The 461373-nt window shown below is 62.4% G+C and carries 369 protein-coding genes and 12 pseudogenes (1 of these 381 cut by a window edge); 226 read left to right on the top strand and 155 right to left on the bottom strand.

Going from position 1 to position 461373, the window contains the following annotated elements:
* From metA to ACVWVY_RS37875, 4 genes are all read right to left on the bottom strand, one after another.
* Nucleotides 1–116 carry the beginning of a homoserine O-succinyltransferase MetA gene (metA, locus tag ACVWVY_RS37890; protein ID WP_456632409.1) on the bottom strand. 979 nt of this gene lie to the left of the window's left edge, so only the first 116 of its 1095 coding nucleotides appear in the window; its start codon is at nucleotides 114–116; the stop codon falls past the left edge of the window.
* A 26-nt stretch (nucleotides 117–142) separates the two neighbouring features.
* On the bottom strand, nucleotides 143–1417 hold the full coding sequence (locus ACVWVY_RS37885) for an O-acetylhomoserine aminocarboxypropyltransferase/cysteine synthase family protein (RefSeq protein WP_456631189.1): 1275 nt from the start codon (nucleotides 1415–1417) through the stop codon (nucleotides 143–145).
* An 84-nt stretch (nucleotides 1418–1501) separates the two neighbouring features.
* Nucleotides 1502–2446, bottom strand: a complete 945-nt coding sequence (locus ACVWVY_RS37880) for an amino acid--[acyl-carrier-protein] ligase (protein ID WP_456632408.1) — start codon at nucleotides 2444–2446, stop codon at nucleotides 1502–1504.
* Between the two features lie 28 nt (nucleotides 2447–2474).
* Nucleotides 2475–3695, bottom strand: a complete 1221-nt coding sequence (locus ACVWVY_RS37875; RefSeq protein ID WP_456631188.1) for an acyl-CoA dehydrogenase family protein — start codon at nucleotides 3693–3695, stop codon at nucleotides 2475–2477.
* Nucleotides 3696–3965: 270 nt separating this feature from the next.
* Here ACVWVY_RS37875 and ACVWVY_RS37870 point away from each other — a divergent pair, with 270 nt between their 5' ends.
* The 8 genes from ACVWVY_RS37870 to ACVWVY_RS37835 all read left to right on the top strand — a co-directional run bounded on the left by ACVWVY_RS37870 (nucleotide 3966) and on the right by ACVWVY_RS37835 (nucleotide 11334).
* Complete coding sequence (locus tag ACVWVY_RS37870) at nucleotides 3966–4235, top strand: acyl carrier protein (RefSeq protein WP_456632407.1); 270 nt, start codon at nucleotides 3966–3968, stop codon at nucleotides 4233–4235.
* 159 nt (nucleotides 4236–4394) lie between these two features.
* Nucleotides 4395–6212, top strand: coding sequence for a long-chain-acyl-CoA synthetase (locus ACVWVY_RS37865; RefSeq protein ID WP_456632406.1), 1818 nt, complete (start codon nucleotides 4395–4397; stop codon nucleotides 6210–6212).
* 41 nt (nucleotides 6213–6253) lie between these two features.
* Complete coding sequence (locus ACVWVY_RS37860) at nucleotides 6254–6499, top strand: acyl carrier protein (protein ID WP_456631187.1); 246 nt, start codon at nucleotides 6254–6256, stop codon at nucleotides 6497–6499.
* Complete coding sequence (locus tag ACVWVY_RS37855; protein WP_456631186.1) at nucleotides 6486–7868, top strand: AMP-binding protein; 1383 nt, start codon at nucleotides 6486–6488, stop codon at nucleotides 7866–7868. The genes ACVWVY_RS37860 and ACVWVY_RS37855 overlap by 14 nt, the downstream gene beginning before the upstream one ends.
* Complete coding sequence (locus ACVWVY_RS37850) at nucleotides 7861–8589, top strand: SDR family NAD(P)-dependent oxidoreductase (protein WP_456631185.1); 729 nt, start codon at nucleotides 7861–7863, stop codon at nucleotides 8587–8589. Before ACVWVY_RS37855 ends, ACVWVY_RS37850 begins: the two co-directional genes overlap by 8 nt.
* A 448-nt stretch (nucleotides 8590–9037) precedes the next feature.
* The gene (locus tag ACVWVY_RS37845) at nucleotides 9038–10081 is read left to right on the top strand and encodes a TAXI family TRAP transporter solute-binding subunit (protein WP_456631184.1); all 1044 of its coding nucleotides are present in this window, start codon (nucleotides 9038–9040) and stop codon (nucleotides 10079–10081) included.
* Nucleotides 10082–10161: 80 nt separating this feature from the next.
* Nucleotides 10162–10704 carry a hypothetical protein gene (locus tag ACVWVY_RS37840; RefSeq protein WP_456631183.1) on the top strand — a complete coding sequence of 181 codons (543 nt, stop codon included), beginning with the start codon at nucleotides 10162–10164 and terminating at the stop codon, nucleotides 10702–10704.
* Between the two features lie 33 nt (nucleotides 10705–10737).
* Nucleotides 10738–11334, top strand: coding sequence for a DsrE family protein (locus tag ACVWVY_RS37835; protein ID WP_456631182.1), 597 nt, complete (start codon nucleotides 10738–10740; stop codon nucleotides 11332–11334).
* A 184-nt stretch (nucleotides 11335–11518) separates the two neighbouring features.
* Here the strand turns inward: ACVWVY_RS37835 and ACVWVY_RS37830 are convergent, their stop codons facing one another.
* The 4 genes from ACVWVY_RS37830 to ACVWVY_RS37815 all read right to left on the bottom strand — a co-directional run bounded on the left by ACVWVY_RS37830 (nucleotide 11519) and on the right by ACVWVY_RS37815 (nucleotide 16834).
* Nucleotides 11519–11986 carry a VanZ family protein gene (locus tag ACVWVY_RS37830; protein WP_456631181.1) on the bottom strand — a complete coding sequence of 156 codons (468 nt, stop codon included), beginning with the start codon at nucleotides 11984–11986 and terminating at the stop codon, nucleotides 11519–11521.
* 408 nt (nucleotides 11987–12394) lie between these two features.
* Complete coding sequence (locus tag ACVWVY_RS37825; protein ID WP_456631180.1) at nucleotides 12395–14161, bottom strand: carbamoyltransferase family protein; 1767 nt, start codon at nucleotides 14159–14161, stop codon at nucleotides 12395–12397.
* A 407-nt stretch (nucleotides 14162–14568) separates the two neighbouring features.
* A complete protein-coding gene (locus tag ACVWVY_RS37820) occupies nucleotides 14569–15234 on the bottom strand; it encodes a methyltransferase domain-containing protein (protein WP_456631179.1) in 666 nt (221 codons plus the stop codon).
* 193 nt (nucleotides 15235–15427) lie between these two features.
* Nucleotides 15428–16834 carry a polysaccharide biosynthesis/export family protein gene (locus ACVWVY_RS37815; protein WP_456631178.1) on the bottom strand — a complete coding sequence of 469 codons (1407 nt, stop codon included), beginning with the start codon at nucleotides 16832–16834 and terminating at the stop codon, nucleotides 15428–15430.
* 446 nt (nucleotides 16835–17280) lie between these two features.
* Between ACVWVY_RS37815 and ACVWVY_RS37810 the strand changes: the two genes are divergently transcribed.
* Nucleotides 17281–17430 (top strand): hypothetical protein, encoded by a 150-nt coding sequence (locus ACVWVY_RS37810; protein WP_456631177.1) that lies wholly within the window; start codon nucleotides 17281–17283, stop codon nucleotides 17428–17430.
* 119 nt (nucleotides 17431–17549) lie between these two features.
* Here the strand turns inward: ACVWVY_RS37810 and ACVWVY_RS37805 are convergent, their stop codons facing one another.
* From ACVWVY_RS37805 to ACVWVY_RS37795, 3 genes are all read right to left on the bottom strand, one after another.
* A complete protein-coding gene (locus ACVWVY_RS37805; RefSeq protein ID WP_456631176.1) occupies nucleotides 17550–18983 on the bottom strand; it encodes an HlyD family type I secretion periplasmic adaptor subunit in 1434 nt (477 codons plus the stop codon).
* Nucleotides 18970–21630 carry a type I secretion system permease/ATPase gene (locus tag ACVWVY_RS37800; protein ID WP_456631175.1) on the bottom strand — a complete coding sequence of 887 codons (2661 nt, stop codon included), beginning with the start codon at nucleotides 21628–21630 and terminating at the stop codon, nucleotides 18970–18972. Before ACVWVY_RS37800 ends, ACVWVY_RS37805 begins: the two co-directional genes overlap by 14 nt.
* A gap of 166 nt (nucleotides 21631–21796) precedes the next feature.
* A complete protein-coding gene (locus ACVWVY_RS37795) occupies nucleotides 21797–23911 on the bottom strand; it encodes a heparin lyase I family protein (RefSeq protein ID WP_456631174.1) in 2115 nt (704 codons plus the stop codon).
* Nucleotides 23912–24421: 510 nt separating this feature from the next.
* On the opposite strand from ACVWVY_RS37795, the gene ACVWVY_RS37790 reads away from it, so the two are divergent.
* Entirely contained in the window at nucleotides 24422–24688 is a 267-nt protein-coding gene (locus tag ACVWVY_RS37790) for a hypothetical protein (RefSeq protein WP_456631173.1), read from the top strand.
* Here the strand turns inward: ACVWVY_RS37790 and ACVWVY_RS37785 are convergent, their stop codons facing one another.
* From ACVWVY_RS37785 to ACVWVY_RS37755, 7 genes are all read right to left on the bottom strand, one after another.
* Entirely contained in the window at nucleotides 24689–25840 is a 1152-nt protein-coding gene (locus ACVWVY_RS37785; protein ID WP_456631172.1) for a glycosyltransferase, read from the bottom strand.
* 63 nt (nucleotides 25841–25903) lie between these two features.
* The gene (locus ACVWVY_RS37780; protein ID WP_456631171.1) at nucleotides 25904–26917 is read right to left on the bottom strand and encodes a polysaccharide deacetylase family protein; all 1014 of its coding nucleotides are present in this window, start codon (nucleotides 26915–26917) and stop codon (nucleotides 25904–25906) included.
* 174 nt (nucleotides 26918–27091) lie between these two features.
* Nucleotides 27092–28009, bottom strand: coding sequence for a glycosyltransferase (locus ACVWVY_RS37775; RefSeq protein ID WP_456631170.1), 918 nt, complete (start codon nucleotides 28007–28009; stop codon nucleotides 27092–27094).
* Between the two features lie 104 nt (nucleotides 28010–28113).
* Nucleotides 28114–28863: a hypothetical protein gene (locus ACVWVY_RS37770; RefSeq protein WP_456631169.1), complete on the bottom strand. Its 750-nt coding sequence runs from the start codon at nucleotides 28861–28863 to the stop codon at nucleotides 28114–28116.
* Nucleotides 28860–30041, bottom strand: a complete 1182-nt coding sequence (locus ACVWVY_RS37765; protein WP_456631168.1) for a DegT/DnrJ/EryC1/StrS family aminotransferase — start codon at nucleotides 30039–30041, stop codon at nucleotides 28860–28862. The genes ACVWVY_RS37770 and ACVWVY_RS37765 overlap by 4 nt, the downstream gene beginning before the upstream one ends.
* A 42-nt stretch (nucleotides 30042–30083) precedes the next feature.
* Nucleotides 30084–30743, bottom strand: coding sequence for a sugar transferase (locus ACVWVY_RS37760; RefSeq protein ID WP_456631167.1), 660 nt, complete (start codon nucleotides 30741–30743; stop codon nucleotides 30084–30086).
* Entirely contained in the window at nucleotides 30730–31854 is a 1125-nt protein-coding gene (locus ACVWVY_RS37755) for a Gfo/Idh/MocA family protein (RefSeq protein ID WP_456631166.1), read from the bottom strand. Before ACVWVY_RS37755 ends, ACVWVY_RS37760 begins: the two co-directional genes overlap by 14 nt.
* Before the next feature lie 683 nt (nucleotides 31855–32537).
* Here ACVWVY_RS37755 and ACVWVY_RS37750 point away from each other — a divergent pair.
* On the top strand, nucleotides 32538–34337 hold the full coding sequence (locus ACVWVY_RS37750) for a hypothetical protein (RefSeq protein WP_456631165.1): 1800 nt from the start codon (nucleotides 32538–32540) through the stop codon (nucleotides 34335–34337).
* Between the two features lie 193 nt (nucleotides 34338–34530).
* Here the strand turns inward: ACVWVY_RS37750 and ACVWVY_RS37745 are convergent, their stop codons facing one another.
* Nucleotides 34531–35208 (bottom strand): class I SAM-dependent methyltransferase, encoded by a 678-nt coding sequence (locus tag ACVWVY_RS37745; RefSeq protein ID WP_456631164.1) that lies wholly within the window; start codon nucleotides 35206–35208, stop codon nucleotides 34531–34533.
* Between the two features lie 463 nt (nucleotides 35209–35671).
* On the opposite strand from ACVWVY_RS37745, the gene ACVWVY_RS37740 reads away from it, so the two are divergent.
* Nucleotides 35672–36805 carry a DUF354 domain-containing protein gene (locus tag ACVWVY_RS37740; protein ID WP_456631163.1) on the top strand — a complete coding sequence of 378 codons (1134 nt, stop codon included), beginning with the start codon at nucleotides 35672–35674 and terminating at the stop codon, nucleotides 36803–36805.
* Nucleotides 36806–37027: 222 nt separating this feature from the next.
* Here the strand turns inward: ACVWVY_RS37740 and wecB are convergent, their stop codons facing one another.
* On the bottom strand, nucleotides 37028–39421 hold the full coding sequence (wecB, locus tag ACVWVY_RS37735; RefSeq protein WP_456631162.1) for a non-hydrolyzing UDP-N-acetylglucosamine 2-epimerase: 2394 nt from the start codon (nucleotides 39419–39421) through the stop codon (nucleotides 37028–37030).
* A 683-nt stretch (nucleotides 39422–40104) separates the two neighbouring features.
* Nucleotides 40105–40349: pseudogene (locus ACVWVY_RS37730) on the bottom strand (IS3-like element ISMamg1 family transposase); the annotation flags it as partial.
* A gap of 524 nt (nucleotides 40350–40873) precedes the next feature.
* Here ACVWVY_RS37730 and ACVWVY_RS37725 point away from each other — a divergent pair.
* Nucleotides 40874–41031 (top strand): annotated as a pseudogene (locus ACVWVY_RS37725) (transposase); the annotation flags it as partial.
* 93 nt (nucleotides 41032–41124) lie between these two features.
* On the opposite strand, the gene ACVWVY_RS37720 reads toward ACVWVY_RS37725, so the two are convergent.
* The 3 genes from ACVWVY_RS37720 to ACVWVY_RS37710 form a co-directional block, all read right to left on the bottom strand.
* Entirely contained in the window at nucleotides 41125–41892 is a 768-nt protein-coding gene (locus ACVWVY_RS37720; RefSeq protein ID WP_456631161.1) for an FkbM family methyltransferase, read from the bottom strand.
* A gap of 107 nt (nucleotides 41893–41999) precedes the next feature.
* The gene (gene murJ, locus ACVWVY_RS37715; protein ID WP_456631160.1) at nucleotides 42000–43667 is read right to left on the bottom strand and encodes a murein biosynthesis integral membrane protein MurJ; all 1668 of its coding nucleotides are present in this window, start codon (nucleotides 43665–43667) and stop codon (nucleotides 42000–42002) included.
* Between the two features lie 12 nt (nucleotides 43668–43679).
* Complete coding sequence (locus tag ACVWVY_RS37710; RefSeq protein ID WP_456631159.1) at nucleotides 43680–44102, bottom strand: hypothetical protein; 423 nt, start codon at nucleotides 44100–44102, stop codon at nucleotides 43680–43682.
* Nucleotides 44103–44916: 814 nt separating this feature from the next.
* On the opposite strand from ACVWVY_RS37710, the gene ACVWVY_RS37705 reads away from it, so the two are divergent.
* A complete protein-coding gene (locus ACVWVY_RS37705) occupies nucleotides 44917–46329 on the top strand; it encodes a pyridoxal phosphate-dependent aminotransferase (protein WP_456631158.1) in 1413 nt (470 codons plus the stop codon).
* A gap of 612 nt (nucleotides 46330–46941) precedes the next feature.
* Here the strand turns inward: ACVWVY_RS37705 and ACVWVY_RS37700 are convergent.
* The 3 genes from ACVWVY_RS37700 to ACVWVY_RS37690 form a co-directional block, all read right to left on the bottom strand.
* Complete coding sequence (locus ACVWVY_RS37700) at nucleotides 46942–47667, bottom strand: HAD family hydrolase (RefSeq protein ID WP_456631157.1); 726 nt, start codon at nucleotides 47665–47667, stop codon at nucleotides 46942–46944.
* Nucleotides 47668–47748: 81 nt separating this feature from the next.
* Nucleotides 47749–48393: a hypothetical protein gene (locus tag ACVWVY_RS37695; protein ID WP_456631156.1), complete on the bottom strand. Its 645-nt coding sequence runs from the start codon at nucleotides 48391–48393 to the stop codon at nucleotides 47749–47751.
* Between the two features lie 460 nt (nucleotides 48394–48853).
* Nucleotides 48854–49876, bottom strand: coding sequence for an ATP-grasp fold amidoligase family protein (locus tag ACVWVY_RS37690; RefSeq protein WP_456631155.1), 1023 nt, complete (start codon nucleotides 49874–49876; stop codon nucleotides 48854–48856).
* A gap of 256 nt (nucleotides 49877–50132) precedes the next feature.
* Here ACVWVY_RS37690 and ACVWVY_RS37685 point away from each other — a divergent pair.
* The 6 genes and pseudogenes from ACVWVY_RS37685 to ACVWVY_RS37660 all read left to right on the top strand — a co-directional run bounded on the left by ACVWVY_RS37685 (nucleotide 50133) and on the right by ACVWVY_RS37660 (nucleotide 60366).
* Nucleotides 50133–51270 (top strand): annotated as a pseudogene (locus tag ACVWVY_RS37685) (IS3 family transposase).
* 407 nt (nucleotides 51271–51677) lie between these two features.
* The gene (asnB, locus tag ACVWVY_RS37680) at nucleotides 51678–53660 is read left to right on the top strand and encodes an asparagine synthase (glutamine-hydrolyzing) (RefSeq protein ID WP_456631154.1); all 1983 of its coding nucleotides are present in this window, start codon (nucleotides 51678–51680) and stop codon (nucleotides 53658–53660) included.
* Nucleotides 53661–53891: 231 nt separating this feature from the next.
* Nucleotides 53892–55073 (top strand): glycosyltransferase family 4 protein, encoded by a 1182-nt coding sequence (locus ACVWVY_RS37675; RefSeq protein WP_456631153.1) that lies wholly within the window; start codon nucleotides 53892–53894, stop codon nucleotides 55071–55073.
* 184 nt (nucleotides 55074–55257) lie between these two features.
* The gene (locus ACVWVY_RS37670; RefSeq protein WP_456631152.1) at nucleotides 55258–56622 is read left to right on the top strand and encodes a hypothetical protein; all 1365 of its coding nucleotides are present in this window, start codon (nucleotides 55258–55260) and stop codon (nucleotides 56620–56622) included.
* Between the two features lie 401 nt (nucleotides 56623–57023).
* Nucleotides 57024–57905 (top strand): heparin lyase I family protein, encoded by an 882-nt coding sequence (locus ACVWVY_RS37665; protein WP_456631151.1) that lies wholly within the window; start codon nucleotides 57024–57026, stop codon nucleotides 57903–57905.
* A gap of 577 nt (nucleotides 57906–58482) precedes the next feature.
* Nucleotides 58483–60366: an acyltransferase family protein gene (locus tag ACVWVY_RS37660; RefSeq protein ID WP_456631150.1), complete on the top strand. Its 1884-nt coding sequence runs from the start codon at nucleotides 58483–58485 to the stop codon at nucleotides 60364–60366.
* Between the two features lie 387 nt (nucleotides 60367–60753).
* Here the strand turns inward: ACVWVY_RS37660 and ACVWVY_RS37655 are convergent, their stop codons facing one another.
* Nucleotides 60754–61707: a hypothetical protein gene (locus tag ACVWVY_RS37655; protein WP_456632504.1), complete on the bottom strand. Its 954-nt coding sequence runs from the start codon at nucleotides 61705–61707 to the stop codon at nucleotides 60754–60756.
* Here ACVWVY_RS37655 and ACVWVY_RS37650 point away from each other — a divergent pair.
* Nucleotides 61673–62032 (top strand): annotated as a pseudogene (locus tag ACVWVY_RS37650) (carbamoyltransferase C-terminal domain-containing protein); the annotation flags it as partial. The gene ACVWVY_RS37655 and the pseudogene ACVWVY_RS37650 sit on opposite strands and share 35 nt — an antisense overlap.
* A gap of 301 nt (nucleotides 62033–62333) precedes the next feature.
* On the opposite strand, the pseudogene ACVWVY_RS37645 reads toward ACVWVY_RS37650, so the two are convergent.
* From ACVWVY_RS37645 to ACVWVY_RS37630, 4 genes and pseudogenes are all read right to left on the bottom strand, one after another.
* A pseudogene (locus ACVWVY_RS37645) lies at nucleotides 62334–62566 on the bottom strand (transposase domain-containing protein); the annotation flags it as partial.
* A 5-nt stretch (nucleotides 62567–62571) separates the two neighbouring features.
* Entirely contained in the window at nucleotides 62572–63351 is a 780-nt protein-coding gene (locus tag ACVWVY_RS37640) for a class I SAM-dependent methyltransferase (RefSeq protein ID WP_456631149.1), read from the bottom strand.
* 274 nt (nucleotides 63352–63625) lie between these two features.
* Nucleotides 63626–64732, bottom strand: coding sequence for a Wzz/FepE/Etk N-terminal domain-containing protein (locus ACVWVY_RS37635; protein WP_456631148.1), 1107 nt, complete (start codon nucleotides 64730–64732; stop codon nucleotides 63626–63628).
* Nucleotides 64733–64902: 170 nt separating this feature from the next.
* Nucleotides 64903–65631: a sugar transferase gene (locus ACVWVY_RS37630; protein ID WP_456631147.1), complete on the bottom strand. Its 729-nt coding sequence runs from the start codon at nucleotides 65629–65631 to the stop codon at nucleotides 64903–64905.
* A gap of 357 nt (nucleotides 65632–65988) precedes the next feature.
* On the opposite strand from ACVWVY_RS37630, the gene ACVWVY_RS37625 reads away from it, so the two are divergent.
* Nucleotides 65989–67386: a polysaccharide biosynthesis/export family protein gene (locus ACVWVY_RS37625; RefSeq protein ID WP_456631146.1), complete on the top strand. Its 1398-nt coding sequence runs from the start codon at nucleotides 65989–65991 to the stop codon at nucleotides 67384–67386.
* 210 nt (nucleotides 67387–67596) lie between these two features.
* Nucleotides 67597–68973 (top strand): UDP-glucose dehydrogenase family protein, encoded by a 1377-nt coding sequence (locus tag ACVWVY_RS37620; protein WP_456631145.1) that lies wholly within the window; start codon nucleotides 67597–67599, stop codon nucleotides 68971–68973.
* 325 nt (nucleotides 68974–69298) lie between these two features.
* On the opposite strand, the gene ACVWVY_RS37615 is transcribed toward ACVWVY_RS37620, so the two are convergent.
* Together ACVWVY_RS37615 and ACVWVY_RS37610 are read right to left on the bottom strand one after the other, a co-directional pair.
* Entirely contained in the window at nucleotides 69299–72442 is a 3144-nt protein-coding gene (locus ACVWVY_RS37615) for an acetoacetate--CoA ligase (protein ID WP_456631144.1), read from the bottom strand.
* A 273-nt stretch (nucleotides 72443–72715) separates the two neighbouring features.
* Nucleotides 72716–73876 (bottom strand): GNAT family N-acetyltransferase, encoded by a 1161-nt coding sequence (locus ACVWVY_RS37610; RefSeq protein ID WP_456631143.1) that lies wholly within the window; start codon nucleotides 73874–73876, stop codon nucleotides 72716–72718.
* 674 nt (nucleotides 73877–74550) lie between these two features.
* Between ACVWVY_RS37610 and ACVWVY_RS37605 the strand changes: the two genes are divergently transcribed.
* From ACVWVY_RS37605 to ACVWVY_RS37580, 6 genes are all read left to right on the top strand, one after another.
* The gene (locus ACVWVY_RS37605) at nucleotides 74551–76146 is read left to right on the top strand and encodes an AMP-binding protein (RefSeq protein ID WP_456631142.1); all 1596 of its coding nucleotides are present in this window, start codon (nucleotides 74551–74553) and stop codon (nucleotides 76144–76146) included.
* The gene (locus tag ACVWVY_RS37600) at nucleotides 76143–76421 is read left to right on the top strand and encodes a hypothetical protein (RefSeq protein ID WP_456631141.1); all 279 of its coding nucleotides are present in this window, start codon (nucleotides 76143–76145) and stop codon (nucleotides 76419–76421) included. Before ACVWVY_RS37605 ends, ACVWVY_RS37600 begins: the two co-directional genes overlap by 4 nt.
* A 138-nt stretch (nucleotides 76422–76559) precedes the next feature.
* The gene (locus ACVWVY_RS37595) at nucleotides 76560–77906 is read left to right on the top strand and encodes a hypothetical protein (RefSeq protein WP_456631140.1); all 1347 of its coding nucleotides are present in this window, start codon (nucleotides 76560–76562) and stop codon (nucleotides 77904–77906) included.
* 168 nt (nucleotides 77907–78074) lie between these two features.
* Nucleotides 78075–79139 (top strand): LLM class flavin-dependent oxidoreductase, encoded by a 1065-nt coding sequence (locus ACVWVY_RS37590; protein WP_456631139.1) that lies wholly within the window; start codon nucleotides 78075–78077, stop codon nucleotides 79137–79139.
* Between the two features lie 404 nt (nucleotides 79140–79543).
* Nucleotides 79544–82348 carry a hypothetical protein gene (locus tag ACVWVY_RS37585; RefSeq protein ID WP_456631138.1) on the top strand — a complete coding sequence of 935 codons (2805 nt, stop codon included), beginning with the start codon at nucleotides 79544–79546 and terminating at the stop codon, nucleotides 82346–82348.
* 49 nt (nucleotides 82349–82397) lie between these two features.
* The gene (locus tag ACVWVY_RS37580) at nucleotides 82398–83366 is read left to right on the top strand and encodes a class I SAM-dependent methyltransferase (RefSeq protein WP_456631137.1); all 969 of its coding nucleotides are present in this window, start codon (nucleotides 82398–82400) and stop codon (nucleotides 83364–83366) included.
* A gap of 55 nt (nucleotides 83367–83421) precedes the next feature.
* Here ACVWVY_RS37580 and galE read toward each other — a convergent pair whose 3' ends face one another.
* The gene (gene galE, locus ACVWVY_RS37575) at nucleotides 83422–84432 is read right to left on the bottom strand and encodes a UDP-glucose 4-epimerase GalE (protein ID WP_456631136.1); all 1011 of its coding nucleotides are present in this window, start codon (nucleotides 84430–84432) and stop codon (nucleotides 83422–83424) included.
* 436 nt (nucleotides 84433–84868) lie between these two features.
* Nucleotides 84869–85748: pseudogene (locus ACVWVY_RS37570) on the bottom strand (LuxR C-terminal-related transcriptional regulator).
* Between the two features lie 667 nt (nucleotides 85749–86415).
* Between ACVWVY_RS37570 and ACVWVY_RS37565 the strand changes: the two are divergent.
* Nucleotides 86416–87096 carry a LuxR C-terminal-related transcriptional regulator gene (locus ACVWVY_RS37565; protein ID WP_456631135.1) on the top strand — a complete coding sequence of 227 codons (681 nt, stop codon included), beginning with the start codon at nucleotides 86416–86418 and terminating at the stop codon, nucleotides 87094–87096.
* A gap of 226 nt (nucleotides 87097–87322) precedes the next feature.
* Here the strand turns inward: ACVWVY_RS37565 and ACVWVY_RS37560 are convergent, their stop codons facing one another.
* Together ACVWVY_RS37560 and ACVWVY_RS37555 are read right to left on the bottom strand one after the other, a co-directional pair.
* Entirely contained in the window at nucleotides 87323–88750 is a 1428-nt protein-coding gene (locus ACVWVY_RS37560; protein ID WP_456631134.1) for a sensor histidine kinase, read from the bottom strand.
* Entirely contained in the window at nucleotides 88747–89412 is a 666-nt protein-coding gene (locus ACVWVY_RS37555; RefSeq protein ID WP_456631133.1) for a response regulator, read from the bottom strand. The genes ACVWVY_RS37560 and ACVWVY_RS37555 overlap by 4 nt, the downstream gene beginning before the upstream one ends.
* Nucleotides 89413–89503: 91 nt before the next feature.
* On the opposite strand from ACVWVY_RS37555, the gene ACVWVY_RS37550 reads away from it, so the two are divergent.
* From ACVWVY_RS37550 to ACVWVY_RS37495, 12 genes and pseudogenes are all read left to right on the top strand, one after another.
* On the top strand, nucleotides 89504–90598 hold the full coding sequence (locus tag ACVWVY_RS37550) for an ABC transporter substrate-binding protein (RefSeq protein WP_456631132.1): 1095 nt from the start codon (nucleotides 89504–89506) through the stop codon (nucleotides 90596–90598).
* 124 nt (nucleotides 90599–90722) lie between these two features.
* Nucleotides 90723–92072, top strand: a complete 1350-nt coding sequence (locus ACVWVY_RS37545; RefSeq protein WP_456631131.1) for an MFS transporter — start codon at nucleotides 90723–90725, stop codon at nucleotides 92070–92072.
* Between the two features lie 106 nt (nucleotides 92073–92178).
* Nucleotides 92179–93201, top strand: coding sequence for an isocitrate/isopropylmalate dehydrogenase family protein (locus ACVWVY_RS37540; protein ID WP_456631130.1), 1023 nt, complete (start codon nucleotides 92179–92181; stop codon nucleotides 93199–93201).
* 362 nt (nucleotides 93202–93563) lie between these two features.
* Nucleotides 93564–94887, top strand: a pseudogene (locus ACVWVY_RS37535) (MFS family transporter).
* A 75-nt stretch (nucleotides 94888–94962) separates the two neighbouring features.
* Complete coding sequence (locus tag ACVWVY_RS37530; protein ID WP_456631129.1) at nucleotides 94963–96621, top strand: acetolactate synthase large subunit; 1659 nt, start codon at nucleotides 94963–94965, stop codon at nucleotides 96619–96621.
* A 66-nt stretch (nucleotides 96622–96687) separates the two neighbouring features.
* Nucleotides 96688–97056, top strand: a complete 369-nt coding sequence (locus ACVWVY_RS37525; RefSeq protein ID WP_456631128.1) for a phasin family protein — start codon at nucleotides 96688–96690, stop codon at nucleotides 97054–97056.
* Between the two features lie 14 nt (nucleotides 97057–97070).
* Nucleotides 97071–97685 (top strand): adenylate kinase, encoded by a 615-nt coding sequence (locus tag ACVWVY_RS37520; protein WP_456631127.1) that lies wholly within the window; start codon nucleotides 97071–97073, stop codon nucleotides 97683–97685.
* Nucleotides 97682–98854 (top strand): iron-containing alcohol dehydrogenase, encoded by a 1173-nt coding sequence (locus ACVWVY_RS37515; RefSeq protein ID WP_456631126.1) that lies wholly within the window; start codon nucleotides 97682–97684, stop codon nucleotides 98852–98854. Before ACVWVY_RS37520 ends, ACVWVY_RS37515 begins: the two co-directional genes overlap by 4 nt.
* Nucleotides 98855–98875: 21 nt before the next feature.
* Nucleotides 98876–99550, top strand: a complete 675-nt coding sequence (locus tag ACVWVY_RS37510; protein WP_456631125.1) for a poly(R)-hydroxyalkanoic acid synthase subunit PhaE — start codon at nucleotides 98876–98878, stop codon at nucleotides 99548–99550.
* Nucleotides 99547–100668 (top strand): class III poly(R)-hydroxyalkanoic acid synthase subunit PhaC, encoded by a 1122-nt coding sequence (gene phaC, locus ACVWVY_RS37505; protein ID WP_456631124.1) that lies wholly within the window; start codon nucleotides 99547–99549, stop codon nucleotides 100666–100668. The genes ACVWVY_RS37510 and phaC overlap by 4 nt, the downstream gene beginning before the upstream one ends.
* Nucleotides 100668–102590: an acyl CoA:acetate/3-ketoacid CoA transferase gene (locus tag ACVWVY_RS37500; RefSeq protein WP_456631123.1), complete on the top strand. Its 1923-nt coding sequence runs from the start codon at nucleotides 100668–100670 to the stop codon at nucleotides 102588–102590. The genes phaC and ACVWVY_RS37500 overlap by 1 nt, the downstream gene beginning before the upstream one ends.
* A gap of 4 nt (nucleotides 102591–102594) precedes the next feature.
* A complete protein-coding gene (locus ACVWVY_RS37495; protein WP_456631122.1) occupies nucleotides 102595–103545 on the top strand; it encodes an alpha/beta fold hydrolase in 951 nt (316 codons plus the stop codon).
* 3 nt (nucleotides 103546–103548) lie between these two features.
* On the opposite strand, the gene ACVWVY_RS37490 is transcribed toward ACVWVY_RS37495, so the two are convergent.
* The 3 genes from ACVWVY_RS37490 to ACVWVY_RS37480 all read right to left on the bottom strand — a co-directional run bounded on the left by ACVWVY_RS37490 (nucleotide 103549) and on the right by ACVWVY_RS37480 (nucleotide 109019).
* Nucleotides 103549–104520, bottom strand: a complete 972-nt coding sequence (locus tag ACVWVY_RS37490; RefSeq protein ID WP_456631121.1) for a Bug family tripartite tricarboxylate transporter substrate binding protein — start codon at nucleotides 104518–104520, stop codon at nucleotides 103549–103551.
* Between the two features lie 208 nt (nucleotides 104521–104728).
* Complete coding sequence (locus tag ACVWVY_RS37485) at nucleotides 104729–105658, bottom strand: response regulator (protein ID WP_456631120.1); 930 nt, start codon at nucleotides 105656–105658, stop codon at nucleotides 104729–104731.
* Complete coding sequence (locus ACVWVY_RS37480) at nucleotides 105648–109019, bottom strand: hybrid sensor histidine kinase/response regulator (protein ID WP_456631119.1); 3372 nt, start codon at nucleotides 109017–109019, stop codon at nucleotides 105648–105650. Before ACVWVY_RS37480 ends, ACVWVY_RS37485 begins: the two co-directional genes overlap by 11 nt.
* Nucleotides 109020–109192: 173 nt before the next feature.
* Between ACVWVY_RS37480 and urtA the strand changes: the two genes are divergently transcribed.
* From urtA to ACVWVY_RS37440, 8 genes are all read left to right on the top strand, one after another.
* Nucleotides 109193–110452 carry an urea ABC transporter substrate-binding protein gene (urtA, locus tag ACVWVY_RS37475; protein WP_456631118.1) on the top strand — a complete coding sequence of 420 codons (1260 nt, stop codon included), beginning with the start codon at nucleotides 109193–109195 and terminating at the stop codon, nucleotides 110450–110452.
* A 124-nt stretch (nucleotides 110453–110576) separates the two neighbouring features.
* Nucleotides 110577–111503 carry an urea ABC transporter permease subunit UrtB gene (urtB, locus tag ACVWVY_RS37470; RefSeq protein WP_456631117.1) on the top strand — a complete coding sequence of 309 codons (927 nt, stop codon included), beginning with the start codon at nucleotides 110577–110579 and terminating at the stop codon, nucleotides 111501–111503.
* 16 nt (nucleotides 111504–111519) lie between these two features.
* Complete coding sequence (gene urtC / locus ACVWVY_RS37465; RefSeq protein ID WP_456631116.1) at nucleotides 111520–112665, top strand: urea ABC transporter permease subunit UrtC; 1146 nt, start codon at nucleotides 111520–111522, stop codon at nucleotides 112663–112665.
* Between the two features lie 65 nt (nucleotides 112666–112730).
* Complete coding sequence (gene urtD / locus ACVWVY_RS37460; RefSeq protein WP_456631115.1) at nucleotides 112731–113486, top strand: urea ABC transporter ATP-binding protein UrtD; 756 nt, start codon at nucleotides 112731–112733, stop codon at nucleotides 113484–113486.
* A gap of 11 nt (nucleotides 113487–113497) precedes the next feature.
* Nucleotides 113498–114187, top strand: a complete 690-nt coding sequence (gene urtE / locus ACVWVY_RS37455; protein WP_426534595.1) for an urea ABC transporter ATP-binding subunit UrtE — start codon at nucleotides 113498–113500, stop codon at nucleotides 114185–114187.
* 34 nt (nucleotides 114188–114221) lie between these two features.
* Nucleotides 114222–115451, top strand: coding sequence for a formamidase (gene fmdA / locus ACVWVY_RS37450; protein WP_456631114.1), 1230 nt, complete (start codon nucleotides 114222–114224; stop codon nucleotides 115449–115451).
* A gap of 96 nt (nucleotides 115452–115547) precedes the next feature.
* On the top strand, nucleotides 115548–115895 hold the full coding sequence (locus ACVWVY_RS37445; protein ID WP_456631113.1) for an FmdB family zinc ribbon protein: 348 nt from the start codon (nucleotides 115548–115550) through the stop codon (nucleotides 115893–115895).
* A 42-nt stretch (nucleotides 115896–115937) separates the two neighbouring features.
* Nucleotides 115938–116978 (top strand): aliphatic amidase, encoded by a 1041-nt coding sequence (locus ACVWVY_RS37440; RefSeq protein ID WP_456631112.1) that lies wholly within the window; start codon nucleotides 115938–115940, stop codon nucleotides 116976–116978.
* A gap of 70 nt (nucleotides 116979–117048) precedes the next feature.
* On the opposite strand, the gene ACVWVY_RS37435 is transcribed toward ACVWVY_RS37440, so the two are convergent.
* Both ACVWVY_RS37435 and ACVWVY_RS37430 read right to left on the bottom strand, forming a co-directional pair.
* The gene (locus tag ACVWVY_RS37435) at nucleotides 117049–120159 is read right to left on the bottom strand and encodes an efflux RND transporter permease subunit (RefSeq protein ID WP_456631111.1); all 3111 of its coding nucleotides are present in this window, start codon (nucleotides 120157–120159) and stop codon (nucleotides 117049–117051) included.
* On the bottom strand, nucleotides 120156–121334 hold the full coding sequence (locus ACVWVY_RS37430) for an efflux RND transporter periplasmic adaptor subunit (protein WP_456631110.1): 1179 nt from the start codon (nucleotides 121332–121334) through the stop codon (nucleotides 120156–120158). Before ACVWVY_RS37430 ends, ACVWVY_RS37435 begins: the two co-directional genes overlap by 4 nt.
* Here ACVWVY_RS37430 and ACVWVY_RS37425 point away from each other — a divergent pair.
* A complete protein-coding gene (locus tag ACVWVY_RS37425) occupies nucleotides 121333–122172 on the top strand; it encodes a hypothetical protein (protein ID WP_456631109.1) in 840 nt (279 codons plus the stop codon). The genes ACVWVY_RS37430 and ACVWVY_RS37425 overlap by 2 nt on opposite strands.
* Nucleotides 122173–122223: 51 nt before the next feature.
* Here ACVWVY_RS37425 and ACVWVY_RS37420 read toward each other — a convergent pair whose 3' ends face one another.
* On the bottom strand, nucleotides 122224–122601 hold the full coding sequence (locus ACVWVY_RS37420) for a hypothetical protein (protein WP_456631108.1): 378 nt from the start codon (nucleotides 122599–122601) through the stop codon (nucleotides 122224–122226).
* Between the two features lie 271 nt (nucleotides 122602–122872).
* On the bottom strand, nucleotides 122873–123100 hold the full coding sequence (locus ACVWVY_RS37415) for a hypothetical protein (protein ID WP_456631107.1): 228 nt from the start codon (nucleotides 123098–123100) through the stop codon (nucleotides 122873–122875).
* A gap of 451 nt (nucleotides 123101–123551) precedes the next feature.
* On the opposite strand from ACVWVY_RS37415, the gene ACVWVY_RS37410 reads away from it, so the two are divergent.
* Complete coding sequence (locus tag ACVWVY_RS37410; protein ID WP_456631106.1) at nucleotides 123552–124229, top strand: response regulator transcription factor; 678 nt, start codon at nucleotides 123552–123554, stop codon at nucleotides 124227–124229.
* A 72-nt stretch (nucleotides 124230–124301) separates the two neighbouring features.
* Nucleotides 124302–125666: a sensor histidine kinase gene (locus ACVWVY_RS37405; protein WP_456631105.1), complete on the top strand. Its 1365-nt coding sequence runs from the start codon at nucleotides 124302–124304 to the stop codon at nucleotides 125664–125666.
* 24 nt (nucleotides 125667–125690) lie between these two features.
* On the opposite strand, the gene ACVWVY_RS37400 is transcribed toward ACVWVY_RS37405, so the two are convergent.
* The gene (locus ACVWVY_RS37400) at nucleotides 125691–125984 is read right to left on the bottom strand and encodes a hypothetical protein (protein ID WP_456631104.1); all 294 of its coding nucleotides are present in this window, start codon (nucleotides 125982–125984) and stop codon (nucleotides 125691–125693) included.
* 416 nt (nucleotides 125985–126400) lie between these two features.
* Here ACVWVY_RS37400 and ACVWVY_RS37395 point away from each other — a divergent pair, with 416 nt between their 5' ends.
* The gene (locus ACVWVY_RS37395; protein WP_456631103.1) at nucleotides 126401–127315 is read left to right on the top strand and encodes an RNA polymerase factor sigma-32; all 915 of its coding nucleotides are present in this window, start codon (nucleotides 126401–126403) and stop codon (nucleotides 127313–127315) included.
* Nucleotides 127316–127372: 57 nt separating this feature from the next.
* Here ACVWVY_RS37395 and ACVWVY_RS37390 read toward each other — a convergent pair whose 3' ends face one another.
* Nucleotides 127373–128569 carry an acetyl-CoA C-acyltransferase gene (locus ACVWVY_RS37390; protein ID WP_456631102.1) on the bottom strand — a complete coding sequence of 399 codons (1197 nt, stop codon included), beginning with the start codon at nucleotides 128567–128569 and terminating at the stop codon, nucleotides 127373–127375.
* Nucleotides 128570–129034: 465 nt separating this feature from the next.
* Nucleotides 129035–129742, bottom strand: a complete 708-nt coding sequence (locus tag ACVWVY_RS37385) for a response regulator transcription factor (protein ID WP_456631101.1) — start codon at nucleotides 129740–129742, stop codon at nucleotides 129035–129037.
* 1194 nt (nucleotides 129743–130936) lie between these two features.
* On the opposite strand from ACVWVY_RS37385, the gene ACVWVY_RS37380 reads away from it, so the two are divergent.
* The 3 genes from ACVWVY_RS37380 (at nucleotide 130937) to ACVWVY_RS37370 (ending at nucleotide 134418) form a co-directional block, all read left to right on the top strand.
* Entirely contained in the window at nucleotides 130937–131197 is a 261-nt protein-coding gene (locus tag ACVWVY_RS37380) for a hypothetical protein (protein WP_456631100.1), read from the top strand.
* 402 nt (nucleotides 131198–131599) lie between these two features.
* Complete coding sequence (locus ACVWVY_RS37375) at nucleotides 131600–133738, top strand: VTT domain-containing protein (RefSeq protein WP_456631099.1); 2139 nt, start codon at nucleotides 131600–131602, stop codon at nucleotides 133736–133738.
* Nucleotides 133735–134418, top strand: coding sequence for an endonuclease/exonuclease/phosphatase family protein (locus ACVWVY_RS37370; protein ID WP_456631098.1), 684 nt, complete (start codon nucleotides 133735–133737; stop codon nucleotides 134416–134418). The genes ACVWVY_RS37375 and ACVWVY_RS37370 overlap by 4 nt, the downstream gene beginning before the upstream one ends.
* 34 nt (nucleotides 134419–134452) lie before the next feature.
* Here ACVWVY_RS37370 and ACVWVY_RS37365 read toward each other — a convergent pair whose 3' ends face one another.
* The gene (locus ACVWVY_RS37365) at nucleotides 134453–135382 is read right to left on the bottom strand and encodes a dihydrodipicolinate synthase family protein (RefSeq protein WP_456631097.1); all 930 of its coding nucleotides are present in this window, start codon (nucleotides 135380–135382) and stop codon (nucleotides 134453–134455) included.
* Nucleotides 135383–135495: 113 nt separating this feature from the next.
* On the opposite strand from ACVWVY_RS37365, the gene ACVWVY_RS37360 reads away from it, so the two are divergent.
* From ACVWVY_RS37360 to ACVWVY_RS37320, 9 genes are all read left to right on the top strand, one after another.
* Entirely contained in the window at nucleotides 135496–136683 is a 1188-nt protein-coding gene (locus tag ACVWVY_RS37360) for a CaiB/BaiF CoA transferase family protein (protein ID WP_456631096.1), read from the top strand.
* An 80-nt stretch (nucleotides 136684–136763) separates the two neighbouring features.
* Complete coding sequence (locus ACVWVY_RS37355) at nucleotides 136764–137705, top strand: alpha/beta fold hydrolase (protein WP_456631095.1); 942 nt, start codon at nucleotides 136764–136766, stop codon at nucleotides 137703–137705.
* A gap of 332 nt (nucleotides 137706–138037) precedes the next feature.
* Nucleotides 138038–139117 (top strand): tetratricopeptide repeat protein, encoded by a 1080-nt coding sequence (locus ACVWVY_RS37350; protein WP_456631094.1) that lies wholly within the window; start codon nucleotides 138038–138040, stop codon nucleotides 139115–139117.
* A 265-nt stretch (nucleotides 139118–139382) separates the two neighbouring features.
* A complete protein-coding gene (locus ACVWVY_RS37345; RefSeq protein ID WP_456631093.1) occupies nucleotides 139383–140462 on the top strand; it encodes a tetratricopeptide repeat protein in 1080 nt (359 codons plus the stop codon).
* Between the two features lie 338 nt (nucleotides 140463–140800).
* Nucleotides 140801–142276, top strand: a complete 1476-nt coding sequence (locus ACVWVY_RS37340) for a 1-acyl-sn-glycerol-3-phosphate acyltransferase (RefSeq protein ID WP_456631092.1) — start codon at nucleotides 140801–140803, stop codon at nucleotides 142274–142276.
* Nucleotides 142277–143044: 768 nt separating this feature from the next.
* Nucleotides 143045–143806, top strand: coding sequence for an SDR family NAD(P)-dependent oxidoreductase (locus ACVWVY_RS37335; RefSeq protein ID WP_456631091.1), 762 nt, complete (start codon nucleotides 143045–143047; stop codon nucleotides 143804–143806).
* Nucleotides 143807–143847: 41 nt separating this feature from the next.
* Nucleotides 143848–144684 (top strand): enoyl-CoA hydratase family protein, encoded by an 837-nt coding sequence (locus ACVWVY_RS37330; RefSeq protein WP_456631090.1) that lies wholly within the window; start codon nucleotides 143848–143850, stop codon nucleotides 144682–144684.
* A gap of 204 nt (nucleotides 144685–144888) precedes the next feature.
* The gene (locus ACVWVY_RS37325; protein WP_456631089.1) at nucleotides 144889–147237 is read left to right on the top strand and encodes a bifunctional salicylyl-CoA 5-hydroxylase/oxidoreductase; all 2349 of its coding nucleotides are present in this window, start codon (nucleotides 144889–144891) and stop codon (nucleotides 147235–147237) included.
* 78 nt (nucleotides 147238–147315) lie between these two features.
* Entirely contained in the window at nucleotides 147316–148569 is a 1254-nt protein-coding gene (locus tag ACVWVY_RS37320; RefSeq protein WP_456631088.1) for a flavin-dependent oxidoreductase, read from the top strand.
* A gap of 151 nt (nucleotides 148570–148720) precedes the next feature.
* On the opposite strand, the gene ACVWVY_RS37315 is transcribed toward ACVWVY_RS37320, so the two are convergent.
* Nucleotides 148721–149176 carry a cupin domain-containing protein gene (locus ACVWVY_RS37315; RefSeq protein ID WP_456631087.1) on the bottom strand — a complete coding sequence of 152 codons (456 nt, stop codon included), beginning with the start codon at nucleotides 149174–149176 and terminating at the stop codon, nucleotides 148721–148723.
* A gap of 21 nt (nucleotides 149177–149197) precedes the next feature.
* Entirely contained in the window at nucleotides 149198–150373 is a 1176-nt protein-coding gene (locus ACVWVY_RS37310; RefSeq protein ID WP_456631086.1) for an ABC transporter substrate-binding protein, read from the bottom strand.
* Between the two features lie 228 nt (nucleotides 150374–150601).
* Here ACVWVY_RS37310 and ACVWVY_RS37305 point away from each other — a divergent pair, with 228 nt between their 5' ends.
* A complete protein-coding gene (locus ACVWVY_RS37305) occupies nucleotides 150602–151096 on the top strand; it encodes a MarR family winged helix-turn-helix transcriptional regulator (RefSeq protein WP_456631085.1) in 495 nt (164 codons plus the stop codon).
* Nucleotides 151097–151161: 65 nt separating this feature from the next.
* Here ACVWVY_RS37305 and ACVWVY_RS37300 read toward each other — a convergent pair whose 3' ends face one another.
* A complete protein-coding gene (locus ACVWVY_RS37300) occupies nucleotides 151162–152181 on the bottom strand; it encodes an AraC family transcriptional regulator (protein ID WP_456631084.1) in 1020 nt (339 codons plus the stop codon).
* Nucleotides 152182–152429: 248 nt separating this feature from the next.
* Between ACVWVY_RS37300 and ACVWVY_RS37295 the strand changes: the two genes are divergently transcribed.
* From ACVWVY_RS37295 to ACVWVY_RS37280, 4 genes are all read left to right on the top strand, one after another.
* On the top strand, nucleotides 152430–152879 hold the full coding sequence (locus ACVWVY_RS37295) for a cupin domain-containing protein (protein WP_214486093.1): 450 nt from the start codon (nucleotides 152430–152432) through the stop codon (nucleotides 152877–152879).
* 84 nt (nucleotides 152880–152963) lie between these two features.
* Nucleotides 152964–154454 (top strand): flavin-containing monooxygenase, encoded by a 1491-nt coding sequence (locus tag ACVWVY_RS37290; RefSeq protein ID WP_456631083.1) that lies wholly within the window; start codon nucleotides 152964–152966, stop codon nucleotides 154452–154454.
* A gap of 165 nt (nucleotides 154455–154619) precedes the next feature.
* Complete coding sequence (locus ACVWVY_RS37285) at nucleotides 154620–156317, top strand: benzoate-CoA ligase family protein (RefSeq protein ID WP_456631082.1); 1698 nt, start codon at nucleotides 154620–154622, stop codon at nucleotides 156315–156317.
* Between the two features lie 19 nt (nucleotides 156318–156336).
* Nucleotides 156337–156801 (top strand): RidA family protein, encoded by a 465-nt coding sequence (locus ACVWVY_RS37280; RefSeq protein WP_456631081.1) that lies wholly within the window; start codon nucleotides 156337–156339, stop codon nucleotides 156799–156801.
* A 22-nt stretch (nucleotides 156802–156823) separates the two neighbouring features.
* Here ACVWVY_RS37280 and kynA read toward each other — a convergent pair whose 3' ends face one another.
* Nucleotides 156824–157663 carry a tryptophan 2,3-dioxygenase gene (gene kynA / locus ACVWVY_RS37275; protein ID WP_456631080.1) on the bottom strand — a complete coding sequence of 280 codons (840 nt, stop codon included), beginning with the start codon at nucleotides 157661–157663 and terminating at the stop codon, nucleotides 156824–156826.
* Nucleotides 157660–158853, bottom strand: coding sequence for a kynureninase (gene kynU, locus ACVWVY_RS37270; RefSeq protein WP_456631079.1), 1194 nt, complete (start codon nucleotides 158851–158853; stop codon nucleotides 157660–157662). Before kynU ends, kynA begins: the two co-directional genes overlap by 4 nt.
* Nucleotides 158854–159017: 164 nt before the next feature.
* On the opposite strand from kynU, the gene ACVWVY_RS37265 reads away from it, so the two are divergent.
* On the top strand, nucleotides 159018–159848 hold the full coding sequence (locus tag ACVWVY_RS37265) for an alpha/beta hydrolase (protein ID WP_456631078.1): 831 nt from the start codon (nucleotides 159018–159020) through the stop codon (nucleotides 159846–159848).
* A gap of 69 nt (nucleotides 159849–159917) precedes the next feature.
* Here the strand turns inward: ACVWVY_RS37265 and ACVWVY_RS37260 are convergent, their stop codons facing one another.
* On the bottom strand, nucleotides 159918–161438 hold the full coding sequence (locus tag ACVWVY_RS37260; RefSeq protein ID WP_456631077.1) for a mannitol dehydrogenase family protein: 1521 nt from the start codon (nucleotides 161436–161438) through the stop codon (nucleotides 159918–159920).
* Nucleotides 161439–161560: 122 nt separating this feature from the next.
* Between ACVWVY_RS37260 and ACVWVY_RS37255 the strand changes: the two genes are divergently transcribed.
* From ACVWVY_RS37255 to ACVWVY_RS37225, 7 genes and pseudogenes are all read left to right on the top strand, one after another.
* Nucleotides 161561–162298, top strand: coding sequence for a FadR/GntR family transcriptional regulator (locus ACVWVY_RS37255; RefSeq protein WP_456631076.1), 738 nt, complete (start codon nucleotides 161561–161563; stop codon nucleotides 162296–162298).
* 79 nt (nucleotides 162299–162377) lie between these two features.
* Nucleotides 162378–163355, top strand: a complete 978-nt coding sequence (locus tag ACVWVY_RS37250; protein ID WP_456631075.1) for a sialic acid TRAP transporter substrate-binding protein SiaP — start codon at nucleotides 162378–162380, stop codon at nucleotides 163353–163355.
* Between the two features lie 95 nt (nucleotides 163356–163450).
* Nucleotides 163451–164029: a TRAP transporter small permease gene (locus ACVWVY_RS37245; protein WP_456631074.1), complete on the top strand. Its 579-nt coding sequence runs from the start codon at nucleotides 163451–163453 to the stop codon at nucleotides 164027–164029.
* Between the two features lie 4 nt (nucleotides 164030–164033).
* Nucleotides 164034–165440 carry a TRAP transporter large permease gene (locus ACVWVY_RS37240; protein ID WP_456631073.1) on the top strand — a complete coding sequence of 469 codons (1407 nt, stop codon included), beginning with the start codon at nucleotides 164034–164036 and terminating at the stop codon, nucleotides 165438–165440.
* Nucleotides 165437–166483 (top strand): L-idonate 5-dehydrogenase, encoded by a 1047-nt coding sequence (locus ACVWVY_RS37235; RefSeq protein WP_456631072.1) that lies wholly within the window; start codon nucleotides 165437–165439, stop codon nucleotides 166481–166483. Before ACVWVY_RS37240 ends, ACVWVY_RS37235 begins: the two co-directional genes overlap by 4 nt.
* A 31-nt stretch (nucleotides 166484–166514) precedes the next feature.
* A complete protein-coding gene (uxuA, locus tag ACVWVY_RS37230; RefSeq protein WP_456632405.1) occupies nucleotides 166515–167705 on the top strand; it encodes a mannonate dehydratase in 1191 nt (396 codons plus the stop codon).
* A 143-nt stretch (nucleotides 167706–167848) separates the two neighbouring features.
* Nucleotides 167849–169099 (top strand): annotated as a pseudogene (locus ACVWVY_RS37225) (SulP family inorganic anion transporter); the annotation flags it as partial.
* 33 nt (nucleotides 169100–169132) lie between these two features.
* Here the strand turns inward: ACVWVY_RS37225 and ACVWVY_RS37220 are convergent.
* Together ACVWVY_RS37220 and ACVWVY_RS37215 are read right to left on the bottom strand one after the other, a co-directional pair.
* The gene (locus ACVWVY_RS37220; protein ID WP_456631071.1) at nucleotides 169133–170110 is read right to left on the bottom strand and encodes an NADPH:quinone oxidoreductase family protein; all 978 of its coding nucleotides are present in this window, start codon (nucleotides 170108–170110) and stop codon (nucleotides 169133–169135) included.
* Nucleotides 170111–170194: 84 nt separating this feature from the next.
* The gene (locus tag ACVWVY_RS37215) at nucleotides 170195–171268 is read right to left on the bottom strand and encodes an LLM class flavin-dependent oxidoreductase (RefSeq protein WP_456631070.1); all 1074 of its coding nucleotides are present in this window, start codon (nucleotides 171266–171268) and stop codon (nucleotides 170195–170197) included.
* Nucleotides 171269–171561: 293 nt separating this feature from the next.
* Here ACVWVY_RS37215 and puuE point away from each other — a divergent pair, with 293 nt between their 5' ends.
* Nucleotides 171562–172500, top strand: coding sequence for an allantoinase PuuE (gene puuE / locus ACVWVY_RS37210; protein WP_456631069.1), 939 nt, complete (start codon nucleotides 171562–171564; stop codon nucleotides 172498–172500).
* An 11-nt stretch (nucleotides 172501–172511) separates the two neighbouring features.
* Entirely contained in the window at nucleotides 172512–173393 is an 882-nt protein-coding gene (uraD, locus tag ACVWVY_RS37205; protein WP_456631068.1) for a 2-oxo-4-hydroxy-4-carboxy-5-ureidoimidazoline decarboxylase, read from the top strand.
* Nucleotides 173394–173502: 109 nt separating this feature from the next.
* Here uraD and ACVWVY_RS37200 read toward each other — a convergent pair whose 3' ends face one another.
* Nucleotides 173503–174900: a nucleobase:cation symporter-2 family protein gene (locus ACVWVY_RS37200; protein WP_456631067.1), complete on the bottom strand. Its 1398-nt coding sequence runs from the start codon at nucleotides 174898–174900 to the stop codon at nucleotides 173503–173505.
* A 182-nt stretch (nucleotides 174901–175082) separates the two neighbouring features.
* On the opposite strand from ACVWVY_RS37200, the gene pucL reads away from it, so the two are divergent.
* The 5 genes and pseudogenes from pucL (at nucleotide 175083) to ACVWVY_RS37175 (ending at nucleotide 181374) form a co-directional block, all read left to right on the top strand.
* Nucleotides 175083–175925 (top strand): factor-independent urate hydroxylase, encoded by an 843-nt coding sequence (gene pucL, locus ACVWVY_RS37195; protein ID WP_456631066.1) that lies wholly within the window; start codon nucleotides 175083–175085, stop codon nucleotides 175923–175925.
* Between the two features lie 224 nt (nucleotides 175926–176149).
* A pseudogene (locus ACVWVY_RS37190) lies at nucleotides 176150–177539 on the top strand (hypothetical protein).
* Complete coding sequence (locus ACVWVY_RS37185; RefSeq protein WP_456631065.1) at nucleotides 177508–178800, top strand: hypothetical protein; 1293 nt, start codon at nucleotides 177508–177510, stop codon at nucleotides 178798–178800. Before ACVWVY_RS37190 ends, ACVWVY_RS37185 begins: the two are co-directional and overlap by 32 nt.
* A 208-nt stretch (nucleotides 178801–179008) precedes the next feature.
* The gene (locus tag ACVWVY_RS37180; RefSeq protein WP_456631064.1) at nucleotides 179009–179719 is read left to right on the top strand and encodes a cysteine hydrolase family protein; all 711 of its coding nucleotides are present in this window, start codon (nucleotides 179009–179011) and stop codon (nucleotides 179717–179719) included.
* The gene (locus tag ACVWVY_RS37175; RefSeq protein WP_456631063.1) at nucleotides 179716–181374 is read left to right on the top strand and encodes a regulator; all 1659 of its coding nucleotides are present in this window, start codon (nucleotides 179716–179718) and stop codon (nucleotides 181372–181374) included. Before ACVWVY_RS37180 ends, ACVWVY_RS37175 begins: the two co-directional genes overlap by 4 nt.
* An 83-nt stretch (nucleotides 181375–181457) precedes the next feature.
* On the opposite strand, the gene ACVWVY_RS37170 is transcribed toward ACVWVY_RS37175, so the two are convergent.
* From ACVWVY_RS37170 to ACVWVY_RS37160, 3 genes are read right to left on the bottom strand one after another with little or no spacing between them, the layout of a single operon-like run.
* The gene (locus tag ACVWVY_RS37170) at nucleotides 181458–182282 is read right to left on the bottom strand and encodes a carbohydrate ABC transporter permease (protein WP_456631062.1); all 825 of its coding nucleotides are present in this window, start codon (nucleotides 182280–182282) and stop codon (nucleotides 181458–181460) included.
* Complete coding sequence (locus ACVWVY_RS37165; RefSeq protein ID WP_456631061.1) at nucleotides 182279–183211, bottom strand: carbohydrate ABC transporter permease; 933 nt, start codon at nucleotides 183209–183211, stop codon at nucleotides 182279–182281. The genes ACVWVY_RS37170 and ACVWVY_RS37165 overlap by 4 nt, the downstream gene beginning before the upstream one ends.
* Nucleotides 183208–184533, bottom strand: coding sequence for an ABC transporter substrate-binding protein (locus tag ACVWVY_RS37160; RefSeq protein WP_456631060.1), 1326 nt, complete (start codon nucleotides 184531–184533; stop codon nucleotides 183208–183210). The genes ACVWVY_RS37165 and ACVWVY_RS37160 overlap by 4 nt, the downstream gene beginning before the upstream one ends.
* 250 nt (nucleotides 184534–184783) lie before the next feature.
* Between ACVWVY_RS37160 and ACVWVY_RS37155 the strand changes: the two genes are divergently transcribed.
* A complete protein-coding gene (locus tag ACVWVY_RS37155; RefSeq protein WP_456631059.1) occupies nucleotides 184784–186109 on the top strand; it encodes an LVIVD repeat-containing protein in 1326 nt (441 codons plus the stop codon).
* A 57-nt stretch (nucleotides 186110–186166) separates the two neighbouring features.
* Here the strand turns inward: ACVWVY_RS37155 and ACVWVY_RS37150 are convergent, their stop codons facing one another.
* Nucleotides 186167–187021, bottom strand: a complete 855-nt coding sequence (locus ACVWVY_RS37150; protein ID WP_456631058.1) for a VOC family protein — start codon at nucleotides 187019–187021, stop codon at nucleotides 186167–186169.
* Nucleotides 187022–187095: 74 nt separating this feature from the next.
* On the opposite strand from ACVWVY_RS37150, the gene ACVWVY_RS37145 reads away from it, so the two are divergent.
* A complete protein-coding gene (locus ACVWVY_RS37145; RefSeq protein ID WP_456631057.1) occupies nucleotides 187096–188400 on the top strand; it encodes an NAD(P)/FAD-dependent oxidoreductase in 1305 nt (434 codons plus the stop codon).
* Nucleotides 188401–188438: 38 nt separating this feature from the next.
* Here the strand turns inward: ACVWVY_RS37145 and ACVWVY_RS37140 are convergent, their stop codons facing one another.
* From ACVWVY_RS37140 to ACVWVY_RS37125, 4 genes are read right to left on the bottom strand one after another with little or no spacing between them, the layout of a single operon-like run.
* Nucleotides 188439–190070, bottom strand: a complete 1632-nt coding sequence (locus ACVWVY_RS37140) for an ABC transporter ATP-binding protein (protein ID WP_456631056.1) — start codon at nucleotides 190068–190070, stop codon at nucleotides 188439–188441.
* Nucleotides 190067–190897, bottom strand: coding sequence for an ABC transporter permease (locus ACVWVY_RS37135; RefSeq protein WP_456631055.1), 831 nt, complete (start codon nucleotides 190895–190897; stop codon nucleotides 190067–190069). The genes ACVWVY_RS37140 and ACVWVY_RS37135 overlap by 4 nt, the downstream gene beginning before the upstream one ends.
* 4 nt (nucleotides 190898–190901) lie before the next feature.
* Nucleotides 190902–191879, bottom strand: a complete 978-nt coding sequence (locus tag ACVWVY_RS37130) for an ABC transporter permease (RefSeq protein ID WP_456631054.1) — start codon at nucleotides 191877–191879, stop codon at nucleotides 190902–190904.
* A 24-nt stretch (nucleotides 191880–191903) separates the two neighbouring features.
* Entirely contained in the window at nucleotides 191904–193520 is a 1617-nt protein-coding gene (locus ACVWVY_RS37125; protein WP_456631053.1) for an ABC transporter substrate-binding protein, read from the bottom strand.
* 436 nt (nucleotides 193521–193956) lie between these two features.
* On the opposite strand from ACVWVY_RS37125, the gene ACVWVY_RS37120 reads away from it, so the two are divergent.
* Entirely contained in the window at nucleotides 193957–194256 is a 300-nt protein-coding gene (locus tag ACVWVY_RS37120) for an HU family DNA-binding protein (protein WP_027536409.1), read from the top strand.
* Between the two features lie 191 nt (nucleotides 194257–194447).
* On the opposite strand, the gene ACVWVY_RS37115 is transcribed toward ACVWVY_RS37120, so the two are convergent.
* Nucleotides 194448–195227, bottom strand: a complete 780-nt coding sequence (locus ACVWVY_RS37115) for an SDR family oxidoreductase (RefSeq protein WP_456631052.1) — start codon at nucleotides 195225–195227, stop codon at nucleotides 194448–194450.
* A 178-nt stretch (nucleotides 195228–195405) separates the two neighbouring features.
* On the opposite strand from ACVWVY_RS37115, the gene ACVWVY_RS37110 reads away from it, so the two are divergent.
* Nucleotides 195406–196653 (top strand): MFS transporter, encoded by a 1248-nt coding sequence (locus tag ACVWVY_RS37110; protein ID WP_456631051.1) that lies wholly within the window; start codon nucleotides 195406–195408, stop codon nucleotides 196651–196653.
* Here the strand turns inward: ACVWVY_RS37110 and ACVWVY_RS37105 are convergent.
* From ACVWVY_RS37105 to ACVWVY_RS37085, 5 genes are all read right to left on the bottom strand, one after another.
* Nucleotides 196650–197420: an anti-sigma factor family protein gene (locus tag ACVWVY_RS37105; protein WP_456631050.1), complete on the bottom strand. Its 771-nt coding sequence runs from the start codon at nucleotides 197418–197420 to the stop codon at nucleotides 196650–196652. The genes ACVWVY_RS37110 and ACVWVY_RS37105 overlap by 4 nt on opposite strands.
* Nucleotides 197417–197944 carry an RNA polymerase sigma factor gene (locus tag ACVWVY_RS37100; RefSeq protein ID WP_456631049.1) on the bottom strand — a complete coding sequence of 176 codons (528 nt, stop codon included), beginning with the start codon at nucleotides 197942–197944 and terminating at the stop codon, nucleotides 197417–197419. Before ACVWVY_RS37100 ends, ACVWVY_RS37105 begins: the two co-directional genes overlap by 4 nt.
* Nucleotides 197941–199401, bottom strand: coding sequence for a YncE family protein (locus ACVWVY_RS37095; RefSeq protein ID WP_456631048.1), 1461 nt, complete (start codon nucleotides 199399–199401; stop codon nucleotides 197941–197943). Before ACVWVY_RS37095 ends, ACVWVY_RS37100 begins: the two co-directional genes overlap by 4 nt.
* Before the next feature lie 9 nt (nucleotides 199402–199410).
* Nucleotides 199411–199881 carry a DUF305 domain-containing protein gene (locus ACVWVY_RS37090; RefSeq protein WP_456631047.1) on the bottom strand — a complete coding sequence of 157 codons (471 nt, stop codon included), beginning with the start codon at nucleotides 199879–199881 and terminating at the stop codon, nucleotides 199411–199413.
* A 99-nt stretch (nucleotides 199882–199980) separates the two neighbouring features.
* Nucleotides 199981–200370 (bottom strand): COG4315 family predicted lipoprotein, encoded by a 390-nt coding sequence (locus ACVWVY_RS37085; protein ID WP_456631046.1) that lies wholly within the window; start codon nucleotides 200368–200370, stop codon nucleotides 199981–199983.
* Between the two features lie 224 nt (nucleotides 200371–200594).
* Between ACVWVY_RS37085 and ACVWVY_RS37080 the strand changes: the two genes are divergently transcribed.
* From ACVWVY_RS37080 to ACVWVY_RS37065, 4 genes are all read left to right on the top strand, one after another.
* The gene (locus ACVWVY_RS37080; protein ID WP_456631045.1) at nucleotides 200595–201911 is read left to right on the top strand and encodes an aspartate aminotransferase family protein; all 1317 of its coding nucleotides are present in this window, start codon (nucleotides 200595–200597) and stop codon (nucleotides 201909–201911) included.
* A gap of 23 nt (nucleotides 201912–201934) precedes the next feature.
* A complete protein-coding gene (locus ACVWVY_RS37075) occupies nucleotides 201935–203602 on the top strand; it encodes a hydantoinase B/oxoprolinase family protein (RefSeq protein ID WP_456631044.1) in 1668 nt (555 codons plus the stop codon).
* Nucleotides 203599–205644 (top strand): hydantoinase/oxoprolinase family protein, encoded by a 2046-nt coding sequence (locus ACVWVY_RS37070; protein WP_456631043.1) that lies wholly within the window; start codon nucleotides 203599–203601, stop codon nucleotides 205642–205644. The genes ACVWVY_RS37075 and ACVWVY_RS37070 overlap by 4 nt, the downstream gene beginning before the upstream one ends.
* Before the next feature lie 197 nt (nucleotides 205645–205841).
* Nucleotides 205842–207062 carry an ABC transporter substrate-binding protein gene (locus ACVWVY_RS37065; protein WP_456631042.1) on the top strand — a complete coding sequence of 407 codons (1221 nt, stop codon included), beginning with the start codon at nucleotides 205842–205844 and terminating at the stop codon, nucleotides 207060–207062.
* Nucleotides 207063–207213: 151 nt separating this feature from the next.
* Here ACVWVY_RS37065 and ACVWVY_RS37060 read toward each other — a convergent pair whose 3' ends face one another.
* Together ACVWVY_RS37060 and ACVWVY_RS37055 are read right to left on the bottom strand one after the other, a co-directional pair.
* On the bottom strand, nucleotides 207214–208428 hold the full coding sequence (locus ACVWVY_RS37060; RefSeq protein ID WP_456631041.1) for a mandelate racemase/muconate lactonizing enzyme family protein: 1215 nt from the start codon (nucleotides 208426–208428) through the stop codon (nucleotides 207214–207216).
* Nucleotides 208429–208668: 240 nt separating this feature from the next.
* The gene (locus ACVWVY_RS37055; RefSeq protein WP_456631040.1) at nucleotides 208669–209910 is read right to left on the bottom strand and encodes an amidohydrolase family protein; all 1242 of its coding nucleotides are present in this window, start codon (nucleotides 209908–209910) and stop codon (nucleotides 208669–208671) included.
* 151 nt (nucleotides 209911–210061) lie between these two features.
* Here ACVWVY_RS37055 and ACVWVY_RS37050 point away from each other — a divergent pair, with 151 nt between their 5' ends.
* Nucleotides 210062–210493 carry a nuclear transport factor 2 family protein gene (locus ACVWVY_RS37050; protein ID WP_456631039.1) on the top strand — a complete coding sequence of 144 codons (432 nt, stop codon included), beginning with the start codon at nucleotides 210062–210064 and terminating at the stop codon, nucleotides 210491–210493.
* A gap of 109 nt (nucleotides 210494–210602) precedes the next feature.
* Here the strand turns inward: ACVWVY_RS37050 and ACVWVY_RS37045 are convergent, their stop codons facing one another.
* Nucleotides 210603–211361, bottom strand: a complete 759-nt coding sequence (locus ACVWVY_RS37045; RefSeq protein WP_456631038.1) for a GntR family transcriptional regulator — start codon at nucleotides 211359–211361, stop codon at nucleotides 210603–210605.
* A 194-nt stretch (nucleotides 211362–211555) separates the two neighbouring features.
* Between ACVWVY_RS37045 and ACVWVY_RS37040 the strand changes: the two genes are divergently transcribed.
* The 5 genes from ACVWVY_RS37040 to ACVWVY_RS37020 all read left to right on the top strand — a co-directional run bounded on the left by ACVWVY_RS37040 (nucleotide 211556) and on the right by ACVWVY_RS37020 (nucleotide 219379).
* A complete protein-coding gene (locus ACVWVY_RS37040) occupies nucleotides 211556–212434 on the top strand; it encodes an ABC transporter ATP-binding protein (protein ID WP_456632404.1) in 879 nt (292 codons plus the stop codon).
* 2 nt (nucleotides 212435–212436) lie between these two features.
* The gene (locus ACVWVY_RS37035) at nucleotides 212437–213213 is read left to right on the top strand and encodes an ABC transporter permease (RefSeq protein WP_456631037.1); all 777 of its coding nucleotides are present in this window, start codon (nucleotides 212437–212439) and stop codon (nucleotides 213211–213213) included.
* Between the two features lie 45 nt (nucleotides 213214–213258).
* On the top strand, nucleotides 213259–214284 hold the full coding sequence (locus ACVWVY_RS37030; protein WP_456631036.1) for an ABC transporter substrate-binding protein: 1026 nt from the start codon (nucleotides 213259–213261) through the stop codon (nucleotides 214282–214284).
* Between the two features lie 128 nt (nucleotides 214285–214412).
* Nucleotides 214413–215855 (top strand): amidohydrolase family protein, encoded by a 1443-nt coding sequence (locus tag ACVWVY_RS37025; RefSeq protein ID WP_456631035.1) that lies wholly within the window; start codon nucleotides 214413–214415, stop codon nucleotides 215853–215855.
* Between the two features lie 203 nt (nucleotides 215856–216058).
* A complete protein-coding gene (locus tag ACVWVY_RS37020; protein WP_456631034.1) occupies nucleotides 216059–219379 on the top strand; it encodes a carboxyl transferase domain-containing protein in 3321 nt (1106 codons plus the stop codon).
* Nucleotides 219380–219613: 234 nt separating this feature from the next.
* Here the strand turns inward: ACVWVY_RS37020 and ACVWVY_RS37015 are convergent, their stop codons facing one another.
* Nucleotides 219614–221239, bottom strand: coding sequence for a flavin-containing monooxygenase (locus ACVWVY_RS37015; protein ID WP_456631033.1), 1626 nt, complete (start codon nucleotides 221237–221239; stop codon nucleotides 219614–219616).
* A gap of 162 nt (nucleotides 221240–221401) precedes the next feature.
* On the opposite strand from ACVWVY_RS37015, the gene ACVWVY_RS37010 reads away from it, so the two are divergent.
* The 4 genes from ACVWVY_RS37010 to ACVWVY_RS36995 all read left to right on the top strand — a co-directional run bounded on the left by ACVWVY_RS37010 (nucleotide 221402) and on the right by ACVWVY_RS36995 (nucleotide 225922).
* Nucleotides 221402–222628: a cytochrome P450 gene (locus ACVWVY_RS37010; protein ID WP_456631032.1), complete on the top strand. Its 1227-nt coding sequence runs from the start codon at nucleotides 221402–221404 to the stop codon at nucleotides 222626–222628.
* A gap of 5 nt (nucleotides 222629–222633) precedes the next feature.
* On the top strand, nucleotides 222634–224235 hold the full coding sequence (locus tag ACVWVY_RS37005; RefSeq protein ID WP_456631031.1) for a GMC family oxidoreductase: 1602 nt from the start codon (nucleotides 222634–222636) through the stop codon (nucleotides 224233–224235).
* 7 nt (nucleotides 224236–224242) lie between these two features.
* On the top strand, nucleotides 224243–224692 hold the full coding sequence (locus ACVWVY_RS37000) for a hypothetical protein (RefSeq protein WP_456631030.1): 450 nt from the start codon (nucleotides 224243–224245) through the stop codon (nucleotides 224690–224692).
* Between the two features lie 204 nt (nucleotides 224693–224896).
* A complete protein-coding gene (locus ACVWVY_RS36995) occupies nucleotides 224897–225922 on the top strand; it encodes a S1C family serine protease (protein ID WP_456631029.1) in 1026 nt (341 codons plus the stop codon).
* 126 nt (nucleotides 225923–226048) lie between these two features.
* Here the strand turns inward: ACVWVY_RS36995 and ACVWVY_RS36990 are convergent, their stop codons facing one another.
* The 5 genes and pseudogenes from ACVWVY_RS36990 to ACVWVY_RS36970 form a co-directional block, all read right to left on the bottom strand.
* Entirely contained in the window at nucleotides 226049–226828 is a 780-nt protein-coding gene (locus ACVWVY_RS36990; RefSeq protein ID WP_456631028.1) for an alpha/beta fold hydrolase, read from the bottom strand.
* 3 nt (nucleotides 226829–226831) lie between these two features.
* Nucleotides 226832–228127, bottom strand: a complete 1296-nt coding sequence (locus tag ACVWVY_RS36985) for an O-acetylhomoserine aminocarboxypropyltransferase (RefSeq protein WP_456631027.1) — start codon at nucleotides 228125–228127, stop codon at nucleotides 226832–226834.
* A 48-nt stretch (nucleotides 228128–228175) separates the two neighbouring features.
* Complete coding sequence (gene pncB / locus ACVWVY_RS36980; protein ID WP_456631026.1) at nucleotides 228176–229480, bottom strand: nicotinate phosphoribosyltransferase; 1305 nt, start codon at nucleotides 229478–229480, stop codon at nucleotides 228176–228178.
* 61 nt (nucleotides 229481–229541) lie between these two features.
* A pseudogene (locus ACVWVY_RS36975) lies at nucleotides 229542–233106 on the bottom strand (molybdopterin cofactor-binding domain-containing protein).
* Nucleotides 233106–233588, bottom strand: coding sequence for a (2Fe-2S)-binding protein (locus tag ACVWVY_RS36970; protein ID WP_456631025.1), 483 nt, complete (start codon nucleotides 233586–233588; stop codon nucleotides 233106–233108). The pseudogene ACVWVY_RS36975 and the gene ACVWVY_RS36970 overlap by 1 nt, the downstream one beginning before the upstream one ends.
* A gap of 286 nt (nucleotides 233589–233874) precedes the next feature.
* Between ACVWVY_RS36970 and ACVWVY_RS36965 the strand changes: the two genes are divergently transcribed.
* The 8 genes from ACVWVY_RS36965 to ACVWVY_RS36930 all read left to right on the top strand — a co-directional run bounded on the left by ACVWVY_RS36965 (nucleotide 233875) and on the right by ACVWVY_RS36930 (nucleotide 242090).
* Nucleotides 233875–235326, top strand: a complete 1452-nt coding sequence (locus ACVWVY_RS36965; RefSeq protein ID WP_456631024.1) for a 6-hydroxynicotinate reductase — start codon at nucleotides 233875–233877, stop codon at nucleotides 235324–235326.
* Nucleotides 235323–236231 (top strand): UPF0280 family protein, encoded by a 909-nt coding sequence (locus tag ACVWVY_RS36960; protein WP_456631023.1) that lies wholly within the window; start codon nucleotides 235323–235325, stop codon nucleotides 236229–236231. Before ACVWVY_RS36965 ends, ACVWVY_RS36960 begins: the two co-directional genes overlap by 4 nt.
* A gap of 18 nt (nucleotides 236232–236249) precedes the next feature.
* The gene (locus tag ACVWVY_RS36955; RefSeq protein WP_456631022.1) at nucleotides 236250–236834 is read left to right on the top strand and encodes an amino acid synthesis family protein; all 585 of its coding nucleotides are present in this window, start codon (nucleotides 236250–236252) and stop codon (nucleotides 236832–236834) included.
* A 24-nt stretch (nucleotides 236835–236858) separates the two neighbouring features.
* Nucleotides 236859–238061: an ABC transporter substrate-binding protein gene (locus ACVWVY_RS36950; protein ID WP_456631021.1), complete on the top strand. Its 1203-nt coding sequence runs from the start codon at nucleotides 236859–236861 to the stop codon at nucleotides 238059–238061.
* 169 nt (nucleotides 238062–238230) lie between these two features.
* Complete coding sequence (locus ACVWVY_RS36945; protein ID WP_456631020.1) at nucleotides 238231–240117, top strand: ABC transporter permease; 1887 nt, start codon at nucleotides 238231–238233, stop codon at nucleotides 240115–240117.
* Nucleotides 240114–240905: an ABC transporter ATP-binding protein gene (locus ACVWVY_RS36940; protein ID WP_456631019.1), complete on the top strand. Its 792-nt coding sequence runs from the start codon at nucleotides 240114–240116 to the stop codon at nucleotides 240903–240905. Before ACVWVY_RS36945 ends, ACVWVY_RS36940 begins: the two co-directional genes overlap by 4 nt.
* Nucleotides 240902–241606: an ABC transporter ATP-binding protein gene (locus tag ACVWVY_RS36935; RefSeq protein WP_456631018.1), complete on the top strand. Its 705-nt coding sequence runs from the start codon at nucleotides 240902–240904 to the stop codon at nucleotides 241604–241606. The genes ACVWVY_RS36940 and ACVWVY_RS36935 overlap by 4 nt, the downstream gene beginning before the upstream one ends.
* A gap of 28 nt (nucleotides 241607–241634) precedes the next feature.
* Nucleotides 241635–242090, top strand: a complete 456-nt coding sequence (locus tag ACVWVY_RS36930) for a MarR family winged helix-turn-helix transcriptional regulator (RefSeq protein WP_456631017.1) — start codon at nucleotides 241635–241637, stop codon at nucleotides 242088–242090.
* Between the two features lie 16 nt (nucleotides 242091–242106).
* On the opposite strand, the gene ACVWVY_RS36925 is transcribed toward ACVWVY_RS36930, so the two are convergent.
* The 6 genes from ACVWVY_RS36925 to ACVWVY_RS36900 form a co-directional block, all read right to left on the bottom strand.
* A complete protein-coding gene (locus ACVWVY_RS36925) occupies nucleotides 242107–242772 on the bottom strand; it encodes a hypothetical protein (RefSeq protein ID WP_456631016.1) in 666 nt (221 codons plus the stop codon).
* 2 nt (nucleotides 242773–242774) lie between these two features.
* Nucleotides 242775–244175: a selenium-binding protein SBP56-related protein gene (locus ACVWVY_RS36920; protein WP_456631015.1), complete on the bottom strand. Its 1401-nt coding sequence runs from the start codon at nucleotides 244173–244175 to the stop codon at nucleotides 242775–242777.
* 380 nt (nucleotides 244176–244555) lie between these two features.
* Nucleotides 244556–244981: a DUF4399 domain-containing protein gene (locus tag ACVWVY_RS36915; protein ID WP_456631014.1), complete on the bottom strand. Its 426-nt coding sequence runs from the start codon at nucleotides 244979–244981 to the stop codon at nucleotides 244556–244558.
* Between the two features lie 21 nt (nucleotides 244982–245002).
* Entirely contained in the window at nucleotides 245003–246670 is a 1668-nt protein-coding gene (locus ACVWVY_RS36910) for an SUMF1/EgtB/PvdO family nonheme iron enzyme (protein WP_456631013.1), read from the bottom strand.
* Nucleotides 246671–246902: 232 nt separating this feature from the next.
* The gene (locus tag ACVWVY_RS36905; protein ID WP_456631012.1) at nucleotides 246903–247592 is read right to left on the bottom strand and encodes a hypothetical protein; all 690 of its coding nucleotides are present in this window, start codon (nucleotides 247590–247592) and stop codon (nucleotides 246903–246905) included.
* Between the two features lie 140 nt (nucleotides 247593–247732).
* Nucleotides 247733–248932, bottom strand: coding sequence for an amidohydrolase family protein (locus ACVWVY_RS36900; RefSeq protein ID WP_456631011.1), 1200 nt, complete (start codon nucleotides 248930–248932; stop codon nucleotides 247733–247735).
* Between the two features lie 145 nt (nucleotides 248933–249077).
* Between ACVWVY_RS36900 and ACVWVY_RS36895 the strand changes: the two genes are divergently transcribed.
* Nucleotides 249078–249851: a ferredoxin--NADP reductase gene (locus tag ACVWVY_RS36895; RefSeq protein ID WP_456631010.1), complete on the top strand. Its 774-nt coding sequence runs from the start codon at nucleotides 249078–249080 to the stop codon at nucleotides 249849–249851.
* 124 nt (nucleotides 249852–249975) lie between these two features.
* Here the strand turns inward: ACVWVY_RS36895 and soxA are convergent, their stop codons facing one another.
* The 9 genes from soxA to ACVWVY_RS36850 all read right to left on the bottom strand — a co-directional run bounded on the left by soxA (nucleotide 249976) and on the right by ACVWVY_RS36850 (nucleotide 257847).
* Nucleotides 249976–250749 carry a sulfur oxidation c-type cytochrome SoxA gene (soxA, locus tag ACVWVY_RS36890; RefSeq protein WP_456631009.1) on the bottom strand — a complete coding sequence of 258 codons (774 nt, stop codon included), beginning with the start codon at nucleotides 250747–250749 and terminating at the stop codon, nucleotides 249976–249978.
* Nucleotides 250746–251066 (bottom strand): thiosulfate oxidation carrier complex protein SoxZ, encoded by a 321-nt coding sequence (soxZ, locus tag ACVWVY_RS36885; protein WP_456631008.1) that lies wholly within the window; start codon nucleotides 251064–251066, stop codon nucleotides 250746–250748. Before soxZ ends, soxA begins: the two co-directional genes overlap by 4 nt.
* Complete coding sequence (locus ACVWVY_RS36880) at nucleotides 251066–251545, bottom strand: SoxY-related AACIE arm protein (protein ID WP_456631007.1); 480 nt, start codon at nucleotides 251543–251545, stop codon at nucleotides 251066–251068. Before ACVWVY_RS36880 ends, soxZ begins: the two co-directional genes overlap by 1 nt.
* Before the next feature lie 9 nt (nucleotides 251546–251554).
* Nucleotides 251555–251992 carry a sulfur oxidation c-type cytochrome SoxX gene (gene soxX / locus ACVWVY_RS36875; protein WP_456631006.1) on the bottom strand — a complete coding sequence of 146 codons (438 nt, stop codon included), beginning with the start codon at nucleotides 251990–251992 and terminating at the stop codon, nucleotides 251555–251557.
* 13 nt (nucleotides 251993–252005) lie between these two features.
* Nucleotides 252006–253286: an FCSD flavin-binding domain-containing protein gene (locus ACVWVY_RS36870; RefSeq protein WP_456631005.1), complete on the bottom strand. Its 1281-nt coding sequence runs from the start codon at nucleotides 253284–253286 to the stop codon at nucleotides 252006–252008.
* Between the two features lie 12 nt (nucleotides 253287–253298).
* Nucleotides 253299–253595 (bottom strand): c-type cytochrome, encoded by a 297-nt coding sequence (locus ACVWVY_RS36865; protein WP_456631004.1) that lies wholly within the window; start codon nucleotides 253593–253595, stop codon nucleotides 253299–253301.
* Between the two features lie 59 nt (nucleotides 253596–253654).
* Nucleotides 253655–255841, bottom strand: coding sequence for a molybdopterin cofactor-binding domain-containing protein (locus ACVWVY_RS36860; RefSeq protein ID WP_456631003.1), 2187 nt, complete (start codon nucleotides 255839–255841; stop codon nucleotides 253655–253657).
* A 10-nt stretch (nucleotides 255842–255851) separates the two neighbouring features.
* Entirely contained in the window at nucleotides 255852–256301 is a 450-nt protein-coding gene (locus ACVWVY_RS36855) for a (2Fe-2S)-binding protein (RefSeq protein ID WP_300942401.1), read from the bottom strand.
* A gap of 151 nt (nucleotides 256302–256452) precedes the next feature.
* Nucleotides 256453–257847 (bottom strand): MFS transporter, encoded by a 1395-nt coding sequence (locus ACVWVY_RS36850; protein ID WP_456631002.1) that lies wholly within the window; start codon nucleotides 257845–257847, stop codon nucleotides 256453–256455.
* Between the two features lie 254 nt (nucleotides 257848–258101).
* On the opposite strand from ACVWVY_RS36850, the gene ACVWVY_RS36845 reads away from it, so the two are divergent.
* The 3 genes from ACVWVY_RS36845 to ACVWVY_RS36835 are packed head-to-tail and all read left to right on the top strand — an operon-like array spanning nucleotide 258102 to nucleotide 262055.
* Entirely contained in the window at nucleotides 258102–259865 is a 1764-nt protein-coding gene (locus ACVWVY_RS36845) for an ABC transporter permease (RefSeq protein WP_456631001.1), read from the top strand.
* Nucleotides 259866–259888: 23 nt separating this feature from the next.
* The gene (locus ACVWVY_RS36840) at nucleotides 259889–260923 is read left to right on the top strand and encodes an ABC transporter substrate-binding protein (RefSeq protein WP_456631000.1); all 1035 of its coding nucleotides are present in this window, start codon (nucleotides 259889–259891) and stop codon (nucleotides 260921–260923) included.
* A 28-nt stretch (nucleotides 260924–260951) separates the two neighbouring features.
* Nucleotides 260952–262055: an ABC transporter ATP-binding protein gene (locus tag ACVWVY_RS36835; protein WP_456630999.1), complete on the top strand. Its 1104-nt coding sequence runs from the start codon at nucleotides 260952–260954 to the stop codon at nucleotides 262053–262055.
* Between the two features lie 5 nt (nucleotides 262056–262060).
* Here the strand turns inward: ACVWVY_RS36835 and ACVWVY_RS36830 are convergent, their stop codons facing one another.
* The 6 genes from ACVWVY_RS36830 to ACVWVY_RS36805 all read right to left on the bottom strand — a co-directional run bounded on the left by ACVWVY_RS36830 (nucleotide 262061) and on the right by ACVWVY_RS36805 (nucleotide 267272).
* Nucleotides 262061–262849: an ABC transporter ATP-binding protein gene (locus ACVWVY_RS36830; protein ID WP_456630998.1), complete on the bottom strand. Its 789-nt coding sequence runs from the start codon at nucleotides 262847–262849 to the stop codon at nucleotides 262061–262063.
* Nucleotides 262837–263892: a dihydrodipicolinate synthase family protein gene (locus ACVWVY_RS36825; RefSeq protein WP_456630997.1), complete on the bottom strand. Its 1056-nt coding sequence runs from the start codon at nucleotides 263890–263892 to the stop codon at nucleotides 262837–262839. Before ACVWVY_RS36825 ends, ACVWVY_RS36830 begins: the two co-directional genes overlap by 13 nt.
* An 11-nt stretch (nucleotides 263893–263903) precedes the next feature.
* Nucleotides 263904–264728: a GNAT family N-acetyltransferase gene (locus ACVWVY_RS36820; protein ID WP_456630996.1), complete on the bottom strand. Its 825-nt coding sequence runs from the start codon at nucleotides 264726–264728 to the stop codon at nucleotides 263904–263906.
* Nucleotides 264715–265752: an NAD-dependent epimerase/dehydratase family protein gene (locus tag ACVWVY_RS36815; RefSeq protein ID WP_456630995.1), complete on the bottom strand. Its 1038-nt coding sequence runs from the start codon at nucleotides 265750–265752 to the stop codon at nucleotides 264715–264717. The genes ACVWVY_RS36820 and ACVWVY_RS36815 overlap by 14 nt, the downstream gene beginning before the upstream one ends.
* A gap of 13 nt (nucleotides 265753–265765) precedes the next feature.
* Nucleotides 265766–266533: an ABC transporter permease gene (locus ACVWVY_RS36810; protein ID WP_456632403.1), complete on the bottom strand. Its 768-nt coding sequence runs from the start codon at nucleotides 266531–266533 to the stop codon at nucleotides 265766–265768.
* A 91-nt stretch (nucleotides 266534–266624) separates the two neighbouring features.
* Entirely contained in the window at nucleotides 266625–267272 is a 648-nt protein-coding gene (locus tag ACVWVY_RS36805; protein WP_456630994.1) for a TetR family transcriptional regulator, read from the bottom strand.
* A gap of 97 nt (nucleotides 267273–267369) precedes the next feature.
* Here ACVWVY_RS36805 and ACVWVY_RS36800 point away from each other — a divergent pair, with 97 nt between their 5' ends.
* Nucleotides 267370–268374 carry an ABC transporter substrate-binding protein gene (locus ACVWVY_RS36800; RefSeq protein WP_456630993.1) on the top strand — a complete coding sequence of 335 codons (1005 nt, stop codon included), beginning with the start codon at nucleotides 267370–267372 and terminating at the stop codon, nucleotides 268372–268374.
* Nucleotides 268375–268532: 158 nt separating this feature from the next.
* Here ACVWVY_RS36800 and ACVWVY_RS36795 read toward each other — a convergent pair whose 3' ends face one another.
* Both ACVWVY_RS36795 and ACVWVY_RS36790 read right to left on the bottom strand, forming a co-directional pair.
* Nucleotides 268533–269519 carry a Bug family tripartite tricarboxylate transporter substrate binding protein gene (locus ACVWVY_RS36795; protein WP_456630992.1) on the bottom strand — a complete coding sequence of 329 codons (987 nt, stop codon included), beginning with the start codon at nucleotides 269517–269519 and terminating at the stop codon, nucleotides 268533–268535.
* A gap of 62 nt (nucleotides 269520–269581) precedes the next feature.
* A complete protein-coding gene (locus ACVWVY_RS36790) occupies nucleotides 269582–270397 on the bottom strand; it encodes an IclR family transcriptional regulator (protein WP_456630991.1) in 816 nt (271 codons plus the stop codon).
* Between the two features lie 102 nt (nucleotides 270398–270499).
* Between ACVWVY_RS36790 and ACVWVY_RS36785 the strand changes: the two genes are divergently transcribed.
* The 3 genes from ACVWVY_RS36785 to ACVWVY_RS36775 are packed head-to-tail and all read left to right on the top strand — an operon-like array spanning nucleotide 270500 to nucleotide 275600.
* The gene (locus ACVWVY_RS36785; RefSeq protein ID WP_456630990.1) at nucleotides 270500–271741 is read left to right on the top strand and encodes an acyl-CoA dehydrogenase family protein; all 1242 of its coding nucleotides are present in this window, start codon (nucleotides 270500–270502) and stop codon (nucleotides 271739–271741) included.
* Nucleotides 271742–271792: 51 nt separating this feature from the next.
* Entirely contained in the window at nucleotides 271793–273613 is a 1821-nt protein-coding gene (locus tag ACVWVY_RS36780; protein WP_456630989.1) for a flavin-containing monooxygenase, read from the top strand.
* Nucleotides 273614–273653: 40 nt separating this feature from the next.
* Nucleotides 273654–275600, top strand: a complete 1947-nt coding sequence (locus ACVWVY_RS36775) for an alkyl/aryl-sulfatase (RefSeq protein ID WP_456630988.1) — start codon at nucleotides 273654–273656, stop codon at nucleotides 275598–275600.
* Nucleotides 275601–275724: 124 nt separating this feature from the next.
* Here ACVWVY_RS36775 and ACVWVY_RS36770 read toward each other — a convergent pair whose 3' ends face one another.
* Entirely contained in the window at nucleotides 275725–276795 is a 1071-nt protein-coding gene (locus tag ACVWVY_RS36770; protein ID WP_456630987.1) for a glycosyltransferase family 4 protein, read from the bottom strand.
* Nucleotides 276796–277097: 302 nt separating this feature from the next.
* Here ACVWVY_RS36770 and ACVWVY_RS36765 point away from each other — a divergent pair, with 302 nt between their 5' ends.
* The 4 genes from ACVWVY_RS36765 to ACVWVY_RS36750 all read left to right on the top strand — a co-directional run bounded on the left by ACVWVY_RS36765 (nucleotide 277098) and on the right by ACVWVY_RS36750 (nucleotide 283058).
* Nucleotides 277098–278861, top strand: a complete 1764-nt coding sequence (locus ACVWVY_RS36765; RefSeq protein WP_456630986.1) for an ABC transporter ATP-binding protein — start codon at nucleotides 277098–277100, stop codon at nucleotides 278859–278861.
* Between the two features lie 60 nt (nucleotides 278862–278921).
* Complete coding sequence (locus ACVWVY_RS36760) at nucleotides 278922–281120, top strand: amylo-alpha-1,6-glucosidase (protein WP_456630985.1); 2199 nt, start codon at nucleotides 278922–278924, stop codon at nucleotides 281118–281120.
* Between the two features lie 129 nt (nucleotides 281121–281249).
* Nucleotides 281250–281738: a PRC-barrel domain-containing protein gene (locus ACVWVY_RS36755; protein ID WP_456630984.1), complete on the top strand. Its 489-nt coding sequence runs from the start codon at nucleotides 281250–281252 to the stop codon at nucleotides 281736–281738.
* A gap of 90 nt (nucleotides 281739–281828) precedes the next feature.
* A complete protein-coding gene (locus tag ACVWVY_RS36750; RefSeq protein WP_456630983.1) occupies nucleotides 281829–283058 on the top strand; it encodes an MFS transporter in 1230 nt (409 codons plus the stop codon).
* Here ACVWVY_RS36750 and ACVWVY_RS36745 read toward each other — a convergent pair.
* The 4 genes from ACVWVY_RS36745 to ACVWVY_RS36730 form a co-directional block, all read right to left on the bottom strand.
* Nucleotides 283030–284268 carry an MFS transporter gene (locus ACVWVY_RS36745; RefSeq protein WP_456630982.1) on the bottom strand — a complete coding sequence of 413 codons (1239 nt, stop codon included), beginning with the start codon at nucleotides 284266–284268 and terminating at the stop codon, nucleotides 283030–283032. The genes ACVWVY_RS36750 and ACVWVY_RS36745 overlap by 29 nt on opposite strands.
* Nucleotides 284269–284390: 122 nt before the next feature.
* A complete protein-coding gene (locus ACVWVY_RS36740) occupies nucleotides 284391–284882 on the bottom strand; it encodes a cupin domain-containing protein (protein ID WP_456630981.1) in 492 nt (163 codons plus the stop codon).
* A 145-nt stretch (nucleotides 284883–285027) separates the two neighbouring features.
* Nucleotides 285028–286389 carry a dihydrolipoyl dehydrogenase family protein gene (locus ACVWVY_RS36735; RefSeq protein ID WP_456630980.1) on the bottom strand — a complete coding sequence of 454 codons (1362 nt, stop codon included), beginning with the start codon at nucleotides 286387–286389 and terminating at the stop codon, nucleotides 285028–285030.
* A gap of 91 nt (nucleotides 286390–286480) precedes the next feature.
* The gene (locus tag ACVWVY_RS36730) at nucleotides 286481–286969 is read right to left on the bottom strand and encodes a DUF302 domain-containing protein (RefSeq protein ID WP_456630979.1); all 489 of its coding nucleotides are present in this window, start codon (nucleotides 286967–286969) and stop codon (nucleotides 286481–286483) included.
* Between the two features lie 241 nt (nucleotides 286970–287210).
* Here ACVWVY_RS36730 and ACVWVY_RS36725 point away from each other — a divergent pair, with 241 nt between their 5' ends.
* Together ACVWVY_RS36725 and ACVWVY_RS36720 are read left to right on the top strand one after the other, a co-directional pair.
* Entirely contained in the window at nucleotides 287211–287495 is a 285-nt protein-coding gene (locus ACVWVY_RS36725; RefSeq protein WP_456630978.1) for a hypothetical protein, read from the top strand.
* An 80-nt stretch (nucleotides 287496–287575) separates the two neighbouring features.
* Nucleotides 287576–288295: a peroxiredoxin-like family protein gene (locus tag ACVWVY_RS36720; RefSeq protein ID WP_456630977.1), complete on the top strand. Its 720-nt coding sequence runs from the start codon at nucleotides 287576–287578 to the stop codon at nucleotides 288293–288295.
* Nucleotides 288296–288303: 8 nt separating this feature from the next.
* On the opposite strand, the gene ACVWVY_RS36715 is transcribed toward ACVWVY_RS36720, so the two are convergent.
* A complete protein-coding gene (locus ACVWVY_RS36715; RefSeq protein ID WP_456632402.1) occupies nucleotides 288304–289206 on the bottom strand; it encodes a LysR family transcriptional regulator in 903 nt (300 codons plus the stop codon).
* A 187-nt stretch (nucleotides 289207–289393) separates the two neighbouring features.
* Between ACVWVY_RS36715 and ACVWVY_RS36710 the strand changes: the two genes are divergently transcribed.
* Nucleotides 289394–290218: a 3-hydroxybutyrate dehydrogenase gene (locus ACVWVY_RS36710; protein WP_456630976.1), complete on the top strand. Its 825-nt coding sequence runs from the start codon at nucleotides 289394–289396 to the stop codon at nucleotides 290216–290218.
* A gap of 28 nt (nucleotides 290219–290246) precedes the next feature.
* Nucleotides 290247–291410, top strand: a complete 1164-nt coding sequence (locus ACVWVY_RS36705) for a patatin-like phospholipase family protein (protein ID WP_456630975.1) — start codon at nucleotides 290247–290249, stop codon at nucleotides 291408–291410.
* Nucleotides 291411–291416: 6 nt separating this feature from the next.
* Here ACVWVY_RS36705 and glgA read toward each other — a convergent pair whose 3' ends face one another.
* Nucleotides 291417–292844 carry a glycogen synthase GlgA gene (gene glgA / locus ACVWVY_RS36700; RefSeq protein ID WP_456630974.1) on the bottom strand — a complete coding sequence of 476 codons (1428 nt, stop codon included), beginning with the start codon at nucleotides 292842–292844 and terminating at the stop codon, nucleotides 291417–291419.
* 188 nt (nucleotides 292845–293032) lie between these two features.
* On the opposite strand from glgA, the gene ACVWVY_RS36695 reads away from it, so the two are divergent.
* The 8 genes from ACVWVY_RS36695 (at nucleotide 293033) to ACVWVY_RS36660 (ending at nucleotide 302100) form a co-directional block, all read left to right on the top strand.
* Nucleotides 293033–294232, top strand: coding sequence for a CaiB/BaiF CoA transferase family protein (locus ACVWVY_RS36695; RefSeq protein ID WP_456630973.1), 1200 nt, complete (start codon nucleotides 293033–293035; stop codon nucleotides 294230–294232).
* A 149-nt stretch (nucleotides 294233–294381) separates the two neighbouring features.
* Nucleotides 294382–295923, top strand: a complete 1542-nt coding sequence (locus ACVWVY_RS36690; protein WP_456630972.1) for an ABC transporter substrate-binding protein — start codon at nucleotides 294382–294384, stop codon at nucleotides 295921–295923.
* 6 nt (nucleotides 295924–295929) lie between these two features.
* Nucleotides 295930–296880 carry an ABC transporter permease gene (locus ACVWVY_RS36685; protein WP_456630971.1) on the top strand — a complete coding sequence of 317 codons (951 nt, stop codon included), beginning with the start codon at nucleotides 295930–295932 and terminating at the stop codon, nucleotides 296878–296880.
* Entirely contained in the window at nucleotides 296867–297739 is an 873-nt protein-coding gene (locus ACVWVY_RS36680; protein WP_456630970.1) for an ABC transporter permease, read from the top strand. Before ACVWVY_RS36685 ends, ACVWVY_RS36680 begins: the two co-directional genes overlap by 14 nt.
* Nucleotides 297736–298731, top strand: a complete 996-nt coding sequence (locus tag ACVWVY_RS36675; RefSeq protein ID WP_456630969.1) for an ABC transporter ATP-binding protein — start codon at nucleotides 297736–297738, stop codon at nucleotides 298729–298731. The genes ACVWVY_RS36680 and ACVWVY_RS36675 overlap by 4 nt, the downstream gene beginning before the upstream one ends.
* A complete protein-coding gene (locus ACVWVY_RS36670; protein WP_456630968.1) occupies nucleotides 298728–299708 on the top strand; it encodes an ABC transporter ATP-binding protein in 981 nt (326 codons plus the stop codon). Before ACVWVY_RS36675 ends, ACVWVY_RS36670 begins: the two co-directional genes overlap by 4 nt.
* A 102-nt stretch (nucleotides 299709–299810) precedes the next feature.
* Complete coding sequence (locus tag ACVWVY_RS36665) at nucleotides 299811–300881, top strand: alcohol dehydrogenase (protein ID WP_456630967.1); 1071 nt, start codon at nucleotides 299811–299813, stop codon at nucleotides 300879–300881.
* Nucleotides 300882–301017: 136 nt separating this feature from the next.
* Nucleotides 301018–302100, top strand: a complete 1083-nt coding sequence (locus ACVWVY_RS36660) for an isocitrate/isopropylmalate dehydrogenase family protein (protein ID WP_456630966.1) — start codon at nucleotides 301018–301020, stop codon at nucleotides 302098–302100.
* 95 nt (nucleotides 302101–302195) lie between these two features.
* Here ACVWVY_RS36660 and ACVWVY_RS36655 read toward each other — a convergent pair whose 3' ends face one another.
* A complete protein-coding gene (locus ACVWVY_RS36655; protein WP_456630965.1) occupies nucleotides 302196–303017 on the bottom strand; it encodes an enoyl-CoA hydratase in 822 nt (273 codons plus the stop codon).
* Between the two features lie 387 nt (nucleotides 303018–303404).
* Nucleotides 303405–303800 (bottom strand): helix-turn-helix domain-containing protein, encoded by a 396-nt coding sequence (locus ACVWVY_RS36650; RefSeq protein WP_212418902.1) that lies wholly within the window; start codon nucleotides 303798–303800, stop codon nucleotides 303405–303407.
* Nucleotides 303801–303935: 135 nt separating this feature from the next.
* Between ACVWVY_RS36650 and ACVWVY_RS36645 the strand changes: the two genes are divergently transcribed.
* The 4 genes from ACVWVY_RS36645 (at nucleotide 303936) to ACVWVY_RS36630 (ending at nucleotide 307593) form a co-directional block, all read left to right on the top strand.
* Complete coding sequence (locus tag ACVWVY_RS36645; protein WP_456630964.1) at nucleotides 303936–304412, top strand: hypothetical protein; 477 nt, start codon at nucleotides 303936–303938, stop codon at nucleotides 304410–304412.
* Nucleotides 304413–304681: 269 nt separating this feature from the next.
* The gene (locus ACVWVY_RS36640) at nucleotides 304682–305680 is read left to right on the top strand and encodes a TRAP transporter substrate-binding protein (RefSeq protein WP_456630963.1); all 999 of its coding nucleotides are present in this window, start codon (nucleotides 304682–304684) and stop codon (nucleotides 305678–305680) included.
* Between the two features lie 81 nt (nucleotides 305681–305761).
* Nucleotides 305762–306277, top strand: a complete 516-nt coding sequence (locus ACVWVY_RS36635) for a TRAP transporter small permease (protein ID WP_456630962.1) — start codon at nucleotides 305762–305764, stop codon at nucleotides 306275–306277.
* Nucleotides 306274–307593 carry a TRAP transporter large permease gene (locus ACVWVY_RS36630; RefSeq protein WP_456630961.1) on the top strand — a complete coding sequence of 440 codons (1320 nt, stop codon included), beginning with the start codon at nucleotides 306274–306276 and terminating at the stop codon, nucleotides 307591–307593. The genes ACVWVY_RS36635 and ACVWVY_RS36630 overlap by 4 nt, the downstream gene beginning before the upstream one ends.
* A gap of 16 nt (nucleotides 307594–307609) precedes the next feature.
* On the opposite strand, the gene ACVWVY_RS36625 is transcribed toward ACVWVY_RS36630, so the two are convergent.
* The gene (locus tag ACVWVY_RS36625; RefSeq protein ID WP_456630960.1) at nucleotides 307610–309118 is read right to left on the bottom strand and encodes a sensor histidine kinase; all 1509 of its coding nucleotides are present in this window, start codon (nucleotides 309116–309118) and stop codon (nucleotides 307610–307612) included.
* 150 nt (nucleotides 309119–309268) lie between these two features.
* Nucleotides 309269–310507, bottom strand: a complete 1239-nt coding sequence (locus ACVWVY_RS36620; RefSeq protein ID WP_456630959.1) for a serine hydrolase domain-containing protein — start codon at nucleotides 310505–310507, stop codon at nucleotides 309269–309271.
* 138 nt (nucleotides 310508–310645) lie between these two features.
* On the opposite strand from ACVWVY_RS36620, the gene ACVWVY_RS36615 reads away from it, so the two are divergent.
* The 11 genes from ACVWVY_RS36615 (at nucleotide 310646) to ACVWVY_RS36565 (ending at nucleotide 323775) form a co-directional block, all read left to right on the top strand.
* Nucleotides 310646–311560 carry a dioxygenase family protein gene (locus tag ACVWVY_RS36615; RefSeq protein ID WP_456630958.1) on the top strand — a complete coding sequence of 305 codons (915 nt, stop codon included), beginning with the start codon at nucleotides 310646–310648 and terminating at the stop codon, nucleotides 311558–311560.
* A gap of 339 nt (nucleotides 311561–311899) precedes the next feature.
* On the top strand, nucleotides 311900–313216 hold the full coding sequence (locus ACVWVY_RS36610) for a CmpA/NrtA family ABC transporter substrate-binding protein (protein WP_456630957.1): 1317 nt from the start codon (nucleotides 311900–311902) through the stop codon (nucleotides 313214–313216).
* 64 nt (nucleotides 313217–313280) lie between these two features.
* The gene (ntrB, locus tag ACVWVY_RS36605; protein ID WP_456630956.1) at nucleotides 313281–314189 is read left to right on the top strand and encodes a nitrate ABC transporter permease; all 909 of its coding nucleotides are present in this window, start codon (nucleotides 313281–313283) and stop codon (nucleotides 314187–314189) included.
* A gap of 11 nt (nucleotides 314190–314200) precedes the next feature.
* The gene (locus tag ACVWVY_RS36600; protein ID WP_456630955.1) at nucleotides 314201–314995 is read left to right on the top strand and encodes an ABC transporter ATP-binding protein; all 795 of its coding nucleotides are present in this window, start codon (nucleotides 314201–314203) and stop codon (nucleotides 314993–314995) included.
* 53 nt (nucleotides 314996–315048) lie between these two features.
* Nucleotides 315049–315474, top strand: coding sequence for a globin family protein (locus tag ACVWVY_RS36595; protein ID WP_456630954.1), 426 nt, complete (start codon nucleotides 315049–315051; stop codon nucleotides 315472–315474).
* A 9-nt stretch (nucleotides 315475–315483) separates the two neighbouring features.
* A complete protein-coding gene (locus ACVWVY_RS36590) occupies nucleotides 315484–316701 on the top strand; it encodes an NAD(P)/FAD-dependent oxidoreductase (RefSeq protein ID WP_456630953.1) in 1218 nt (405 codons plus the stop codon).
* A gap of 13 nt (nucleotides 316702–316714) precedes the next feature.
* Entirely contained in the window at nucleotides 316715–319420 is a 2706-nt protein-coding gene (locus ACVWVY_RS36585; RefSeq protein WP_456630952.1) for a nitrate reductase, read from the top strand.
* 428 nt (nucleotides 319421–319848) lie between these two features.
* On the top strand, nucleotides 319849–321174 hold the full coding sequence (locus ACVWVY_RS36580; RefSeq protein WP_456630951.1) for an adenylate/guanylate cyclase domain-containing protein: 1326 nt from the start codon (nucleotides 319849–319851) through the stop codon (nucleotides 321172–321174).
* Between the two features lie 319 nt (nucleotides 321175–321493).
* A complete protein-coding gene (locus tag ACVWVY_RS36575) occupies nucleotides 321494–322123 on the top strand; it encodes a hypothetical protein (protein ID WP_456630950.1) in 630 nt (209 codons plus the stop codon).
* A 398-nt stretch (nucleotides 322124–322521) separates the two neighbouring features.
* A complete protein-coding gene (locus ACVWVY_RS36570; protein ID WP_456630949.1) occupies nucleotides 322522–323148 on the top strand; it encodes a tetratricopeptide repeat protein in 627 nt (208 codons plus the stop codon).
* A gap of 234 nt (nucleotides 323149–323382) precedes the next feature.
* Nucleotides 323383–323775: a DoxX family protein gene (locus ACVWVY_RS36565; RefSeq protein ID WP_456630948.1), complete on the top strand. Its 393-nt coding sequence runs from the start codon at nucleotides 323383–323385 to the stop codon at nucleotides 323773–323775.
* A 2262-nt stretch (nucleotides 323776–326037) separates the two neighbouring features.
* Here ACVWVY_RS36565 and ACVWVY_RS36560 read toward each other — a convergent pair.
* The 4 genes from ACVWVY_RS36560 to ACVWVY_RS36545 all read right to left on the bottom strand — a co-directional run bounded on the left by ACVWVY_RS36560 (nucleotide 326038) and on the right by ACVWVY_RS36545 (nucleotide 329065).
* Entirely contained in the window at nucleotides 326038–326850 is an 813-nt protein-coding gene (locus ACVWVY_RS36560; RefSeq protein WP_456630947.1) for an aminoglycoside phosphotransferase family protein, read from the bottom strand.
* A 213-nt stretch (nucleotides 326851–327063) separates the two neighbouring features.
* Nucleotides 327064–327738, bottom strand: coding sequence for an L-2-amino-thiazoline-4-carboxylic acid hydrolase (locus ACVWVY_RS36555; RefSeq protein ID WP_456630946.1), 675 nt, complete (start codon nucleotides 327736–327738; stop codon nucleotides 327064–327066).
* Nucleotides 327739–327808: 70 nt separating this feature from the next.
* The gene (locus ACVWVY_RS36550; protein ID WP_456630945.1) at nucleotides 327809–328195 is read right to left on the bottom strand and encodes a RidA family protein; all 387 of its coding nucleotides are present in this window, start codon (nucleotides 328193–328195) and stop codon (nucleotides 327809–327811) included.
* Complete coding sequence (locus ACVWVY_RS36545) at nucleotides 328196–329065, bottom strand: VOC family protein (protein ID WP_456630944.1); 870 nt, start codon at nucleotides 329063–329065, stop codon at nucleotides 328196–328198.
* Between the two features lie 126 nt (nucleotides 329066–329191).
* Here ACVWVY_RS36545 and ACVWVY_RS36540 point away from each other — a divergent pair, with 126 nt between their 5' ends.
* The 5 genes from ACVWVY_RS36540 to ACVWVY_RS36520 all read left to right on the top strand — a co-directional run bounded on the left by ACVWVY_RS36540 (nucleotide 329192) and on the right by ACVWVY_RS36520 (nucleotide 336194).
* Nucleotides 329192–329821: a LysR family transcriptional regulator gene (locus ACVWVY_RS36540; protein ID WP_456630943.1), complete on the top strand. Its 630-nt coding sequence runs from the start codon at nucleotides 329192–329194 to the stop codon at nucleotides 329819–329821.
* Between the two features lie 7 nt (nucleotides 329822–329828).
* Nucleotides 329829–330671 carry an aldo/keto reductase gene (locus tag ACVWVY_RS36535; protein ID WP_456630942.1) on the top strand — a complete coding sequence of 281 codons (843 nt, stop codon included), beginning with the start codon at nucleotides 329829–329831 and terminating at the stop codon, nucleotides 330669–330671.
* Nucleotides 330672–330856: 185 nt separating this feature from the next.
* Nucleotides 330857–331801, top strand: coding sequence for a DMT family transporter (locus ACVWVY_RS36530; protein WP_456632401.1), 945 nt, complete (start codon nucleotides 330857–330859; stop codon nucleotides 331799–331801).
* 869 nt (nucleotides 331802–332670) lie between these two features.
* Nucleotides 332671–334947, top strand: a complete 2277-nt coding sequence (locus ACVWVY_RS36525) for an autotransporter outer membrane beta-barrel domain-containing protein (RefSeq protein ID WP_456632400.1) — start codon at nucleotides 332671–332673, stop codon at nucleotides 334945–334947.
* 164 nt (nucleotides 334948–335111) lie between these two features.
* Complete coding sequence (locus ACVWVY_RS36520; protein ID WP_456630941.1) at nucleotides 335112–336194, top strand: zinc-binding dehydrogenase; 1083 nt, start codon at nucleotides 335112–335114, stop codon at nucleotides 336192–336194.
* A 319-nt stretch (nucleotides 336195–336513) separates the two neighbouring features.
* Here the strand turns inward: ACVWVY_RS36520 and ACVWVY_RS36515 are convergent, their stop codons facing one another.
* Both ACVWVY_RS36515 and ACVWVY_RS36510 read right to left on the bottom strand, forming a co-directional pair.
* Nucleotides 336514–337665 (bottom strand): DJ-1/PfpI family protein, encoded by a 1152-nt coding sequence (locus ACVWVY_RS36515; RefSeq protein WP_456630940.1) that lies wholly within the window; start codon nucleotides 337663–337665, stop codon nucleotides 336514–336516.
* A 261-nt stretch (nucleotides 337666–337926) separates the two neighbouring features.
* Nucleotides 337927–338388, bottom strand: coding sequence for an Lrp/AsnC family transcriptional regulator (locus tag ACVWVY_RS36510; RefSeq protein ID WP_456630939.1), 462 nt, complete (start codon nucleotides 338386–338388; stop codon nucleotides 337927–337929).
* A gap of 137 nt (nucleotides 338389–338525) precedes the next feature.
* Here ACVWVY_RS36510 and ACVWVY_RS36505 point away from each other — a divergent pair, with 137 nt between their 5' ends.
* The 3 genes from ACVWVY_RS36505 to bla all read left to right on the top strand — a co-directional run bounded on the left by ACVWVY_RS36505 (nucleotide 338526) and on the right by bla (nucleotide 343719).
* Nucleotides 338526–340892, top strand: a complete 2367-nt coding sequence (locus tag ACVWVY_RS36505) for a transketolase (protein WP_456630938.1) — start codon at nucleotides 338526–338528, stop codon at nucleotides 340890–340892.
* A gap of 361 nt (nucleotides 340893–341253) precedes the next feature.
* Nucleotides 341254–342684 (top strand): aldehyde dehydrogenase family protein, encoded by a 1431-nt coding sequence (locus ACVWVY_RS36500; protein ID WP_456630937.1) that lies wholly within the window; start codon nucleotides 341254–341256, stop codon nucleotides 342682–342684.
* A 144-nt stretch (nucleotides 342685–342828) separates the two neighbouring features.
* Nucleotides 342829–343719, top strand: coding sequence for a subclass B3 metallo-beta-lactamase (bla, locus tag ACVWVY_RS36495; protein WP_456630936.1), 891 nt, complete (start codon nucleotides 342829–342831; stop codon nucleotides 343717–343719).
* Between the two features lie 13 nt (nucleotides 343720–343732).
* Here bla and ACVWVY_RS36490 read toward each other — a convergent pair whose 3' ends face one another.
* Nucleotides 343733–344701, bottom strand: a complete 969-nt coding sequence (locus tag ACVWVY_RS36490) for an SMP-30/gluconolactonase/LRE family protein (protein ID WP_456630935.1) — start codon at nucleotides 344699–344701, stop codon at nucleotides 343733–343735.
* Nucleotides 344702–344794: 93 nt separating this feature from the next.
* Between ACVWVY_RS36490 and ACVWVY_RS36485 the strand changes: the two genes are divergently transcribed.
* Nucleotides 344795–345619 carry an NAD-dependent epimerase/dehydratase family protein gene (locus ACVWVY_RS36485; RefSeq protein WP_456630934.1) on the top strand — a complete coding sequence of 275 codons (825 nt, stop codon included), beginning with the start codon at nucleotides 344795–344797 and terminating at the stop codon, nucleotides 345617–345619.
* Here ACVWVY_RS36485 and ACVWVY_RS36480 read toward each other — a convergent pair.
* On the bottom strand, nucleotides 345616–346308 hold the full coding sequence (locus ACVWVY_RS36480; RefSeq protein ID WP_456630933.1) for a GntR family transcriptional regulator: 693 nt from the start codon (nucleotides 346306–346308) through the stop codon (nucleotides 345616–345618). The genes ACVWVY_RS36485 and ACVWVY_RS36480 overlap by 4 nt on opposite strands.
* Nucleotides 346305–347312 (bottom strand): Gfo/Idh/MocA family protein, encoded by a 1008-nt coding sequence (locus ACVWVY_RS36475; RefSeq protein ID WP_456630932.1) that lies wholly within the window; start codon nucleotides 347310–347312, stop codon nucleotides 346305–346307. The genes ACVWVY_RS36480 and ACVWVY_RS36475 overlap by 4 nt, the downstream gene beginning before the upstream one ends.
* 166 nt (nucleotides 347313–347478) lie before the next feature.
* On the opposite strand from ACVWVY_RS36475, the gene ACVWVY_RS36470 reads away from it, so the two are divergent.
* From ACVWVY_RS36470 to ACVWVY_RS36455, 4 genes are all read left to right on the top strand, one after another.
* On the top strand, nucleotides 347479–349185 hold the full coding sequence (locus tag ACVWVY_RS36470; RefSeq protein ID WP_456630931.1) for an IlvD/Edd family dehydratase: 1707 nt from the start codon (nucleotides 347479–347481) through the stop codon (nucleotides 349183–349185).
* A gap of 144 nt (nucleotides 349186–349329) precedes the next feature.
* Nucleotides 349330–350331 (top strand): TRAP transporter substrate-binding protein, encoded by a 1002-nt coding sequence (locus ACVWVY_RS36465; RefSeq protein WP_456630930.1) that lies wholly within the window; start codon nucleotides 349330–349332, stop codon nucleotides 350329–350331.
* Between the two features lie 189 nt (nucleotides 350332–350520).
* Nucleotides 350521–351105 carry a TRAP transporter small permease gene (locus ACVWVY_RS36460; protein WP_456630929.1) on the top strand — a complete coding sequence of 195 codons (585 nt, stop codon included), beginning with the start codon at nucleotides 350521–350523 and terminating at the stop codon, nucleotides 351103–351105.
* A gap of 23 nt (nucleotides 351106–351128) precedes the next feature.
* Nucleotides 351129–352442: a TRAP transporter large permease gene (locus ACVWVY_RS36455; protein ID WP_456632399.1), complete on the top strand. Its 1314-nt coding sequence runs from the start codon at nucleotides 351129–351131 to the stop codon at nucleotides 352440–352442.
* A 117-nt stretch (nucleotides 352443–352559) separates the two neighbouring features.
* Here ACVWVY_RS36455 and ACVWVY_RS36450 read toward each other — a convergent pair whose 3' ends face one another.
* Both ACVWVY_RS36450 and ACVWVY_RS36445 read right to left on the bottom strand, forming a co-directional pair.
* Nucleotides 352560–353138 carry a histidine phosphatase family protein gene (locus tag ACVWVY_RS36450; RefSeq protein WP_456630928.1) on the bottom strand — a complete coding sequence of 193 codons (579 nt, stop codon included), beginning with the start codon at nucleotides 353136–353138 and terminating at the stop codon, nucleotides 352560–352562.
* Entirely contained in the window at nucleotides 353135–353932 is a 798-nt protein-coding gene (locus tag ACVWVY_RS36445) for an enoyl-CoA hydratase/isomerase family protein (protein ID WP_456630927.1), read from the bottom strand. The genes ACVWVY_RS36450 and ACVWVY_RS36445 overlap by 4 nt, the downstream gene beginning before the upstream one ends.
* 269 nt (nucleotides 353933–354201) lie before the next feature.
* Here ACVWVY_RS36445 and ACVWVY_RS36440 point away from each other — a divergent pair, with 269 nt between their 5' ends.
* Nucleotides 354202–355422 carry an NAD(P)/FAD-dependent oxidoreductase gene (locus ACVWVY_RS36440; RefSeq protein ID WP_456630926.1) on the top strand — a complete coding sequence of 407 codons (1221 nt, stop codon included), beginning with the start codon at nucleotides 354202–354204 and terminating at the stop codon, nucleotides 355420–355422.
* A gap of 144 nt (nucleotides 355423–355566) precedes the next feature.
* Here ACVWVY_RS36440 and ACVWVY_RS36435 read toward each other — a convergent pair whose 3' ends face one another.
* Nucleotides 355567–356481, bottom strand: a complete 915-nt coding sequence (locus ACVWVY_RS36435) for a ribokinase (protein ID WP_456630925.1) — start codon at nucleotides 356479–356481, stop codon at nucleotides 355567–355569.
* A gap of 17 nt (nucleotides 356482–356498) precedes the next feature.
* Nucleotides 356499–357410 (bottom strand): sugar kinase, encoded by a 912-nt coding sequence (locus ACVWVY_RS36430; RefSeq protein ID WP_456630924.1) that lies wholly within the window; start codon nucleotides 357408–357410, stop codon nucleotides 356499–356501.
* A 224-nt stretch (nucleotides 357411–357634) separates the two neighbouring features.
* Between ACVWVY_RS36430 and ACVWVY_RS36425 the strand changes: the two genes are divergently transcribed.
* The 12 genes from ACVWVY_RS36425 (at nucleotide 357635) to ACVWVY_RS36370 (ending at nucleotide 369368) form a co-directional block, all read left to right on the top strand.
* Nucleotides 357635–358894: a Glu/Leu/Phe/Val family dehydrogenase gene (locus ACVWVY_RS36425; RefSeq protein WP_456630923.1), complete on the top strand. Its 1260-nt coding sequence runs from the start codon at nucleotides 357635–357637 to the stop codon at nucleotides 358892–358894.
* On the top strand, nucleotides 358891–359739 hold the full coding sequence (locus ACVWVY_RS36420; RefSeq protein ID WP_456630922.1) for a VOC family protein: 849 nt from the start codon (nucleotides 358891–358893) through the stop codon (nucleotides 359737–359739). The genes ACVWVY_RS36425 and ACVWVY_RS36420 overlap by 4 nt, the downstream gene beginning before the upstream one ends.
* A 128-nt stretch (nucleotides 359740–359867) precedes the next feature.
* Nucleotides 359868–360527 carry a TetR family transcriptional regulator gene (locus ACVWVY_RS36415; protein WP_456630921.1) on the top strand — a complete coding sequence of 220 codons (660 nt, stop codon included), beginning with the start codon at nucleotides 359868–359870 and terminating at the stop codon, nucleotides 360525–360527.
* Nucleotides 360528–360747: 220 nt separating this feature from the next.
* Nucleotides 360748–361557 (top strand): ABC transporter permease, encoded by an 810-nt coding sequence (locus ACVWVY_RS36410; RefSeq protein ID WP_456630920.1) that lies wholly within the window; start codon nucleotides 360748–360750, stop codon nucleotides 361555–361557.
* Nucleotides 361558–361614: 57 nt separating this feature from the next.
* On the top strand, nucleotides 361615–362613 hold the full coding sequence (locus ACVWVY_RS36405; protein WP_456630919.1) for an ABC transporter substrate-binding protein: 999 nt from the start codon (nucleotides 361615–361617) through the stop codon (nucleotides 362611–362613).
* Between the two features lie 193 nt (nucleotides 362614–362806).
* Entirely contained in the window at nucleotides 362807–363628 is an 822-nt protein-coding gene (locus tag ACVWVY_RS36400) for an ABC transporter ATP-binding protein (RefSeq protein ID WP_456630918.1), read from the top strand.
* A gap of 12 nt (nucleotides 363629–363640) precedes the next feature.
* Nucleotides 363641–365044, top strand: a complete 1404-nt coding sequence (locus ACVWVY_RS36395; protein WP_456630917.1) for a hypothetical protein — start codon at nucleotides 363641–363643, stop codon at nucleotides 365042–365044.
* Nucleotides 365041–366192, top strand: coding sequence for a Gfo/Idh/MocA family protein (locus ACVWVY_RS36390; RefSeq protein WP_456630916.1), 1152 nt, complete (start codon nucleotides 365041–365043; stop codon nucleotides 366190–366192). Before ACVWVY_RS36395 ends, ACVWVY_RS36390 begins: the two co-directional genes overlap by 4 nt.
* 12 nt (nucleotides 366193–366204) lie before the next feature.
* On the top strand, nucleotides 366205–367398 hold the full coding sequence (locus ACVWVY_RS36385) for a dihydrodipicolinate synthase family protein (RefSeq protein ID WP_456630915.1): 1194 nt from the start codon (nucleotides 366205–366207) through the stop codon (nucleotides 367396–367398).
* A complete protein-coding gene (locus tag ACVWVY_RS36380; protein WP_456630914.1) occupies nucleotides 367398–368261 on the top strand; it encodes a sugar phosphate isomerase/epimerase family protein in 864 nt (287 codons plus the stop codon). Before ACVWVY_RS36385 ends, ACVWVY_RS36380 begins: the two co-directional genes overlap by 1 nt.
* Nucleotides 368262–368496: 235 nt before the next feature.
* Nucleotides 368497–368787: a hypothetical protein gene (locus ACVWVY_RS36375; protein ID WP_456630913.1), complete on the top strand. Its 291-nt coding sequence runs from the start codon at nucleotides 368497–368499 to the stop codon at nucleotides 368785–368787.
* Between the two features lie 197 nt (nucleotides 368788–368984).
* Entirely contained in the window at nucleotides 368985–369368 is a 384-nt protein-coding gene (locus tag ACVWVY_RS36370) for a hypothetical protein (protein WP_456630912.1), read from the top strand.
* 36 nt (nucleotides 369369–369404) lie between these two features.
* On the opposite strand, the gene ACVWVY_RS36365 is transcribed toward ACVWVY_RS36370, so the two are convergent.
* Both ACVWVY_RS36365 and ACVWVY_RS36360 read right to left on the bottom strand, forming a co-directional pair.
* Nucleotides 369405–369944 carry a c-type cytochrome gene (locus ACVWVY_RS36365; protein WP_456630911.1) on the bottom strand — a complete coding sequence of 180 codons (540 nt, stop codon included), beginning with the start codon at nucleotides 369942–369944 and terminating at the stop codon, nucleotides 369405–369407.
* Between the two features lie 79 nt (nucleotides 369945–370023).
* The gene (locus tag ACVWVY_RS36360; RefSeq protein WP_456630910.1) at nucleotides 370024–371244 is read right to left on the bottom strand and encodes a cytochrome P450; all 1221 of its coding nucleotides are present in this window, start codon (nucleotides 371242–371244) and stop codon (nucleotides 370024–370026) included.
* A 304-nt stretch (nucleotides 371245–371548) separates the two neighbouring features.
* Between ACVWVY_RS36360 and ACVWVY_RS36355 the strand changes: the two genes are divergently transcribed.
* The 4 genes and pseudogenes from ACVWVY_RS36355 (at nucleotide 371549) to cnbZ (ending at nucleotide 377519) form a co-directional block, all read left to right on the top strand.
* On the top strand, nucleotides 371549–372250 hold the full coding sequence (locus ACVWVY_RS36355) for a TetR/AcrR family transcriptional regulator (protein WP_456630909.1): 702 nt from the start codon (nucleotides 371549–371551) through the stop codon (nucleotides 372248–372250).
* A gap of 1 nt (nucleotide 372251) precedes the next feature.
* Nucleotides 372252–373442, top strand: coding sequence for an efflux RND transporter periplasmic adaptor subunit (locus ACVWVY_RS36350; protein ID WP_456630908.1), 1191 nt, complete (start codon nucleotides 372252–372254; stop codon nucleotides 373440–373442).
* A 100-nt stretch (nucleotides 373443–373542) separates the two neighbouring features.
* Nucleotides 373543–376638: a MexW/MexI family multidrug efflux RND transporter permease subunit gene (locus tag ACVWVY_RS36345; RefSeq protein ID WP_456630907.1), complete on the top strand. Its 3096-nt coding sequence runs from the start codon at nucleotides 373543–373545 to the stop codon at nucleotides 376636–376638.
* Nucleotides 376639–376776: 138 nt separating this feature from the next.
* Nucleotides 376777–377519: pseudogene (cnbZ, locus tag ACVWVY_RS36340) on the top strand (2-amino-5-chloromuconate deaminase CnbZ).
* A 140-nt stretch (nucleotides 377520–377659) separates the two neighbouring features.
* Here cnbZ and ACVWVY_RS36335 read toward each other — a convergent pair.
* The 12 genes and pseudogenes from ACVWVY_RS36335 to ACVWVY_RS36280 all read right to left on the bottom strand — a co-directional run bounded on the left by ACVWVY_RS36335 (nucleotide 377660) and on the right by ACVWVY_RS36280 (nucleotide 391446).
* Nucleotides 377660–378548: pseudogene (locus ACVWVY_RS36335) on the bottom strand (ABC transporter permease).
* 3 nt (nucleotides 378549–378551) lie between these two features.
* On the bottom strand, nucleotides 378552–379493 hold the full coding sequence (locus tag ACVWVY_RS36330; RefSeq protein WP_456630906.1) for an ABC transporter permease: 942 nt from the start codon (nucleotides 379491–379493) through the stop codon (nucleotides 378552–378554).
* A gap of 25 nt (nucleotides 379494–379518) precedes the next feature.
* Nucleotides 379519–381030, bottom strand: a complete 1512-nt coding sequence (locus ACVWVY_RS36325; RefSeq protein ID WP_456630905.1) for an ABC transporter substrate-binding protein — start codon at nucleotides 381028–381030, stop codon at nucleotides 379519–379521.
* A 31-nt stretch (nucleotides 381031–381061) separates the two neighbouring features.
* Nucleotides 381062–382171, bottom strand: coding sequence for an ABC transporter ATP-binding protein (locus ACVWVY_RS36320; RefSeq protein ID WP_456630904.1), 1110 nt, complete (start codon nucleotides 382169–382171; stop codon nucleotides 381062–381064).
* The gene (locus ACVWVY_RS36315; RefSeq protein WP_456630903.1) at nucleotides 382168–383157 is read right to left on the bottom strand and encodes an ABC transporter ATP-binding protein; all 990 of its coding nucleotides are present in this window, start codon (nucleotides 383155–383157) and stop codon (nucleotides 382168–382170) included. Before ACVWVY_RS36315 ends, ACVWVY_RS36320 begins: the two co-directional genes overlap by 4 nt.
* Complete coding sequence (locus ACVWVY_RS36310) at nucleotides 383154–383864, bottom strand: DUF1028 domain-containing protein (RefSeq protein ID WP_456630902.1); 711 nt, start codon at nucleotides 383862–383864, stop codon at nucleotides 383154–383156. The genes ACVWVY_RS36315 and ACVWVY_RS36310 overlap by 4 nt, the downstream gene beginning before the upstream one ends.
* Nucleotides 383865–383880: 16 nt before the next feature.
* Entirely contained in the window at nucleotides 383881–385686 is a 1806-nt protein-coding gene (locus ACVWVY_RS36305; RefSeq protein ID WP_456630901.1) for a gamma-glutamyltransferase family protein, read from the bottom strand.
* A gap of 103 nt (nucleotides 385687–385789) precedes the next feature.
* Nucleotides 385790–386788 (bottom strand): ABC transporter ATP-binding protein, encoded by a 999-nt coding sequence (locus tag ACVWVY_RS36300; protein WP_456630900.1) that lies wholly within the window; start codon nucleotides 386786–386788, stop codon nucleotides 385790–385792.
* Nucleotides 386785–387783 carry an ABC transporter ATP-binding protein gene (locus ACVWVY_RS36295; RefSeq protein ID WP_456630899.1) on the bottom strand — a complete coding sequence of 333 codons (999 nt, stop codon included), beginning with the start codon at nucleotides 387781–387783 and terminating at the stop codon, nucleotides 386785–386787. Before ACVWVY_RS36295 ends, ACVWVY_RS36300 begins: the two co-directional genes overlap by 4 nt.
* A complete protein-coding gene (locus ACVWVY_RS36290; protein ID WP_456630898.1) occupies nucleotides 387780–388751 on the bottom strand; it encodes an ABC transporter permease in 972 nt (323 codons plus the stop codon). The genes ACVWVY_RS36295 and ACVWVY_RS36290 overlap by 4 nt, the downstream gene beginning before the upstream one ends.
* 13 nt (nucleotides 388752–388764) lie before the next feature.
* Nucleotides 388765–389745, bottom strand: a complete 981-nt coding sequence (locus ACVWVY_RS36285) for an ABC transporter permease (RefSeq protein ID WP_334509872.1) — start codon at nucleotides 389743–389745, stop codon at nucleotides 388765–388767.
* A gap of 105 nt (nucleotides 389746–389850) precedes the next feature.
* The gene (locus tag ACVWVY_RS36280; protein WP_456630897.1) at nucleotides 389851–391446 is read right to left on the bottom strand and encodes an ABC transporter substrate-binding protein; all 1596 of its coding nucleotides are present in this window, start codon (nucleotides 391444–391446) and stop codon (nucleotides 389851–389853) included.
* A 322-nt stretch (nucleotides 391447–391768) separates the two neighbouring features.
* On the opposite strand from ACVWVY_RS36280, the gene ACVWVY_RS36275 reads away from it, so the two are divergent.
* The 7 genes from ACVWVY_RS36275 to ACVWVY_RS36245 all read left to right on the top strand — a co-directional run bounded on the left by ACVWVY_RS36275 (nucleotide 391769) and on the right by ACVWVY_RS36245 (nucleotide 401069).
* Nucleotides 391769–393022 carry an NAD(P)/FAD-dependent oxidoreductase gene (locus ACVWVY_RS36275; RefSeq protein ID WP_456630896.1) on the top strand — a complete coding sequence of 418 codons (1254 nt, stop codon included), beginning with the start codon at nucleotides 391769–391771 and terminating at the stop codon, nucleotides 393020–393022.
* Nucleotides 393023–393117: 95 nt separating this feature from the next.
* A complete protein-coding gene (locus tag ACVWVY_RS36270; RefSeq protein ID WP_456630895.1) occupies nucleotides 393118–393369 on the top strand; it encodes a DUF6489 family protein in 252 nt (83 codons plus the stop codon).
* Nucleotides 393370–393377: 8 nt separating this feature from the next.
* The gene (locus ACVWVY_RS36265) at nucleotides 393378–394172 is read left to right on the top strand and encodes an esterase/lipase family protein (protein ID WP_456632398.1); all 795 of its coding nucleotides are present in this window, start codon (nucleotides 393378–393380) and stop codon (nucleotides 394170–394172) included.
* 155 nt (nucleotides 394173–394327) lie between these two features.
* The gene (locus tag ACVWVY_RS36260) at nucleotides 394328–395875 is read left to right on the top strand and encodes a WS/DGAT/MGAT family O-acyltransferase (RefSeq protein ID WP_456630894.1); all 1548 of its coding nucleotides are present in this window, start codon (nucleotides 394328–394330) and stop codon (nucleotides 395873–395875) included.
* 9 nt (nucleotides 395876–395884) lie between these two features.
* Nucleotides 395885–396880 carry an alpha/beta fold hydrolase gene (locus ACVWVY_RS36255; RefSeq protein ID WP_456630893.1) on the top strand — a complete coding sequence of 332 codons (996 nt, stop codon included), beginning with the start codon at nucleotides 395885–395887 and terminating at the stop codon, nucleotides 396878–396880.
* Nucleotides 396881–397016: 136 nt separating this feature from the next.
* Nucleotides 397017–400253, top strand: coding sequence for a bifunctional cytochrome P450/NADPH--P450 reductase (locus tag ACVWVY_RS36250; protein WP_456630892.1), 3237 nt, complete (start codon nucleotides 397017–397019; stop codon nucleotides 400251–400253).
* A 141-nt stretch (nucleotides 400254–400394) separates the two neighbouring features.
* Entirely contained in the window at nucleotides 400395–401069 is a 675-nt protein-coding gene (locus tag ACVWVY_RS36245) for a spermidine synthase (RefSeq protein ID WP_456630891.1), read from the top strand.
* Between the two features lie 110 nt (nucleotides 401070–401179).
* Here ACVWVY_RS36245 and ACVWVY_RS36240 read toward each other — a convergent pair whose 3' ends face one another.
* Nucleotides 401180–402094 (bottom strand): alpha/beta fold hydrolase, encoded by a 915-nt coding sequence (locus ACVWVY_RS36240; RefSeq protein WP_456630890.1) that lies wholly within the window; start codon nucleotides 402092–402094, stop codon nucleotides 401180–401182.
* A gap of 168 nt (nucleotides 402095–402262) precedes the next feature.
* On the opposite strand from ACVWVY_RS36240, the gene ACVWVY_RS36235 reads away from it, so the two are divergent.
* From ACVWVY_RS36235 to ACVWVY_RS36155, 17 genes are all read left to right on the top strand, one after another.
* The gene (locus ACVWVY_RS36235; protein WP_456630889.1) at nucleotides 402263–402643 is read left to right on the top strand and encodes a hypothetical protein; all 381 of its coding nucleotides are present in this window, start codon (nucleotides 402263–402265) and stop codon (nucleotides 402641–402643) included.
* Nucleotides 402640–403722 carry a PHA/PHB synthase family protein gene (locus ACVWVY_RS36230; RefSeq protein WP_456630888.1) on the top strand — a complete coding sequence of 361 codons (1083 nt, stop codon included), beginning with the start codon at nucleotides 402640–402642 and terminating at the stop codon, nucleotides 403720–403722. Before ACVWVY_RS36235 ends, ACVWVY_RS36230 begins: the two co-directional genes overlap by 4 nt.
* Nucleotides 403719–404312: an N-acetyltransferase family protein gene (locus ACVWVY_RS36225; RefSeq protein ID WP_456630887.1), complete on the top strand. Its 594-nt coding sequence runs from the start codon at nucleotides 403719–403721 to the stop codon at nucleotides 404310–404312. The genes ACVWVY_RS36230 and ACVWVY_RS36225 overlap by 4 nt, the downstream gene beginning before the upstream one ends.
* A gap of 246 nt (nucleotides 404313–404558) precedes the next feature.
* Nucleotides 404559–405035: a phasin gene (locus ACVWVY_RS36220; protein ID WP_456630886.1), complete on the top strand. Its 477-nt coding sequence runs from the start codon at nucleotides 404559–404561 to the stop codon at nucleotides 405033–405035.
* A 207-nt stretch (nucleotides 405036–405242) separates the two neighbouring features.
* Entirely contained in the window at nucleotides 405243–406529 is a 1287-nt protein-coding gene (locus ACVWVY_RS36215) for a DUF445 domain-containing protein (RefSeq protein WP_456630885.1), read from the top strand.
* Between the two features lie 188 nt (nucleotides 406530–406717).
* The gene (locus ACVWVY_RS36210) at nucleotides 406718–407488 is read left to right on the top strand and encodes an esterase/lipase family protein (protein ID WP_456630884.1); all 771 of its coding nucleotides are present in this window, start codon (nucleotides 406718–406720) and stop codon (nucleotides 407486–407488) included.
* A gap of 219 nt (nucleotides 407489–407707) precedes the next feature.
* On the top strand, nucleotides 407708–408577 hold the full coding sequence (gene paaX / locus ACVWVY_RS36205; protein WP_456632397.1) for a phenylacetic acid degradation operon negative regulatory protein PaaX: 870 nt from the start codon (nucleotides 407708–407710) through the stop codon (nucleotides 408575–408577).
* A 75-nt stretch (nucleotides 408578–408652) separates the two neighbouring features.
* Complete coding sequence (paaA, locus tag ACVWVY_RS36200) at nucleotides 408653–409645, top strand: 1,2-phenylacetyl-CoA epoxidase subunit PaaA (protein ID WP_456630883.1); 993 nt, start codon at nucleotides 408653–408655, stop codon at nucleotides 409643–409645.
* Between the two features lie 12 nt (nucleotides 409646–409657).
* Entirely contained in the window at nucleotides 409658–409945 is a 288-nt protein-coding gene (gene paaB, locus ACVWVY_RS36195; protein WP_456630882.1) for a 1,2-phenylacetyl-CoA epoxidase subunit PaaB, read from the top strand.
* A gap of 137 nt (nucleotides 409946–410082) precedes the next feature.
* Complete coding sequence (gene paaC / locus ACVWVY_RS36190; RefSeq protein ID WP_456630881.1) at nucleotides 410083–410859, top strand: 1,2-phenylacetyl-CoA epoxidase subunit PaaC; 777 nt, start codon at nucleotides 410083–410085, stop codon at nucleotides 410857–410859.
* The gene (gene paaD, locus ACVWVY_RS36185; protein WP_456630880.1) at nucleotides 410853–411356 is read left to right on the top strand and encodes a 1,2-phenylacetyl-CoA epoxidase subunit PaaD; all 504 of its coding nucleotides are present in this window, start codon (nucleotides 410853–410855) and stop codon (nucleotides 411354–411356) included. The genes paaC and paaD overlap by 7 nt, the downstream gene beginning before the upstream one ends.
* Nucleotides 411357–411459: 103 nt before the next feature.
* Nucleotides 411460–412539, top strand: coding sequence for a 1,2-phenylacetyl-CoA epoxidase subunit PaaE (gene paaE, locus ACVWVY_RS36180; RefSeq protein ID WP_456630879.1), 1080 nt, complete (start codon nucleotides 411460–411462; stop codon nucleotides 412537–412539).
* Between the two features lie 137 nt (nucleotides 412540–412676).
* Complete coding sequence (paaI, locus tag ACVWVY_RS36175) at nucleotides 412677–413135, top strand: hydroxyphenylacetyl-CoA thioesterase PaaI (protein WP_456630878.1); 459 nt, start codon at nucleotides 412677–412679, stop codon at nucleotides 413133–413135.
* Between the two features lie 18 nt (nucleotides 413136–413153).
* Nucleotides 413154–414485, top strand: a complete 1332-nt coding sequence (gene paaK, locus ACVWVY_RS36170) for a phenylacetate--CoA ligase PaaK (protein ID WP_456630877.1) — start codon at nucleotides 413154–413156, stop codon at nucleotides 414483–414485.
* Between the two features lie 134 nt (nucleotides 414486–414619).
* The gene (locus ACVWVY_RS36165; protein ID WP_456630876.1) at nucleotides 414620–414943 is read left to right on the top strand and encodes a GIY-YIG nuclease family protein; all 324 of its coding nucleotides are present in this window, start codon (nucleotides 414620–414622) and stop codon (nucleotides 414941–414943) included.
* A 104-nt stretch (nucleotides 414944–415047) separates the two neighbouring features.
* Entirely contained in the window at nucleotides 415048–416061 is a 1014-nt protein-coding gene (locus ACVWVY_RS36160) for a quinone oxidoreductase family protein (RefSeq protein ID WP_456630875.1), read from the top strand.
* Between the two features lie 110 nt (nucleotides 416062–416171).
* Nucleotides 416172–417227: a YeeE/YedE family protein gene (locus ACVWVY_RS36155; protein WP_456630874.1), complete on the top strand. Its 1056-nt coding sequence runs from the start codon at nucleotides 416172–416174 to the stop codon at nucleotides 417225–417227.
* Here the strand turns inward: ACVWVY_RS36155 and ACVWVY_RS36150 are convergent.
* Genes ACVWVY_RS36150 through ACVWVY_RS36140 form a run of 3 tightly spaced genes read right to left on the bottom strand, consistent with a single transcriptional unit; the run spans nucleotide 417224 to nucleotide 420587 of the window.
* Nucleotides 417224–418447, bottom strand: coding sequence for a bifunctional alpha/beta hydrolase/OsmC family protein (locus ACVWVY_RS36150; RefSeq protein ID WP_456630873.1), 1224 nt, complete (start codon nucleotides 418445–418447; stop codon nucleotides 417224–417226). The two genes, ACVWVY_RS36155 and ACVWVY_RS36150, sit on opposite strands and share 4 nt — an antisense overlap.
* 29 nt (nucleotides 418448–418476) lie before the next feature.
* Complete coding sequence (locus ACVWVY_RS36145) at nucleotides 418477–419142, bottom strand: sulfite oxidase-like oxidoreductase (RefSeq protein ID WP_456630872.1); 666 nt, start codon at nucleotides 419140–419142, stop codon at nucleotides 418477–418479.
* 23 nt (nucleotides 419143–419165) lie between these two features.
* Nucleotides 419166–420587 (bottom strand): amidase, encoded by a 1422-nt coding sequence (locus ACVWVY_RS36140; protein ID WP_456630871.1) that lies wholly within the window; start codon nucleotides 420585–420587, stop codon nucleotides 419166–419168.
* A 105-nt stretch (nucleotides 420588–420692) separates the two neighbouring features.
* Here ACVWVY_RS36140 and ACVWVY_RS36135 point away from each other — a divergent pair, with 105 nt between their 5' ends.
* Together ACVWVY_RS36135 and ACVWVY_RS36130 are read left to right on the top strand one after the other, a co-directional pair.
* Nucleotides 420693–421544, top strand: a complete 852-nt coding sequence (locus ACVWVY_RS36135; RefSeq protein WP_456630870.1) for an alpha/beta hydrolase — start codon at nucleotides 420693–420695, stop codon at nucleotides 421542–421544.
* Between the two features lie 113 nt (nucleotides 421545–421657).
* Nucleotides 421658–422239, top strand: coding sequence for a hypothetical protein (locus tag ACVWVY_RS36130; RefSeq protein WP_456630869.1), 582 nt, complete (start codon nucleotides 421658–421660; stop codon nucleotides 422237–422239).
* Nucleotides 422240–422386: 147 nt separating this feature from the next.
* Here ACVWVY_RS36130 and ACVWVY_RS36125 read toward each other — a convergent pair whose 3' ends face one another.
* Nucleotides 422387–423163 (bottom strand): SDR family oxidoreductase, encoded by a 777-nt coding sequence (locus ACVWVY_RS36125; RefSeq protein WP_456630868.1) that lies wholly within the window; start codon nucleotides 423161–423163, stop codon nucleotides 422387–422389.
* 176 nt (nucleotides 423164–423339) lie between these two features.
* On the opposite strand from ACVWVY_RS36125, the gene ACVWVY_RS36120 reads away from it, so the two are divergent.
* Nucleotides 423340–424416 (top strand): tartrate dehydrogenase, encoded by a 1077-nt coding sequence (locus ACVWVY_RS36120; RefSeq protein ID WP_456630867.1) that lies wholly within the window; start codon nucleotides 423340–423342, stop codon nucleotides 424414–424416.
* 311 nt (nucleotides 424417–424727) lie between these two features.
* Here the strand turns inward: ACVWVY_RS36120 and ACVWVY_RS36115 are convergent, their stop codons facing one another.
* From ACVWVY_RS36115 to ACVWVY_RS36105, 3 genes are read right to left on the bottom strand one after another with little or no spacing between them, the layout of a single operon-like run.
* A complete protein-coding gene (locus ACVWVY_RS36115) occupies nucleotides 424728–425642 on the bottom strand; it encodes an NAD(P)-dependent oxidoreductase (protein WP_456630866.1) in 915 nt (304 codons plus the stop codon).
* Nucleotides 425643–425668: 26 nt separating this feature from the next.
* Nucleotides 425669–426919 carry an allantoate amidohydrolase gene (locus ACVWVY_RS36110; RefSeq protein WP_456630865.1) on the bottom strand — a complete coding sequence of 417 codons (1251 nt, stop codon included), beginning with the start codon at nucleotides 426917–426919 and terminating at the stop codon, nucleotides 425669–425671.
* 39 nt (nucleotides 426920–426958) lie between these two features.
* A complete protein-coding gene (locus tag ACVWVY_RS36105; RefSeq protein ID WP_456630864.1) occupies nucleotides 426959–427876 on the bottom strand; it encodes a LysR family transcriptional regulator in 918 nt (305 codons plus the stop codon).
* 121 nt (nucleotides 427877–427997) lie between these two features.
* On the opposite strand from ACVWVY_RS36105, the gene ACVWVY_RS36100 reads away from it, so the two are divergent.
* The 7 genes from ACVWVY_RS36100 to ACVWVY_RS36070 all read left to right on the top strand — a co-directional run bounded on the left by ACVWVY_RS36100 (nucleotide 427998) and on the right by ACVWVY_RS36070 (nucleotide 436373).
* Nucleotides 427998–428819 (top strand): putative hydro-lyase, encoded by an 822-nt coding sequence (locus ACVWVY_RS36100; RefSeq protein ID WP_456630863.1) that lies wholly within the window; start codon nucleotides 427998–428000, stop codon nucleotides 428817–428819.
* Nucleotides 428820–428901: 82 nt separating this feature from the next.
* Nucleotides 428902–430146 carry an ABC transporter substrate-binding protein gene (locus tag ACVWVY_RS36095; protein ID WP_456630862.1) on the top strand — a complete coding sequence of 415 codons (1245 nt, stop codon included), beginning with the start codon at nucleotides 428902–428904 and terminating at the stop codon, nucleotides 430144–430146.
* A 24-nt stretch (nucleotides 430147–430170) separates the two neighbouring features.
* Entirely contained in the window at nucleotides 430171–431049 is an 879-nt protein-coding gene (locus tag ACVWVY_RS36090) for a branched-chain amino acid ABC transporter permease (protein ID WP_456630861.1), read from the top strand.
* Nucleotides 431049–432029 carry a branched-chain amino acid ABC transporter permease gene (locus tag ACVWVY_RS36085; protein ID WP_456630860.1) on the top strand — a complete coding sequence of 327 codons (981 nt, stop codon included), beginning with the start codon at nucleotides 431049–431051 and terminating at the stop codon, nucleotides 432027–432029. Before ACVWVY_RS36090 ends, ACVWVY_RS36085 begins: the two co-directional genes overlap by 1 nt.
* Nucleotides 432026–432763 (top strand): ABC transporter ATP-binding protein, encoded by a 738-nt coding sequence (locus ACVWVY_RS36080; protein ID WP_456630859.1) that lies wholly within the window; start codon nucleotides 432026–432028, stop codon nucleotides 432761–432763. Before ACVWVY_RS36085 ends, ACVWVY_RS36080 begins: the two co-directional genes overlap by 4 nt.
* Entirely contained in the window at nucleotides 432747–433451 is a 705-nt protein-coding gene (locus ACVWVY_RS36075) for an ABC transporter ATP-binding protein (protein ID WP_456630858.1), read from the top strand. The genes ACVWVY_RS36080 and ACVWVY_RS36075 overlap by 17 nt, the downstream gene beginning before the upstream one ends.
* A gap of 240 nt (nucleotides 433452–433691) precedes the next feature.
* On the top strand, nucleotides 433692–436373 hold the full coding sequence (locus ACVWVY_RS36070; protein WP_456630857.1) for an arylsulfatase: 2682 nt from the start codon (nucleotides 433692–433694) through the stop codon (nucleotides 436371–436373).
* Between the two features lie 39 nt (nucleotides 436374–436412).
* Here ACVWVY_RS36070 and otnC read toward each other — a convergent pair whose 3' ends face one another.
* Complete coding sequence (gene otnC / locus ACVWVY_RS36065; protein WP_456630856.1) at nucleotides 436413–437072, bottom strand: 3-oxo-tetronate 4-phosphate decarboxylase; 660 nt, start codon at nucleotides 437070–437072, stop codon at nucleotides 436413–436415.
* 121 nt (nucleotides 437073–437193) lie between these two features.
* Between otnC and ltnD the strand changes: the two genes are divergently transcribed.
* The 11 genes from ltnD (at nucleotide 437194) to ACVWVY_RS36010 (ending at nucleotide 456066) form a co-directional block, all read left to right on the top strand.
* A complete protein-coding gene (gene ltnD / locus ACVWVY_RS36060; protein WP_456630855.1) occupies nucleotides 437194–438108 on the top strand; it encodes an L-threonate dehydrogenase in 915 nt (304 codons plus the stop codon).
* A gap of 26 nt (nucleotides 438109–438134) precedes the next feature.
* Nucleotides 438135–438917, top strand: coding sequence for a 2-oxo-tetronate isomerase (otnI, locus tag ACVWVY_RS36055; RefSeq protein ID WP_456630854.1), 783 nt, complete (start codon nucleotides 438135–438137; stop codon nucleotides 438915–438917).
* Nucleotides 438914–440191: a 3-oxo-tetronate kinase gene (gene otnK / locus ACVWVY_RS36050; protein ID WP_456630853.1), complete on the top strand. Its 1278-nt coding sequence runs from the start codon at nucleotides 438914–438916 to the stop codon at nucleotides 440189–440191. The genes otnI and otnK overlap by 4 nt, the downstream gene beginning before the upstream one ends.
* A 184-nt stretch (nucleotides 440192–440375) precedes the next feature.
* Complete coding sequence (locus ACVWVY_RS36045; protein WP_456630852.1) at nucleotides 440376–442067, top strand: methyl-accepting chemotaxis protein; 1692 nt, start codon at nucleotides 440376–440378, stop codon at nucleotides 442065–442067.
* A gap of 231 nt (nucleotides 442068–442298) precedes the next feature.
* Nucleotides 442299–444329: a methyl-accepting chemotaxis protein gene (locus ACVWVY_RS36040; protein WP_456630851.1), complete on the top strand. Its 2031-nt coding sequence runs from the start codon at nucleotides 442299–442301 to the stop codon at nucleotides 444327–444329.
* 244 nt (nucleotides 444330–444573) lie between these two features.
* Nucleotides 444574–446280: a methyl-accepting chemotaxis protein gene (locus ACVWVY_RS36035; RefSeq protein ID WP_456630850.1), complete on the top strand. Its 1707-nt coding sequence runs from the start codon at nucleotides 444574–444576 to the stop codon at nucleotides 446278–446280.
* Between the two features lie 136 nt (nucleotides 446281–446416).
* The gene (locus ACVWVY_RS36030) at nucleotides 446417–448117 is read left to right on the top strand and encodes a methyl-accepting chemotaxis protein (protein ID WP_456630849.1); all 1701 of its coding nucleotides are present in this window, start codon (nucleotides 446417–446419) and stop codon (nucleotides 448115–448117) included.
* 455 nt (nucleotides 448118–448572) lie between these two features.
* Nucleotides 448573–449541, top strand: a complete 969-nt coding sequence (locus ACVWVY_RS36025) for a helix-turn-helix domain-containing protein (RefSeq protein ID WP_456630848.1) — start codon at nucleotides 448573–448575, stop codon at nucleotides 449539–449541.
* A 239-nt stretch (nucleotides 449542–449780) separates the two neighbouring features.
* Nucleotides 449781–451532 carry a methyl-accepting chemotaxis protein gene (locus tag ACVWVY_RS36020; protein ID WP_456630847.1) on the top strand — a complete coding sequence of 584 codons (1752 nt, stop codon included), beginning with the start codon at nucleotides 449781–449783 and terminating at the stop codon, nucleotides 451530–451532.
* A gap of 165 nt (nucleotides 451533–451697) precedes the next feature.
* Nucleotides 451698–454877, top strand: coding sequence for an efflux RND transporter permease subunit (locus ACVWVY_RS36015; RefSeq protein WP_456630846.1), 3180 nt, complete (start codon nucleotides 451698–451700; stop codon nucleotides 454875–454877).
* Entirely contained in the window at nucleotides 454867–456066 is a 1200-nt protein-coding gene (locus tag ACVWVY_RS36010) for an efflux RND transporter periplasmic adaptor subunit (RefSeq protein ID WP_456630845.1), read from the top strand. Before ACVWVY_RS36015 ends, ACVWVY_RS36010 begins: the two co-directional genes overlap by 11 nt.
* A gap of 55 nt (nucleotides 456067–456121) precedes the next feature.
* Here the strand turns inward: ACVWVY_RS36010 and ACVWVY_RS36005 are convergent, their stop codons facing one another.
* The 4 genes from ACVWVY_RS36005 to ACVWVY_RS35990 all read right to left on the bottom strand — a co-directional run bounded on the left by ACVWVY_RS36005 (nucleotide 456122) and on the right by ACVWVY_RS35990 (nucleotide 461227).
* Nucleotides 456122–457657 carry a L,D-transpeptidase family protein gene (locus tag ACVWVY_RS36005; protein WP_456630844.1) on the bottom strand — a complete coding sequence of 512 codons (1536 nt, stop codon included), beginning with the start codon at nucleotides 457655–457657 and terminating at the stop codon, nucleotides 456122–456124.
* Between the two features lie 169 nt (nucleotides 457658–457826).
* Nucleotides 457827–458333 carry a hypothetical protein gene (locus ACVWVY_RS36000; protein WP_456632396.1) on the bottom strand — a complete coding sequence of 169 codons (507 nt, stop codon included), beginning with the start codon at nucleotides 458331–458333 and terminating at the stop codon, nucleotides 457827–457829.
* A 113-nt stretch (nucleotides 458334–458446) separates the two neighbouring features.
* Nucleotides 458447–459961 (bottom strand): acetyl-CoA acetyltransferase, encoded by a 1515-nt coding sequence (locus ACVWVY_RS35995; protein WP_456630843.1) that lies wholly within the window; start codon nucleotides 459959–459961, stop codon nucleotides 458447–458449.
* Nucleotides 459962–460093: 132 nt separating this feature from the next.
* Nucleotides 460094–461227 (bottom strand): nitronate monooxygenase, encoded by a 1134-nt coding sequence (locus ACVWVY_RS35990; protein ID WP_456630842.1) that lies wholly within the window; start codon nucleotides 461225–461227, stop codon nucleotides 460094–460096.
* Nucleotides 461228–461373 lie beyond the last annotated feature (146 nt).

Raw genomic sequence — 461373 nt, 5'->3', positions numbered from 1 at the left:
CCGATATCGAGACATTCCCCCCGGTTTCCCGGTGATCCCATTGCGGCGGCGCTTCCGCTCGGTGCTCTCGAGAGGAGGTGGTGGTCGTATGCGTCTATGTCGACTAGAACAGGCATCGGGATGTCTTCATGGCTGTATGGATTCAATCCGCGGCATGGAGCGCCTGATCGAGGTCGGCGATGATGTCGTCGATGTGCTCGATTCCTACGCTCAACCTGATCATCTCGGGCCGTACGCCGGCCTTTTGCTGCTCTTCTGGCGACATTTGCCGGTGCGTGGTCGATGCGGGATGGCAGGCGAGCGATTTCGCGTCACCAATGTTGACCAGACGCTTGAACAACCTGAGCGCATCGTAGAACCGCTTGCCGGCCTCGAACCCTCCCGCCACGCCAAAGGTCAGCAACGAGCACGCCCGGCCGCCGAGATACTTCTGCGTCAGCGCGTGATAGGGGCTGTCCTGGAAGCCCGCGTAGTTGACCCATCCGACGCGGCGGTCGTTGCGCAGAAACCGTGCGACCTTCTCGGCATTCTCGACGTGGCGCTCGATTCGAAGCGCGACGCTCTCGATGCCCTGGAGCAACAGGAAGGCGTTCATCGGCGCCAGGATGGAGCCAGTGTTCCTCAAGGAGACGGCGCGGCAGCGCGCGATGTAGGCGGCCGGCCCGTAGCGTTCAGTGAAAACCAGCCCATGGTACGATTTCTCCGGCTCGTTCATCATCGCAAAGCGCCGGCCGTGCTCCGCCCACGGGAATTTGCCGCCGTCGACGATGATTCCGCCGAGCGTGGTGCCGTGCCCGCCCATGAACTTCGTCAGCGACTCCACCACGACATCCGCTCCGTATTCGATCGGTCTTAGCAGGATCGGGGTAGGTACCGTGTTGTCGACGATCAGCGGCACACCGTGCCTGTGGGCGACCTCGGCCATCGCTTCGATGTCGCAGACGTTTCCGGCCGGATTTCCGACGCTCTCGCAGAACACCGCCCGCGTCTCGTCGTCGATCAATCTTTCGATGCTCGCCGGACTGTCGTCTTCCGAGAACCGGACCGTGATGCCCTGCCGCGGCAGGATGTGTGCGAACAGCGTATGCGTGGTGCCGTAGAGTTGCGGGACCGAGACGATGTTGGTGCCCATATCCGCGATGTTGGTCACCGCATAGTTCACCGCGGCCTGGCCGCACGCCACGCTGAGCGCCTCAATGCCTCCTTCCATGGCGGCAACGCGCTTCTCCAGCACCGCGTTGGTCGGATTGCCTATCCGGGTATAGCGAAAGCCGTCCACTTCGAGGTTGAAGAGCGCGGCGCCATGGTCGGCGCTGTCGAAGGCGTACGAGGCCGTCTGGTAGATCGGCACGGCGACGGCCTTGGTGGCCGGATCGTTGTCGAAGCCGCCGTGGACGGCGATCGTCTCTCGTTTCATGGAGGTTGGCCCTACGGCTCCTCGGCCGCGGGCTAACTCGGGATTTCGTTGGAGCATTGCATTTCCTCGAATGCTGAAAATCGTCTAGCGATCGTTCCGGGGGAAGCCGAGCAGGTTCCGCACCGCGGTAGGCCATCGGGCGACGTTGCCGCCGTGGGTGTGGAACATGGCGACGGCGAGGCGGTCCATTCCGAAGGCCACGCAGGCGGTATGCGCCGGCTCGCCGGAGGCATCCGCGATGTCCCAGGCGATACCGAAATGATCCCGGTGGTAATTGAAGCTCATGCAGGCGGTCGGTTGCTCCTCGGAGCGTAGAGGCACCAGCAGTTCGAACTTCAGCGCCTGCTGTTGCTGGCTCACCGCCTTCATCCGTCCGACCCGGCCGAAGAACGGATCGCTGGCGTAGTCGATCCTGAAGGTCAGCCCGAGATCGCTGGCGATCTCCTGCGCAAGCATCATCCAACGCTCCCGGAACTCCGAGACCTGTTCGGGGCTGCCGACGCAGACGTATTCGCGCATCCTGAAGGACTGCAACCGGTCGAGATGGCGTGAGGGCTCGCGACGGAAGCAATCGGCGGCCACGTCGAAGAGCCAGCCTTCCGCCGGTACCGGACCGCGGCTCGCCGCGATCGGATAGACGGGATAACAGGCGGCCGGCGTCAGCACGAGGTCGGCCGGCGATAGCGCTGCGGTCCAGTCTCCCCCGGAGTCTAAGCGGCCGACCGCTACGTCGATCTCGCTTTCCGTGCCGTGCAGGCCGCAGACGCAGCCGAGCAGGTTCGGGAAGCTCTTCAGGTAGCCCGACCGCTCGAGCTGTCCGCGGTTCATGACGGGAGGGAAGCGCATCACCTCGGCGTCCGGTTCGCGATACCGCGTGATCAGCGCCGCAAGCCGCTCCACGATATCTTCATAGAGTGCAGTGCGGCCATAGACGCCCGGGGAGCCCATCCTGTGGAACAGCACATCGGCGAGATGGTCCAGCGGGTCGGCGGGTTCCACCGGTGCGGCGGCAAACATGGCCACGTTCATGTCGAGCCCCATTCCTTCGAGGAGAAAATCAATCGCGCAGCGACAACGGGACGGCGCTCATCAGCGTGGCGGTACCCATGCTGGCGAGGATGCGGTCGTTGTTGATCATGATTGGAGCCGAAAGCACGTCGCGGAGGTGGCGGCCAATGCTCACGTCGGTGTCGTTGCGGTAGCCTGACAGGCCGCAGGCGCGCATCGCGTGCAGCACGGTCGCGACGGCGAGCTCGGAGGCCTCCACCTTGAGAAGGTTGATCGAGGACTGAAAGTCGAGGGACGACAGCGCACGCTCGTCCTGTTCGCGGGCCGCATAAGAGTCGAGATTCGCGGCGATGATGGCGCGCAGCTTCGTCAGCGTCATCCTGGCGGCGGTAAAATGTGACGCGCCGGGAGGCATGTTGCCGCCGGATCCGCGGGCGGCCTTGCGGATGAACAGCTGCGCGCGGTCCACCGCAGCGGCGGCAATTCCGGCCCAGACCGACGACCAGCACAGGTGGGCGACCGGCGCCATCGTCTGTGCATGGATCCTGTCGTAAGGCACGGGGAAGATCTGTTCTGCGGTGCCCTTGAAGTTCAGCTTGAAGCCGGCGCTGCAAGTTCCGCGCATGCCGAGCGTTTCCCATGCGAGCGTGGGCTCAAGCGTATAGTCGTCCCGGGTGATGGCCAGCATCACCTGGTCGGATCCGGCGGCCTCGTCCGCGCGGCGGGCGATGGTGACGATGCCGTCTGCCTCGGCGCCATAGGAAATCACGGTCGCGTCGCGCAGCAGCGAGATCTCGGTGCCGGCGTGCTCCACCGCCGCCAAGCTGAAGCGGATGTTGCCGCCGTTCTGGCCTTCCGTGGTCGAGGACGCCAGCAGCATCTGTTCGGCCGCTACGCGGCGCATCAGCTTTTCGTGCCAAGTGCTGCCCCCGCCGTGGCGGACAAGACATGCGACCTTGGTCTGATGCATCGCGAAGATCATCCCGGCCGATGCGCAGGCGCGGCCGAGCGCGTAACACATGTCGGTTACGTCGGATATCGATGCGCCGTCGCCGCCGAATTCGATCGGGATCTGGGTGCCCAGGAGCCTCTGCTTGCGCGCCGCGTCGATGGCCTTCCGCGGGAAGCGCGCCTCGCGGTCCACCGCTTCGACCTCCGTCGCCGCCGCCTCTGCGACGGCGGCCGCGCGCTGCCGGAACGAGGCGCGGTCGGAAGAAAATTGAACTCGGCTACTTCCCGGGGCGAGTTTGCGGAACTGGACTTCTTGCACGTTTGACTTCTTGCACGTTGGACTTATTGCACGTTTATGGCCCAAGCCACCCGACGTTCCGCACCTCGTCGAGATGAATGCTGCGCGAAGCCCGGAATCTAACCGAGGGCGTCTGCGAAGTCGGTGGCGCAAAGGTGGATGTCGATGAGCAATGTGCTTTCGGGAGAGGTACCCCGGAAGTAGAACTGTTGACTAAGATGCAGTCAGGTATCCTTCACATCGATGAGGACCGTGCCATGTCACGTGATGGATGGGGTAGAAATGCAGCAAATGCAATATGTTAGCGCCAGCGTTCAAGACCGCGTTCTTTTCGTCGTCAGGAGCGTCCTCGAACAGAACTCGATCAAAGCTGACGTCCATCCGGAGTCGCGGCTGGTAGATATCGGACTGGACTCGATGGACATGGTCGCGCTGATGCTAAGAGTCGAAGCCGAGTTCGATCTCACCCTTCCTCAACCCGAGATTACGCCCGAGAATTTCCAATCGGTGAAGACGCTGGAGCGGCTGATCCTCAACCAGCTCGGACCTGGGGTAGGATGAAGCGACTTGAACAGCTTCGGCACCGAGCGAAGCCGCTTCGACAATGATCGCAAGGTCGTGCCCGGTCTGCCGCGCGGCGTCATCTGTTCCGTCGCAGCTTCATCGCCCCAGGCGGCGGGGCGGGCGGATAGCGATCAAACTCGCCTGCATGGTCAGGTCATGGAAGCAGAGGTGATCCAGCGGCCGCCTGCAACCGGCGCTCCGCGGCGCAGTCCTTCCGTCGCCAAAACCTGGCTGAAGGCCATCGAACTGACCTCCCAGATTGAGACCGAGCCGCATCGTCTGTTCGCTGACGTCGTGGAAGACTGGGCGGAGCGGCAGCCCGCGCGCCCCGCGTTGCTCTCGGATGGCCAATCCTTCACCTACGGGGAACTCGCCGCCCGGATCAACCGATATGGGCGATGGGCACTGAGCGTGGGCATCCGTACCGGCTGCACCGTCTGCCTGCTGATGCCGAACCGGCCGGACTATCTCGCCTGCTGGCTCGGCATCAGCAGGGTCGGCGGCACGGTGGCGCTGATCAACACCAGGCTGGTCGGTCGGTCGCTTGCCCACTGCATCGACGTCGCACGTGCCGATCATGTCATCCTCGCCGCCGAGTGTTTGGATGCGTTCGAGACCGCGCGTCCGCATCTGGATCGCGTGCCGCAAACCTGGAGCCTCGGTGCCGGTGGCGCAGGCGCCGATCTGGATGCGGCGCTCGCGGCTGTGGACAGCCGCCCGCTGTCCTCCGCGGAACGCGGCCACGTCACGATCGATGGACGTGCGCTCCTTATCTACACTTCGGGCACCACGGGGCTGCCGAAGGCGGCGAACGTCAGTCATCGCCGCATTCTCGGCTGGGGCGGATGGTTTGCCGGGCTCACGGATGCTTCCGTGGATGACCGGCTCTACGATTGCCTGCCGCTCCATCATTCCGTGGGCGGCGTCGTCGCGCCCTGCAGCATGCTTCGCGCGGGCGGCTCGGTTGCGATCGCTGAGAAATTCTCCGGAACGAACTTCTGGGACGACATCGTGCGTTTCAACTGCACCGTCCTTCAATATATCGGCGAGCTCTGCCGCTACTTGCTGAAGGCACCGGCGTCCGGGCCAAAAGCAGGACACAGACTTCGGCTGGCCGTTGGCAACGGATTGCGCGGCGACATCTGGGAGGCGTTCGCCGGGCGGTTCGCGATTCCGCAGATCCTCGAATTCTATGCCGCGACGGAAGGTAATTTTTCACTGTTCAACGTCGAAGGAAGACCCGGCGCGATCGGCCGGATCCCGCCGGCGCTGGCGCATCGTTTTCCCGCCGCAATCGTGAAGGTCGATCCAGATAGTGGCAGCGCGGTCCGCGGCGACGACGGGCGCTGCATCGCCTGCCCCCACGGCGAGATCGGCGAGGCGGTCGGGCGCATCGGCCCCGCCGATCGGGGCGGCGGCCTTTTCGAAGGCTACACCGACCCGGCCGAGACCGAGAATAAAATCCTGCGCGACGTCTTTGCCGAAGGCGATGGCTGGTTCCGCACGGGCGATTTGATGCTGCGCGACGAGCAGGGATACTTCCATTTCGTTGACCGGGTCGGCGACACGTTCCGCTGGAAGGGCGAGAACGTCGCGACCGGCGAAGTGAACGACGCCATCAGAGGCTGCCCCGGCGTTCTCGACGCTTCGACCTACGGGGCCGCCGTTCCGGGCGCCGAGGGTCGCGCAGGCATGGCGGCTTTGGTAGTGGACCAGGGGTTCGATTTCAGGATCTTCGCGGCGCACTTGGCGCGCCGGCTCCCGGTCTATGCGCTTCCGGTCTTCGTCAGGTTCTGCCGCGCGCTCGACGCCACCGAGACCTTCAAGCAGAACAAGCAGCGACTGATCCGCGAGGGATTTGATCCTTCGGTCGTGGGCGACCCGCTGTTCTTCCGTGATCCGGTGACTGGCGACTACTGTCCGATCAACCGCGCCGTCTACGCGCGCATGGTGGAGGGTGGGTTCAGGTTCTAGCGTCGGCTCGAAAGCCGTTTTTTTGAGAGGTAAGGTGTTCCATGTCAGTTAGGTCGAGGATTTTTTCGGCGATGCAGCAGATCGCCGAAGAACAGAAGGTCACGCTTCCGCAGCTCCAGGACGATCTATCGCTCCACGACACCGGGTTCGATTCGCTGGCGTTCGCTATCCTGGTCGCGCGGCTGGAAGACGATCTGGGGATCGATCCGTTCACCATCGCCGAGGATGCCGCCTTTCCGTCGACTGTCGGCGAGTTCGTCAGAGTGTACGAGAATGTCCCCGCCTGAGACCTTCGCATTGCGCGAATATCTCGGCCCGGAGCTGAAGGGCCGCACGATCTCCGATGCCCGGCACAGCGTATCGCTGACCGGCATTCTCGGGCACAGCTGTCTGATCGGCAGATCCCGCGAGCTGTCCGGCCGATCGGTGCTGCTGGCGGCGTCGGGGCAGCTGCAGTCCGCGCTCGCCATGATCGAGCTCGACGGCGTCGCCCGCCGCATGCTTCTGTGCCCGCCCGACCTCGATCCGGGTCTCATCCCGGCGCTGCTTGCGGACGCGGAGATCGATGCGATCGTCACGGATCGGCCGGAGCAATTCGATAATGGCACGCAATTGGTCGTCGGCGTCGGCCTGCCCGAACCTGCCGCTGCGGGATGGAAGCCCGAACGCCCGACAGAGTGGCTGATGCTGACTTCGGGCACGTCAGGGCCGCCCAAGATCGTCGGACATACGCTCGACGGGCTGGCCGGCGCAATCGTTGCCGAAGGGGCTGCGCGCCATCCGAACGCGACCTGGGCGACGTTCTACGACATCCGCCGCTACGGCGGCCTGCAGATATTCCTGCGCGCCGTGATCGGCGGCGGATCGATGGTGCTGTCGGAGCCCGGAGAAAGCATCGCGGATTACGTGGCACGGCTGCGCGAGCGCGGCGTCACTCACATCTCCGGAACGCCCTCGCACTGGCGCAAGCTCCTGATGAGCGGTGCCGCCGCGAACTTCTCGCCGCGCTACGTCCGTTTGTCCGGCGAAATCGCTGACCAGGCGGTGCTCGACGGCCTGGCCCGTGCGTTTCCGCATGCGTCGGTCGGCCATGCCTATGCTTCCACCGAGGCCGGGGTCGGTTTCGCGGTCGACGATGGGCGCGAGGGTTTTCCCGCCAACCTCATCGACCGGAACCGCGACGGCGTCGAGATGAAGGTCGTCGACGGCTCGCTCCGGATCCGCTCCCATCGCACGGCGTACGCCTATATCGGCGCCCGCGCGCCACCGCTCGCCGATGCCGAGGGATTCGTCGACACTGGCGACATGGTCGAACTGCGCGGCGCGCGCTACCACTTCGTCGGCCGGCGCGGTGGCATCATCAACATCGGCGGACTGAAGGTCCATCCCGAGGAGGTTGAGGCCGTGATCAACGGACACGAGTCGGTGCGGATGTCGCGCGCGCGGTCGCGCAGGAGCCCGATCACCGGCGCCATCGTGGTCGCCGACATTGTTCTCGCCGACGGCGCTGATGCGGGTCGCCAGGAAACGATCCGCACGGAGATTCTCGGCCGGTGCAAGGACTCCCTGGCGTCATATAAAGTTCCTGCAGTGATCCGCTTCGTCGAGCGGCTCGACGTCACGGCAGCGGGAAAACTGGCGCGCGCCGATGCGTAACGTCCTCGTCACCGGTGGCAGCCGTGGCATCGGGCTTGCGATTGCGCGCAGGCTCGCCGCATCCGGCGACTACAACGTGGTCGCGGTCGCGCGCCGCGAGAGCGAGGATCTGGGACGGGCCATCCGCGAGACGGGCGCGGGCCGCCTGCACTTCAGGGCGTTCGATCTCGGCCAGACAGACAAGATTCCCGCCTTCGTGAAGGAGCTGCGCGACGCCTTCGGCGCGATCTACGGCCTTGTCAACAATGCCGGGATCGGCACCGAAGGCCTGCTGGCCAATATGCGCAACGCCGAGATCGAGGCGTTGATCCGTCTGAACGTGCTGTCGCCGATCATTCTGACCAAATACGTGGTGCGCCATATGATGGCCGAGGGCGCCGGGCGCATCGTCAACATCTCCTCCATCATCGCCTCGACCGGCTACAACGGCCTGTCCGTCTACGCCGCGTCCAAAGCCGCGGCCGGCGGCTTCACCCGTTCGCTGGCCCGCGAAGTCGGCAAGCTCGGCATCACCGTGAACGCGATCGCGCCCGGCTTCGTCGACACCGAATTGACCAAGTCGCTGGACGACGACGGTCGACGGCGTATCGCGGGCCGCAGCGCATTGCGCCGCTTGCCCGAGGCCGACGACGTCGCTTCCATGGTCGAGTATCTCCTCGGAGAAGGCGGCCGCAACATCACCGGCACCGTTTTGACCGTGGACGCCGGCAACACCGCCTGATGGTCTGCGACGGCCGGCACACGCTCAGCGGCGCACCGCATCGCCTGGTGTGAGAGCTGCTTCCTTCGACGTACCCCTTAAGAGTTTCGCGCAGCAAGCCGCTAAGAGAATAATGAGGGACGAGGCGCGAACGCCGCTGCATTGGCCAATCGGGTCCGCACGACGGTGCGCCTAACTCGGAAGGGTGGCGCGGATCCTCCATGCGAGGAATGGAATTGCCGGCCAAGCAAAGTGCATAATGTAGAAGTGCATAAAGAACGTAAGTGATAGCGCATTGGAAAAGGCCGTCGCGCCGTGCGGCGGCTAATTGCAGACGGATCGCCCAGTGAAGAGGCGGTCATTCTCAAGCAAGGATGACGTAGGTGCCGCCTACGAGATCTCAGGTACGTCGCATTTTTCGGCGCTGGGGGATCGGCAACGTCTTCAAAGCTTGGAAAGGAATTGGCTGATGAATTGGTTTGTTGGTTTTGGTCCGCGTTTCTTGCTATTGGCATTGGCTGCTTTGCCCGTGATTATTCAGCCGTTCGCCGCGAACGCGCAGACGGAAAAATCCCGGCCGCAAGTCGCTCGTCTGTTGCCTCGCGAGTCCCCGAAGCAAAAGCCGCAAGTAGCGATGAATGCCTGGACAGTCGGTGTTGCAGGAGGCCTTCTCGAAGGTGCGCCCATCCGCCTGGCGGCGGAGATCGCCCGCGTCGTAGATGATGGACCCAATCTGCACGTTCTGCCGGTCGTGACACGCGGTGCCACGGAAAACGTGAATTCACTGCTGTATTTGCGCGGCATCGACGCCGCGATCATCAATTCCGACGTGCTGGAAGAATATAAAAGCGAGGTGCCGGATATTCAGAAACGGCTTGCCTACGTCCTGAATCTGTTTCCGTCCGAACTTCATATCTTCGTTCGTCCCGAGATTCAGAGTCTGAACGATCTGGCTGGTAAAAAAGTGAACTTCAATACCCAGGGCACCGCAGCGGCCTATTCGGGTCCGCTGATCTTCAGTCGGATCGGCGTCGAGGTGGAAAAGACGTTCATCCCGCATCAGGTCGCGCTCGAGCAGATGCGTAAGGGCGAGATGGCCGGGGTCGTCTTCATTACGTCGAAGCCGGTAGATGCTTTCGTGCGCGGCCGTTGGGAGCCGGGGTTCAAGTTCCTGCCAATGCCCTATGACAGCAAGTTCGAGGACTACTATTTGCCCGCCGCGCTCGATGCCGCGGACTATCCCAATCTGATCAAGCCGGGCGAACGAGTAACAACGATTGCCGTTCCGACCGCGCTCGTCGCTTTCAATTTTCCAGCCCAGTCGAACCGCTTTCAGCGCGTCGAACGTTTTGTCGCCCACCTGTTCTCGCGGATTGGCAAGCTGCAGGAACCCGGCTTCGACCCGAAATGGAAATCGATCAATCTCTCGGCGACGGTTCCTGGCCTGGCGCGCTTCCCTGCGGCGCAAACGTGGCTCGAACGCCAACCGCGCGCAGCGCATGTATCGCAATGAGAGGCGCGGCCATCATCCCGGTTGTAGTTGCAATCGCGCTCACGAGCGGGATTGCCTTGACGCAAGGGGCAGAAGAGCCAATGCGCGACTGCACCCCGGCCGAGCGCGCCGGAGGGGTGGAGTGCCCGGACAAGGCCTCGTCGACGATCGCGCCTGCGCTTCAGGCGGCTTCCAAAGAAGACAACTGGATCATCAGTCAAACGACTTCGCCAGTCGACTATTTGCCCGTCGTTGTCGCTACGGCCGTGTCACACGATGGTGCGGCGGCATCCACAATGAAACTTTCAATTCGCTGCCGCGGGGGGCGGACCGAACTGGTCGTCGCAGGACCCGGCATTTCGGGCCGCGGCGACAACTACGCGATTTTGTATCGTGTTAACGACGGTCAGCAGGTGCAAATCGCGGCAGTGCCGCCGGCTTCCGGGGCAGGGGTCGCGTTCGCAGGTGACATTATTGGCTTGCTGCAATCTCTGCCCGACGCTGGAAACCTCAGCGTTCAGCTTGCACCCCGCGCTGGGACCGCGCTGAATGGAATGTTTTCACTCGGCGGGTGGGAAGCGGTGCGCGCGAAGCTGAGTGTTTCATGCAAATGGTCACGCTCGGCCGAGAAGCCGAACAGGTGATGGTGTCCAATGACGTTTGTACAGGAGAGCACGATGAACATGTTTCAGCACATTGCGAAGACAGCTACGTTAGGAGCCGTCACGGTCTTGTTCGCCGCATCCTTTGCGGCAGCGGAGCAGGGCGGGCGGTACTGGGTACCGACAACGACGAATCCCGATACGGACCAGCCGCGCGTTGCGGTAAACCGGGCCGCCACGCAAAAAGCCGTCACACAAAAAAGGGAACGATCCCCTCTGGCGGCCAACGCTCGGCTTGCACCCGAAGCGCATCAATTGATCCTGCAGGTGAACACAAACGACCCCGCCGCGATGAACCTCGCGCTCAACAACGCAACGAATGTCGCGCAGTACTACAAGGATCTCGGCGAGAAGGTGAAAATTGAGGTGGTCACGTTTGGGCCCGGCCTGCATATGCTGCGCGCCGACACGTCGCCGGTAAAGGCCCGCATCGAGGAGATGATGCTGAGTACGCCGGAGGTGTCGTTCAAGGCCTGCGGCAACACCCTGGAAAAAATGCACAAGGCCGAGAACAAGGACATCCCGATCGTCCCTCAGGCGGAAGAAGTCAAGTCGGGCGTCGTACGCGTGATGGAGCTACAGGAGAAGGGATGGACCTATGTGAAACCGTGAGCGCTGGATCCCGAGATCAGCCCCCAGCGCCGACCATCAGCTCTCAAATCTGACCTGGCGGCTCGATGGAGCGGAACTATCGTGGCGGACCGCGAGCGGGAGATGAAGTTGCCGTGAGGAGTTTCCAGGACGCCACGACAATCTAACGATAACAGCCGCTCATGGCGGCTCGGTGACGCGTCGATCAATCGTGCAAATTGGTACGATGTCTGATGTTGGTGGCCTTCTCGACAGTTCGGGAAGCACGACGCGGGATATCCTCGCAGCGAATTTCAAGGCGTGGGTGCGGGTCTGAGGCGGGCAACAACCAGAAGCGTGCTCGATCGAAACGCAGGATTGCGCGGCCAGCGAAAACGCCTGCGGCGCCTCCGGCAATTTTTTGGAGTGCGTCCAAGGTTCGCGCATGGCGATCTGGGGTAAGAAGCTGCAGAAGCTCAAGCAATGCGGCGCTGCCAAGTACGATAAGCAGGACGGCAAGAGTGCGTCGGGGATAGGCCAAGCAGAAGAGCGTGCCGAGAACGGCAAATGCTGCAACATGTTCCAGCTTCGACGAGGTCAGCAAAATCGGCCTATCTCCAAGTGGCGACAGGGTCGAATAAGCAATGACACACAGGCCGGCCCATGCAGCGAACTTAAGTAATCTTTGAAACATGAGTTTTTCCTCTCGGCTTTGCTCTACTGCCTGCGTAACTAGCCCAGGCGCGGAGCTTGCCATGGTGGCCTGCTCTCAGTACCGGGATCGCGCCGTAAGCCGGTACGCGGGGCCACCCTACGTAAGTGTGCCGGGTGGAATAGTTGCTAAAAAGGGGCACTCCTCTTGGGTTCCGCCGGTTATGGCCGTCGCGGGCGCCATCGCAACCCGCCATGGATTGATGAAGACGCCCTCAGGACGCCGCGCCGGCAGTTGTTCGCGGTACATTGCGCATCGAGAGGGGAGGAGATCATTGCCGCTTGCGGCCAGCACGTCGAAGGCGCAGAGCTGGTCGAGGTTGCGTAGCCGAACGTTAGAGCAGCGCGGGCGACGCTCCAACGCTCCGCAAATTGTGTGCCTTTGCGCCGACTACTTCTGCCCTGCGCGGCGAACGAGTGTGTTCTCGAGAAAGAGAAACTCGATGCCTGTGCCGAGGAACGTGTCGATGGCTTCGCGCGGGGTGTTGACGATCGGCTGACCCTTCACGTTGAAGCTCGTGTTCAGCACCATTTCCCGGCCAGTCACCTTGCCGACGGCCTGTACCAATGCGTGGAATTCCGGATTGTCCTTCTTGTTGATCGTCTGCACCCGGGCCGAGCCGTTGACGTGCGTAATCGCAGGCAGCGCGGCACGATGCTCAGGACGAACATCGGCGGTCATAATCATGTAGGGAAGTTCGAGGCCCTTCGGTACCTCGAACCAATCCTGTACCTGTTCGAGACTCACCGCCGGAGCGAACGGGCGGAAGGCTTCGCGCATCTTGACCATCGCGTTGATCCGATCACGCATCTCCGGATGGCCGGGATCGGCCAAGATGCTGCGGTGACCCAAGGCCCGCGGACCGAACTCCATGCGCCCGCGATACCAGCCAAGCACGCGTCCGGCCTTGATGAGCCTGGCTGCTTCTGCGCAGGTTTGCTCAAGATTCGGGAAGCGGGTGACCTCGATGCGGCTGCCGGCGTCAGCGAGAGCCTTGTCGATTTCGGCTTGCGAGTGCTCGGGGCCGAGGAAGGGAACCGGCATCCGGACGTTTTTTACACCGCCGTTGCGCGACGCCGACCAGAGCGCGGCGCCAAGGGCGGAGCCGTCGTCGCCCGCGGCCGGCTGAACGTAGATGTCGTCGAATAGACCAGACTGAAGAAGGCGGCCATTTGCAGTGCAGTTGAGCGCGACACCGCCCGCCATAGCGAGCTTGCGCAGGCCGGTCTTGCGGCCGAAGTGGCCGCAGATATGGAGCATGACGTTGTCGAGGCATTCCTGCAACGCCGCAGCGACGTCGCGATGGTCGTCGTTCGTGTCGCTGTCAGGATCGCGAGCCGGGATAAGGTGCTCTTCGAGGTAGCGTCGCGTCGCGCCGTAGGTTTCGCGATCAAGACGCTCGTTGTTCAGACGAAGAAGTGGAATCTTGATCAGGCCATTGTCGAGCAGCTCCACGGCTTGCTCAAAGAAATGATGATAGCGAGCGGGATTCCCGTAAGGGGCGAGTCCCATGATTTTATATTCGTCGGAGTTGAAGTCGAAGCCAAGGTGCAGCGTGAGAGCGGAATAGAGGATGCCGATGGAATCCTGCGCGGTGATTTCGGCGAGCTTGTCGATCTTGTTGTCGTGCGCGTGATAAATGGTGACGGCGTGAACTTCGCCCATGCCGTCGAGGATCACGACCAGGCATTCATCCCATCCGGAGGTGTAGTAGGCGCTGGCGGCGTGGGACAAATGGTGGTTGACTTGGTGAACCTTGTCGGCGGGGAATCCTGGCAGGTGCTGGTTCACTTGCGAAAGCAGTTTTTCGCGCGAGAAAACTTCCCTGTATTGCTCGGCGGAAGTCGGATCCAGCCTGAAGGCGGCTTTGTAGGGAGAATAGTCAAAGCCGTGGGAAATTTCGTCGATGTCGGCGGGTTTCAGGCCCGCGCTCTCCAGGCAGTAGCGGATAGCGCCAATCGGGAAGTCACCGGTGTGTTTTTTGCGGCTGAAGCGCTCTTCGGCGGCTCCAGCGACAATCTCGCCGTCGACCACCAGCACCGCAGCCGAATCGTGACCCTGAGATATTCGGTATTCGCGTTCTTCCAGGCCCGGCCAATGCTTTTTCTTGAATGGAATCGCGTTCTCGAATCCAGTGATGCCGACTACTTTCGCCATGTTCAACAATCTCCCTTAGACAGCTGAGGCGCGTGGCAGCGGCAATGGAGTTCCAGCTCGCTTGTCCGATCCCGGCCGAAAATGATTCAACACGCAGTACTGAAGGCAGAAACGATGCGAGGCCAGCGTGACTCCGTTGGGACATCTACCGCAATTGCACATTGCCGGAAGACGACTGTCCACGGAAAGTAGTGTGGGGTAGTCTACCCGGAATCGGTAGTTCGAAAGAGCAGGTCGCAGAGGGGGACCGACTGGCGGCGGAATAGCTCGCGTGGTCAACGATGGCGACAACCATGCTGCGTGAATCTCGCGCTCGAACAGGTTGCTGCTTGCTCTTTTCGAGTTCGGCCGTCCATTGAGTTGCGCTATCAGCGACGCTTTAATTTTCCGCGACTAAGTGAAAAATACTATGAAAGGGGACGATGCAACCTGGAATGCTGCAGATCTTTGTTCGAATAAACGAAGATTCTGTCTCCGTATCCGTTCGGATATTCCCTTAGTTTGCAGAACACGCCATTTTCGACGATCTCCTCATGACAGACCGGATTGTTGTAGATAACCAACATCTCTTGTTGCCTGCCTGAGATGGATGAATGGATATTGGCAACGACCTGCCTCATGATTTCCTTCGGGAACGGATGGTAGAAATAGAGCATGCTATAAGTGTTATAGTTCTTGCAGGTGATCGCGTCGCCGTTGAATATCTGCCAGCGTTGCTTTTTGAGTTTTGTAAGGTTTCGAATTGCAGTCTCACTGATCGGCTGGGAAAGTTCGATGCCATCCACCCTTGCAAAAGGGAATTTGAGCATGGCCAACATGGCGCTGCCTTTTCCGCAGCCAATATCCAGAATGGTATCTTGATCGTTGATGTGGAGATCTTTCAGGAGTCGAACAAGATATTTGTTCCACGTTGGCGTAGACTCCCCTACATATTTGGAGTCTAACCCGACTTCTTCCGGCCACACGATCCTGGAGAAATCGACCCCCTGAAAATTTTCCATGATGAGCAGGGACGACTTGCGCAAGATGCGCTCGGGAGTGAACTTGCTGATCAATTTGCGTAATTTTTTCATTGGACCGTCAACTGACCATCCGTCATGCAGGCGCGTCCAGTATCGTCCCGCGTTTCACGGTAAGGTGCGAACTTGATAGCTGCGTGCGTTCCTGATGCAGGCTGACCGGTTGTTTCATGCCGTCGAAGAGAAAGCGAATTGCCCGTTTCGCTCGATCTGCTGGTGCCGACGATCATGCCGCTTCCGGTCCTCATCACCTGCTGCCGACCCGCGGCGAATCAGATGCGGTCACGTCAGTCCGGACCGTCGCCGATGGGGAGATCGAACTGCTTACCTTTCGGGAAGGTACGTCAGGAACATCCTGGTATCGCAGGGTGACCTCGACGGTGTCACCGGGCTGCAACTCGCTATCTTCGCTCGCGATAATCCGTTCCGGCCCTTTCTCGCCTTTTCTAGTGATGGCAATGTCCGGCTTGCTGCCGGTTCCTCGTACGAGCTGTGATCGAACCATCGCAGTGTACTGAATCTTCTCGCCGACGCTCTGCAGCTTTTCGCGAATTTGGTTGAGCCTTACGCTCGTGCTTTGCAGCTCACGGAGCAGGTCAAGTCGCCGCTGATCGTCGAGCTTTGTCAGCTTTCTCGCTAACTCCTCCTGCAGCTTCTTGACCTGCAGCAGTTGCGCGGAGGCTTGCAGCTTCCGGGTTGATGACAGCAACACCGCCCGACGCGCATCCGTAACGCGCGGGCTGGTCACATTCCCCTTGGCGAACAGATCGGTCGCTTTTTGCAGTTCTTCGAGGTCCGCTTGAAATCCTTCTTCCTCCTTCTTCTGCTGCTCTGACAGCACCCGGACCTCACCGTCTCCCTGTCGAACGCCGCGCTGAAGGAACGCCTTCTCCAGCTGATAGTCATTCTGCTTCGTCTTCAAATATTCCGCTTCCGCATTGACGATTTCCGAAATCGCCGATCGAGCTATCGGTACCTCCGTCCCCGCGCTTGGGCTGATCTGGGACGCCTCTCCGAGTTCCGACTTGATACGCCACAAGTGTGCCTGCTCTTTGGCGAACTCCGTCCAAAGCGATCCATGCTCGGCTCTGAGGTCCGCCGACTCGAGATACGGGTTGTTCATTCTGATGCGCATGACGTCGTAGCCGCCCGCCACAGCTATGAGCTGGCGTGCGGTAGTGGATGGACGGTAGGCGTACTCACCCGGCTTCGACACGTCCCCGCTTACGTATACGGGCCTGTATTCCGACACGATCGCCGTTACCTCATCCGCGTCAATGACGATGACGGCCTCGCGGCCGTCCGACGTCCTCTGTCGAAACACCTTGCGCGCCAGCGCGGCGCCGATTTGGGCTCGGATCTGCGATAAGGGCAGGCCGGCGACCGAGAGCGTTCCAACCAGCGGCAGCGAAATGTTGCCATCCACTTGGACGGGAGCGCGCTGCCGCAGCTCCGGCACGCCCGCCACCGCAACCTCCAGTACGTCTCCGACGCTTACCCGGTATTCGGCCCTTGCCTGGGTGACGAAAATTGTCAGGCCGACGGTCACCACGCACCATTTGATGTAACGGCGGAGATTGCTTCCACACACATTGATACGATCGCGCAGCGTGTAGTTCGGCCAAGCAGCAACCTTCTGAACCCACGTGGTCATCGGTCAAATCCTTCCGCCGAAAGCAACGCGTCCATGGCGGCACCGTCCGGACAACGGTCCAGACGGGCGCTCGCCGACAGTTTAATCCGGCATGGCCGCGGCTCAACGGACCATTGTAGTTACTCCTCAATACTCATTTATCGTCGATTCCACCCCGCGACCCGCATGTTACCGAATTGAATTGGCGAGGGACACGGAGTGGCCGGGCGTAGAGTCAGTTCCGTCTCCTTCTGGCTTTGGTGGCGCTCGATCTCGGAAAGCTTGGCGTTCTGCTCGGCGCACTGGCTAATCAGGAACTGGCGATTTCGGTAGGAACGCGACTTCGCTCGCGGCGGCGGGCCGGGAGTCGCGGAAGCGGGACGATGTTGCTGCGAGCGGACGTCATGGATCCGGGCTGCAAATAGTGGAGGTTTGCGTAACGTCCGTTCGAGCCGGATCAGCTCGTCATGGCTGCCATCGTCGACGATGCGGCCATGCTCGAGCGTGATGATCCGGTTCGCGTTGCGCACGATCGAGAGCCGATGAGCGATGACGAACACGGTCCGGCTGGCGACCTCGACAGGCTGTATTCGGAAATCGTGCTCCCGCCGATCTGAGCCTGGGATTATTGCGTCGCGCCGGCGCTTCGATGAAAATCGCTAACGGGCGTCGATCAGGCGCCCGGAGCGCCGCTCGCCGGGGCGGCGCGCGGACTCGCCGGATGGAAGACGGCATCCTACCGCTCCCGCAAAGACTCCTGCTTGTATCTTGCCAGCGGCGAGAGAAGATAGCTGATGATGGTTCGCGAGCCCGTCTTGATCTCGACCGTCACGGCCATTCCGGGCCCAAGCTTGACGAGTTTCTCGTCTACTTGCATGGCCTTGCGGTCGAGCGAGACACGAGCGGCATATTCCAGCTCCTGACCTTTCGGCTCGCTGCTGTTCGTCGCCGCGCCCATGGCCCGATCATTCGAAGTGCCCTGTTGCCGGTCGCGGGTGATGGCGTCGGACGAAACGCTGAGCACTTCGCCATGAAGAAGCCCATAGCGCGTGAAGTTAAATGTATCGATCTTGATCTCCGCTTTTTGTCCCGGATGCACGAATCCGATTTCGCGGTTGGAAAGCATGGCCTCGATCTCGAGCTGGCTCTCGCTCGGAACCACTACGGCGAGCGCCTGGGCCGGCGTCACCACGCCTCCCACGGTATGAACGGCGAGCTGCTGCACGACGCCATCGACGGATGCGGTCAAACGCTGGAGTTTCGTGCGCCGTTCTGCCTTGATCGCCTCCTGCGCAGCGCTCGCGGTTTTCTGCTCGGCTTTCGCAAGTGCGTCATAGGTCGAGCGCCGATATTCCGCGGCGGTCTTTTCCCTGGTTTCCTTCAGCAACGCTGTGGCTGCATCGGCTTCGCGCAGCCGGCTCTGCTGCAGCAGGAGGTCCTGCTGAAGACCGACCAGTTCCTGGTATTCGGAGAGATAGACGACCTTCGAAGCCAGTGCCTTTTCGACCAGGGTCTTGCGGATGTCCACGCGCTCCTGCAGCACGGGTATCGTCGCCTGCAGCTTCGCGACGCTCGCCGAAGTGGTTCCGCGTTCTGCTTCCTTCTGGCTCTGCTGGCGTTCGATCTCGGCGAGCTTGGCATTCTGTTCGGCGCGCTGGCTGATCAGGAACTGACGATGCATCTCGATCTCCGCCTCGCTTGCGCTCTGCGGCGGCCGGAAGGCGGCAAGCGGATCATCTGCGAGCGCGGCACGGAGCCGGGCGACTTCGAGTTCGGCCGCGAGGAGATCGCTCTTCTGGCGTTCGTTGTCGGCTTCCGTCATCGTCGGATCGAGTTCGATGAGAACGTCGCCGGCCTTTACGGTCTGCCCGTCGCGGACGTGGATGGCGCGAACGACCCCCGTCTCGAACGGCTGGATCAGCTTGGTGCGACCGCCCGGCACGATCTTGCCGGTCGCGGTGGCGACGATATCGACGCTGCCGAACGACGCCCAGGCCAGCGCGAAGCAGAAGACCGCGATGATGCTGGCGCCGATCGCGCGCCCGATCGGCGACGGCGGCGTTTCAGTAATCTCCAGCGCTGCTGGCAGGAACGCGATTTCCTGCTCGCGGCGGCGAGCCGGAACCGGGGGTTTCGGAAACGGGACGATATTTCGGCTAGCGGACGTCATGGATACCGGCCTGCAGATAATGGAGGTTTGCGTAACGTCCGTTCGAACGGATCAGCTCATCATGGTTGCCGTCCTCGACGATGCGGCCATGCTCGAGCGTGATGATCCGGTTCGCATTGCGCACGGTCGAGAGCCGATGGGCGATGACGAACACGGTCCGGCCGGCGGCAATTCGCTTCATGTTCTGCTGGATGGCACGCTCGCTTTCGTAGTCGAGCGCGCTCGTCGCCTCGTCGAGGATGAGGATGCGCGGGTCGGTAATGAGCGCACGTGCGATCGCGACACGTTGCCGCTGCCCGCCCGACAGGGTGCTGCCGCGTTCGCCGACGACGGTGTCGTAACCCTCGGGCAGTTCCAAAATGAAGTCGTGAGCGCCGGCGAGCGACGCCGCCTCGATGACGCGTTCCATCGACATCGTCGGATCGGCCAGGGCGATGTTCTCGCGAATCGAGCGGTTGAACAGCACGTTCTCCTGAAGGACGACACCAATCTGGCGCCGCAGCCAGGTCAGATCGACCATCGCGAGATCGACGCCGTCGACCAGCACGCGTCCGCTCTCCGGCACATAGAGACGCTGGATCAGCTTGGTGATGGTGCTCTTGCCCGAGCCGGACGAGCCGACGATGCCGACGACCTGGCCGGGTTGGACACTGAATGACACATTGTGCAGCACCTCAGGGCCGTCGATGCGGTAGCGGAACGTCGCGTGATCGAACGTGACCTGGCCGCGGATCGGCGGTAGTGCGGCGCGGCCGGGACTGAAGCTCGGCTCCGGGATGGTGTTGAGGATGTCACCGAGGCGATCGACCGACAGGCGGGCCTGATGGAAATCCTGCCACATCTGGGCGAGACGCAGCACCGGCGTGCTCACACGTGCGGCCAGCATGTTGAACGCGACGAGCTCGCCGACGGTGAGATCGCCACCGATCACAAGCCTGGCGCCGAAGTAAAGCGTTGCCGCGATGACCAGCTTGTTGATCATCTGGACCGCCTGGCTCGCCGTATTGTTCAGGCTAAGCACGCGGAAGCTCGCGCTTACATAGCCGGCGAGCTGCTCCTCCCACCGGCGCTGCATCTGCGGCTCGACCGCCATGGCCTTCAGCGTCTCGACGCCCGTGACGCTCTCGACCAGGAAGGCCTGGTTCTCGGAGCCCCGATTGAACTTCTCATCGAGGCGACGGCGAAACAGCGGCGCAGCCAACACGGAAATGCCGATGTAGAACGGGAATGACGCCAGAACGATCAGCGTCAACGTCGTCGAGTAGTAGAACATCACTACAAGGAAGACGATCGTGAATAGCAGATCGATGACGAGCGTAAGCGCCGAACTCGTCAGGAACTGGCGGATATTCTCCAGTTCGCGGACGCGCGCGACCGAATCGCCGACCCGGCGGGCCTGGAAATACGCGATCGGTAACGCCATCAGGTGACGAAACAGCCGGGCGCCGAGCTCGACATCGATGCGGTTCGTGGTGTGCGCGAACAGATAGACGCGCAGCGTCTCGAGAACGGCCTCGAACACGGTCAGCGCGACAAGGCCTATGACCAGAACGTCGAGCGTACTCATGCTTCGATGCACGAGCACCTTGTCGATGACCACCTGGAAGAATAGCGGTGAGATGAGGGCGAAGAACTGAAGGAAGAACGACGCGACCAGCACTTCGCCGAGAAGACGGCGATACTTGTGGACCGCGCCGACAAACCAGCCGATATCGAAGCGGCGGGAGAGATCGCTCAGGGACGCGCGCCGCGTCATCAGGATAATGTCGCCGTCCCAGATCGCCTCGAGCTCGGCCTGCGTCATTGTTTCGGGGCGGGGAGACACTGGGCGCTGAACCATCAGCTTGTCGTCGACGATCTGGCCGAGGATCAGGAAGCCGCCGTCGCGCAGCAGCGCGATGCCCGGCAGCGGCGTGACCGCAAGCCTGCTCCAGCTCGTCTTCTGTGCCCGCGCCTTGAGTCCGAACTCCTTGGCGCAGCGTAGGATTTCGGTAACACCGAGTCGCGCCGCGCCCATGCGATGCCGGATCTGTTCCGGATCGGCGGCAACGCCATGGCAACGCAACAGGATCGTTACGGCCACGAGCCCGGATTCGTCGCCGCTCTCCAGTTCGGTGCTCGCAACCTCGGATTCGGATATGGCCGGCTGGACAGACATATCGCTTCGTTCGCTGAAGCACATACCCATCAATGTATCGCGGGCATGCATCACGGTGTCGCGAGCACGCATCGCGACGTCGACGGCGGGTCGCGCCAGACCACGCACGAAGACGCTCATGTCATCGAGGGCGTGGAGTATCCGATTGGCGACGTTTTGCGATCCAGTGAGGATCAAACGACCGTCCCAGATTTCCTCGAATTCGGTGCGCGTCAACAACTCCGGACGCGACGCGGTCGGACGCAGCACAAGCGCTCCGTTGTCGTCAACCTTGCCGAGAAGCAAAAACCCGCCGTCACGCAGCGCTGCGATTCCCGGCAGCTTGAGGCTGGCAAGTCGGGTCCATTGCGCTTTTCGCGAACGGACCTCGACTCCAAACTGGCGCGCGCAACGAAGCAGTGCGCGGATACCTATCGTGCTGCTTCCGCAGCGATCGCGGAGCTGATCGGGCTCGGTGTGGACGCCATGAAGGCGCAGGAACAGAGCCAAGGCTCGAAGCCCATGGTCTGCGGCGTGGGCATTCCCATTCTGCATCGCCATAATGTTTTAACTCAACCCTTCGCGGCTACCGGCCGCGTTTGTTGTTCCTTCTCTGCATTCCCAACTCTTGGTGGTGCCCCACCCAGGCGCGGATGCGCCTGGGTGGGGACGCGGGTCAATGCGGTCTGGCCAGGAGCCCTTCCTGACCAAAACCGGCCGCTTGCGACACGGCCGCCACGATCTGCCCGGAATCCGTCCGGCCAGAGCCACCGGCCAGATACTGGTTCAGCAGCGCGAAGCTCTGGCTTGCCAGGGATGCCGTGGTCGTACCTGTCGCAAGCTGAGAACTGGTGACGATCGCCTGCGGACTGGTGGTCGCCAGCGTGCTGGTGGCCGGCTCCATCTGCTGCTGCAGCAGCGTAAAGCCCTGGTTCGCCAGGAACCCTGCGCCTCCGGCAGTCCCACGCGGATGCTCCGTCGCGGCTACCGGCTGCGACGTGGTCGGCGCCGCAGTGCTGGTGACCGGGTCCAGGCGCGGCTGCACCGCAACGCCCCCGAAACCTCCCGAGCCCGAAGCGGGAGGATTCGTCACGGTGGGGGTCTGCGGCACCGTGGGCGTCTGCGGCACGGTGGGGGTCTGCGGCGGCGTCGTGGGCGTCGTGGGCGTCGTAGTCGCAGATCGCGTATCCGTCACGGTGATGGTCTGCGGCGCGGCTGACGTCACAGCGCCGGTGACCGGGTCCGTCGCATTTGCGGTCAGTGTGAGCGTAGTTGCGGGATGAACCCCGCGACCGTAGTTGGAGTGCAGCTCCAGTCCGCTCGCGACCTGCGCAGCCGTCAGGGTGATGCTATCTCCCCTGAACGTCTGACCATCGAGCTTGTCGGTGATCGTATCATAGCTCGACAGGCCCGTGATGGTCACGGTCACGCGATCGTTGGTATCGGTCGTTGTCACCTTGGTTCCCAGGTCGACCGTACCGCCTCTGCCGCGCACCGAGAGCGTGTTGTCCGCGACGGTGAGGACCGGCTTGGTGACGGATGATATGGGGGTCGTCGGGGTCGTTGGGTTGGTTGGCGTAGTTGGCGTAGTTGGCGTAGTTGGCGTGGTTGGCGTGGTTGGCGCCGTCGGCGTCGCATCGATCTGCAGACCGGTGAACGTCTTCACCGCACCTGAGAGGTTCGCCGCAAGACCGGAAGTATCCTTGATGCTGGCTCCGCCAAGATTGACGCCGGTGATCGCCAGCGCCGAGGTGTCCTTGTCGGTCGGTGCGACGGTCGTTTTGAAGGTGAGCGAACTCGTGCCCGAGCCACCGACATAGATGGCCGTTCCGCCATCGTTGAGCGACAGCGTAGGCGTGCCGCTGACGATCACGGCCTCGCTGAAGCCGAGCGTCATTGTGATGGTATCGCCGTTATGCCCGACTCCCGTCCCCGGTGAAGCGGACGCTTGCGTCACCGTCGGCGCGAGGTTTACCGGGATGGTTGGCGACGTGGGTGTCGTCGGTGTCGTGCCGCCCACACCCTGCCAGCCGATCGCCTGCGATCCGGTGACCATCGTGAAGTCGCGATAATCGACGGCGGCTGTCTCGGGCGCCGTCGAGCGATAGATGCCGTATACCCAATAGGTGCCTTCCCCATAACCCAACGGACCCTGGTAGTTCACAACCTGCTTGCCGTTGATCGAGACCTGCAGGTACCCGCCGCCGGTGTTGGAAAAATTGGCTTGGACCTTGATGTCGTTGTAGACACCGGTCTGGATCGGATTCGGGTCGGTCCAGAGCGTGAGCATATGGAGATCGGATGAGGAATTGCTGGGGTTCCCGCCGGGCTGGGTATAGCGGGCGACAATTTGCAGATGGTCGCCGTTCATCTGGATCGCGAACGGCGGTGAGGTCCCTACGCCGCTCGCATCGTCGTCATTGTGCATTTGACCGACAACAAACCAGCCGTTCGAGCTGTTTTGACTGTTTACAAATGACCCATTGGGCCCATTGGCCTCCACCATGAACTGATAGTCCATGGCAATCGGAGTACCGGGCAGGATCACTGCACCCCCCCAGTTGGTCGCGACGCCCGACGAGCTATCTTGAATTTCAGAGCGATCACAGTATGAGCCATCACCCGGTGCCCAATTGTCGCCCTGGCGGACCTCGAACCGCAGGGTCTGCGCGTCGGGGTTGGTTATACTATAGCTATAACCCTCCGACTCAATGTTGTACCTGTCGCCACCGACGGTTAGCGGGGTTCCGGGCTTGGTCTGGAAATTCGTGATTGTGCCGGTCGTACTCAATTTCAGGCCTCCATCGAGAAGTTGCTTCTCGTATCGGTGATGTTAACGAGGGAATTCCACTGCCGCGCACACGGTGACGCGCGACATACTGCATGCTCGCAGCGCGTAGCACCGCGAACAGAGTTCATGTGCCGCGCATCGCAAATGGCGAGTGACGCAGCGCATGGCCGCAACGCACCTGGCGCCGCGAACAGATTTCAATGGCAGAGTGGGATTGCCCCCCCAACTGCACAGCCGATTGGTTAGTTAGGAAGTGTGGCGAAAAAAATTTCAAAATGTGATTTTATGCACACGTAATGCCCACGTATGGGGCGACTACACGTGCGTCATGTATGGCGCTGAAAACATGCACTATTTCGGCTGCCAATCGAACAAAAGTGAAGGGGGCGGTGTTGTGGAGAAGTCGCGAGCGCGGTGGAGTGCGAGATCGAGTTCCTGTCTTCAAGACGGCATCTGTCGGGCGCCAGCTTCAGCCGGCTGATCTGAGCGCGGTTTGGCCTGCACCAGGACATGCGGACGGTTCTGCGCGCCATATCGCGGCATTCGATCGGCGGCATCCCTCATGAGATCCTTTGCGACCGCATGAAGACGGACGTCATCGGCGAAGCCGGCGGTGGCATCGCCTACAACCGAGCGCTGATCGACTTCGCCCACGCGCTTTACCGATGGTCAACTGCGCGCGGAATCTCCTCAGAAGCGGCGCCGCTGCCCGTCATCTCCTTCTCGTCCATATCGAGGGGATCTGGTTGTTGGGAATACGATCGGCGGATCGAATGATTAATCGACCATATCTCTGGTAACTGCTCCGTCCCAGATCGTGCGCGCCTTCCTATGCGCCATCCTCCGATAAAGGCAGTGATATGCGTTACACATCGCATCGAGCGAGAATGCTGTTTCAACACGCCGACGCCCTTCGATACCGAATTGATCAGCTAGCGCACGGTCATCGAGGAGTCTGAGCACACGATCGGTCAGCACCCCAGCGTCGTGGCTCGGCACAAGAAATCCCGTCTGGCCCTCCAGGACCAATTCGGGAGTGCCCCCATCGTTTGTCGCTACGATTGGCTTACCCAATGCCATGCATTCGGTAATTGCGTTGGAAATGCCCTCGCCGTGTAGACGGGCGTCGGTAACGAGAACTCCGACAGTGAAGAGATTAGCGATGCTTTCTATATCTTTCCGCTGCCCCGGAAACTTTATGCGCAACGAATGTTCTGGTGGGACGCTATCGCGCACTTGCTGCAACGTTTCACCGGTGCCGACAGCCAGAAAAGTAACATCGTCCCTAAGACGGCAAATGCGGCATGCCATCTCGACAAAGGTTGCGTAATCCTTTCTGGGCGCGAAGTTAGCAACCATCCCGACAATGTGGGGTGTCGCGATTCCCAGGTTGCTGCGAAGTTCTGCCGCGTCCGTCAGGTTGGAGATTCTTGCAGGATTGAACCCATTGTGGATGCATAGACCTTTGCGCTCGGGAATACCGTAGGCAGCCAGGCCCGCATGCGAATTGGCGACAACGACGTCTGAAAATGGGACCGTCAGCTTGCCCCATACATAGTTTTTATTCCACAGCGTCCCATGCGACGGCGCGTCTCGCACGAAGCCATTGATCAAGGCTGTACCGCACAGTTTCGCAACCGGCGCTGCATAAATGGAACACATCGAGCCCCAGGAGTGAATGATATCTATTTTCAAATCAGAGACCAACTCGTACAAACTTTTGAAAAGGCGTAAATCTCTCTTGCCTCTCCGATCGAGCTGAATAACTTGCGCGTGTTCACGGTCGATTTCGAAACGATCATCCTCTTGGTCCGTAACCGCGACGAATGATTTGATGTCACGGTGAGCGAAAAGTCCCCGCAACAGTTCGACGATCTGTCGTTCTTTCCCTCCCGGGCCGAGACGTTCAATAAGGTGCAGTACACGCATCTCAGCGCTCTCCCGAGCGGATTGATTCAGTCCACGTCGCAATGAGGCGGTTCAACGCAAAATTCACCGTTGGGAACCCAGCAGCATGTGAGCCGCCGATTGAATGCCGCTCATACGCGCCTCGAACCTGGCCCTCGTTTCGAATTGCCCCCCAACGCCGATGCGAGGAAACGCAAAATGATCTGATTTGAGATCGGATACTTGCCCGTGCCGCGTTGTTACTGCGGTCGAAAAGCCTACTTCCTTCGCGAGATGTGCTTCCCGAGGACCACATGCTCTGGAGTCGCCGTAAGGATAAGCGAAGTGCCGAACCGGAAGCTGCAGTAATTGCTCCAGATAGCGGCGGTTATCCGCCATTTCGTCTCGCGCTGAAAGAACCTCCAGTGTCGACAGTGCTGCATGCGAAGCGGTGTGCCCGCCAATTGACGCGAGAGGGTGCCGCGCCAGATTTTGAAGCTCGCGTTCATTCAGGAAGTATGCCTCATTCAAAGCCGGCAGCGATATTCCCGCCCTGTTGAACGTTGAGGCGAGCTTTGCAGTCCGGTGATAATCTTGGTGAATCCAGTCAATTACCTTGCATAAGCCCGACAGCTTTTCGCGCAACCGGGGGCAGTGGAACCGCATGTCCATCGCATCGATCGTAACCGTGTCTGCAGAGCGAAATAATTCACGCAAACCCAGCCACCACGATGGCAACGTTCGTGTTGGGGCGCCGGTGGGGACGTACACCATGAACGGGGCGTTGTGTCGCTCGAGGATTGGAAGCGCGGTCGCGACATTGTCTCGGTAGCCGTCATCAAAGGTAAGCACCGCATAGCGGCCCCGTCCGGAATCAGTGGCCAGTCGCTCGAGACATGTTTCGAAGCTGACAATCTCCCACCCTTCCTGCCGCAGCCAATTGAGTGCATGCTCGAAAAGGGCGACTGAAGCCCCGGTCATCAATTCCGAGCGAGAATCTTGTTGAATCTCATGGAACATCAGGATGGCTGCCCTACCAGCAAAAATCCTGCGGAAGGTCGGCATTAGCCCAGACCAATGAGCCAATTGGATCACGCCGTCCTTGAGAGCCTCCTTCACTTTAACCCCCATCAGAAAGACATTGTTCGCCCTGGAGAATTGACCTCACGTCTCCGATTGCTTTTTCGGTACCAAGTCCGCCGAGGGTGTCTCCCACGACCACGGCGTTAGTGTGCGCGGCACTGCGCTTCGAGGCTCCGCCGGCCGATGCAGGTCCATGCCGTCGCATTGTCGTCATCCGCTCCGCAGCAAACGCCTGCCCACCGTCCTTGCCCTGAAGTTGGAGAGAACGTCGGCATATACCCCGACGATCTTTTCCACGGTGAGCGCCTGGTCGTACCTCGCCATTGCGGCCCGCCCGCGGAACTCGCTGCTCCGCGACCAGTCAAAAACCTCTCGAAGGTTGCGGGCAATCGTTCCGGCGTCCTGCGGACAGATCCGCGTTCCCGCGATGCCGTTTAACAGCTCGCCAACGTCGCCAACCTCCGTCGCCACCACCGGACGATTGCACGCGAGAGCTTCCTTGATGGAGGTCGGCGACCCCTCATAATCCGAGCAGAGAAGCAGGGCGTCGGCCGCGCTGTAGTACCACGGCATTTCGCCGTTCGGCACGTTGACAACCGCCATCAACTCCGCGTCGACGCCCTCCTGCACGAGCCGCTCGACTGACGCTCTTGCCAGATCGTATCTCTTTTCAGGGCGCGCCGGATCAAATGGAAACAGAACGATACGCTTGTCTTTCGGCCACCCCAGCCGCGCTCGTGCTTTGTCGCGATCGTACGGCTTGAATACGCCGAGGTCGACCCCGCAGGGAATCACGATTCCCGGAATCCGTCTCCGCAGCCCCTCCGAAACGACTATGACGGCATCGGCGAAATACGACACAGCCCGCGTGCTCAGCCTTTCAAAGGTACTCGTTCCAATGACATCGGTCCCGTGCAGCGTGATGACGAGCGGCGCCTGCAACCGAAACATTGCAGGATATGCCGAATAACCGTAATGCGCATGGACGATGTCGTATGCCACCGCGCTCGTCATTCGCATGACGTCAAGAGTGCCCCTCAGATAATTCATCTTGGACTGGGATCCGAGAATATCGATGACGTCGACCGTGTGGCCGAACCGGCGCAACTGCTCAACCTGCTGGCACACGAAGGCTCCGGAGCCCGGTCTCAGCGGACTCGGATACATGTTGGTGACACAGAGGATCCTCACGATTGGTATTCCCTCGACGCTTGGCACGAACTGCCAGCGAGTCACTGGTCTGCGCCGCTAACCTCTTTGAGCCGTCGTCGGATCTCCGCCGGGACACCCATCACGAGCGAACCGTCGGGCACGTCCTTCGTCACCACCGCACCGGCGCCGACGACGGCGCCAACGCCGATTCTGACGCCTGGCAGTAGGTTGGCTCCCAGGCCGATCGCCGCGCCGCGCGCGATATGGGGCCCGAGCATGGGCGAACCGTCGTAGCCGTTGCGGCCGATCGCATTGTCGTTCGAAGTGCCGACGCAGCCCGAAATGAACACGTCGTCTTCGATCGTCATGTTGCCAGCCAGCCAGCTGTGATCCTGCACCCGGACGCGATCGCCAATTCGCGTGTTGTAATTGACCGTGACGTAACGTCCGATGACGCTCTTCGAGCCGATCCGCGATTGTTCACGGATCGAGGCGCCGTCACCAATCAGGGTCCCCGCGGCGACCGAGACGTCGTAGAAGATTACCGCGTGCGGTCCGATGGAACAATCGGCGCCGATGTCGACCCATGCCTCGAAACGCGGCGGGCGCGACAACGCGCCGGCCCCCTTGGGCGCCTTGCCGATATAGGCTCCCGGGAAGATTTCGACGTTGTCCCCGATTCTTGCGCCGCTCTCAATCACGACATGCGGGTGAATGACCACCCCGTTGCCGATCGTAACACCAGGCCGCACCACGGCGAACTCGGCGATCGTCACGTCCGTACCGATCGCCTCGGTCTCGACAACCGCCAATGCACTGATTCGATTCATTGCAATGCCTTCCCGCCATCGGCGTGCAGCGCGGCGGGCGCATACGTCAACTTCTGCGGCAATTTCTCGTGATCGTCCCGCTCGCCCGCAGCGCGCACAATCGCAGCGACACGGCGCACCTGGTCGCGCGCGAGTTCGGGGAACATGGGCAGAGACAATGATCGAGCGGCCATTGCTTCGCAGCACGGCAGGTCGCCCTGCCTGTAGCCGAGATGGACCAGAGCGGGCTGGAGGTGGAGCGGCAACGGATAGTGGATCCCGGTCGCCACGCCGGCCTCGCCGAGCTTATTCCGCAGTGCATCCCGCTCGTTCGTGGTGATCACATACAAATGGTAGACGTGCGTCGACCCCTTTCGAACGAACGGCGTCTTGATCCCCGACTGCGCCAACTCAGCCGCGTACCACTCCGCAGCGCGCCGCCGATTGGTGTTCCATTCATCCAGGCGCCGGAGCTTGATCTGCAGGACTGCCGCCTGGAGAGCGTCGAGCCGGCTGTTGAACCCGATCTCGGCGTGGCTGTAGTGGGTGGTTCGACCGTGGTCACGCAGTCGTTCGATCCGCTCCGCAATCTCGGCACTGTTGGTGGTTATCGCTCCGCCGTCGCCATAGGCCCCGAGGTTCTTCGCCGGATAAAAGGAGAAACACGCGACATCGCCGAGCGCCCCGGTTCGGACCCCCTGATATTCCGCCCCGTGCGCCTGGGCCGCATCTTCCAGTACATAGAGGCCGCGCCGCCGTGCGATGTCCATGATTGGACCCATATCAGCCGGCTGGCCAAAGAGGTGGACCGCGATGATCGCTCTTGTACGATCCGTCAGGGCGCGTTCGATCATCTTGGGATCGATCGTGTGGGTGTCCGGATCGATATCGACGAACACGGGCCGCGCTCCCGTCGCCACGATGGCGGCCGCAGTGGCGATGAAGGTATGGGCGGTTGTGATCACCTCGTCGCCATGACCGATACCCAAGGCCCGCAGCGCCAGATGAAGCGCGTCCGTGCCGTTCGCCACACCGCGCGCATGGCGCACCTGGCAATACGCGGCGAAATCTCGTTCAAACGAGGCAACCGTCTCGCCGCCGATGAACTGCGCGGAGTCGAGAACGCCCCGAATTGCTTCGGCCACCTCGTCCTTTAGCGTCTCATACTGCGCTTTGAGATCGACGAACGGAATATGCATTTTTCGAACCTCACGAGAATTCGTATCTGTTTCTTGAAAACTTCATCGGGCACCGCGACCGCGCAGCACCGCGGGAAACGTCAGGGCAATCAACTTCAGGTCGGTCCATAAGGTCCAGTTCATCGCATACTCGACATCCATCTCGAGCATCGCCTCGGGGCCGACACGACCCCGGCCGCGCACCTGGCAAATTCCGGTTATTCCGGGCTTCACAATGTGACGTTTATGATGCCAGTCCCGGAAGTATTCGAGTTCGTAAGGAATCGCCGGCCGCGGACCGACGATGCTCATTTCGCCGCGCAATACGTTGAGGAGTTGAGGCAGCTCGTCGAGGCTGGTCCTCCGCAGCCACCGCCCCACGCGCGTCACGCGAGGATCGTCTGTCAACTTGTATGGGGCATCGGGGTCGTTCGAGAGGGCTTCTTTCGCCCAAACCCGCCGGATCGCTTCGCGATGGACGTTTTCGTCGGCGTTGTGGCGGAGCGTCCGGAATTTAAGGCAGTTGAACAGCTTCTCGTCTCGCCCGATCCGACGTTGGCGAAACACCGCGGGTCCGGGACTGTCGAGATGGATTGCTATCCACACCAACACAAAGACGGGGGCCAGCACCACGATCGCGAGAACGCTGATCGCGACGTCAAGCACCCGCTTGCCGAATTCCCGCGGGGTTGCCTTCCGTCGCGTGGCTTCATGCGACGGCAATTTCGGGACCTCCCGCCGGCATGTTCCGCCGCCGAAATATCCGTTGATCCTTACCGTTGCTGCCGCGTTTGTTGTTGAGCCGTAGACTAGCCGATGCCGCCTCGAGCGCTTCGACAACGCGCAGCCCATGCAATCCGTCCGCGCGCGGCCGTTCCCCAGTCATGATCGCGTTGACGAAATCGAGTACCTCGAGTTTCAGCGGTTCGGTGCTGGATATTGCGGGGATATGCACGTCGCCATGATGATAGGCCGACTGGAAGTCGGCGTAGGAGTCACCGTCGATCCGCGGCCTGAAGCGCTTCTGGTAAACGCGCACTTTCTCGGACGGCTCCACGTCGTCGAACACCAGCATCGCATCGCTTCCGACGACCGTGATCTGGCGCACCTTGACCGGGTCCAACCAGGAAACATGCACATGGGCGGTCGGACCGCTCTTGAAGCCCATCTTGGCGTAAACGACGTCCTCGACGTTGGGCAGAACGTGCGCGCAACCCCAGGCGCCGATTGTTTGCGGCACTTCCTCCAGCAGGGCGAAGATGATCGAGAGGTCGTGCGGCGCCAAGTCCCAAAGGACATTGGCGTCCTGCCGGTAGAGACCGAGATTCAGGCGCCGCGAATCAATGTAGTAGAGCTCGCCAAGAGCGCCACTCTGGATCATCTGGCGCATGACACCCACCGCCGGATGATACTCGAACGTGTGCCCGACCATCAGCACACGCTTGCGCTCTTCGGCGATCGCAATCAACTCGCGGCATTGCGCGCTCGTCATAGCCAATGGCTTCTCAACGAGTGCGTGCTTTCCGGCCAGGAGCACCGCCCGTGCCAATTCAAAGTGCGTCTCCACAGGGGTGGCGACAATGACCCCGTCTATGGAAGGGTTATTCAGTACCGCGCCGATATCACGCGAAACGGCGACAGACGGATATTGTGAACGGACATATTCCAATCTGTCAGTGCGCGAGTCAGCGGCCATCGAAAGCCTTGCGTTGCGTATATCGCAGCTGACACGGATGTGTTTCGAACCCCAGTAGCCGCAACCGATGACGGCGAGCGACGGGCCGCCGTTCGCGGTCCGAATTTTCACGTCCTCACGATCATGGTTAGTCGCCATGTTGGCTCCTTGTTTGAAGGCCGTTAGTGTGCGTTCATTCAAGATAACCGATTGGGCGCGGGCGCTGCCGAAGAACACGGGTTACGGTCTACTCTTTTGGGGTACACAGGTCGGAATACCACCGCTTGCGCGGGGTACCGCGCAAGACCGCCAAAAAGGGTTTTGTCTTCCAGCTGTCATGCGGCACCTCGGCTTTGAGCCGCTGGCCGCGCGGCGCCCAACCTGGCAGCGGCGCGATTTTGGCTCTCCAAAGTCGGTTTCTTGCAGCGCGAAAGAGGACGGTCCTGCGTGCAACCATGTCTACAGGATGGGTGCCGCCGGTAGCGCTATGCGACGCCTGGCACAGGGAGATTAAACGACGTGCGGTTTCGGCGCGCTCCCGCACGTCTGTCGCGGCTTCCGCGGAACCGCGCGAAATTCGCCGCGGGCCCGCTCCCTCCCGTAGCTCCGCATGCGCTCGCGCGCGGCCTCGTCCTCAAGCAGCACCACGATTCCTTCGCCGAGGGCCTGCGGCGTCGGGTTTTGGCGATGATAAGGATCGGCTCCGTATCGCCCAGCGCAGATATGTTGGCCGACAGGACCATTGCGCCTACGTCCTTCAGTGGAAACCCGGCGACCTTTCGTATAGGACTCTCCAAAGAAGAGCACGATCTCGAGGCCGCGGATAATCCGCAGGATGCCCGATGGCCTTGCCGAAGGATGATGCGACAACCCGGGGATGGAATGCCGACGCCATGAACACAGGTTCTTCGATCGCGCTCTTGCTCCGCAGCGATACTCCATCGCCCGGCGATGACAACCTGACGGATATCCTCGATTTTTTCGAAATTCCATGGACGGCGCTGACAGTCAGCGAAGCGAACGGAGGCAATGTAGCTTCACTGACGGCAAATCATCCGCAGTTCTCCATCCTGACGTCCGCGCCCTGTCTCGCCGAAAGCCTGCAGTCCTGTAAGGCCGGAACGTTTCCGGCTTGGTTGGCGGCAGCCGCTTCCGTGTTCGTCTATGGATTTAAAGCTGCGGATCCCTGCCGAGCTCTACTGCGCCAGATCACGGGAGACCCGGAGGCGGACATTCGCGGCATCGACGCGCGGCCAATAACCGTGTCCGTCACTGATGCTTTTCCAGACATGTGCGGCCCAATGTCAGGCCTGCGGATCCAACTGGCGCCCAGCGCCGCGGATACGGCGCTTGTCATCCGGCATGGCGGCGAGTTGCGGAGCATCGTCGGGGCGCCGGAGGGACTCCTGTTCGCCGGATTTGTTCATTCCGGCGTGCGCTTTTTTGCCGATGCGTCACTGGCGATGGTGGACGTTCGCGAACGCGCTGCGACCTATTTTGACGTGAAGAAGCGTTTCGCCGGTGCGGTGCCAATCGTAATGTATCTGAAGTGGTCGTTCCGCGACGTCTGCTGGACCACCTCCGAAACAAGCGCGTGCCTGATCATCGACGATCCACCCCTGAGGCTACGGTACGGCTTCCTCGATTTTAGCGAACTACTGCAGTTGGCAAACAAGCAGGCGTTCGCGACGACCGTCGCATTCATTCCATGGAACTGGCGACGAACAAATCGCGACACCGTTGCAGCCTTTCGGCAGAATAGCGGAAAACTGTCCATCTGCGTGCACGGCTGCGATCACACCCGTGGTGAATTTGCGGCCCGTTCGGCCGATCTACTCGACCGAAAGCTGAAGACCGCCAAGATGCGGATGCAATTCCTGCTCAACAGGACCGCGCTTGAGCACGACAACGTGATGGTTTTCCCGCAAGGGGCATTCTCGCGCGAGGCAGTGTCGGCTCTCAAGCGAAATGGCTTCGTCGCGGCAGTGAACACGGAAGTCGCGCCGGCCGATAACGGGTTGAATGAAACGACGCTTGCGGACCTGTGGAGTGTCGCCATCGTCCGATATGGGGGATTCTCGATTTATACCCGGCGGTACATTCACCACGGCATTGAAAACTTCGCATTTGACGGAATCCTGGGCAAGCCGTGCTTCGTTGCCGCGCATCACGACGTTTTCCGGGGCCACGGCAGCGAATTGGCGGCGTTCCTCCGGCAGCTTGCATCCTTGCGGTGGAAACTCTGCTGGCGGACTCTCGGGGACGCCGTTTGCCGCAGCTACAGCATTCGACCCGACGGCGGAACGATCATCGTAAAGATGTTTGCCGAGCAACTCCGCATCGAAAACATGGAGGCGGTGACGCGCCGGATCCGTGTCGTGAAGCAGGAATCACAGGTCGTTTCTTTGAAAGATATTACAGTCAACCAAGACGTCGTCGCGTACGAACACATGGATGGATGTTTTCGAGTGATCGTCGATATCCCGCCCGGCAGGACGGCGGATATACGCTGCGTTTATCACGAACAGCCGGATGCTTTCCCGGCTTCGGAACCGGTCTCATATCGACTTGGGGTGGCGGTTCGGCGATATCTATCCGAACTTCGCGACAATTACGGGCACCTCTTTCGTTTTGGCGTATAGGACACGATGCTCTTGGCTTGAGGGCCCTGGCACATCGCTTCGAGTTCCGCTGCTCGGCCTCGAGAGGGGCATTGCTCCCGCTCGTCCTCACGAGATCCGCCGGCTTGGCTGATGGAAGCGTCAGGTCGGCTGGGTCGCTACCCGCGTTCTCTGCAAGACGATGATCGGCGCGACTCCAGGAGATGAATCGCCATCACGCCTTGATGGCCATGAGGGATTTGACAAATCCAAATGACCACTCCCGCTCGATTGTGGCGTCGGGAAACATCTTCGAAAATTCGCCGATGGTCAGCAGCCGCCAGTTTGGAATGGCGCGCGTGGGCCAGAACGGGAATGTGTGGGTGAACCGCAACAACCGAACCAGCATATGGCGTGGCAGGAACACGACGATGCCCGGCAGCCAGCTGTGGCTTTCGATGATGAAATATTTGTAGGGCGTCTGGACGTAGTATTTCTTGGCGATGCGGCGGATCTCGTCCGCGAACACACATTGATGCTGGTGCGCGGCCCGATCGAACTCTGCGTCGTTCATTGTCCGATCGATCCTGTACGTGGGGCCGATGACATACTGGATCACGGACGAGCAGAAGACGACATCGAACTGCTTGTCACTGAACGGCAGGGTGACGTCCTCGTCGCGGAGTTGCATGGTATCGTACCCGTATCGCTGCCGCGCCAGCTTGAGCTGATCCTCCATGATATCGGCGATGACGACCCGCTTGTGGTCCGGGAAGATGGAATGGAAATGATCTCCGGTCCCGCCGCCGAGATCGAGGACGATGTCGTCGGGTCTGAGCTTGATGTGCTTGGTGAGCAATGCCGCACGTCTGGCCCGGGTCCTCGTGGAATAGCGCGCTTCGATGGCTGTCACCCATGACGTCGCACGCCCCGGTGACGGCGTCGGATCATTTGCTGTGGGGTGTTGTATTGTTCCAGTGTCCCTACTTGCGCTACCTGGGCTTTGTCGTTGCATTTTCCTATCCACCCACTTGCGGAGGCAAACTACGCACTTGCACCGATTGAGCGCAATCGGGTTCCCATAATCACAAGGGCGGTTCCTATCAGCAATAAAAGGGTAGCCCCGCGGGGGCGGGCGTCGCGGTTTGCAGCGCACCAGCCTACAAAGGCCCTCGAACTGGACGAATTGGTTGCGTTCACCGGCCGTGTTGATGATGCTACACTATTTACAATACTCTCCACTGCAGACTTTTTGCGTAAATCCGGATCGCCCCAGCTCGATAATCAACGATGCACAAGATCGTGGAATCTCTAATTCACAAAGTCACACAACCCGCCTTCCTCGATTCCGGTGAAGGCTAAAAACCCCTAATCCTATGCCCGCTCCAGTAGTTGCCGATGCCGTCAAACCCGCCCACGTCCGCGACGGCGCGACCGCCGCTGCCAGCCGTACCGGCGCCGGCAAAAAAATCTGGATCGACCTGGAGAACACGCCGCATATTCCGTTTTTCAAGCCCATCATCCGCGAACTGGAACAACGCGGCTACAGGGTCGTGCTGACCGCCCGCGACGCGTTTCAAGTGTGCGAGTTGGCGGACAAGTTTGGATTGGCTTACAAAAAAGTCGGCCGTCACTACGGCAAGAACCGCCTCCTCAAGGCGTGGGGGCTCGCTTGGCGCAGCCTGCAATTGCTCGGCTTCGTGCTTAGGGAGCGTCCGATCATGGGATTGAACCACGGCGCGCGCGCGCAGATCGTCATCTGCAACCTGTTCCGCATCCCGACGGTGATGATCATGGATTATGAACACTCCAGGACACCGGCGATCGTGGCTCCGCGTTGGGAAATCGTTCCCGAAGTGTTGTTGAGTGAAAATCTTCACGCCAAGTCGAAAGAACGTATCCGCAAATATCGCGGCATCAAGGAAGATGTCTACGCGCCGGAATTCAAGCCGGACACCTCCCTCAGCAAGCAACTCAATCTGGGCGACAAGGAGATCATCGTCACGGTTCGTCCGCCCGCGACGGAGGCGCATTATCACAATCCCGAAAGCGAAAAGTTCTTTATCGAGTTCATGGAACGCGTGATGGTGACGCCCGGGGTGAGGGCGGTCTTGCTGCCGCGCAACAAAGCGCAGGAATCGCACATCCGCGCCAACTGGCCGAAGTGGTTTGAAGGAGACAAGGTCATCGTTCCCAAACAGGCCGTCGATGGCCTGAATCTGCTCTGGCATTCGGATCTCGTGGTCAGCGGTGGCGGCACCATGAACCGCGAAGCCGCTGCGCTGGGCATCCCGGTTTACAGCATTTTCCGCGGCAAAAGCGGCGCGGTGGATCGCCACTTGCAAAGAGAAGGCAAGATGGTGATCATCGAAACCAGCGCCGACGTCCAAAATAAGATCCTGCTTCAACGTCGCGACCGCAACACGGCGGCTATCGGAGGGGCCCGCAACGCTTTGAGCGACATCGTTCGCGAAGTGGAAGGCATCGTTCGCGCGGATTGCCGCAATTGATTCTCTGCTGCGCGCCGCAACGGACAAGGACCTTCTACGGCAAATTGTCCGACGGAAGAAGATTGGATTCCGGGCGGCCACCGGAGAATGGTTCAGAGGCCTTATCGTGAATTCGTTCTGGAAATGATGGTGAGCGAAAGATTGCCGGCCTCAGCAGCAACTGCTCGCTTCGCTCACCCTGGATGGCTTGCGCTTACCTCGAACCAGCACGGAACATCTGAGCTAGTTCTGCCGCACCATTTTGGCCGGAAGATCATTGTCGCGCACAGCAGGCGCCGGAGCTTGCCTCCCGTCAGGAAGGCTGTCCGGTGATCGCGGCACCAGGTTGGCGAGCTTCAGATCAGAACCACTGCGGTGGTGCCTGAACTCCACCTCGCAGCGGTCGGCCTTGATCAGATCTTCGAACGAAAGCAGCGGGGAGCGAAACTGCTTGGATCCGTAGATCTTGTGGTTCGAAAGAACCACCAAGGCGTCGGCCCATCCATCAACCTCTTCGAGGGGGAACAGCTCGAACTCCCAAGCTTTCACGAAGGGGTCATGGCAGCGGATTTGGTATCGTTCGGAGAGGAGGGTTGCGATCTGCAAGGCCGGGGTTTCTCGCGCATCGTCGACGTCCGGCTTGTAACTCACTCCCAACAGTCCGATTTTCCTTACGGACGGGCCGATTTTCCGCTTTATTCGCTCGACAGTGTGCTTTGGCATCTCGTCGTTCAGTTCGCGCGCCGCTCTAATGACATTGAGACCATCGATGTCCTCGGTCAAAAACCACGGATCGATGGCGATGCAGTGGCCCCCGACGCCGATTCCCGGTTGCAAAATGTTGACGCGCGGATGTTTGTTCGCAAGATCGATCGCAGTCGAGATGTTGAACCTGAACTTATCGGCAATCAGGGAAAATTCGTTCGCGAGAGCGATATTGACGTCGCGGAAAGTGTTTTCCATGAGCTTTGCGCACTCCGCGGTCACAAGGGTTGTGCTGTGAATCGCACCCTTCGTGAATGTCGAATAGAGGCGTTCCGCTCTCTGCGCTGCTTCCGGCGACGTGGCGCCGATGATGCGGTCATTGTGTACAATCTCATGCAGCGTATTGCCGGGAATCGCTCGCTCCGGGCAGTGCGCGACCTCGACCTTCAGATCTCTCGATTGGAGGATTGGAAGTACGATGTCTTCACAGGTCTTCGGCTTGATCGTGGATTCGATGATGAGAAGATTTCCGTCCTTCATCATGGGAAGCAGGCTATTCACGGCCGAAAGAACGAAGGACAAATCGCATTTCTTGTTTTCGTGCGGAGTCGGTACGGCCACAACGAAAACGTCCGCTGCCGCAGGTGCCGTCTGAGCCTTGAAGCGTCCAGTCTTCAAGGCCGCCGTTAGCAATTCCGGGATGCCGTTTTCTTCAAACGGGCAGAGACCGCTGTTAATCTCACTCACCTTCTTCTCGTTGAGATCAAAGCCGGTTACCGACACGCCCGCGTTCGCAAGCAGGAGCGACGTCGGAAGTCCCATATAGCCAAGGCCCGCAACGCAAACGGTATCCTGCGTTTGCGGAGCCGGCTGTACATGCTGGCCCACGACGATGTCGAGAATTTTCTCTGCGGTGTGGCCGTCTCCAAATGGATTTGTCCAAGGGGTTATCGGGCGATTGAGGGCCGCGACCATTGCCTCCGCGTTTCGGTGTACCAAAACATTCGCGCCGACGTCGACGGTTTCTGGACGCTCCGTGCGATCGCGAATCGTCACGCAAGGTACGCCGAGGATACAAGCTTCTTCCTGAATGCCGCCGGAGTCAGTAATGACGGCTGCGCAGTTCGAAAGCAGATTCAGGAAATCCGAGTATCCGATGGGGTCGGTCCAGGTCAGATTTCCAGGCAACTCAATGTTATTTTCCTTGAGAGCCTTCTGTGTGCGATAGTGGATCGGCCAGCATACGCGGTCGGGGATTTTCGCAATCAGTTGGATGAGTTCCTTCAGCGCATCCGGATCATCGACGTTCGCCGCGCGGTGGGACGTAAGGAGGTAATATCTCTTGGTTTGCAATTTCAGCGTGGAGAGAATCGTACTCGTTTTCTCGGCGTGAACCCGGTGGGAAAGCAGAGCGTCGACGATCGTGTTTCCGACTTTGAAGATCTTCGACTCCGGAAGTCCTTCCTTTTTCAGGTAGCCGACCTGCAAGTCGGTGACGGCAAAAAGATAATCCGAAATATGATCGGCGATTATCCGGTTGCTTTCTTCGGGCATCGTTTGATCAAACGAGCGCAATCCGGCCTCGACATGCCCCACCTTGATATGAAGTTTGTGCGCCGCTAGCGCGCCCGCCACCACGGTGTTGGTATCGCCTTGAACGAGCAGTACATCGGGCTTCTCCGACATAAGGATAGGCTCAAGCGCAATCAATATGCGGCCCGTTTGGTTCGCGTGACCGCCGGAGCCGACATTCAAATTGTATTTCGGCGCGGGCAGATCGAGTTCCGAGAAAAAGATCCCGTCGAGTTTCTCGGAGTAATGTTGCTTCGAGTGAATGATGAAGTAGTCGAGCTTTCGCTTCTGGCATTCGCGAATGACCGGTGCCATTTTGATGATTTCCGGGCGAGTGCCGACGAGAATGGCGATTTTCATCTGTTCTCCATGAGCGGCTCAAACCTGAGGGCCTGGTACTGATGCGTCACAAACTGGCTGCCACATCTTGGATCTTGTTTGAGGTCTGCGGCCCGGCGTACCGAACCAACCTAAGGATCACCATGCGCAACTGACACCAGACCCGGCATAATCGAGACGACGACGGCAGGGCACGGCATTGTCCCATCTCTAATCCCTCACGGCTGGGGATGATTTGTTCACACGCTCAGGTCCTCGCGAAAGATAACAATCGCCGTGCGTAGGCTGGTCGGATGGACGAACGTAGGATATCCAAGATTTGTCCCAGATGCGGACCCTTATGGGTTACCCCTGTCGGCTCCTGCTTCTCATGCGAGCGGACGATGCGGGCTCAGTCACGATGATCTATCGTCAGCCGTGATGTCAAAGCGCGCAGGCATTCCTTGCTCGAGCTGCCCGCTATGTCAGCACCGCGTGACGCGCACTCAACCTTCCACTCCACCGATCGTAGGGGAGGCCGCACGGGCAAGACTTTCCCCAGTCCCCCCAGTCGCCTCGCATTGAGCCGTTGCGTTCGGCGCTTTACCACGAGAAAGGCACGGCGGTGCGCAGTCCCTTGATCCGACCCTCAGGCTCGGCAACCCGGCTCCAGCGCGCCTCGATTTCATGGGCAGCGTGACGCTTCGCGGGTCCACAAGCTCGTAGGTATCGGCGACGAGCGCCAGGCACTCTCACGAGTGAAGTCGTCGACGGCGGCCAGAATCCGGATCCGTCGGCTGTCGGCGAACGCATCCGACAGAAAGTCGAGGCTCCAGCGCTGGTTGGCTCCTTGCGGGATCGCCAGCGGCGCCCTGGCGCCGAGTGCCCGCTTACGACCGCCGCGCCGGCGAACTTGTAGCCGTTCCTCGCGATCGAGACGGAACTTCTTGTGGTTCATGACAATTCCTTCGAAGCGGCGAACCGCTGCAAGTTCACCGCGCCAAGTGCCCCTGTGACCGGATCAATTGCGTCAGCAAGACCCGGCGAACCATATCGGAATCCCGCGGCATCAGGCGCGACCTTGGAAGATGCGATCGTCAGCGCGTTCGTGAGCACTTTTCCTTTGCTCCACTACCCAGGAAGCTGCGCTTTGCGACGGCCAGCGGCTTTTTCGCCTTGCGCGCGCAGGCCGATCAATGGGTTGTGGCAGCGAACTTTCCGAGCTCGGCCTTTGCGCTCATCTCGATTGCATCAGCGGTCATGGCTGCCGGTACGTTGACCCACCAGCCTCTGGGTAATGCGCTTCTGCCCAATATCAGTTCCCTAGGTGGGCGAGGGCAACGTTGACGGCTGAGCAGCAGCGTCAGCGCGCCCACGGCCCTTCCGGATCCTCAACATGGTCGACGACGTGACCAAGGAGCGCCTGGGGCCATTCCGGAGACGTCGTTTTCCGAGCGGCGCGCTGCCGAGAACTCACGGCGATCGTCGGAGCAGATTATCGCGGAGTTGGAGGAGCGGGGGCAAGGACGGCCGACCTGGCTCGCAAGCATGGGATCTCCGAAGCGACAATCTACAACTGGAAGGCCAGATTCGGCGGCAGGGATGTCTCTGAGGCCAAGCGGTTGAAAGCGCTGGAACAGGAGAATGCACGCCGGGTGAGCAGCTCGGCGAGCTCACAGTCACGTGTCACCATCCCGATGAAGCCGACGTCCTCTTCTGCTCATGGCAAGATGCGGCGCGAATCCCTACACACGCCAGGCATAGAGCCAGACCAAATATTTTGCGCTCGGTGCCGACAAAAACGGCGTGGGCATGGGTGGCCCTGGCAGTTCATCACACACCTCTGCGCGGCTAACCGTGATGCGGAAGCCCGCTTGCGTAAGCGCCGTCCACAGTTCCGCCACCTGGTCTTGCACATCAGGATTGCAATGCAATTCGCACGAAAGATAGTTGACCAACCTCATTTTGCCCGTGGCGCACAGGTCTTTGAGCACGCCAAATTCGCTGCCCTCAATATCGACCTTGAGATAATCCACCGGCTCGGTAATCAGGTCACTTAAACGCACGGCGTTCACCAACACCCCTGGCCGCGGCGCCAGGTCGGGCCGCTGCTTATCGCCGACATGGCCGCCCAGTGATCCCTCGGGCACAAACGATACCTTGCCAGTGGCATCGCTAACGGCGGCGCGAACCACCGTGACCGAGGTGAGGCCCAGCGTGCGCACATTCTCTTCCAGAACGTCGGCGATTTGCGGGTCGGCCTCAAAGACGGTGATGCGGGCACGCGGATAGCGCTGCTTGAACCAGATCACACTCATGCCAATGTTCCCACCGCAATCAAGGATCACCGGCGCGTCGCCTAATCCGGCGACCTCATAGTCGCGATCCAGAAAAATCTCACGATAGAGCGTCATCATCATCCCGGCGTCCATATAGCGCACCGGCCCGAAGGGAAAGCGAAACGCGCCGGGGACGCGGCGAGGTTTGCGCTCGCCCAACCAGAAGAGGCGCAAGCAAGTCCACGAGCGTGTTCGTCTGATGACATGGACCATACCACGCGCCTGCCTGACCAGGTCTGCCAGGCTAAGGCTTTTTGGTGGGGAGCCAGCCGCTTGTACACTCATGCAAGTTCTTCCTTCCTCACAGGGTATGCAGACATCGATACGCTCATCTGCGCTTTTGCCCGCGCGCGGCCCCAGGGCAGCCGACCGCACAGTACGGCCCAGAGCTGGCTGACCTCTGGCACACGCAAGGCCAGCAGCAGCGCAGCATAGATCGCCAGGCCCGCGGCGCTCAGCAAAACGATCTGTACCAGCAGTGGCAGCGCGGCCACCTGGGGCAGCATCGCCAGCAGCGCGCATGTCAGCCACAGGAACGCGGCCGCCACCGCGGTTTTGCCCAGCGAAAGACCAAGCTGCGGCAGGCGCAGCCCTTGCAGCCGTTTGTTGAGAATGAGCAGCAGCGTCAGCGCGCCGATCAGATAGGTCAGCGTGGTAGCGAACGCAATACCTGCCACGCCCCAGATTTGCATCAGCAGATAGTCAAGGACGGCGTTGAGCACCAGCGAAAGCACGGCAACGTTGCGCAGCGTGCGATTATCTTGCAGGGCGTTATACATCCGCCCGTTGATAAAGCCGTAGGTGGCGATGAATATATTCGGCGCGAGAAACATCACGGCGGACGCCACCACATCGGTGGCCTGCGCACTAAAATTGCCATGGTGATAGAAAATCTCCACCACCGGGCGCGACAACGAACTCAGCAGCGCGCCAGCGGGCAAGAGGATGATTGCGGAAAAAATGACCACCTGGCGGAAGGTGGTGGTTAAGAGCGTAAATTGGCGGCGGGCCACCTGCAGCGCGAAGATCGGCAAGAGCGCCGTGGAGAGCGCCGTATAAAAGATCCCCGAGGGCGTATCCACCAGCTTGATCGCGTAGTTGAGCGAGGCAATGCTGCCCGGCGGCAAGAGCGAAGCCATAAACTGATCGATCAGATTGTTGCCGTTGACCAACAGCGCCCCAATCAGCATGGGCGTGGAAAGCGCGGCAATGCGCTGAATGCCCGGATGCCGCCACGAAAAATCGAAATGAAAGCGCAGCCCCATGCGCAGATAGGCAACGACGAGCAGCAACAAATTCAGCGAATAACCCACAATCGTGGCCCAGCCCAGGGCATAGATGCCCCAGGAAGGCGCTAACAGCAGAAACGCGATGGTGCTCAGCGTAATCGTGGCGGGAGCCAGCGCTGGCAGAGCAAACCGCCCATAGGCATTCAGAACGGAGCCAACCAGCGTCACCAGCACTTGCAACAAGAGCACGGGCATCAAGAAGCGCAGGAGAACGACCGCTAGCGTCTGCGTGGGGGCATCCATTTGCCGCGCGAAGACCGTCACCACCAGCGGCGCGCCCGCGACCAGCGCCACCGTCACCACCAGCGCAATCAGCGCGCCCAGCGTCATCGCTGCCCAGAGCAGGCGCATGGACTCCGCCTCGCCTTTGTTTTCGCGGTAGTCCACAAAGACCGGAATCAATGCCGCGCCCACGGCCGCAGCCAAGATGGCAGAAATGGTTGTGGGCACGATCAGCGCCACCGTATATGCGTCCATGGCTGGACCAGCGCCAAAGGCCGAAGCCGTCAGCACCTGGCTGACGATGCTCAGCAGCCTGGCGGCAACGGTGACATAGAACACGACCGAGATGGCGCGGCCAGCGTCAATCACGGTCCCCTGGCTTTTGGGCGCGCCATTGGGTGGGGGAGCCGTTTCCTCAAGGTTTGTGGATGTACTCATGCCTAAATTGCCTCATAAAGCTCCCGTGCTGCAACGGACTCGCGTGCGAGCGAGGTCACGATGAAGCGCGGATTGGCGCCCTTCGGCAGATGCTCCGCCTTGGCCACCACGCGGCGCTGGCAGCAGATACCCTTTCGATATCAGCTTGCGGGCGCCATCAAGGTTGTGGGCGAAGAGACTAGCGAACGTGTTGCCCACTAGCTTTGGGCGGGTTCCGGGAGCGGCGCGCGGCAGGAAATAGAATAGGGACTGCGGCAGGAACAGGGGAAAGAGGATCAACTCCGTTTGGGCGACCAGCCACGCCAGGCGGTAGTCCCCGAACTCCTGCGTGGACAGGTGGCGGACCAGAATGACAGGGACCAAAAACTGCAGAGCATACTCCAGCAGCCCTGCGGCCGCGAGAAATCCTGACTTGCCGCGAATTCGCGATCTCATGCCGCGCGCGCGTCTCCTGTGTGCGGCCCGCTCCAGCAGGCTTTCGTACCTCCTGCGGAATGGAGCAAAGGAACGCTGCTCAGAGACACGCTGACGATCGCATCTTCCGAGGTCGTGCCTGATACCGCGGGATTCCCACATAGTTCGCTCGGCCTCGCTGACGTAGTTGATCCGCTGCACCAAAGACGATTACCGCAAGTAACGACGAAGCAACAGTAGGTGGGTTCGCCGAGCAGCACTATTGCGGGCTTCTGGTGATCGAGAATAGGTAACCCGAAAGGGTCGAGCCGCGGACCGGTTCAAAATACTATGCTGCTAGTTCCCTTGGCGAACACACGACTCGGCACGAGCCGCGGGGCCGTTCGGCGGAGAACCAGTTCTCTCGCTCGGCGATCCAAAGCTCTCCACGCCGATTGAACTTCCCGGTTTAGCGCTTGCCCCATTCCGCGATCTGCTGGTCTGGGCTTCAATGGGTTAACCCGAAAGGGTCGAGCCGCGAGCCGGTTCAAAATACTATGCTGCAAGGGCGTGAGTTTGGATGCCATGCGATGACGTCCTCTCATTAGGGAACTCATTTCAAGCATGTGCGGAATTTCCGGTATTTGGGAGCGCAATGGTTGCAGCCTGCAAGATCTGAAAAGACGGGCGTCTGCAATGACGCAAACCCTGAGCCACCGCGGGCCGGACGGCAGCGGAGTTTGGTTAGGCGAGCAGGCAAGCATTGCCTTCGGGCAGCGTCGCCTGGCAATTATCGACTTGTCCCCAATGGGACATGCTGTGACACGACGAGGAAAACATTTCGCGGAGGAATGAAATGAGCGTGAAGAGGGGGCTTGGCCGCAAGGACGAGTATATCGTCGGCCTGAACGGCGCGCGGCCGCCGTCCATCAATTTCTATACGCTGTTCAGGGACTATACGAAAATTAGCGCCTTCCAACTCGTGCAATATTCGACGTTGGAGGTTGTTGCGCTCATCCGCTGTTCCGAACCTCTGTCGGCAGAGGAAAAAGCGCGTCTCCAACAGGCGCTCGTTCTGCACATCGGAAAAGGCGTCCCGATCTACATCGAAGAGCGGGAGAAATTCTTCACCGATTCTGACGGCAAAGTGCTCATCATTTCGCGACAGATGGGCAGTTACAAGCTCTCGTCATTTGAGAGCTACAGCCTGCCAGCGCAGCATGCCTGGGCCGATCAACGGCAGGGAATCGCGTCTTATAAGCTCGATTGGAACGAGGCCGACGAGGCGCCTGATCGGGAGCTGCTCGCAGTCATGCGCGAGCTGTTTTCGAGCGACCATTACCTGAAATGGTATCCGGAAACGCGCCATGCCGGCCTTTTGAAGAGACTAGCGGCGCACGTGGCTGTCGGGTCTGACGGACATATTCTTCTTACGCACGGCTCCGACAACGGCCTTCGCCTGATTTTGCAGGCATTTACCGATAAGAGCGTGTGCATGTTGATCATGCCCACGTACGACAATTTCCGCGCCCAAGCGCAGGGGTTCGGCAACAGAATCGTCGGTCATCCCATGCGCGACGGCTCGGCCGCTTCTCTGGATGGCCTATTGAAGGAAATGGAGCGGCAAGAGCCGCGTCTGCTCTACGTCACCAATCCTAACAATCCCATCGGTTACCAGATCAACAATGCCGGGCTTGCGCGGCTCTTGTCTAGCGCGGCCAGGTTCCACGGCCTCGTGGTTGTCGACGAGGCATATTGGGAATTTTCCGGAGAGACTGCCCTTCCGCTTTTACGCGACCATGACAATCTTGTCATTGTTCGCACCTTTTCGAAGGCCTTCGGCCTTGCCGGCATGCGCTTGGGCTATGTCCTGGCGCGGCCAGCTCTGATTGCTGCACTGGAAAGGATCGACAATGTGAAGGACGTGACCATGTTCAGCGCTATCGCGGCGGAATATTTGCTTGATCATTATGCCAAGGTGCAATCCTTTGTGGCGGCGGTCAACGCCAACAAAGAAGCATTCTACGCCTATTGCCGCGACCGCGGTATCCGTTATTTCCCTTCGGCGGGGAATTTCGTCTCCTACGAAGTCGATTCCGCTGAACGTTATCTTTCTTTTATGGCGGAACGGCGGGTCTTTCTGCGTGACCGCAGTGCTTATTTCGATGGCGAATTCGTTCGCGCCACAATCGGCGGAGGAGAAGGCTTCACGAAATTTCTCGCGGCCGACAGTGCTTACAGAACCGCAATTGCTACTAACGCCGCTTAGAAACCTTCGTGAGCGGAAAGGAGGAGGGAATTTTGCCCGGAAATGAGGGCGAAGTGATGGATGCCGTCTCGGAAAGGCACTTCCCGCCTTCCATCGGGATCGTAGCTATTGCTGTCCTGCTCGTGTCTGCCTCAGAGCAAATGCATTTATTTGCTTTGATCGTTCTGTCTCTGTGGCTTTGGCCAAGGCCTTCGAAAATCGTTGTTCCACTCGCCGTTAGCATATTCCGAGTTCAATCCGCGATCCTTGCGCGCGGGATGAGAAAAAAACACGTGTCCGCCGCCCGCCCTGATTTCGCGCGTCACGTGATCGCTCCTTGGCCTTGATCCCTTTCAGAATCAGACCGATGACAGGGATGCCGTCAGAGCAGGTGACTTCGTCGCCCAAAATCACGTGGACGCGCGCCGGCTGAGCCTGCCCCCGGAACCCAGCCGCGCCGGACATGATGTCACTCGCTCATCGAGAGCACGTCGATCCATGCGCGCTCGCTCATAAAGAGCGCGCATACGTGTTGTATCCGTCAAACGAATGACTGGTGTGGATGTACAAGGCAAATTTGAGCATCGGCGGGGCATCATTCGGTGGTATCTTTCTTCCACTAAATTTAACATATTAACGGTGGGCGCCAGCTGGCGTTTGGCTGATATGTCCTATTGTTCGGATGATTGACCACCGGTTCGACCGCGCTTTTCTTTCCAAGAACGGCCCCGGGTCGACGGCACACGCATTTCCTACCAGTGAAAGCAAAGGAATATCGCTGGCGCTGTCGCCAAAGGCCCAGCTCTCCTTCCACTCTATCGCGCCTATGTTAGGTAGTTCTTGGCGCACTTTCACGACCTTTCCTTCACCCAGACAATCGGTGCCCTGGATGCGACCGGTATAAGTCCCAGATGAATCCCTTTCGAGGACCGTGCATATGAGCCCCGCTCCGACCGATTCAGCGAACGGCCGGAGATATACATCGAGACCTGCACTCACCAGATATACAGAGAAGCCGGACGCCTTGAGCTTTTCGAGCAGACGGATCACGTCTTCTTTGTATCGATTGTGCAGACGCTCCGCATACGCTTCGGCGGCTGCGCTCAGATCCCTTTCTCGATACCCGGCATACAGCCTAATTAAATGCGCGCGGTGCGTATCCCCGCTCAGCAATCCTATTCGGTAAAAAAGACTATAAAAGAAGTGGTTGATGAACTTTCCGCGTCCGAAACCTGGATTGTGTTTAGAGGAAAGTAAAAAGTGCCGCGTAAAATCGGTGATGGTGTAAACATCCACCAGCGTCTGGCACACGTCAAATAGTGCTACCTTAGTGTGATGCGCCGGCATACTCTCAGCCATAAAGTTACGCATAAAGGGCTTAGGTCCGCATCGGAACCAAAGGTCCGGAGCCGAGCGGGCTCTGGCGAAATGATGTCTTGATCACAGGAGGCAGAAAATTCTCGAACCTTTGAATATCATTTTATACCGATAAGCGTCGACACGCCAGTCGCCTTTGTCGCCAAATCGATAAAGCGAAACGATTAGCGGGCCGATGAAGAAAATGTTCACGCCCTCATCGTTCAGAAGGTCGACTTTCTTCCCCGCTCCACTCGACATCGCAAGTTCCGCGATCACCGCGCATGCGGAATCTGCTTCGAACGCGTACCGTCCAGAAAGATTCGCAATGATCTCTTCGTTCGTAGCATTACGGGCGAGTTCGACGACGCCGATCTCAAATCGTGTAGAGGGTGCGATTGGCTTGGCGCGCAAAAGAACATTCTTTGAGAATTCGGTCCATGGATAGATACCGTTCGTCTTCCTGCCAAATACCTCTAAGCTGGTGCCCGGTGAAAGGAGCAGCGACACTTGCCGATGCCGGATGAGCACGAGCGTTTGGTTTACGGCCTCTTCGATCGCTGTTTCGATGTGTTGCGCGAATTCGTTGCCGCGGGCGCCGAGATTCGTCAGGACCAAGCTCGGGTCATCATATTTCGCTACTACTTTTGGAAGCGCCGTTGCAACGGCGATGGTGACGAGCGAATGGATTTTGTCCACCTGTTCGGCCATGAAGGGTGTACCACTCATGTAAGTTATCCTTCCTTGAACGTGCTGAATCGAGGCCCCGAGGCGCTCTTGAGCTGCGTGAATTGTACCACTTTTTGACCAGACACACGGCAACAAAGCATAGGTTTACGCCTCCAAACACGAACCTGAGAATCGCACGATAGATTCGACGCGCCTCGTCGCTGGAAGATACGAATGATAGGTTGTTCGTAGTCTTCGCCGAAGAAACACTGCGAGTGCGTACGCATCTAGGACTTTTTGTTGTGTACCTTGCGACGGCGTGAACGCGGTTTTCGGTTCGCTATATGTCGATCCAATGCGTCGGCGCGCGTGAGAAAATCGATAACCTCGTCCCCTACCGGAACCGGAAGCTCTGAGGCGGCTTCATTGTAGTCAATCCTCAGCACCGGCGAATGCGCCGTTTTTGTACCGCGCATTATGTGAAGCAATGGGATAGTCGCGCACGTGTTTGATGGATTTGTTAGCTTCCAAGAGTCTTCCCAATCCAGTAGTTCGGCGCAATATTCCAAAAGCTACCTCCCTCAAAATCGAAAGATTCAGGGAAAAGGGGTTCTCGACCGCTTCCGTGATAATGCGTCAATTCGCCGAAAAAGATCCTGTCGTCGGGATTGAATAGATCGACTCGGACGTAATCGAACGGTGCAGCAAGTTTCTCCGAAATACGAATCATATCGGAAAGCCGGGGTGGCGGAGATATATAAGGACCTTTTGGATACTTCCAGCCAGCATCCAGCTGCCGCCAATCTGGCGTGAACAAGCTCCGTCTGCCACTTCGTTCGCCGTCCATCTTCGGCGTTGCGTGAATGAACTTACAGGTGCCGTGAAAGACATGAAATTTATAATCTTGCGCAATTCCCCCGTTTTCCTCACGAAGAAGTGCCTCGACTATTACCTTCCTGCGGATGCTCCAATATGCCCACTCGTGCTTAAAGATGCCGTACGGGATTTTTAGCCATTTCGTTAATCTTACGATCATTTTCTGTCGGTCGACGTTTTCGCCAGTTCGGACTAAAATCGTGCCGCCTGAATCGTGATTGGTTTTAACGACGTATTCCGCAGGCAACGTATCGAACGGTATTTGCCGCGGATCATCCCCGACATACAACAATGGGACGAGTATCTTATCGGCCTCCGGCCCCAAAGCCTTTTCTACGTACTCGCGCACAAGATATTTGTCCGACGTCGGCGGAAGAAGCGGGTTGCGGTCGAACAACTTCTTCCACACTATTTTTTGATTGAGGCTTTTCGGATTTGTCAGATCGAGCTCGTAGCCTACGTATTTCAGAAACATAGCCTTTTCATATTTATATCCGCTCATCGTCTCGAAGAAGTTGAATATATGACCGCAAGACGCGTACACCGGAGCCCAGTGCCAAAGCGTTTCGCGCAACCGAGCGAGTAAAGACTTCATTGCAGACGCCCGCCTTTTCAGATCTTGCAGGCTGCAACCATTACGCTCCCAAATACCGGAAATTCCGCTCATGCTTGAAAAGAGCTCCCTAATGAGAGGACGTCAACGCCTGGCATCCAAACTCACACCCTAGCAGCATAGTATTTTGAACCGGTCCGCGGCTCGACCCTTTCGAGTTACCCATTCTCGATCACAGGAGAAGCCTGATCTTCCCCCGAAAAAATGGACAGGGTTAAGCTGCTTTTGAGAGCTGGCTCCGCAAATCTGAACAGAGCGATAAGTGGAGTTTCTGACGGCGGGCAAGATTGGCCGCGAATCAGGAGAGACGATGAGCAGACGAGCACGCCGGAACCACACGCCGGCTTTCAAGGCGAAGGTGGGCGCTTGCCGCGGTCAAGGGCGATCGAACACTGACTCAATTGGCGGAGCAGTTTGACGTGCATCCCAATCAGATCACGTCGTGGAAAGCCCAGCTTGAGGGCGGGGCCGCCGATGTGTTCGCTCCAGGGGGCGGCAATGCCGCGGCGCTGCCCGCCATCGATGTGAAGTCGCTGCACGCCAAGATCGGGGAGCTGACGCTGGAGAACGATTTTTTAGAAGGAGCGCTCAGCAAAGCCGGCCTGCTGAGCGCAAAGCGATGATCGACCGTGATCGCGATCTGCCGATCACCAGGCAGGCGGAGGTTTTGACGATCAGCCGCGGGCAGCGTGTATTATCTACCGCGTGCAGTCTCTTCAGCCGACCTCGCGTTCATGCAGCGTCTCGATCGACTGCACCTGGAGTATCCCTTCGCCGGTTCGCGTATGTTGCGCGGCCTGCTGGCTTTGCAAGGGTGCAAGATTGGCCGCCGGCATGTGAAGACGCTGATGCGGCGGATGGGGATAGAGGCGCTCTATCGCCGTCCGCGCACCACCAAGCCTGAGCCCGGCCACAAGATCTATCCGTATCTGCTGCGCGGCATGGAGATCGCCCGACCGAACCAGGTCTGGGCCATGGACATCACGTACATTCCGATGGCGCACGGCTTCGTCTATCTCGCCGTTGTGCTGGACTGGGCGACACGTCGTGTTCTGTCGTGGCGGCTGTCGGTCACGATGGAGGCGGCATTCTGCATCGAGACCCTGGAGGATGCATTGGCGCGCCACGGCAAGCTCGAAATCCTCAATACCGACCAAGGCTCGCAGTTCACTGGAACGACGTTTACCGACGTGCTTGCCAGCGGCGGCATCGCTATCAGCATGGACGGCAAAGGAGCTTGGCGGGACAACGTGTTCGTCGAGCGGCTGTGGCGCAGCATCAAATATGAGGAGGTATATCTGCGGGCCTACGACACCGTCAGTGCGGCACGGGATTCAATCGGCCGTTATCTCGACTTCTACAACCGCCTCCGTCCTCATTCGAGTCTTGACGGCGGCACCCCGGATCAAGCCTACTTCAACCCGCCCCCAATCCGCATGGCGGCTTAATCCCGGCAGACCCTCCACTTACCCGCGCGGAGATTCTGTTCAGACAACCGAGACCAGCTCTTTTAGCTGCCGCCCTAGAGGCAGGCGCAGTATCGGTTCGTGGCTTTGACTATGACGCGAATTCAGTCGCTGCGAGCCGATACGTGCAGGCTCAGGTAGGCAATCCCTCTAACACGCGACTCGGCACGATCTGCGGGACCGTTCGGCGGAGAACAGTTCCCTCGCTCAGCCATCCAAAGCTCTTCATGGCGGTGACTTCCCGGCTTAGCGCTCTGGGCTTCTCCTGTGATCGAGAGTGGGTAATCCGAAAGCGCTGAGCCGCAGACCGGTTCAAAAGGCTAAGCTGCTAGGGTGTGAGTTTGGATGGCATGCGTTGACGTCCTCTCATTAGGGAGCTCGTTTCAAGCATGTGCGGAATTTCCGGTATTTGGGAGCGTAATGGTTGCCGCCTGCAAGATCTGAAAAGGCGGGCGTCTGCAATGACGCAGACCCTGAGCCACCGCGGGCCGGACGACAGCGGAGTTTGGTTAGGCGAGCAAGCCAGCATTGCCTTCGGGCAGCGTCGCCTGGCAATTATCGACCTGTCCCCAATGGGACATCAACCAATGGTCTCGGCCAACGGGCAATATGCAATTACGTTCAACGGTGAAATATACAACTTCCGGGAACTGAGGGCCGAATTGGAGCGTTGCGGAGTTCGGTTTCGTGGGCATTCAGATACAGAAGTTATTGTCGAGGGATTCGCCCAATGGGGCGTCAAATCGACCATCGCCCGCTTGAACGGGATGTTCGCAATTGCAGCGTGGGACGCTGGAGAGCGTCAACTGTTCCTGGCTCGCGATCGAATGGGCGAAAAGCCGCTTTATTGGGCGATCTTCGATGGACTGGTTTTGTTCGGATCGGAATTGAAGGCGCTGCGCGCTCATCCCGGTTGGAAGCCAAGTCTCAATCGTGGAGCGATCGCCGCCTTTCTTCGGCATAGTTATGTGCCGGGTCCATTCACGATCTATGAAAATGTCTACAAACTGCCGCCCGCCGGGTTCGTCAAAATTGCGAGCGGCGGCGGTCCCGAAGTGGGCGCGTACTGGGATCTGGCCGGTGTTGCTTCGCGAGGTCAGCGCAATACGCTTCAGGCTGACGAAGAGGGATTGATCGATGAGCTCGACGCGTTGCTGCATGATGCAGTATCGCGCCGCATGATTGCGGATGTTCCGCTTGGCGCCTTTCTGTCGGGCGGCTATGATTCATCTACAGTCGTCGCACTGATGCAGAAAACTTCTCTGAGACCAGTCCGGACGTTTACCATCAGCTTTGAGAACCCCGCATTCGACGAAGCGAAGCACGCTGAGGCTGTCGCGCGACATCTTGGGACCGACCATACAACGTTTCCCGTTAGCGGCGCTGACGCTCTCGCTGTGGTGCCGAAATTGGCCGAGATGTATGACGAGCCATTCGCTGACCCCTCCCAGATCCCGACCCATATTGTTTCCGCGTTGACGCGAAAACGCGTCACGGTAGCTCTGTCAGGAGATGGTGGAGACGAATTGTTTTCCGGGTACGACGGGTATCAATGGACGGAGAACGTTTGGCGACCGGGTGCGAAGATTCCCCTTGGGCTCCGCCGCCTCGTGTCTTCAAGCATTCGCGCTGTGCCGCCTAGCACTTACAACAGCATAGCGCGCTATGTGCCATACTTTCGGCGGGTGCCACGTGTCGGTCAAAAGGCCCATCGGTTGGCGCAAATCCTCTCAGAGTCATCGATCGATTCCGTGTACTATCAGGTTGTCTCGCGCCACCAGAACCCAGACAATCTTGTAAAAGGATCACAAGAGGTGCGGACAGCCTGCTGGGGGCAGAACCTCAAGGTCCTCTTGCCAGATCCGGTGGACCGTATGCGCTACCTGGACATGTGCACGTATTTGCCCGATGACATCCTGACCAAGGTTGACCGTGCCTCTATGGCTGTCGCTCTCGAGGTGCGCGTTCCATTGCTCGACCATCGCGTGGTTGAATGGGTCTGGAAGCTGCCGTCATTTCAGAACGCGCGTGCCCCACGCCCCAAACACTTGCTCCGGCGTGTTCTTGCCCGCTATGTGCCCGATCGTTTGGTCGAGCGCCCGAAAATGGGGTTCGCGGTTCCGCTTGCAGATTGGTTGCGCGGTCCGTTACGGAATTGGGCCGAAGACCTGATGAACGAAGCTTGCCTGAGCGCCGGTGATATTTTTCAGGTCGGGGCCATTCGCTCGCTCTGGGCCGAATTCTTGAGCGGAGATAATGAGCGGTATTTGCTCATCTGGAACATTCTAATGTTTCAGGCGTGGCATCGTCGGTGGGGCGATGCGTCGGTGGCGGATATCGGAACAAGACGTTTGGCATCCGTTTTGAATTGAAGATATGGCGATGACACCTCTATCGTTTTTGCCGGACTCCAGCGGTGTGCGACCTTACACGAGCGCTTTTGACGGTGGCGTTCTCTGTAATCTCTGGGGAGCCCTCTGTCGAGAACCGCCGATGCGATTCCTGACAACGTCAAATGCGCATTCTCAGTCATACGGGCACATCTACTCGAAAGTCGCCGAACTGCTAATCGTATTGCGGTCCCATCAAGCTCGGGGTGTCACGTGCGAATTCTCTCGATAGATCTTTCCATTCCCTATCTATTGAAGGACGATGACTATCCGATCGGCGGCTGGGCCGTCCAACTTTCAATATGGCTTCGCGCGCTTGAAAACGCCGGTCACGAAGCCGCTCTCCTTACCTGGAAGGGTGCTTTGGCCCATGTAGGTTCGGGCCAGCAAATCAAACTTATCGAAACCTATGATCCCGCGCGTGGGGTGCGGGTTGCGAAGTATTTCTACTCATACATCCCAAAAATATTGGCAGCTGCCCGCGCCTATCATCCAGATGTTATGATCCAGGGCGTATGTGGGGTCCATACCGCCATCATGGCTTTCGTCGCCGGCCAACTGGGGATTCCGTTCGTTCACCGCATTGTCAGCGACATGAATGTCGATGAACGATGCAAAGCCGGTCTTCGATCTTATGAATGGTTAGCTTATTCTTGGGCTCGGCATCGAACAGCCGCGTTTCTCTGTCAAAATGAGTATCAACGGCAAAAATTGGCTGCGCTCTTTCCGGGCAAGCCTATACACATCGTTCATAATGCTGTTGTCGTAGCAGAGGACGCGCCCGCTCCTTTGCCGCGGGCAGAACGCAGATATGTCGCCTGGCTTGGTGTCTTCCGCGATGGAAAGAATTTGCCATTGCTGCTTCGAATCGCCCAGGAATTTCCGGCCATCAAATTCCGCGTGGCAGGGATGCCAGACCGAGTGGTTGATCAAGTGACGCTGGATGCCGTGAATGGCCTGCGCCATCTGTCAAACGTGGAACTGGTTGGCCTCGTCCGGCGGGCAGACGTTCAAAAATTTCTATCAAAAGCGACGATGCTTCTCTGCACATCGGATGTCGAGGGCTTCTCGAACGTGTTCCTGGAAGCTCTCGCCGCGGGCACACCTGTCGTGACGCGCCGGCAAGTCGATCCGGACTCGTTCGTCCTGCGTCATAATCTTGGCGCGTCGGCTGAGGACGAGTTGGCACTTTCCAAATCCGTGACGGCATTCTGGGATATGGACGCGAATGAATACAACGCGGTCGCTCGCCAGTGTCAAATCTATGTTAAGGCCAATCACTCGCCGACGGTAAAAGCTCGCGAGTTAATTGCGGCTTTGACGCCTCTTGTCGCCAAGTCAAAACGCCCAGGGCAGCCACTTTTAACTGACCCACTCGAAGTGGACGCCATTTGAACGAAATGTTCTCACAAGCAACGAGGAATTTCCTTCCAGTACGCTAACCGACTTTGACAACAGCGTATTGCCGCCGTGATGTTCCGACTACGACGACAATGCAGAGGAAAAGAATGATGATGGTTCCGCACGGCGAGACTAGATGTCGAGAGTTCATTCGACGGTGAGATTCCGTAGGTCCACGATGAGTGCATCTTTAAGCCATAACGACCGAGCGCTTCTCACGCTGCCATCGGTCGCGCAAGCTGGAACATTTTTCTTTCTGTTGTTTGTGTTCATGTGGCCCTTCCAGCGCGCACCACTTCTGACGGACAATTTGTTCGACATCCAGGGGCTTAAACCCTTCAACTTATTATCGGCAGTAGTCTTCGCTTATCTGGTGTTCGACACTGCGCCCCTGCACGCGACCGACAAAATCGAACGAACATCCATCAGAATTTTTCTCCTGTACTTCGCAATTCTTGCCATCGCCCTCATTCGAGCAGTTCCAAACGCGCCCCTTTTGCATAGTCGCTTCCCTGATTCATTTCCGGAGTCCTACTTTGACTTTGTACTGTCGGCTTGCTTTGTGCCGACCTTTTACATTCTATCCTTTCTGTTCATCCTTAAGCGTATGTGCTCCTTTCAGGAGCTCGAGAAGATCACGTCGGTGATCTGCCTTTCGATGCTATTGCTATCAATCGCTTTTATCGCGCTCGTGCTGATGAATCCGTCCGTTCTGCTTTCAGGTCACACGGGTGGAATAGGTGATGGCGACCGGAAGGAAATGGCCCAGTTGTGCATTGCGTATTTTGGAACCCATTACAATTTGATTGGAAGCATGTACATTTGTACCGTACCCTTGTTGCTCCATCGAGCTCTTACGCGCGGCGCTCTCTGGATCGCACCCCTGGGTCTATCGCTCCTGGCGGTTCTTCTCCTCGAGTCACGAGCCGCGCTTATCACAGTAGCGGCTTCGTGTTCCCTGTTTCTGATCCTGCGGCGCAGGTTTGACATTTTAATTCTTGGTGTTGCGGCGGCTGGCGTTACATCGTTGGTGTGGATCGGACCAACCGTTGTCGCTGTTCTTTCGATCGGGTTCGGCAAGAGTTCCAGCGTCTCGGCCGATGCATTGCTGACGGGGCGAGCTGATCACCTTTGGGGTCCGCTGCTGGAGGAATGGACGAGCAGTATCGACCTGTTCCTGTTTGGCGCTGGTCGCTACGGAATGGTGACAAGCCAACTTTGGGACACAGGAACCCTGATACAGGCCAACGTAGCGCATAATGCAATTATCGAATTCTTTCTTGCTTGCGGGGTGATTTTAACCGTTGTGGTTCTAATTTTCCTTCTCGTTGGAACGGCTACCGCCTGGCGAGTGGGGCGAAGGTTGAATAGTGGCCTATATTGGGCTCTGTTCGCGAGCATCTTTGGTTATGGGATTAGTATGGCCACTGGGCGTGACATCCTTCCGACAATTGAAAACATGTATGCATTTCCGATCATTGCGATGATGATCAACTTGGCGCGGTTGCGGTATCTCGCGAGCCAACCGGCGCCACGTGAATGATTGGCTTCCAGACAACCCATTGCGCCGAGCCGTTACCGATACCAAGCGTGGCCGCCGTAACTCTTGGCAACGATCCGCTGTTTTTCTTCGAGTGTGCAACACCGGCGAGCGCCCGTTGCCACTACTTCCAGCCGCCGGGAGACCTTCGACATAGGCCTATAGCCGGTCATACGCCGATGTCTTCGCTCTACGTCACACTCCGCAAGGCGGCCTTCGCCGAAGCGATCCGCCTAAGGGCATCTTTGCGGGTTCACCAGTCACTGGAAAGTTCTTTGTTCCTTGACTCGGAAAGTATCTGTCCGGTGAAGGCCGCCTTGCCCTTGCCGAATGAGGCGTGTCGTTGAGAACTGTCTGCGCTTCATGCCCGGGACGCTGTCGTAAACATCAAGGATGGATCGAACATGAGAAAACTCCTGCTTGCCGCGGTGATCGCCTGCCTCGCTGTCATCTCCACCGCGTGTGGCATGAATACGACCGGCACAATCACGAATTTCGAGACCACGCCTGGATCCAAGATTATCGTCGGCGGCGACGCCTACAACATTGAGACGGCGGGTAAGAGCTACAGTATGACCAACCCCGACCCGCAGACCCTGCGGTTTGAGGTCCGGAAGGGCGAAAATTGGGCACCGCATGATGGCTCATACTGTGAGCGTTCTGAAATTCAAGATAGCTCGTCGGGCGTCGCGACCAGCTGGGGGGGGGCAGTGATCCTGCCCGGTACTCCGATTAACTTGAACTATAAGTTCATGGTGGAGGCCAACGGGCCCAACGGGTCATTTGTCAACACTCAAAACCGGTCGAACGGCTGGTTTGTCGTCGGTCAAATGCACAATGACGACGATGCGAGCGGCGTAGGGACCTCACCGCCGTTCGCGGTCCAGATGGACGGCAACCATCTGCAAATTGTCGCCCGCTATGTTCGGCCCGGTGGGAATCCCAGCAATTCCGCATCCGATCTCCACATGATGACGCTGTGGACCGACCCGAATCCGATCCAGACCGGTGTCTACAACGACATCAAGGTCCAAGCCAATTTTTCCAACAGCGGCGGCGGGTACCTGCAGGTCTCGATCAACGGCAAGCAGGTTGTGAACTACCAGGGTCCGTTGGGCTTTGGGCAAGGCACTTATTGGGTATACGGCATCTATCGCTCGACGGCGCCCGAGACAGCCGCCGTCGCTTATCGCAACATGACGCTGACATATGGCGCGGCCGCCACGGCCGCCGGAATTCCCGGGCCGCAAGGTCCAGCCGGGCTGAAGCTCACCCCGATCAAGTGACCGCCTTACTCGGCAAGCAGGCTCTCTCGCTAGAGGAGATCGCCGTGCGCATGAAGTGCACGCGGCTGGACGTGTTTCGCATCCTGCAGGTGAGCAGGGATTTCCCTTGTAGACCCCAGCCCGCTGGCTCCAGGAACAGGCTCCTTTGTTTTCCGATCCACGACGCAGGCGGAAGCCGAAGTTCGAGAAGGACTGATGCACACCATCCGCAGGTCGACGGCCGCGACCCTGACATAGCCGCCGAACTCCATCGTTAACCGCATTGGCGCCGGAGGTCTTCCCCAAGCTTGGATGGCACTGCTGGCCTCAGAAACGGCCGCTAATAGCGTTGCCTCCGCCAAGGGCCGGGTACCAGAAAGTCAACCCAGAGCAGCCGTGGGGCCGGGAAGGGGCAATCTATGGGTTAAGAGACTGCGCTAACGTAATCCGCCGATCGGCATGTATCGCCCCCACTGGCCCCAAAGGGTCGGTGGGGGCTTTTTGCATTTTCAGCCACCCATCTGGGGTACCTAATAGGTCCAAGCGGGCGGTTGTCGATATCTGGTAGTCTGGACAGCCAAAACTCGGGCTTGTCATCATGCAATATCGGCGCGAGATCGATGGTTTGCGGGCCGTTGCTGTCGTGCCCGTCATACTCTTCCATGCGGGATTCCAGATCTTTCGGGGCGGCTTCGTCGGCGTCGACATCTTTTTTGTTATCAGCGGCTACCTGATCACCACCATCATCCTGGGCGACATGAAGGACGGAAGGTTTAGCCTGCTGAACTTCTACGAACGCCGGATGCGCCGGATACTGCCAGCGCTTTTCGTGATGCTGGCGGTGACGTTGCCGCTGGCGTGGTTATTCCTGTTCCCTAGCGATCTGAAGCGGTTTGCACAGAGTCTGGTGGCAGTATCCGGTTTCGCGTCCAACTTGCTTTTCTGGAGAACCAGCGGCTACTTTGAGGAGTCGGCTGAATTAAAACCACTGCTGCATACCTGGAGCTTAGCGGTCGAGGAACAATACTACGTTCTCTTCCCCTTGTTCCTGCTGCTGGCGTGGCGTTTGGGACTGCGCAACATTGCGAGTTTACTTGTTGTGGTCGCGCTGGGGAGTCTCGCCTATTGCCAGTGGGGATCGGTGCACCAGCCTGACGCCGCCTTTTATCTGTTGCCATCACGGGCGTGGGAACTGATCATTGGCGCTCTTGCGGCCGTCTACCTGTTCACTCGGCCGGCCCCGCGCATGGGCACGCTGGCCGGCGATATTGCCGGCATGGCTGGCATCGCGATGATCGCGTATTCCATCTTCGTGTTCGAGAAGGGTGACCTCCCCGGGCTGCGTGCGCTGGTGCCGACCGCAGGCGCCGCATTGATCATCCTATTCGCCAGTCCCCGGAACATGGCAGGCAGGGTGCTGGCCAGCCCCGTGCCTGTCGCCATCGGGTTGATCAGTTACAGCGCATACCTATGGCATCAGCCCCTGTTCGCGTTCGCCCGCGTCGGCAGGATGAATGAGCCCGCCGTGTGGGTGATGGCCAGCCTGGCGTTGCTGTCGCTCGCACTCGCGGCTGTGAGCCAGAAATACGTGGAGGTTCCGTTCAGGAATAAGACCGTGTTCGCCCGGCGGCAGATCTTTACATATGCCGGCGTGGGCACCGTCCTGTTCGTCGGTCTCGGCGTGCTGGGTCACCTTGCCGACGGCTTCGAAAGCCGGCTCACGCCAGAACAGCGCACCGTGCTGGCGTTCAAGTCCTATCCGTACCGAGATGTATATCTGGAGGGGACGTGCTTCCTGACGCCTGAGCAGGACACGTTTGCCCATGAATGTAAGGGAACGGGCGGCACCGTGATCTGGGGCGATTCGCATGCCGCCGCCCTATCGTTCGGCCTACGTGAAACGCTCGGTGATGTCACCCAATACACCGCCAGCGCCTGCCCACCGTTTATGGGGCTCGACATTTCCGACCGACCCAATTGCAGGAAGGTCAACGACTTTGTTTTGGAACAGATACGCCGGTTGCCGTCGGCCCAGGTCTTCCTGCATGCGGACTGGCTGCATTACCGCGATCTGAACCCGCCCGCGAAGCTCGTTGCCACCATCGACGCCATCAAGCGTCTTGCGCCCGCAGCAGTGGTCACGGTGGTTGGATCGGTACCGCAATGGCCGTCTGGCCTGCCAGCGCACCTGGCCAGTCAACGGGTGGAGCTGGATGGAACGTATTTCCTGCGCCTGCCGACCATGCAGGAACTTCGCGCCCTCGACCGGTCGATCGCCGTGGCCGTGGCGAGCAAGGCGCTGTTCCTGTCACCGCTTGATCTCCTGTGCGACAATGGCAAGTGCCAGGCCACGACGACCTATGGGGGCGGCGTCGTCGTCACGGCATGGGATTATGGCCACCTGACCAAAGGCGGTTCGCTGCTGTTATCCCGAAAAATTTTCGAGCGTGAGGACTTTATCGCTCATCTCGATCCTCCTTGAGCCTATCATCGGCATTCGGCCGTAGCCGATGTCGCGCCAGTCCTCCCCGACGTACGACGTGCGCCTTTGCCGCTGCGAGGCACTCCGAAATGGCCCATTCAAGCTGCTGACGATTGTTGGCAGAATTGGGCGCTTGTTCGATCGCATCCGCATCATCAAACACGAAGCTGTCCCTGCCTGCGGCAGCTTTGAGGTCCAATTGCCGGATCGGCCGAGCCAATACTTCTACTGGGATGACATTCCGGCACGCCGGGCTCAGGCGTACCTCGGAAATCCCCATGTGAGGTTTTCGGTACGCACAGGTCGCTCGAATGAGATTGATCGCAATCCGGTCTTACTGGAGAACCAACGATGATCGATCGCGAAGACGCTCGCCCCTCCGCGGCGCTAATTAGGGCGCGCTTCGCGAGCAGCTGCGCCTCGGACACGATCCCCGGCAGAAGCCGGGCCGTTACCGCGCTCGCCCTCGCACGAATTGTCCAGAGTGCATTGAAGCCGACCAATGAGTGATAGTATCGCTTTCGCGACCAGGGCATGGGCTGTCGGATTCCAGTGAGCATCTCTTGGATACTCAAACCGACTACCGTGAAGCTGAAAATCGGCAAAGAACAGAGGATCCATGTCAATCACTTCGTAGCCCAACGTTTCGGCCGTCTTGCGAAACACAGTCCTCATGATATCAAAGTAGCTTCCTTTACCAGCGTTCGCTGCATCCGGATATCGGAACCCGTCCATCGTAAATGTAATGCGATCTGGTTGGAGGCCAGTATATTTCGGCAGATCGCGAAAGAATGCGTTGATCGCTGCAATAGACGCCTCTATTCGCGCAGGATCCGGACTAGCATCCGTATTAGCCACATAAACTGTTGTGGGACGATCAATAGCAACAAAGGATTGAAGCCATTGCGCATTCGATAGCGTCTCCTTGATTTGTAAATTAGGGAAGAGGTATCGTGCAAGGGCACTCATCTTTAGAACAGACCGAATTGCTCCCACGTGAAACTCGAGCAATTGCAGACGGAGTTGCTCGCTTGTCTCTGGAGCGTAAATCCAGAAACCGGAAACCTGTCGACTATAGCTCAAGTGACTTTCGTCATAGTCGTTCGAAACAACGTTTATGATTAGCGCCTTCGCTTTGTATTCTCGAGCTGCATGCGCAGCCCAGACAAGGTATTGACTCAGAGGCGCACCTGATGCGGCAAAACTGTAAACTCGAAATTTTCCCTTGAGGGATTCAGATAGATGGCCTTGCCCGGTGCTATCAGACGGGACAGCTAGGGCTTCGATGTATGAGTCCCCGATGCGCGCGATGAGCGCGGACGAGCAAGCGATGTTCGGCATCGACAAGCTCAACGTGTCGCGCTCGGAAATTCCGGCCGTGACCCATATCGACTATTCCGCGCGCATCCAGACGGTGAGCCGCGACACCAATCCCAAGTTCCACCGGCTGCTCACCGAATTCAAACGGCTCACAGGATGTCCGGTGCTGGTCAACACCTCTTTCAACGTACGCGGCGAGCCGATCGTCTGCACACCGGAGGACGCGTTCCGCTGCTTTATGGGGAGTGAACTAGACCTGCTCGCGGTCGGCAATTGCGTGCTCAAAAAGTCCGAGCAAAATACCGCGCTCAAGCAGGACTATAGCTCTGCATTTGAATTGGATTAGGGGGCTTGCGGACTAAATTCCCCGATGCGTGGTCCACCGCCCAACTAATAGCGCCCGCGGCCGCTAACTGCGCGTCGAATCATCGCAGCCGGAGAATAGATGCCAAGCTTGGCTTCCTGCCGCGGAGCCCGGATGGCGCGTTTCGAACCTGCCGATACTGCGCCGCATCCTCGAGGCATCCCGATGATCTGTTTGCCTGCATCGAGGTCGGCGCCCACCGACAAGAACTGCAAGACCTGATGTCGATGCGCCGTCGAAAGATCGTAAGCGCCAAGCTGCGGCAGTGCAGGCTTTGAAGTGAGGGCATGAGGGCATCGATCTGGGAGGTCGGGGAGCCCCGCGCGATCCGTTCGAGAGTCTGAGGAGCCAGGCATGCGGATCGACGTCATTCATCTTTGCCGTCTGCAGCAGAGTGGCGATGGTTGCCCAGGTCCGGCCACCGCCGTGGCTGCCCGCGCAGAGCGCATTTTTCCTCGTAATTGTTTGTGGCCTTATTGCCCGCCCGACGATGTTCGCGTCGATCTCGAAGAACCCGCAAATCAGGCGGGAAGGGCGGCGCTGACCTGCAGGTTCGCCCTCGCGGGGAGAGCCGGTTTGCGGATGATAAAGATGATGTCGTTGTAATCGGGGCTTAGGCGGCCCAGGGACAGGACCTGAAGCGTCTTCGTGTACGCTTCCGCTAGCTTCTGCTTAAGGCGGTTTTTGAGTGGGTCGCCAAGCATCCCATATTCGGCGGCCAGGACCAGTCCGTTCTCTCCGCAGAACGCCCGAATGCCTTCGCGCGACACCACCTTGTCGTAGCTGACCGGGTAGGGGCCGCAGCCCGGCTTGCCGGCGTTCTTATGTCCGCGAATCAGACGATAGTAGAGCACGTGAAACCAGTGCGGCGTCATCCTGGCGGTGAAGCCGTACACCGAATAGGGGTCGGGGATCATGATGATGATCAGCCCGCCCGGCTTCACCCATCTGTTGAAGTTCTCCAGAACCTGCTGTGCCCCCGGCACGTGCTCCAGGACGAAGGAGCTGAAGATGACGTCGAAGGTCCGATGACCGAAATCGGCTGTGCGCAGATCCCCGACGATGGCTTCGTGGAGGTCTTTCGTTTCGTCGCGCCGGATGCGAAGGGCTTCGGGGTCGAGGTCGATGCCGGTCAGCACATGCCCGCCGTCGCCGATGTCGAGATACCACCTCGGGCCGCAACCAGCCTCGAGGATCTCAAGACGCTTACTGGGATCCTTGATCGAGCGGATCTCGCGGGACATCACCTGCATCGCGTGATCCCAACCGTTCGTCAGCGGAATCCGGGTTCGTGCTTTCATCGACTTGGCTCCCTTGGCGCAAGCTGACTTCCCGTCAGTCCTCTCCGCGGCGGCGCACTCAGCAGGGGCGTTCCGCCCCGGCGACCTGGGCAACGGATGCGGAGAGTCCAGGGTAACTGGTTATCGGGCTTGTCCTATCGTCAAATTCGCCTCAAGTGCCGGCCATTTCGGATTACCCCGGCTTGATCCCGGCCGTGGCCCACCAAGAAGGGCTTCTTTAGGGCGGTCGCGCGTCGGCGGGGCGGATACCGATCGTCGGTGAAGATGGCAGTCTTCACCCCGAACCCGTGAGGCGCACTGGCTTTGCATTTGCCGATGCTTCAAATTGATGATCTGGTCGAACCGCGTCCGGAAGAGGTCGCTCGATCCTGCCATCCTCTGCGCTTGGAGAAGTTTTCTGCCCGCTGGTGAGGATGCGATCCGACAGATTGCGCAGCATTCCTATAGCGATTCCAAGAAGCAGCCCTCCAGCGAGCGCTATTCCAAGCACGATTCTAGGTCTTGGCGAACTTGCCCGCAAAGGAGGCGACGCCCCGTTGACGAGACTCGCCTCAAACACCGGCGAGGCTTGTTGCTGTATCGCCTCTGTCTTACGCAGCACGTAGCGAAAATTATCATAGGCGTTCTTTGATGATTCCGCAGCGGCTGCCAATTTATCAATGGTCGCAGCTGAATCCGCTGCCTCTTTCCGATTCTTACTGTATTCTTCCAACGCCTTTTGGGCAGCTAATGCTTGAGTGCTCAATTCGTTCAGTCGATCCTTGACCCATTTCTCCTCTTGCAAGCCGCCCTTGTCCACCTGACGGGTAATATAATTCTCTGCAACGGCGTTTAGGATCTGCGCCGCTCGATCAGGATCTCTGGCGTCGAAGGTAATCTCGACAAGATACGTAGGGCCGACACGCTTGGCCGAAAGCTTGCGTTCGAACGGTTCCACGGCATAGCGCGTGGCGCTAGCTTCCGTCTGCGGTTTACTCCAGCCGAGCAGCCGGGATATCATGCCGCTAACCTGGCGGGTCGTAAATTCCGGGTCTTGAGTAAGACCGAGCTTTTCGATCACGGCGCTAGCGACGGCCTCAGACTTTATGATTGCGATCTGGCTTTCCAGGATCGTTGACACCGCCGAAGCATCTACAAGGGTCGCTTTTGAGTTTACGATGAGTAGCGCCTTGGCGGTGAACGTCGGTACCGCGGTGATGAGGTAGAGTGCAGCAACGCCAACCGCCGCGAAACATGTCAGCGATATGATCGGTATATTTCGTCGTATGAATGCCAGCACGGCCAGCGCGTCTGCCAGCGACACGACCGGCCCTGGACGAAATTCAGGCGGCCTATCGTCGCGATTTGTCCAATTATCGGTCCTGTTGTTGTTCTGCAACATTTTCCTACCAGCCTGATAGTGGATGCTCAAACACGTGCGGCAAGTCGAGTGGCTTCCATCTTACGCAGCACGTGGCGAAAATTATCATAGGCGTTTCTCGGACGATTCCGCAGCGGCTACCAAGCTGAATCAAAGGTCGACTGGTAGATGGTGCGGCAGACGGAAAGGCGTCAATAGGCATTCCAATACACCTTTCTGGAAAAGAGGGCCATGACCACGATTTTGAGATCGAGAAGGAGTGACCAGTTGTCGATATCGTATCGATCATGCTCCACGCGGCACTGCATCTTCTCGAGGGTATCGGTGTCGCCACGGTAGCCGTTGACCTGAGCCCAGCCGGTAATGCCAGGCTTGACGTTGTGGCGGCGGAAAAATGCCGAAATGATGCGCCTGGCGTCTATCAATCCTGATGCAATGCCAGGCTGCAGCAATGAGAAGCATATTGCCCGTGTGCAGAGTACCGTAAGGAGGACACCCACAGCTTGGGCTATGACAGTCGCGCGCGAGTAGTCTTCTGAGATTTTCAGAAGGAACATCGCCGAGAGGAAGATGGAGAATACGAAGAACACGCCGCTGGCGCCGCTCCATCGGAACACGTGCCGGGGCTGCGTCTGGATCCGGGAATACCGCTGGAACCCTGTGGAAGCGAGCAACGGCAATGTGGAAATCAGAAGCGATTCCTGGATGTATTTGGGGGCGTCCGGCGAGGCCAGCAGGATCTGCCGATGATGGAGGACGGCTGCGGAAAAGGCCGCAACCGCTACCAGTAGGAATTCGGTGCTCTCTGCAACTACTAATAGGGCAGTCAGTCGGCTCTTGCCAACCCGCCTGCCGTCAGCGACCGACTGCGCCGGAAGCCTGGTAGAAGCCGGTGAATTGGTAAAGGACGCATAACTCACCGGGCACTCCCAGCCGGACCATTCCGCAAAAACAGTAACATTCCGATCACTGGGTGGGATTGGCTATCAATGGGTAGAGTATGAGGGGTAACTACGATGGTCGATTGAGCCGCGGCAGTGCGGGGCTAAATTGTCGTGAAGCAATTCGCTCCAGTGCTCATCCCGATGGGCCGATGGGGATGCATTGATGACCAATAGCGGACCGACCAATCGAACATGGCCAGGAAAGCACTGAACGGCCCGGCGCCAACGAGGAAACAGCAGCTAGTTTTGCGGATCGCCCCGTCTGGACGGTTGCTCGGACCGGAGTGATGTCGACGCGATGCTTCCGCGAACAGATTTGAAAGATTTCATCTCGTGACCACCTTCCATATCGAAGTCTTAGGCAACTACCTGCGTCGTTGCATCAAGTGGGGCTTGGTGGCTGTTGGCCTGACAATTTCCGTCACTCAAGCAAGGGCCGAATATCGAGTAAGCATCGGAGATGTGCTGGAGGTCGCGGTGGCGGGGGTCCCGGATCTACGGCATCGTGCTGCCGTCCAAATGGACGGCAACATTTCGTTGCCGCTGGTTGGAATGCTCCCAGTAGCCGGCCTTTCTGTACCGCAGATCCAAGCTAACGTTGGGGCCGCACTGGCTAGCAAGGTGTTTCGACAGAGGACTGCGGATGGTCGCGAGGCCGTCATCGTGATCGACGCGAATGAGGTCACGACGACCGTGGCGGAATACAGGCCGATATACGTAGACGGAGACGTCTCGAAGCCAGGTGAGTATCCTTATCGTCTGGGCACCACCGCACGCCAACTCGTCGCTGTTGCGGGCGGCTACGACATCATGCGTATCAGAATGAACAACCCGTATCTCGAGTCAGCAGACCTGAGAAGCGAGTATGGATCGCTTTGGACGGAGCTCGCCAAAGAGCAAGCGCGCATGTGGCGCATCAAGAGCGAGCTCGGAGAGGCGTCGCAGATCAATCCAGGCATGCTGGCGGACGGGCCCACGGCTCGATCGGCGATTTCAGAAATCGTCAATGCAGAAACGGAATATTTGAAGACGAAGCAGAGTGACTATCAGCAGGAAAAGGCGTTCCTCGAGCGCGGCATCCGGCAGGGACACGAGGAGGTCCGCGTGCTGTCAGAGCAGCAGAAGAAAGAGGAGGAGGGAGTTCAATCGGACCTCGAAGAACTGCAGAGGGCGTCCGATCTCTTCGCCAAGGGTACCTTGACCGGCCCTCGCGTCACGGACGCGCGTCGCGCGGTACTGCTGTCATCAACCCGGAAGTTGCAGACCTCCGCGCAACTACTGATCGTCAAGAAGCAACAGGACGAACTCACCAGAAAGCTGGCAAAGCTCGACGATCAGCGGAGGCTCGACCTGCTCCGTGAGCTGCAAGACACCAGCGTAAGGCTCAACCAAATTCGCGAAAAGCTGCAGAGCGTCGGCGAGAAGCTTCAGTACACCGCGATGGTTCGATCGCAACTCGTACGAGGCGCCGGAAGTAAGCCGGAGATTGCGATCATCAGAAAAGGCGAGAAGGGGCCGGAACGGATTGCTGCAAGCGAAGATACCGAATTGCAGCCGGGTGATACGGTCGAAGTCAGCCTGCGATACCAGGACGGTCCTGACGCGTCTTCCCGAAAGCTAAGCAGCAATTCTTCAACTATCCCATTAGTGATCGGCCGGACCGAAACGACTGGGGGCGATTTGCCGCGCCAGATGGCTTCGGAACGGAAGGGCGCTTCGTCCGGGAGGTGACTGGCGACGCTGCTGGCACGATGCAGCGTCGGGCCTATTCATTTCGAACGCGGGCGCCATGTGAACTTCGTTGGTCCTCGGTCCTGCTACGATGAGGGAAAGCGTTGCGCCGAAATGTGAGACATTACGCTGCCATGCACGAGCTATGCAGACGCCCCTCGCGACTTGGTGGCGAAGCGGTCAAATCACATCTCAAGGACAGGCACTAACATGCGCATCGCGATGATCGGAACGGGATATGTGGGTTTGGTGTCAGGTGCCTGTTTTGCCGATTTCGGCCACCAGGTCACCTGTGTGGACAAGGACGCCGGCAAGATCGATGCTCTGCGCCAGGGCGAAATCCCGATTTTCGAACCCGGGCTCGACGCGCTGGTCGCCACCAACGTCAAGGCCAAGCGGCTCGATTTCACCACCGACCTGACCGCGCCGGTCGCGGAAGCCGACGCCGTGTTCATCGCGGTCGGCACCCCGTCACGCCGCGGCGATGGCCATGCCGACCTGACTTACGTCTACAGCGCCGCGCGCGAGATTGCGGCTGCGCTTTCCGGCTTCACGGTGGTCATCACCAAATCGACCGTGCCGGTCGGCACCGGCGACGAGGTCGAGCGGCTGATCCGCGAAGCTAATCCGCGGGCGGATGTGGCAGTTGCTTCCAATCCGGAATTTCTGCGCGAGGGCGCCGCGATCCGCGACTTCAAATTCCCCGATCGGATCGTAGTCGGCACCTCCGACGAACGCGGCCGCAAGGTGCTTGGCGACATCTACCGGCCACTGTCACTCAACCAAGCGCCGATAATGTTCACGGCGCGGCGTACGGCTGAACTGATCAAGTACGCGGCGAACGCGTTCCTCGCCACCAAGATCACCTTCATCAACGAGATCGCCGACCTTTCCGAAAAGGTCGGTGCCGACGTCCAGGAAGTCGCGCGCGGCATGGGGCTCGACAACCGCATCGGCACGAAATTCCTGCACGCCGGACCGGGGTTTGGCGGTTCCTGTTTTCCCAAGGACACCCGCGCGCTGGTCAAGATCGCGCAGGACCATGACGTGCAGCTGCGCATCGTCGAGGCCGTGCTCGGTGTCAATGACATCAGAAAGCGCGCGATGGCGCGCAAGGTGTTGAACGTCGTCGGCGGCCTGCGCGGCAAGACGGTTGCGGTGCTCGGCCTCACCTTCAAGCCGGATACCGACGACATGCGGGAGGCGCCGTCGATTCCGCTGGTGACGGGTCTGCTCGACATGGGCGCCAAGGTGCGCGCGCACGATCCGGCCGGCATGGAGCAGGCGCGCAAGGAATTGCCTGACATTGAGTATTGTAAGGATCCTTACGCTTGCGCCCGCGGCGCCGATGCGCTCGTGATTATCACGGAGTGGGAGCAGTTCCGCGCACTCGATTTGAAGCGCTTGAAGCGCGAAATGGCGCAGCCCGTGATCGTCGATCTGCGCAATATCTATCGACCCGACGATGTGGCTGCTCTCGGCTTCATTTACGAGAGTATTGGGCGGCGCCGGACCAAACAGATTAACGTGGTAGAGGGCGGTCGAACCAAAATCAGCTCACAAGTCCGGCGACGACATTACGTTTGACGTCAACGCACTCCCGGCTGTGTAGGCGGTATTCGAGACACTCTGCTTGACCAGGCATCGCCCAGTCCCTTCGCGATTAAAGCGTCTCGCGACACTTGCCCCGCTGTTCTTGGTCTCAGCCGCAGCTTTGTGGTCACAGATACAGACACGGCAAATAGATCTTCCATCGATTATGTCGCTTTCGGCTATGCCGAGGGCATCGCGCCCGTAGGCGTCAGCGGAAGCTGCGGCTCAATGACCAAGGCGCGCAAGCGAAATCCTTCAAAAATCGGCGGCGCACTTGCCAACGGTGTGTTCATGGAGGCCGGGGTTCGGCAGCGCAGGCTCAGATCGGCAGGAGCACGATTTCGGAATACAGCCTGTCGAGGTCGCCGGCCGCGAGCTGCGGGGAGAGATAACAGGTGCGCAGCGGGACCAGCACGCCCCGTGGCCGGACCGGAAAGAGTCGCGTCTCCGCGACCAGCGCCGCCGTCCGCTGCCGGCGCAGGATCGCCAGCTTGACGCGCTCGAGATGCCGCGACAGCAGCTCCGGTGCGCTGCAATGCAGGATGTCCGAATAGGGGATCTGCACGGGTAGAACTCCCGCCAGTCCTCCCAGTCGGCTCGTATTGAGCCGGTGCATACGGCGCTTGACCACCAGATAGGCATAATCGGAACCGTCGCTGACGGTGAGTTGCAGGCAATCATACGGCGCGTGATCGTCGAAGATTTGTCGTTGCTGACCAGTCAGTCGCTCGCGGACCGCGACCGGATCGAAGTCGATGACCGGCCGGTTCGGCCCGAACAGCGTCCCGGCATGCAGCATCGGCGGCATGGCGATCCGGTGCGAGTCCAGCGGCGTGAAACGCTGCGCCAGGAGGGCAGTCCAGGCGGTCGGGTTCGGGGTGAAAGCCGTGTAGGTCAGGCTCTGGTCCCGCAGCACCTCGGCGAGCAATGCCATGCCCCAGCCGCGGTACTTCGGGTGCACGGCCCAGGACGAGACGTTGCAGACGAGCACTGCCTTGCCGTTCACCTGCCGCGGGGCGGCGATGGTGCCAACGAAGCCAACGACTGCGTTGCCGTCGAGAAGCACGAAGCCGCGTTCGTGATCGGACCAGTGATGGTTGAACAGCCGGCGCCAGGTGGCGGCGTTGATGCCGGACCCGCAGAAGGTCTCTTCGAGGAAGCGGCAGACCGGCTGCTGGTCGTCCGGACCCAAGGCACGGAGATGCGGCCCCGACCGCCCAGTCTGCTGCACCGTCGTTAACGCCTCCGGGCCGGCGGACAGGGCCGTGGCAACGCCTTCGATCGACGGCGCCGACAGCAGGGCGGAGAGGGGGACAGGATACCCAACATGGCCCTCGATCTCGAGCAGCAGGTTCACCACTGCCAGCGAGTCCGCGCCGAAGCCAAGAAGATTATCCGACCAGCCGATCGGCGAGACGCCCAGTACGCGCTCGCAGATCGCCTGCAGCTGCCCCTTTAGCCCGTCGCCGTCCAAAATCTCACCGCGGCCCGGCGCCGGGGCTCGTGATGTCTTGCTGGCCGCAGGCGCCCGGAGAACCGCATGCTTGGCAATCGCGTCGAGGCACTCCGGGTTCTGCATGGCATCGCGGTTCCGTACAGGGCGGCCATTCACCGCATCCCGCGCCGCGGCCTCGGAGCGCTTGCCGCTAAAGGTGACAGGAAGCGCTGTGACTTGTGCGATGCGTGCCGGAACGAAGGCCGGAGAGCCGCAGCGCGCAAGCTCCGAGCGGATGTGCTTCGCCAGCGTGTTGCTGAGCACCAGGCCGTCGCGCAGCACGACCAGCAAAACCATGCGCGAGCCGCCCGCCTCCTCTTCGGCCTGCTGCTCGACCGCCATCGCCTCGCGGATCTCCTCGATATCAGCGAGGATGCGGTAGATCTCCGCGGTGCCGATGCGGATGCCGCGCACATTGAGGACCCCGTCGGAACGGCCATGCATCCGCCAACCGCCATGGGACGTGGCCTCGATCAGATCGCCGTGCGTCCAGAAGCCGGGGTTCTGGGCGAAATAGGCGGCATGGAAGCGCGTGCCATCGGCATCACCGTGGAAACCAAGGGGGCGCGAGGGGAACGGGTTGGCGCAGACCAGCTCGCCGATCCGCGCCTGCGGATCATCAGGCGGCGGTAGCGAGCGGACATCGAGGCCGAGGCTTCGGCACTGCGCCTCGCCGCGATGGACTGGCAGGTCCGGATTGCCCAGGACAAAGCAGCCGATGATGTCGGTGCCACCGGAGATCGACTGCAGCGGCATCATCGCTTTTACCTGATCGCCGACCCAGTCGTACTGGCGGGGATGCAGGATGGAGCCGGTGGAAAGCACGGCCCGCAGGGCAGAAAGATCGAACACCCGGCTCGGAGAAAAGCCTGCCTTCTCGCAAAAATCCAGATAGGCAGGGTTGGTGCCAAACACGGTCACGCGTTCCTCGGCAACGATCCGCCAGAATGTATCCGGCCCCTCGAGCGGCCCATCGTAGAGAACGAGCTCCACGCCGGAGGCGAGCGCGGAGAGCTCCCAGTTCCACATCATCCACCCGCAGGAGGTCTGGAAGAACAGCCTGTCGCCGGGGGCGAGATCGCAGTGCAACCGGTGCTCCTTCACATGCTCCAGCAGGGTGCCGCCAGCGCCGTGCTGGATGCATTTCGGCGGGCCCGTGGTACCGGAGGAGAACATCGTGAACAGGGGCTGGTTGAACGAGTGGCGCAGCCAGCCTGGCCGGTCCTCGCCACCAACGGCATCGCGCTGCAGATCGGCGAGCCTGTGCAGGGGCACCGTAGTCTCGCCGGCGGGAAGCGAGCCGTTGTCCAGCGCGATGATCGCGGCGAGGCCCGGCAGGCCGGCTGCCGCTCCGGCGACGCGCTCTGCGACGGCGACGCCCAGATCCCATGGCTCTGCCCGGAGACAACCGAACAGCACCACAGGCTCAAGAGGGGCGAAACGGGCGAGGATGGCAGGAACGCCCATGTCCGGCGCGCAGCTGGCGAAGGTCGCGCCAAGTGCAGTGGTGGCCAGGGCGGCAATGACCGCCTCGGCATTGTTTCGTGCGATTGCCGCGACGTGATCGCCAGGGCGCACACCCAGCCGCTGCAGCGACGTCGCCAGCCGGGCGACCGCGACGCGCAATGTGCCACGCGTGAACCGGTCGCGGCTGCCGCCGGCGTGACAGGCCGTCAGGACCGGCTGGTCATGACGGCCGGCGAGGAGGCACTCGGCGTAGTTGAGACGGAGATCCGGGAAAAAGCGGGCGGTCTCGCAGACATCGCCGACACAGACCGGCTCGACCGCACCCTCCCGAGGCAGGTCGCACCACTCGAGGAAGAGGCGCCAGAAGCTGCGGAACTCCTCCACCGAAAAGCGGTCGATCGCAGCATGATCAGGCAGGTTCTGCCCCGTTCGGGTCTCACACCATTGTCTGAAGGCGCTCAGTTGCGAATGCGCGACCGCCGGCTCATCGGTACGAAACACCTCGTCCGCTCCACTTCCGCCAGGGGAACGACCACTCTCCTTTTCGCTCTGTTCAAAGGCTCTGATGCGAAAAGCCATCACAACCGCTTTCTAATACCCAAACTCGATCCGGCGGATTGCCCGGGCTGCCGATTGTTCGGTGTTCAACACCAAGTCGGCGCCAGTGTGCTGCCACGGACAATCCAAAGGGGCCAGCACCGACAACGGTCACATCGCATAACATAGACAGGTCACCCTCCAATTGGTCCTCGTCGAAGAACCCAAACCGATCGTCTAGGAACTAGCCCCCAAATACGGAATACCGAGCTTCCTCTTTGGAAGATTGGTGGCAAGCGTTCGTAGCATCCGCTTGGCATCGCGGAGCTTGGCCTCGATGCGGCGCTCTGGACTGTCTCGGCCTATGACGATCCATTTCATGGCATGTTCCCTATTAGCCAGATGGGACTTGTGCCCACCGCCACCAGCCAGGAAGTCGTAGCTGCGTTCCCCGCGTGCGATGCTGTCCTGAATCGCCAGCACATGACTGACAAGCCCGGGCTTGAGCCGGCCATCGGTCTCGTAGAGAAAGCCGCTTTGGTAATTAAGGACACGGCCGTCATGCACGAAATTGTACAAGACCCCAATTGTCTGGCCCCCAGCCAGCGTCCGTGAGATGCGGACGGCCCCCATGGGGACTCCGCGCGCAATTAGCTCCTCGTGAAACGGACGGAAGCCCGGATTGGCGAAAGCCCCCTTGCGTCCCCATCGCGACCGATGAAAGTCGCCCAGCAAATCGAACGCGGCGAGAGCCTCCGTTCTCGTTTCCATGATCCGGAGTTCAACGGGGCCGCGTTCGGCATACAACCGCATGGCACGGCTCACGGCCTGGCGAGTACTGCGGCCCAATGTGGCGCGATAATTCCCCCCTTGCTGGCGGACTTTGGTGAAATCAACCCACGGTGCCGCATCAGCCTGTTTCACTTCGGTAACGAGCCCAGCCAGACCTGCGGCGCGACAAGCGGCCAACTCAAGGTCTGGATCAATTCCGGAGAGCACTAGCTGATCCGAGCGGCGCAAGCGCGACGTCAACGCATCGAGACCGGCCGCTACAATGGCATCGGATTGCTCGGCGAGAATATTATTGTACTCGATGAACAATCGGTCGAAACGAGTATCTCCTGTTTCATTGAGCAGCCAACGTGCCCGCGCATGCGGCCCGAGACGCCATGCTCTCCGCCGGCAAACAATCGCCAGGCCAACGATCTTGCTTGACGACCGAGCGACGAGGACGTGTGGTTGCACGCCATCCGGGATGTGCCGTAGCCAAGTGCCGATCCAGAGCCAAGACATAAAGAACGAGTGAGTCACTCGCGCTTCGAGTTCCTTCCATGAGGTTTCAAGCCACGCAATGCTCTTCAAGTTCTCCAGGCTGACGTCGATGACCGTCTCAGGCATGGCGTATTTCTCGTTCAACGCCAGAGGACCGCAAACGCGCTGCGACGGAAAGCCCGAAGGGCCCAGCGGGAATGATCGCGGAAGATCCGACGAAAGGTCCGGATGGCTGGTCACACGCAGGTGTCCTTCTGGCGGACATGCCCTTTTGGGCGTCTCAGATCGTCGCTTCGGCGGGTTACGGGACTATATCTGGAATTCGACCCGTACGAGGACCCTTCGTGATTACCCACGGCAGCCTCCCTGCGAGTTGTGCGAGCGGAGAGCGCGTCACGCGATCTTGCCGCCGACCACATCATTGCTGCGACAGGCTATCGACTTGCCGCCCGTTCACTCCGCTTTTCAACCATTGCTGGGCGATCTCCGCTGCGTCGAGCGGCGACCCTTGCCGTTCCTCCAGCCACGAGTCCTCAATTCCAAGCCTCCATTTTAATTTTAGCTTGCTTGCACTTCCAGCCCCCGATGGGTGTAACCCGAAATAGCATTCTTATACTTATAATCCGAGGCGGCATGGTTCCGGATCATCCACTCTTTGTCGGATCATTGCTCGCCAGGTGCTCCATGGCCGGCGTCGGCAAGTCTGGCTGCGCTGGCGGATTATTGGATGGGCTGAAGGGAAGGACTGGGCGCCCGAATTGACTATTGCCCCTGACAAAGAATTTTTGGTGGAGTCGTGCATGGCCGTATCGCAACCGGGATTGTGGAAGGGATTCATGCGGTCGGCAGAGCGGTTTCCCGAACGCCCTGCGGTTATCGTGCAGGGCACGTTGCTTTCTTACCGGCAGCTTCGCGAAACCGCCCTCCGTATCGCCGCCAGCATTCAGGCCCATCAGGAGGATTCATGGCCGTCTCTCACCGCCGTATTTGCGCAGCGTAGCGCAACGGCGTTCGCGGGAGTACTTGGGGCCCTCCTGGCCGGAAATGGCTATGTGCCGCTGAACCGCACGTTTCCGATCACGAGAACGCGACTAATGTTGCAACGCTCGCAGTGTCGCTCAATCATCGTAGACGCAGAGTCTTTGCCCCAGCTGGATGCTCTTCTGGACGGGAATAGTGGGAAGCTGCTCCTCGTAGTCCCTGATCTCGAGGACCCACGGTGTTATCGTGAACGATGGCCTCAGCATATTTTTTTGGGATCCGGGGATCTCGAGGAGTATGCTGCCTGGCGCGAGCCGACCCTGGATGAAGACGCAATTGCTTATCTGCTTTTCACATCGGGTAGCACGGGTGCGCCGAAAGGAGTTATGGTTGCGCACCGGAATGTCATTTCCTTCGTCGACTATATTGCAGATAGGCTCGAGGTTACGGAACGGGATATCGTGTCGCAGATGTTCGATTTGACCTTTGATCTCTCTGCCTTCGACATGTTTGTCTCCTGGGAGCGGGGAGCGTGCGTGTGCTGTCCTTCGCAAAAGACATTAATCAATCCGGTACAATTCATTCGCGGCGATGGGCTGACAATCTGGTTCTCGGTCCCCTCGACGGTTTCACTCATGAAGCAAATGGGTCTGCTGAAGCCGGGCGCGTTCCCATCGCTCAGACTGAGCCTGTTCTGTGGTGAGCCGCTGCCCGTCAGCTGCGCCGACGCGTGGCTAAGGGCCGCGCCAAACAGCATGCTCGAAAACCTCTATGGGCCGACGGAGCTGACAATTGCATGCACATCCTACAGATGGGAGCCTGAACGATCGCCGGCCGAGTCGGAACTGGGCATCGTGCCGATCGGATTTCCAAATCGAGGGATGAGCGTTCTCGTTGCCGACAAGGATTTGAATGAAGTGAATCCGGGTGCGGAGGGCGAACTCCTGATGAACGGCCCGCAAATGTCGCTCGGATATTGGAAGGATCCCGAGAAAACCAATGCGGCCTTCGTCGTTCCTCCCGGGAGGAAGGATATTTTCTACCGCACTGGAGATCGTGTTCGTCGGCCCGCAGGCGATGGCCCCCTCACGCATCTGGGGCGAATGGACTCCCAGGTGAAAGTACAGGGGCACAGAGTTGAACTTGGGGAGGTCGAAGCGGTCGTGCGGCAGACCTCCGGCAGGGATGGCGTCGTCGCAATCGGCTGGCCTACTACTTTAAGCGGCTATGGGGGTATCGAAATGTTTATTGAAGGGCAGTCGGTAGATGTCGATCGGCTCCGAAGTGCAGTCGCCTCTCGGGTTCCGGACTATATGGTCCCCAAAAGGTGGCATGTCCTGGGCAGGCTGCCGCGCAACGTCAACGGCAAATTCGACCGCAAGGCTTTGCTGGCGATCCTGGGAGATGCCACATGAACCGTCCGACTCCAGGTAACGTCCGCGTGTTTGTCGCAGACTTTCTTAACCGCAAGCTGAGGGATCGCGGGCAGGGTCCTTTGAACGATCTTCCCGATGACTACGACGTGTTGCTGTCGGGAGTGCTGGATTCCCTGGCTTTCGTTGAAATGATGATGGCCGCGGGTGAGCACTTCGTCGGGGAAATCGATTTTGAGGATCTCGACCCCGAGAAGATGACGATCATCGGACCCTTGTGCTTGTTCGTATCGGAACAATTGATGCAGCGGACGTAACCTTTTGACTGGTATGAACGTCGTCCTGATGGGTGAAGAAGCGACCGGTATGCGCACATTGCAGTGGCTGGCGCAACGCGGCGGTCGGGTCGTTGCTGTTATGGCATCTCCGAGACGGCAGGACGGCGTCGAGGTCGCATGCGCAGACGAATGGATTTTGGTGCGGCAGGTGTTTCGGAAAGGCATATGCATTCCGCCTCGAGAAGCGCTCAGGGCTGCGGACCGGTTGGTGAGCTGCGTGAACACATGAGCTTCCAAACCATGACGCGCACCAAGTATCACACTGCTGACGTCTTGCTTCGGCTCCTGAAAAGCCGTCAGCGCGCGGCAGCGGGGCAAGCCGGCTCGGCTGACCTCCACGAACATGTGCCAATCCCCGCGAAGCAGCGGGAAGTCCGGTTCTCGGACTTCGAAAGTGTCGCAAGGCTGAAGGAGCGCTGGGGACTCGCAAAAGACAGCCAGGAGAACTGGTGCCGGCTCTGGCAGCAAAATCCTGCGCTGGCCGTTGCCAAATCGCAACTCAGCATGGGATGGGTGCTGGAGACCGCGCAGGGAATTGTTGGGTACCAGGGAAACGTCCCGCTGCTTTATCAATTTGGAGGCCGAACGCTGGTTGCTGCGACCGCCGCAGGCCTGGTGATCGAACCAGCATACCGCGCGCGCTGTATCGTCCTGCTTGCTTCGTTCTACCGGCAACGGGATGTTGACCTGTTTGTGACGACGCACACGACCGCATCCGGGGCCAGCCAATTGAAGGCGCTTCGCGCAAAGGCGCTGGCTCAGCACGACTACGACAAGGTGCTTTTCTGGGTCCTGGATGCTCATCAGTTTTCGAAAGCGCTCGCAGCGAAGTTCGGCCTGGGGAGTGGAATGACGGCGGTTGGGACCTTCCTCGGCTCGTCGGTCTTGCGAGCGGATACCCTTCGCCGAGGACCTCGGGGCCGCCGTACGAATAGTTTCGGCGTAAGGGAAATCGAGGTGAAAGACATCGGGGACGAATTTGAAGCCCTGTGGCAGCGCAAATTGACCGAAACGCCTCGTCTGTACGCAGATCGAAGCTCCGCTTCTCTCAGATGGCACTTCACGCTTCCCGGTAGCGCGTCAACAGTTGCTGTGCTCTGCTGCCATCGATTTGAACGCCTGGTGGGCTACGCCATTGTGCTCCACGCGATCGACCGCGAAACCGGTATGCGACGGTCGATGCTTGCGGACATTTTGGTGGAGCAAGATGATCCCAGCGTGACTGAGACATTGTTGGAGGCAGCCTATTCGAATGCCATCGCGTCAGGCGGTCATCTCTTCGAGGTGATTGGCCTGCCAGCACATATCAGGCAGATTCTGATGCGTTGGAATCCATATGTCAGGAAGTATCCAACTGATCCGCTGATCTACAAGACGGCGGATGAGGCGCTGACTCGGATCCTCGCAGACGGGGGCGCCTGGTACGCAAGTCCGTTCGACGGCGATGCAACGCTGCTGCCGTAACGGCGTTGCCAAGGTTGTCCGGCGCTGCCGTTCAGTTCGAGGCCAGCTGGTGCGACCGAATTGGGTAGTCCTGATTAGCAGGCCCACAGCGACGTGCATTGGCTACCATGGCGTGGTCCCACGCTTAGCGGCGTCTTTCCCGAACGGGTTTTCCTGGGGGAGGGTGTGATGGTTGACACCTTGTCTGAAGTTCAGCTTGAAGTGTTTTGCACGTGTCCGCAGTCGTTCACGGTTTCGCGGGACCGGTACGTCGATGAGGTAAAAGCTGTCGCACGCTGGAGCGAAGAATGCGGTTGTAAGGGCATTCTCGTCTATACCGACAACTCCCTGGTCGATCCCTGGCTTGTTTCCCAGATCATCCTGCAAAATACCAAGAAGCTCTGTCCGCTCGTGGCAGTGCAGCCTGCCTACATGCATCCGTATGCCGTCGCCAAAATGGTGAGCTCTTTCGCGCATCTATACGAACGTCGTATCTTCCTGAACATGGTCGCGGGCGGGTTCGTCGCGGATCTGGCAGCCCTCAACGATACGACCCCGCATGACAAGAGGTATGCCAGGCTCATCGAGTACACCAGCATCATTCAACAGCTGTTGGGAAACTCTGGCCCGGTCACTTATGAAGGAGAGTTCTACACTATCCGGAATCTCAAGATGACACCGCCGGTCCCTGCGCCGTTGCTTCCCGGCGTGTTCGTATCAGGCTCATCCGAGGCAGGTCTTTTGGCTGCCAAGGCATTGGGCGCGACGGCTGTGAAATACCCTAAACCCCCTCGTGATTATCGGCAGGAAAATTCGCAAGAATGTGTGGGCTCAGGTGTGCGGGTGGGGATCATCACTCGCGCGAGCGCCGACGAAGCCTGGCGGATTGCGCACGAACGCTTCCCGACGGACAAGAAGGGGCAGCTAACGCACAAGCTGGCCATGAAGGTGTCAGACTCCTCATGGCACAAACAACTTTCCGAGGTTGCGGCCGAATCGAATATCGAAGAAACACCGTACTGGCTCGTGCCGTTTGAAAACTACAAGACGTTCTGCCCCTATCTGGTCGGTGACTACGAGACTGTTTCCAATGAGCTTGCTCTCTATGTCGTGGCTGGTTATGAGACGTTCATTCTGGATATTCCTCCCAGTCAAGAAGAGCTGTCCCATATAAGCGAGGTCTTCAAACTCGCGGCAAAGAAAGCTTCGACACGGAAGCCGCCCTCAGCACACCTGACGGCGCAGGCCGTTTGATGCAGCAAGGCCTGTCGATTGTTTGTCAGCGGCGTTTGGGGCCACTTTGCTGATGAATTGATGATCTGCGAGTTTGCGGTTTGGTTTCTGACTCCGCGCGCGATGTTCTCCGAGAGGAAGTTCTCGTGCACCGTTTTCGACGAGCGGCATGAGCCCACCATGGTCGGGCGTTCGTGAGTTGATTGCCGTTCGAGCGGGCCTGGGCGCGAAGAGAGCGCCGAGCGTCGCGTTGTTCAAGGAAACCCGCAGTTCCCGGTGTCGGTAGATCGATGAAACGCCGGCAGCTTAACCCCCAAAAGGGGTAGGGAGGGGTCGTCCATGCGAGTTATAGGATTCGCATCGGCGGGGCGCATAATGACGCGTCGCACCAGGCATTTTCACCCACCGTGCGACGGGGATTGCCTATGGGCCGCGCCATCATTCACAACGAGAAATCAAGGACCGATTGCGGCATCGCGGGTACCTCGCGCAGCGAAGCGGACGAAGCATCCGTTGCGCAGAAGACAATGAAGCATCTGCCCACGCTGAGATTCACGACCGCAGGGATAGCCGCGACCATGGTCGCTATGACATGGGCGTCGGAAATCCAGTCCTCACCGGATCAGGCGCGGCACCTGGCGGATGCGCAACACGCGACGGCTGCCCGCAATTACGATTCCGATGGAATAGCGGGATATGGCGACTTTGGGCCCCTGCCGCCCGGCCGGAGCAGCAACGACAAATCGATGCGGGTTGCGCAGGCAACGACCGGAGATGCAGGGCACCCTCCGGAACGGGAACACCAATGGGCGGAGACACAGATACTCGAGCTCACGGTTGCGAGGCGCGACATCGAACTGCTGCAACGTCTCGTGCAGGAACGCGATCGCGCCGAGCAGCTGGAGCAGGACCTTGCGGCAGCGCGGCGCGAGGTGGAGACCCAAACGGCACTGGCAAAAGCAAGCGAGGAAGCGTCCCGGCTGGAACAGGCAGGTGGGAGTAGCGAAGCGGAGCTGCAGAAGTCCCTTCAACAGGGGCGAGAGCGGTCCGCACGGCTGGAGCAGGAACTTGCAGCGGCGCGGCGTGAGGTCGAGACCCAAACGGCACTGGCGACGAAAGCAAACGAGGAAGCGGCCCGGCTGAAACAGGCAGGCGGGAGCAGCGAAGCGGAGCTGCAGAACTCCCTGCAACAGGGGCGCGAGCGGTCCGCGCGGCTGGAGCAGGAGCTTGCGGCGGCGCGGCGTGATATCGAGACCCAAACGGCTCTGGCGACGAAAGCAAGCGAGGAAGCGGCCCGGCTGAAACAGGCAGGCGGGAGTAGCGAAGCGGAACTGCAGAAATCCCTGCAACAGGGGCGCGAGCAGTCCGCGCGGCTGGAGCAGGATCTTGCGGCGGCACGGCGTGATGTCGAGACACAAACGGCACTGGCGACGAAAGCAAGCGAGGAAGCGGCCCGTCTGAAACAGGCAGGCGGGAGCAGCGAAGCGGAGCTGCAGAACTCCCTGCAGCAGGGGCGCGAGCGGTCCGCGCGGCTGGAGCAGGATCTTGCGGCGGCACGGCGTGAGGTCGAGACACAAACGGCACTGGCGACGAAAGCAAGCGAGGAAGCGACCCGGCTGAAACAGGCAGGCGGGAGCAGCGAAGCGGAACTGCAGAAATCCCTGCAACAGGGGCGCGAGCGGTCCGCGCGGCTGGAGCAGGATCTTGCGGCGGCACGGCGTGATGTCGAGACACAAACGGCACTGGCGACGAAAGCAAGCGAGGAAGCGGCCCGTCTGAAACAGGCAGGCGAGAACAGCGAAACGGAGCTGCAGAAGTCCCTGCAACAGGGGCGCGAGAGGGCGGCGCGGCTGGAGCAGGATCTTGCGGCAGCGCGGCGCGAGGTGGCGACCCAAACGGCACTGGCAAAAGCAAGCGAAGAAGCGGCCCGGCTGAAACAGGCAAGCGAGAACAGCGAAGTGGAGCTGCAGAAGTCTCTCCAACGGCAACTCGAGCGGTCCGCGCGGCTGGAGCAGGATCTAGCGGCGGCGCGGCGCGGTGTCGAGACCCAGACGGCACTGGCGACGAAAGCAAGCGAGGAAGCCGCCCGGCTGAAACAGGCAAGCGAGAGCAGCGAAGCGGAGCTGCAGAAATCCCTGCAACAGGGGCGCGAGCGGTCCGCGCGGCTGGAGCAGGATCTAGCGGCGGCGCGGCGCGGCGTCGAGACCCAGACGGCACTGGCGACGAAAGCAAGCGAGGAAGCCGCCCGGCTGAAACAGGCAAGCGAGAGCAGCGAAGCGGAGCTGCAGAAATCCCTGCAACAGGGGCGCGAGCGGTCCGCGCGGCTGGAGCAGAATCTTGCGGCGGCGCGGCGCGACGTCGAAACCCAGACGGCATTGGCGGCAAAGGTAGCCGAGGAAGTTCCGAAGGCAAAGCGGGCCGGGGAAGCAGTTGCTGCCGAGCTGAGGCAATCGATGCAGAAGGAGCGCGAAAGAGCCGACGCACTTGCGCAAGGCCTCTCGATGACGCGTAGCGCGCTCTATGCATATGAGGCTCGCGCCCGCAAACTTGAAGACGAGGCGGTCGAACTCAGAAAGACGGCCGCAGACGCGGCGCCGTCGCTTCGCAAACCCGCGCAGGACGGGCGCGACCGGACCACGCGGCTGGAACAGGATCTCGTGGCCGCACGCCGCGATCTCGAAACCCAGGCCGCCTTGGCGGCCAAAGCGAGCGAGGAACTCACGCAGACGAGGCAGACGGCGGAGCGCGACTCAGCCTCGTTGCGCAGCTCGTTGCAGCAGGAGCGAGCTCGGGCCGAGCGGCTCGATCGGGATCTCGCACTTGCGAAGCAGGTTGCACCCAATGTCGTGACGGTTGGCTCGATCGCGCGAGACAAGCCTACGGAAAGCGCGAAGCCAGTCGCCGACGGGTCACCAGCGGCGGGCGTTCGGAACGATGCCCAGCCCAATTCCAAGAAAGCCGCGGTGGCGGCAGCGTTGCTTGCGCGTGCGAGCGCGCTGCTCGGGCAGGGAGACATAGGCGCGGCGCGGATTGTGCTGGAGCGCGCCGTCGAGATGGGCAGCGTCCAGGCAAGCTTCTCGCTCGCAGAAACCTATGATCCGGTGATCCTCGCCAAATGGGGAACTCTTGGAACGCGCGGCGATGCGGTCAGAGCGCAAGACCTCTACGCGAGAGCTGACGCCGCAGGAATCAAGGAGGCGAAAGCGCGGATTGAGGCGCTGCGCCGGTAGCACCAATTTGGGCGAAACGGTTGCACGCTTATGCGAAGGTACGTCTACCATGAAGTACGTCGATTTGCTCAAAAGCCAGTATGAGTCATTTCCTTATCCTACCAATACGTCAAGCAGTGGCGGGTACCGAGAACTTGTCAATCTCGCGAAGTTGCTTCGTTTAGATTGCGGGTACCACCTCCAGCGAAAGCGAATTCTTGATGCGGGTACCGGCACTGGCTTGCGATTGCTGGAACTCGCCGCGGCGTTTCCGGACAATGATTATGTCGGGATTGACTATTCGGAAAACTCGATTGCTTGCGCGGAACGTGCAAAGAAAGCATTCCCCGGGGCACGAGTTTCATTTCGGGTCGGAGATATCATGGCCGCGCAAGGCGGACCATTCGATGTGATTATGTGCATGGGTGTACTACATCATCTGCAACGGCCTGCCGAAGCGATTCATCGACTGTCCCAACTTCTCACCAGCCGTGGTGTGCTGCTCTTTTACGTATATGGAGAATATGGTTCTGGAGAGAGGATGCGCAGGAAGAGGTTATTGAGTCACCTGCACGGCCAAGACGAATTGGAGCAAAAGATCGAGTCTGCGAAACGCCTCGGATTCACAGACTTCCCGTATGGATGGTCGATTCAAGATCCAACGGACGTCAATCCCATGATTGTCGACGCGTATGTCAACCACTACGAAGTCTTGTACACGCTCGAAACCATCGGGAAAATAGTTTCAAACAGTTTTACAGCATGCGTACCTTATGGCTTTACATTGGAGCGAAACGGGCTGTTGGTGGAATCGAGACTCAATGCCAACTTTGCAATGCCGATCGCACGCACCGATCCGCGAAGCAAACTCAATTCGTCGGCGCTCGAAGAGGTGTACGCCAAGCTGCCTAAGCGCCAGCAACTGCTCGTGCTTGAGGATTTGTATGCTCCAGGAGGTTACACAATGCTGGCACACAACGGAGGATTTCTTGAGGAAATCAGCCGGCCTGACCGACTTACTTCGAACGCCTGGCAATGACCACTTTCACGACTTTTTCGTAGCGGTTGCACACCCGTTCTCGAACCTTCAAGGCCTAGGTGCCACGATAGCCATTCGGGTTTTTCATCTGCCAACGCCAATGGTCGGCACACATCTGCGTCAATGACCGCCTTGATGTCCAACCCAATAGCTTCCCCGCGAGCGTCGCATCAGCATAACAGGTTGCAACATCACCGACCCTGCGTTCGCCGATCACATAGGGAATTGGCCTGCCGCTCACGGCCTCGAATGTCCGAACCACCTCCAGGACGCTGCTGCCGCTTCCTGTCCCGAGGTTGACGGTCAGTACGCCGGGCTGTTTCAGGTGGCTCAAAACACTTAGATGCCCGGATGCAAGATCTACGACATGAATGAAGTCGCGGATTCCCGTGCCGTCGGAGGTATCATAGTCGTCTCCCCAAATGTTTAGCTTCTCACGCTTTCCGATTGCCACTTGCGCCACAAACGGCAACAGGTTGTTCGGAACGCCCAGAGGGTCTTCACCGATGAGCCCGCTTTCATGCGCACCAACCGGATTGAAGTAGCGCAGAATACCAATCCGCCAATCGCCGTCGGACCCATGGAGATCCTTTAGTATTTCTTCGATGAAAAGCTTTGTGCGGCCGTACGGATTTGTCGGTCCGACGGGATGCTTCTCGTCCAGCGGCAGGTACGTGGGAGTTCCATAAACGGTCGCGGACGAACTAAAAACGAGCGTCTTCACGCTTGCTCTCGTCATGGCTGACACTAGCCGCATCGTTCCCAGGACGTTGTTCTCGTAATAGGTCATGGGCCGAACGTTGGAATCGCCCACCGCCTTGAGCCCCGCGAGGTGAATAACAGCGGTCACTTCGTAAGCGCGCAGTATCTCGTAGATCGCCTCTTCATTGCAGATGTCGGCATGTCGAAAGACGAGCGATCGTCCGCAGATGGTTTGTACACGTTCGAGAGACGCTTCGTTGCTGTTGGAGAGGTTGTCGACTGCGACGACCTCGAGCCCAACGTCAAGTAATGCGACAGCGACATGGGACCCGATGTAGCCAGCGCCCCCGGTCAGTAAGATCATGTCGGAGCTTTCCATTCGGTACTTGCGCGGTCATGACCAATGCTACCAGAGCCCGCGGTATTCAGACAGCTTAGGCTTGCATTCAGGCAGCGGCGTCCGGTGCCCGACCACCCCCCCGGCGCTCGCCACCCAGGTCACGCGCAATTTGCGATGAACGCCGACGGAATTTGCATCCGTGATGCGTCCATGTGCTTGGTATCGACGCTCATATGAGGGGCGCTTAGGTATCTATCGACGAGGGGTTACTCGGTGTTGAGCAGTGAATCGGTTGAGCGCACAACTGGAAAATCAATCCAAATCGCACCGAACCTCGAAAGGCTGGAGCGCCGCTGGCCTCGATCCCGTCCTGGACAACGTCGCGTGCGGCCCAATCGACAGCTTCGGTGTAATTCCCCTCGAGAAAAAGGGGGCGCGAGAGTCCCGACAATTGCCCGGTCTATTTGCCGAGCCGCGCCGTTCCGTTGCGTATCATGCGGCCTATACTGTTGGCTTCCACGCGATTTGTGGGTGGACTGAGCAGCTCTGGTCGCACTAATCCCCCGATCTGCTTGATCTCGGAAACAATCGGGAGAGAATCGGGAAATTGCTCGCTGGTATTGGCGACGTCACTCATCGGTCGGACCAGTGAGCCGTGGTTCATCCCCCAAATCGCCGCTTGGGTCCGGTTCTGGACTCGGATCTTGCGAAGGATCGCCTTGACGTGGACCTTCACGGTCGCCTCCGCGATATCGATCTTGCGGGCTATGCACTTGTTGGAATCGCCCGCGATCAGGCATTGCATGATCGATTTTTCCCGGGGGGGACAGTTGTTGCGTGATGCTGCGCTCCGCCGTGATGGCAATCGCACGATCGTTGTCGTTGCGTGGCGCCGCCTTGGCGAAATGGTCATTTTCAGAGTGGAGAATGGATAACATGAATGCCGGCGGGAAGATTGTTTCGCCCATCATCACCAGCTCAATGGATTTGACGAATACATCGCACGTCATGACGTCGATGAAATAGCCGCTGGCGCCCGCCCGAAATGCCGAAACCATCTCGTCTAGCCGGTAGTGATCGGCCACCACCGCAATGCGTGCTTTCGGATGCCGCTCCCGCAAGAGCTCGATCTGTTCAACCGCAGCTTCGAAATCACCGCCCGCATGGACGATGAGAACCAGCACTGGTTGCGATTGGAGTTTGCTCGGCGACAAATCATCAGCACATGATACCGAGGCGAGTGTGCGAAAATTTGCCGCGCTTAGAATTCTAGCAATTCCCTCCCTGATTAGAACGCTTTTTCCGACGATGAACGTTGCAAAAGATTGCCGCCTCGACATTTTACTCTCCCAGCCATTACGCAATTGACAATATCAACAATTCCGAAAACGCGGAAATTTAGACCTTGAATTAGTGCTTTTCGATCGATTGAGTTCGCCCCATTCGTCTTTTTTCAAGCAATTTGGCAGCTTCAGTCGGATAGAAGTCCTCTCCTTTCACAACGTCAGGTTGGCGGATTTTGAGGCCCCAGAATTAATAAACGTTTTCTGAATGTTAGATTCGAATTGCCGTTATCCCTATATATCTTCGGTTATAAGCCTTCCGTTAGGTGGGTAGGCATGTTGGTCATAATGGCAAAGCCCTTCCTGCCGTCCGAGACGAGGTGTTCCGCTACATTCTCGGAGCGAGCTAGAATTACGATGTCTATCGAGCGTTGCAAAATTTCGATGGAAGCTATCACTTGCCAGGACTTGGTCGCGAGCGCTTCAAAGGATGGAAAGGCGCGCTCGCGCTGAACCAATCCCGTAGTTCGACGGGTGCATTCGTCTCCAGTTATGTGCAGAGTATCCTTGGGAAGCGCGGCAAGGGGAGCCAGCCTCTCGCCGCTTCCGTTTTTTTTGCGGTGCGGCATTAGCCATGTCGTCGTGTATGCTAATATGTTGGTGGGGGCTGAACAAAGACTGGGGGCGCGGGGTTTAACATTGGGGAAAGGCTGAGGACTGCCCAATGCGTCGTATCACCGTCGTGATTGCGGATCGGTATCCAGTAATTTTGCAGGGCCTGAGCAACGTGCTTGGAGCCCACTCCGATTTCAAGATTGTTGCAACTTGCAATGATGGTCCGGCCTGCGTCGAAGCAATCCGGAACCTGGTGCCGGACATAGCTGTTCTCGACGGCTCGATGCCTGGCGTGACCGGGCCGGAGATTCTCTCCGTCGTAAATGCCGAGAATACTGCCACGCGGTTCGTCTTTTTCACCTCATCTGAAGTGGAACGTGAACTGATCTTGTCAGCCGCGACCGACGATTACAGCTTCATCTCAAAGGATGTGGCGCCCGAAATTCTCGTGCAGTCCTTGCGCCAGATTGCGAGAGGCCGGCGGCTGTTGGCGCTGCCCACGGTCGATCAGGCCGCACTTCGGGAGCAAAGTACGATCACGGAGAACGCACTTGCTGTGCTGACAGACCGGGAACGCCAGATCATGCGGTTGGTGTCCGAAGGACTGTCGAACAAGGAAATTGGCCGACGCCTGAATATTACCGACGGCACCATCAAGGTGCATCTGCATCACATCTTTCAGAAGCTTGAAATCAGCAACCGGACGGTACTCGCGGCCATTGCGATCTCGCAGGATGACGGTGGGGGTCTCGTCCCGGAACATGAATCACCTCGGCTTCGTCGTGAATAGCAACGGACGTAGTGCGAGAGTGGAATATCGTAACACGAATGGGAATCGGTCTCGACCTGCGCTTGTTGGCCGGAATGGGGGAGGCTGCGCGTCTGTTCAGCGGGAACGCCCAGGCAAGACCTGCTCAACTCCATGAGTTGGTATCTTTGCTTTGCGCCGTCGGTTCGGGAAGTGGCGCGCAGGGGTAAATGGGCGATGCGGCGATGGGCGGTGCCGGAGGAGGCAGTTAAGCCTGGATGCTTGTTGCTTGCAGTCCCGCCACGAAACTGACCGTCACGGCCAGGCCGCGGCCACCAATACCATCCGTCAGGTCGATCGTGCCTGCGCCCTGCTGCACCAAGGTGCGAACGATGGAAAGCCCGAGCCCGGAGCCCGCCGGACGATTGACCGCAGGTATGCGGTAAAAGCGATCGAACACCCGCTCCCGATGTTCGCTGGCAATGCCCGGTCCATCGTCGGCGATCTTCACCGCATATCGACCGCTCGTTGCGAGGACGCTAACGACAACAGAGCCGCCGTCCTGGTTGTACCTGATTGCGTTGTCGATCAGGTTGGTCAGTATGTCGTGCAACATCGAGGGCTCCGCCGTGACGGGCGCGCAGCTGATCTCGGATTCAAGCGCCAAGTCGACATTCTTCGCCGCTGCAAATGGAGCCATGGTTGCCATGGCCTCGCTTGTAACTGCGACGAGATCGATGGATGCGGCATCGGCGTTTGGCTCAGCGACGGCAGCCTGTTCGGCGCGCGCCATTGCGATGAGCTGGCCGACCAGCCGATCCAGATGTTTTGTAGATCTCTCGATCTCGGCGATGGTCTCAATATTTCCGGACAAATGCCCAGCCTCGCGCTGCAGCAGCGCCAGATGGACGCGCAACGAAGCCAGAGGTGTCTTCATCTGATGCGATGCGTCGGCAATGAAATCCCTGATCACCTGGATCGCCGCCTCGAGACGGGCAAACAGTTCGTTCATCGCGCGAACGGGAGGATGCGCTTCGTAAGGGATGTATTCGAGATTGAGCCTCTGCAAGCTCGCTGCCGCTCCAAATTGCCGCGCGTCAATTTCGCGTCCGAGATCGACCAGCGGCGAAAGCCCGCGCCGGACGGCAAACCAGGCCAGGGCGGCGGCGGTGGCGATAATGCCGATTTCCAGCGCCGCCAGCGCCAGCAGCAGCTCACGCTTCGCCGCCGTTCGCGCGTTCATCGTCTCGGCGACTTCGACCAGGACGGGCTGCGGCTTGCCGTACGCAGCCTGAGTCATGGCCGCGATCCGAACCGAGCTGTTTTTGTAAATCGAGTCGAAGTGCCTGATGGTGCCAACCGGGATCGCGGCTGTGTCCGCCCGCGGCAGATCCTGATAGCCGGTAACCGGCGTCTGATCGTAGGACACGCTGTAATAAATGCTGTCGTTTGCCCTGGTCTCGAGCATCCCAAGTGCGACCTGGGGAAGATCGACCGAGATTTCTCCGTCGTCGACCGCAATCCGTTCGGCGATGGCTTTCACCGAACCGTCAAGCACGCGATCGTAGGCCGTCTCGATGGTCGTGTTGATCAGAAGCAATCCGGCAAGTCCAAGCGCAACCGCCAGCGCGCTGCTCGGAATGAGCAGGTTGAGAAGGAGGGCCCGCTGCAGCGAGGGGACTCGTTTTGGTGTCACCTATTCTCCATCAGATAGCCGAGGCCACGCACCGTCTTGATCGTGGGTCCGTCCGGTCCGAGCTTTTGCCGCAGCCGCGCGATATAGAGCTCGATCGCATTTGGCGCGACCGGCTCGTCGAAGCCAAAGACCTCCGAAATCAGCCGCTCCTTGCGCACGAGGCGGCCGGCATGCGACATCAGGATTTCGAGGACGGCGACTTCGCGCCGACGCAGCGACAATGGCTTTTCGCCGATCGTCGCTTGCGCTGATGAGGTCTCCAGCATCAGCGATCCGCATCTCAGGATCGGATCGGGACGGCCTTTGCCGCGGCGCACCAGAGCCTTTACCCGTGCCTCAAATTCGTCGAGGTCGAACGGCTTGGTCAGGTAATCATCGGCCCCGAGGTTGAGGCATTTGACCTTGTCCTTCACTTCTCCCAGTGCCGTGAGGATGAGGATTGGCACCTCGCAACCATTGTTGCGCAGCCTGCGAAGCACCTCCTGGCCCGGCAGGCCTGGCAGGCCCAGGTCGAGCACGATCAGTGAGTAGGCTTCGGAAGGCGCGATCTCGATTGCCTCCGCGCCGTTTATCTCGTGATCGACCGCGAAGCCGGCCGTCGTCAGCGCTTTCTTCAGGCCGCGAACCAAAGACGTATCATCCTCGATGATCAGGATACGCAAGACGATGGTCCTCGAGCCGGGATCATGGCGTTGTCAAACACAGCAATGTAAGTTCAGATGTATCACAGCGTCAAAAGATTGCGCATCGCCCATGCGAACGCCTCGCCAAGCTCTGCCCGTCCACCGCCGGCTCGCCGGCGTCTTCGGACTTGCGGTCTGCTTCTCCCTTGGCGGCCAGGCCTTTGCCCAGGAAGCTGGCGCGGGCCAGAAAGCAGAAAAGAGCCGGCCGCAGGTCAGCCTTGTGGTCAAGACCACGACGGATTTGTCCGAAGCCGCCGACCTGGTCTCCGAGTTTACCAAGCTGAACCCGGGCGTTGCGGTAGAGTATTCCAAGGTTCTGTCCACGGACCTGTTCGACGAGGTCGTGAAGTCGTCCGGGACAAAAGGCACCGTTGACGTCGTCTGGAGTTCGTCCATGGATCTCCAGATCAAGCTCGCCAATGACGGCCATGCGGCCGAATACCGGTCGGCCGAGGCCGAAGGAATTTTCGACTGGGCACGGTGGAAGGACCGGGCCTACGGCGTTACGGCCGAACCTGTGGTGATCGTCTTCAACAAGCGGCTGCTGCGCGAAGACCTGGTACCGAAAGATCGCGCGGAACTGTTGCGACTGCTGACGGATCATCTGCCGGTGTTTCAGGGCAGGATCGCAACCTACGATCCCGAATTGAGCGGAACGGGACTCCTGTTCATCACCCAGGATGTGCGCGTCACGACGCAGACCTGGAAGCTGGTGGCGGCGATGGGACGCGCCAAGGTCAAGCTGTACTCTTCATCGGGACCAATGATCGATCGGGTCAGCGCCGGCGATCTGGTGCTGGCCTACAACGTGCTTGGTACATACGCCCTGGACCGTGCCAAGCACGACAAGGATCTCGGCGTCGTCTTCCCCAGCGATTACACTTTATTGCTGTCGCGGATTGCGCTTATCCCGCAATCCGCGGCACAGCCGGTCCTTGCCAGGCGCTTCGTCGATTTCCTGCTGTCGCGCAACGGTCAGGCGTTGTTGGCCCGGCATTCGCTGGGATCGGTTCGCGACGACATGAAGCCGGCCATTCCCGGCCATGCCGAAGCGGAGAAGGTGCTGCGGCCGATCACGCTGAGCATCGACCTCTTGACCTATCTTGACCAGGCCAAGCGCCAGCGCTTCCTGAAAGATTGGAAAAAATCCCTTCAAGAGCACTGAACGGCTACGGAGGAGATGACAGCTTGTTGACAGGTTAGGCCGCCTATCCTGCTTCCCAACAAAAGACAGGGAAGACGCTCGCAAGGCCGCTCGCGGCCGAACTTGCAATGAGGAGGGAAGAGCCATGGCGCATTTCGGCGTTCCGTCAGCGCAAGTAGAGCCGGCGTCGGCCATCGAAGCCGAAACCATGCGCAAGGTGATGTGGCGGCTCCTGCCATTTCTGATGTTCTGTTACTTCATCGCCTATGTCGACCGGGTCAATGCCGGATTCGCCGCGCTCACCATGAATAGGGATGTCGGTCTCACTCAGGCGATATTCGGAATTGGTGGTGGGCTGTTCTTTGTCGCGTATGTGCTGTTTGAGGTGCCGAGCAACCTTGCCATGGAAAAGGTAGGCGCTCGGCTCTGGATCGCACGCATCATGATCACCTGGGGGCTGGTCGGCATTGGAACAGCTTTCATCGTCGGACCCTACACGTTCTATTTGAGCCGCTTTCTTCTTGGCGCGGCAGAGGCCGGCTTTTTTCCCGGCGTTATCCTGTACCTGACCTACTGGTTTCCTTCCCGCTATCGCGCGCGCGTGGTGGCTACCTTCATGGTTGCCATTCCCGTCTCAAGCTTCCTGGGTTCTCCTCTGTCTGCGGCCCTGCTCGAGTTGGAGGGGGTTGGGGGCTTTCACGGCTGGCAGTGGCTTTTCATCATCGAAGCTCTGCCGGCGATATTGCTTGGCCTTACGGCTTTCTTTGTCCTGCCGAGCCGTCCCGCCGAGGCCAAATGGCTGACGCGCGAACAAAGCGGGTGGCTCCAGGGCCGCCTTGAGTATGAGAGCCGGTCGCGATCGACGGCCGTCGGGCATCTGTCTATCTGGAAGGTCCTCGCAAATCCCTATATCTGGGCGCTTGCCCTGATCTATGCCGGCAGCTCGGCCACGAGCAATGCGCTGTCGCTTTGGCAGCCTCAAATCCTCAAGTCGTTTGGTCTGACAAATTTACAGACTGGCCTCCTAAACATGATTCCGTTCGGAATCGCCTCGGTCTTCATGATTCTGTGGGGAATGCGAGCGGACAAGAATGGGGAGCGCTATTTCAATACCGCGTTGCCGCTGGCTCTGACCTCACTCTGCCTCCTCAGCACCAACCTGACGTCGTCGCTGACGGTTACTCTGGCGCTGTTGACCTTGGTCTTGATCGGCAATTACGCGATCAAGGGTCCATTCTGGGCTTTGTCGACGGAGATACTTTCGCCCGCGACGGCCGCGGGCGGAATAGCGGCGATCAATACGATTTCGCACCTGGGAACTGGCGGGGCGACCTCGCTGCTCGGCCTTATCAAGGACAAGACGGGAAGTTTCCCGCTGTCTTTGCTGCCGCTCGCACTACTGACTGCCGCAGGGGCGATCACAGTTCTGCTCCTCGGGCGATATCAAAAACGAACACCGGAATTGGCTGCTGATGCTGAGACGCGCGCCGCCTAGGGCTCGAACCGAAGCAGATGGAGTTAGATCGGGCGCGCGGTCGCGGCTCCGGGCATGATGCGCTGTCGACCTTTGAGAGCGCCACAACGACAAACGGGATGCAAAGATGTCAGGCAAAATTCCGGCGACGTTGATACCCGGCGATGGGATCGGCCCCGAAATCACGGAGGCAGTGACGTGCATTCTCGATGCACTGGGCTCGCCGTTCGAATGGGACGTGCAGCAGGGCGGCATGGCCGGCATCAAGAGCAGCGGTGATCCGCTGCCTGGAACGCTGATCGACAGCATCCGTCGCACCAAGCTGGCGCTGAAGGGACCGCTGACAACCCCGGTGGGCGGGGGCTTCCGCTCGGTGAATGTCCGGTTGCGGGAAGAATTCGAGCTGTACGCCAATCTGCGCCCGGTGAAGACCATGGTCCCCGGTGGCCGTTATGAGGATATCGATCTCGTCCTCGTCCGCGAGAACATCGAGGGCCTGTATGTTGCTTTCGAGCATTTCATTGCGGTCGGCGACGATCCACATGCGGTCGCGATCTCGTCGGGTGTCAACACGCATGCCGAGGCGAAACGCATCGTCCGCTTCGCGTTCGAATATGCGCTCAGCCATGGCCGGAAGAAGGTGACCGTGGTGCACAAGGCGAACGTGCTGAAGGCGCTGACCGGGTTGTTTCTGCAGGCCGGCCGCGAGATCGCCAAGGAATACGAGGGCCGGGTCGCGATGGACGACCGCATCGTCGATGCCTGCGCGATGCAGCTCGTGATGAATCCCTGGCAGTTCGACGTCATCGTTACCACCAACCTGTTCGGCGACATCCTGTCCGACCTGCTCGCCGGCCTTGTGGGAGGCCTTGGCATGGCTCCCGGCGCCAATATCGGACCGAATGCTGCGATATTTGAAGCCGTGCACGGTTCGGCTCCGGATATCGCCGGCAAGGGCATCGCCAATCCGCTCGCCTTGCTGCTGGCTGTCGGGCTGATGCTGGAGCATGTCGATCGGCCGGAGCTCGCGAACCGTCTCAGAACCGCCATCGATCAGGTCCTGCGCAAGGACGGCGTTCGCACGCCGGATCTGAGCGGCAAGGCAACCACCGGCGACTTCACCCAAAGCATCATCGGTCGGCTGGGCTAGTTGGCAACTGCGAAACCCGCCGATGGACCGGCACCATAGCCCCAGCTTGTCTGGATTTTCGCCCGGGTCTCCGGCTTCCAGTCTGAAATATGGGACGCGGTCTGACCGGAAACAGGAACTTACGCTTTGTTTCGAGGTTTTTGATGGTTGGCACGCCGCTTGCTCAAATAATGCGCGGACGACGGAGATCGTCAGTTAGAGATTCAGGGAGGGGCTGCGGTCTTTGACCGCGTTTGTGCCGTGACGGCAGTCCTCTCAACACACTTCGCCAACAGTCCCCCGTTGCATTTGCGGCGGGTCAATCGTCGGCGCGTTGTGGGATCTCGATCGAGTGCAAATGCTCTGGCCTTAGGGAGGCAAACATGACGGTGTTGGCTGCGTCGCAACCGGAAATGCACGCCGATGGTGCGATGCAAAAGCTTTCTCGTATCAAGGCGATCGTGGCGGCCTCGTCCGGAAATCTGGTCGAGTGGTATGACTTTTATGCTTACGCATTTACCTCGATCTACTTCGCGTCAGCATTTTTCCCCGTCGGGCGATCAGACCAGCCAGCTGCTGGCGACGGCCGGGATCTTTGCCGTAGGGTTCTTCATGCGGCCGCTTGGCGGCTGGCTGTTCGGCTGGATCGCCGACGCGCACGGCCGCAAGAATTCGATGGTGCTGTCGGTGCTCCTGATGTGCGCCGGATCGCTGATGATCGGAACTCTTCCCACCTACCAAACAATCGGCGCGGCGGCGCCGGCGTTGCTGCTCTTTGCGCGAATGGCGCAGGGCCTGTCGGTTGGCGGCGAGTATGGAACGGCTGCTACCTACATGAGCGAGGTTTCCGGCAAGGGCAACCGCGGGTTCTATTCGTCTTTCCAGTACGTGACGCTCATTGGCGGACAACTTCTCGCGCTCCTCGTTGTAGTGGTTCTGCAGCAGACATTGTCGCTCGAAGAGTTGAAGGAATGGGGATGGCGTGTTCCGTTTCTGTTTGGCGCCGTCGCTGCCATTGTGGCCTTGTATCTCCGCCGCTCATTGCAGGAGACGGCAACGGCGGAGACCATGCACCACAAGGAAGCCGGGTCGCTCTCCGGCCTGTGGCGTCACAAGCGCGCGCTTCTGATCGTTCTCGCATTCACGATTGGCGGATCGCTCTATTTCTATACGTTCACGACGTATATGCAGAAATTCCTGGTCAACAGCGTGAAGATAGATGCCAAAACGGTCAGCTCGATCATGACCGCGGTGCTGATCATTTTCATGCTTATGCAGCCGGTATTCGGGGCTCTCTCGGACAGGATCGGCCGCCGCAACAACATGATCCTGTTTAGCGGGGGCGCAACGTTCGCAGCGGTCCCGCTCTTGATGACATTATACAACACCACCAACGTCTACGCCATTTTCGGCCTGATCATGACGGGTCTTGTCATTGCGTGTTTCTATACGTCGATCAGTGGCGTCGTGAAGGCCGAGCTATTCCCGCCCGAGGTCCGCGCGCTGGGAGTCGGGCTTCCCTATGCCATCGCCAATGCGATGTTCGGCGGAACCGCGGAATACGTTGCGTTGTCGCTGAAATCAATGGGCCAAGAAACCGTATTCTTCTGGTACGTCGCGGCGATGGCGCTTGTCGCCTTCATCGCGTCGATTTGGATGCCGGATACACGGACGCGGGGCTATCTCGAGGGCGACGGCCGGATATAGGCTGAACCAATGGGCGCCTGCCATGCGTGAGATCGCGTCTGGTTGGAATGAATTCAAACGGGGAGAGACAGGCTAATGGCTAAGGGATCAGATTTATTGGTCGCCGCACTCGAGAACGAGGGCGTCGATCGGATTTTCGGGGTTCCCGGCGAAGAGAACCTGGATGTCGTGGAAAGCCTGCGCAATTCGTCGATCAAGCTGATCCTGACCCGCCACGAGCAGGGCGCGGCCTTCATGGCCGCGACCTACGGGCGGCTGACCGGCAAGCCCGGGGTATGCATCACCACGCTAGGTCCGGGCGCGCTGAACCTGACGACGGGAGCGGCCTATGCGCTGCTCGGTGCCATGCCGATGATCATGCTCACCGGTCAGAAGGGCATCATGAGCAGCCGGCAGGCCAAATTCCAGATTGTCGACGTCGTCAGTGCGTTCAAGCCGCTGACCAAGCTTTCGCTCCAGATCGTCAGCACGAGCAGCATTCCGACCATCGTCCGCGATGCCTTTCGGATCGCCATGGAAGAGCGGCCGGGCCCGGTCCTGCTGGAATTGCCCGAGGACATCGCCGGCGAAGAAGCAGAAGACGTCGCGATGGTGCCGCAGCATCCGATCGAAATTCCGGTCGCGCATCGTGCTTCGCTGGATCGCGCGGCTGAAATGATCCTCAAGGCCAAGCGGCCATTGATCATGCTCGGCGCCGCGGCCTCCCGGCCCCGGAGCACGGCAGGTATCGGAGGGTTCGTCCGCCGCACGCAAATCCCGTTCTTCACGACGCAGATGGGGAAGGGGACCGTACCCGGGGGCGGCAACCTCTATATGGGGACGGCCGCGCTCAGCGAACGTGACTACGTGCATGAAGCCGTTGATCGTGCCGATCTGATCATCGCCATCGGTCACGATACAATCGAGAAACCGCCGTTCATCATGGGCCCGAAGGGTCCCCAGGTGATCCACGTCAGCTACACACCGGCCAATGTGGAACGGGTCTACTTTCCGCAATGCGAGGTGGTCGGCGATGTCGGGCCGAGCCTGGAGCTGCTGGCGGACCGCGTCGAGGGACGTCTGCACCACGCCGGAGCATTGCTCGGCCTGCGCGAAGGCATTTTGAAACGCCTCACCGACCGCAACACCGAGGACCGTTGGCCGCCGACGCCGCAACGCATTGTCCACGATGTGCGAAAGGTCATTCCCGAGGACGGCATCGTTGCCCTGGACAACGGGATGTACAAGATTTGGTTCGCGCGCAACTACCGGACCTATGTGGCGAACACGCTGCTGCTGGACAATGCGCTGGCGACGATGGGCGCCGGGTTGCCGTCGGCCATGATGGCGGCAATGCTGCATCCGGAGCGTCGGGTGCTTGCAGTCTGCGGCGACGGCGGCTTCATGATGAATTCGCAGGAAATGGAAACCGCGGTTCGTCTCAAGCTGAATCTCGTCGTGCTGATCCTGGAAGATTCGGCTTACGGCATGATCCGCTGGAAGCAGGCGATAGATAGTTTTCCCGATTTCGGCCTGACGTTCGGCAATCCCGATTTCGTCAAATACGCCGAGAGCTACGGCGCGAAAGGCTCGCGCGTCGAAAGCACGGACTCTTTAATCCCGACGCTTGAGAACGCGTTCAAGGGCGGGGGCGTACACCTCGTCGTGGTGCCGATCGATTATACCGAAAATACACGGGTCCTGGTGGATGAGCTTCGCGAAAAGCTGAAACAGGTTATCGAACCGATCGGGTAAGCCCTTGGCGAAACCTGACTGCTTCAGCCGGAACTGAAATCGCAAACGCTGGAAATGGAGAGTGCCATGAGTGAAAAGATCAACGAGCAGGCCGAGAAGATGCGTGAAATGGCGCAGGCCACGCTCGATAAGGCAAAGGATGCCGTATCGAAGTACATGACGGAATCCCAGAAGTTGAGGGAGAAGACCGATTCCGGCGTTCGCGCAACCTATTCGACTGCGAAGGAAATGAACGATAAGGCGGTGGCGTTCGCGGAAGCAAATGTCGTTGCGGGGTTCGAGCTTGCGCAACGGCTGTTGCATGCAAAAGACCCGCAGGAGATGGGCGCCGTCTATCAAAGCTATCTCAAGGAGCAGATGGAGAAAATGACCGCGCAGTTTCGCGAGCTCGGAAATGCGATGAGCCAGCCGCCGGCGGTTGATCTGAATAAATAGGGCGGGTGGAGTTGATGAGACTGGTTCTGCTGGGCCCACCGGGCGCCGGGAAGGGCACGCAGGCAACGCGAATTGTCGACCGCTTGTGCATTCCGCAACTGTCGACCGGAGACATGCTGCGCGAAGCCGTGGCGGAAGGCACGGCTTCGGGATTGCGTGTCAAACACATCATGGATCGTGGCGAGCTCGTGCCTGATGACGTCGTGGTTTCGGTTGTCGCCGGCCGCATCGATCATTCGGACGCCGAGAATGGCTTCATCCTTGATGGTTTTCCGCGCACGGTCGCGCAGGCCGAAGCGCTCGACCAGGAACTCGCCGCCAGGGGGATCAAACTCGACGCGGTGCTGGAGCTGGAGGTCGATGAAGATGCGCTGCTCGACCGCATCAGGGGCCGCGCCAAGGAAGCGGCAAACAGGGGCGAACCCGTGCGCCGCGACGATAATCCCGAGGTCTTCAAGACCCGGCTGGACGTCTATCGCGAGCAGACCGCGCCGGTCACCGAGTACTACCGGTCGCGGGGGCTGCTCAACATCGTCGATGGCTTGCAGCCGATCGACGCCGTGACCGAACAACTCGCTGCGGCACTCGCCGCGTTGCCGTCTCACCAGATCAGGAGCGATGTCAGATGAAAGCTTTCACCTTCCAGGCGCCGCCCAACATTCTGTTCGAGGCAGGCGCGTCTAAAAAGCTGGCCGAGCTGGTCGCGGGATACGGCGCAAAGCGTGTCCTGCTGGTCACCGACAAGGGTGTTCGCAATGCGGGGCTGACGAAAAATGCCGAGGCAGGCCTCGTCGCTGATGGCTGCGAACTCACGGTATTCGACGACGTGGAGGCGGATCCTCCGTCGCACATCATCGAGCGGGCGGTCGCGCTCTGCCGCGACAAGGGGATCGAACTGGTCGCCTCGATCGGTGGCGGCAGCGCGCTCGATACGGCGAAGCTGGTGGCCTACCTCGCCAAGACCCCCGACCGCCTCGACGATATCTATGGCGTCGGCCTTGCCAAAGGCGAACGCCTTCCGTTGCTGCTGGTGCCGACGACGGCCGGAACCGGTTCGGAGGTGACGCCGATTGCGATCGTCACGACGCCCACAACCGAGAAGAAGGGCGTCGTTGCGCCTCGCCTGCTGCCGGACTGGGCGATCCTCGACCCGGAGCTGACGCTTGGTCTGCCCGCGCAGGTCACGGCGGCGACCGGCATCGATGCCATGGTGCACGCGATCGAGGCCTACACCAGCAAGCACAGGAAGAACCCGATGTCGGATCAGCTCGCACGGCAGGCCCTTGCCCTGCTATCGGCGAATGTGCGTACGGTGTGCGCCGACGGCTCGAATCTCGAGGCGCGATCGCAGATGCTGTTGGGGTCGATGCTGGCCGGGATGGCATTCGCCAATTCGCCCGTCGCTGCGGTCCATGCGTTGGCTTACCCGATCGGCGCGATATTCCATGTGCCGCACGGACTGTCGAACGCGCTGGTCCTGACCCAGGTGCTGCGCTTCAACTTGCCGGAGGCGGAATCGCTCTATGCCGAGCTGGCGCCGATCGTCGATCCCAAATCGCAGGGAATGAATGTCAGTCAGCGGGCGCGGCTCTTCGTCGATGCGATCGCGGCGATCTGCCGGGACTGTAACGTGCCGGCATCGCTCGCCGATGTCGGTATCGCGAGGAGCGACCTGAAGAAGCTCGCAGAGGATGCGATGAAGCAGACGCGGCTCCTCGTCAACAATCCGCGAGAATTGAACTTCGACGATGCGCTGGCGATCTACACCGAGGCGTTCGGCAACCGCGCAGCGGCCTGAGCGGGCACAAGAGTGAGCACGATGACCGAGAAAGACAAATCGGCTGCCGCGGATTCCGATCCCGGTCTTGAGTGGGCGAAGCTGTGGCAGACGATGGCCGAATCCTCGAACCGCATGTTTGAGGCCTGGTCGGGTTCGATGGGCCCGTTCATGCTGGCGCGTTTGTCGGAGAAGCCGGCCGGCTTCGGCGACGGCAATGAACTGTCTGCGGCGATCGAGCGCATGGCACAGGGGCCGCGGCTTGCCGATGTCTGGGACATCGACCGGAAAATGGCGCTGGTCTTTGCCGCCTGGATCGAGATGCGCCAGCGGCTTGCGAGCTACAATGCGGTCGCCGCCGCGCCGTGGACGGAGGCCTCGAAACGGTATTTTGAGACGATGGCCGCGACCGGTACGCGTGAGGCTCCCGCTCCGGATTGGCGCGAGGCGTTTGCCAAGTGGAGCGAGATCTCCAACGAGGAACTCATTCGCAACCAGCGCACCGAGGGCTTTCTGCAGGCCCAGAAGGAGCTGCTGCAGGCCGGGTTGCAGTTGCGAAGCCGGCAGGACGACGTCGCGGAGGCCGCCTCGGCGATGTTCGGTCTGCCGACGCGCAAGGATTTCGATGACGTGACGCGTCAGTTGACGGAGCTTCGGCGCGAGGTCCGTGCGCTCGCCCGCCAGGCGCGAGACCAGAAGACCGAAGGCGCGCTATGAGTGATCAGGAAAACCAGGCCTCGCGTTTCGCCCGCGACATGGCTGCCAACGCCGAGAAAATGTTCAAGGCGACGCAGCTGATCGCGAATACGAGAGACGAGGATGTCAATATCGGTACGACGCCGAAGCATCTCGTCATGCGCCGCGACAAGGTGGAGCTGTTCCGTTACGAGCCGATGACGCAAGCGACGGCAAAAACGCCCGTTCTTCTGGCCTATGGTCTGATCGGGCGATACACCATGGCCGATCTTCAGCCCGACCGTTCGCTGGTACGCAGCCTGTTGTCGAAGGGGCTCGATCTCTGGCTGATCGACTGGGGCCAGCCCGGCCGAACCGAGCGGTGGCTGACCATCGATGATTACGTCGATGACTACATCGATGCCGCCGTCGACCGGATCGCGCAGGATACCGGCCACGACAAGATCAATCTGCTCGGCATCTGCGAGGGCGGCGTCTTTACGACCTGTTACGCCGCGCTGCATCCCGAGAAGGTGAAAAACCTCGTCATCACGATCACCCCGATCGACTTCCACGCTGACGTCAAGGACAAGGCCGCCCACCACGGGTTTTTGAACATCTGGACCCGCAGCCTTGATCCCCAGGATATCGACAAGCTGGTCGATACCTACGGCGTGCTGCCCGGCGAGTTCATGAGCTCGGTGTTCTCGATGATGACGCCGATGCGCTCGCTGACGAAATACAATGTCGACCTCATCGACGTCGTCGACGACGAGGCCAAATTCATGAATTTCCTGCGGATGGAGAAATGGCTGGCGGACCGGCCGCACCATCCCGGTGAGGCGGCGAAGCAGTGGCTTAAGGACCTGTATCAAGAGAATCGCCTGGTGGACGGCAGTTTCGTCCTTTCCGGCCGACAGGTCGATCTGAAATCGATCACGGCCCCCGTGCTCAATGTCTTTGCGCTGGACGACCATATCATTCCGCCGGACTGCTCGCGTGCGCTTGGCGCGAAAGTCGGCAGCCAGGATTATACCGAAATCCCGCTGCCGGGCGGCCATGTCGGCCTGTTCGTCTCCAGCAAATCGCAGGGCAAGCTCAGCCAGAGCATCGCCGACTGGTTGGTCGACCGTGACGCCAATCCTGTGAGTGAAACCTGATGCGCAACAAGATCGTCGATGCCGCGGAGGCGGTTGCCATCATCCGCTCCGGCGACACCGTGGCATCGTCCGGCTTCGTCGGCGTCGGAACGCCCGATGAAATCATCAAGGCGCTGGAACGTCGCTTCATCCAGACCGGAGAACCCCGGGATCTTTCCCTTGTGTTCGCAGCGGCGCCGGGGGACGGCGGCGATCGCGGCCTCAACCGCCTGGCCCATCCGGGGCTGATCAGGCGGCTGGTCGGCGGGCATTTCGGCCTGGTGCCAAAACTCGCCCGGATGGCGGTCGACAACCATGTCGAGGCTTACAACCTGCCGCTCGGATGCGTATCGCATCTGTTTCGCGAGATTGCGGGACGCAAGGCCGGTCTTCTTTCCAAGGTGGGCCTCGGTACCTTCGTTGACCCCGCCAATGGCGGCGGCAAGCTGAATGCCCGCACCACCGAGGAACTGGTGCGGCTGATCGAAATCGATGGCGAGCAGTGGCTGTTCTACAAGGCGTTTCCGATCAACGTCGCGATCATCCGCGGCACGACGGCCGACCACAACGGCAACATCTCGATGGAAAAGGAGGCGCTGACCCTCGACAATCTGGCGTTGGCGACCGCTGCCAAGAACTGCAAGGGGTTCGTGATCGCGCAGGTCGAGCGCATCGCCGCATCCGGCTCGCTCAATCCGCGGCATGTCAAGATCCCGAGCGTCCTGATCGATTGCGTCGTCGTTGCGCAGCCGGAAAACCATGTCCAGACCTATGCCACCGGCTACAACGGGGCGTTCTCGGGCGAATTGCGCGCGCCGGCCGATCGAAACGTCCCGATCCCGCTGGATAACCGTAAGATCATCGCGCGCCGCTGCGCGCTGGAATTGCCGATGGGCGGCGTCGTCAATCTCGGCATCGGCATGCCCGAGGGCATTGCCTCGGTTGCGGCGGAGGAAAAGCTGTTCGACTTCGTGACGCTGACGGCCGAGCCCGGCATCATCGGCGGCATTCCGCAAGGCGGCCTTGATTTCGGCGCGGCGATCAATGCCGAATCCATTATCGACCAGAACCAGATGTTCGATTTCTACGACGGCGGCGGGCTCGATCTGGCCTGCCTCGGCATGGCGCAGGTCAATGGCCGGGGCGATGTCAATGTCAGCCTGTTCAACGGCCGCCTGGCCGGGGCCGGCGGTTTCATCAACATCTCGCAGAACGCGCGCCGGCTGATCTTCGCCGGCACCTTCACCACGGGCGGGCTTAAGACATCGGTCGTGGATGGTCAGCTCAAGATCCTCAGCGAGGGCAAATCGTCGAAATTCATCGGCGAGGTCGATCAGATCACATTCTCGGGCAAGCTTGCCGCAACCAACAAGCAGCCGGTTCATTATGTGACCGAACGATGTGTGTTCAGGCTTGTCCCGGAAGGCCTCGAACTGATCGAGATTGCGCCGGGTATCGACCTGGAGCGGGACATTCTGGCGCTCATGGGTTTTCGGCCCATCATCCGTTCGCCGAGAGCCATGGATGCGGCGCTGTTCCGTGAGGAGCTGATGCGACTGGACGACCTGCTCCTCAACCGGCCGCTGTCAGAGCGGCTGTCGTACGATGCCGATCGCAACACGCTGTTCCTCGGTCTCGATGGATATCGCGTCCATACCGAGGTCGACGTCGAGGCCATTCGGGCTGCCATCCTGGAAGTCTTCCATCGGGTCGGGCGCCGCTTCTCTGCGGTCATCAATTACGATTCATCTGATATCGCGTCCCACATGGCGGACAAATGGTTTTCGATGGCCGCCGACATCGAACGGACCTGCTACGACCATGCCTCGCGTTACACGACCAGCGCATTCATGCGCTTGAAGCTCGGCGACGCCCTGTCCCGCCGCGACGTCGCTCCGCATATTTTCGAAACGTCGGCCGACGCGCACCGGTTTGTCGAATAGGCCGATGGAATTGAAATCCCCAGAGTTCCGCAAAGCCTTGAAGATTTCCGCGGATTTGCCTGATGGACGGCAGATGGCTCCCGACCGGACCGGATGGGTGCGAGGGCTGACCCGGCGCAGCTTCCATCGCGTTGCGTTCGCGGATTGGGGGCCAGCGTCCGCGGTGCGGCCGGTGGTTTGCGTTCACGGACTGACCAGGAACGGCCGGGATTTCGATCACCTTGCGGCTGCGCTTGTGGATGGGGGACGTCGGGTTATTTGTCCGGATTTGCCGGGGCGGGGACAGAGCGAACGGCTGCACGACAGCAGCGACTATGTGTTGCCTCAGTATTGCAGCGACATGACCGTCGTGATGGCGGCTCTCGGTGCAACCGAGGTCGACTGGATCGGAACGTCGTTGGGCGGGTTGATCGGAATGGTTCTGGCCGCACTTCCGGGCAGCCCCATCCGCCGCATCGTCATCAACGATATCGGACCTTATTTGCCCTGGGCCGGATTGCTTCGCCTCGGCGCCAATCTCAAAGATGCGCCAAAATCCTTTGAGACGATCGAACAGGCCGAAGGCTATTATCGACGCGTTCTCGCCCCCTTCGGGCAATTGGAGGATGCGCACTGGCGGCATCTGACAACGCATAGTGTCGCATGGAGCGCGGAGGCGCGCTGCTTCAAACCGCTGTGCGATCCGAACATTGCCCATGCCTTTCGAAACCCCTGGCACTACAGCGTCGATCTCTGGAAATATTGGGACGCCATCAACATCCCCATCCTGGTGATCCGCGGGCAACAATCCGACCTGCTCCCCGAAGCCGTTCTCAAGGACATGGTGCGCCGCAATCGCAACGTGAGCGTCCACACCGTCCAGAATTGCGGTCATGCGCCGGCGCTGATCGCGGCTGATCAGATCGAGGTCGTCACCAGGTTCCTGAACGACCCCGGTGAAGCGCGGGTGAAATGAGGTCTATTTTTTCCCCGCTTTTGCAGCAACCGTTTCCCATTTCCTCGCCTCGCTCTCGATGAAACGTGAAAACTCCTGGGGCGACATGGGCAGGGGATCGGATCCGAGCGCGCGGATTCGCTCAACGATTGCCGGATCTTTCAGCGCGGTGACAAAGGCCGCGTTGAGTTTTGCGATCACATCGTCCGGCGTTGCGGCAGGCGCAACGATGCCGAACCAACCGGTCGCTTCAAAACCCGGAACGCCTTGTTCGGCGAATGTTGGAACGTCCGGGAGACGTTGGTATCGCGTGGCCGAAGAGACGGCGATGGGCGCAATGAGACCGCCTTCGATCGCAGACATCGCCGATGGAGGATCGATCACGCCGAGCGGCATATGCCCGCCGACCAGATCGGTGACGACCGGGGCCATGCCGCGATAGGGCACCAGCTCGATTCTGATATCGGCCATCTGATTGAACATCTCGGACGTCAGGTGCATCAGCGTGCCGTTACCGCCGTGACCGATCGTAAGGTTGTTTGGCTGCTTTGCCATGGTGATGATCTCGCGGAGCGTTTTTCCCCGCAGCGAATTTGAGGCTGCGAGGATGAAAGGCACCGACGCGAGGCCGGTAACCGGCGCAAGGTCCTTGATCGGATCATAGGCGGCGGTCTCCTGGACACCGAGGCTGACGCCGAGCCCTGCCGCTCCACCCAGCCCGATCAGGTAGCCGTCTGGCGGTGCCTTTGCGACCATGCCGATCGCGATCGCTCCGCCCGCACCGGGACGATTTTCGATCACGAGCGACTGCCCTAGTTGTTTTTCAACATTCGGCTGCACGATGCGCGCGATCGCATCCGAACTGCCGCCGGCGGGAAAACCAACGACGAGACGGATCGCACGTTCGGGGTACACGCTCGCGGCGTAACTGCTCGTGACGCCGGCCCATTGCCATGCGAGCAGGATTGCGATCGCTGCTTTTGAAGCGCTTCCCATAGTGTCTTCCCATCTTTGATCGAAGCCTGCATGGCCAGCCATGCAGGATCGGCTTTTGCGAGAGTGTCGCAAGAAGGCGGCAGGTCAGTCAACCGTCAACGATGACGTCGAGCGAGCATGGCCGCAAGGGTTGGAAATTGTCTCGTGGGAAGCATGTGCGCTGGCAGAATCTCGGTCCCGCGCGGGGAGAGCGAGGAAGAATGTTGCCTCAGGATTTTCGATGCTTCGCGTTCACCGCGATTGCGGCCGCTGCGGTACGGTTCTCGACGCCGAGTTTCGAGTAGATTTGCTCCAAGTGCTTGTCGACGGTGCGCGGGCTCAGGCCCAGAATTTGCGCGATGTCGCGGTTGGTCTTGCCTTTCGACAGCCACGACAGCACTTCGCCCTCGCGCGTCGTCAGGCCGAGCTCGCTGGAGAATTCCGCTGGCGTCTCGGTGCCGGAATCCTTGGCAAGCCGCAGCAGGAATTCGTTGGCGCCGAGCTTGCCCATATATTGCAGCCGGAGCTGCTCGTTGCCGGGAAGCGCGGTCATGATCGCGGCTTTCGACCCGGCCTTGCCCTTGCGGGCCTGGTCCAGCCATTGCGGGATCGGGTCGGGCAGCACGACATCGTCGTCGCTATCCGGGCCAAGCGTATCCGACAGCAGTTTCTGCGCCTGGGGCGTCGCCCACATGATCTTGCCCAGGCTGTTCACGGCGAGCAGATAACGGCCGGAGACGTCGAGGGCGGCGCGCGCGCTCTGGGTCAGCCGCGCATTGGCGAGGTGGACGCGGATGCGCGCCAGCATCTCCTCGACCGCAATGGGTTTTGTCACATAGTCAACGCCGCCGGCTTCGAGGCCGCGCACGATGTGTTCGGTTTCGGCCAGCCCGGTCATGAAGATGATCGGAACGTGATCGAGGCCGGCGTCGCGCTTCAACCGCTTACAGGTTTCAAAACCGTCCAACCCGGGCATGACCGCGTCGAGCAGTACGATGTCGGGCGTGATCTGGTCGACGATCCGCATCGCCGCCGCGCCGTCGAGCGCGACCATGACCGTCATGCCGGCGCCGTCGAGCGCGTCGGTGAGCAGCCGCAGGGTCTCCGGGGAGTCATCGACGATGAGTGCGACGTCGCGCTTTTTTGATTCAGTGATCATAGCTGTGCAGTGTTTTCAGGGCCGCCATGTACTGATCGAGATCGAAGCGGTCGATCAGCGCGCGCATTTGCGAAACGAAATCGGCATGTTCGGGGTAATCGTTTCCGATCTCGTCCAGCTTGACCTGGATCGCGCGGATATAGCCGAGTTGCCCGAGACCGATCAGTTCCTCGACATATTTCACCGGCGGCCGCGATCCCGTCTCCGGTTTCCAGCGCGGCTGGGGTATGTGCTCGGCCTCGTATTGCCATTCGATCTTGAGCAACTGCCGGATCGTCTCCACCAGCTTGGGAATATCGATCGGCTTCATCAGATAGCCGTCGTGAAACGGTTGCGCCAGCGGCGCGCCATGCGCTTCAAGCGCGCTCGCCGACACCATCAGGATACGGGCCTGGTGATGGCCGTTGGCGCGCAGCGTTTCCGCCACCGTCCAGCCGTCCATGCCCGCCATCGAGATATCCAGCAGAAACAGATCGGGCCGGCAGTGTTGCGCCAGCGCGAGGCAGCCGGGTCCGTCGGGCGCGCTCAAGAGAATGAAGCCGAGCGGCGCCAGCACCTCGCGCAAGAGGTCGCGGTGGGTCGGATCGTCATCGGTAATGAGGATCGTCTTGCGCGGGCCGTGATAGCCAAAGATTGGCGCCTCCACCGGCGCGATCCTTGTCGGATTGGTGACTTCCGACAGCAGGATCTTGACGCGGAAAATGCTGCCTTTGCCGACCTGGCTGGTCACCTTGATGTCGCCGCCCATCACGCCCGCCAGCAGCCGGCTGATGGTGAGGCCGAGGCCGGTGCCGGTCTGCGGCTGCGACACGCCGAGCGCACCGCGCTCAAACGGCGCGAAGATGCGTTCGAGATCGCCTGCCTGGATTCCGGGGCCGGTATCGATCACCTCGAACTCCGCGACCGGGCTGCGGTAATGCACAACGAACTGCACGCTGCCGGTCTGCGTGAATTTTAGCGCATTCGACAGCAGGTTGATCAGAACCTGGCGCAGCCGCTTTTCGTCGGCATAGACGACGAGGGGCAGCACCGCAGGCCGCCTGAAAACGAAGTCGATGCCCTTGGCCGCAGCCTGAACGCGAAACATCCCGACGAGCTGGTCGAGGAATTCGCTCAGGCGCACCTCGTCGCGCGATAGATAGAGCCGGCCGGCCTCGATCTTGGAAATGTCCAGAATGCCGTCGATCAGCCCGGACAGATGGTCGGCGCTGCGCCGCACCACGCGCACCTGGTCGCGCGGCTTGGTGGCGAGGCCGGAATCCTGTTCCAGCAGTTGCGCATAGCCGGAGATGGCGTTCAGCGGCGAGCGCAGTTCATGGCTCAGGCCGACCACATAGCGGCTCTTGGCGAGGTTCGCCGATTCCGCCACTTCCTTGGCGCGCTGCAGCTCGGCATCGGTGCGCTTGTGCGCGTCGATTTCCTGAATCAGGAGCGCGGTCTGCCGCCGCGTTTCCGCCTCCGCCGCGCGGCGGCTTTGTTGCGCCAGCACGAACAGCCACGCCACCACGCCGATGATGATGGTGAGCGCGAAGAACACCTTCCAGAGCACGTCGGATAGCGCAAAACCGTCGACCGGAATCGTCGCCGACGTCTGCAGATAGATCAGCCCGAGCGTCAACCCGACGAGGCCCGCAGATACCGCGAACACCCCGAGATAGTGCCCGAACTGCGAGTTGATCCGGGCGTAGATCGTCTCCGGCAGCATTTTGCCCAGCGTCTCCGACACCTGCGCGCCGATCCGCGCATGCGGCTTGCAGAGATCGTGGCAGCGCGCATCGAGCGAGCAGCACAGCGAACAGATCGGGCCGGCATAGGCGGGGCAGGAGGCCATGTCCTCCGGCTCGAACGAATGCTCACAGATGCAGCACTGGATCGCCTCGAGGTTCTGCCAGCTTCGCTTGGGTTTGCGCGCGATGTAGTATTTTCCGTCGGTGGCCCATGCGATCAGGGGCGCGGCGATGAAGGCGACCGCCAGCGCCACGAAGGCCGAGAGCGCCTTCGCCGTCGGTCCGAACAGGCCATAAAACGCCGAGATCGAGACGATGGTTGCGATGGTCATGGCGCCGACGCCGACCGGATTGATGTCGTAGAGATGCGCGCGCTTGAACTCGATGTGCTGCGGGCGAAGCCCAAGCGGCTTGTTGACGACGAGATCGGCGACCAGCGCGCCGACCCAGGCAATCGCGACGTTGGAGTAAAGCGCCAGCGTCTGCTCCAGCGCCTTGTAGACGCCGATTTCCATCAGCAGCAGCGCCACCATGACGTTGAACACCAGCCAGACCACGCGGCCGGGATGGCTGTGCGTCAGCCGCGAGAAGAAGTTCGACCAGGCGATCGAGCCGGCATAGGCGTTGGTGACGTTGATCTTGATTTGCGAGAGAATGACGAAGGTGCCAGTCAGCGCCAGCACCAGATCGGGCTGCGACAGCACGTAACGAAACGCTTCGAGATACATATGCGCGGGCTCGGCGGCGTGCTCGCTGGAGACGCCGTGGCTGAGCGCGAAGTAGGCGAGGAACGAGCCCAGCAACAGCTTGAGTGCACCAAAGACGATCCAGCCGGGGCCGGCGCCCAGCAATGCGATCCACCATGACGTGCGGGAGGTTCGGCGGTCGCGCGGCAGAAAACGCAGGAAGTCGACCTGCTCGCCGATCTGCGCAACCAGTGAAAACACCACCGAGGCGGCGGTGCCGAACAGCAGCAGATCGAGATGGCCGCCGGCGTCGCCATGCTCGCCGGCGAATTTCCGCCACTCCGTGAACGAATGCGGATTGGCCCAGGCGATCGCCACGAAGGGAAGGATGTGGAGGACGACCCAGAGCGGCTGCGTCCACAATTGGAAGCGACTGATCAAGGTGATGCCGTAGGTCACCAGGGGGATGATGACGACGGCGCTGATGAGATAGCCGATCGGGCGCGGGATGCCGAAGCACATCTCCAGCGCGGCCGCCATGATGACCGCTTCGAGCGCGAAGAAGATGAAGGTGAAGGAGGCGTAGATCAGCGAGGTGATGGTCGAGCCGATATAGCCGAAGCCGGCGCCGCGGGTCAGCAGGTCGATATCGATGCCGCATTTTGCGGCATGATAGGCAATCGGCAGGCCGCAAAAGAAGATGATGACGCTTACGACCAGAATGGCGGCGGTGGCGTTGGCTGCGCCGTAATTCAGCGTAATCGTGCCGCCGATCGCCTCCAGCGCCAGAAAAGAGATGGCGCCAAGGGCCGTATTGGCGACGCGGGCGGCCGACCATCGCCGGGCGCTCTTGGCGGTGAAGCGCAGCGCATAGTCTTCCAGGGTCTGGTTCGCAACCCATTGATTATATTGGCGCCTGACGCGGTCAATCCGCTGCCGCCCTGCCACTGTGATGCTCCTGACCCGTTCAACCGACCCTGCGTAGCCAGCAAACCCCGTACCAAAATCTACGTCGCTATTTTGCGGTGCAATATACGCAATCCCACGTATCTGTGCAGTGCACAAATCCGGTTCATCCTCGCCTGACCAATAAGCGTTCTCGAACCAAAAATGGGGTGCTCATGTCAGACGAACCAAACAAGGGCCTGCAGTCGCCGCTTCGCCGCAAACTGCTGATGGGTGCGGCGGCGCTGCCGTTCATTTCGATCCTTCCCCGGCCGTCATTCGGAGCCGGCCCCGCAACCTCCGTGGTCAACGCCACGGGCCTCGCCGTCACCGATACGGAAGTCACCGTCGGCATCCTGCACTCGGCCACTGGAACGATGGCGATTTCGGAAACTGGCTCGATCCAGGCCGAAAAGCTCGCGATCGAACAGATCAACGCCGCCGGCGGCGTGCTCGGACGCAAGATCAAGTTCATCCAGGAAGACGGCGCCAGCGACTGGCCGACCTTTGCGGAAAAGGCCAAGAAGCTGCTCGTCAACGACAAGGTTGCGGCGATCATGGGCTGCTGGACCTCGGCATCGCGCAAGGCGGTGCTGCCGGTCATGGAGCAGTACAACGGCATGCTCTACTACCCGACCTTCTATGAAGGTCTCGAGCAGTCCAAGAACGTCATCTACACCGGTCAGGAAGCCACCCAGCAGATTCTCGCCGGGTTGAACTGGATCGCCAAGGAGAAGGGCGCAAAGTCGTTCTTCTTCATCGGTTCGGATTACATCTGGCCGCGCACCTCGAACAAGATCGCGCGCAAGCACGTCGAGAACGTGCTGAAGGGCAAGGTCGTCGGTGAGGAATATTACGCGCTCGGCAGCACCCAGTTCAATTCGGTGATCAACAAGATCAAGCTGACCAAACCCGACGTGATTTTCACCGACGTGGTCGGCGGCTCGAACGTCGCCTTCTACAAGCAGCTCAAGGCGGCCGGCGTCGACCTTTCGAAGCAGGCGCTGCTGACGATCTCGGTAACCGAGGACGAAATCGACGGTATCGGCGGTGAAAACATCGCGGGCGCCTATGCCTGCATGAAGTACTTCCAGTCGCTCGACAATGCCAACAACAAGGAGTTCGTGGCCGCCTTCAAGAAGATGTGGGGTGAGAAGACCGTGATCGGCGACGTGACACAGGCTGCCTATCTCGGCCCGTGGCTGTGGAAATTGACCTGCGAGAAGGCCGGCAGCTTCGACATCGACAAGATCGCCGCCGCCTCACCCGGCATCGAATTCAAGGGCGCGCCCGAAGGCTACGTGCGCATCCACGAAAACCATCACCTCTGGTCGAAGACCCGCGTCGGCAAGGCCAAGCTCGATGGCCAGTTCGAACTGATCTTTGAGACCGCCGATCTGGTCGAACCCGATCCGTTCCCGAAGGGCTACCAGTAAGCGCAGCGGAACCTCCCGCAGCTTTCCCCGAGCTCCCTGGCGTGGACCGTCAATCCGCGCTCACGACCCCGCGTCGCGAATTTTCTCGCGACGCGGGACCCCTTTCCCTCGACGGAGAAGTCAGATGTTCGGCGAATATTCGATTGGCGATCTCGGCTCCATCTTCGTCATGCAGGGTTTTGCGGGCCTGATCCTGTTTTCCGTTTACGTTCTGATGGCGCTCGGTCTTGCGATCATCTTCGGCCAGATGGGCGTCATCAACATGGCGCATGGCGAGTTCATGATCCTCGGCGCCTACGTCACCTGGATGACGTCGAATGTGTTCCAGAGCTATCTGCCGGGTTTGTTCAGCGGCTATTTCTTCCTCGCGATGATACTGGCTTTCCTCGCCTCCGGCGCGCTCGGCATGCTGGTGGAGTGGGTGCTGATCCGCCATCTCTACAAGCGGCCGCTCGATACGCTGCTGGCGACCTGGGGTCTCAGCCTGATGCTGCAGCAGGCCTATCGCTCGATCTTCGGCGCGCGTGAGGTCGGCGTCGATCTGCCGCAGTGGATGCTGGGCTCGCTCAAGGTCACCGACTCGATCGAGGTGCCGATCAACGGCGTCTTCGTCATGGCGCTGACCGTGCTGATCACGATGGCGGTCGCCTACATCATGTACAAGTCACGCTGGGGTCGCCAGGTCCGCGCCGTGGTGCAGAACCGCATCATGGCCGGCGCCGTCGGTATCAACACCGCGAAAGTCGACCGCTTCACCTTCGCGCTCGGCTGCGGCATCGCCGGCGTCGCCGGCAGTGCCTTCACCATGATCGGCTCGACCGGGCCCACCTCAGGCCAGCTCTACATCGTCGATACCTTCCTGGTGGTCGTGTTCGGCGGCGCCGCGAGCCTGCTCGGCACCATCGCATCGGCCTTCTCGATCTCGCAGACGCAGTCGACGCTCGAATTCTTCATGTCGGGATCGATGGCGAAGGTGCTGACGCTGCTCGCGGTTGTCGCAATTCTGATGCTGCGGCCGCAGGGTCTGTTCGCCCTCAAGGTCCGCAAATAACAAGAGGGCTGAAGCCATGACCGACAATCGCTTTACCAATCGATCGGAGCTGATCGGGATCCTGGTGCTCGCCGTCTTGCTGGTGGTGATCCTGCCGCTCTGTCTCGATGTCTTCAGGCTCAACCTCGTCGCGAAGTACCTTACCTACGCCTTCGTGGCGTTGGGTCTGGTGATCTGCTGGGGCTATGGCGGCATCCTGAGCCTGGGGCAGGGCGTGTTCTTCGGTCTCGGCGGCTACTGCATGGCGATGTTTCTCAAGCTCGAGGCATCGAGCGTCGAGAACACCAAGATCCAATCGACCCCCGGAATTCCCGATTTCATGGACTGGAATCAGATCACCTCGCTGCCGTTGTTCTGGAAGCCGTTCCACAGCCTCACCTTTACCATCGCCGCCGTCATCCTGGTGCCGGGCATCTTTGCCTTGATCATTGGTGCGGCGATGTTCAAGCGCCGCGTCGGTGGCACCTATTTCGCGATCATCACGCAAGCGGTCGCGGCGATCCTCACCATCCTGATCGTCGGTCAGCAGGGCTACACCGGCGGCATCAACGGCATGACGGACCTGCGTACGCTCAAGGGGTGGGATATCCGTCCCGACCACGCCAAGATCGTGCTCTACTTCTTCGAGGTAGGCCTGCTGTTCATCTGCATCTTCATCGCCCAGTTCATCCGGCACTCGAAGCTCGGCCGCATCCTGGTCGCGATGCGTGATCAGGAAGACCGGGTCCGCTTCTCCGGCTACAGCGTCGCCAATTTCAAGATCTTCGCCTTCTGCGTCGGCGCGATCTTCGCCGCCATCGGCGGGGCCATGTTCGCGCTTCAGGTCGGATTCATGTCGCCATCCTTTGTCGGCATCGTGCCGTCGATCGAGATGGTGATCTATACCGCGGTCGGCGGCCGGCTCTCGATCCTGGGCGCGGTCTACGGAACCATCCTGGTCAATTTCGCGAAGACCAGCCTTTCGGAATCCTTCCCCGAACTCTGGCTGTTCGGCCTCGGTGGATTGTTCATCGCCGTGGTCCTCGCTTTCCCCAACGGCCTCGCCGGCATCTGGGGGGACTACGTGCAGCCGCGGATCGACCGGTTGATCGCTTCGCGCAAGCCAAAGTCCGAGGCCGGCTGGACCGACAGCTCCGTCGCCGACGGCGCGCCGGCAGAGTGAGGAGGACATCATGCTGATCGGTCATCACGATGCCGATGCCACACTGGCAGTGAGGAGATAGATCAATGCTCATCGGTCATCAACCCAAACCTTTCCTGCTCGCGGTCGAAGGGCTCACGGTGTCCTTTGACGGGTTCAAGGCGGTCAACGATCTCTCCTTCTATGTCGAGGAGAACGAGATCCGCGTCATCATCGGCCCTAACGGTGCCGGCAAGACCACGGTGCTTGACCTGATCTGCGGAAAGACCAAGGCCACGTCAGGTTCGATCGAGTTTCGCGGCAAGGAGCTGACGAAGCTGAAGGAAAACCAGATCGTGAAGGCCGGGGTGGGACGCAAATTCCAGACCCCGTCGATCTACGACGATCTTACCGTGTTCGAGAATCTCGAGATTTCGTTTCCGCGCGGACGGACCGTGTTTGGCGCGCTGACGTTTACGCGCGACGCCACCGTGCGGGACCGGGTTCATGAAGTCGCGGAAATGATCTTCCTCAAGGATCGCCTCGACATGAGCGCAGCGTTGCTCAGCCACGGCCAGAAGCAGTGGCTCGAGATCGGCATGCTGCTGATCCAGGATCCGGACCTCTTGATGCTCGACGAGCCGGTGGCCGGCATGAGCGTCAGCGAGCGCGCCAAGACCGCCGAACTGCTGAACCGCATCATCAAGGACCGCTCGGTGCTGGTGATCGAGCACGACATGAAATTCGTCGAGGACATCGCCCACAAGGTCACGGTCCTGCACCAGGGCCAGATCCTGTCGGAGGGGACGATGGAGAAGGTCAAGAACGATCCGAAAGTGATCGAAGTTTATCTCGGACACTAAGGAGCGCATCGATGCTGGCAATTTCGGATCTACACGTCGCCTACGGCCAGAGCGAGGTGCTGCACGGCCTCAATGTGTCGGTGGCGCCCAACGAGATCGTCGCGATCATGGGTCGCAACGGCATGGGCAAGACGACGCTGATGAAGTCGCTGATGGGGATCGTGCCCACCAAAAGCGGCTCGGTCAGCATGGAAGGCGCCGAGCTTAGTGCTTTGCCGAGCTACGATCGTGTCGCAAAAGGCCTCGCCTATGTGCCGCAGGGCCGCATGATCTTCTCCACCATGACGGTGAAGGAGAACATCGAGACCGGTCTCGTGGTGTCGGGTGGGTCGGAGGTGCCGGAAGACATCTACGAATTGTTTCCGGTGCTGCTGGAGATGAAGAACCGCCGCGGCGGCAATCTGTCGGGCGGTCAGCAGCAGCAATTGGCGATCGCGCGCGCGCTCGCCACCAAGCCGAAAGTCCTGCTGCTGGACGAGCCGACCGAGGGCATCCAGCCGTCGATCATCAAGGAGATGGCGCGGACCTTGAAGCGGATCCGCGACGAGCGCGGCCTGTCGATCGTCGTCTCCGAACAGGTGCTGAGCTTCGCACTCGATATCGCCGATCGCGTGCTTGTCATCGAGAACGGCGAGATCGTCCGCGACGACCCGCGCGACAGCGTCGATGCCGCGCAAGTCTCGAAATTCCTGTCCGTCTAAACTCGTAACCGCTGTCTAAAAAGGGGAGCTATCGATGCCAGAGACACTGATCAAGGTCGATCTTTCGAAGTCGGCCTACGAAAACGACATGATCCACAATCGGTGGCATCCCGACATTCCGATGGTTTCGTGGGTCAACCCGGGCGACGATTTCATCATCGAGACCTATGACTGGACCGGCGGCTTCATCAAGAACAACGATTCCGCCGATGACGTGCGCGACATCGATCTGTCGATCGTGCATTTCCTGTCCGGCCCGATCGGCGTCAAGGGCGCCGAGCCTGGCGATCTCCTGGTGGTCGATCTGCTCGACGTCGGTCCGCTGAAGGAAAGCCTCTGGGGTTTTAACGGCTTCTTCTCCAAGCAGAATGGCGGCGGCTTCCTGACCGATCATTTTCCGCTGGCGCAGAAGTCGATCTGGGACATTAAGGGCCTCTACACGTCGTCGCGCCACATTCCCGGCGTGAATTTTGCCGGCCTGATCCATCCCGGCCTGATCGGCTGTCTGCCCGATCCAAAACTGCTCGCGACCTGGAACGAACGCGAGACCGCGCTGATCGCGACCAACCCGACGCGTGTGCCCGGCCTCGCCAATCCGCCATTCGCCGCGACTGCCCACGCCGGCCGCGCCAAGGGCGATGCCAAGGCCAAGGTCGGTGCGGAGGGCGCGCGAACCGTGCCGCCGCGCGAGCATGGCGGCAATTGCGACATCAAGGACCTGTCGCGCGGCTCAAAGATCTTCTTCCCGGTCTATGTGCCGGGCGGCGGCCTCTCGATGGGCGATCTGCATTTCAGCCAGGGCGACGGCGAAATCACCTTCTGCGGTGCGATCGAGATGGCCGGCTGGCTGCATTTGAAGGTCGATATCATCAAGGACGGGGTGGCAAAGTACGGCATCAAGAATCCCGTGTTCAAGCCGTCGCCGATCACGCCGAACTACAAGGACTATCTGATCTTCGAAGGCATCTCGGTCGACGAAGCCGGCAAGCAGCATTACCTCGACGTCCACATCGCCTATCGCCAGGCCTGCTTGAACGCGATCGAATATCTGAAGAAGTTCGGCTATTCCGGCGCGCAGGCCTATTCGATCCTGGGCACCGCGCCGTGCCAGGGCCACATCTCCGGCGTCGTCGACGTGCCGAACGCCTGCGCCACCTTGTGGCTTCCGACGGAGATTTTCGATTTCGACATCATGCCGTCCTCAGCGGGCCCGATCAAGCACATCACGGGCGACATCCAGATGCCGATCTCGCCGGACAAGTAATCCCTGCGCGAGAAGGATGCGGGACGGCATGCGTGCCGGCCGCCCCGCATCCGCGATCGCGAAATCTATTCCAAAGTATTCGCGCGAGGAAACCAGATGCCCGTCTACGAATATCTCTGCAACGATTGCGGTCCGTTCACGGACATGCGGCCGATGGCCGAATGCGACGATCCGCAGGACTGCCCACGCTGCGAGATTGAATCGCCGCGCGTGATCCTGACCGCGCCGGCATTCTTCTGCATGCCATCAGACAAGCGGAAAGCCATCGCCACCAACGAACGCAGCGCCCACGCACCGAAGACATCGGCCGAATACAAGGCCGCGCACGGACCCGGCTGCGGCTGTTGTTCAACCGGAAGGAAGAAGCCGGCTCGGCTGGTGACCAAGACGAAGAGCGGCGCCAAAGGCTTTCCGACCGCCCGTCCATGGATGATCAGCCACTGAAGCGCGATCCTTCAAACTCAAACCGGAACAAGAGGCGATCCAATGCTCCACGGTGACATTTCCTCAAGCAACGACACGGTCGGCGTCGCGGTCGTCAATTACAAAATGCCGCGGCTGCACACCAAGGCCGAGGTGCTCGACAACGCGCGCAAGATCGCCGACATGATCGTGGGCATGAAGCTCGGCCTGCCGGGCATGGATCTCGTGATCTTCCCGGAATATTCCACGCACGGCATCATGTACGACTCCAAGGAGATGTACGAAACCGCCTCGCAGGTCCCCGGCGACGAGACGGAGATCTTTGCCGAAGCCTGCCGCAAGGCAAAAGTCTGGGGCGTGTTCTCGCTCACCGGCGAGCGCCACGAGGAGCACCCGAACAAGGCGCCGTACAACACGCTGATCCTGATGAATGACAAGGGCGAGATCGTCCAGAAGTACCGCAAGATCATGCCGTGGGTGCCGATCGAAGGCTGGTATCCCGGCAACTGCACCTATGTGTCCGAGGGCCCGAAGGGCCTGAAGGTCAGCCTGATCATCTGCGACGACGGCAACTTTCCGGAGATCTGGCGCGACTGCGCCATGAAGGGTGCCGAATTGATCGTGCGCTGCCAGGGCTACATGTATCCAGCCAAGGAGCAGCAGATCCTGATTTCCAAGGCGATGGCTTGGGCCAACAATGTCTATGTCGCCGTCGCCAATGCCGCCGGGTTCGATGGCGTCTACTCCTATTTCGGTCACTCCGCCATCATCGGCTTCGACGGCCGCACCCTGGGCGAGACCGGCGAGGAGGAATACGGCATCCAGTACGCAGGATTATCGAAGAGCCTGATCCGCGATGCGCGCCGTAACGGCCAGTCGCAGAACCATCTCTTCAAGCTGCTGCATCGCGGCTATACCGGCATGATCAATTCCGGCGAAGGCGCGAAAGGCGTCGCGTCCTGCCCCTATGATTTCTACAAAAAATGGATCGACGATCCCGAAGGCACGCGCGAAATGGTCGAAGCGATGACCCGCCCGACGGTTGGGACCGACGAGTGCCCGATCGACGGCATTCCGAACGAGGCGACGGCGAGCAATTACTAGACTGCTGCGCCAGCGGCCCGGGCGACTGGTGGCAGGCCGGGCGGCTGCATTGCGCCGCCCGGGATTGCCGTCATTCGGCCGGCGTCAGCTTGGCGTGACCTTCGATCGGCGGCTTCCGCTTTCCGAACAGCCAGGTCTGCAGCCTGTCGAGGTAGATGTAGACCACCGGCGTCGTATACAGCGTGAGGAGCTGCGACACGGCGAGACCTCCGACGATGGCATAGCCGAGCGGCTGGCGTATCTCGGATCCCGCGCCGGTGCCGAGCATCATGGGGACGCCGGCGAGCATGGCCGCCATCGTGGTCATGAGGATGGGGCGGAAACGCAGGATGCAGGCGCGATAGATCGCTTCCTCCGCCGTCAGTCCCTCCTGCTGACCGACATGCAGGGCGAAATCGACCAGCATGATGCCGTTCTTCTTGACGATGCCGATCAGGAGGATGATGCCGACGATCGCGATCACGCTGAGATCGAGATGCGCCGCCATCAGCAGCAGCAACGCGCCCAGCCCCGCCGACGGCAGTGTCGAGATGATGGTGATGGGGTGGATCAGGCTCTCATACAATATGCCGAGGATGAGGTAGATCACGAACAGCGCAGCCGCGATCAGGATCGGCGTGGTCGACAGCGAATCCCCGAAGGCCTGCGCGTTGCCCTGGAAACTCGTCTGTAGCGACAACGGCTTGCCGAGTTGCTGCTCGATATGCTGGATGGCCGCTGTCGCTTCGCCGATCGCCGTGCCCGGCAGCAGGTTGAACGAGATCGTCACCGACGGGAACTGGCCCTGGTGGTTGACCACGAGCGGGGCGACCTTGACCACGCTGTCGACCAGCGTCGATAGCGGCACTTCCTGGCCGGCTGAGGATTTGACATAGATGCCGCTCAACGCTTCCGGCGAGTACTGGAACTTCGGATTGACCTCCATGATGACATGGTACTGGTTCAAGGCCGTGTACATGGTCGAGACGATGCGCTGGCCAAAGGCGTCATCGAGCGTGTTGTCGATGGTGAAGGGCAGGATGCCGTAGCTTGAGGCCACCTCGCGCTTGATGGCGATGTCGAGCAGGGGACCGGAATTGAGCTGGTCGGTCGCGACGTCGGTGATGCCGGGGACCTTCTTGATCCTGTCGAGGAACAGTGCCGCCCAGTGATTCAGCTCGCCGGAATCGGCGTCATCAAGCGTGTACTGATACTGGGTTTTCGAGACGCGGCCGCCGATCGTGATGTCCTGCGCGGCCTGCATATAGAGCGTGATGCCCTGGATCTTGGCAAGGTTGGTCCGCAGCCGCGCGAGTATCGTTTCCATGCTGTCGCGTTGCTTGTACGGCTTGAGCGCAATGTAGATGCGGCCGTTGTTGACCGTGGTGTTGCCGCCTCCGGCGCCGATCGCCGAGCCGATGGATGCGACGGCCGGATCCCTCATGATGGCATTGAGCAGGGCCTGCTGGCGCTCGGTCATCGCGGAATAGGAAATATCCTGTGCGGCTTCGGACAGGCCGATGATCAGCCCGGTGTCCTGCTGCGGAAAGAAGCCTTTGGGAATGACCACGTAGAGATAGCCGGTCAGTGCGATGGTCGCAAACATCGTCAACAGCGTAATGAAGCGGTGACGCAGCACGATTCTTAAGCCCGCCTCGTAGGCGCCGAGCAAGGCATTGAAGCCGCCTTCGGAGAGGCGGAACAGCCGCCCGTGCGTCCTGCTTTCCGGCTTGAGCAGCCGCGCGCACATCATCGGCGTCAGGGTCAGCGAGATCATGAGCGACAGCAGCAGGGCGACGCTGACGGTGACGGCGAATTCGCGGAACAGCAGCCCGACATATCCGCCCATCAGGAACAGCGGAATGAACACCGCGATCAGTGACAGCGTGATCGACATGATGGTGAAGCCGATTTCGCCGGCGCCCTTCAGCGCCGCTTCGTAGGGCGTGGCGCCTCCCTCCATGTGCCGCACGATGTTCTCGATCACGACGACGGCGTCGTCGACCACGAAGCCCACGGCGATCGACAGCGCCATCAGCGACAAATTGTCGAGGCTGTAGCCCAGCTCGTAGAGGACCGCGAAGGTGCCGATCAGCGACAGCGGAACGGTGACAGCCGGGATAACCGTCGCCCAGAAATTTCTCAGGAACACGAATATCACCATCACCACCAGCGCAACCGTCAGTATCAGCGTGAACTGAACGTCGTGGATGGATGCGCGAACCGTATCGGTGCGGTCGGAAATGACGTTGACCTTGACGGCGGGCGGGATCGACGCCTGCAGCACCGGCATCATCGCCTTGATCCGCTCGACAGTGTCGATGACGTTGGCGCCGGGCTGGCGCTGGATCGCCATGATGACCGCGCGCTGGTTGTTGTACCAGCCGGCGATCAGGTCGTTTTCCGGTGCGCTGACGGCGCGGCCGACGTCGCGGATGCGGACCGGCGAGCCGTTTCGGTAGGCGATCACCAGATTGGCGTAATCGTCCGCATTGAGCAGTTGGTCGTTGGTGTTCAGCGTATAGGTCTGGCGCGGGCTGTTGAGCGTGCCTTTCGGCAGGTCGACATTGGCCTGGCCGAGCGCCGTGCGGACGTCCTCCAGATTGATGCCGCGCGCGGCCAGCGCCTGCGGATCGAGCTGCACCCGCACGGCGGGCTTTTGCTGGCCGCCGAGGCCGACGAGGCCGACGCCCGGTATCTGCGAAATCTTCTGCAGCAGGATGTTTTCCGCATAGGCGTCCACCGTGGTCAGCGGCAGGCTGTCCGAGGTCAGGCCGAGCACGAGGATCGGCGTATCGGCCGGATTGACCTTGCGGATCGTCGGCGGGTAGGGAATGCCCGATGGCAGGAAGGGGCTGGCGGCGTTGATCGCCGACAGCGTATCGCTGACCGTTCCGTCGATCTGGCGGTTCAGATCGAACTGCAGCGTGATCTGGGTGTAGCCGAGTGCGCTCGCTGACGTCATCTGGGTGAGACCCGGAATCTGGCCGAACTGGAGTTCGAGCGGCGTCGCGACCGACGCCGCCATGGTCTGCGGATCGGCGCCCGGCAACTGCGCCGTGACCTGAAGCGTCGGATAGTTGACATTCGGCAGTGCCGCGATCGGCAGCAGCGGATAGGCGACCAGGCCGCCGACCAGAAGGCCGACCATCAAAAGCGCGGTTGCGATCGGGCGCTGGATGAAGGGCGCGGATATGTTCATGGGATTATCGCCTGTTGTGCTTGTTGTGCCGCCGCTTCGTCGGCCGCTTCGCCGTGCAGGATCGTGACATGCGTGCCCGGCTGCAGCCGATACTGTCCGTCAACCACGACCTGCTCGCCGGCCTTCAGCCCGGAATCGATCAGCGCTTCGCCGTCGGTGATTTGAGCGACCTTGAGCGGACGGATCGCGACCTTGCTGTCGGGTTTGACGACATAGGCATAGGCGCCGTTCGGACCTTGCTGCACGACGGAGGCAGGGACGGTCAGGCCGTTGTGGCGGGTCGTAACGAGCAACCGCGCATTGACCAGTTCACCCGGCCAAAGCTCGCGGGACTTGTTGGGAAAGGTTGCCTTGAGCTGGATCGAGCCGGTTGTCTGCAGGATCTCGTTGTTGACTAGGGCGAGCACGCCCTTTCCCAACTCAAGCGTATCATCCTGGTTATAGGCGAGGACGGGCAGCGGCGTTTTGGCCGCCTGCTGCTGCTTCTGGATCTGCGGCAGCACCCCTTCCGGCAAGGTGAAGACCAGCGAGATCGGGTCGAGCTGCGTCACGACAACAAGGCCGTTGGCCGTCGTCGGGCTGATGATGTTACCGACGTCGATCTGGCGAATCCCGACCACGCCGTCGATCGGCGACGTCAGCCGGGTGTAGCTGAGCTGCACCTTGGCCGCTTCGATCAGCGCCTGGTCGGTCTTGATCGCGGCCTCGAGCTGGCCGACCTGCGCTTTCTGGGTCTCGATCAGCTGCGGCGTGGCCCAGCCCTTGTCGCCAAGCTGGGTGTAACGCGCGAGATTGGCGCGGGCATTGGTGAGTTGAGCCTGGTCGCGCTCCAGATTTCCCTCGAACTGGTCGATCTGGGCCTGGTAGGGACGCGGATCGATTTGCGCGAGCAGGTCGCCGGCATGGACGGTCTGTCCTTCGGTGAAGTTGATGCTGATGAGCTGGCCCTGGATCTGGGCCCGCACGACGTCGGTGTTGTATGCAATCACGGTGCCGACGCCGTTCTGATAGATCGGTACGTCATGCTGGGTGACCACGCCGGCAACGATCGGGACCGCAGGCGGCGGCGCTGCCGCGACAGCGGCCTTGAATAAATGGACGTGCGTCAGGAAGAGAAGGCCGCCCGCGGCGGCGACGCCGAATACGACGGCAGGTATTGCGACTTTCATTTTCATGGCTGCTTCTCGTGTGCGGGTTCAACGGAACATCGTGGCGGCGGCTGACAGGCCCGGTATCGTGTTCGGCGCTCCCGCGATGTTCGGTATCCCTGTGATGGCATCGGTGGGCGCGGCGACGGCTGTCGTGTTCGCGGCCGGCAGCGTGACGGCGGGCACCGTCGGGATCGTCGGCGCGATGGTGCTGATGGTGGGTCCGACGGTGATGGTGGGCACCATCGCCGCGGAGCTGATCCCGAGATTGCCGATCTCCGTCGAACCCATCGGAATGCCGGTGCGCGGCACGCCGCCCGGCGCCGTCGGTGCGGTCGGCGTCGATGACGCAGCAAGATTGCCCGAGCCGGCGCCGCACATGCTTTGGGTGCCCGAAGTGTCGATCAGGGCCGATGTCGGCGGAATGCCTGATGACGACATTGTTGATGTCGACATTCCCGGCATCGTGGACATCGTGCTCAGCGGTGTGACGGTCCCGACGTCCACGCCGCCGCCGTCAAAGGTGGTCGCCGATCCAAACATCGTTGACGGTGCCGTACCGATGGTCGAGCACACGGTGCCGCCGATGGTCGACGAAATCGGCGCTGGACTTACGCCGGGAGAAGCGATTTCCGTAGCGCCAAACGGGATACCGGTGCCGCCGATCGGCGCGCTTGGCACCATGCCGAGCGGCGAAGTGGCCGAGAGCGAAGGCGTCGGCATCACGGCGGCCTGCTGCGCAAAGGCCTGGCCGCACAGCAAGGCCGAGGTCGCCGTGATCATCAGGATGTGTTTCATGGTGTTTCTCCGGTGCCGGTCGAGCAGCGACGAACAAGCAAGGAGGCGTCGGACCGGAGGGCATTGAGAAAGTGCCCGCCGGTCCGTCAGCCTGCGTGCGGGGATGTGCGCGAGGGTCTCAGCCGCAGCTCAGCGGCAAGGGGCTGTTGGGATGAAGGACGTACCAGTCGTAGCAATCGGGGTAACCGTAGTAGCCATATCCTGGCCCATATCCGCCGAAGCGATGCAGGGCGTGCTGGTGCAGTCCAAAGCCATGCGCGCCGATGTGGCCGCCGCCGAGGCCTCCCATGTGTTCGCCGGCCCCCATGGCGCCGATATGGCCGCCGCCAAAGCCTCCGATGTGGCCTCCACCGCCAAAACCGCCGCCCATATGGCCGCCGCCACCGAAGCCGCCGCCGTGACCGCCACCGCCACCACCACCGCGCGCATCGGCCGCGCCCGCCATCAGGCTCGAAGCGAGAAGAGCTGTTGCGAAAATCGTGATCATCCGTTTCATCATGACACTCCTTTTCAGTCAGATTGCTCGGCGCCGTGACGCGCGAACTTCAAGGAGCCGCGCGAACGAAACGTCGGATGACTGACAGGTAGGTGCGATGCACAAGGCCTCCATTAAATTCGGCGTTAGTTTACGCCACCTCGCGTTCACGAACTGGAGCCGTGGCAGATGTGCGTCAAAGGAGAGCTGCCTGGCGTGCGACAAAAGAAGACGGGCCGGCGGATATCCCGCCAGCCCGTCTTGTGCCGTTGTCCGTCGTAACGCGGGCGGATCAGTAACCCGTGTTGGGCTCGCAAGGCGGCACGGTCCACGGATCGGTGGCGAAGGCGCCGACGCGCGGGGCGCGGATGCAGCTATCGCCTTGGTCGCGATGCATCGTCGACATCACGCGACCGTTGGTATCGGTGACGACATGCCGGGAGGCGGTGGCGGCCAGCACCGGAGTGGCGAAGGTGGCTGCGGTGAGCAAGACAGCCGACAGAATTTTCACGTTGCGCATTGGTGTTCTCCATTGGTGAGGGGAAGCCAGGCTGGCTTCTTCCTGTGACGTGCGGCGCGCCCGCCATCGTCCAAAGGAAACATCGCATCACGTGCCTTCAACTCGGCGTGAGAATGCGTGGGGCCCGAACTGTCGCCTGGCGCGGCCCGAAATCGCCCGCCGGACCGGAAGATGCCGGCCTGCCGATTCATTAAATCGCTATTTATTGGCGCTGCCGGCCGGCGAAGGTTAACTGTTTCTAGCGGGCTCGCTGTGCTCGTCCGAGGCAGCGGAAATGGCCGCCGGGCGGATGGCGCATGTCGGGTCCCGAAGGGATGGCGGCACTGTCCGGCGCCCCTGAACCCCTGAGACTTGCGCCGTCACCATGGCTTTATCAGCCGGCCAGCGTATCATTGCGACCGAGCCGAGCCGTGCGGTGAGAGGGTATCTTGATGGCAGTCGGAACGATCTCATGACGAAGGTTCTTCTCATAGAGGATGACGACGAGACGGCGGGAGAAATCGCGGCGGAACTGGCCGATCGCGGCTTCGATGTGGAATGGTCGTCGAACGGACTGGAGGGTCTCGCCAAGGCGCGCGACTTGCGGCCGGATGCGATGATCGTCGACCGCCTGCTGCCGGGAATGGACGGCCTTACCGTCATCGAGTCCCTGCGGAAGGATCAGGTGCGCACGCCGGTCCTGGTGCTGAGCGCGCTTGGAGCGGTCGATGACCGCGTGCGCGGATTGCGGATGGGTGGCGACGATTACCTCACCAAGCCGTTCGCGGTCGTCGAACTCATCGCGCGAATAGAGGCGTTGCTGCGCCGCCCGTCGGAAACGCGAGAAACCACCCTGCGGGTAGGGCAGCTCGAGCTCGACCTGATCGAACGCACCGCGAAACGCGGCGAACGCGAGATTGACTTGCTGCCGCGCGAGTTTCGCCTGCTCGAATACATGATGCGGCGGAGCGACCAGTTGCTCACGCGCGCCATGCTGCTCGAGGAGGTCTGGAACTACAAGTTTGTTCCGGCAACCAACCTGGTCGACGTCCATATGGGCCGTGTGCGGCACAAGGTCGACGGTCCGGGCGAAACCCCGATGATTCACAATGTCCGCGGCGCAGGGTTCATTCTTCGCGCAGTGTCTTAGAGGGATCGTGCCGCGCGCCCGTATCGTCGCGGCCGGCGAGGCAATCAGGCGGCGCAGGATCCGAAGCACCAGATGCAGTTCATACGTTCGAACACGTTCCACTGGGCCGCCGCGCTGGCGGCGCTGTTCGCGGCTTTTGTCACGATCCTGTTCGGCTTCATCTACTTCAAGATCGACGATTACCTGATCGCGCGCTCCGATGGCATGATTACGACGCAGGTCAATTTCTTCGCCGCGCTGCCGCCCGATCGCCGGATCGGCGCGCTCGACGATCATCTTGGGCAGGATTACCGCGGCGTCCATTTCGCCGGCATCTTCGATGCGAAGGGAAATCGGCTTGCCGGCAATGTCGCGCGCATGCCGGACGATCTTGAGGCCGGTGCGGGAGTGAAGAGTGTGCACATGGCGCGGGCCAACGGCAAGGAGCCCGACGCGCCATTGGTCAGAGCCGTCGCGCGGAGCGTCGATCACGGCGATGTATTGGTGGTTGGACGCAACGTCGACGAGACCCGGGAAATCTCCAGGGTTGTCGGAGGCGCGCTGGGGCTTGGCCTGTTGCCCGCGTTCTGCTTCTGGCTGCTGGCAGGCGCGTGGCTGAGCGTTCGTGCGCAGAGACGCGTCGAGGACGTCAACTTGCGGGTCCAGCGTATCATCGCCGGAGATCTGCGCGAGCGGCTGCCGCACCGGAATATCGATGAGCCATTCTCGCGGCTCGCCGCCATCGTCAACGGCATGCTCGATGAACTCGAGACCACCATCCATGCGCTGGCCGGCGTCGGCAATGACATCGCCCACGATCTGCGAACGCCGCTGACGCGCGCGCGCCTGACGCTGGAGCGGGGCCGTACCAATGCGACCAGCCTGGAGCAGCTCCAGGAGGCCGCCGACAAGGCCATCGCCGGCATCGACCAGTCGCTGTCGATCGTCACGGCGTTGTTGCGCCTGGCCGAGATCGAGAACAGCCGCCGGTCGTCCGCATTCGGCAATGTCGAGCTCGGCGAAATGCTAAGCGAGGTCTGCGACATGTATGAGCCGATCGCGGAAGACAAGCAGATCGCGCTGAGCGTGGGCACGTCAGGCACGCTCTACGTGCGCGGCGATCGAGACCTGCTGCTGGAGGCGGTCGCCAACCTCGTCGACAACGCCATCAAGTTCACGCCCCGGAGCGGCAGGGTCACGCTCGAGCTGCTGCGCGGCGAGGGAGAGACCATCCTGCGCGTGACAGATACGGGGCCGGGGATCAGCGATCAGGAGCATGAGGCAGTGCTGCGCCGGTTCTATCGTTCGGACAAGATCCGCAACACGCCGGGTGTTGGCCTCGGACTCAACCTGGTTTCGGCCATCGTGAAGCTGCACGGATTCCGATTGATCATCCACTCCGGCCCGGGAGGGCGGGTGGAGATGGTTTGCCCCGATGAGCAAGCCGGCCGGACATAGGATCGGCGAGCTGCCTGACCAGGGTCACCCATGCTGGCGGCCATCGTGCATGGTGCCGGACGCATGGTGGACCCGGCGGTGCTGCCAGACATTGGCGCCGGCCATGCCGCTTTCCCACTCATTATAGGATTGCATCACCGAGGGCGGCAGCCCTTCCATCCTGTAGGCCGGCGTGGGCGCTCCGCCATTCAGGACGTCCAGGTTCGGGTAATAAAATGCGAAAGCACCTGGCTCCTGGATGGCTTCCTGCGCGAAGGCGGGGGCTGCTGCCATCATCGACAGCAGTCCCGCGACGGCAATTGTCTTGATCGTAGTCATTTTCCTTCTCCATGCTGTCGATGCGGGAATTCGCCGGACGCGCAAACGCCGTCGCACGCCGCAAGGGACGTGCGTTCCTTCGAACGCGAATTGCTCGCTTGAAGCTGCATCCAGACAGCGGATGCATGGTGGAGATGTGGGGTGGGGCCGGCGGCACCCCGCTAAATTGCCTTTTACAAAGCTCAACTAATCTTGAGCCCTGGCTCAACTAATCTTGAGCATTGTTGAGAAAGCGTTGCACGGCAAGCGGTCGCTTCGAAGTCGCCGCCCGGACGGATCGCGCAATTTTGAAATTCGAGACCGGAATTGCGCACACGCTAACGGCGAATTTAGAATCCTGAATCCCAATTTAATAGATGCGCTGCGGTGTCCTCTCCTAGGGTTCGCCTACCGGACCCGAAGGATTGGAGCTACCCATGAACGCGCACAGCACGGCCATAGACAGGCGAGAGATGTTGACCGCAGACAGGTCGCGAGATCTCGTCGATGAATACGCCTCTCTCATCAAGCGGTACGTTCTGCTCGAACAGCCGCGCGAGCAGCAGCTTGCACGACGCTGGCAGGAGCATCGCGACCGCAGCGCGACCGACGCGCTCGTCACCAGCCATCTCCGGTTGGCGGCAAAGGTCGCGCGCCGCTACCAGCGATACGATCTTCCGCTTGCCGATCTGATCGGCGAAGCCAATCTCGGCCTCGTCATCGCGGCCTCGCATTTTGAGCCCGGCCACGGCGCGCGGTTTTCCACCTATGCGCTGTGGTGGATCAAGGCAGCGATCCACGAATACATCCTGCGCTCGCGATCGCTGGTCAAGATCGGGACGACGGCCGCGCAGCGGAAACTGTTCTTTGGCTTGCGGCGCGCCATGACCAAGTTCGGCGGCGACAGGGTGGGGCTCACGCCGGAGGTGGCCGAGGCCGTCGCGCATGAGCTCGTGGTCCCCGTTCGCGAAGTGATCGAGATGAGCAGCCGTCTGACGGGCGACCTCTCCCTGAATGCGCCCGTCGGCGACGACGGGCCGACAGAGTGGGAGGCGGTGCTGGTCGATCATTCGCCGAACGCCGAGGCGATCGTCGCCGATCAGGATGAAAGCGCGCAAAAGGCGAAGGCGCTCCGTTCGGCCCTTGATCTGCTGACCGCGCGGGAGCGGCGTGTGTTCGAGGCGCGGCGCCTCAGTGAGGACCCACCGAGCCTGGAGGATCTCGGACGCGAGCTGTCCATTTCCGGCGAGCGCGTGCGGCAAATCGAAACGCTGGCCTTCGAAAAAGTCAAACGGGCGGCGGCAAGGCATTTGCGACCGGCCGCCCTCCCGGCTTGGGAGGCGGCCGGGTGAGAAGACGGCGGCGAGCGACGTGGCGCGCGCCGCTCGCATGTCTTTCCAATCGCCCGGTCAACGGACGACGCGCTCGACGGCGATGGCGGTAGCTTCACCGCCGCCGATGCACAGTGCGGCGACGCCGCGTTTCAGGTTCCGCGCTTCCAGCGCATGCAGCAGCGTCACGATCAATCGTGCGCCGGTGGCGCCGATCGGGTGGCCGAGCGCGCAAGCGCCGCCATTGACGTTGAGTTTTTCTCTTGCGATGCCGAGATCCTTCTGCGCCGCCATCGCCACCACCGCGAACGCTTCGTTGATCTCGAACAGGTCGACGTCGTCTGCGCGCCAGCCGACCTTGTCGAGCAGCTTGCGGATGGCCGGGATCGGCGCGGTGGTGAACCATTGCGGCTCCTGGCTGTGGGTGGCGTGACCCTTGATCTCGGCGAGAACCGGCAGGCCGTCACGATCGGCGAGCGAGCGCTTGGCCAGAATGAGCGCCGCGGCGCCGTCGGCATTGGCGGAGGAGGCGGCCGGCGTGATGGTGCCGTTGGCGCGGAACGCCGGCTTCAACCCGGGAATCTTGCCAGGGTCCACCTTGAGCGGATGTTCGTCATTGGCGATGACGCGTGGGCCGGCCTTTTCGGTGAGCGTGACCGGCGCGATCTCGACCTTGAACGCGCCACCCTCGACCGCCTTGCGGGCGCGGGTCAGCGTCTCCATCGCATAGGCGTCCTGGTCCTTGCGGGTGAACTGATAGGCTTCCGCGGTGGCCTCGCCGAAATCGCCCATCGAGCGGCCGGTCTCGTAGGCGTCTTCCAGCCCGTCCATCATCATGTGATCGATGATCCGGTCATGGCCGGCGCGATAGCCGCCCCGCGCCTTGGCCAGCAAATAGGGCGCATTGCTCATGCTCTCCATGCCGCCGGACAGCACGATTCCGGCGGAGCCGGCGTTGATGATGTCGTGGGCCAGCATGGTCGCTTTCATGCCGGAACCGCAGACCTTGTTGACCGTGGTGGCGCCGGTGGCGTCGGGCAGTCCGGCGCCGCGCGCGGCCTGTCGCGCCGGCGCCTGACCCTGTCCGGCCGGCAGCACGTTGCCCATGAAGACCTCGTCAATGCGCTCCGGCGCCAGTTTCGCCCGCGCCAGCGCAGCCCCGATCACGTGCGCACCGAGTTTGTGCGCGCTGAAGGGGGACAATTCGCCCATGAACCGGCCAAGCGGCGTGCGGGCGGCGGAAAGGATGACGATGGGATCGGGGCTTGCGGACATCACGGGTTCTCCTGTTCGGTTGTTATATGACGATAGTCATATAAAAAGAGATTGCAATGGGAAGCCGCCGTTTTCGGCAGCGAGGCGCTCCCGACAGCCCGCCGGCGCGTTGGAGAAAATTGAAGCTGGCCCGGCGCTTCCTTAGCGAAGCCGTCGCGCGCGACTTCGGCCGCACGTGTTCGCGTGGCATGCCTGGTTATCGATGCGTGTAGGCCCGCCATCGGGCGCGGGAAAGGCCGCCCCGGGCCGGCTTTTCTTCGGAACCGCTTCTGTACCGCGAATCCCGGCTGGAGCGATGACATGAAAACGGAGGGGCGACCGCGAAAGCCTCCTCGGCACTTGGTCTTTAGTGGACCGCTATGTCGGAAGGATTAGGACTAATGATCGGGGGGCGCTCCAACGGACCTATTGTGGAACCGACCGGATGGCGCAACGGCGCTCGGACGCAGTGCCGAAAATTCATCGCTAGTGAGAAACAGGCGGCTTGGCCGGCATGGATGAATCCGCGGGAACCAGTTCGACGGCGCCGTCCGCGCAGATGTGCGCCGCGGTGATCGCGACCTGGGTCCGGTTGCTGACGCCCAGCTTGCGCATGATTTCGCGGACATGAACTTTCACGGTCGTTTCGGTCATACCGAGCTTGCGACCGATCACCTTGTTGGGGTCGCCCTGGCAGAGACAAACGAGGACGGCGTACTGCCGCTCGGTATATTCGGGCACGTGCCGCGCGCCGTTAAGGCCATGGTCGCGCGGCGCGCCGGCCGCCTTGTCGTCGAAAAGGGAGCCTTGCTGCTCGTATGGGCCGTCCTCCGGCCCGAGCGGCGGCGCCTGCGTCTGTTGTTCGGGCCCCGGAAGCGGTTGCTCCTGGGAAAGGTCGGGCTGCCTGTATTCGAGGGGCGGCGATGTGCTGAAGGCCTGGCTGGCCAGGATGGCGGCTGGCGGAAAATAAGTGCCGCCATGAAGGACGAACGAAAGTGCCTGCAACGCAAGCTCGGGCGGCATGGAATTGCTGAAATAACCCTTGGCCCCGCAACGGATTGCAGCGAGAACGGTGGCGGGATGTTCATCGTCGGAGACGATGGCGAGCGCGGCGTCACGGCGAAGCGTATGCAACACCTGTATCTCGGTGAAGACCTCATGGGGAGAGGGAGCGCCGACGCTGTAAATCAGCATGTCGCAGACGGCGCGCTCGACAAGTCTTGTGTGAGCTTCGTCAGCATCGAGCGAAATCAGTTCGACGTTTTCGTTACGGGCCCATGGATTTAAGAAGCTCTCTGCGCGAGCTCGTCTGAAGGCCATCGCGTCTACAAGAAATACCGTCTTCTTAAATGGGACTGACATAACGCGCCCCTTAAATTACGTCGTATGACTATCGATGGCGACATCCTATGACTATCGATAGATTGCTTGCGGCCCTCCTGGGTCGCTGTGAAACAGATCACTTAGCATCTTAATTGTGCATAAAAGTTTACTCTTGTTCAAACGAGATGCCAAGAAGCGCGACTGTGACAAGAAGTCGTCGAAAACAAGGGAACTGCAGCGGGAAAGCAGCAAGAAAGCGGCATTTTTCTTGCAGTAATTGCGGAAGAGAACCCACCCAACCTTCGCTACTATATCTTTCGATGTACTTCCTTTGGCGCCGAAGGCGGTACGATCAGATGGGACCGCCTGCTGCGGGCATACGCCACGTTTGTCAGCAAACTGCCTTCAAAGCCGGACTTTGACATGCTCGCCGCGGCTCCTGTCTCGGCGGATCGCCGCACCTTCGTTCTCGCCCTGATGGGCAACCTCGTCGAACAACGAGGGCCTTTTCATCTACGTGCCGATGATTCTGCTGCGCAACGACGAGGCTTCCGCCGCGGTGGTCGTCGCGACATGGAACACGACCCGCGAGACTTGATCTGATCCAGCGGCTGGCCAAGATCTCTTATCGAACCTTTCTCGGAATCCACCAAGCTTCGCAACGAACTGAATCACTGCATGTTCATCCTTGATTCGTCGGGCGCCATCACTCACACGCAGTCGATGCGATTGATCGAAACAACAAAGCGCGCCGCGCGATGCGGCTTGAACCGTCCGGTGACGACGGATGTCATGCCTCGTCCCGCTGCTGTTCACTCCAAAACTCATTCGTTCTGAGCGCCAACCGCGTCGACGGTTGATATCGCAAGATAAAGCGATGCACCTAATGCATGCCTATTGTTGGCGACGGCGTGGCGGCATTCTGACCAAGCCGGCATCCGCAATAAGGCGAGGTGCCGGCAGTCGAAAGAACCGACGTAAAAATCACCGCCGCGTTTCGAAGACCGCAGACTTGGAAGATCAGCGTTCTCCGTTTCGCCCGCGATGCTCCAGCCGCAGGTCACGATGAACGGAAAAGACAGGCATCCGTCTTCAGGTGTTGCGCTCAGCAAGGACACCATTGCGGGCAGGAGTCCCGGCGGGCGGCTTCGTATGGTGGCGCGTGGCGGCTCGCAGCCGGGGTCCGATGTCTGGATGCTTCTGCTGCCCCCCTGGATGACAGCCGCGATGGCCTCCGGCGCTCCGGTGTTCGTCAATCGCATGGTGCGCCGGTGGATTTCCCGCCAGGCATTCGGCACCGAACGTTTTGCATCGGCGGCCGAGTAGATGGGCCCCGCAATGGCTCTCGGTTCGTCGCAATCGCCTGCGGAGCCGCTCGAGGAACGGCCTGGGCTGTCTCCACCGACCCGCGTCAGGATGAGCGCGCTCGGCGCCGCGCGATGCCCAAATCTCGCCGGCAGGGAAGGGACCGTCATTGGCACGGGCCGTTATCGCAGCACCGTCCGCGTCATGTTCGACGGCTTCAGGTCGGCAACCTCATTGCACAGCACCTACCTCGAACCCGTGGCCGGGGAAGAAGGTTCTTCCAGCCGGGACCGCCGCTAGTTTTGCGTGATTTCCCGGCAAATTCCGCAAACGTAAACAGCTCAGGTGCAGGAACGGTCTTGGCTGCCAAACGTTTTGCTCATTGATGGCGGGCCTGCGCTCGTGGTCCCGCATTGACATGCCATGTCTTCTTACCCGCCAGTCCTGCCGAGGTGCCGCCTGCTGCAAAGTTCATCCATCCTCATCCCGGGCGACACCGTCTGGAGAAGGTGCAAGGCAGGGCGGCTGGCTATTCTCAACGACGCGGCCGTGTATTTCGCCGCTTTGCGGGAAGCGCTGCTGCTCGCAACGCGGCAGGTCTACATCATCGGCTGGGACATCCACAGCCTGACCCACTTTGTCGGGCCGTCCGGGCAGGCCGACGATGGCTATCCGGAGCAGTTGGGCGCGTTTCTGAAAGCGCTGCTGAAAGCGAAGCCAGACCTGCGGATCAATGTCCTGATCTGGGATTTCCCGGCCCTCTATGCCGCGGAGCGGGAGTGGAGTTCAGCCGCCAAATTCACGTCGGACGCGTCGGACCGGCTTTGCTTCTGTTTCGATTCCAGTCTTCCGTTGGGCTCCGCGCAGCACCAGAAGATCGTCGTGATCGATGGTGCGCTTGCCTTCGTCGGCGGTCTCGACCTCACGATCCGGCGCTGGGACACCAGCGCGCACCAAGCCCATCATCCGCTGCGGACCGATCCCGACGGCAAGCCCTATCCGCCGTTTCACGACGTGCAGTGCATGGTGGACGGCGAAGCAGCCGTCCGTCTGACGGAGGTGGCGGAGAGCAGGTGGCGCGCCGCCGGCTGCACGGTCGAAATCTCAGCGGCGGTCACCGGAGAGCGCTGGCCCGCCTCGGTGCCGGTGCAATCCCGGGGAATGACGGCGGGCATCGCCCGGACCGAGATAGCAACAGCGAGCGAAGCCGGCGCGAACGAGGTCGCGCGGCTGTTCGAGGCCTCCATCAACGCGGCCGATCGCTTCATCTACATCGAGAACCAGTTCACCAGCGCCACCGATATCGCGCGCCTGCTGGCGCAGCGGATGCTGGATGTGCCGCAGCTTCGTGTTCTGATCGTCACGCCGAAGATGCATTCGTCCTGGTTCGAATCGCAGGCCATGCAGAGCGGGCGCGGCGGATTCATCGCAGAATTCGTGGCGGCCGGCGTCATGGACCGGGTTCGCTTTCTCTATCCATCGATACGGGATGGGATGCAGGCCACAGCCGTCATGGTGCACAGCAAGGTGATGATCGTCGACGACCGCATCCTGCGCGTGGGCTCGGCCAACCTCAATAACCGCTCGATGGGGGCCGACACCGAATGCGATCTGGCCTTCGAGGCGACGTCCGAGGCGCATCGGAAATATATCGCCGGGCTTCGCCGCCAGCTGATCGGGCATTTCTGCGGCGTCGATGAACAGGAAATCGCTGGCAACGAAACCGATTTGTTCGGATTTCTCGACCGCCTGCCGGACGGCGGCGGACCAAAATCGCTGCAGCCGATCGACCCGGCTGCAACAGTCGGCAGCATGGCAACCGTCGTGCAGCCCGTCGCCGACCCCCGAGAACCCCTTCACCTCGACCGCGCCGCCAATCGCATGTGGACGGCGAGAACCATTTTGGCGGTATCCGGCTTTGCCGCGGCGCTCGCCGGTCTCGCGCTGGCCTGGCAGTACACGTCGCTGCGCGATTTCACCGACATCGGCTTCGTCTCCTCGGTCATTTCGCACCCCGCGCGGGCGCAATTCGCGCCGCTATTCGCCATTGCCGCCTTCGTCGTCGGTGGGCTGCTGGTATTTCCGGTGCTGGTCTTGATCGCCGCCACGGCAGCGGCGCTGGGGCCGTGGATGGGTTTCTTCAGCGCGGGCGTCGGCGTGCTGCTCAGCGCACTCGCGCTGTTTTCGATCGGCCGCGTGCTGGGCCAGGCGCGCCTGCAGCGGCTGCTCGGGCGCCGCGCCGCGCGGGTTCAAGGCCGCATCATCGGCAAGGGGGTCGTTGCGGTCGCCATGATCCGGATGGTTCCGATCGCCCCGTTCTCGATCGTGAACGTGGTGGCGGGCGCCAGCAAGCTGAGCCTGCGCGATTTTATGCTCGGCACCGTGCTGGGCATGGCGCCGGGGATCGCTGTCATGGCCGCACTCGGCGCGCAGATCGCGGATCTCGCCAGAAACGCCTCGTGGACAAATGCGGTGCTATTGGCGCTGGCGGTCGCAGCCTGGATCGCGCTGTGTCTTGGCGTGCAGTTCCTGGTGACGTGGATGGCGGGGCGACGAACGTGACGGGCACGCTTCGCATCATGACGTGGAACGTTCACGGCATCTTCCACCTCAATCCGGGTTTCGATCTGGACGGCGTTTGTTCGATCATCCGCCACTGGTCTCCTGATGTCGTGGCGCTGCAGGAGGTCGATTCGCGTGGAAGAACCGACGATCCCTTTGCCTTGCTGGCAAAGGCCGTCGGCGACCACAGCGTCGATGCGAGATCGATCGTCACCGAGGATGGCGACTACGGACAGGTGCTGCTCAGCCGCTGGCCGTTCGCCGAGCCGCCGAAAATTTCCGACGTCTCGTATCAGGAACGGGAGCCGCGCCGGGCCATCGCCGCACGCATCTTGTCGGATCATGGCGAGGTCAGGGTCATTGCCACCCATCTCGGCTTGAGCATCCATGAAAGGCAAGCGCAGGCCCATGCCCTGATCGGCCTGGTGGAGCCGACGCGGACGCTCGTGCTCGGCGATTTCAACGACTGGTTCTGGGTGAAGTCGGTGAGGGGCGTGCTGGCGCGGATCTGCCCGGTCCGAACGCGGCTGCGGACGTTTCCCTCCCGATTGCCGATGATGCGGCTCGACCGGATCTATGCCTCGCGCGATCTGACGATCCGCTCGGCCTGGACGGATCGCAAGGCGCGTGCGTATTCGGACCATCTTCCCGTGATTGCGGATGTCGCGTTTCCGGAATAGCGCGTCTGCATCAGGCGGGCTTGTCCTTGCTCGATTACCGGCCCCAGCGCAACACCACGGGATCGAGCTGGCGGGCGATTTCAACGAGACCCGCGCGCGCCGCAGGGTGAACCTTTTGCAGGGGATGCCGAACCGCGTCCGAGCCGATCACGCCGCCTTCCTTCATCAGGATCTTGGCGGCCTGCAAGCCGCACTGGCGGTTCTCGTAATTGATCAGCGGCAGCCAGCGCGCATAGGCCGCCATCGCTTCCTCCCGGCGCCCCGCCAGATACGGATCGACGATTTGCCTGATGCCATCAGGGTAGCCGCCACCCGTCATGGCGCCGGTCGCGCCCGCATCGAGATCGGCCATCAGCGTGATGGCTTCCTCGCCGTCCCAGGGCCCTTCGATGCTGTCGCCGCCGGCCGCGATGAGGTCGCGCAGCTTCGCCGCCGCCATCGGCACCTCGATCTTGAAATAGCTGATGTTCGCAATTTCCCGCGCCATGCGGGCCAGCAGGTCGACCGAAAGCGGCGTCCCGGCAACCGGCGCATCCTGGATCATGATGGGAATGTCGATGGCGTCAGACACGGTGCGATAGAAGTCGAAAATGGCCTTTTCCGGCACGCGAAAAGTGGCGCCGTGATAGGGCGGCATGATCATCACCATCGCAGCACCGGCGTCCTGGGCCTGGCGGCTGCGCTCGGCGCAGATGCGCGAGCCGAAATGCGTCGTCGTCACGATCACGGGGACGCGGCCGGCGACGTGCTCCAGCACCGCATGCATCACCTGTTCGCGCTCGGCGTCGGTCAGCACGAACTGCTCGGAGAAGTTGGCCAGAATGCAGAGGCCATTGGAGCCGGCGTCGATCATGAAATCGATACAGCGGCGTTGCCCCGCAAGATCGAGATCCCCACGCTCGTCGAAAATGGTCGGAGCGACGGGAAAAACACCGCGATAGGGCCGTTGTGCAGTCGGGGTCATTCTGAATGTTCCGTTCGGGCGGGATCAGTGATTGTATGTTCGTCTAATTCATTATCAACATGATAGAAAGCCCGGCACAATTGGGCAGCCAGGCAAGAACAAGGAAAAGATCGATGGGGGGAGTTCTGGAGGGCGTTCGCGTTCTCGATTTCGGGCGCTATATCGCGGGGCCTTATTGCGCGACCTTGCTGGCGGAATTCGGCGCGGAAGTCATTCGCGTGGAGAAACGCGACGGCAGCGAGGATCGTTTCGTGGCGCCCGTCGGCGAAGGCGGCGAGGGCGCGCTGTTCCTGCAGGTCAACCGCAACAAGAAATGCATCACGCTCGATCCGATGAAGCCGGAAGGCCAGGAGGTGATGCGCCGGCTGGTCGCGACCGCAGCCGTCGTCGTCGCCAACCTGCCACCGCAGACGCTGCGGGCGATGAAGCTCGATTATGAATCGCTGAAGGCGATCAAGCCGGACATCATCCTGACCACCGCGACGGCTTTCGGCGGGCCGGGACCGTGGTCGGACCGCGTCGGTTTTGACGGCGTCGGACAGGTGATGTCCGGCGCGGTCTACATGACGGGCAAAGGCGATCCGCCGTACCGGGCGGCGGTGAACTGGGTCGATTTCGGCACCGCGCTGCATTGCGCGTTCGGCACGCTCGCCGCGCTGATCGAGCGCGGCAAATCCGGGCGCGGGCAGATCGTCGAGGGTGCGCTGCTGGCGACCGCGCTCTCCTTCACCAACGCAACGCTGATCGAGCAGGCGGTGATATCAGCCAATCGCGTTCCGACCGGCAATCTCGGCCAGACCGCCGCGCCTGCCGACATCTACCGCACCAGGGACGGCTGGGTGCTGTGCCAGGTCACCGGGCACCCGCTGTTCATCCGCTGGGCCAAGTTGATGGGCGAGGCGGATCACTGGCTGAACGACCCACGTTTTGCCGACGATCTCAAGCGCGGCGACAACGGCCCGGTCATCAGCGAGCGGATGGCGCGCTGGTGCGCCGAGCGCACCACGCAGGAAGCGGTCGATACGCTGGGCAAAGCGATGATTCCGGCTGGCCCGGTGCTGAGCCCGCAACAGGCGCTGGAGCATCCGCACATCCGCGCCACCGGCTTCATGCAGGACGTCGATTATCCCGGCTTGCCAAAGCCCGCGCCGACGGCGCGCGCCGCGGTGCGGCTGTCGGAAACGCCAGGCGAAATCGTGTCGCGCCCGCCGACGCTCGGCGAGCACACCGATCGCGTGCTGGCCGATATCGGTTACAGCGCAGATGCCATCGCCGCGCTTCGCAACAACGGGATCATCTAGATGCAGCGGCCGCCGTCCCGGCGCCCTGTTGGTTGCCGTCAGGTGGTTCTTCGCCAAACCGCGGCCTGGACATCAGCTCCATGACGCTGCTGTCGATACCGGCCAATCCTGTTCCGGAGGGTGCGCTGGCCGGAACGATCGCGACACCGGATGGCGCCACGTTGCGTTTTGCGCGCTGGGCGGCGCTGGCCAACGGAAGGGGCACTGTCTGCGTCTTCACCGGGCGTGGCGAGTGCATCGAGAAGTATTTCGAAACGGTGCGGGATCTGCGCCAGCGCGGTTATGCGGTGGCTGTCATCGACTGGCGGGGGCAGGGGCATTCCTTGCGCCGGCTGCGCAATCCGCTCAAGGGCCATGTCCACAATTTTTCGGAGTACCAGATCGACGTAGCGGCCTTCGTCAAGCAGGTCGTGCTGCCGGATTGTCCGTCGCCCTATTTTGCACTGGCCCATTCGATGGGTTGCGCGGTCCTGCTGCATGCCGCGCATGCCGGCCTCGAGGTGTTCGAACGCTTCGTGCTCTGCGCGCCGATGATCGACCTGCCGCGTCCGCGCGCATCGCTGGCGATGCGCGGCCTGCTGCGCATGCTGCGCGCGGCCGGAATGGGCGGGCGGTTTATTCCAGGCGGCAACGTCGACCTGTTCAAGTCAACCGGCTTCCCCGGCAATCCCCTGACCTCGGATCCGCGCCGCTATGCCCGCAACGCGGCGATCCTGGAGGCCGACCCAACGCTCAGGATTGCGTCGCCGACCGTGGCCTGGCTCGACGCGGCCTTCGCCGCGATGGCCGAGTTTCGTTCGCCGGAGTTCGCGGAGCGGATTCGCCAGCCGGTCTTGATGCTCGCGGCAGGCGACGACACCATCGTATCGGTCCCCGCCATTGCGGCATTTGCCCGCCACCTGCCGGCCGGATCGCATCGCGTAATCGCGGGCGCGAGGCACGAAATGCTGCAGGAAGACGATCGCTATCGCGCGCAGATCTGGGCCGCATTCGACGCCTTCATGCCGGGCCAGGGCGTGTAGTCATAAATTCGGCCACGTCCGCTATCGCTCCGATAGCGAGCGCTTTTGTGCACACACAGCAAGTGACCCGAAGTGCCCAGGCGCCGACTTTCGCGCCTCGTCGCGACCTTGGCAAAATGCTCAGGAAAGACATCCAGCAATGTGCCGGCTCCTCGGTGGGTGCGAGGCGATTAGATACAACTTTAGCGTTTGCGTTGAAGGGAATTTGAGCCGCGGCGTGGTTACCTCGGTCGTATCGGAACCGGAGCTGAAGATCGATGCACTGCCGTAATGCCCTCGTCGTCGCATGGGTCCTTGGCGCGATGTCGTCAGCATCGGCTGTCGAATGCACCATGGGTCAAGTTGCGATCGACTCGGCGTCGGTCATCACGCCCTGCGGCGAACTGCTCGCCGCGAACAACTTGTCGGATCGCGACCGTGCACAGGCGTATTTCGTTCGCGGGCGCGGGTATCACCGCACGCAGCGCCTCAATGAGGCAGCCGAAGACTACCGCGCGGCCTTTGCGCTCGACCCGAAGAACGAGGAAATCCTCGTCTCATGGTCGAATGTCGATGTGCGCCTGCGGCGCATGGGCGACTACAAGAGGCGGGTCGAGCAGGCTTACGCGCTCAATCCGCAGAACCCGCGCGTGCTCAGGGCGGTCGGCATGCTGCTGCACAACATGGGGGAGCTCGACAAGGCGTTCGAGTTCTACAGCAAGGCGATCGAGGTCGATCCGACCGAGAGCTTCGCACTTTATATGCGCATGCGTGAGTATCGTTTCAGGCGCAATTTCGCGGAGGCGATTGCGGACGCGAGTGCGCTCCTCGCCATTCCGCCGGCCAGGCTCAACGACGGGCAGGGCTTTCTCGACTCGGACGGGATCATTCGCGATTTCCGCGTCGTCGCGCTGCTTGAGCGTGCCTATAGCTACCAGGATTCCGGTCGGCTCGATCTTGCCGAAAAGGACTACGACGCGGCGGTCGATGCCGGGCATTCGGCGCCTGCGCTCGTCGCACGGGCGCATTTCCTCGGCTTCTACGCCCAGCGCCAGGACGACGCGCTGCGCGACCTCACCGAGGCGGTGCATAAGGAGTCGCGAAACTACAAGGCTCTCCATGCGCTCGGCATTTCACTTGCGGGATTCAAGCGCTTTGAGGAGGCCTTCGCGGCCTTCGATGCCGCCGTGACGGTGCGCCCGGATTACGCGACAGGTTTGATCATGCGAGCACGCATGCACCGTCAGTTCGGGCGCACCGATGCGGCGGTGCGCGACCTGAAAACGGCGGTCTCGCTGGATCGAAGCGAATTGGACGAGTTGATGAACGCGCTACGCCACGCCGGCTACTGGAGCGAGCCAGGACTGCCGAGCGGACAAACACGGGAGCTCGATGACGCCATGCGTGCCTGCATGATCGATCCCCAATGCTAGCCGAGGACAGGATGCAAAGCAGAGCCGTATTCGTCGTTGCCTTCCTTCTTTTTTCCAACGCCGCCGCGCTCGCGGAGAGCCGGTCGGCCTGCCAATCCATGCCGCGGCCGCATGCGGGTTCGTGCGGCACGGCGGTTTTGCACGGCACGCTGCGGAACAATGGGTCATTCACGCAGGCATTTGCACGCAGCCTGTGCCTGCGGAGGGCGCCTGTCTGCACCGGTGCGATCAACTACTCCACCTGGCAGCAGTGGGCGTCGAACCAGTGATCGGCCGCCTTGCGCTCGCTGCGTTCGCGCTCGCTCTTGCCTCGCCCGCCCTGGCGAGGGACCCCATCGGCACGGCCGGCTCGTTCCGTTCGGTCGGGTGGGCGCAGTGCCGTGCGCCGTACGAGGAATGGAAGCAAGGCGCGTGCGACCCCGCGCCGGTCGATGCCACGCTGCCGGGCCCGTCGCTCGCGCGCGCTCATATCGAGCGGTCGGTTGCGTTGCTTGCGCAGACGCGCACGGATGAAGCGCTCAAGGCGGCGAATTCGGCGGTGGCCATCGATCCGACGAATGTTTCGTCACTGACATTTCGCGGGCGACTGCTCTCAACGCTGCTGAAGCTCGATGCGGCCGAACGCGACCTCAATGCCGCCCTGATGATCGAGCCGACCAATCCGGTGCTGCTTGCCTCGCGCGCGGAGGTGCTGCTTAACGCCGGGAAGGGGCTCGACGCGCTCGCGGACATCACGGCGGCGATCGCGCAGCGGCCCGACGACACCGACATGCTGTCGATCAAGGCACGCATCCACATGAGCCGCGATCAAGTCGATCTCGCGGAGCGCGACCTCGAACATGCGGTTTCGCTCGACCCCGGCGATCGCCGCACGCGGCTGATGAAGGCGCAGGCGCAGTTTCGTCTCGGACAATTCACGGGCGCCGTCGATGACGCGACGCAGACGCTCGCAATTGCGGTGAGCGATCTCATGGCGCGTGAGACACGGGCGCTCGCGCTGATCGCCCTCGATCGGCAGGCGGAGGCGATCGAGGACCTGAATGTGTTGCTCGGCCCGCCCGGCCAGCCGACGACCGCCGTCGCCCTGCGCCACAATCGCGAGATCCTGTTCCAGCGCGCGCTGCTGCTGGCGCAACTCGGCAAACGCGAGGATTCCAACCGCGACATCGAGGTACTGATGCTCTCGGGCGGCAAGCAGGCGATCCTGCGTGTGCAACTCTACCTGCGCCGCAACGGCTTTCCGGGCGTCCGCATCGACGGCGAGCGCGACACTGACTTCGACAATACGCTCAGGAACTGCGTGCTCGACCGTGCGTGCGGTCGCGGTATCACGCGGCACATTTGAGCGCCCTGCGTCGATCGAGCCGGTTTTACCTGTGAAGTCACCCCTCCAGATGTCCGAAGCCGCATTCGGGCGGGGGCCGGATAGCTGGTGACTGGGAGTGGGCTGGAGGTCATTTTCGACGGATTCAGCGAGGGAGCGTGTCCGCGACGCGTTACGACAAGCTTGCCGCCAGGGCCTGGTTCACACGAACGCCGCCGATAACGCGGTTGCGAACATGCGGGATATCGGCCGGTCTCGAGGCTCGGAACGCTTGTCACGGTGGAGTTCCAGACCGTATCGTGATGCCGCGGAGCTGCGACGCGCGGGCGGCGCGGGCGAGGCGGGATCGGGGTCTTTGCATGGGGTCGCAGGTAAGCTTGCCGCTCTGGGTCGTCCTCCTGATGACGATCCTCGCGATCTCGGCGGCGCTGGATCGCATCCTCATTCCCAGCGTGCGCTGGGCGCTGCGCCGGCGCGCCAACCGTGCCATCGAGGAGCTCAATACCAAACTCAAGCTTCGCATTCAGCCCTTCAAGCTGACCAAGCGCCAGGTGCTGACCGATCGTCTGGTGTTTGACCCGGAAGTACTGCGGGCGGCGGAGGAATATTCGCTCCAAACCGGCGTGCCGAACGAAGTCGCGATGGAAAAGGTGCGGCGCTACGCCCGCGAGATCGTTCCGGCGTTCAGCGCCTATGCGTATTTTCATGTCGGGACGCGGATCGCGCGGGCGGTTTCCCATATGCTGTACCGGGTGCGGATCGGCGTCCGCAACAACGAGGCGCTGGCCGCCGTCGATCCCGCCTCGTCGGTGATCTTCGTCATCAATCATCGCTCAAACATGGATTACGTGCTGGTGACCTATGTCGCCTCGACCTCGTCGGCGCTGAGCTACGCCGTCGGCGAATGGGCCAAGGTCTGGGGCCTCAGCAGTTTGATCCGCTCGATGGGCGCCTATTTCATCGCGCGAGATTCCGGCGAGGCGCTCTATCGCAAGGTGCTTTCGCGCTATGTTCACATGGCGACAGCGGCGGGCGTCACGCAGGCGATTTTCCCGGAGGGCGGGCTCAGCCGCGACGGCAAGCTGCGGCCGCCGAAATTCGGGCTGTTGAGCTACATGGTGGCGGACTTCGATCCGCACGGCCCGCGCGACGTGGTGTTCATACCGGTCGCCGTCAACTACGACCGCGTGCTGGAAGACCGCATGCTGACCTCGGCGGCCAATACCGAGCCGGGGAAGAAGCCGGTGTTCGGCTTCAACGCGGCTACGTTTGCGCGGCATTTCTTCCGCCATCTCTGGCTGGCCATGTGCGGCGAGTGGTATCGCTTCGGATATACCTGCGTCAGTTTTGGCGTGCCGGTGTCGCTGCGAAATTATGTCGAGACCAGGAAGATCGATTTTCGCGTTCTCGCAGCCGAGCCGCGCCGCGTCGAGGTCGAAAGGCTCGGCAACGAATTGATGGAGGCCGTCGGCCGCGTGGTGCCGGCGCTGCCGGTCTCCCTGGTCTCGACCGCTATCCTTGCGGCTGGCGACCAGCCGTTGACGCTGTTCGAGATCAAGGGCCGCGTGTCAACCTTGATCGGCGAACTCGAACGGCTCGGAAGTTATGTTCACATCCCGCGCGCCGACCGCGACTACGCCATCTCCGTCGGCCTGCGGATGCTGACGCTGCGCCATCTGGTGATCGAGACCGACGACACCTGGCGCGCCAACCCGAAGGAACTCGTGCTCCTGCACTACTACGCGAACGCGATCGTCCATCTGTTCAAGGGCAGTGAGACGGATGACGGCGGCGATGTCGCTGCGCAGTGGACGGAGAGAGTTGCTCCTCCGTAGGGTGGGCAAAGGAGCGATAGCGACATGCCCACCATCTATCGTCAGTCGTGCGGCTCGAGGTGGGCGCGCTTTCGCTTTGCCCACCCTGCGCACCGCAGCAAATAACTTCGGATTTTCAGAAATCGTGTCAAGTCCGGAATCAAAAAATATTCCGCTTTCGTTCTCGTCCAAATCAGTCCCATAACTCCGCCCGTCTCACGGCAGATGAGGGGCGTTGGCCATCGTCACGAACGCGCGGTGAGATGCGGTGGACGCTGATGGCGCGATAGACGTACGCGCCTGAAGCGTACGGTGAAGTCGTGTGGTTCGGGCGCCGCGGTGCTGGCGTTAAGCTTGCGATAAGGAGCGCGGGCGACGGAGGCAAAAGAGCCGTTCTCCGGGAAGAGCACGAAGTAAGCCGTAAAGCCATTGCGCAGGGAAGGCCGGAATGCTCCCGCTGCCCTGTATGCTCGTGTGCAGTTTTGTTTGCGCAAATCGCACGCGAGACCGCGGGTGCAGCAAGCACCCGGTCTTCCCTGCGCCCTCTGAAAAGGAGGAGGGACAACGAAGATGCAAACCTCGGGCGAAATGCGCCGCGAGCTCGCCGCTTCACATTCAACTGTCATCACCCGCGAAGGCGGGTGATCCAGTATTCCAGAGACAGTAGTGATAGAGCCGAAAAGCCGCGGCGTACTGGATACCCCGCCTTCGCGGGGTATGACGGCGGCTTCCTTGCAAAAGCTTGAAGTTTAAAATATATGCTGAACCCTCATCCTGGAGGCCCAACCGATGTCCTCATTGTCGCGTTCCTCCCATGCGCTCGTCACCGGCGGCGGGCGGGGCATTGGGCTAGCGATATCGGCGGCGCTGTCGAAAGCCGGCGCGACGGTAACGGTGCTCGGCCGCAACCGCGCGACGCTGGATGAAGCCGTTGCATCCGGTGCGGCGCAGTTCGCAGCCGTTGCCGACGTCGCCGATCAGGGGTCGGTCAAATTGGCCGTGGCGGAAGCCGCCGCGCGGCAACCGGTCGACATCCTCATTGCCAATGCGGGCGCGGCGGAATCTTCGCCGTTCGGCCGTTCCGATGCGGCGCTGTTCCAGCGGATGATGGACGTCAATTTCATGGGCGTGGTTCATGCCACGCAGGCGGTATTGCCTGGAATGGTCGAGCGCCGCCACGGCCGGATCGTTGCCGTCGCGTCCACCGCCGGCCTCAAGGGCTACGCCTACGTCTCAGCCTACAGCGCGGCGAAACATGCCGTCATCGGCCTCGTTCGTTCGCTGGCGCTGGAGACGGCGAAGAGCGGGGTCACCGTCAACGCCGTCTGCCCCGGCTTCACCGAAACCGATCTGCTGGAAGGCTCGATCGACAACATCATCAAGAAGACCGGCCGCAGCCGCGAGCAGGCCATCTCGGAACTGTCGAAGCACAATCCGCAAGGACGCCTCGTGGCGCCGTCCGAAGTGGCTGATACCGTGCTCTGGCTCTGCGGCGAAGGCGCCGGCGCCATCACGGGCCAGGCCATCGCAGTTGCCGGCGGCGAGGTCTGATCGGCCGCCATATCGATAACGATCAAATTCAGGGAGATCCCATGAGCAAGCCCGCCAATCCCGTCACGTTGCCGCTGGTGGATTATTCGCCGAAGCATTTCCTGCTGGCCGTCGTCGATCGCGTCGCCACGGTGACGCTCAACCGCCCCGAGCGCAAGAATCCGCTGACCTTCGAAAGCTACCGCGAGCTCACCGATTTCTTCCGCGCCTGCGCGATGGATGACGAGGTCAAGACCATCGTCGTGACAGGTGCGGGCGGCAATTTCTCCTCGGGCGGCGACGTATTCGAGATCATCGGTCCGCTGGTGCAGATGGACACCAAGGGGCTGACCGCCTTTACCCGCATGACCGGCGATCTGGTGAAAGCGATGCGGGCGTGTCCGCAGCCGATCATTGCTGCCGTCGAAGGCATCTGCGCCGGCGCAGGCGCGATCATTGCCATGGCATCCGACCTGCGTCTGGCCGCCACCGGCGCCAAGGTCGCGTTCCTGTTCAACAAGGTCGGTCTCTCCGGCTGCGACATGGGCGCCTGCGCGATCCTGCCGCGCATCATCGGCCAGTCGCGGGCCTCGGAACTGCTCTACACCGGCCGCTTCATGACCGCGGAGGAGGGCGAGCGCTGGGGCTTCTTCAGCCGTATCGTCACGCCGGACGCGGTGCTGCCGCAGGCGCAGCTTATGGCCAAGCAGGTTTCCGAAGGCCCCACCTTCGCCAACACCATGACCAAGCGTATGCTGGCGATGGAATGGGCGATGTCGGTGGAGGAGGCGATCGAGGCCGAAGCCGTCGCCCAGGCGCTCTGCATGACCACGGAAGATTTCGCCCGCGCGTTCGAGGCGTTTTCGAACAAGCGGACCCCGGTGTTTGAGGGGAATTGAGCGTTGTTCCTCATGGTGAGGAGGCACGTAAGCGCCGTCTCGAACCATGCAGGGCCCCGATCCCACCCGCGGCCCATCCTTCGAGACGCCGCTCCGCGGCTCCTCAGGATGAGGCGGAGGGTGTGGCAACAGGGCTTGCCCCAAAATTGTTTTAGGCTTAAAGTAATTCCGAACTAGCCCGACAGCCTGTTTCGGAGGCGGTAGATGAAAATCGCGATAATCGGTGGTGGACCGGCCGGTCTCTATGCCGCGATCCTCCTGAAAAAACAGCGGCCCAACGCCGAGATCACGGTCTATGAGCGCAACCGCGCCGACGACACGTTCGGCTTCGGCGTGGTGTTCTCGGACGCCACGCTGGACAATTTCGAGAAATACGATCCGCCGAGCTACCGCCGCATCACCCAGGAATTCGCCTATTGGGACGATATTGCCGTGCATTTCCGCGGTACCGTCCACCGCGTCGGCGGTAACGGTTTTTGCGGTTGCTCACGCCGGACGCTGCTGCTGATCCTGCAGGAGCGCGCCCGCGAACTCGGCGTGACGATCCTTTTTGAAACCGATATCGACGACGAAGGCCGCTTTGCCGATGCCGATCTGATCGTGCTCGCCGACGGCATCAACAGCCGCTTCCGCGAAAAGCACATCGACCACTTCCAGCCGCAGATCGACCTGCGCTCCAATAAATTCGCGTGGATGGGCTCGACCAAGCCGCTCGACGCCTTCACGTTCATCTTCCAGGAGACGGAGTGGGGGCCGTTCATCGCGCACGCCTACCAGTATGAAACCGGCCGATCGACCTGGATTTTCGAGACCGATGCCGAAACCTTCCAGCGCGCCGGGCTCGAAGGCCTGAGCGAACAGCAATCCGCTGATCGGATGGCGGAAATTTTTGGTTGGTTCCTCGACGGCCATCCCCTGCTGATCAACCGCTCGATGTGGCGCAATTTCCCGATGATCCGCAGCCAGCGCTGGGTCAAGGACAACATGGTGCTGCTTGGCGATGCCAAGGCGACCGCGCATTTCTCGATCGGCTCCGGCACCAAGCTCGCGATGGAAGACGCCATTGCGCTGGCGGACGCCATGGCGCTGGGGCCGACGGTCGATGCCGCGTTGCAGACTTACGAGCACGGCCGGCGCGAGGAGGTCGAGAAGATCCAGCACGCCGCCGACGTCTCGCTGGTCTGGTTCGAGCATGTCGACCGCTTCTGGGATTTCGATCCCGTGCAGTTCGCGTTCGGGGTCATGACCCGCGCCAAGGCGATCACCTACGATAATCTGACGCTGCGCGCGCCGGAGTTCGTCCGCGAGGTCGACACGGCCTTTGCGAAGCAGGTCCGTTCAAAAGGCTTTGACGTCGATATAGACAAGCCCACGGCGCCGATGTTCCAGCCGCTCAAGCTGCGCGAGATGGAAGTCGCAAACCGCGCGGTGGTGTCGCCGATGTGCATGTACTCGGCAAAAGAGGGCGTGCCCGGCGATTTCCATCTGGTGCACTATGGCTCACGCGCGATCGGTGGCGCCGGGCTGATCTTCACGGAAATGACCTGCGTCGGCCGTGACGCCCGCATCACGCCCGGCTGTACTGGTTTGTGGAACGACGAGCAGCAGGCCGCCTGGACGCGGATCGTCGATTTCGTCCACGCCAACTCGGCGGCAAAGATCTGCCTGCAGCTTGGACACGCCGGCCGAAAGGGCGCGACCAAATTGATGTGGGATGGCATGGACCGGCCACTGGAGCAGGGCGGCTGGGACACGATCTCGGCGTCGCCATTGCCTTACTTCCCCGACAGCCAGGTGCCGCGCGAGATGGATCGCGCCGCGATGGACCGCGTCAAGCAGGAGTTCGTGGCGGCGACCTTGCGCGGCGAGGCCTGCGGCTTCGACATGCTGGAGCTGCACTCCGCCCACGGCTATCTGCTGGCAAGTTTCATCTCGCCGCTGACCAACACGCGCGCCGACGAATATGGCGGCTCGCTCGCCAACCGGCTGCGCTATCCGCTGGAAGTGTTCGCGGCGATGCGCGCGGCATGGCCGGCACATAAGCCGATGTCGGTGCGCATTTCAGCCACCGACTGGGTCGCGGGCGGCATCACCGGCGACGACGCGGTGGCGGTCGCGCGTGCGTTCGGCGAGGCCGGCGTCGATCTGGTCGACGTCTCCACGGGCCAGACCGTGCGGGACGCGCAGCCGATCTACGGCCGGATGTTCCAGACGCCGTTCTCCGATCAGGTCCGCAACGAAGCCCGGGTCGCGACCATGTGCGTCGGGAACATCACCACCGCGGATCAGGTCAACACCATCCTCGCCGCGGGACGGGCCGACCTCGTGGCGCTCGCCCGGCCGCATCTGGTCGATCCGTCGTTCACGATGCGGGCGGCGGCCTGGTACGGCGCCGATATCGCCTGTCCGCCGCAATATCTGCCGGGCAAGGAGCAGATCTTCCGCAACAGCGTGCGCGACCGGCAGGATTTCGAGGACCTCAAAATTAAGGGTAAGCCGAAAACCCGCGCCGAGCTGAAAGCCGAGGCGACAAAGCCGCTTGCGGCCGAATAGGCCGAATGGCAGGCTCTATCCGTCCCTCTGCCCGCGCTAGCGGGGAGAGGTTGAGGTGGGTTGAGTGGAGTTACGCGGATGAAGGCAATCATCGTCGGAGGCGGCATCGGCGGCCTTACCACTGCGCTGATGTTGCGCGCGCGCGGCATCGACTGCGAATTGTTCGAACAGTCCGACACCATCCGCGAACTCGGTGTCGGCATCAACACGCTGCCGCATGCGATCCGTGAATTGACCGCTCTCGGTCTGCTCGACCGGCTGGATGCCGCCGCTGTTCGCACCGACCAATTGTATTATCTCAACCGCCACGGCCAGGAAGTCTGGCGCGAGCCGCGCGGGCTCGACGCCGGCCACGACGTGCCGCAATTCTCGGTTCATCGCGGTCGCCTGCAAAGCGTGATCCACCGCGCCGTCGAGGAGCGGCTCGGGCCTGAGGCGATCCACACCGGCTGCCGTCTCGGCACGTTCGCGCAGCACGAGGGCGGCGTGGTTGCGCACTTCTTCGACCGCACCGGCGCCCATGTCAAAACCGCGCGCGGCGATATCCTTGTTGGCGCCGACGGCATTCATTCGCGGGTGCGCGAGATGCTGTTTCCGGACGAGGGGCCGCCGTGCTGGAATGGCTTGATGCTGTGGCGCGGCGCGCGCGACTGGCCAGCGTTCCTGACCGGCCGTTCGATGATCGTGGCCGGCGGACTGAATGCCAAGGTGGTGGTGTATCCGATCGCGGAAGGCTCAAGCCCCGCCAGCCGGCTGACCAACTGGGCGGTGTTGGTGAAGATCGGCGAGAGCAATTCGGCGCCGCCGCGCCGCGAGGACTGGTCGCGGCCCGGCAAGCGCGAGGAGCTGATGCCGCACGTCGAGCGGTTCTCGGTGCCCCATGTCGACGTGCGCAGCCTGATCTCGGCGACGCCGGAATTCTACGAATACCCATGCTGCGACCGCGACCCGCTGCCGTACTGGACCTGGGGCCGGGTGACGCTGCTCGGCGACGCCGCCCATCCGATGTATCCGGTCGGTTCCAACGGCGCATCGCAGGCGATCCTCGATGCCCGCGCGCTGGCCGATGAACTGGCGCGAGCGGAGCATCCACGTCAGGCGCTGGTGGCCTATGAGAAGAAGCGCCTGCCGATGACGGCGGAGATCGTGCGCTCGAACCGCCGGGGAGGCCCCGAGGGCGTGATCGACGCGGTCGAGCAACTGGCGCCGGATGGCTTCACCGATATCGAGAAGGTGCTGAGCCACGCCCAGCGCGAGGCAATCGTGCGCGGCTATGCCTCCAAGGCCGGCTTCGCCCCGCCGCCGCTGGGACTGGCGGCGGTGCGGGCGTAAGAGCTGCAAAGAAGGTCCTCATCCCTGCATAACGGCTTCGCCGTTATTGCTGGAGGAGCCGCGAAGCGGCGTCTTGAAGGATGACCGCACGGGGGCTTCATGGTTCGAGACGGCGCTGAAGAAGCGCCTCCTCACCATGAGGATCGGCTGCTCACGCGCCCGGAGGCGGCGGCAGGAAGTGGATGTTGTGCTCGGCGGCCAGCGCCACCACTGCGTCCGGCTTCTGCTCCTTCATGTTGTGGATCGCCCAGAACAGGTCGTAGAGCCGCTGCGTCGGCGACACCCAGAACAAGGTCTTCGCGGTGCGGCCGGACTTGTTGAAGATGCCGTGCGGCTTGCCCATCGGCAGCCGCACCAGATCGCCCGGCGTGGCCTGTGTCTCGGCGCCGTCGAGGAAGAAGTCGAGCTGGCCCTCGAGGATGTAGAGATATTCATCCTGGTCGGGATGGATGTGCGGCGGCACGAAGGTCTCGGGCGGGAATGTCGCATGCCATGAGAAGGAATGCTCGGTGACGTGTTTCGGCACATAGGTCTGGCCGAGGATGCTCCAGGAGATTCCCTGGATGCCTTCATTGGCGCGGGTGATGCCGGCGATTTCGGTCTTCATGGTGTCGCTCCCTCTCGATGATTATTTGCCCGCCGTGCAATCCTTGGCGTAGCGATCGCCGTAGTTCGAAAACACCTTCTCGACGATCTCGGTCTGGAATTTTCCGTCCGGACGCTTGGCGACCTTGGTGAGATAGAAATTCTGGATCGGATAGCCGTTGATGTTGAACTTGAAATCGCCGCGCAGCGAAGCGAACTCGGCCTTCTTCAGCGCGGCCGACACCGCGTCCTTGTTCTTGAGGTCGCCGTTGACCGCCTTCACCGCGCTGTCGATCAGCATGGCCGTATCATAGCCCTGCATGGCGTAGGTGCCGGGCACGCTGTTGTAGGCAGCCTCATAGGCGGCGACAAATTTCTTGCTCTGGGGATTGTCCATGTCCGGCGCCCAGTTGGCGCCGCCGAACATGCCGACGGCGGCGTCCTGCTGCGCGGGCAGGGTGGATTCATCGACCGTGAAAGCCGACAGCACCGGGATCTTGTCGGCGAGGCCGGCCTGCCGCAACTGCTTGACGAGGCCGACGCCCATGCCGCCCGGCATGAAGGTGAACAGCGCATCGACCTTGGAAGAAGCGATCTTGGTCAGCTCGACCTGGAAATCCAGCGTACCCAGCGGCGTGTAGCTTTCCTCGGCGATTTCACCCTTGTAGTCGAGCTTGAACCCGGCCGCCGAGTCCTTGCCGGCCTGATAGTTCGGCACCAGCACATACATGCGCTTGTAACCGCGGTCCTGCGCGACCTTGCCGAGGATCTCGTGAACCTGGTCGTTCTGGTAGGAGGTCACGTAGAAGAACGGGCTGCACTCCTTGCCGGCGTAGCTCGATGGCCCCGCATTCGGACTGATCAGAAACGTCTTGTTCTCGGTGACCGGCCGGTGAATGGCCTGCAGGATGTTGGAAAAGATCGGTCCGACCACGAAGTCGACCTTCTCGCGTTCGAGCAGGCCCTTGGCCTTGGTCACGGCGCCATCGGGCTTGAGTTCGTCGTCGACAACGACGACCTCGACATCCTTGCCGGCCATCTTGCCGCCGAGGTCCTTGATTCCGAGTTGGAGGCCGTCGCGTGATTGCTGGCCTAGCACGGCCGCCGGCCCGGACAAGGTCGTGATCACGCCGATCTTGATTTTCTCCTGCGCTGCGGCCGGCGTGGCGGCAACACCCAGCACAACGGCAAGTCCGGTCAGCTTCAACGACTGCTTCATGATTATTCCTCCATTCGGCCTCAGCAGCCGAAACCCACGCCACACCAAATGCTCAAGATACAGCTTATTCTGATGATGACCGCACCTGCAAGCTGCGCCGGGTGCCATGCAATCCCCGCGCCAATTGCTTGAAACTTAAAGAAATCTGGACAATGATCCAAAGCTGCGATCTGTTCGATTCCCCCAAGGTCCGAATTCTTCGAAGCCCAAAGCAGACAAGATCACACAATGACTCTCGATTCAGAGACCAAGGCCGTCGAACTCCCCGAGCATCATGGCGACGAACTCAGGCTGTGGCTTCGCCTGTTGACCTGCACGACTCTGATCGAGGGCGAGGTGCGCAGCCGGTTGCGCGAACGCTTCGATGTCACGCTGCCGCGGTTCGATCTGATGGCCCAGCTCGACAAGGTGCCGGAGGGCATGACGCTGTCAGATGTCTCCAAGCGGATGATGGTCTCGAACGGCAACGTCACCGGGCTCGTCGAGCGCCTCGTCGAGTCCGGCCATCTCGACCGCCGCACGTCGGACGCCGACCGCCGCGTGCAGGTAATCCGCTTGACCAAGGCAGGACGGGCCGAATTCCGCAAGATGGCGGCGGAGCATGAGTTGTGGATTGCCGATGTCTTCGGGGACCTGACGCCGAAGGATGTTCGCGAACTGATGCGGCTGCTGGCCAAGACCAAGGCGTCAGCGCAGAAATCCGCGAAGGCGCGAACGGGCTGAAGGCGCTGCGGGAAGGGTGATGCGTTGAGGGATGTGGACTACGAGACCGAGTACAATCGCGCGCGCTAGTTCATCCCGCGCAGCGTCGCCGAGGGCGTCTCGCCGAACTTGGCCCGATAGGCGCTCGCCATCCGGCTCAGATGGGTAAATCCAAGTTCGAATGCGATGTCGGTGATGCTCTCGTCAGGGGAGGCGGCGCCCAATCTGACATTGAGATGCGCGAGCCGGATGTCGCGCAGCATCTCCGAGATCGAGGTTCCGAAATGCCGCTGGAAGCCGAGCTGCAGGGCGCGGATGCCTGTACCCGCGGCTTCGGCCAGTTGCGCAAGGTCGAGCGGCTCGTCCGCGTGCGCATACAGAAACTCGCGCGCCCGCCGCAACGACTGCGGCAGCGCTTCGGCGCGGCCGCCAAATCGGTCGATCGCATCGCTCGCGCTGTGGCGCTGGCCGTGGAGCAAGGCACCCAACAAAGTCTCGCGCAGATTGGCCGCTGCGATCGGCGAAAGTGGCCGTGCCGGTCCGAGGCGTTCGGCGAGATCGACGAACTGCGAAATCTGCGACTGAAGCGCTCGACCACCCGCAGAAGTGAGATCGACCGCGGGCTCGAACTCCACCGCGCCCGTCGACCGGCCCGACAGCGCCGCAGCCCGTTGCTCCAACAGACGGCGCTCGACCAGCAGAATGAGCTGGGCGCAATTGCCCTGCCAGGTCATTCGGGTGGGGATCGTCGGCGACAACAGCGAAGCGCTGGCGCCGGGAGTGGCTGCGATGTCGCGCGCCGCCGTCTGGATCTGCGCCGAACCGTGCACGGGGATTTGCAACAGGAAGAAGCGTTCGAGACAGCCGGGGTCGATCGACACCGACCCGCCATAGGCGACATAGTTGACGGACAATCCGCCAAAGAGCGCACTGTTATGCAGCGCAAAAAAGTCGGGTGATGTCCTGTGCTCGGGCGTAAGTCGGTGCGGGCAGAATATCCGCCCGACCGCATCGGCGGCATCGTCGACGCTGCCGGTCGAAACGCGGTTGAACGCCGCCAGCCGGGCGGCGGGGTCATGCTGGGGAATGCTGGTCGCTCTCGCCACGGCCCGGCCCTTCGCATTATTTGAAGCCTATAATATCGGCGCGGTCTGTTATTGGAAAGGCGATTTGTTGGTGTTTGCCTGCCTGGTCTGGAGGCAAGAGCCGTCTTTTCGCGCCGCAACAAGCAGAAAAATTTCTGTCCGCGGCCGACGGATTCGTTTTCTGGCTAGACGGTCGGGCCGCCGGGCCGCAGCTTGCGCGAACAAGTTGGACACCAAGAACCACCCACTGCGACAGAGGAGACGGCGACATGGCAGCGCTCGAAAAAGGCATCACCGCCAGCGGCACGGGCTACGGCGGCAAGACCTGGAATATCCTGGGTCAGGTCTACTTCCCCAAAGCCGTGACCGATTCAACCTTTGCCTTTGAGACCAACAGCGAACCCGGCCAGTTCGTGCCGGTGCACGTCCACCCGACGCAGGATGAGTTCATCCTGGTGCAGGAGGGCACCCTCGATCTCAAGCTCGACGGCGTCTGGGTGCAAGCCAAGGCCGGTGACCTCGTTCGGATGCCGCGCGGCATTCCGCATGGCTATTTCAACAAGTCCGACAAGCCGGCGCGCGCGCTGTTCTGGGTGTCGCCGATGCAGAAGCTGGAGGCGCTGTTCAACCAGCTTCACAATCTGACCGATCCCGAAGAGGTGGTCCGGATCTCGGCGCAGCACGAGGTGAACTTTTTGCCGCCCGAGGCCAACGAATAGCTTCGCCACCGCCGGGCAACTGCGCCGGAAATCGCAATGCGTTGAGCCCTCAATACTCGGGCCGATCCCTGCTGGAGAATTGTCATGGTCAGGCAGAAACAGGTTTGTATCATTGGCGCCGGTGTATCGGGGCTCGCAGCGGCAAAAGCCTTCGCCGCGCGTGGACATCAGATCACGATCATCGAGCGCAGCGGCGATCTCGGCGGGGTCTGGGAGCCGGCGCGGTCCTATCCCGAGGTGCAAACGCAAAGCCCGAAGGATCTCTACCGCTACACCGACAAGGCGATGCCGGATTCCTATCCGGAGTGGCCGAAGGGCCCGCAGGTCCACGCCTATCTGACCGAGTACGCCAAGGACAATAATCTGCTCGGCGCTATCCGCTTCAACACTTCCGTGGTGCAGATGGATCGTCGGCCCGATTCCGCGCCGGGCTGGCGGCTCGAACTGCGGGGACCGGATGGCAGCGTTCGTCACGAGGATTTCGATTTTGTCGCTGTTTGTACCGGGCAGTTCAACGAACCCCAGACGCTCAGCCTGCCCGGCGAAGAATCGTTCAAGGCGCAGGGCGGGCGCATCATGCACTCCTCGCAATACAACGATCCTGTCATCGCCAAGGGCCGCAAGATCGTCGTGCTCGGCGGTTCGAAATCGGCGACGGACATCGCGGTCAATGCGGTCAATTCCGGCGCTGCCGAGGTGACGCTGGTGTACCGCGAGCCGGTATGGCGGATTCCCTATTTCATCGGCGGCCTGGTCAATTTCAAACGCATTCTCTACATCCGCGCGCAGGAGGAGATGTTCCGGAGCTGGGGCATCGGAGCGATGTCGCGGTTCGCGCATGCGGTCGCAAAGCCGTTCGTCTGGGCCAACTGGCGCGGACTGGAGAGCCTGCTGAAAGTTCAGCTCAAGCTCGGCAAATGCGACATGGTGCCGAAAGAGCGGATCGAGGACGGCGTCAATTGCTCAGTGCCAATCGCAACCCCGGGATTCTTTCCGATGGTCGCCGACGGCCGCATCAAGGCTATCAGAGGCAGCTTCGATCGCTACGACGGCAATTCGATTGTGATGACCGGCGGGCAGCGCGTCCAGGCCGATGTTGCCGTGCTCGCGATCGGCTACAAGCTGGGGGTGCCGTTCCTTTCGCAGGCGTACCGCGACAGACTGGTTGAGCCCGACGGGCAGTACCGGCTGTATCGGCTGATCGCCAATCCGGACCTTCCCGAGATGGGATTCGTCGGTTTCAATTCCAGCTTCTGTACGGTGCTGTGCGCAGACCTCGCCGCGAACTGGCTGGTGCGCTACGCCGATGGCCAGCTCGCCCGTCAGCCCACGCCCAAGGAGATGCGGGACAACATCGAGATGATGCTGCATTTCAGGCGCGTCGAGCGGCCGGCGGCCGGGGTCTATGGCGGGTTGTGCGTGGCGCCCTATCATTTCAAGCATTTTGACGAGTTGATGTCGGATATCGGCGTGTCCGGACGCCGGGCGAACCCGCTGGTGGAGAAATTTACCCCGCCCGATGCCGCGGCCTATGGCCGCTTCCTGGCCTCGGCGCCGGCCTACCGCGCAGCCTGACGGGTTCCCCTTGGAGCGCCGCCAGCTGATTTTGGCGGCGGAGAGGTCCGATTCCGCACTTGCGAAAAATTGTTTTAAGCCTAAAATGATTTGCGAGACGGCGTTGCCGGGCGTCCTCGATATTGATCTCGAGCCTTTCATTGCTGGAAGCGAGGGGAGATGAAAATGTCAGGTAGAACTCCCAGCCAATCTCTTGGTAGGTCTCTTGGCCCGTCGGGCCATGTCGACGATTTCGCGCGGCGAAACCTGCCGCCGTCCGACCAGTGGCCGGACCTGCTGCTCGACCGGCCGGAGTTTCAATATCCGGAATATCTGAATGCCGCGGTCGAACTGACCGACCGTATCGTCGAAAGAGGCTGGGGCGACCGGATCGCGCTGATCGGCAACGGCCGCCAGCGCACCTACAAGGAACTGGCCGACTGGTCCAACCGCCTCGCGCACGCGCTGGTGGAGAATTACGGCGTCAAGCCCGGCAACCGCGTCCTGATCCGTTCCGGCAACAATCCGGCGCTGGTCGCAGCCTGGCTTGCGGCCACCAAGGCAGGCGCGGTCGTCGTCAACACCATGCCGATGCTGCGCGCCGGCGAACTGACCAAGATCATCGACAAGGCCGAGATCGCGCTGGCGCTGACCGACAGCCGCATCGCCGATGAACTGGTCGCCTGCGCGAAGACCAGCCGGTTTCTCAAGCAGGTGGTGAATTTCGACGGCACGTCCAACCATGATGCCGAGCTCGACCGGGTGGCGCTGAACAAGCCGGTGAAGTTCGACGCCGTGAAAACGGGACGTGACGACGTAGCCCTGCTGGGATTCACCTCGGGCACCACGGGCGAACCCAAGGCGACGATGCATTTCCATCGCGACCTCATGATCGTTGCGGATGGTTACGCCAGGGAAGTCCTCAACGTGACCGAGGACGACGTTTTCGTCGGCTCGCCGCCGCTGGCCTTTACATTCGGGCTCGGTGGGCTCGCGATCTTCCCCCTGCGGTTCGGCGCGACCGCCACGCTGTTGGAAAACGCGGCGCCGCCCGAAATGGTCAGGATCATCGAGACCTACAAGGCGACGATCTGCTTTACCTCGCCAACCGCGTATCGCGCGATGATGGCCGCGATGGACAAGGGCGCCGATCTGTCGTCGCTGCGGATCGCGGTCTCCGCCGGCGAAACCTTGCCCGCGCCGGTGTTCGAAAGCTGGACCCGCAAGACCGGCAAGACCATTCTCGATGGCATCGGATCGACCGAGCTGCTGCACATTTTCATCACAAACCGCGTCGGCGACGCGGTTGCCGGGACGACAGGGCAACCGGTTTCCGGCTATGAGGCGAAGGTCGTCGACGACAACATGAACGAATTGCCTGATGGTACGGTTGGCAAGCTTGCGGTGCGCGGACCGACTGGCTGCCGCTATCTTGCCGACAGCAGGCAATCGAACTATGTGCGCGACGGCTGGAATCTGACGGGTGACTCCTTCGTCCGCGGCGCGACCGGCCGGCTGTCCTTTGTCGCCCGTTCGGACGACATGATCGTCTCCTCCGGCTACAACATCGCAGGCCCCGAGGTCGAAACGGCGCTGCTGTCGCATCCTGCCGTCGCCGAATGCGGCGTGGTCGGCGCGCCCGACGAGGCGCGCGGCATGATCGTCAAGGCCTATGTGGTTTTGGCGGGTGGCGCCAAGGGCGACGCCGCGCTGACCCAGGCGTTGCAGGATCACGTCAAACAGACCATTGCACCCTATAAATATCCGCGTGCGATCGAATTTGTCGCGCAACTGCCGAAGACCGAAACCGGCAAGCTGAGGCGCTTTGCGCTGAGGCAGATGGCCGCCGGCGGCCCGGCGTCGCCAGGCATCGCCGCGGAATAACGCTTGAACCTGATGGAGAATGCCGGTGACCGCGCCCAAAGGCCCCACACTGAGTGTGGTGCCTAATCCCAAGACCGATACCTCGTCGTCCGGCCCGCAAGTGCTGCAGCCGAGCGGCTGGCCGATGCCGAAAGGATACGCCAACGGCATGGCGGCCGATGGCCGTCTCGTGGTGACTGGTGGCGTGATCGGCTGGGATACGCAAGGGCATCTGGCGCCCGACTTCGTCGCGCAGGTGCGTCAGACGCTTTCCAACATTTCCGAAATCCTTGCCGTCGGCGGCGCTGGACCTCAGCATCTGGTGCGCCTGACCTGGTATGTCGTCGACATCGAGGAATATCTCGCGAGCCTGAAGGAGCTCGGCCGCGTCTATCGCGAAATCTTCGGCGCGCATTATCCGGCGATGGCGCTGGTGCAGGTGGTGCGTTTGGTCGAGAAAGCCGCTCGCGTCGAGATCGAAGCTACCGCAGTGGTGCCGCGCTGAAACCCGCTTGTCGGGTGTCGTCCTAAAGCTCTGTTCTCAGTTTCCAGAGTTCCGGAAAAAGTTCGACCTCGAGCATCTTGCGCAAGTAGGAGACGCCCGACGTGCCGCCAGTTCCGCGCTTAAGGCCGATGATGCGCTCGACCGTCGTGACGTGGTTGAAGCGCCAGCGGCGGAAATAGTCCTCGAAATCGACCAGCTTTTCCGCCAGCTCATAGAGCATCCAGTGTTTCGCTGGTGACGCATAGACGGTCTTCCAGGCCGCCAAAACCTCGTCGTTTGGCGTGCGCTTGACGCGCCAGTCGGTTCGGCGTGCGTCTTCGCCGATGTCAAAACCGTTGCGCGCCAGGAGCAGCAGCGCCTCGTCATAGAGGCCCGGCTCGGCGAGAATCTCCTCGAGCTTTGCCGTGATGTCGGGGCGGTGGGCATGCGGGCCAAGCAGCGCCAGATTGCGATTGCCGGCGAGGAACTCGATCGCGCGATACTGGTACGACTGGAAACCGGAGGACTGCCCGAGCTGGTCGCGAAACTCGGTGTATTCGCTGGGTGTCATCGTCCGCAACACATCCCAGGCGGTATTGAGCTGCTCGAAGATCCGCGCTATGCGCGACAGCATCTTGAAGGCGGGCTGCAACCGGTCGTGGCGGATCGCCTTGATGGCGGAACGGAGTTCGTGGATGGCGAGCTTCATCCAGAGTTCGGAAGTCTGGTGCTGGATGATGAACAGCAGTTCGTCATGCGCGTCCGAGAGCGGCTCTTGCGCGTCCAGAACGCGTTCCAGATGCAGATAATCGCTGTAGGACATGCGCCCGTCGAACGACATCTGGGCTCCCTCACGCGGGGAGTCGTCGGGCTTGCCGGTCATGTTACGAGCGCCTTCTTGCGGTAATCCGCGGTATCCCAGCGGCGATTGGTCAAGACGTCAGCGATGATTTCAACTGCCGCGCGAACCTCGGCTTCTCCGATGTAGAGCGGCGTAAAGCCGAAGCGCATCATGTCCGGCGCGCGAAAGTCGCCTATCACGTCGCGCGCGATCAGAGCCTGCATGATCGCGTAGCCATCCGGGTGACGAAACGAAACCTGGCTGCCGCGCTGCTTTCCGTCCCGCGGCGAAGCCAGCGTCAGTTCGGGACAACGTCCTTCAACTTCGCGGATGAACAGGTCGGCGAGCGCGATCGATGCATCGCGCACGTCGGTCATGCTGACGCCGTCCCAGATGTCGAGGGCGGCGTCGAGCGCGGCCATCGCAATGATCGGGGGCGTACCGACCCGCATTCGCTCGATGCCCGGCCCGGCCCGATAGTCGAGGTCAAAGGCAAAGGGCGCGTCATGACCCATCCAGCCGGAAAGCGCCGGCCGCGCCGTATCGGCGTGCTTCGGCGCTACATAGATGAAGGCCGGTGCGCCGGGACCGGCATTGAGATATTTGTAGGTGCAGCCGACGGCGAAATCGGCCTCAGTACCTTCCAACTCGACCGGAATTGCGCCTGCGGAATGCGCCAGATCCCAGACCGTCAACGCCCCGGCGGCATGCGCCTTGCGCGTCAGTGCGCGCATGTCGTGCAGCCGGCCGGTGCGATAGTCGACCTCGGTCAGCATCAGCACCGCGATCGTGTCGTCGATGGCGGCTTCGACGTCTTCGGGGGCCACCACCTTCAACGCGTAGCCACGGTCGAGCGATTCAAGCAGGCCGCTGGCGATGTAGAGATCGGAAGGAAAGTTGCCGGTGTCCGACAAGATCACGCGCCGCGACGGATTGAGCTCGAGCGCCGAGGCAAGCGCCTGGTAGACTTTGATGGACAGCGTATCGCCAACCACCACCGTGCCGTCGGCAGCGCCGATCAACCGGCCGATGCGGTCGCCGACACGCCGCGGCTGCGTCATCCAGCCGGCGACGTTCCAGCCCTTGATGAGGTGCTTGCCCCATTCCTCCGATATCATGCGGCCGACGCGATCGGCGGCGGCAACGGGCAGGGGACCGAGCGAATTGCCGTCCAGATAGATCACGCCATCCGGGATGGCGAACCGGGATTTCGTTCGCGTGAAATCGGTCATGTGTTTCCCTGGTGCGAGCCCGACGGAATTATTCGCGCTGACATCGATTATTTCAAGCTTAAAATTTATGGGCGAAAGGTGCGCTTCCCGGTATAGACTGGCTGCCTGCGGGCATCGATCGGACATCCGCCCGGCCCACAGAATCGAAATGGAAAGCGAACCGCGTGATTTTTCATCAGATTTCCGACTGGAGCGACGCCTACGCGAATGCTCCGAACATTCCGGGCGGCGAACGCTGGCCGGCGGCCTGGGTGCAGCCCGCGCAGGCCTATCGCGATGCGCTTCAAGGTGGCGGCCGCGCGACGCTCGATATCAGCTATGGCGAGCACGCACGAAACGGCTTCGATCTCTTTGTACCGGAAGGCCGGCCAAAGGGTCTCGTCGTCTTCGTCCATGGCGGATTCTGGAAGGCGCTCGACAAGAGCTTTTGGTCGCATCTCGCACGCGGATCGGTTGAAAGCGGCTATGCGGTGGCGATGCCGTCCTACACGCTGTGCCCGGCTGTGCGCATCTCCGAGATCACGCGCGAAATTGCCGCGGCCGTCGAGCGTGCCGCTGCGATGGTCGAAGGTCCGCTTTTTCTGGCCGGCCATTCCGCCGGCGGGCATCTGGTGACACGCATGATTTCGGCGACGTCGCCGCTCCCGGACGATGTCCGGGCGCGCATCAGCCACACCGTCTCCATTTCCGGCCTTCATGACCTTCGTCCGCTGATGAACGCCGCGATGAATACGGAGTTGCGGATCGACGAGGCCGAGGCGCGCGTGGAAAGCCCCGCATTGCTGGAGCCGATACGGAACGCACGCGTGACGTGCTGGGTGGGCAGCGCCGAGCGCCCGGAATTCGTCCGCCAGAACGCGCTTCTCGCCAACATCTGGACCGGGCTCGGCGCGAAAACCTGCGTGATCGAAGAACCCGGCCGGCATCATTTCGATGTCATCGACGGGCTCGCCGATCCCGATCACCCACTCACCAGGACGTTGCTGTCGCCTTAGCCTGCTGAATTCCGGAAACGAACGGCGATCGCGGTGTGGCCTTGCCGCCAGGTGGTTCTGACCTGCAAATCATGCTGGCTGAAACGTCTGCACCGTCTGCCGTGCACCCAGGGCATAGAGTTTTGAGAGCGCCCCGGTGACGGCGGTGCGCATGCGGGGATCGCTGCCGAGGGTACCGAAAATCGAGTGCACCTCCAGCAGCGCGGGAGCAAGGCGCTCCGCGCTTGGGCCGGCGCGCTCGGCGATGTCAGCCAGGTCCTTGGCAAGCGGATCGCGCACGTCGATGGCGCGTCCTTGTTCGTCCTTTGCGGTGACGTAGCGCATCCAGCCGGCTACCGCGAGCGCATGCGTGTCAATCGAAAGGCCCAGCCGCAACCGGTCCTGCATGGTGGCGAGCAGCCGCTGCGGCAGTTTCTGCGAGCCGTCCATCGCGATTTGCCAGGTACGGTGATGCAGGGCGGCATTGGAAAAGCGCTGCAGCAGCGATGCACTATAGGCGGCGAGGTCCGTGCCTTCAGGCATCGTAAGCGTCGGCGCCGCGTCCTGCATCACCTGTCTGGCAAAGGCCGCAAAGCGAGGATCGGTCATGGTGGAAGCGATGGTCTCGTGGCCGGCGAGATAGCCGAGATAGGCCAGCGCCGAGTGACTGGCGTTGAGCAGCCGCAGTTTCATGTGCTCGAACGGCGTCACATCCGAGACCATCTGCACGCCTGCGGCCGCGAAATCCGGCCGTCCGGCCGGAAAGCGATCTTCAACGATCCATTGCGTGAATGGCTCCGTCACCACCGGCCAAGCGTCGGTCATGCCGAGTGCGGAGGAAACCTCTGATCGGTCGAGGTCGGTGGTCTCCGGTACGATCCGGTCCACCATGGTCGAAGGGAAGGCCACCTCGGCTTCAATCCATTTGGCGAGGTTGCCCGATCGCAAGGCGGCGAACTGCGCCACGATCCGCCCCACCGTATGGCCATTGGCGGAGAGATTGTCGCAGGACAGAACGGTGAAGGGGGCGGCCCCCGCAATCCGCCGACGAGCCAGCGCGGCTACCAGAAATCCGATGGCCGAGCGCGGCGTGCCCGGATTCTGCAGGTCATGAACGATGTCGGGATGATTTTCGTCCAGGTCGCCAGTTTGCGGCGTGTGACAATAGCCCTTCTCGGTGACCGTCAGCGAGACGATGCGCGTGGCCGGGTCGGTGAGGCGCGCGATCAAAGGGGCAGGTTTCTCGTTGGCGACTTCGCATGCGAGAACCGAACCGATGATCCGGTGATCGGTGCCCGCGCCGGAACGAACGGCCAGGGTGTAGAGGCAATCCTGCGGGGCGAGGGCATCCCGCGTCTCCGCACTTCGCAAGCTCGCCCCGACGATTCCCCAATCCGTCGCGCCACTTGCAAGGAGGTCGTCGATGACCACCGCCTGGTGGGCCCGGTGGAACGCGCCAATTCCGAGGTGAACGATGCCCGGCGTGACGCCCGAGCGGTCATAGGCCGGACGCCGGATCTGGCCGGGGAGCCGATCAAGGCTGGCATTCGAGAGGCGGAAATCGCCGTCTTTCGGGCCGGAAACGTGATTTTTCGCCGTTTCGCTTGACATGGGGGGCTCGATCTATCAATCCTTGGTCAATTGGTAAGGCCAATATTTCCGATTTATTGGCCTTGGCCCGATCAAAGCAAGAAAAATCGATCACGTAAGGGGATCGTCAGGGAGAGACGAGCGTGCCGCTCGAAGCCGTGGAAGCGCGACGCCTTTATCGCCAGGTTGCCGATCAGCTCCGCGCCTTGATCGACAGCGGCGAATACGGCGTGGGCAGCCGGCTTCCGACCGAGCGCGATCTTGCCGAACAGTTGAAGGTGTCGCGGCCGACGGTGCGCGAAGCCCTGATCGCCCTGGAAGTCGAGGGCCGGGTTCGGATTCGCGTCGGTTCCGGAATTTATGTCAGCGAGCCGGCGGCGCTTGCGCCGCTCTTGCCGGTGGCGGCCGAGATCGAAGGTCCATTCGAACTCTTGCGCGCGCGCGAATTCCTCGAAGGCGCCATCGCCGAACAGGCGGCGCGGGTAGCCACACCTGAAGACATCGCGCGTATCGACGCTTCGCTGGAAGCGATGGCATCCGTGCAGCATCCCGGCGAAGCCTCGATGATCCATGACCGCGCGTTTCATGTCGCTGTAGCCGGATGTCTCGACAACGCCGTGCTGGTCCGTGTGGTCGGCGATTTGTTCGACCAGCGGCTCAATCCCTACTTCGCCAAGCTCGCGCACTATTTCGAGAATCCGAAATCCTGGAATGCGGCGCTGGCCGAGCACCGGGCGATCCGCGATGCCATTGCCGCGCATGATCCGGACGCGGCGCGCATGACGATGCGCGACCACCTGGCGCGTTCGCAGGCCCGCTTTGCGCAGAATTTCGGAACGGAAGCTTCGCCCGCTTCCAGCGTCCGCGCAAGGAGCGGCTGAACGACGAGAATTCGAACGGCTCGGCGAAATGCCGGGCCGGTTGAGTAAAAAAGCAAATTGTAGCAAGGGAGGAATTCACGTGTTGAAGAAATTGACGATTGCATTCGCGGCATCGGCCACCGCGCTGTTGGCGGCGACCACATCGGGCATGGCGCAAACCAAGCTCAAATGGGCCCACGTCTACGAAACCTCGGAGCCGTTCCACACCGCTTCCGTCTGGGCCGCCGGCGAAATCGGCAAGCGCACCAATGGGCGCTATGCGATCGACGTCTATCCGGCTTCGCAGCTCGGCAAGGAAACCGATATCAACCAGGGGCTCGCGCTCGGCTCAGTCGACATGATCATTTCCGGCTCGAGCTTCGCGGCGAAAAGCTATCCGCCGATCGGCGTGACCTATTATCCCTACACCTTCCGCGACGCCGAGCATCTCCTGGCCTACACCAAGAGCGACGTTTTCAAGGAGCTCACCAAGGGTTACGAGGACAAGAGCGGTCACCACATCGTGGCGGTGACCTATTACGGCGTGCGTCACACCTCCTCGAACAAGGCGATCAAGACCTGCGCCGACATGAAGGGCCTCAAGATTCGCGTGCCTGACGTTCCGGCCTATCTCGCGATGCCGCGCGCCTGCGGCGCCAACACCGCGCCGATCGCCTTTGCCGAGGTCTATCTCGCGCTGCAGAACGGCACGGTGGAAGCCCAGGAAAACCCGCTCACCACGATCGAAGCCAAGAAGTTCTACGAGGTGCAGAAGCACATCGTGCTGACCGGCCACATCGTCGATCACCTCAATACGGTCGTCGCCGGCGCGCTCTGGAAGAAGCTCTCGGAAGAGGATCGCAAGATCTTCACCGAAGTCGCCCAGGAAGCGGCTACCAAGGCCACCGCGGAGATCAAGACCAACGAAGCCAAGCTGGTCGATTTCTTCAAGCAGAAGGGCCTGACGGTGACCGAGATCAACAAGGACGAGTTCCGCGACACCGTGCTCAAGACCACGACCTTCGAGAGCTTCGATTACCGCAAGGCCGACTGGGATCGCATCCAGGCGGTGAAATAACGGAGCAGCTTTGCCGTGCTTGCCACCATGTGTGGCCGGCACGGCGAGGGCCCACCGGAGTTTCCGGTCATCAATGCCAGCCTCGGAGAGGGCGCATGTCGACGGTTGAAGTTCACAAGCAGATCACGGCGGACGAGATCGCCCATACCTTCGAGGACGAGGTCCCCAAGGGTGCGGATCTGAGCCAGTATGCGCCCGAGGACTGGCTGGCGCTCGCGATCTTCTGGATCATGGCGCTGTCCGTGTTCCTGCAGTTCTTCACCCGCTATGTCCTCAACGACAGCTATGCCTGGACCGAGGAGATCGCGACCTACTGCCTGATCGGCGTGGTATTCATCGGCTCGGCGATGTGCGTGCGGCTATCGCGGCACATCCAGGTCGATCTCTTGTTCCGCTATTTGCCGCATCTGCCGGCGCGCGCTCTGTCAACCGTCATCGACCTGATCCGGATCGCGTTCTTTGGATACGCCATCAAGCTGGTGTGGCAGTTCATCCAGATCATCGGCGACGAGCGGATGACCACGATCAAGTTTCAAAAGGGTTTTGTTTATTACGCCGTGCTGCTCGGCTTCGCGCTGATGTTCGCACGCTCGATCCAGATCGCGGTCGAGAACTGGCGGCGGGGCTATTCGATTCTGGAGCGCCCCGGCGCATTCGACGGAACGGAAGGGTAGGGCGATGCTGCTGCTGCTTGGGGGATTTCTGCTGCTGATGCTGCTCGGCCTTCCGGTCGCGCTGGCCATGGCGGTGTCGTCGCTGGTCTATATTCTCGTCTCCGGCATCACGCCCGACGTGACGCTGGCGCAGCGCATGATCGCCGGCGTCGAGAGTTTTCCGCTGCTCGCCGTGCCGTTCTTCATTCTGGCCGGCAATCTCATGAACATCGCGGGCGTGACCGGGCGTATCTACAAGTTCGCGGTCGCGCTGGTGGGGTGGATGCGCGGCGGTCTCGGCCACGTCAATATCATCGGCTCGGTGATCTTTTCCGGCATGTCCGGCACAGCTATCGCTGACGCCGCGGGGCTCGGCACCATCGAAATCAAGGCGATGAAGGATCACGGCTATTCGACGGAGTTTTCCGTCGGCGTGACGGCAGCATCCGCAACGCTGGGTCCGATCATTCCGCCATCGCTGCCGTTCGTCATTTACGGCATGATGGCCAACGTCTCGATCGGTGCGCTGTTTCTCGGCGGCGTGATTCCCGGCGTGGTAATGACCCTGTTCATGATGGCGACGGTGGCCTATTTCGCGCACAAGAACGGCTGGGGCAGTGACTCGCCGTTCTCATGGGCGCAGCTCGGATCGGCCGGCCTCGAAATCTTCATCGTCCTGGCTTTCCCGCTGGTGGTCTGGCTCCTGGTCGTCGCCGGGATGTCGGTGAACATGGCGGTCGGCATCGGCCTCGTGGTGCTGCTGGCGCTCGATTGGTATTTTGATTTCTCCGCCGTGATGGCGCTGATGGCGCCGGTCATCCTGATCGGCGGCATGACGCTCGGCTGGTTCACACCGACGGAGGCCGCGGTGGCTGCCGTGATCTGGTCGCTGTTTCTGGGGCTGGTGCGTTATCGGTCAATGACGCTGCAGACGGTGGCGAAAGCGACCTTCGATACCATCGAGACGACGGCCTCGGTGCTGTTCATCGTCACCGCGGCCTCGATCTTTGCGTGGCTGCTGACGGTGTCGCAGGCAGCGCAGACGCTGACCGATGCGATGCTCGGCATCACCCAGAACAAGTGGGTGTTCCTGCTGCTCGCCAACATCCTGATCCTGTTCGTCGGCTGCTTCATCGACACTATCGCGGCCATCACCATCCTGGTGCCGATCCTGCTGCCGATCGTTCTGAAACTGGGCATCGATCCCATTCATTTCGGCCTGATCATGACGCTGAACCTGATGATCGGCCTGTTGCACCCGCCGCTCGGCATGGTGCTGTTCGTGCTCGCCCGCGTGGCAAAGCTTTCCGTCGAGCGCACGACCATGGCGATCTTGCCGTGGCTGGTGCCGCTCCTGCTGGCGCTCGTCGCCATCACCTACATCCCCGAACTGACGCTCTGGCTACCTAAATACATGGGACTCTCAAAATGACATCGATGGCTTTGGCCGCAACGCTGTTCGGCCCGGAAGATCTGCGAATGGTCGAGCGGCCGCTCGATCCCCTGGCATCAGGCATGGTACGCATTCGTTTCGGCGCCGGCGGCATCTGCGGCTCCGACATGCATTATTATCGCCATGCCCGCACCGGCGATTTTGTGGTGACCTCACCGCTGGTGCTCGGCCACGAGATCGCTGGCGAAGTGGTCGAGATCGCCGGCTCCGCGCCGGACGTGAAGGTCGGCGACCGTGTCGCCCTCAATCCGTCGCGCTGGTGCGGTCACTGCAAACCTTGCCGCGAGAACCGGCTCAATCTCTGCGAAAACATCTTCTTCATGGGCTCGGCCTCGAAGACCCCGCACATGCAGGGCGGCTTTGCGTCTTACTTCGACGCCATCCCGGCGCAATGCGTGAAGATTCCCGATCACGTGACGTATCAGGCGGCAGCGCTCGCCGAGCCGCTGGCGGTATGCCTGCACGCGGTCGCCCGCGCCGGCGACGTCAATGGCAAGCGTGCCGTGCTGTTCGGCGCCGGCCCGATTGGTCTCCTTACCATGCTGGCCGCGCAGCGCGCAGGGATCGCGGAGACCACCGTTGTCGACATCGCGGCGGCGCCGCTGGCTTTCGCCACGAGGCTCGGCGCCAACCACGTCGTCGATATCTCAGGCGGCGATGAGGCGCTGAAGGCCGAGGCCGCGGCGCGCCCGTTCGATGTCGCGTTTGAAGTCTCGGGGACGGCCGCTGGCCTTGCCAGCGCCATCGGCGTCGTCAGGCGCGGCGGCGTCGTGGTCCAGGTCGGCAATCTGCCGGGCGGGCAGATCCCGGTGCCGGCCAATGCTGTCATGGCCAAGGAGATCGACCTCCGCGGCTCGTTCCGCTTTGGATCCGAATTCTTCACCGCGGTCGAACTGATCGCCGATGGCAGCGTGGATGTGCTTTCGCTGGTGACGGCCCAGCGCCCGCTTTCGGTCGCGCCCGATGCGGTGCGGCTGGCGCTCGACCGCTCGCAAAGCGTCAAGGTCGTGCTGACGGCTTGAGCGTACTTTTCGTTTCAGGAGAACTTGCATGATGCTGCAGGGATGGCGGTGGTACGGGCCCAATGACCCCGTATCGCTCGATGATATCCGCCAGGCCGGCGCGACCGACGTGGTGACGGCGCTGCATCAGGTGCCGATCGGGGAGGCCTGGACGCGCGAGGCCGTCGAGGAACGCAAGAACCTGATCGAGAACGGCCAGCCCGGCCGTTCGCCGCTGACCTGGTCGGTGGTGGAATCGATTCCGATACCCGACGACGTCAAGCGGCTGGGGGGCAAGGCGACGCGCTCAATCGAGGCCTGGATCGCAAGTCTCGAGGCCGTCGCCGCGTCCGGCATCAAGCTCATCTGCTACAATTTCATGCCGGTCGTGGACTGGTGCCGCACCGATCTCGAATGGGAGCTGCCGAACGGCGCCAAGGCGATGCGCTTCGATCAGGAGCGCTTCGCGGCGTTCGATCTGCATATCCTGGAGCGCCCCGAGGCGCCGGCCGAATATTCGGAAGGAGCGCGGCGTCGCGCCAAGGAGGTCCATTCGGGGATGACGCAGGCCGATATCGATGTCCTCGTCACCAACATTGCCAGCGCGCTGCCGGGCTCCACGACCGATCCGCTGACGATCCCGCAATTCCGCGACCGCTTGCAGCAATATCGCGGCATCGATTCCGCGGTGCTGCGCCGCCACCTCAGCGAATTCCTCGCGCGTGTGACGCCGGTCGCCGAATCCCTCGGCGTGACGTTGACGCTGCATCCGGACGATCCGCCGCGCCCGCTGTTCGGCCTGCCGCGCATTGCGTCCTCGGCGGAAGATTACCAGGCGCTGTTCGATGCCGTGCCCTCGAAGGCCAACGGTATCTGCTTCTGCACCGGCTCGCTCGGCGTGCGCGCGGAAAACGATTTGCCCGCGATGGCCAAACGTTTCGCGCCGCGGATCGGCTTTGCGCATCTGCGCGCGACCAAGCGGGAAGACGACGGCCTTTCGTTCTTCGAGTCCGATCACCTCGACGGCGACGTCGACATGATCGCGGTGCTCAAGGCGCTGCTCGCCGAGAACCGCAAGCGTTCATCGCGCGACCAGATCGTGTTCCGGCCGGATCACGGTCATCGCATGCTCGACGATCTCGCGGAAACCAAGCGGACCAATCCCGGCTATACCGCGATCGGTCGGCTGCGCGGCCTCGCCGAACTGCGCGGCGCCATCCGCGCCATCGAACACGCCGGCTGACGCCTGAGGCGCGCACTCACGCCTGCCGGCTGCTTTTTTTGCCGGCAGCTCATTCCCGCGCCATCGCGGCGCATAGGGAGTTTTTCTGGTTCCGCGTCCGGCCCTCCGCTATAATCCGCGAATCCCTGATCGGCTACCCCGCTATGCCTGACGGCTCTGCCACCGCTCATCATTACCGCCCCAAGCTCGTCACTGTCATGATCGAGGAGGGCTACGGCCTCGCCAGCTTTCGAAAGGATATGCTGGCGGCGCTGACGGTTGCGATTGTCGCGCTCCCGCTCTCGATGGCGATCGCCGTCGCCTCGGGCGTATCGCCCGAGCGGGGATTATACGCCGCCGTCATTGGCGGCTTTTTGGTATCGGCGCTGGGCGGCAGCCGCTATCAGATCGGCGGACCCGCCGGTGCGTTTATCGTCCTCGTATCTGCCACCGTGGCGAGGTTCGGCCTCGAAGGGCTGTTGCTGACGGTTTTCATCTCCGGCTTCATGCTGACCCTGATCGGCCTTTTGAGGCTCGGCTCGCTGATCCGTTATATTCCCCATGCGGTGACTGTCGGATTCACCTGCGGCATCGCGGTCACGATCTTTGCCAGCCAGCTCAGGGATCTCGGCGGATTGAAACTGTCTGCCGTCGAACCAGGGCCGTTGTTGCCAAAGCTCGCCGCGCTCGGCCAGGCGTTGCCGACGCTCAATCCTGCTGCGCTCGCCGTTGGCGTTGGCTCGGCGGCCCTGATCTTCCTGTTGCGACGGCTGGCGCCGAACTGGCCGGGAATGTTGATCGCGGTCGTTCTGGCCGCGGTCTCCGCCTGGCTGTTCCATTTGCCGGTGGAGACGATCGGCAGCCGTTTCGGCCAGCTTCCGGACGGCCTGCCGGGCCCGCGTCTGCCTGCGATCTCTTACGCAACCGTGCTTGAAGTGTTGCCGGCGGCGCTCTCCTTCACGCTGCTCGGCGCGGTCGAAAGCCTGCTGTCCGCAAAGGTCGCCGACGGCATGACCGGGCGCAAGCATCGCTACAATATGGAGGTGGTGGCGCAAGGCGTGGCCAACATCGCCTCCGCCATCTTCGGCGGTATCAGCGTAACCGGCACGATCGCCCGTACGGCGACCAATATCCGCGCCGGCGCGTGCAGCCCGGTCTCCGGCATGGCGCATGCGCTGTTCGTGCTGGTGTTCATGGTGCTCGGAGCCCGGCTGGCCAGCTTTGTCCCGCTGTCGGCGCTCGCCGGCGTGCTGGTGGTGGTGTGCTGGAACATGGCCGAGAAGGAAGAGTTTTCTCGCCTGCTTCGCGACTGGCGCCCAGCTTGCGTGCTGATCGCAACCTTCGGCCTCACGCTGATCGAAGACCTGACCGTCGGCATCATCGCCGGCTGCGTATTGGCGGCGGTGTTTGCGATCTACGATCGCGTTCGCTCTCGCGCCTAACCCACTTCAGCCGAATTTGACGATCATCTTGCCGAGCGCCGATCGCGACTGCATGGTCTTGAACGCCTCGCGGAAATTCTCGAACGGCACGATCTTGCCGACCACGGGCTGTAATTTGCCCGATGCCAGCCAGTCGAACAATTGCGCCATCAGGCGGGTGTGAGTCTCCGGCTCGCGCTTCTGGATCTGGGCGAGATCGACGCCGAGCAGCGCGCCGCCTTTGAGCAGCGGCAGGTTGAAAGCCAGCGCCGGAATGGTGCCCGATGCGAACCCGACCACCAGATGCCGTCCGCGCCAGGCGATCGAGCGAAACGCCTGCAGCGCGACTTCGCCGCCGACGGGGTCGAAAATCACGTCCGGGCCATGCCCGCCAGTCAGTTCCTTGAGCGTGTCCCGCCAGTCCGTCCTGGTGTAGTCGATGGTGTGATCGGCGCCGAACCGCACCGCGAAGGCACGCTTCTCCGCCGTCGAGGCGGCCGCGATCACCCGCGCGCCCATCAGTTTGCCGATCTGAACGGCGGCGATGCCGACGCCGCCGGCCGCGCCCAGCACCAGCAATATCTCGCCTTGGCGCAGCGACGCACGGGCATCCAGCGCGTAAAGCCCGGTCAGATAATTGGCCTGAAACGATGCGCCGGCTTCGAAGGGGACCTGCGGCGGCAGGTTCTTGAGCGCCGCTGAGGGTACCGAGATGTACTCGGCGAGCGCGCCGGAACGGGTCATGCCGATCACGGGCATATCAGGCTTGAACGTGGTGACGTCGTCGGCAACGGCTTCGACGATGCCGGCAAACTCCGTGCCCGGCACGAACGGCAGGGGGTCTTTGGTCTGATAAAGGCCTTGCACCTTCAATCCGTCGACGAAGCCGATCGCCGCAGCGCCGACCTTGACGCGAACTTCACCCGGGGAGACGCCCGGCTTGTCGATCTCCTTGATCGAGATACCGTCGATTGAATTGTAGTTGTCGACAACGACGGCCTTCATGCAAATTCTTTCATAGGTTTTCCTGCCATACCTCAAGGCCTTGCCAGGACAGCTTGAGGTATCAGCGGATTCTTGACGTGAACTCTATTCAGCCGCTTCGGCCTGCTGGTCGATCGCAAGCGCGCCTTGCTTGATGAGGGGAATCAAGTCGCGGCCGATCGCAACCGTGTCCTGCGGATTCTCGAAACCGCGCAGCAGGAAGGAATGAATGCCGAGCCGGTAATACTCCAGAACCGCTGCCGCGATCTGTTCGGGCGTTCCGACCAGGCACGATGTATTGCCGGGGGCGCCGGTGGCGCGCGCGATCCCCATCCACAGCCGCTCGTCATGGACGTCGCCGCGCGCGGCGTAGCCGAGCAGGCGCTCGGCGGAATGGTTGGTCGGCTGCGGCGCGGCGCCGGTCTTGCGCTCGACATCCGCCAGCAGGGCGTTGGCCTTGTCCCACGCAGCACCCTCGGTTTCCGCCATGATCGGCCGCAGCGACATGTTGAAGCCGACGCTGCGCCCGAAGGCCGCCGCGCGCCGGCGGAAATCCTGGATCCGCTCCCGCGTCTCCTTGAGCGGCTCGCCGAAGATCGCGAACACGTCGCAATGCCGCGCGCCCATCTCCAGCGCGCCTTCCGATGAGCCGCCGAAGAACAGCGGCGGGCAGGGCTGCTGAAACGGCTTGATGTCGGAATAGCCGCCCTCGACGCGGTAGAACTCGCCGTGGTGGTTGATCGGGCTGTCGTTGGTCCAGAGCTTCCGCATCACGTCCAGATACTCGCCGGCGCGGCGGTAGCGGTCGTTCTTGGGCAGGAAGTCGCCTTCGCTGGCCTGGTCCGCGTCGCTGGTGCCGGCGATGACGTGCAGCGCCATCCGACCCTGCGCGAGTTGGTCGAAGGTCGCGACCTGCCGCGCGGCGAGTGCCGGCGCCACCGAGCCCGGCCGGTGCGCGATCAGGAACTTGATCCGCTCGGTGTGATCGGCGGCGTAGAGCGCGATCGCAAAACCTTCAGCGGCGGACGCGTAATATCCAACGAGAACAGAATCATAGTTCCACTGCTCGTGCAGGCGGGTGAAGTCGATCACCCATTGCCGCGATATCGTTCCCTTGATCAGGTGAACCGCGACGCCTTCCTGCTGGGTGCCGATCATTCCGATGATTCTTGCAGGCATGGGTGTTTCCTTGGGGCGCTTGATGCTTGACCGGAATGAAACGCATAACACCGAGGGAAAGCAAGCGTTTAGGGGTTGCTGGCACTGCATGCCAAGGACGCGTGAAGCGAGTGGATTCGGCTTGCCAAATGCGAGGCGGGCTGCCGGAATGGCCCTTGCTTCCATTAATCCCGGCTGCAATGGATACTGCGGAACCACTTCGTCAAATACACCCAGAAGAAGAGATCGATGAGCCAACTGATTGTCGGTGCCGGTGAATTCACCGTCCAGGCCCGCTACGAGGAAATATAAGCGTGGCCGCGCCGACTTACCCGCGCGACTTCCGCGGCTACGGGCGCAACCCGCCCGATCCCCAATGGCCCGGCAACGCGCGGGTCGCGGTGCAGTTCGTGGTGAATTTCGAGGAGGGTGGCGAGAACAATGTTCTCGACGGCGACCGCGCCTCGGAGGCATTCCTGTCCGACGTATTGGGGGCACAGCCCTGGCCCGGCCAGCGCCACGCCAACATCGAATCGATGTTCGAATATGGCTCGCGCGCCGGCTTCTGGCGGCTGTGGCGGATGTTCACCGAACGCAATTTGCCGGTGACCGTGTTCGGCGTCGCGATGGCGCTGAAGCGAAACCCGGATGTGGTCGCCGCCATGAAGGAGGCGGGCTGGGATATCGCCAGCCACAGCCTGAAATGGATAGAGCACAAGGACATGTCGGAATCCGAGGAGCGCGTCGAGATCGCGGCGGCGATCCGCATCCACACCGAGGCGACCGGCGCGCCCCCGTTCGGCTGGTACACCGGGCGTTCCTCGATCAATACGCTGCGGCTTTTGATGGAAGCCGGCGGATTGCTCTATCTCTGCGACTCCTATGCCGACGACCTGCCATACTGGATCAGGGCGCGCGGCTCGAAGCCGCATCTGGTCATTCCCTATACGCTCGACGCCAACGACATGCGCTTTGTGAATGCGCAGGGCTTTGGCGGTGGCGATGAATTCTTCACCTACCTCAAAGACAGCTTTGACGTCCTTTACCGGGAAGGCGAAACCGCGCCGAAGATGATGTCGGTCGGCCTGCATTGCCGGGTCGTCGGCCGCCCTGGCCGCGCGGCGGCGCTGATGCGGTTTCTCGACTACATCGGACAGCACGAGCGGGTCTGGGTGCCGACGCGGCTTGCGATCGCGCAGCACTGGCACGCCAATCTGGCGCATCTCGCCGACAACGCGTTCGATATCGGGTAAGGTCGAAAGCCATGTTGAAGCTTTCCGATCTAAACTCTTGCAGCAACGACGATTTCGTCGCCGCGCTGGCAAACGTCTTTGAGCATTCGCCGTGGGTCGCGGGGCAGGCGACGGCGTTGCGGCCGTTCGCGGGGGTCGGACAGCTATTCGCGGCGATGGTGGCGGCGGTCGATCGGGCGCCCGACGCATTGCGGATAGCGCTGATCAGGGCGCATCCCGACCTCGCCGACAAGACCCAGCGCGCGGCGGGTCTTACCGTGGAATCCGGCGCCGAGCAGAACAGCGCCGGGCTCGATCGGCTTTCGGATGCCGAATACAAGGCGTTCGAGCGCGTCAACGACGCCTACCGCGCGAAATTCGGCTTTCCCTATATCGTCTGCGTCCGCCGCCACACCCGCGATTCCATCCTGCGCGATTTCGAACGCCGGCTGCCGAACGATGCCAAGGCCGAGGCGCAGACCTCGATCGGGGAAATCTGCCGGATCGCGGCGCTGCGGCTCGATCAGCTCGTCGCATCCGACGACAAGCTGCCCGTGCATGGTCGCCTGTCGACCCATGTGCTGGATACCAACAGCGGCAGGCCGGCGGCAGGGATAGCGGTGGAACTGACCGAGCTGTCCGACCTTGGCGAGGCCCGCGTGGTGGCGCGCGCCCTCACCAACAGCGATGGCCGAACCGATCAGCCGCTGATCGGCGGCCGGCCGGTGCCGATCGGTCGCTACGAACTTGCATTTCACGTCGGCGCCTATTTTGCCGATCGCGGCGTTCCACTGTCCGATCCGCCGTTTCTCGATCGCATTCCCTTGCATTTTTCGGTGAGCGACCCGGAAGGCCATCTCCACGTGCCGCTGCTGGTTACGCCGTGGAGTTATGCGACCTATCGGGGAAGCTAGTGAACCGTAGGGTGGGCAGAGCGCAGCGTGCCCACCATTTCCGGGCGATGGCGTCGATCGATGGTGGGCACGGCGCAAGAGCGCCTTTGCCCACCCTACGGATCCTAACTTAATGCGTCGCCGTTGCCGCAGCCGCTGCGGCATCCGCTTCCGCCGTCTTGCCGCTGACGCCGTTGAAAAAGGCATTCAGCGTCACCGCGACCAGCGCGCTGAGCAGAATGCCGGACTCCAGCAATGGGTGCAGGTCGTGCGGCAAGTTCTTGAAGAAGTTGGGCGAAACCAGCGGGATCATGCCGAAGCCAACCGATAGGGCGACCACGAACAAATTGTAGCGGTTGTTCTTGAAGTCGACCGCGGTGAGGATGCGCGCGCCGGTCGCCGCCACCATGCCGAACATCACGAGGCCGGCGCCGCCGAGCACCACCAGCGGCACCGCCTCGACCAGCGCCGCCATCTTTGGCAGCAGCCCGAGCAATAGCAGGATGCCGCCGCCGGCGATCGTGACCCAGCGCGAGCGCACGCCCGTGACCCCGACCAGGCCGACATTCTGCGAGAACGACGTGTAGGGAAAGGTGTTGAACAGCCCGCCCAGAAACGTGCCGACGCCATCGGCCCGCAAGCCACGGGTCAGCGCGTCGCGGCTGACGGCCTTGCCGGTGATTTCGCCCAGCGCCAGAAACATGCCGAGGGATTCGATCATCACCACGATCATCACGATGCACATGGTGACGATGGGGATGAACTGAAATTTCGGCGTGCCGAAATGCAGCGGCAGCACGATCGCGGCCCATGGCGCCGCGGCGACCTTCTCGAAATGCATGACGCCGAGGACCGCGGCAAGGATGGCGCCCGCGACGATGCCGAGCAGCACCGCGACATTGGCGACGAAACCGGAGCCCCATTTGATCAGGCCGAGGATTACCAGCAGCACGAACAGCGCAATGCCGAGGCCCTGCAACTGGCCGTAGCCCGGATTGGGGAAGGTGTGCGGCACACCATCGATCATTTTGGTCAGGGTGGGCAGGCCGCCACCGGCCCAGTTGATGCCGACCCGCATCAGGGAAATGCCGATCACCAGGATAATGGTTCCAGTGACGACGGGTGGAAAAAGCGGCAGCAACCGGCTCACAAAAGGCGCGGCAACAATGGCAAACAGCCCGGCCGCTATCACTGAGCCGTAGATGCCGAGCAGGCCGATGTCGGGTGCTGCGGCCATCGACAGCATGGGCCCGACGGAGGCAAACGTCACGCCCATCATCACCGGCAACCGGATACCAACGCCGGGAAAGCCGATACATTGCACCAGCGTGGCGATGCCGCAGGCGAACAAGTCGGCGCTGATCAGGAAGGCAACGTCTTCCGGCGGCAATTTCAGCGCCCGGCCGATAATCAGGGGCACCGCAACCGCGCCGGCATACATCACAAGCACATGCTGCAGGCCAAGCGCCAGCAATCGCGGCGTCGGCAAAATCTGGTCAACCGGATGGATTTCGGTGGTTGTGGTCATGGACTTCCCCCCAGGTAGCGGGCCTTCAGGCCCTCTCAAGCCAAAACAAGGCGCGTGCCAGAATTGTCCCCCAAAGACCTTGTCCCCCAAGATCTTGCCCTATGGCACGAACGTTGCTCAATATTGGATCAGAGCGGGCGACTGGAGTCCCGAAAAATAAACGGTTGAACTGGAGGTCTGACGTGCCGCTGATCAAAAACAGATACGGGAAGGGCCGCGTCCGGGTCATGCGGATTCACCGGGACGGCGACCGCCACGAAGTCAGCCAGCTCAGCGTCAAGGCGATGATCGAGGGCGACTTTGCCCGTGCCTATACGCATGCCGACAATTCCACCTCGGTGGCGACGGATACGATCAAGAACATCGTCAATGTCGTGGCCCGCGAGAACACAGGGCTGAGCACCGAAGAATTCTGCCAGGTGCTGGCGAAGCGATATCTCGACACCTATCCGCAGATTGCCTCGGTTGCGATATCAGCGCACGAGACCAAATGGCGCCGCCTGAGTTTCGGCGGCAAGCCGCATCCGCACAGCTTCGTGCTCGACAGCAACGGCAAGCCGTTCGTCGAAGCCTCTGCGGCGCGTGGGGGGCCGACGGCATTGACATCCGGCATCGACGGCTTTGCCTTCATGAAGTCGACGCAGTCGGGCTGGGAGAACTATCCCAGGGATCGCTACACCACGCTGCCGGAGACCGCCGACCGGATGTGCGCCACCAGCATGATGGCGTCCTGGAAGTGGTCGGGGGGACCTGCGAATTATCCGGCGGCCAATGCGCGGATTCTCGATACCTTGCTCGAAGTGTTCAGCACCACCTACAGCATGAGCGTGCAGGACAGCCTATACCGGATGGGCGAGGCGGCGCTGGCGGCCGTGCCGGAAATCTCGGAAATCAGCATGGCCTGCCCGAACATGCACTTCATTCCGATGAACCTGTCGGCGTTCGGGCTCGATAACAATAATGATGTTTTCCTGCCGACCGACGAGCCCCACGGCCAGATCGAGTGCACGGTGGGAAGGGGCTAGAAACGCCCACATATCGAGAAGCGTCGATCGAAGCGCGCTTACCGAAACGGCATGGGCGAGACGGAGGCGGGCGACCATCCGCCCTAGGTTCTGCGCGCCGCTGCCACGTCCATTTATGACAAGCCGGTGACAATATAATTCATCTGACAGAAACACGAATCGACGATGTCAGGCGCACGAACGCGTGGTACGCGTAACCACAGAACCTCGTTGATCCCAGGCAAATGCATCGTCATATTTCATTTTCATCACATCGCGAATACCGATTTTATCAGGGTCCGTTTGCCTCCTGTGTCGCCAACGGTATTCAGGCCGTCAATTTTCTCAGTGATCGATTCCTGAGAAAATCTCACGCATCGGCAGGGATCGGCGAACTGTACACGCACTCGGTCAATAGTGCCTTTGCTCCGGAGGAAGCCTTTCTGGTCACGGGGGCACCGCACGCATCCGCCTTTTATCCCCGGGACTTTGCCTGGTTTTATCCCGATGTTCTCGATCCCGAGATCATCCTGGATTCCGAGGATGCCGTCCGCAGGGTTCGTTTGCTCGAAAAAAGCGTCCGCCTGATGTTGGAGGCCGTGCGCGCCAATGTCGTCACGACGACCATCGTTCCGGCAGGCAGCGACCGGTACATCGGCATCAACTACTTCTCGCTGCCGTCGGATACGCTGTTAGGCATCCTCGCGGGTCTGGAACAGATCATGCGCGCGGACCAAAGGACATCCTCGTATTTGGCGATGGCGCAGGGCGCGCATGCCGGCCGCTTGTTGCTTGCCGAGTATCGCGAGGATCTGAAGAACGCGATATTTCAACTCGCCGGCGCGTTGCAGCCGTTCGATGACAACGGCCTCACGGCTTTGCTGTGTGACGCAACCGCCCCTCGGTCCGCGGCCACGGATACCCGCGCTGAGCGCAGGCGTTTCGTCACCAATGCATGCGTTTATGCGACCTTTGCGCGCGGGATCCGGTTGGGGGTCATCGACCGGATCGAGCTGGAGGGGCTGCTCGGACGCGCGCTTTCGCAATATAAAACGGAGCTGCTCGGGTTGTTCGGCAAGCATGGCCATATCAGGCATGCATTGGATTGCAGGAGCGAACCGGCGGCGTCTTGCATTGCGCTCGATTTCGTCAACGTGCACCAGGGATTTTGGGACCTGAGCGAGGCGAGCGAACGCGCCCTGTTTGCAGCCACGACGGATCTGATACTTGGCGAGCCGCGGTTTCGAATCCCGGGTACGTTTCACTTCCTGGTATCGGCGGATAATCCGCAGAACAAGGTCATCCACAAGATTGCGGCTCCGGCCTACCAGGGGCGTTCTTGCTGGCCGACATTCAACGTCGAATTCGCCGACCGCATGCTGGAGTACGATGAATTTTCCCGTCAAGTACCGGTCCTGCGCCCGCGAGATATTGAGGGACATCCGTACCGCGACCGAAACGCTCGGCGGATATCAGGAACTGCTGTCGGAAAAAGGCCTGAAGTACCGCACATGGGCCTATCAGGGCGCCGTCGCGCATTCCTGGTTTCCCCGTTTCCTGACGGTCTGGAGGAGGGCGTTCGGGGTGCCGCTGCTTGGCTCGAATGCCCAATCTGTTGAGGCGGTTTCCGCGTAGCGAGGCGAGGCACAGCGCCGGCGTGACGTCACGCCGGACGTCCGCGCTTCAGCGCATTGCAACGCCAAGTCTTTTTCTGCGGCTCTTTTTATGCGGCCATAGCTTGCATTGTGAATTGCTTCACAAGCCTGCCCGCGCGACGGTGCGAGGATCGCATCAGGCGTTCTTGTGTCGGCGGAGGCAATTCATGACTCTTGCTGCAAGCGGCTTGCCCCCCAGCAGGGACTGGAAAGAGAAGGCCCTGGACGGCGAACCGGAGCTATTCCGTAATTTTGCGCGCGACATCGTCGGCTATCAGAAAGAAGATGCCGACAAGAACGAAGATGCCGACAAGAAAGGACCGTTCCGCGGCTTCCACGCCAAGATCCACGCGGGATTGATCGCCGAATTTCAGGTGCTGGCCGACCTTCCCGAGCATGCCCGTTACGGCGTGTTCGCTGTGCCGCGGACCTTCCCGGCGTTGGTCCGGTTCTCCAACGGCGATTCCCACATCAATAGCGACCGCAAGCACGAGCCTCGCGGCATCGCCATCAAGCTGATCGGGGTCGAGGGACGCAAATTGCTGCCGGGCCACGAGGACGACGTAACCCAGGACTTCCTGGCCACCAGCCACTCGGTCACCTCGGCGGTTACCGACGTCACCCAGTTCATCGCCTTCGTCAAGGCGCAACGCCCTGGCACCATCGGACTATTTCCCAGGCTTTGGCGCGCATTGGGTTGGAACGAGGCGACGCGCATCTCGGCAGCGCTCTTCCGCACCGTCATCCTGAGCAGGGTGCGCAGCATGGCGACCGAACACTTCTCCGGCACGGCGCCGATCCAATGTGGGCCGTATGCGGTGAAGTTCACGGTGCGTCCGGCGGAGGGCACCGTAGCAACGACAGCCCATTCTTCGGGGGACAAGGATTTCCTCCGCAAGGAGTTGGCCGACCGGCTGCGCAAGGCGGACCTGATCATGGATTTTCTGGTTCAGTTCTACGTCGATTGCGACCGCACGCCGATCGAGAACACCTCGGTCCCGTGGCGGCTTGAAGACGCCCCGCTGCTCAAGGTCGCGCAACTGCGCATCCCGCGCTGCAATCTGGATGACCCACAATCCCTCGTGCTGAGTGAGAAGATAGATAAATTGTCGTTCTCCCCATGGCATGCGACGGCAGACCATAAGCCCCTGGGGAACGTGATGCGCGCCCGCCGCGTCGCGTATGAAGCGAGTGCTGCGCTGCGTGGCCAACGTCCGGAGCCGACCTCTCTTCAGCTCTGAGCCGTGCCGCCACCTCGGTTTGCTTAGTTAGTGAGCAGATGCCCGTCTGGAAAGCGCCGGACAATGCGTGCCCCGCTGACGCGCTAGCAATCATCGAATTGAAAATGCAACGAATTTCATAACCGCGGACGGCGTGCCGCGATTGTACACAATGGCACGCGCCTTGCTTGACTTCTCCCGAAGAGTTCTCTCGTTCGGGGCGTATGTCATGGCGAACTCAGGAAAGCTCGCAGCGGAGCCGGAGCCGATCGGACTCGATTGGGCGGCGACCGCGCTTCTCATCATCGACATGCAGCGCGATTTCATGGAGCCGGGCGGTTTTGGCGAAACGCTCGGCAATGATGTCAGCCAGCTCGCGCGGGCGGTGAAGCCGATCGCTTCCGTGCTGGATGCGGCGCGTGAGACCGGCATGCTGGTCGTGCACACCCGCGAGGGACATCTGCCCGATCTGTCGGACGCGCCGCCGGCCAAGGTCGAGCGCGGCGCGCCGTCGTTGCGCATCGGCGATCCCGGGCCGATGGGGCGCATTCTCATTCGCGGCGAGGCCGGCCATGACATCATTCCCGAGTTGTATCCGCTCGACAGCGAGATCGTGATCGACAAGCCAGGGAAGGGCGCGTTCTACGCCACCGAGCTTGGCGAGGTGCTGCAGCGCTATGGCATCGAGAACTTGCTGGTCTGCGGCGTCACCACCGAGGTCTGCGTCAACACCACGGTGCGCGAAGCCAATGACCGCGGCTATCGCTGCGTGGTGCTGGCGGATGGCTGCGCATCCTACTTTCCCGAATTTCACGAGATGGGCCTGAAAATGATCAAGGCCCAGGGCGGCATCTTTGGCTGGGTCTCCGACTCGGCGGCGGTGCTGCAAGCGCTTTCACTGGAGATTCCAAGAACGGCAGTAGCAGGGGGATTACGATGAGCACGGGCATGACGGGGACATCAGGCACATCCACTTTCAAGCCGGCGTTGTGGACGCCGGGCGACTGGAACGCGCTGTTCGGCTTCGGGACCAACATCCTTGTCAACATGCTGGTGCTGACGGGGCTGTTGCGCTTCGTGCTGAAGATGCCGGACTCACTCGTGTTCGGCCGCATCCTGCCGGCGCTCGGCCTGATGATGTGCCTCTCCACCTTCTACTACGCCTGGCTCGCTTACCGGCTGGCGCAGAAGACCGGCCGCAGCGACGTCTGCGCGCTGCCGTCGGGCGTCAGCGTGCCACACATGTTCATCGTCACCTTCGTGATCATGCTGCCGATCACGATCAAGACCGGCGATCCGATCAAGGGCTGGTCGGCCGGACTGGTCTGGGTGTTCTTCCAGAGTTTTATCCTGATGATCGGCGGCTTCATCGCGCCTTATATCCGGAAGATCACTCCGCGCGCGGCGCTGCTCGGCACGCTCGCCGGTGTCTCCGTCACCTTCATCTCGATGCGGCCGGCGCTCGAAATGTACATGACGCCGCAGATCGGGCTGGTGTGCTTCGCCATCATCCTGGTGAGCTGGTTCGGCGGGGTGAAATATTGGAGGGGCATGCCCGCGGGCCTCGTCGCCATTGCCGTCGGCATGATCATCGCCTGGGGATCGAACCTGTTCGGTCTCGGGCTCGGGGGCCTGAGTTTGAAAGGCGTCGGCGATGCCTTTGCCAATTTCGGCTTCTCGGTGCCGTTACCTGCCATCGGCCACGTCTTCTCCGGCTTCGAGTTCCTCGGCATCATTCTGGTGACTGCGATCCCGTTCGGCATCTACGATCTCGTCGAAGCCATGGACAATGTCGAAAGCGCAGAAGCGGCCGGTGACGAATATCCGACCACGCGCGTGCTGACCGCCGACGGCGTCGTCAGCCTGATCGGCTGCCTGATGGGCAATCCCTTCATCAACGCGGTCTATATCGGCCACCCCGGCTGGAAGGCGATGGGCGGGCGGATCGGCTATTCCGCCGCGACCGGCATCATGGTGGTGCTGCTAAGCTGGTTCGGCATCATCTCGGTGTTGCTGGCGCTGGTACCTGTGGTCGCGATCTCGCCGATCCTGCTCTATATCGGCATGCTGATCGGCGCGCAGGCGTTCCAGACCACGCCGGTCAAGCACGCGCCTGCGATCGTGCTGGCGTTGACGCCGCATCTCGCCGCCTGGGCAAAACTGCAGATCGACACCATGCTCGGCTCGACGATCACGGCGGCCCAGGCGGTCGGCGGTCTCGCCGCCGACAAGGTCGATGCGGTCAAGTCCGCCGCGATATCGGCGCTGCCGCAGCAGGGCGTGCTTTATCATGGGCTCGAAGTGATGGGCGGCGGCTCGATCCTCGCCGGCCTCGTGCTGGGCGCGATCGGTGTGTTCGTGATCGAGCGCGACTTTCTTAAAGCCTCCGCCTTTGCGCTGGCCGGCGCCGTCATGACCTATTTCGGTTTCATGCACGGCGAGGCCGTCGGCATCGGCGGCGGCCTCGGGGTCACGCCGGGAGTGGCGCTGGCCTACGCCGTGATGGCGGCGGGGCTGTTCGCGCTGGCGAAAACCAGTCCGGCGGCCGATTACAGCGCGCACCCGGAGATGCCGGTCGCGGCGCCTGCGGAGTAAGGGCATCCCTCCCTCGCCCCGTTGTTGTGGGGTTGGGGGAGGAGGCTCTCTTCCAGGTTCGATTTCGAGATTGAAGGGACGCCTCAACCGCCTTTGACGGCGCCCGCGGTCAGTCCAGCGACGATCTGCCGCTGCGCCAGCACGGTCAGCAGCAGCACCGGGAACGTCACGATCAGTGCGGCCGCCGCCAGCGGTCCCCAGCTCAACTGGTCGAACGAGATCATGTTGTAGACCGCGACGGGAAGCGTGCGCGTTTCCCGTCCGGCCAGCACGATGCCGAACACAAAATTGTTCCAGGAGAAGATCACCGCGAGGATAAAGGCGACCGCCAGTCCCGGCCGCGCGATCGGCAGCGCCACGTGGCGAAACACCTGCCAGCGCGTGGCGCCGTCGATCAAGGCGGCTTCCTCGAGTTCCAGCGGCGTGGTCTCGAAATAGCCGATCATGATCCAGATCACGATCGGCACCGTCACTACCAGATGGATGATGACCTGCGGCACCAGCGTGCCGAGCAATCCGAGCCACTGGAACATCAGGAACAGCGGAATCAGATAGGACAATCCCGGCGTGATGCGTGCAATGAGGATCACGATCGCGGATTTGTGCGCCGCCATGCGTGCGATCCCGTAGCCGGCGGGCACGCCGACCAGCATCGCGAGCCCGGTCGCGCTGCCGGTCACGATCAGGCTGTTGACGAAGTAGGTCAGGAAGCGGTTGGACGCCAGCACGTCCGCGTAGTTCTTCCAGGCAATGCGCTCCGGGAAGAAGACCGGCGGGTAGGCGGCGTTGTCGACCTCGAATTTTAGCGACAGCGAGGCCATCCAGAGAAAGAACAGGATGGCTGGCGATACGATGACGAGCACCGCGAACCAGAGCGCTATCTTGCCGAGGATCTGACGCAGGCTCATGCGCCACCGCCGATCTCGGTCCACAGTGTTCGCTGGCGCAGGTGCAGCATCATGGCCGCCATCGCAACGATGAGCAGGAAGAAGATCACCGCGATCGCCGACCCGTAGCCGAGGTCGTAATAGATGAAGGCGACGCTGTAGAGATAGAGATTGATGGTCTCCGACGCCGAGCCGGGCCCGCCCTGGGTGATGGCAAAGATGATATCGAAGCTCTTCACCGCATCGATCATGCGGATCATCCCGGCGATGAACAGGAACGGCGTGATCAGCGGCAGGGTGATGTAGCGGAACATCTGCCAGACGCCGGCGCCGTCGATCTGCGCGCTTTCGTAGGGCTCGGTCGGAATCGCGGCCAGGCCGCCGAGCACGATCAGCATCACCAGTGGCGTCCATTGCCAGGTCTCGACCAGCACCAGCGCCGGGATAACCGTCCCCGGGTGAAACACCCAGAGCTGTGGCGGCAGGCCGACCAGCGAGAGCAGGTAATTGAGCACGCCGAGTTGCGGATGAAACATCATGGTCCAGACCAGCGCGATGGCGACGGGGGTCGCCATCATCGGCATGATGAAGACGCCGCGCAGGAAGCCGCGCCCGGGGAATTTGGCGTGAAACACCACGGCGGCGAACGTGCCGAAGATCAGCGGCAGCAGCACCGACAAGGCGGTGTAGAGGATCGTGTGGCCCACGGCCTCGACGAACCGGGGATCGTTCGGCAGCCGAACATAATTGGCGAAGCCGACAAAGTTGGTCGGCGAGCCGACCTTCCACTGGTTGAGGCTCATCCAGATCGTGAACAGCCATGGAAACACGATCACGGCCAGCACGACGACAAGCGCCGGCACCACGAATGGCCAATAGGATGGCGGTCGCCATTCGCGCTCCGGCGCGGCTTCCGCCGCGGCCGGAGTAGTCCGTGTCACGGCACTCACGCTTTTTCGCTGCGCTCCAGGATCGGCCGGAACTGCTCGTGGGCCTTCTTCAATTCGGCGGCCGGATCAGCGCCTGCGAGGGTCGAGGTGATGGCCGCGCCGACGAGGTCGCGGAATTCCGCAACCGGGATGATAACAGGCAGGCCGAGCTTGCTGATCTTGGCCGAATCGATCACCGACTTCAGCCACTCCGGCGGCATCTTCACGCCCTTCTGGATTTCGGGATCGTTGAGGATCGAGTTGCGGAACGGCACGCCGCCGCCGGCCTGCAACAGCCGCGCGCCTTGCGTCTTCGAAACAGCCCACTGGCACAGCAGATAGGCGGCTTCCTTGTTCTTGCTGGCCGCCGCGATGCCGAGGCCGTCGCCATAGGTCGCCGAATATTGTCCCTTCGGCCCCGCGGGCACGACGGTATAGCCCACCTTGCCGACGATGCGGGAGGCCGCCGGGTCTTCCAGCGGCGGCGCCCAGCCAACGCCGTCGATCCACATCGCCGAGCGGCCTTGCGTGAACGACGCCATCGACTCCATCCAATTGAAGCCGGCGACGCCGGGAGGTGCAACCTTGGTCAGCAGCGTCTGATAAAGCTTGGTGGCCTCGATCGCCTCGGGGCCATCGGTCAGGATGCCGCCCTTGCCGTCCAGAAATTCGCCGCCGCAATTGAGGAAGAAGTTGGTCCACAGCGTCATGTTGGCGTTGCGCAAGCCGCGCCCGACGAAGCCGAACGTACCTTCCTTGGCGTCGGTGAGTTTTTCGGCCGCCGCGACCATCTCGTCGAAGGTTTTGGGAACGGCGACGCCCTTCTTCTGGAACATTTCCTTGTTGTAGTAGAGGATGAAGTAGTCGACCGACCACGGCAGCGACAGCATCTGTCCCTTGTCGTTCTTGGCGTATTGCAGGCCAGCGGCCGAGAAGTCGCTCTCGACGAGATCGGGTGCCGTGAGGTTCGGGTCCTTCATGTAACCGGACATGTCGGCGAGCCAGCCGCCTTTTTCGAACTGCCGCTTCTGCACGTGATAGCTCAAATGAATGACGTCGAAGCTCGGCTTGCCGGAAGCGAGTTCGATCACAGCCTTCTGGCGCTGTTGCTGCTCGGGGATCTGCTCGGATTCGACCTGGATGCCCGTGAGTTCGGTGAATTCCTTGATGTTCTTCTGCAGATTGTCGCCGCGCGGACCCTTGGCGAGGATCACCTCGAGCTTGGTGCCGGCATATTTCTTCCATTGCACCTCTGCGCGCGCGGGAAAGCCGGTGAGGCTGAGCGCACCCGCGGCGGCCGTACCGGCCAGAAGTGTGCGGCGCGAGATCGGATGATTTTTCATTGTTGTTACTCTCCCTGGGGGTCGGCTTGTTTTGTGCGAATTCTAGCGTCCGGCCGCGGTCTGCATAGCCCTGTTGTGCGGTATTTTGGCGTGATCGCCGCCGCTGACGACCCGAGGCGAACGCAGGATTGACAGTTTACGAACCAGTCCAAACCGGTTTAGCGTCGTCCAGCTTCTAAAGTCTGCATCATCGACTGCGGCCAGACTGCAGCGATGGAAGACAGATTGGCTCTTCTGGGGAGTAGCGACCATGCCGGAACTTTCGCGCCGTCAGTACTTGAAACAGCTTGGTGCGCTGGCTGGGACCGCTGCGATGTCCAGTTTGTCTGCGCCCGCATTCGCTGCCGATACCGAAATTCCTCCGCAAGGAATCGGGAAGGGCATCAAGCACATTTCCTACAGCGACATCGGCGGACGGCCTGACAGCGTACAGGTGATGGTCAACAAAAAGCACGTTTACGTTGGGCACATGTTCAGCGACGGCGTCACCATTCTGGATGCGTCGGACCCGCGCAACCTGAAGCCCGCAGGCTTCTTCACCGCGGGCCAGTACACGCGCACGCATCACCTGCAGGTTTCGGACGATCTGATGCTGCTCGCCAACGGCGCCAACATCGTGGCGATGCAATCGTATGACAGCATGCGCGGCTACTTCGAGAACAACCTGGCCGACAGCATCACCAACCGCAAGAAATTCCGGTCCGGCCTGTCCCTCCACGACATCTCCAGGCCGAACGAAATGCGCGAGATTGCCTTCCTCGAAATGCCCGGCTTCGGGATCAACCGCCTGTGGTGGCCGGGAGGACGCTACGCCTATGTCTCGGCGCACTTCGACGGCTTCACCGACCACATCCTGTGCATCGTCGACCTGCAGAACACTGCCAAGCCGGAGATCGTCTCCAAATGGTGGCTGCCCGGCATGAACCGCGCCGCCGGCGAGCCTGACTTGCCCAAAGGCAAGCGCGTCGCCCTGCATCACATGATCACCGCCGGAAACCGCGGCTATGCGGCGTGGCGTGATGGCGGATTGACCATCCACGACATCAGCGATCCCGCAAAGCCCACACTGATTTCGCGCATCAACTGGTCGCCGCCTTTCCCCGGGGGAACGCATACGCCGCTGCCGTTGCCCAAGCGGGGACTAGCTGTCGTGGCCGACGAGGCGAATGCCGAAAAATGTGCCAAAGGCTTGTTCTACACGTTCATTGTCGATGTCCGCGCTCCCGAAAATCCGGTGCCGATATCGACGCTGCCGACACCGCGCGAACGTGATTTCTGCAGCATCGGCACGTTCGGGCCGCACAATTTGCACGAAAATCGGCCCGGCTCGTTCCAAAGTGAAGAGACGGTGTTCGCTACCTACAATACGGCAGGGGTGCGGGTGTTCGACATCCGGGATGCCTTCGTGCCGAAGGAGATTGCCTATTGGGTGCCGCCGGTGCCCGGCAAGCTGGTGGATCCGCGGCCCAATGTTTCTCTGGCCGCAAAGACCTGCGACACCTACGTCACCCCGGAGGGGTTGATGTATGTCAGCGACTGGAACGCCGGCATGCATGTGCTGCAATACGAAGGCTAGGCCTGCTCCGCATCGTCAGTCGATGGCCTGCTCGCTGCCTGGAGAAGCATTACAGCCCTACGCTTTTACGAACGCGAGCATGGTGCCGTTGCCGGAAGCCGGCGGCACCACAACCCCATCAGCGCTTTTCACGCCGACAGCGCCCAGCGCCTTCTCCGCCGCCGCGACATCGGCCACGATCACTAGCCCGGCGCCGCCGCGTTCGGGCAGGCCGGCCAGCGAAACGCCGGGATAGCGCTTGCCGAGCTGATCTTTCGTCATAAACACGAAATCGGCACGGTCGCCACCCGAGGGCACCGCGACCGCGCCGTCCGCCTCGTTGCGCGTCTCGCGGTCGATCATCCTGGAAAGATGCGCGGCTTCCTTGGCCGGTTCGGGCGCGACCATCAGCACCTGCTTCAGCCGCTTGGCGCCGTTGGCGTGCTTCATCAGTTCGGGAATCCACACAGTCTCGCGCGTCTTGTGCTGGCAGGCGAAGATGCGCACGCCGCCCGGCGCTTCCACCGTCGGCCATTGAAAGGTCCGGAACCTGGCTGCGGCTTCGGTCCCGTCAGGTAGCGTCACCGGCCGTTCGAAATCGGTGGGGCCAACGGGGATATAACCGCGCGCGAGAATTTCTTCCGCGCCCCGCGCCGAATCCACGGCAGTGAAAGCGATACGCTCGATGCCTTCACCGTTCTTTTCGAGAAACGCCCGCGCTGGCTCATTATGTTCCGTCGGCCTGAGCACACCGAGCAATTCCATATAGTCGGGGTCGAACATGATGGTGTAATTGCCCGATCCCATGTGCGCGCTGTGGGTGCCGCGCGGCGACACGGTGAAGCCGAGTCGCTTGTAATTCTCGGCCGCCTTGTCGAGATCCTTCACCATGACCACGGCGTGATCGATTCCGATGACGTTTTTGAGTGCCACTCTTTTATTTCCTTGAGGCTTGCCAGGGAGCTAAACTAAGCAGAACGACAAGGCCCCTGCAAGAAAGGATCACGATGAATACGAGCAACGTCCGCTGGCCCGAGTCCCTGTGGGCCGCGATGACGCCATCGGGGCCCGAATTGCCCGAACTGACCGGAACACAGCAGGCGGATGTGATCGTGATCGGTGGCGGTTTTACCGGCCTTTCCACCGCGCTGCATCTGCGCGAAGCGGGTGTCGATGTCGCGATCGTGGAGGCGGCCGAGCCGGGCTGGGGCGCCTCCGGGCGCAATAACGGGCAGGTGATCCCGACGCTGTCGCGGCCCGATCCGGAGGACATTGTTGCGAAGCACGGCGAGGCTGGAGAACGTTTTGTCGGCATGCTGCGCGACAGCGCTTCTTATCTGTTCGACGTGACGAGGCGCTACAGCATCGATGCCGAAGGCGAACAGGCCGGCTGGGTTCAGCCGGTGCATTCTCCCGGCCGCATCAAGATCGCCGAACGTCGCGTGCGGCAGTGGTCAAAATTCGGCGCGCCGGTCGAGTTGCTGTCGCGCGAGCAGACACGGGACATGCTGGGCTCGGATGCCTGGTTCGGCGGCTTCTGGAACAAGACCGGCGGCCACATCAACCCGCTGGCGCTGGCGCGTGGCCTCGCGCGCACTGTGCTTGGGCTCGGGGCCCGCATTTACGCGCGCTCGCCGGCCGAAAGCTTTGAGCGCCGCAACGATCGCTGGGTGGTGAAGACCGCGAAGGGCGAGATTTCCGGCCGCGCGCTTGTCATGGCGACCAACGCCTATAGCGGCGAGTTTTCAAAGGCGCTGGTGCCTGACATCGCGCGCGAGGTGATGCCGGTGCTGTCCTGGCAGATGGCGACGCAGCCTTTGTCCGACAATGTCCGCAAGACCATCATCCCCGGCCGGCAGGCGATGTCGGATACCCATGGCGAACTCTATTTCGCGCGCTACGATGCGCGAAACCGTCTCGTGACCGGCGGCGCGGTGATCGGCCCCGGCAACAAGGTGGAGCGGATCAAGGCGCGCGTCACCGAGCGCCTGCAGCGCTTGTGGCCGCAGATCGGTGAGGTCTCGTTCGATTACGTCTGGAACGGCTATGTCGGCATGACCACGGACTTTTTGCCGCGCATCCACAAGCTTGGGCCCAATGCCTATGGCTGGACCGGCTGCAACGGCCGCGCCGTGGCGCTGACGATCCCGCTCGGCAATGAACTGGCCAAGGCCGTCCGCGGCGTGCCGGAAAGCGAACTGGCGCTGCCGTTCACCGCGCCGGTGCCGATCGCAGCCCATGGCATCCTGCGCAAACTGGCCCCGCTGATGCTGCTGGTCTATCGCCGCCGGGATGCGAGGGAGATGGCTTGAACTTCTCCCTCTCCCGTCCTTACGGGGAGAGGGCGCTGCTACACCGCCGCCGTATCATGCTCCCTCGCAAATTCGCCGCCGGGGATCGAGTCGAGCAGCGCCCGCGTATAGGGATGCTGTGGGTTGCCGAACACCTCGCCTGCCAGCCCTTGCTCCACCACTTCGCCGTCCTTCATCACGGCGACGAGGTCGCAGATTTGCGCCGCCACGCGCAGATCATGCGTGATGAAGACAATGGAAAGCCCGAGCCGTGCGCGCAGTTCGGCGAGCAGTTTCAGCACCTGCGCCTGTACGGAGACGTCGAGCGCCGAGACCGGCTCGTCCGCGACCAGCACATCCGGCTTCAGCGCCAGCGCGCGCGCCAGGCCAATACGCTGGCGCTGGCCGCCGGAGAATTCGTGCGGATAGCGGTCGCCTGCGGATGGATCGAGCCCGACCAGCGAAAACAGTTCTTTCGCATCCGCAATCGCCTGCGCGCGTGGGGTGCCGTGCACGATCGGGCCTTGTGCCACCAACTCGGCCGCCTTGCGGCGCGGGTTGAGAGAGCCGAACGGGTCCTGAAACACCATCTGGATATGGCGCGTCTCGCGGCGCACTTTTTCGCGCGTCATCTTCGCCCAGTCACGGCCCTCGAGCACGATCGACCCTGCGTCCGGATCGATCAGCCGCACGATGCAGCGCGCCAGCGTCGATTTACCCGAACCTGACTCGCCGACGATGCCGAGCGTCGCCCCCCGCGGCAGGTTGAGCGACACATTTTTTACGGCCGGCGTCACGCGGGCGCCGCGCCCCAAAAAGCCGCCGGTGCGGTAGGTCTTGGAGACATCCGCAATTGTCAGGATGTTGTCGCTTGCAAGCACGCGCGGCGGCGGCGCCTTCAGCGGCGGAACGGCGGCGATGAGCTGTTTTGTGTAGGCATGCTGCGCGTGGTGCAGCACGTCAGAAGCCGTGCCCTGTTCGACGATGACACCATGCTGCATTACCACGACGCGGTCGGCGATCTCGGCCACCACGCCGAAATCATGGGTGATGAACATGACCGCGGTTTTGCGGCGCTGCTGCAGGTCGCGGATCAGTTTTAGAATTTGCGCCTGCGTCGTGACGTCGAGCGCGGTGGTTGGCTCGTCGGCGATCAGGAGCTTTGGATCGAGCGCCAGCGCCATCGCGATCATGGCGCGCTGGCGCTGGCCGCCCGACAGTTCGTGCGGGTAGGCCCTAGCCGCGACTTTGGGATCGGGAATGCGGACGTCGGCGAGCAGCGCGAGCACCTTGGCGCTGATCTCGGCCTTCGACAATTCGGTGTGAATCGAAAACATCTCTGCGATCTGGTCGCCAATGGTGCGCAGCGGATTGAGCGCCGTCATCGGCTCCTGAAAGATCATCGCAATACCGGCGCCGCGCACTTCGCGCATTTCGGCAACAGATGCCGCGCAGAGATCGCGGCCCTCGAACATCACCCGGCCGCCATCGATCGTCACTTCATTGGGCAACAGCCGCATAACGGCGTTCGCCATCATCGACTTGCCGGAGCCGGATTCGCCGACCACGCAGAGGATTTCGTTGGATGCGATCTCCAGCGACACATCCCTGAGCGCATGCGTCCGGTCCGCGCCGCGGGGCAGGCGGACGCTCAGGCGATCCAGCGAGAGGATGGTCTCTTTCGCGCTCATCGGCCCTTGAGCCTCGGGTTGAGCGCATCGTTCAGACCCTGGCCGACCAGCGATACCGCCAGAACCGTAACGAGGATGGCGATGCCGGGGATCGCCGAGACGTACCACTGCACCCGGAGCACATCGCGGCCGAGGCCAATCAGATTGCCCCAGGACGCCACATTGGGATCGGACAGCCGCAGGAAGGCGAGTGCGCTTTCCAGCAGAATCGCGACCGCCATCACCACGCTGGCGTAAACGATGACCGGCGGCAGCGCATTGGGCAGGATTTCACCAAGGATGAGCTGAATATCCTTCATCCCCAGCGTTCGCCCGGCCTGGACGAATTCCCGGTTGCGCAACGACAGGAATTCCGCGCGGGTCAGCCGCGCCGGTGCGGGCCATGATACGACGCCGACCGCGATGGTGACGGTCGTCAGCGTCGAGCCGAACACCGCGACCAGCACCAGCAGCAGCACGAAATTCGGCAGCGTCTGGAACGCTTCCGTGATCCGCATCAGCACATTGTCGACCCAGCCGCCATAATAGCCGGCGAAGGCGCCGACGAGGATGCCGATCAGGATCGCAATCGCGGTGGCGACGCCGCCGATCAAAAGCGATATCCGCGCGCCGTAGAAAATCTGCGCGGCGATATCGCGCCCCGAATTGTCGGTGCCGAGCAGGAACCGCGGATTGGAGAATGGCCAGATCAGGGGCCGGCCGGCGAGCGCCAGCGGATCGCGCGGGTAGAGCCAGCCGGCTGAGATCGCCATCGCGATCACGATGAGCAGCAGGATCAAGCCTGCGACCGCGGCGGGACTTCGGAAGTAGCGCTTGATCGCGTCCATCGCGCTAACCCTCGGCCGAGATGCGCGGATCGAGCCGCGCATAGACCAGGTCGACGACGAAGTTGACCGTGATCACCAGCAGTGCTGAGACGAACACGATCCCAAGCAGCGTATTCAAGTCGCGCTGCACCACCGATTCGTAAGCAAGCCGTCCGAGCCCCGGCAGCGAGAACACGCTTTCGACCACCACAGATCCGCCCAGCATGGTGCCGGCTTGCAGCCCGATCAGCGTCACCATTGGCAGGAGGGCATTGCGCAAGACGTGCCGCGTCACCACGCGTGTCTCGTCGAGGCCTTTTGCGCGTGCGGTGCGGACATAGTCGAGGTTCAGCACCTCCAGCATCGAGGCGCGCATGATGCGCAAGTAGATCGCCAGAAAGATCAGTCCGAGCGTGAGCGTCGGCAGCACCAGATGGCTTGCGATATCGAATACGCGCCAGATCCCGGTCCGGACCGTGCCGATGTCCTCGAACCCGCCGGGCGGCAGCCATTGCAGGTAGACCGAAAACACCACGATCGCCATTAGTCCAAACCAGAACGAGGGCGTGGCGTAAAACACGAGGCCCAGCGTCGAAATCAGCGTGTCCGGCCAGCGGTTGACGCCGCGGGCGGCGATCACGCCGAACACGAGCCCGAAGAAGAACGCAAAAGACAGCGACGCGGTCATCAGCAGGATGGTCGGCGGCAGCCGCTCCAGGATGACCGACGCCACCGGCTTGCCGTAGATTGAGGAGAAGCCGAGGTCGAGCCGCACCAGCCGCCACAGATAATTGCCGAGTTGCGCCGGGATCGAGAGGTCGAGCCCGTAGAATTGGCGCAGCTCCTTGGCGGTCGCAGCATCGCCGCCGCCCATCTGCGCCATCATCGCATCGACAGTGTCACCCGGCGCGAACTGCAACAGCAGGAACACGCCGATCAGGATCAGGATGAGGGTCGGAATCGAGGCGGCAAGCCGCCGCCCCGCAAGGCCAAGGATGCGCATAATCCTATCTTGGCGGATATCGGCTTAAGCCGAAAGCCAAAGATCGTGCCAGCTGGTCGAACCCCAGCGCGGGGTGTTGGAGTGGTTGCGCGCCTTGGCCGTAATCACAGTGACGAAAATCTGCTCGATCGGCATCCAGACCGGCAGCTCCGTATTCACTTCCTTGACGAACTGGGCGTAGAGCGCCTTGCGCTTGGCCGGATCGATCTCGGTCGCGGCGTCATCGATGGTCTTGTCGACCGTCTTGTCTTCCCAGCCCCACTGGTTGGTCCAGGGCGCGCCCTTCGGCTGGCCCGAACGGTACCAGACCGTGGTCGAGACGGCGGGATCGTTGCGGTACTGGTGCCAGCCGGTCGCGATATCGAAGGCGTGCTCGTCATAGACCTGCTTGAGGAAACCGCCGCCATCGTTGCGCACTATCTCGACGGGAATGCCGATCTCGCCGAGCGATTGCTGGATAAAGGTCGACCACAGCGAGATGTCCTCGCCCCACGGCGCGGGCAGCAGTTTGAGCGAGAAGCGCGTGCCGCCGCGGCCTGCCTTGAAGCCGGCTTCGTCCAGCAGGGCGGCCGCCTTGGCCTTGTCGTACGGATATTGCGGCGTGTCCGCACCGGGATAGAAATCAGCCGACGTCGAGGGGATCGGCCCGGTGCCGAGTTTTGCGAAGTCGCCGAGAAAATTGTCGATGAAGAACGGCACGTTGATCGCATGCGCGATCGCGCGGCGAACCTTGATGTCGGACAACTCCTTGCGGCGGAAGTTGAACTCCAGCGTATTGGTTCGGGCGTTGCCTTCATTGCCCTTGGTCGAGACGACGAAGCGCTTGTCCTTGCCGAGCCGCGCCAGATCCGAGATCGTCAGGCTTGAGAATGGAGCGTAGTGAAGTTCTCCGGCTTCCATTTGCGCCGCGGCCGAGGCGCGATCGGTAATCACGCGCCAGACGATACGATCGAGATAGGGCGCGTTGGGGCGCCAGTAGTTTTCGTTGCGGTCGGCGATGATGTATTGCCCGCGCTCATATTTGACGAACTTGAACGGGCCGGTGCCGACCGGCGCGAGGTTGGTCGGGTTCTGGCGGATGTCGCCATTCTCATAGAGGTGCTTGGCCGAGACGTAGCCGAGGTCGGGCAGGGCGCGCAACAACAGATTGAGCGGCATCGGCCGCTCGTATTTGAAGATCGCGGTCTCCGCGTCCGGCGTTTCGACCGCGGTGAGGAAGAGCTGCAGCGTCGAGCCGTAATTGAGGATCTTCTTCCACATGTTCATGGCGGTGAATTCGACGTCGGCCGAGGTGAACGGCTTGCCGTCGTGCCAGGTGACGCCCTTGCGCAGCTTGAACGTCACGGTCTTGCCGTCGGGGGAAGCTTCCCAGCTCTCGGCGAGCACGCCGACCGGCTGACCGTTGGCGTCGAGATCGATGAGGTTTTCCTGGATCTTGCCGCCGATGATGTAGACGCCGGTCGAAGCCTGGATGCTCGGATTGAGCTGGCGCTGCTCGGCGGCGTAATGGACGTTGAACACGCCGCCCTTGCGCGGCGTTTCCTGGGCAAAGGCCCGCATCGGATTGATCACGTTGGCCGCGATGGCCGCCGACGTCAGCAGCGCGGTGCGGCGATTGATCTCAAGACGCGTCAAATCCATGCGAAGTCTCCGAACAAATATTGATGGCGGACCGTTCACGCGTCCGCCTTGGGTGAGATGTTACGATGGAAGGGGAACGCGAGTCATTTTCTAATCGCGACGCGAAGCGGAAAATCCTTCCTGAAAACAACGTGCTCACCGGCCAATCGGTCTGCTCATTTTACGGAGGCAGGTAGAAAATCCTGGCTCGCCACGATAGCGGCGGGGCCCGGGCGCAGTCTGAAATTGTCCGAAAATACGGCCGGCAAGGTGCCTGACAGCCCCTAAAAATAGGCTCCGGAGGCCTCCGGAGCGCTCCGGAGGCCTAAAAACCAGCCAAAATTGGACGAATCAGTTCAACTCGACTAGCGAGATAGCTGTGCAGATTGTCGGAAACCCTGTTTTTTAGGCGGTTTTCGCCATATCGTCGCCGGTGCCAGAATCAAATGGAGCAATCATGGCCACCCAAATGTCTAAGTCGCAGCTGATCGAGAAGATCGCGACCACCACCGAAGTCTCGAAGAAGGAAGTCAAGGGCGTGATGGAAGCGCTCGTCGACGTTGGCCACAAGGAGCTCAAGAAGAACGGGGTATTCCTCGTCCCCGGCTTCGCTAAGTTCGTCGTGGTCAAGAAGCCCGCGACCAAGGCTCGTAAGGGCACCAACCCCTTCACGGGCGAGGAAATGATGTTCAAGGCCAAGCCGGCCCGCAAGATCGTCCGGGCCCGCCCGGTCAAGGCCGCCAAGGACGCGGTCTAAGAAAAGCGAAAAGGCCCCCGGCAACGGGGGCTTTTTTGTTTGCGGCTTCCGTTCTCGGACGCCGCGTTCTGTAGGTCATGGTTCGCCTGGCGGGCGAAGCATCGTCCGGAGACGCGCCGCTTTGCCGCGCTCTTCTGAGGAGCCGCGACAGGCGGCGTCTTGAATCATGAAGCCACGGTGCTGCGAGGCCGCTACACTACCGGCGAACGGCCGCCATCGACATTGATGGCGGTGCCGGTGATGAACGATCCCTGCTCGGAGGCGAGGAAACACGCCAGATTGGCGAATTCCTCCGCCGTGCCGATGCGCCCCAAGGGCGTGCCCTTGGCGAGGTTTTTTGCAAACACCTCGAAATCCATATCCGGCGCCTGCGCGGCGTGCCGCTTCACCCATTGATCGCTCATGATCAGGCCGACCAGCATGGCGTTGACCAAAATGTTGTGCTCGCCGCCTTCGCCAGCCATCACCTTGGTCAGCGCCATGCCGGCCGCCCGCGATACCGAGGTAGGCGCCGACGAGGCGGCCGGCGCCTTGGCATAGGTGTTGAGCACGTTGATGATACGGCCCCATTTGCGCGCCTTCATGCCCGGCCAGACCAGCCTGGAGAAACGGATCGCGGCGAACAGTTTGAGATCGAGGTCTTCCTGCCAGGCCTCGTCAGAGATGTTCTCGAACGCCATCGTCCGCGCCGTGCCGGCGTTGTTGACGAGGATGTCGACCGGGCCGAGATCGGCGACAATCTTGTCGTGGGCGCTTGCAATATCCGATGCCTTCGAGACATCGCAGACATAGTCGCGAACCCCGATGCCATCCTTGGCCAGCAATTCCCGCGCGGCCTTCAGGTCGGCTGCCCCGCGCGCAAGGATCGCGACCTTGGCGCCGGAGGCGGCAAATCGCCTTGCGACCGCGAGTCCGATTCCCTTGCTGCCGCCGGTGACCACGGCGACACGATCTTTCATCGTGACTTGCATATTGTTCTCCCGATCGCGGTCTTCCGTGCCGCTGGACAGGCCGACCCGAACGGTCGGCCGGCCGACTTCATCATGGTTCCGCTGGCCGGCGCGATCAAGCAGCCTGCGGGTGAGGGCAGATTCGCGCTTCGCGCATATTAGTGATACGCCGCCTCCAAATGCCCGGGATGAAATGAACATGGACGACAAGGCCGATGACGCGGGGATAAACATCCGTGCACTGATTTTTGCGCTGTTGGCGCTGGCCTGCGGCCATATGCTGTCGACGCTGTTGCGGACCATTCCGGCCATCAGCCTCGACGTGATGGCGGCCGACTTCCGCACCGCCCCGCAGACGCTGGCGAGCCTTACCTCGGTTTATCATTTCGCCTTTGCCGCCTCGCAGATTCCGGTTGGCGCCGCGATGGATCGCTTTGGCGTCCGCCCGGTTTCCCTGAGCCTGCTCGCGGGAACGATCGTCGGCGCGCTGGCGTCGGGGCTCGCCACCGGGCCGGAGGGTTTTCTGTTCGGGCAGTTCCTGCTCGGCGTCGCCACCTCGGGCATGCTGATGTGCCCGATGACGCTGGCGGCCAAACAGATGTCGGCGGCGCGCTTCGGCCTGTGGTCCGGGATCATTCTCTCGATCGGCAATATCGGCATGCTGCTGTCGGCGAGCCCGCTGGCCTTTGTCGTCGAATTCTGGGGGTGGCGCGCGGGATTCTGGATCTCCGCCGGTTTTGGCGCGGTGGTGGCGATTGCGGTGTTCCTGCTGGTTCCGAAACAGCCGGCTGCGCACGCGGATAATTCCTCGCCGCTGTCGCAGATGACCGAGGTGCTGCGCATCGGCCTGTCGCGCCCGCTTCGTGGCTTGATCGCGCTGGCGTTGGTCTCGCTGGCAGCCACGCTGGTGTTGCGCGGATTGTGGGGCGGCCCGTGGCTGATGGAGATCAAGGCGCTTGGTCGCATCGAGGCAGGCAATGCGCTTGGCCTGTTCACGCTCGCGCTGATCGCCGGACCGGTGCTGATGGGAATTCTCGACCGCACCATCGGCCACCGCCGCGAACTACTGGCCGCTACACATTCCTTCGTAGCCCTGTTGCTTGTCCTGATGGCCGCCGGCGCGCCGCATTATCCGCTGTCGGAACTCTTCGGCGTGACCGCGCTGCCGCCGCTATTTGACGGCGTGCTCCTGGTGCTGATCGGCCTCGCTATCTCGTCGCAGCCGCTGCTCTTCGGCATGACACAGCAACTGGCCGGCGCGCAGAATGCCGGCAAGGCCTTGTCTGCAATCAATCTCGCGTTCTTCCTCGGCACGGCGCTGATGCAATCGACGACGGGTGTGGTCGCAACGATCTTCGGCCTTCCTGCAGTGCTGCTATTCATGGCCGCGGCCTTGATCGTCGGGACCATCGTCTTCCTGGCCTACACCCAGCCGTCGAAATCCTAGATCGTGCGCGCCTGCCTGCGGACCTCGTTGGCGATCGGTTTGAGGGCTTCGGCCGCGGCTTGTCCCACCAGGCTGTAGCCCATCCCGCCATCGGCCCAGGCAAAGCCCGAGACGTCGCCTCCCGAATGCGGCGCCATCGGCGCGCTCTGCTCCGATGCCATCGGGCGCGTCATTACGACGAGTCGGTCGCCGCGATCGTCGTCGTACATGAACATCGCAGCCGGGCCGTGCGACGTCGCGATCAGCCGCCCGCCCATCAGGCGATAGCCCGAACCCGTCAGGTCCGGCAGCTTCACCGGCTGCTTCAAACGGTTCGACACCCACTGCACCAGTTGCGCGCTGTCGGATGCCCGCATCTCGACCGGCCGGACCCGGTCCGGCGCATAGACGCTGTAGGAGTAAGCGGCTTCCTGCGCGAGCGCGGCAAGCCCGCCGGGTGAGCTCTGCAGGCTGCCTCGCATCACCCAGCCGCCGACACCGCCGATGCTCAGCATCAGCATGGCGGCGACCGCCCACCGGAGAGGGGAGGAACGCCGTCGCTGGCTCTCGATGATCCGGGACAGATTGAGCTGCGAAGGCACGGGCTCGTCCGCGATCGGCGCCAGCGCCTTGCGCAGCAGATCGCGTTGGTCCGAAAAGGCGGCGGCGCGCCGGGCCATATCGGGGTGGTCTTCCAGATAGGCGGCGACTTCCACCGCTCGCTCGGGTTCCAGAACGCCATCCACATAGGCGTGGAGATCGTCTTCCGTGATGGGCCGATTGGTCATTTCATGCTCCGCAACTGCACCACGTTTTTCGTCGCGCCGTCCGCAGTCCCTTCGATTTCCTGCTGCAATTTTTCCCGCGCCCGCGACAGGCGCGACATCACGGTGCCGATCGGTATGTCGAGCACCCTCGCTGTGTCGGCATAGGACAGGTCTTCCACCGCGACCAGCAGCAGCACGGCGCGCTGGTCATCCGGAAGTCGCGCAAGCTTTTCGAGGACATCCTGGTACATCAGTTTCTGCTCTTGCACGGCTTCCTGCCCGAAATCATCTTCATTGGCCTCGTCGATGGCGATGTGCTTGCCCCGGTACGCCGAGCGGCGGAACTGGTTGACCGCAAGGTTGTGCAGGATCGTGAACAGCCACGGGCGCGGATCGCCTGCGCGCCGCTGATTCCAGTGGCTGATGGCCCGCTCCAGGCAGTCCTGCACCAGATCGTCGGCAGTAGCGCGATTGCGAACCAGTGCCCGCGCATAGCGGCGCAGGGCTGGAATCACCGGTTCGATCAAGCCCAGCATGTCGTTCATGGGTTCTGAACCTGCACGGCATCTCCGAATTTTGAGGGCTCGCCGGGCGCGATCACCAGATATCGCCGCTCGGCCGCGGCGGAATTCTGAACGATCTGCCGGATTGGCCCGACTGCATTGACGATGGCTGAGCCCGCCGGATTGGTCATGAAGGCGGCAAGGGGCTGCACCGATCCGGTTCCGTCGATCTTGTCGGCCAGCGCCAGCACGTAGCGCTGCTTCGGTTGCAGGCCGGTCACCGACGCCTGCAAAACCTGGATCAAGCCCTGATCGAACAGCGAGACGCTGGTCGGCGGCTTTTCGCCCTTCGCTTCAGCCTTCGCGCCGAGGGTGAGGTGCGCGACCTGCCCGGCAACGCCGAGGCTCTGCAAATTCTGGCGATCGTCCGGATTGGGCGCTGCGCCCGGCACATAGGCGATCGCTTGCGGCGCCTGTCCGATCGGAATATTCGCAACTGCCTTGTTGGTGGCCGTGTCGATCGCGGCCAGCGCATCGGCGTTTTCGAGGCCGACATAGATGCGCGTGCCGTCGCCGGAAGGCCAGATGCCGTGCGGAAGATTGCCAACCGGGATGGTCGTTACCTGCGAGAAATCATCGGTGCGAAACACTTTCACCTCGTTGGTGCCGCCGATCGTGACATAGGCGAACGTTCCCTTCGGCGTACGCGCGAAATTGACATGATTGGTGATCGGGCCGGTCTCGATCGTTCTGATTGGGTTGAACGGCGGTTTGGCGTTGAACACCTGTGTCTTGCCGATGTCCTTCAGCGTAAACCACACCTGTTCGCCATCAGGCGTGGCAGCGATGTTTGGGCAGAACGGGCTTTCCTGCTTCACGCGCGCCACAATGACATGATCGGCGACTGACACCACGACCGTTTCCGGATTGAAGGATGAGCAGATGTAGCCGTATTTGCCATCGGGCGAGAAGATCTGCATGCCGGGGCCTGCCGGCACCTCGATGCGCGTCTTCTCGGAAAAACTCGCGGCGTCGATGACGCTGATGTAATTCTCGCCGCGTACAGTAACCCAGACTTCCTTTCCATCCGGCGTGAAGAAGGCCTCATGCGGCGAACGGCCGACATAGGTGACGTGCTTGACCGCATTCGTCGCGGTGTCGATGAACGTCACCGAATTCGATCCGATCGAGACGATGGCGAGGGTCTTGTGGTCGGGCGAATAGCCGATGCCGTGGACCAGCACCTGTCCCTTGTAGAGCGGGCTGAAATTACCGGGCTGCGGATCGCCGAGGCGGATCACGCCGAGCAGCTTGTTGTCGACGGGATCGGTGACCGATACCGTGTTCGAGAACTGTTCCGCCGCGTAGACGCGGTCGCGATGGCTGATCGGAATGTCGGGGGAGGTCGCGGCGCCGGGGGCCTGGCCGGCGCGGGCAGAAGCCGATGTGGCAACGATCGTGCAGGCCAGCAGGCAGCTTCTCAAAGCCGAATAGTTCATCTGTCGCTCCTATTTCTTCATGCCTGCTTGCATGCTCATGTGATGATGTTCCGCCGGCGCCTGGTTGGTTTGCGTTGGCGCGGGAACGGAGGGCGGAACCTGTTCGCCGATCGCAAGCTTCATCGCCGCGATTTCCTGCATCTGGCTGACGATGATTTCCTGCGCGATACGTCGGAGCTGCTCGTTCTTGCCGTAGCGCAATTCGAGCACGGCCATGTCGATCGCGCCCTGATGATGCGGTGCCATCATGGCGACGAAGTCGCGGTCGATGTCGCCGGCTGGCTTTGCCTCCATCGCGCTCATCATCTTGCTCATCGCGGCCTCGTTTTCGGCGAGGAACGCACTTTCCTCTGATGTCGCGGCGTGTTGCGCCGGTGGATGAGCTTCCTGCGCGAACGCAAACGGCGGTGCGGCGAAAGCGACAAGCAGGCGTACGCCGAAGATTGCCGTGCCCAGGCCGGGTTTGAGAAATTGCAGCATTTTACCCTCCGGGTTCGAGTGACTTGTTGAAGTGGCTCGCGCGTCTCCCGCGGGGTTGACGGCGGCCGCGCGAGCGATGGTGTTCGTCGATCCAACAGATCAGGGTTGCGCCAGATGCCACGCGCCGTTGAGAAACCCGTCGCCGGTGATGTCGCCGGCTTTCTGGTCCTTTACGAATGTGTAGAGCGGCTTGCCCTTGTAGGCCCATTGTTTGGAGCCATCGTCGCGGGTGACGATGGTATAATTGTCGCCCGCGGCGTCGCCGGCGTCCGCCTTCAGCGCCGGCCAATTCGCCGCGCATGGGCCGTTGCAGGCCGACTTGCCGTCGGAATCCTTGTCAAACGTGTAGAGCGACATGCCCTTGTTGTCGGTCAGCGTTGGCCCCTTTGCGGTGGCGGCGGTCTTGGCCGGAGGCGCCGCGCTCGCACTCGAGATGATGGCCAGCGAAATCGCGGCGGTAAGCAGGGTACGGATCGAGGATTTGGTCATTGTGACTCCCATGATGCAAACTGCGTGCATGGGGTGGTGACGCGTGGCGCCGCACTCTATTCCGTCGATAGGTGATGTTTTTTGCGCGCCATTCGATACACGTAATCGTGAGCCCTCGGCCGATGTCGGTTCCGCGGGGTTGCAGGCCAGCCGTGACAAAGCCGAGATTTGCGGGCAAAAAGCCAGCGGCTATAAGAACTTGCCCCACCACGCTCGGAAGCCGCATGTACCCGGATTCAAATTCTTCCTCGCAAAAAATGTATGATCGCGCGCTGGCGAGCCTGCCCGGTGGCAACAGCCGCACCACCGTGTTCATGAAGCCCTATCCGATCTACGCCGCGCGCGGCGAGGGCTGCCGGGTCTGGGATCTCGACGGCAATTTCTACATCGACTGCATCAACAATTTTACCTCGCAGATTCACGGCCACGCCCATCCCGCGCTGATAACAGCGGCGACCGCGCAACTGGCGCTGGGGTCCGCATTCGGCCTGCCGACGGAATCCGAGGTCGATCTCGCCGAACTCCTTGCTTCGCGATTGCCCTCCGTCGAGCAAATCCGCTTCGCCAATTCCGGCACCGAAGCCGTGATGATGGCGCTGAAAGCGGCGCGCGCGCATACCGGCCGCCCCAAAATCGCGAAATGCGAGGGGGCCTATCACGGCTCCTATGACTATGCCGAGGTGAGCCTCGATCCGACGCCGGAAGCCTGGGGCCGTAACGCGCCGGTTTCGGTCGCCTATGCGAAGGGCACGCCTGACAACGTGCTGGCCGATGTCGTCACCATTCCTTTCAACGATACCGAAGCCGCCATCAGCCTGGTCCGCGAGCACGGCGAGGGGCTCGCCTGCGTGCTGGTCGATCCCATGCCGAACCGCGCTGGTCTCGCGCCAGCCGATCGAACCTATCTGGAGGCGCTGCGAAAAGTCACGTGCGAGGTCGGCGCGCTGTTGATTTTCGACGAGGTCATCACCTTCCGCCTGGGTTATCGTGGCGCGCAGGGCATCTGGAATATCGATCCCGACCTGACCACGCTGGGAAAAATCATCGGCGGCGGCTTTCCGGTTGGCGCGATTGGCGGCCACAGGGATGTCATGGCGGTGTTCGATCCGCGCCCGGGCAAGCCGGCGCTGCCGCATGGCGGCACCTTCTCCGCCAATCCCGTGACGATGCGGGCGGGGATCGCCGCGATGGAGCTACTCGACGACGCGGCCTTTGCGCGTCTCGATGCGATGGGCGAGGCGGTTCGCACCGGCATCGATGTCGCGTTCAGGCGCCACGGCGTGCCCGGAGGCACGGTGGGGTTGGGTTCGCTGCTGAAGATTCATTTCGCCGACCGACCGGTCCGCGACTATCGCTCGGCTTACCTGAGCGAGGAGGAAGCGCGGCGTCAGGCGGTTTTCAACCGCGCATTTCTCAATTGCGGCGTGCTGGCCGCGGGCAACCGGTTGATGGCATTGTCAACCCCGATGACGGATGCCGATATACATGCGATCATCGATGCGGCATCGGGCGCGCTCGAGGAAGTCGCACGTACGCTCTGATCAGCATAACAAGAACAGGTTCAATGTCCGCCAAGATCGATCCCATCACGCGCTCCGTGGTCCAGCACCGGCTCAGTTCGATCGTGAAAGAGATGGGCGAAGCGATGCTTCGCACTTCCTATTCGCAGATCCTCAATTCCAGTCGCGATTTTTCGCTGGCGATCTGCGACACCGGCGGCCGGTTGATCGCGCAGGCCGATCATTTGCCGGTTCATGTCGGCGCGCTGCCCTGGGCAACGCTCGCTGTCGAGGAGCGGTTCAAGGACGTGCAACCGGGCGACGTGATCCTGCTCAACGATCCCTATCATGGCGGCAGCCATCTGCCCGATCTGACCGCCTTTGTTCCGGTCTTCGCCGGTGACAAGCGGCTGCTTTGGACCATCGTGCGCGCGCACCAGAGCGATATCGGGGGCGCGACCCATGGTGCCTATAACCCCGCCGCCACCGAGATCTATCAGGAAGGCCTGCGCGTCCCGCCAATAAAACTCTATGAGGCCGGCAAGCTGCGCGACGACCTGCTCGATCTGCTGGCGCTGAACATCCGCAACCCCCGCGAATTCCGCGGCGATCTTGCCGCCATGCTCGGCGCGGCGCATCTCGGCGAGCGGCGGCTGTCGCGATTGTTCGCCGAATTCGGCGCGCCGGTGGTCGAAGCCGCCATGGAAGCCATCCTCGACGCGACGGAACAGCAGACCCGCGCTGTTGTTTCGACCTGGAAGGACGGCGTGTTCTACGGCGAGGCATTTCTCGACGATGACGGTCATGGCCGCACCGACATCCGCATCGCTGCGAAGGTGACCAAGAAGGGCAGCGACGTCGAGGTAGATCTTTCCGACTCCGATCCGCAATCGACCAGCTTTGTGAATTCCTCGCACGCCAACATGCAGGCGGCGGTGGCGATGGCGTTCGCCTATCTGATCGACGCCGAGATCCCAAAAAACACCGGCGCGCTGCGGCCGCTGAAGGTGATCGCGAAGCAAGGCACGGTGGTGTGGGCCGATCCGGGGCGGCCGGTGACGCTGTGCACCAGCCATCCCTCGAATGAAATCGTCGAAGCTATCGTGAAGGCGTTGTCGGCGTCCTGCCCCGAACGTGCGATGGCGGGCTGGAGCCGCAGGTTCCGGATCGCAATCCAGGGCGAGGACCCGCGCACGGGGAAGAATTTCATCTGGCACCTGTTCCAGGCGCGGCCCGGCGGCGGCGCGTCGTCTGGCGGCGACGGCTGGTCGTCGATCGGCGAATGGCATTCGGTCGGCGGGCTGAAGTTCGGCAGCCTCGAAGTCGCCGAGGTGCGCTTTCCCCTGCATTTCCGCACGCATGAATTCCGCCCGGGTTCCGGTGGCGACGGCCAGCATCGCGGCGGGCTCGGCGTATCGCTCGATCTGGTGCTGGAGACGGAAAAGATCGCGAAGGGCAACACCGCGGGCGACGGCGCGCGCCACGGCCCCTGCGGCATGCTCGGCGGCGAGGATGGCAAGCCGCATCATTATCGGTTGCTGTCAGAAGGCCGCGAGCCGCGCGTGCTGCGCACCAAAGAAGTCGGCATCGAGCTGCGCCCCGGCGATTGCCTTGAGATACGTTCGTCCGGCGGCGGCGGATGGGGACCGCCTGATAAGCGAACGGGAGAAGCCCGCCAACGCGATCGCGAGCAAGGCCTGACGAACGCTCCGGCGGAGCAGGCGTCCTCATGATGTTCAGGATAGGCGTCGACGTCGGCGGGACCTACACCGATCTCGTGGCCACCGACGAGAGCGGGCGGACGGTATTTGCAAAATCGCCATCCACCCCGGCGGATCAGTCGCTCGGCGTGATGGCGGGGCTCGATGAGCTGGCGCGGCGGCTGAATTTGTCGCGCGTGGAAATGCTCGCTGCGACCGACCGGCTGGTTCACGGCACCACGGTTGCCACCAACGCACTGCTGGAGCGCAAGGGCGCAAAGGTCGCGCTCTTGACCACCGAAGGCCATCGCGACGTCATCGAAATGCGCGAGGGTCTCAAGCCCGATCGCTACGACCTGCGTTCGCCGCCGCCGGAGCCCCTGGTGCCGCGCGAACGACGTTTTGGTGTCAAGGAACGGCTCAAGGCCAGCGGCGAGGTTTTGATTCCGCTCGATGCAAAATCGCTCGACGACGCCATTTCCGGAATCCGGCAGTCGGGCGCGAGTTCGGTCGCGGTGTGCTTTCTGCATTCCTACCTCAATCCCGTGCATGAACTCGCCGCCGTCGAGCGGCTGACGCAGGCGCTGCCCGGCATCAGCATTTCGCGCTCCAGCGACGTGCTGCCGCAGATCAAGGAATATGAGCGTGTCTCGACCACGATCGTGAACGCGTATGTCGAGCCGATCGTGCGGCGCTATCTGAAAAATCTCGAAACGCGGCTCGCCGAAGCCGGCTTCAAGGGCAGTCTCTTCGTGGTGCTGTCGCATGGCGGCATGGCGCCGGTCGAGGAGGCCTCGCGGCTCGCAGCGGGCACGGTGCTCTCCGGCCCCGCGGGCGGCATGTCCGGTGGCCGGCGCTGCGCCGATCTGGTCGGCATCCCCGACCTCGTGCCGTTCGACATGGGCGGCACCTCGACCGACATCTCGCTGATATCTGGCGGGCAGGCGTCCTTGTCGGCCGACGGCATGCTCGCGGGCCAGCGCATTGCGCTGCGCAGCCTCGATATCGCGAGCATCGCTGCCGGCGGCGGCTCGATCGCGAGCGTCGATGCCAGTCGCACGCTGCGGGTAGGGCCGGAAAGCGCCGGCTCGGTGCCGGGCCCGGCCTGCTACGGCAATGGCGGTCTGGCCGCCACCGTCACCGACGCCAATGTCGTGCTCGGCTATCTCGATGCCGCAGCCTTCATGGGCGGCAGGCGCCCGCTCGACCGAACGGCCTCGGAGGCCGCCGTCGACCGCGTCGCCAAGGCGATGGAGCTATCACGCGTCGAGGCCGCCGCCGGCATCTACCGCATGATCAATCTGAACATGGCCGACGGCATCCGCCTGATGACGCTGCGCCGCGGCGTCGATCCGCGAAAGTTCGCGCTCTTGAGTTTTGGTGGCGCGGCGGGCCTGCATGCGGCGGAAGTCGCGCGCGAACTCGAGATCAAGCGCATCATCGTGCCGACGGTGGCCTCCGTGCTATCGGCGTGGGGCATGCTGACCAGCGATCTCCGCTACGAAGTCAGCCGCACGCACTATGGCGCCGCCGCGCGCATCACCGCCAATGAGGTGCGCGAACTGTTTGCCGATCTGGAGCAGCAGGCCGCCGGCCGGCTTCGCTCATGGTTCAACGGAAAGATTTCAATCGAGCGCTCCGCGGAGATGCGCTATGGCGAGCAGATCTTTGAGATCGACGTCTCGCTCGACGGCCTCGACTGGAACGCCGCCGATCTCGTCGACCGGATCGAGGACCGCTTTCATATCCGGCACGAAGAATTGTACACCTACGCCTCGCGGGGCCAGGAGGTTGTCTTCGTCAACGCCCGCGTCGCCGCCGTGGGTGAAGTCCAGCGGCAGGATGAGGGCGCGCGCGAGGCTGCGGCATCCGGCGCCTGTTTGCCGCGCGATAAGCGGCAGGCTTTCTTCGGCGGCTGGCGCGAAGTTCCCGTCTATTCACTCGATGCCCTGCAGCCGGGCCACACGCTGACAGGTCCCGCCATCATCGAGGCCGAGACCACGACCGTGCTGGTCGATACCGGCGACCGCGTCACGGTCAATGCGCTGGGATGGCTGGATATCGCGCTGCGTTGACGCCGATTCGTAAGGCGGGTGGAGCGAAGCGATACCCATCAACTTCGTGCGGTGTGATCGATGGGCATCGCTTGCTCCAACCCATCCTACAGGTCCGCCACAACATTTGAGTTCAACAACCCTATTTTCGGCGCTATGATCGCTTCCGCTGGGTGGCGTCACAAGCTCCCGCGAGCTTGGCGTTCGAGGCCGCGCTGATGAAAACAAGAATAAAATGGCTGTTACCAGCCTTCTTCGCTGCATTGTTGTTGGCCGCCCTGCAGCCGGCCCAGGCTGCTGGCGTGACCGATACCGAAATCCGCATCGGCAACATCATGCCGTATACCGGACCGCTGGCGGCGTTCGCTTCGATCGGAAGGGCGGAGGCCGCCTATTTCGACATGATCAATGAGCGCGGCGGGATCAACGGCCGCAAGATCAGGTTCATCTCGCGCGATGACAGCTCGAATCCGCGAACGGCGGTCGAACACACCAGTGAACTGGTCGAGCAGGAGCGCGTGCACCTGATGTTCGGATCTTTCGGCACGCCGGGCAATCTGGCGACGCGAACCTATCTCAATGAGAGGAGCATCCCGCAGCTCTTTGTCGCTTCCGGCGACGAGGAGTGGGCGCACCCGAAGCGATTTCCGTGGACGATGGGCTGGCAGCCGACGTTTCGCGCCGAGGGCCGGATCTACGCCAATTACATCCAGGCCGCCTATCCCAGCAAGAAGATCGCCGTGCTGTGGCAGAACGATCAGTTCGGCCGCGACCTGTTCCGGGGATTGCAGGAGGGGCTCGGTCTCACCGCCAACATGATCGTGGCCGACATTGCCATCGATGCGGACGTGTCCATCGATGCGCAGGTTGACATCCTCAAGAACTCCGGCGCTGAAGTGCTCGTGCTCAATTGCGCGCCGCCGATCTCAGCCCGCGCCATTCGTAGAGCGGCCGAGCTGGATTGGCATCCAGTGTTGCTGCTGGTCAATGCGGCGGCTTCGATCGCCAACGCGCTGCGCCCGGCCGGGCTTCAGAACGCCGTCGGCGTGATCTCCACCTCGTTTCTGAAGGACGCCAGCGACACCGCCTGGAAGGAAGACCCCGCTATCAAGGGGTGGCTTGTGTTCATGGACAAATATTATCCCGATGGCGACAAGGACGATAGCTACGCCATCTTCGGCTATGCCGCGGCCGAAACCCTGGCCCAGGTGTTGACCCAGTGCGGCGACGACCTGTCGCGCGAGAACATCATGCGGCAGGCGGCGTCGCTCAGGAATTACCAGAGCGGGTTAGTGCTTCCGGGAATTGCCATGAATACCGGGCCGGCCGACTTCCACCCGATCGAACAGATGCGGCTGGTGCAGTTCGACGGCAATTCCTGGCAGCCGATCGGCGACGTGATCGAGAGCGCGTTCGCGAAAGCACCGAACGATAATTGAGCGGTGTTCTGCAAAACCCAATCGGGAACCACGACTGTCATCGCCCGCGAAGGCGGGCGATCCAGTACGCCGAGACGTCAGTGATTGAGTAGATAGGCCGCGGAGTACTGGATACCCCGCATGCGCGGGGTATGACGGCCCGTGGTTTCCGCTACTTCTTCTGCCCGTAGTTCAACAGCCCACCCTTGTTCTTCGGCGGGTGGGCGCGCAGGCCTTCCTCGTTGGGTTCGGTGCCCCAGCCGGGGCGATCCGGCATGATGAGATGGCCGTCAACAATGTCAGGCACATGCGTGAACAGTTCATGGTCCCACGCCAGCCGGTCGATATCGGTTTCCATGATGCGCAAATTCGGCACGGCAGCCGAGAAATGTGCATTCTGCATGGTGCAGAGGTGGCCGTAGAAATTATGCGGCGCGACGTTGACCTCGAAATGTTCGGCGGCGGCAGCGATCTTCATCGATTGCCACACCCCGTTCCAGGGCGTGTCGATGATGGCGACATCCATCGCCTGTTCGTTGAAGTAGGGCAGGAACTCGCGCAGACCCAGCAGCGTCTCGCAGGATGAGACCGGATGCGGGCTCTGGCGGCGGATGTAGCCCAGCGCCTGCGGGTTGAAAGTGTCGATCTCCACCCAGAACAGGTCCATGTCCTTGATGGCCCGCAGGATCTTGAGGTAGCCCTCGGTCTTGGCGTTGAAGTTGAGGTCGAGCAGCAGGTCGACATCCGGCCCGGCGCCGTCGCGGATCGCTTCCAGATGCATGCAGAGGTTTCGCAGCACCTTGCGGTCGACGTTGATCTCCGGCTCGAACGGCGAGCCAAATCCTGGCCGCCAGCCCTGCGGCTTGCCGTCGGTGTAGACGAAGATGTTGGTCTTCATCGCCGTAAAGCCTTTCTCGCGCACCTCGTTGCCGATCGATTTGACGCCGTCGAGATCAGTTATCGCCGGCTTGAACCAGTCGGGATGATTGATGCGCCAAGTCGCGCAATGCGACCAGTAGACCCGGATACGGTCGCGGATCTTGCCGCCGAGCAGTTCGTAACAGGGCACGCCCAGCGCCTTGGCCTTGACGTCGAGCAGGGCGTTCTCGATGGCGCCAAGCGCCAGCGCCACCACGCCGCCGGCGGCGGGGCGCGTCGCGGCAAACAGTTCGGCGTAGATCCGCTCATGCTGGAAGGCGTTCTTGCCGACCACACGCACGCCAAGCCGCTCGATTGCTGCCGTCACGCCGGGCGCGCCAAAGCCCTCGTCATACTCGCTCCAGCCGACGATGCCGTCCTCGGTCATGACCTTGACGAAGTGGTAATTCCGCCAGCCGGCGTCGCAGGCGAGCGTTTCGACGCTTCTTATGGTGGTGGCCTTTTTCATGATTTTCCTGCCCGGGCTTGTTGTCGTTGGCCGATAACAACAATGATTGGCGAGGCCGTCAATTGCAGGCCAGCGCATAAGGCAGGGCAGGGCCTGCATGGTTCGCGACGACGCGGAGCATCGTCTCGGCTTCTTCGTCATGCCCGGGCTTGACCCGGCCATCCACGCCATCCTTGCTTGCTTCGAACAAAAACGTGGATGCCCGGTTCAGGCCCGGGCATGACGAGGTTTGCGAAGCGGCTATGCCTGCGGACGAAACAGCGTGGGCCGGCTACGCTCGAACACCTGCCGTCCGTTCTTGAATCCCATCAGCATATCGGGCAGTTCCGCAATCGCGTTCAGGCCGCTGTTGGTATCGAGGATGACCAGATCGGCGGGGTTGCCCGGTGCGATGCCATAGTCCCGCAAATTCATCAGCCGCGCCGGCAGCTCGGTGACAAGATCGAGGCAGGCGTCGAATTCGCTGACGCCGGCATGTGCGACATTGGCGTAAAAATTCGCCATTCGCAGCAGCGAGGCATCGCCGAACGGGGTGAAGGGATTGAGCACGTTGTTTGTCGCGACCGAACAGAGAACGCCGTTTTCGACGAGCTTGTGCGCCACCGTCAGCCCACGCGGCGAATTATGCGTGGCGTCACGCCCCATCAAATAGAGATCGGTCGCGGGCAGCACGGTCACGGCGACGCCCGATTTGGCCAGCCGCGCTGCGGCTGCCTTCAGCCGTTCCGGCGGCAGCGCGGATAATTTGGTGGCATGACCGATCGCGACGCGGCCCTGGTAATTGCGCCGCTCGGTCTGCCGGCAGACCTCTTCGAGATGCCACCACGACGGATCGAGATCGAAGTCGAGGTGCAGGTCGATATCGAGGTCGAACTCCTGCGCCAGACCAAATATCTTTTCGAGATGCGCGCTCGGATCGGTGTCCATATAGGGACAGCCACCGATCGCATCGCCGCCGTCGCGCAACGCGGCAATCAGCAGTTCCTCGGCGCCGGGATCGTTGGTCAAGCCTTCCTGCGGAAACACGCAGATCGAGAGATCGAGCGCCCAGGCATAGTCGCGCTTCAGCGCCTTGACCGCTTCGAAGCCACGCAGCGCAATGCGCGGATCGATCTCCACATGGGTGCGCATGCGGGTGGTGCCATGCACGATGGCGCGCTCGATCACTTTTGCACCGCGCGCGTAGACGTCCTCCACCGTGAATTCGCGCTTCATCGAGGCGACCGCGGCAATGGCGTGAGCTACGCTGCCATGGTTGTGCCCGCAGCGGCCGAGCAGGCAGGCCTTGTCGAGGTGGATGTGGGTGTCGACGAAGCCGGGCAGGGCGAGCCTGCCGCCGACATCGATCTCGGCCGCTTCGCAGGCAAGCCGGGGTTCGATGGCCGCGATACGCCCGCCGGTAATGCCGATATCGACCGGGGTGACTGAGGACCGGGTCCTGGCGTTGCGGAAGATCAGATCGAAGGCGGTTTTCGTGTTCATCGCGCGGCGCGTTGGAGGAACCCTCAACCTAGCGGAACGGCGTTCCCAGGGCAGCTCCAGATTGTGTGCAGTTTGGAGGCCGGATTGTTCAAAATATGTGCATGCAATTTGATGGCCCGATTGTAGAGTTCGGCCGTCAGGAGAGACCGCCATGTCCGTTGCCGCCAAAGCCGAGCCCAGGAACGAGCCGAAGGGAATGTCCGACGCCCAGGTGGTCGAGGCCTATCTTACGGCTTCGATGATCCCCGATCCCGAGGCGGCCGCCGCCTACATGAAATCCGGCACGATCATCACCTTCACCGGCGGGCGCGAGTTCGATCATCCGCGCGGGCCGACCGGTTTCAACGCGCGGCGCTATCGCTGGGTCAAGAAGAAGATGGATCGTTTCGATGTCTGCCCGGGTACGGACGAGACCGTCGTCTACAGCATCGGCACGCTGTACGGCGAGTGGATCGACGGCACGCCGTTCGAAGGCAACCGCTACGTCGACCGCTTCGTGGTCAAAGGCGGACAGATCGTGAAGATGGACGTCTGGAACGACAGCGCCGAGCGCATTCTGGTGCAGCGAGGGATTGAGGCTTGAGCTAGCGACGCTCGTCATGCCCGGGCTTGTCCCGGGCATCCACGTCCTTCGTGCTTGTAGAGGCAAGGACGTGGATGGCCGGGACAAGCCCGGCCATGACGGAGACGGATTACCTCGCCCTGACCACCTTCGGCATCTTCACCACGCGCCCACCATCGCCTTCCTCGGCATAGGGCGCCAGAATATCCAGCAAATCGCGGCCACGCTGCGGGGCGGGGGCCACCAGGGCGCGATTGGCGACGGAATCCAGATGGCTGTGCATCAGGTCCATCACCTTGGCTTCGTCGCCCTTGACCAGTGCTGCGATGATCGCGCGATGTTCGTTGATCGCGCATTCCGACGAATGGGGGCGGCTGTACAGCGACAGCGTCAGGCAGCAGCGATAGGCGACCTCGCTGACGTAACGCACCAGGATCGGGCTGTTCGTCATGTTGGCGAGCAGGATGTGAAATTCCGTCGCCAGCCGGAGCGATACCGCGTCCGTGCCGTCGCGGGCGCGGTCCTCGGCGTTGACATGGGCGTTCAGTTCGGCGACCTGGCTCTTGGTCAGCCTGCCGGCGAGTTGTCGCACCACCAGCCGCTCGAGTTCGATCCTTATATCGAAGGCATCGCGCGCATCCTGCCAGCTCGGCGTTGCCACGACGGCGATCCGGTTGCGGCGAAGCTCGACGAGGCCTTCCGCGGCGAGTTGTCCCAGGGCATGCCGGGCGATGGTGCGGCTGACGCCGAATCTTTCGCCCAGCGAATCCTCGGGCAGTTTCGCGCCAGGCTCGAGCGCCTGTTCGATGATGGCGCGGCGAAGCGCGCGGCAAATCACGCCGACCTTGTCGGATGGTACGGCTGACTTGCTGGCGGCGCGGGGCGCCATCGGCGAATCCTTAAACGTGGGCTCGAATGGGGTCTCTTATCACAATTGTGTACCGATTAAGCGCCTCAATTGCATGCAGTTTGACGGGGTAACTGCACAAAACGAATCCGTTGGATCGGGCGGGCTTGCCGCGATCCCATTGATTTAGCGTGCGGGTTTCGCTGGCATTCGGCTTGCATGCACTTCCAGCCATGATGCGCATGCAACCACATTCCGAATTCTCTGGCTTGCCGGTTGCGGCTTCTGCCGCACCCGTTGCCATCGAGTTGTCGGAGGCTTCCGTCACCTTCGGCCGCGGTGCTCGCGCGGTGCCGGCCCTTGCCACGACGAGCTTGCGGATCGCCGATGGCGAGTTTGTCGCTCTCGTCGGGCCGTCCGGATGCGGCAAGTCGACCATCCTGCGGCTGGTGAGCGGGCTGGTGCAGCCGTCCACCGGCGTGATCATCGTCGGCGGCCGGGAAGTGGCGGCGCGCGCCTTGCGCGTCGGCATGGCGTTCCAGAACCCGACCATGCTGCCCTGGATGACGATCGAACGGAACATCATGCTGCCGCTCAAGATCGTCGAACCGTTCCGCTCGCAATTCCGAAAACTCCGCAAGACCGAATTCCGCGACAAGGCCAATGCGCTGCTGGAGCAGGTCGGCCTCAAGGGTTTTGGCAGTCGCTACCCCTGGCAACTCTCGGGCGGCATGCTTCAGCGCGCTAATCTGTGCCGCGCGCTGATCCATGAGCCGCGCATGCTGCTGCTCGACGAGCCCTTTGGCGCGCTCGACCAGTTCACGCGCGAAGAGCTGTGGTCGATCCTGCAGGATCTCTGGATCGCCCACAAGCCGACCGTGCTGCTGGTGACCCACGATCTGCGCGAGGCGGCGTTCCTCGGCAGCCGCATCTGCGTGATGAGCGCGCGGCCCGGCCGCGTCATCGACGATAGCCGCGTCACCTTCGCCCGCCCACGCACCGTCGCGATGACCTTCGAGCCGGATTTCGTCGCGCTGAACGAGAAGCTCCGCGCGTTCATCGTCGATGCCCGAACTGCATCGAACGAGGCCGCATCGGCACAGGGAGCGGCCTGACCATGAGCGATTTCGATTATAGCCAAAAGGCCTGGTCGGCGGGACTGATCGTCCTGTTCTTTGTGGCCTGGGAATTGTTCTGCCTGATGACCGGGATGTCCGATCTGGTGCTGCCGCGCCCGTCGCAGGTGTTCGTCACGCTGTTTGAGAAGTTCCCGATTCTCTGGCCGCACATCCTGCAGACGCTGGCTACGACGATGATCGGCTTCGTGCTCGGCGTCGGCCTCGGCGTCGTCCTCGGTGCGGTCATCGGCGTTTCCAAGACCGCTTATGATACCGCCTATCCGTTGCTGGTCGGCTTCTCGTCGATTCCAAAAGTCGCCGTAGTGCCGATCTTCGTGCTGTGGTTCGGCTCCGGCACGGTTCCAGCGGTGCTGACCGCGTTGTCGATCTGTTTCTTCCCGATCGTGGTCAACATCGCGACGGGCCTCGCAACCACCGAACCCGAGCTCGAAGATGTCCTGAAGGCGCTCGGCGCCAGCAAACTCGACATCCTCTGGAACGTCGGTCTGCCCCGCACCATGCCCTTCTTCTTTGCCTCGCTGAAAGTCGCGATCTCCTACGCTTTCGTCGGCGCGGTGCTGTCGGAGACCGTCGCCTCCAACCGCGGCATCGGCAACGTCATGATGACCGCGTCCTCGAATTTCAACGTGCCGCTGGTGTTCGCCGGCCTGTTCGTGCTCGCCGGCCTCGGCGTTGCGCTCTACGTCATCTTCTCTGTGATCGAGGGACGCGTCACCGGCTGGGCCACCCGCAAGAACGACGTGATCGCCACTTGAAGCAGGATTTTGTCACCGCCATCCAACCCAGTCGAGGAGATCGCCATGTTAGCCAGAGTAAGCGCCGCGCTGTTGGGAGTTGCCTTGTTCGCCGGCACCGCCGGTGCCCAGGAGACGACGATCAAGTTTACCTTGGGTTGGAAGACGCAAGGGTCCGACGCCGCGTTCTTCTATGCCAAGGACAACGGCTATTTCAAAGAGGAAGGCCTCAACGTCGTGATCGACCAGGGCGAGGGCTCCGGAGCCACGGTAACGCGCATCATGTCGGGCGCCTATGATGCCGGCTTCGGCGACGTCAACGCCATCATCCAGAACGCCTCGACCAAGCCGCAGGACGCCCCGGTCATGGTCTACATGATCTGGAACCAGCCGCCATTTGCCATCGTTACCAAGAAGACCAGCGGCATCAACACCATCAAGGATTTCGAAGGCCATACGCTGGGCGGCGCGCAGGGCACGCCGACCACCCGGCTGCTGCCGGTGTTCGCGCAGAAGAACAAGCTCGAGGGCGAGAAGATCAAGATCTCCAACATGGCGCCGAACCTGCAGGAGCCAATGCTGATCAAGGGCGACATCGACGCCGCCCTGGTGTTCAACATCACGAGCTACTTCAATCTGGTGCTGAACCGCCAGGATCCCGACAAGGACTACAAATGGTTCCAGTTCGGCGATTACGGGCTCGATCTCTATTCCAACGGCGTGATGGTCTCGCGCAAGCTTTTGGCCTCCAATCCGAAGGCCGTCGCCGGTCTCGTCCGCGCCGTCAACAAGGGTATGATCGCGATCGCCAAGGATCAGAATGCCGGAATGAAAGCCGCTGTCAATTACGACAATCTGATCAATGTCGAGGTCGAAAAGCGCCGCCTGCAATATTCCTTTGACAAGCTGATCGTCTCGCCCGAGATGAAGGAAATCGGCGTCGGCGACGTCAAGGATGATCGCATGGCCCGCGCCATCGGCATCATCGTCGAAGGCTACCAGCTCGCGCGGGCGCCCACACCTGCGGAAATCTTCTCGCGCGAATTTCTGCCGCCGCGCGCGGAGCGGGAATTGGTCTATACGGCGAACTAACTTCGTCATTGCCTGCGACAAACGCGAAGCGTTTGCGCAAGGGAGCGAAGCGACGAAGCAATCCATTCTTTCTTTTTGTGGCGAGATGGATTGCTTCGCTTCGCTCGCAATGACGACGAGGGTAGGTCATGGCTACAGATATTCCGGCACACAGCCTGTTCTCCGGACCCGACGGCGGCCTCCTCGAAAACGTCGTGCTGCGACACGACAACGGCGTTATCACCGATATCTCCGGGACAGCGCCTCCCGCCACAAGCTCGCGCTCCCTCGTGCTTCCCGCCTTCGTCAATGCCCACGACCACGCGCGCCCGACCGCGTCCTCGTTCGGCGCGGTAGGCATGCCGCTTGAAAGTTGGATCCTCCGCTCGGCGCTCGGCACGCCGGTCGATCCGTATCTGACGGCGGCCTCGGCGCTGGCGCGTTCGGCGCGCGCGGGTTGCGCGGCGATGATGATCCATTACACCCGGCCAAGCGGCACCATGCCGCTGGTGGAGGAGGCCAGCGCGATCGCGCGCGCGGCGTCCGACGTCGGCATCCGCATCGCGTTTGCGCTTGCGGTGCGCGACCAGAATCCGGTGGTGTATGGCGATGAAGAGCCGGTTCTCTCCGGCCTCTCCAAGGACGATCGCAGCACGATCGAACAGATGTTCGTCCGCGGGCCGATGTCGCCGAAAGCCTATATCGAGCTCACCGATGCGATTGCTGCGGCCATCGCGGGGCCGAAGGTCGACGTGCAACTGGGCCCGGCCGGCGTGCAGTGGTGCTCAAAACCGTTGCTGGAGGCGGTGGCCGAGAACTCCGCACAGACCGGGCGGCGCATCCACATGCATCTGCTGGAGACCATCTACCAGCGCGCCTGGGCGGACCAGCATTTTCCGGATGGTATCGTCCGCTACCTCCGTGACATCGGCTTCCTATCGGAGCGGTTGACGCTGGCGCATTGCATTCATGCCCGCCCCGACGAGATCGAGATGATCGCGGCCTCCGGCGCGCGCATCGTCACCAATTTCTCTTCCAATCTTCATTTGCGCTCCGGCCTCGCGCCGATCGCCGCCGCACACAAATGCGGCTGCGCCATCGCGGTCGGCGTCGATGGGCTGGCGCTCGACGAGGACGACGACGTGCTGCGTGAGATGCGGCTGGTGCAGATGATGCACGGCGGCGTCGGCTTCGAACGCACCTGGACCACTTGCGAATTCCTCGCGCTCGCAATCGCCAACGGCCGGAAGGCGACCGGTGCACCGGGAACGGGAGCGCTCATATCAGGCGCGCCGGCCGATTTCGTCACCATCGATCTCGATCGACTCGATCGCGACCGGATCATGCCGGTCGAACCCATCGATCTCCTGTTCGCGCGCGGCAATGCGTCGCTGTTGCGCGATGTGGTTGTGGATGGGCGGAAGATCGTCAGCGAAGGCCGCTGCGCCGGCGTCGATCTCCCCGCGATAGACGAGGAACTGCGCGGGATTTACCGCGCGAACGCCAGGAATCTCTCCGGCTTCCAGCGCGCCTGGCCGCCGCTGTCGGCGTCGCTGCAAAGCTGGTTCGAGACGCATCTGGATTGCCGCTGACGCGTTAAGCGCCTCATCCTGCTGTGGGAATTCCGTGCCGTGGAACGAAATTCCACTTGCACAGAATCCCGGCAATGGTTTCATGTTCAGCAACAAGAAACTGAAGCCGCGGCCGTATCGTGCTGCCGCTGGTGGGGAAGCACGCTGGGCGAGGTGAGGCGGTTAACCGTTCATTACGCTCCGATGCCTGAACGGAAACATAGATGTCCTTCCATAAATTGCTGATCGCCAACCGCGGCGAGATCGCCATCCGCATCGCGCGCGCGGCGGGAGACGCCGGCCTTGCCACCGTCGCGATCCATTCCGCCGACGATGCGCAATCGCTGCATGTCCGCGTCGCTGACGCGGCCTGCGAAATCGCCGGGCGCGGCGCGCGGGCCTATCTCGATATCGAGGCCGTGATATCAGCCGCCAAGGCGACCGGATGCGACGCCGTGCATCCGGGCTATGGTTTCCTCAGCGAGAATGCCACGCTTGCCCGACGCTGCATCGAGGAAAGCATCGTCTTTGTCGGGCCGTCGCCGGAAGCGCTCGACCTGTTCGGCGACAAGGCGCAGGCCAGGGCGCTGGCGAAACAATGCGGCGTGCCCATCATCGAGGGCACCAGCGGGCCGACCAGCCTGGAAGAGGCACGGGCGTTCCTTGAATCCTTGGGCGCCGGCGGTGCGATCATGATCAAGGCCATTGCCGGCGGCGGCGGCCGTGGCATGCGCATCGTCGACGACGCCGGCAAGCTGGAAGAGGCCTATGAGCGCTGCCAGTCCGAGGCCAAGGCCGCCTTCGGCAGCGACGGCGTCTATGCCGAGCGCCTGATCCGCAACGCCCGCCACATCGAAGTGCAGATCATCTGCGACCACCATGGTGCGATCAGCCATTTGTGGGAGCGCGAATGCACCATCCAGCGGCGGAACCAGAAACTCATCGAGGTCGCGCCGAGCCCGTCGCTGAACGACGCCCTGCGCGGGCGCATCATCGATGCCGCCAAGGAGCTCGCCGCCGCCGCGCACTACGACAACCTCGGCACCTTCGAATTCCTCGTCGATAATGATGCCAGGGCGAGCGACCAGGCGTTCGCCTTCATCGAGGCCAATCCGCGGCTCCAGGTCGAGCATACCGTCACCGAGGAGGTGCTCGGCCTCGATCTCGTGCAGTCGCAGCTCGCAGTCGCGGCCGGCGCTACGCTCGGTTCGCTCGGTCTGGCGCAGGGCTACATCCCAAAGCCGCGCGGCTATGCGATGCAGCTCCGCGTCAACATGGAGGTGATGGACGAGACCGGCGGGACAAAGCCAACCGGCGGGACGCTGGCGATGTTCGACCTGCCGTCCGGCCCGGGCGTTCGCGTCGATACGTTCGGTTACTCGGGTTACCGCACCAGCACCGCCTTCGACTCGCTGCTCGCCAAGGTCATCGTGCATTCGCCGGGTGGTAACTGGACCGACATCGTGCACAAGGCCACGCGCACGCTGCGCGAGTTCCGGATCGGCGGCGTTGCGACCAACATTCCCTTCCTGGCGGCGATTCTGGTGCATCCGGATTTTGTCGAGAACCGCGTCAGCACCGGCTTCATCGAGGCCCATGTCGCCGATCTCGTCGGCGAAGCCAAGGCGACGGCGGAGACGGAACTGGTCGAATCCGGCAGCGCCGCCGATGACGAGTCGCTCGCGCTTGAGGTCGCGGCATCGGCAACCGGGCCGGCCGGCTCGGTCGCGGTGCCGGCGCCGTTGCAAGGCACAATTGTTGCCATCGATGTCGAGGAGGGAGATCTCGTCCGCCCCGGCCAGCAGATCGCCGTGCTGGAATCCATGAAGATGGAGCATCTGGTCACTGCGCCGCATGGCGGCCGCGTGACGATGGTCGCGGCGGAAGCCGGCGTAACGCTGATGCAGGACGAGGCGATCCTCTATCTGGAGCCTGCCGAGATCGACGCCCATGATGTGACTGAAGAGGAGGATGTCGATCTCGATCACATCCGTCCCGATCTGGCCGAACTGATCGAGCGCCACGCCATCACGCTGGATGAAAACCGCCCGGCCTCGGTCGAGCGCCGCCGCAAGACCAACCAGCGCACGGCGCGGGAGAACGTCGCCGCTCTCGTCGATGACGGATCCTTTGTCGAATACGGCTCACTCGCCATCGCCGCCCAGCGCCGGCGGCGCGCGGTCGACGACCTCATCCGCAACACCCCGGCCGACGGTCTGATCTCCGGCGTCGCCACCGTGAACGCGGAAAAGTTCGGCGCGGATGCCGCCCGCTGCATGGTGATCGCCTACGACTACACCGTGCTGGCCGGCACCCAGGGCCACATGAACCACAAGAAGATCGACCGCATGCTGAGCCTTGCCGAGCAATGGCGGCTGCCGCTGGTGTTTTATGCCGAAGGCGGCGGCGGCCGTCCCGGCGACACCGACCGGCTTGGCATGACCGGCCTCGACGGACCGTCCTTCGTTCAGTTCGCCAAGCTTTCGGGGCTGGTGCCCGTCATCGGCGTCGTGTCCGGCTATTGCTTTGCCGGCAATGCCGCGATGCTCGGCTGCTGCGACGTCATCATTGCCACGATGAACGCCTCGATCGGCATGGGTGGTCCGGCGATGATCGAGGGCGGCGGCCTCGGCGTCTACCATCCGGCCGAAGTCGGTCCGGTGTCGTTCCAGTCGCCGAATGGCGTGATCGACATTCTGGTCGAGGACGAGGCGGAAGCGACGGCTGCAGCGCAGAAATATCTGTCGTACTTCCAGGGCGCGGTTGCCGACTGGAAGGCGCCGGACCAGCGGCTGCTGCGGCGGGCAATCCCGGAAAATCGGCTGCGGGTTTACGATATCCGGACCGTGATCGATCTGCTGGCGGATGAGGGCTCGGTGCTGGAAATCCGCCGGGACTTTGGCGTCGGCATGATCACCGCCTTCATCCGCATCGAGGGAAAACCGTTCGGCCTGATCGCCAACAATCCAAAACATCTCGGCGGCGCGATCGATGCTCCGGCCGGCGACAAGGCCGCGCGCTTCATGCAGCTCTGCGACGCCTTCGACATTCCACTGCTGTCGCTGTGCGATACGCCGGGCTTCATGGTCGGTCCCGAAGCCGAAAAAACCGCGATCGTGCGCCATGTCGCGCGAATGTTCGTGACCGGCGCGAGCCTCACCGTGCCGTTGTTCGGCATCGTCTTGCGCAAGGGCTATGGCCTCGGCGCGCAATCCATGATCGGCGGTGGTTTCCACGCCTCCTTCTTCACGGTGGCCTGGCCGACCGGCGAGTTCGGGGGCATGGGGCTGGAGGGCTATGTCCGGCTCGGCTTCCGCAAGGAGATGGAAGCGATCGAAGATCCGGACGAGCGCGAGGAGTACTATCAGGCCAAGGTCGCCGAGCTCTACGCCAACGGCAAGGCGGTCTCGATCGCCTCCGTGCTGGAGATCGACGAAGTGATCGATCCCGCCGATACGCGGCAATGGATCATGTCCGGCCTGCGGTCCGTGCCGAAGCCGCAAGCGCGCACGACCAAGAAGCGGCCGTGCATTGATGCGTGGTGAGCGGGATTCGTAGGGTGGGCAAAGCGTAGCGTGCCCACCATTCACGAGGATTGCTGCAGATAGATGGTGGGCACGGCGCTAACGCGCCTTTGCCCGCCCTACGGACTTTGCCCATCCTCAGTTGTCATCGCCCGGCTTGACCGGGCGACCCAGTATTCCAGAGACGCCGATGATAAACCGATAAGCCGCGGCGCACTGGGTCGCCCGGTCAAGCCGGGCGACGACAGGAGAGAACTACCCCAGCCTCAATTCCGTATACCCCTTCGCCGCCACCTCATCGCACCTTGCGCGATACGCCGGCGCGCTGCCGCTGTAGCGGGCGACGATGCGGGTCTGCTTGCCCTCGACGTTGGAATTGATGCCGGTCATCCAGGAATTGACCTCGTTGGACAACAGCCCGACGCCGAGCGCTTTCACGTGATCGGTCCAGGAGGCAACACCTTCCGGCGTCGCCTCCAGTCGCGTCAGCCCCTTGTCCATCGCAAAGCGGACAAGTCCAGTCACCCAGTCGACGCTGTATTCGATGCTGCGCGGGATGTTGCCGAGCGCGGTATGCGGGCCCATCAGCATCAGCATGTTCGGAAATTCATGAACCATGATGCCGAGATAGGTCTCCGGTCCGCTTCTCCATTTATCCCTGAGGCGTACCCCGCCGCTCCCGCGAAAATCGATCTTGTCGAAACTGCCGGTGATGGCGTCGAAGCCGGTCGCATAAATGATGATGTCGAACGCGAATTCGCTGTCGCTGGTCCGGATACCCGCAGGCGTGATCCGCTCAATCGGCGTTTCGTTGATGTCGACCAGCTCGACATTGTCCTGATTGTAGACCTCATAATAAAAAGTCTCGAGCGGCAGCCGCCGCGTGCCAAAGCCGTGATTCCTGGGAATCAGTTTTTCAGCCACTGCCTGGTTCTTCACCCGCTGGCGGATCTTGCGCGCCACGAAATCGGAGATCGTCGCGTTCGCCTTGCGGTCGATCAGGATGTCGCGAAAATTGCCCTGCCAGATGCCGAAGCCGCGTTCGCCGTAGAGCTTTTCGTAAAACGCCTCGCGCTCCTCGTCCGAAACCTCGAACGCGCCGCGCGGGTCCGGCGTATGCAGGAAGCAGGCAAAGGTCTCCTGGCAGCGGGCGAACATCTCGGGATAGCCGGCCTTGATCTTCACTTGCGTCTCGGCGTCGATCTTGCCGTTGTGCAGCGGTGCGCACCAGTTCGGTGTGCGCTGGAACACGGTGAGATGGCCGACTTGGCCGGCAATGGTCTGGATGGTCTGCACGCCGGTTGCACCGGTGCCGATCACGGCGACGCGTTTGCCGGCGAAATCGACGGGCGCCTTCGGCCATCGTGCGGTATGGAAGGATGCACCCTTGAACTCGTCGCGTCCCTCGATCCGCGGCAATGTAGGCGTCGACAAGGGTCCAATCGCGGTGATCAGGAACCGGGTGTCGAACCGACTGCCGTCTTCGAGCGTGACGGCCCAACTTTGCGTCTCTTCCTCGTAAACCGCCGCCGAGACCCGGCTGCGAAACTGGATATCGCGCCGCAGGTCGAACTTGTCGGCGACATGGTTGAGATAGCGCAGCGTTTCCGGTTGGCCGGCAAAGTGCTCCGACCAGTCCCATTCCTCCAAAAGCTCCTTCGAAAACGAGTAGCCGTAGGAATAGCTTTCCGAATCGAAGCGCGCGCCGGGATAGCGGTTCCAGTACCAGGTGCCGCCGACATCGGTGCCGGCCTCGAACACCCGCACGCGAAAACCCTGTTCGCGCAACCGGTAGAGCTGGTACAGGCCCGACATGCCCGCGCCGATGATGATGGCGTCGAAAGGAATTGGCGTCGCTCCCTCGCTTGCGGTTTGCGCCAAGGCTATCCGGTCTCGTGGCGGCGGACAAACCCTGCATGGACGCGTGGCAGGGTTGCAGGTTTGCCGCTGGCCGGTCTCGGTCGGCTTTACTCACGGCCATATCTGCCCGTATCGTCCGGATCAGGAGCGCCCGACAAGCGGCGACGACGGGAGGGGGAAGCGATGGCCCAGGCACTGCAGCGCGAGCTGGCCTCGATCGACGTCAGCGATCCCCACCTCTACCAGAACGACATCTGGCGGCCGCTGTTCGAACAATTGCGCCGCGACGATCCCGTGCATTACTGCGTGGCCTCGTCGTTCGGGCCGTACTGGTCGGTGACGCGCTACGACGACATTTTTGCGGTCGAGCTCGATCACGAGAACTATTCATCGAGCTCGGAGCTCGGCGGTATTCAGGTGGCCGACCAGCCGAAGGGGCGCGAAATCTCGAGTTTCATCCGAATGGATCCGCCTGGTCACACTGCGCAGCGCCGCACGGTGGCCCCGATCGTGGCGCCGTCAAATCTCGCCAATTTCGAGCCGCTGATCCGCAAGCGGACGTGCGCTGTGTTGGACGCATTGCCGCGCAACGAGACCTTTGACTGGGCCGAGCGCGTCTCGACCGATCTCACCAATATGATGCTGGCGACATTGTTCGATTTTCCATCGGAAGATCGCATGAAGCTGAGCTGGTGGTCGGATGTAGCGATCGCCAATGTCAATTCGCCCGACGCCGTCGTGCATTCGGAAGCCGAGCGTTACGATGAACTGGCCAGGATGGGCGACTATTTCCACAAATTGTGGGACGCGCGTGCCGATGCGCCGCCGACCTTCGACCTGATCTCGATGCTGGCGCATTCCGAGGCGACGCGTCATCTGCAACCGCGCGAGTTCATCGGCACGATGGCGCTTCTGATCGTCGGCGGCAACGACACCACGCGCAATTCGATGAGCGGTGGGTTGATGGCGCTGGTGGAAAACCCCAAGCAGTTCGAGCTGGTGCGGGCGCGGCGCGAACTGATTCCAAACCTCGTTTCCGAAATCATCCGCTACCAGACCCCGGTGCTGCATATGCGCCGCACCGCGCGCAATGACGTTGCGCTTGCCGGCCGCCGGATCGCCAAGGGCGACAAGGTCGTGATGTGGTACATCTCCGGCAATCGCGACGAGAGCAAGATCGATCGCGCCGACGAATTCATCATCGACCGCGCCAAGCCACGCCAGCATCTCGCCTTCGGCGCGGGCATCCACCGCTGCGTTGGCGATCGCCTAGCCGAGCAGCAAATCCGCATTTTGTGGGAGGAAATATTGAACCGCGACCTTCGCTTTGAAATCATGGGCCCGCCGCAGCGGCTCTATTCAAATTTCATCCGCGGCATCCGCTCGCTGCCGGTAAGGATTGTCAGGTAACAAGAATGAAGAACGATCCCGTTGACGTCCTGATCATCGGCGCCGGCGCATCCGGCGCGGCGGTGGCGTGGAGCCTGGCCGAAACCAAGATGCATATCCTCTGCCTCGACCAGGGTGGCTGGATGAAGCCGTCGGAATATCCGAGCACCGGGCGCGATTGGGAAGCAAAATTCTACGGCGACTGGTCGACCAGCCCGAACATCCGTGGCCGGCCCGAGGACTATCCTGTCAACGACGACAACTCGCCGATCAAGGTGGTGAACTTCAACGGCGTCGGCGGCTCGACGGTGATGTACACCGCGCATTGGCCGCGGCTACACCCTTCCGATTTCAAGGTGAAGACGCTCGACGGCGTCGCTGACGATTGGCCGATCGATTACGACGCGCTTACCCCGTTCTTCGAGGAGAACGACCGGATGATGGGCGTCTCGGGCCTGTCGGGCGATCCGCTGTCGCCGCTGACGCGACCGCCGATGCCGCCGCAGCCGCTCGGGCTTTCCGGCCCTTTGATCGGCAAGGCCATGAACAAGCTCGGCTGGCACTGGTGGCCGTCGGACACGACCGTTGCGACGATGGATTACGAGGGCCGGGCGCGCTGTATCAATCTCGGCCATTGCACGCCAGCCTGCGCGCAAGGCGCCAAAGCCTCGACCGACATTACCTATTGGCCGCACGCGATCCGCGCCGGTGTCGAGCTCAAGACGCATTGCCGCGTGCGCGAGATCCTCACCAATGAGCACGGCATGGCCTCGGGTGTCGTCTACTACGACAAGGATGGCGTCGAGCAGTTCCAGCCGGCCGAAGTCGTCATCATCGCCTGCAACGGCGTTGGCACGCCGCGGCTGCTCTTAAACTCGGTCTCCGGCCGCTTCCCTGACGGCCTGGCCAATTCGTCCGGACTGGTCGGCAAGAACCTGATGTTCCATCCCTATGCGCAGATCTACGGTTTTGTGAAGGAGCCGACCGACTCTAACCGCGCGCCGCCGACCTGCCTCTGGAGCAAGGAGTTCTACGACACGGATCTCTCGCGCGGCTTTGTCCGCGGCTACGGCATCCAGTTCGGCCGCGGTGCAGGGCCTGTGTTCGAAGCGGTTGCGAGCGAGCAGAAAGGCATTTTGCCGTGGGGCGCGGATCATCACCGCGTCTTTCGCAAGCTCAACGGCCATCGCATCGGGGTCTCTGCGATCTGCGAGGATCTGCCGGAGGAGCACAACCGCGTCACGCTCGATCCCGTGCTGAAGGACGGCCACGGCATTCCCGCGCCGAAGATCGATTACACGCTCAGTGAGAACAGCCGGAAGATGATGGAGCATGGACTGGCGCGCGGCCGGGAGATTCTCGAAGCCGCCGGCGCGACCGACCTCTGCATCAACAATCCGATCTCCTGGGGCGGCTGGCATCTGCTCGGCACGGCGCGGATGGGTACCGATCCTGCGCGCTCGGTGGTCAACGAATGGGGCCGGTCGCATGACGTGAAGAATCTCTTCATCGTCGACGGCAGCGTATTCGTCACATCAGGCGGCGTGAACCCGACCTCGACCATCCAGGCGATCGCGCTCTACGTCGCCGACCAGATCAAGCAACGCCTTGCCAACCTTTTCGACTGAGACCGCCATGTCCGCAGCCAATGAACTGACCTCAACCCAACGTGACGATCTTCGTATTGTCGCCGCGATGATCATTCCCGCCAGCGACGAGTACAATGTGCCCGGCGCTGATGACCCCGCGATCCAGGCCGACATGCTGGCGACGCTGGGCCGCGACACCGCGCAGGTCACGCAGGCGCTCGACCATCTCGCGCGTCTCGCAGGCCAGCCGCTGGCTGAACTCGATACGGCCAGACGCGAGGCGATAGCGACGGAGTTCCGCGCCACGGGTGGCGCTGCTGCGGCGACGCTCGTCCGCGTCGTCCTGCAATGCTACTACCGCGACGACCGCGTGCTGCGCTCGCTGGGGCTCGAGCTGCGCGCCCCGTTCCCGAAAGGCTATGTGCTGCAGGAGGGCGACTGGGCGCTGCTTGATCCCGTCAAGGCGCGGTCGGGGTCGCTCAGGCGAGCGCCCTAGTCCGGCTGCAAGTCCCTCATCCTGAGGAGCGCGGAACGCGCGTCTCGAAGGTTGCAGGCCCGTCTGTGGCCTCATGGTTCGAGACGCGCTTCGCGCTCCTCACCATCTGGGAGGGGCACTGTAGCAGGCCAGCCCCGCGCTCGTTGCGGGCATCTTGCGAATCCGGTTCCCGGCCACCATCTGAGGAGCCGAAGGAATCTCGCCATGCTGGATTTTGCCTCAGATATTGCCGATGACGATCCGTCATCGCGAACGGCCGAGCCTGCCCGGGACAACGACCGGGCTTTGCTCGATGCCTATTCCAATGCCGTGATCGACGTCACCGAACGTGTCGGCCCCGCTGTCGTGCGTGTCGAAACCGGGCCGAAGGCGCGCAGCGCGCATGAACGCGGCGGGCTTGGCTCCGGCATCGTCATCTCGCCGGACGGGCTGGTGCTGACCAACAGCCATGTGGTCGGATCGTCGAAAGAGATCCGGCTGCGCGACACCGAAGGCTTCGTCACGGACGCGCATGTGTTGGGCGTCGATCCCGACACCGACCTTGCGCTGCTGCGGGCCGATGGCGCGCGCGATCTGTCCTATGCCTCGCTCGGCGATTCCAAAAGCCTGCGCCGCGGCCAGCTCGTGGTCGCAATCGGCAATCCGCTCGGCTTCGAATCGACGGTGACCGCCGGCGTGGTGTCGGCGCTCGGCCGGTCGATCCGCTCGGTGAGCGGGCGGACCATCGAGGACGTGATCCAGACTGACGCTGCGCTCAATCCCGGCAATTCCGGCGGGCCGCTGGTGTCGTCGTCATCAGAGGTGATCGGAATCAACACCGCCATCATCAACGGCGCGCAAGGCATCTGCTTTGCGGTCGCCAGCAATACCGCGCAGTTCGTGCTGTCCGAGATCATCCGCCACGGTTATGTCCGCCGCGCCTATATCGGCGTCGCCGGCCAGACCGCGCCGATCCCGCGGCGGCATGCGGTGGTCGCCGGCGTCGACAACAAGATGGGCGCGCTGCTGGCGCAGATCGAACCGGACAGTCCGGCCGCGAAGGCCGGCTTGCTGCCCGGCGACGTCGTGATCAAACTCGACGGCGTCGAGATCGACGGCGTCGACGATCTGATCCGGATACTCGACCGCGACCGCATCGGGCGCATGCTGGCGATGGATGTGCTGCGGATGGGCCGCCTGCGCGCGATCGATATTCATCCAGTGGAGAGGAAGCCTGCGGCACGGCAGTAGTCGACCCTCATGGTGAGGAGGCGCATAGCGCCGTCTCGAACCATGAGGCCCCGCCGGTGGCCTTCATCCTTCGAGACGCCGCTTCGCGGCTCCTCAGGATGAGGAGTGAGAGTGGGATCCGGATTACTACCGCAGCGCCGCCAACAGCTCGTCCGGCGCCTCGGCCATGATCATGTGGCCTGCCCCCGGAACGACAACGGTGCGCGCATTCGGCGTCGCCGCTGCCAGCGTCTTGCCGGCTTTCGCAGGCGTCATCATGTCGCGCTCGCCGAGAATGAATATGGCGGGCACCTTGACCTGTGCGGCAGCCGCAAGCGCGTTCTGATAGGCATTGCAGGCGTTGAGATCGTTGTAGAGCACGCCCGGCCGCGTCTGCTGCAGTACGCGTTGCGCTCCCTGGTGCATCCACAGTCCCGGCGCGAGGCTGCCGCCGAGCTCGGCCTTGAAGCCGAGGCCCCAGATCGAGACCATGTCGATGGCATCGGGATTGTTGAACTCCGCGGCCTTGAGCAGATCGGGACCCACGGTCATCGTCGCGGCGGTTCCGATCAGGCTGAGGCTTGAGACCTTGTCGGGATGTCGCGCAGAAGTCTCCAGCGCGATCAGCGAGCCCATCGAGTGGCCGACGAGCTTGGCCTTGGGCATGCCGGCCGCATCGAGCAGGGCGGCGGTCCAGTCGGCCATGTCGGCGATGGTCGGAAGCGGCGCACCCGAAGAGCGCCCGTGCGCCGGCAAGTCCGGCGCCAGCACGGAATAGCCATGATGCGCGAACCAGCGGCTGTGCAGCGCCCAGGTCGAATGATCGAAGCCGGCGCCGTGCAGCATCACCACGGCAGGCAGCGACGGATCGAACGGACGACCGCCGGTGGCAACGAAGACATCAGCACCGTTGACGGAAAGCTGCATGGTTCAACCCTTCTGCGACGCGCGAAGCGCCTGGCCGAGATCGTCGATGATGTCGGAAACGGTTTCGATGCCGACCGACAGCCGCACCAGTTCCTCGCCGACGCCTGCGGCCTTCAACTGCGCGGCGTCCATTTGCTGATGCGTGGTGCTGGCGGGGTGAATCACCAGCGTCTTGGCGTCGCCGACATTGGCAAGGTGGCTGATCATCCGCAGGGACTCGATGAATTTCTTGCCGGCGGCGCGCCCGCCCTTGATTCCGAAAGAAACGATCGATCCGGCGCCACGCGGCAATAGCCGCTTCGCAAGCTGATGATCGGGATGATTTTCCAGCGCCGGATGCAGCACCCAGTCGACCGTCTTGTTGGCGGTCAGCGCCTCGAGCACCGCCAGCGTGTTGCTCATGTGGCGTTCCATGCGCACGCCCAGCGTCTCGACGCCCTGCAGCAACTGAAACGCGTTGGTCGGCGACAGGCAGGCGCCGAAGTCGCGCAGGCCCTCGGTGCGGGCGCGCATGATGAAGGCGGCCTGGCCGAACTGCTCGTCGAAGACAATGCCGTGATAGCCGGCATAGGGCTCAGTGAGTTGTGGGAACTTGCCGGAGGCGTGCCAATCAAAGCGACCGCCATCGACGATGACGCCACCGATCGCGATGCCGTGGCCGCCGATCCATTTGGTCGCCGAGTTCATCACGATATCAGCGCCGAGTTCGATCGGACGGCTGAGAAACGGCGTCGCAAAGGTATTGTCGATCAGAAGCGGGATCCTGGCGTCATGCGCGATCTGGGCGACATCAGGAATATCCAGCACTTCAAGCCCGGGATTGCCGATGGTCTCGCCGATCACGAGCCGCGTGTTAGGCTTGATCGCCGCGCGGAATTCGTCGAGCGCGCGCGGCTTGACGAAGGTGGTCGTGATGCCGAAACGCGGCAGTGTGTGCGCGAGCAGGTTGATGGTGCCGCCATAGAGCGAGGCGGAGGCGACGATGTGGTCGCCGGCATTAAGGATCGTTGCGATCGCCAGATGCATCGCGGCCATGCCGCTTGCGGTGCAGATCGCGCCGACGCCGGCTTCGAGCGCGGCGAGGCGCTCTTCGAGCACGGCCGTCGTGGGATTGGAAATGCGGGTGTAGATGTGGCCGGCGCGTTCCAAATTGAACAGCGCGGCGGCGTGGTCGGAATCCTGGAACACGTAGGACGTGGTCTGATAGATCGGAACCGCGCGGGCGCCGGTGGCGGGGTCCGGGCGCTGGCCGGCGTGCAGGCTCAGGGTTTCGAAAGCAGGCGGCTTGGGTGCGGGCATGCGGGGCTCGTCGAGTGGGTAGATGGCTGGAAACGGATCGTTGCAGGTTCAGACGTGCACGGGAGTGCGGACGCGGCCGGCATTGCCGAAGACGCGCAGATAACGTTCGACCTCGGACGCGGAACCGGTCGCCTTCTCGGGATTATCAGACAGCTTGACCGCCGGCCGGCCATCCACCGAGGTCACCTTGCAGACCAGAGAGATCGGATCGAGATCGGCGGACCCATCCGGCGCGCAGCCGACGAAATCATTGGTGAGGTTGGTGCCCCAGCCAAAGGAGATGCGGACGCGTCCCGAGAAATGGCGATAAGTCTCCTCGATCGAGTCGACATCCATTCCGTCGGAGAACACCAGGAGCTTCTCCTTGGGATCGCGGCCCTTCTGCTTCCACCACTTGATAATTTCCTCGCCGGCGGTGATTGGCGGCGCGCTGTCGGGGCGAAAGCCCGTCCAGTCGGCGACCCAGTCCGGCGCGTCGCGCAAAAACGGCTTGGTACCGAAGGCGTCGGGCAGCGCAATCAAAAGATTGCCGCCATAGGTGTGGCGCCACTGGTCGAGAATGCGATAGGGCGCCCAGCGCAACTCCTCGTCGGAATTGGCAAGCGCCGCTGCGACCATCGGCAATTCATGCGCGTTGGTGCCGATCGCTTCGAGATCGTTGTCCATCGCCAGCAGCACGTTGGAGGTGCCAGTGAACGAAGGCCCGAGGCCTTCCTTGACGGCCTCGACGCACCAGCGCTGCCACAGATGGCCATGGCGGCGGCGGGTGCCGAAGTCCGACAGCCGCAGGCCTTCGAGCTTGCGCAGCCGCTCTACCTTGGACCACAACTTGGCCTTGGCGCGCGCATAAAGCACGTCGAGCACAAAGCGGCCCTGTCCCTTGGTCGCCTGGCGCGAGCGCAACTCGTTCATGATCGCGAGCGCCGGGATCTCCCACATCGTGGTGTGGGTCCACGGCCCGTGGAAATGCAGTTCGTACTGGCCGTCCACCTTGTTCAATTCGTATTCAGGCAGGCGGAAGTTGGAGAGCCAGTTGATGAAGTCGGGCGAGAACATCTGGGTCTTGCCGTAGAACGTATTACCGGCGAGCCAGATCAGCTCCTTCTTCGTGAAGCGGATGGTGCGCGCATGATCAAGCTGCGCGCGAAGTTCGCCCTCGTCGATGATCTCGGCGAGGCGGACATGCCTGGAGCGGTTGATGACCGAAAAGGTGACGCGCTGATCCGGATAGAATTCGCGGATCATCTGCTGCATCAGCAGCTTGTAAAAATCGGTATCGAGCAGGCTGCGCACGATCGGGTCGAGCCGCCAGCCGTGATTATAGGTTCGGGATGCAATATCGGTGACTGCCATGGCGGAACTCTACCGTGCCGGAGGCCGCCCAACCAGTGGGTTTTGGCGGCGGCATGGCAGGTCAGCGCGCATGTTCCCGCCGGATACGGCTAGTCGCAGCATGAATATCCTTCCAGATCGGCTTATCCGGAGCAAATTGTTGCCTGAGATACCCGACCAGCTCCGCGACCTGGCCGTCGGTCAGGCTGTCCCTGAAGGCCGGCATGTAGCCCAGGTCGGTCGTCGCCGGCTTGGCAATGCCGTGCAGGATAACCTGAATGAGATTGTCAGGCACGGCGCTATGCAGATTGCTGTTCAGCGCCAGCGACGGCCGGCTGCCGAACAGCGGCGCACCGCCGACCTCGTGGCACACCGCGCAGGCGCCCTGATAGAGCCGGGCACCGATGCTGGAGGCGGCCGACGCGCGCGTGCCGGTCGAGGATTCCAGTTTCGCGGCGAGCGCTTGCTGCGCCGGTCGGTCCATGGAGGTCTCGTTGAACGAAGCGAGATAGACCGCCATCGCGTGGATATCGGAATCAGGCAACGACCCGAGCTCCTTCACCACCGGCGCCATCGGCCCGGCGGCGACGCCGTGAAGGCGCGACTCGCCGGTTCGCAAATAAGCGTAAAGCTCGTCCTCGCTCCACGGGATCGGCGCCTGCGACAACGACGTCAGCGCCGGTGCTTCCCAGCCTTCCGCGAATCCGCCGGCGAGGTAGGCGTTCGCCCTTTCCGCGCCGAGCGCACTGCGCGGCGAATGACAGGCGCTGCAATGGCCGAGGCCTTCGACCAGATAGGCTCCGCGATTCCATGTCTCGGACTTGGTCGGGTCGGCCTGGAAAACCGCCGGCTTGTGGAACAGCGCATTCCATCCCGCCATCAGCGGACGCAGGTTGAACGGAAACGCCAACGCATTCTGCGGCGTCTCCGCGCGCACCGGCGATTGCGCCATCAGGTAGGCATAGAGCGCCTGCATGTCGGCGTCGGTGGTCCTGGCGAAATGCGGATATGGAAATGCCGGATAAAGATGCCGGCCGTCGCGATGAATCCCCTCGCGCATCGCGCGTTCGAAGGCGGGATAGGACCATGCGCCGATTCCGGTTACGACGTCGGGCGTGATGTTGGTCGAGTAGATCGTACCGAATGGCGTTTGCAGCGGCTTACCGCCAGCGTTGAGGATACCGTTCGCGGAGGTGTGGCACACCGCGCAGTCACCAAGCGCGGCGAGTTGCTGCCCTCGCGCGATGGTCGCGGCGGAATAAACCGAGGCATCGGGACGTGCGATCGGCGCGATGGCTCGCCACGGCAGCACGGCGGCGCCGATGCCGATCGCGGCGGCACACAGGGCTGCGGCCGTCGCGAACACGCCGTTGCGTCCGGCGAATGGCTTCTGCCACCTGGTCAGGTCGGGCCGCGGTGCGGTTGCCGGCGACGGTAACGCCTCTGGTGCCCGCTGTTCCTCGCCGCGCAGCCCGCGCAGGATGCGTTCCGGCGTGAACGGCAATTCGCGAAAGCGTACACCGGTCGCATCATAGATGGCGTTGGCGATGGCAGCAGCACTTGGGACGGAAGCGGACTCGCCGACGCCGAGCGGTGGCTGATCCTGCCGCGGCAGCATCAGCACGTCGATCTCGGGCACCTCGGGGAATTTGATGATGGGGTAGGCGCCCCATTCCCGCGCCGTCACGGAGGTGCGGTCGAACGAAACTTCCTCCATCAACGCGCGGCTGGTCGACTGGATGACGTTGCCGTGGATCTGGTGGCGCACGCCGTCCGGATTGATCATCAGGCCGGAATCCTGTCCGGCGACCACGCGCGTCACGCTGACATCGCCGGTCGCCTTGTTGACCGCGACGTCGGCGATCCATGCCGACCATGCCGCGCCGTAGCCCGGAAACTTGCTGTGCACGTAGAGTGCATAGGCAAAGCCGCGACCGCGAACGATGTCGCCCTCAGCCGCCGGTTCCTGCCGCACCGGCCGCGGTTTCCAGCCCGCGCGTTCAGCGACGGCATTGACGAGATCTATGGCGCGCGGGTCTTTCAAATAGCGCAGGCGGTACTCGATCGGGTCGACGCCGGCTTCATCGGCGCATTCGTCGATCCAGGATTCATGCGCAAACGTGTTCGGCAGCGCCGAGACGCCGCGCAGCCAGGAAGCCCGCACGATCGGCGGCATGTCGTGCGCCACCACGCGCAGATTGTCGTAGTCGTAGGGCGGGATCGCGGTGCGGTCGCCCATCTCGATGATGGCGGGCGTGTGCGGGATGGCACCGGTCAGCAGCAGCGCCAGCGTCGGCGCGCCGTTCGATGGATAGCGCGTAGCAAAGTCATAACCGGCGACGCTGCCGTCAGCGTTCAATCCGCCGTTGACATCCATCAACTGCGCGGTGCCCTTTGGCTCCCACGCGTGTTCCTGCTCGCGCGTCAACTGCACACGAACGGGCCGGCCGACGGCGCGCGACAGCAACACCGCGTCGGCGGAAACGTCATCGGCGCAATTGCGGCCGTAGCAACCGGCGGCCTCCATCCGGATCACATCGATCTCGGCTTCGCGGCGATGGATCAGCCGAGCCAGTTCGGTGCGCAGATGATGCGGGTTCTGCGTCCCGGACCAGACCCTGGTCTGATCCTCCTGATAGTCGGCGACCGCGCAGGACGGGCCGACCGACGCGTGCATCTGATAAGGCCAGACATAGGTTCGCGGCATCGGCTTCGCGGCGCCGGCAATCGCCGCATCGACGTTACCCTTGTCGATCAGCGTGCGCGGCACCGACGGATTGGCGCGCAGCGCGGTCTCGATGTCCTTCAGGTCGGGCAGCGTCGGCACTGGCTTCCAGCTCACCTTGAGCTGCGTCGCCGCCTTGATCGCATTTTCCTCGCGCTCGGCGACGACGCCGACGAAGTCGCCGACCCTGACGACAGCGACAAGTCCGGGGATGTCGCGTACCGAGGCCTCGTCCACCGCGATCAGGCTGTTGCCGATGAAGTCGCCGACATCGACGCCGGCATAGGGCGGACGAACGACGCGGCCGTGCAGCATGCCCGGCACGCGCATGTCGTGGACGTAAACCAGCTCGCCCGTTGCTTTCGCAGGCAAATCGATGCGCGGCACGGATTGACCGACGATGCTGTAGGCGCTGGCGGGCTTAACCGTAACATCATCAGCCAGTTCAAGCTGGATGGTCTCGCCCGCAATCAGTTCGCCATAGCTGACGCTGCGATTATCCTGTCCGCGTATCAGGCCGTCCTCGATGACGAGCTCTTCAACGGGGAAGCTCCAGCCGCTCCGCGGCACGTGCGATCAGAAATTGCCGCGCCTGCGCCGCCGCCTTGCGCAACGGTACGGCGGTAATCTGGATCGTTTCGCTGGCGATCGTCGCACCCTGATTGGGAACGAGAGAAGTATCGCCGAGCACGACGACGACACGCGCAAAGGAGACGTCGAGTTCTTCGGCAACGATTTGCCCGAGCGCGGTGCGGATGCCGGTGCCGAGATCGACATGGCCATTGTAGGCGGTGACCGATCCGTCCGCGGTGACCTTGATAAATGTCTCGAACTTGACGGCCTCGACGGGAGAGGCCGGACGAACGACGGACAGCATGCCTTGTAGACGGTCGCGATCCCCAGGCGTGTCAGGGGCCGTCATCACGTCTGGGCCTCAACAGCACGGCCCGCCGCGCGCATGGCCGCCCGCATGATTTCGATATGTGCGCCGCAGCGGCAGAGATGATGACGCAACGCTTCCAGCACCTCGTCGTCCGACGGGTGAGGGGAACGCAACAACAAAGCCTTGGTCGCGATGATCATGCCGTTGAGACAATAACCGCATTGCGCGGCCTGTTCGCGGATGAAGGCCTGCTGCACCGGATCGGGATGCTCGCGCGTGCCGAGACCTTCGAGCGTCACGATGTCGCGCCCGGTGCAGCCTTCGATCGGGATCACGCAGGAGCGCGCCGCGACGCCGTCGATCAGCACCGCGCAGGCACCGCATTCGCCAAGACCGCAGCCATATTTTGGTCCGTTCAAGGCGAGGTCGTTGCGCAGCACATAGAGCAATGCCGTGTCGGGCGCGGCGTCGACATCGCAAGCTTTGCCGTTGACGGTCAGGCGTATCGTGCTCCGCGTCATGCTCCCCTAAGCCTTCGTTGCGCTGCAAAACTCTGTGCGGAACGTCCGGGAAAGATACCGTTTGTGTACAAACGTGCAAGCCGCGCGATCCCGCGCTGCAGCGCGTGCTCGCTTTATGAACAGGGCGGCGAGGCAAATGAGGTATTATGCGGCAAGTCGGGCCTTTCGCGGCAGGGGCCGCTTGACAGCGTTTCCGTCCGCGCGCAACATCATTCGTATACGAACAAAGTGATCGGGCCGCGAGGAAACGGCTCCGATCGGCGCCTTCTCGACCGCAGGCTTGTTCATGACTGATGCGATGTCCGCCGACGGTGGCGACAAGATCCGCTGCGATGCCTGTCCGGTGATGTGCTACATCAAGCCGGGCGCGGCAGGCGCGTGCGATCGTTATGCCAATCATAACGGCGAGCTGGTGCGTGTCGACCCGCACATCGTGCTGGAGCAGACGGTATCGCATGGCGGGCGGCTGGTGCCGTTCCAGGCCGGCGGCGGCGACTGGGACGGCAAGATCGTCCACGAGCCGAACGTGTTCGTCACCGCCATCGGCGCCGGCACCACCTATCCCGACTACAAGCCGGCGCCCTTCATCGTGTCGTCGGAAGTCGACGGTATCGACATGGTCACGGTCGTGACCGAGGGCATTTTCAGCTATTGCGGCGTCAAGGTGAAGATCGACACTGATCGCTATCTCGGGCCCGAGACGGCGACCGTCCGTGCGCAAGGCGAGGCGATCGGACACGTGACGACGAGCGAATACGGTTCGCAGATGCTGTCGCTCGGCGGCGTGCATCACCTGACCGGTGGTTCCAAGAAGGAAGGCCGCGTCACCTGCGACGCGCTGATGGACCTCTCCAACTGCAAGCCGGTGGAGTTGACCATCGATGGCGGCGCCACGGTCGTGGTGCAGGCTGGCTATCCCCCCATCGTCAATGGCGTTGCCGAAGAGCGCATGCGGGTGGGCTGCGGCTCGGCAACCATCGGCATGTTCGCCAAGCAGTGGCATGGCAAGGTCGATGAGGTCGTGGTCGTCGACGACCACATCACCGGCGTTCTCTCGGAGCACCAGGCCGGCAAGCTGCTCGATATTCCCGATACCGGGATCAAGATGAAGGGGCGGCGCTCGACGCCCGGCCGTTACTTCCAGGTCGCCGATCCCGGCACCGGCTGGGGCGGCACCAATATTTCCGATCCGCTGTCGGTGCTGGGGCCGTTCAATCCGAAGGAGGCGCGGCCCGGCCTGACCATGCTGATGGTTTCGACCACCGGCGAGCATGCGGCCTATTACGAGCTTGATGAAGCGCTGCGGCCGATCGAAAAGCAGATGCCGCCCGATCTTCGGTTTTCGGTCGAGCGTATCCAGGAGAATTGCGAGCCGGCGCTGTGCACGGTGCTGTTCATGGGCGGCGCGGGCGGCTCGCTGCGCGCCGGCGTCACCGACAATCCGGTGCGGCTGACGCGCTCGGTCAAGGACGCGCTGACGCGGGTCACCAGCGGCGGCGCACCTGTGTACGTCTGGCCGGGCGGCGGCATCACGTTCATGGTCGATGTCACGCAGATGCCGGCCGGCGCGTTCGGCTATGTGCCGACGCCGGCGCTGGTGGCGCCGATCGAATTCACGCTGCGGCTTTCCGATTATGCCGCGCTCGGCGGCCACATGGATCATGTTCGTCCGCTGGCATCGCTGCGGGACAACACCGAAACCCGCCCGATGCCTTTCATTCCGGGACGGCGCGCATGAAACGGCTGCCGCAAATCGCGCTTCTTCCTGACGGCAAGCGGCTGCATTTGCAGGACGGTCCGATCGATCTGATCGTCGAGGCAAAGGGAAGTGAAATCGATGTACGCGCTGCTTACGAGGCGGCGGCGTGGCGCTTTACCGGCTTGCTCGATGAACTCTGCGAAGAGTTGACCGAACTTCGAAGGGCTGCCGATCCGGCTCGAAGTGCGCTGAATGGTGTCGTTGCGCGCCGCATGTATTCGGCGGTGGTTCCGTTTGCGGCCGATCACTTCATCACGCCGATGGCGGCCGTGGCGGGTAGCGTCGCGGAAGAAATTCTCGGCTCGATGCTTGCTTTGGCACGGCTCGACCGCGCTTACGTCAATAATGGCGGTGACATAGCGTTGCATCTTGCAGCTGGGCAGCAATTCACCGTCGGCCTGTTGGATCGGCCCGGCCGGCAGGGCCTGATGCGAACAACGGTGATTGACGCTGACGATCCGGTGCGTGGCATCGCGACCAGCGGGCGGCACGGCCGCAGTTTTTCGCTGGGGATCGCCGATGCCGTCACCGTTCTGGCGAAAACGGCGTCACAGGCCGATGCGGCCGCCACCATCATCGCCAATGCCGTCGATCTGCCCGGCCATCCCGCCATTGTCCGTCGGCCGGCGAATGAATTACAGCCCGACAGCGACCTCGGCGTGCGCCTTGTTACCCGTGACGTCGGCGCACTCGGAGAAGGCGAGATCGACGACGCGTTGCGGGCAGGGGTTGGCCGGGCACAGCAATTGCTTGCGGCGGGATTGATCGAAGGTGCGGCCTTGCGTCTACTAGGCGAGACGGCCGTGGTGGGTGCAACTGGGATCAAGGCGGGCGCGTTGCCGGCGTTTCATGAAAGCGCGCTGGAAAGAACACCGCATGTTTGATCGGGAGCGAGGCTGACAATGAGCGCGATCATTCGCAAGATCGTCACGGTGGTCGAGGAAACCCATCTGGAGATGGGACAGAAGGTTGCGCCGCCGACGCGGCGGGCTGCTGCAATCGCCGTGATCGAGAATCCGTTTGCCGGCCGGTACGTCGAGGACCTCACGCCTTTGATCGAAATCGGCGAGGAGCTCGGCGATCTGCTGTCGAAGAAGGCCGTGGCTGCGCTCGGCATCGACGGCGCCAGGGCGCACAGCTACGGCAAGGCCGCAGCCGTCGGCGAAAACGGTGAATTGGAACACGCGGCAGCAATCCTGCATCCGAAGATGGGCGCGCCGGTGCGGAAAGTCCTGAGCAAGGGCGCAGCGCTGATCCCCTCATCGAAGAAGCGCAGCGGGCCGGGGACGACGCTCGACATTCCGCTCGGGCACAAGGACGCAGCCTTCGTGCGCAGTCATTTCGATGGAATGGAAGTGCAGATCAATGACGCGCCGCGCGCCAACGAGATCATGGTCGCGGTTGCGGTCACCGACAGCGGCAGGCCATTGCCGCGGGTCGGCGGACTAACGGTTTCGGAAGTCAAAGGCGAAGACGGTTTGAGATAGTTTCACAGTGCATTGGAGGTAGGGATGCGACGGAGACACTTACTGGGCGCGGGACTGGCGATCGCGGTTGCGGGCATGGCGGGGAACGCCATGGCGCAGAGCGAGATCAAGATCGGCGAGATCAACAGCTACTCGCTGTTGCCCGCCTTCACCGAGCCCTATCGCAAGGGCTGGCAGCTTGCGGTCGAGGAAATCAACGCGGCGGGCGGCATCAACGGCAAGAAGCTCGTCGTCATCTCCAAGGATGACGGCGGCAAGCCGGCGGACGCGCAGACCGCTGCCAACGAACTGGTGTCGAGCGAGAACGTGGCGATGCTGACTGGCACGTTCCTCTCCAACATCGGTCTGGCCGTCAGCGACTTCGCCAACCAGAAGAAAGTGTTTTTCCTGGCGGCAGAACCTTTGACCGACGCCATCACCTGGTCGAAGGGCAACCGCTACACATTCCGGCTGCGTCCTTCCAACTACATGCAGGCCGCGATGCTGGTGGAAGAGGCCGCCAAGTTGCCCGCAAAACGCTGGGCGACGATTGCGCCGAATTATGAATACGGCCAGTCGGCGGTCGCGGTGTTCAAGAAGCTGATGTCGGAGAAGCGGCCCGACATCCAGTGGGTCGACGAGCAGTGGCCGCCGCAGGGCAAGATCGACGCCGGTCCGGTGGTGCAGGCGGTTGCGGCCGCCAACCCCGAGGCGATCCTCAACGTCACCTTCGGCGCCGACCTGGTGAAACTCGTCCGCGAGGGCAATACGCGAGGCCTGTTCAAGGGTCGCTCGGTGGTGTCGTTCCTCACCGGCGAGCCGGAATATCTCGATCCCTTGAAGGACGAGACTCCCGAAGGCTGGATCGTCACGGGTTACCCCTGGTACGACATCAAGACGCCGGACCATGACAAGTTCCTGAAGGCGTATCAGGCCAAGTACAACGACTACCCGCGCCTCGGCTCGATCGTCGGCTACCAGACCATCAAGGCCGCCGCCGCAATCCTTGCCAAAGCCAACTCGACCGACCCGGAGAAGCTGATTGCAGCGACTGAAGACCTGTCGATGCCGTCGCCGTTCGGCGAGATCACCTTCCGCAAGATCGATCACCAGTCGACGTTAGGGGCCTATGTCGGCAAGACCGCGCTGAAGGACGGCAAGGGCGTGATGGTGGACTCAGTCTATCGCAAGGGGGCGGATTACCTTCCGAGCGATGCCGAAGTTGGAAAGCTGCGTCCGAAGGATTGAACTTCGGTTGAGGTCGGGGGGCCTTCATGGTTCGAGACGCGCGGCGGTGTCGCGCTCCTCACCATGAGGGTCTGGAGGACCCGATCCAGATTTAAGACCTCATCCAGAGGAGGCGCGGAGCGCCGTCTCGAAGGATGAAAAGCCCGCTCTGTGCTAACCCGGACCGCTCATGGCCTTTTACTTCGTTCAGTTCCTGACCGGCCTCGCCAGCGCGGCGTCGCTGTTCCTGGTCGCGTCGGGGCTGTCGATCATTTTCGGCGTGACGCGGATCGTGAATTTTGCCCATGGCGCGTTCTACATGCTCGGCGCCTATGTCGCGTTCACGCTGACCGAGCGCTTCTCTGGCGCGTTCGGCTTCTGGGGCGGCATCGTCGTCGCGGCGCTGGTCGTGGCCGTCGTCGGCGTGCTGGTCGAGATGGTGCTCTTGCGGCGGATCTATCATGCGCCGGAATTGTTCCAGTTGCTCGCGACCTTCGGACTCACCTTGATGGTTCAGGATATTGTGGTGCTGATCTGGGGGCCCGACGATCTGCTCGGCCGCCGCGCGCCCGGCTTCAAGGGCGCGGTCGATTTCTTCGGCCAGAATATTCCGAGCTATGATTTGTTCCTGATCGGACTCAGCCCGGTCGTGCTCGGCGGGCTCTGGCTGCTATTCCAGCGCACGCGCTGGGGCGTACTGGTGCGCGCGGCGACGCAGGACCGCGACATGGTGGCGGCGCTCGGCGTCAATCAGAAATGGCTGTTCACCAGTGTATTCGCGCTCGGCGTCTTTCTCGCAGCCCTCGGCGGCGCGCTGCAGATCCCGCGCGATGCCGTGCATCATGCGCTCGACCTTCGCATCATCGTCGACGTGTTCGTGGTGGTGGTGATCGGCGGGCTCGGCAGCATCATCGGCGCTTTCGTCGCCGCCGTGCTGGTGTCCGAACTGAACGCCTTCGGTATTCTCATTTTTCCAAAGATCTCCATCATCCTGGTATTCCTGGTGATGGCGGTGGTGCTGATCGTGCGGCCGTGGGGCCTGTTCGGCAAGCCGGAGGCCGCCGCGCGGCGCACGCCGGGGCTGACCGTCAATCCGTGGCGACCGCTGACTTCGGGCGAGCGGTTGATGTCGCTAGGCGCGCTGGTCGTTGCGGCGATGCTGCCGCTGTTCGCCGGCAATTATGCGCTCACGGTTGGGTCGGAGATCGCAATCTACGTGATCTTTGCCGCCAGCCTGCATTTCCTGATGTCGGTCGGCGGGCTCGCCTCGTTCGGCCACGCCGCCTATTTCGGGCTCGGCGCCTATGGTGTTGCATTCCTCGCCAAGGCGGCGGGACTGCCGATGATCGTCTCGCTTCTGTTGGGTCCGGTGCTGGGGCTGCTGGGCGCCGCCGTGTTCGGCTTCTTCGCCGTGCAACTGTCCGGCGTCTATTTCGCGATGCTGACGTTGGCCTTTGCGCAGATAGTCTGGTCGATCGCGTTCCAATGGGTGGCGGTGACCGGCGGCGACAACGGCATTTTGGGCGTCTGGCCGGACAAGTGGGCCGCGGGCCCGGCCAGTTTTTACTGGCTGTCGCTTTCGATCGCAGCCCTTGCGGTCACGGTGCTGCGGGTGATCGTGTTCTCGCCGTTCGGCTTCGCACTGCGCGCGACGCGGGACTCGCCGCTGCGCAGCGAAGCGATCGGCATCAACGGCAAGCGCGTGCAATGGACGGCGTTCGTCATATCAGGCACGGTCGCAGGGATCGGCGGCGCGCTGTTTGCCTATCTGAAGGGAAGCGTGTTCCCTGACAGCCTCGGCATCTCGCTGTCGGTCGATGCGCTGGTCATGGTGCTGCTCGGCGGCGTCGAGACGGTTTCCGGCGCGGTCATCGGTGCCATCGTGTTCAAGGCGGCCAACATTTGGCTGGTCAGCCAGACCGACCTCTCGAAACTGGTGCTGGGTGGCTTCATCGTGCTGATGGTGGTGGCGTTCCCCAAGGGAATCGTCGGCACGCTGGAGGCGATCAGGAACCGCCGACGATCCTCCGAACCGAAATCCGCGCTTGCTACCTCCCGCGTCGAGGTTGCCGAATGAGCATGGTCCCCACATTGCTGTCGGTCGAGAATCTGAGCAAATCCTATGGCGGCGTCCATGCCGTGCGCAGCGTGTCGTTCGAACTGCGCGCGGGTGAAATCCTGGCGCTGATCGGCCCCAACGGCGCCGGCAAGAGCACATGCTTCGACATGCTCAACGGCCAGAACATCCCGGACAGCGGCCGCATTAACCTGCTCGGCGAGGATACCGTGGGCCGGAAGCCGCGCGCGATCTGGCGGCTTGGCGTCGGCCGCACGTTCCAGATCACGGCGACGTTCCCGACCATGACCGTGCGCGAGAACGTGCAGGTCGCGCTGGTGTCGTATGGACGGCAGTTGTTCAATCTCTGGGGCTCGACCGCGAGTTACGCGCGCGAGGAGGCCGGCCGGCTGCTCGATCTCGTCGGAATGGGCGCATATGCCGGGCGTCCGTGCGGCGAGCTTGCCTATGGCGACCTCAAGCGGCTGGAACTCGCCATCGCGCTCGCCAACCAGCCCAAACTTCTGTTGATGGACGAGCCGACCGCCGGCATGGCGCCGCGCGAGCGGATCGAACTGATGCGGCTGACCGCGCGCATCGCCCGCGAGCAATCGATCGGCGTGCTGTTCACCGAGCACGACATGGATGTGGTATTCGAACATGCCGACCGCATCCTCGTGCTCAACCGCGGCAGCCTGATTGCCGAAGGGGCGCCCGAGGAAGTTCGCGGCAACCCGCAGGTGCGCGCCATCTATCTCGGCGAAGGTCTTGTCTACGACGCACGTCACCGCGAGGGAGCCGGCGCATGAAGCTGCAGGTCGCGGATCTCAACAGCTTTTATGGCCCGGCGCATATCCTGTTCGATATCGCGCTCGAAGTCGGTGAGGGTGAGGTGGTCGCGCTGTTGGGGCGCAACGGCGCCGGCAAGTCGACCACCTTCCGTTCTATCGTCGGCCTGGTCGAGAATCGTTCGGGGCGAATCGTCTTCGAAGGCAGGGACGTCTCCCGCGAGCCGACGCATGCGATCGTACGCGGCGGGCTCGGCTACGTGCCGGAGGAGCGTCGCATCTTCACGGACCTGACGGTTGAGGAAAATCTCGAAGTTGGCCGCCAGCCGAAACGGCCGAACGCGCCGCAGTGGACGCGCGAAAAGCTGTTCGCGCTGTTTCCCAATCTCGGCGAAATGCGCAACCGCCCCGGTGGACGCATGAGCGGCGGCGAGCAGCAGATGCTGACGATCGCACGGACCCTGATGGGCAACCCGTCGCTGGTGCTGCTCGATGAACCCTCGGAAGGGCTGTCGCCCAAAATCGTCGAACAGATGGTCGAAGCCATTCTCGCGATGAAGCGGGAAGGCGTCAGCATCGTGGTATCGGAGCAGAACCTGCATTTCGCGCGATTGATTTCGGATCGCGCCTACATCATCGAGCGTGGCAAGATCTGCTTCGGCGGCACGATGGCGGAACTCGATGCGCGACCGGACATCCGGGACGCGCATCTGTCGCTGTAAGCGGCTGGCAAGGGAAGGGGCCGGAAAGATGGGGAGGAGTGTTTTACCGAAACGAGCGGTCAAGCCCGCACGGCCGTCCTACATCCTCGACGAGCAGATCGGCTTCATCCTGCGCCAGGTGTGGCAGCGCCACGCCACCATCTTCGCCCGCGAAATCGGCATCAATTTGACGCCGACGCAATGGGCGGCGCTGGCAAAACTGACCGAGACCGGGCCGTGCTCGCAGAACCTGCTCGGGCGGCTGACGGCGATGGACGTCGCGACCATCAAGGGCGTGATCGACCGCTTGACCGCACGAGGACTTACCGAGACCAGCCCGGACCCCGAGGACGGCCGCCGTTTGCTGGTGAGTCTGACGCGCGCCGGCCAGCAACTGGCGGAGAAAGCCGCGCCGAACGCACTCGCGATAACGAGAGAGACGCTGGCCCCGCTCGATGCGAAGGAGCGCGAGACGCTGGTGGCATTGCTCGACAAGCTACGCTGAACGGCACGCGACCGCGCTAGGTCATGTTGAGCACCAATGCAATCGCGCCGACCAGAATGAGGCTGACGGCCCAGATCGTATCCAGATTGAACCAGCTCTGCGAAATGAACTTGAGACCGAGATAGCGGTAAGCGAGCCAGGCACAACATCCGCCGGCGGCGATCATCGCCGTCGCGTGGACGGTGGCAACCAGCACGGCCATGCCGAGATTGGCGTTGATGAGCGTACCGGCGGCCTCGTGGCCGCGGTCGAGTTCGGCTTCCCGGCAGAGCCCGAGATAGATCGGCACCAGCATCAGTGCCGCGCCATGGGCAAGCGCGACGGCGAACGACCAAAGCCCCAATTGTGCCGGCGATATCCGCGCCAAAACCCTTGGATGACGCCGGTTGGCCAACCGGAACACACCGAAGGCGATGACGAGGAGACTTGCGCCGATCTGTATCGTGCGCTGCCATTCGACGACGGCAACGAGCAGCGCGAAGGGAAGGATCACGAGGAGCATGGCGAGCAGATGGCCGGCCGTGAGCGGCCCGAGCGCGGCCACCAGGGCACGCGGGCTCCTTTCCATCAATCCAGCCGAAACGGCGAGCGGCCACCCCATTCCCGGGTTGACGCCGTGGTAGAGGCCGCTCGCGATGACAGCCAGCCAGAGCCAGGCAGGCGTCCAGTCGGCTGCGCTCACATTCAAACCGACGGATAGCAGAACGAATCCGTCGAACAGTCACCGCCGTCGAGCCGGACCTGATGCGCGCGGTATCCGTCCGGGAAATTGACCCAGTAGTCTTTTGCCAGTTCGAGGCCACCGTCCGGCTTCGCGTTGGCCATCACCATGGCGCCGGGGACGCCATCGGGATAGAACTGATTGTCCCAGGTCGAATACAGCGAGTTGGTCCAGTACACCCGCTTGCCGTCGCGGCTGATCTCGACCATCTGCGGACCGCCTGCAAACGCCTTGCCGTTCGGATGCGGCGTACGGCGTGCGATGCCGCCGACGTGCACCGAGCCGGCAAGTTTTGGCTTTCGCGGCTCCCTGACATCGTATTGACGCATCTCGCCCGTGGCCCAGCAGGCGACGTAGAGAAATTTGTCGTCCATCGACAGGTCGATGTCCGTTACCAGCGGCGGCACGGCGCCGAACCCTTGCAGAAGCGGCGGCAGTTGCTCCTTCGCCGCCGGCTCGGGCGGGATCGTCGCCGTCTTCTCGATGTGAAACTTGCCGCCCTCGCGCCACCAGGTCCAGATCGAGCCTTCGAGATTGGTGGTGTCGACCACCACGCCGAGAAAACCGTATTCGCGAACCGGATCGTGCGCGGGTCGTACTTCGAGCGCCATCTGATGGTTGGCGCCGAGATCGATGGTCTGCACATTGCGCCGGGCGCGCAGATCCCAGAAGTGGATGCGGTGGCCGTATTTGTTGGAGAGCAGATCTTCCGGCACGATGCCGCTTTCGAACTGCGGCGGCAATGCCCACTCGCTCGTCACCATGTAATCGCGCGGCAGGTTCCACCAGAAATCATAGTGCAGCGTTTGCGGACCGCGATCGAGCTCCCATCGTCCGAGCACCTCGAACGTCTCGCAATCCATGATGAAGACGCCGGGCGGTCCATCGGTGCCGTTCTTGCCGCCGCCGCCGAGCGTAGAGACGTAAATCCCTTCCGGCCCGCAATGAACGGTGTGCGGCCGCGAGTATCCCGTCTTCCTGAAGATTTCCTCCGGCTCGATGATCTTGTGGATCGCCGCCTTGGTCGGATCCGGCTTGGTATCGACGATGTAGATGCGGGACGACCGCATGCCGGGGATGATGAGATAGCGGCGCTCGAGGAAGGCGTGGCCGGTGAGTGGCGACAGTGACGATGAACAGGCGTTCCAGCCGAAATGATGAAACTCGTCGCCCTTGTTGGGCATCGTCACGGTGTGAACGATCTGACTGTAATTCTGGGAGCTCGGATTGACGTCGATGACCGCGAGTGCATCTGGCTTTGAAGCGTCCGGGCTGAGCAGCACGGTATAGGCGAAGCTCTCCGGCGGAGCTTCCATGGCAAGCTTTGGCGAAGCGTGAAACGTGGGGTCGGGCCGAATGTTCATCGTACTGCCTCCCTGTTTGCCTCGATGGATAGCAACACGGCTCGGCGGCATGAAATCACCGGCGCGTTGAGTTCCTCTTTGAGAGTGCCGCCGGCCGGGGTTTGTGCAATCGACCATACACCGCAATACCGCAGGCGAAAATAACGATGGTGCGACCGATCCGCGCGATGCAAAGAGCCCGGAATCCTGCTGATGCTATTGAAAAACTTGCGCCGAGGAGCTGCTAACGCCGGCGAGACGCCAGCGATGGCGTCCGAGCAAGCTCTTGCGGCATCTCTGGCCCGTCATCATTCAACACCGTTTCCGGCGAGGATATGTGACGTCGCAGAAACAGGCAGTTCGAAGCGCAAGGATTTAAATCCGACGGAGAGAGTTCTGCTCTATCTGATCGTGATGGTAATTTTTTGCGAGACCACTGGCGGATTGTGCGGGTAGTGTTCGGCATCCCCCAGCACGAGTTGGAGTGTATGCTTGCCGGGTGGAAGTTCGATGCGCGCTTCGGTCTGGCCCGCCCCAAAATGAAGGTGTGACTTGTCCTGCGGGATCGGTTCGTTCGGATTGAGCGGCTCATTGACGTCGATCAGAAGGTGATGATGGCCGCTGTTTGCGTAGTTGTCGCCGGCGTGTGTGACGCCCATGTTGCGCAGACCAAAGCGGGCCCAGAATGCGCCTTTGATGACGGTGCCGTTCTGCGGCCACACGAAATAGAGAAGGGCATCCTTGTGTGCGGGCTTGCCCTGAGCGAACGCTGCGAATGGTAGGCAAGTGAGCGCCGCGAACAGAGCGATCAACCGCATGAATTTCATGACCGCCCTCTTGAACGCTCCCTAGGGGGATAATGCGACGCGGAACCCGTGGGTGGGATATCGCACGTTGGTATCATAGCTGCCGCGGTTTGATGGCCGGGCATAATTCGAGTCGTTCTTCCAGGAGCCGGAACGGATGACGTGCGCGGAACATGCATTCTCAACCCACGCCGACCCATCGGCCGGAGCGCCTTGATAATTCCTGTGCCAGCAGTCTTCGACCCATTGATCGACGCCGCCGCCCATATCGAATAGCCCAAACGAATTTGCCTTCAGGCTGCCGACCTTGGCCGGCTGGTCGTTGGCTGGAATGTCGCTGCAGTTCCTGCAATTGACCATGCCGGCCTGAAACTGATCGCCCCACCAGTACCTGGTCTGCGTGCCGCCGCGCGCTGCATATTCCCATTCGGCTTCGCTCGGCAGTCGATACGGCTTGCGGGTGGTTTCGGCGAGCCACGCGACATATTGCTTGGCGTCGCTCCAGCTTACGTTTCCAACAGGCGCATCGTCTTTTCCGCTCGCCGTAAACCCGCAAGCCTTTGCGGCGGCGCATGCGTTCCACTCCCGCACGGAGACCGGAAATTTCGCCATCGCAAACGGCTTGACCGTTACCTGGCGGACCGGCTTTTCCGAAATGTCTTCGTTGCTGCCCATCGCGAAGCTGCCACCCCGAAGCGTGACCATTTCGGGTTCTCGAACCGACGCGGCTGCCTGTGTGGTTGGTTGAACCGCGGGCGCTGCGGGAGAGGCGGGCGGCGGTAGCGGCGCGGCCTGTTGGGGGGCCGGAGAGGGCGCAGGTTTGGGTGCTGGAGACGGCTCAGGCTGAGGCGCTGCCTGCCGCTGCGTTGGGGCCACCGTTGGTGCAGGCTGAGGTGCCGCCTGCTGCTGCGTCGGGGCCACCGCCGGCGCAGGCTCGGCAGGCGGCGCTGGTCGTTTTGCGGCGGGCGCCTTCTGCACTTCAGCCGGAGGTGAAACGGGAGCCGAAACCAGATTTGGCAGCTTGCCGGTTGGCGAGAACGTGAACCAGAGAACGCCGCCTGCAATGAGCAGCAGCGCAAGGATCAGCAAGGAGGCCAGAATGCCTTCGCGCCGCTTCCGGTTTTGCATAAGCGCAGCCGGATCGGAAAGCACGCGATAGACCCGCACCGGGTCGGTGATGTTCTTGACATGGCGATCACCGAGCGATTCGTATCCGCAAACCAGCTTGTGCTTTATCTGTTCGTAAATGCCGCCGGAGATATAGACTTCGCCGGGCTGGGCTATGCCTTCAAGCCTTGTGGCAATATTGACGCCGTCGCCGTAAACGTCGTCCGTTTCGATGATGACGTCGCCGAGGTTGACGCCAATTCGATACTCGATCCAATGATGCTTCGGCAGTGACGTGTTGCGTCCCACCAGATTTTGCTGAATCACGATGCTGCAGCGGACGGCTTCGACAGGGCTATCGAAAATCGCAATGAACCCGTCGCCGGTGGTTTTAACAAGTCTGCCGTGATGTTCGACGATGCTGGGCTCGATGAGATCGCGCTCGATGCGCTTGACACGGTTGTGTGTGCCCTCTTCGTCGATTTGCATCAGTCGGCTGTAACCGGAGATATCGCCTGCCACGATGGCCGCAAGGCGGCGCGGCATCGGTTCGCGCGGTGGCGCGCCAAAACGGCCTGACTTGATGTCACGAATCTGGGCCATGGCTCGGATTGTCCCGAGAGCTGTAAATGACAGCGTAAGGCAAACAATCTTTCCAGCGCCCTCAGCGTAACATATTGACTGTGGGCGGCAAGCAACCGTGCGCGGGTTCCACTTTGGGTATCCGCGCAATGGCGCTCACAAGAATGAGTCACCCAGCTCCTATCTAGGTTCAATGAGAGGACACGAAACTCAGGCCTGGAACCCGGCAGGCGAGCCGGGGCAGGCATGGCACTCAATCCTGTCCCGGCCATTTGGCGCGATAGCGAATTTCGCTGCCGTCGATATTCGGCTGCCACGGCCCGAACTCCGATGCATGCGGCGCCTTGGTTGACAGTCCGATAGCGTAGAGCCGGTTGGGCTGGTCCTTGACCTTGACCTCCAACTGCCGATGCGCGGTGCGGAACGCCAGCTCGACGTCGCCCGCGATCACCGGCCTGGCGCCGTCGCTACGGAACTGGTTGAAGCGTGGTTCACCCGGCATGCGGTTGATGTCGGTCTGCAACTCGATCGCGATGTCGCGGGCGGAGTTCGGCAATGCCGCTCCGGCTGGGAGGCGGACTTCAAAGACCAGAAGCGGAGTGGCGGCATTCGGGTTGAGCCAGGGCGTGGCGGTCGTGACTGCGAAAGCATAGTAGGCGGTGCCGGCCGCGATGCAGAGTGCGACGACAACGGCAAGTGCCTTCAGGCTGTTACGGAGAAGTCCGCCGGCGTTTTCTCCGCCGCGCAGCCGCCTCGCCAGCGTCGTGCCGAGGACGAGGCCCGCGATTGCGCCGAGCGGCGCGATCACCAGCAGCGCCAGAATGCCCGACATGATGGGGTCGGCCGGACTTCCGAAGCCGACCAGCTCCAGGATCAGCAACGTGGCGATAAAACCCACGACCGCACCAACCACCCCGCCGGCGACTTGCAGCGAATTTTTCACGTATCCCTCGATGAGCAGTGCCAACAGACTGCCATTAAGGCAGCCCGGTTTTGTCGGGGCTGGCCGGCAATTCGTTCACCGCTTTCGGGGCTTAACGTAACGTTTTCAGGCGCGTCCGGCGCACTTGCCAGTCGGTGGCATCAATGCCCGATGATAATCTCCGGCACCTTGCCGGCCGGTGGCGTGTTGCGGCTGCGCTGGGTACGGACGATGCCGTCGATGATGGTCATGCCGATGCCGGGGAGGTCGCCGAGCTGCACGCTCTCCAGGATGTTCTTGCCGGGCGAGTGCTGCGCCTTGTCCATCAGGACGAAGTCTGCCGAGCGGCCGACTTCGATGATGCCGCAATCGAGCTCGCGCATGCGGGCGGTGTTGCCGGTGGCGAGACAGAAGGCGAGTTCGGCCGGCAGATCGCCGAGTGATGACAGCATCGACACCATGCGCAAAATGCCGAGCGGCTGCACGCCGGAGCCGGCCGGCGCGTCGGTGCCGAGGATGACACGGTTGAGGTCGCCCATCTCGCGCGCAATGCGCAGCGTGAACAGCGCCGAACGCTCGTTGCCGTTATGAACCAATTCCAGCCCGCGCTTGCAGCCTTCACAGATACAGCGGATCTGGTCGTCGGGCAGGGCCGTGTGGCCGCCATTGATATGGCCGACCACGTCGGTGTCGGCTTCCAGCACGACATCCTTGTCGATCAGGCCGGAGCCGGGAATTGACGGCCCGCCGGTGTGGATCGTGCTCTGGATGCCGTACTTGCGCGCCCATCCGACCATTTTCCGCGCGGTAGGGCCATCCTTGACGCCGCCGAGGCCGACTTCGCCGAGCAGCTTGACGCCGGCCGCGGCCAACTCCTTGAAATCGTCCTCGACCATTTCGCATTCGATCACCGGCGCGCCCGCGTGCACCTTCACGCCGCCCGGGCGCAGCGTCCAGAACGCGCGCTGGGCAAAAATCGCCATCGCCTTCAGGCCGACCACGTCGCGCGGACGGCCGGGCATGTGCACCTCGCCGGCCGAGATCATGGTGGTGACCCCGCCGTGAAGGTAGCTGTCGATCCAGCCAATCTGGTTCTGCCGCGGCGTCCAGTCGCCGGCGACGGGATGGACGTGGCTGTCGATCAGGCCCGGGGCAACGGTGGTGCCGTTGGCGTCGACGACGGTGGTGGCGCCCTCGGTGTCGACGTCCTTGAAGCGTCCGATCGCTGTGATCTTGCCGTTCTCGGCCACGATCGTATCGCCGTCCAGGATCGGCTTCTCCAGGGCCCCCGACAGCAGCAGCCCGATGTTGCGGATCACCAGCTTGCTGGGACCGGTCGCCTGGGGTGCGTCGTGGGCCATGGTTTTTCCTTTTGGTTCAATGCCTTCGCCGGACATTCTGCCCGGCTTGACGATCGGATCAAGCTGGATTATTCATTTGTATACGAACGATCGTATACGAATGATTGAGCCGGTCAATCCGGCGTGCAGGCCAGGGAACGGTGCGATGAGCAATTTCAACCAGGAAAGCGTGCTGAGCGTCCATCACTGGACCGACACGCTGTTCAGCTTCACCACCACCCGCGATCCCTCGTTCCGCTTCCGCAACGGCGAGTTCACCATGATCGGGCTGAAGGTCGGCGAGAAGCCGCTGCTCCGCGCCTACTCGGTCGCCAGCGCCAATTACGAGGACCGGCTCGAATTCTTCTCGATCAAGGTGCCGGACGGGCCACTGACCTCGCGCCTCCAGCACTTGAAGCAGGGCGACGAGATCATCGTCAGCCGCAAGGCCACCGGCACGCTGGTCATCGACAACCTCGAAGACGGCCGCAATCTCTATCTGATCGGCACCGGCACGGGCCTGGCTCCGTTCCTCTCCGTGATCAAGGACCCCGAAACCTATGAGCGGTTCGAGAAGGTGGTGCTGCTGCACGGCTGTCGCCGTGTCGCCGAACTCGCTTATGGCGAGATGATCACCGAAAGACTGCCGAACGACGAATTGATCGGCGAATACATCCGCAACCAGCTGGTCTATTACCCGACCGTGACGCGCGACCCCTTCCGCAACCGCGGCCGTATCACCGACCTCATCACATCAGGCAAGCTGTTCGCCGATATCGGCCTGGCCTCGCTCGATCCAGTCCATGACCGCGTCATGATCTGCGGCAGCCCGGCGCTGGTGACCGATACGCGGGCGCTGCTCAACGGCAAGGGCTTTGTCGAGGGCAATCACGGCGAGCCCGCGCAGTTCGTGGTCGAGAAGGCGTTCGCGGAACGGTAGCTGCCAGACCCTCATGGTGAGGAGCGCGAAGCGCGTCTCGAACCATGAGGCTGCACTGGGGCTTCATCCTTCGAGACGCTTGCTACGCAAGCTCCTCAGGATGAGGGGATAGACCGAGCTATTACTAGGGCCGCACCGCCGGCGCTTCCATCGGCATGCCCCGCGCCCGCGACATCAGGTACAACTCCAGTTCGACCAGTTCCGGCGCGCCGTAATCATAGGCCTGCGCGCGGATGCCCGTGATGCAGGCGCGCAGGCGCCGCTGCAGCGATCCCAGCGACTGCCATTCCAGCCGATAGAGCGGGTAACCCGTCGGGTGTCCTTGCGTGATCGCCGATCCCGCCAGCCGCTTGTCCCAGTTGTCGTCATGGCAGTTGGCGCAGCCGAGATTGAGTTGCCCCTGCCGCTGCATGTAGAGTTCGCGCCCCTTTTCGGTGAACGGCGCCAGTTGCGGGTCGCTGCCGGTTTCGATTCGTGCGCCGTGCGACTGCCGCGCGACAAAGGCCGTGAGCGCCAGCAGTTCGCGGCTCTCGAAAGGCAGCGGCGTCGCCTGCTGGTGGTTGGTGCGGCACGAATTGACGCGCTGCTCCAGATCGACGGGACGGCCGCTTGCCTTGTCGAAAGCAGGGTAACGGGCGGCCACGCCTTTCATGCTGGTGCGGGCATCGTCGTGGCAATCGGCGCAGGCCTTGTTGGCGGCACCCAGCTTGCGTTTCCATAGGCCTTCACCGTCGAGCACCCAGAGCATACCGGGATTGGCGGTATCCTCGTCCTGCATCGCCCTGGTGTCCGGCTTCATGAAGTCGTAGCCGGAGCGGCGGTCGGCTTGCGGGATTTCGGCGGCGAAAGCCGAGCCCGCGATCAGCAGCGCAGCGGCTATGGCGCCGGCAAATCTCATTCGACCGTAATCGAGGCGGAAGCGGTTTCAGAAAACCCCTGGTCGCCAATCCATTCGAACTCGAACTTGCCGCTCTCGGTCGCGGTGGTGAAGAAGGTAATGAAGGGGTTCGCGGCGATTGCCGGAAACAGGTCGGCGCGGAAAATCTCTGACCCGTTGAAGCGGCACGTAAAGCTCGTGATGATGTCGCGCGGCACGACTTCGCCTGACGCCATATGGCGATAGCCGGTTTCCATGATGTGCGACATCAGCGTCTTGATCTCGATAATGTCGCCGCGCTTGGCTTTCGCTGGAACGTTGATCAGTGCCGAGGCCATCAGATCACGTCCTCGGTACAGGCGGCCAGCGTCACCACGACATCGACGCTAACCGACCAGAACGACCCGTCCGAAAGTTTTGCGATCGCGACGATCTTCTGGCTGTCAGCAAGCCGGATGCGGGTCGAAACCTGCGCGCGGCCGCTATGCGGGCCGAGATGGAAATTGGCGATGTTTGCTTGCGGATTCTTTTCGTTGAAGACGTGGATGCTCCGGACGTGATCCTCCGGGGCCATCGGGTGGTTGACGCTGACCGTCATCGGCACGGTATTGCCGTTCTCGACCAGCGGCGGGATATCGAGCTTGACCTTGCCGGTGCGCACCGCCGCACCCCCGGTGACGCTCTGGATTGCGGAGGCCAGCATCGCGGGCGTCGCTTCCGCGGGACGGACGATAACGACGGGAATTGCGCCGAACACGGCTACGCCACCGGCGAGGCCGAGGAACTGGCGGCGTGACGAATTTGGCGGTTGCTGCATCGTGCCTTCCTATTCGCGCAAGCTTACAAGATACGCCACGATATCCTCGATCTGTTCGGCCGACAGGATCGGCTTGCCGCGCCAGGCCGTCCCGACGCGATCAAGGCCGCCGACGCGATAATAGGACGGCATGATGGTCGCCGCATTGAGGCGGGACGCATCCACCAGCCGCAGCCGAAGCTGGCCCTCGGACCAGCGGCTGCCGGAACCGGCAAGGCTGGGGGCCAGATCGCCCTGGAATTTCTGTTCGGGAAATGGGCCGCTGTGGCAGAGGATACAAGTGCTGGAACGTTCGACGACGAGGGCGCGGCCGCGCGTCGCGTCGCCGGCCGTGCCTGTTAGCGATTGCGAGATGGCATCGCCGATGACGGCATAGCTGCGAAGTTCCTGCGCGGCGCTGCCGCCGGGCAGGGCGAGGAGCGCGCCGGCAAGGATCGGACCCGACATTCGATATGTGCGTCTAGCCAAAGACTTCCGCCGTGACGGTCGAAAACCAGGATTGCGCATAGTCGGCCTCGCGCACGCGGAAATCGCGTGGCGCATCCGCCGGACTGACGCCGCCGGCGCCTTCGACGTCGGCCAGCACGCCGTTCTTCGGCTGGTAGACGCCGGCGACCGAGATGCCATAGTCCGGCGCCGCCAGACTGTAGCAGGTGTTGATCAGCTTCGGCGTGGCGGGTGTTCCGCCGGATAGCAGCGTGGCAATCGCGGCCGCGCAAACCTTGGCCTGCGCATTGGCCGAGAACGCGGATTTGGGCATGGCGCCGGCGAGACAGGCGTCGCCGATGACATGGATGTTCGGCGCCGATTTGGACTCGAACGTGACCGGATCGATCGCGCACCAGCCGGTGTTGTCGGTCGCGCCCGCGATGGTGGCGATGCGGCCGGCGCGTTGCGGCGGAATGACGTTGGCCACCTGCGCGGCGTGGTTGCCGAAATCGGTGACCAGCGTGTTGGTGGCAGCGTCGACAGCGTTCACCTTGCCGCCCTGCGACAGCGACACCCATTCGATCATTCCCGGATAAAGCTCCTTCCACGCGTTCTGAAACAGGCGCTGCTTGGAGAAGGTGTCCTTGGCGTCGAGGATGAGCAGCTTCGAGCGCGGCTTTTTGGCTTTCAGATAATGCGCGATGAGACAGGCGCGTTCGTAAGGTCCAGGCGGGCAGCGGAATGGATTGGCGGGCACTGCGATCACCACCAGGCCGCCATCGTCCATGGCCTCAAGTTGCTTGCGCAGCAGCAGCGTCTGCTCGCCGGCTTTCCAGGCATGCGGCATCTTCGCCGCCGCGGCTTCGTCATAGCCCTGCAGCGCGTCGAAACGCAGCTCGACGCCGGGCGACAGCACCAGCCGGTCGTAGGATAGCGACGTGCCATCGGCGAGGCCGACGGTCCGCGCCGCTGCATCGATCGCCGTTGCCGCCTGCGCCACCACGGTCACGCCGCCAGCGGCGATCTTGTCATAGCCGAATTGTTGCGCCTCGATCGCGCGCAGGCCGGCAATGACGTTGTTGCTGAACGGGCAGGCGGTGAAGGTCTTGTTTGGCTCAACCAGCGTGACCTGCAATTTCGGATCGATCGCTTTCAGCGCACGCGCGCAACTCGCGCCGCCGAAGCCGCCGCCGATCACGACGACACGTGCCGCCGCTTGCGCACGTGCGGGCAGAGGAAACGCCAGCGCCGTTACGGTGGCCGCGCCGGCGCCCACGAATTCCCGGCGGCTCATGCGAAGGCTGGTACCCATGAAGGCGCCCCTTTACTTCTGTGCCGCGAGCCACGCCGCAATCGCGCGCAGCTCGTCGTCGGAGAAGCCCTTGGCGATGCGGTTCATGACCGTGGCGGGAAGCGAGCCGTCGCGAAATCCGGTCATCGCGGTCATGATCTCATCGGCGTTGCGGCCGTACAGCCGCGACACGGAGGAGGCTGCCGCCGCCCCGGAGGTGTGGCAGCCGGAGCAGGATGCCGCGCCGGGCGGGGGCTCGGAAGCCGCGAGCACCGGCAGGCTCGACGCCATGACCGTCGCAACCGCGACGGCGACACACCGCGCTTTCATTTAGCTGATCTCCCGAGAAGGGCGCGGCGGCCCCGGGGTGAGGCCGCCGCCCGCTATTGTCAGGCAAAGGTGATGTTCTGGTCCTTCAGCGGCACCGAACGGATGCGTTTTCCGGTGGCGGCGAAGTAGGCATTGAGCACCGCGGGCGCGGCGACGCCGATGGTCGGCTCGCCGACGCCGCCCCAGAAGCCACCGCTCGGCACCATGACGCATTCCACCTTCGGCATCTCGGCAATCCGCATCGAGTTGTAGGTGTCGAAGTTGGTCTGCTCGATCTTGCCGTCCTTCACCGTGCAGCCGCCATAGAACAGGGCGGACAGGCCATAGACAAAGGAGCCCGCGATCTGCCGCTCGACCTGCGCCGGATTGACGACATAGCCGGGATCGGTGGAGGCGACGATGCGATGCACCTTGATCTTGCTGCCGTCGGTGACGGAGATTTCCGCGGCACCCGCGACATAGCTGCCGTAGCCCATCACCTGCGCAATCCCGCGATAGACGCCTTGCGGCGCAGGCTTGCCCCAGCCGATCTTCTCGGCCACGGCATTGAGCACGGCGAGATGCTTCGGATGCTTGCTCATCAGCTTGCGGCGGAATTCCACCGGATCCTGGCCGACCGACTGCGCCAGCTCATCCATGAAGCATTCCATATAGATCGCGTTGTGGTTCACGTTGACGCCGCGCCAGAAGCCGGGCGGGACGTGAGGGTTGCGCATCGAATGCTCGACCAGCAGGTTCGGCACGGAGTAGCCGATTGCCGCGTCGCCGGAAGGGCTCACGCCCTGGAACGCGGCTGGATCCTTGCCGTTTTCCAGCGCCGCCGGTCGCACCGAGAACAGGATCGACTGGCCCGACAACCGCATATGCAGTCCCGTCAGATTGTTGTCGGCATCGAAGGCCCCGGTCATCTTGCATTGCGTGACCGGATGGAATTTGCCTTGCGCCATGTCCTCTTCGCGCGACCACAGCAGTTTCACCGGCGTTCCCGGCATCTGCTTGGCGATCGCCACCGCTTGGCGGACATAATCCGTCATGCCGCGCCGGCCGAAGCCACCGCCGAGGATAAGCTTGTGCACCTCGCATTTTTCGGCCGGCAGTCCCGACGTTTCCATGGTGGCGGCGAACGCCGCTTCGCCGTTCTGCGTACCGCACCAGACCTCGCATTTGTCCGCCGTGTAGAGCGCCGTGGCGTTCATCGGCTCCATCGGCGCATGGTTCTGGTAGGGATAGTTGTAGACCGCTTCGACTTTCTTGACGGCAGAGGCAATCGCGGCCTTGGCATCGCCGTTCTGGTTGCCGATGTAAGCCGGCTGCGCATTGTCGAGGCCTTCGGCCAGCCATTTGGCGATCGACTCGCTGGAGACTTTTGCGTTCTCGCCTTCGTCCCAGACGATCGGCAGCGCATCGAGCGCGGTCTTGGCGTGCCACCAGGTATCGGCGACGACGGCGACGGTGCTGTCGTTGACGCGCACGACCTTCTTGACGCCCTTCATGGCCATGACTTTGGTTTCGTCGTAGCTCTTCAGCTTGCCGCCGAAGACCGGACAATCCTTGATCGCGGCGTTGAGCATGCCCGGTAGCTTGACGTCGGCGCCGTAGATCATCGCGCCGGTGGTCTTGTCGAGCGTATCGAGCCGCTTGACACCCTTGCCAATGACCTTCCAGTCCTTGGGATCTTTCAGCTTCACCTCGGCCGGCGGCTCGAGCTTCGCCGCGGCTTCAACCACCTTGCCGTAGGTCGTGGTCTTGCCCGACGGCGTGTGGGTGATGACGCTGTTGGAAGCCGTGCATTCGGAGGCCGGCACCTTCCACTCATTGGCGGCCGCCTGGATCAGCATCACCCGCGCGGTGGCGCCGCCCTTGCGGACATATTCCTGGCTGGTGCGAATGCCGCGGCTGCCGCCGGTCGAGAAATCGCCCCAGGCGCGCTTGCGTGCAACACTTTGACCCGGTGTCGGATACTCGGTGACGACCTTCGACCAGTCGCATTCCAGCTCTTCGGCGACGAGCTGGGCGAGGCCGGTGAGGGTGCCCTGACCCATTTCCGATCGGGCGATGCGTATCACGGTGGTGTCGTCGGGGCGGATCACCACCCAGACATTGACTTCGGGCGAGCCGTCGGCGGCGCGGACGACGGTCGGTCCGCCGAAGGGAATATCGAGGCCGATGGCGAGGCCGGCGCCGGCGGCAGCCGTGCCGATCACGAAGCCGCGGCGGGTGAGCTTGGGCATGACGTGCTTGTTCATGGCGTCCCCCTCAGGCGTTCGCTGCGGCGTGGATTGCCTCGCGGACCTGCTGGAAGGTCCCGCATCGGCAGATATTGGTGATGGCCTCGTTGATGTCCTGGTCGGTCGGCTTCGGCTTCTCCTTGAGAAGGGCCGCAACCGCCATGATCATGCCGCTCTGGCAATAGCCGCATTGCGGCACGTCGTTGGCCACCCAGGCCTGCTGCACCTTGTGCAGTGCGCCATTGCTGGCGAGGCCCTCGATCGTGGTGATCTGCTTGCCGGCCGCTTCGCTGACCGTGACCCCGCAGGAGCGCATCGCGACCCCGTCGACATGCACGGTGCAGGCGCCGCATTGTGCAATGCCGCATCCGTATTTGGTTCCGGTCAGTCCAACGTTCTCCCGGATTGCCCAAAGAAGTGGCGTGTCGTCTTCGACGTCCACGCTGATTGATTTGCCGTTGATTGTGAGATTTGCCATCGCGTATCCCCTGTTCGCTCAATCCACCGAGTGAGCTGCGCGCGGGAAGATGGCCTGCAACTTGGAATAGTTCAAATCAAGAAAATGCGTTTGCATGAAGGATGAAAGTTGACCGGCCGGTGTTGCGTGGGCATGTGCCCTCGCATGGCTGTCATGTCGGCTCCGCGCCCACCGTCAGGCGCAGGAAACTCATCAGGCTTCCGAACGCGGCAAATCCGGCGCCGAGCATCAGCGCTACCGTCGCGCCATCGTGCCCGGCGAGGCCAAAGCACAGGGCCGCAAGCGCGGCGCCGAGGGTTTGTCCGGTCAGGCGTGCGGTCGCGACGATGCCGCTCGCGCTTCCACTGCGGTGCGGCGGCGCGCTCGACATCAGTGCCCGTAAATTCGGCGTTTGAAAGAAACCGAAGCCGATCCCGCAAATCACCATGCGCCAGACGATGTTGGCAGTGCCGGGGTCCGGTGGCAGCGTTGCCAGCAGCGCCATACCGATGCCGAGCAGCACCAGGCCGAGGCCGCCGAGGATGCCGACGGGATAGCGGTCGGACAGCCGGCCTCCGATCGGCGCCATGATCGCCACCACCAGCGGCCAGGGCGTCATGAAGAAGCCGGTCTCCACCTGGGACCGGTGCAACACGTCCTCGAAGTAGAAGGGCAGCGAGACGAAGGCCAGTCCCTGCACCGCGAATGAGCACACCGACGTGGCGGCGGACAGCGCGAACATCGGCCGCCGGAACAGATCGATCGGCAGCATCGGTGCCGGATGGTCCGCATCTCTGCGCGTCATCATCCAGCCGAGCAGCAATGCCGCGCCAAGCGCCAGTCCGACCAGGGCGGGAGGCGCCTGATGCGCCGCGCCGCCGATGCCGACAATGAAGAGCCCGAGGCAGCTTGCGGTCAGCGCCGCGCTTGCAAAATCGAACGCGTGCTTGGCGCGCGGCGTCTTCGGCAAGGTCTTCAGGCCGATCCAGATCGCGATCACGCCGAACGGGATATTGATCGCGAACAGCCACGGCCATGTTCCGATCGCAAGGATCGCGGAGGCAATCGTCGGGCCGACCGTGAACGCCGTTCCGACCACCAGCGCGTTGTGGCCGAAGCCGCGGCCGAGCATATGGGTCGGGTAGACGAAGCGGACCAGCGCTGCGTTCACGCTCATGATGCCGCTGGCGCCCAATCCCTGCAATGCCCGCGCGGCCGTCAGGCTGGGTAGCGACCATGCGAAGGCGCAACCGAGCGAGGCCAGCGTGAACAGCAGCAGGCCGCCGAGATAGATTCGCTGATGGCCGACGATTTCGCCGAGCGCGCCGAGCGGCAGCAGCGTCGCAACCAGCGCGATCTGATAGATGTTGACCACCCAGACCACGTCGGCCGGGCTGACATGGAGGTCGGCGGCAATGGCGGGCAGCGCGATGTTCGCGATCGCCGTATCCAGCGAGGCCAGCGCCAGCGCGGTAAAGATCGCCGCGACCGCCCAGCGCCGTAGTTCCGGAGGCAAGCCGTCGATGGGCGCGGGGCCGGGCGGCTTTGCGGTTGTATCCAGTGACATTAGGTCGGGCTCTCCACGCCGGGGGGCGGTCGCGCCCACTGCGGCGTGTACTACGGGTCAGGTACAAGCCACAGGCACACCGCTGCATGATGCGTATGCGAAGGAACAGCGGCGCATCGGAAAGACGCGCTCTCCGCGCCATATCCGCGCGCCGACTTTCGGATAGCTTTCCGCACGCTGTGCAATCGACTAGGCTTCCCGCGCATCGCGACCGCAATTCCATAAAAAGACGGTCACCGGCGAGGGGAAGCGCGTTGAACGGACAGACGAGCCGGCGCAGCGAGGTCATGCGTAGCGCCAGCGAGGGGCAGCCCGCGTGGGCTGGCTTGTGGGTCACGCTCCTGCTGGCGATCCTCGGCTTTCTGGTCATCTATCCGATCCTGATGCTGCTGCTAGGTGCGCTCACCGACACCAATCCGGTGGTCGAGGGCATCTCGCTCAGTCAACTCTCGGTCACGAACTTCCTCACCGTGCTGGCGAACCCGAATGTCGCCGAGGCGCTGGCGAATACGCTGATCGCCTGCGGCGGCGGCACCCTGATCGCGGTTGTGGTCGGATTGTTGTTCTCCTGGATTGTCGTTCGCACCAACACGCCATTCAAGGGATTCATCGCGGCAGCCAGCATTCTGCCGCTGTTTGCGCCGCCGCTGGTCGCGGGCGTCGCGTGGGCCATCCTCGGATCTCCAAAGACCGGCCTGATCAACACCATGCTCAAATGGATCGGGCTGGAATGGCGCGTCGATTTCTATTCGATGTGGGGACTGGTGTTCGTGTTCGGCATCTACTACGCGCCGTATGTCTACATGTTCACCTCGTCGGCCCTGCGCAACATGGATCCGAGCCTGGAGGAGGCCGCCGAGATTTCCGGCGCCAGCGCGTTTGCGACACTGTTCACGGTGACGTTCCCGCTGATCATGCCGGCGATCGTCTCGGGCATGCTGCTGTCGTTCATCGTCATGCTCGGCATCTACGGCATTCCGGCGGTGCTGGGCGCCCCCACCAACCTTGCGGTGTTGACTACCTACATTTTCAGGCTCACGAACTGGTCGCCGCCGCTTTACAATACAGCTGCCGCGGTTGCGATCCTCCTGATGGTCGTCACCGGCCTTCTCGTCTTCCTGCAGCAGAAGGTGCTGAGCGGCCGCAGCTACACGACCGTCGCCGGCAAGGCGTTCCGTCCGCGCAGCCTTGATCTCGGTCGCTGGCGTTGGTTCACCTTCGGGCTCGGGATCGTCTATCTCCTGGTCGTGGTGGTGCTGCCGTCGCTGGCGCTTATCGTCGCGGCATTTCGAAAATTCATGTTCATCCGCGACGTCAGCAGTCTGTTCGACGCCAGACAGTATTCCCTGATGCATTTTCACAGCATCTTCGACAATCCGCTGACCATGCGCTCGATCTATAACTCGGTCGAGGTCGGCATCACCACCGCCGTGGTCGGCGGCGCGCTCGCCTTCGCCATCGGCTACACCATTCACCGCACCCAGGTGACGGGCCGACGCTGGATCGACGTGATCTCGACCTTGCCAATCGCGATCCCCGGCCTCGTGGTCGGTGTCGCCTATCTTTGGGCATGGATCGGCATTCCCGGCGGTCTCTACGGCACGATCTGGATCCTGGCGCTGGCGTTCATTGCGCGCTTCATGCCGGATACGGTCAAGTCGTTGTCGACCTCGTTCCTGCAAATTCATCGCGAGCTCGAGGAAGCGGCCTGGGTCTGCGGCAAAGGCGTGCTCGGCACCATCCGAACGATCGTGCTGCCGCTGGCGCGGCCGGGCGTGCTCGCCTCGATGACGCTGCTGTTCGTGCTAGCGATCCGCGAACTCGGTTCGTCGCTGTTCCTCTACACCAGCAACACCATGGTGATGTCGGTGCTGTTGCTCGACTATTACGAAGGCGGAAACCTCGGAAAGACCGCCGCCTTCAGCCTGGTGCAAACCGTTCTGCTCGGCGTTCTCATCGGCGGCGCCAATTGGCTGTCGCGCGGTGCGGCGCAGGGCAGTGTCGCGCGAACCGGATAACAAGACGAACGGGAGGATTGGCTATGATCGGAAGGATCTTCACCAACATTGCCGCAATCGCCGGCATCGCGGGTCTTGCGCTGACATGGGGCGCGGCGGCACAGGCGCAGGAGTTCGGATCGCCCGAATTGATTGCCGCCGCGAAGGCCGAGGGCAAACTCGTCTTCTACACCGCGAATTTCGCCGAAGTGGAACAGCAGGTCATCAAGGCCTTCAACAAGCGCTTCCCCGAAATCAAGGTCGAGATGGTGCGCGCGCCCGGCGGCCAATTGATCACGCGCGTGAAGACCGAGGCTGCCGCCGGCAAACTGATCGCCGACGTGGTCGATCACTCGGACCGCGCGCTGATGCAGCCGATGGCCGACATGTTCCAGGATTATGCGCCGCCGAATGCCGCCGACTACAATCCCGAAGCGCAGATCGCGCCCCAGCTCTGGCCGCGCGCCACACTGGTGTGGTCGATCGCCTACAACACCGAGCTGGTGAAGAACCCGCCCAAAACCTGGATGGACCTCACCAAGCCCGAATACAACAAATTGACCGGGCAGGTGATCGCGCCGTCGGGCGGCACCACATGGACCCGGGTCATGTTCGAACGGCAAGTGCTCGGCGAGGACTATTGGACCAAGCAGGCGGCGACCCGTCCGGTCCTCTATCCATCGGGCGCGCCGATGTCGGATTCGCTGGTGCGCGGCGAAATCGCCATCGGGCCTTTGCTCTATAACGCGATCTATCCGAAGCAGAAGGACGGCGCACCGATCCAGATCTTCTTTCCGCCGGAAGGTGCGCCGGTCAATCCCTATGCGACGGGCATTCCAAAGACCGCCGCGCATCCGAATGCTGCAAAACTGTTTCTGAACTGGTGCCTGTCGAAAGAGGGGCAGGCCTTCATGATCAAGGAACTCGGTAATCTCACGTCACTGAAGGTGCCGCCGGCCTATCCGGAAGGTTTCGATCCCAAGGTGGTCAAGGTCTGGTTCCCCAAGTTCGACGAGTATGTGAAGTTGCACACGGCCTGGGTTGCCGAGTGGAACAAGACCTACGGCTACGGGCAATGATCGTCGCATCAAGGAAATCATTGCGCCCATGACCGCGACGCTCGAAGTCACCGACCTGCGCAAGCAGTTTTCGATCGGCCGGCCGGCGATCGATGGCGTCAGTTTTGCCGTGCCGGCCGGCGAGATCGTGGTTCTGCTCGGCCCCTCTGGCTGCGGCAAGACCACGACGCTGCGTTGCGTCGCGGGGCTGGAGCATCCGACGTCGGGCGAAATCAGCATTGCCGGCAGGGTCGTGTCGTCGCCCGAGCGCGGGATCCTGGTGCCGCCGCGCCTGCGCGAGCTTGGCATGGTGTTTCAGTCCTATGCGGTGTGGCCGCACATGACGGTGCGGCAGAACGTGGTCTATCCACTCAAGCACCGAAAGCTTTCGCGCAGCGACGCCCGCCTTAAGGTCGACGAGGCGCTCGAACTGGTCGGCCTGTCGGAATATTCCGAACGGCCGGTGGTCGCGTTGTCCGGCGGCCAGATGCAGCGCGTGGCGCTGGCGCGCAGCATCGTCTACCGGCCACAATTGCTGCTGCTCGACGAGCCTTTGTCGAACCTCGATGCCAAGCTGCGCCTGCGGCTGCGCGACGACCTTCGCGTCATTCTCAAGCAGACCGGGATGACCGCGCTGTATGTCACCCATGACCAGGCCGAAGCGGTGGTGCTGGGCGACCGCATCGGCGTCATGCGGGACGGCAAATTGCTGCAGATGGATACACCGGATGCGATCTATAACCGTCCAGCGGATCTGTTTGTCGCCAACTTCACCGGCGCGACCAACGAGCTCGCCGGCACGCTGGTGTCGCGCAACGGCGATTTCGGCCTGGTCGATTTCGGCGAGGGGCGACGGGGCGAGGTGGCCTTGCTGCACCCGCTCGGCCCGGACGAAAAGGTGCGCATCGCGCTGCGACCGGAAAATATCACTATCGGCCAGCATAACGGCGCCAACATCTTTCCCGCTCGCGTGCTCGACCGCCGCTATCAGGGCACGCAGACGGCCTACGGCATCGAACTGTTCGGCCGGCGGCTGGAGGTGGTCGAACTCGGCACCGCGGCCCGGCATCAGGTGGGTATCGAGACCCAGGTTTCGCTGCCGAAGGAAAGTTGCTGGGCCTATCGCGATACCGGGCCCGTGGCGTTTGAATAGTGGGCTCAGGCGCTCGGGCTCAATCCCAGGCTCGCGTAAATCCGCCGCGCATAGGCACCGAATTCGTCCGTGGTCTTGATCGGCAAGTCCCGCGGAAACGGCAGCTCGATCGGGAAATACTCCGCCATCCGCGCCGGGCCGGCGGTCAGCACGGCGCAATGTGAGGCGAGGAACACGGCTTCCTGAATAGAGTGGGTCACGAACAGGATGGTCTTGCCGCTTTCGCGCCAGATCCGTAGCATTTCGAGGTTCATCTGCTCGCGGGTCAGCGCGTCGAGTGCGCCGAACGGCTCGTCCATCAGGATCAGTTTTGGATCGTGGATAAAGGCGCGCGCAATCGCCGTGCGCTGCTGCATGCCGCCGGACAATTGCTGCGGATACTTGTCTTCGTAACCGGCCAGCCCGACCAGATTAAGCAGATCGCGGGCGCGGGATCGCGCGGCCTTCATCGGCAGGCCGACGATCTCGGCCGGCAGCAGCACGTTGTCCAAAATGGTTCGCCATTTCAAAAGCAAGGCCTGCTGGAACACCATGCCGATATCGCGCGCGGGGTCGAACGGCGTTTTGGAATTGCCGATTTTGATGGTGCCGCCGTCGGCGTCATGAAGCCCGGCCAGTATCTTCAGCACCGTGGTCTTGCCGCAGCCGGAGGGGCCGACCAGCGAAACCAATTCGCCTTCCCTGACATCCATGGTGACGTCGGAGACGGCGAGGAATTCCGCGCCCTTGGAGCGATAGACCTTGCGGACGTTCTGCAGGCTGATGAAGGGCTCGTCGGCGCTCATGCCAGCCATTTCTGCAAATTGGCTTTCACGAAGGCGTCGTCGGAGAGGTCGGCATGTTCGCGGCAGACGCGGTCGATCTGTTGCATCTGCCCGGGGCTGAGCCCCTCGGCAGGATCGAGACACCAGAGTCCCTGCATCAATCCCTGCCGCCGCAGGATTTCGTGGCAACCGGCGATGCAGCCGTGAAAATTGTTCGCGACATCGAAGAACGCGCTGTTGCAGTCGGTGACGCGGGTGTCGAGCGCCAGCAGATCGGCCGGCACGCTGTCCTTGCCGCGCGCCGCCTTGCACATCTCGAACTGCTTGATGGCGCTCGCGGTCCAGACCGACCAGTGGCCGAGCAGGCCGCCCTTGAAGTAGGCGCGGGTGGTGACGCCCTTGTCGCGCAAGTCGAAGGGGAGCGTGAGGTCGAGCAGGATGTGATCGTCATTGCCGGTATAGAGCGCGACGCGATCGAGCGCACCGGCCGCCGCCACCCCGCGCAGAACGTCCAGCGTCCGGTAGCGGTTGAACGGCGCGATCTTGATGGCAACGACGTTGTCGATGGAAGCAAAGCGGCGCCAGAAATCGGCGCTGAGGATGACGCCGCCGACGGCCGGCTGCAGGTAGAAGCCGACCAGCGGGATTTCCCGCGCCACCGCCTCGCAATGCGCGATGATCTCGTCCTCGGATGCCGATTTCATCGCGGCAAGGCTGAGCAGGCCGGCGTGGTAGCCGATGCCGCGTGCAGTTTGCGCTTCCGCAACGGCTTGTTGGGTCGACCCGGCGAGCCCCGCGACCATCGCGACCGGCCGCCTGGTCCATGAAGCCGCGGTCTCCGCCGCCAACTCCAGCACCGGGCGATACAGGCCAACATCGCGGATCGCGAATTGCGTGGTGTGCACACCGACGGCCAGCCCTCCGGCGCCGGCATCGAGATAATAGCGCGTCAGCGCCCGCTGATGCCTGACATCGAGCTTACGGCTGGCGTCGAGCGCCAGCGGATGCGCCGGGAGTACCGTGCCGTCGGCGATCCGCTTGCGAATTTCGGCTTTGATCTCGCTATGATGCATGAACGCTGTTCCTATCCAAATTCCGGTCCGGCGACGGCGAACGGCAGTTGCGCGGGCGCGGCGGCCGCGGCGCCGAAGCGCATACGTTGAAACGGCCGCTCGATGTTCCAGCCGGAGCGGATGAGCCCGTCCAGAAATTCATCCTGCGAGTGAACGGCGTCGATCAGCCAGGGTCCACCCTCCGAGCGCGTGATGGCGTCGACCAAGGCTAGTGCCTGATCGGCGCGATCGGCGAGCAGGGGGCCGACGTGCCGCGCGGTGCGGCCGTTCCGAACCAGCGCGATCGCGTCAGCACCGGATACGATGCGAGAATCCGGACGATTGCCGAACTCGGACAGCAATGAGCTGCGGCCGAATCCGATGGCGCCGGTATCGCGCGCGATCAGGGCCTCGAGTTCACCGGCCGATAACGGCCGCGTTGCTTTGGTATCCATCGGCTTCTGCAGCCGCAGTCGCCTTAATTGCAGCGTCGGGGTGAAGCCGAGCGGTCCATAGACGGAAGCGCCGGCCGGCGTCGCGTCCAGCCAGGTGGTGAGGCCGCGCTGTGTCGCCGCAGCGAGACAGGCATCGATGAGCCGGGTGGCGATGCCGCGGCGGCGCCAGCTTGGCGTCACCAGCACCATGCTGATCCAGGCGTTGCCCGCGGAGTAGGGCAGCAGTGCCGCGGTTGCGACCAACCGGTCTGTGTCGCGCAGGCCGAACACGATTCCCTGGGTGAGGAAAAATCGCCAGTCGGCCTCGTTCTGGTTCCAGCCCGCTTCGGTCGACAGCGCCAGCCCGGCCTGCGCGTCGCCAACGCCGAGCTCGACGATATCGATCGGCTCAATAGCGGCCATCGCGCACCTCGTATTTGGTGGGCTTGCCGAGGCTCGGCATCGATCGTGATACCCAGTCGGCGGTCCAAATGATGAGTTGCTCGGTATCGACGATCGGCAGGCCGAACAGTTTCACCGCCTGCGATGTGTCGGTGAGCCACGCCGTCGGCTCTTCCTTGCCGGTAATCACGGGCGCGCGGCCAAAACGCTGGCCGAACTTTGCGGCGAGATCGCGCACCGCCAGAATTTCATGACCGCTGACATTGATCGGCGAGGTCGGCGTTTCGCAATGCGCCAGACACCGCAGCGCCTGCGCGGACGCGTCACCCTGCCAGATGAAATTGACATGGCCGAGGCTGACGTCGATCGGCTTGCCCTGCAACACCTTGCTCGCGATATCGTGCAGCACGCCGTAGCGCATATCGATCGCGTAGTTGAGCCGGAATAACCGGCCGGGCGTTGAATACTTCTTCGAGAAATATTCGAACATGCGCTCGCGCCCGACGCAGGATTGCGCGTATTCGCCAGGTGGATTGGGCGCCATGTTCTCGTCCGAGCCCTTGCCGCTAACGGGCACGAACGGATAGACGCAGCCGGTCGAGAACGCGACGATGCGTGAAGAGGAAAACGCCTGTGCGACGAGGGCGGGGACATGCGAATTCATCGCCCAGGTCAGTGACAGGTCGCCCTCGGCGCCGAACTTGCGTCCGGCCATGAACACGATATTTGGAGCCTTCGGCAGCGCCTTGATGGCGGCTTCGTCGAGCAGGTCGCAATTGATGGTCTCGACGCCGCGCCCCTGCAGCCAGTCCTTCACAGTGGGATCGCTGAATCGGGCGACGCCGATCACGCGGCGCCCGGGCACGGCGGCTTTGGCAAGGCCCGCCAGCGTCGGCCCCATCTTGCCGGCGACGCCCAAAATCATGATGTCGCCGTCGACCTTGCGGAGATCGTCGATCAGCGCCTGGCTCGGGCGGCACAGCAGGTCGTCTAGGGCTGCAATATCGGCAATCGTTGCGGGCAGGGTGTCACGGGTCAGCAGCATGTTTCTTTCCTTGTTACTGCAGCCGGATGTCACGGACGACGAACATCCGCTCCAGGCCGAGCACGAGCCCGTACAGCGCCACGCCCAGCAATGTCAGGAGCACGACGGCCATCACCATCGCCGGGGTATCGAGCGAAGACTGCACCTGGATCATGAGATAGCCGAGCCCCCGCTCGGAGGCGATGAATTCGCCGACAATGGCGCCGGCCACCGCCAGGATCGCGCCGACCTTCATTCCGGAAAACACGTAAGGCAGCGCGCCCGGCAACTGGATTTTCCGGAACAGCGTCCAGCGCGAGCCGCGCAGCGATTTCACGAGATCCAGCAAATCCGGCTCGACCTCGCTCAGTCCGCGTGCCGTCGTGAGCAGGATCGGAAAGAAACAGATGGAAAACGCGATCAGGATGTTCGGGAAGATGCCGTAGGAGAACCAGACGATGAACAAGGGGCCGAGGGCGACTTTCGGAATCATGTTCAGCGTCACGAACAGCGGCAGCAGCAACAGGCTGATCAGCGGCGACCAGGTAAACATCACGGCCAGCATGATGCCGACCAGCGCGCCAAGGCAGAACCCGCCTAGAATTTCGGCGGCGGTCACTGCGAGATTGGAAAGCCACGCATAGCCGGGCGTGCCTAGCGTCGCGATCGTCGCCAGCGGCGAGGGCAGGATGAATTTCGGCACCTGGAAGGCGTCGACGAGAACCTGCCACAGCACGATAACGGCCAGATGCACGATCAGGATGATCGCGAAAGACCGTGCCGATCCGCCGTCGCCGCTCAACACCGCATACTCCCTTGGGTATCGCACCCGGTTCCCGGTCGCGTGGCGGCAATCTATCGCGGCTCAATCCAACAATCAACCATCTGGTTGATTAGGGCCGGAGCGAATGCATCACCAGATCGACCACGTGCTTGCGGCGGGCCTGCCGCGCGGCACGGGTGGACAAGTCCTTGCCGAAGATCGCCGACAGCGTCGGCGTATTTGAAAAGTAGAAATAGCTGAGCCCGGCAATCGAGATATAAAGGTGTACCGGGTTGATGCCTTTACGGAATATGCCGGCCTTGACGCCCTCGCCGAGAATGGTCGAAACCAGGCTGACCAGCGGCGAATGCATCGCCTCCAGCTTGCGCGAGCCGCGCACATGCGCCGCGCCGCCGCGGTTTTCGTCGTTCAGCAGCACGATGAAATCGGGGTGCGCGGCGAGGTGGTCGAAGGAACTTTCGATCAGCTTCTTGATCGCCTGCTCGGGCGGCAAACCCTCGAGGTTGAGCTTGCGCTCCTGGGCCCGGATCTCCTCGTAGACCCATTCCAGCACCGCCAGATACAGCGCGTCCTTGTCGCCGAAGTAATGATAGACGAGCTGCTTGTTGACGCCCGCGCGCGCCGCGATCTCGTCGACCCGGGCTCCGGCGAGGCCGCTGCTGGCGAACTCGCGCCGCGCCGCCGTCAGGAGTTTCTTCCGGGTTGCGACCGGATCGCGCCGCTGCGGCTTGGTATCATCAGAACGTTTTTTGGGCATTTCCAACCAAATAGTTGACAAGTCGTGTGGTCCCTTGTTGCATTGGTAGCGTCACCGGCGTGCGGCGACAAGATCGGCTGCAAATGAGGAGGTTGCCATGAAGGGGTTGCGAATTGCGGGATTGGCGCTTGCGCTGGCCCTACCGGCGGCGCCCTGCGGGGCGGCCGAGGCCGTCAACCTGATCCTGAACTGGACGCCGACGGCGGATCATTCGCCATTCTATTACGCCAAGGCGCAGGGTTGGTACGAGAAGGCCGGCATCGACCTGACGATCGAGGTCGGCAAGGGATCCGGCGTCTCCTCGCTGAAGGTCGGCTCCGGCGGCTCGCCGTTCGGCATCGCCGATCTCGCCACCATGCTGGTGGCCAAGAGCAAGGGCGCCGATGTCGTGGCGCTGATGAGCATCTATGCCAATACCGGGCAGACCTTCTACTGGCTGAAGAGCTATGGCGTGAACGGGCCAAAGGACTTTCCGACCCACAAGATCGGCAATCCGCCGGGCGATGCGTCGCGGGTGATGTGGCCGGCCTTTGCCAAGGCCGCCGGCATCGCGCCTGACTCTGTGACCTTCGTCAATGTCGGCCCGACCGCCAAGATCGCGGCGCTGAAGAGCCACACCGTCGATATCATCAGCGATTTCTACAATGAACACGATCTGAAGGTGATCGAGTTCGGCGCCGATCTCGGTTACGTCAACTGGAAGGATATCGGGCTGAACCCCTACGGCAATTCGCTGATCGTCAACGGCGCTTATCTGGCGAAGAATCCGAAACTGGTCGAGGAGTTCGTCAAGATCAGCCAGAAGGCCTATGCCGCTTGCGTCGCAGACGTCGCGCCGTGCCTCAAGGCGCTACTGGACCAGGCCTCCGGCCTCGACAAGGAAAACCAGCAGCGTCAGTGGGAGCGCATCAAATTCCTCATGACGGACGAATTCACCACGACCAAGGCGCTGGGCTGGATCGACGCCGAACGAATGAAAAAGGACTACGAGCTGGTGCAGACCTATCTCGGCATGGAAAAGCCGTTCGATGTGGACACCGCGTTTTCGGTCAAGATGCTGGATACGTCGATCAAGATGGATGCCAGCAAGGTGAAGAAGTAGGGGCGGGCGATAGCTTCCTCCGCCGTCATTGCGACGCAGCGACTTGTCCGCCGTAGCCTCGGCGAAGGCGGAAGCAATCCATCGATCAACGAAGGAAGTGTGGATTGCTTCGTCGCTTCGCTCCTCGCAATGACGCGGTGAGGTTGGCGTTCCCTTTCTTACTGCAGCGCCATGCCCGAAGTCGCAATCACCTTCGTCAGCTTCTCGTGATCCGCCTTCATCAGCGCGGCGAGATCCGTGAGCGGCATCGGCTTGCCCGGAATATTGGCGACGGCGAGCTGGCGCTGCACTTCCGGGTTCTGCAGCGCCTTGTTGATGCCGTCGTTGATCTTCTCGACGATGGCGTCCGGCGTACCCGCCTGAACGTAGATGCCGTACCAGGGCACGTAGGTGGCTTCCGGAAATCCCGCCTCTGCAATCGTCGGCACGTCAGGCAGGTCGGCGACACGCTTGTCGGTCATGACGGCCAGGGGCTTCACGCTGCCGGCCTTGATGTGCGGCAATGCCAGCTCGAGCGACACGATCTCGAGATGCATCAGGTTCGTCATCAGGTCGATCAGCGCCTGCGGCTGGCCTTTATAACCGACGTTGGTGAGCTTGATGTTCGCGGCCTGAAACAGTTTTTGCGCGCTCAGGTCGATGGAGGAGCCCGTGCCGGGATTGCCGAAATTGAGTTCGCCCGGCTTCTTGCGCGCGATCTCGACGAATTCCTTGATGGTGCTGGCCGGCATCGAAGGGTGAACCAGCGCCACGCTTTGATTCCAGACCGCGAGGCCGACGCATTTGAGATCCTTCAGCGCGTCCCAGCCGGCGTCCTTGTAGAGCGTCGGGTTGACCAGCGCGGCCGGGCCGGTGACCAGCCACGTGTAGCCATCGGGTTCGCTGCGCGCCACCGCTGATGTGCCGATATTGCTGTTGCCGCCCGGTCGCGCTTCGATGATGACGGTCTGTTTCCAGTCGCGGCCAACCTGTTCGGTCACGGCGCGCGCGACGATGTCGACGATGCCGCCGGCGGGATAGGGCACGATGATGCGGATCGGGCGGTTAGGGTAATTGCTCTGCGCTTGCGCGGCATTGGCGAGCAGCATGGCCGCGCTCAAGGCAAAACCCATGGCGAGGCCCAGCGCGGTTTTGATCCGGCTCATTCTTCCTTCCCCATATTTTGCGCACCGGTCGAGCGATGCGCTTGCCCCTCTAGCGGGGGTATTCAGTCGTGGGCCGCCAGCGAGCGGATGCTGCGCGCCAGGCCCAGCATGCGCGGCCCGCATTCGCGCTCGATCTGTTCGGCGTTGAAACGAAACGAGGGAATGCCGCAATTGACCGAAAGGCAGTCGCCCGAGGCCGTGCGGTAAAGCGGCGCGGCGACGCCAAAAATCTCGCGCCGCCACTCGCCGAGCGAAATCGCAAAGCCGCGCTCCCTGCAAAGCTCGACATCCGGCAGCGTGCGCGCTTGCACATAGTCGGCTTCTTCCGGGCGCTCGGCCTTCACGTTTGCCACATAGGCGTCGAGTTCTTCTGTGGTGAAGAGCGACAGCAGCGCGCGGCCGACGGCGGTAGGCGCCAATGAACTCGCAAAGCCGACATCCGGCAAATGCGTCACGGCGTCGGTGGTGCGCAGCGTTTCGACATAGATGAAGTCGAGCCCGAACGGCATGGCGATGGAAACCGTGCCACCGGTGTAGGCGGCGAAATCCCGCATCAGGGGTCGCGCGAGTTGCCGGACTTTTAGCGCCGACAGCACCGGATAGGCGGCGGCGAGAATACCGAGCCCGAGTTGAAAGCGTCCCTTGGCGTCGCGCTTGAGATAGCCGAGTTGCGCCAGCGTGTAGGTCAGCCGCGACACCGTCGGCCGCGACAGGCCGGTATGCAGCGCGAGTTCAGCGTTCGACAGCGAGCTGCTGCGGTTGCGGAACGCGGCCAGCACGTCCAGCCCATGCGCCAGCGTGGTCGCGAAGGAGGGATCGGCCTGGTCTTCCGGCGTTCGGGACCGGGTGGAAGGATCGACGGTGGAAATCGCTGCCATGGTCGAAGATTGGCCATGATTGGCCAGTCCTGTCAATATATCGAAATGAATTTGCAAATCGTGTCGATATACGCTTAGGTTCCCGAAAAAGCGGGAGGCGACATGGATTTCGATCTTTCCGGCCGATCGGAAGCATGGCTCGAGAAGCTGCAGGCGTTCTTCGATCAGGAGGTGCTGCCGCGCCACCGCGCCTGGCTTGCGCACGTCGCCAAGGGTGAGGCCGCGCCCTTCATGGGCGACCTTCAACGCAAGGCGCGGGCAGCCGGGCTATGGAATCTCGGCCTTCCCGAACTGTCCGACGACGAACCCGGCACCCGGCTTTCCAATCTCGAATACGCGCCGCTGGCGGAGATCATGGGCCGGTTGTTCTGGGCGCCTGAGGTCTTCAACTGCCAGGCGCCCGATGTACCCAACATGATCGCGCTGCAGAATTGCGCCACTTCTGAACTGAAGGCGCGCTGGCTGCAGCCGCTGCTGGAAGCGAAAACCCGCTCGGCCTTCGGCATGACCGAACCGGACGTGGCTTCATCCGACGCCACCAACATCGCCACCCGCATGGTCCGCGACGGCGACGACTATGTCATCAACGGCCGGAAATGGTTCATCACCGGCGCGGCGCACCCGCATTGCAGCTTCCTGATCGTGATGGGCGTGACCGATTTCGATGCCGACCGCACCAGCCGCCATTCCTGCATCATCGTGCCGATGGATACGCCGGGCGTCCGCCTGGTGCGGCGGCTGCGCTGGATGGGATGTGAAGATCACGTTGCCCCGATCGGAGAGCTCGCGTTCGATAACGTGCGCGTGCCCCGAGCGAACCTGCTAGGCGCGGAGGGCGAAGGCTTCAAGGTCGCGCAGATCAGGCTTGGCCCCGCCCGCATCCATCATTGCATGCGTTCGATCGGCCTGTGCGAACTGCTGATTGAGCTAATGATGGTCCGTTCGTCGGAGCGCTCCGCCTTCGGGCGCACCGTGATCCAGTATGACACCGTGCAGCGCTGGATCGCCGAATCCCGCGTCGAACTCGAACAAGCGCGCCTGCTGGCTTATCGCTGCGCGTGGCGGCTGGATCAGGCCGGCCACCAGGACGCCTGGCGCGACGTGTCGCTGATCAAGGTGGCGGTGCCCGCGATGCTGCAGCGGATCGCCGACCGCGCCATGCAGGTGTTTGGCGCGATGGGCGGCTCCGACGATACGCCGATCCATCAGGCGCTGGCCTGGGGGCGCCTGCTGCGCATCGGCGACGGCCCCGATGAAGTCCACCTGCGGCAGATCTTTCGCATGGAGCCGATGCCGTCCTGGTCGATTGCAAATTCGCCATACCTGTCCGCACATCCATCCTGAGCGGTGGTAATGACAAGATACGTATCCTGAATTCTTCAAAGGTGCCTTCGGATGACGATGACCGACCAACCACAGGCCTCGCAGAAGGCCGCGATCGACAAGGAGCGGCTGCGCCAAAAATATCTCGAGGAACGCAACAAGCGGCTCCGCGCGGATGGCAATGACCAGTATCTCCGGGTCGCCGGACAGCTCGCGCATTATCTCGATGACCCCTATACGCCGGCCACCCCGCGCGAGCCGAAAACCGATCACGTCAACTTCGCCTTCATCGGCGGCGGCTTTGCCGGGCTCGCCACCGCCGCGCGGCTATCCGAAGCCGGTATCAATGATGTCCGCATCATCGAGAAGGGCGGCGACTTCGGCGGCACCTGGTACTGGAACAGGTATCCGGGCGCGCAGTGCGATACCGCGTCGATGGTCTACATGCCGCTGCTCGAAGAAACCGGCCACATGCCGTCGGAGAAATATGCGCATGCGCCGGAAATTCTCGCGCACTGCCAGCGCATCGGCAAGCAATATGACCTGTACGACAACGCGCTGTTTCATACCGAGGTCGCAAGCCTTGCCTGGGACGAGGCACAATCGCGCTGGAATATCCGCACCAACCGCGGTGATGACTTCACCGCCCAGTTCATCGGTATGGGCACCGGGCCGCTGCACGTGCCAAAACTTCCCGGCATCGAAGGCATCGAGTCCTTCAAGGGGCACTCGTTCCACACCAGCCGCTGGGATTACGATTACACCGGCGGTAGCCCGGCGGGCGCGCCGATGGAAAAGCTGGCTGAAAAGAGCGTCGGCATCATCGGCACCGGCGCCACGTCGGTGCAGTGCGTGCCGTACCTCGCGCGCGCCTGCAAGGAGCTGTATGTCTTCCAGCGCACGCCGTCGTCCGTCGACATCAGAGCCAATGCGCCGATTGATCCAGAATGGTTTGCAGGGATCGCAACATCAGGCTGGCAACAGCGCTGGCTGGAGAATTTTACCGCGAACCAGGCCGGTGGGTCCGCGGAAGAAGATCTGGTGCAGGACGGCTGGACCGATCTGTCGCGGCGCATTCGCGCCAGGATCATGGACCTGCCGCGCGAGCAGCGCACCCCGCCAAACATGCTGGCGGCGTTCGAGGATTCCGATTTCGAGAAGATGGAGGAAATCCGCGCCCGGGTCGACGCCATCGTCAGCGACCGCGAGACGGCTGCGAAGCTGAAAGCCTGGTATCGCCAGCTCTGCAAGCGGCCGTGCTTCCATGACGCGTACCTGCAGGCCTTCAACACGCCGGGCACGCATCTGGTCGATACCGACGGCAAGGGCGTCGAGCGCATCACCGAGAATGGCGTCGTGGTCGCGGCTAAGGAATACCAGCTTGACTGCATCATCTACGCCTCCGGCTTCGAGGTCGGCACGGAATACAAGCGGCGCGCCGGCTTCGATCTGACCGGCCGTGGTGGCGTCAAGCTGTCGGACCACTGGTCCTCGGGCATGCGGACCAAGCACGGCATCCACGTCCATGGCTTTCCGAACGCGTTCTTCGTGCAGCCGACGCAGGGTGCCAATCTGATCTCCAACGTGCCGCATAACCTGACCGAGTCTGCAAGGACGATTGCGCTGATGGTGCGGCATGCGCAAGCGAACGGCTTCAAGGAAATAGAAGTGACAAAAGAGGCCGAGGATCGCTGGGTCGAACTGCTGCTGACCGGCGCTGGCCGCATGATCGGCTCGCCCGACTGCACGCCGGGCTACTACAACAATGAAGGACGCGAGCCGGGCCCGGCGGCCAAGCTCAATGTCGGCCATCCGGCGGGCCCGCTGGCCTACTTCAAATACATCGACGGATGGCGCAACAGCGGCCAGTTCGAGGGGCTGCAGTTCCGCTGACCTCGTTCCGATTTTTGTTTGCGCAAGGGAGTACACAACAATGAGCCAACCAGCCACGACGGAAATCCCTAAGGAATCCCCGAAGGAGGCTTCCGCCTCCGTCATCGCGCAGCATGCCGCGACGCTGAAGGCGTTGCCGTTTTCCGACGTCAGAGATTTCGACGACGCCGCGCGTGGTTTTCTCGGCACCGTAGAAAATGCGAAGATCACCTCGCCGCAAGGCAGGACGGTCTGGAGCCTGGAGCCCTACGGCTTCCTGTCGGCGGAACAAGCGCCGCCGACTGTCGATCCCAGCCTGTGGCGGCAGTCGCGGCTCAACATGCATCACGGCCTGTTCGAGGTGGTACCCGGTGTCTACCAGGTGCGCGGCCTCGACATCGCCAACATGACGCTGATCGAGGGAGACCGCGGCGTCATTGTGGTGGATACGCTGACCTCGATCGAGGGCGCACGGGCCGCGATGGAGCTCTACTTCCGGCACCGCGGCAAGCGGCCGGTCAGCGCCGTCATCTTCACCCATACCCACACCGACCATTGGGGCGGCGCGCGCGGCGTGCTCGACGACGAAACGCTCGCGAGCGGCAAGGTGCCGATCATCGCGCCCAATCTGTTCATGGAACACGCGGTCTCCGAAAACATCATCGCCGGGCCGGCGATGCTGCGCCGCGCGATGTACCAGTTCGGGCCGCTGCTGGCGAAGGGGGCGCGTGGGCAGGTCGATTGCGGGCTCGGCAAGACCATGGCGGCAGGTGCGGTCGCGCTGCTGCGTCCGACCGACCTCATCATCGCGACCGGCGACATCAGAACCATCGACGGCGTGGAATTCGAGTTCCAGATGGCGCCGAACAGCGAAGCGCCCGCGGAAATGCATTTCTTCATCCCGCGCTACAAGCTTTTGAACCTTGCGGAGAATTGCACGCACAATTTCCACAATCTGCTGCCGTTCCGCGGCGCCGATGTGCGCGACGCGCTGGCGTGGTCAAAGTATCTCGGCGAAGCCCTGCAGATGTGGGGCGGCAAGGCGGATGCGATGTGCGGCCAGCATCATTGGCCGGTGTGGGGGCATGAGCGGATCGACACCATGATCCGCCAGCAGCGCGATCTCTATAAATTCGCGCATGACCAGACCATCCGCTTGATGAACCACGGGCTGACGGCCGCCGAAATCGCGGAAGCCATTCGTTTGCCGGCGAGCCTTGATGGCGCCTGGCATGGCCGCGGCTATTACGGGCACATCCGGCACAATGTGAAGGCGATCTACCAAAAGTATCTCGGCTGGTACGACGCCAATCCGGTCAATCTCGATCCGCTGCCGCCGGTGGAATCAGGCAAGAAGTATGTCGAGTATATGGGCGGCGCGGATGCGATCCTCGCGCGCGCGGCCAAGGATTTTGCCAAGGGCGAATTCCGCTTTGTGGCGCAAGTCGTAAGCCATCTGGTGTTTGCCGAGCCCGACAATCAGCCGGCGCGCGCGATGCTCGCCGATACGTTCGAGCAGCTCGGCTATGCCTCCGAGAGCTCGACCTGGCGCAACGCCTATCTGTTCGGTGCGCAGGAATTGCGACAGGGCATGCCCAAGGTGCCGCCACGCTCGACGATGCCGCGCGAAACGCTCGCGGCGCTACGCACCGAGCAGCTATGGGACGTGCTCGGCGTTCGCCTCAATGGCCCCAAGGCCGAAGGCAAGCGTATCGTGCTGAACTGGAGTTTCACCGACACCCATGAGAGCTTCATCCTCAATCTGGAGAACTGCGCGCTGACCTATGCCGCCGGTGCGCAAGCGTCCGATGCCGACGCCAGCTTCACTTTGCCCCGCGGCGTGCTTGACGAAGTGATGGCGAAGCTGACGACATTTCCGGAAGCGGTCGCCTCCGGCAAGATCAAGGTTAGTGGCGATGAGATGCGGCTCGCCGAGTTGATGGCGTTGATGGACGAATTCCCGCGAATTTTCGAGATCGTCGAACCGAAGCGGACGGCGGTGAGTTGAGAGTAGGGTGGGCAAAGCGAAGCGTGCCCACCATTCTTGCGTGTCGAGGATAGATGGTGGGCACGGCGCAAGCGCGCCTTTGCCCACCCTACGGTCGCGCAATGACGGCGACCTTTGTCACGCGCTACTCCGCGCTGCTCACCAGCTTGATGCGCGGCTCGGCTTCTTCCATCAGGCCGCGATAGGCGGCGAGATAATCCAGCGCCATGCGACGCGCGGTGAAGCGGACCTCGAACTGCTTGCGGATGGCGGCGCGGTCCAGCGCGGCAAGACGGTCGACCACCGCAACCGCGCTGGTCTCATCTTCCACGACGAAACCTGTGAGACCGGGGTCGATAATCTCCGGGACCGATCCGCGGTTATAGGCAATCACCGGCGTGCCGCAGGCCATGGCTTCGATCATCACGAGGCCGAACGGCTCCGGCCAGTCGATCGGAACCAGCAGGCCGATCGCGCCGGACAGGAAATCGGATTTCTCGCGGTCCGAGATCTCGCCGATATATTCGACCAGCGGATTTGCCTTGATGAGCGGCGAGATCAACTCATCGTAATAGTCCTGATCGGCGCGATCGACCTTGGCCGCGATCTTGAGCGGAATGCCGCATCTTGTGGCAATCCTGATGGCGCGATCCACGCCCTTTTCCGGCGCGATCCGCCCGAGCACCGCCAGATAGGATGGCTGCACCGGCTGCGGCGTCAGCAAATTCGCCGGTAAGCCGTGGTGAATGGTGCGCACCCAGTTGGCCTGCGGCACCGGGCGCCGCTGCGAATTGGAGATGGAGATCACCGGAACCTTGGAGAAGGTACTGAATACCGGCTGATGCTCCGGCAGGTCGAGTCTGCCATGCAGGGTGGTCAGGAACGGCGTGGGCTGCCGATAGAACAGCGAGAATGGATAGTAATCGAGATGAAAGTGCAGAAAATCAAACTCTTCGTCATCGCATTTCTGCCGTACCCGCTCCAGCATCACCATATGCAGTGCATTGGGATCCCGCACCGACCCATCGAGGCGCAGCGCTTTCGGCCACATAGCGTCGAGTTTCGCCGAGGTGCGTGAATCGCCGCTGGCAAACAGCGTGACATCGTGCCCCAATGCCACAAGTTCCTCGGTAAGCCAGTGCACCACCCGCTCGGTGCCGCCGTACAATTTGGGGGGGACAGCCTCCGTCAGCGGGGCGACCTGCGCGATGCGCATATTTGCGTCTCCTGTTTGAATGGTGATTGAACGAAGCCCTCAGCCCACGATCGACACCGGCGTGCCAGTAGCGGGAACGTTCCCGCATCTGTGAAGTTCCCTTAGTCAGCACATCTTGCTTCCTCCACACGGCTGTCTTGCTGATGCCATCTGACACAAACAGATTCACTGCCGTCTCGATGCTGCAGAATTGTTGCGCGGTGATGGCCACGCACGCGGAAACTTGAAGCGGCATTCTTCACGTCGTCGTGTGCGCTACGCGGTACGGATTCTCGTTCACTCTCAACAGGTTTGCGGAACTCATGGACAATCTTTCAGGATATGTGCGACGCCCGTTTTCATTTGTCCTGCGCTATCTGCGACGGCGTCGCGCGGCTCATGTGGTCATCGTCTCTGCCGTCGCTGCGGCAGTTGCCTGCTCGGTCGGCACGCAGTATGGCGTGAAGAATCTGGTCGACAGCCTGACGGCCGGTTCGTCACAGGCGAACAGCGTATGGCTGGCATTCGGTTTTCTCATGTCGCTGATCGCGGCAGATAATCTCTTGTGGCGGGTCGCAAGCTGGACCGCGAGTTTCACCTTCGTCGGCGTCACCGGCGATCTCCGCCGCGACATGTTCCGCCATCTCACCGGTCACGCCCCCAGCTATTTCTCCGATCGTCTGCCAGGCATGCTGACCAGCCGTATCACCGCGACATCCAACGCGGTGTACACCGTTGAAAACATGTTCGTCTGGAACGTGTTGCCGCCGTGCATAGCGACCGTTTCGGCGATACTGCTGATCGGAACCGTCAGCCTGGCGATGTCCGCGGGGCTGATCGTCATCGCGGGTATCATGTTGATGGCGATGTTCCGCCTCGCTGCGGCGGGCAAGCCGCTGCATGATGATTTTGCCGACAAGGCGGCGGCGGTGGACGGCGAGATGGTCGACGTCATCAGCAACCTGCCGCTGGTCCGCGCGTTCTGCGGCCTCAGCTACGAGCACGACCGCTTCGACGCCACTGTCGGGCGGGAACTCGACGCCCGTGGCCGCAGCCTGCGCTATCTCGAGAAGCTCCGGCTGCTTCACGCCGCCGTGACAATCGTTTTGACGATCGCGCTGCTGGCGTGGGTTATCACGCTCTGGCAGCAGGGCGCGGCGACCACCGGCGACGTCGTGCTGGTGTGCACACTCGGCCTTTCGATCCTGAGCGCGACGCGCGATCTTGCGGTGGCGCTGGTCGACGTGACCCAGCACGTCGCCCGCCTGACCGAAGCGATCGCGACCCTGTTGCTGCCGCACGAGTTGAAGGATCATCCCGAGGCCGAGCCGCTGATCCGCAGCGGCGCCGCGGTCGCCTTCAACAACGTCGCGTTCCATTATCCCGGCGGCACTCAGGTGTTCGAGAAGTTCGCGTTGCGCATTCAGCCCGGACAACGGGTCGGCCTGGTCGGTCATTCCGGCGGCGGAAAATCCAGCCTGTTCGCGCTGTTGCAGCGGTTCTACGATATCCAGCGCGGCAGCATCACGATCGACGGCCAGGACATTTCGCGGGTGACGCAGCAAAGCCTGCGCGAGGCGACGTCGGTGGTGCCGCAGGACATCTCGCTGTTCCACCGCTCGATCATGGAAAATATCCGCTACGGACGGCCGAACGCGACCGACGACGAGGTATTGCGCGCGGCGATCGCGGCGCGTTGCGATTTCATCGAGAATCTCCCGGAGGGCATGTCGACCATGGTCGGCGATCGCGGCATCAAGGTTTCCGGCGGGCAACGGCAGCGCATCGCCATCGCGCGCGCTTTCCTGAAGGACGCGCCAATCCTGTTGCTGGATGAAGCGACCGCCTCGCTCGATAGCGAATCGGAGGAGGCAATCCGCGAGGCGCTGTCGCGGCTGATGCGCGGGCGTACCGTGATTGCCATCGCCCATCGTCTCGCCACCTTGCGCAATTTCGACCGCGTCGTGGTGCTGCAGGGCGGCCGGATCATCGAAGACGGTCCGCCGGATATTCTCGTGCAGGGAAGGGGTCCTTACCGCGAATTGGTCGCGCGCGAAATCGGCCGTCTTGCCAGCCATGCGGCTTGATCAGTAGCGTTTGCGTCCCGATGCGTTCATCGCCACGCAGGAAAATCGCTTGAGGTCCAAATGACGGCGGAAGTCACTCAACTCATCACCATTGAGTCTGCCGAGCTCGTTGCGGAATCGCCGTTCTACATTCCGATGACGGGTCCGGCGACGCGGCCGCGCCGCTCGCTCAAGCACGACGACACCTTCATCGTGCTGGACAGTCACGGCGATATCGGCGCCTCTGCCGGCGGACCCGATGGCCTGTTCAACGCCGATACGCGTTACCTCGCCCGGCTGGAGATGGTGCTCGACGAAGTCCAGCCGCTGTTGCTCGGCTCCAATCTGCGCGACGACAATTCGGCGTTGACCGTCGACCTCACCAATTCCGACGTGTACCGCAACGGCAGGCTGGCGCTGCAGAAAGACACGCTGCACATCGTGCGGTCGATTTTCCTGTGGCGCGGCACGGCCTACCAGCGCATCGCCCTGCAAAATCACGGCGATGTGCCGGCGAGCTTCGACCTGACGCTGCTGTTCGACAATGATTTCGCCGATTTGTTCGAGGTGCGCGGCGAGCGCCGGCCGCGTCGGGGAATAGGCTCCAGCCGGTTGCTCGGCCCCGCCGATGTCGTGCTGGAATATAGCGGGCTCGACGGCCAGGTCCGCATTACCGCCCTGCATTTCGAGCCGCGGCCGACACGGCTAGCCACCCACTCGGCGACTTTCCATTTCGAGCTGGAGCCAAAGGAAGCGACCGCATTGTTCGTCGCGGTATCCTGCAACAAGCCGGCCATGCAGAAGCCGGTGCCGTTCTTCCGCGGCCTCCTGGCCCACCGCCGCGAGATGCGGCACTCGACATCAGGCGCAGCCAGCATCGAGACATCAAACGATATCTTCAACGAGGTGCTGTGCCAGGCGATGGCCGATCTCAACATGCTGATGACCGAGACGCCGCAGGGGCGCTACCCCTATGCGGGCATTCCCTGGTATTCGACTACGTTCGGCCGCGACGGATTGATCACCGCGCTGCAAATGCTGTGGATCGATCCGCGCATTGCCCAGGGCGTGTTGCGGCGGCTCGCTTTCTTTCAGGCCAGGACCACAGATCCGCTCGCCGACGCCGAACCCGGCAAGATCCTGCACGAGATGCGCGGCGGCGAGATGGCCGCGCTGCGCGAGGTGCCGTTCGCGCAGTATTACGGCAGCGTCGATTCGACCCCGCTGTTCGTGCTGCTGGCCGGTCTTTATGTCGAACGCACCGGCGACGACGAAACGTTGGCCGAGCTGTGGCCCGCGATCGAGGCGGCGTTGCAATGGATCGACGTATCAGGCGATCCCGACAAGGACGGATTCGTCGAGTATCAGCGCGCTACCGAGCAGGGGCTCGCCAACCAGGGCTGGAAGGATTCCTTCGACGCGATCTTCCATGCCGATGGGCAACTCGCCGAAGGCTACATCGCGCTGGCGGAGGTTCAGGGATATGTCTTTGCCGGCAAGCGGCTGGCAGCGCGTTGCGCCCGGCGCTTGGGATTGATCGAAAAGGCGGCGCAGCTTGAATCCGCAGCGCTACTGCTTGCCGAGCGCTTCGAGGAGGCGTTCTGGTGCGAGGAACTCGGTACCTATGCGCTGGCGCTCGATGGCACCAAGCGGCCGTGCAAAGTGCGAACGTCGAATGCCGGGCAGCTTCTCTTCACCGGCATCATTCGGACCGATCGCGCGCGGCGGGTCGCGGCCGATCTGATGAGCCACAAATTCTTTTCGGGGTGGGGCATCCGCACCGTGGCGCGCGGCGAAGCCCGTTACAACCCGATGTCCTATCACGATGGATCGATCTGGCCGCATGACAATGCGCTGATCGCGCTCGGCTTCGCGCGCTACGGCCTGAATCATTCGGTGGCGCATCTGTTCAAGGGCCTGTTCGACGCCGCAAGCTACATGGACCTGCGACGGCTGCCGGAATTGTTCTGCGGTTTCCGTCGCGAAAGGCGGCGCGGACCGGTGCTTTATCCCGTCGCCTGCGCGCCGCAGGCCTGGGCCAGCGCGACGCCATTCAGCCTGCTGGAAGCAGCCCTCGGTCTCGAATTCGATGCCGCGCGCGGCGAGATCCGTCTTCGCGATCCGCACCTGCCGGAATTCCTCAACGAGGTGCTGCTGCGCGATCTGCGGCTCGGGCCTTCCAGCGTCGATCTGAGGGTCCGCCGCCACGGCGATGAAGTGTCGCTCGAGGTGGTGCGAACCCGCGGCCAGATTCAAGTGTCGATCGTGTTGACGCATTAGAGCATGGCCCGGAAAAGCAGGTACCGACTTTTCCTCGCGACGAACGCGGAACGCGTTTGCGCGGAGATCATGCTCAAACAAGAAGAAGGGGCCATGCGCGGCTCATGCATCTAAGAGTCAGGAGGCCACATGCGCATTGGTATTCTCATTCTGTTTCTGGTCGCTGGATTGGCCGGCGGCCCGGCGGCGTCCTCCGCAGCGGAGGACACCGGCGCGACGCAGGGTAGCCGCACCGCTTCGCCGGATGCCGCGAAGGAGCCCGCGCCTCCGCCGTCGGTCACCGTGATTGGCGCCAGGGATGCTCACGGCATCCTCGGCCGCGAAGTTCGCAGCGCGGCGAACGAGGACATGGGGCGCGTCGTCGATGTGATCGTGGATCGTGAAGGCAACGTGCGCGCTGCCGTGATTGATTTCGGCGGCTTCCTCGGCGTCGGCAGCCGGAAGATCGTCGTCGACTGGGGCGCGATGCGTTTCGGCGGCGTTGCCAACAAGCGTGACAGCATCACGCTCGAGCTGACCAAGGCCCAGGTGGCGGCGGCGCCCGAATACAAGGAGGACGCGCCGGTCATCGTACTCGGTGCGGCCGGCCGTCTGCAGCCATGGGATTTCGATCACTAAAGGAGAGGCGGACTGGTCGCGCGTCCATCCCAATCGTTCGATCGAGTTGACGACGATCGCCACGGGCGACCCGCCGGTGAGGGCAACGTTGTGCCGCTGCCGCCTGCGTCCGGCAGCAAGCCAGGACCGTCTCGCGAAAGCCAGCGCGGTCTCGACTGGTTCATCTTCTTTCTCGCCGACGTCCAGACCGGCTTCGGCCCGTTCGTGGCGGTCTACCTGACCACGCAGAAATGGACGCAGGTCGAGATCGGCTTCGTGCTTTCGATCGGCGGCATCATCGGCCTGCTCGGGCAGATGCCGGGCGGCGCCATCGTCGATGCCGCGCGTTCCGAGCGGATAGTGGCGGGTCTGGCGGTCGCCACCATCGGCTGCGCCGCACTGGCCTATGCGTTATGGCCGATCTTTCCGGTAGTCGCTGCAGCGGCGACGCTGCATGCGCTGGCGAGCTGCGTGCTGGGTCCGGCGATTGCGGCGATCAGTCTTGGCCTGGTCGGGCCGTTCGCGATCGGGGAGCGGCTTGGGCGCAATGCCCGCTTCGCATCGCTTGGGAACGGCTCGGCGGCGGCGCTGATGGGCGCGACCGGCTATCTTTTGTCGAACCAGGCGGTGTTTATCGTTACCTTCCTTCTGGCAATTCCCACATTGCTGGCGCTCTCGCGGATTCGCGAGAAAGAGATCGACGTGGCTCAAAGCCACGGCGCCGTCGTGCGGGAGGTTCCCGACAAGGAGGCCACCAGCGTTTTCCATCTGCTGCGCCAGCGTCCGCTGCTGATTTTTGCCGGCGGCGTGCTGCTGTTCCAGCTCGCGAACGCCGCCATGCTGCCGCTGATGGCGGGCGTCGTCACCACGCGGTCGAGCCAATGGGCGCCGGTGCTGATTGCGGCCTGTATCATCGTGCCGCAAGCCATCGTCGCGCTGGCTTCACCCTCGGTTGGGCGCAAGGCACAGGTATGGGGGAGGCGGCCGCTGCTGCTGATGGCGTTCGGCGCGCTGGCGATCCGCGGCCTGCTGTTTGCGGTGGTCCGCGATCCCTACGTTCTGGTCGCGGTGCAGGTGTTCGACGGCATCACCGCGGCCGTCCTCAGCGTGATGATCCCGCTGATCGTGGCCGACGTCGCCTTCGGAAGCGGCCACTTCAATCTGGCGCAAGGCATCGTCGGAACCGCGACCGGCATCGGCGCGGCGCTCAGCACGGTGCTGGCGGGCTATATCAGCGACACCTTCGGCAGCAGCATCGCGTTCACCGGGTTGGCCGGGATCGCAGCGCTTGGCTTGACGGTAATCTGGCTGTTCATGCCGGAGACCCGGCGGCTTGAGTAAGCGAGAGGCGCGCGGTCAATAGCATTGCGACGGCCAGTGACGCGCCGACACCGGCCACGCAGGCGGTCCATCCGAAGCGGTCGAACAACTGGCCGAGCGCGGCGCTGCCGACGAGGCCACCGAGGAAATAGCAGGCAAGGTAGGTGCCGCTGGCAATGCCGCGGTTGTCGCCGGCGGCCTGCCCAACGAAGCCGGTGGCGCAGGCCTGTGCGAAGAACGTGCCGACGCCGACCAGCACCATGCCGGTCAGAACCTCGGGCAGATCCGAAGACAGCATCAGCGGCAGGCCCAACGCAGCGACCGCCAGCGCGCCCCAGATCGCCGGCCGCGTGCCGAAGCGCGCCACCGCTCTGCCGGCGAACAGCGTCGTGACCACGGATGGCGCGAACACGAAATAAACCAAGCCGAGATCCATCCGCCCCAGCGACAGCGGCGCGCGCACGAGCACGAAATTGACGAAGGTGAAGGTGCCGATGAAGGCGAACAGAATACAGAAGCCGATGGCGAAGGCCGAGCGGAGCGCCGGGTTGCGCCAATGCGCGATGGTCGCAGCGAACGGCGATTGCGCCGTGGACATCGCGTGCATCGGTTTGACGCGCCGGATGGTGAAGTAGACCAGCACCGCGCCGGCAAGATTGAGCAGCGCGAAGAAGTAGAAGTTCGAGGCCAGCCCGAGCGTATCGACAATCGCGGCCGACACCAGCCGTCCGACCAGATTGCTGGCGACGTTGCCGGTGATATAGGCGGCGAACGCGCCGCCCGCATCCATGGAACTGCATTGCTCGCCAAGATAAGCCAGCGTCAACGCAAACGCCGAGGCCATGCAGAGCCCCTGCGCAATGCGCAGAATCGTGAACACGGTTAGATCGGGGGCGCTCGCCAGCAGCGTGGTGGGGATCGCGAGCAGAACCAGGCTCAGGAGGATGCCTAACCGGCGGTCGATGTGCGGGCTCAAGAAGCCGACCACGAGCCCCGCGATCGCCATGCCCATGGTGCTCGCGTTGACCGCAAAGCCCATCGCGGCGGGGGTTACGTTGTAGTGCCGGGTCAGCGAGGGAAGGATAGCCTGCGTGGCGAACAGATCGACCACGGTCAAGAATGCCGTGAGGCCGATGACGACGGATCGCAGCACCACGCCGGGCGAATGACCATGCATTTCCATCGCTTCCGATTTCAGTTGCGCGGAGATGCCTGTGGAGATGCCTGCCATGGCGCGTCTCGATATTATGCTTGGGAAAGAAGGATGTGACGCCTGGGCGTGTGGGGCGACACGTGGGACCCCAGGCCGTCACATCCGGCAACGAGACGTCGGATGGCGCTCGTTGCAGCTCCTTACATGTTGTGGTCGTGCGGATCCTTGCGGACGTCGCCGACATAGAGAATGACGGTCTCCTTGCCGAGGTTCTTCCACCAGTGCGAGGTGCCGGACACTTCCGGCCTGATCTCGCCGGCCTTGTGCACGATCGGATCGGCGCAGTTGCTGGCGTATTCGACGATTTCGCCCTGCTGGACATAGATCAGCGCCGGACGGTCGTCATGGCTATGCCAGGGCACGATGCCGCCCGGCTCGATCGTCAGCTTGCGGAAGCGCAGCTCGCGTTCCCTGATGTTGGCCGGCTGCTTTTCGAGGTTGATCGCGCCAAGCGTGACGTCGGTGACGCCGACCGGCTTGGTATCGACCATCGGGCGGACATTGGGCTTCATCTTGTCAGCCGGGCATTCGCCCGCGAGGGCGGTCGAGGTGATTGCGATCGAACCTGCAATCATTCCGGCGAGCGCAAGACCTTGCCGGATTGTGCGTGAAGCGACGTTGGATTTGGACATGTCGTGGTCTCCTGTGTTTCTGTCTTTGCCTAGAGATTCGCCTTGGCCCCGAATGATCTGGCCGGCTACGTCACCACCATCGAGCAAACCGTTCGGAAGAGGAAATGCCGGTTGGCTTTTGACTCCATAGCGCCGTGCTATGCAGCTAGCCGTGCCCGAGCATGTGCTTGATGTCGGAGGAGAACGTCGGATAGGCGTAGACATTTTCCCGGATCTGGCTGGCGGTGATGCCGAAGCGCATCGCCAGTCCGAAGATATTCACCAGTTCCTGCCCGGAATGCCCGACGAAATGAGCGCCGAGGATGCGGTCGGTCGATCGATCGACGATCACCTTCGACCACGCCACGGTTTCGGCATAGGTTTTCGCGGAGAACCAGTCGAGCATGTCGTTGGTGTGAACGTCGACGGCAAGGCCCTTCTGCCTGGCGGCGGTCTCCGTGAGGCCGACCGAGGCGAGCGGCGGCACGGTGTAGACGGATGTCGCCATGCTGGCGTAGTCCGGGCTGTATTTCGGGCCTTCCACGATGTTGCGGCCGACGATGTCGCCCTCATAGGTCGCGATCGGCGACAGTTGCGGCGAGGTCGGCACCGCGTCGCCGCAGACATAGACGCTGGGATTGGAGGTCGAGCGCAGATTGCCGTCGATCGCGACGCGGCCATTGGCGTGCTCGACCTGGCCCGCGGCGAGATCCAGCGTATCGACATTGGCGACGCGTCCCGCGCCGTTGACGACACGGTCGGCCTCGGCCGTGTGTTCGGCGCCGTCGTGGGTGAAGACGATGCGCAGGCGGCCATTCGCCTTTTCAATTCGCTTGACGCTGACCGCGGTCCTGACCAGGATGCCGATGCGCTCGCTCTCGGCCCGCAGGCGTGCGACCGCATCTGCGTCCATGGCCGGCAATAGCTGCGGCAATGCTTCGAGGATTGTGACGTCGCTGCCGGCGCGGGCATAGACGTGCCCGAACTCCAGTGCGATCACGCCGCCGCCGACGAAAATCACAGAGCCGGGGAGCTCCCGTTCGCTCAGCATTTCATCTGATGTAATCATCAACTCCGCGCCTGGAATCGGCAGCGGCCGCGGTTTTGATCCTGTCGCGATCACGATGTGCTTCGCCTCGAGCTTGCGCTCTCCGATGCGGACGGTATTCGGACAAGTGAATGCAGCATGGCCCTTGATGACCTCGACATGGCGCTTTGCCATCGAGCGGGCGAGGTTGGCGGGGATATCCTTGATCATGTCCTTCTCACGGTCGATCAGCGCCGCCCAGTCGAGCTTCGGCTTGCCGACGGCGATGTGATGGATGGATGCGCGCTCGATTTCATGCAGTGCGTGACCGGCAGCGACCAGCACCTTCTTCGGCGTGCAGCCGCGGTTCGGGCAGGTGCCGCCGAGTAGATCGGCCTCGATCATCGCGACCGACATCCCGGCGCGGCGAACCGGTCCGGTCACGCCGATGCCGGCGTTGCCGCCACCCAGAATGACCACGTCGAATTTCTCCGGTGTCATCGAATTAACCCCTCTGTTGGCAACCCTTGAAGCGGTCAGGCCGCGCCGGGTGGCGCAGCCTGAAGACCTTACGCGTGGCAGACCGACGGCGTTACCTGGTGGTGATGGTCGAAGTAATTGAGCCCACCACCTTGGTCGCCATCTCGAACTGGGCTGCGCGATCCCTGATGCTGTGGCGCCTGGCGATCCATCCGAAGTCGGTCCACACCGCCCAGACGTCGCCATTGTCGTGCGTGAGCAGCAGCCGGACCGGCCAGTCGAGGCCGGCGTTCGGGTTCGAGGTGATGAATTGGGTGCCGAGCGGCGGATTGCCGAAAACCAATAGCGTCGAGGGCCGTAGCTTGATGCCGGCGTCGGCCGCGAGCTTCGACTGGTCGATCTCCATGAAGAACTTGATGCCCTTGCCGGCGATATCGGCCTTGATGCGACTGATCGCTTCCGCCATCGGCACCGCGCTCTTGACGCGGACGATGCCGTCGTCGCTGTCGGCGCGTGCGGCGGAAGCGAGCGAGAGGACGAGGAATGCCAGGAGCAGCGAGCTGCAAAAATTCGCGACGCGGTTGATAGAACGACGGGTCATGGAAATGCCTCCAGTCTGCGCATGCCCTCCGCATGCTTTCCGGAACAGCATGAGCGCCGGCGCCGGCAACAGGAAATGCGTAGCTGCTCTCAAGTCGATAGCGCGCGGCTATTGGTGCGCCGCTCAATACGCGGCGGCTATCGAACCGATTGTGCAACGGCATTTCTCATTCAGGCCAGGCGGCCCTCTGATGGGGCAGCGCCCGATTGGCGGGCGTCAGCATCCATCCAGAGGAATCCCCATGAAAGCCCTCTCCAAGACCCTGATTGCCGCTGCGGCGTTTGCCGCCATTGCCACCACGGCCTTCTCGCAAGTTCCCTGGGAATTCAATCCGGGCATGGCCTACATGTATGCCGGCCCCGGGAAGATGTCGGCGATGGCCATGGCGGCGACGCCCAAGAACCACGACGCGATGATGAAGAGCGCCAAGAAAGTGCCCGCTAACACCGTGTTCTTCATGGACAAGGGCCAGCTCTACTCGGCCTCCGGCATGCTAGATCCGACCGGCAATTTCTACCTGCCTTGAATCGAGGGCGCTGCAGCCGTCGGGCCGCCCTTGCAGGGCGGCCCGGGCCGGAAAATAATACGAGTATGCCGGAGCAAGCCATGACCACATTGCTAACGCCCGCAAATGCCGAACGCCTCAAGCAGGCGTTCCAGCAATGCCGCGACATGGAAGGCAGCTTGCGCGAGCAGCTCGAGGCCTACGCCGCGGCGGGGCGGGAGATCTTTCCGGCCTATGGCGAGGCGGTCGACCGGCTGGTGGCGCGGCTCAATGAGAACGGCGGTGGCGAAAACGCGCCGCGGCCGGGCGAAGTGATGCCGCCGTTTCTGCTGCCGGATGAGACCGGCCGGCTGGTCAGCCTGAAATCACTGCTCGACCACGGCCCGGTTGCGGTGATGTTTTATCGCGGTCATTGGTGTCCTTATTGCCGGCTGAATGTGCGAGCGGTGATTCAGGCCCAGGACCGGATCAAGGCGTTGGGTGCGCAAACGGTTGCGATCATGCCGGAGACGCAAGCCTATGCCGGGAAATTCAAATCCGAGGCGGAAGCGCGGTTTCCGGTACTGACCGATCTCGACAATGGTTACGCGTTGTCGCTCAATCTTGCGATCTGGCTTGGCACCGAAATCCAGCGGCTGCTTTCATATCAGGACATGGCGAGCTTCCAGGGCAATGACGGCTGGGTGTTGCCGATCCCGGCGACCTTCGTGGTCGGCCGCGACGGATTGGTGAAGGCCCGCTTCGTCGATCCGGATTTCCGCAAGCGCATGGAAATCGACGACCTGATCGCCGCGCTGAAGAGCGCGAGCGAAGCGCAGTAACGCTTCTCTCAGACGCCAGACGACTTGCCAATGAATTGCTGCCAGTCGGCGCCGCGCAGCATGCGCATTACGGCGGACGCCACGGCGGTCCGTTCACGCCCGGCGACGCCGTAGAGGTTCACGGTCCGCCGCGCGTCCAGCCCTTCGACGGTGGCGCGCTTGAGCGTCGATGGAATCGACGCGGTATCGGGGACCACGGCGACGCCGATATCGGCCTCCAGCAGTTCGATCAAGTCGCGTTCGGAGGCGATCTCATGGCTGCGATCGACGTCGAGCCCGTGTTCGCGGAGCGAGCCGTTCACCCGCGCCGCGTGCTCGCAGTAATTCCGCGACAACAATTGCTCGGCGCGAAGATCGCTGAATTCGATTTTGTCACGCGTTGCCAGCGGGTGGTTCTTGTTGACGACGAGTTGAAAGTTTTCCGTGAACAGCGGCCAGGTGTCGAGCCGGTCCCACTCCTCGCTGATTTCGGCGGCGATGCCGAGCTCGGCTTCACCCTTCTTGAGAAACTCCGCCACTTCGCGGGCGCTGCCGCGCAGAAAGCGAAACTCCAGCCGGTTGAACAGCCGCTTGATCTGGTCGAGATGTGGAATCAACAAGGACAGGTCGACGGAATGGGTCAGCGCGACCCGGAGCGCGCCGACTTCGCCGCTCTTGAAGGATGAGGCAAGTTCGCGCGCGCCGGTCGCTGCCTCGTAGCACTGCTTGAGCAGGGGATGCATGCGCTGGCCGAGCTCGGTCAATTGCGCGGCGGGACGCTCGCGGCGAAACAAGTCGCCGCCGAGTTCGGCTTCCAGTTGCTTGATGGCTCGCGTCAGCGACGGTTGCGTGACGTTGCACTCGTCGGCGGCGCGCGTGAAGTTGAGTACGCGCGCGACCGCAAGGAAGTAGCGAACCTGATGCATCTCCATGGCCGTGCCCCGGTCTGTCTTGATCGCACCGTAACCGATCGCGCCCGGTGATGACACCATAACCGCCATAGCGCCGGCCTATGGTTTTGGAAGCCAAACGGCATTTCCTCAAATCAGGGCCGCCGGGCAGGGTGGGGTGGAGAGATAGTCAGCGTAAGGCGCTGAATCCCCATTCGAAAGGTCGGCCATGAATATTCAGCTCAAAGCCCAGGACGCTTCGGCCTTGCGGCCCCTGACAGGCAGGATCTCGCTTGTCACCGGCTCGACCAGTGGCATCGGGCTCGGGATTGCCCGCGCGCTGGCGCAGGCCGGCTCGGCAGTGGTGCTGAACGGTTTTGGCATCGTGGCCGAGATCGCGAAAACCCGGGATCAGATCGCAGCCGATTTCGGCGTCAAGGTCAGCTATTCTGCCGCCGACATGACGAGCCCGGAGGCGATCGCCGAGATGATCGCGGCTACCGTCGCCAGTCACGGGCGGCTCGATATTCTGGTCAACAATGCCGGCATCCAGCATGTCGCGCCGCTCGACCAGTTTCCGGTCGAGAAATGGGACGCGATCCTGTCGATCAACCTGTCGTCGGCGTTTCACACCATGCGGCTGGCGCTGCCGGCGATGCGCCAGAACAGGTTCGGGCGGATCATCAACATCGCATCTGCGCACGGATTGGTCGGGTCACCTTTCAAGGCGGCCTATGTCGCCGCCAAGCACGGCATCGTGGGTCTCACCAAGGTCGCCGCGCTCGAAATCGCGGAAGACGGCATCACCTGCAACGCGATCTGTCCCGGATATGTCTATACGCCACTGGTCGAGGCGCAGATCGACAGCCAGGCCAAGGCGCACGGCATTTCCCGCGAGAAAGTCATCCGCGACGTGTTGCTGGCGCAGCAGCCGAACAAGCACTTTGCCTCGGTCGAGGAATTAGGCGCGCTGACGGTCTTTCTCGCCAGCGACGCGGCGGCATCGATCACGGGCACGGCCTTGCCGGTCGATGGTGGCTGGACCGCCCACTAGCACCTACGAATATCCAAGGGAGCGTGACATGAGAGACGTTCAGGAAATCGGCATTTCACCAAGCTCGAGATCGCTGGCCCGGGCCGAGCCGGGTCAGGTCGTGCTGGTGTTGCAGGGCGGCGGCGCGCTCGGCTCCTATCAGGCCGGCGTCTATCAGGCGCTGCATGAAGCCGGCATCGAGCCGGATTGGATCATCGGGACCTCGATCGGCGCCATCAACGCCAGCCTGATCGCCGGCAATGCGCCGCAGAACCGGCTGTCGCGCTTGCGCGAATTCTGGAAGAAGATGGAACAGAATCCGGTCTGGAGCTTTCGCGACATCCTTCCGGGCTTCAACGAAAAGCTGTCTTATTGGTCGACGGTGACCAATGGCATTCCCGGTTTCTTCCGGCCCAACCCGCTGGCCCATGCCGGCGACAGCTATCCGTTGGGTGCGGATCAGGCCGGCTATTACTCGACCGCGCCGCTGGAGCGGACGCTGACGGAGCTGGTCGATTTCAATCTGGTCAATCAATGCACGCCGCGCCTGACGGTGGGCGCCGCCCATGTCCGCACCAGCCAGATGCGCTATTTCGACAGCCGCGATGGCGAACTCGGTGTCAGGCACATCATGGCCTCGGGCGCGCTGCCGCCGGCCTTCCCGGCGGTGCGTATCGACGGCGAGCTTTATTGGGACGGCGGCATATTGTCGAACACGCCGACAGAGGCCGTATTCGATGACAATCCGCGCAAGAACTCGCTGATCTTCGCCGTGCATCTGTGGAATCCGTCCGGGCCTGAGCCGACCACGATGGCGGAGGTGCTCAATCGCCACAAGGACGTGCAGTATTCGAGCCGGATCGCCAGCCACATTGCGCGGCAGCAGCAGGCGCATCGGCTGCGCCATGTCATCAACCAGCTCGCCGCGCGCCTGCCGGAGTCCGAGCGCAACAGCGAAGCGGTGAGGGAGCTCGCCGGTTATGGCTGCCCGACCCGGATGCATGTCGTGCGGCTGCTCGCCCCGCAGCTCAGCCGCGAGGACCATACCAAGGACATCGATTTCAGCCCGTCCGGCATCATGCAGCGGTGGGACGCCGGTTACCACCACACCAGGGCAGTGCTCGAAAAGAAGCCTTGGGTCGGCGAGTTCGATCCGCTCTCCGGCGTCGTCCTCCACGAGCAGATGGAAGTCATGCCGGAAGCGGCGGAATAGGCGATATCACGCGACGATGGAGGGCGCGATCGTCCTGCGATACAGCGCGCTGTAACAGGCGGCCGACAGATCCCAGCTGAACGACCGCGCCATCGCGCTGCGCCGCATCGCATCGAGGCGGTCCTTGGCGCGGAAGGCATCGAACGCGCGCCTGACGCCGCCGAGGAAAGACTCTGCCGATGGCTGCGAAAACAGGAATCCGGTCTCGCCATCCTCGATGGTTTCCGCCAGCCCGCCGGTCTGGTGACCGATCGGCAGCGATCCGAACCGCTGCGCATACATCTGGCTCAGCCCGCACGGTTCGAACCGCGACGGCATCAGCGTAAAATCGCTGCCGGCAAAAATTCGCCGCGCCTGGGCGTCGTTGAAGCCGATCACGACGCCGATCGCATCCGGCCTGCGGCGGTGCGCGTTGACCAGCGCCTGTTCGATATGGGCCTCGCCGCTGCCGGTCACCACGATCTGTCCGCCGGCCTCGATGATTTCGTCGGCGGCAGACAGGACGAGGTCGACGCCCTTCTGGTGCACCAGGCGGGCGACAAGGCCGAACAGCGGGCCGCGCGACAGCGCCAGGCCAAACTGCTTGCGGACGTAATCGGCGTTCGCCTGCTTGCCTTGCCAGTCGCCGGGGGCGAAGGTCTGAGCGAGATGCGCGCAGGCGCTGGGATCCCAGCTTTCGTCGATGCCGTTCAAGATGCCGGTCAATTGCGCGGCGTCCGAGCGGCGCTGCAACAGGCCTTCGAGCCCGCAGCCGAGCTCGCGTGTCGTGATCTCCCTCGCATAGGTCGCGCTGACGGTGGTCAGATGCGAGGCATAGACGAGGCCGCCCTTGAGGAACGAGACATGGTCGTAGAATTCGAGCCCGTCGATGTGGAAGGAACTTTCGGGCGCCCCGATCCGGCGCAGCGAGTCCGGCGGGAACAGCCCCTGATAGGCGAGGTTATGGATGGTCAGGATCGAGGGAACCTTTGAGCCCCGCCATGCCAGATAGGCCGGCGCGAGCGCGGCCTGCCAGTCGTTGGCATGGACCAGGTCTGCTGCCCAATTCTTGTCCAGAGTGCCCGCGGCAAGCTCGGCGGCGGCGGAGGCGAACCGGCCGAACCTGATGTCGTTGTCCGGCCAGTCGCGGCCCGATTCGTCGCCATAAGGATTGCCCGGTCGGTCGTAAAGTTGCGGGCAGAGCAGGACGTAAACCGGGAGACCGTCCCTGGTCGATGACCGCCCGAGCGAGCAAGCCGGCATCTCGGCGAGAGAGGGGCATTCCCCAACGATTTCAATGTGGGTGAACTGTTCGACGATGTCCCGATAACCGGGCAGCATGACCCGGACGTCACTCCAGCGGCGCAGCGCCCGGGGTAGCGCTGCGGATACGGCGGCGAGCCCGCCCACCCGGACAAAGTCATCCATTTCAGTGGTGACGAACAAGACCTTCAAGGCACACGTCCTCGTACCAGTCGCGATGATACTGATGCAAGATTGGGTCCAACTTCCCGCCGCCGTTACAACGCGCGCTGCGGGCCGTCGTTCCTGAGCGAACTACTTTCCTGTCGACGCTGCACAATTTAGGGTCTCGGCCACCAAACAAAACGAATGGCCGCAAAAGGCCGAAGGAGTTTTACGTAATGACCATAGCCGGCAATGATCAGAGGAATTTGACAGGCAGCTTCACAGGCCTGCGGGTCCTCGATTTCTCCACCACGATTGCCGGACCCCATTGCACGCGAATGCTCGCCGATATGGGAGCGGAGGTTATCAAGATCGAGACCGAGGAAGGCGAGACGATGCGGACCCGCCCGCCGGTGCGGAATAATTGTTCGACCGCCTTCGGCCAGCTCAATGTCGGCAAGAACAGCCTCGTCCTGGATTTGAAGTCGCCGCAGGGCGCCGAAGCCGTTCGCCGGCTGGTTGCGACCGCGGACGTGCTGGTGGAGAATTTCCGTCCGGGCGTGATGCGGCGACTGAAGCTCGACTACGCCGCGCTGCATGGACTCAACCCGAAACTGGTCTACTGCTCGATTTCCGGATACGGCCAGACCGGGCCGTCGGCCGAACTGCCGGCCTATGCGCCGGTGATTCACGCGGCCTCGGGCTATGAGATGGCGCATCTGGCTTATCAGCCGGGACGCAGCCGGCCGGACTATTGCGGCATCTACCACGCCGACGTGCTCACCGGCGTCTATGCGTTCGGCGCGATCTCCGCCGCGCTGTATCAGCGCAATGCGACCGGGCAGGGCCAGCATATCGACGTCTCGATGCTGGAATCGATGCTGAGCCTGACGCTGAGCGAATTGCAGTGGTCGCAATTCGAGGTGAAGCCGACGCAGCGGCCGATGTTCGGCCCGATCGAGACGACGGACGGCTATGTGATGGTGGCTATCGCCAGCGAGAAAACTTTTCAGAGCCTGATGCAGGTGATCGGTCACCCGGAGTGGGTGAGCGATCCGCGCTTTGCGAAATATTCCGACCGCCGGGAAAACTGGGTGAGCCTGATGGGAGGCGTCGAGGCGTGGTCGGGCACTGTCACGACCGAGCAGTGCCTCGCGGCGCTCAATGCGCGCGGCGTTCCGTCGTCGGCCTATCGCACCGTCGCCGAGGCGCTGCGCGATCCGCAGATTGCCCACCGCGGTGCATTGGCCGAGGTCGAGGATGGCGGCGGCACCTTCAAGGTGCTCAATCTGCCGTTCCGCATGTCAGGCGCCAAAGTGTCGGCAGCGCGGCGCATGTCGACACTCGGCGAGCACACGCGTGCCTATCTGAAGGAGACCGGCCTGTCGGAGGATGAAATCGCAGCCTTCGGAAAGGCGCAGGCCGCCGCGCGCTGACAGCGCAATCCGCATAGCGAAACATGAACCTGCGGCGTTTCATCCGCGGGTTGCGAACGGCCTTGCCCGCGACAGAAATTCCAGACAATCTTACCGCAGCGATCATGATCCGGAATACCGGACGGATGACACAGCGGGAGAGAACATCCATGAAGGCGGCAATCCGTTCGAGCGCGCTCGCGCGAATATTTCTTGTGGCGGGATTCGGTGTGGCATTGTCTGCTATGCCCGCCAACGCGCAGAAGCCGGGCGGTAGCATCACCGTCGGTCTCGAACTGGATATCCCCGGTTTCGATCCGTTGAAGGTCGGTGTTTACGATACGTCGGTGGAAACCGCGGCCGCAGCGATCTTCGACACGCTCGTCGCGCTTGACGACAACGGCAAACCGGTGCCGAAGCTGGCGTTGTCCTGGACGCATTCGGATGACTACAAGACCTGGACGTTCAAGCTCAGGCCTGGCGTCAAGTTTCACGACGGCACGCCGTTCAATGCGCAAGCGGTCAAGGAGAACTTTGACCGGCAGAAGGACCCCGCCAACAAGTGCCGATGCGCGTTTTACATCGCCTATGTCAACAACGTTCAGGCGCCAGATGAGCTGACAGTGGTCTACAATCTGAATGATCCGCAGGTCAACCAGCCTGCACTGCTGACCATTCAGAGTTCAAACAATGTTGTTCACTCGCCGACGGCGTGGAAGACCAAGGGCGACGACTACAACCGCAACCCGGTTGGCACCGGTCCCTTTATTCTGAAGTCCTGGACCGCGGGCGACCGCATGGTTTTGGAAAAGAATCCGGATTATTGGAACAAGGGCCGTCCCTATCTCGACCGCATCGTGTTGAAGCCGTTGCCGGACGCGCAGTCGCGCTTTGCCAGCCTGCAGTCGGGCGAAGCCGATATCGTCTGGGACGACGAATACAGCGCCGATAACATCGCGCGCGCGCAAAAAGATCCCAAGATGAAGGTGCACACCTACGCCGGCTCCGGCGCGCAGGTTTACGCCATCAACACCAAGGTCGCACCGTTCGATGATGTCCGCGTGCGCCAGGCATTGGTGATGGCACTCGACCGCAAGAAGATGTCGCAAGCGATCACCAATGGCCTCGCGCGACCTGCCAGCAATCCCTATGGCGACGGTTCCTGGGTCAAGTGCAAGGACGACGGTGCGCTTCCTGAAGACGTTGAGAAAGCAAAGGCGTTGATCAAGGACTATGGCAAGCCGGTCGAGTTCAAGCTGGTGGTCACCGCCACGCCGCGCGGCCGCACCATCGGTCAGGTGCTGCAGCAGTTCTGGAAACGGGCCGGCGCCAATGCGGAGATCGAGCAGATCGATCAGGCTTCGTTCCCGCCACGCGCCTTCATGCGCCAGTTTCAGGTGATAGGGTGGCGGATCGTCGATCTCGCAGATCCCGATCCCCAGATGTACGCCAACTTCCGCACGGGCAGCCCGGTCGCACTTGCCAATTACTCCAATCCCGAACTCGACAAGCTGCTCGATCACGCGCGGGTCACGGCCGATCCGGAAAAGCGAACCGAGGATTATTGCGCGATCAGCCGCATCATCAACAAGGAGGCGATCTGGTTCTGGACCTTCCAGAACACCTATTACGCGATCGCGACTTCCAAGCTGAAGGGCCTGCCAAAAATCTATCACGGGGTCATCGACGTATCGGACACCTGGCTGGAATGATCGTCCATGCTGTTCTTTATCGCGCGTAGGCTTCTGTACCTGACACCGGTCTTGATCGCCGTATCGCTGTTGACATTCTTGATCGCGTCGTTGCTGCCGGGCGATCTCGCCTATGTGATCCTCGGCGATCAAGCGACGCCGGAGAACGTTGCGGCGCTTCGCAAGGACATGGGGCTCGATCAGCCGATCTGGATCCGTTACTTCAGCTGGCTCGGCAACATCCTGCAGGGCGACTTCGGTCGGTCATTCCGCACCGGGCAAACCGTGCTGCAGGCGGTAACCGAACGGCTGCCGGTATCGTTCGAACTGATGATCCTGGCCGAAATCATGGGCCTCGTCATCGGCGTGCCGCTCGCCATCATTTGCGCTGCGCGCAGTGGCAGCGCCTTCGATCGCTTCATGACCGGCAGCGCGTTCGCCATGCTTTCCGTACCAGCCTTTCTGTCGGCGATCCTGCTGATCTATCTGTTTGCGGTGGAGCTGCGCTGGTTGCCGGCGACGGGCTACGTGCCGTTTGCGGAAGACCCGGCCGCAAACCTGCGCTTCATGGTGCTTCCGGCGCTGACGCTGGCGCTCGCCGAATGGCCGGGGATCATGCGTGTGCTGCGCTCCGACATGATCGCGACCCTGCAGGAAGACTATATAGCGCTGGCGAAAGCCAAGGGACTGAAGGCCTCGCGCATCCTGTTCGTGCACGCGCTGAAGCCGTCCTCCCTGACGCTCGTCACGATAACCGGCATAAATATCGGGCGATTGATCGGCGGTACCGTTATCGTGGAGACGATCTTCGCGTTGCCGGGGATCGGTCGGTTGCTGGTTGGCGCGATCTATACCCGCGATCTCATCATCCTGCAGGGCGTGGTGCTGATCGTTGCCGCCGGCTTCGTAATTGTGAACTTCATCGTCGACCTGCTCTACGCCGTCCTCGATCCCAGGATTCGTCATGGCCACGCTTGAACTCACCATCGACGAAGGCGCCGCTGCGCAACCGGCAAAGCGCGGACGCCGGCTGGGGTTGCTGTTCTGGATGGCGATCGGCTGGATGATTTTCATGTTTGCGGTGGCGATCTTTGCCAACGTGCTGCCGCTGCCGAGTCCGACCGACATGGACATGCTGGAACGACGCGCTCCGTTTTCCATGGAGCACTGGCTCGGAACCGACGGTCTTGGCCGCGATGAACTGTCCCGGCTGATTTACGGTGCCCGGATATCACTTGTGGTTGGAATTTGCGCGCCGGTGATAGGGCTCACCATCGGCGGGGCGCTCGGCATGCTCGCGGGCTATTTCCGTGGCCGGTTCGAATCCGTCGTGGTCGGCAGCATGGACGTGCTGCTGGCATTTCCGCCTTTGATCCTGGCGCTGGCCGTGACCGCCTTTCTTGGGCAGTCGATCCTCAACCTCACCTTCATTCTCGGTGTGCTCGGCATTCCCGCCTTTATGCGGGTGGCGCGGGCGGCGACGCTGACGCTGGCGCGGCGTGAATTCGTGATCGCGGCGCAGGCGTTGGGAGCGACGCATGCACGCATCCTGTTGCGTGAGCTGCTGCCGAACGTGATCCTGCCGCTGTTTGCCTTCTTCCTGCTCGGCGTTGCCGTCACCATCGTGGTCGAGGGCGCCTTGTCGTTCCTCGGCCTCGGTGTGCCGCCGCCTATCTCGAGCTGGGGCAGCATGATCGGGGAGGGGCGCGAAAGCCTGGAGGTCGCGCCGAGGCTCGCCTTCCTTCCGGCGATCGCGATGTTCCTGACCGTGCTCTCCTTCAATCTCATCGGCGATACGCTGCGTGCGCTCACCGATCCACGTCAGGGCGCGCTGTGACCGGAAATACCCTGCTTTCCGTCGAGGACGTCGTGGTCGACCTGCCGACCCCGCGCGGCAATCTGCGCGCGGTGGATCGGGTGAACCTCACGGTGGGTGCGGGCCAGACGCTCGGCGTGGTCGGCGAATCCGGCTGCGGCAAGACCATGCTCTCGCGGGCGATTCTGCAATTGCTGCCGAAGAAGGCAAAGCTCTCCGGCCGCGTGATGTTCGACGGGCAGGACCTGCTGCAGCTCTCACCGGAGAAACTGCGCAAGCTGCGCGGCCGGTCACTCGCGGTCGTGTTCCAGGACCCGATGACCTCGCTCAATCCGGTGCTGACGATCGGCACCCAGTTGATCGAGACGCTGCAGGAGCATCTCGAACTAGACGACGCCACGGCCACCAGGCGCAGCGTCGAGTTGCTCGCGGCGGTCGGAATCCCCGCGCCCGAGCAGCGGCTGGCGCAATATCCGCATCAGCTCTCCGGCGGGATGCGTCAACGCGTGGCGATCGCGATTGCGCTATCCTGCGAGCCAAAACTGCTGATCGCCGACGAGCCGACCACCGCGCTCGACGTGACGATCCAGGCGCAGATCCTCGATCTGCTGGCGCGAGAGCAGCGCCGCCGGCACATGGCGATGATCCTGATCACCCACGACCTCGGTGTCGTTGCCGGCCGTACCGACGAGGTCGCCGTGATGTATGCCGGCCGCGTGGTCGAGCGGGCGCCGACGCCCGCTTTGTTCAAGAAGATGCGAATGCCCTATACCGAGGCGCTGCTGGCGGCGCTTCCCAAACTCGATGCCGCGCCCCACACGCCGCTGCCGGCGATCTCGGGGCGTCCGCCCGATCCGACGCGTCCGCTGCAGGGCTGCTCGTTCTCGCCACGCTGCCGCCATGCGGTGGCCCGCTGCCACACCGAAAAGCCATCATTGACGGAAGCCGAGTCGCGGGAACATCAATACGCCTGCTTCCGCCCGATCGAGATCCATGCGGAGGCCGGCGCATGATGCTGCAAGCTGTGCAAGCCGCTTCAAACGAACCGCTGCTCGCCGTCGATGATCTGGTCGTGGAATATCCCGTCGGCGCCAAGATCGTTCATGCCGTGTCCGGCGTGTCCTTGCAGATCGCCCGCGGCGAAACGCTGGGTCTGGTCGGCGAATCCGGCTGCGGAAAATCGACGCTGGGCCGGGCGGTGCTGCAGTTGCGCCGGCCGACCTCGGGGCGGGTGCTGTTCGACGGGCACGATCTCACGACGATGCAGGGCGATGCCTTGCGGCTGATGCGCCGGCGCGTTCAGTTGATCTTCCAGGACCCGATCGCCTCGCTCAACCCGCGCCGCAGGATCGGCGACATCGTCGCCGAGCCGCTGGTGATTGCGGGCGTCAAGGATCCAGTGAAGCGCGAGCAGCTCGTCCACGAGGTGCTGAGCGCGGTCGGGCTTGATCCGACCCTGGTCGTGGGACGGTTGCCGCATGAATTCTCCGGCGGTCAGTGTCAGCGCATCTGCATCGCGCGCGCGCTCATTCTCAATCCGGAGTTCATCGTCTGCGACGAGCCGGTCTCCGCGCTCGACGTTTCCATCCGCGCCCAGATCCTCAACCTTCTGGAAGAGATGAAGGGCCGGTTCGGCTTGACGCTGCTGTTCATCGCGCACGATCTCGCCGTGGTGAAGGCGGTGAGCGACCGCGTGGCAGTGATGTATCTCGGCCGGCTCTGCGAGGTCGGCCCCTCCGAACAGCTTTTCGCCCGGCCGGCGCATCCCTATACGGCGCTGCTGATCGAGGCTATCCCGGTGCCCGATCCGGACGTCCGCCCCACCGAGACCGTGCCGGTGGGAGAACCGCCATCGCCGATCGCGCCGCCGTCCGGCTGCCGGTTTCGCACCCGCTGTCCCCGTGCCGATCGGCGATGCAGCGACGAGGTGCCGGAACTGCGCGCCGTGGCGCCGGAGCAGCTCGTGGCTTGCCATCATCCGCTGATCTAAGTACCGGGAAAGCGTCGGCGACGTTTGTCTCGACCGGGCAGACGTGGCAATGTCCGCGCAAGAAATGCCTGTGCCAAGAACAAGAATGACGGGAGAGAAGTGATGAAGAGTTTTCAGGTCGCCGAGTTCAACGCACCCCTGCAAGAGGTGGATCAGGAGACGCCGCAGCCGACGGGCACGCAGGTGCTGATCAAGGTGAAGGCGGCAGGCGTCTGCCACAGCGACCTTCACATCTGGGAAGGCGGCTATGATCTCGGCCACGGCCGCAAGCCGCTGTCGCTGAAGGACCGCGGCGTGTCGCTGCCGCGCACCATGGGGCATGAGACGGTCGGCGAGGTCGTGGCGTTCGGGCCCGACGTCACCGCGGCCGACAAGGGCGATCTCAAGGTGGGCGACACCGCCCTAGTCTATCCCTGGCTCGGCTGCGGCAAATGCGCAACCTGCGTGGGTGGCGACGAGAACATGTGCGTCGTCAAGCCGAACGCGCTCGGCGTCTATTGCGACGGCGGCTATGCCGATCACATGACGGTGCCGAATCCGAAGTACCTGTTGAATCTGAAAGGGCTCGATCCCGTTACCGCGGCGCCCTATGCCTGTTCCGGCGTCACCACTTACAGCGCGCTGAAGAAGGTCGAATTCGCCTTCAACTCGCCGATCGTCATCTTCGGCGCCGGCGGGCTCGGGCTGATGGCGCTGTCGCTGTTGAAGGCGTTGGGCGGCAAGGGCGCCATCGTGGTCGATATCGACGCGCGCAAGCGTGAAGCCGCGCAAGCCGCCGGCGCGCTCGCCACCGTCGACGGCAAGGCGCCGGATGCGCTGGAGCAACTGGCGAAGATAGCCGGCGGACCTATTCGCGCAGTGATCGATCTGGTCGGTAACGCGCAGACGACGCAGCTCGGCTTCGACTGTCTGACCAAGGGTGGCAAGCTCGTCATCGTCGGCTTGTTCGGGGGCGGCGCGCCCTGGGCCCTGCCGCTGATTCCGATCAAGGCGATCACCATCCAGGGCAGCTATGTCGGAAACCTGCGCGAAACCCAGGAATTACTCGATCTCGTTCGCAACCAGAAGATCGCGCCGATTCCGGTAACGACGATGCCGCTCGCCAAGGCAAACGAAGCGCTGACCGATTTGCAAAAGGGCAAACTGGTCGGCCGCGCAGTGCTGACGCCGTAGGCCCCGACTGCCGCCTTCGTCATTGCGAGGAGCGTAGCGACGAAGCAATCCATCTGTCCGTCATGCCGCGCTATGGATTGCTTCGCTTCGCTCGCAATGACGGCTCCCATCTTTTTTGGTCCTTCAAGGAATCCCCATGTCCGCAAACAACGCCCTCCACATTGCCGTGCTCGGCGGCGATGGCATCGGCCCTGAAGTGATGGCGCCGGCGCTGGAAGTCCTGCGCAAGATCGAGGCGACATCGGACCTCAAATTCCGCTTCACCGATGCGCCGGCCGGCGCCAACAACTATCTCGCGACTGGCAAATCGATGCCCGACAGCACCGTGCGGCTTTGCGAGGAAGCGGATGCCATCCTGCTCGGCGCCTGCGGCCTGCCGTCGGTGCGCTACCCCGATAACACCGAGATCGCGCCGCAGATCGAGTTGCGCTTCCATTTCGATCTCTATGCCGGCGTGCGCCCGGCGCGGTTGATTCCGGGCGTGCCGAGCCCGATCGTCGGCGCCGACCAGCGCGGCATCGACCTCGTGCTGATCCGGGAATCGACCGAAGGCTTGTTCGCCTCGATGGGCAAGGGCGTGGTGACGGACACCGAGGCGCGCGAGACGCTCGTGATTACGCGCAAGACCTCGGAGCGGCTGTTTGAATTCTCGTTTCGCCTCGCCGAACGCCGCAAGGCGCGCGGACGGACCAATGGCGGCTTGATGTGCGTCGACAAGGCCAACGTTTTCAGGGCGTTCGCCTTCTTTCGCGAGATGTTCGATGAGGCCGCCAAACGCCATCCCGGCGTCAAGGCGGATCGGCTCTATGTCGATGCCTGTTCGCTGATGATGGTGAAGCGTCCCTGGGACTTCGACGTCATGGTGACGGAGAACATGTTCGGCGACATTCTCTCCGATCTCGCGGCCGGCCTGATCGGAGGGCTCGGCATGGCCCCCTCGGCCGATATCGGCGACCGCTACGCCGTGTTCCAGCCGTGCCACGGCACGGCGCCTGATATCATGGGGCAGGGCAAGGCCAATCCAACTGCCATGATTCTATCGGCCGCGATGATGCTGGACTGGCTCGCCGACAAGCACGGCCTGGAAAGCGCGGCAGAGGCCGGCGAGCGCATCGAGCGCGCGGTGGACAAGGCCTATGCTGGAGCAATCAAGCCGATGGAATTCGGCGGCAGCAACGGCACCGCGGATATTACGAAAGCGGTGCTTGAGGCGCTGTAGCTTGTAGGCCGGATGAGCGGAGCGATATCCGGGACTCCTGCAACAGCAGCCCCGGACATCGCCGCGCTCATCCGGGCTACGGGAATGGCCTTGCGCTACTTTCCCTTGAACTGCGGCTTTCGCTTTTCCATGAAAGCCGTGCGCCCTTCGCGAAAATCTTCGCTGTCCATGCAGGCCATGCCGATCGCCTTGATCGCGTCGATGTCGCGCTTGCTTTCATCCTTCAACACTTCGGCTATCGTGATCTTGGCGGCCTTGATCGCCAGCGGCGCGTTGCCGGAAATGGTGCGCGCGATCTCCATGGTGGCTTCCCATAATTCCGCATCCGGCAGCACGCGGTCGACCAATCCGATCCGCAAGGCTTCCGCAGCCTCGATCCGCATGCCCGTATACATGATCAGCCGCGCCCAGGACGGCCCGACCAGCGAGACCAAATGCTTGAGGCCGTCATAGCCATAGGCGATGCCGAGTTTTGCGGCGGGAATGCCGAACTGGCTGTTGTCGGAAGCGATTCGGATATCCGTCAGCATCGCGACCTGCATGCCGCCGCCGAGGCAGAAGCCGCGGATGCAGGCAATCGTCGGCTTCGGGTAGCTCGCCAGCAGCGCACGCTGCGCCTCGCTCCGTTTCGAATATTCCTCTGAGGCCGCCGCATTGTGGCGGGTCTTTTCAAACTGGCTGATATCGGCGCCCGAGACGAAGGCCTTGTCGCCGGCGCCGACCAGGATCACGACGCGAACGTCGGGATTGTCCCGCAGTTCGACCAGCGCGAGGCCGAGGCCCTGCCACATTTCGAGCGACATCGCGTTGCGCTTGTCGGGATTGTTGAAGGTGATGACGCCGACGCCATCAATGACGCTTTGCAGGATCTTGCCGTCGGCGTGGGATGTTTCGGCGCATTTGGGGATGTCGAGCATTGGTTGCGGCTTTCAGTCGGGAAACCTGGTCCATTGTCGGACACGCTTCACGCCGAGGTCAATCGTTGACGAGGTCAATCGTTGCATCGTGACCAGCAACAGGTGGGGGGAGGGAATGCGCGATCGTCGCGCAGGGCCTGAGCTCGCGTGGCGGGCATGGCCATGACGGTGGTGGAGACTTTGCGCAAGCCAGTGCCCGCGACTATCGGCCGGAACGTGCCGCGCAGCTTTGCTGCGATGCGGCCGGATTCCGCCATTTCGCGATGGCAACAAACCGATCTTGTCCCGGCCAGATCAAGATCAGGCCCAGCGCAGCAACAGGCTACCCGGCGATTTCTCGCGTCGATTGATCGGGTCCGCGGTGCTGCGATCCAGGCGCGATAATGTCTAGCCCTCGTTGGCGGCGATCGATTCCATCAAGGACACTAACTGACGCTGTACAGTCTGGTCCTTGATCTTGCTGTAGGCACGCAACAGCCTCAGGCTGAACGCGCTGTCCAGGAACAGCAAGCTCTCAACTTCGCGCGCCTTGCCGTCGCCGTCGTAGAAGAACGTCACCGGCACGTCGAGCGCGGTAGCGATTGCCTGAAGACGAGCAGCGCCGACACGGTTGACGCCCTTCTCGTACTTCTGCACCTGCTGGAAGCTGACGCCGAGTTTGTCGCCGAGCTCCGCTTGAGAGATTTTCTGTTCCACACGCCGCAACCGAATCCGCTTGCCCAACTCGATATCGGGTTTGCCGGCGCTGCGTTGCTTCATCTTCTTCGCTGCTGATCTGTTCATTCTGGTTTTACCGTCCTTCAATCGGGAAACCCTGGCAAAAGTTAGGTCAGAGGTTCATCCGTATTTGCCGTGTTTAAAGTCAGTCCGAACCGTGAGGTTGTATAGAGAACCACAGGAATCCTGAGATATAACGGGATGGTAGCCAAACGCATGTGCGCATTGGAGCATCCTGATACCGGCGCCGCCAACCACCTAAAGCTGTCGGCACCCGGGGCGTATTTGGCAAAAACCCCGCTCTCTACATTTGACAAAATATTCGACAAACCACAACCACTGCGAGTTCAAAGGACACAGATTTTGGCCAGCATGCTTACTGCGTCGCGCCCCGGCACCGGATTTCTACGGGGTTTAACGGCAGATAATACGATCGCACGCGGTGCGTGCCGCCCGGATATCGACATGTATCGCGTAAAATTTCAGCGGGCAGTGATGTCTGATGAAATGCAGCAGAGTTCAGCTCCGGTTTTCAGATCGAGTCTGACGGGAAATTGCGGCAAGCCGCGCGCTCATGCGCCATGCGCGCCTTCGACGGAACGGGCCAAATCGATATCGCGCAACATTTGCGGCGTGTCAGTTGGCCGCGCCATGAATATCGCCGTCGACGTCGGATAGAATCGCAAGACGTTGCCTCGGCAACTGATATTCCGCGAAGCCGTGGCGAGCGCTTGCGGCAATTTGCGGACGGGGACCGGTTCGGCCCGCGCCTCCGGGCGGGGTTTTCCGATCGTCGCCCCGCCGTCTGCGGCCTATTGGCCCAGGGTACTACTCAAATTGGCTTCCACAGCCGCGCCGTTTTGCCATACGCTTTGCGGTAGTGGCCGCATCGTCGGCCAGGCCAAAGTCCCGCTTACAAGGGACGGGCATTACAGGGGAGGAACGCTATGAAGCGAAGAACCGTACTTGCGGGCCTTGGTGCGACGGCGGCCGTCGGTGTCTTGGGCATGCCATCGATCCTCAGGGCGCAAGCGCCCGTCACGCTCAACGGAGCCGTACAGTTCAACGACGACCACGCCTTCAACCGGGCACTCCTGCGGTTCGAAGAACTGGTGAAGAAATATTACGGCAAGCCGATCAACTTCACGCTGCACAGGAATTCATCGCTCGGCCTCGAAAAGCAGTATTTCGAGTACATGTCCCAGGGCAAGGCGGTCGATTACGGCATTGTCTCGCCGGCCCACATGTCGACCTTCGCCAAGGCCGCGCCGTTCATCGATGCGCCCTTTGTGTTCAAGGGCATCGACCACATGAACAAGGTCGTCGAAGCGAACATTCTGGCGCCGATCGCCGACGAAGTGGCGGCCAAGGCCGAGGTCGTTCTGATCGGCTATTCGGGCGGCGGCATCCGCAACATCTTCGCCAACAAGCCGCTCAAGAACATCGCCGATCTCAAGGGTCTCAAGGTTCGCGTGCAGGGCGCTCCGATCTGGTCGAAGACGTTTGCAGCCGTCGGCATGAGCCCGACCGTGATCGCCTACAATGAAGTCTACAACGCCATCCAGAACGGCGTGATCTCGGCCGGCGAAAACGAGGCGGCCGGTGTCGAGGCGATGAAGTTCTACGAAGTAGCACCCCACCTCAACCTGACGCAGCACGCGGTGTCGATCCGGCCGATCTGCTTCTCGGTGAAAACGCTGAAGACCCTGCCCAAGGACTTGCAGGACGCGATCATGAAGGCCGGCAAGGAGGCCGGTGACTACGGCCGTCAACTGGAGTCGAGCGAGGAGGTCGTCAAGCTCGACACGCTGGAGAAGGCCGGCAAGCTCAAGCGCGTTCCATTCGAGGAGCGCGACGCCATGAAGAAGCTCGCCGACCCCGTGATGGCCACCTACGCCAAGGAAATCGGCGCCGAAGGCATCTTCGAGAAGATCAACGTCGCCTGAGAATTGTCGCGTCCACGCGACAGGAAGTCGGGGCAAGCCAGACGGCTTGCCCCATTCCGTGATTTGATCCCCGGAGCCGTGATGACTGAAATATCGATGCCACCGAACCCGTCGCTATGGCGCCGAGCGACGGCGGCCTATGCAAAACTGCTGGAAATCCTGCTTGCCGCCTGCGTCGGCATTCTGGTCATTCCGGTCACGCTGCAGATCATCTCGCGCTACACGCCGTTCATTCCGTCCTACATCTGGACCGAGGAGATGGCGCGCTTCTTGTTCGTCTGGACGATCATGATCGGCGCCATGGTCGGCATAAGAGAGTCGCAGCATTTCGAAGTCGACATCTGGCCTGACCTGTCGCGCCGAAGCGAGGCCATGGTGCGGATTCTCGCGCGGCTCGGCGTGCTGGCGATGGCGGTGGTGTTTGTGTGGGGCGGGCTCGAATTCACGCGGTTCGCCTGGAATCGAACGTCTGAACTGGCGGATCTGCCGCTCTGGCTGATCCACGTCGCCTGGCCGGTGGCCGGCGTGACGTGGATCGCGTTTGCGGGCGAACAGATCCTTGATGAAGCGCGGATTCTGGCTGGGGCAAAACAATGAGCGGCAATGTTCTTTCTGCCGGACAGGCAGCCATGGTCCTGTTCGGGGTCTTCATCGGCCTGCTCATCATCCGCGTGCCGGTCGCCTTCGCGCTCGGGCTTGCCTGTGTGCCGATCCTTTTGATCGAACCGCATTTGTCGATCATGACGCTCGCGCAGGAGACCTTCAACGCCTACAATTCGTTCATCCTGCTGGCCGTGCCGTTCTTCCTGCTGACCGCCAACCTGATGAGCATCGGCGGCATCACCGACCGCCTGGTCGCGTTGTCGCGCTCGATGGTCGGGCATTGGCCGGGATCGCTGGCGCAGATCAATGTGGTGCTGTCGGTGTTTTTTGCCGGCATCTCCGGCTCCTCCACCGCGGACGCGGCAAGCCAATCCAAGATCTTCATCGACGCCCAGACCAAGGAGGGTTACGACCTCTCATTCTCGATCGCCATCACCGCGGTCTCGGCCGTGCTCGCCGTCATCATCCCGCCCTCGATCCTGATGATCGTGTGGGGCGGGCTGATCTCGACCTCGATCGCCGCGATGTACCTCGCCGGCATCGTGCCCGGTCTGCTGATTGCGGGCGCGCAGATGGCGACCGTGCACGTCTATGCCGTGCGCCGCGGTTATCCGACCTACCCGAAGGACAGTTGGCGGGAGATGTGCTGCGCCATCTGGCGGTCGATACCGGCGCTGATGACGCCGTTCATCATTGTCGGCGGCATCCTGCTGGGATGGTTCACCGCGACCGAGTCCGCCTGCGTCGCGGTGCTCTATTCCGTGGCGCTGTCGGCGTTCTTCTATCGCGAAACCGGCTGGCGTGAACTCTACAGGGCCTTGCTCGACACTGGGCGTCTCGCTGGTGTCGCGCTGTTCTGCGTTGGCACCGCGAGTGCGTTCGGTTGGCTGCTGGCGTATTACAAGATTCCGGAAGCGCTTCTTGCGAACGTCTCGACCTGGGGCATGGGCGCGATCACGGCCGGCTTCTTCATCGCTTTCTGCTTCCTGGTGGTGGGCTGTTTTCTCGACGCCATTCCGGCGATCGTGATCGTCGGAACCGTGTTGGAGCCGCTGGCGAAATCGGTCGACCTGCATCCCGTTCAGTTTGCGATCATCTCGATCGTGTCGCTGGCGTTCGGACTGGTGACGCCGCCCTATGGCCTGTGTCTGATGATTGCCTGTGCGATCGCGGGCGTGCGGTTGCGCTATGCGCTGAAGGACACGGCCATCATGCTGGTTCCGATGCTGCTGGTGCTGGCCGCGCTGATCGTCTGGCCCGAAGTCTCGCTGTTTCTGCCGCGGCTGATCGTGCCGGAGATGCTCAAATAGCAACCTTCGTATCGAGCTACTCCTCCCGGTCGAGCGCGCAGCTCATCGTATAGACGACGCCGCGCGGCAGGAAGTCGACGGTCGCTTCGCCGCCGAGTTGGTCGCGCGCGCTGCGCTCGATCAGCCGCGAGCCGAAGCCGCGCTGCACTGGCGCCGTGACGGGCGGGCCGCCCGCCTCGGTCCAGATCAGCCGCAGCTTGCGCCCGTCGCTTTCCTCGAGGATCTCCCAGTCCACCGCGACGGTCCCAGTGTCGTTCGACAGCGCGCCGTATTTGGCGGCATTGGTTGCGATCTCGTGCACGATCATCGACAGCACCACGGCGAGCCGCGGCGACAGCGGAACCTGCGGCCCGAACATCCGCACCCGCTCCGGAGTGTTGAGCAAATAGGGCTTCAGCACCCGCGCGATCACTTCCCGCAACTCCGCGCCCTGCCATTTTTCCTGGCTCAGCAGATTGTGCGCTTCCGCCAGCGCGCCGAGCCTTCCCTCGAACTTCGCGCGCTCGGCCCGGCTCGCGCTGCGGAACGTCTGGGTGGCGATCGACTGCAGCACCGCGAGCGTGTTCTTGACGCGATGGTTGAGTTCCTCGATCAGGAGATTGTGGAGCATCTCGCCGCGGGCGATCTGGGTTGCCATCCGCACCGCAAAGGCGAAGCCGACCATCAGGAGAACGGCGCCCATTACGCTGGTTATTGCGAGGTTGCGCCAGAGCGGCGCGACCAGCGAGCTCTCGGCGACGCCAGCGGCGACCGTCCAGCCGGTGAGCGAGGAGCGGGCAAAGCTCGTAATCAGCGGCACGCCCTCGAGCGACATCGTCGGCACGGTAGCTTCCGGATTTTGGAACATCTGCGCATACAGCGAGTCCGACGCACGCTTACCGACGGTCTCCTGCGGGTTCGGCACGCGCGCGAAATTGGTGCCTTCGCTGTCGAAGATCGAGATCGTCCATTCCCTGCTCGGCCGCTGCTGCTCGATCATGGCCTGAAAAATTTCGATCGGTGGACTGAAGGAGATGTCGTAGAGCACCTGGTCGTCCTGGATAACGGGTACTTCGACCGTCACGATCAGCCGTTTCTTCACCGACCCGAAGAACAGCTTGGAATAGACCGGCTTCCTTTCCGCGAACACCTTGTCGACCATGGCAAGGTTGTTGCGCAACGGAAGGCTCGCCGTATTCGGGTTGAGCGAGGAGAACACCTGGCGGCCTTCGCGGTTCGCCACCAGCACGACGCCGCCTTCGCCATACTGGTCGAGGAAGCCTTGGCAGATGCGGCGGAATCCCTCGAAATCCCCGTCACGCAGGGCGTTTGTCAGCGACAGCACCTGGAGCGCGCCGGTGATCCGCTGCATCTCCGCATCCAGCACGAGACGAATGCTGTAAACCGTTTCAAACACGCGTTGGGTCGCGTTTTGGCGGTCCTGCTTGTATTGATTGAAAACAATGCCGGCCGCGAAAAGAATCAGCGGCAGCGTGGTTCCCGCAACCAGAAGGGCAAGACGCACTGGCAGTGAAAGTTTCGGCAACGCACGCCCCGGATCGGCCCCCAACAACGTCCCCAAAGCATAAGAGAAGCCGCCGAATTTCGCCAAGGATAATAAGAGGATAAAGTAAGATATTCAGTCGGATTGGAGCCGCGGCCGGGTTCCGTTTATGCGAGACCCGGCCGCCGGCTCTCAGAGGTTGCTGTCGGTGATGGCGGCATACACCATCGTGCGCAGCTCGCGCCGCAACGGATAGGCGCTCGACGGCAGCACCTGCGTCATGAAGATCGTGATCAGTTCTTCCGCCGGATCGATGAAGAACGAGGTCGTTGCGGCACCCCCCCAGCTGAACTCGCCGGGACTGCCGGGGATCAGCGTCTGCGCCGGGTTCATGGTGACGGCGAAGCCGAGCCCGAAGCCGATGCCGTTGTAGGACGCCTCGCTGAACATCGATCGCGACATCGCCGGCAGATCGGCGCCGCCGGGCAGATGGTTCGATGTCATCAGGGCGAGCGTCTTCGGACCGATCAGTCTGACGCCGTCGAGTTCGCCGCCGTTGAGCAGCGCGCGGCAGAAGGTGAGATAGTCCGAAGCGGTCGAACACAATCCACCGCCGCCGGAAATGAAGGAGGGCGGCGAGAGGAACGAACTGTCTGCGGGGTCGTCCTGCAGCACCAAGCCGCCCTTTTCGGCCGAATAGCACGCCGCGAAGCGATGGGCCTTGTCCTTTGGCACGAAGAAATCGGTATCCTTCATGCCCAGCGGATCGATGATCCGTTCTTTGAGGAACTGTTCGAACGGCTTGCCGCTGATGACGCCGATGAGGTAGCCGACCACGTCGGTGGCGACCGAATAATTCCAGGCTTCGCCGGGCGAAAACTCCAGCGGAATCTTGGCGAGCCCGTCGATCATGGTTTGCAGCGTGCCGGCCTTGATCACTTCGCCGATCTTGGTCTCGCGATAGGCGGCGTCGACATTGCTGCGCTGCTGGAAGCCATAGGTAAGGCCCGAGGTATGCCGCAGCAGATCCACGATCAGCATCGGCCGCGCCGACGGACGGGTCAGGAAGGCCGGGTGCGTACCGGCCACGAACACGCCGAGGTTCTTCCATTCCGGAATGTATTTGTGCACGGGCTCGTCCAGCGCGACGAGGCCTTCCTCGACCAGCATCATGAAGGCGATGCTCGTCAGCGGCTTGGTCATCGAATAGATGCGAAAGATCGTGTCGTCCTTGACCGGCGCCCTGCGTTCGAGGTCGGCAAAGCCCTGCACGGTCGAATGCACGACCTTGCCGCGGCGATAGATCAGAAGCTGCGTCCCCGGGAAGCGGCCGGCGTCGACGTAGCGCTGCTTCAGGTGATTTTCGAGGCGATCGAGCGCAGTCTTCGACATTCCGGCTTGTTCGGGCGAGGCGGGGGTGGGAGCTAACATCGTTACGGGTCTCCGGCTGGCTATTTGCAAGCCTTGATAGCCGAAATGTGTGCTCGGTTCCAACCGGTCGCGCTTACTCCCGATGGGGCGCTGGTATAGGCTGCCGCCAGCCGTCGCCTATCCCGCAGGACAGAAAAAATGCGCCAATTCAGCGAAACCGAACTGACCGCCGCCGTTATCAGCAGTTTCGACGATACGCCGGATCCACGCGCCAAGTTCCTGCTGCAGGAATTGGTGAAATCGCTGCACGACTATGTCCGCAGGACCGATCTCACCTTCGGGGAATGGGAGGTTGCGATCGACTTCCTGACCCGGACCGGCCAGAAGTGCACCCCGATCCGGCAGGAGTTCATTCTGCTCTCCGACGTGCTCGGGGTGTCGATGCTGGTCGATGCCGTCAACCACAGGGAGCGCGAGGGCGCGACCGAGACCACGGTGCTCGGTCCGTTCTATGTCGGCGAGCACAAGGTGACGCCGCATGGCACCGATATCTCGGCCAATCTGCCGGGCGAGCGGATGTTCGTACAGAGCCGCGTCACCGACCTCAAGGGCAAGCCGCTGGCAAATGTGCCGGTGGACGTCTGGCACGCCGATGATGACGGCTTCTATGATTCCCAGAAGCCGGCCTATGCGACGGAAGGGCCGTCGTCGCGGGCGCGCTTCATGACCGATGCCGATGGAAGGTTCTTCTTCCGCACCATCCTGCCGTGCAGCTATCCCATTCCCACCGACGGCCCGGTCGGCGAGATGATCGTGCAGACCCGCCGCCACGCGATGCGGCCGGCCCATGTGCATTTCCTGGTCGACGCGCCCGGCCACCAGCCGCTAATCACGCATGTCTTCATGGACGGCGACAAATATCTCGATTCCGACGTGGTGTTCGGGGTCAAGGACGAACTGGTCGCCAAAATCGAAAAGCGCACCGATCCGACGATGCCGGATGGCAAGCCGGCGGCCACGCCATGGCACCTCATGACCTACGAATTCCGGATGAAGCCGGGCGAGGGAAGCGCGCCGAAACCGATGATGGCGAAGGCCGAAGAGGACGCTTAAGGCAACGATTGCATCGCATTGCTCAATTCTTGTGCGACGCACAAGAATTGAGCGAATCGCAAATTTGAAAAGCTGTGACCGGTTCCTGACCGGCGCCTATTTTTCTGGCATATTTCTAGCAATATACTGATATCAATCAGATTTTTGCACTGCACGAGGCTTGGCACGGGGCTTGAATAGCTAGTGCTGACGCCATCGATGCCGTCCCTTGAGACCACTCATCCGAACTGTGTCGCCGCCATTCCGGGGCCTCCCTGGAACGCGCCCTTCTGCGCCTAGCGCGGTGACCCCAATCGGACGGCCCGTTTCACGCACTGACGCAAAAGGACAATGACGCCCATGACGAAACCCAATCACACCTCGCGCCGCGGCTTCAGCCGCCGGCAGCTTCTGAAGGCGACCGGCGGCACGGCAGCCTTGCTCGCCGCCGCCAAGCTGAATTTCCCCGCCGGTGCGTTCGCGCAAGGCGCGGGTCCGGAAGTGACCAAGGCGACGCTCGGGTTCATCGCGTTGAGCGACGCCGGGCCGCTGTTCGTCGCCAAGGACAAGGGGCTGTTCGCCAAATACGGCATACCCGACGTCGAAGTCGCCAAGCAGGCATCATGGGGCACGACGCGCGACAACCTGGTGTTGGGCTCGGAAGGCAACGGCATCGACGGCGCCCATATCCTGACGCCGATGCCCTACCTGATCTCGGCGGGCAAGGTGACGCAGAACAACGTTCCGACGCCGATGTACATCCTGGCGCGGCTCAATCTCGACGCCCAGTGCATCTCGATCGCCAAGGAATATGCCGACCTCAAGATCGGGACCGACTCCTCGCCGCTGAAGGCGGTATTCGAGCAGAAGAAAGCCGCCGGCAAATCGGCCAAGGTCGCGATGACCTTCCCGGGCGGCACGCATGATCTGTGGATTCGTTACTGGCTCGCCGCCGGTGGCATCGACCCCGACAAGGACGTCGAGACTATCGTGGTGCCGCCGCCGCAGATGGTCGCCAACATGAAAGTCGGCACCATGGATGCGTTCTGCGTGGGCGAGCCGTGGAACCTGCAACTCATCAACCAGGGCATCGGCTACACCGCGGTGAACACCGGCGAAATCTGGAACAAGCATCCGGAGAAGTCGCTCGGCATGCGCGCGGCCTGGGTCGACAAATATCCGAAGGCCGCCAAGGCCATTTTGATGGCGGTCATGGAAGCGCAGCAATGGGCCGACAAGGCGGAGAACAAGAAAGAGCTCGCCACCATCATGGGCAAGCGGCAGTGGATGAATTGCCCGGTCGACGACGTTTATGACCGTTCAGCGGGCAAGTTCGACTACGGCATTCCCGGCAAGGTCGTCGAGAACTCGCCGCACATCATGAAGTATTGGCGCGATCACGCCTCTTACCCGTTCCAAAGCCACGACCTCTGGTTTCTCACCGAGGATATCCGCTGGGGCAAGTATGAAGCGGGCTTCGACACCAAGGCGCTGATCGCCAAGGTCAACCGCGAGGATCTCTGGAAGGACGCCGCCAAGACGCTGGACGTCCCCGCTGCAGAGATTCCGGCATCGACCTCGCGCGGCAAGGAGACCTTCTTCGACGGCAAGGTGTTCGATCCGGAAAACCCGACTGCGTATCTGAAGTCCCTGTCGATCAAGCGTGTTGATGTCTGATCCAAACCGGGCCGCGCGCTGGATGCGAGCGGCCCGCTTTCTTGAACATGGAGATATGATTTCAATGTCGATGCCTGCGATCAAAGCCGAAGCCACCACGGTGGCCATTCCGACCGCATCGCCGACTGCGGCGGCACCAGTGGTCACGATGACGCCGAAGCAGGCGCCGCGTGCCGAGAAATACATCAAGATGGCGAAGGAGACCGCGGTGCGCGTCGTGCCGCCGCTGGTCGTGATTGCGCTGCTGATGCTGTTCTGGGAACTGGTCTGCCGCCGCACCGGCTCGACCCTGCCGCCGCCGTCGCGCGTCTTCAAGGAAACCAAGGAGCTGATCTTCGACCCGTTCTTTGATCGCGGTGGTATCGACAAGGGTCTGTTCTGGCATTTGTCCGCCAGCCTGCAGCGCGTCGCGCTGGGCTATTCGATTGCCGCGATCGCCGGCATCGCGCTCGGCACGCTGGTCGGGCAGTCGGTATGGGCGATGCGCGGGCTCGATCCGCTGTTTCAGGTGCTTCGCACCATCCCGCCGCTGGCATGGCTGCCGTTGTCGCTCGCCGCGTTCCGTGACGGCCAGCCCTCGGCGATCTTCGTCATCTTCATCACCTCGGTCTGGCCGATCATCATCAACACCGCGGTCGGCATTCGCAACATCCCGCAGGATTATCGCAACGTCGCAGCGGTGGTGCAGCTCAATCCGCTGGAGTTCTTCTCCAAGATCATGATCCCCGCGGCGGCGCCCTACATCTTCACGGGCCTTCGCATCGGCATCGGCCTGTCGTGGCTTGCGATTGTCGCAGCCGAAATGCTGATCGGCGGCGTCGGTATCGGCTTCTTCATCTGGGACGCCTGGAATTCCTCGCACATCAGCGAAATCATCCTGGCGCTGTTCTATGTCGGCATCATCGGCTTCGTGCTCGACCGCCTGATCGCGGGACTGGCGAAGATCGTGACCCGCGGCACCGCGCTGAACTGAAGGAGCATGTCATGCACGCCTATCTGAAGCTCGACCACATCGACAAGACCTTCACCCGCGGCAACGCCACCACCGAGGTGCTGAAGGACATCAACCTGACGATCGAGAAGGGCGAATACGTCTCGATCATCGGCCATTCCGGCTGCGGCAAGTCCACGCTGCTCAACATCGTTGCCGGTCTCACCGACACCACCCAGGGCTGCGTGCTGCTGGAGAACCGCGAGGTCAATTCGCCGGGGCCGGATCGCGCGGTGGTGTTCCAGAACCACAGCCTGCTGCCCTGGCTGACGGTCTATGAGAACGTCCGGCTCGGCGTCGACAAGGTGTTCGCTTCGACCAAGACCCGCGCCGAGCGCGACGCCTGGACCATGCACAATCTCAATCTGGTGCAGATGGCGCATGCCAAGGACAAGCGTCCGTCCGAAGTGTCCGGCGGCATGAAGCAGCGCGTCGGCATCGCCCGCGCGCTCGCGATGGAGCCGAAAGTTTTGCTGCTCGACGAGCCCTTCGGTGCGCTCGACGCGCTGACCCGCGCGCATCTGCAGGACTCGGTGATGGCGCTGCACCAGAAGCTCGGCAACACCATCCTGATGATCACCCATGACGTCGACGAGGCCGTGCTGCTGTCGGACCGGATCGTGATGATGACCAACGGTCCCAGCGCCCGGATCGGCGAGGTGCTGGAAGTGCCGCTGGCGCGTCCGCGCAAACGGCTCGAGCTCGCGACCAACCCTGGCTACCTCAAATGCCGCCAGCGCGTGCTCGAGTTCCTCTACGAACGGCATCGCTTCGTCGAAGCGGCCTGAGTTTTGCTTGGTGCTGTGCGGGGCGGGGGTTGGAAGAGGCAGGAGAAGAAAAGATGACACCTGAGCAAGTCAATCTCGTGCAGCAAAGTTTCGCCAAGGTCGCTCCGATCTCCGAACAGGCCGCCGTGCTGTTCTACGACCGCCTGTTCGAAGTCGCCCCCTCGGTGAAGGCGATGTTTCCCGCCGACATGACCGAGCAGCGCAAGAAGTTGATGGGAACGCTCGCCGTCGTGGTCAACGGCCTCGGCAATCTCGGCTCGGTGTTGCCGGCCGCCAGTGCCTTGGCAAAGCGTCACGTCAGCTACGGCGCCAAGCCGGAGCACTATCCCGTTGTCGGCGGTGTGCTGTTGTGGACGCTCGAAAAGGGACTGGGCGAGGCGTGGACGTCTGACGTCGCCGATGCCTGGACCGCGGCTTACGGCACGCTGTCCGGTTACATGATCTCGGAAGCCTACGGCAAGGCTCAAGCCGCCGAGTAAGGATGCGTTATGAGCGAACCGCTTGTCATCGTCGGCAACGGCATGGCCGCTGCCCGCCTGGTCGATGAATTGGCCAAGGTGGCATTGGGCCGCTACGCCATCGCCGTGATCGGCGACGAGCCGCGGCTCGCCTATAATCGCGTGCTGTTGTCGTCGGTGCTGGCCGGCGAGACCACCTCGCAGGATATCGAGCTGCGGCCTGCGTCCTGGTGGCGCGACCGCGGCGTCACCCTGAAATATGGCTGCACGGCCACCGAGATCGACGTCGGCCGCCGCGAACTCAAGATCGAGAATGACGAGAGCGTTCCGTTTTCGAAGCTGGTGCTGACGACAGGCTCGTCGGCGCTGCGGCTCAATGTGCCGGGCGCCGACCTCGCCGGCGTGCATACGTTCCGCGATAGCCGCGACGTCGATCTTCTTCTGACGCTGGCTGCGCAGAAGAAGCGCGTCGTGGTGGTCGGCGGCGGACTGCTCGGCCTCGAGGCGGCCTATGGTCTTGCCAAGGCCGGTGCCCCGGTGACGCTGGTGCATCTGATGGACCGCCTGATGGAGCGCCAGTTGGATGCCCCCGCGGCCGAACTTTTGAAATCCCTGGTCGAGCGCAAGGGCATCGAAGTCCTGCTCAACGCCAATACTGCGCGCATCCACGGCGCGACGCGCGTCGAAGGCGTCGAACTGGTGGACGGCCGCCTCGTTCCAGCCGACGCCGTGATCTTCGCGGCCGGCATCCGGCCGAACATCGCGCTGGCCAAGGAGGCCGGCATTGCCGTCAACCGCGGAATCGTGGTCGACGACCACCTGCAGACCGGCGCGCCGGACGTATTTGCGATCGGCGAATGCGCCGAGCATCGCGGCGTCTGCTACGGACTGGTCGAGCCGGCCTATGAGCAGGCGAGGGCGCTGGCGCGGCATCTCGCCGGGCGCGAGGCTTCCTATGCCGGCAGCGTCGTTGCGACCAATCTTAAAGTCTCCGGCGTCAGCGTGTTCTCCGCCGGCGATTTCATCGGCGGCGACGGCAGCGAGACCATCGTTCTCTCAGACATCAATCACGGCACCTACAAGAAGCTTGTGATATCAGGCGGGCGATTGACCGGTGCGGTGTTGATTGGCGATGTCGGCGACGCGCTCTGGTATCTCGAACTGATCCGAACGCGGCAGCCGACGCAAAGAATTCGCGCCGACATGATGTTCGGCCGCTCGCTCGCGATCCGTTCGGAAGCTGCATGATCCGGTTGCCGCCATGACTGCCATCGATCCCGACCTGCGCGCCATCAGCACCACCTGCGCCTATTGCGGCGTCGGCTGCGGCATCCTGGCGACGCCGGATGGGCGGGGCGGGGCGGCGATATCGGGCGATCCCGAGCATCCCGCCAATTTCGGCCGGCTGTGCTCGAAGGGATCGGCGCTCGGCGAGACGCTCGGCCTGACCAACCGGTTGCTCCATCCGATGATCCGCTGCGGCAAAGGGACCATGGAGCGGGTGGCCTGGAGCGACGCGCTCGACCATGTCGCGCACCGCTTCCAGCACATCATCGCGCGCGACGGCCCGGGCGCTGTCGCGTTCTATCTCTCCGGCCAGTTGCTGACGGAAGACTATTACGTCGCCAACAAGCTGATGAAGGGTTTTGTCGGCAGCGCCAATGTCGATACCAATTCGCGGCTCTGCATGGCCTCTTCGGTTGCGGGCCACCGCCGCGCCTTCGGCGCCGACACGGTGCCGGGCTGTTATGAAGATCTCGACGAGGCGGACCTTCTGGTGCTGGTCGGCTCCAACGCGGCCTGGTGCCATCCGGTGCTGTATCAGCGCATGCTCGCCAACAAGCAGAAGCGCGGCGCGCGGATGATCGTGATCGATCCGCGCCGGACCGATACCGTCGGCGACGACGATCTGTTCCTGGGGTTGAAGCCGGGCACCGATGCGGCGCTGTTCAGCGGGTTGCTCGTTTACCTCGCCGACAACGATGTGCTCGACCGCGACTACATCGCGCTCCACACCACTGGCTTCGACGACGCCATCGCCCGCGCGCGCAGCATCGCGGGCAGCCTCAGTGCAACCGCACTGGCGACCGGCCTCGCTGAGCAGGACGTCGCGACATTCTTCCAGATGTTTGCGAACACCGAGCGTGTCGTCACGCTGTATTCGCAAGGCGTCAACCAGTCGGCGCAGGGCACCGACAAGGTCAACGCCATTCTTAATTGTCACCTCGCGACCGGGCGGATCGGCAAGCCGGGCGCGTCGCCGTTCTCGCTGACCGGGCAGCCTAACGCGATGGGCGGCCGCGAGGTCGGCGGGCTCGCCAACCAGCTCGCCGCCCATATGGGATTTACGCCGCCCGACATCGATCGCGTGCGCCGGTTCTGGAAGGCGCCGCGCATCGCCACCCATGAGGGCCTGAAGGCGGTCCAGATGTTCGAGGCCATTGCGCGCGGCGAGATCAAGGCGTTGTGGGTGATGGGCACCAATCCGGCGGTGTCGCTGCCGAATGCCGACGGCGTTCGCGAAGCGCTGAAGAAGCTCGAACTGTTTGTGGTTTCCGAGAATGTCATCTCCAACGACACGGTGGATGCGGGCACGCATGTGCTGCTGCCGGCGCAGGCGTGGGGCGAGAAATCCGGCACCGTGACCAATTCGGAACGGTGTATCTCGCGGCAGCGTGCGTTCCTTTCTTCACCGGGTGAAGCCAGGCCCGATTGGTGGATCATGGGCGAGGTTGCCCGGCGCCTCGGCTTCGGCGCGGCCTTCGGCTTCACCTCGGCGGCGGATATTTTTCGCGAGCACGCGGCTCTCTCGGCATTCGAGAACGAGGGCGCGCGCGACTTCGACATCGGCGCGTTGGCCTCGCTGTCGGACAGCGATTTCGACGCGATGGCGCCGGTGCAGTGGCCGGTCCGGCAGGGAAGCGAGCCGCAGGCGCGCTTCTTCGCCGAAGGCAGTTTCTTCGCCAGCGATTTCAAGGCCCGCTTCATTGCGCCGGAAATACCGGCGCTGCGGACCGAGACCACGGCGGCGCGGCCGCTGCGACTGAACACCGGCCGCATCCGCGACCAGTGGCACACCATGACGCGATCAGGAATGAGCCCGCGGCTCGGCCAGCATCTGCCGGAGCCGTTCGTCGAGGTCCATCCCGACGACGCCGCGCGTTACGGCGTCGCCCAGGGCGACTTCGCGCGGATCGCGACCGACTACGGACAATGTACGCTTCGTGTCGTCGTCAGCGAGCGCCAGCAGCGCGGCATGCTGTTCGCGCCGATCCACTGGAGCGAGGCCAACGCGACCGGCGCGCGTGTCGGTTCACTGGTGGCCCCTCACACCGATCCGTTCTCCGGCCAGCCCGAGAACAAGGCGACGCCTGCATCGATCGCGCCTTACGAATACGTGTTCCGGGGCTTTGCGCTGTCGCGCAGGCCGCTCGCGCTGCCTGCGCATGCCTGGGTCGCGCGCGTCGCCATCAGTGGCGGTTACGGCTATCTGTTCGCCGACAACGCCGATCTGGCGGGTTGGCAATCCTGGCTGAAATCGTTCGCAACGCATGACCTCGCCGAATACAAGGATTTCGGCGGCGGCGTCTATCGCGCGGCGTGCTTTAGCGGCGACCGCATCGAAACCTGCCTGTTCGTCGGGCCTGCGCGGGATGCCGGCGACTGGAACGTGGTGAAGGGATTGTTTGCCGCCGATACGCTCGGCACCGACCAGCGCCGCATGCTGCTGTCGGGCAAATCGATGGATGGTCTCGCGAATGCCGGCCCGATCGTCTGCGCCTGCTTCGGTGTCGGCCGCAACACCATCTGCGATACCATCGCGGCCGGCGCGCGTTCGGCCGCCGACATCGGTGCCAGGCTGAAAGCAGGCACCAATTGCGGCTCCTGCATTCCGGAGCTGAAGCGGCTGATCGCGCAGACCGGAACGCTCAATCCCGAGCAGCGCAAGCTCGCGGCGGCGAATTAGAATTGTCCGCCGTCCTTTTTCGGTTGGGCTGCTTGCCGGTCTGATCACGCAGATCGCTTACGTGATCTACATCTGCTTCGCGTCTTCGGTTCCAGCTTTCCTTTGGTTCGGCGTGCGGCGCGCGCTGAAATGGCGGTATCCAATATAGGGTAAAGGCCGCCTCAGTTGGCGGCCTCCTTCGTTGGTGGCACGTCTTCCTTTGGCACGTTTGAGACATGCCAGCTGCCCGCGAGAACGTCGGTTTATGAAGGTAGAGCGAAAGCCATCGGGTCAGGCTCAGAACGACACAATTGCCTTTAAGCAGACTTCGCTTCAGCAATCAGTATATCGGTTTGACAGGCTAAAAAGCAGCTCGGGGCTGTTTTCGCTGTTGACCGCCTCGATCCAAAGGGAAAGACTCGCTTGCGAGTTGGGAAGGATCCTGACCAATGAGCGATTTTGTATTGCCCGTAACGCGGTACGCGGTTAGCGGCGACGTCAATATCGCGTATCAAACAACGGGTGATGGACCCGTCGATATCATCATCGTTCCGGGCGTGGTGTCGCATGTCGAGTTTTTGCATGAGGTCCCGGGATATACAGCCTTTTTGCGCCACCTTTCGACATTTGCCCGCGTCGTCACCTTCGACAAACGAGGCCAGGGATTATCCGACAGAATATCCGGCGCTCCGTCGCTCGAACAGCGAATGGACGACGTTCGTGCCATCATGGACGACATTGGTTCGCATCGCGCTGTACTCATGGGAGTTTCCGAAGGTGCTGCGATGAGCGCACTGTTTGCTGCCACGTATCCGGAGCGCGTATCCCAGCTCATTCTTTATGGCGGCTTTGCGCGCGGTGCGGACCTTTGGGGGTCAGATAGTTCGATGGAAAAAGTGTTGCGGCGTATAAAGCATTGGGGCAACGGCGGCTTGATCAAAGGTGCCATGCCAAGCCGGGCAGAGAACCTGGACGCGGTCAACCAGTTCGCCAAATTTGAACGTCTCTCGGCCAGCCCCGGAGCTTACAAAGCGATCGTGTTGTTGAACTTGCTGATCGATGTCAGGGCGATCCTGCCGACCGTGCGCGTTCCGACACTTGTGCTTCACCGCCGAACCGATGCTCTGGTTTCAGTCGAGTGGGGACGGGATTTGGCAGCGCAAATCCCTGGCGCGAAATTTATTGAGTATCCCGGCAGTGACCACGTCTACTTTTCCGGCGATGTGGAGGCAATGCTTGGTGACATCGAGGAGTTTATCACTGGACATCGTGAGATTTCATCGATCGATCTTGATCGCGTCCTCGCCACGGTACTGTTTACAGATATCGTCGATTCGACGAGCAGCGCCGCCGAGATGGGGGACCAGACATGGCGTCGATTGCTGGATAGTCACGATGAATTGGCGAAGCAGATGGTTGAGAAGCATCGAGGGACTTTGATCAAGACCACCGGCGATGGCATTCTGGCGACGTTCGATGGACCCGGTCGCGCGGTTCGATGCGCTTTGGCATTCGGAGCAGCCGCCAAGCAAATCGGTTTGCCGTTACGGGCGGGTCTGCATACCGGCGAGATTGAGATCAGAGGTCGCGATATCGGCGGTATAGCGGTGCACGCTGCAGCGCGCGTTATGGCCCAATCTCAGTGTAGCGAAGTTCTTGTTTCAAGAGTCGTTACCGATCTTGTAGCCGGCGCAGGCCTGAAGTTCTCCGAACGCGGATCGCATGAACTCAAGGGCCTCCCAGGTCGATGGGATTTATTTGCTGCCAGCGTCTAGATTCTGGAGCACGCCCGTAGCTGGCCGAAACAGACCTGCCGACCGGCGCTGACGATGTCCGTTGCTGGGGTAGACCGAAAGTCGCCGTGGTCCGGTCCAACCGACGCTGATGGGCCCATTTTAGACATCAGCGAGCGTCTCAATTTTGTAGCGACGTGGATTTCGACTGACGCTGACCGACCTCAAACAAGTCGATTCTCTTACCGTGCGAGGATCTCACAAACGCCCTAGGGTTGCTGCGCTCCTGCCTCCCTTCCGTCAAACCAGGATCGCCTCTTCTCTCAAGAGTTTGGAAGAACCGTCGGTGGAGATAAGAATGTTGTACTCGCAAAGCCCTCCACTGACGGCTGAAGAAACTTCGTTCGATGGGCTTGCGCGCGATCCGGACGTCCGATCCGATCAGCGAATGGGCAGGCGGCGCGTGAAGCCGTCGATCGATGCTCCCTATCCCTACCGCTTCGGGGAAGGGCAGCCGGCGGGCGGCCGGCCGTCGATTGGCAGGCGAATGTTACGCACCCTTTTCCGGTTCTCTGTTGCGGTTCTCATCGGTGTCGGCGCCACGCTTGGCTGGCAGTCCTACGGTGATGAAGCAAAGGAGATGCTGGTAGCCCAGGTTCCGACGCTGGGTTGGGTGTTACCCGTTTCGACAACGAAGTCGCCCGTCTTGGCTGCAACTTCCACTGACTCGATGCGGCAGCTTGCGCCCTTGGCATCCACTCTCGATGCCGTGCGGCGCAGCGTAGAACAACTCGCTGCCAAGCAGGATCAGATGGCCCGGAACATTGCGGCACTACGGGCTGCCGAGGAGGACATCAGGCAGAAGACACCGTCAGCGCCTTCGGCCCCGGCCCCAGCCCAGCCGGCCGCCTCGATCCCGCCGCCCAAACCTCCGCAAGCCAAGATAGATTCTCGCCTGCCGCCTCCCGCCGGACCACAGTTCTCGCGCTGACGGCCCGGATTGCCGGCCGCGAAATTGATCAACGCCGTTCCTTTTGCGATCCGGTCAACTTATGGCGACCGGACCCTCCCGCCTCAATTCACTTCGAGCTTCATGTTGAGGGGTTATGACCTCACTCACGCAACATCGGTGGCGCTGGTGTTGGGGCACGTTTGAGACGTGCCCACCGGTTCTGAAGATGTCCGTTAATCGGGGCAGACCGGAAGTGATCAATACACCGTCAAAGCGACGCGAATGACCCGTTGCAGACATCGACCTGCAAAAGACAACATTGCTGTCACACCAAATTTCGCGTTTTCTGAACACCTTTCCGGGAATGTTTGAAGCAAACCGGAGTTAACAGGTTCGGTTGGATGGGGGCTCGAAGGCGTAGCATGCAGGAGGTTCCTATGATCAACTGGATGATTAGAATTGTGACGTTGGCGACGTGTTCGATTGCGCTGATCGCTGCGTTCTCGTTCACTCCGGTTGTTGCAGCCGGAGGCGGTGGTGGTGGAGGAGGAGGTGGCGGTGGTGATACAACCTATGGCGGGATGGACCAACGCTCCGCTTATCCGCCCCCGTCTTACCCGCGGCGGTCGGGTACCAAGGCCACTCACGTCCCCAAGGCCAAAAAAGCCAAGCAGTCTCTTTTCGACGACCCCACTTTTGCCAAGGGTTACCGCGAAGCTTATGCGACCATCTATGACCGCAATGAATATGCCGCGGCCATCGAGCAGCTAAGAGCGCTCGGCCATGACGATCATCCGAACGTGGCCAATCTGATCGGTTATTCCTATCGCAAACTCGGCGACTACAAGCTCTCGCAAGTCTGGTATGAGCGGGCGCTGAAAACCGATCCGAACCATGTGCTGACCTGGCAGTACTACGGTCTGTGGCAGATCGAGCAGGGCAACCGCGAGCAGGCGCAATATCATTTGAGCCGGATCGCTGCGATCTGCGGAACCGACTGCGCGGAGTATCGGTCTTTGGCGGAGGCGCTGGAAAAACCGCCTGGCACAGGTCTCGTCTATTGAGTATCGCCATTCAGCGAGCGTGTCGGCCGCGCTAGGAGCCATGCCTGAGTTTGGCACTTTCGGATATTCGGACCGTTCTTGAATATGTCCGTTACTGATAGCAAAGCGAAAGTGCAAAGACTTCGGGTCGAAGCCTGTTGCTGATCCAAGTGGTCATTGGACAGCACCTTTACCCCGTGCTGGCTTGAGCCAATACGATGCCCGTTCCGGACGAGAAGTTGGGAGCGACGAGCCATGCACGCCATGAAAGCCTATTTGCCTCCACTTGCGCGCTTGCTGATGTCTGGCCTATTTATCTGGGACGGCTTCCTCCAGCTGCGCGACCCGAGCGGGACGGCAAAGTATTTTGCGAACGTCCACATACCAATTCCCGATGTCGCAGTTTGGATTTCTATCGTTATCCATCTTCTCGCTGGATTGGGCGTCCTAGTAGGTTTCAAAATTCGGTGGGCGGCTGCAGCGCTCGTCGTTTTTTGCCTAGGCACCGGCTTTGGCGTCCATCTGGTGGCCGGGGACTTCAACAACATGATCCATTTCTATAAGAACTTAGTGATGGCAGGCGGCTTCCTTTACGTGATGGCATACGGCGCGGGTGCCATTAGCATCGATGGTGTGGAGGACGCGTAGTTTGCCTTTACTTCAAACTAACATTTGATGTCGGCTGTTGGCACTTTTGAGACGTGCCCACCTATCCTGACAATGTCCGTTCAAGGGGGTAGACCGGAAGTCGCCGTGGTCCGGCCAACCCGACGCGAATGACCCAAAGCGGACGAAATAAAAAAACACAGGAAAACAGTTGTTGCCCTTTGGTCCAATTTACCCCCACTGGCCCGCTGTCAATAGTCGGTCGTTCAATCTCTGATATCATATGGAGGCGTGCAAATGAGTAAGCTCGTTTCGATAGGATTGATCGCCGCGGCCATGTTCGCTAGTCCGGCCATGGCGGCGTGGTACGACAAGAACGGCGCAGCGATCCATCCCTCCCGCGTCGTTCACTGCATCCGGGCTCCAGACACTGGCCAGTTTGCTGGAGGTCCGTGGAATCAACCTCCCTGCGAACCGGCAACCCGGGGCTCAGGCACCAGGGCGGCGTGGCGCGACAGTAACGGCGCAGCGATCCATCCCTCCCGCGTCGTTCACTGCATCCGGGCTCCAGACACTGGCCAGTTTGCCGGAGGTCCGTGGAATAAACCTCCCTGCGAACCGGCAACCTGGCGCTAACGCGCCACGTAAACACTAAAAGCGCGCATGGGCGGGCGAAAAGCCCGCTCTGCCCGCCGCTGCCTTCCTTGACCTCTACACCGGCCCGCGCGAAGGGTTCACGAAGCCCGTCGCGTTTTGGGGCGCGGTTGCGAAATACATCTTCCAATTCTTGTGGCGCACCGCCGATGGATGGGAGCTGGAATGGTAGAAGAAGTAGTCGCGCACGGACTTCTCGGTCTTAATGCGCTTCCCGTGCAGTCGTTTCCAGCGACGGCCAACCTCACCCATGCGTTTGGGTGGTGAAAGTATGGAGATGCTCATGACCATGAACAACCGACGACCATGAAGAACCGAACTGGCTGCATGATCATCGCCCTCCTGCTATGCGGGACGGCACCGGCGCTGGCCCAGACCACGCCTTCGACGCCGCAGCAAGAGCCGCTGAAGACAAATCGTGGCTCTGTTACCTTGGCACGCGCTCAGACCGCCAAACAGCAATGCATAAACACCTGCCGTGCACGCTATCGCGACTGTCGTCGCCTGAACCAGTTGCCATCGTTCGAGTGTCGGGGGGTTTACCAGGACTGCACTCGATACGCTTGTACTGGTTTAGGACCAGGATGACCGACGTGCTTTTTTCGCCGTAAGCGGCAACGTCAGCCCGACCTCTCCATACCTGCGCCGCCGAGAATGGGTCGCCGTATCGGCCAGGGGCGATGTCGCTAATTGGCACTTTTGAGACATGTCCGCCCATCCTGAGGATGTCTGTTCACCGGGTTAGAGCGGAAGTCGCGGTGGTCAGGTCAAAGCGACACGAATGACCCCTTGAGACGTGTCGACGGGCGCCGATGATACTTGCTAATTGGGATGGACCGGACTTCACCATCAGGTAGTCCCGACGCGATCGACCCGGAAGGCGGGCAGCTTGTTCGGTCCGGCGAGTTGGTCCTAACCATTGATAGGCCGTTGCATAGCGTCGGTTGGCGACACGAGTTAGCTCGTTGGAGGTATATTAAACGCCGACCCAAGCATCGTATGCTCGAAAGGAAGCTCTTGCGGAAAGTGGAACGGCAATCCACTGGTTTAAGATCGTTGGGCTGGCGGAAGTACCCAGCTTTGGCGATCCGAGAGAAGCCCCGGCGCGTCGCAGCGTCGGGGCTTTTCTACTCAAACCGTGGGAGGTGAGATTACCAAGACTTACCCAACCTGTGACGCTACCGCAGACTGCCACGGACCATATGCCCGACGTGGCGACTTCGTGCATCATCGTAGCCAGCGCGTAGACAACAAAAGAAATAGCGCCCGATTCCCCCGATACTTGGCCGCTGGTCGGGTGCTCTCAAACCCACCGATAATCGTGCCCCCGTAGCGGTCACAGACCCGCCACTCCCACTTGGTTGAGCTTCGCTTGGTAACCAACACTTCCAACACGGCCGCACCCCCGCCATCCCCAATTGCGTACATCAAGATACCAATGGGCTTTGAAGGTGTCGGTTCGCTTTTGGACTCTCAGATGCAGTCTGATGAAAGCGAATGTTTGAAACAGTGTTTGAAAATGACTTTTAGCGGAAGTCCACTAGTTACCGTCCCGCGTGATCAGTCCACCGTCAAAGCAACGCGAATGACCCAACGCGGAAACGGACGATGGCCCCGCACCGTCGATGCCTCCGCTTGGCGCGCTGCGCTTCAATCCTCCGGACGCAGGGCTGCTTCGATGCGCTGGATCAGTAGCTCCCGCAGGGCAGGCAGCGCGTCCGCGAGGAGGACGATGACGCGAATGATCGGCAAATAGGGCTCCGTCGCCGCCGTCAGCGCCGCCTGGGACATGCCGACCAGCCGGGCGTACTCGGACTGCGCGGCGGCATTGACGGCGCGCGGCCGCTGCGGATTATCGACGACTTCCGGAGCGTTCTCGGATAGCAGGACGTGGCAGCTCGCAAGATCGAGGGCGGCTGGTGCGCGGACCGCGCCGCCCCAGTCGACGAATCTCGGACCATCCGCCGTCATGATCACGTTGCCGGGGTGGAGGTCGGTATGGCACAGCCCGTCGCCAGGCTGCAGGCGCTCGAGTAAAGCGAGGATGCCGGTAGCAATGTGTTTTGGTACTGCGGCGCCGGAGCTCCGCAACCAGCTGTCCATCTTGTCGCGCACAAAGGGTATTTCCGGCGGCGGGGGCGTCTTGTGAACGGACAGGCAGAGGGAGGCGAGGATCGCGCCCGCTTGCTCGAAGGTGATGGCGCCGCTGCGCGTGAGTTGCAGCAGGGTTGGACCGTCGAAGCGACGGAGCACGATGCCGAAGCGCCCCTCCAGCTCCACCTCGCCGAACACCTCCGGCGCCGGGCCGCCGGCGGCGAAGATGGCGCGGGTCATCCGCGCCTCCCGCCGGCTTGCCCACCGCGGCACGCCGGCCTTTGACAGCTTCACGACCTGACCGGGCGCCCAGGCGTGGACGTCCGCGAAAACGCCTTCGCCGATCTTCTCCCCCAGGGATCCCCGCATCGCCTGTCCTCCCGACGCGGGGAGCAAACACCGGCGGCGCGCAAAAAGGAACCCCCTCCGGTCGTGGCCGCCGCAGGGTTGTGGCACCGCACAGTATCCGCTTTGGCACGAAACAGACCTGCCGACCGGCGCTGACGATGTCCGTTGCCGGGGAAGGTCGCCGTGGTCCGGTCAAACCGACGCTGACCACCGGGCGCGGACGCCTTGCATGTCCTACTTTGTTTCGAGGCGGGAGAAGCGAAAATTGCAGTGGCTGGCGCCGCCAGCCAGCGTTTGGGTTCGTTCCAAGCGAATGCCACGCGTAGCGTAGGCCTCGAAATCAAGTCCGCAAATGTGTGGGAGGATTTCCTTATCTCCGTGACGCGCGGCGAATTTGCAGAAGCCACAAGCCTTGTAATCGATACCGAATTCAAAGCTGTCGCCCGGCCCTGGCTCGACGAAATCGTAGACAAAATCCTCCGGATATTCGTTCGCCAGGCTTTTCGCGGCCTGCTCGCGGAGCAGGGATTGGTTCTCCCGAGACATGAACTGACGCCCCGAAGCGAGCCGTTCGGCCTCCGGCACGGTCAGCAATTGAGCCTTGTAACTTTCCCGCTCGATATCGCCAATGATCGGGAGCGCAACGCCATGCCGCCGGAGCACGCGCCCGATCGCCATGAAGCCCATCAAGCGCATGAAGAAGTCGCTCATGCGGCTCGCCGCACCGCCGACATAAGGCATCTGGCTGAGTACGACTTCGAACTCATCCATCACATCTTGTCTGACTTTGTCCAAATCAGCGAGATACGCGCGTTCGCGCAACATCGTCTCGGCAAGATCGAGGCGCTGGCGCATGGCGGCTTCCATTGCGCCGCGATGCGCCAGATAAAATGGATGAATTTCGCCCATGCGATGTCCTCCGCAGGATCAGCCTATTGCAGACCGGACCGGCAATCTACCGCCGACCGTTTGCAGCGTTTCATTCCGCAGCGATCGCCTCGATCTCCAGCAACCATTTGCCGTCGACGGTTTCAGCGATCATCACCGTGGACGCAGGTTCGTTTCCCCCGAGCATCTTGCGGCGAATGGCGCGGTTGGCCACGACCTGGCTTCGGTCGGTCAGGAAAGTATTGATCTTGACCAGATGCTCGACGCCGAGGCCGGCGGCGGCGAGCACCTCGATGACGTTGCGCCAGGCTTGCTCGCATTGCGCCTCAAAACCTTCGGGCACGCTGCCATCAGATTTTTCCGGCACCTGGCCGCTGACGAACAGCAGCCGGCGATGCTGAGAAAGTTCCAGCCCCATGCTGTAGCCGCTGGAAGGCGCGTGGACGCTTGCGGGATTATGACTGACGATTTGAGCCATTCAGATTGTCTCCTGTTCGACGAATTCCAGCGCCAGACCATGCGACGCCGCGGGCGGAACGAGCAGCACGGCGCCGGCAACCTCGAAGTCGACGCCGTTGTTCTTCAATGTCCGCTTGGTCGCATCCAGATCGGCGACCGCCAGACGCGCGGCGCAAAACCGCGGCGAAGGTGCGACGGCTAAGCCCGGCAGCCGGCGCGCCATCTCGGCCGGGCCGAGCACGGTGATCCAATCGCCGCGCGCGCCGACCGTCAGTCGCCCGGGCACAAGCTCGGCCGCGCTTTCCGTGATGCGTTCGAGGAAACCGCGATGCTCCACCGGCTCCGGTGCCGACATCACGACCTCGATCACGCGCAAGGCGCCGTTGGGGTGATGCTGATACTCTGGCTTCCAGAACAATTCCGGCGGGTGACGCTGCTGGCAGGTGAAGAACGCGATCCCGGGCATGGCGGAATCGGTAGCGAAGGCCAGTGAAAACTCAACACGCGCCGTGCCGCCACCCGGAAGCACCGCATCACGGCCAAAATCAAACGGCGCATAGGCGCCGATGTGATTGGCGTTGAAGCGCGCCGCATCGGCATGGGCGTCGGCGCTGTGCATCGCCAGCATCGACATTCCTTCCCCGGCGGCGAGAAAATCCTGGTTGTGGGCGGCGAAGCTGAATCTATCAGGTGCAGCCGGCGGCACCGATGCAGCATCGGTGACGGCCAGCAGCTCGAGAAAATTGTTGGCGAACATCGCCAGGCGGTTGCTGGTTCCGAACGGATGCACGCCGGTCGGCGTGAGGCTGAAACCAAGCGTTTGCCAGTCCAGCGCAGCCTGCGCCAGATCGTGAACACAGACGACGAGATGGTCTAAACGGCGGGGCATGGGAACTCCGGATTGCGGTCCGACCGTAACCGGCGGCAGCCCCACGGGGCAAAGCATTGTTGCTGCGGTCCAGCGCAAGAAAATCTATTGCAAGGCCAGCGCCTATCAGTGACAAACTGGACGGCGATGACCTACATCCTTCCACCGCTCAATGCGCTCCGCGCGTTCGAAGCCGCAGCCCGGCATCTCAGTTTCAAGCTCGCCGCGCATGAGCTGCATGTGACGCCTGCCGCCGTGGGGCAGCAGGTGAAGGCGCTGGAAGCGCGCCTTGGCGTTCGCCTGTTCGAGCGGCTGCACAAGCAACTCGTTCTGACCGAGGCCGGCCAGGCCTATTTGCCCGAGATTTCCGGCGGCTTTCGCCGCATCGCCAATGCGACCGAAAAATTGAAGCCGGTGGGCGCGGTGCTGCTGCAGCTCGGCGTGCACGGCAGCTTCGATCTGCGCCGTCTGGAGCTGGCGGAGTTTCGCGCAAGCCACGCGGAAATCGGCTTGCGGGTGCTGCAGCCCGCAGGCCTCCACGAGTTGATCGAGGGCAAGGTCGATGTGCTGATCGCCCGCGGTCTCGGCCACCATCCGGGCTACCGCTGCGATCGCGTGACGGAGGGATCCGGGCTCGGCGACTGGCTGATTGCGCCTGCCGGCACCGCGGATTGTCCCGAGATATCGAGCTTCCGCGATTGGCTGCGCGGTCTGCCGGCGGAGAACTCGCTCGCACTGCATCGCAGTCGTCGTTTGGTCGGCATCGTCAGAAGTTGAGGTGATCGTGAAGCAGAAAAAATTCGGCAGCAATAATCCCGACGTCTCCGTGATCGGGCAGGGCACCTGGTATCTCGACCGCGGCGACCGCAAGGCCGCCGTCGCCGCACTGCACCGGGGCATCGAAGCCGGCATGACCCATATCGACACCGCCGAGATGTATGGCGACGCCGAGCTCGTGATCGCGGACGCCATCACTGGCCTGCCGCGTGAAAAACTCTTCATCGTCTCAAAAGTGCTGCCGAGCAACGCCTCGCGGCGCGGCACCATCACCGCCTGCGAGCGTTCGCTGAAACGCCTGAAGACCGATCATCTCGATTGCTATCTGCTGCACTGGCGCGGCTCCTATCCGTTCGAGGAGACGGTGGCGGCGTTCGACGAATTGGTTCGCGCGGGGAAAATCCGCTCATGGGGCGTCAGCAATTTCGATGCAGACGATCTCGACGAATTGCTCGATGTCGCGGGCGAGGGCAAGATCGCCTGCAATCAGGTGCTGTACCATCTGCAGGAGCGGGCGATCGAACACGCTGTCATCCCGTGGTGCGAGAAGCACGGCACCGCCGTCGTCGCCTATTCGCCATTCGGCCATAATGATTTCCCGTCCGCACGCAGCAAGGGCGGCGAGGTGCTGCAGGCCATCGCCGACGCGCACAAGGCGACCGCGCGCCAGGTCGCGCTGGCGTTTCTCACGCGCGCGCCATCGGTGCTCGCGATTCCAAAGGCGTCGAGCGCAGAGCACGCCGCGGACAATGCGGCTGCTGGCGATCTGATGCTGAGCGATGCCGAGATCGCCGCGCTCGACAACGCCTTTCCACGCGGGCTGAAGCCGCGCGGCCTGCCGATGCTCTGACGGAACACCGTCCTTAACAAAGTCTTGCAATTGTCCCCTCAGCGCATATCCGCATCCTGTTTTCGGACCTAGTCGCATCGGGCGAATTGGTGTTTTTTACAACCTCACCCGATTCGAAATTTACTGCCTTCGAGATTGCCGTGACACCGCCCCCCGCCGCAGCCGCGAGGCTGGACAGCGCTCCAATACCTTTGCCCGAGAAGCAGTCCGTCGTTCGCAAGGCACCCGCGCGCGCCGATCGGCCGTTCAAGGGCATCGCGCTGGTGCTGGCCTCGACGATCTTTCTCGGCGCCTCCGACGTAACGGCGAAATATCTCTCGGCGACGCTGCCCTCGATCGAGATTACCTGGATCCGCTTCCTGGTGTTCGCGCTGATCATGACGCCGGCGATGATGCCGGGTTCTCCGCTCTTTGCGATGCAGACCAACCGGCTCGGCCTGCATCTGCTGCGCGGCTTGACGATCCTGGGCTCGTCGCTGTTCTTCATTTCCGGCCTGCGATTCCTTCCCATTGCGGAAGCTTCCGCCACCGGCTTCGTCGCGCCGCTGTTCGTCACGGCGCTGTCGATCATCTTCCTCAGCGAGAAGGTTGGCCTCCGCCGCTGGATCGCGACCGGGGTCGGGTTGATCGGCGTGCTGATCATCCTGCGGCCGGGCACCGGCGCGTTTCACCCCGCAGCATTCTTTCCGCTGGTTTCGGCGCTGGCCTGGGCCTGCACGCTGATCATCACGCGGATGATGAGCGGCACCGAGCGCGCCATCACCGTGATGGCCTATTCGTCGATCGTGGGCGTCTGCATTCTCTCCGCGCTGGTGCCGTTCGTCTGGGTGACGCCGACCTGGCACGACATCGCCTTCGGCATTTTCATCGGCGTCGCCTCGACCGCGGGCCAGTGGATCGTGGTGCTGGCGTTCCGCTATGCCGACGCCTCCGTGCTGGCGCCGTTTTCCTACACGCAATTGCTGTGGGTGAGCGTGCTCGGCTTCTTGATCTTCGGCGAAGTCCCTGACGCCTACACCATCACCGGCGCCGCCTTCATCGTCGCCAGCGGGCTTTACACCGCCCATCGCGAACGGGTCCGGCGCTCGCAGCTTCTTTCTGTCCCGGGCGAGCCGTCGCCGAACGCCTGATTCTGCCCTTCGGTTGTATTGTGCGCCGAATGACAATCCGCTTGTCAAAAACGTGGCGTGAGCGCCACAGTTGCGGCGGAAAACGCCCGTTCTTGTTGCCAAATCTATAGATTTTCGTGGCAACCGTAATCCTACGGTGGAACCCGTGCTACCTTAGGTTCGGACGGCGCCCGAGAGCGCCGCGGGGTAATGGGGTCCAGGCGTTGCATAATCAATTGCTACGGTCGGCGCGGAGCCGGCGCTGCGGACGTTTGGCAGCGCAGGCGGTCGCCTTGTCGGCGTTTTTCATTGGCCTGTGTCTGTCGGCCGCGCCCGCGAACGCGGCGTGCGCGCCCGATCCGGCATCGAGTGGCCAAACCGTCACCTGCAGCGGCAACACCCCGGCCGGCTTTCAGGCGGGCGGCGGCGTCGACAATCTCACCGTCAACGTGCTTTCTGGAGCGACCGTCAGCGACGGCGGCGGCGGCGTGATCATCAGCGTCAACGACTTCAACACGGTTACCAACAGCGGCACGCTCACTGCCGGGCCAAATACCACCGGCATCTTCGCCGGCGTGAACAACACGATTGTCAACGCCGCCTCCGGCGTCATTGCCATCGGCGACGATGGCGTGGGAATCTTCGCCGCGGGCAACAACACCGTGATCAACGCCGGCCAGATCACGATCGGCGACACGGTCGGGGCGCTGGCCGCCATTATTGCCATCAATAACGACAACACCATCAGCAACCTCGCCGGCGCGACCATCACCGTCGGCCAAAACGCCGCCGGCATTTTCGCGCAGGGCAATCGCGCGATCGTCAACAACGCCGGCACCGTCAACGTGGGCGATTCCGGCATCGGCATCGCCGTGTTCGGTGACGACGCCATGGTCACCAGCATCGGCAGGATGAACGTCGCGGACAACGGCGGCGGCATTTCGGTGCAGGGCGACAACGCGACGATCATCCACGGCGGCACCATCAATGGCGGTGCCGCGACCGGCGGCATCGTGTACATCGGCTTGTCCAGCACGATCACCAACAGCGGCAATATCCTTCTCGGCGCCAACGCCTCCGGCATCGTGGTAGCAGGCAATTCCAATACCATCATCAACAGCGGCACCATCACCGTCGGGGATGGCGTTGCCTTCGGTATCGACGTCAGCAGTTTCGGCGGCAGCAATTCCGTCATCAACACCGGGACGATCAACGTCGGCGCGGGCGCGACGGGGATTCTCGTCAGCGGCGGCGGAACGGTCTTCAATTCGGGAACCATTAACGCCGCGACCGGTTTTGCTGCGATCGAATTCTGCGGCGTCTGTTCCGGTAACGTACTGACCCTCGGCCCAGGCAGCGTCATCAATGGCTTCGTGATCGGCACCGGCACCGACACGTTCCAGCTCGGCGGCACCGGCAAGGATACGTTCAACCTCAGCCTGATCGGCGCCGGCCAGCAATATGACGGCTTCTCGACCTTCAACAAGGTCGACAGCTCGAACTGGACCGTCACCGGCACCGGCGCGCAGGACTGGAACGTGCTTGGCGGTACGCTCTCGGTCAACGGCGTCATCAACGGACTCGTTACCGTCAATGCCGGCGGCACGCTCGGCGGCACCGGCACGATCGACAATGTCGTCGTCAATGGCGGCACACTTGCGCCGGGCAATTCGATCGGCACTCTCAACGTCGCAAACAGCCTGACGTTCTCGGCAGCTTCGAGCTACATGGTCGAGATCTCGGGCACGAACAGCGATCTGACGCGAGTCGTGGGCGCAGTGACCCTCGGCGGCGCCACGGTCGTGGTCGTTCCGACCGGCGCGGTGACCAAGCAGTACACGATCCTTACCGCCGTCAGCGGCCTGGCAGACACATTCAACCCGGTCGTTACTGGCGTTTCGTCCAACCTGAACCCGACCCTCAGCTACGACGCCAACAACGTCTATCTGAACTTCGCGCTGAATTACGGCGGCGGCCTCAATGTCAACCAGCAGAACGTCGCCAACGCGCTGACCAATTTCTTCAATACCACCGGCGGCATTCCGGTCGGCTTCGCCTCGCTCTCGCCGGCGGGCCTCACGCAAGTCTCCGGCGAACTGGCGACCGGATCGCAGCAGGGCACCTTCGACGCCATGAACCTGTTCCTGTCGCTGATCTCCGATCCGTTCGTGGCCGGCCGCAATGGCGGCTTCGGTGGCAATGCAGGCGCGATCCCGTTCGCCGAAGAGAGCGCGCTTGGCTATGCTGCAAAGAAACCCCGCGCCGCGCGCGACGCCTTTGCCAAATTCCCAACCAAAGCGGATATCGCACGCAACGATCTGTTCGATCAGCGCTGGAGCGTCTGGGGTTCCGCCTTCGGCGGCGGCAGCAACACGAGTGGCAATGCTGCGCTTGGATCGAACGACGCGACCGCGCGCGCGTTCGGGTTTGCGGTTGGCGCCGACTATCGCCTCTCGCGCGACACGCTCGCAGGTTTTGCGCTCGCCGGCGGCGGCACCAATTTCAGCGTCTCGGGTTTCGGCTCCGGGCGCTCGGACCTGTTCCAGGCCGGCGCCTTCATTCGCCACAACATGGGCAACGCTTATATCACGGCCGCCGCGGCCTATGGCTGGCAGGACGTGACGACCGAGCGCACGGTTACCGTGGCGGGTTTCGAGCGCCTGCGCGCCCAGTTCAACGCGAACGCTTATTCAGGCCGCGTTGAGGGCGGCTACCGCTATGTGACGCCATGGATGGGCATCACGCCCTATGCCGCCGGCCAGTTCACCACCTACAGCCTGCCGGCCTATGCCGAGCAGGTGCTGGCGGGCGCCGGCACGTTCGCGCTGAACTATGCGGCCAAGGATGTCACGGCCTCGCGCACCGAACTCGGCGTTCGCACCGACAGGTCGTTTGCGATGTCGAACGGCATCCTGACCCTGCGTGGCCGCGCCGCCTGGGCGCATGATTTCAACACCGACCGCAACGTCACGGCCTTGTTCCAGACGCTGCCGGGCGCGGCCTTCGTCGTCAACGGCGCAGCGCAGGCGCACGAATCGGCGCTCGTCACCGGCGCGGCCGAGATGAAATGGCTGAACGGCTGGTCGGCCGCGACCATTTTCGAAGGCCAGTTCTCCAACGTCACCAATTCCTACGCGGGCAAGGGTGTTGTGCGCTACGCGTGGTGATCCTGCCATAGCGTTTTCGAGCGAAAGCCTGCCCCGCACTTGATGCGGGGTGGCCACCGGTTCGCGTTAAGAAAACGCGTCAAGAAAAATCCTGCGCAGCGGTTCTGATTTCAATCAGAACCGATAGTGGTTAAGGTGAAAGAAAATCACCGGGAGGATCTTTCGTGCGCGCAGCCATTTTCCGCAACGGGGAAATTGTCGTCGACGAGATGCCGGAACCCAAGCCGGGCCCGGGCATGGTGCTGGTCAAGTCGCTGGCATGCGGCATCTGCGGCTCCGACCTGCACGCGCGCAAGCACGCGCACCGCATGGTGGAACTGGCAAAACACTTTCCCGGTCGCAAGCCGATGGACCTCTCGCGCGACGTCGTATTCGGCCATGAGTTCTGCTGCGAGGTGCTCGACTATGGTCCGGGCACGACGCAGAAGTTCAAGCCCGGCACGAAAGTCTGTTCGCTGCCGGCGCTTTTGACCGCGGAAGGCCCGCAGGGCATCGGCTACTCCAACGACAATGTCGGCGCCTATGCCGAGCGCATGCTGCTCAGCGAAACCCTGCTGCTCGAAGTCCCGAACGGTCTTGCCGCCGAGCACGCCGCGCTGACCGAACCGCTCGCGGTCGGCGTGCACGCGGTAGAAAAGGCCAACATCAGGGGTGGCGAGGTGCCGCTGGTGATCGGCTGCGGCCCGGTCGGCCTCGCGGTCATCGCGGCGTTGAAGATCAGGGGGATGCACCCGATCGTCGCTGCCGATTATTCGCCGGCACGCCGCGCGCTCGCCGAAAAGCTCGGCGCCGACATGGTGGTGGACCCTGCGCGCACGCAGCCCTATGCCACTTGGGCCGAGCATGCCCAGATGTCGGCGGAGGAAAAGGCCGCGCGCCCGCCGCTGCAGGCGCTGTTGCCGGCACTAAAACCCGCGCTGATCTTCGAATGCGTCGGCGTGCCCGGCCTGATCCAGCAGGTGTTCGAGGGCGCGCCGCGCGATGCGCGCATTGTCGTCGTCGGCGTCTGCATGGAAACCGACCGCGCCGAGCCGATGCTCGGCATCCTCAAGGAGCTCAACGTTCAGTACGTGCTGGGCTACACGCCGGAGGAATTCGCGTACTCGCTGCGCCTGATCGCGGAAGGGCAGGTCGATGCCGCCTCGATGGTGACCGCCAGCGTGGGCATCGATGGCGTTGCGAAGGCGTTCGCCGATCTCGCCAATCCGGAAGTACACACCAAGATCATCGTCGAGCCGTGGCGGTGATGATCGTCGGAGCCACATGGCAACCTTAAAACCCTCATGGTGAGGAGGCGTGGCGCCGTCTCGAACCATGTGGCCCGCGCTCTCTCCACGTCATTGCGAGCGAAGCGAAGCAATCCATCCTTCCGCGCACGAGATGACAATGGATTGCTTCGCTTCGCTCGCAATGACGACAGTGACGTCGCGCGGGGTAGGGTGGGCAAAGGCGCGCGAGCGCCGTGCCCACCATCCATTCACATTTTCACTGTTGATGGTGGGCACGCTTCCGCCTTCGCTCGTTGAGCTACCGCGGACGTAGTCGCTTTGCCCAGCCTGCGGGAGTTCACTGCGTCGCTCGATTTCTCGGATACTCCAACTGCATCGCGACGAAGTCGGTCGTGCGCGCGTCGTAGCGGGCCGTGATGGCATGCAGCGTGTCGTCGAGCGCTTCCGCCGGCTTGCGGTCCCCGATCTCCGGCAGCAGCCGTTCCACCGGCCAGTTCGTCGCGACCTCATCGGGCAAGATACGAATGCCGTTGCGGCTTTGCTGGGCGCCGGCTTCGCTCGCAAACGTCACCGCCTGTGAGCGATAGGTGCGCGACCACGCGTCAGTCACCAGCGCCAGCGACACCTCGTCGACGCCTTCCTTGAGTTCAATGCCGAGCCGCTCGTGCGCCCAGAACGCGGCCGTGTTGCGGATCGCCGTGAGCGCAAACGGGCGGGTGAACTTGAACGCGTCGCTCTCGTGCCGCGCGTCCCAGTCGGCGAGGCCGATGTCCCGGCCGACGGCGCGGGCCTTATCCCGTCCGGCGATGGCCTCGATCAGCGTCAGCGATATCGGCATCGACGCCGAGATGCCGGTCGTGGTCGCCACGCCGTCATCGACCACCAGCCGCCGGTCTTCGACGTAGCGCATCGTGGGATGTTTGCCGCGCAATTCCTCGACGGAATACCAGTGCGTGGTCGCCCGCTTGCCGTGCAGCAGCCCGGCGTCGCCGACCACCTTGGCGCCTGCGCAGATGCCGACGATGATCGCACCTTTGCCCGACTGGTTCCTGATCCATTGCAGCGCCGCCGGATCGTCGTCGCGGGTCATGGCGGGAACGATGACATAGTCGGCGCCGTCGGGATGCCGCGCATCGAACTCTGCTACGGTCGCCTGCGGTTCGACCTTCAGCACCGGAAATAGCGTCATGGGGCCGGGCTGGGTTGCGAGCGTGACGACATCGGCGACATCGGCGCGCTTGAGGATGCCGTAGGGCATCAGGTAATCGGTGGTTTCGGTGGCGTTGTTGATGCCGATGATGGCGATCAGCGGACGCTGCCGCTTCGGCGGCTTCAGCGCCGCGATCGTCGCATCGCGCTCGTCCTGTGCGATTGCCGGGGGAGCGGCGACGGAACTAGCCACCGGCAGCGAAAGGATCCAGGCCCCGGCGATTACGGCGAAAAGCACGATTGCGCCGAGCGCGCTCCACAAGATACCTCGCGAATTCATGATTGGCTGCTCGATGTTGATCGGAATCGAGTCTACTTCCGTTATGTTCTAATCGAAATGACGCAAATCCCGCGAAAACGGTCATGCGGCGAGAGCGCGCCCGTAGGGTGGGCAAAGGAGCGTTAGCGACGTGCCCACCGTCTATCAACGGCGTTCCTTTTGGTGGGCACGCTTCCGCCTTCGCTCGTTGAGCTACGGAGGACGCAGTCGCTTTGCCCACCCTACGGACCTGCGCTCGCAATGACGGAATTGAGAGCTGCGCTACACCGGCAGTGCGATCGAGTACTTCACCTGGCTCAGCGCAAAACTCGACTCGATCGAGGCGATGCCGTCGAGCCGCGTCAGCTTGTTTTTCAGGAATGCTTCGTAGGAGGAGAGATCAGCCGCCACGACGCGCAGCAAATAATCGCGGTTGCCGGTCATCAGATAGCACTCCAGCACCTCGTCCCATTTCGAAATCGCTTTCGCAAACCGGTTGAGATCCTCTTCCTTTTGCCGCGCCAGCTTGATCGAGATGAAGACGCTGACATGGAGCCCCAACGATTTCTGGTCGACGGTCGCGATGTAGCGCGTGATGACGCCGCGGTCTTCCAAAAGCTTGACGCGGCGATGGCAGGGCGACACCGAGAGGCCGACCTTGTCGGAGAGTTCCTGCATGGTCATGCGGCTGTCGGACTGCAGCAAAGCGAGAATCTTGCGGTCGATGGCGTCGAGAGCCGGCATTGGGATGAACTCATGGTTTGGAGGGTAATCGTGGTAGTTTATCCCAATAATGAGGTGTATGTCGCGAGAATTTGAGAAATTTGGCACCGGCCGGCCCGCTAAAATTGGCGCATACTAACCCTGTCCGGAGCATTGCCATGCCCATCGAGCCCGCACGCCTCGAACTGTTGTCCGCGCTGGCGGCCAAGGCTCTCTGGCTGTCGTCATGGACGATCCACCACGCCAACCACATCCGGCCGAATACCGACGGCTTGAAGGTCGGCGGCCATCAGGCGTCGTCCGCCTCGCTCGCCAATATCATGTCGGCACTGTACTTCTCCGTGCTTCGTCCGCAGGACCGCGTCGCGGTGAAGCCGCATGCGAGCCCGGTGTTTCACGCCATCCAGTATCTGTTCGGGCACCAGACCCGCGAGAAGCTGGAAAATTTTCGCGGCTACAAGGGCGCGCAGTCCTATCCGTCGCGTACCAAGGATGCCGATGACGTCGATTTCTCGACCGGCTCGGTCGGTCTCGGCGTCGCGCAAACGCTGTTCTCGTCGCTGGTGCAGGACTACGTCACGTCGCATGGCTGGATGAAAGACCGGCCCGAAGGGCGGATGATCGCGCTGGTCGGCGATGCCGAGATGGATGAGGGCAACATTTTCGAGGCGCTGCTGGAGGGCTGGAAGCACGGCCTTCGCAACACCTGGTGGGTGGTGGACTACAACAGACAAAGCCTCGATGCCGTCGTGCGCGAGGGGCTGTGGGCGAAATTCGAATCCATGTTCCGCAATTTCGGCTGGGAGGTCGTGATCGTGAAATACGGCCGCCTGATGCAGGCGGCGTTCGCCGAGCCCGGCGGCGAAGCCTTGCGGCGCTGGATCGATAATTGCCCGAACCAGATGTATGCGGCGCTGTGCTTCCAGGGTGGCGCGGCCTTCCGCAAGCATTTGCAGGACGATATCGGCGATCAGGGGCAGGTGTCGCAACTGATCGACCGGCGCAGCGACGACGAATTGCTGGCGCTGATGTCCAACCTCGGCGGCCACGACATGGCGAGCATGATCGAAGCCTTCGAGGCGATCGATCACGATCGCCCGGTCTGCTTCATCGCCTACACCATCAAGGGCGTCGGCCTGCCGATGCAGGGCCACAAGGACAACCACGCCGGCCTGATGACGGTTACGCAGATGGAGAAATGGCGCGGGGCACAGAACATTCGCCCCGGCCATGAATGGGAAAAGTTCGAGGGCCTGTCGCAGGCGCCGGCCGAGCTCGAAGCATTTTTGGCGGCAGCGCCGTTCAATCAGGAAGGCCGCCGCCGTCTCACCGCACCCGTGATCGATGTTCCGCAACAGCTTGCCTTCAAGCCAACGGCGCAGATGTCGACCCAACAGGGCTTTGGCCTGGTGCTCAACGAGCTCGCGCGCGGCGATAGCGAATTGGCTTCGCGCATCGTTACCGCGTCGCCTGATGTCACCGTGTCCACCAATCTCGGCGCCTGGGTCAACCGCCGCGGCTTGTTTGCCAAAGCCGAGAACCACGATCTGTTCCGGCAGGAGAAAATCCCTTCGACCTTCAACTGGGATTTTTCGCCGAAGGGCCAGCATCTGGAACTCGGCATTGCCGAGATGAACCTGTTCATCATGCTCTCGGCGCTCGGGCTGTCGCACGCGATCAATGGCGAGCGGCTGCTGCCGGTGGGGACGCTGTACGATCCCTTCATCGAGCGCGGCCTCGATGCGCTGAATTATGCCTGCTACCAGGACGCCCGTTTCATGGTGGTGGCGACGCCGTCGGGCATCACGCTGGCGCCGGAAGGCGGCGCGCATCAATCGATCGCGACGCCCTTGATCGGCATGGCGCAGGATGGCTTGGCCTCGTTCGAACCGGCCTTTGTCGATGAACTTGCCGTGATCATGGGCTGGGGCTTTCGCCACATGCAGCGCGAAGCCGGCGAGGGTGGTTCGGTCTATCTGCGGCTCTCGACCCGCACGCTGGACCAGCCGCAGCGCATCATGGCGCCGGAGCTGCAAACAGGCATCACCGAGGGCGCTTACTGGCTGCGCGAGCCGGGGCCCAACTGCGACATCGTGATCGCCTATACCGGGGCGGTGGCGGCGGAGGCGATCGAGGCCGTGGGCTTCATCGGCGAAAGCCACCGCGATGTCGGTTTACTGGCGGTAACCTCGGCCGACCGGCTGCATGCCGGATGGTCCGCGGCGCGGAATTTGCGGCGCGACCGCCGTGGCATCCAGTATCTCAGCCATGTCGAAAAACTGCTGGCGCCGCTGCCGCGCGACTGCGGCATCGTGACCGTGATCGACGGCCATCCGGCGGCACTCGGCTGGCTCGGCAGCGTGCGTGGAAACCGGGTGGAGGCGCTCGGCGTCGAGCAGTTCGGCCAGACCGGAACAATCGGCGACCTCTACCGCCACTACGGCATCGACGCCAACGCCATCATCGATGCGGCCGAAAGCCTGACGGTAGGCGCGCCGGTGCGGCATCGGAAGACGGCGGTGTGATCTTCTTATCCTCCCCTGGAGGGGTCCGAGACGAGCGAAGCTCGCTCGTGGATCGGTTCGCATGAAATGCGAACCGAGGTGGGGTGACAGTCTCTCCCCGTCTAACAGTGCTCGAGTGGAGAGACCGTCACCCCACCCCGTCTCACATTCCGCTGCGCTCCATGTGAGCCGACCCTCCCCCTCCAGGGGAGGGTAAACAAGAGTGAGCACCTTGCCAGCGTCGCATCCCTGATCTTATATCCAGCGCCTGCCGCATCGCGGCACCCCGCATATGGCGGGTTCAACCGGCCTGGCTTTCGTGCAAAGATGCCTGCCGAACGCTACCGTTCCTCCTCATGACTCCCTGATAAAGAGGTTTCCGATGGTCAACCGCATGCAATTCTACATCGACGGCGCCTGGGTCGATCCCGCCGTCAAGAAGTCCACCCCTGTCGTCAACCCGGCGACCGAAGAAGCGATGTACGAAGTTGCGCTCGGCTCGAAGGCCGACCTCGACAAGGCCGTTGCCGCCGCCAAGCGCGCCTTCCTGACCTATTCGCAGACCAGCCGCGAGGAGCGCGTCGCGCTCTTGGAAAAGATCATCGAGGTCTACAAGGGCCGCATGAAGGAGATCGGCGCCGCCGTCTCCGACGAAATGGGCGCGCCGCTGCCGATGGCCGAACGCCTGCAGGCCGGCGCTGGCCTCGGCCATATCGCTTCCACGCTGGAAGTCCTCAAGAATTATCATTTCGAAGAGACGGTCGGCTCGGCCGTCGTCGTGCGCGAGCCGGTCGGCGTCATCGGCATGATCACGCCCTGGAACTGGCCCTTGAACCAGATCGCCTGCAAGGTCGCGCCCGCGCTCGCCGCCGGCTGCACCATGATCCTCAAGCCATCGGAATTCACCCCGAGCTCGGCGTTGATCTTTGCGGAAATCCTCCATGAAGCCGGCGTGCCGAAGGGCGTGTTCAACCTCGTCAACGGCCTCGGCCCCGAAGTCGGCGCCGCCATGAGCGAACATCCTGACATCGACATGATCTCGTTCACCGGCTCGACCCGCGCCGGCGTCGACGTCGCCAAGCGCGCCGCGCCGACCGTGAAGCGCGTCAGCCAGGAACTGGGCGGCAAGTCGCCGAACGTCATCCTCGAAGGCGCTGACCTTGCGAAGGCCGTCACCGGTGGCGTGATGCACATGTTCAACAACTCCGGCCAGTCGTGCAACGCGCCGTCGCGGATGATCGTGCCGCTGTCGAAGATGAAGGAAGTCGCTGCGATCGCCAAGGGCGTCGCCGACAAGACCAAGGCGGGCGATCCCCGCGCCGAAGGCACCACCATCGGCCCGGTCGTGTCGCGTATCCAGTGGGACAAGATCCAGGCGCTGATCAAGAAGGGCATCGACGAAGGCGCGACGCTGGTCTCCGGCGGTCCCGGCCTGCCCGAAGGCGTCAACAAGGGCTTCTATGTCCGCCCGACCATCTTCGCCGACGTCACCAACGAGATGACGATCGCGCGGGAGGAAATCTTCGGGCCGGTGCTGACCATCATCGGCGCCAAGGATGAAGCTGACGCCGTGAAGATCGCCAACGACACGCCGTATGGCCTCGCCGGTTACGTCACGGGCGATACCGTGGAAAGCGCGCGCCGCGTGGCCCGCCAGATCCGCGCCGGCAACGTCAACCTGCAGGGCGTGCCGAACGACCGCACCGCGCCGTTCGGCGGCTACAAGCAGTCCGGCAACGGCCGCGAGTGGGGCAAGTACGGCCTCGAGGAATATCTCGAGGTCAAGGCGGTCGCCGGCTACAACGCCGCGTAAATTGATGCGGCGCTCGCGCCGTTCGTGAAAGATGCCGGCCGCCGAAAGGCGGCCGGCATTGTTTTGACCAGAATCATCGTCAGGCTAACACTCCCGTCGATGCCGACGCGGCGACGACGCAACAAGAAAAAATGGAGGACGCCCGTGAATAAAATCGTCATGGCACTGGTCGCGCTATTGCCGCTTGCCGACGCAGCACAGGCCCAGACCGTCAAGGATCTGCTCGAAACCCTCAAGGTAAAGTGGAACACGCCGACCGAGCCGTTCAAGATGATCGGCAACGTCTACTATGTCGGAACCGACGGCCTGGCGTCCTACCTGATCACGTCGCCGCAGGGCCATATCCTGGTGGATACGGTGATGCCGGAAGCAACATCGCAGATCAAAGCCAGCATCGAGAAACTCGGCTTCAAGGTCTCCGACATCAAATACCTCGTCAATACCCATGCGCATATCGATCACACCGGCGGCCTTGCCGAAATGAAGCAGGCCAGCGGCGCCCAGATGATCGCCGGCGAAGCCGACAAGCCGCTGCTTGAAGGCGGCTACTATCCGGGCGCGCAGGAAGACGCTGCGCTGGCGTTTCCGCCGGTGAAGGTCGATCGCACGGTGCGCGAGGGCGACACGGTCAGCGTGGGAGAGGTGACGCTGACCGCCCGTGAAACCCCCGGCCATTCGCCCGGTTGCACGAGTTGGGAATTCTCGGTGAAGGACGGCGACGCAACGCGCTCCGTGCTCATCTTCTGCAGCGGCACCGTGGCGCTGAACCGCCTCGTGACCAACCCGACCTATTCCGGGATCGTTACCGATTACAGGAAGACGTTCGCACGGGCCAAGGACATGAAGGTGGATGTGCTGCTCGCGCCGCATCCGGAAATGTACAGGATGCAGGACAAGCGTGCCATGCTCTCGGATGGCGCGCCCAATCCGTTCGTCAATCCCGGCGAGTTCAACGCCTACGCCGCGACGCTGGAAAAGGCGTTTGAAGACGCGCTCGTCAAGCAAACCGCCGACGCACAGGAGAAGAAGGGGTGAGGCGCGCGCAGGCCTATCCGCCCGGCGCGCCCTGCGTGTTCACATAGAGCGCGTAGATCGACTGGCTCGCGGCCATGAACAGGCGGTTGCGCTTCACACCGCCGAAGCAGAGATTGGCGCAGCGCTCGGGCAGGGCGATGCGGCCGATCATGACGCCATCGGGCGCGAACACGACGACGCCGTCGAGCTCGGGATCGCCCATGCCCCAGCCGCACCACAGATTGCCGTCGATATCGACGCGAAAACCGTCCGGCGTGCCTGGTCCGGCATCGACAAACACGCGCTTGTTGGAAAGCTTGTCGCCGGAAGGCGAGACGTCATAGGCGAGGATCTTGCGGGTGGGCACGCCGCGGGACTCGATGACATAGAGGATCTTTTCGTCGGGCGAGAAGGCCAGCCCGTTCGGTCCCAGCACGCCGTCGGCGACGATAGTCGCTTTGCCGGTCGCACCGTCGATCCGGTAGACGTTCATGTCGATCTCGGGCTCGGCCCTGTAGCCCTCGTAATTGCCGAGCAGGCCGAACACCGGATCGGTGAACCAGATCGAGCCGTCGGACTTCACGACGACGTCGTTCGGCGAGTTCAGCCGCTTGCCGTCGAAGGAATCCATCAGCACTGTGATCGATCCGTCATATTCGGTGCGGGTGACGCGGCGGCCGCCGTGCTCGCAGGTGACGAGGCGCCCCTGACGGTCGCGGGTGTTGCCATTGGCGAAATTCGAAGGCTCGCGGAAGATGCTGACTTGGCCGGTTTCCTCCTCCCACTTGAGGATGCGCTGGTTCGGAATGTCGCTGCACAGCAGATACCGCCCGTCGCCGAACCACACCGGCCCTTCGGCCCAGCGCAGGCCGGTGGTCAGCCGTTCCACCGCCGACAGCTTCAGCCAATACTTCTCAAAGCGCGGATCGAGTGCACGGATGGCCGGATCGGGGTAATACGTCGCCGGGCGCCAGCCGGCTGAATGCGATGCTGCATCGGACATTTGCTGATCTCGTTGTTGCGTTTCCTGAGCGTTTGAGGTTGCTATCATTCCCGGCTAATGACCGCAAATCGGTCGCGAGATAAGAGGAACGAAATGCCACGCATATTGATGACCGGCGCCGCCGGCGGGATCGGCACATCCTTGCGCAAGCTGCTGCCGCCGATCTATCCGGACCTGGTGCTGAGCGATTTGAAGGCGCCGGCCGACCTGGCTAAGGACGAGAAGTTCAAGGCGGCCGATCTCGCCGACATGTCGCAGGTCGAAGCGATCTGCGAAGGCGTCGACGGCATCCTGCATTTCGGCGGCTATTCGGTCGAGGGCCCCTGGGAGGACATCCTTCAGGCCAACATCATCGGCGGCTACAATCTGTTCGAGGCCGCGCGCAGGAAGGGCGTCAAGCGCCTGGTGTTCGCCTCGTCGAACCATGCGGTCGGCTTCTACCCGCGCCATCACCGGATCGGCACCGACGTCACCGCGCGCCCCGACAGCCGCTACGGCGTCAGCAAGGTGTTCGGGGAGGCGGTCGGCGCGCTCTATGCCGACAAGCACGGCCTTGGCGTCACCTGTATCCGGATCGGCAATTTCGGCGAGATGCCGCTCGACCATCGCAGGCTTTCGATCTGGTTGAAGCCGGAAGACCTTGTGCAGCTCTGCCGCATCGGGCTCGATCATCCCGATATTCACTTCGAGATCTTCTACGGCGCCTCCTACAATGAGCGTGCCTGGTGGGACAATCATCGCGCCTATGAGCTCGGTTATCGCCCGACCGGCCGCGGAGAAGATTTCCGCGAACACGCGATGGCCGAGCAGGCCAAGCTCAAGCCGGATCCGGTCGGCGACTTCTACCAGGGCGGCACCTTCTGCAGCATGGAGTTCGACGGCGACAAGGATAGGATCGTGGACTGGAGCAAGCGCTAGCGCTTGCCCTCATCCCCGGCGATGCGCCCGAGATAGTCCGACTTGCTGAACTGCATGTGATCGACGCAGAGCTGCGCCAGCGCCCAGCTGTCGCGGCCTTTCAACAGCTCGATCATCAGTTCGTGCTGGCGGCGGGATAGCGCCAGCCCCTCCCTGTCGGCGAGATTCTTGGCGCGCATCGGCAGTGTCAGGTTCATGTAGTCCTGCAGCGAGCGCACCAAATACGGGTTGCCGCAGGCCGAGAACAGCGCGACGTGAAAGGCGTCGTTGGCCTCGTGGATGCCGCGCAAATCCTGCGCGTCGGCCCTGGCGCAGTATTGCCGCTGCAATTCGTTCAACTGCGCAATCAGGCTGGCGGGGGCGGGCAGGGCGATCATCAGCGCCGCCTGCCGCGTCAGCATTTCCCGCACCTCGTAGATCTGACGCACTTCCTCGGCTGAATAGAACCGCACCGTGGCGCCGATGTTCTTCTCGCGCAGCACGATGCCCTGGCGCTCGAGCTGGAACAGCGCCTGCCGCACGAAGTGCCGGCTGGCGCCGTAGCGCGTCATCAGCGTGTCCTCGACCAGCCGCGACCCCGGCGCGAAGCGGCCGAAGATGATGTCCTCTTCCAGCCGGCGGATGACTTCCGCCTGCTCCTCCTCGCGCGTCGGCGCGGAAGTCTCGGTCTGCGTTTCCTGCGGCTTCATCGCAAGGCCTCCCAGCCCGACAGCCGATAGCAATCCTCGACCAGCCGCAAGGTCTCGAGATTGTCCTGAGGTGCCGTCTCGAAGGGCGAAACGTCGCGGAGCGATTTCACGAAATGCGCGATCGTCCGGTTATAGGAACCCTGATACTCGGTGGCGATATCGTAGATGCGCTCGCCGGGCGATGCGCCCGAGCATGTCAGCGATGGCCCGTCGAGCTTGATGGCTCCCTTGTCGCCCAGAATCTCCAGCCGGTCGACCTGCGCGGCTGGATGTCCGTGGGCGGCGAAGCTGGCGAAGACCGAGACGCCAGCACCGTTGGCGGTTCGAAGCTGGATTACCGCGCCGTCTTCGCCGACCAGGAGATCGCTGGACCGGGAGAGCTGCGCCGCGGTCACCTGCAGCGGGCCGAGCAGCATACGCAGCGTGTCGAGATGATGGATCAAGACTTCCGCGACCAGCATGCGCCGTTCACGGCGCATGAAGGGCTGCCGCTCCAGCGCCGGGCAGAGCCCGTCCGGTCCCGGCAATACGCCTGACGTCAGCAGCGTCAGCTGCGCCTGCTTGACGTTGCCGATGCGGCCCTCGCGCAGCCATGCCGCCGCGTCACGGTAATAGCCACGAAAGCGCCAGTTCTCATGCACCATCAGGCGCGTCGAACCCTCGACCTCGGCGGCGAGTTCGGTCGCCTCCTGCAGATTGGGTGCGAGCGGCTTCTGGCAAAGCACCGGCAGCCGGTGTTTGGCGGCGAGTCGCACCAGCGGCGCGTGCATCTCGCGGGGGGCTGCGATATCGATGGCGTCGAGCGCCGCAGCCGCGAGCATCGCCTCGGCGTCGGCGTAGGTTTGCGGAATCCCGAACTCGGTCGCGCGCCGCGCGGCGTTTTCGCTGGAGGGATCGGCGACCGCCACGACGAGGGCCTGATCTGATAGGCTCGCCCAGGCGATGAGATGATGACGGCTCACCATGCCGGCGCCGATCAGGCCAATGCGCAATGGTTGATTCATGGACAGACGGTTCCGGTCATGGCCGGAAGTCAGCACGCACTCGCATTATTGTCAATAATATCACGCTGGATGCGGCAAAGTGAGCCGTATTTGCGCTAAATAATCAAGCATTGACAATAATTCGGCGGGCTCCTTAAGTGCCGTCCCGCAACGACAGGAAGAAAAAATGGCCGACGGACTTCGCAAGGGACTTACGAGTTATGGCGACGCTGGCTTCTCGCTGTTCCTGCGCAAGGCCTTCATCAAGGCGATGGGTTATTCGGATGATGCGCTGAACAGGCCGATCGTCGGCATCACCAATACCTACAGCGACTACAATCCCTGCCACGGCAACGTTCCGCAGATCATTGAAGCGGTGAAGCGCGGGGTGATGTTGAACGGCGCGATGCCGATGGTGTTCCCGACCATCTCGATCGCCGAGAGCTTTGCGTTTCCGACCTCGATGTATCTGCGCAATCTGATGGCGATGGACACCGAGGAGATGATCCGCGCACAGCCGATGGACGCCGTGGTCGTGATCGGCGGATGCGACAAGACCCTGCCGGCGCAGATCATGGCCGCGGTCAGCGCCGATCTGCCGACCGTCGTCATTCCGGTGGGGCCGATGGTGGTCGGGCATCACAAGGGCGAGGTGCTCGGGGCGTGCACGGATTGCCGACGGCTGTGGGGAAAATATCGCGCCGGCGAAATTGACGACGTCGAAATCGAAGCCGTCAACGGGCGCCTCGCGCCATCGGTTGGCACCTGCATGGTGATGGGCACCGCCTCGACCATGGCGTGCATTACCGAAGCGCTCGGTCTGTCGCTGCCGATGAGCGCGACGATCCCGGCGCCGCATGCCGAGCGCTTTCGCTCGGCGGAGGCAAGCGGCAAAGTCGCCGCCGCGATGGCCAAGGCGAAGGGACCAAAGCCGAGCGAGTTTCTGACCGCCGCATCATTCCGCAATGCGCAGGTGGTGCTGCAGGCAATCGGTGGTTCGACCAACGGGCTCATTCATCTGACCGCGATCGCCAACCGCACCAAACATCGCGTCGATCTCGAAGCCTTCGACCAACTCGGCCGCGAGGTGCCCGTGCTGATCGACCTGAAACCGTCAGGCGAGCACTACATGGAGCATTTCCATCATGCCGGCGGCCTGCCGAAGCTGATGGCGCAACTCGGCGATCTCATCGATCTCGATGCCAGGACCATCACCGGTGCGACGCTGCGCGATGTCGTGGCCGGTGCCGAAGAAGTGCCGGGCCAGGATGCGATCCGCGCCCGCAGCAATCCGATCAAGCCGGAAGGCGCGATGGCGGTGCTGCACGGCAACCTTGCGCCGCGCGGCGCCGTGATCAAGCACTCGGCGGCAAGCCCGAAACTGTTGCAGCACACCGGCCGTGCTGTCGTATTTGAGTCCGTTGAAGACATGACGTTGCGGGTCGACGATCCCGATCTCGACGTCAACGCCGACGATGTGCTGGTGCTGCGCAATGCCGGCCCCAAGGGAGCACCCGGCATGCCGGAGGCGGGCTATCTGCCGATCCCGAAGAAACTCGCACGCGGCGGCGTCAAGGACATGGTGCGGATATCGGACGCGCGCATGAGTGGCACCGCGTTCGGCACCATCGTGCTGCACATCACGCCGGAATCCGCCGTGGGTGGTCCGCTGGCGCTGGTGAAGAACGGCGACATGATCCGGCTCGATGTCGCGAAACGCAGCATCGATCTCCTGGTCGACGCGGCGGAGCTTGCGAAGCGCCGCGCGGCGCTTGCACCGGCCGTCACGCCCGATTGGGCCAAACGCGGTTACGCGCACCTGTTCCACGAGACGATTTTGCAGGCCGACGAGGGCTGCGACTTCGATTTCATGCGCGGGCAGGGCGAGGGGTAAATCTGCTCTGAAGTTTCATTGTCGACAATCTGCCTCGATAGCCCCGCTTTGGTCCGTTTGGATGCTCCAATAACGATACTTTATTGACAATCCCGCGTTCATGATGGGATGATCCAACAAAATTAAAACAGGGGGAAATGGCAGATGCGAAATCCAGCCAGGTTTATCGGTGCGGCCTTGGCCGCCGCCGCCATTATGTTCGCCGCGAGCGCAGGCGCCCAGGAGGCCAAGCGTTACCGCTTTGCCTACGATCAGCCCCGCAACACCGGCTATTCCGTTGCAGGCGACCTGTTTGCCGACAAGCTCAAGGAGTTGAGCAAGGGCACGATGTTGATCGATCAGTATCCTGGCGCACAGCTCGGGCAGGAGCCGCAGCTGCTGCAACTGGTGAAGGCAGGCGATATCGATTTTGCGATCATTTCCTCGGCCAATACTGCGACGATTTCGCCGCAGGCCGGCGTGATGTCTCTGCATTTCCTTTTCCGCGACGAAAATCATGTGATCAAGGGGCTGGCCGATCCCAAGGTATTCGAAGCGCTCAAGACCATGATCGACGAGACCACGCAGGGCCTGCACGTCATCGCGACCGGCTCGCAGGGCGTCCGTCACATGTATTCGAAGAAGGAAATTCGTAACGTTGGCGACATCAAGGGCCTGAAGATCCGCGTGCAGGCCACCGCCACCGAGGACACCATGTTTCCGGCCTATAGCGCACAGACCGTGCACATGCCGTTCGGCAGCGTCTACACCTCGCTGCAGACCGGCGTGGTCGAGGTCGCCGAGAACAGCATCAACGTCTATCTCGTCAACAAGCACTATGAAGTGGCGCCGGTGCTGAACCTGACCGAGCATGAAGCCAACAACGCGCTCGTCTTCATCAGCGACAAGCTGTGGCAGAGCCTTTCCGCCGAACAGAAGAAGTGGGTGTTGGCGGCGGGCGATGAAGTCAGCCAGAAGGAGCCGGGGAAGGCCTTCGAACTGGAGAGGTCCGCGGCGGCCAAGCTGAAATCGATCGGGGTCAAGATCGTCACTGATGTCGACAAGAAGAGCTTTACGACGATCGCCGATCCCTATCTGGATAAGCTGGCCAAGGATCTCGGTCCGCACGCCGAGAAGATCAAGAATTTGATCCGGGCGGTGAATTAGGCGTCGGCGTTTCCACGAGGGTCCCGGCCTGATGCGCAATTGCGCACTGGGCGCCGGGATCCATACTCCGCGCTTGATGTGTTGGGCACGAAGGGCGCGACCTCCTTTGATCAATACCGCCGGTGTTATGGGTCCCGGCGCCCAGTGCGCAATTGCGCACCAGGCCGGGACGACGGGGAAACTTGACGAATGTCCATCGCCGACAAACTTGTGCTGCAGCGGCAGCGTCATCTGAAATGGCAGGCGTTTGACCGGCTCGAACTGGCGCTGATGATCGTCTGCGGCGTGCTGTGTTTCGGCTTCTCGCTGTTTGTGACCTGCGACATCGTCACGCGGACCATCGGTCATCCCTGGTTGTGGCTGCAGGAGGCGACCTCCACGCTCTTCATCTACGCCATCTTCATCGGCTCCGCCGTCGCCACCCGCCGCAACGATCACCTGTATCTGACCGCGATTTCCGAGGCGATGCACGGTACGCCGCGTCTGATCGTCGAGATCATCATTCGCATCGCGGTGCTCGGAGTGGCCTTTGTCCTGATCTGGTTTGGCTACCTCAACTACCTCCGGGGGTTTGGCAGTTTCCGCCTGCCGTCGGGCACGCCGATTGCCTCGCTGTATGCGGCGATCCCTTTATCCGGCGTGCTGATCGCGCTGTTCACGGTCGAGCAACTGGTCAACGGCATCCGCAACGGATTTGACCATCCCGAACCTCCGGAAATAGACCGCGATATGCCGCCGGTCGATGCCGCCGTGCCGACGAGGGCGCAGCCGTGAGTCCGCCTCTCATCCTCGGCATAATGACGTTCTGCTTCCTGTTCTTCGGCTATCTCGGCGTGCCCGTGCCGTTCTCGCTGATGGCGGGCGTGTTCGTCGGCGCGATTCTGGCCGACGTGTCGCTGGCGGCAATCATCCAGAAGGTGTTCGACGGCGTGGATTCGGAAGCGCTGCTGGCGATACCCTTCTTCCTGCTGGTCGGAGAGTTGATGAGTTCGGCCAATGTCGTGGTGCGAATAGCCAATCTCTCGCTATCGCTGGTCGGGCACATCAGGGGCGGGTTGTCGCAGGTCGTCGTCGTGTTCTCGATGTTCTTCTCGGAAATGTCGGGCTCGACCACCGCCGATGTCGCGGTGATGAGCCGCGCGCTCGGCGGCCCGATGAAACGGGAGGGATATAGCCCCGCCTTCATCGCGGCCATCATCGCTTCCGCTTCCACCATTGCCGCGCTGGTGCCGCCGAGCATTACCGCCGTGGTCTATGGCGCGGTCGGCAATGTCTCGATCGCCGGACTGTTCATGGCCGGCGTGGTGCCCGGTTTGATGATCGGCTTCGGCCTGATGATCTATTGCTATTTCTTCGGCCCCTCCGGCATGCAAAAGCCGCGCGCGCCGCTGCGCCAGGTCGTGTTTGCGGCTGGCGATGCCGCGCTGCCGCTGATGATCCCGGTGATTTTGTTGGGCGGCATCCTCACCGGATATTTCACGCCGACGGAAGCCGGCGTCGTCGCCGTGATCTGGATCATCGTCGTGGTGATCCCGGCGCTCAACCGCGGCCACATCAAGAACATTCCCTACGATTTCTGTCTGGCCGGGCTGATCTTCTCATTGCCGCTGATCACCATCGGTGCCGCCAATGCCTTCGGCTGGATGCTCGCCTACCTGCACGGTGCCTCCGTGATCGCCGAATGGATCACCTCGCTCGCCGGCAACGATCCGCATCTGATGATGCTTTTGCTGGTGCTGCTGTTCACCGTGGTCGGTGATTTCATCGAGCCGGTGCCGACCATCATCATCTTCATGCCGCTGGTGAACACGCTGACCCAGGCCGGCGATATCAACGCCGTTCACATGGGTGTCGTGCTGATCGCGACATTGGCATTCGGGCTGATTACGCCGCCCTATGGGTTGGTGCTGTTGATGGCGTCGAAATTCGTCGGCGTCCCGTTCTCCAAGGCGTTACGCGCGGCGCTGCCGATCTACGTCGTGTTCCTCGTGACCATCACCTTCGCGATCTATTTCCCGAAGGTCGTGCTGTGGCTGCCAAAGCAGGTGATTCCGGAATCGGTTGGCTGCTTCAAGTCGCCGTCGGGGACGGGATATATTTGTCCGAACTAAACCTGCATCCTCGATCGTCATCCCCCGCGAAGGCGGGGGATCCAGTAACCCGCGGCGGTGAATGAGATCGAGGAGCCGCGGCGTACTGGATCATCCGCTTTCGCGGATGATGACAGCTCAAACCTCACCCACACGCCACACATCGCCGGTTCGCTCGAACCTGAACGGCGTGCCGTGGCGGTTGTCGATCCACCGGCCGCACAGTGCTTCCGACATCGCCTGCATCACCGCGTCGTGGCAGACGAACAGAATCATGGCCCGCGGATGACGGTCGAGCCATTGGCTGACGCAGCGCAGTGAACGCGTGGAGATCGACGGCCACGGCTCACCATCCGGCGGCAGGATGGAAACCAGGTCTTCCACCGTCTTCAGGCCGTGCGCCTTCATTGTCTCCGCGATCGACGTGCCCTCGAGGCTGCCGAAGTCGCATTCGATAATGCCGTCATCGATGTCGAGCGGCTTGCGGACCGCGGCGGCGATAATCTCGGCAGTCTGCCGCGCGCGGGCGAGCGGGCTGGCGACGACATGGTCGAATGAAAGCTTGCCCAACCGATCGGCGGCCGCCTGTGCTTGCGAGATGCCTTCATCGTTCAAGGGATTATCAGTGCGGCCCTGAAACCGGCCTTGGGCGTTCCAGTCGGTGACGCCGTGGCGGAGGCACAGAAAAGAGCGCGACGGCGTGGCCAATCGCTTCACTTCGACTTGCTGGTGAACTTCTTCACCGCGACGCGGAAATCATCGGTAAGCATGGCTTCGATGATCCCCTTTTCCTCGGCATCGAGTTGCTGCCTGGTCGGCGTAACGGCGGCCTGATAGATCAGCGACTTGGTGCCTGCGATCGCCGCGGGCGGGTTCTGCGCCAGCCGCTCGGCGAATTTGCGCGTCTCTGCCTTCAGTTCCGCGGCCGGAACGACGCGGGCGACCAGGCCCCATTGATAGGCCTGCTGCGCGGTAAAACTGTCTTCGGCCAGGAATATCTGCAGCGCGCGGCGGGTGCCCACGGTGCCGACCATGCCGACCGTGCTGCCGCCGTCCGGCGAGACGCCGATCTTGGCATAGGCCGGCGTGAAGCGGGCGTCATCGGCGGCGATGCAGAGATCGGTGACGAAGGCCAGCCCCATCCCGGCGCCGGCAGCGGAGCCGTGGACGCTGGAGAGAACGATCTTCGGCATCCGCCGCACCGTCTCGATGAAGGCGTGGTAGTGCTTCAGCAACTCGCCGACCACGGGCGCGATGGTATCGTTGGCGGCGGCGGCTCCAATGGTCTGCAGATCGCCGCCGGCGGAGAAGGCGCGGCCTTCGCCCTCGATGACAAGCACACGAATATCGTCGTTGCCCTCGACCTCGCTGCCGAGCTGCTCGAGCTTTTGAGCGATCGACAGATTGATGGAATTGAAGGCCGCGGGCCGGTTCAGGGTGATGGTGGCAATCGGCCCCTCGATCCGGAGCAGGGCGGGGGCGCTGGCAGCGGTATCATCGGAGGTCGGCATGGCGGGGCCTCGGCTTGAAGCGGGACCAGCATTTAAATAGCAGAAGGTAAGAGGTGACAATCCCCGGCGAGGTCCGCAAAATACGCCACGATCCATCCCTTCTGGGCCACGGCGCTCTTGCCTCTCTTCGCGTCATGAGGTCAGATAGGGCCTGTCATCGTTCGGAACGGACACGAGCGCCGCTTCCAAGGGACGAGACAGGCAAGCCAAAATCAGTGGAGAGGAAACGACATGGGTCATTCCCGTGCGCTCGAACGTAGGATGTTCCCATGACGGCGGGACCGGTTGTCATCATTGGCGCGGGCCATGCGGGCTTTCAGCTTGCGATGTCGCTGCGCCAGCACGGCTTTTCCGAACGCATCGCGCTGTTGAACGATGAAGGCCATCTGCCGTACCAGCGGCCGCCGCTATCCAAGGCCTATCTGAAGGGAACCGGCGGACCCGACAGCCTGATGTTCCGGCCGGAAAAATTCTATTCCGACCAGAACATCGATTTGATCTCCGATCGCGCGGTATCGATCGATCGCGCCGCGCGCAAGGTGTTGCTCGCCTCTGGCGCTTCGCTCGATTACGGTCATCTGGTGCTGGCGACCGGTGCGCGCAATCGCCTGCTTGATATTCCCAACGCCAATCTCGACAGCGTGCGCTATTTGCGGACGCTCGACGAAAGTCAGTCCCTGCGCGACTACATCGCTCCGGGCCAGCGCGTCATCGTGATCGGAGCCGGATTCATCGGCCTGGAATTCGCTGCGACCGCCCGGGCCAAGGGCCTCGAAGTTGACGTCATCGAGCTCGCCCCGCGGGTGATGGCGCGTGCGGTGACTTCGGAAATCTCGGAACACTTTCAATCGCGGCACGCCGCGGCCGGTATCCGGATTCATCTCGGCGTACAGGTCACCAGCATCGAGAGCGACGGCAGCAAGGTCACCGGTGTGAGCCTCAGCGACGGGCGGCATATCAAAGCCGACCTGATCGTGGTCGGCGTCGGCGTCCTGCCCAACGTCGAACTGGCGGCGGAGGCTGGGCTGACGGTCGCGGCCGGAATCATTGTCGACGAGCATCTGCTGACCTCCGATCCGAACGTCTCGGCAATAGGTGATTGCGCGCTGTATGCGAGCCCGCGGTTCGGCGGCTCGTTGCGGCTGGAGTCGGTGCAGAACGCCACCGACCACGCGCGTTGCGTTGCCGCCCGGCTGACCGGCGATGCCAAGCCTTATGACGGCCTGCCGTGGTTCTGGAGCGATCAGGGCCCCGACAAGCTGCAGATGGTGGGGCTGACCACCGGCTATGACCGTGTGGCGGTGCGTGGCGATCGTGCCGCGGGCGCATTCTCCGCCTTTTGCTACAAGGCCGGGCAGCTGGTCGGCATCGAGTCCGTCAACCGTGCGGGCGACCACATGTTCGGACGGCGCCTGCTTGCCGCCCACGGCTCGATCACGCCCGAGCAGGCGGCTGACAGCAGCTTCGACCTGAAGGCTGCGCTCGGTTGATACTCCGTAGGGTGGGCAAAGCCACCGGGTCGCGCGAATGCGCGCCCGATGACAGGCTCCGCGTGCCCACCATTCTTGCGGAGTGTGTGATGGTGGGCACGGCGCAAACGCGCCTTTGCCCACCCTACGAAGTCTACATCCGGGCTACGAACGTAAAACCGCCGCCACCTCGGCGGCCGTCGGCATCGATGGCGCGGCGCCCATCCGCTGTACGCAGATCGATGCGGCGGCATTGGCGTAGTTGAGCGCGTCGCCGATGGCCGTGCCGCCAGCCAACTGCGCGGCGAGGGCGCCGACGAAGCAATCGCCGGCGCCGGTGGTGTCCACCGCCTTCACGGCACGCCCCGCAATCAGCGAGGGCTCGCCGTCGACAAGCGCAAGCACGCCACGCTTGCCCAAGGTGACGCAGATGATCTTGTCTGAAGCGGTTGGCAGGCGCCGCGCTGCTCCGATGAAACGGGCGGGCTCGTCGGTATCACGAAGTTCGGTCTGTGCGAGAAGCCCAAGCTCGGTCTCGTTGAGGATGAGGATATCGACAAGATCGAGTAACTCGGGTCCACAGCTAATCGCTGGCGCCGGGTTGAGGATGGTGGTCGCCCCGGCCGTACGTGCCCGTTTGAAGAAGGCGCCGATTGTCGCTTGCGGAATTTCGAACTGGCTGACGGCGACGTCGCCCTTGGCCAGCAGGGGGGCGGCGACATCCTCGGCACTGACCAGCGCATTGGCGCCGGGCACGACCACGATGGTGTTGTCGGCGTCGGCGATGGTGATGATGGCCGTTCCGGTATGAATATCCGCGGTGTCCTTGACCAAGGCGATGTCGACGCCTTGCGCGGCGAGAAACGTGCGCAACTGCTGCCCGAAAGCATCCGTGCCGACTCGCCCGATCAGCGTGGCCGGCGCGCCGAGCTTGGCGGCGGCCACCGCCTGGTTGGCACCCTTGCCGCCCGGAAAATAATGCACGGCCTGACCGGCGACGGTCTCGCCGACCCGGGGATGCCGGCTGGCGGTCGCCACCACATCCATGTTGATGCTTCCGGCAACGAAGACGCTCCCCATGCTAGTCCCCAAATTGCCTAATCCCAAAATTCCTTCTTGCGCCCGATCTGGAACTCCTGCCTGACGGCATCGATATTGGCAAGCGTCGGCAATCCAGCCTCGTTGCCGAGGCGCTGGATCTTGTAGGTCGAGGCCGCGCGCGCAAACTCGAAATGGTCCTGCCAGCCTTTCGAGGGATTGTTGAGATACGAAAACACGTAGGCGCCATGAAACACGTCACCGGCGCCGTTGGTATCGATCACGCGCTCGCGCGCGATCGGCAGCGCCGGCAGCCTGCGGACCGCGCCGGCCTCGTCATACCAGAGCAGGCCTTGCTCTCCCATGGTGACGCCGCCGACCCTGCAGCCGCGGCTCTTGAGATAGTCGAGCATGGCGTCCGGCGTCTTGTCCATCTGCTCGCACAGCCGCTCGGCAACGATGGCGACGTCGATGAATTCCAGCAGCTCATGGGTATTGGTGCGCAGGCCGCCGCCGTCGAGCGAGGTCAGGATGCCGTCCTCGCGGCAGAGCCTGGCGTAATGGATTGCAGCATCCGGCTGATGGCCGTCGACATGCAGCGCGCGGCAGCCCTTCAAATTGAGGATCGGAAACGGGTGGATATGCTCGTCGTCGCGGCAGCGTACGATGGCGCGCTTGCCGTCTTTCGGCATGATGAAGGACAGTGACGAGGAGTTGACCTTGCGCGGATGGATCGAGATTCCGTATTTCGCGCTCATGTCCTGAAACATGCGGCCGAGCCAGTCGTTGGCGACGGTTGCGATCAGGTCGGGCACGATGCCGAGCTTGGCGCAGCAGAACGCCGCGGTGACGGCATTGCCGCCAAACGACACTGCGTAGGCAGAGGCCACATGTTTTTCGTCGCCGGTCGGCATGTGGTCGGTGATGAAGGTAACGTCGATATAGGTCTGTCCGATGAAGAGAGCCTGCATTCGTTTTCCGTCATGAGCTTAAGGGGTGGTCCCGGCCCGGCGCAGATACATTAGCACCGCTTATCGGATGCATTCGCTGAAATTATTCGCAACCGTGCCGTCTTTGCAGCTTGAGATGGGAGTATGAGGAGAATACGACCGTCCCTAGGGGTCTTGGGCATACTGCCGTATAACGGCCGACGGCGGCCCAGGTTTCCGGGCGGCGCGACAAAAGTGGAGGGAAGATGACCGTTTATTCCGGTCCGGTGTTCGACATGGCGGTTAACCAGTTTGGCGTCATCGCCAACCATCTCGAAATCCCGATGGACGAGCGCGGCCGAATCCTGATGCCGAAGCGGGCCATCACCATTTCCTGTCCGATTCACCGCGACGATGGCACGGTCGCCGTATTCGAGGGCTACCGGGTGCAGCATCACCTCACCCTCGGTCCGACCAAGGGCGGCACGCGCTTCGCGCCCTCCGTCGACATCGGCGAGGTCGCAGCGCTTGCGATCTGGATGAGCTGGAAATGCGCTCTCGTCGGGCTGCCCTATGGCGGCGCCAAGGGTGGCATCAATGTCGATCTCTCCACCATTTCCAAGCGCGAATTGGAGGCGCTGTCGCGGCGCTATATGCAGGAGATGATTCCCTTCGTCGGTCCGCATACCGACGTCATGGCGCCCGACATGGGCACCAATGAGCAGGTGATGGCCTGGTTCATGGACACCTATTCGATGTACCAGGGCCGCACCGTGACCGAGATCGTCACCGGCAAGCCGGTATCGTCGGGCGGTACGCTTGGCCGGCGCGAAGCGACGGGACGCGGTGTCGCTTATCTCGCCAGACGGGTGCTGAAGGAGCTGTCGATCAATCCAGGCACCGCGACCGCCGTCATCCAGGGTTTTGGCAATGTCGGCTCCTACGCGGCGCTGGAGCTGCATCAATATGGGCTGAAGATCATCGCCGTCAGCGATCACACCGGCGCGCTGCACGATCCGGCCGGGCTGGATATTCCGGCGCTGATGCGGCATGCGGGCACGCATGGCAGCATCGCCGGCTTCTCCAACCAGATGACATTCGATCCCGAGGCGCTTCTCACGCTGCCATGCGACGTGCTGGTGCCGGCGGCGATGGAGCGGGTGATCGATGCGAAGGTCGCCGAAAATCTCAAATGCCGGGTGCTGGCCGAGGGCGCCAATGGCCCGACCACACCGGACGCCGATCTCGTGCTGGAAAAGCGCCAAAGCGAGGTGTTTTTGATTCCCGACATTCTCTGCAATTCCGGCGGCGTGGTGGTCAGCTACTTCGAATGGGTGCAGGATTTGCAGCAATTGTTCTGGGAGGAAGAGGAAGTGACGCGACGCGAATACGCCATCCTCGATCGCGCCTTCGATACCATGGTAACGCGCGCCAGGGCAGACAATATCCCGCATCGGACCGCGGCGATGGCGATCGGCGTGGAGAAGGTCCGTGCCGCCAAGAACACGCGAGGTCTGTTCCCGTGATCACCGGCCTCGACCACGTCGTCGTTCTCACCGGCGATATCAATGCGGCCTCCGCCGCCTACCAGACCTTGTTTGCGCGCGCACCGGCCTGGCAGTATAGCGGCGGCGGCGCCGATCGCGTCCTGTTCACGCTCGATAACACGACGCTGGAATTGGTGGCGCCGAACGGCGAGGACGAGAACGCAGATCGAATCCGTGCGGTGCTGGCCGCACAGGGCGAGGGGCTGGCAAGCATCTGCTTCCGGACCAGCGACATCGCCAGGATGCATCGCAGGCTGGACCGGCTGACGCTGAAGCCCGACCCCGTTGCCGAGGTCGAAAGCCGCGACGCAATCTCGGGTGCGACGCTATCATGGAAGCGCACGCGAACGGCAACGGAGGCCTCGCGCGGCGTCCGCCTGTTCTTCCTCGAACGCGACAAGGAGCGGCCGCTGTCGGCGCGAACCACGACCGGATCGATCACGGCGATGGACCATGTCGTGGTCTCGACGTCGGACCCCGAGCGGGCCGCCGCCCTGTATGGCGCGCGGCTTGGCCTCGATATGGCGCTCGATCGTTCGCACCCGGATTGGGGCCGGCTGATGTTCTTCCGCTGTGGCGACCTCATTGTCGAGGTCACGCATCGGCCCGGCAAGGAGACCGATACGTCGCAGGATCGGCTGGGCGGCCTGTGCTGGCGGGTCTCCGACATCGACGCCACCCATGCGCGGCTGGTTGAGGCCGGCGTCGACGTCTCGGAAATCCGCACCGGCCGCAAGCCGGGGACGCGGGTCATGACGGTGCGCAGCGGGACGTGCGGCGTCCCGACGTTGCTGGTGCAGCCGTCGGCTGGGAAGGATGCGTGAGGCGAGGGTGAACAACCTTCATTCTCAAAGCTTTCCGCGCATGCTACAGCTTGTGCCCTGGGATCATTGAGCAAGCTGATTTGGCAAAGGCAAAACACGTTCAGAAATGGCAGCGGGACCCCGAAGGGATGCGGCTTCGCATCCTCGAGGCCGCCAAGCAGGAATTCGCCGCCCATGGCCTGGCCGGAGCCCGTGTCGACCGCATCGCGGTGAATGCCGGCGCCAACAAGCGCATGCTGTATTACCACGTCGGCAACAAGGAAAACCTCTACCTCGCGGTGCTCGAAGGCGCCTATGAGAAGATCCGTTCCGAGGAGCGCGGGCTCGATCTCGAACATCTCGACCCGCCCGAGGCGATCGAGCGGCTGATCGATTTCACCTGGAACTATTTCCTCCGCAACCCGGAATTCCTGGCGCTGCTCAACACCGAGAACCTCGCCAAAGCCCGCCATCTGAAGCGGTCGACCAAGGTCAAATCGATGCACTCGCCGTTCGTCGAGATGATCCGCACCGTGGTGACGCGCGGCGTTGAGAGCGGCGATTTTCGCGTCGCCGTCGATCCGGTCCAGCTCTACATCTCGATCGCCGCGCTGTGCTTCTTCTATCTCTCCAACTGCGCCACGCTCAGCGTGATCTTCGGCCGCGACCTCCTGAAGAAGGAGGCGAGGGACGAGCGCCTCGCCCACATGGTGGCGCTGGTGCTGGCGGCGTTGACGGGGAAATCCACGGCGGATTTCGGCAAGGCCGAATTGCCGGGCGTGCGGTCGCCGGCGCATCAGCCGGTCTGATTTTTGTCGTCCCTGCGAAAGCACGGACCCACACGCTGCGGCCTCGATGTCCAGGCGGTAGTCGTTGATCCCGCAGTAACAATTGACGCCGGCGGCTATGGGTTCCTGCGTTCGCAGGAACGACGGCGGCAGTCCAAATTGCCGCACGAAAAGCCGCTTGCCAGTATTTATCCAACGGGTTAATTTCTATCCCGAAAAGACTGTTATCAGGGAGCGGGACGTGGCGGAGCTGAAGCGCGAGAGTGGCGTGTCGAAAGCGCTGAATGCTGCGTGGGTGCGGCCATTTTTGTTTCTGCTCTTCATCGTGGTGGCCTGGGACCTCACCATCCGCGTGTTCCGGATTCCCGCCTACCAGATCCCCGCGCCCGGCGATGTGGTGGCTGTGCTGTGGACCGATTGGCCGGAGCTGCTTCGTCAGGCCTGGCCCACCACCTACGCCACCATCTGCGGCTTCCTGCTGTCGGCGCTGTTCGGCATTCCCGTCGCCATGCTGATCGCAGGATCGAAGACGGTGGAAAGCTACGTCTATCCGCTGCTGGTGTTCTCGCAGTCCGTGCCGAAGATCGCGATCGCGCCGCTTTTCGTGGTGTGGTTCGGCTTTGGCATCATTCCGAAGGTGATCTCGGCGTTCCTGCTCGGCTTCTTCCCCGTCGTGGTGTCCGCCGTGCAGGGTTTTAAATCGGTCGATCCCGATATGGTCGATCTCGCCCGCGCCATGCAGGGCAGCCGCTTCCGCGTATTTTGTGCCGTCAACCTGCCGCATGCGATGCCCGCGATCTTCTCCGGGCTGAAGGTCTCGATCACGCTCGCCGTGGTCGGCGCCGTGGTCGGCGAATTCGTCGGTTCCAATTCGGGCATCGGCTATGTGCTGCAGCGCTCGATCGGCACCTTCGACCTGCCGACGATGTTTGCAGCCCTGGTCATTCTCGCGCTGCTCGGCGTGGTCCTGTTCTGGATCGTCGACCGGATCGAAAGCCTCGTGATCCCCTGGCATGTCAGCCAGCGCGAGGACATCATTTTTGCTTCGTAGGCCAAACCAACAAGCGGCCTGCCCAAGGGCCGCATCAATACCAACGGGAGAATGACCATGATACGAACGACAGCGGCGATCTCCGCCGCCTTGATCTGGACCGCGCTTTCAGTGCTTCCCGCATCCGCCGCCGACAAGGTCGTGCTGATGCTGAACTGGTACGTCTATGGCGAGCACGCGCCGTTCTATTACGGCAAGGCCAAGGGCATCTATGCCGCCGAGGGTATCGACCTCGAAATCCAGGAAGGCCGCGGTTCGGCAGCGACCACGCAGGCGGTTGCGGCCAAGACCGCCAATTTCGGCTATGTCGACGTGCCGACCATGATGCGCGCGGCCGTGAAGGGCGCCCCGATCGTCGCCACCGGCGTGCTGTTGCAGACCAGCCCGATGTCGGCGATGGGCTTTGTCGAAAAGAACATCAAGAAGCCCGAGGACATCAAGGGCAAGACGGTGGCGATCACGCCGGCAGACTCGATGACGCAGATCTGGCCGCTGTTCCTGAAGAAGACCGGCCTGAAGGAAAGCGACTTCCAGACCGTGGCCGGTGACGGCCAGACCAAGCTCAACGCCGTCATCAACGGCCAGGCTGACCTCCTGCTCGGCTACGTCATGGACCAGTCGATGAAGATCAAGGACGCGACCGGCAAGGACGTCAACGCGATCAAGTTCGCCGACTACGGCATCAACATGGTCTGCTCCGGCGTCGTCGCCAACACCGAGTTCGTCAAGGCTAATGCCGATCTGGTCAAGCGCTTCATGTCGGCGACGACCAAGGCGGTCGAAGCCGCCGAGAAGGATGCCAAGGGCGCGGCGCAGTCGATCCTCGACGCCAACCCGAAGGGCGGCAAGATCGAAACGCTGACGCAAGGTTTTGAGCTGACGATCCCGCTCTACCGCACGCCGGAAACCAAGAACAAGCGGCCGTTCCAGGTGACCGACCAGAACATGACCGACACGGTCAATCTGATGGTCGAATACGGCGGGCTGGATGCCAAGGCCAAGGACAATCCGAAGGCGTTTTACACCAACGACTATCTGCCGCAGGGCGGTTCGTGAGCCATTGATGACGCAACCATCGTCGTCCCTGCGAAAGCAGGGACCCATAGCCACCGGCCTGCGTTGTTGCAGAAGGTCTCCATCCCCGTGCCCGAACGAAAGGGCACGGCGTATGGGTCCCTGCTTTCGCAGGGACGACAGCAACCTCCTGAATGGGCTTGGCTGAATGAGCGCTGTGACCAAGGCAACTAGTGTGGACCCATCAAGCGCTCACCTGCGCCTGGTGTCGGATCGCGCGGGCAGCGCTGCGCCGGGCATCACGCTGTCCGGCGTCTCGAAAACCTATCGCTCGCGCGACGGCGATGTGCCGTCGCTGCGGCCGCTGGATTTCCACATCAATGAGGGTGAGTTCTTCGTGGTGGTCGGCCCGTCCGGCTGCGGCAAGTCCACGCTGCTCAAGATGATTTCAGGCCTGCTCGCGCCGTCTGCCGGCGAGATCCTGGTCGACGGCGAGCAAGTCACAAAACCGCACGGCAATGTCGGCATCGTGTTCCAGAACGCGTTGCTGCTGCCATGGCGCAACATCCTTTCCAACGTGATGCTGCCGATCGACATGAAACGGCTGCCGCGCGACGAATATCTGCCGCGGGCGAAAGCGCTGCTGAAACTGGTCGGGCTCGAAGGCTTCGAGAAGAAACTGCCCTGGCAATTATCCGGCGGCATGCAGCAGCGCGCCTCGATCTGCCGCGCGCTGGTGCACGATCCCAAGATCATGCTGATGGACGAGCCGTTCGGCGCGCTCGACGCCATGACGCGCGAGAAGATGAACGTCGAGCTGATGCGGATCCAGCGCGAGACCGGCAAGACCGTGCTGCTGATCACGCATTCTATACCGGAAGCGGTGTTCCTCGCCGACCGCGTGCTGGTCATGACCGAGCGACCCGGCGCGATCGCCGCGATTTACGATGTGCCGTTGCCGCGCCCGCGCTCGCTGGATGCGATGGCGGATCCCGCCTTCACCGAACTGGTGCAGCGCATTCGCAAGCATTTCTTCACCCAAAGTGCGCTGGACTGAGACAGGTTTTCAATGCCGCTACGCTTGGCCGTAAAGGACATCTCCTTTTTTGAACGTCCGGTCACTTTCGCCCGGCCGTTCCGGTTCGGTGCGGTCGTCATCAACGCGACGCCGCAGGCTTTTGTGCGCGTCGAGATCGAGGTTGAAGGCAAGGGCAGCGCGATCGGCGCCAGCGCCGAGTTTCTGGTGCCGAAATGGTTCGACAAGCGGCCTCATCTCTCGCCGGAGGAAACGGTCACGGAATTGCGCCGCTCGCTGCTGATGGCCCGCGAGCTCTATCTGGCGCATTCCGGCTTCGCGACCGCGTTCGGCCTGCACGCAGCCTGCATCGGCGCGCAGGTCGAGGCGTGCGCCAGAGAAGATATCCCACCATTGGCCGCGGCCTACGGGCCAGCCGAAATCGACAAGGCGATCCTGGATGCGCTGCTGCGCTGTAGCGGGACCAGCTTCTTTGACGGCATGGCGGCCAATGTCGCCGGCGTCGATGCGCGTCTGTCGCGCGATCTCGCCGATGCCGACGTGTCGCAGTTTCTTGCAGGCCGCAAGCGGCTGGAGCGCGTGGCGATCCGGCACACGGTCGGCATGGATGACAGGATAGAAGGCGAGGGCGGCGTCGCCGACATCAGAGAAAACGCCGGGGCACGTTATTTCAAGCTCAAGCTCAACGGCGATCCCCAACATGACGCGGATCGCCTGACCCGCATCAGCAGGGAACTCGCCACGCTGCCCCATGATTACCGCGTCACGCTCGACGCCAACGAACAATATGCCGATCTTGCTGCGCTGAGCGCATTGGTCGATCGGCTCGAGCGCGACGCTGCGTTGCGGCCGATCGCACAAAAGCTCCTGTACATCGAGCAGCCGATGCCGCGCGATATCACCCGCCAAACGCCGCTCGGCGCGCTGGCGCGGCGCGACTTCATCGTCGACGAGGCCGACGATTCCTATGACGCGTTCCCGGTGGCGCGGGCGCTCGGCTATCGCGGCATTTCCTCGAAATCCTGCAAGGGCATCTACAAGTCCGTCATCAACGCAACCCGCGCGGCCAAGTGGAGCGCCGGCGGCGAGAAGTGTTTCATCGCCGGCGAGGACCTGACCTGCCAGGCGGGGCTGGCGGTGCAGCAGGATCTAGCGCTCGGCGCGCTGATCGGCGTCACCCATGCCGAGCGCAACGGCCATCATTACGTCGACGGCTTTGGCGATACGCCGGCCACCGAAGCGGAGGCGTTTCTCGTCAGCCATCCCGATCTCTATGCGCGCGACGGCGGCAAGGTCCGGCTCGCGATCCACGACGGCGATCTCCTGACGGGATCGCTGACCACACCGGGCTTCGCCACGACTACGCATCCGGATTGGTCCGCGATGTCGCCGCTCGAGCAGCCCACAGCCAGAATTCCTTTGGAGAAAGCAGTATGACGACCAAACGCCTCGGCCTGATCATGAACGGCGTGACCGGCCGCATGGGGCTCAACCAGCATCTGATCCGCTCCATCATCGCGATCCGCGACCAGGGCGGCGTGCTGCTCGCCAACGGCGACCGCATGCTGCCCGATCCGATTCTGATCGGCCGCGACGCGGACAAGGTGGAGCGGCTTGCCAAGCGTTTCAACGTCGAGCGCTGGTCGACCGATCTCGACAAGGCGCTGGCCGACAAGAACGATACCATTTTCTTCGACGCCGCCACTACGCAGGCGCGTCCCACGCTGCTGACCAAGGCGATCAACGCCGGCAAGCATGTCTATTGCGAGAAGCCGATCGCGACCAATCTGGATGAGGCGGTCGCGGTGCTGCGGCTCGCCAACGCCAAGGGCCTCAAGCACGGTACGGTTCAGGACAAGCTGTTTTTACCGGGCCTGAAGAAGCTGGCGTTCCTGCGCGATTCCGGCTTCTTCGGTCGCATGCTCTCGGTGCGCGGCGAGTTCGGCTACTGGGTTTTCGAGGGCGGCTGGCAGGAGGCCCAGCGGCCGTCGTGGAACTACCGCAGCGAGGACGGCGGCGGCATCATCCTCGACATGGTCTGCCACTGGCGCTACGTGCTCGACAATCTCTTTGGCGAGGTCGAGAGTATCTCGTGCCTCGGTACCACCGATATCCCTGAGCGTTTCGACGAGAAGGGCAAGAAGTACACGGCGACCGCCGACGATTCCGCCTACGCCACCTTCCGCCTCAAGGGCGGCGTGATCGCGCATATCAACATGAGCTGGGTGACGCGGGTCTACCGCGACGATCTCGTGACCTTCCAGGTCGACGGCACGCACGGCTCCGCGGTGGCGGGCCTGACCGATTGCGTGATCCAGGCCCGGCAGGCGACGCCGCGCCCGGTGTGGAATCCGGACGAAAAGCGCACCCATGATTTCTACGCCGACTGGCAGAAGGTTCCGGAAAACGTCGTCTACGACAACGGCTTCAAGGAGCAGTGGGAGATGTTCATCCGCCACGTCTGCGAGGACGCGCCCTATAAATATACGCTGTTGGAAGGCGCCAAGGGCGTTCAGCTTGCCGAATGTGCGCTGCAGAGCTGGCGCGAGCGGCGCTGGATCGATGTCGCCCCGATCAAGGTGTGAGGAGGCATAACCATGAACAAGCCTGTATTGCCGATGTCTTCACTGTCCGTGAGGTTGCCGACGGCGGATCGTTCGATCGAGACCTATCGTCTCGCAGCGTCGCGGACGTTTCCGGCGAAGCTCGAGGGCACACTCAATCGCGTGGCCTTCTCGGCCGCGCATGTGGTGGCGGATCCGCTGGCCGACAACGATCCGTGGCTGACATCCGCGATCGACTGGGACCGGACCATTGCCTTCCGCGAGCATATCTGGGACCTCGGCCTTGGCGTGGCGGAGGCGATGGACACCGCGCAGCGCGGCATGGGGCTGAACTGGCCGACCTCGCTCGAATTGATCCAGCGCTCGGTCAAGGCCGCCAAGGCCAAGGGCAACGCGCTGGTGTTTTCCGGCGCCGGCACCGACCACCTCGCGGTGGAGGATGCGAAGTCCATCGATGACGTCATCCGTGCTTACGAAGAACAGATCGCGGCGGTGGAGAAGGCCGGCGGCCGTATCATCCTGATGGCCTCGCGCGCGCTGGCAAAGCTCGGCCGCAGCGTTGACGATTACGCCAAGGTCTATAACCGTGTGCTCGGCCAGGTCCGTGAGCCCGTGATCATCCACTGGCTCGGCGACATGTTCGACCCGGCGCTATCAGGTTACTGGGGTACTGCCGACCTCGACAAGGCGATGGACACGGCGGTTGCCATCATCAACGCCAACGCGGCCAAGGTCGATGGCGTAAAAGTCTCGCTGCTCGACAAACAGCGCGAAATCGACATGCGCCGGCGGCTGGACAAGAACGTCAAGATGTATACCGGCGACGATTTCAACTATGCCGAACTGATCGCCGGCGACGACAAGGGTTTCTCGCACGCGCTGCTTGGCATCTTCGATGCCATCGCGCCGGCGGCGTCCTACGCGCTGTCGCGGCTTGCGGCCGGCGACGAGGCCGGCTTCCACGACGTATTGGGGCCGACCGTGCCGCTGTCGCGCCACATCTTCCGGGCGCCGACGCGGTTCTACAAGACTGGCATCGTGTTCATGGCCTGGCTCAATGGCCACCAGGACCATTTCACCATGGTCGGCGGGCAGGAGAGCACGCGCTCGACGCTGCATCTTGCCGAACTGTTTCGCCTGGCCGACAAGGCCGGGCTTCTCTCCAACCCTGAACTGGCGACACGGCGCATGAAGACGGTGCTGGCAACGCGCGGCATCGAGCCCTGATGCGCGATTTTTCTTCCGATCATCGCTGGCTGTCGCTGAATACGGCGACCGTCCGCAAGCAGGGCGATCTCACGGCCATCATCGAGGCCTGCGCGCGCCATGGCATCCGCGCCATCGATCCGTGGCGCGACCAGGTCGCGGCCGTAGGTCTCGACCGCGCGGTACGGGCGGTGCGCGACTCTGGGCTCGAACTATCGGGCTATTGCCGCGGCGGCATGTTCACGGCGGATGCGGCGCACCGCATCGAGGCGCGCGATGACAATCGCCGCGCCGTCGACGAAGCCAAGGCGCTGGGCGCGCCCTGCATCGTGCTGGTCGTCGGCGGCCTGCCGCAATATTCGCGTCCGGGCAGTGTTGCTTCGAAAGATATCGCAGCGGCGCGCACGCAGGTTTACGACGCCATCGCCGAAATGCTGGAATACGCGAAGCAGGCCAATATGCCGCTTGCGATCGAGCCCTTGCATCCGGCCTATGCCGCCGACCGCGCCTGCGTGAATACCACGAAGCAGGCGCTGGATATCTGCGACCAGCTCGATCCGCAACGCACCGGTGCGCTCGGCGTCGCGCTCGACGTCTATCACATCTGGTGGGATCCGGAATTGATGCCGCAGATCGCGCGCGCGGGAAAGGATCGCCTGCTCGCGTTTCACGTCTGCGACTGGCTGGTGCCGACAAAGGACATCCTCAACGACCGCGGCATGATGGGCGACGGCGTCATCGACATCACATCTGTGCGATCAGCGGTCGAGGCGCAGGGCTTTGCCGGCTATTCCGAGATCGAAATCTTCTCCAGCGACTGGTGGAGCAGGCCGATGGACGAGGTTATGCAGACCTGCATCGCGCGGCACCGGACTGTGGTCTAGCAGACTCCAGGCGAAGTCGCGCGTGCGTTGTGCCATCGACGGACGATGTTGTCTCGTAGTTGAACCGGCGCGCGTTGGTTTTCGAATAGCGTAGCAAGAAGCGACAGAATCCGGGTTCCAGATTTAACCTTTGTCCACGCTATTTAGCTTAACAAAGGGTTACCGTTGCGCCCGCGCGAGCTCCGGCGCTAGCTACACCGCACGGAGAACCTCTCCGATAGCGATGAGCGACAACATGAAAATCCTTTACGCAATTGCGACCCTCGCCCTGCTGTCGACGTCGGCGCAGGCCTGGCAGACGGTGGAACGCTGCACCTACAGCAAGTTTTATGGCAGGGTGTGCACGACGTCCTACCTGGATGATCCGGTGCGCAACCCGGCGCAGGATCAGGAAGACGAAAAGGCAAAGCGCGCCAGCATCGAAAAGTGGGAAGCGTTCTGCAAGCCGAAGCGTACCTATGACGATGAAGGTGTCGTCCGCCTGCTTTACGCCCGCAAGGGTTGCGAGTTCGGCCGCAGCGAATAATACGCTTTCGCTCCTCGCGATCAGCGAGGAGCATTCCGAGCTCGCTGGCTCGATGAACTCCGGCGCCTTGTCGCGCCCGTAAGACCGCTAAATCTTTATCGACCAAATAGCGAAGCGGTTAGTTACGCCGCTTTACGCCGCCTCAATGCTTGTCGGGCACTCCTGACATCCGGCATTCATTTCAAGAGGCAGTGTCCATGCGCGTCTTCATCGCAATATCGATTGTCGTCGCTTCGGTATCGTCCGCGTCTGCGCAATTCGCGATGGACCACGGCCGCGCCGCGGATGCCGCCCAGGCCGCCGCCGCGGCGCGGGCTGCCGCGGATGCCAAGGCCGCGGCCATCGCCTCCGGCGCGCCGCAGCTTCCCAGCCAGCAAACCAATTTCTATGTCGGCAGCGGCGGCACCGTGAAGATCGTGTCCCGGACAGCGGTAGTGCTGAGGGCCGATGAAGCCGCCGACCGGGCCGCCTGGAACGAACGCTGCCAGCCGACCGTCGTCGAAGACCGCGATGGCCTGCGCCGCGTGAAATATGCCGAACGGGATTGCGATCTCTCCCGCTTCAATACCGCCGGGAACTAGACGTCACGCGCATTCGAGGCCTCGACGCCTCTGGTATTATTGAGGTTGGGCAAGGTAGGCGATGATCTTTTTTCTATCGTCGCTCGATGAAAGCCCACCATACGGCTTCATGTTGTTGCCGGGTACGACCTCATCGGGATTTGCAATGAAGCGGTCGAGCTTCTCCTCATCCCAGACGACGCCTGCCTCTTTCATTGCGCTGGAAAACGCGTAGTCCGGCAGCGACCCTGCTTTCCGTCCGACAACCTTGTACAGGTTGGGGCCCAGCCGATTGTCGCCCTCTTTCACCACGTGACAGGTTCGACAGGCATTGTTGAACGCCAGTTGCCCCGAGGCGTCCTCCGTGCCTTGCGACGCCTGAGGAAGGGCGGAAGGCGATGGAAGCATGAATGCCATTGCGCTCAATGCCCCCGTCAGGAACATCCGGTTACGGCGCCGCACTGGTATGTCTCGCTCTTGGCCGAACGATCCGGTGGTCACCGTGATGGCGGAGACGCCAAGAAATAGCGCTGCAACGCGGACGACTCGCGGAAGCATGATCTCACTCCCTTGTGCTTCGCCGCCCGGCGATGTCAACGCGCAAGCGCAGAAATCGTTCGCTTGAAGTCTGCGATTGGGATTGCGATCTTGCGACGCAGGTGCAGTTCGCCCCGGCCTAGCTGACAGTGCACGGCACGCGCAGAAATCCGCGGAAGCGCACCCGGCCGCCGCGTACCGGCGCGCCGGCTAGCGCATAGTCCGGAAAGCGCGCGAGGAAGCGCGAGATTGCGATTGCGCCCTCGAGCCGCGCCAGCGCCATGCCGGCGCATTGATGCGCGCCAGTGCCGAAGGCGAGGTGCCGGTTCGGTGTACGGCCGATATCGAAACGTTCGGGATCGGCGAATTGCGCGGGGTCGCGGTTGGCGGCGCCGATGCACAGCGTCACTGGCGTCCCCGGTGGCATCGCGATGCCGCCGAGTTCGAACGGCTCGACGGTCATGCGGTTGCCGAGCTGGTTGGAGCTCTCGAACCGCAACATTTCCTCGACCGCGGTCTTGATCAGCGCCGGGTTCTCGATCAATCGCCGCTTCTCGCCTGCGTGGTTCGACAGCGCCACCAGTCCGTTGCCGATCAAATTGGTGGTGGTCTCGTGGCCGGCATTGAGCAGGAAGATGCAATTGTGCAGCAGCTCCTTTTCGGTCAGCCGCTCGCCATTGTCTTCGCCCTGAATGAGCCGGGTCAGCACGTCGCGGTCGGGGCTGCCGGGCTTGGCGCGCCGCCGCGCCACCAGCCCTTCCAGGTACGACAGGAAGTCCGCCACCGCCTTGTTGCCGCGGGCGAACGCGTCCGGACCAATCACCGGTTCCAGCGCGCCGAGGATGGCCAGCGACCAGTCGCGCAGGGGCTCGCGTTCGTCCTGCGGGACGTCGAGCAGATTGCCGATCACCTCGATCGGGATCGCAGCGGCGAAATCGTCGATCAGGTCCACCTTGCCCTTGGTGGCGATGGCGTCGAGCAGGCGGTCGACCAGCCGGACCAGATCGGGTTCCATGCCGGCGATCGCACGCGGCGAAAGCGCACCCATGATCAGGCGGCGGACGCGGGTATGGGCGGGAGGATCGTTGAAGACGAGGCTCGTGGTGTGATGCTCGTAGAGCAGGGAGTTACCGTATTTCGGCGAGAACTCCTTCTTCTTGTCGGATGAGAAGGTCTTGGTGTTCTTGTAGGCAGCGACCAGATCGTCGTAGCGCGTCAGGAAATACGAGCCGTTCGGCAGCCGCTTGACCGGATCGGTCTCACGCAGCGCGCGATAGGTCGGGTAGGGGTCGGCATAGAACTCCGGCGTCAGCCTTTCGAGGTCGAAGGTGGCTGCCAGTTCGCGCGCATCCAAATTCATGGCCCGCCATGCTCTGTGGGAAGATTAGGTAAGCAACCATCAAATTAGTCGCATTTGCAACTATCTTAAATGCCGTGCCCGAGGCGTCAAGCCGGAGCGTAGTTCCAGCCCCGCACGATCGGCGGCTCGTGGGGGTTGCGGCCGATCCAGGGGGAGCCGGAAGGGTGAGCGCTGAATTTGCGGAAAAACGGTGTCCGAACAAGGCGATGAGGTTGTGTCTTTGACGTCACCCCGCGGCAGATTTTGATTGGTGCGTTGCAATAGATCCTTGACTTCGCCAAGGTGAGTGATTACTCACGCCCCCATGTCCACCCTGCGCATGACCAGTGACTTGCGGCGGCAATTGATCCTGAGCGCGGCGAAGCGATGCTTTGCCCGTAACGGCTTTGCCGGCACCACGACCAAGAGCGTGGCGGCGGCCGCGGCCATTTCGGAAGGGCTGTTGTTCAAACACTTCCCCTCCAAGGCCGCGCTCTATGCCGAAATCCTTGCGGAGGAGTGCGAGGCCGATCCGGATTTCGCGCACCTGCTCGGCCAGGAGCCCTCAACTGGCACACTGGTTGAACTGGTCAAGGGCATGGTTGGCCATTTCATCGAAGTATCCGATGGGTCGGATCAGGAGGAAGCGCAGCGGCTGCGGCTGATGACGACGAGCCATCTCGACGATGGCGAGTTCGCGCGTCTGCTCTACGACAAGATCAGCGGCCTGATCGGGCCGGTGTTTGCCGCGTCGATCGAAAGCGCGATCGCGTCCGGTGACGCCGCGCGGGTCGGCAGCGATCCGCTCAACCTGTTCTGGTTCGCCCATCACACCGTGCTGATGTCGGCGCTGACGAGGCTTCCGGCCGTACCCTGTCTTTCCTACGGCAACGCCGCCGATCTGGAGCGGCAGCTGTGTCAATTTATCCTGCGCGGCATCGGACTTAACGAAGCCGCAATTGCTTCTCACCTGGACGGCGAGCTGTCACCGAATTCGGGACAATCGGTAACTGCAGAAAGTGCATGACATGAATATCGTGACTGAACCCAAACTTTCGGGCAAACCGATTGCGGACAAGCCGCACAAGCGGCCGGTGCGGCTGGTGCGCTGGTTCCTTATCGTTGGGTTGCTGCTTGCGGCCATCGTAAGCGGTCTGGGGTTCTTCAAGTTCGTCTTTCTGCCCAACCTGTTCAAAGAGATCTTCAGCAAGCCGCCTCCGCCGAGCAACGTCAGTATCGCCACGGCCAAGTCCGAAACCATTCCGAACCTCCTGACCGCGGTCGGCGATCTCGCCGCCGTGCATCAGGTCAACGTGACCTCCGACGTGAACGGCCGCATCACCGAGATCCAGTTCACGGCGGGCGCCAGCGTGAAGGAAGGCACGCCGCTGGTGCAGTTGTTCGATGGTCCCGAGCAGGGCGACCTTGCCAACTTCAAGGCCCAGCAGCGGGTGGCGCAGATATCGCTGGATCGCGCCAAGCAACTGGCCGAACGCCAGGTCGGACCGCAGGCGACGGTGGACACCGCCCAGGCTGCGTTCGATCAGGCCAGCGCCGGCATCGCCAAGACGGAAGCCATCATCTCGCAAAAGCTGGTACGGGCTCCGTTCACCGGTGAACTCGGCGTTCGCAAGGTCGAGGTCGGACAATATCTGACCGCGGGCACGCAGATCGTTTCGTTGACCGATCTGTCGGCGCTGTATGCCAACTTCACCGTGACGGAAAAGGATTCCGCCCAGCTCAAGGTCGGTCAGACCGTTCGCATCGCGGTCGACGCCTATCCGGGCCGTGCCTTCGAGGGCAAGATCACCACCATCGAGCCGCAGATCGCGACCGAGACGCGCAACATCCGCGTTCAGGCGACGATGCAGAATCCGGACAAGATCCTCAAGCCCGGCATGTTCGCGACTACCACCATTGTCCTGCCGGACAAGCCGCCTGTCATCACCGTCCCCGAAACCGCGGTCGACTACACGCTGTATGGCGACTCGGTCTATCTCCTCACTGAGAAGGAAGAGGATGGCAAGACCAAGCTCACGGTGACGCGGACCTTCGTGCAGACCGGCAACCGTGTCGAGGGACGCGCCGAAATCCTGAAAGGGTTGAAGGACGGCGACCGCGTCGTGGCCGTGGGCCAGCTCAAGCTGCAATCGGGGTCGGCGGTCACGATCTCGAACGATCCGGTGCCGCCGATTCCGGCCAAGCCGCCGCGCTATTGACGCGTGACGCGGTCCCACAGGGACCGCGCTGACGAGAGACGGGCAGCGGTCTTCGAGACCGCGCCCGGAAAAATGCTGAACTCAGCGGGATAATTTTGCGATGGCCTTAACCGATATCTTCATCAAGCGTCCGGTCCTGTCGGTCGTCGTCAGCCTGCTGATCCTCCTGATCGGTCTGCGGGCGGCCAGCGTATTGCCGATCCGGCAATATCCGAAGCTGTCGAACACGGTGGTCAACGTCACGACCGTGTATCCGGGTGCATCGGCCAACCTGATTCAGGGCTTCATCACCACGCCGATCGAACAGGCGGTCGCCTCCGCCGAGGGCGTCGACTACATCACCTCGTCGTCGGTGCAGGGCACCAGCACGATCCAGGTCTACATCAAGCTGAACTTCGACCCGAACCAGGCGCTCACCGAAGTTCTCGCCAAGGTGAACTCGGTCCGGTACCTGATCCCGAAGGAATCGAACGACCCGATCGTAACCAAGACGACCGGCCAGACCACGGCCGTGATGTATCTCGGGTTTTCCAGCGACGAGCTCTCCGGCTCGGCGATCTCGGATTATCTGACGCGCGTGGTGCAGCCGGTGCTGTCGACGGTCGACGGCGTGGCGTCGGCCGACATTCTCGGCGGGCAAACGTTCGCGATGCGGCTGTGGCTCGATCCGGTGCGAATGGCCGGCCGCGGCGTGTCGCCAAGCGACGTCTCGGCGGCGATTGCCGCCAACAACTTCCAGGCCGCCGCCGGTCAGGCCAAGGGCTACTTCATCGTCTCGAACATTCAGACCAATACGGACCTGCGAAACCTCGATCAGTTCAAGAAGATGATCGTCAAGTCCAAGGACGGCGGCTTCGTACGGATCGAGGATGTCGCGACCGTCGAACTCGCCGCCCAAAGCTCGGATGCGAGCGTCGCATTCAGCGGCGAGCGCGCGATCTTCATCGGCGTCCAGGCGACGCCGCAAGGCAACCCGCTGACGCTGGTCAAGGGCGTCCGCGCGCTGTTTCCGGAACTCGAACGCAACCTGCCGCCATCGATGAAGATGAAGGTGGCTTACGATTCCACCAGGTTCATTCAATCCTCGATCGACGAGGTGAAGAACACGCTGATCGAGGCGGTGCTGATCGTCGTGGTCGTGATCTTCCTGTTCCTGGCCTCGTTCCGCTCGGTCATCATTCCCGTGGTCACGATTCCGCTGTCGCTGATCGGCGTCTGCAGCCTGATGCTGGCGATGGGCTTCAGCTTCAACCTGCTGACGCTGCTGGCGATGGTGTTGGCGATCGGACTCGTGGTCGACGACGCCATCGTGGTGGTTGAGAACATCCATCGACATCTGGAGGAAGGAAAATCGCCGGTGCAGGCGTCGCTGCAGGGCGCGCGCGAAATCGTTGGTCCCGTGATCTCGATGACGATCACGCTGGCGGCGGTCTACGCGCCGATCGGCTTTCTCGGTGGCCTGACAGGTTCGCTGTTCCGCGAATTCGCCTTCACGCTGGCGGGCTCGGTGATCGTGTCCGGCATTATCGCGCTGACGCTGTCGCCGATGATGTGCTCGGTGCTGCTCAAGAGCGCGGATGATGGACGGTTCGCCAGGCTGGTCAATCGGGTGTTCGGCGCGATGACGCGTTGGTACGGCCGTCAGCTCGACCGCTCGCTCGACTATCGTCCGGTGACCTACCTGTTCGCAGTGACGATGCTCGGTATGGTCGGCTTCCTCTATTTGAACTCCGCCAAGGAGCTGGCGCCCGAAGAGGACCAGGGCATTGTGTTCTCGGTGACCAAGGCGCCGAAATACGCCAACATCGACTATGTCGACTTCTATGGCGAAAAACTCGACAAGGCGTTTGCCAAATTCCCGGAAACCGACCTGCGCTTCGTGCTGAACGGCATCAACGGCCCGCAGGGCGGCATTGCCGGCATGCTGCTCAAGCCGTGGGACGAGCGCAAGCGGTCCTCGATCAAGCTGAAGCCGCTGGTGCAGGCTGAAATCAGCAAGATCGAAGGCGTCCAGGCGTTTGCGTTCAACCTGCCGCCGCTCCCGGGCGGGCCGGGCGGCTTGCCGGTCCAGATGGTGATCAATTCGACCTCCGGATTCCAGGCCGTCTACGACCAGATGGCCAAGCTGAAAGACGCCGCGCGCAAGAGCGGCCTGTTCATCGTGTCCGACAGCGATCTCGACTTCAACCAGCCGGTGGTGCGCGTCTCCGTCGACCGCTCCAAGGCCAGCGATCTCGGCATCAATATGGCGCAGGTGGGTGCCACGCTGCAGACGCTGCTGGGCGGCAATTACGTCAACCGCTTCAACCTCGAGGGACGGTCCTATCAGGTGATCCCGCAGGTGCCGCGCGGCATGCGGCTGTCGCCGGAATCGCTCGGCGGCTACTATGTCCCGAGCAGCACCGGGCAACTGGTGCCGCTGTCGACCATCGTGTCGATCGAGACCGCTACCGATCCAAATTCGCTGACGCATTACAACCAGCTCAACTCGGCGACCTTCTCGGCCGTGCCGATGCCGGGCGTGACGGTCGGGCAGGCGGTGGACTTCCTGGAGGGCGAAGCGAAAAAGCTGCCCGCCGGCTTCGGTCATGACTACCTGGCCGATTCCCGCCAATATGTGCAGGAAGGCAACCAGCTCGCGATCACCTTCGGCTTCGCGCTGGTCATCATCTTCCTGGTGCTGGCGGCGCAGTTCGAGAGCTTGTGGGATCCGCTGGTGATCATGATCAGCGTTCCCATGGCGATGGTTGGTGCGCTGATCCCGCTGTTCTTCGGCGTGGCGACCATCAACATCTACACCCAGGTCGGCTTGTTGACGCTGGTCGGCCTGATCACCAAGCACGGCATCCTGATGGTTGAGTTCGCCAACGAACTGCAGCTCAAGGAAGGCCTCGACAAGCGATCGGCGATCGAAATGGCGGCGCGGATCCGGCTGCGTCCGATCTTGATGACGACGGCGGCGATGGTCACCGGCCTGATTCCGCTGTTGACGGCGACCGGCGCGGGCGCGGCGAGCCGCTTCTCGATCGGTCTCGTGGTGGTCGCGGGCATGTCGATCGGCACGCTGTTCACGCTGTTCGTGCTGCCGGCGGTCTATATCTTGCTGGCCACCAACCACCAGGCGAAGGCCGACTCGGCGCGGACCAAGGAGATCGACGATTTCGATCTCGGGAGACAGGGGCTCAAGCCGACCTGAGCCTTTTCCGCGGGGTAGAAAGATGCGGGCGACGGCAGCGGAATTCGCTGCCGTCGCTTTTTCGTGTCGGGGGATCATGCAGCCGGGCGACGCCGCCGGCTCTCCATGCTAGGAAACAAGAAAAAGCAGGGAGCCAACATGACGAGCGACTTTCCAGCCGGCAACTACCGCTTCATTCCGGCCGTGTTTCAGTATTCCGGCGGGGTGGCGGCCAACCCCGGCTATGAGATCGAGCGGGTGCGGTTCGACAAATGGGTGCCGCTGGCCGAAGGATTCGCGCAAATCGCAAAATACATTCAAGCGGCGGGCAGGCCGCTGACGTCGTTCTGCGCCTGCGAGCTGCGTTCACCGGCCGCATTACCGACGAAGGATTTCGCAATTTCAACCTGCACTACGTCAAGACGCTGGCGGAGTGGGGCATCTACGACGGCAAAACCAATCCGGTGGCGCGCAGCAACGTCTGTCCGGAGATCGATCCGCCCGCCGAGCCTTCGTTCTATGCTTTCTCGTTTACGCGGCCGAGCCAGGGCGCAACGTCGAGTTTTGTCATCGCAGGCAGCGGCGAGTCGCAGGAAGGCAATGCGAGCTATGCCGAGCGCACGGTGCGCTATCGCGACACGAGCCCCGAAGGCATTGCCGAGAAGGTCCGTTATGTCGCCGGCGTGATGGAGCGGCGCATGGGCGCGGTCGGGTTCGGCTGGAACGATGCCACTGCGGTACAGACCTACACCATCCACGATTTCCACCACGTCTTTGCCGAGGCGCTGGTTCGCCGTGGCGCCGCGCGGGCCGGATTGACCTGGCATTTTGCTCGGCCTCCGGTGATCGATCTGGAATATGAGATGGATTGCCGGCGAGTGCTGCGGGAGGTGGTGATCTAAGACCTCATCCTGAGGAGCCCGCACAGCGGGCGTCTCGAAGGATGAAGGCCCGCCTGTGGCTTCATGGTTCTCCCGGCGATACGAAGTATCGTCCGGAGACGGCGCTGAAGAAGCGCCTCCTCACCGTGAGGGTCTTGCGCTTACCGCTCCCTCGGATCCAGCGCGTCGCGCAGGCCGTCGCCGACCAGGTTGAACGACAGCACCACGAGAAAGATCGCGAACCCCGGCCAGACCGCCATCCAGGGTGCGTTGGTCAGGAAGCGCTGCGCTGCGTTCAGCATGCTGCCCCAGGATGGCGCCGGCGGCTGCTGGCCGAGGGCCGAGGAAAGACAGCGCAGCTTCCGCAATGATTGCGGCGGCGATTGACAGCGTCGCCTGCACCAACAGCGCCGGCATGATGTTGGGCAGGATGTGAAACAGTGCGATGCGCCAGCGCGGATTGCCCATCGCGCGCGCGGCCTCGACGTAATCCTCGACCTTCACGCTCATCACCTGGCCCCGCGTGAGCCGCACGAAGATCGGCGTCGCCGATATGCCGATCGCGATCATGGCATTGCCGAGGCTCGGCCCCAGAAACGCCGCCAGCGCAATCGCGAGGATGAGGAACGGGCAGGCCAGCATCGCATCCGTCATGCGGCTGATCAGGGCGTCGATGAAGCCGCCGCGATAACCCGACAACAGGCCGAGCGGTACGCCAATGGAAAGTGCGATCCCGACCGAGATGGCGCCGGCCAGCAGCGAAGCCCGCGCCCCGTAGATCACGCGGGCGAGAATGTCGCGGCCAAGTTCGTCGGTGCCGAACCAGTGCAACGCGGAAGGCGGCTTGCGCACCAGCGACCAGCTCGTCGCGATCGGCTCATAAGGCGAGATCAGCGGCGCAAACACCGCGAGCAAGATGAAAGTTGCGATCACGACGAGGCCCGCGACCGCGCCCTTGCGCTTGAACAGACGCCGCAACGCGCGCCGCGCCGGGCTCTCCAGTTCGTCCGAGACGGCAATCGGTAACGCGCTGAGCGTGGTGTCGGCCATCGCCTACGCCCTCAGCCGCGGGTTGACGAGGACATAAGCGATATCGGCAATGAGATTGAGCGTGATGTAAATTGTCGCCGTCACCAGCACGACGCCTTGCACGACCGCATAATCGCGATTGAAGACCGCATCGACGATCAGCTTGCCAAAGCCCGGTATCGAAAAGATCTGCTCGGTCAGCACCGCGCCCGACAGCAGCGTGCCCAGTTCGAGCGCGCCGAGCGTAATGATCGGCGTCAGCGCGTTGCGCATGGCGTGCTTGAGAATGACGGAGCGTTCGGAAAGGCCCTTGGCGCGGGCAGTGCGGACGTAGTCGCTTTCCAGCACCTGCAACATGGCGCTGCGGGTATGCCGCATCAGGATCGCGGCAATCGCGTTGCCCAGCACGAAAGCGGGCATGATGGTGGCGGCGATACTGGCGCGCCAGTTCTCGGTCAGCGGCACATAGCCCGATGCCGGCAGCCAGCCGAGCTTGATCGAGAACAGGAAGATCAGCATGATGCCGAGCCAGAAATTCGGCGTCGAGATGCCCCACAGCGCGAAGAAATTGGCGCCGTAGTCCCAGGCCGTGCCCTTCTTGACGGCCGACACTATCCCTGCGGGGATTCCGATCAGGAAGGCGATGATGATCGCCATCGACGCCAGTTGCATCGTCACCGGCAGCTTCTGCGCGATCAACTCGCGCACCGGCACCTTGTTGCGCAGCGACTCGCCGAAATCGCCCGATAACACGCCCTTGACCCAGTAGACATACTGCACCGGCACCGGCTGATCGAGCCGGTACTGCTGGCGGATCTGCGCGATCACGTCGGGGTCGCGTTCCTCGCCCGCCATCACCAGCGCCGGATCGCCCGGCAGCAATTGCTGCAGCGAAAAAATCAGGATCGAGACGAAGAACAGCGTCGGAATGAGCTGGACGATACGCCGTGCGAGGAAGTTCAGCATGGCGCGATCCCGGGTGTAGCAGCGCTCACTTCAGCTTCAGCCCGACGACGCGCACCAGTCCGTCCGGCATCTGCTTGTAGCCCTCGAGCTTGGTGGTATGCGCGATCAGGATGCGGCGGTGATAGATGTAGAGCAGCGGCTTTTCGTCCAGCACGATCTTCGCCAGTTTTTCATAGATCGCCTTGCGCTGCGCCTGATCCGTCACAAGACGTCCGTCGTCGAGAGCCTTGTCGGCCTCCGGATTGGACCATGCGCTGTAATTCTGCGGCGCGTCGGTTTTCTGGAAGATGTAGGAATTGCCGTCCGGATCGATCCGGCCGCTCCAGGCCAGCAGATAGGCCTGGTATTCTCCGGCCTCGGCCTGTTTCAATGACGTCGCGAACTCGGTGACCCTGAGCTTCATGTCGAAACCGGCTTCCGCCGCCATCGACTGGATCACCTGCGATGCCGCTTCGGTTTCCGCGCCTTTCGACACCATGAAGTCGACGCTGATCGGCGGCGTGACGCCGGCTTCCTTCAACAGCGCCTTGGCCTTGGCGACGTCGCGCTTCCGCACCGGAAAAGCCTTTTGGTAATAGGGATGGTCGGGGTTGACCCACTGGTTTCCGGGTTTGAACTCGCCGTTGGACACCACCTGGCTGATCGCGTCGCGGTCGAGCGAGAGGTCGAGCGCCTGCCGCACCTTGGCGGACTGGCTGAGCGGCCCCTTGGCCTTGTCCTTGCCGACGTTCAGCGTCACGCCCTGGTAGCCGAGCTCGATCGCGCTGGACAATTTCAGCTTCGAGTCCGACTGCACTTCCTTGAGGTCGGTCGCGAGCAGGCGTTCGATCAGGTCAAGGCCGCCGGATTTCAAATTGGCAAGGCGCACCGTCGCATCCACCAGCGGCAGGTAGACGATGCGGTCGATGTGGATATTGTCCTTGTTCCAGTAGTCGGCGAATTTCTCGAACACCATGCGGTCCTGCTGCACGCGTTCGACGAACTTGTATGGACCGGCGCAAATCGGGCGCAGCCCGAACTTGTCGCCGGCCTCTTTGGCGGCCTTGGGCGACACCATCATGCCCGCGCGGTCGGTGAGCTGCGCGACCAGCGGCGAGTAGGGCGCCTTCAATGCCAGCTTGATGGTGAGGGGATCGACGACATCGATACGATCGACGGCTGCCAGTTCCGGCTTTCGAAACGAGCCCGGGAATGTCAGATGCCGTTCCAGCGAAAATTTTGCAGCTTCCGCATTGAAGGGCTCGCCGTCGTGAAACTTGACGCCCGGCCTGAGCTTGATGGTGACTTCCTTGCCGTCGGCCGACGTTTCATGGCTCAGCGCGAGCTGCGGCACGATGTTGAGCTTTTCGTCGATGTCGAACAGCTTGTCGCAGAACGATGCGAACACGATGCGACCGACATAGGTGCGTGCCATGGTCGGATCGAGGATATCGGGGTCCTCGGCGAGCCCGATCCGCAGCGTGGTCTGGGCCTGAACGGTTGCCGGAAGCGACAGCAGCAGCGCCGCCGCGGTGACTGCCAAACGAATGATTTTCATGCTGCCATCCCTCTATCCACGATATCCACGATTACAGTGCCGCTGGCCGTGTCCCTGATACATCAACCCCGCCGCGGCCTGCACCTTCCGTGCCACCGCTGAAGGCGGCGACCAGTTTTTCCAGCACCGGCGAAAAGCCGCCATCGGCCGGCACGATATTCTCGGGCGCCGGCAATTCCGCCGTGCGGTGACAGGCGGTGGCGTGTCCCGTGCCGTCGGCGAGCAGCTGAGGAATTTCAGTGCGGCAGCGTTCGACGACGTAGGGGCAGCGGGTATGGAAGCGGCAGCCGGCGGGAGGATTGAGCGCGCTCGGCATCTCGCCCTCCAGCACGATGCGGCTGCGCTTGGCCTGCGGCTTGGGCACCGGAATGGCCGACAACAGCGCGCGGCTATAGGGATGCCGGGGTGCGGCAAACAGCGCGTCGGCGGCGGCGGTCTCGACGATGCCGCCGAGATTCATCACCGCGACCCGGTCGGCGATGTGTTTTACGACCGCAAGATCGTGGCTGACAAAGATGTAGGCGAGGCCGAGCCGGTCCTGCAGGTCGCGCAACAAATTGAGGATCTGCGAACGGATCGAGACGTCGAGCGCGGACACCGGCTCGTCGCAGATGATCAGTTTCGGCTCCACGGCGAGCGCCCGCGCAATCGCAATGCGCTGGCGCTGGCCGCCGGAAAATTCATGCGGATAGCGGCGGGCAAAGCGCAGCTCCAACCCGACCAGCCGCAGCAATTCTTCGACCCGCTCGTGGCGGCGCGCAGCCGGCACCAGATCGTGCAGCGCCAGCGGCTCGGTCAGGATCTGGCTGACGGTCATTCGCGGGTTCAAGGACGCATAGGGGTCCTGGAAAATGATTTGCGCGTCGCGGCGGAAGGCGCGCAACGCATTGGCGTCGAGCGCGCCGAGGTCGCGGCCTTCGAAGCGAACGGTTCCGGCATCCGGCTCGATCAGCCGCAGCACCAGCCGGCTCACGGTGGATTTGCCGCAGCCGGATTCGCCGACCAGCGCCAGCGTCTTGCCGGCCTCGACGGTGAAGCTGACGCCGTCGACCGCTTTGACATAGGCGGTGGGCCGGCCAAACACCGACCGCGCAGCGACGAAATGCTTCACCAGGCCTTCGACTTCGAGCAGGGCCGTCATGACACCAGCCGCTCCAGCGGCGCCCGGATGCAGCGCGAGGCGTGGCTCGGGCTCACGATGGCCAACGGCGGCGGCGCGGCGATGCAGGTTTCAAGGACGAACGGACAGCGCGCCGCGAAGCGGCAGCCGGATGGCGGGTTCGCCATGTTCGGCACCATGCCCTCGATGGTCGCCAGATGCGCGGCGCGGCGGTCGAGCCGCGGGATCGAACCGAGCAGGCCGACGGTGTAGGGATGCTGCGGATTGGCAAAGAGCTCGTCGACCGGCGCGCGCTCAACGATTTCGCCGGCATACATCACGGCGACCTCGTCGCAGACTTCGGCGACCACGCCGAGATCGTGGGTGATCAGAATGATTGCTGCGCCGCTGGCAGCTTTGAGTTCGCGCATCAGATCGAGGATTTGCGCCTGCAGGGTGACGTCGAGCGCGGTGGTCGGCTCATCCGCGATCAGAAGGCGCGGGTCGCAGGCCAGCGCCATCGCGATCATCACGCGCTGGCGCATGCCGCCGGAGAGCTTGTGCGGATATTCGTCGATGCGCTTGTCGGGCGAGGAAATGTGGACCCGGCGCAACAGCTCGACGGCGCGCTCGCGCGCCTGCCGCCGAGAGCCGCCGCGATGGCGCAAAATCGTCTCGATGATCTGGTCGCCGATGGTAAAACTCGGATTGAGCGAGGTCATCGGCTCCTGGAAGATCATCGCGAGCCGGTTGCCGCGCAGATCGCGCAGGGTTTCGTCGGGGACATCGAGCAGATCACAACCGTCGAAGCGGATCGAACCGGAGACCTCCGCCGAGTGCTTCGACAACAGTCCCATGATGGCGAGCGAGGTCACGCTCTTGCCGCAGCCGGACTCCCCGACCAGGCCCAGCGTCGCGCCATTGGCGACGCTGAGATCGACGCTGTCGACCGCATGCGTGGTGCGGCCGTCGTCGCCGTGGAAGACCACGCGCAGGCCCTCGATTTCGATCAGTGGGCTTGCCGTCATGTCTTGCGGGCCATGGCCGCCTCGATGGTGGCGTCGATGACGGCACGGTCGGTGATCCCTGCCGGATTGCTGCGCGTCGGCAGGAATGGGCGGAAATGCACCCAGCGCTCGCGGCTGACCTGTTCCAGACGCTCGAGTTCGGCAAGTGGATCGGTATGGTCGTCGACGCGCAGGTCGAGATCGGACCATTCCTCCTCGCCCTGGATCACCAGCGCGGCCGATTGCTTGCCGCGCTTGTCGCCGCCGGCGGCTTCGCCGGCCTTCATGGCCACGATCAGCCGTTGGGCGAACGGCAGGCTGGCATTGGCGATAAAAGCCCGCGCGGTATCGTCGAGCACGGCGGCGCCCGCCAGCATGTTGCCGGCAAGGGAAAAGCCGTCGCCCTGAATATGTCCGCACCAGTCGACGCATTCGGTGCCGGTATGCGCAGCGATCCGGCCCTTGATATCCATGACATGAAGCTGCCGGGCTTCGCGGCCGTCGTCGGTGGCAATCAGCGTGTCCACCACCTCGCGCGGCTCGCGCCCTTCGCGCAGCAGTTTTACGCCGTCGATGCCGTAATAAGGATTGACCAGCGCCTGCGTCGCGACGCCACCGATGCCGGGCGCAATGTGCGGCACGCGTGCGCCGACCGCAAAAAACCTTGTCGCAACCGCAATGCCGATTTGGCCGGTGAGGGGATCGCGGGCGATGATCGACCAGGTCATCTTGTCTCTTCTCTAACTATCGTCCGGCCGCGTAACCCTGCATACCCCTTGGGTTGGCAGCGGCGCGGCGGCGGCGGCCAAGTTTGGAGGCTGCGGTGAGGCGGCCTTCCGACCAGTCGGGGCCGATCTCGACGACATGGCCGCGACCCTTCAGGGTATCGACGGTCGCTTTCGGCACGCGGTTTTCCACCACGAGCACGCCGGGGCGCGCGGTGCGCGGCCAGAACGAGATCGGGAAATGCTCGGAGTGCCACGCCGGCGCGTCGATCGCTTCCTGCAGGTTCAGTTTGGCGTGCACATGGCGCAGGAAGAATTGCGTGGTCCATTGATCCTGCTGGTCGCCGCCGGGCGAGCCCCAGGCCATGTACGGCTCGCCGTCGCGCAGAGCCATGGTCGGCGAGAGCGTGGTGCGCGGCCGCTTGCCAGGCGCGAGCGCCGCCGGGTGATCCTCCTCCAGCCAGAACATCTGCGCGCGGCTGCCGAGGCAGAAGCCGAGTTCGGGAATGACCGGCGAGGACTGCAGCCAGCCGCCGGACGGCGTCGCCGACACCATGTTGCCGGCCTGGTCGATGATGTCGAAATGCACGGTGTCGCCGCGTACCTCGCCGAAGCGGCCGACGGTCGGCTCGCCCGCGCCCATGGCGCCGACCGCCTCGCGATGGCCTTCGGCACGGCGCAGCTTGACCACCGAGCCGAAACCTTCCACCGAGCCGGGCAAGAAATCGAGCGAGGCCTTGTCCTTGGAAATGAGCTTGCGGCGCGCGTCATTGTAGGCGTCCGACAGCAAGGTCTCGATCGGGATGTCGGTGAATTTTGGGTCGCCATAAAACTTCTCGCGATCGGCGAAGGCGAGTTTTGCGCATTCGATCTGCAGGTGGATGAATTCGGGGCCGGCGGGATCGAGTCCGTCGAGCTCAAAGCCCTTCAACAGCGCGAGCTGCTGCAGCATGACGGGACCCTGGCTCCAGACGCCGGGCTTGCAGACCGTGTAGCGGCCATAGTCGTAGGTCAGCGGCGCTTCGACGGTCGGCTGCCAGCGCGCCATGTCGTCGGCCGAAAGTACGCCGCGATGCGGCGAGCCGCTGACGTCCATGACGTCCTGGGTGCGGCAGAACTTGTCGATCGCTTCGGCCACAAAACCATGCGACCAGGATTTTCGCGCACGCTCGATCTGCGCGACGCGGTCGGAGCCGGCGCTTTCGGCTTCCTTCAGGATGCGGGCATAGGTTTCCGAGAGCTGCTTGTTGGTAAACAGCGTGCCGGGCCTCGGCACTTCGTTGTTCGGCAGGTAGACCGCCGCCGATGTCGTCCAGTGCTTGCGGAACAATTTCTCCACGACCTGGATGGTCGCCGCCGCTCGCTCGACCAGCGGATAGCCGTCTCGCGCGTAGGCGATCGCGGGCTCCAGCACGTCGCGCAGCCGCATCGTGCCGTAGTCGCGCAGCAGCAGCATCCAGGATTCGAACGTGCCGGGAACGCAGGCGGCGAGGAGCCCGGTGCCGGGCACCATCTCCAGGCCTTCGCCCTTGTAGTGGGCAATGGTCGCCTTCGCCGGCGCGGGACCCTGACCGCAGATCACCTCGGTGCGGCCGCGTTTGGTGTCGTGCACAATGATCGGCACATCGCCGCCCGGACCGTTCAGATGCGGCTCGACCACCTGCAGCGTGAAGGCGGTTGCAACCCCGGCGTCGAAGGCGTTGCCGCCTTTTTCCAGAATGCCCATGCCGACGGCGGTGGCGATCCAGTGGGTGGAGGTCACGACACCAAAGGTGCCTTCGATTTCCGGCCGGGTGGTGAATGGATCGGGATTGATGTTGCTCATGGGAGTCCGATGCGGTGCTGGTATCGCGATGCGCGCGCACTTGACCACAGGCGAAGCTGGATGCCAACCGCTGGGATGCCACGCATTGCACCCATCTCCCTGATCATACCGAGGCTGTGGCCTCAACCGGTTGGTTGACAGCATGGCAGGCGACGCCGTCGATCAGGACAGGCGCTTCCTTCCGGCAGAGATCGAACGCCAGCGGGCAGCGCGGGTTGAAGGCGCAGCCGGGTGGCGGATGGATCGGATTGGGAATTTCGCCCTTGACCGGAATGCGCTGGCGGCCGGACATCGCAAGATCGGGAACCGCGCCGAGCAGCATCTTGGTGTAGGGCATTTTGGGATTGGCGAACAATTCGCGCCCTTCGGCAATCTCGACGATGCGGCCGAGATACATCACGCCGATCCGGGTCGCCATGTGGCGGACGACGGCGAGGTTATGGCTGATCAATAGATAGGTCAGTCCAAACTTGTCCTGCAGATCGCGCATCAGGTTGAGGATCTGCGCCTGCACGGAAACATCCAGGGCCGAGGTCGGCTCGTCGCAGACGATGAATTCGGCCTCCGACGCCAGCGCGCGCGCGATCGCGATGCGCTGGCGCTGGCCGCCGGAGAATTCATGCGGATATTTCAGGCCGTCGTCGGGATGCAGGCCGACGACGCTCAGCAATTCACCGACGCGCGAGCGAATATCGCGCTCGCCCTGGATCAGGTCGAAAGCGCGGATCGGTTCGGACACGATGGCATCGACCCGAAAACGCGGATTGAGGCTCGCATAGGGGTCCTGGAAGATCATCTGGATGCGGCGGCGCAGCCGCTGCCGCGCCTGGGCCTGCCTCGCATTCGTCATCGACACGCCGTCGATGATCACTTCGCCCGAGCTCGGCGGCAGCAATCCCACCACCATCCGCGCTACCGTGGTCTTGCCAGAACCTGACTCGCCGACGAGCGCGAAGGTTTCGCCCTTTTTGATATCGAATGTCACGCCGTCGACGGCCTTCAAAAATTCCAGATGGCCGCCTTCAAGGACGCGGTTGAGCCACGGTTTTGAGACGTCGAACACCCGCCGCAGATTTCTCACATCGACAAAAGAGGCCGTCATGCCGCGGTCTCCTTCGCGGTTTCGTTTGGCGCGGTATCGAAGAGATGGCAGGCCACCGAGTGTGAGCCGTGCTTGAGCGGCTCTGGCCGTTCGACGCGGCAACGGTCGAACGCAAAAGCACAGCGCGGATTGAACGAGCAGCCCGGGGGGATCGCCGACAGCCGCGGCATCGAGCCTGGAATTTGCACCAGGCGCTTGCCTTCGCCGGCCAGCGTCGGGATCGCGCCCATCAACCCCTTGGCATAGGGGTGCAGCGGGTTCTGCACCACGTCCTGCACCGGACCGATTTCGGCGATCCGTCCCGAATACATCACCGCCACGCGATCGGAGGTCTCGGCGATCACGCCCATGTCGTGGGTCACCAGCATGACGGCGGTGCCGTGATCGCGTCCGAGGCGCTTGATCAGCGAAATGATCTGCGCCTGCACGGAGACGTCGAGCGCGGTGGTCGGCTCGTCGGCAATGATCAGTTCCGGTTCGGCACAGATCGCAAGGGCAATCACGACGCGCTGGCGCATGCCGCCGGAGAATTCGTGCGGATAGGCGTCGATGCGTTTTTCCGGCGCGGGGATTCCGACCTCGGCCAGCAGATCGATGGCGCGCTTGCGCGCCGCAGTCTCGGACAGATTCATATGGGTCCGGATCGTCTCGACGATCTGGTCGCCGATCCGGTAGAGCGGATTGAGGCTGGTCAGCGGATCCTGGAAGATCATGCCGATCCGTTTGCCCCGGATGCGGCGGATTTCTTCCGGCGGCAGATGATCGATCCGCGTCCCCGACAGGTAGATCTCGCCGCCCGCGATGCGGCCGGGCGGATCGATCAACCCGATTACGGCGAGGCCGGTGACCGATTTGCCTGCGCCGGACTCGCCAACCACGCCGAGCACTTCGCCCTTGGCGATGTCGAAGGAGACGCCGTTGATCGCGCGCAGCGCGCTGCGGCGGGTGAGGAATTCCACCTCGAGGTTACGCACGGAGAGAACGGGTACGGTCATCGGAGCTTTGGATTGAGTGCGTCGCGCAGCCAGTCGCCGAGCAGGTTGATGGAGAGGATCAGTCCCGCCAGCGCAATGCCGGGGAAGGCCACGATCCACCATTCGCCGGCGAACAGATAATTGTTGCCGATCCGGATCAGGGTGCCGAGCGAGGGCATGGTGTCGGGCATGCCGGCGCCGAGGAACGACAGCGTCGCCTCGGTGATGACGGCGAGCGCCAGGTTGATGGTCGCGATTACCAGAATCGGGCCCATTGTGTTGGGCAGCACATGCCGGAAAATGATCTTGGGCGCGGGGAGGCCAATCAACTGCGCCGCCGCGACATAGTCCTTGTTCTTCTCGACCATGACCGAACCGCGCACGGTGCGGGCATATTGCACCCAGAAGCTCAGGCCGATCGCGACCACCAGCACCGCCAGCGTGCTCATGGCGTCCAGCCGGTTGCCGAACACGGACTTGGCGACGCCGTTGACCAATAGCGCGATCAGGATCGCAGGGAAGGTGAGCTGCACGTCGGCGATGCGCATGATCAGCCCGTCGACCGCGCCGCCGACATAGCCCGCGACCAGCCCGAGCGTGATGCCGAGCGCGCCGGCAAAGATGACGCCGAGCACGCCGACCGCGAGCGAAATCCGCAAGCCGTAGAGAATGGCGGAAAACACGTCGCGGCCCTGCTCGTCGGTGCCGAGCAGGAACGGGCTCTGGCCGTCGGCCGTCCATAGCGGCGAGATCCGCGAATTCATCAATTGCAGCTGCGCTGGATCGAACGGGTTCTGCACCGCGAGTTGCGATGCAAAGAGCGCCAGCAGGAAGAACAGCAGCGTCACCGCCGCCGCCACCATGGTCATGCGGGAGCGGCGGAACGAATAGAAGATGTCGCTGTCGAGTGCGCGCTTCAACCAGCCCGTGCCGGCGCGCGCTGGCGGCGCGGCGGGCTCTGCTTGGTGTGGGACGACGGCGTCGGACATTGGGCGTCTCGCTTCAGGCCGGACGGCTGATCGTCGAGCGCAGGCGCGGATCGACAATGGTGTAGAGGATATCGACCACCAGATTGATGGTGACGAAGATCAGCGACACCATCAGCAGGTAGGCGGCCATGATCGGGATATCGACATTTTGCACCGCCTGCACGAACAACAACCCCATACCCGGCCATTGGAAGACGGTTTCGGTAATGATGGCAAATGCAATTACCGAGCCAAACTGCAGCCCTGCCACAGTAATGACCGGAACCAGCGTGTTCTTGAGCGCGTGTCCGAAATGGATTGCGCGTGTGGTGAGGCCGCGGGCGCGGGCGAAGCGAATGTAATCGGTGCGGAGCACTTCGAGCATTTCAGCGCGCACCAGCCGCATGATCAGGGTCATCTGAAACAGGCCGAGCGTGATCGAGGGCATGATCAGCGCCTTGAGGCCGGAAAGGGTTAGCAGGCCGGTGGTCCACCATCCGATCCGCACCACATCGCCACGGCCGAATGAAGGCAGCCAGCCCAGCGTCACCGAGAACAGATAGATCAGGAGAATGCCGATCAGGAAGGTCGGCAGCGAGATTCCGATCAGCGATACCGCCTGGAAGAACTTCGTGAGAATCGTGTCGCGTCGCAGTGCCGAATAGACCCCCATCAGGATGCCGAACACCATGGCGAACACCGTAGCGCAGGCGGCGAGTTCCAGCGTCGCCGGCATTCGCTCCATCAACAGGTTCGAAACCGGCTGGCGAAACTGATAGGACACCCCGAACTTGAATTGCGCGGCATTGGCAAAGTAGCGGGCGAACTGCACCGGCACGGGATCGTCGAGGCCGAGAGATTTGCGCACCGCCTCGCGTTCAGCGGCCGGCGTATCCAGCGAGACGATCTGGTTGACGGGGTCGCCGGCGAAGCGGAACATCGAGAACGCGATGACGCCGACCGCAATCATGACGCCGATGGCCTGGATAGCGCGGCGAAGAGTGAAAGCGAGCATGGATTCCTTTCACTGCTCTCTTGGTGCGGCGGCGGACGTCGCTGTCGCCGGGAACGAAAAGTCCCGGAAGCCGCTAAGCCGCCGGGACCTGGTTTTGAAGCCTGACTAGTCCTGTTTGGTTGCCCAATAGAGCAGGACCTGGTTGTCGGCGCGCTGGCTGAGCTTCACTTTCTTCGACACGCCCCACGCCAGCGCCTGCTGGTGCAGCGGGATATATCCAAAGTCCTTGGCGCCGATTTCGTACGCCTGCTTGATCAGCAGGTCGCGCTTGGTCATGTCGGACTCCTGCAGCACCTTGTCGGTGAGTTCGTCGAGGCCCTTGTTGCAGTAGCCGCCGAGATTGCCCTCGCCGCGGCTGGATTTCGGATCGTCGCGACAGCCCATGATGTCGAACAGGACGTTGTGGGAGTCGAGCGTGCCGGGTGTCCAGCCGAGCAGGTAGAACGAAGTCTGGTAGCCGCCGGGCTTCAGCACCTTGGCGAAATACTGCGCCTTGGGCTGGGCCAGCAGCGTTACCTTGACGCCGATGCGGGCCAGCATGCCGACGACTGCCTGACAGATCGCGGCGTCGTTGACGTAGCGGTCGTTCGGGCAGTCCATCGTGACTTCGAAGCCATCGGGATAACCGGCTTCGGTCAGAAGCTTCTTGGCGCCGTCAGGATCGAGTTTCGGCCGCGTGAAGTCGCCGGACAGTTTGAACAGTTGCGGCGCGATCATCAGCGCCGAGGGCGTCGACAGGCCGCGCATGACGCGGGTCTTGATCAGTTCGATGTCGATGGCCTTGAAGAAGGCCTCACGCACCTTGACGTCCTTGAACGGGTTCTTGCCCTTGACGTTGGAATAGAGCAGTTCGTCGCGCACCTGATCCATGCCGAGGAAGATGGTGCGGAGTTCCGGTCCCTTCAGCACCTGGGCGTTGGGGGTGGAATCGACGCGCGTGATATCCTGGATCGGAACGGGCTCGATGACGTCGACTTCGCCCGAGAGCAGGGCGGCCACGCGCGTGGCGTCCGAGCCGATCGGCGTAAAGATGATTTCTTTCAGGTTATGTTCCGCCTTGCGCCACCAGTTCGGGTTGGCCTTGAACACGGTCTTGACGCCGGGCTGATGGCTCTCGACGGTGAAGGGGCCGGTGCCATTGGCATTGAGCGAGGCAAAGCTCGGCGTGGTCGCGGCGGCGGGCGTCGGTTCGACAGAGTTGTTCGCCTCGGCCCATTTCTTGCTCATGATGTACCAGGTATCCCATTGCGAATTGAGAATGGGATTTGGCGAAGTCAGGATGAAGTCCACCGTGTGGTCGTCGACCTTGACGACCTTGGCGTCGGTGGGAATGCGGGTCTGCAGGTTCGAGCCTTTCTTGCGAACGCGATCCGCCGAGAACACCACATCGTCGGCGGTGAAGGGGTCGCCGTTCTGGAATTTCACGCCCTTGCGCAAATGGAACCGCCAGCGGGTCGGCTCCGGCGTTTCCCAGCTTTCCGCCAGTGCCGGGATGATCTTCAGGTCCCTGTCGCGGGCCACCAGGCCTTCGAAGACATGTCCGAGATGGGCGTGGGTGGTGCTCTCGTTCAGCGTGTAGGGGTCGAGCGATTTGAGGTCGCCCTGGTTGGCGTAGCGCAGGGTCTGGGCCGATGCCGGGACCATCGCGAGCGCGATGATTGAAGCCATGGCCGCCGCAAGCAAATTCCGTCGTACCGACATTTGTTCGATTTCCCCGCTCTGATCAGCCATTTCCGCGACGAGAGCATGCTTCAACTGCGTTGAATCATGCTCGTCGATCATTCTTGTTTGAGCATGATCTCGGGCAAACGCGTTCCGCGTTTGTCCCGAGGGAAAACCGGTGTCCACTTTTCCAAATCATGCTCTGGCGTCGGATATTGCCGAGCCATGCTGCCAGAGTCCAGCCACCGCACAAGCATCATTATCCCGCACTGCGTGCCGGTTTGCGCGGCGGTGCGGTATTGACTAGTTTCAGAATAAGCCGCGCGCGCAAGCGCGTTACATTGAATTTTCGGAGTGCCAGATGGCGGAACTGAAGGCCGACGTACTCGTCCTGGGTGCGGGCATGGTGGGTGTCAGCGCTGCCTTGCATTTGCAGAAACGTGGCCGGAACGTCGTTCTGATCGACCGGCATGAGGTTGCCGGCGAGGAAACCAGTCACGGCAATGGCGGACTGATCGAATGCGCCTCGGTCTTTCCCTACATGTTTCCGCGGGATCTCGGCCAGATCCTGCGCTACGCGTTCCTTCGCGCGCCGCACGTGCGTTACCATTTCAGGGACTTGCCGGCCTTCCTGCCGTGGCTGGTACGTTATTTCCTTGCTTCGTCACCCGAGCGTGCACTGCACAGCGCGATGGCCGAATTGCCGCTGATCCAGCGCAGCCTGATCGAGCATGAGGCGTTGATCGCGGAAGCCAACGTACCGGAGCTGTTGCGGCGGAACGGCTGGATCAAGCTGTTTCGCTCCGAGGCGACGCTGGCTGGCGCCGTGGGGGAGCTGGAGCGCGCCAGGCAGTATGGCGTCGCCGGCGAGATCCTGGACACGGCGGCAATTATTGCGCGCGAGCCTCATCTGACCGGCGATTTCAGCGGCGGAATCCATTTTCCGGCGCCGGGATTTGTGCCCGATCCCGGCGGGCTGGCCAAGGCTTATGCGGCGCTGTTCGGCCGCAAGGGCGGGCGATACCTTGTCGGTGATGCACGAACGCTCGAACAATCCGGCGGACGGTGGCGGGTGGCGACGCTGGAAGGCACCATTACGGCGCGCGAGGCCGTGGTGGCGATGGGGCCGTGGTCCGATCAGATTTTTGCGCCGCTCGGCTATTCCATCCCGCTGCAGGTCAAGCGTGGTTACCATTTGCACGTCAAGCCGCGCGGTAACGCGGTCTTGAATCATCCTGTGCTGGACACCGATCTCGGCTATCTGCTGGCGCCGATGAACCGGGGCATCCGCCTGACCACCGGCGCGGAGTTCGCCCACCGCGATGCGCCGCCGAGCCCGGTCCAGGTCGAGCAGGCCCTGCCGCGGGCGCATCGACTGTTCCCGCTGGGCGAGCCGGTCGACACCAAACCCTGGATGGGGGCGCGACCCTGTCTGCCAGACATGTTGCCGGTCATCGGCAAGGCCCCCCGCCATGACGGGCTATGGTTCGATTTCGGCCACCAGCACCACGGCCTGACGCTCGGACCCGCAACCGGCCGCCTGCTGGCCGAAATGATGACCGGCGAGACCCCGTTTGCCGATGCCAGACCCTTTGCCGTCGAACGCTTTGGTTGACCATACCGGGAACTGAGACGGGGGGACCGGGTCTTGTCCTTGCGCGATCAGGGTTATCGTGGCGATACTGCAAGCAGCCAGCAAGAGGAGCGGTCATGAAGGTTAACGTCGAAGTAGATTGCACGCCGCTGGAGGCCAGGCAGTTTTTCGGCCTTCCGGACGTGCAGCCGATGCAGACGGCGGTGATGGACAAGATGCAGCAGCAGATGATGGCCAACATCGAAAAGGTTTCCCCGGAATCGCTGATCCAGAGCTGGTTCACGTTCGATCCCAAAATCGCCGAGCGTTTCCAGGACATGTTCGTGACCATGGCCGGCCTCGGCGGCATGGGCAAGAAGGACAAGTAATAGTGGCCATCGCGGAAGGCGGCGCAGCGACGGGCGAGCAACGGCTTCAGCCGCCGAGCCTGTTTCTGATGCTCGCCGAGGCGAGGGGCCTGTTCGAGCTGAATTCGAGCTTGCTGCTGGCGCCGCTATTGTTGCGCGCGCCGAAGGGCGACGGGCATCCGGTCTTGGCGCTCCCGGGCTTTCTCGCCAGCGATCTTTCGATGGCGCCAATGCGGCGCTACCTGAAAGAACTCGGGTACGACACCCATGCGTGGAACATGGGCCGCAATCTCGGCGGCGTCGCTTCCAAGCGCGCTGCGTTGCGCGATCTCCTGCGGCGCATTCATGAATCGAGCGGCCGCAAGGTCAGCCTGGTCGGCTGGAGTCTCGGCGGCGTCTATGCACGCGATCTCGCCCTGCAGATGTCGGACATGGTGCGTTCCGTGATCACGCTCGGCAGTCCGTTTGCCAACGACATCCGGGCGACCAACGCCACCCGACTCTACGAGGCGCTGTCGGGGGAGGCGGTCGACGATAATCCCGAGATAAGAGAGGCAATCGCCGGTGACCTGCCGGTGCCGGCGACCTCGATCTATTCCCGTACCGATGGGATCGTGAACTGGCACACCAGCCTGTTGCGGCCCTCCGAAACCGCCGAAAACATCGAAGTGTACTTCGCCAGCCATATCGGGCTCGGCGTCAACCCCGCAGCATTATGGGCGGTGGCCGACCGTCTGGCGCAGCCCGAGGGGGAATTTAAGCATTTTGACCGATCAGGACCTTTTGCCATTGCCTACGGCCCCCCTGAAAATGCACAATCCTGAGCCAACGCCCTGAGCTTAGGGCATGATCCCGAAAGATCCCGTCCCGCAATTGATGCGGGATGGTGAGAGGTTTTCGGATATGCTCCAATAACAAAGACATTCTAGACGCCAGAAGCGCTGCCAAGGCGCCGCGTTTTCTACTGCGGGAGGAAAATATGGCGGACGCCAAGAAACTGTCTTCGATGGACGCGTCGTTTCTGTATCTGGAAACGCCCGAGATGCCGATGCATGTCGGCAGCATGGCGATCTTCCGCCTGCCGGAGAACTACAACGGTAACTTCTTCGAGGACTTCAAGGCGATGATCGCCTCGCGGCTGCACATCGCGCCGATCCTCAAGGCGCGTCTGGAAAAGGCGCCGCTCGATATCGACCATCCGTCCTGGGTCGAGGACGACCAGTTCGATATCGACCGTCACATCTTCCGTGGCAGCCTGCCGGCGCCGTATGACCGCGCGACGCTGGAACGCATCGTCGGCTGGATGCACGCCAAGCTCCTCAACCGCGCCCGGCCGCTGTGGGAGTTCTATGTCTTCGAGGGCATGAAGGACAACGAGATCGGGCTCTATTCCAAGATGCACCACGCCTGCATCGACGGCGGCGCTGGCGCGGCGCTGACCAACATGATCTATGACGTCACCCCGGTGCCGCGCGTGGTCGAGCAACCCATACCGCAGGCCAAGGGCGGCAACGAGCCGCGCGACATCGCCGCCAATTTGATCGATTCTTACCAGCAGCTCTGGCGCCAGCCCTTTGACGGCTCCTCGACGCCGAAGACCATCGATCTGCCGCGTTCCGGCAAGAGCGATATCGGATCGATCCTGTTCGATAACGCCATGTTCCAGATCGAGAGCGCGGTGAAATTCGCCGGCAGCATTCCGGCGATGCTCAAGAGTGTCAACGACGTGGTCGGCAAGATCTCCGATCCGAAGTCGCGCGACAGCATCGCCAGCATGGTTTCGCCGCCGACGATTTTGAACAAGGCGATTTCGTCAGAGCGCAGCTTTGCCGGCACCTCGATCTCGTTGTCGCGGGCCAAGGCGGTCGCCAAGGCATCCGGCGGCAAGCTCAATGACGTGGTGCTGGCGCTGTCCTCCGGCGTGGTCCGGCGCTATCTGTTGGAGCGCGGCGCCTTGCCGGCCAAGTCGATGACGGCCGCGGTGCCGATTTCGCTGCGCGAGGAGGGCAACACCGAGGCCAACAACCAGGTGTTCGGCATGATCTGCTCGATCGCCACCAATATCGAGGAGCCGAAGGCGCGGCTGGAGGCGATCATAGCGCAGTCCACCAAGTCCAAGGAGATGTCGCATCCGCTGCGGGCCTTCATGCCGCAGGTGTCCAACATGTCGATGCTCGGCGCGCCGATCCTGGTGCAGATTATGGCGCTGCTCTACAGCCGCTCGGACTTGTCGAACGTGTTGCCGCCATCCGCCAACATCACGGTGTCCAACGTGCCGGGGCCGCGGCAGACGCTCTACGCGGCAGGCGCGGAATTGCTGCACATCTTCCCGGTCTCGATCTCGACCCACGGGATCGCGCTCAACATCACCGTGCAGAGTTACCGCGACCAGCTCGATTTCGGCTTCATCGCCGGCGCCAACATCATTCCCCATGTCCAGGTCATGTGCGACATGCTGCCGGTAGAGTTTGAGGCGCTGGAGGCCGCGTTCGCGCCGCCGCCGAGCATGACCAGCGCGGCTGAATAGGGTCTGGTGATGATTGAAATGCCGCCGCTGCAGTTCGCCCAGGTGAACGGTATTCGCATGGGTTATTACGAGGCGGGACCGAAGTCCGACACGCCGCCACTCATTCTCTGCCATGGCTGGCCGGAAATCGCGTTCTCCTGGCGTCACCAGATCAAGGCCTTGAGCGAGGCCGGCATCCGCGTGATTGCGCCGGATCAGCGCGGCTACGGCGCGACCGACCGGCCCGAACCGGTCGAGGCCTACGACATGGAGCACCTGACCGGCGATCTCGTCGGACTGCTCGACCATCTCAAGATCGACAAGGCGATTTTCGTCGGCCACGACTGGGGCGGTTTCATCGTCTGGCAGATGCCGCTGCGCCACATCGATCGGGTCGCGGGCGTGATCGGCGTCAACACGCCGCATTACGACCGCCTGCCGGCCGATCCGATCGAGCTGTTCCGCAAGCGGTTCGGCGACAGCATGTATATCGTGCAGTTTCAGGATCCCGCCCGCGAGCCCGACAAGATCTTCGGCAGCCGCGTCGAGCAGACGTTCGACGCCTTCATGCGTAAGCCGTTGCCGCGCAAGGACGACGCCTCGGCCGCGGCGTCTGTTGCGGGTGTCGGCGCATCGGCCAAGACCAACCTGGCCTTTCCGCAGATGATCGCTGCCTACGACGCAAAATTCGATCCGCGCACGCCGATCCTTTCGCCGGAAGAAAGGAAGGTGTTCGTCGATACTTTCACGAAGACCGGCTTTACCGGCGGCATCAACTGGTACCGCAACTTTTCGCGCAATTGGCAGCGCTCGGAAGGTCTCGACCATACGGTGCGCGTGCCGTCGCTGATGATCATGGCCGAGAACGACGCAGTGCTGCCGCCGTCGGCCGCCGATGGCATGGAGAAGATCATCCCCGATCTGGAAAAATATCTCGTGCGCGACAGCGGCCATTGGACGCAGCAGGAAAAGCCCGACGAGGTCAGCGCCAAGCTGATCGAATGGCGTAAGAAGCGATTTGGTTGAGGCAGAGGGCCAGCCCATCGTCATTGCGAGGAGCGAAGCGACGAAGCAATCCATTCTTCCTTTTTTGCGGCGCGATGGATTGCTTCGCTTCGCTCGCAATGACGATTAGAGATCGAGACCAGGAGACTATTTTCCAATGGCGTCCCCCAATAAATTAAATCCGATCCCGCATCCGCCGAAAAAGCCCGTCGTCGGCAACATGCTGTCGCTGGACCCCAACGCGCCGGTGCAGCATCTGGTGCGGCTGACCAAGGAACTCGGGCCGATTTTCTGGCTCGACATGATGGGCGCCCCGCTCGTCATCGTATCCGGCCATGATCTGATCGACGAACTCTCCGACGAAAAGCGCTTCGACAAGGCGGTGCGCGGCTCGCTGCGCCGCGTCCGCGCCGTCGGCGGCGATGGACTGTTTACCGCCGACACCAATGAGCCGAACTGGAGCAAGGCGCACAACATCCTGCTGCAGCCGTTCGGCAACCGCGCGATGACGTCCTACCATCCGAGCATGGTCGATATCGCCGAACAGCTCGTGAAGAAATGGGAACGCCTCAACGGCGACGAGGAGATCGACGTCGTCCACGACATGACCGCGCTGACGCTCGACACCATCGGCCTGTGCGGCTTCGACTACCGATTCAATTCGTTCTATCGCCGCGACTATCACCCGTTCGTGGAATCGCTGGTGCGCTCGCTCGAGACCATCATGATGACGCGCGGCATTCCGCTCGAGGGCCTGTGGCTGCAGAAGCGCCGCCGCGACCTCGCGCAGGACGTCGCCTTCATGAACAAGATGGTCGACGAGATCATCGCCGAGCGCCGCGGCAACGCCGAGGCAGCCGAAGGCAAAAAGGACATGCTCGGCGCCATGATGACCGGCGTCGACCGTGCCACCGGCGAGCAGCTCGATGACGTCAACATTCGCTACCAGATCAACACATTCCTGATCGCGGGCCACGAAACCACCAGCGGACTTTTGTCGTGCACGATCTATGCGCTGCTCAAGCATCCCGAAGTGCTCAAGAAGGCCTATGAGGAAGTCGACCGGGTGCTCGGGCCGGACATCAATGCGCGGCCGACCTATCAGCAGGTCACCCAGCTCACCTACATCACGCAGATTTTGAAGGAAGCGCTGCGGCTGTGGCCGCCGGCGCCCGCTTATGGCATTGCGCCGCTTCAGGACGAGACGATCGGCAGCAAATACAAGCTGAGGAAGAACACTTTCATCACGGTGCTCGTGATGGCGCTGCATCGCGATCCCAGCGTTTGGGGTCCGAACCCGGATGCCTTCGATCCCGAGAATTTCAGCCGCGAGGCCGAAGCCAAGCGCCCGGTCAACGCCTGGAAGCCGTTCGGCAACGGCCAGCGCGCCTGTATCGGCCGCGGCTTTGCGATGCACGAGGCGGCGCTCGCGATCGGCATGATCCTGCAGCGCTTCAAGCTGATCGATGTCAACCGTTACCAGATGCAGCTGAAGGAAACGCTGACGATCAAGCCGGACGGCTTCAAGATCAAGGTGCGGCCGCGCGCCGACAAGGATCGCGGCGCCTTCGCTGGCCGCGCAGCGGTGGCCGTCGCCGCCTCGAACGCGGCAGCGCCGCAGGCGCGGACCCGTCCGGGCCACAACACGCCGCTGCTCGTGCTCTACGGCTCCAACCTCGGCACGGCGGAAGAGCTGGCGACGCGGGTGGCAGATTTGGCCGAGGTCAACGGCTTTGCGACCAAGCTCGGCGCGCTCGACGATTACGTCGGCAAGCTGCCGGAGGAGGGCGGGCTGCTGATCTTCTGCGCTTCCTACAACGGCGCAGCCCCTGATAACGCCACGCAGTTCGTCAAATGGCTGGACAGCGGCCTGCCGAAGGATGCGCTCGCCAAGGTGCGTTACGCCGTGTTCGGCTGTGGCAACAGCGACTGGGCGGCGACCTATCAATCCGTGCCGCGCGTGATCGACGAGCAGTTGGCGGCGCATGGCGCGCGCAGCCTCTACGCCCGCGGCGAGGGTGATGCGCGCAGCGATCTCGATGGCCAGTTCGAAAAATGGTTCGCTGCGGCAGCACCCGGGGCAATGAAGGAACTGGGCGTCGATTCCAGCTTCGCTCGCAGCGCCGACGACGCGCCGCTTTATTCGATCGAGCCGGTGGCGCCGTCCGCCGTCAACGTGCTCGTTGCGCAGGGTGGCGTTGCGCCGATGAAAGTGTCGGTCAACTCCGAGCTGCAGAACAAAAGCGGCGCGAATCCTTCCGACCGCTCGACACGGCATATCGAGGTGCAATTGCCGCCCGGCATCACCTATCGTGTCGGCGACCACCTCAGCGTCGTCCCGCGCAACGATCCCGCGCTGGTCGATTCCGTCGCGCGCCGATTCGGTTTCCTGCCGGCCGATCAGATCCGGCTGCAGGTCGCGGAGGGCCGCCGTGCGCAATTGCCGGTCGGCGATGCCGTCTCGGTCGGCCGGTTGTTGACCGAGTTCGTCGAGTTGCAGCAGATCGCGACCCGCAAGCAGATCCAGATCATGTCGGAACACACGCGTTGTCCCGTCACCAAGCCAAAACTGCTCGCCTACGTCGGCGACGACGAGGCTTCCACGGAGCGCTATCGCTCGGACGTGCTGGCGAGGCGCAAATCGGTGTTCGATTTGCTGGAAGAACATCCGGCCTGCGAACTGCCGTTCCACGCCTATCTGGAAATGCTGTCGCTGCTGGCGCCGCGCTACTACTCAATCTCGTCGTCGCCGTCAGGCGATCCGGCGCGCTGCAGCGTCACCGTCGGCGTGGTCGAAGCGCCGGCCAGTTCGGGCCGCGGCGTCTACAAGGGCGTGTGCTCGAACTATCTCTCCGGCCGCCGCGTCGGCGACAACGTGCATGCCACGGTACGCGAGACCAAGGCCGGCTTCCGCCTGCCCGACGATCCGGCCCAACCCGTGATCATGATCGGCCCCGGCACGGGGCTGGCGCCATTCCGTGGCTTCCTGCAGGAGCGCGCGCACCGCAAGGCGCAGGGCGCAAAGCTCGGCCCCGCGATGCTGTTCTTCGGCTGCCGGCATCCCGATCAGGATTTTCTCTATGCGGATGAACTGAAAGCCTTCGCCGCCGACGGCATTGCCGAGCTGCACACCGCGTTCTCGCGTGCCGACGGGCCGAAGACCTATGTGCAGCATCAGGTGACGGCGCAGAAGGAGCGCGTCTGGAGCCTGATCGAGCAGGGTGCGATCGTCTATGTCTGCGGCGACGGCGGCAAGATGGAGCCGGACGTCAAGGCCGCGCTGGTTGCGATCTACTGCGAAAAGTCCGGCGCCGACACTGAGGCCGGCCTGCGCTGGATCGACGATCTCGGCACCAAGAACCGTTATGTGCTGGATGTGTGGGCGGGCGGGTAAATCTTCGTAGGGTGGGCAAAGCGCAGCGTGCCCACCAACTTTGATTCGAACGAGGATGGTGGGCACGGCGCAGTGCGCCTTTGCCCACCCTACGGCCCTTCGCTAGCCGCGGCATCGCGCAATCATGCTACAAGCCTTGGCATGATTCCCTGGGAAAAACTCGACACCGCCCGCATTCCCGACACCGGCGATGAACTCCGCCTGATGCGCCGTGGCAAGGAGTTCTCCATCATGCTCGGCACCAACGAGCTGATGAACAGCCGCCTCTCGGGGTCGGAAGCCGCACTTGCGACGCTGGCGGCGAAGAAGATCGAGAAGGTCGCAAAACCTCACATGCTCATCGGCGGCCTCGGCATGGGCTTTACACTGCGTGCCGCGCTTGCGGTACTCGGCAGCAAGGCGCAGATCGTGGTGGCCGAACTGGTGCCTTCGGTCGTCGCCTGGGCGCGCGGCCCGATGGCGGAAATTTTTGGCGACAGCCTCGGCGATGCTCGCGTCAGTATCCGGGAAGCCGATGTTACCGAAATCATCCGCACTCACCGTTCGAAATTCGATGCGATTTTGCTCGACGTCGATAACGGTCCGGAGGGCCTGACGCGCAAGGCCAATGATGCGCTCTACAGTTCCGCAGGACTGAAGGCGGCACACACCGCGCTGCGACCGGGCGGCGTGCTGGCCGTCTGGTCGTCCGGGCCCAATCTTGTATTCGCAAAGCGCCTTCGTGGTGCAGGCTTCGACGTCAACGAGGTCAACATCCGCGCTACCGGCAGAGGCGGCGGCGCCCGCCATGTGATCTGGATCGCGACGAAGGGCTGACGCTCGCAACTTCATAGGGTGGGCAAAGCGCAGCGTGCCCACCACTCAGGTTCGCGACTGGTGGGCACGGCGCAAGTGCGCCTTTGCCCACCCTACATTTAAATCGCTTACTACGCCGCCTTCGCCGCCGCGCGATGCGCGTGCTCGTCGATCGCGCCGATGATCTGCGGCCACATCGGGATCGGCAGCGCGTGGCCCATGCCTTCGATCATCAGCAGCTTTGCGCCGGGGATGGAGGCCGCAGTGTCCTTGCCGCCTTCGGGGCGCACCAGCGGATCGACGGTGCCGTGAATGACGAGCGTCGGCACCTTCACTTGACCCAAGCGTTCCTTGCGGCTGCCGGAGGCCAGCACGGCGCGCAATTGGCGTCCGACGCCGGCCGGATTGAGGCCGCGCTCATAGGTGCGGGCCGCACGCGCCGGATCCAGCGCTTCGTCTTCCGGGAACGAGCCGACGCGCAGCACCTTCCAGGTTTTGGCGAACCGCGCGAAATATTCTTCCTTTGATGTCGGCGGTGGCGCCATCAGCACGGCAGCGGCCTCGCGTGTCGGCGGCGGTACTTTCGGGTTGCCTGTGGTCGACATGATCGAGGTCAGCGAACGCACCCGCTGCGGGAACGACAGCGCGACTTCCTGGGCGATCATGCCGCCCATCGATGCGCCGACCAGGTGCGCCGACTTGATGCCGAGCACGTCCATCAGGCCGACCGTGTCCTTAGCCATGTCGATCAGCTTGTAGCTTGCCGCGACAGGGATTTTCAGGAACCGCAGCTTGAGCAGCTCGAACGGGGTCAGGCGCTTGCCTCCGGAAAGGTGCGAGGATTTGCCGATGTCGCGGTTGTCGAAGCGAATGACGCGAAAACCGCGCGCGGCAAGCTGGCGGCAGAAGTCGTCATCCCAATGGATCATCTGGGCGCCGAGCCCCATGATCAGCAACAGCGGTTCCGCGGCTGGATCGCCGAAAATTTCGTAGCAGATGTCGATGCCGTTGGCGCGAGCGATCTGTGGCGGCTGGTGAGCGAGCATCGCGTTTGTCTTCCCCTAGATGTGACCTGAGCTTTGAGTAACTATGGCATGGTTTCCCGCACCGCAGAAGGCTCTGCGGTGGTTGACCGGCCCGGCGCAACGGTGTCGTATGGGGTCAATTGAAGCGAAGCGTGGCAAGCGCTCGTAACCGTCAGGGAGAGGGCGCCTATGGCTGACAAAGGCAATGATCCTGCCGTGATCTGGCAGACCATGCTCGGGGAGATGGAAAAGGGGTTCAACTCCTTCGCCAATCAGGCGATGGCGTCGCCTGAATTTTCCAAGGTGATGAATCAGGTCGGCGGCGTATCGGCGGGCGCGCAGAAGCAACTCGGTGAGTTGATGGAGAAATATCTGCTCGCGATGAACCTGCCGAGCCGGGCGCAGATGGTCGGCATGGCCGAGCGGTTGCAGTCGATCGAAGGCCAGCTCAACGAGATCAAGGCGATGCTGCATCAGGTGCATCATAACTCGCTGTCACCGGAGAGCGGCCCTGGCACTCAGCGGCCGCCGCGCACCAAGCGTCCGCCAACGGAGGGAGAGCAAAAATGAACGCTCCCGCGGGCCTCGATCTGGCGTCGATCCCGGAACGGATCCAGTCCGAGGTGCAGCGCGCGATCCAGCGCAGCATCAAGGGCGTCGAATATTTTTCCTCGTCCGGCCCCTCGCTCGGCTCGACGCCAAAGGACATTCTGGCCGTCCGCGGCACCATGAACCTCTATCACTATCGGCCGATCGCGGATGAAATCTACCGGATTCCGATCCTGATCGTGATGGCGACCACCAACCGCGGCTACATCCTCGACATGGTGCCAGGCCAGAGCTTCATCGAGTTTCTCCTGAAGCGTGGCTACGACGTCTACATGCTGGACTGGACTGCGCCCAAGCCGGAAGAAAAAAGCCTTGGGATGGAGGACTACGTCCTCGATTTCATCCCGGATTGCGTCCGCCGCGTGCAGCAGGATTCCGGCGAGCAAGACGTCAACGTGATCGGCTACTGCTTCGGCGGCGTGCTGTCGCTGTTGTACGGCTCGATCTTCAACGACGGGCCGATGAAGAACCTGATCTGCTTCACCACGCCGATCGATTTCCGCGAGATGAAGCTGTTTTCGAATTTCTCCGACCGGCGCTATTTCGACGTCGATCGCCTCGTCGACAGCGTCGGCAATGTGCCGCCCGAAATGATTCTGTCGTCATTCGAGATGCTGCGGCCGGCGTCGCGCGCGGCCAGCCAGGTGCAATTGTGGGAAAACATCTGGAACGACGAATACGTCAAAGCCTACCGGATGATGGATCGCTGGGGCACGGATACCTTGCCGCTGGCCGGCGAGTACTTTCGCGCCATCACCAAGGACCTGATGTGGGACAACAAGCTGTTCAACGGCACCATGACCGTCGGTGGCCGGGCAGCGGATATCTCCAAGATCACGGTGCCGATCCTGCATGCGGTCGCCGAGCACGACCACATCGTGCCCTATGACGCGGCAAAGCATCTGATCGCCAAGGTCGGCTCATCAGACAAGGAAGAAGTGATGCTGAAGGGCGGCCACGTCAGCCTCGTCGCCGGCGCCAACGCGATCAAGCGGCTGTGGCCGAAACTGGACTCCTGGCTAGGTAAGAGATCAACATGAGCGAAACACGTTCCTATCCGCGCCACGTCAAGACCGAGGCCAGCGACATTGAATTCCGCCTGATGGCGCGCAACGACGAAGCCGCCGTGCTGGCGTTTGCGCAAAAGCTTCCGACGCACGATCTGCTGTTCCTGCCCCGCAACATCAGCCAGCCCAAGGTGCTGTCGGCCTGGATCAACGAGATCGAACGCGGCGCCATCGTCAGCTTGGTGGCGGTGAAGAACGGGACGGTGGTCGGCTGCGGCACGCTGGTGCGCGACCCGCATTCCTGGTCGCCTCATGTCGGCGAGATCCGGATGGTGGTGTCGCAGGACGTCCGCGGGCAGGGGGTCGGCCGGGCGCTGTCCCAGGAGACCTTTGCGCTGGCCTTGGGCGCCGGTCTGGAAAAGCTGTCGGTGCAGATGACGGTCGACCAGCAGGCAGCGATCACGCTGTTCGAAAGCCTTGGCTTCAAGGCCGAGGCCCTGCTGCGGGACCACGTCCGGGACGTCGACGGCAAGAAGCACGATATCGTCGTGCTCGGGCATAATGTGGCGCAGGTTCGAGCACAGCTCGAGGCCTATGGGGTCCCGGGGGCGGTCCAGCACTAGCGAGACGCGAAATCGCGAAAACAACCCCATGCAAAGTAAATGGGCCGGCTCGGGCATTAGCCTAAAGTGGAACTTTTGCCGGTTCCTTGGGCGAACCGCCCATTCATCAGGCTGATCACGAATTCGTGATATCGCGATGCAACATTGATGTTGCGTCGCACCATTAACTATGGCACAACACTCCTGCCCCGGGCCAATCCGGACGGGGTGAGCCCATAGCTCAAACCTGAGGATGGAGAGACCCCCATGACCACCGAAACCAATTCCGTGCTGAACACCGTCAAGGAAGCCTTCGCGCCCGTCACCGAGGCGTTCACCAAGCTCCAGAACCTGGAAGTTCCGGAAGCTGCCCGTGAGTTCGTGAAGAAGCAGGCCGAGACCGCCAAGGTTCGCGCCGCCGACATGCATGCCGGTTCCGAGAAGGTCACCGCTGCCATCGAGACCGCCGTTGCCGGTTCGGTTTCCGAGGCTGCCAAGATCAGCCGCAACATCCAGCAGGCGCTCTATCAGGACGCGGAAGCGTTCTTCGCCGGCATCGACAAGCTCGCTTCGGCCAAGTCGCTGAGCGAAGCCGCCCAGATCCAGTCGGACCTGGTCCGTGCGCGCGGCGAAGTGCTCGTCTCGCGGGCGAAGGCCTCGACCGAGTATCTCGGCAAGCTCGTCACCGAGGGTGCGAAGAACGCGCAGGACAACTTCGCCAAGGTCTATTCCAAGACCGCCTGATCGCGATCCGCCTGACAACTGCATTTTCGAAGGCCCGCTTAGGCGGGCCTTCTTTTTGTCGGGCGTCGCCATAGATCAGGTTGGACCCTCATGGTGAGGAGGCGCTCTTGCGCCGTCTCGAACCATGAGAGCCCCGATGCCGCCATCCTTCGAGACGCCGCTTCGCGGCTCCTCAGGATGAGGATCGTTGTCCACTCGAAAGCCGTCATGAGCCTTCCCGGCACATTCGTCATCGACACTCCCGGCGACGCCGCGCGCGCCGCCGAGCTGCGGCGCGTGAAGCTGCTGGCGACGGGGGTGCTGGCGGCGACGTTTGCGACTTTCATCGGCGCGAAGGCGTTGCTGCCGGTGCATCCGGCGTTCGGCTTCATCGCGGCGTTTGCCGAGGCCGCCACCATCGGCGGCCTGGCCGACTGGTACGCCGTCGTGGCCTTGTTCAAAAGGCCGCTGGGATTGCCGATCCCGCACACGGCAATCATACAGAGCAACCAGCATCGCATCGCCGACAAGCTCGGCGAATTCATCGAGGTGCATTTCCTCGAATCCGCACCGGTCGAAGCAAAACTGCGGCAGATCGATTTCGGCTCGTTCATCGCCGACTGGTTGCGCGACCGCAAGCGCAGCGAGGATCTCGCGCGCTTCGCGCTGCGGCTGTTGCCCGAGGCGATAGCTGCGACGGAGAATTCCGGGCTGATGACCTTCGTCAGCCGCCGCATCACCGCGCAACTGATGTCGCTCGATCTGGCGCCGCTTGCCGCCGGCACGCTGCGCGCCTTCGTGAAGGAGGGCCGGCATCAGGGGCTGCTCGATGATCTCCTGCGCGGCGTGCATCAGACCATGACGCAGGCCGAGACCATGGCGATGATCCGCGAAAAGATCCGCGCCGAATTGCCGACGCTTCTAAAACTCTATCGCGCCGACAAGTTTCTGGTGAACAAGATCGTGGCCTCGGCAAGTGCGTTCTTCGAGGAAGTCCGCAACGATCCCGCGCATCCGTTCCGCGGCGAGTTCGACCGGATGGTGCTGACCTTCGTCGATCGTCTCGGCACCGATCCGGCTTACGCCGAACGCATCGCCGGCCTGAAGCGCGATCTCCTGGCGCGGCCCGAACTGACCAGCCTTGCGCGTCACATCTGGGAGAATGCGCGATCGTTCTTCGAACGCAGCGCATCGGGCGAGACGCAGGTGCTGGAGCAGTATCTGGTGCGCATGTTCGTGACGGCAGGCGAGGCGCTGGCCGGCGACGCCGAGCTGCGCACCGAAATCAACCAGGGCCTCGTGGCCGTGTTGCGAACGGTCGTCGCCGAACAGAAGAGCGGCGTCTCGACCTTCATCTCGGATCAGGTGAAATCCTGGGACATGGGCCAGCTGATCTCGCTGATCGAAATCAACATCGGCCGCGACCTGCAATACATCCGTTTCAACGGCTCGCTGATCGGCGGGCTTGCAGGGCTCGCGCTCTACACGTTCGAATACCTGCTGCGGCTGCTGTGACCAAATAATCACGTCCACGCTTTTAGTTGTCCCGGTCAGTACTGGGCCGGCTTGCAAGACGAAAATCGGTTCCCTAACTTTTATGGAGCAATGTTGCGTTGCGGAACGATTCTGCTGCGTTTGCGTCTACTTAACTGAACCAGTGGCCGGCTGCCGCGACGTAAGGGGCCGACCCGAGAGGAGACATAATGTCCGTTGCTGCACAGACGCTTTCGCCGCCGTCCAGAACCCTGATGTTTCTGGAGGGGCGGGCCATTTCAGAGTTGGGCGCGTTTCTCGGCGCCTTGCCGCTGCTGAGCCTCGCCCCGAGAGGCGATGGCCACCCGGTGCTGGTATTGCCCGGGCTTGTCGCGTCAGACACTTCCACGCGTCCGCTGCGCAGCTTCCTGAAAGGCCGCGGCTACGCTGTCTCCGGCTGGCGCCAGGGGCGCAATCTCGGACTGCGCCATGGCGTGCAGAACGCGATGGTCGATCTGGTGCAGGAGTTGAACGACACGCACGGTCGCAAGGTCTCGCTGGTCGGCTGGAGCCTCGGCGGTCTCTACGCGCGCCAGCTCGCCAAGATGATGCCGGAGCGCGTGCGCTCGGTGATAACGCTGGGCAGCCCGTTTGCAACCGGCCCGAAGGCGACCAACGCCTGGCGCGTCTACGAGATGGCGAGCGGCCGCCGCGCCGACGAAGAGGACGCCCGTTTTGGCGGTGCGCTTTCGGCGACGCCCCCGGTGCCGACCACCGCAATCTTCAGCCGCACCGACGGCGTCTGCGCCTGGCAGGGCTGCATGGAAAAGACGTCGGCGACATCAGAGAGCATCGAAGTCGAGAGCAGCCATTGCGGCATGGGCCATCACCCCGCCGCCGTCTACGCCGTCGCCGATCGCCTGGCGCAGGCGGAGGGCGAATGGGCGCCGTTCGATCGAAGCGGCTGGCGCAGTCTGGTTTATCCGAACCCGCATCGGTAGATTCGCCTGGGGCCACGGTTCGGGGCTTTCATCCTTCGAGGCGCGCGCGTTGCGCGCTCCTCAGGATGAGGTCTCAGACCGGGCGCAGGGCCAGTCTGGATCCTCATCCAGTCTGGATCCTCATGGTGAGGAGCGCGGCAAGGCCGCGCGTCTCGAACCATGTAGCCCCCGACCCATCAACGTTGTTTCGTATCCACAAAACGCGCTATGCCTTGGCGCATGCCGCCGCCGCTTGCCCGCATCGTCCAGCAGTTGAAGCGCGAACCGTCGCGCACCGGCTCCATCGTCATCACCGTGTTCGGCGATGCCATCGTGCCGCGCGGCGGCTCGGTGTGGCTTGGCACGCTGCTGGAATTCTTCGAGCAACTGGATACCGACGCCAGCGTGGTGCGCACCGCGATGTCGCGGCTGACTGCCGACGGCTGGTTCGAACGGAATAGAATCGGTCGCAACAGCTTCTATCGCCTGGTGCAGAGCGGGCGGCAAACGTTTGATATCGCAACGAAACACATCTACGGCCCGCCGGCCTCCGACTGGACCGGGCGGTTCGAGCTGCTGCTGATCGGCAATGGCGGCGATCGCGACGCCGCGCGCGAGGCGCTGAAGAACGCCGGCTTCGGCAGTCCGCTTCCGGGCGTGTGGGTGGCACCGTCGGGCGTGCCGGTGCCGGAGGAAGCTGCCGGCGCCATTCGGCTGGAAGTCTCCGCCGAAGACGATAGCGGGAGGCGCCTGCTCAGCGAAAGCTGGCCGCTTGATCGCACCGCGGACGCCTACCTAAAATTCATGAAAACCTTCGAGCCGCTGCATCGCTGGATCATCGGTGGCGAGCCGTTGACGGATGCGGACGCCTTCACCGCGCGCGTACTCCTGATCCACCATTACCGCCGCGTCGTGCTCCGAGATCCCTTGCTGCCGACGGCGCTGTTGCCTTCGGACTGGCCGGGTAGGGCGGCCCGGGCGCTGTGCGCCGGGATCTATCGCGAGCTGCTTCCCGCGTCCGAACAATGGCTTGATCGCCACGCTACCAACGAAAACGGCCCGTTGCCGAAGCCGGACGCGGAACTTGTGAAGCGTTTTGCCAATCGGTAAATATGTTACAGAAATATATTGCATATCAAAATTTTTGTTATATATTCGCTCCCAACAAATTCAGGGAGGTCCGCCATGTATACGCAGGCGCTCAATTCGTCCGAGGGCGAAGACCGCAATGTTGAGGACGCCGCGCGGGCCGCGCAATTTCAGGCGCGCATCGATGCCGAGGAACGCATCGAGCCGAACGACTGGATGCCGGCAGCCTATCGCAAAACGCTGACGCGGCAGATTTCCCAGCACGCCCATTCCGAAATCGTCGGCATGCTGCCCGAAGGCAACTGGATCACCCGCGCGCCGTCGCTGCGCCGCAAGGCCGCGCTGCTCGCAAAAGTTCAGGACGAGTGCGGCCACGGGCTTTATCTCTACGCCGCCGCCGAAACGCTCGGCACCTCGCGAGAGGAATTGGTCGACCTGATGCTGGCCGGCAAGGCAAAGTATTCCTCGATCTTCAATTATCCGACGCTGACCTGGGCCGACATCGGCACCATCGGCTGGCTGGTCGATGGTGCGGCGATCATGAACCAGATCCCGCTGTGCCGCTGTTCCTACGGCCCCTATGCGCGCGCGATGATCCGCGTCTGCAAGGAGGAATCCTTCCATCAGCGCCAGGGTTTTGAGATCGTGCTGATGCTGTGCCGCGGCACCGACGAGCAAAAGGCGATGGCGCAGGACGCGCTGAACCGCTGGTGGTGGCCGGTGCTGATGATGTTCGGTCCGCCCGACCAGGCCAGCCAGCACAGCGACACCTCGACCAGATGGAAGATCAAGCGTTTTTCCAACGACGAACTGCGCCAGAAATTCGTCGATGCCACCGTGCCGCAGGCGCAATTCCTGGGCTTAACGATTCCCGATCCCGGCATGAAACAGAACGACGCGGGCAACTGGGAATACAGCGCGATCGACTGGGAAGAGTTCAAGCAGGTGCTGGCCGGCAACGGACCCTGCAACCGCGACCGTTTGGCGGCGCGGCGCAAGGCGCACGACGATGGCGCCTGGGTGCGCGAGGCCGCGCTGGCCTATGCCGAGAAGCGGCAGCAACGTTCCGCCTTGCAGGCCGCAGAGTAAGGAGAACCCGCGATGGCAACGCCGAACATTCCGCTCTGGGAAGTTTTCATCCGCAGCCGCAACGGGCTGGCGCACAAGCATGTTGGCTCCTTGCACGCCACCGACGCCACGCTGGCGCTGCAGGCCGCGCGCGACGTCTATACCCGCCGCGGCGAGGGCCTCTCGATCTGGGTGGTCCCGTCGAACGCAATCACCGCATCCGATCCGGCCGAGAAGGGCATGATGTTCGAGCCGGCGGAGTCGAAGATCTATCGGCACCCGACGTTCTACGACGTGCCGGATGAAGTCGGGCATATGTAGGTTTCTCCGTCATTGCGAGCGCAGCGAAGCAATCCATCGCGCCGCAAAACAAGTGTGGATTGCTTCGTCGCTTCGCTCCCTTGCGCAAACGCTTCGCGTTTGTCGCAGGCAATGACGAACGCTAGCAGGTGATTGAAATGACCGTCGCCAATATCTCCGTCTCCGAAACCCCGCTGGTGCTCTACACCCTGCGCCGCGCTGACGATGCGCTGATCCTGGGGCATCGGCTGTCGGAATGGTGCGGCCACGCGCCGATGCTGGAAGAGGACATGGCGCTCGCCAACATGGGCCTCGATCTGCTCGGCCAGGCCCGCGAGCTCTATTCCTATGCCGCGAAAGTCGAGGGCAGGGATAACGACGAGGACAAGTTCGCTTATCTCCGCGACGTCAGGCAGTACCGCAATCTCCTGCTGTTGGAACAGCCGAATGGCGATTTCGCACGCACCATGGTCCGGCAGTTCTTCTATGCCGCTTTCGCCGACCTTTATTGGCGGGCGATGATGCGCTCCGGCGATCCGACGCTGGCGGCGATCGCGGCGAAGTCGGAAAAGGAAAGCGCCTATCATTTGCGGCATTCCTCGGAATGGATTGTCCGCCTCGGCGACGGCACCGAGGAAAGCCACCGCCGCGCGCAATCCGCGATCGACGAGCTGTGGGCCTTTACCGGTGAGATGTTCGCCGTCGACGACAGCGAACGCGGCCTGATCGACGCCGGCATCGCGATCGATCCAGCGGCGTTGCATTCGCAATGGCTCAAGACGGTATCGGATGTCGTGAGCGAGGCGACGCTGGTCTTGCCCAGGAATGACTGGATGCAACAGGGCGGCCGCAGCGGCCGGCACAGCGAGCATCTCGGCCATCTCCTCAGCGAACTGCAGTCGATGCCGCGCACGTTTCCGGGGGCGACATGGTAACGGCCGTTCTCCACGACAGCGATCTGCGCCGTCGCGCCTGGGAAGCGGCGTCGCAGGTGGTCGATCCCGAGATACCCGTGCTCACCATCGCCGATCTCGGCGTGCTCCGCGATGTCGAGGTCCATGATGGCCGCGTCGAGGTCGCGATCACGCCGACCTATTCCGGCTGTCCCGCCATGAACATGATCGCGCTGGAAATCGAGCTGGCGCTGGAGCGTGCCGGCATCACGCGGCCGACCATCCGCACCGTGCTGTCGCCGGCCTGGACCACCGACTGGATGAGCGAGGACGGCCGCAACAAGCTCCGGGAATACGGCATCGCACCGCCGCAGGCGTCAAGTTCGCGCCGCGCGCTGTTCGGCGAACAGCAGGTGGCCTGTCCGCAATGCGGCTCGCAAAACACCGAACTGCTGTCCGAATTCGGCTCGACCTCCTGCAAGGCGCTGTGGCGCTGCAAGGCCTGCCGCGAACCCTTTGATTATTTCAAGTGTCATTGAGGATCTCTATGCCGTCATTGCGAGCGAAGCGAAGCAATTCATCGGGCAGCAAAGGAAGTGTGGTTTGCTTCGCTGCGCTCGCAATGACGGTGGGGAAACACTGATGTCGCACGCACCGCGCTTTCACCGTCTCGCCGTCAGCGACCTGCGCAGCGAAGCCGCTGACGCCATATCGATGACGTTTGCGATCCCGAAAGAGCTCGAAGAAGATTACAGCTTCACACCGGGGCAATATCTCACCCTGCGCACGACCATGGACGGCGAGGAAGTGCGCCGTTCCTATTCGATCTGCTCGGGGCCTGACGATGGCGAGTTGCGTATCGCCGTGAAGAAGGTCGACGGCGGCGCGTTCTCGAACTGGGCCGCCGACGAATTGAAGTCCGGCGACGAGCTAGACGTGATGACGCCGACCGGCCGCTTCGGCATTGCCCATGCGCCGGGCGAGACGCGGACCTATGTCGGCTTTGCCGCCGGAAGCGGCATCACGCCGATCCTGTCGATCGTCAAGGGCGTGCTGGCGCGCGAACCAAACAGCCGCTTCTTTCTGTTTTACGGCAACCGCGCGACATCGAACATGCTGTTCCTCGAAGCGCTCGAGGAACTGAAAGACCGCTTCATGCAGCGGTTGTCGCTGTTCCATGTCATTTCGGGCGAAGAGCAGGATATTCCGATCCTGCACGGCCGGCTCGACGGCGAGAAAGTCCGCGTGCTGCTGCGCTCGCTGGTGCCGGCGGCAAGCGTCGATCACGTCTTCATTTGCGGCCCCACCGGGATGAGCGAGGACATCGAGGCGACCTGTCGCGCGATCGGCATTGCCGAGGAGCGCATTCATGTCGAGCGCTTCGTCTCGGAGTTCGGCGGCAAGCCGCGACCGAAGAAGGTCATTGAGGCGTCCGCGCCGCCCAAGGCGATGGCCTCGCTGATCATCGACGGCAAGCGCCGTGAGGTGCCGGTCGCCGACGAAGAATCCATCCTCGACGCCGCGCTGCGCGCCGGCATGGATTTGCCGTTCGCCTGCAAGGGCGGCATGTGCTCGACCTGCCGCGCCAAGCTGGTCGAAGGCGATGCGCAAATGGAAGTCAATTATTCGCTGGAACCGTGGGAGCTGAAGGCAGGTTTTATCCTGACCTGCCAGGCGCGGCCATGTTCGGAAAAGGTCGTGGTGGATTACGACCACGTCTAGGGAATCGCGGGATCGTTGACACCTCTGGTGCTTCGTCCCCACACTGAGAGACTACGTAAAGAGGCCTGTTCAAACGGGCCCGCAACGCAACAGGGAGAGAACGTCGTGGAACCGTCTCGCACAGCGGGCGTGCCGCTATGAACGTCGCGCTTTCGCCCGACGAGATCGCCCGCGCCTGCGCGGATGCGATGTGGCAGGAAGACGACGCCAGCAAGGGCCTCGGCATGAAACTTGTCGAGGTGAAGCCTGGCGTTGCGACGCTGACGATGACGGTGCAGCCGCACATGGTCAACGGCCAGCGCATCGCCCATGGCGGCTTCATTTTTCTCTTAGCCGATTCCACCTTCGCCTTTGCCTGCAACTCCCGCAACGAGCGCGCCGTCGCCGCGCAATGCGACATCACCTTCATCAGGCCGGGCAAGCTCGGCGACGTACTGACCGCAACCGCGCGGGAAATCTCGCGCAGCGGCCGGTCCGGAATCTACGACGTCCGTGTCACAGCGGGTGATGCGGTGATCGCGGAGTTTCGCGGTCACTCGCGCACGATTTCCGGCACGTGGCTGCCGGGTGCGGACGACGCGGCCACACAAAAATAGCAAGCGAGGGGAACGCCCATGGCCATGGCAAGATTGAAATCCAGCGGAAGCGGCTACCGTCCCGAACTGGACGAGGCCGAGCGCGCCTCGCGCGACGAAATCATGGCGCTGCAGACCAGGCGTCTCGCGTGGTCGCTCAAGCACGCCTATGACAACGTCGCGCATTACCGGAAGGCGTTCGATGCGGCCGGTGTGCATCCATCCGATTTCAGGCAGCTTTCCGATCTCGGCAAATTCCCGTTCACGGTGAAGACTGACCTCAGGGACAACTATCCCTTCAACATGTTCGCCGTGCCGCGTGAAAAGCTGGTCCGCGTCCACGCGTCCTCGGGCACCACGGGCAAGCCGATCGTGGTGGGTTACACGCAAGGAGATATCGATATCTGGTCGGACGTGATGGCGCGCTCGATCCGCGCCGCCGGCGGCCGCGCCGGCATGCTGATGCACAACGCCTATGGCTACGGGTTGTTTACGGGCGGCCTCGGCGCGCATTACGGCGCCGAAAGGCTCGGCTGCACGGTGGTGCCGGTGTCCGGCGGCATGACCGAACGGCAGGTGCAACTGATCAACGACTTCAAGCCCGACATCATCACGGTGACGCCGAGCTACATGCTGGCGATTTCGGACGAGTTCAAGAGGCAGGGGCTCGACCCGCGCAGATCGTCGCTGAAGTTCGGCATCTTCGGCGCCGAACCCTGGACCAACGCAATGCGCGCCGAGATCGAGCAGACGTTTGATATGGAGGCCACCGACATCTATGGCCTGTCGGAGGTGATCGGCCCCGGCGTGGCGCAGGAATGCGTGGAGAGCAAGGACGGTCTGCATATCTGGGAAGATCATTTCTATCCCGAGGTGATCGATCCCGAGACCGGCGCGGTGCTGCCCGACGGCGAGAAGGGCGAACTGGTGTTCACCTCGCTGACCAAGCAAGGCTTCCCGATCATCCGCTACCGCACCCGCGACCTGACGCGGCTGCTGCCGGGCACCGCGCGGCCGGGGATGCGGCGCATGGAGAAGGTGACGGGGCGTTCCGACGACATGATCATCCTGCGCGGCGTCAACGTGTTCCCGACCCAGATCGAGGAAGCGCTGCTCGCGACCGACTGGTGCGGCGGCCATTTCATCATCGAATTGACGCGCGACGGGCGCATGGACGAGATGACCGTGCTCGCCGAAGCCCGCCCCGAAAGCTGGGACGGCAGCGGCCTGCACGTGCACGCCGAAAAAGTCTCGGTCTTCATCAAGAACACCATCGGCATCACCGCCCGCATCAAGGTGGTCGCCCCCGACACGCTGGAACGTTCGCTCGGCAAGGCAAAACGTGTTTACGACAAGCGGCCGAAAGGGTAACCGTTGACCCTCATGGTGAGGAGGCGCGAAGCGCCGTCTCGAACCATGAGGCCACAGACGGGCCAACATCCTTCGAGACGCGGCTGACGCCGCTCCTCAGGATGAGGGCTGAGAGCGGAGAATGCTGGGAGAAAATGGTGGAAGGAGCCTTTCTCTACATCCTTCGATGTGCCGACGGAAGCTTCTACATCGGGACGACGCGAACGACGCTGGAAATAAGAATTGCACAACACAACGCTGGAACATTTGGCGGGTACACCGAGAGCAGACGGCCGGTAACGCTGGTGTTTTCGCAATGGTTCGACCGCATCACGGACGCCATTGAGAGCGAACGCAAGCTCAAGAAGTGGAGCAGGGCGAAGAAGGAGGCGTTCGTTCGGGGTGATTTCACGGCGTTGCAGCAGCTTTCTGCGCGCAGATTGCCACACCCTTCGAAACGCCCACCGCCGACGGATTGACAAAGCCTCTTGAACTAAATCGGCAGTCCGATAGGCATGGTGACGGGCCGCAAACGCGGCCAGCCCAAGAAACCACCCATGCTCAACACTTATTGGAAATATCGGTGAAGCCGACCGCCAAAGCAGATCGTCGTATTGTCCAGGCGCGCTGTGTCCGCCTGCCGGCGAAGGCCGCCGATGCCGCGTCGATCTCGCCGGTCATCGAGACCCACGCGCTGTCGCGCGGTGAAAATGAGTTACTGATCGAGCTCAAGGCTGCTGCCGTTAATCCATCCGACGTGAAGGCCGCGACCGGGCTGATGCCCTATGCCGTGTTCCCGCGCACACCGGGCCGCGACTATGCGGGCGTCGTGATCGATGGCCCCGAGGGGTGGACCGGGCGCGAGGTGTTCGGGTCGTCAGGCGATCTCGGCATTCGCCGCGACGGCACGCATGCCACGCATCTCGTGGTCGAGGCTGACGCCGTGGTGGAGAAGCCGAACAGCATTTCATGGGACGAAGCCGCCGGTATCGGCGTGCCCTTCGTCACTGCGATGGAAGGCTTGCGCCGCGCCGGCATTCCCAAGGCGGGCGAGACCGTGCTGGTGATGGGCATCAATGGCAAGGTCGGGCAGGCGGCGACGCAGATCGCGACCTGGTATGGCGCGCGCGTGATCGGGGTCGTGCGCAAGAGCGAGCCGTATGAGGGCCATGCCAATTCGCAAGTCGAAGTCATCGACGCTTCCGCGACCGATGTCGCTTTACGCGTGCGCGAACTTACGGGAGGCAAGGGAGCCGACATCGTGTTCAACACGGTCGGCGATCCCTATTTCGAGGCCGCGCACAAATCGCTGGCGTTGCGTGGGCGGCAGATCCTGATCGCCGCGGTCGACCGCATCGTGCAGTTCAACATCCTCGAATTCTATCGCGGCCAGCACACTTACGTGGGCATCGATACGCTCGGCCTGTCGTCGGTCGCGACCGGCGCGGTCTTAAGGGAACTCGGCCCCGGCTTCGCCAGCGGGCATCTCAAGCCGTTCCCGATCAAGGCCAACGCGATCTATCCGCTGGAACAGGCCAAGGCGGCATTTGTCGCCGTGGCCGGATCGTCGCGCGACCGCGTGATTTTGCGACCGTGATGGTCTAGACCGTCATTGCGAGCGAAGCGAAGCAATCCATAAATGTCACCGCGCGGAGGTATGGATTGCTTCGCTTCGCTCGCAATGACGCAATTGAGGAAAGTTGGTCCATGGATAGCGCCAGCATTGTCATCCTGTCCGGGCTCGTGATCGGTCTCGTCTATGGTTCGGTCGGCCTGTTGAGTGGTTTCTGCCTGATGAGCGGCATGCGTGGCTGGCTGGCGGAAGGCGACGGCCGCCTGGTCCGCACCTATGCGCTGGCGATCGGTGTGGCCGTCGCGGCGACGCAATTGCTGGCCGCCGCCGGATTGGTCGATATCGGCAAGTCGATTTATCTGCAGGCCTCGTTTTCCGTGCCGGTGATGTTCTTCGGTGGCCTCTTGTTCGGCTACGGCATGGTGCTGTCGAACGGCTGCGGCTCACGGGCGCTGGTGCTGCTCGGGCGCGGCAATCTCCGTTCTTTCGTGGTGGTCGTGGTGCTGGCGATTTTTGCGCAGATGACGCTGAAGGGCCTGATCGCGCCGCCGCGCATTGCGACGGTCGCTGCGTCCCAGACCACGGCAACGGCGAACTCGGTGCCGGCGCTGCTCGCGGCAGCGGGCCTGAGCGCAACGGCCGCGCGCATGCTGGCGGCCTCGATCATCTCGGCGGCGCTGATCATCTTCGCCTTTGCACATCCCGCGTTCCGGCGCTCGCCGGGCCAGATCGCCGCGGGTCTCGCAGTCGGCCTGCTGGTGGCGGCCGGCTGGTTTGCCACCGGCAATCTCGGCGCCGACGATTTCAATCCGACGCCGGTCACCTCGCTCACCTTCATCGCGCCGATCGCGGATGCGCTGCAATATGTCATGCTGTCGACGGGATCGACGCTGAATTTCGGCATTGTCACCGTGTTCGGCGTGTTCGCCGGCAGCCTCGTCACCGCGCTCCTGACCGGACGCTTCCATCTCGAAGGCTATCAGACGCCGCGCCACATGCTGCGCTCGGGTGGCGGCGCGGCGCTGATGGGCGCCGGCGGCGTGATGGCGTTCGGCTGCTCGATCGGGCAGGGCCTGACGGGATTTTCCACGCTGGCGCTGGCGTCGCTGATCGCATTCGCCGGCATTCTCGTCGGTACCGCCCTGGGCCTGCGCGGCGCACTCCGCGTTCGCCCGCTCGCGGCGGCTTAATCCGCCGCCTTCGTCACGATCCGGATTTCCGAGGTGAGCGTCCGGTGCACCGGACACTTGTCGGCAATCTCCATCAGGCGCTTGCGCTGATCGGCGTCGAGATCGCCCTCGATTGAAATCACGCGGTCGATCTGGTCCAGCATGCCTTCGCGGGTTTCGCATTCGGCGCAGTCTTCCGCGTGAATCTTGCTGTGCTTGAGCGTCACGGTAATGCGCTCGACCGGCAGCGATTTGCGGTCGGCATACATCCGCATCGTCATCGAGGTGCAGGCGCCAAGGCCGGCGAGCACGAAATCATACGGCCCGGGTCCGCTGTCCTGGCCGCCGACGGCAACGGGCTCATCCGCCACCATCTCATGCGGACCTGTGGTGACGGTCTGCTGGAATTTGCTGTTGCGGGTTTCGCGCACCACGACGTTGCGCGGTGCCTCGCTCGCGGCGGCGGCGGGCTGCGCCGCGACGGGCTCGATATAGCGTTCGGCCCAGGCGGCGATGACGTCGGCGACATAGGCCGCGTCGCGCTTGCCGGACAGCAGATGATCCGTGCCCGCCAGCGACACAAAGCTCTTGGGGTGCTTGGCTGCGACGAAAATGTTCGTGGCATTGTCGATCCCGACCGTGTCGTCGGTCGGCGAATGCATGATCAGCAGCGCCTTGCGCAGCTTTACGACGTGCGACATCAGGCTGTGTTCGGCGATGTCGTCGAGGAATTCGCGCTTGATGTGAAACGGCCGCCCGGCGAGTTGCACCTCCACCGCGCCATGCTTGCGGATGTCCTCGATGCGATCCCGAAACAGATGGGTGACATGGACGGGATCGGAGGGCGCGGCGATGGTCACGACCGCCTTCGCGTCCGGAATCTGCCCGGCGGCGGCGAGGATTGCCGCGCCGCCAAGGCTGTGCCCGATCAGAAGAGTAGGGGCTCCGCGGGTTTCACGCAGATGTGCCGCAGCGCGAACCAGGTCGGCGACGTTGGACGAGAAGGTGGAATTGGCGAATTCACCTTCGCTGGCGCCGAGGCCGGTAAAGTCGAAACGCAATACCGCAATCCCCTTGGCGGCCAGCGCGGTCGCAATGCGTTTTGCTGCCAGCACGTCCTTGCCGCAGGTGAAGCAATGCGCGAACAGCGCGTAGGCCTGCACGGGCCCGTCCGGCGTATCGAGCGCGGCGGCAAGCTGATGGCCGCCTTCGCCGGTGAATTGGAAGCGTTCAGTCGGCACGGGCGTTCTCCCCGGTCAATGTTGCGGTGTTAGTCGCCTGAGTATCTCTCTTCCTTCCACGGGTCGCCGCGATTGTGATAACCGCGGACTTCCCAATAGCCCGGCGCATCCTCTGCCAGAAATTCGATGCTCTGCAACCACTTTGCGCTTTTCCAGAAATAAAGATGCGGCACGACGAGCCGCACCGGGCCGCCATGCTCCTGTTCGAGCGGCGCACCCGACCAGCTATGGACGAGAATTGCATCCTCGGCGGCGAAGTCTTCCAGCGCCAGGTTGGTGGTGTAGCCGTCATGGGAATGCAGCACCACGAACCGCGCCTCGTCCCGCGGCCGGCAGGCGTCGAGGAGATCGCGGGTCGCCAATCCCTCCCACTGGTTGTCGTAGCGTGACCAGGTGGTGACGCAGTGAATGTCGGACAGAAACTTGCTCTGCGGTTGCGTGGAAAACTGCGAAAAGTCCCAGAAGATGGGATTTTCGACCGCGCCGTAAACATCGAGACGCCAACGCTCGCGCGAAATGTTCGGCGTCAGCCCGAGATCGAGCGTCGGCCAGTCCCTGGTCAGGTGCTGTCCCGGCGGCAGCCGCGCCTCCTCGGGTCGCGAGACCTTTCCGGTGAGGAATTTCCCTTCGCGCGCCCAGCGCTCCTTGCTGCGCGTCAGCTTGCTCTCGGGCGGCGGCTCGTTCTCGTCGGCCATATTCCCTCTTACTTCGGCGTTCCTTATTTCGGCGCCCTTGGATCGATCGGCGTCGTCTCGCGTACACCCAGAATATCCTCCAGCACCCGGCTGCCGGCCAGAAGCTTTGCCTCACCGCGCGGCGGCGCCACCACCTGCAGCCCGACCGGCAGGCCCGAGGCGGTAAAGCCGCACGGCAGCGACAGCGCGGGACAACACACCAGCGTGATCGCGTAGACGATGCCGAGCCACTCCACGTAATTGTCGAACTTCTTGCCGGCGCATTCGGCGACGTAGCGGTTCTCGACCGGGAACGGCGGCACAATGGTGGCGGGGCACAGCAGCAGGTCGTACTTTTCGAAAAATTCCAGCGTGCGTGCCGTCATGGCGACGCGCTGCGCTTCGGCGCGTTCGAGCTGCTCGACCGTCAGCTTGAGGCCTTCCTCGATGTTCCAGATCACCTCGGGCTTGAGCAGGTCGCGCTTCGAGCGCAGCAGCGCCGCCTTTGACAGCGCGAAGTCGAACGCGCGCAGCACGTGGAAACATTCATGGGCCTCGCGCAGGTCGGGATGGGCTTCCTCGACGATCGCGCCGGCTTCTGCAAAGCGCTGCGCGGCCTTGCGGGTGATGGCCGCGACTTCCGGATCGACCGGGGTGATGCCGAGATCGGGCGAATAGGCGACGCGCTTCGGCTTGCTGCCGGAACGGGCGGCGGAAAGAAACGAATTCGGCAGCACCGGCAACGACAGCGGATCAGCCGGATGCTCGCCGCTCATGGCATCGAGCAGCAGCGCGACGTCTTCGACATTGCGCGCCATAGGCCCTTGCTGGCCGAGATTGCGATCGACCGCTGCGGCTATCGTATGCGCGACGCGGCCGATGCTCGGCCGCAATCCGACGATGCCGCAGAAGCTGGCGGGGTTGCGAAGCGAGCCGCCCATGTCGGAGCCGTGGGCCAGCCACGCGGTGCCGGTGGCGAGCGCGGCCGCCGCGCCGCCCGAGGAGCCGGCGGCGGAGCGGGACGTATCCCAGGGATTGAGGGTCGGGCCGAACACTTCGTTGAAGGTATTGGCGCCGGCGCCGAATTCCGGCGTGTTCGACTTGGCGTAGATTACGCCGCCATTGCTTTCGAGGCGTTCGACCAGGATATCCGACTTCGCCGGGATATTGTCCTTGTAGATCGGCGAGCCCTGCGTGGTCAGGACGCCGGCGACACTGGTCAGATCCTTGATCGGGATCGGCAGCCCCGCCAGCAGGCCGCGCTCGGAGGCCGGCTTCTTCATCAATGCAGTGGCGTGCTTACGGGCGCGGTCGAAGCACAGCGTCGGCAGCGCGTTGACCTGGCCGTCGACTTCGGCGATGCGTTTTTCCAGCACGTCGAGCAGGTCCAGCGGGGTAACTTCGCCCGATTTCAGTTTGCCGACGATGGCACACGCCGTTTCTCGCACCAGCCCCTGATCAGCCACTTCGCTATCTCCTGCTCGTTTCCGTTTCTTGGTCGCAGCTGATGCTGTAGAACATTTTACGGCAAAGTGGAAACGCACCTGAGTTGTGGCGACCGGAGATTCTGCATGACGACATTGTTTTCCGCGCTGGACTGGCGCGCGATGAGCCAGGAGGCGCGCGACCTTGGCCTCAATAACGGCGTCGCCGTGCCCGGCAGCGTGGATATGGTGGCCGGCTGGGAGCAGCGGTCCGCCGAGATGCGCAAGCGCTTCCCTGCGCATATCGACTTGCGGTATGGGCCGCGCGAGCGCAACCGGATCGATTTCCTGAAAGCGGCCGACGGCGCGCCGACGCTGCTGTTTATCCACGGCGGCTACTGGCAGGCGCGGGCAAAGGAGGTTTTTACCGTTATGGCCGAAGGGCCGATGACGCACGGCATCAATGTGGCGCTGGTCGGCTACACGCTGGCGCCGGAGGCCACGCTGGACGAAATCGTCGCCGAAATCCATGCCGGGATCGACTACCTCACCGGACAACTGCCGGCGCTCGGCGCTGCTGCCGGCGGCATCGTGGTATCCGGCTGGTCGGCCGGCGGGCACCTGACCTCGATGGCGCTGTCGCATCCGCTGGTGAGGGCGGGAATGGCGATCTCAGGCATCTACGATCTCGACCCGATCCGCCATTCCTATCTCAACGAGAAACTGCGGGCGGATGAAGCAATCTGCCGCCGCAACTCGCCGATGATGCAGGAGGGCGGTCCGTTAAAACCGCTGTCGCTGGTTGTCGGCAGCGCCGAACTGCCGCTGCTGCGCAAGCAGACCGCCGATTTCGCCGGCCACCGCGCGCGATATGGATTGCCGGTAACGTACGAGGAAATTCCCGACGCGAACCACTTCACCATCATGTACGAGATGATGTCGCCAAAGGGGAGGATCACGACGCTGATCCGGCAGTTGTTCGAGCGGACGACGGGTTAGGCCTGCCAGACCTCATGGTGAGGAGGGCCAAGCAACAAGACAACCCCACAAGATCGAGTTGCAGATCGGAAGTTATCTACCTATCCTCCAGGCGCGTTCGAGCGGAGCCCCGAATGAACGACAATCTGCAGAACATCTGGTTGCTTGGCTCCAGTCATACGCTTGCCGCCATTGCGGTTCTGCAGATCGCCGATCTTGCGTTGACGCTGTTGCACTCCTTGCAAGAGCGCAAAGGTCGGTTGTGGCGTTATTTCGGTGCGATCGCCGGGGTCAAGATACCGGATAGTTTCGGACGGCTCGTATTCTTCGGCGGCCTAACCATTTCACTGTGGATCGCAGGGCTGCTTGGCATAACCGGTACAGTGCTCTGGCACGCGCCGCTTGCGTTCGTTTGCCTCGGCGCAATCATCGGATGCCGGATATCGGATGGATTGTTTTCGCACATCTTGCCGAACAGCGCAGGTTATCGGCCCAATCCGGGATTGACATCGGTGCCACTCTACTTTGTCGAGGCGCTGGTTCTTGTCGCCATATTCTTCCCAACCATACGCATGCATACTTTCGACGCGCTGATTGGATTCATTATCGGTACACTTGCCTTCTATGTGGTTATTCCAGGCTTGAAGATCTTCGGACCCTTGCTATTCGAGCCGATCAAGCGTTGGGAGAAGGGCAGTCCGCAGCCGTCGTGGTGAGACTTCGTCTGCGTCCTGCAGGCCGTCACGCGAGGAGCCAATGGGTCGCGCGAACGCGCGCCCGATGACAGTCTCCGAAACGAGGCAATCGGGGGGGTCCCAGCAAGGATATGGATTGCTTCGCTTCGCTCGCAATGACGAGGGAGCTTAACCCCACCCTGCCGTATGCCCGCCGTCCACGGTAAAGATCACGCCTGAAGTATATCCAGACCGGTCGGAGGCCAGGAACGCCATCAGGTCGCCGATCTCGCGCGCATGCGCAGGCCGGCCGAGCGGCATGCCCTTCTGGAATTCCTTGTAGCGGTTCTCGTCGCCGAACTGGTTCTTCGCCCGTGTCTTGAGCAGCGTGACGTGGCGGTCGGTGCCGACCGGGCCGGGATTGATGCCGACCACGCGAATATTGTCGGCGAGGCTTTTGCCGCCGAGTGCGCGGGTGAACGCCATCAGCGCCGCGTTGCCGGCGCTGCCGCAGATGTAATTGGCGTCGAACTTTTCGCCGGCAGCGCCGATGTCGTTGACGATGACGCCGTGCCCACGCGCCTTCATCTGGGCGTAGATCGCGCGGGTGAGGTTGATGTAGCCGAACACCTTCAGCTCCCAGGCGTGGCGCCAGGTCGCCTCGTCGATCTTGTCGATCGAGCCGCCTGGGATGTCGCCGGCATTGTTGACGAGGATGTCGATGTCGGCGGCGTCGTGGGCGAGCTTCGCGATGTCGTCGGGCTTGCGCAGGTCCACGACATGGGCGGTCGCGCCGATCTGATGCGCGGAGCGCAGCCGCTCGGCGAGCGCTTTCAACTGATCGCCGTTGCGGGCGGCCAGCATGACGTCACAGCCTTCTTCGGCAAAGGCTTCGGCGGCGGCCGCGCCAATGCCCTTCGAGGCGCCGGTGATCAGGACGCGCTTGCCGCGCAGATGCAGATCCATGGAATTTCTCGCTGAGTGAGGGGAGGCGGGATAGGGGTCGGGGAAATTGTTAGGCTTGGGCCGCCATGGCGGTCAACATTGCAGTGCAGCGTTGCGCAGCCGGCAGGTTTGGTCCATTGCAAGGTGATCAAATAAGCGGCATTAGCGGCCCGGTAAAGATAACAAGGAAACTCTCGATGAGCGCCAAAAAGCAGTATCGGATCGCGGTCATTCCCGGCGACGGCATCGGCAAGGAAGTGGTTCCGGAGGGCCTGCGCGTGCTGGAGGCGGCGGCGAAAAAGCATGGCGTCGCCGTGCACTTCGATCATTTCGATTTCGCTTCCTGGGACTATTACGAAAAGCACGGCGAGATGATGCCGGAGGACTGGAAGGCGAAAATCGGCAAGCACGACGCGATCTATTTCGGCGCGGTCGGCTGGCCCGCCAAAATCCCCGATCACATTTCGCTGTGGGGGTCGCTGATAAAATTCCGGCGCGAGTTCGATCAATACGTCAATCTGCGCCCGGTGCGGCTGATGCCCGGCGTGCCGTCGCCACTGGCCAACCGCAAGCCCGGCGATATCGATTTCTGGGTGGTGCGCGAGAATACCGAAGGCGAATATTCCTCCGTCGGCGGGCGGATGTTCCCGGATACCGATCGCGAATTCGTGACGCAACAGACGGTGATGACGCGCATCGGCGTCGATCGCATCCTGAAATTCGCTTTTGATCTCGCGCAGTCGCGGCCGAAGAAGCACCTGACCTCGGCGACCAAGTCCAACGGCATCTCGATCACGATGCCCTATTGGGACGAGCGCGTGGAGGCGATGGCGAAGAACTATCCGAAGGTGAAGTGGGACAAGTACCACATCGACATCCTCACCGCGAATTTCGTGCTGCATCCCGATTGGTTCGACGTGGTGGTCGGCTCGAACCTGTTCGGCGATATTCTCTCGGATCTCGGCCCAGCCTGCACCGGAACCATCGGCATCGCGCCGTCGGGCAACATCAATCCGGAAGGTAATTTCCCGTCGGTGTTCGAGCCGGTGCACGGCTCGGCGCCGGATATCGCGGGGCAGGGCATCGCCAACCCGATCGGCATGATCTGGTCCGGCGCGATGATGCTGGAGCATCTCGGCGAGAAGGAAGCAGCTCAATCGATCGTCGGCGCCATCGAGCGCACGCTCGGCGAACGCACGCTGCGGACGCGGGACCTCGGCGGCAACGCCGACACGACTGCGTGCGGCAAGGCTGTCGCCGACATGGTGGATTAAGTCAGCCCCTCATGGTGAGGAGGCGCTTTAGCGCCGTCTCCGGACGATGCTTCGCATCGCCGGGCGAACCATGAGAGCCCGCGGCCCATCCTTCGAGACGCCGCTTCGCGGCTCCTCAGGATGAGGGCGGAGTGGGCGGCGCGGAGCGTTCTTCTTCCCTTCTCCCCTTGTGGGAGAAGGTGGCTCGCTGACGCGGAGCGGCAGCGAGACGGATGAGGGGTTCTTTCCGCGAGTCGTGTTCGTTGAGAGAACCCCTCATCCGGCGCTTCGCGCCACCTTCTCCCACAAGGGGAGAAGGAGGAGGGCAGCTCCTATCTATGCTTCACGATCCTTCGGCAATGCTCCCATGCCGCGCGCATCAAATTCTCGCTGGCTTCCGGCGTGCGGAAGGCGGAATGCGCCGACAGCGTTACGTTGTCGAGTTTCGTCAGCGGATGGTCCGCCGGCAGCGGCTCGGTGTTGAAGACGTCGAGGCCGGCATGGCGGATATGACCTGACTGCAGCGCATCGATCATCGCCGCCTCGTCGACGATGGCACCGCGCGCGGTGTTGACGAGGATGACACCGGGCTTCATGCCCTCGATGCAGGCGCGCGAGATCATGCCGCGCGTCTCGTCGTTCAACAGCAGGTGGATCGAGATCACGTCGCTCTCGGTCAGCACTTCGTCGTAATCGAGGAACTCGACCTTCGGGAATTTCTTCGGCGAACGGTTCCAGGCGATGACGCGCATGCCTGAGCCGATTGCGATCCGCGCGACCTCCGCGGCAATGCCGCCGAAGCCGATCAGGCCGAGCGTCTTGCCGGTCAGTTGCATGCCGTCGTCGCGCAGCCAGTTGCCGGCGCGGATGCCGCGATCCATCTTGGCGAGGCCGCGCGCGCCTTCCCACATCAGCGCAATGGCGCATTCCGCGACGGCGGTATCGCCATAACCCTTGATCAGGTGCACGTGGATGCCGGTCTCGGCGAGCTCATCCGGGTTCATGTAGCTGCGCGCGCCGGTGCCGAGAAACACGACGTGCTTGAGCCCGGTGCACTTCTTCGCGATGTCGGTCGGCAGCGCGGTATGATCGACGATAGCGATCTCGGCGTCGTCGAGGATTTCGGGATATTGGTCCGGGCTGATATCCGGGTCCCGGTTGATCCGCACCTCGGGATCGCCGGGCTTCTGCAGCCGCTCGAAGATCACGGCCAGCGATTCATTGGCGTCGACGAAAACTCCGCGCATGGCTTTTCCCCCGGTTTCTATTCTTGTCAGGACGCGACGCCGGCCAGCGCCAGCACCGTATGCATCAGCACATTGGCGCCTGCCGCGCAATCGGCCTGGGTGGCGTCTTCCAGCTCGTTGTGGCTGATGCCGTCCTTGCAGGGCACGAACACCATCGCTGCGGGGATCACCGTGTTGAGGTTGCAGGCATCGTGGCCGGCGCCGGAGGTGATACGCCGGTGCGAAAGCCCAAGCATCTTCGCGGCGTTCTCCACCGCGTCCACCAGTTTGGGATCGAAATGCGTCGGTGGTTTCCGCCAGATCAGATCGAACTGCACCTCGACCTTGCGCCGCGCCGCGATCTCGGCGATCGCGCTACGCAAATCCTTGTCCAGCGCATCCATGATGGCGGCATCCGCGCTGCGGCAGTCGACCGTAAACGCGATCTCGCCGGGAATGACGTTGCGCGAGGGGTTGGCAATGACAGCCTCGCCGACGGTGCCGACGGCCTTCGGCCCGTGTTTCTTCGCGATTGCCTCCATCGCCAGTACGATTTCCGACAGCGTCGCCAGCGCGTCGCGCCGCAGCGGCATCGGCGTCGAGCCGGCATGGCTTTCAAAGCCGGTGATCTTGCCGTCGTACCACAGCACGCCCTGGCCGGAATCGACCACGCCGATGGTCTTGTTTTCAGCCTCGAGGATCGGCCCCTGTTCGATGTGCAGTTCGACAAAGCCTGAGAATTTCTGCGTCCCCACCGCCGTCGCGCCGCGGTAACCGATGCTGTCGAGCGCCTGCGCGACGGTGACGCCCTCGGCATCCCGGCGCGACAAAATGTCGTCGGTGGTGAAATCGCCGACGTAGGCCGCCGACGCCATCATCGCCGGCGCAAAGCGCGAGCCTTCCTCGTTGGTCCAGTTGCAGATGCAGATCGGCGTCTCGGTTTCGATCCCGGCGTTGTTGAGCGTACGGACCACCTCCAGCGCCGCCAGCGTGCCGAGCACGCCGTCATATTTGCCGCCGGTCGGTTGCGTGTCGAGGTGGGAGCCAAGGCCTATTGGCGGCTTCGACATGTCGCGGCCCTTGCGCAGCCCGAACATCGAACCCAGCGCATCGACATGGACTTCCAGCCCTGCGGCCTCGCAGGCGTTCCGGAACCAGTCGCGCACCTGCTTGTCCTCTGGCCCCAGCGTCAGCCGCCGCACGCCGCCTTTCGGCGTGGCGCCGAATTTGGCGGTTTCGTGAATGGTGTCCCACAGCCGGGCGGAATCGATTTGCAGGTTGGAGGCGATTTTTGTCATTGGCCGTTCCGGAGTTCAGGATACGCGAGACGCGCATTTTCAATGACGCGCCAGCGGCGGCGCGTCAACAATGACGCCGCCTTGCGCAAGATTTGCGGCGAGTTCGGCCACGCGTTCCACCGCGACAGTATCCGGGGAGGCCAGCCAGCTCGCTGAAAACGTCAACAACGGTATCTGCAGGTTGGTCGACAGCAATTGCAGCCGTCCATCGGCCATTTCGCTTTCGACAATGGCCGTCGGAATGACGGCAATGCCGAGGCCTTCGATCGCCATGTGGATAACGGTGCCCAACGAGGCGCTGGCGTGCAGGCGCATCGGCGGCAGGTCGGGTCGGTTGAACAGCGAACGCACGATTTCGTAAGGTGGCGTCTTGCGCGGAAACGTGATGATCGGAAACTTCGCCAGATCGTGCACCGTCAGCCTGCCGCTGCCAAGGCCGAGCGACGGACTGGCCAGAAAGCCCACTTGGTAATCGCACAATACGCGGTTGCTGACGGTCGGCGCCGTCACCGGGCCAAGCATGAAGGCGAGTTCGATCTCCTGCGCCAACAGTCGCGTCCGCAAATTCGACGTGATGTCGACCTCGATCTCGAGCGTGAGGTTGGGATAGGTGTGATTGACGCTCTTGATCAGCTGCGTCAGCCAGGTGTGCACGATGGTCTCGGCGACGCCGAGCCGCAGCACGCCGCGCATCGCCGAGCGGTCGCCGACGACAGCCAGCATTTCCGAGCGCAGCCCGATCAGTTTCTCGGCGTAGACCATCAATTGCCGGCCGCTTGGCGTCGGCAGCACCATGCGGCGGTCGCGCTGCAGGAGTTTTACGCCCACCTCGCGTTCGAGCTGCGCGATCCGCTGCGAGATCGCGGGCTGGGTGGTGTTGAGCTTCTGCGCAGCGCCGCGGAAGCTGCCGAGCGTCACCACCCACATGAAGGTCTCAATTGCCTTGAAATCGGTCATGCACCCTCTGTCCGCAGGTTGATAAATTGGATTTATCGAACTTGATTAGAAAAGACGATTAGACATTATCATAGCCATATGCGGGAGTAGATGCCAACAAGATTGGAAGCGGGGATCAACGATGACCGGCTTGGCGAGGACAGAACGACCCAGCTGCGATACGTCGGATTTATCGCCGAGCGTCGCGGCCCGGCATGCCTGCCGGACAGGCATGGCTCATCACACGGCGGGCGTCGCCAACGGCTTCGTCCAGGGCAATCTCGCAATCCTGCCGGAAAAACTCGCGGGCGCCTTTCACCGCTTCTGCCAACTCAATCCCAAGCCGTGCCCGATCATCGGCATGTCCGATGTCGGTGATCCCCGCATTCCCGCGCTCGGCATCGATCTCGACATCCGAACCGACCTGCCGCGCTACCGCATCTGGCGCGACGGAGAGATCGTGGAGGAACCGACCGACATCATGGCGCACTGGCGCGACGATCTCGTCGCCTTCGTGCTCGGCTGCTCGTTCTCGTTCGAAGAGGCGCTGCTGGAGGAAGGTCTGCCGATCCGCCATATCGAGCGCGATGTGCGCGTGCCGATGTTCCGCACCAACATCGCCTGCAGCTCCGCAGGCCCGTTTGCCGGTCCGATGGTGGTGACGATGCGGCCGTTCAAGCCGGCGGACGCGATCCGCGCGGTGCAGATCACTTCGCGTTTCCCCTCGGTGCACGGCGCGCCGGTTCATATCGGCTTGCCTCAGTCGATCGGCATCGCCGATCTCGCCAAACCCGACTACGGCGATCCAGTGCCGGTAGAGGCCGACGAAATTCCGGTGTTCTGGGCCTGTGGCGTGACGCCGCAATCGGTGATCGCAGCCGCCAAGGTGCCGTTCGCGATCACGCATGCGCCCGGATTGATGCTTGTGACCGATCTTAGGAATAAAGCGCTTGCCGTGCTTTGATGCAATCGCTGCCGTGCATTGAGGCTTTACCGTAACCTTCGCCCGTTTCATCGATAGTTGCCGATCAACAAAGGACATCGCCATGAACATCTCGCGCCGGAATGTTTTGCTTGGAGCCACTGCCGCTGCCGCACTCGGACCCATCGCGGCCCGCGCGCAGACTTCGGAAGTGGTGATCGGTGTGATCTATCCGTTCTCCGGCGCCAGTGCCCAGATGGGCGTCGATGCCCAGAAGTCGTACGAGACCGCGCTCGACATCATCAACAAGGACCACGATTTCGATCTGCCGCTGGCGAAGGGCGAAGGTTTGCCCGGCCTCGGCGGCGCCAAGATCCGCCTCGTGTTCGCCGACCACCAGGCCGATCCGCAGAAGGGGCGCGCCGAGACCGAACGCCTCATCACGCAGGATAAGGTCTGCGCCGTCATCGGCACCTACCAGAGCTCGGTCGCGGTGACCGTCAGCCAGGTCTGCGAGCGCTACCAGGTTCCGTTCATCTCGGCCGACAATTCCTCGCCGAGCCTGCATAAGCGCGGTCTCAAATTCTATTTCCGCGCCGCTCCCCATGACGAGATGTTCTCGGCCGCGATGTTCAACTTCTTCGACGCGATGAAGAAGAGCGGCGCCAAGATCGACACCCTGTCGCTGTTCCATGAGGACACCATCTTCGGCACCGACTCCGCCAATACCCAGCTCAAGCTCGCCGCCGATCGCGGTTACAAGATCGCCACCGATATCAAGTATCGCTCCAACTCGCCGTCATTGTCGGCGGAAGTGCAGCAGCTCAAGACCGCGAAAGCCGACGTGCTGATGCCCTCGAGCTACACCACCGACGGCATCCTGCTGGTCAAGACCATGGCCGAACTCGGTTACAAGCCGAAGGCGATCGTGGCCCAGGACGCCGGCTTCTCCGAAAAGGCGCTGTACGATGCGGTCGGCGACAAGCTCGAAGGCGTGATTTCGCGCGGCAGCTTCTCGCTCGATCTCGCGGCCAAGCGGCCGATGGTCGGCAAGATCAACGCCATGTTCAAGGAGAAGTCGGGCAAGGACTTGAACGACCTGACGTCGCGACAGTTCATGGGCCTCTTGGTGATGGCGGAAGCCATCAACCGCGCCAAGTCGACCGATGGTGAAAAAATCCGCGAGGCGCTGGTCGCGACCGACATTCCGGGCGAGCAGACCATCATGCCCTGGAAGCGCGTCAAGTTCGACGAACTGGGCCAGAACAACGACGCCGACCCGGTGCTGCTGCAATATATCGGCGGCAAGTTCGTCACCATCTTCCCGCCGCAGGCCGCCATCGCCGAAGCCGTCTGGCCGATGAAATAAGCCGATAACGCTGGGGGCGGGGACATGACAGCCGAGACCATCATCCAGAGCCTGGCGAGCGGCCTCCTCATGGGGCTGCTCTACGGGCTGATTGCCGTAGGCCTCGCGCTGATCTTCGGCCTGATGGACGTCGTGAACTTCGCCCATGGCGAGTTCCTGATGATCGCGATGTACGCGACGTTCTTCCTGTTTGCATTCTTTGCAATCGACCCATTGCTGTCGGCGCCGCTGGTCGCGGCGGCGCTGTTCGTGTTCGGCGCCGTGGTCTATCTACTGATTGTGCGCTTTGCCGTGCGCGCGAAAGCCAACGCCGGCATGGTGCAGATCTTCTCCACCTTCGGTCTGGCTATCGTGATGCGCGGCATGGCGCAGTATTTCTTCACGCCGGACTACCGCAGCGTCACGCATTCATGGCTTGGCGGCAAGACCGTTTCGGTGGCCGGCATCTTCCTGCCCGTACCGCAACTGGTGGGCGCGCTGGTCGCGATCGCCGCATTCGGCGCGCTCTATCTCTTCATCAACCGCACCGACTTCGGCCGTGCTCTCGAAGCGACCCGCGAGGACGCCGGCGCCGTGGCGCTGGTCGGCATCGACAAGAACAGGGTGTTCGCGCTGGGCTGGGGCCTCGGCGCGGCGCTGGTAGGCTTGTCCGGCGCAGTCATGGCGATGTTCTTCTACATCTATCCGGATGTCGGCGCATCCTTTGCGCTGATCGCCTACGTGACGGTGGCGCTCGGCGGCTTCGGCAGCGTGTTCGGGGCCTTCGCCGGCGGCATCATCGTCGGCCTCGTCGAGGCCACCACCGCCATGCTGCTGCCGCCTTCGCTCAAGGCGGTCGGCATTTACGCGGTCTATCTCCTCGTCGTCTTCATCCGGCCGCGCGGCCTGTTCGGATCGATGTGATGGATACGAATTTCGCCAGAAGCCGCCGCCGCGACCTCATCGTCGCATTTTGTCTTGCCGCGATTGCAGCCGTGGTGCCGCTGTTCGTCAAGGACTCCTACGTCCAGAACATCATGGTGCTGACGCTGATGTGGGGGGCGCTGTCGCAGAGCTGGAATATCCTCTCCGGCTATTGCGGGCAGATCTCGCTCGGTCACGCGCTCTATTTCGGGATTGGCGCCTATACCACGACGCTGCTGTTCACCAAGTTCGGTGTCTTGCCGTGGTTCGGCATGCTCGGCGGCGGCGTGATCTCCGCCGTCATTGCCATGGCGCTGGGTTATCCCTGCTTCCGCCTGCGCGGGCATTACTTCGTCATCGCCACCATCGTCATTGCCGAGATCGGGCTCTTGCTGTTCCACAACTGGGATTGGGCGGGTGCTGCAATGGGCATCGAGATTCCCGTGCGCGGCGACAGCTGGCTCAAATTCCAGTTCCCGCGCAGCAAGCTGCCGTATTTCTACTTCGCGCTGGCGCTGGCCTGCGTCGCCTGGTTCGTCACCTGGTGGCTGGAGGATTCCAAATGGGGCTATTGGTGGCGCGCGGTGAAGGACAATCCGGACGCCGCTGAAAGCCTTGGGGTCGTCGTGTTCAATTCCAAGATGGGCGCGGCCGCGGTATCGGCGTTCCTGGTCGCGGTCGGCGGCAGCTTCTATGCGCAGTTCGTCTCCTATATCGACCCCGAGAGCATCATGGGCTTTCACATCTCGCTGCTGATGGCGCTGCCCGCGGTGCTGGGAGGCATCGGCACGCTGTGGGGGCCGATGCTGGGCGCCGTCATCCTGATCCCGCTCACGGAATTGACGCGGTCCTACGCCGGCGGCTCCGGCCGCGGTGTCGACCTGATCGTCTATGGCGGCCTGATCATCGCGATTTCGCTGGCGCGGCCGCAGGGGCTGGTCGGATTGTTCGCGCCCAGGCGCAAGGAGGCGGCCCGATGACGACGACGCCACTCCTCGAAACCCGCGGTGTCTGGCAACGCTTCGGCGGCCTGATTGCGAACAGCGACGTCTCGATCTCGGTCGGGCGCGGCGAAATCGTCGGCCTGATCGGCCCGAACGGCGCCGGCAAGTCGACATTGTTCAACCTGATCGCGGGCGTGCTGCCGCCGACCCAAGGCTCCATCATCTTCGACGGTGAGGACGTTACCGGATTGCCGGCGGCGGAGCGCTGCCAGCGCGGCGTCGGCCGCACCTTTCAGGTCGTCAAGAGTTTCGAGACCATGACGGTCATCGACAACGTCATCGTCGGCGCGCTGGTCCGCTCCACCGTGATGCGCGATGCCCGCCGCAAGGCGCACGAGGTGCTGGAGTTCTGCGGTCTCGGCCCGCGCGCCGACGTGCTGGCCAGCGATCTGGTCCCGTCCGAAAAGCGCCGCCTCGAGGTGGCGCGCGCCCTGGCGACCGAGCCGAAACTGCTGCTGCTCGACGAAGTGCTCACCGGGCTGACACCGGTCGAAGCCAAGACCGGCGTCGAACTGGTGCGCAAGGTGCGCGACACCGGTGTCACCGTCCTGATGGTCGAGCATGTCATGGAAATCGTGATGCCGCTGGTCGACCGCGCCATCGTGCTCGATCTCGGCAAGGTGCTGGTCGAAGGCAAACCTGCCGACGTCGTTCGCGATCCAAAAGTCATCAGCGCCTATCTGGGGGATCGTCATGCTGTCGGTGCATGAAGTCACCACCGCCTATCAGGGCCTGGTCGCCATATCAGCGGTCAGTATCGAAGTGGAAAAAGGCGAGATCGTCTGTGTCGCCGGCGCCAACGGGGCCGGCAAGTCGACGCTGTTGAAGTCGATTGCGGGTGCCGAACGTCCGCGCTCCGGCACCGTGTCGTTCGACGGCACCCGGATCGACGGCATGGCGCAGCACGTCATCACCTCGCGCGGCATCGCCTATGTGCCGGAAAACCGAAGGCTGTTTCCACGCCTGTCGGTGCGCGACAATCTCAGGCTCGGCAGTTATCTTTTTCGCGGCGAGGCCAACCGCGAGGCGCCGCTCGACCTCGTGTTCCAACTGTTTCCGCGCCTGCAGGAGCGACTGGAGCAGCGCGCCGAAACGCTAAGCGGCGGCGAGCAGCAGATGCTGGCGATCGGCCGGGCCCTGATGACGCGCCCGCGGCTGCTGATGCTGGACGAACCGTCGCAGGGCATCATGCCAAAGCTGGTCGATGAGATCTTCCAGGCGGTGAAACGCATCCGCGACGCCGGCATGACCGTGCTGATCGTCGAACAGCGCATGGCCGAATGCCTGGAGATTGCCGACCGCGCCTACATCCTGCAGACCGGCCGCGTGCTGATGCAAGGCAGCGCGGCGGAGATCAGTGTCAACCCGGATGTAAGGAAGGCGTATCTGGGACTTTGAACGCGAAATTACCTGCAGAAATGTAGATCCGGCCTCGGGCTACTTGAAAACTGAACGCGCCTGGCTGAGCTGTTGCCGCCGGGCGTACGTACGACATTACCGATCAGCCCCGTGCTTGACATAAATCAACGGAAGCCTGATCCCGAACGCTAGCTTCCGCTGCTGTTGCTTCTTCATCACTGGTTTTTATTGCGCCGCGGTCTTGCGAGTACCGGCGATAATCCAATGGAGGGCTGCGGTATGAGGCGCGTCAATCCCTTCCTGATTGCAACAAGCCTGACATTGCTTGTTTCTGTCCCGGCATTCGCGCAGCAGATCAACGGCGTACCGGGCGCGCCGAGCGCCACTACGACGATTCCCGGCGACCAGCTTCCGGCCCCGCCGCCGGAATTCGGCGGCAAGATCGAGCGCGAAGCGACGAAATCAACGCCTTACTGGCCCGCGCGCATCGTGCCGCCGGAGGGCGCGCCGAACGTGCTTTTGATCATCACCGACGATTCCGGCTTTGGCGTACCTTCGACGTTCGGCGGCGTCATTCCGACGCCGGCTCTCGATCGCATCGCCAATGATGGCTTGCGCTACACCAATTTCCATTCGACCGCCTTGTGTTCGCCGACGCGCGCGGCGCTGATCACCGGCCGCAATCATCACTCGGTCGGTTATGGCGTTGTTGCCGAACAGGCCACCGGCTATCCCGGCTATGACAGCATCATCACCAGGGACAAGGCCACGATCGGCCGCATCCTGCAGGATAACGGCTACCAGACCGCTTGGTTCGGCAAGAACCATAACACGCCGGAATATCAGGCGAGCCAGGCCGGCCCGTTCGATCAGTGGCCGACCGGCATGGGCTTTGGATATTTTTACGGCTTCATGGGCGGCGACACCAACCAGTGGGAGCCGGGCAATCTGGTTCGCAACACAACGGCGATCTATCCCTATGTCGGAAAGCCCGGTTGGAATCTGGTGACGGCGATGGCCGATGAAGCGGTCGACTACGTCAATCGCATGAACGCCCTGGCGCCCCAGCAACCCTTCCTGGTCAAGTTCGCGCCGGGCGCCACCCACGCCCCGCACCACCCGACACCGGAGTGGGTCAAGAAGATCGGCGACATGAAGCTGTTCGATCGGGGCTGGAACGAGCTGCGCGAAACTATCTTCGAGAACCAGAAGAAACTCGGTGTCATTCCGCAGAATGCGAAGCTCACGCCTTGGCCGAAAGATCTCATCAAGGAATGGGAACAACTCAGTGCCGATGAGAAGAAGCTGTTCCTTCGACAAGTTGACATCTTCGCGGCTTACGTCGCTTATGCCGACAACGAGATTGGCCGCGTGATCCAGGCGATCGATGATCTCGGCAAGCTCGACAATACGCTGATCATCTACATCAACGGCGACAACGGCACGAGCGCCGAAGGCCAGCCCAATGGCACGCCGAACGAAGTGGCAATGTTCAATCAGGCCAATCCGTCGGTCGAGGAGCAGCTCAAATATTTCTACGACGTCTGGGGCACTGACCGCACCTATAATCACATGTCGATCGGCTGGGCCTGGGCGTTTGATACGCCGTTCGCCTGGACCAAGCAGATCGTGTCGCATTTCGGCGGCACCCGCCAGGGCATGGCGATCTCATGGCCGAAGGTGATCAAGGACAAGGGCGGTGTTCGCCACCAGTTCCATCATGTCATCGATGTTGTGCCGACCATCCTCGAGGCGGTCAACATCAAGCAGCCGACGATGGTGGATGGCATCAAGCAGAGCCCGATCGAGGGCGTCAGCATGATGTACACCTTCGATGCGAAGAACGCGAACGCGCCCTCGACGCACAAGACGCAGTATTTCGAGATGTTCGCCGACCGCGCGCTCTATCATGACGGTTGGATTGCCAGCACCAAGGTGCTACGTCCGCCGTGGGTAACGGCAGGCATCAAGCTGCCGAGCCCGCTGGACTATCCCTGGGAGCTCTATGATCTCAGGAACGACTGGACACAGTATGAGGATGTCGCGGCCAAGAATCCTGCCAAGTTGAAGGAGCTGCAGGATCTGTTCTGGAAGGAAGCAGAGAAATACCAGGTGCTGCCGCTCGACGCCTCGGTGGCGGGACGGCTAATGACGCCGCGGCCCAGCCTCAGCGCCGGCCGTACCTCCTTCAGCTGGACGCGTCCGATCACCGGCACGCCGAACGGCGACGCGCCAAGCGTCCTCAACGCCTCCTACAATTTCAAGGCGGACGTGGAGATTCCGCAAGGCGGTGCCGAGGGCATGCTGATCACGCAGGGCGGGCGGTTCGGCGGCTACGGCTTCTATGTGCTGAAGAACAAGCCCGTGTTCACCTGGAACCTGGTTGACCTCAAGCGTGTGCGCTGGGAGGGCCCGGAGCTGACGCAAGGCAAACATGTGATCGAGTTCGATTTCAAATATGACGGCCTCGGCGCTGCGACCATGATGTTCGGCGATTACAGCGGCATCGGGAAGGGCGGTACCGGGGTGCTGAAGGTCGATGGCAAGGACGTGGCGACTGAAAAGATGGAGCACACGCTTCCCTTCATCCTGCAGTGGGATGAGGCGCTCGATATCGGATCGGATACCGGCACGCCGGTCGACGACAACGACTACGCCACGCCGTTCAACTTTACCGGCAAGCTCAACAAGATCACGCTGAATATCGAGCGGCCGAAATTGAGCCCCGAGGATATCAAACGATTGCAGGAAACCGCGCGGGCAGCGGGCGACGGACCATCCGCCGATACCAGCAACACCACCGTGGGTTTGGCGCCGCAGGTCTCCAGCAATATTGGCCTCGGTGTGTTGCAGAAGGTCGAACTGCGCCTGGATAAGCGGGAAGGTTGCCGAAAGCAGGCCGAAGCGAAGGGCCTCGGGATGCTCGAGCGTATCCAGTTCGTCAGGAGCTGCATGCAGTGAGGGCAGCACCGGGAGTGCCGAAGTAATAGAGACAGGGCGTCAGTCGTGCCCGTGCTCGGGCAGCGTGAGCCCGAACACTTTTGACAAATCGGCGACCTGCGCGGGCGTGAGGTAGCGCGGGTTCAGTCCGCGCAGCAGCAGGTAGAGCTTTGCCGTTTCTTCGAGTTCCTCGATCGCAAACACCGCTGCCTCCAGCGTATCGCCCGACACCACCGGCCCGTGATTGGCGAGCAGCACGGAGGAATATTTCCCGGCCAGCCCCTTGATCGCGTCGGCCACCGCCGGATCGCCGGGGCGGTAGTAGGGCACGAGCGCCGTCTGCCCGCATTTCATCAGATAATACGGCGTCATCGGCGGCAGCGCGGCGCGGGGGTCGATCTCGGGCAGCATCGACAACGCCACCGAGTGGGCTGAATGCAGATGCACGACCGCGCGGGCGGCGCTGCGGGTCTGGTACAGCGCGGTGTGGAGCGGCACTTCCTTGGTTGGCGCATCGCCGGAAACCAGCCGTCCATTCGGTCCAAGCCGCGACATTCGCGCCGGGTCGAGCGAGCCGAGCGAGGCATTGGTCGGCGTCACCAGCCAGCCGCCGTCGTCGAGTTTCACGCTGATATTGCCCGAGGAGCCCGGCGTCAGCCCGCGCTCGAACAGCGAGCGGCCAAGGCGGCAGATTTCCTCGCGAATCCTTGTTTCGCTCATGCACATAGCCCTGTTTCCTCAGCCTTTTCCCACGCTTTGGCAGCGCGGCCAAGCCGTGATACCCAGAGGCAAGGCTGCCGGCCAATGGCGGCTAGAATGAAACCAATTGAGGGACCGCCGCATGCCAGAATCCGCCAAACCGCGCGTCGCCGTCATCGGTCTGGGCTCGATGGGGTTCGGCATGGCGACCTCGCTGGGCCGCGCCGGGCTCGAAGTGACCGGCTGCGACGTCTCGGCGGACTCCGTGGCGCGGTTCGTGGCTGAAGGCGGCAAGGGGGCGAGCACGCCGGCGGAGGCCGCGAAATCGGCCGACATCGTCGTCAGCGTGGTCGTCAACGCTGCCCAGACCGAGACAATCCTGTTCGGCGCCAAAGGCGTCGCCGAAACCCTGGGCAAAGGAGCCGTGTTCATCTCCTCCGCCACCATGGACCCCGATGTCGCGCGGCGGCTGGCCAAGCAGTTGGAGGCAACGGAGCGGCACTACCTCGACGCGCCGATATCAGGCGGTGCGCAGCGCGCAGCACAGGGCGAACTCACGATCCTGGCCTCCGGCAGTCCAGCGGCCTTTGCCAAAGCGCGTCCGGCCCTCGATGCGATGGCCGCAAAGCTTTACGAGCTCGGCGATGACGCCGGCCAGGGCGCGGCGTTCAAGATGATCAACCAGTTGCTGGCCGGCGTCCACATCGCCGCCGCCTCGGAAGCCATCGCATTCGCCGCCAAGCAGGGCCTCGACATCCGCAAGGTCTATGAGGTGATCACGGCGTCCGCCGGCAATTCCTGGATGTTCGAGAACCGCATGCCGCATGTGCTCGACGGCGACTACGCACCGCGCAGCGCCGTTGAAATCTTCGTCAAGGATCTCGGCATCATCCAGGACATGGCGCGTTCGCAAAAGTTCCCGGTGCCGGTCGCCGCCGCCGCGCTGCAGATGTTTCTGATGACGGCCGCATCGGGCATGGGTCGTGATGACGACGCCTCGGTGGCGCGGATGTATGCTCGCGTCACCGGCACGCATCTGCCGGGTGAGCCGAAGTAGTCGCAAGATCAAGAAGGGGACGCTCGATGCCGCGCTTTGCCGCCAATCTCTCCATGATGTTCACCGATGTGCCGTTCCTCGATCGCTTCGATGCGGCGGCGAAAGCGGGATTTACCGCAGTCGAATTCCTGTTTCCCTACGATCATCCGGCGGACGCCGTCGGCGAGCGGTTGAAAAAGAACGGCCTGACGCAGGCGCTGTTCAACCTGCCGCCGGGCAATTGGGACGCCGGCGAAAAAGGCTTTGCCGCGCTGCCGGAACGCTTTGACGATCTGAAGCGAAGCCTGGAAACGGCGCTGCCTTACGCGGAAGCCACTGGCGTCAAGCGCCTGCATCTGATGGCCGGCATCGCCAACCGCAGCGAACCGAAAGCCGTCGAGCAGTTTTATAAATCGGTGGCGTGGGCCGCGGAGTTCTTCGCAGCCTATGGCCTCGACGTCGTGATCGAACCGATCAATGCCCGCAACGTGCCGGGCTATTTTCTCAACGATTTTGGCTTCGCGCGCGACCTGATCACCGAATTGAAGATCCCGAACCTGAAACTGCAGTTCGACATCTATCACTGCCAGATCATTCATGGCGACGTCACCATGCGGCTGCGCGAGATGATGCCGATCACAGGCCACGTCCAGATCGCCAGCATTCCCTCGCGCAACGAACCCGATGGCGAGGAGCTGAACTATCCGTTCCTGTTCGCCGAGCTCGACCGGCTCGGCTACGGCGGCTTCGTCGGCTGCGAATACAACCCGCGGGCCAAGACCACCGATGGCCTTGGCTGGTTCAAGCCCTATGCCGGAGCAAAACCGTGAAATTGTCTTTGGGCTGCATCGCCGACGACTACACCGGCGCTTCCGATCTTGCCAACACGCTGACCCGTCAGGGTCTGCGCACGGTGCAGACCATCGGCGTACCGTCGGACGACCTCGCGCTGCCGGAGGTCGACGCGGTGGTGGTGTCGCTCAAGAGCCGTTCGATCGAGGCTGGTGTTGCGGTTGATCGTTCGCGCGCCGCCGAAAAATGGCTGCGCGGCCGTGGCGCCGGCCACGTGCTGTTCAAGATCTGCTCGACCTTCGATTCCACCGACGCCGGCAATATCGGTCCCGTGATGGATGCGCTGCGCGCCGATTCCGGCGACGCCATCGTGCTGGTGACGCCGGCCTTTCCGGAAACCGGCCGCACTGTCTATCAGGGCAACCTGTTCGTCGGCTCCGTGCCGCTGAACGAAAGCCCGCTGAAGGATCATCCGCTCAATCCGATGCACGATTCCAATCTGGTGCGGGTGCTGGCGCGCCAGAGCCAGACCAAGGTCGGGCTGGTCGATCTCGCCACGCTTTCGCGCGGAGCGGATGCGGTTCGCGGACGTCTCGCCGACCTCGCGGGCAAGGGCCTTGGCGCCGCTGTTATCGACGCCGTGTTCGACCGCGACCTCGAAACCATCGGGGGCGTCGCACTGGATCATCGAATGTCGGTCGGCGCGTCCGGCATCGGGCTCGGCCTTGCCCGGGCGCTGGTCGCCTCCGGCAAGGTCAAATCGGCTTCGGCAGGTGCTACGTCCGGGGCGCCGGTCGGCGGGCCGGCGGCGTGCCTGGCCGGGAGTTGCTCGCAGGCGACGCTGGCCCAGATCGCCAACGCCGAAAAGACCATGGCCGTGCTGCATCTCGATCCCGAACAGATCGTCGCCGGCCCCGGCGAGGTACGTCGCGCGCTAGCCTGGGCGGGTGACCGAATCAGCGGCGGTCCCATCCTGATCGCCTCAAGCTCGACGCCGGACCAGGTCGCAGCTCTGCAATCTCGTCATGGCCGCGATGCAGCCGGACATGCCATCGAGCAGGCGATGGCCGATATCGCCGAAGGCCTGGTGCAGTCAGGCGTGCGGCGGCTGGTGGTCGCGGGTGGTGAAACTTCAGGCGCCGTCGTCGATCGCCTGCGCATTCCAGGATTCCTCGTAGGCGCAGAAATCGCTGCAGGAGTGCCGGTTTTAAGCGCTGTTGGCGCTGACAGAGATGAGATGCTGCTTGCCCTGAAATCGGGCAATTTCGGTGGGCCCGAGTTTTTTTCCGATGCTCTAAAGCTGATGCGCTGATCGCTTCGCAGCCGTTGATGTCCAGGTGAGATCGGCCCCGCGTCGGCATTTTTGTCAACGCGCGTTAACTCTACCTGAGGACGCATCGGGTTTTATTTTCGCAACGGCATCCTTTTGATTCCCGACTTTCTCTGCCTCGTCACGTTCGGCGTGCCCTCGCGCCCAAAACCAAGAGATTCCCGCCATGCTCGCCAAATACTCCATCCGCACCAAGATTATCGCCGTGGTCGCCTTCCTGCTCGTCGCGATGACGGGCATGGGCCTGCTCTCGGTCAGGAACATGCGCGCCATCAACGCCAACACGGTGGACATCTCGACGAGCTGGTTGCCGAGCGTCCGCGTGCTCGGCGACCTGCGCGCCGGCGTCATTACCTATCGCAACGTGATCCGCGAGCACATGCTGGCCGAGACGCTGGAAGAAAAGCTGGCGAACGAAAAGACGCTCACCACCGTTATCGAGGTCACTACCAAGGCCCGCACCGCCTATGAACCGATGATTACCTCCGCGGAAGAGCGGGCGCTGTACAACGAATGGGTCAAGTTGTGGGAAAGCTACAAGAAGAGCAGCGACGAGGTCATGGCGCTGTCCCGCAAGGCGGCCGGCCAGGTTCCCCGTGAGGCCCATGAGCTGAATACCAAGACGGCCAACAAGATCGCGCTCGACGCGGACACCGTTCTCAGGAAGGACATCGACCTCAACAACGCCGGCGCCGACAAGGCGGCGCAGGATGCAGCCGATAGCTACGCTACCTCTTTGATGATGCTCGCCGCGATCCTTGGTGCGGCCGTCATTATCGGTATCGGCGTCAGCTATTATCTGGTCCGCGACGTATCGAGCGGGATTGCCTCCATCGTCATCCCGATGCAGGCGCTGGGCAAAGGCGATTTGAGCGCCAAGGTGCCGCATCAGGGTGAGACGACCGAAATCGGCGCCATGGCGGATACCCTGCAGGTGTTCAAGCAGGAGCTGATTGCCAAGAAGGCCGCCGACGAGGCTGCCGCCGCCGACGCCGAAGCCAAGATCGAGCGCGGCCGCCGCGTCGACGGCATCACCCGCAATTTTGAAACCGTGATCGGCGAGATCGTGCAGACGGTGTCGTCGGCTTCGACGCAGCTCGAAGCCTCCGCCAGCACGCTGTCGGCGACGGCCAAACGGTCGCAGACGCTCACGTCAACGGTGGCGTCGGCTTCCGGGGAAGCCTCGACCAACGTGCAGTCGGTGGCATCGGCGACCGAAGAGCTTTCCTCCTCGGTCACCGAGATTGGCCGTCAGGTGCAGGAATCGGCGCGGATGGCAACCGATGCGGTGGGCCAGGCCCGCGTCACAAACGACCGGGTCAGCCAACTTTCCAAGGCGGCGGGTCGTATCGGCGACGTCGTCGAACTTATCAACACCATCGCAGGCCAGACCAATTTGCTGGCGCTCAACGCCACCATCGAGGCGGCGCGCGCGGGCGATGCCGGCCGCGGGTTCGCGGTCGTGGCGTCGGAAGTCAAGGCGCTCGCGGAGCAGACGGCAAAAGCCACCGGCGAGATCAGCCAGCAGATCACCGGCATTCAGGGCGCGACCCAGGAGTCGGTGAATGCGATCAAGGAAATCAGCGGCACCATTGAACGGCTGGCGGAGATCTCGTCGGCCATCGCGGCGGCCGTAGAAGAGCAGGGCGCGGCGACGCAGGAAATTTCGCGCAACGTGCAGCAGGCTGCTCGCGGAACCCAGCAGGTTTCTTCCAACATCTCCGACGTTCAGCGCGGCGCCAGCGAGACCGGCGCCGCCTCCTCGCAGGTGCTCTCGGCGGCGCAGTCGCTGTCGGGCGACAGCCATCGTCTCAGGCTTGAGGTCGGCAAGTTTCTGGATTCGGTCCGGGCCGCCTGACGGCCGGTCGATGGCCGGCCGAAGGGGCCGGCTTTCCGGCCTTCTTCGCGTAATACGCGAATTCGGTACATCTGCAACCCGAGTGAAACTCCGTAGAATCACGCAAGCGGAAATTAACCGGTCCCGGCTACGCTTGCCGGTACTTTTCGGGGCCGCGCGCGCAGGCTGGCTCCGTCGCGGCGCAACTTCCGCTTCCGGAAAATGCGCTTCAGAAAATTTGGGGTCGTCGACATGATCAAGCTCAACCGTATCGGAAACAAATTGGGCTTGGCCGGGGCGGTCGGCGTCATGCTGGCGATCGGCATGGTCGCCAACCAGATGGTCACCGAATCGAAAATCGAGGGATCCAGCGAGCGCGCCGCGCGATCGCAGCAGGTAGCGAATAATGCGCTCGCCGCGCATATCGACCTGCGGAAGATTCAGCTTGCCGCAGACGACGTCCGCTTGGCGAGAACTCGCGCTGAAGTCGAAAAGGCCCTTGCCGATCTGCAGCGCCACAAGGCGGGCGCGGCAACGGAGCTGGAGGCGGCGCTGGCAATAGCCCAGCGGCCGGAAGCCAAGGAACAGCTGCAGAAGACCAGGGCTTTGATGGAAGGCTTTGCCGCGGCAGTGGAAGATCTCGCGAAGGCGCAGATGACCCTGCTGGCGCAGATCGAGAAGCGCTCGGCGATTTCCGAAGAATGGAACAAGTCGGTCGATTCTCAGATGAAGCTGCCGGCCATGCAAAAGCTGGACAACCGCCTCGAGATCGAGCGTTTGCTGTTTCAAGCCGATGGCAAGGTGAACGCGCTGCGGGCGGCTGCCTGGAAGCTCGGCGCCACCGGCGATGCCAATTTGGTCACGGAGATGGGCAAGACCGAGGCCTCGCTGAAGGATGTTTTCAACAAGCTGCGTGGCGAAGCCGACGACCGGGATTTGCTGGTCGTGGTCAGCAACCTTTCCTCGATCGTGAAGCGCTTCCTGGCCGCCAACGAGGACGCCGTAAAAACCGAGCAGTCGAAAAGCGAAATCATCGCCACCCGCACCGTCAAGGCCGCAGCTGACGTCGCCTACCTGATGGAGGAGACGGTCGGGGGTGCGCAGAAGGATGCGAAGATTTCCAAGGACGCGGTGATGTCCGATACGGAGCGCGCCAACCAGATCAACCTGATCATGGCGATCGTCGTCGTCCTGTCGTTGATTGCCTCGGTGGTGTTTTCCTTCCTCGGGGTCGCACGTCCGATGACGCGCCTGAATGGTGCGTTGGGCAAGATGGCCGGCGGCGATATCGACGTCGAGATTCCCGGCGCCGGCCGCGGCGACGAAATCGGTGACCTCGCCAAGACGGTGACCGTCATTCGCGAGAACGCCGAGCACAAGGCGCGCGAGGAAGCCGGAGCCAAGGTCGAGCAGGACCAGGTCGCGACGCGGCGGCGCAAGGCCGAAATGATCAAGCTCGCCGATGATTTCGAAGGCGCAGTCGGCAAGATCGTGGAGACCGTGTCGGCGGCTTCGAGCGAACTCGAGGCCTCCGCCGGCACGCTGACGGCGACCGCCGAACGCGCCCAGGAACTGACCACGATGGTGGCCGCGGCTTCCGAGGAAGCGTCCACCAATGTGCAGTCGGTGGCCTCCTCCACCGAGGAGATGGCCTCGTCCATCACCGAGATCGGTCGTCAGGTTCAGGAATCGGCGCGGATGGCCAATGAGGCCGTCGATCAGGCCCGCACCACCAATGACCGGGTCAGCGAATTGTCGAAGGCGGCAGCCCGCATCGGCGCGGTGGTCGAACTTATCAACACCATCGCCGAACAGACCAATTTGCTAGCGCTCAACGCCACCATCGAGGCGGCCCGCGCCGGCGACGCCGGCCGCGGTTTCGCCGTCGTGGCGTCCGAGGTGAAGGCGCTGGCGGAACAGACCTCGAAGGCGACCGGCGAAATCGGTCAGCAGATCACGGGCATCCAGGCGGCGACCGCGGAGTCCGTCGGGGCGATCCAGGCGATCAGCACCACGATCGAGAAGCTATCGGAGATATCCTCGACCATTGCGGCCGCCGTGGAAGAGCAGGGTGCTGCAACCCAGGAAATCTCTCGCAATGTGCAGCAGGCTGCCCGGGGCACCCAGCAGGTTTCCGCCAACATCACCGACGTGCAGCGCGGCGCCGGCGAGACCGGCACGGCGTCCTCGCAGGTGCTATCGTCGGCCCAGTCGCTGTCATCGGAGTCGGGCCGCCTCAAGCTCCAGGTCGGCAAGTTCCTCAATTCGGTGCGGGCGGCTTGATTTATCCGCCATCAGGAAAATTGAAGGCCCGGCGCGCTTCGCGGCCGGGCTTTTCTTTTTCGCGGGTGGAGCATCAGTTGGCTCAAGCCGCTTCTTGTCGCCAGCGAGAAATCGATATCGGCTTCGGCAAGTAACTCGTGAGCCACCGTAGAGTTACGGGGCGTCAATTTTACATTGGATAAAGAGCCGCTGCCTAAACCCTTTGTACAGGCTGTTTTTTAGCCGCTGACAAAGAGGTCTCCTGATGTCGCTCCTGGCGAATTTCCGTGTGCTCACGAAAGTATTGGCGATTATTTGTGTGCTGTCGCTGATCACGGGAATCATGGCCTGGCTCGGGATCAGTTCGCTGCATTCGGTGAGCGACCGCGCCGGCACCATGGCGCGGTCGGCGGAACGCGCTTTGCTGGCTACCCGCGCCAACAACAATGTGGTGGCGATGAACCGCGCCGAGTTTCGCAGCGCTCTTGATCCTCGCGACGAAAACAGGCTGGCTGCGCGCGCGGTGATTGATGAGCAGGTCAAGCAGCTCGAGGAGCGTCTTGCCGAGGTGAGCAAGACCACTGACGAGAAGACGCAGGCCCTGTTGCCGGCCGTCAGATCGGCGCTTTCCACCTATCAGTCGCAAATGAAGCAGACGCTTCAGTCGGTCGACGACGCCAAATCCGTGGAGCTGACGCAGTCGGCGGCAGGGTTGCGGGACGTGGCGATGAAGAGCCGCGCCGCAGCAGAGACGCTGCAGATCGCTATCCGCGCGGTGGCGACCAGGCTTGACCAGCGGGTCATGGAAAACAACAAGGCCGCGGAGGAGGAGTATGCCGCCGCGTCGCGGCTGCTTGTCATCCTCGCGGTCGGAAGCGTGGTGTTCGGCCTGGGGTTCGGCTTCGCGGTCGGTCAGTACGGCATTGCCAAACCGATCCGGACGGTGGTCGAGTTGTTGCAGCAGCTCGCCGCCGGCAAATACGACGTCGGCATTTCGGGCACGGAGCGCGGCGACGAGGTCGGCGACGTCGCCAGAACCGCCCTGGTGTTCAAGGAAAATGGCCTTGCCCGGATCCGAATGGAGCGTGAGCAGAAGGAGGCGGAAGTCCGTGCCGCCGCGCAACGCCGCACCGATATGCTTCAGCTCGCCGACGGTTTCGAGCGGGCGGTAGGCGAGATCGTCGAAACCGTGTCGTCGGCCTCTACCGAACTCGAAGCCTCCGCGAGCACGCTGACATCGACCGCAGAACGCTCGCAGGAATTGACCACCGTGGTGGCGTCGGCTTCGGAAGAAGCTTCGACCAACGTGCAGTCGGTCGCCTCCGCCACCGAGGAGCTCTCTTCTTCGGTCAATGAGATCAGCCGTCAGGTCCAGGAATCAGCGCGGATGGCGAGCGAGGCCGTCGGTCAGGCCCGTCACACCAACGCTCGCGTCGGCGAATTGTCGAAGGCGGCGGCCCGCATCGGCGATGTCGTCGAGCTCATCAACACCATCGCCGGCCAGACCAATCTGCTGGCGCTCAACGCCACCATCGAGGCGGCGCGCGCCGGCGAGGCCGGCCGCGGTTTTGCGGTCGTGGCGTCGGAAGTGAAGGCGCTCGCGGAACAGACGGCGAAGGCCACCGGCGAGATCGGTCAGCAGATATCCAGCATTCAGGCCGCGACCCAGGAGTCGGTCGGCGCGATCAGGGAGATCAGTGGCACCATCGAAAGGCTGTCGGAAATTTCCTCGACGATTGCGGCGGCCGTGGAAGAGCAGGGCGCGGCGACGCAGGAGATTTCCCGCAACGTGCAGCAGGCAGCGCAAGGTACCCAGCAGGTCTCCGCCAACATCACGGACGTGCAGCGCGGCGCCGGCGAAACCGGCTCGGCCTCGACGCAGGTGCTCTCCGCCGCCCAGTCCCTGTCCACGGACTCCAACCGCCTCAAGCTCGAGGTCGGCAAGTTCCTCAATTCGGTGCGGGCGGCCTGAGGCGCTGGCTGCGTGAAGTCAGCTAATGGAGAACTCAGTATATCTACTGAGTAGATATTAACGGGAAGAGAGCGGCTCACCTATACGATTCCGCGCAATGGGGCGGACGACCTCTGTCGTCGCGTGGAGATCAAGCATGTTTGGAACGATACGCCGGGCCAGGATGACGGTTGGCCGAAGGATCTATGGCCTCATCTGCCTCAGCTTCGTCGGGCTGCTGGGCGTCGCCTTTTTCGAATCGCGCGAACTGGCATCGAGCCTCGACCAGCAGAAACAGATCGAGCTGCGGCACCTCGGCGAGCTCGCGCTCGGCATCGTCAAGGAAGAGCATGCCGCGGCGCAGAAGGGCGGCGTTTCGGACGCCGACGCCCAGAAGCGCGCGATGGCGCGGATCGGGGCGCTCCGCTACGGCAACAACGACTATTTCTGGATCAACGACATGCATCCGAAGATGGTGATGCATCCGATCAAGCCGGAGATGAACGGCAACGATCTGTCGAGCTACAAGGATCCGAACGGCAAGCTGCTGTTCGTCGACTTCGTCGATGCGGTCAAAAAGAGCGGCTCAGGCTTCGTTCCCTATGAGTGGCCCAAGCCGGGCTTCGACAAGCCGCAGCCGAAACTGTCCTACGTGGTCGGCTTCGCGCCGTGGAACTGGCTCGTCGGCACCGGCGTCTATATCGACGACCTGAAGGCGCAGACCTGGGCTTCGACCCAGCGGTCGCTGATCGTTGCCGGCGTGATCCTGCTGTTCATGCTCGTGGTGTCGATCTTCGTGGCGCGTAGCGTCACCGGTCCGCTGCGACGGATGACGGCCGCGATGAACGATCTCGCCAGCGGCAACCTTGCCGTCGAGGTGCCCGGCGTCGGACGCGGCGACGAGGTCGGCGAGATGGCCAAGGCGGTCGAGATCTTCAAGAGCAATGCCGTCGCCCGCCAGTCGCTGGAGGTCGAGCAACGCGCGGCCGAGACCCGCGCCGTCGCGAGCCGCAAGTCGGACATGAACAAGATGGCCGACGATTTCGAGGCCGCGGTCGGCCGGATCGTCGAGACCGTGTCGTCTGCGTCCGGCCAACTCGAGGTTTCGGCGGGCACGCTGACCGCGACCGCGGAGCGCGCGCAGGAACTCACGACCGCAGTCGCGGCGGCCTCCGAGGAAGCTTCCACCAACGTACAATCGGTGGCCTCCGCCACCGAGGAGATGGCCTCGTCCGTCACCGAGATCAGCCGTCAGGTGCAGGAATCGGCGCGGATGGCCAATGACGCCGTCGATCAGGCGCGGGTCACCAACGACCGCGTCAGCGAATTGTCGAAGGCGGCAACCCGCATCGGCGACGTCGTCGAACTGATCAACACCATCGCGGGCCAGACCAATCTGCTTGCGCTCAACGCCACCATCGAGGCGGCGCGCGCCGGCGAAGCAGGCCGCGGCTTCGCGGTCGTGGCGTCCGAGGTAAAGGCGCTGGCCGAGCAGACCGCAAAGGCCACCGGCGAGATCGGCCAGCAGATATCAGGCATCCAGGCGGCGACCCAGGAATCCGTGAACGCGATCCAGGCGATCAGCGGCACCATCGAGAAGCTGTCGGAGATTTCATCGACCATCGCGGCGGCGGTGGAAGAACAGGGTGCCGCGACGCAGGAGATTTCCCGCAACGTGCAGCAGGCCTCGATGGGAACCCAGCAGGTCTCTTCCAATATTACCGACGTGCAGCGCGGCGCCAGTGAAACCGGATCGGCGTCCTCGCAGGTGCTTGCGGCAGCGCAATCGCTGTCGGGCGACTCCAACCGCCTCAAGCTCGAGGTCGGCAGGTTCCTCGACTCGGTGCGGGCGGCCTGATCCTGCTGACAATGCGGTCCGAAGCCGGCTCCTGATGCCGGCTTTGCCACCGCCGATGAATCCGAATCAGAAGCGCGAAGCCGCCTTCGGGGCAGCCCGCTGCTCGGCTGTACGAGGAGCAGGAAACATCCCTAGATCGTAAAATTGCGATTGCGGCATCGGTCGACCAATCGCCCTGAGTGAAACTGATGGCGAATGTGGCCAACGAATTTCCGGAATCGGGAAAAATCGGTAAGATACCAAGGCATCGTGAAGGTCTGATGCCAGAAGATCTGATGCCACGTGTTCTGCGTCAATGAAGACGAGTCGGAACTCAAGACGCTTCATCCGATGGCAGGGTGCATCGAGGCGCCCATCCGCCATGGTCAAGTTGCGCATACGATCCCTCTCACTCCCGGCCAGCGCTTTTTTTCGTTGTTGCGACGATCGCTGCCGACGGCTCGGATGATCGCCGCGTGTCGTTGCTTGATGAACTAGTTGACTCTGACTTCGTGAAGATCAGCCGGTCTCCGGATTACGATCATTTCCGGAGCATCGAAGGATTGGGCGAGGCAAACAGCATTCCGCTCGATTGCAGGGACTTCGCCGCATCGTTCGCCTCGCTGAGGCTGAAGGCCTGCACGATCTATCTGCAGCAGACATTTCCGCGAATCCTTCAGATACAATATTCCACGACCGGGGCGATCGTCGGTCTGCTGATGGACGACGCGGCTTCGCTGATCCTGAACGGTGTGGAGGGTCGCGCGCCGTCATTCCTGCTGGTCAAGGGCAGCGCGCAGTGCGAGATCGTGGAGCAGCAGGCCAATCTGGTCGCCCTGGTGAATTTCGATTCCGTCGACGATCGCGGCTGGCCGGGCGAACTCGACCGCGCTCAGGTAATCGCGACGGAACGCGCCAAATTCGATGTGATCAGGACAACGCTGCGCGACGTATTGATGCTCGCGTCGCATTCGCCCGACATCCTCGCCCAGCCGAACGTGATCGGGAGTATTGAAGAATCGATCCTGCAGGCCGTCGATCTGGCGATGGCTGCGGCATCGCCGGCGTCCGAAGCCAAGCGCCTCAGCCTGAGCCACTATCTGTCGCTGGTCCGGAAGTTCGACGAGTTCGTCGCTGGCAACGCCGGCAAGACGATGTACAGCGCCGACGTGGCACGACAGCTTGGGGTCTCGGTCCGGACGCTGCACAACGCCGTGGTTGCGATTCGCGGCATGAGCATGCATCGATATATGCGGTTGCGGCGGCTGTGGAACGTGCGTCAGCAATTGCTGCGGGGTGCGTCGCTGCAATCGATCAAGGCGGTCGCGCTCGTGAACGGCTTCTGGCACATGGGCGAGTTCACCGCGTCATATCGCGACCTGTTCGGCGAAACGCCGCAGCAGACATTGTCCGCGGATCGCAAGCATCCGAACTGCCTGTCGTGACGCACCGTAATACTACCGTTCGTCAACCTGCATTGATTTAGCCGCCGATTAACCATCGTGTGAAACCTTGGTAGCATGAGTGCCGCTCTGTGGTGTTGCCGCAGGAGCCCTTCGTTCGCAACGAACAGGCTCGTCCAGATGTTCGGCCCGGCGCTCCTTTGACCGCGATCTCGCACGTGCGGGAAACAGACGGTATCGCTGCGGATTTACTGACCTCTGCTGTTTCAAGGAATTTACTCATGTCGGGCCTAACGCGTCTTCTTCTGAACCTCTCGATCGGGGCCAAGCTCGGCATCGCCTCGGGCCTCGGTGTTCTCCTTGTCGCCACGATGGTGATCGTCCAGATCCGGTCCAACGCGGCGATGCAGGATCTCGACGTTCGCATGGCCGGCCAACAGACGATCGCGCGCGATGCGGTAGAGGCGAAGGCGTCGATCGCCGGCATGCAGGTAGGCGTGCGCGACGTTCGTCTCGCCAATAATGCGGCGGACATGCAAAAGGCCACCGACAATACCGCGGCCAGGTTGAAGTCGGTCAACCATTATTCCGACGAGATGCTGAAACTGTCCAGGTCGGCCGAGAATCGCGCCCGCATCGAGAAGATCAAGGCGAGAGTGGAGGATTATTGGAAAGGCACGCAGCAGATTGTGGCGGTTCGCAATGAAGCGATCGCCGCCGCGGCTGGCGGTGCCGAAGCCGCAGCGAAGATCGCGAAGCTGAACGAAGAAGCCATTCGCATCGCGCGCGAAGTTACACTGCCGATCGTTGCCGAACTCGAGCCGCTCGCCAACCAGATCGCCGATTTCGCCAAGCACAATGTGGAACAGCAGGCCGCCCAGGCTGCAAGGGAAATGGCGGCGGCAGAATGGGAGTCCCTGGCAATCGGCATTGGCACGATGCTGTTGCTGATCGCAACCAGCATATTCTCCTATTTCACGATCAGCCGTCCGATGCGCGCGTTGAGCGTGTCGATGGACGAACTCGCCGGCGGCAATTTCTCCGTCGTGCTGCCTGGGCTTGGCCGCAAGGACGAACTCGGTGCGGTCGCCGGCGCCGTCGAGAAATTCAAGGTCGTCTCGGAACAGAAGGCGCGCGAGGAAGCGGAAGCCAAGATCAAGCAGGACCATATCGCGGCCCAGCAGCGCAAGACCGAGATGGTCAGGCTGGCGGATTCCTTCGAGACGGCCGTCGGCGAGATCGTCGAAACCGTATCGTCCGCCTCGACCGAACTCGAAGCCTCCGCCAGCACGCTGACGGCGACCGCCGAGCGCGCCCAGCAGGTGACGACCATGGTGGCCGCGGCTTCGGAAGAAGCATCCACCAATGTGCAGTCGGTGGCTTCGGCGACCGAAGAGCTGTCTTCTTCCGTCAACGAGATCAGCCGCCAGGTGCAGGAATCGGCGCGGATGGCCGGCGAAGCCGTCGACCAGGCCCGTCACACCAATGACCGCGTCAGCGAATTGTCGAAGGCGGCCGCCCGCATCGGCGACGTGGTCGAACTCATCAACACCATCGCCGGCCAGACCAATCTGCTGGCGCTCAACGCCACCATCGAGGCCGCGCGCGCCGGTGAAGCCGGCCGCGGTTTTGCCGTCGTGGCCTCCGAAGTGAAGGCGCTCGCCGAACAAACCGCAAAAGCCACCGGCGAGATCGGCCAGCAGATTACCAGTATCCAGGGCGCGACCCAGGAGTCGGTGAACGCGATCCAGGCAATCAGCGGGACCATCGAAAGGCTGTCGGAGATCGCATCGACGATTGCGGCGGCGGTGGAGGAGCAGGGCGCGGCGACGCAGGAAATCTCCCGCAACGAGCAGCAGGCCGCTCAGGGCACCCAGCAGGTCTCCTCCAACATCACCGACGTGCAGCGCGGCGCCAGCGAGACCGGCTCCGCCTCGTCGCAGGTGCTCTCCGCGGCGCAGTCGCTGTCGTCGGACTCCAACCGCCTCAAGCTGGAGGTCAGCAAGTTCCTGGATTCCGTGCGGGCGGCCTGAGGCAGGCCCGCTCGGGTCAAGAGCTATGCCGGGGAAGTGAAGGGCGGCTGCGCTGCCGGAATTGGCCTTTTGGCCTCGTTTCGGCTAAATCAGCGCAGTCGACTGGGCTTTTTGCAGCGCCAGTTTTTCATCCAGCTGCGGGGCCCCCCGGGGAATGCCACTTACATGATCGCGCTGGTCCGTATCGCACTGAGCCGGCCCTATACGTTTGTCGTGCTCGCGCTGCTGTTGTTGATCATCGGGCCGCTGGCCGCGCTGCGCACGCCGACTGACATCTTCCCGGAGATCCGGATCCCCGTCATCGGGGTGGTCTGGAATTATACCGGCCTGCCGCCGGACCAGATGGCCGGGCGCATCACCACGCCGTTTCAGCGGGCGCTGACCACCACGGTCAACGACATCGAGCACATCGTTGCCAATTCCTATAACGGCTTCGGCATCGTCAAGATCTTCTTCCAGCCCAATGTCGATATCCGCACCGCCAACGCCCAGGTGACCGCGATCTCGCAAACGATGATCCGGCAATTGCCGCCGGGCGCGACACCGCCGCTGATCCTCAACTACAGCGCTTCGACCGTCCCGATCCTTCAGATCGCGCTGTCCGGCGAAGGTCTGACCGAGCAGAGCCTGGCCGATTTCGGCATCAACCAGTTGCGCACGCCGCTGGTCACGGTGCCGGGCGCGGCCATTCCCTATCCGTTCGGCGGCAAGCAGCGGCAGGTCCAGATCGACCTCAATCCGGCCGCGCTGCAGGCCCGCGGGCTGTCCGGGCAGGATGTTGCTAACGCGCTGGCCGCGCAGAACCTGATCACGCCGGTTGGCACCCAGAAGATCGGCCAGTTCGAATACATCATCCAGCTCAACAATGCGGTCGCGAAGATGGACGACCTCGGCGGGCTGCCGATCAAGGCCGTCAACGGCGCGATGGTCTATGTCCGCGACGTCGCGACCGTGCGCGACGGCAATCCGCCGCAGACCAACATCGTTCACGTCGACGGCAACCGCTCGGTGCTGATGATGGTGCTGAAGGCGGGCGCGACCTCGACGCTCGATATCATTGCCGGCATCAAGCAGAAGGTGATCGACGTCAAGGACCAGCTTCCGGAGGCGTTGAAGATCGGCTTCATCGGCGACCAGTCGGTGTTCGTCCGCGGTGCGATCGAGGGCGTCGCCGTCGAAGGCGTCATCGCAGCGCTGCTGACCAGCGTAATGATCCTGCTGTTTCTCGGAAGCTGGCGTTCGACCGTCATCATCGCCATTTCGATCCCGCTGTCGGTGCTCGGCGCCATCATCATGCTGTCGGCGATCGGCGAGACGCTCAACATCATGACGCTGGGCGGGCTGGCGCTGGCGGTCGGCATTCTCGTCGACGACGCCACCGTGACGATTGAAAACATCAACTACCATCTGGAGCAGGGCAAGCCGGTCGAGCGGTCGATACTGGACGGCGCCAACCAGATCGTGACACCGGCGTTCGTATCGCTGCTGTGCATCTGCATCGTGTTCGTGCCGATGTTCTTCCTGCAGGGCGTCGCGCGCTTCCTGTTCGTGCCGATGGCCGAAGCCGTGATGTTTGCGATGATCTGGTCGTTCATCCTGTCGCGTACGCTGGTGCCGACGATGGCGAAATATCTCCTGCAGCCACATGTCCATCATGAGGGCGGACCGCCGCCGACCCGCAATCCGCTGGTGCGCTTCCAGCGCGCCTTCGAGGCGCGGTTCGAGCGGATCCGCGCCACCTACCATGATCTGCTGTCGATGGCGCTGGGGCGGCGGCCGCTGTTCGTGACGGGATTCCTTGCCGTTGTCGCGCTGTCTTTCCTGCTGGTACCGTTTCTCGGCCGTAACTTCTTCCCGTCCGTCGACGCCGGCAACATCCTGATGCATGTCCGCACCCAGGTCGGCACCCGCGTCGAGGAAACCGCCAACCAGCTCGCTGACGTGCAGAAGGCGATCCGCAAGATCATTCCGCCTGGCGAGATCGAGACGCTGGCAGACAATATCGGCATGCCGATTTCCGGCATCAACATGACCTACAACAACACCGGCGTGATCGGGCCGCAGGACGGCGACATCCAGATCAAGCTCAGGGAGGGTCACAGACCGACCGCCGAATACGTCCAGGCCCTGCGCGAGCAATTGCCGCGGCTGTTTCCCGGCTTGAACTTCTCGTTTCTGCCGGCCGATATCGTCAGCCAGATCCTGAATTTCGGCGCGCCGGCGCCGATCGACCTGCAGATCCGCGGCGCCAACCTCGAAGCGAACTTTGCCTACGCCAACAAGCTGCTGAGCCGGATCCGCAAAATTCCCGGTATTGCGGATGCGCGCATTCAGCAATCGCCCAACAACCCGACCTTCAACATCGATCTCGATCGCACGCGGGCGCAGTATGTCGGCCTGACCTCGCGCGACGTCACCAACAGTCTCGTGGTCAACCTGGCCGGCAGTTCGCAGGTCGCGCCGACCTATTATCTCAACCCGGACAACGGCGTGTCCTATTCGATCGTGATGCAGACGCCGCAATACAAAATGGACTCGCTCAGCGCGCTGCAGGCGCTGCCGATCACCGCCAGCGGCAACCCGCAATCGCCCATTCTGGGCGGCATGGCGGATGTGAAGCGGGCGACTTCCAGCGCCGTGGTCTCGCAATACGACATCCAGCCGATGGTGCAGATCTTCGCTACCCCGCAGGGGCGCGATCTCGGCGCGGTCGCCGCCGACGTCAGAGCCGCCATAGCGGATACAGCAACGGACGTGCCGAAGGGCTCGTCGGTGGTGCTGCTGGGTCAGGTGCAGACGATGAACAGCGCGTTCTCCGGCCTGCTGTTCGGGCTGCTCGCGGCAGTCGTGCTGATCTATTTCCTGATCGTGGTGAACTTCCAGTCCTGGTCCGATCCGTTCGTGATCATCACGGCGTTGCCGGCGGCGCTCGCCGGTATTGTCTGGATGTTATTCACGACCCAGACGACGCTGTCGGTGCCGGCGCTGACCGGCGCGATCATGTGCATGGGCGTTGCGACCGCGAACAGCGTGCTGGTGATCAGTTTCGCGCGCGAACGCTATGAAGAACTCGGCGATCCCGTGGCGGCGGCGCTGGAAGCCGGTTTCGTCCGGTTCCGCCCGGTGCTGATGACCGCGCTCGCCATGATCATCGGCATGATGCCGATGGCGCTGGGTCTCGGCGAGGGCGGCGAGCAGAACGCGCCGCTCGGGCGCGCCGTGATCGGCGGATTGATCTTCGCGACGATTGCCACGCTGATGTTTGTCCCCGTGGTCTTCAGTATGGTACACAAGAAACAAGGCGCCAAAGCTGCCGCCTTATCGGAGATGCCGCATGCCCACTGAACCGCGCCCGCCGGTCTCACGCCGGAAGCTGGGCATATTCGCGGTGGTGACAGTGATCGGCGCAGGGCTGATCGTCGCCACCGGCATTCGCGCCCGCGAGGATTCCAGCGCGAAGCTCAAGGCGTGGACCGACGAACAGGCGGTCCCGACGGTGGCCGTGGCGCTCCCGAACGCCAAAGCGCTCAATCCCACCATCGATCTGCCGGGCCGGCTGGAAGCCCATTCGCGCGCGCCGATCTTCGCCCGCGTCAGCGGCTATCTCAAAAGCTGGAGCGCCGATATCGGCGCCCAGGTCAAGGCGGGCCAGGTGATTGCCGAGATCGAGGCGCCGGACCTCGACCAGCAATTGCTGCAGGCAAGGGCCGATCTCGCCAGCCAGCAATCCAGCGCCCGCCTGTCGGAAGCCACGCTGACGCGGCGCAAGTCGCTGGTCGCCTCGAACTTCGTTTCGGCCCAGGAAATCGACGAACGCAGCGCCGATCTCGCCAACAAGAAGGCGGCCGTCAATTCCGGCCAGGCCAATGTCGAGCGGCTGGAAGCGCTCGCCGGCTACAAGAAGATATCGGCGCCTTTCGACGGCGTGGTCACCTCGCGCGAAACCGATGTCGGCGCGCTGATCAATGCCGGCGGCGGCGCCGGCCCTGCGATGTTCGTGGTATCCGACATCACGAGGCTACGCGTCTATGTCAACGTGCCGCAGAACTACGTGCCCGCGATCAGGATCGGCGCGAAGGCGGTGCTGACGATGCCGGAATATCCGAACCGGACGTTTGCGGCGACGGTGGAGGCCTCCTCGCAATCGGTCGACATATCTTCCGGCACCACGCGGATGCAGCTTGCGCTCGACAATTCGAGCGGCGAACTGATGCCGGGCGGTTATGCCAGCGTCCGCCTGCCGCTGCTGCGCGATGCCGTGCCGCTGCATATCCCGGCCAGCGCGCTGATCTTCAACAAGGATGGCCTTCGGGTCGCAACCGTCGGCCCCGACGACAAGGTGCTGTTCAAGACCGTGACGATCGCGCGTGACCTCGGCAGGGACATCGAGCTCGCTTCCGGCCTCGCAGCCGAGGATCGCGTCATTACTGCGCCGCCGGACGGTCTCGCCGACGGCGACCAGGTTCGCGTGGTCGGTGCTGACGCCAAGGGCAAGCCTGCGACGGCGTCGGAGAAGCAGGACGTGAAGGGATAGCCGTCCCCATGGCCTCGCCCTTGCTCTGAGCGGCCAACGCGTGATGTGCCGCGTCTTACCACCAGCGTGGTTGTAGCGGCTGAAACTCCTGGCCGCCACGCCGGCGCGTATTGACGGCTTGCGGGTTCCATGCGGGCTGGAAAAAAGGGCTGAAGCCGTCGTCGTTGGGGCCTGCGACGAGGATATCGGGCGGCGTGGGCTTGCGCGTGATGAAGCCGCCCTGCGGCTGATTGCTCAGCACCGTAACGAACTCGGTGCGATAGTTGGTCTCTTTGCTCAGTGGCTCATCCGAGATGACGATCGAGGATCGCGGCAACGCGGTCGGCGCGATGCGATCGAGCACCTCCTGCGGGATGGTGATGCGGTCGAGTGCGGATTTGGCGTTGTCTCCGTTGTCGATGGTGACTGCGGTCCAGCGCAGGCCCGATTCGTTGCGCGCCACCGCCGTGAACACGTGCGTACCGATCGGCCTTTCGGGATTGCGGATCGTAACCGGCACCTCGATCGTTGCATCGAACACGATGCCGCCACCGTCAGGTGCCGGCTTATGCGTAGGGCGGCGCACGTAAATCTTCTGCGTCGCGCGGCTGATGTAGATCGAGGCCGGCTCGAGCGCGAGCTTCGCCTCGCTCGCCGCCTTGGCGGTGTCGGCCTTCCTCGTCTGTGCCGTCTTGGCGGCTTCCTTTGCGACGGCGGCGGCGTCGAGCTTCGACTTCGCGTCGGTCTTGGCGGTGTCGAGTTGGTTCCCCAGTTCCGCGACCTTGGCGGCGGTTTTTTGCTTGAGATCCTCGGCCCGCGTCTTGGCCTCGTCCGTCTTGGCGGCGGCGAGCGACTTGTCGGCGTAGGCGAGTTCGGCGGCGGCGCGGGCCTTGAGCCCCTCGAGCTTGCGCAACGACGCCGACAGCGACGCCGTCTCGCGCGTCGCTGTCGCGGCGGCTTTCTTCGCCTCGTCGGCCGTCTTGGCTGCCTCGGCCGCCTCGCGGGGGAGCGCTTCGGCCCTGGCCGGCGCGGCCGCGATGGCCTCCGCCTTCGGCACCAACAGCGCCGGATGGAAGAACTCGACCGGCTCGGCGTTATCAGGCGAGATGATCACCCGCATCCCGATCCGCGTCCTGTCGAACAACTTCTCGGCAAAGCCAAAGGGCATCCGAATGCAGCCGTGCGAGGCCGCATAGCCGGGCAGCGGCCCGCCGTGCAGCGCGATGCCGTTCCAGGTGATGCGCTGCATGTTGGGCATCTCGGCGTCGTCATAAAGGGTCGAGCGGTGTTCCTTCTCCTTGTCGAGGACGGCGAAGATTCCGGCCGGTGTCTCGCGCCCCGTGGTGCCGGTCGACACCGGCGCGCGCAGGATCCAGCCGTCGGCGTCATAGAAAGTGACCTGCTGGGCCTGGATCGACACGATCGCCATGATCGGCTCGCCTGCATCGCGCGGCGCCGTCGCCTCGGTGGCGGGCTTGGAGCGCGCCTGTCTCGCCGCGGCGTCGGCAGTCAGCGCCGTCAGGGCGGCCATCGCCGCGAGCGTCATAATGGCAGGAGGACCCCAACGCCGCGCCGCCACGGTGGTTCGCGCCGTCCTGGATCGATTTGCCATGTCATGCCCTGATCGAAATGCCTGTCGGTGCTTCGTCGATTAATACACGATAGCCCGCGGAAGGCGAAATGCGGTTAGCTGCCGCATTTGGCACCGTTCATGTTCGCTGGGAAGCGCGGGGATCCTCGCCGATGCTGCGTTGACTCCGACTGTCGTCGGGGAACCGCAACTACTGCTTTGCTCCGGTCCAGCTCCCGGCACAGCCATCGGATCGTCGGAACGTGCCGGATCCGCTGCGGCCGGAAAAGCGGCCGGACATGGTCCAGCTCAGGCTTCCCGCGGATCCGATACCAGAGACGCCGCCGTTCGGACTGACTTGAGAGGTGCCGTATTGCCCCACCATCTTGCCGCTGGAGATAACCACCGCATCGGTGGAACTGCCGCAGGGCGTGCCGACGCTCGTGAGAATCCACGCTCCGTCAATATTGCCGCCAGCATTGCCGCCGCCGCCGCTCTTTCGCGGCGCGCGGCTCGGCGCTTCGGTCTCGGTATTGCTGCGCCGTGCAGGTTTTGAGGGTTCGGCCGCGCGAGGCGTCTCGCGCGAACCGGACAGCGACTTTTCGTCATTGCCGATGCTGCCGCCGGCGCTCCCTGATTGCGCGCGTGCCAGGCCAGACAGGGCGACGATGGCAAGCGTGGCCGACAGCAGGACGGCTTTGATCAGATGTCGAATGATGCTTGCCAAGATATACTGATTTCCAAACGAACAGGGTTCTAATGGCGCAGACACAATGCAGACAAGATTCGCCGGTGTCGCAGCACCCGTCAAGCCCTGTGTCCTCGCCGAGGCTACCCCACGCGCCACTCCAGCACGCCATCCTCGGCCGTGACGACGTTGCCAACTGACCCCACCGGCGTCCGGTCCAGGTTCAGCAAATGCTTGAGCGTCGGAGCGTCGCTGGCGGGGATGCGGGCCAGCGCCCGCGCGTCGGCCTCGGTGCGCATCATCACCACGCCGTGCTCGACTTCGCCCTTGGCCTTGTAGATCACGGTAAAACTCTCGACCTTGCCTTTGCCCGAAGCTTCGGTGACGAAATCCGGCACCTTGCGGCGGTTGCGGTCGGCCTCGGCCTGAACGCTGGTGTCCTGCTGGAGGGCTTCTTTCGGCGCCTCGCGTGACAGCACCAGCCCGTGATGCTTGGTGACGAAACCGCCCTGGCCGTAAAGCAGGCCGAACCTGCCATCCTTGCGCAAGCTTCGAACCATCGCGACGGCGGCGTGCGTCATATAGGTGTTGAGCGGGGCGCCGAAGAAAGTGAGGCCGCCGGTTACCGTCGGCTGCACGTCGGGGCCGAGGCCAAGTGTCCGACGCGCCATCTTGGGCACGCAGGGAAAGCAGCTGTACAACTCGATGGCGTCGAATCTTTTGCCGTCGCCCTCGACGAGGTCCATGACTGCCTTCAGCACGGCGTTCTGCGGATGGCTTTCGTAGAACTGGTCGCGAACAAGATAATCGCGCGGCTCTTCCGCCGAGGCGCCGCCGATCGGAAAGATCAGGCGATCTTCGGGCACGCCGGCCGCGCGCGCCTTCGCCAGCGATGTCAGCAGCACCGCGCCGCCCATGTTCACGGTCGGATTGGCCACCATCAGCTTTGTATAGGGCCAGGCGATCAAGCGGTTCTCTGGCGTGGGCGTGGTGATTTCGTCAGGCGTAAAGCGCTTTTTCAGCCATGAATTTTCATTCCCGGAAGCGACGCGCGCATAGGTCGACCACAGCGCGCCGGATTCGGCGAGCGCCTCGCGCGGTGTCTGGCCCCAATGCGCCGATGTTGCGGATTCATACAGCGGATAGACCGTGATCGGGCGGAAGACGCCGAGCTTCACCGCCATCGGCTTCTGAAACGCCGCGCCGCGCTTCGGCTCCTCGACATCATGCGCGAACGGCGTCCACGGCAGCGCGATGCCGCCACGCTCGGCCTTGGTTGCGGTCGATTGCGCCTCCGCGCCGCACACCACGGCCACGCTGCATTCGCCGCGCGCGATGCGCTTTGCGGCTTCGTGAATGTAGCGGATCGGGCTCTCGCCGCCGACCGGGCCGTAATAGCAATGCGCCGGTGTCGTGCCGAGCCGTGCCGCAAGCTGCTTCTCGGGATCGCGGTAGCGCCAGCTCAGGAAATTGACGACGTCGAGCGAGCCGAGCTCGCCCAGCAGCTTTGCCCCACTATCCGCTTCCGCGCGCCGCACCGCTTCTTCGAGCAGCGCCAGCGGTTCGAGGCCGGCAGCGATGTCCTTGGGCCGGTCGGCGATTTCGCCGACGCCGACGATGACGGGAATGCGGTCTTCGGGGAGGGGGGTGTTCGACATTTTTTCTTGCTTTGCTTTCGACTTGTACGAATTCGTAGGGTGGGCAAGGAGCGAAGCGACGTGCCCACCATCTCGCGTCTTGCTCGGAAATGGTGGGCACGCTTCGCTTTGCCCACCCTACGGAGGGTCCACTCACTCCTCCATCAACGCGTTCATATGCTCCACCGCATCGGCGAAATCCTCCTTGAATTCCTGCACCACCGCGCCGGCGGACTTGACGCTGTCGATCAGGCCGACGCCCTGACCGACAAAGTATGTCACGAGATCGCGCGCTTGCGCATTGCCGGCGGCGGCGGCGCGGTCGATCGAGTTGAAGGCGTCGCGGCTGATGATGCTTTGGAGAGGCATCGGCAGCGCGCCGGGACTGTCCGGCCCGCGGTCCCACGCATCGGTCCACACCGAACGCAATTGCCGCGCCGGCTTGCCGGTGCGGCCCTTGGAGCGCACGGCGTCGCGCGAGGACGCCGCGATCATCTTCTCGCGAAAAATCTCGGTGGTCTCGGATTCCACCGTCGCCAGCCAGATCGAGCCGGTCCATGCGCCGGCCGCGCCCATCGCCATGCAGGCCGCCATCTGCCTTCCGGTCATGATGCCGCCGGCGGCCAGCACCGGCACGTCGCGGATCGGTTTGATCGCGTTGATCACCTCGGGCACCAGCACCATGGTGGTGACCTCGCCGCAATGGCCACCGGCCTCGGTGCCCTGCGCGACCAGGATATCGACACCGGCCGCGACTTGTCGCAGCGCGTGCTCCTTGGAGCCGACGAGGGCTGCAACCGGCACGCCGTGCTTGCGGCCCATGTCGATCATCTGCTTCGGCGGCACGCCAAGCGCGTTCGCGATCAGCCTGATCGGATGGCGGAAGGAGACGTCGAGCACCTTAAGCGCGCGCTGCGCGTCGAACGGCTGCGGCTGGTTGTCGGCGACATTGGTCGTCGTCAGTTCGACGCCGTATTTCTTCAGGAGGTTGCGGGTGAAGTCGCGATGCTGCGGCGAGATGCGCGCTTCCAGGCTTTTCCAGGTGACGTCCTTTTCACCCGCGGTCGAAATGTTTTCCGGGATCAGCACGTCGAGCCCGTACGGCTTGCCGTCGGTGTGATCGTCGATCCATTTCAGTTCCTGCTCGATCGTCTCCGGCGAGTGCGCGGTGGCGCCCAGCACGCCAAACCCGCCGGCACGGCTGACGGCCGCGACCACGTCGCGGCAATGGCTGAAGGCGAGCAGCGGAAACTCAATTCCCAGCATGTCGCAGATCGGCGATTTCATGGTTGTTGCTCCCTCTGGCGGCCGCGGGCCAGCCGCTCATTGTTGGTTTTGATTGGCGGTGTTGAACCGACGCTAGCCCATCGGGGGTATGCGTGCCAAGCGGGACGGCCCATCCTGAGGATCACACATTCCACCTCGCAAAATAT

The sequence above is a fragment of the Bradyrhizobium sp. URHC0002 genome (genome assembly GCF_054059515.1).
This window is presented reverse-complemented; position numbering and strand designations above follow the sequence as displayed.

What these genes read in the sequence shown, in the direction of transcription:
- ACVWVY_RS37885 (WP_456631189.1), bottom strand. Translation starts at nt 1,417, where the DNA reads ATGAAACGAGAGACGATCGCCGTCCACGGCGGCTTCGACAACGATCCG.
- ACVWVY_RS37880 (WP_456632408.1), bottom strand. Translation starts at nt 2,446, where the DNA reads ATGAACGTGGCCATGTTTGCCGCCGCACCGGTGGAACCCGCCGACCCG.
- ACVWVY_RS37870 (WP_456632407.1), top strand. Translation starts at nt 3,966, where the DNA reads ATGCAATATGTTAGCGCCAGCGTTCAAGACCGCGTTCTTTTCGTCGTC.
- ACVWVY_RS37865 (WP_456632406.1), top strand. Translation starts at nt 4,395, where the DNA reads ATGGAAGCAGAGGTGATCCAGCGGCCGCCTGCAACCGGCGCTCCGCGG.
- ACVWVY_RS37860 (WP_456631187.1), top strand. Translation starts at nt 6,254, where the DNA reads ATGTCAGTTAGGTCGAGGATTTTTTCGGCGATGCAGCAGATCGCCGAA.
- ACVWVY_RS37855 (WP_456631186.1), top strand. Translation starts at nt 6,486, where the DNA reads ATGTCCCCGCCTGAGACCTTCGCATTGCGCGAATATCTCGGCCCGGAG.
- ACVWVY_RS37850 (WP_456631185.1), top strand. Translation starts at nt 7,861, where the DNA reads ATGCGTAACGTCCTCGTCACCGGTGGCAGCCGTGGCATCGGGCTTGCG.
- ACVWVY_RS37845 (WP_456631184.1), top strand. Translation starts at nt 9,038, where the DNA reads ATGAATTGGTTTGTTGGTTTTGGTCCGCGTTTCTTGCTATTGGCATTG.
- ACVWVY_RS37840 (WP_456631183.1), top strand. Translation starts at nt 10,162, where the DNA reads ATGCGCGACTGCACCCCGGCCGAGCGCGCCGGAGGGGTGGAGTGCCCG.
- ACVWVY_RS37835 (WP_456631182.1), top strand. Translation starts at nt 10,738, where the DNA reads ATGAACATGTTTCAGCACATTGCGAAGACAGCTACGTTAGGAGCCGTC.
- ACVWVY_RS37830 (WP_456631181.1), bottom strand. Translation starts at nt 11,986, where the DNA reads ATGTTTCAAAGATTACTTAAGTTCGCTGCATGGGCCGGCCTGTGTGTC.
- ACVWVY_RS37825 (WP_456631180.1), bottom strand. Translation starts at nt 14,161, where the DNA reads ATGGCGAAAGTAGTCGGCATCACTGGATTCGAGAACGCGATTCCATTC.
- ACVWVY_RS37820 (WP_456631179.1), bottom strand. Translation starts at nt 15,234, where the DNA reads ATGAAAAAATTACGCAAATTGATCAGCAAGTTCACTCCCGAGCGCATC.
- ACVWVY_RS37815 (WP_456631178.1), bottom strand. Translation starts at nt 16,834, where the DNA reads ATGACCACGTGGGTTCAGAAGGTTGCTGCTTGGCCGAACTACACGCTG.
- ACVWVY_RS37810 (WP_456631177.1), top strand. Translation starts at nt 17,281, where the DNA reads ATGGCTGCCATCGTCGACGATGCGGCCATGCTCGAGCGTGATGATCCG.
- ACVWVY_RS37805 (WP_456631176.1), bottom strand. Translation starts at nt 18,983, where the DNA reads ATGACGTCCGCTAGCCGAAATATCGTCCCGTTTCCGAAACCCCCGGTT.
- ACVWVY_RS37790 (WP_456631173.1), top strand. Translation starts at nt 24,422, where the DNA reads ATGCGGACGGTTCTGCGCGCCATATCGCGGCATTCGATCGGCGGCATC.
- ACVWVY_RS37785 (WP_456631172.1), bottom strand. Translation starts at nt 25,840, where the DNA reads ATGCGTGTACTGCACCTTATTGAACGTCTCGGCCCGGGAGGGAAAGAA.
- ACVWVY_RS37770 (WP_456631169.1), bottom strand. Translation starts at nt 28,863, where the DNA reads ATGAATCGAATCAGTGCATTGGCGGTTGTCGAGACCGAGGCGATCGGT.
- ACVWVY_RS37765 (WP_456631168.1), bottom strand. Translation starts at nt 30,041, where the DNA reads ATGCATATTCCGTTCGTCGATCTCAAAGCGCAGTATGAGACGCTAAAG.
- ACVWVY_RS37755 (WP_456631166.1), bottom strand. Translation starts at nt 31,854, where the DNA reads ATGGCGACTAACCATGATCGTGAGGACGTGAAAATTCGGACCGCGAAC.
- ACVWVY_RS37750 (WP_456631165.1), top strand. Translation starts at nt 32,538, where the DNA reads ATGGCCTTGCCGAAGGATGATGCGACAACCCGGGGATGGAATGCCGAC.
- ACVWVY_RS37740 (WP_456631163.1), top strand. Translation starts at nt 35,672, where the DNA reads ATGCCCGCTCCAGTAGTTGCCGATGCCGTCAAACCCGCCCACGTCCGC.
- wecB (WP_456631162.1), bottom strand. Translation starts at nt 39,421, where the DNA reads ATGAAAATCGCCATTCTCGTCGGCACTCGCCCGGAAATCATCAAAATG.
- murJ (WP_456631160.1), bottom strand. Translation starts at nt 43,667, where the DNA reads ATGAGTACATCCACAAACCTTGAGGAAACGGCTCCCCCACCCAATGGC.
- ACVWVY_RS37710 (WP_456631159.1), bottom strand. Translation starts at nt 44,102, where the DNA reads ATGAGATCGCGAATTCGCGGCAAGTCAGGATTTCTCGCGGCCGCAGGG.
- ACVWVY_RS37705 (WP_456631158.1), top strand. Translation starts at nt 44,917, where the DNA reads ATGAGCGTGAAGAGGGGGCTTGGCCGCAAGGACGAGTATATCGTCGGC.
- ACVWVY_RS37700 (WP_456631157.1), bottom strand. Translation starts at nt 47,667, where the DNA reads ATGGCTGAGAGTATGCCGGCGCATCACACTAAGGTAGCACTATTTGAC.
- ACVWVY_RS37695 (WP_456631156.1), bottom strand. Translation starts at nt 48,393, where the DNA reads ATGAGTGGTACACCCTTCATGGCCGAACAGGTGGACAAAATCCATTCG.
- ACVWVY_RS37690 (WP_456631155.1), bottom strand. Translation starts at nt 49,876, where the DNA reads ATGAGCGGAATTTCCGGTATTTGGGAGCGTAATGGTTGCAGCCTGCAA.
- asnB (WP_456631154.1), top strand. Translation starts at nt 51,678, where the DNA reads ATGTGCGGAATTTCCGGTATTTGGGAGCGTAATGGTTGCCGCCTGCAA.
- ACVWVY_RS37670 (WP_456631152.1), top strand. Translation starts at nt 55,258, where the DNA reads ATGAGTGCATCTTTAAGCCATAACGACCGAGCGCTTCTCACGCTGCCA.
- ACVWVY_RS37665 (WP_456631151.1), top strand. Translation starts at nt 57,024, where the DNA reads ATGAGAAAACTCCTGCTTGCCGCGGTGATCGCCTGCCTCGCTGTCATC.
- ACVWVY_RS37660 (WP_456631150.1), top strand. Translation starts at nt 58,483, where the DNA reads ATGCAATATCGGCGCGAGATCGATGGTTTGCGGGCCGTTGCTGTCGTG.
- ACVWVY_RS37655 (WP_456632504.1), bottom strand. Translation starts at nt 61,707, where the DNA reads ATGCCGAACATCGCTTGCTCGTCCGCGCTCATCGCGCGCATCGGGGAC.
- ACVWVY_RS37640 (WP_456631149.1), bottom strand. Translation starts at nt 63,351, where the DNA reads ATGAAAGCACGAACCCGGATTCCGCTGACGAACGGTTGGGATCACGCG.
- ACVWVY_RS37635 (WP_456631148.1), bottom strand. Translation starts at nt 64,732, where the DNA reads ATGTTGCAGAACAACAACAGGACCGATAATTGGACAAATCGCGACGAT.
- ACVWVY_RS37620 (WP_456631145.1), top strand. Translation starts at nt 67,597, where the DNA reads ATGCGCATCGCGATGATCGGAACGGGATATGTGGGTTTGGTGTCAGGT.
- ACVWVY_RS37610 (WP_456631143.1), bottom strand. Translation starts at nt 73,876, where the DNA reads ATGCCTGAGACGGTCATCGACGTCAGCCTGGAGAACTTGAAGAGCATT.
- ACVWVY_RS37605 (WP_456631142.1), top strand. Translation starts at nt 74,551, where the DNA reads ATGGCCGTATCGCAACCGGGATTGTGGAAGGGATTCATGCGGTCGGCA.
- ACVWVY_RS37600 (WP_456631141.1), top strand. Translation starts at nt 76,143, where the DNA reads ATGAACCGTCCGACTCCAGGTAACGTCCGCGTGTTTGTCGCAGACTTT.
- ACVWVY_RS37595 (WP_456631140.1), top strand. Translation starts at nt 76,560, where the DNA reads ATGCGCAGACGAATGGATTTTGGTGCGGCAGGTGTTTCGGAAAGGCAT.
- ACVWVY_RS37590 (WP_456631139.1), top strand. Translation starts at nt 78,075, where the DNA reads ATGGTTGACACCTTGTCTGAAGTTCAGCTTGAAGTGTTTTGCACGTGT.
- ACVWVY_RS37585 (WP_456631138.1), top strand. Translation starts at nt 79,544, where the DNA reads ATGGGCCGCGCCATCATTCACAACGAGAAATCAAGGACCGATTGCGGC.
- ACVWVY_RS37580 (WP_456631137.1), top strand. Translation starts at nt 82,398, where the DNA reads ATGAAGTACGTCGATTTGCTCAAAAGCCAGTATGAGTCATTTCCTTAT.
- galE (WP_456631136.1), bottom strand. Translation starts at nt 84,432, where the DNA reads ATGATCTTACTGACCGGGGGCGCTGGCTACATCGGGTCCCATGTCGCT.
- ACVWVY_RS37565 (WP_456631135.1), top strand. Translation starts at nt 86,416, where the DNA reads ATGCGTCGTATCACCGTCGTGATTGCGGATCGGTATCCAGTAATTTTG.
- ACVWVY_RS37550 (WP_456631132.1), top strand. Translation starts at nt 89,504, where the DNA reads ATGCGAACGCCTCGCCAAGCTCTGCCCGTCCACCGCCGGCTCGCCGGC.
- ACVWVY_RS37545 (WP_456631131.1), top strand. Translation starts at nt 90,723, where the DNA reads ATGGCGCATTTCGGCGTTCCGTCAGCGCAAGTAGAGCCGGCGTCGGCC.
- ACVWVY_RS37540 (WP_456631130.1), top strand. Translation starts at nt 92,179, where the DNA reads ATGTCAGGCAAAATTCCGGCGACGTTGATACCCGGCGATGGGATCGGC.
- ACVWVY_RS37530 (WP_456631129.1), top strand. Translation starts at nt 94,963, where the DNA reads ATGGCTAAGGGATCAGATTTATTGGTCGCCGCACTCGAGAACGAGGGC.
- ACVWVY_RS37525 (WP_456631128.1), top strand. Translation starts at nt 96,688, where the DNA reads ATGAGTGAAAAGATCAACGAGCAGGCCGAGAAGATGCGTGAAATGGCG.
- ACVWVY_RS37520 (WP_456631127.1), top strand. Translation starts at nt 97,071, where the DNA reads ATGAGACTGGTTCTGCTGGGCCCACCGGGCGCCGGGAAGGGCACGCAG.
- ACVWVY_RS37515 (WP_456631126.1), top strand. Translation starts at nt 97,682, where the DNA reads ATGAAAGCTTTCACCTTCCAGGCGCCGCCCAACATTCTGTTCGAGGCA.
- ACVWVY_RS37510 (WP_456631125.1), top strand. Translation starts at nt 98,876, where the DNA reads ATGACCGAGAAAGACAAATCGGCTGCCGCGGATTCCGATCCCGGTCTT.
- phaC (WP_456631124.1), top strand. Translation starts at nt 99,547, where the DNA reads ATGAGTGATCAGGAAAACCAGGCCTCGCGTTTCGCCCGCGACATGGCT.
- ACVWVY_RS37500 (WP_456631123.1), top strand. Translation starts at nt 100,668, where the DNA reads ATGCGCAACAAGATCGTCGATGCCGCGGAGGCGGTTGCCATCATCCGC.
- ACVWVY_RS37495 (WP_456631122.1), top strand. Translation starts at nt 102,595, where the DNA reads ATGGAATTGAAATCCCCAGAGTTCCGCAAAGCCTTGAAGATTTCCGCG.
- ACVWVY_RS37490 (WP_456631121.1), bottom strand. Translation starts at nt 104,520, where the DNA reads ATGGGAAGCGCTTCAAAAGCAGCGATCGCAATCCTGCTCGCATGGCAA.
- ACVWVY_RS37485 (WP_456631120.1), bottom strand. Translation starts at nt 105,658, where the DNA reads ATGATCACTGAATCAAAAAAGCGCGACGTCGCACTCATCGTCGATGAC.
- urtA (WP_456631118.1), top strand. Translation starts at nt 109,193, where the DNA reads ATGTCAGACGAACCAAACAAGGGCCTGCAGTCGCCGCTTCGCCGCAAA.
- urtB (WP_456631117.1), top strand. Translation starts at nt 110,577, where the DNA reads ATGTTCGGCGAATATTCGATTGGCGATCTCGGCTCCATCTTCGTCATG.
- urtC (WP_456631116.1), top strand. Translation starts at nt 111,520, where the DNA reads ATGACCGACAATCGCTTTACCAATCGATCGGAGCTGATCGGGATCCTG.
- urtD (WP_456631115.1), top strand. Translation starts at nt 112,731, where the DNA reads ATGCTCATCGGTCATCAACCCAAACCTTTCCTGCTCGCGGTCGAAGGG.
- urtE (WP_426534595.1), top strand. Translation starts at nt 113,498, where the DNA reads ATGCTGGCAATTTCGGATCTACACGTCGCCTACGGCCAGAGCGAGGTG.
- fmdA (WP_456631114.1), top strand. Translation starts at nt 114,222, where the DNA reads ATGCCAGAGACACTGATCAAGGTCGATCTTTCGAAGTCGGCCTACGAA.
- ACVWVY_RS37445 (WP_456631113.1), top strand. Translation starts at nt 115,548, where the DNA reads ATGCCCGTCTACGAATATCTCTGCAACGATTGCGGTCCGTTCACGGAC.
- ACVWVY_RS37440 (WP_456631112.1), top strand. Translation starts at nt 115,938, where the DNA reads ATGCTCCACGGTGACATTTCCTCAAGCAACGACACGGTCGGCGTCGCG.
- ACVWVY_RS37435 (WP_456631111.1), bottom strand. Translation starts at nt 120,159, where the DNA reads ATGAACATATCCGCGCCCTTCATCCAGCGCCCGATCGCAACCGCGCTT.
- ACVWVY_RS37425 (WP_456631109.1), top strand. Translation starts at nt 121,333, where the DNA reads ATGGCTGCTTCTCGTGTGCGGGTTCAACGGAACATCGTGGCGGCGGCT.
- ACVWVY_RS37430 (WP_456631110.1), bottom strand. Translation starts at nt 121,334, where the DNA reads ATGAAAATGAAAGTCGCAATACCTGCCGTCGTATTCGGCGTCGCCGCC.
- ACVWVY_RS37420 (WP_456631108.1), bottom strand. Translation starts at nt 122,601, where the DNA reads ATGAAACGGATGATCACGATTTTCGCAACAGCTCTTCTCGCTTCGAGC.
- ACVWVY_RS37415 (WP_456631107.1), bottom strand. Translation starts at nt 123,100, where the DNA reads ATGCGCAACGTGAAAATTCTGTCGGCTGTCTTGCTCACCGCAGCCACC.
- ACVWVY_RS37410 (WP_456631106.1), top strand. Translation starts at nt 123,552, where the DNA reads ATGACGAAGGTTCTTCTCATAGAGGATGACGACGAGACGGCGGGAGAA.
- ACVWVY_RS37405 (WP_456631105.1), top strand. Translation starts at nt 124,302, where the DNA reads ATGCAGTTCATACGTTCGAACACGTTCCACTGGGCCGCCGCGCTGGCG.
- ACVWVY_RS37400 (WP_456631104.1), bottom strand. Translation starts at nt 125,984, where the DNA reads ATGACTACGATCAAGACAATTGCCGTCGCGGGACTGCTGTCGATGATG.
- ACVWVY_RS37395 (WP_456631103.1), top strand. Translation starts at nt 126,401, where the DNA reads ATGAACGCGCACAGCACGGCCATAGACAGGCGAGAGATGTTGACCGCA.
- ACVWVY_RS37390 (WP_456631102.1), bottom strand. Translation starts at nt 128,569, where the DNA reads ATGTCCGCAAGCCCCGATCCCATCGTCATCCTTTCCGCCGCCCGCACG.
- ACVWVY_RS37385 (WP_456631101.1), bottom strand. Translation starts at nt 129,742, where the DNA reads ATGCTGATTTACAGCGTCGGCGCTCCCTCTCCCCATGAGGTCTTCACC.
- ACVWVY_RS37380 (WP_456631100.1), top strand. Translation starts at nt 130,937, where the DNA reads ATGAACGGAAAAGACAGGCATCCGTCTTCAGGTGTTGCGCTCAGCAAG.
- ACVWVY_RS37375 (WP_456631099.1), top strand. Translation starts at nt 131,600, where the DNA reads ATGTCTTCTTACCCGCCAGTCCTGCCGAGGTGCCGCCTGCTGCAAAGT.
- ACVWVY_RS37365 (WP_456631097.1), bottom strand. Translation starts at nt 135,382, where the DNA reads ATGACCCCGACTGCACAACGGCCCTATCGCGGTGTTTTTCCCGTCGCT.
- ACVWVY_RS37360 (WP_456631096.1), top strand. Translation starts at nt 135,496, where the DNA reads ATGGGGGGAGTTCTGGAGGGCGTTCGCGTTCTCGATTTCGGGCGCTAT.
- ACVWVY_RS37355 (WP_456631095.1), top strand. Translation starts at nt 136,764, where the DNA reads ATGACGCTGCTGTCGATACCGGCCAATCCTGTTCCGGAGGGTGCGCTG.
- ACVWVY_RS37350 (WP_456631094.1), top strand. Translation starts at nt 138,038, where the DNA reads ATGGGTCAAGTTGCGATCGACTCGGCGTCGGTCATCACGCCCTGCGGC.
- ACVWVY_RS37340 (WP_456631092.1), top strand. Translation starts at nt 140,801, where the DNA reads ATGGGGTCGCAGGTAAGCTTGCCGCTCTGGGTCGTCCTCCTGATGACG.
- ACVWVY_RS37335 (WP_456631091.1), top strand. Translation starts at nt 143,045, where the DNA reads ATGTCCTCATTGTCGCGTTCCTCCCATGCGCTCGTCACCGGCGGCGGG.
- ACVWVY_RS37330 (WP_456631090.1), top strand. Translation starts at nt 143,848, where the DNA reads ATGAGCAAGCCCGCCAATCCCGTCACGTTGCCGCTGGTGGATTATTCG.
- ACVWVY_RS37325 (WP_456631089.1), top strand. Translation starts at nt 144,889, where the DNA reads ATGAAAATCGCGATAATCGGTGGTGGACCGGCCGGTCTCTATGCCGCG.
- ACVWVY_RS37320 (WP_456631088.1), top strand. Translation starts at nt 147,316, where the DNA reads ATGAAGGCAATCATCGTCGGAGGCGGCATCGGCGGCCTTACCACTGCG.
- ACVWVY_RS37315 (WP_456631087.1), bottom strand. Translation starts at nt 149,176, where the DNA reads ATGAAGACCGAAATCGCCGGCATCACCCGCGCCAATGAAGGCATCCAG.
- ACVWVY_RS37310 (WP_456631086.1), bottom strand. Translation starts at nt 150,373, where the DNA reads ATGAAGCAGTCGTTGAAGCTGACCGGACTTGCCGTTGTGCTGGGTGTT.
- ACVWVY_RS37305 (WP_456631085.1), top strand. Translation starts at nt 150,602, where the DNA reads ATGACTCTCGATTCAGAGACCAAGGCCGTCGAACTCCCCGAGCATCAT.
- ACVWVY_RS37295 (WP_214486093.1), top strand. Translation starts at nt 152,430, where the DNA reads ATGGCAGCGCTCGAAAAAGGCATCACCGCCAGCGGCACGGGCTACGGC.
- ACVWVY_RS37290 (WP_456631083.1), top strand. Translation starts at nt 152,964, where the DNA reads ATGGTCAGGCAGAAACAGGTTTGTATCATTGGCGCCGGTGTATCGGGG.
- ACVWVY_RS37285 (WP_456631082.1), top strand. Translation starts at nt 154,620, where the DNA reads ATGTCAGGTAGAACTCCCAGCCAATCTCTTGGTAGGTCTCTTGGCCCG.
- ACVWVY_RS37280 (WP_456631081.1), top strand. Translation starts at nt 156,337, where the DNA reads ATGCCGGTGACCGCGCCCAAAGGCCCCACACTGAGTGTGGTGCCTAAT.
- kynA (WP_456631080.1), bottom strand. Translation starts at nt 157,663, where the DNA reads ATGACCGGCAAGCCCGACGACTCCCCGCGTGAGGGAGCCCAGATGTCG.
- kynU (WP_456631079.1), bottom strand. Translation starts at nt 158,853, where the DNA reads ATGACCGATTTCACGCGAACGAAATCCCGGTTCGCCATCCCGGATGGC.
- ACVWVY_RS37260 (WP_456631077.1), bottom strand. Translation starts at nt 161,438, where the DNA reads ATGTCAAGCGAAACGGCGAAAAATCACGTTTCCGGCCCGAAAGACGGC.
- ACVWVY_RS37245 (WP_456631074.1), top strand. Translation starts at nt 163,451, where the DNA reads ATGTCGACGGTTGAAGTTCACAAGCAGATCACGGCGGACGAGATCGCC.
- ACVWVY_RS37240 (WP_456631073.1), top strand. Translation starts at nt 164,034, where the DNA reads ATGCTGCTGCTGCTTGGGGGATTTCTGCTGCTGATGCTGCTCGGCCTT.
- ACVWVY_RS37235 (WP_456631072.1), top strand. Translation starts at nt 165,437, where the DNA reads ATGACATCGATGGCTTTGGCCGCAACGCTGTTCGGCCCGGAAGATCTG.
- uxuA (WP_456632405.1), top strand. Translation starts at nt 166,515, where the DNA reads ATGCTGCAGGGATGGCGGTGGTACGGGCCCAATGACCCCGTATCGCTC.
- ACVWVY_RS37220 (WP_456631071.1), bottom strand. Translation starts at nt 170,110, where the DNA reads ATGAAGGCCGTCGTTGTCGACAACTACAATTCAATCGACGGTATCTCG.
- ACVWVY_RS37215 (WP_456631070.1), bottom strand. Translation starts at nt 171,268, where the DNA reads ATGCCTGCAAGAATCATCGGAATGATCGGCACCCAGCAGGAAGGCGTC.
- uraD (WP_456631068.1), top strand. Translation starts at nt 172,512, where the DNA reads ATGTTGAAGCTTTCCGATCTAAACTCTTGCAGCAACGACGATTTCGTC.
- ACVWVY_RS37200 (WP_456631067.1), bottom strand. Translation starts at nt 174,900, where the DNA reads ATGACCACAACCACCGAAATCCATCCGGTTGACCAGATTTTGCCGACG.
- ACVWVY_RS37185 (WP_456631065.1), top strand. Translation starts at nt 177,508, where the DNA reads ATGCCCAATCTGTTGAGGCGGTTTCCGCGTAGCGAGGCGAGGCACAGC.
- ACVWVY_RS37180 (WP_456631064.1), top strand. Translation starts at nt 179,009, where the DNA reads ATGGCGAACTCAGGAAAGCTCGCAGCGGAGCCGGAGCCGATCGGACTC.
- ACVWVY_RS37175 (WP_456631063.1), top strand. Translation starts at nt 179,716, where the DNA reads ATGAGCACGGGCATGACGGGGACATCAGGCACATCCACTTTCAAGCCG.
- ACVWVY_RS37170 (WP_456631062.1), bottom strand. Translation starts at nt 182,282, where the DNA reads ATGAGCCTGCGTCAGATCCTCGGCAAGATAGCGCTCTGGTTCGCGGTG.
- ACVWVY_RS37160 (WP_456631060.1), bottom strand. Translation starts at nt 184,533, where the DNA reads ATGAAAAATCATCCGATCTCGCGCCGCACACTTCTGGCCGGTACGGCC.
- ACVWVY_RS37155 (WP_456631059.1), top strand. Translation starts at nt 184,784, where the DNA reads ATGCCGGAACTTTCGCGCCGTCAGTACTTGAAACAGCTTGGTGCGCTG.
- ACVWVY_RS37145 (WP_456631057.1), top strand. Translation starts at nt 187,096, where the DNA reads ATGAATACGAGCAACGTCCGCTGGCCCGAGTCCCTGTGGGCCGCGATG.
- ACVWVY_RS37140 (WP_456631056.1), bottom strand. Translation starts at nt 190,070, where the DNA reads ATGAGCGCGAAAGAGACCATCCTCTCGCTGGATCGCCTGAGCGTCCGC.
- ACVWVY_RS37135 (WP_456631055.1), bottom strand. Translation starts at nt 190,897, where the DNA reads ATGGACGCGATCAAGCGCTACTTCCGAAGTCCCGCCGCGGTCGCAGGC.
- ACVWVY_RS37130 (WP_456631054.1), bottom strand. Translation starts at nt 191,879, where the DNA reads ATGCGCATCCTTGGCCTTGCGGGGCGGCGGCTTGCCGCCTCGATTCCG.
- ACVWVY_RS37125 (WP_456631053.1), bottom strand. Translation starts at nt 193,520, where the DNA reads ATGGATTTGACGCGTCTTGAGATCAATCGCCGCACCGCGCTGCTGACG.
- ACVWVY_RS37120 (WP_027536409.1), top strand. Translation starts at nt 193,957, where the DNA reads ATGGCCACCCAAATGTCTAAGTCGCAGCTGATCGAGAAGATCGCGACC.
- ACVWVY_RS37115 (WP_456631052.1), bottom strand. Translation starts at nt 195,227, where the DNA reads ATGCAAGTCACGATGAAAGATCGTGTCGCCGTGGTCACCGGCGGCAGC.
- ACVWVY_RS37110 (WP_456631051.1), top strand. Translation starts at nt 195,406, where the DNA reads ATGGACGACAAGGCCGATGACGCGGGGATAAACATCCGTGCACTGATT.
- ACVWVY_RS37105 (WP_456631050.1), bottom strand. Translation starts at nt 197,420, where the DNA reads ATGACCAATCGGCCCATCACGGAAGACGATCTCCACGCCTATGTGGAT.
- ACVWVY_RS37100 (WP_456631049.1), bottom strand. Translation starts at nt 197,944, where the DNA reads ATGAACGACATGCTGGGCTTGATCGAACCGGTGATTCCAGCCCTGCGC.
- ACVWVY_RS37095 (WP_456631048.1), bottom strand. Translation starts at nt 199,401, where the DNA reads ATGAACTATTCGGCTTTGAGAAGCTGCCTGCTGGCCTGCACGATCGTT.
- ACVWVY_RS37090 (WP_456631047.1), bottom strand. Translation starts at nt 199,881, where the DNA reads ATGCTGCAATTTCTCAAACCCGGCCTGGGCACGGCAATCTTCGGCGTA.
- ACVWVY_RS37085 (WP_456631046.1), bottom strand. Translation starts at nt 200,370, where the DNA reads ATGACCAAATCCTCGATCCGTACCCTGCTTACCGCCGCGATTTCGCTG.
- ACVWVY_RS37080 (WP_456631045.1), top strand. Translation starts at nt 200,595, where the DNA reads ATGTACCCGGATTCAAATTCTTCCTCGCAAAAAATGTATGATCGCGCG.
- ACVWVY_RS37075 (WP_456631044.1), top strand. Translation starts at nt 201,935, where the DNA reads ATGTCCGCCAAGATCGATCCCATCACGCGCTCCGTGGTCCAGCACCGG.
- ACVWVY_RS37070 (WP_456631043.1), top strand. Translation starts at nt 203,599, where the DNA reads ATGATGTTCAGGATAGGCGTCGACGTCGGCGGGACCTACACCGATCTC.
- ACVWVY_RS37065 (WP_456631042.1), top strand. Translation starts at nt 205,842, where the DNA reads ATGAAAACAAGAATAAAATGGCTGTTACCAGCCTTCTTCGCTGCATTG.
- ACVWVY_RS37060 (WP_456631041.1), bottom strand. Translation starts at nt 208,428, where the DNA reads ATGAAAAAGGCCACCACCATAAGAAGCGTCGAAACGCTCGCCTGCGAC.
- ACVWVY_RS37055 (WP_456631040.1), bottom strand. Translation starts at nt 209,910, where the DNA reads ATGAACACGAAAACCGCCTTCGATCTGATCTTCCGCAACGCCAGGACC.
- ACVWVY_RS37050 (WP_456631039.1), top strand. Translation starts at nt 210,062, where the DNA reads ATGTCCGTTGCCGCCAAAGCCGAGCCCAGGAACGAGCCGAAGGGAATG.
- ACVWVY_RS37045 (WP_456631038.1), bottom strand. Translation starts at nt 211,361, where the DNA reads ATGGCGCCCCGCGCCGCCAGCAAGTCAGCCGTACCATCCGACAAGGTC.
- ACVWVY_RS37040 (WP_456632404.1), top strand. Translation starts at nt 211,556, where the DNA reads ATGCGCATGCAACCACATTCCGAATTCTCTGGCTTGCCGGTTGCGGCT.
- ACVWVY_RS37035 (WP_456631037.1), top strand. Translation starts at nt 212,437, where the DNA reads ATGAGCGATTTCGATTATAGCCAAAAGGCCTGGTCGGCGGGACTGATC.
- ACVWVY_RS37030 (WP_456631036.1), top strand. Translation starts at nt 213,259, where the DNA reads ATGTTAGCCAGAGTAAGCGCCGCGCTGTTGGGAGTTGCCTTGTTCGCC.
- ACVWVY_RS37025 (WP_456631035.1), top strand. Translation starts at nt 214,413, where the DNA reads ATGGCTACAGATATTCCGGCACACAGCCTGTTCTCCGGACCCGACGGC.
- ACVWVY_RS37020 (WP_456631034.1), top strand. Translation starts at nt 216,059, where the DNA reads ATGTCCTTCCATAAATTGCTGATCGCCAACCGCGGCGAGATCGCCATC.
- ACVWVY_RS37010 (WP_456631032.1), top strand. Translation starts at nt 221,402, where the DNA reads ATGGCCCAGGCACTGCAGCGCGAGCTGGCCTCGATCGACGTCAGCGAT.
- ACVWVY_RS37005 (WP_456631031.1), top strand. Translation starts at nt 222,634, where the DNA reads ATGAAGAACGATCCCGTTGACGTCCTGATCATCGGCGCCGGCGCATCC.
- ACVWVY_RS37000 (WP_456631030.1), top strand. Translation starts at nt 224,243, where the DNA reads ATGTCCGCAGCCAATGAACTGACCTCAACCCAACGTGACGATCTTCGT.
- ACVWVY_RS36995 (WP_456631029.1), top strand. Translation starts at nt 224,897, where the DNA reads ATGCTGGATTTTGCCTCAGATATTGCCGATGACGATCCGTCATCGCGA.
- ACVWVY_RS36990 (WP_456631028.1), bottom strand. Translation starts at nt 226,828, where the DNA reads ATGCAGCTTTCCGTCAACGGTGCTGATGTCTTCGTTGCCACCGGCGGT.
- ACVWVY_RS36985 (WP_456631027.1), bottom strand. Translation starts at nt 228,127, where the DNA reads ATGCCCGCACCCAAGCCGCCTGCTTTCGAAACCCTGAGCCTGCACGCC.
- pncB (WP_456631026.1), bottom strand. Translation starts at nt 229,480, where the DNA reads ATGGCAGTCACCGATATTGCATCCCGAACCTATAATCACGGCTGGCGG.
- ACVWVY_RS36970 (WP_456631025.1), bottom strand. Translation starts at nt 233,588, where the DNA reads ATGACGCGGAGCACGATACGCCTGACCGTCAACGGCAAAGCTTGCGAT.
- ACVWVY_RS36965 (WP_456631024.1), top strand. Translation starts at nt 233,875, where the DNA reads ATGACTGATGCGATGTCCGCCGACGGTGGCGACAAGATCCGCTGCGAT.
- ACVWVY_RS36960 (WP_456631023.1), top strand. Translation starts at nt 235,323, where the DNA reads ATGAAACGGCTGCCGCAAATCGCGCTTCTTCCTGACGGCAAGCGGCTG.
- ACVWVY_RS36955 (WP_456631022.1), top strand. Translation starts at nt 236,250, where the DNA reads ATGAGCGCGATCATTCGCAAGATCGTCACGGTGGTCGAGGAAACCCAT.
- ACVWVY_RS36950 (WP_456631021.1), top strand. Translation starts at nt 236,859, where the DNA reads ATGCGACGGAGACACTTACTGGGCGCGGGACTGGCGATCGCGGTTGCG.
- ACVWVY_RS36945 (WP_456631020.1), top strand. Translation starts at nt 238,231, where the DNA reads ATGGCCTTTTACTTCGTTCAGTTCCTGACCGGCCTCGCCAGCGCGGCG.
- ACVWVY_RS36940 (WP_456631019.1), top strand. Translation starts at nt 240,114, where the DNA reads ATGAGCATGGTCCCCACATTGCTGTCGGTCGAGAATCTGAGCAAATCC.
- ACVWVY_RS36935 (WP_456631018.1), top strand. Translation starts at nt 240,902, where the DNA reads ATGAAGCTGCAGGTCGCGGATCTCAACAGCTTTTATGGCCCGGCGCAT.
- ACVWVY_RS36930 (WP_456631017.1), top strand. Translation starts at nt 241,635, where the DNA reads ATGGGGAGGAGTGTTTTACCGAAACGAGCGGTCAAGCCCGCACGGCCG.
- ACVWVY_RS36920 (WP_456631015.1), bottom strand. Translation starts at nt 244,175, where the DNA reads ATGAACATTCGGCCCGACCCCACGTTTCACGCTTCGCCAAAGCTTGCC.
- ACVWVY_RS36915 (WP_456631014.1), bottom strand. Translation starts at nt 244,981, where the DNA reads ATGAAATTCATGCGGTTGATCGCTCTGTTCGCGGCGCTCACTTGCCTA.
- ACVWVY_RS36910 (WP_456631013.1), bottom strand. Translation starts at nt 246,670, where the DNA reads ATGGCCCAGATTCGTGACATCAAGTCAGGCCGTTTTGGCGCGCCACCG.
- ACVWVY_RS36900 (WP_456631011.1), bottom strand. Translation starts at nt 248,932, where the DNA reads ATGGCCCACGACGCACCCCAGGCGACCGGTCCCAGCAAGCTGGTGATC.
- ACVWVY_RS36895 (WP_456631010.1), top strand. Translation starts at nt 249,078, where the DNA reads ATGAGCAATTTCAACCAGGAAAGCGTGCTGAGCGTCCATCACTGGACC.
- soxA (WP_456631009.1), bottom strand. Translation starts at nt 250,749, where the DNA reads ATGAGATTTGCCGGCGCCATAGCCGCTGCGCTGCTGATCGCGGGCTCG.
- soxZ (WP_456631008.1), bottom strand. Translation starts at nt 251,066, where the DNA reads ATGGCCTCGGCACTGATCAACGTTCCAGCGAAAGCCAAGCGCGGCGAC.
- ACVWVY_RS36880 (WP_456631007.1), bottom strand. Translation starts at nt 251,545, where the DNA reads ATGCAGCAACCGCCAAATTCGTCACGCCGCCAGTTCCTCGGCCTCGCC.
- soxX (WP_456631006.1), bottom strand. Translation starts at nt 251,992, where the DNA reads ATGTCGGGTCCGATCCTTGCCGGCGCGCTCCTCGCCCTGCCCGGCGGC.
- ACVWVY_RS36870 (WP_456631005.1), bottom strand. Translation starts at nt 253,286, where the DNA reads ATGGGTACCAGCCTTCGCATGAGCCGCCGGGAATTCGTGGGCGCCGGC.
- ACVWVY_RS36865 (WP_456631004.1), bottom strand. Translation starts at nt 253,595, where the DNA reads ATGAAAGCGCGGTGTGTCGCCGTCGCGGTTGCGACGGTCATGGCGTCG.
- ACVWVY_RS36860 (WP_456631003.1), bottom strand. Translation starts at nt 255,841, where the DNA reads ATGAACAAGCACGTCATGCCCAAGCTCACCCGCCGCGGCTTCGTGATC.
- ACVWVY_RS36855 (WP_300942401.1), bottom strand. Translation starts at nt 256,301, where the DNA reads ATGGCAAATCTCACAATCAACGGCAAATCAATCAGCGTGGACGTCGAA.
- ACVWVY_RS36850 (WP_456631002.1), bottom strand. Translation starts at nt 257,847, where the DNA reads ATGTCACTGGATACAACCGCAAAGCCGCCCGGCCCCGCGCCCATCGAC.
- ACVWVY_RS36840 (WP_456631000.1), top strand. Translation starts at nt 259,889, where the DNA reads ATGATCGGAAGGATCTTCACCAACATTGCCGCAATCGCCGGCATCGCG.
- ACVWVY_RS36835 (WP_456630999.1), top strand. Translation starts at nt 260,952, where the DNA reads ATGACCGCGACGCTCGAAGTCACCGACCTGCGCAAGCAGTTTTCGATC.
- ACVWVY_RS36830 (WP_456630998.1), bottom strand. Translation starts at nt 262,849, where the DNA reads ATGGCTGGCATGAGCGCCGACGAGCCCTTCATCAGCCTGCAGAACGTC.
- ACVWVY_RS36825 (WP_456630997.1), bottom strand. Translation starts at nt 263,892, where the DNA reads ATGCATCATAGCGAGATCAAAGCCGAAATTCGCAAGCGGATCGCCGAC.
- ACVWVY_RS36820 (WP_456630996.1), bottom strand. Translation starts at nt 264,728, where the DNA reads ATGGCCGCTATTGAGCCGATCGATATCGTCGAGCTCGGCGTTGGCGAC.
- ACVWVY_RS36815 (WP_456630995.1), bottom strand. Translation starts at nt 265,752, where the DNA reads ATGCTGCTGACCCGTGACACCCTGCCCGCAACGATTGCCGATATTGCA.
- ACVWVY_RS36805 (WP_456630994.1), bottom strand. Translation starts at nt 267,272, where the DNA reads ATGCCCAAAAAACGTTCTGATGATACCAAGCCGCAGCGGCGCGATCCG.
- ACVWVY_RS36800 (WP_456630993.1), top strand. Translation starts at nt 267,370, where the DNA reads ATGAAGGGGTTGCGAATTGCGGGATTGGCGCTTGCGCTGGCCCTACCG.
- ACVWVY_RS36795 (WP_456630992.1), bottom strand. Translation starts at nt 269,519, where the DNA reads ATGAGCCGGATCAAAACCGCGCTGGGCCTCGCCATGGGTTTTGCCTTG.
- ACVWVY_RS36790 (WP_456630991.1), bottom strand. Translation starts at nt 270,397, where the DNA reads ATGGCAGCGATTTCCACCGTCGATCCTTCCACCCGGTCCCGAACGCCG.
- ACVWVY_RS36785 (WP_456630990.1), top strand. Translation starts at nt 270,500, where the DNA reads ATGGATTTCGATCTTTCCGGCCGATCGGAAGCATGGCTCGAGAAGCTG.
- ACVWVY_RS36780 (WP_456630989.1), top strand. Translation starts at nt 271,793, where the DNA reads ATGACGATGACCGACCAACCACAGGCCTCGCAGAAGGCCGCGATCGAC.
- ACVWVY_RS36775 (WP_456630988.1), top strand. Translation starts at nt 273,654, where the DNA reads ATGAGCCAACCAGCCACGACGGAAATCCCTAAGGAATCCCCGAAGGAG.
- ACVWVY_RS36770 (WP_456630987.1), bottom strand. Translation starts at nt 276,795, where the DNA reads ATGCGCATCGCGCAGGTCGCCCCGCTGACGGAGGCTGTCCCCCCCAAA.
- ACVWVY_RS36765 (WP_456630986.1), top strand. Translation starts at nt 277,098, where the DNA reads ATGGACAATCTTTCAGGATATGTGCGACGCCCGTTTTCATTTGTCCTG.
- ACVWVY_RS36760 (WP_456630985.1), top strand. Translation starts at nt 278,922, where the DNA reads ATGACGGCGGAAGTCACTCAACTCATCACCATTGAGTCTGCCGAGCTC.
- ACVWVY_RS36755 (WP_456630984.1), top strand. Translation starts at nt 281,250, where the DNA reads ATGCGCATTGGTATTCTCATTCTGTTTCTGGTCGCTGGATTGGCCGGC.
- ACVWVY_RS36745 (WP_456630982.1), bottom strand. Translation starts at nt 284,268, where the DNA reads ATGGCAGGCATCTCCACAGGCATCTCCGCGCAACTGAAATCGGAAGCG.
- ACVWVY_RS36740 (WP_456630981.1), bottom strand. Translation starts at nt 284,882, where the DNA reads ATGTCCAAATCCAACGTCGCTTCACGCACAATCCGGCAAGGTCTTGCG.
- ACVWVY_RS36735 (WP_456630980.1), bottom strand. Translation starts at nt 286,389, where the DNA reads ATGACACCGGAGAAATTCGACGTGGTCATTCTGGGTGGCGGCAACGCC.
- ACVWVY_RS36730 (WP_456630979.1), bottom strand. Translation starts at nt 286,969, where the DNA reads ATGACCCGTCGTTCTATCAACCGCGTCGCGAATTTTTGCAGCTCGCTG.
- ACVWVY_RS36725 (WP_456630978.1), top strand. Translation starts at nt 287,211, where the DNA reads ATGAAAGCCCTCTCCAAGACCCTGATTGCCGCTGCGGCGTTTGCCGCC.
- ACVWVY_RS36720 (WP_456630977.1), top strand. Translation starts at nt 287,576, where the DNA reads ATGACCACATTGCTAACGCCCGCAAATGCCGAACGCCTCAAGCAGGCG.
- ACVWVY_RS36715 (WP_456632402.1), bottom strand. Translation starts at nt 289,206, where the DNA reads ATGGAGATGCATCAGGTTCGCTACTTCCTTGCGGTCGCGCGCGTACTC.
- ACVWVY_RS36710 (WP_456630976.1), top strand. Translation starts at nt 289,394, where the DNA reads ATGAATATTCAGCTCAAAGCCCAGGACGCTTCGGCCTTGCGGCCCCTG.
- ACVWVY_RS36705 (WP_456630975.1), top strand. Translation starts at nt 290,247, where the DNA reads ATGAGAGACGTTCAGGAAATCGGCATTTCACCAAGCTCGAGATCGCTG.
- ACVWVY_RS36695 (WP_456630973.1), top strand. Translation starts at nt 293,033, where the DNA reads ATGACCATAGCCGGCAATGATCAGAGGAATTTGACAGGCAGCTTCACA.
- ACVWVY_RS36690 (WP_456630972.1), top strand. Translation starts at nt 294,382, where the DNA reads ATGAAGGCGGCAATCCGTTCGAGCGCGCTCGCGCGAATATTTCTTGTG.
- ACVWVY_RS36685 (WP_456630971.1), top strand. Translation starts at nt 295,930, where the DNA reads ATGCTGTTCTTTATCGCGCGTAGGCTTCTGTACCTGACACCGGTCTTG.
- ACVWVY_RS36680 (WP_456630970.1), top strand. Translation starts at nt 296,867, where the DNA reads ATGGCCACGCTTGAACTCACCATCGACGAAGGCGCCGCTGCGCAACCG.
- ACVWVY_RS36670 (WP_456630968.1), top strand. Translation starts at nt 298,728, where the DNA reads ATGATGCTGCAAGCTGTGCAAGCCGCTTCAAACGAACCGCTGCTCGCC.
- ACVWVY_RS36665 (WP_456630967.1), top strand. Translation starts at nt 299,811, where the DNA reads ATGAAGAGTTTTCAGGTCGCCGAGTTCAACGCACCCCTGCAAGAGGTG.
- ACVWVY_RS36660 (WP_456630966.1), top strand. Translation starts at nt 301,018, where the DNA reads ATGTCCGCAAACAACGCCCTCCACATTGCCGTGCTCGGCGGCGATGGC.
- ACVWVY_RS36655 (WP_456630965.1), bottom strand. Translation starts at nt 303,017, where the DNA reads ATGCTCGACATCCCCAAATGCGCCGAAACATCCCACGCCGACGGCAAG.
- ACVWVY_RS36650 (WP_212418902.1), bottom strand. Translation starts at nt 303,800, where the DNA reads ATGAACAGATCAGCAGCGAAGAAGATGAAGCAACGCAGCGCCGGCAAA.
- ACVWVY_RS36645 (WP_456630964.1), top strand. Translation starts at nt 303,936, where the DNA reads ATGGTAGCCAAACGCATGTGCGCATTGGAGCATCCTGATACCGGCGCC.
- ACVWVY_RS36640 (WP_456630963.1), top strand. Translation starts at nt 304,682, where the DNA reads ATGAAGCGAAGAACCGTACTTGCGGGCCTTGGTGCGACGGCGGCCGTC.
- ACVWVY_RS36635 (WP_456630962.1), top strand. Translation starts at nt 305,762, where the DNA reads ATGACTGAAATATCGATGCCACCGAACCCGTCGCTATGGCGCCGAGCG.
- ACVWVY_RS36630 (WP_456630961.1), top strand. Translation starts at nt 306,274, where the DNA reads ATGAGCGGCAATGTTCTTTCTGCCGGACAGGCAGCCATGGTCCTGTTC.
- ACVWVY_RS36620 (WP_456630959.1), bottom strand. Translation starts at nt 310,507, where the DNA reads ATGTTAGCTCCCACCCCCGCCTCGCCCGAACAAGCCGGAATGTCGAAG.
- ACVWVY_RS36615 (WP_456630958.1), top strand. Translation starts at nt 310,646, where the DNA reads ATGCGCCAATTCAGCGAAACCGAACTGACCGCCGCCGTTATCAGCAGT.
- ACVWVY_RS36610 (WP_456630957.1), top strand. Translation starts at nt 311,900, where the DNA reads ATGACGAAACCCAATCACACCTCGCGCCGCGGCTTCAGCCGCCGGCAG.
- ntrB (WP_456630956.1), top strand. Translation starts at nt 313,281, where the DNA reads ATGTCGATGCCTGCGATCAAAGCCGAAGCCACCACGGTGGCCATTCCG.
- ACVWVY_RS36600 (WP_456630955.1), top strand. Translation starts at nt 314,201, where the DNA reads ATGCACGCCTATCTGAAGCTCGACCACATCGACAAGACCTTCACCCGC.
- ACVWVY_RS36595 (WP_456630954.1), top strand. Translation starts at nt 315,049, where the DNA reads ATGACACCTGAGCAAGTCAATCTCGTGCAGCAAAGTTTCGCCAAGGTC.
- ACVWVY_RS36590 (WP_456630953.1), top strand. Translation starts at nt 315,484, where the DNA reads ATGAGCGAACCGCTTGTCATCGTCGGCAACGGCATGGCCGCTGCCCGC.
- ACVWVY_RS36585 (WP_456630952.1), top strand. Translation starts at nt 316,715, where the DNA reads ATGACTGCCATCGATCCCGACCTGCGCGCCATCAGCACCACCTGCGCC.
- ACVWVY_RS36580 (WP_456630951.1), top strand. Translation starts at nt 319,849, where the DNA reads ATGAGCGATTTTGTATTGCCCGTAACGCGGTACGCGGTTAGCGGCGAC.
- ACVWVY_RS36570 (WP_456630949.1), top strand. Translation starts at nt 322,522, where the DNA reads ATGATCAACTGGATGATTAGAATTGTGACGTTGGCGACGTGTTCGATT.
- ACVWVY_RS36565 (WP_456630948.1), top strand. Translation starts at nt 323,383, where the DNA reads ATGCACGCCATGAAAGCCTATTTGCCTCCACTTGCGCGCTTGCTGATG.
- ACVWVY_RS36560 (WP_456630947.1), bottom strand. Translation starts at nt 326,850, where the DNA reads ATGCGGGGATCCCTGGGGGAGAAGATCGGCGAAGGCGTTTTCGCGGAC.
- ACVWVY_RS36555 (WP_456630946.1), bottom strand. Translation starts at nt 327,738, where the DNA reads ATGGGCGAAATTCATCCATTTTATCTGGCGCATCGCGGCGCAATGGAA.
- ACVWVY_RS36550 (WP_456630945.1), bottom strand. Translation starts at nt 328,195, where the DNA reads ATGGCTCAAATCGTCAGTCATAATCCCGCAAGCGTCCACGCGCCTTCC.
- ACVWVY_RS36545 (WP_456630944.1), bottom strand. Translation starts at nt 329,065, where the DNA reads ATGCCCCGCCGTTTAGACCATCTCGTCGTCTGTGTTCACGATCTGGCG.
- ACVWVY_RS36540 (WP_456630943.1), top strand. Translation starts at nt 329,192, where the DNA reads ATGACCTACATCCTTCCACCGCTCAATGCGCTCCGCGCGTTCGAAGCC.
- ACVWVY_RS36525 (WP_456632400.1), top strand. Translation starts at nt 332,671, where the DNA reads ATGGTCACCAGCATCGGCAGGATGAACGTCGCGGACAACGGCGGCGGC.
- ACVWVY_RS36515 (WP_456630940.1), bottom strand. Translation starts at nt 337,665, where the DNA reads ATGAATTCGCGAGGTATCTTGTGGAGCGCGCTCGGCGCAATCGTGCTT.
- ACVWVY_RS36510 (WP_456630939.1), bottom strand. Translation starts at nt 338,388, where the DNA reads ATGCCGGCTCTCGACGCCATCGACCGCAAGATTCTCGCTTTGCTGCAG.
- ACVWVY_RS36505 (WP_456630938.1), top strand. Translation starts at nt 338,526, where the DNA reads ATGCCCATCGAGCCCGCACGCCTCGAACTGTTGTCCGCGCTGGCGGCC.
- ACVWVY_RS36500 (WP_456630937.1), top strand. Translation starts at nt 341,254, where the DNA reads ATGGTCAACCGCATGCAATTCTACATCGACGGCGCCTGGGTCGATCCC.
- ACVWVY_RS36490 (WP_456630935.1), bottom strand. Translation starts at nt 344,701, where the DNA reads ATGTCCGATGCAGCATCGCATTCAGCCGGCTGGCGCCCGGCGACGTAT.
- ACVWVY_RS36485 (WP_456630934.1), top strand. Translation starts at nt 344,795, where the DNA reads ATGCCACGCATATTGATGACCGGCGCCGCCGGCGGGATCGGCACATCC.
- ACVWVY_RS36480 (WP_456630933.1), bottom strand. Translation starts at nt 346,308, where the DNA reads ATGAAGCCGCAGGAAACGCAGACCGAGACTTCCGCGCCGACGCGCGAG.
- ACVWVY_RS36475 (WP_456630932.1), bottom strand. Translation starts at nt 347,312, where the DNA reads ATGAATCAACCATTGCGCATTGGCCTGATCGGCGCCGGCATGGTGAGC.
- ACVWVY_RS36470 (WP_456630931.1), top strand. Translation starts at nt 347,479, where the DNA reads ATGGCCGACGGACTTCGCAAGGGACTTACGAGTTATGGCGACGCTGGC.
- ACVWVY_RS36465 (WP_456630930.1), top strand. Translation starts at nt 349,330, where the DNA reads ATGCGAAATCCAGCCAGGTTTATCGGTGCGGCCTTGGCCGCCGCCGCC.
- ACVWVY_RS36460 (WP_456630929.1), top strand. Translation starts at nt 350,521, where the DNA reads ATGTCCATCGCCGACAAACTTGTGCTGCAGCGGCAGCGTCATCTGAAA.
- ACVWVY_RS36455 (WP_456632399.1), top strand. Translation starts at nt 351,129, where the DNA reads ATGACGTTCTGCTTCCTGTTCTTCGGCTATCTCGGCGTGCCCGTGCCG.
- ACVWVY_RS36445 (WP_456630927.1), bottom strand. Translation starts at nt 353,932, where the DNA reads ATGCCGACCTCCGATGATACCGCTGCCAGCGCCCCCGCCCTGCTCCGG.
- ACVWVY_RS36440 (WP_456630926.1), top strand. Translation starts at nt 354,202, where the DNA reads ATGACGGCGGGACCGGTTGTCATCATTGGCGCGGGCCATGCGGGCTTT.
- ACVWVY_RS36435 (WP_456630925.1), bottom strand. Translation starts at nt 356,481, where the DNA reads ATGGGGAGCGTCTTCGTTGCCGGAAGCATCAACATGGATGTGGTGGCG.
- ACVWVY_RS36430 (WP_456630924.1), bottom strand. Translation starts at nt 357,410, where the DNA reads ATGCAGGCTCTCTTCATCGGACAGACCTATATCGACGTTACCTTCATC.
- ACVWVY_RS36425 (WP_456630923.1), top strand. Translation starts at nt 357,635, where the DNA reads ATGACCGTTTATTCCGGTCCGGTGTTCGACATGGCGGTTAACCAGTTT.
- ACVWVY_RS36415 (WP_456630921.1), top strand. Translation starts at nt 359,868, where the DNA reads ATGCGGCTTCGCATCCTCGAGGCCGCCAAGCAGGAATTCGCCGCCCAT.
- ACVWVY_RS36405 (WP_456630919.1), top strand. Translation starts at nt 361,615, where the DNA reads ATGATACGAACGACAGCGGCGATCTCCGCCGCCTTGATCTGGACCGCG.
- ACVWVY_RS36395 (WP_456630917.1), top strand. Translation starts at nt 363,641, where the DNA reads ATGCCGCTACGCTTGGCCGTAAAGGACATCTCCTTTTTTGAACGTCCG.
- ACVWVY_RS36390 (WP_456630916.1), top strand. Translation starts at nt 365,041, where the DNA reads ATGACGACCAAACGCCTCGGCCTGATCATGAACGGCGTGACCGGCCGC.
- ACVWVY_RS36385 (WP_456630915.1), top strand. Translation starts at nt 366,205, where the DNA reads ATGAACAAGCCTGTATTGCCGATGTCTTCACTGTCCGTGAGGTTGCCG.
- ACVWVY_RS36380 (WP_456630914.1), top strand. Translation starts at nt 367,398, where the DNA reads ATGCGCGATTTTTCTTCCGATCATCGCTGGCTGTCGCTGAATACGGCG.
- ACVWVY_RS36375 (WP_456630913.1), top strand. Translation starts at nt 368,497, where the DNA reads ATGAAAATCCTTTACGCAATTGCGACCCTCGCCCTGCTGTCGACGTCG.
- ACVWVY_RS36370 (WP_456630912.1), top strand. Translation starts at nt 368,985, where the DNA reads ATGCGCGTCTTCATCGCAATATCGATTGTCGTCGCTTCGGTATCGTCC.
- ACVWVY_RS36360 (WP_456630910.1), bottom strand. Translation starts at nt 371,244, where the DNA reads ATGAATTTGGATGCGCGCGAACTGGCAGCCACCTTCGACCTCGAAAGG.
- ACVWVY_RS36355 (WP_456630909.1), top strand. Translation starts at nt 371,549, where the DNA reads ATGTCCACCCTGCGCATGACCAGTGACTTGCGGCGGCAATTGATCCTG.
- ACVWVY_RS36350 (WP_456630908.1), top strand. Translation starts at nt 372,252, where the DNA reads ATGAATATCGTGACTGAACCCAAACTTTCGGGCAAACCGATTGCGGAC.
- ACVWVY_RS36345 (WP_456630907.1), top strand. Translation starts at nt 373,543, where the DNA reads ATGGCCTTAACCGATATCTTCATCAAGCGTCCGGTCCTGTCGGTCGTC.
- ACVWVY_RS36330 (WP_456630906.1), bottom strand. Translation starts at nt 379,493, where the DNA reads ATGCTGAACTTCCTCGCACGGCGTATCGTCCAGCTCATTCCGACGCTG.
- ACVWVY_RS36325 (WP_456630905.1), bottom strand. Translation starts at nt 381,030, where the DNA reads ATGAAAATCATTCGTTTGGCAGTCACCGCGGCGGCGCTGCTGCTGTCG.
- ACVWVY_RS36320 (WP_456630904.1), bottom strand. Translation starts at nt 382,171, where the DNA reads ATGACGGCCCTGCTCGAAGTCGAAGGCCTGGTGAAGCATTTCGTCGCT.
- ACVWVY_RS36315 (WP_456630903.1), bottom strand. Translation starts at nt 383,157, where the DNA reads ATGACGGCAAGCCCACTGATCGAAATCGAGGGCCTGCGCGTGGTCTTC.
- ACVWVY_RS36310 (WP_456630902.1), bottom strand. Translation starts at nt 383,864, where the DNA reads ATGACCTGGTCGATCATCGCCCGCGATCCCCTCACCGGCCAAATCGGC.
- ACVWVY_RS36305 (WP_456630901.1), bottom strand. Translation starts at nt 385,686, where the DNA reads ATGAGCAACATCAATCCCGATCCATTCACCACCCGGCCGGAAATCGAA.
- ACVWVY_RS36300 (WP_456630900.1), bottom strand. Translation starts at nt 386,788, where the DNA reads ATGACGGCCTCTTTTGTCGATGTGAGAAATCTGCGGCGGGTGTTCGAC.
- ACVWVY_RS36295 (WP_456630899.1), bottom strand. Translation starts at nt 387,783, where the DNA reads ATGACCGTACCCGTTCTCTCCGTGCGTAACCTCGAGGTGGAATTCCTC.
- ACVWVY_RS36290 (WP_456630898.1), bottom strand. Translation starts at nt 388,751, where the DNA reads ATGTCCGACGCCGTCGTCCCACACCAAGCAGAGCCCGCCGCGCCGCCA.
- ACVWVY_RS36285 (WP_334509872.1), bottom strand. Translation starts at nt 389,745, where the DNA reads ATGCTCGCTTTCACTCTTCGCCGCGCTATCCAGGCCATCGGCGTCATG.
- ACVWVY_RS36280 (WP_456630897.1), bottom strand. Translation starts at nt 391,446, where the DNA reads ATGTCGGTACGACGGAATTTGCTTGCGGCGGCCATGGCTTCAATCATC.
- ACVWVY_RS36275 (WP_456630896.1), top strand. Translation starts at nt 391,769, where the DNA reads ATGGCGGAACTGAAGGCCGACGTACTCGTCCTGGGTGCGGGCATGGTG.
- ACVWVY_RS36270 (WP_456630895.1), top strand. Translation starts at nt 393,118, where the DNA reads ATGAAGGTTAACGTCGAAGTAGATTGCACGCCGCTGGAGGCCAGGCAG.
- ACVWVY_RS36260 (WP_456630894.1), top strand. Translation starts at nt 394,328, where the DNA reads ATGGCGGACGCCAAGAAACTGTCTTCGATGGACGCGTCGTTTCTGTAT.
- ACVWVY_RS36255 (WP_456630893.1), top strand. Translation starts at nt 395,885, where the DNA reads ATGATTGAAATGCCGCCGCTGCAGTTCGCCCAGGTGAACGGTATTCGC.
- ACVWVY_RS36250 (WP_456630892.1), top strand. Translation starts at nt 397,017, where the DNA reads ATGGCGTCCCCCAATAAATTAAATCCGATCCCGCATCCGCCGAAAAAG.
- ACVWVY_RS36245 (WP_456630891.1), top strand. Translation starts at nt 400,395, where the DNA reads ATGATTCCCTGGGAAAAACTCGACACCGCCCGCATTCCCGACACCGGC.
- ACVWVY_RS36240 (WP_456630890.1), bottom strand. Translation starts at nt 402,094, where the DNA reads ATGCTCGCTCACCAGCCGCCACAGATCGCTCGCGCCAACGGCATCGAC.
- ACVWVY_RS36235 (WP_456630889.1), top strand. Translation starts at nt 402,263, where the DNA reads ATGGCTGACAAAGGCAATGATCCTGCCGTGATCTGGCAGACCATGCTC.
- ACVWVY_RS36230 (WP_456630888.1), top strand. Translation starts at nt 402,640, where the DNA reads ATGAACGCTCCCGCGGGCCTCGATCTGGCGTCGATCCCGGAACGGATC.
- ACVWVY_RS36225 (WP_456630887.1), top strand. Translation starts at nt 403,719, where the DNA reads ATGAGCGAAACACGTTCCTATCCGCGCCACGTCAAGACCGAGGCCAGC.
- ACVWVY_RS36220 (WP_456630886.1), top strand. Translation starts at nt 404,559, where the DNA reads ATGACCACCGAAACCAATTCCGTGCTGAACACCGTCAAGGAAGCCTTC.
- ACVWVY_RS36215 (WP_456630885.1), top strand. Translation starts at nt 405,243, where the DNA reads ATGAGCCTTCCCGGCACATTCGTCATCGACACTCCCGGCGACGCCGCG.
- ACVWVY_RS36210 (WP_456630884.1), top strand. Translation starts at nt 406,718, where the DNA reads ATGTCCGTTGCTGCACAGACGCTTTCGCCGCCGTCCAGAACCCTGATG.
- paaX (WP_456632397.1), top strand. Translation starts at nt 407,708, where the DNA reads ATGCCGCCGCCGCTTGCCCGCATCGTCCAGCAGTTGAAGCGCGAACCG.
- paaA (WP_456630883.1), top strand. Translation starts at nt 408,653, where the DNA reads ATGTATACGCAGGCGCTCAATTCGTCCGAGGGCGAAGACCGCAATGTT.
- paaB (WP_456630882.1), top strand. Translation starts at nt 409,658, where the DNA reads ATGGCAACGCCGAACATTCCGCTCTGGGAAGTTTTCATCCGCAGCCGC.
- paaC (WP_456630881.1), top strand. Translation starts at nt 410,083, where the DNA reads ATGACCGTCGCCAATATCTCCGTCTCCGAAACCCCGCTGGTGCTCTAC.
- paaD (WP_456630880.1), top strand. Translation starts at nt 410,853, where the DNA reads ATGGTAACGGCCGTTCTCCACGACAGCGATCTGCGCCGTCGCGCCTGG.
- paaE (WP_456630879.1), top strand. Translation starts at nt 411,460, where the DNA reads ATGTCGCACGCACCGCGCTTTCACCGTCTCGCCGTCAGCGACCTGCGC.
- paaI (WP_456630878.1), top strand. Translation starts at nt 412,677, where the DNA reads ATGAACGTCGCGCTTTCGCCCGACGAGATCGCCCGCGCCTGCGCGGAT.
- paaK (WP_456630877.1), top strand. Translation starts at nt 413,154, where the DNA reads ATGGCCATGGCAAGATTGAAATCCAGCGGAAGCGGCTACCGTCCCGAA.
- ACVWVY_RS36165 (WP_456630876.1), top strand. Translation starts at nt 414,620, where the DNA reads ATGGTGGAAGGAGCCTTTCTCTACATCCTTCGATGTGCCGACGGAAGC.
- ACVWVY_RS36155 (WP_456630874.1), top strand. Translation starts at nt 416,172, where the DNA reads ATGGATAGCGCCAGCATTGTCATCCTGTCCGGGCTCGTGATCGGTCTC.
- ACVWVY_RS36145 (WP_456630872.1), bottom strand. Translation starts at nt 419,142, where the DNA reads ATGGCCGACGAGAACGAGCCGCCGCCCGAGAGCAAGCTGACGCGCAGC.
- ACVWVY_RS36135 (WP_456630870.1), top strand. Translation starts at nt 420,693, where the DNA reads ATGACGACATTGTTTTCCGCGCTGGACTGGCGCGCGATGAGCCAGGAG.
- ACVWVY_RS36130 (WP_456630869.1), top strand. Translation starts at nt 421,658, where the DNA reads ATGAACGACAATCTGCAGAACATCTGGTTGCTTGGCTCCAGTCATACG.
- ACVWVY_RS36125 (WP_456630868.1), bottom strand. Translation starts at nt 423,163, where the DNA reads ATGGATCTGCATCTGCGCGGCAAGCGCGTCCTGATCACCGGCGCCTCG.
- ACVWVY_RS36120 (WP_456630867.1), top strand. Translation starts at nt 423,340, where the DNA reads ATGAGCGCCAAAAAGCAGTATCGGATCGCGGTCATTCCCGGCGACGGC.
- ACVWVY_RS36115 (WP_456630866.1), bottom strand. Translation starts at nt 425,642, where the DNA reads ATGCGCGGAGTTTTCGTCGACGCCAATGAATCGCTGGCCGTGATCTTC.
- ACVWVY_RS36110 (WP_456630865.1), bottom strand. Translation starts at nt 426,919, where the DNA reads ATGACAAAAATCGCCTCCAACCTGCAAATCGATTCCGCCCGGCTGTGG.
- ACVWVY_RS36105 (WP_456630864.1), bottom strand. Translation starts at nt 427,876, where the DNA reads ATGACCGATTTCAAGGCAATTGAGACCTTCATGTGGGTGGTGACGCTC.
- ACVWVY_RS36100 (WP_456630863.1), top strand. Translation starts at nt 427,998, where the DNA reads ATGACCGGCTTGGCGAGGACAGAACGACCCAGCTGCGATACGTCGGAT.
- ACVWVY_RS36095 (WP_456630862.1), top strand. Translation starts at nt 428,902, where the DNA reads ATGAACATCTCGCGCCGGAATGTTTTGCTTGGAGCCACTGCCGCTGCC.
- ACVWVY_RS36090 (WP_456630861.1), top strand. Translation starts at nt 430,171, where the DNA reads ATGACAGCCGAGACCATCATCCAGAGCCTGGCGAGCGGCCTCCTCATG.
- ACVWVY_RS36085 (WP_456630860.1), top strand. Translation starts at nt 431,049, where the DNA reads ATGGATACGAATTTCGCCAGAAGCCGCCGCCGCGACCTCATCGTCGCA.
- ACVWVY_RS36080 (WP_456630859.1), top strand. Translation starts at nt 432,026, where the DNA reads ATGACGACGACGCCACTCCTCGAAACCCGCGGTGTCTGGCAACGCTTC.
- ACVWVY_RS36075 (WP_456630858.1), top strand. Translation starts at nt 432,747, where the DNA reads ATGCTGTCGGTGCATGAAGTCACCACCGCCTATCAGGGCCTGGTCGCC.
- ACVWVY_RS36070 (WP_456630857.1), top strand. Translation starts at nt 433,692, where the DNA reads ATGAGGCGCGTCAATCCCTTCCTGATTGCAACAAGCCTGACATTGCTT.
- otnC (WP_456630856.1), bottom strand. Translation starts at nt 437,072, where the DNA reads ATGAGCGAAACAAGGATTCGCGAGGAAATCTGCCGCCTTGGCCGCTCG.
- ltnD (WP_456630855.1), top strand. Translation starts at nt 437,194, where the DNA reads ATGCCAGAATCCGCCAAACCGCGCGTCGCCGTCATCGGTCTGGGCTCG.
- otnI (WP_456630854.1), top strand. Translation starts at nt 438,135, where the DNA reads ATGCCGCGCTTTGCCGCCAATCTCTCCATGATGTTCACCGATGTGCCG.
- ACVWVY_RS36045 (WP_456630852.1), top strand. Translation starts at nt 440,376, where the DNA reads ATGCTCGCCAAATACTCCATCCGCACCAAGATTATCGCCGTGGTCGCC.
- ACVWVY_RS36040 (WP_456630851.1), top strand. Translation starts at nt 442,299, where the DNA reads ATGATCAAGCTCAACCGTATCGGAAACAAATTGGGCTTGGCCGGGGCG.
- ACVWVY_RS36035 (WP_456630850.1), top strand. Translation starts at nt 444,574, where the DNA reads ATGTCGCTCCTGGCGAATTTCCGTGTGCTCACGAAAGTATTGGCGATT.
- ACVWVY_RS36030 (WP_456630849.1), top strand. Translation starts at nt 446,417, where the DNA reads ATGTTTGGAACGATACGCCGGGCCAGGATGACGGTTGGCCGAAGGATC.
- ACVWVY_RS36020 (WP_456630847.1), top strand. Translation starts at nt 449,781, where the DNA reads ATGTCGGGCCTAACGCGTCTTCTTCTGAACCTCTCGATCGGGGCCAAG.
- ACVWVY_RS36015 (WP_456630846.1), top strand. Translation starts at nt 451,698, where the DNA reads ATGATCGCGCTGGTCCGTATCGCACTGAGCCGGCCCTATACGTTTGTC.
- ACVWVY_RS36010 (WP_456630845.1), top strand. Translation starts at nt 454,867, where the DNA reads ATGCCCACTGAACCGCGCCCGCCGGTCTCACGCCGGAAGCTGGGCATA.
- ACVWVY_RS36005 (WP_456630844.1), bottom strand. Translation starts at nt 457,657, where the DNA reads ATGGCAAATCGATCCAGGACGGCGCGAACCACCGTGGCGGCGCGGCGT.
- ACVWVY_RS35995 (WP_456630843.1), bottom strand. Translation starts at nt 459,961, where the DNA reads ATGTCGAACACCCCCCTCCCCGAAGACCGCATTCCCGTCATCGTCGGC.
- ACVWVY_RS35990 (WP_456630842.1), bottom strand. Translation starts at nt 461,227, where the DNA reads ATGAAATCGCCGATCTGCGACATGCTGGGAATTGAGTTTCCGCTGCTC.